This is a genomic window from Bacillus sp. RK1064 (assembly GCF_051488405.1).
In the GTDB taxonomy this organism is placed as follows: Bacteria; Bacillota; Bacilli; order Bacillales; family Bacillaceae; genus Bacillus.
This window is the reverse complement of sequence record NZ_JBPSCZ010000001.1, coordinates 229,577-690,949: the sequence shown is the minus strand read 5'-3', so window position 1 is coordinate 690,949 and position 461,373 is coordinate 229,577. Positions and strand designations below refer to the sequence as shown.

Genomic DNA, 461,373 nt, shown 5'->3' with positions numbered 1-461,373 from the left:
ATGTGAAAGTGAAAAACTTGGTAGGAGCACAGCTTGTAGAGCTTGCTACTCGCGAAGAAGTACTAGAAGTCATTGGAACAGAGCCTGGATTTGTTGGTCCTGTGAAGCTGGAAGCAGAAGTCGATATTTATGCAGACCTTGCGGTTAAAGGCATGACAAATGCTGTCGCAGGTGCAAACGAAGCGGATTATCACTATGTCAATGTCAATCCTGCGCGTGATGTATCAGTGAAAGAATTCACAGATCTTCGTTTGATTCAAGAAGGAGATGTTTCTCCAGATGGAGAAGGCACAATCCAGTTTGCCAAAGGGATTGAAGTAGGACAAGTCTTTAAACTAGGCACTCGTTATTCTGAGTCAATGGATGCGACGTACCTCGATGAGAATGGACGAGCGCAGCCAATGATTATGGGATGCTATGGTATCGGTATCTCTAGAACTCTTTCAGCAATTGTTGAACAGCATCACGATGAGAAAGGAATCATTTGGCCCGAAACTGTTGCGCCATATGACCTTCATCTCCTTGCATTAAATATGAAAAACGATGCTCAAAAAGAGCTGGCTGAAACGTTATACGAGCGCTTAGAAGATGAGGGCTTTGACGTACTTTTCGATGACCGCCAAGAGCGTGCCGGAGTAAAATTTGCAGACAGTGATTTAATTGGGCTGCCAATTCGCATTAGCTGCGGAAAACGTTCAGAAGAAGGCATTGTTGAAGTGAAGTTTAGAAAATCAGGTGAATCACATGAAGTATCTGTTGATGAGCTGATTTCATTTATACGCCAAGCATAAAAACGAACAAAAAAATGAAGGTACCTCCTGTAGAAAAGAGGTACCTTTCTGATTGACAAAAGGAGGGTTCTGTCTTGGATGAACAATTACCGATCACACGGCGGCAATTTCATATATTACTCAATCAGATTCAAATGACAGATGATGACCTCAGTCGTTACTTTGAAGAAGGAGAAATCGTCAAATTGACGGTGCATAAGGCGACGAAAACGTGGCATTTCCTTTTTAAATTTAAGGCGCTTCTGCCTTACAAGGTATATGCGATGTTTCTCAGCAGGCTGACAAATGCATTTTCTCATATTGCACAAGTCACTTGTACGATTGAAGTCAATGATCCGAACATCTCTGAAGAGCTCGTTCAATCGTATTGGTCACATTGTGTGGAAGAGCTTCAAGGAATTTCTCCTCCAATCATCAGCTTGCTTCAGCAGCAAAAACCATCGCTGTCTGGACATAAAATCATCATCAAAACGAAAAGTGAAACAGAGGCTTTGGCCATCAAGAAGAAGTACAGCCCAATGCTCCAGGCTGCTTTTAAACAAGTGGGCTTTCCAGAGCTGCAATTCGATACAGAAATTTTTGTATCAGATCAAGAGATTCAGAAGTTCAGAGAACAAAAGCTTGCTGAAGATCAAGAAAGAGCGATGCAAGCCCTCACTGAGATGGAGAAGAAGGAAAGTGAGGAGCAGGATGAAGCTCCGTCTGGTCCTCTCATGATTGGCTATCAAATTAAAGACAATGAAGAAATTCGTACGCTTGATAGTATTATGGATGAGGAACGAAGAATCACCGTTCAAGGCTACGTATTCGATGCAGAAACGCGTGAGCTGAAAAGCGGCAGAACGCTTTGTATCTTTAAGATTACAGATTATACAAACAGTATTTTAATCAAAATGTTTGCAAGAGAAAAAGAAGATGCCCAGCTGATGAAATCATTGAAAAAAGGCATGTGGGTCAAAGCAAGAGGAAGCATTCAAAACGATACGTTTGTCAGAGACCTTGTCATGATTGCCAATGACGTCAATGAAATGAAACCTCAGCTGAAAGAGGATACGGCACCTGAGGGTGAAAAACGTGTCGAGCTTCATTTGCATTCCCCAATGAGCCAAATGGATGCTGTCACTGGCATTGGCAGGCTGGTGGAACAAGCAAAAAAATGGGGACATGAAGCGATTGCCCTGACGGATCATGCGGTTGTACAATCCTTCCCAGATGCGTATGCAGCAAGTAAAAAACATGACATCAAAATGATGTACGGTGTGGAAATCAACTTGGTCGACGACGGAGTACCCATTGCCTATAATCCGGAGCACCGTTTGTTAGATGACGCGACGTATGTCGTATTTGACGTAGAGACAACTGGACTTTCAGCCGTTTATGACACGATCATTGAGCTGGCAGCAGTGAAAATAAAAGGCGGGGAAATCATTGACCGCTTTGAGGCATTTGCAAATCCTCATCACCCATTATCAGCGACAACGATCGAATTAACGGGTATTACGGATGATATGGTCAGAGATGCTCCAGATGTCGTCGATGTCGTGCGCGATTTCAAAGAATGGATTGGACAAGATATCCTTGTTGCGCACAATGCAAGCTTTGATATGGGCTTTTTAAATGCAGCGTACAAACGCCTGTTAAAAACAGATAAAGCGTCAAACCCTGTGATTGATACACTTGAACTCGGCCGATTTCTTTACCCTGAATTTAAAAATCACCGGCTGAACACACTTTGTAAAAAGTTCGATATAGAACTGACGCAGCATCACCGGGCCATTTACGATGCAGAGGCGACAGGCTACCTCATGCTGAAGATGCTAAGAGATGCGGCTGAAAAAGAAATTGCCTATCACGATCAATTGAATGAAAACATGGGTCAGTCTAATGCCTACCAGCGCTCACGTCCTTACCATGCCATTCTGATCGCACAAAATGAGACCGGTCTGAAAAATTTATTCAAACTTGTTTCTCTTTCTCATATTCATTATTTCTACCGGGTGCCGCGCATTCCGCGCTCACAGCTTGAGAAATATCGAGAAGGTTTAATTATCGGGTCTGCCTGTGATAAGGGTGAGGTCTTTGAAGGAATGATGCAAAAATCACCTGATGAGGTGGAAGACATTGCAGCATTTTACGACTATTTAGAAGTTCATCCGCCAGAAGTGTATCAGCATCTCCTGCAGCTGGAGCTTGTTCGAGATGAACGTGCGTTAAAAGAAATCATCACAAACATTGTGAAGCTTGGCGAAAAGCTCAATAAACCAGTCGTGGCAACTGGAAATGTGCATTATCTGCATCCAGAAGACAAAATTTATCGTAAAATCTTAATTTCATCACAGGGTGGAGCAAATCCGCTTAACCGTCACGAACTGCCAAAAGTTCATTTTAGAACGACAGATGAAATGCTTGAAGCATTCTCCTTCCTAGGAGACGAAAAAGCGAAAGAGATCGTCGTGGCGAATACGAAAAAAGTATCTGAGATGGTCGAAAGCATTAAACCAATCAAAGATGACCTATACACACCAAAAATTGAAGGTGCAGATGAAGAAATACGGGAAATGAGCTATCAAATGGCGCGCAGCATCTACGGAGATGATTTGCCGAAAATTGTAGAAGACCGTATTGAGAAAGAATTAAAAAGTATTATCGGCCATGGATTCGCCGTTATTTACTTAATCTCTCATAAGCTTGTAAAGAAATCACTTGATGATGGATATCTTGTTGGTTCAAGGGGATCTGTCGGCTCATCTCTTGTTGCAACATTAACAGAGATTACCGAAGTGAACCCACTTGCCCCGCATTATGTATGTCCAAGCTGTAAGCATTCAGAGTTCTTTAATGACGGATCTGTTGGTTCAGGCTTTGATCTTCCTGACAAAAACTGCCCAGAATGTGGTACGCCGTACAAAAAAGACGGACATGATATTCCGTTTGAAACGTTCTTAGGTTTTAAAGGAGACAAAGTCCCTGATATCGACTTGAACTTCTCAGGTGAATATCAGCCGATTGCACATAACTATACGAAAGAGCTGTTTGGTGAAGAGTATGTATACCGAGCAGGTACGATTGGTACTGTTGCAGAAAAAACAGCTTATGGTTACGTGAAAGGCTACGCAGGAGATCATAATCTTCATATGAGGGGCGCAGAAATCGACCGGCTTGTCCAAGGCTGTACAGGGGTCAAACGGACAACGGGCCAGCACCCAGGCGGTATTATCGTAGTGCCGGATTATATGGACATTTATGATTTCTCACCAATTCAATATCCAGCAGATGCGACAGGTTCTGATTGGAAAACGACGCATTTTGATTTCCATTCAATCCATGACAACTTGCTCAAGCTGGATATACTAGGGCACGATGATCCAACGGTTATTCGTATGCTTCAGGATTTAAGCGGAATTGATCCAAAAACGATTCCAACAGACGATCCTGAAGTAATGAAAATTTTCCAAGGAACAGAGCCTCTAGGTGTAACAGAAGAGCAAATTGGCTGTAAAACAGGTACACTCGGTATTCCGGAGTTTGGGACAAGGTTTGTTCGGCAAATGCTTGAGGATACAAAACCAACGACCTTCTCAGAGCTCGTTCAGATCTCTGGACTATCACACGGGACGGATGTATGGCTCGGAAACGCGCAAGAGCTCATTCACAATAAAACGTGTGAACTAAGTGAAGTGATTGGGTGCCGTGACGATATTATGGTCTATCTCATCTATCAGGGCTTAGAGCCGTCACTCGCATTTAAAATCATGGAGTCTGTTCGTAAAGGAAAGGGGCTCCCCCCTGAATGGGAAGAAGAAATGAAGAATAATAATGTACCGAACTGGTATATTGATTCTTGTAAAAAGATCAAATACATGTTCCCTAAGGCCCACGCAGCTGCTTACGTATTAATGGCTGTACGGATTGCCTACTTCAAGGTGCATCATGCACTTTTATACTATGCGGCTTACTTTACCGTTCGTGCAGATGACTTTGATATCGAAACAATGACAAAAGGATCGAATGCGATTCGAGCAGTCATGGACGATATTAACTCAAAAGGTCTAGATGCATCACCGAAAGAAAAGAACCTATTAACTGTACTAGAGCTTGCGCTTGAAATGTGTGAAAGAGGCTACCATTTCAAAAAAGTGGACCTCTACCGATCAAGTGCAACAGAGTTTATCATTGATGGAGATGGATTAATTCCGCCATTCAACTCGATCCCTGGACTCGGAACAAACGTTGCGTTAAATATTGTTCGCGCACGACAAGACGGGGAATTCCTTTCAAAAGAAGATTTACAAAAACGCGGAAAAGTGTCGAAAACGATCCTAGAATATTTAGATCGTCAAGGCTGCTTAGAAGCACTTCCCGATCAAAACCAGCTTTCTTTGTTTTAATGCGATTCATGAAGAGCGTCCTTAAAGGGGCGTTCTTTTTTTCATATACAATAATTTTATTATGTTAACTAATAAAGATTTTCCACCAAATGGAATCATTTTCTTATTCATTCATATACCTTGATTTAACGTGATGTTTTAAGAGAAGAGATTGTATGTCATTCTTTCTACCCAAATAGAGCAAAAAAGAGAATTTCGCCGTCTGAAATGTTCTCATGCGACATATGATCATTCTGGGTACAGTCACAAAAAGAATCAAGAGAAAAAACCTTCGATGAGCGTAAAGCTGATTGCTGTTTACTATGCTTATTTTTGAAACGTATTTGATTCTTTTCAAAACTGTTCAAATCACGTTCTGAATAAAAGGAGGTGGCTTGTCTATTCATGTTTGACTAAAAAGAAGGAGTGAGTCATACGGAAATGGCATCTTATAATTATGTAGAGGTTCTTCAAAAATCCTTGTTGTTTTATGAAGCGCAGCGGTCTGGAAAGCTTCCCGAAAGCAGCCGTCTCAACTGGCGGGGAGATTCTGGACTAGAGGACGGGAAGGATGTAGGGCATGATTTAACTGGCGGCTGGTATGACGCAGGTGATCATGTGAAATTTGGGCTTCCGATGGCCTACTCAGCAGCTGTGCTTGCATGGACAGTATATGAATACCGAGAAGCCTATGAAGAGGCAGAACTGCTAGATGACATCCTCGATCAAATCAGGTGGACAACGGATTATTTTTTGAAAGCACATACAGGTCCGAACGAGTTTTGGGCGCAGGTAGGTGATGGGAACGCCGATCATGCTTGGTGGGGACCGGCAGAAGTGATGCCGATGAGCCGGCCAGCTTTTAAAATTGATGAAAATTGTCCAGGAACAGAAGTAGCCGCACAAACTGCTGCAGCTTTAGCAGCGGGTTCTATCATTTTTAAAGAGACAGATGCCCCTTATGCAGCAAAGCTTCTGACCCACGCGAAACAGCTTTATGCATTTGCTGACAGGTATCGCGGCGAGTATACAGATTGTGTCACAAACGCTCAGCCGTTTTACAACTCCTGGAGCGGCTATATTGATGAACTCATTTGGGGCGGAATCTGGCTGTACTTGGCAACAAATGAAGAGACCTATTTAAATCAAGCACTAAAAGCAGTAGAAGAATGGCCAAAGGATTGGGATTATACGTTTACCATGTCATGGGACAATACTTTCTTCGCTTCACAAATCTTACTCGCAAGAATCACGAAGGAGAATAGATTTATAGAATCGACAGAGCGTAACCTCGATTACTGGACCACAGGTCTTGTTCAAAATGGAAAAGTCGAAAGAATCACTTATACGCCTGGCGGTTTGGCATGGCTAGATCAATGGGGATCGCTTCGTTATACAGCAAATGCAGCATTTTTAGCCTTTGTCTATGCTGATTGGGTTTCAGATGAAGAAAAAAAGAATCGATATCAAACGTTTGCGATCAAGCAAACTCACTATATGCTAGGTGATAATCCGCTAAATAGAAGCTATGTCGTTGGGTTTGGCCAGAACCCGCCGAAGCATCCACACCATCGAACTGCACATGGCTCATGGTCTAACCAGCTGACAAATCCTCCGTATCATCGGCACACTCTTTATGGAGCGCTTGTTGGTGGGCCTAATGCACAGGATCAATATGACGATGACATCTCTGATTATGTATCAAACGAGGTGGCGACGGACTATAATGCCGCCTTTACTGGAAATATAGCCAAAATGGTGCAGCTGTTTGGAAAGGGGCAATCTAAGCTTCCAAATTTCCCGCCTAAAGAACAGGCTCAGGATGAGTTTTTTGTAGAGGCAGCTCTGATGAATAACGATACAACATCAACTCAGGTGAAGGCGGTTCTATACAATCGTTCCGGCTGGCCGGCAAGAAGCAGTCAAACGCTGTCATTTAGATATTATGTCAATCTAAGTGAGGTCTTTGCAAAGGGATTCACTGAAAAAGATATTCAAGTGACAGCAGCCTACAATGAAGGCGCTTCCTTATCTCCGCTGAAGGTATATGACGCATCAGCCCACGTATATTATGCAGAAATTGATTTTACGGGCGTAGCTATTTTTCCTGGAGGAGAATCAGAGCATAAGAAGGAAATACAATTTCGATTATCTGCACCAAATGGGGCGATTATATGGGATGCCTCAAATGATTATTCCTTTCAAGGCTTAACATCTAATATGCAAAAAACAGCGAGGATTCCTGTTTTTGATGATGGTGCTTTGGTATTTGGTGCACTTCCAGACAAATAAAAATCAAGATTTATTGAAAGGGTGAAGGACTTGTCAAACAAAGAACGGTTTTTAACGCTTTATCATCAAATTAAAAGTGATGCGAATGGATATTTTTCACCAGAAGGAATTCCGTATCATTCAATCGAGACGCTCATTTGCGAAGCGCCTGATTACGGGCATATGACAACGTCAGAAGCGTATAGCTATTGGCTGTGGCTTGAGGTGTTGTACGGACATTACACAGGAGATTGGAGCAAATTAGAGGCAGCCTGGGACAATATGGAGAAGTACATCATCCCAGTAAATGAAGATGGAAATGATGAGCAGCCGCATATGAGCGCCTACAACCCTTCTAGCCCAGCCACATACGCAGCAGAAAAACCATACCCGGATCAATACCCTAGCCAGTTAAGCGGTGCTCGTCCTGCGGGTCAAGATCCGATTGATGGTGAATTGAAATCAACCTATGGAACGAATGAAACGTATTTAATGCACTGGCTGCTTGATGTCGATAACTGGTATAAATATGGAAACTTGCTCAACCCATCACATACAGCTGCATATGTGAACACATTCCAGCGTGGTCCACAGGAATCCGTATGGGAGGCCATCCCTCATCCTTCACAAGATGATAAATCTTTTGGAAAGCCGAATGAAGGCTTTATGAGCTTGTTCACAAAAGAAAATCAAGCACCAGCTGCTCAGTGGCGCTATACCAATGCGACGGATGCTGATGCGCGTGCAATACAAGTGATGTATTGGGCGAAGGAACTCGGCTATAATGAGTCAGCCTATCTTGATAAAGCGAAAAAAATGGGGGATTTTCTTCGTTACGGTATGTACGATAAATATTTTCAAACGATTGGAAGCGGCAAACAGGGGAATCCGTACCCTGGAAACGGAAAGGGTGCCTGTCATTACTTAATGGCGTGGTATACCTCTTGGGGCGGAGGACTTGGCGACCATGCCAACTGGTCATGGCGTATTGGAGCTAGCCATTGTCACCAAGGGTATCAAAACCCTGTCGCCGCTTATGCTTTATCCTCAGACAAAGGAGGCTTAAAGCCATCTTCCGCTACTGGTGCAAGCGATTGGGAAAAAACATTAAAAAGGCAGCTTGAATTTTATGTATGGCTTCAATCTAAAGAGGGAGCGATTGCAGGAGGTGCAACCAATAGCTGGAATGGAGACTATAGTGCTTATCCGGCGGGAAGAAGTACTTTTTACGATATGGCATATGAGGATGCACCTGTTTATCTTGACCCGCCTTCTAATAACTGGTTTGGGATGCAGGCATGGCCGATGGAGCGCGTAGCAGAGCTTTATTACATTTTTGTGAAAGATGGAGACAAAACATCTGAAAATGTCCAAATGGCCAAATCTTGCATCACAAAATGGGTCAACTATGCATTAGATTACATTTTTATCGGCAGCCGTCCTGTGTCGGATGAAGAGGGTTATTTCTTAGATGACCAAGGACAAAGAATTCTAGGAGGAACAAATGCTGCTGTTGCTACAACGAGTGCACCTGGCGAGTTTTGGCTTCCTGGAAATATTGCTTGGAGCGGACAGCCTGACACTTGGAATGGGTTCCAGTCTGCAACAGGAAATCCAAACTTAACAGCTGTAACAAAAGATCCAACTCAGGATACGGGCGTACTAGGGAGTCTAGTCAAGGCTTTAACTTTCTTTGCTGCTGCCACTAAGCTAGAAACAGGAGATTATACAGCGCTTGGTGTCAGAGCGAAAGATGCTGCCGCACAGCTCCTTGAGGTTGCGTGGAATTACAATGATGGCGTGGGCATTGTAACAGAAGAAGAAAGAGAGGACTATGACCGCTTCTTTAAAAAAGAAGTGTATTTCCCAAATGGTTGGAACGGGACATTTGGTCAAGGGAATCAGATTCCTGGAGCCAGCACTATTCCTTCTGATCCGCAGCGAGGAGGTAATGGGGTCTATACGAGTTTTGCTGATCTTCGTCCGAACATTAAACAAGATCCAGCATGGTCTTCACTCGAGAGTAAATATCAGTCTTCATTTAATGAAGCAACAGGCAAATGGGAGAATGGGGCACCGGTTTTCACCTATCACCGTTTCTGGTCTCAAGTGGATATGGCCACTGCCTACGCTGAATATCATCGTCTCATCAACTAGCAGGTCAAATTTAAGCTGCCGGTTTCTTTGAGCCGGCAGTTTGATTAGGAAATATAAATCCAGTGAAGATAAGGGTGTTTTTACATGGTCAAAGAAAGAAGTTTTCTTCATCAATCATTAAACAAGGGCGAAAATGGGCAGATAAATCTGATGTGGAAAAAAGAGGCGAATGATCGAATTTCAGAGCATAGACAAAGAGATCTTGAAATAAATGTCACAAATCACGAAAAAAAGCCAATAGCAGGTATAGAGGTTGAGATTAAGCAAAATAGGCATGAATTCGCATTTGGTTCAGCGATGAATGACCAAGTGTTGTTTAATCAACAATATGCCGATTTTTTTGTGAAGTATTTTAATTGGGCTGTTTTTGAAAATGAGGCAAAATGGTATGCGAATGAGCCTGAAAGAGGGAAAATCACTTACGAAAAAGCAGATGCGATGCTGAATTTTGCAGACAAACATCAACTTCCAGTGAGAGGGCACGCTTTATTTTGGGAGGTAGAGGATGCGAATCCAAGCTGGCTGAGGTCACTACCGAATCACGAAGTGTATGAATCGATGAAAAACCGGCTTGAGCATGCGGGTAATCATTTTAAAGGGAGATTCCGTCATTGGGATGTAAACAATGAAATGATGCATGGTTCATTTTTTAAAGATCGCTTCGGGAAAAATATTTGGAAGTGGATGTATGAAGAAACGAAAAAAATTGACCCTCAAGCACTATTGTTTGTGAATGATTATAATGTGATCTCATATGGTGAGCACCACGCTTATAAAGCGCATATCAATGAACTGCGTCAGTTAGGCGCACCTATTGAGGCGATTGGTGTTCAAGGACATTTTGAAGAACGGGTCGATCCAGTCGTTGTAAAAGAGAGGCTCGATGTGCTTGCTGAGCTTGGTCTTCCTATATGGGTTACAGAGTACGATTCTGTTCACCCTGACGCTAATAGAAGAGCGGATAACCTAGAGGCTTTATATCGCGTCGCATTTAGTCATCCAGCCGTAAAAGGAGTGCTAATGTGGGGATTTTGGGCAGGTGCCCATTGGAGAGGTGAGCATGCGGCCATCGTGAATTATGATTGGTCTTTAAATGAAGCAGGCCGACGTTACGAAAAGCTTCTAAATGAGTGGACGACACAAAGAGTTGAAAAAACAGATGCTAATGGCAATGTGACATGTCGAGCATTTCACGGGACATATGAGATTCGAATCGGTAAAGAAAGTAAACTGTTAAAACAACAGACAATTGAACTTGATTCAAATGAACAAACACCGCTTCGGCTAGATGTGATCGTACCTGAAGAAGGCTAGATTGTGAGGGGAATTTAAATGAAGAAATGGACTCAAAGAGTGTCTTGCTTCATACTTGTGGCCGCTATATGGGCCGGCTGGTTTTCACTTACGATTAAGGCCGCCTCTTATGTACAGACGTCTGGTACACAATTTACGCTGAACAATCAACCATTTTACTTCGCTGGCACAAATAATTACTATTTCCATTACAAATCTAAAAAGATGGTAGATGCTGTGTTCGATGATATGAAAGCAATGAATTTAAAGGTCATACGTATTTGGGGATTTCACGATGGGGCCCCTCAAGAAAACTCAGTCTTACAATCTAGTCCAGGGGTCTATGAAGAATCGGGTTTTCAAAAACTAGATTATGCGATTTATAAAGCGGGACAGGAAGGAATAAAACTTGTCATCCCACTAGTGAACAATTGGGATGATTTTGGCGGGATGAATCAATACGTAAAGTGGTTCGAGGCAGGATCGCATGATGCCTTTTATACAGATCCTCGTATACAAAAAGCTTACAAAAATTATGTGCGCTATGTATTAGAAAGAACCAATACGTACACAGGTGTTCAATATAAGGACGATCCAGCTATTATGACTTGGGAATTAGCCAATGAGCCGCGTGTGCAGTCAGATCCAACGGGAAATATACTAGTCAAATGGGCAGATGAAATGAGTACGTGGATCAAATCGCTGGATCGTCACCATCTAGTTGCAGTAGGAGATGAAGGGTTCTTTCGCATACCAGAACATGAAGACTGGTTTTATGGAGGCGGAGAAGGCGTCGATTGGGACCGTTTGACGGCTCTCTCTAATATCGATTATGGAACCTATCATCTGTACCCAGATCACTGGAACAAGTCAGCTGCTTGGGGAGTGAAATGGATCGAAGACCATATCACCCGCGGGAAGTCAATCGGAAAACCAGTTGTGTTAGAAGAGTTTGGCGTTCAAAATCAATCAGCGCGTCCTGACGTATATCAAAGCTGGCTGTCAGCGGTTGAGCGGCTCGGAGGAGCTGGCAGTCAATTTTGGATTTTAACAAGTATTCAGGACGATGATTCGCTCTATCCGGATTATGACGGTTTCCGCATCATAAAGGGGAGCAGAGAGGCAGCACTTATCAGTGAACATGCGAAAAGAATGAACGAAAAGAACTGATGACGAATGCCTGCTGAATAAGGAACTTCATTTGCATAAAAAAATTGGATATGGTATAGTTTTTATGGAAATGCTAACGATTACCGAGACAAGAGTGGGGAAACCCGCTCTTTTGTATTGAACAGGCAATTTTTGTCTCGACATTATTCATCCGTTTTCTGCTCCCCCTGCTCACATAAAGCAGGGTTTTTATGCAGAATGATTGATAAGAGCGTTTATCGAAAGCACAAGGAGGAAGAGAATGAGCAAAAAAGTAGTGGATGTCGTAAGCGAAATGGTGCAGCCAATTTTAGATGGCTTACAGCTTGAACTCGTTGATGTTGAATTTGTCAAAGAGGGTCAAAACTGGTTCCTTCGCGTGTTTATTGACTCTGATAAAGGTGTCGATATCGAAGAATGTGCCAAAGTGAGCGAAGCCTTGAGCGAAAAGCTTGATGAGGCAGATCCGATTAGCCAAAACTACTTTCTTGAAGTGTCCTCTCCTGGAGCGGAGCGCCCATTAAAGAAAAAAGCTGATTTTGAAAAAGCACTTGGAAAAAATGTTTTCATGAAAACATATGAACCAATTGATGGTGAAAAAGCATTTGAAGGTGAGCTTACAAGCTTTGATGGTGAGATTGCAACAGTGACAGTGAAGATCAAGACAAGAAAGAAAGAGATCAATATTCCATACGAAAAAATAGCTAACGCAAGATTAGCAGTTTCGTTCAATTAACCTTTTCATTGATATAAGGGGGAACCATAAAAATGAGTAGTGAGTTGTTAGATGCCCTGACTGTTCTTGAGAAAGAGAAGGGTATTAGTAAAGAAATTATTATTGAAGCGATAGAAGCTGCACTCATTTCTGCATATAAGCGTAACTTTAATCAAGCACAAAATGTTCGTGTTGATTTAAACCGCGAAACGGGAACGATTCGCGTATTTGCAAGAAAAGATGTTGTAGATGAAGTGTATGATTCTCGCCTTGAAATCTCTGTAGATGATGCAGCCAATATCAACCCGAATTACATGGTAGGTGACGTCGTTGAAATTGAAGTCACGCCAAAAGACTTCGGACGCATTGCAGCTCAGACTGCGAAACAAGTGGTGACGCAGCGAGTGAGAGAAGCAGAGCGAGGTGTGATCTACACTGAGTTTATCGATCGCGAGGAAGACATTATGACGGGAATCGTTCAGCGAATTGACAGTAAATTCATTTACGTGTCACTTGGCAAAATCGAAGCCCTTCTTCCGGTCAACGAACAAATGCCAAATGAGGATTACAAACCACATGACCGCATTAAGGTGTTTATTACAAAAGTCGAAAAAACAACAAAAGGACCACAAATTTATGTGTCTAGAACACATCCAGGTCTTTTAAAGCGTTTATTTGAAATTGAAGTGCCAGAAATTTATGATGGTACTGTAGAGCTTAAATCGGTTGCTAGAGAAGCTGGGGACCGTTCTAAAATATCTGTTCGTACAGATGATCCTGATGTTGACCCAGTTGGTTCTTGTGTTGGACCAAAAGGTCAGCGTGTACAAGCAATTGTCAACGAGCTAAAAGGCGAAAAAATTGACATTGTCCATTGGTCTAATGACCCGGTTGAATTTGTTGCCAATGCATTAAGTCCATCAAAAGTACTTGATGTCATTGTAAATGAAGAAGATAAGGCGACAACAGTTATTGTCCCTGATTATCAGCTGTCGTTAGCCATTGGTAAAAGAGGTCAAAATGCTCGTCTTGCAGCAAAGCTGACTAGCTGGAAAATTGACATTAAAAGCGAAACAGATGCAAGGGAACTCGGTATTTTCCCAAGAACTGAAGACTCTGAATCTCTTTTCTTAGAGGCTGAACCAGTAGCTGAGGAATCTGACGAATAAGAGGTGATGTAAAAGGTGAATAGCCGAAAAAAAATCCCGCTTAGAAAATGTGTCGTGACGGGAGAAATGAAACCAAAGAAAGAACTGATCCGTGTTGTTCGATCTAAAGAAGGTGAAGTGTCTGTTGACGCAACCGGAAAAAAGAACGGACGCGGAGCTTACCTTTCTCTCGATAAAGAAACCATTCTTGCGGCAAAGAACAAACGCAGTTTACAGCAGCAATTTCAGACACAGATTGACGAACACATATTTGAAGAATTACTAGAACTAGCTGAAAAGGTGAAAAAACCAAATGACTCAATCTGAATGGTATCCTTTGCTTGGTCTAGCAAATCGAGCTCGTAAAGTCGTGTCAGGAGAAGATCTTGTGATCAAAGAAATTAGACATGCGCGTGCTAAGCTGGTTCTTCTTGCAGCAGATGCCTCATCGAACACAGAGAAAAAGGTATCTGACAAATGCAAATTTTATAATGTTCCGGTTAGAAAAGTTGAAGACCGTTCCGTTCTCGGACGTTCTATTGGGAAAGAAGCTCGCGTAGTTGTCGCTGTCACTGACCAAGGCTTCGCTAAGAAGCTGATAAGCTTGCTCGATTAATTTATTTGGGGGTGAACGAATGGCTAAAGTGAGAGTATATGAATACGCAAAAGCCATAGATGTTTCAAGTAAAGATATTATAGCAGCGCTTAAGGATATGAACGTGGAAGTGAACAACCACATGGCGACGCTTGAAGACGACACTGTGAAAAAGCTAGACGCTATCTATAAAAAAGCCAAAGCAAAAGAGACAGCTAACGAGAAACCCGCAGAACAAAAAAAACAATCATCTAACAAAAACAATGATAGAAAGAAGAATGACGTGCAGAATAATCAATTTAATAAAAACAAAAAAAACAACAACCAAAACAAAAACAAAAATAAACGCGGTGGGAATAACAAACCGCAGCATCAGCAAGCTAGACCTGTGAAGCCTAAGAAAGAGCTTCCTGAAAAAATTGAATTTACAAATTCAATGACAGTCGGCCAGTTGGCTGAAGAGCTTGGAAAAGAAACAGCTGAAATTATCAAAAAGCTGATGATGCTTGGTGTTATGGCAACCATTAACCAAGAGCTGGATAAAGATACAGTTGAATTAATCGCTTCTGAATATGGCGTTCCAGTAGAGGAAGTCATTATTTTAGAAGAAACTGAACTTGAAAAGTATGAAGTTGAAGATAAAGAAGAAGATATGCAAGTACGCCCTCCAGTTGTGACGATCATGGGACACGTTGACCACGGGAAAACAACGCTTCTTGACAGCATTCGTAAGACGAAAGTCGTCGAAGGCGAAGCTGGTGGAATCACGCAGCATATCGGTGCTTACCAAATTGAAGAAAACGGCAAGAAAATCACGTTCCTTGATACACCTGGACACGCAGCATTTACAACGATGCGTGCACGTGGTGCTGAGGTAACAGATACGACAATTCTGGTCGTTGCAGCAGATGATGGCGTGATGCCGCAAACGATTGAAGCCATTAACCATGCGAAAGCGGCAGAAGTGCCAATCATTGTCGCTGTCAACAAAATTGACAAACCAACAGCGAACCCTGACCGTGTGATGCAGGAATTAACGGAGCATGGTTTAGTACCAGAAGCTTGGGGCGGCGAAACGATCTTCGTTCCTCTATCTGCAAAAACAGGTGAAGGCATTGACGAATTGATCGAAATGATCCTTCTTGTCAGCGAAGTAGGAGAACTGAAAGCCAACCCAAATCGTGCGGCAAAAGGGACTGTCATCGAGGCTGAGCTTGATAAAGGAAGAGGATCTGTTGCAACCCTTCTTGTTCAAACTGGTACACTTCATGTAGGTGATCCAATCGTTGTCGGAAATACATTTGGCCGCGTTCGTGCAATGGTTAATGACATCGGACGCCGCGTGAAAACAGCAGGACCATCTACACCTGTTGAAATCACTGGTTTAAATGATGTACCGAATGCAGGGGATCAGTTCCTCGTATTCAAAGACGAAAAAACAGCTCGTCAAGTGGGTGAGGCGCGTGCTTCGAAACAGCTTGATGAACAGCGTTCAGACAAAGCAAAATTATCTCTAGATGACCTATTTGAGCAAATCAAACAAGGTGAAGTGAAAGATATCAACTTGATCGTGAAAGCAGACGTACAAGGTTCTGCTGAAGCACTGACGGCCGCTCTTCAAAAAATTGAAGTAGAAGGCGTAAAAGTGAAAATCATCCATACGGGTGTTGGAGCGATTACAGAATCTGATATTATTTTAGCAAGTGCTTCTAATGCGATCGTGATCGGATTTAACGTACGTCCTGATGGAAATGCGAAGAGCACAGCTGAAACAGAAAACGTAGATATCCGCTTACACCGCATTATTTATAAAGTCATCGATGAAATTGAAGCTGCGATGAAAGGGATGCTTGACCCTGAATATGAAGAAAAAGTCATCGGTCAAGTTGAAGTTCGTCAAACGTTCAAAGTTTCTAAAATCGGTACAATTGCTGGTGGCTATGTCACTGAAGGAACCATTACAAGAGATAGTGGTATCCGCTTAATCCGTGACGGCGTCGTTATATTTGAAGGCGAAGTCGACGTATTAAAACGATTCAAAGATGACGTGAAAGAAGTTTCACAAGGCTATGAATGTGGTATTACCATTAAGAAGTACAATGATATCCGTGAAGGTGATGTCATGGAATCATTCGTTATGCAAGAAATCGAAAGAAAATGATCGGTTATACCGAATGTGAGTGCATCATCTATGATGCCTCCTCACTGAAGGAAAAACGTGCGGTTCTTCAACGTATATTGACAAGAACGCGCCATAAATTCAATGTAACCATGGCTGAAATGGATTACCAGGACACATGGCAGCGTACATCAATTGGAATCGCCGTGATTTCCTCCTCTCGGGTTCAAGTGGAAAAGGAATTGCAGCGTGTTTTAAGCTTTATTGATTCTTTTCCTGAAATTGAACGAACGATCACGAAAACTGAGTGGTTTTAATTAGAGGTGATAAGATCATGAGTATGAGAGCAACCCGCGTGGGTGAGCAGATGAAAAAAGAATTAGGTGACATCCTAGGCAGAAAGCTAAAAGATCCAAGAATTGGCTTTTTGACTGTAACCGATGTTGAAGTATCCGGTGATTTGCAAATTGCGAAAGTTTACATTTCTGTTCTCGGTGACGAGAAAAAAAGAGAGGAAACCTTAAAAGGCCTTGCAAAGGCTAAAGGGTATATCCGCTCTGAAATTGGCAATCGAATTAGACTTCGCAAAACACCAGAACTGCACTTTGAATTCGATGAATCCGTAGATTATGGAAATCGAATTGAAAGCCTGATTGCTGAACTAAACACAAAAGATCATGAATAAGACGTTGAAATAAGGATAGGCGATGATCGTCTGTCCTTTTTCATCGTTTATGAAAGGAGAGAACGCAGATGATAAATGGTGTTCTTTTATTACATAAAGAAAGAGGAATGACCTCTCACGACTGTGTGTTCAAAGTGAGAAAGATCTTGCATACAAAAAAAGTCGGACATACAGGCACTCTCGACCCGGAGGTATCAGGTGTTCTGCCCATTTGTATCGGAAGAGCAACGAAGATTGTCGAATACTTAACAGATAAATCGAAAACGTATGATGCAGAAATCACGATTGGCTTTTCTACAACAACAGAAGACCAAACAGGTGAGATCGTAGAAGAAGAAAAGGTGCAAAAACCCATCTCAGAAGAAGAAATTGATGCTGTGCTGAAACAGTTTCAAGGAACCATTGAACAAATTCCTCCCATGTTTTCTGCTGTGAAAATTGGCGGAAAAAAACTCTATGAATATGCAAGAGAAGGCATTGAAATTGAGCGGCCGAGCCGTGAAATTACGATTCACCGTATCGAGCGGACAACACCTGCTTTATTTGAGAATGGGAAGGTATCATTTAGATTCACCGTTTTATGCTCAAAAGGAACGTATGTCAGAACCTTAGCGGTTGATATTGGAAAGAAACTAGGGTTTCCAGCCCATATGTCACATCTCATTCGCACAGGGTCAGGTGATTTTACACTAGATGAATGCATCACCCTTGATGAGCTCCGAAATATAAGCGAGGAAGGAGCAGTAGATGAGCACCTTGTCCCGATCGAGCGCGCGCTCAATCATTTGCCGAAATGGGAGATAAATGATACATTAGCAAGTAAAGTGGAAAACGGTGCAGTCCTGCCAATGCCTGATGAATTCGCTCATTTCGCAGAGGAAGATCGTGTCGCTGTCTTTGCTCCTTCAGGTCGCTGTATGGCGATATATATGAAGCACCCGACCAAACAGAATCTGATGAAGCCGGCGAAGATCTTATCTCAGGACAAGCAATCTTAAAGAAAAGGTGACCATCTCGTGAAGACTATACATATTTCACACCCACATACATTGAATCAAAAGGATCAAGACCCTTCTGTTATGGCTTTAGGGTATTTTGACGGTGTTCACCTCGGACATCAAAAAGTTATTGACGCAGCGAAAAGCATTGCGAGAAAAGAAGGATTGGCTTTAGCAGTCATGACCTTTCATCCGCATCCATCACATGTTTTGCAAAAAGCACGTGAACCAAAGGACTTAATTACACCGCTTGAGGATAAAATTGATTTCATCGAACAGCTGGGCGCTGACTATTTATACATTGTGCAATTCAGCGAAAGCTTTGCAGCGCTGTCTCCTCAAGAGTTTGTGGATCAATATTTGGATGAGCTGAATGTGAAGCACGCAGTAGCCGGTTTTGATTTTACGTTTGGCCGTTTTGGTGCAGGCACAATGGAAACATTCGATGAGTACGGAAAAGGGCGTATCACGGCCACCATCGTTCCTAAGTTGTCCAATCAAGACCGTAAAGTCAGCTCTACACTCATACGTTCCGCATTGAAAAATGGGGATGTTGAATATGTGAGTGAGCTTTTAGGAAAACCTTATCAGCTGCGCGGTATTGTCATTCATGGAGATAAGCGAGGACGGACGATCGGCTTTCCGACTGCAAATGTCGGTTTATCTGCTGAATACATTATTCCGCCAACAGGGGTTTATGCAGTAAGAGCAGAAGTCAAAGGCAAAGTGTATGACGGTGTTTGTAACGTTGGCTATAAACCAACCTTTTATGAAAAGCGCCCTGATCAGCCTGCCATTGAAGTAAACCTCTTTGATTTTAACGAAGAAATATATGGTGAACCGATTAAATTACAGTGGTTCAAACGCATTCGCAGTGAACAAAAATTTAACGGAATCCAGGAGTTAACGGCTCAAATCAGTCAAGATAAAGAAGAAGCGATTCAGTTTTTTCAAGATCAGCTAAGGCAAACAAAAAATTCATAGAAAAACAGCTCTACCATTTGCAAATTCAGCATATTTTTAGTATGATTATTCCTGTAGCTTTAAAACCACTTACTTGGCAGGCCGACTTCACCGACGGTTGCGAGGTAGATGGGGCTAACATGATTTGGAGGTGAAACAGGATGGCTATTACTCAAGAGCGTAAAACTCAATTAATTAATGAGTTCAAAACACACGAATCTGATACTGGATCTCCAGAAGTTCAGATCGCTGTCCTAACAGAATCAATTAACAACTTGAACGAGCATTTACGTACTCATAAGAAAGATCACCACTCACGTCGCGGTCTTTTGAAAATGGTAGGTAGACGTCGTAATCTTCTTACGTATCTACGTAATAAAGACGTAACTCGTTACCGTGAGTTAATTAACAAACTAGGCTTACGTCGATAATCGTAAAAAGCGGGAGGATTCCCGCTTTTTTATCGTATAATCACTAATATTTTATGGTTAAAATGTTGAAAGAATGGCAAAAACCCTTCTACATACACCTTTCACATTGATATGTGAAAATCATTTTGTTCATAATAAGAATTAACTAAAATTTCAAGATAAGAGAGGAGTTTTTCTCAGAATGGGACAAGAGAAACATGTCTTCACCATAGACTGGGCTGGACGTCAACTGACAGTTGAAACTGGCCAGCTTGCAAAGCAAGCAAACGGAGCGGTCCTCGTACGCTACGGAGATACAGCTGTGCTTAGCTCAGCAACAGCTTCTAAAGAACCAAAACCACTTGATTTTTTCCCGCTCACTGTGAACTACGAAGAAAGATTATACGCAGTAGGTAAAATTCCTGGAGGCTTCATTAAAAGAGAAGGCCGTCCAAGTGAAAAAGCGATCCTTGCGAGCCGCTTAATTGACAGACCAATCCGTCCATTATTTGCAGATGGATTTAGAAACGAAGTACAAGTCATTAGTATCGTCATGAGTGTGGATCAAGATTGTTCATCTGAAATGGCTGCAATGTTTGGCTCATCTTTAGCATTATGTGTGTCTGACATTCCATTTGAGGGACCAATCGCCGGCGTTACAGTAGGACGAGTTGATGGAAAGCTGATCATCAATCCAAATGTAGAGCAGCTTGAACAAAGTGACATCAACCTTGTAGTCGCTGGAACAAAAGATGCGATCAACATGGTCGAAGCTGGTGCTGATGAAGTACCAGAAGAAACAATGCTTGAGGCCATCATGTATGGTCACCAAGAGATCAAACGCTTAATCGAATTCCAAGAGGAAATTGTCAAGGCAGTCGGTAAAGCAAAAATCGATATTCCTTTATATGAAGTAGATCAAACGTTAGCAGACGAAGTAAAAGCACTTGCTGAAACAGATCTGCTGAAAGCGATTCAAGTACATGAGAAGCATGCACGTGAGGATGCAATCAGTGCTGTGAAAAAAGCTGTGGTTGAGAAATTTGAAGAAGAAGATCGCGACGAAGCGACGATTAAACAAGCGAAGGATGTATTAAACAAGCTTGTCAAAAACGAAGTTCGCCGTCTGATCACTGAAGAGAAAGTACGTCCAGATGGACGCGGTGTAGATCAAATCCGTCCACTTTCTTCAGAAGTAGGACTTCTGCCAAGAACGCACGGTTCAGGTCTATTTACAAGAGGACAAACACAGGCGCTCAGTATTTGTACATTAGGTGCACTTGGCGATGTGCAAATTCTTGACGGCCTAGGCGTTGAAGAATCGAAACGCTTCATGCACCATTACAACTTCCCTCAATTCAGTGTTGGTGAGACAGGTCCAATGCGTGGCCCAGGCCGCCGCGAAATCGGGCATGGTGCGCTAGGTGAACGTGCATTAGAACCAGTGATCCCATCTGAAAAAGATTTCCCTTATACGGTTCGCCTTGTGTCTGAGGTACTAGAATCAAACGGATCTACTTCACAAGCAAGTATTTGCGCAAGCACACTTGCGATGATGGATGCGGGTGTTCCAATTAAAGCACCAGTTGCAGGGATTGCAATGGGACTTGTGAAATCTGGTGAATACTACACAGTGCTGACAGACATTCAAGGAATGGAAGATGCACTTGGCGATATGGACTTTAAAGTTGCAGGTACATCAAAAGGTGTAACAGCGCTTCAAATGGATATCAAAATCGATGGTCTATCAAAAGACATCTTGGAAGAAGCTCTCCAACAAGCGAAAAAAGGAAGAATGGAAATCTTAGAAAGCATGCTGTCAACGATTCCTGCTTCTAGAGGAGAATTGTCTCGTTATGCACCAAAAATCTTAACGATGAAGATCAATCCTGATAAAATTCGTGATGTCATTGGACCAAGCGGTAAACAAATCAATAAAATCATTGAAGATACCGGTGTGAAAATCGATATTGAACAAGATGGTACAATCTTTATCTCTTCTACAGAAGAAGACATGAACCAAAAAGCGAAGAAAGTCATTGAAGATCTTGTGAGAGAAGTTGAAGTGGGGCAACTTTACTTAGGTAAAGTAAAACGCATTGAAAAATTCGGTGCTTTCCTTGAAATCTTCAGCGGCAAAGATGGACTTGTTCATATTTCTGAGCTTGCGCTTGACCGTGTAGGCAAAGTAGAAGATGTCGTGAAGATCGGCGATGAATTACTTGTCAAAGTCACTGAAATCGATAAACAAGGCCGTGTGAACCTTTCTCGCAAAGCTGTTTTACGTGAAGAAAAGGAAAAAGAAGAAAAACAGTCTTAATGAAATGTGTTAGAAGCCAGGTATCCGTACCAGGCTTCTTTCTTTTCTTGCGTTAACAATAGTTCTAGCTTGTTTCTCCCCATCATAATTTGTGGTAAAGGGGAGGGACAGCCATTGAAAAAAACGTTACCATTCATTGTGTTTGTATTTTTACTGCTCGTGTCATATCAAACGATGAAGCAGCCGGCTGCTGTTACATATATTGAATCAATGAAAGAGCATGCTGAGGTTGCATCTGTTTCAAAAGATATTTTATATCAAGAGATTGAATCGAAGTCTTCTGACTATGAAGTGAAGGCGCAAAATGCTAAGATTGATAAAGTGTGGAAAAAGATGCCTGGTCTAAATGGACAGACAGTCAATATCGATGCCTCTTATGAAAAAATGAAAAAACAAGGGTCATTTGATGAAAAGCTGCTTGTTTTCAATGAAACAAAACCTTCTATTCATTTACACGAACTTGGTGCTGAGCCCATTTACAAGGGACATCCAGATAAAAAAATGAATGCTTTCCTCATCAACGTGGCTTGGGGTGACGAGCATTTAATCAAGATGTTAAAGACACTGGAAAAGCATCGGGTCAAGGCGACCTTTTTCTTAGAGGGCAAATGGGTGAAAAAAAGCACGGATCTTGCTAAAAAAATCGTGGCAGATGGTCATGAAATTGGAAACCATTCATACAATCACCCGGATATGCGCACACTGACAAGAGAACGAGCATTAGAGCAGATTACCAAAACGAATCGTCAAATTGAAGAATCCCTTGGAAAAAAACCGAAGTGGTTCGCCCCTCCTAGCGGCAGCTTTAAAGAAGAAACAGTGAAACTCGCTGCTGAAGAAGGAATGGAAACCATTATGTGGACGGTAGACACCATTGACTGGCAAAAACCGTCACCAGACATATTACAAAAGCGGGTGCTTGGGAAAATCCACAATGGGGCGATGATATTAATGCATCCAACAGATTCGACGGCGAAAAGTCTTGACGTACTTATCACTCAAATCAAGGAAAGAGGATATGAATTAGGAACGGTTTCAGACCTCCTAAGTGAAAAAAGACATCCGTGATCCGATCTGTTTGTTGAATAGGAGGAGCAAAACTTGGTCAAAACGTATACATGCCAAAACGGAGTAAGAATTGTACTTGAAAACAATCCCACTGTAAGATCTGTCGCAATTGGCGTCTGGATTGGAACTGGTTCTAGACATGAGACACCAGAAATTAATGGAATCTCACACTTTCTGGAGCATATGTTCTTTAAAGGGACAAAGACGAGATCTGCACGTGATATCGCAGAATCCTTTGACCGCATTGGTGGTCAAGTGAATGCCTTTACGTCAAAAGAATACACTTGCTACTATGCAAAGGTGCTTGATTCACATGCTGGCTACGCCCTCGATGTATTAAGCGACATGTTCTTCCACTCCGCTTTTGATGAAGAAGAGCTGAAAAAAGAAAAAAATGTAGTCTATGAAGAAATCAAAATGTATGAGGATACACCTGATGATATCGTTCATGATCTGTTGAGCAAAGCGATTTATGGTGATCATTCTTTAGGCTTCCCGATTTTAGGAACAGAAGAAACACTTTCTACTTTTAACGGTGACTCTCTTAGAGCTTATATGGATGAATTCTACACGCCGGACTGCGTTGTGATCTCTGTTGCAGGGAATGTGGATGACACCTTCATTCGAGAGGTTGAAAAGTTGTTCGGTTCGTATGAAACGAAAGGGAAAAAACAGCCTTTAGAAGCGCCGCAATTTCACTATGACAAGCTCACACGCAAAAAGGAAACAGAGCAAGCGCATCTATGCATGGGCTTTAATGGCCTCCCAGCTGGAGATAAAGGCATCTATGACTTAATCGTCTTAAACAATGTTCTTGGCGGAAGCATGAGCAGCCGCTTGTTCCAGGATGTAAGAGAAGACAAAGGACTCGCTTATTCCGTTTTCAGCTATCACAGTTCATTTGCAGATAACGGCATGCTGACGATTTATGGCGGGACTGGAGCGAAGCAGTTAAACCTGCTCTCTGAAACCATCTTACAAACATTAGACGTCTTAAAACGTGAGGGAATCACGCAAAAAGAGCTTGAAAACTCTAAGGAGCAAATGAAAGGGAACCTCATGCTCAGCCTTGAAAGCACAAACAGCAAGATGAGCCGAAACGGTAAAAATGAACTGCTCCTTGGCAAACATCGTACACTCGATGAAATTATTGACGAAATCAACCACGTCACATTAGACGGCGTGAATAACTTATCAAAACGAATCTTTACAGAAGATTATGCGCTCTCGCTTATTAGTCCGACGGGTGATCAGCCATCATAATGTAAACAACACGGCAGGCTTCTAAGAGGTCTGCCGTTTTATTGTATATAAAGAAGAAAGGAGCACTGCTTTCATGGAACATGAAAAACTGAAACGCCTCTCTCCGCTTCTGACACAAGCCATCTCCTTTCAGCCGATGACATCTGGCTTTTCAGGAAACCGTACTTATCTCGTCACAACATCCTCTAGTGAAAAGCTAGTGCTCAAGCTATCAAACCTCAAAACGTATTCCAGCTTTAAAAGAAAAGCGTCAGTTCAGCGAAAGTTAAAAGATCGAGGGCTTCTATGTTCTGAAGTGATGGAGATTGGAATGAGTGCTGAATTTAACTGTACCTATCGTATTTTCTCCTTGATTGAAGGAGAGAATGCTAGAGCATCCATCCATCTGCTCACAAATGAAGAGCAGTATGAAATCGGAAGGCGGGCAGGCAGAGAGCTGAGTTTCATGCATACATGTCACGCACCTTCTCATGTCGCGCCATGGGATGAGAGAGTCATGGCGAAACATGAACGGTATGTACATACCTATCAATCAAGTGGAGTAACTTTTGCTCAAGATCAATTCGTATTAGATTTTATCAAATCACATGTTGATGCGGTAAAGGCGAGACCGAACCAGTTCCAGCATGATGATTTTCATTTAGGGAATATCATCATTCAAGGAGGTGAGTATGCCGGCGTGATTGATTTTGATCAATCTGACTGGGGTGACCCGGTTCATGACTTTTATAAATTGTCCTTATTTAGTCGAGAAAGCAGTGTTCCGTTTTCAGCAGGGCAACTGGATCACTATGTAAGTACGCAGGCTACAGACGATTTTTGGCTTCTTTTTTCCATCTATACAGCAATGAGCTGCTTTTCTTCTATTGTATGGACGCTTTCTTATGACCCTGAACATGTAAAAGATATGGTGAACCGAGTGGAGAGAATGCTGGCAGACCATGATCGCTTTCATCTACTGAAACCAGCTTGGTATTCAAATTGGCATCATTCATAACTTGAAAAAGCGGGACGGTCTATTTCTTCTTGTGGCTGCATATATGATACGGAAGGGAAGTGATGCGATTTTGAGGCTAAGTGAGCTGTCAGGAAAAGAGATCGTCGATATCAAAAGAGCGGAGCGGCTTGGCGTGCTTGGACAAACCGACCTTGAAATCAATGAACAGGACGGTCAAATAACAGCACTCATCATACCTTCGGTGAAGTGGTTTGGCTTTCGAAAGCAAGGAAATGACATCCGCGTCCCGTGGAATCACATTCAAAAAATAGGATCAGATATGATCATTCTCGATGTGCCTGAAGCACTTCAGCCACCCGGAGAAAAAGAGCATCCATCATAAATGGGTGCTCTTTTTCTTTTCTCTCTCCGATTTGTTCACAGGCTGAATCCTCTCCTCATATGCTAGAAGGGAGATTCAGAAAATATTACAGACTTTTTTAAATAAAGAAGGTGAACGGTCAGTATGTTGAGCGGTTTAACGGTTGCGGTGATCGGGGGAGATGCAAGGCAGCTTGAAATTATTCGCAAGCTGTCACAGCAGCATGCCAAAGTGTTTTTGGTTGGATTTGATCAGCTGGATCACGGATTTATCGGTGCTGAAAAGCTGAAAATGTCAGAACTTCCATTCGAACAGGTAGACAGTATGATCCTGCCAGTATCAGGGGCAACGGATGAAGGTGTTGTTGCGACAGTTTTCTCAAATGAGCAGGTTTTGCTGGAAGCAACATATTTAGAAAGAACCCCTGCCCATTGTACCTTGTACTCAGGTATTTCTAATACGTACTTAGACAATCTGGCAAAGCAGGTGAACCGAAAACTTGTGAAGCTGTTTGAGCGAGATGATATTGCCATATATAACTCTATTCCAACAGTTGAAGGGATTATCATGATGGCCATTCAGCAAACGGATTATACGATTCATGGATCACGTGTTGCTGTTCTCGGGCTCGGAAGAACAGGACTCACCATTGCCCGCACATTTCGGGCACTCGGTGCGGACGTAAAAGTAGGGGCAGCAGATACAGCTCATTTAGCGCGGGCCTTTGAAATGGGAATTGATCCATTTTCAATGGATCGGTTAAAAGAAGAAGTAACGGATGTAGATATCATCATCAATACCATTCCAAGCCTTGTATTAGATTCATCTGTCATCGTCAGCATGACACCAAAGACACTCATTTTGGATATCGCCTCCCGCCCAGGAGGAACAGACTTTGACTTTGCACAAAAACACGGAGTGAAGGCGCTTCTTGCACCAGGACTCCCGGGTATTGTTGCACCAAAGACAGCAGGGCAAATCATTGCAAAAGTGCTTTCTGGGCTCTTATGTGAACTTGCAGAGGAAAAAAGGGGGATGGAATCATGACAACATTAAAAGGGAAAAGAATCGGCTTTGGCTTAACTGGTTCCCACTGTACGTACGAAGCTGTTTATCCGCAAATCGAAGCACTTGTAAAAGAAGGAGCAGAAGTGCGTCCAGTGGTGTCATATACGGTCCAGAGTACGAATACAAGATTCGGAGATGGGGCTGACTGGATTGAGCGGATTGAGAAGCTGACTGGTTTTAAGGCGATTGACTCAATCGTTAAAGCAGAGCCGCTCGGACCTAAGCTGCCACTTGATTGTATGGTCATTGCTCCATTAACAGGGAACTCAATGGCGAAATTCGCAAATGCCCTGACAGACAGCCCTGTTTTAATGGCTGCAAAAGCAACCATTCGAAATCATCGTCCTGTCGTTTTAGGAATTTCAACAAATGATGCGCTAGGCTTAAATGGTACAAATCTGATGAGGCTGATGTCGACAAAGAATATTTTCTTTATTCCATTTGGCCAAGATGATCCATTTAAAAAACCGACCTCCATGGTCGCAAACATGGATTTGCTTTCTCAAACAGTAGAAGAGGCGCTCCAGCATAGACAAATTCAGCCGATTTTAATTGGAGCAAACGAATAATAGATTCACTAGAAAATCATGAAAGATTCAAAAAAGATGCTTCAAGCCTTGCTTTTCTATGGTAAAATAAAATGTAAAAAGTCATAGGATGGCCATCCGAAAGAAAAGAATCATGGATGGGTCGGAAGGAGTTTTACTGATGGGAAGAGGATTGCATGTAGCTGTAGTTGGAGCGACTGGAGCTGTCGGTCAACAAATGTTAAAAACACTAGCTGACAGAGATTTTGAAATGGATACACTGACTCTACTATCCTCAAAACGTTCTGCTGGAACAAAAGTGACATTCAGAGGTCAAGAGTATACCGTTCAGGAAGCAACACCTGAAAGCTTTGAAGGAGTGAACATTGCATTATTCAGTGCTGGAGGAAATGTTTCCAAGGCGCTAGCTCCTGAAGCAGTCAAACGAGGTGCGGTTGTTGTAGACAACACAAGTGCTTTTCGTATGGACGAAAACATCCCTCTTGTCGTACCAGAGGTAAACGAAAAAGACTTGCATGACCATCAAGGAATCATTGCAAACCCTAACTGTTCAACGATTCAAATGGTAGCGGCATTAGAACCGCTTCGTCAGGCGTATGGCATGAAAAAAGTCATCGTGTCCACTTACCAAGCCGTATCAGGTGCAGGACATGAAGCCATTGACGAACTATACAGCCAATCACAAGCCATTTTAAATAAAGAAGATGTAAAGCCGGAAGTCATGCCTTATCAAATTGCATTTAATGCGATTCCGCAAATTGATAAATTCCAAGACAATGGCTATACATTTGAAGAAATGAAAATGATCAACGAAACGAAAAAAATCATGCATATGCCAGAGCTAGAAGTAGCGGCAACATGTGTGAGACTTCCAATTGAAACAGGACATTCAGAATCTGTCTACGTCGAACTAGAATCAAATGACGCAACAGTTGACGACATTAAGTCAATTCTTAAAGATGCACCAGGCATTACACTGCAAGATGATCCGTCTCAGCAAATTTATCCAATGCCTGCAGATGCTGTTGGAAAAAACGACGTATTTGTCGGCCGCATTCGGAAAGATTTGGACCGTCCAAACGGGTTCCATATGTGGATTGTATCTGATAACCTGCTAAAAGGCGCTGCATGGAACTCAGTTCAAATTGCAGAAAGCTTAAAAGCATTAAAATTAGTTTAACATTCAATGGATGATGAGGACGAACAGAAGAGAGTTAGGCATCTTTCGCCTGCTCTCTTCTGTTACGTCAGAATGAACTTGGAGTGAAAACAGTGAAAATAATTGTCCAAAAATTTGGCGGTACATCTGTCAAAGATGATCAAGGTAGAAAAAGGGCACTTGCACATATCTTATCGGCAAAAGAGAAAGGCTATAAGTCGGTTGTCGTCGTTTCCGCAATGGGACGAAAAGGCGACCCTTATGCGACAGATACGCTGCTTGGTCTGCTTTACGGCAGCGCGCAGCATATGACAAATCGAGAAAAAGACTTGCTCGTTTCCTGCGGAGAGAATATTTCAGCTGTTGTGTTTTCAAGTATGCTGAATGAAAACGGGCTAAAGGCTGTAGCGATGACAGGCGCACAGGCGGGCTTTGTGACAGATAAGGAGCATACGAGTGCGAAAATTATTGATATGAAGTGTGAACGTCTCGAGGCGGCACTGTCTGAACATGATGTTGTCGTTGTTGCTGGGTTCCAAGGAGCTGCGAAAAATGGGGACGTGACCACAATCGGACGAGGCGGCAGTGATACGTCCGCAGCTGCTTTAGGTGCTGCATTACAGGCAGACTTCATTGATATTTTTACAGATGTAGAAGGCGTCATGACAGCAGATCCCCGCATTGTTGAAAATGCAAAGCCGCTCAGAGTCGTGACATATACGGAAATTTGCAACCTTGCATATCAAGGGGCGAAAGTCATTCACCCGAGAGCTGTCGAAATTGCGATGCAAGCAAAAGTACCAATGAGGGTCCGTTCAACATACTCTGATGATGAGGGCACACTCGTCACGTCACACTACTCAGATAAAATGAGCCATGATGTGTACGACCGCCTCATTACGGGTATTGCACATGTCAATGATGTGACGCAAATCAAGGTCCCGGCAAAAGAAGGGCAGTACAGCGTCCAAACAGAGGTCTTCAAGGCTATGGCTAACGCACAAATCAGTGTCGACTTCTTCAACATTACACCGAGTGAGATTGTGTATACAGTGACAGGTGCAATGACTGAAAAGGCAACGTTAATTCTAAAAGATCTTGGCTATACGCCAATTGTGACAACAAATTGTGCAAAAGTATCAGCTGTTGGCGCAGGCATCATGGGTGTACCAGGTGTCACATCTAAAATTGTATCGGCTCTATCCGAGCAAAACATTCCGATTTTACAATCGGCTGACAGCCATACGACCATTTGGGTGCTAGTGAACGAAGAAAACATGAGAGCGGCTGTCAATGCCCTGCACGAAGTGTTTGAACTTTCAAGATAAATGTGATTGAATCATGATGAGGTGAAAAAAATGAATTTCGGAAATATCGCAACAGCTATGATTACACCTTTTGATAAAAAGGGCAACATTGATTTCCAAAAGCTATCAATTCTCATTGATTACTTATTAAAAAACGGCAGTGACTCTTTAGTCGTTGCAGGGACAACAGGCGAATCGCCAACTTTATCGACTGAAGAAAAAGTCGCTCTTTTTCAGCAATCGGTGAAATTAGCAAATGGTCGTTGTAAAATCATTGCAGGAACAGGCAGTAATAATACAAATGCGTCTATCAAACTAACGAAAAAAGCAGAAGAAGCGGGCGTTGATGCAGTGATGCTTGTCGTACCTTACTACAACAAGCCATCACAGGAAGGCATGTATGCACACTTTAAAGCCATTGCCGAGTCTACATCTCTTCCTGTCATGCTTTACAATGTACCAGGGAGAACGGTTGCGTCATTAGCCCCAGAAACAACCATTAAACTTGCGCAAATACCTAACATTGTCGCGATCAAAGAAGCAAGCGGTGATCTTGATGCCATGACAAAAATCATTGCAGAGACACCAGAAGATTTCGATGTATATTCAGGTGACGACAGCTTAACACTTCCAGCTGTATCTGTTGGTGCAAAAGGAGTTGTCTCTGTGGCGTCTCATATCGTAGGACTTGATATGCAGCAAATGCTGAAAAGCTATGCTTCAGGTCAAACGGCCAATGCCGCATTGATCCATCAAAAGCTGCTCCCAATCATGAAACAGCTTTTCACAGCGCCAAATCCAACGCCTGTCAAAACAGCTCTTCAGCTGAAAGGACTAGATGTCGGATCGGTTCGTCTTCCGCTTTTACCTTTGTCAGAAGAAGAGAGACTGGATTTAAGCAGCGTCTTAAACAGCTGATCAAAACAAAAAACTTCGTAAGCGGTCATTCTCAGATGTCCCTGAGTATGACCGTTTTTTATACATAAACACTTTCTTAAAATGTGACTTCATCTTGTTTTCTAAAATTAGATTCAGTTATAATAGCATTAAGCGATGATGGACGGGCTTGAGACTAGGAGGATAAGAATTTTGAAAAAGAAAAATACAGAGAACGTAAGAATTATTGCACTGGGAGGCGTTGGAGAAATCGGGAAAAACTTATATGTCATTGAAATTGATTCCGACATATATGTGGTAGATGCAGGCTTGATGCATCCAGAAAACGAAATGCTAGGCATTGACGTCGTTATTCCTGATATCTCTTATTTAACAGAACGTGCTGATCGGGTGAAAGCAATTTTTCTTACCCACGGACATGATGAAGCAATCGGAGGCGTATTCCATTGCTTAAGCAAATTGTCTGTACCAGTTTACGGAACGAAGCTGACCCTTGCGTTACTTCGAGAAAAATTAAAGCAGTATGGCTTCAATCAAAAAGCTGACTTGCGTGAGGTACATGCAAAATCAGTCATTACGTTTGAAACAACAAAGGTATCATTCTTTAGAACGAATCACAGCATCCCTGATTCAGTTGGGATCAGCTTCAAAACCTCTCTTGGTTCAATCGTATGCACAGGTGATTTTAAATTTGATCAAACCCCAGCGCTTAACCAAGCCTGTGACATCGGAGAGATTGCGAAAATTGGAAACAATGGCGTTTTAGCACTTCTTTCAGACAGTGCGAATGCTGAAAAACCAGGTTATACACCTTCTGAGGCGCTCGTCCAAGACGAAATCTCAAATGCGATGTACAATGCTGAAAATCGAGTAATTGTCGCTGTATCTTCATCTAACATTAACCGCGTGCAGCAGATCATTAATGCAGCGAATCAAAATGGCCGTAAGCTTGCCGTAGCAGGGAAGAATATGATGACGACTCTTCAGCTGGCGATCAAACTTGGTTATGTCACAGCAGACGAAGAATTATTTGTACCAGTTCAAGAAGTGAAGAAAATGGCGAAAAACGATGTGGTCATCCTGACAGCTGGAAGCCACGGAGAGCCTCTTGCTGCTTTAACAAAAATGGCAAAACAAAATCACAAACAGCTTCATATTGAAAAAGATGACACTGTGGTGATTGCATCTACACCTCTTCCAGGACAAGAACTCACATATTCAAAAACAGTGGATTTCCTCACAAGAAGCGGCGCACAAGTCATTTTTGCGCAAAAACGTGTGCATGTCTCTGGACATGGCTGCCAAGAAGAGTTAAAGCTGATGCTGAACTTACTAAAGCCAAAGTATTTGATTCCCGTGAATGGCGAATATCGTATGCAAAAAGCACATTCTCGTATTGCTGAAGAAGTGGGAATGAAACGAAGTGACATTTTCTTGATTGATAAAGGGGATGTTGTGGAGTTTAGAGGACAGAACGTAAAAATCGGTGAAAAAGTTCACCAAGGCAATATTTTGATCGATGGTCTTGGCGTTGGTGATATCGGGAACATTGTGCTGCGCGATAGACGCCTATTGTCTCAAGATGGTATCTTAATTGTCGTTATTACGCTTGATAAACAAAAGAAACAATTAATTTCTGGACCTGAAATCATCACAAGAGGATTTGTGTATGTCAGAGAATCCGAAGAGCTGATTGTAAAAGCGACAGAAATGGTCAAAGGAATTGTCAAAGAGCAAACGGAAAACTCAATTGTTGAATGGTCAACATTGAAACAATCCATGCGCGATGTACTCAATCAATTCCTATATGAAAAAACAAAACGTAAGCCGATGATCATTCCAATTATTATGGAAGTGTGATGAGAAAGCCCAAGGAGCATAAGCTCTTTGGGCTTTTTTGATGTGGCACTAGGAATGCGGATTGAATACGGCCTTCTTGTTCATAATAGAAGGAGAGTTTGAGGAAAGGATGGAGACAAATGGACGAAAAGAATGAACAGCAGCCTGAGCGAAAGCCAGAAGAAAAAGACAGCATTATGAGCAAAATACAGCAGCTTGGTGAAACAGCCATACCACAGCTGCCGCAAGATACAAACATACATTGCCTCACCATTATTGGACAAATTGAAGGCCACATGCAGCTTCCGCCACAAAATAAAACAACCAAATACGAACATGTCATTCCGCAAATCGTCGCAGTTGAACAAAACCCAAAAATTGAAGGTCTTTTGATCATCTTAAATACAGTAGGCGGCGATGTTGAAGCGGGACTAGCGATTGCAGAAATGCTTGCATCTTTATCGAAACCGACTGTATCGATTGTACTTGGCGGCGGCCACTCTATTGGTGTCCCGATTGCTGTATCGTGTGACTATTCCTATATTGCAGAAACAGCCACGATGACCATTCATCCTGTGCGTTTAACTGGTCTAGTGATTGGTGTCCCGCAAACCTTTGAATACTTAGATAAAATGCAGGAAAGAGTCATTAACTTTGTGACAAGCCACTCCAATATTACAGAAGAGAAGTTTAAAGAGCTCATGTTCTCAAAAGGCAATTTGACAAGAGACATTGGAACAAATGTTGTTGGTCATGAGGCAGCAGAATACGGACTCATGAATGAAGTAGGCGGCGTAGGACAAGCGATTAAAAAGTTGAACGAACTGATTGGAGACAGGGCATCTCAAAACGAGGGGCTGATCCAATGATTTTATATACACCTATGCCATATGAAGCCATTTACGCGGAGGAACAAGGAGACCGCAAACTTCAGCAGGTAAACATCCAAGGCGTGCCAGTTATGGTTGAAATGAAAGAGGATGAAGCAGAAATCGTTCAAGTCATGAGTACCAATCCAATGGACTTTCTGAATCAAGAGCTTGCACCAGGCAAGCGATTGAAGTTACAATTAGGCACCAATCAAACCGACTCATATGAATGATTCTATGCTATAATAAAGGGAAAACTTACAACAAGATGCAGCCAAAACCAGGCTGCTTTCTTTCTGATCTTTTCGGTAGGTTATATTTTCTTTCGTAGTAAGGTGATGAGTATGGCTAAAAAGAGAAAACGGAAAACGAGAAAAAAACAAAATAAACAGCTAAAACTGAAATATGAATTAAATGGGTTAGTCTGTATTGCCATAGCGATCATTGCCATTTTACAGCTAGGCGTCGTTGGACAAACCTTCGTACATTTATTCCGATTTTTTGCAGGTGAATGGTTCATTCTCTGCCTTATCGGATTATTTCTTTTTGGCGTGACCATCTTCTGGAAAAAACAAATCCCAGATATGTTGACAAGGAGAAAAGCAGGGCTATACTGCATCATTGCGAGTATCTTGCTTTTGTCTCATGTGAAGCTCTTTCAGCACCTTTCATCTGCGGGCGTAATAGGCTCTCAAAGTGTGATAAGAAATACATTTGAGCTTTTCTTAATGGATATGAAAGGTGAGACTGGGTCACCTGATTTAGGAGGCGGCATGATCGGTGCCGTATTATTTGCTGCTTCATATTTCTTATTTGCACAAGCAGGCTCTCAAATTATGGCAATCGTTCTGATGCTGATTGGAATTGTGCTGATTACAAATCGTTCTCTTCAAGAAATGGTGAAAAAAGTGACACTGCCTGTCTCACAATTTATGGTGAAGCAGTGGAAAGCGTTTGTTGAAGATATGAAAGGAATCAGGCAGGCGAAAAAGAGCGCGCCCCCTCAAAAAACAGGTGAAAAGAAAAAACGGTCTCGTATTCAGGAAGAGGACGATGATGATCAGATCTTGATCGAAGAGGAAACGCCGGTTTCAGACAATAGCCAGCCAATCATCTCAAGCTTTGCTGATAGAGATGACATTCTCACCCCGCTCGTTCAAAAAGAGCAGACGGCAAAAGAGACAGAGCCTCTTCAAGAGTCTGTGCAAAGTGCACCAGTTCCATCAGATACAGCTGATGAACCAAAAGAGGCGCCGCCGATGACATTTACTGAACTTGAAAACAAAGATTACGAATTGCCGTCACTTGATATTTTGGCAGAGCCGCAGCACTCAGGGCAGCAAACAGACAAGAAAAATATATACGAAAATGCAAGAAAGCTTGAAAAAACGTTTCAAAGCTTTGGTGTAAAAGCAAAAGTCACACAGGTTCACTTAGGACCGGCGGTCACAAAATATGAAGTCTATCCAGATGTCGGCGTGAAGGTAAGTAAGATCGTCAATCTTAGTGATGACTTAGCCCTTGCTCTCGCAGCAAAAGACATTCGGATTGAGGCGCCGATACCTGGTAAATCAGCCATCGGTATTGAGGTTCCTAATGCAGAAATCGCGATGGTTTCTTTAAAAGAGGTATTAGAATCGAAGCAAAATGACCGTCCTAATGCGAAGCTGCTGATTGGACTGGGCCGAAATATTTCTGGTGAAGCCGTTCTGGCTGAAATGAACAAAATGCCGCATTTACTTGTAGCAGGCTCGACTGGAAGCGGAAAAAGTGTGTGCATCAATGGTATTATCACAAGTATTCTTATGAGAGCGAAACCTCATGAGGTGAAAATGATGATGATTGATCCGAAAATGGTTGAACTAAATGTGTATAATGGCATTCCGCATCTGCTCGCACCGGTTGTAACGGACCCTAAGAAAGCCTCACAGGCACTAAAAAAAGTAGTCAGCGAAATGGAACGCCGCTATGAATTGTTTTCCCATACGGGGACAAGAAATATTGAAGGATACAATGATTACATTAAACGAATGAATCAATCAGAAGAGGCCAAACAGCCAGAACTTCCTTATATTGTCGTCATTGTAGACGAGCTTGCAGATTTAATGATGGTCGCTTCCTCTGATGTAGAAGATTCCATTACAAGACTTTCGCAAATGGCTCGTGCTGCCGGGATTCATTTAATTATTGCTACACAAAGACCTTCTGTCGATGTCATTACAGGTGTCATTAAAGCCAACATCCCATCTCGCATCGCCTTTAGCGTGTCCTCGCAAACAGATTCAAGGACGATCCTTGATATGGGTGGCGCAGAAAAACTGCTGGGCAGAGGGGATATGCTGTTTCTACCGGTAGGTGCAAACAAACCGGTTCGTGTGCAAGGCGCCTTTTTATCAGATGAAGAAGTGGAGCATGTCGTTGATCATGTGATCACCCAGCAAAAAGCACAATATCAAGAAGAAATGATTCCAACTGAAGAAACGCAGGATCAGCTTACAGCTGTGGATGACGATTTATATGATGAAGCAGTGGAACTCATCATCGGCATGCAGACGGCTTCTGTCTCTATGCTTCAAAGAAGATTCCGCATCGGCTATACCCGAGCGGCCCGCCTGATTGACGCAATGGAAGAGCGGGGCGTTGTCGGCCCTTATGAAGGAAGTAAACCGAGAGAAGTCCTGCTCTCAAAAGAACAATATGACGAGCTCTCTTCATAAATCGAAGAGAGTTTTCCTAAAAAAGAAGTAAACGATAGTATGATTATGTTAACTGGAAGTCAGACTATTTATTTATTTGCAAAAACATGATATAGTTGTGTTCAACTTATCTCGGAATAGAGATTTCTCATCTTATCATTTGCATTGATTAGACGGAGGGAAAACATGTCGACCAAAACAGACAATCGCCATTTATATTTGAAAGTGATTGACCGTATTAAAGAAGATATACAAACAGGCGTATATGCAGAAAAAGAAAAGCTGCCTTCTGAGTTTGAGCTCTCAAAGCTTTTAGGCGTAAGCAGAGCGACACTGCGTGAAGCCCTTCGTGTATTAGAAGAAGAGAAGTATCTAATTAGAAGGCATGGTGTGGGAACGTTCGTCAACACAAGACCACTCTTTTCAACAGGCATAGAACAGCTGGCAAGTGTCACGAAAATGATCGAGCAGGTCAATATGACGCCTGGTACCATCTTTTTATCCTCGCAAGAAGGGGAGCCAACAGAGAATGATGTGATTCGTTTTCAGTGTGATGAATCTGATGAGATTTTTTCAATGGAACGCGTTCGAACGGCAGATGGACAGCCAGTGGTATATTGTTTAGATAAAATTCCGGTCAAGCATCTTCCCGCTTCTTTTACACATGAAGAAGAGTCTCTTTTTGAGCTGTTTGGAAGAGAACCACACAGCGGGATTAAATATGCAGTTGCTGACATCGAACCAATCGGCTACCACGATCAGGTTTCACCGATACTCGAATGTGACCCTGAAACAGCATTATTATTACTGAAACAAATGCACTATGATCAGGATGATCAGCCGGTCTTATACTCGCTTAATTATTTTCGAGCGGATAAATTCAGCTTTCATGTGATACGTAAACGATTTTAACAAGCAGTCGCTTCCATAAGCGGTTGCTTTTTGTTTGCCCATACATAATACCCGTAAAACTTGCCACACTAATACGTAACAGTATATAGAATTGGGTGAATGATGTTGGGCGAGAAAACAGTCAGTAAAAAGAATATTATTGCATTATCATCAGTGCCTCTAATCATGACACTTGGGAACTCGATGTTAATACCTGTATTGCCAGAGATAGAAAAGACACTCTCCATCACTTCCTTTCAAGTCTCCCTCATTATTACGGTATACTCTGTTGTAGCGATCTTATGTATTCCAATCGCCGGCTATTTATCGGACCGAATCGGGCGTAAAAAGGTACTCCTGCCGTGTCTGTTAATCGCAGGTCTTGGTGGGGCTGTGGCAGCAGTTGCCTCAACGATCATGAAAGAACCCTACATGTGGATTCTATTTGGAAGGGTCCTTCAAGGTGTTGGCTCAGCCGGGGCAGCACCTGTCGTGATGCCGTTTATAGGAGATTTGTTTCATGATGATGAAGAAGTAAGTGCGGGACTTGGCGCCATCGAAACCTCTAACACAGCTGGAAAGGTATTAAGCCCGATTATTGGGGCGCTTCTAGCTTCATGGTTTTGGTTTGTGCCGTTTTGGTTTATTCCGTTCTTTTCAATCATCAGCTTTCTCATGGTACTGTTCATGGTAGAGTCCGCGAAAAAAGAGGAGGACCCGCCTACAGTCAAAGAATTTTTAAAATCAACAAAGACCATTTTTAAACATGAGGGACGCTGGCTTTATGCCATTTTTGCAATTGGCGGTTTTATTATGTTTCTTCTTTTTGGTGTGCTTTTTTACTTATCTGATAACCTTGAGGCAGCTTATCAAATTAAGGGTGTCAAAAAAGGGCTCCTGCTTAGTATCCCGCTCCTTTTTCTATCCATCAGTTCATACATTGCTGGGAAAACGATTGGAAAAGAAAAAGGGAAAATGAGAATCTTTATAATCGTAGGCATGGCCTTGTTATCACTTTCCTATATGTTTTTATGGTGGAATCACAGCTTTTACGTATTGTTTATCTGTTTAAGCATTGGCGGTGTTGGCATCGGTATTGTACTGCCTGCACTTGATGCCCTGATCACAGAAGGAATCGAAAAAGAGCAGTGCGGAACCATTACGTCATTTTACAGCAGTATGCGTTTTATCGGTGTCGCTTTAGGACCTCCGATTTACGCCTATCTCATGGATAAAGGGGACTCCATCGTTTTTATTCTCTCGACCATTTGCAGTCTTATTTCACTATTTTTGGTCCTCTTCTTCATCCAGCCAGATGAAAAGGATGAAAGTGAACAATTAAAAACGGTTTAATCTAGAAAAAAGACGGTATTTTGCCATCTTTTTTCTTTTTTATAAATTGACATGTAAAATTTTGATAGTTAAACTAATGTATAGTAATATCTTTTAAATTATCCCAAATAGGAGGTGTTCAAAAACATTCATTTTCTGTCTTTCTTCAGGCAGAAATTGAGCTCGCGTGCTGATGATGAATATGTGTTTCTTCAACACGAAAAGACAATTGAATAGGTCATCCTGCCATTAGCACGTTGAAGGAGACGCAGTCAGCACTTCAGACACGCTCAAATACAGCAAATTGATTGATGAACTAGAAGGAGCTTGAAGCAGCTATGTTGCAAATAATTAAAGCAAGATGGATTGTATTAGTGGTGTGGATGATAACAGCTGTGATTCTGTTTATTACTGCGCCTAATTTAGAGGAATTAACAAGAGAAAAAGGGCAATTAAAGGTTCCGGAGGGGACACCAACAGCTGAGGCACTTCACTTATTGGATAAGCTATCAGATCATAACGGGAAAAAAGATACGGGTGTCATTGTATTCTCCGAACAACATCTGTTCCCTGAGAAAGAGCAGGAATTAAAAAAGGCTTTATCTGCACTCATGACTCATGCCCCAGACCTCCACATTGACGGAATTACTTCGTATTTTCATGTAGATCCGGACATTCAAAAACAACTTTTATCAAAGGATAAAAGTACACTTCTTGTTCCATTCAAATTCGACCACTACGAAACAAAAGCTGTGAAGATTAAAGAACAAATTGAGGAAGTTTTAAAGCCCTATCATGTCTCATATGAAATGACGGGTCAAAAATTTGTGGATTCAGATGTCATTAACAGCTCTCAACAAGGTCTGAAGAAAACTGAACTTATTACGATGATTTTTATTTTCTTTATTTTAATCATTGTTTTCAGATCGATTTTGGCACCTGTTGTTCCGCTCATTACGATCGGCATTTCTTATGCCGTCAGCCGGTGTATTGTGGCTTTTCTAGTAGAATATATGCAATTTCCTCTATCTAATTTTACTCAGATTTTTATGGTAGCTATTATGTTCGGTATAGGAACAGATTATTGTATTTTGCTGTTAAGCCGTTTTAAAGAAGAGATCGGTCAAGGTCGTGATGTCAAAGAGTCGATTATCATCACATATAAATGTGCAGGGAAAACGGTCTTTTTCAGTGGCTTAGCCGTGTTAGTCGGCTTCTCAAGCATTGGGTTTGCCAAATTTCAATTGTATCAATCAGCCGTTAGTGTTGCTGTTGGAGTTGGCATACTGCTGATTGCCCTAGTCACCATCGTTCCCTTTTTTATGTCTGTTTTCGGACAATCCCTTTTTTGGCCATCTAAAAGAGAAAACATTCGCCACCCGCAAAGTAAAATGTGGGAATGGGCTGGGCGTTTTTCATTTAAAAGGCCGCTGATCAGTTTAGGTTTAGTTGCACTAATTACTGTGCCTCCTATTTTGATGTACGACGGAACTCTTTCTTATAACAGCTTAAATGAGATTGGGACAAAGTATGAATCAGTGTCTGCATTTAATACGATATCAGAGCAATTTGGCTTTGGGGAAGCGCTGCCCCTGAATGTACTTGTTGAAAGTGACAATAAGTTAGATAACCAAGAAAAGATTGTCATGATTGAAAAACTGACCCGTAAATTAAATGACATTGACGAAGTAAAAACAGTCCGCAGCGTCACTAGGCCTGTTGGAGACGGGCTAAGTCAGCTTTACGTCACCTCTCAAGCAAAAGAGCTGGGAGGAGAACTTGGCAAAGGCCACGAAGGAATCGGGAAAATTTCAGATGGCCTGACCGAAACAAATCTTGCCCTTCTCAAACAAAAACCAAAAATTCAAGAATCCGCTAAAGGCATTGACCAGCTGATTGATGGAACAAAAGCGATCAAAAGCGGAATTGGAGAAGTAAGGGAGTCCTTGATCTCTTTAGAAGATGGGGTAAGGCGCAGTAAAGATGGCGTCGGGACCATCCGAAGTAAAATCAAAGAAGCAAAAAAGGAATTAGAGCAAGAATATCGCAGCAGTGAAGTGATGATTCAAGAGCTTAAGCGAATGGTGAGTACGCTGGAACGTCATGCGAAATCGAATCAGCAGCTGATGACCACCATTAAAAAAGTAAAAAAATCCTATGAAAATGTATCGTTTGAAGCACTTGAAAAACGGCTTCCAGAAGTAAAAGATATGGATGAATATAAAGAAATCAAGAAAGTATTCAAAGACACAAAAGGAATGCTTGATCAAGCAGGGGACCAAATGAGTGTGTATGAAGAGGAAGCCTCTCACTTTAAACAAAAGATCAAAAAAGCAGATCAAGTAATTCAAACCTTATCAAGCAAGCAAAAAGACGTAAAACGCCAAGTGCAAGCACTCATGGATGGGCTCGATCAAATTTATGACGGTCTTGAACAAACAAATGAAGGACAAAAACAATTGATCAAAGAAATGCCTAAAATTGAAGATGGAGCAGATCAGCTGACAGACGGCCAAAAAGCCATCAAAAAAGGATTTAACCAGCTTTCATCAAAACTCACATTGTTAACAGATGGTTTAGATGAAAGTATTGAAGGGCTCGAGCAGGTCAAAAGCGGCTTCACAGAGGCGGACGGCTACTTAAAGCAGCTTCAGCAAGCGCCAGATGAAGAAATAACGGGCTGGTTTATTCCAGAAGACGTGCTGAAACGTCATGAATTTAAACAAATCTTTCATACGTATATGTCTCCAGATCGTAAATTAACAACCTTTGAAGTCATATTAAATGTGAATCCATACAGCAATGAAGCGATGAAAGGCGTTGCGAAAATTGAGGACACCCTTGATCAATATTTACCTGTCAGCGGGTTAAAGAATGTAAATTACGGTGTGTCTGGTATCTCAAGTTTAAATGTAGATTTAAAAGAAACATCTGACGGTGACTTTATTCGAACGGTCATTTTCATGTTAATTGGCATCTTTATCATTTTAATTATATTATTACGGTCAATCGTCATGCCGATATACTTAACACTTTCACTTATTTTAACGTATTTTACATCCATCGGTTTAACTGAATGGATCTTTAAAACCTTTTTTGGCTACGACGGTGTCAGCTGGGCTGTCCCATTTTTCAGCTTTGTCATTCTTGTCACCCTTGGCATTGATTATTCGATCTTTCTGATGGATCGCTTTAATGAATGGAAGGGAGAGCATGTGCAAGCATCAATGATATCAGCGATGAGAAATATGGGTTCCGTCATTATTTCAGCAGTCGCGATATTAGCGGGGACCTTCGCCGCCATGCTGCCGTCTGGTGTATTATCACTTATTGAGATTGCAACGGTCATACTCATTGGACTTTTATTATATGCTTTTGTTGTATTGCCGCTCTTTATCCCGGTCATGGTTCGTATTTTCGGTAAATGGAATTGGTGGCCTTTTAGAATGAAATAACACCGGCGTCTCTGCTTATAGCAGAGGCGTTTTTATTTCCTATCCTTTCCTCTGATTGATATAATGTCTATTAAATGGCTGTTTCACGTATATATCAGCTATGTTCTAATACATAATAAATAGGATGAACAAAGGAGGTTTCTCATGACGTACTTACAAGAGAAGACACTAGACACACCTGGTCTTCATACTCATATTGTCAAAACAGAAAAATTTAAAACGGTCACAATTCTTTTTAAAATGCTTGCGCCTCTATCGAAAGATGATGTCACCATGCGTTCACTTTTCCCGCATGTGCTGTTAAGAGGAACAGAGAAAATGCCGAAAACGGGAGAATTGCGTGCTTATTTTGATGAGCTTTATGGTGCAACTGTTTCGGCAGACATGGCGAAAAAAGGGGAAAATCACATCATTACCTTCCGCCTGGAAATGGCGAATGAAAAATATTTAAAGGATCAAACCCCTTTACTAGAAAAAGGGATTGCCTTACTATCTGACCTACTATTCCATCCGTATGTTGAAGATGGGGTGTTTAGTCAATTATATGTAGATCAAGAAAAACGCACATTAAAACAGCGAATTCAAGCAGTGTATGATGATAAAATGCGTTACTCGAACTTAAGACTTGTGCAGGAAATGTGCAAAGGTGAACCGTATGCACTGCACGTCAATGGAGAAATGGAAGACATTGAAACGATCACAGCTCACTCGCTTTTTGAAGCTTATGAGCATGCGCTTCAATCAAATCAGCTTGATCTTTATGTTGTGGGAGATGTTGACGAACAAGACATCAGCCGAATGGTCTCTCAATACTTCAAAACAAGTGATAGAGAACCGGTCAAACAACACGCTGACTCAACAAGAACGCAAAAAGAAGCAAAAGAAGTCATTGATGAAGAGGACGTGAAGCAAGGCAAGCTGAATATCGGCTTTCGCACGCATACGACGATTGCAGATGAAGATTATCCGGCGCTGCATTTGTTTAATGGCATATTTGGCGGCTTCTCGCATTCGAAGCTATTCATCAATGTTCGAGAAAAAGCAAGTCTTGCGTACTACGCTGTGTCTAGACTTGAGAGCTTTAAAGGCTTGATGATGGTCATGTCAGGAATTGAAGTCGGCAACTACCAGCAGGCAGTAGACATCATTAAAGAACAATTTGAAGCAATGCAAAAAGGTGATTTTTCAGATGAAGCGATTGACCAAACAAAGGCTGTCGTCAAAAATCAGCTGCTTGAAACGATTGATACATCTTATGGGACAGCAGAATATTTGTATCAGCATGCCGTTGTGCCAACAGGGGAAACCCTTGATTCCTTTTTAGAAGCATTAGACCGAGTGACAAAAGAGGACATCATCAAAGTGGGTCAGAAAATCGAATGGGATACGACCTATTTTCTTAAAGGAACGGAGGGTACTTCATGACAGTGAAAACAATTCAATTCGACCAGCTGCAAGAAACGGTCTATCACGAAAAAATGGAGAGCGGACTTGACGTCTATGTGCTGCCAAAGCAAGGGTTTAACAAAACCTATGCGACCTTTACAACCAAATATGGCTCTGTCGATAACGAATTTGTGCCGCTTGGCAAAGAAGACATGATTCGAGTGCCTGACGGAATTGCCCATTTCTTAGAGCATAAACTGTTTGAAAAAGAAGATGGAGACGTATTTCATACATTTAGTAAGCAAGGAGCATCCGCAAACGCTTTTACAACGTTTACGAGAACAGCTTACTTATTCTCAAGCACCTCAAATGTCGAACAAAACCTTGAGACACTCATTGATTTTGTTCAAGAGCCTTATTTTACTGAAAAAACGGTCGAAAAAGAAAAAGGCATCATTGGCCAAGAGATTAACATGTATGATGACAATCCGGACTGGCGTTTATTCTTCGGTCTGATTGAAAATCTATATCAAGAGCATCCCGTGAGAATTGATATTGCTGGAACAGTAGAAAGTATTGCTCCGATTACAAAAGATCATTTGTATGAATGCTATGAAACGTTCTATCACCCGAGCAATATGCTTCTATTTGTTGTCGGTCCCGTTGATCCAAAGCAAATATTAGATCAAGTCAGAGCGAATCAGGCGAAAAAGCCATTTACAGACCAGCCAGAGATCAAACGAAAAGACATCAATGAGCCTGAAGGTGTGTACCGAAAAGAATACGAACTTCCTATGAACGTACAAGGCTCGAAATGTATGTTCGGGTTGAAAACAAAGAATCCTCATAAAAAAGGAAATCAGCTGCTAAAACATGAGCTCGGGATGAATCTCATTTTAGAGACGCTGTTTGGTAAAAGCTCCTTACAATATGAACAAATGTATGAAAAAGGCTTAATTGATGAGACCTTCAGCTACGATTATACGGAAGAAGGCGGCTTTGGCTTCACGTCCGTTGGCGGAGATACAAATGATCCTGATCAACTGGCAAAAGAATTAAAAGAAACCCTTCTTCAAGCAAAGAACCTGATGTCAGAAGAAAAAATTGAGCTAGCGCGCAAGAAGAAAATCGGCAGCTTTTTAAAAGCCATGAACTCTCCCGAATACATTGCGAACCAATTCACTCGATATGCATTTTTAGACATGAGCTTATTTGATGTCGTGACCATGCTGGAACAAATCCAATTAGCCGACATTCAGCAAATTTTAGAGGAAGAAATTGATGAAGAACGGATGTCCGTTTTCAAAGTCGTCCCGAAAACAAAATAAATAAAAAAAGACAAACTCAGATCAAATGAGTTTGTCTTTTTTATGTCTAATTGATAAAAGCATGTTATTAGTGAGGATTTTCATTGACAATCAATTTGTTCGTTAGTTAAACTCTTTAATAGTTAAACACTTAAACTAAAAAGGAGCAGCGTATGGAACAAAATAAAATTGCACAGCTCATTCAGAGATATGCAGACGTCTATCTCATGATGGAAAAAAAGGTATCGAGTATGATCACGGAAAAGCTTGATAAAGAGCTGACGCTTGATCAGTATTACTCGCTTCGATACATCAATTTACATCCTGGATGTACATCAACTGACCTTGCAAATGTATGTAATGTGAACAAAAGTGCTGTAACCTCCATGACAAATCGTCTTTTTACGAAAAACTATATTGTCCGTGAGCACGATCAAGCCGATCGAAGAAATGTTCACCTATACGTCACGCCAGAGGGCAAAGATGTGGTCAGCCGAATGGAAAAGCAGCTTCAGGATCTAGTTCGATCTTATTTTGAAAAGCTGGAAGAAAAAGAAATGGAATCATTTATTCAAACATATGAAAAGATCTATCAAGTGATCATCGAAGAGGAGGCACAAAGTACTAATGAGAGCAATCATAAAGGGTAGATGGCTGATCACGATTCTATGGATCGTATTAGCGGCAGTGTTACTCATCACCGCTCCTAATATGGCGCAATTAACAAAAGAAAAAGGGCAAATTTCTGTACCAGACGGCTATCCGTCCTCATATGCGGATCAGTTATTAAAGAAAATGTCTGAAAACGGCGATACAGAAAAATCAATCGTCATTGTCTTTCAAGAAAAGAACATCGTAAAAGAAAGAGAAACATCTTTAAAAAAGGCAATGGAGATTATAGAAAAAGATCAAGATCTTCATGTAGAGGACATCACTTCTTATTTTGAAGCCAATAAAGATATCAAAAAACAAATGCTCTCTAAAGATGAAACAACGCTTCTTGTTCCAGTTACATATGACTCAAACAAAATCAAAGCTTCTGATTTTAAAGAAAAAGTCAATGAAAAGCTGAAGAGCTTAAATCTGACATTTGAAATGACAGGACAGCCATTAATTGATGATGATGTGATCACAAGCTCGCAAGAAGGTCTGAAGAAAACAGAGTTCATTACGATTGGGTTTATTCTCATCGTCCTTGTCCTTGTCTTTAGATCAGCTGTGGCGCCTTTCGTTCCGTTAGTCGCAGTAGCTCTGTCTTACTTGGTGAGTCAATCCATCGTGGCTTATTTAGTCAAATATCTCGACTTCCCGCTCTCGACCTTTACCCAAATCTTCATGGTCGCGATCATGTTTGGAATAGGAACGGACTACTGCATTCTGCTTCTCAGCCGCTTTAAAGAAGAGATCGCACACGGTAAAGATAAAATTGAGGCGATTCTGATTACGTATAAAACAGCAGGAAAGACCGTTTTATTCAGCGGAATTGCTGTGCTGATCGGTTTTACCTGTATAGGCCTGGCGCAATTCCAGCTCTATAAATCAGCTGTTGCAGTAGCAGTTGGTGTCGCTGTGCTGATTGTGGCGCTTCTCACGATTGTTCCGTTCTTTATGGCGGTTTTAGGAAAAGTGTTATTTTGGCCGATTAAAGGTGATATTGCTCATCCGCAGTCAAAAATGTGGGAAACAGCAGGACGCTTTTCCTTTAAGAAACCACTTTTTAGTTTATTAATCGTAGGAATCATTACGCTTCCGCCCATTCTCATGTATAAAGGAACGCTTTCGTATAACAGCTTAGATGAAATCGGTAATAAATACGAATCAGTCAATGCATTCAATACCATTTCTGACAAATTTGGGCCAGGAGAAGCACTGCCGGCAACGATTGTCGTGAAATCAGCTGATTTGTTAGACAACAATAAAGGATTGATTGCCGTTGAAAAGCTCAGCCGTGCAATTGAACAAACAGATGGCGTAAGTAAAGTGAGAAGTGCGACACGTCCTGTCGGTAAAGGGCTGAGTGATCTGTACGTGAAATCACAAGCCAAAGAGCTGAATACCGGACTTGATAAAAGCAATGAAGGCTTGAAAAAAATCCAAGATGCACTGACGACAATGAGTAAATCTATTGAAGATCAAACGCCGCAGATCAAATCATCTGGAAAAGGCATTAACCAGCTGATTTCTGGCACTGAATCAGTACAAACAGGCATTCAAAATGTCGAGAAAATGTTAAGAAAACTGCAAAGCGGAATCGATCAAAACAAAAACGGTGTAGCAGAGATTAAAGAAAAAATTAAAAGTGCGAAAAAGGAATTAACGGCCCAAGTCGCACAAGTGAATCAGCAAGTGTCGCTGTATAAAAGCATTTCCAAAGAATTAAAGGCAGCATTAGCGCAAGTTGATACGTCATCCTCTGCCGCAGCGGATGTAAAAGCATTAATCACACAAGCAAATAAACAATTTAGTACACTCGAAAAACAAATTCCGCAGGTAAAAGAAAATCAATCGTATCAAGCCATCAAAGCTTCATATAATGAACTTTCTACGACCTTGCAAGAAGGGGCGAAACAGGCAGACAGCTATGCCAAACAAGCAAAAGAAGCCAAAAAACAGCTTGAAGCAGCGGATGCCTTTATCGCAAAAGCTTCAGAGCAGCAGAAAGTCTTGACGAGTCAAATCGATGAGCTCATTGCTGGCTTAGACGCAATTGAAACTGGACTTGATCAAACGTCTAAAGGTCAAGGACAGTTAGCTGATAATATGCCGAAGCTTGCAAATGGAGCTGGCAAAGTGATTGATGGTCAAAAACATATGAAAGAAAAGATTGGCGGCTTTGGTGATGACCTGACCAAGCTGACAGATGGGCTGAACAAGAGCGCAAGTGGCCTGGAGAAAATTTCAAGCGGGTTAATGGGTGCAGGTGACTACTTAGACGAACTGAAAAATGCACCAGATCAAGACATGGCCGGCTGGTTTATCCCAAAAGACGTGCTGAAAAATAAAGCATTCAAGCAAGTATTTGATTCATACATGTCGGATGACCGCAAGATGACAAAAATTGATGTCATTTTAGAAAAAAATCCATATGGCAATGAAGCCTTGTCGACGATCAAACAAGTAGAAGCTTCTGTCGAGCGGGCACTTCCTGAAACGAACCTAAAAGATGCATCATTCGGCGTTTCAGGTGTATCAAGTATGAACGCTGATTTAAAACAGCTGTCAGACCAAGATTTCAATAAGACGGTTCTTTACATGATGATCGGTATTTTCCTCATCCTGGTGATCCTGTTCCGTTCGCTTGTTATGCCGCTGTACTTGGTAGGTTCACTTATTTTGACTTACTTTACAGCTATCGGGATGACAGAATTTATTTTCACCCATTTCTTCGGATACCCGGGCATTAACTGGGCTGTTCCATTCTTTGGATTTGTCATATTAATGGCACTCGGAGTCGATTATTCGATTTTCTTAATGGAGCGGTTCAATGAATACAAAACAAAAGACATTCAGTTTGCTATGACCGAATCAATGAAGAATATGGGCTCTGTCATTATGTCTGCTGCTGTTATTTTGGCAGGAACCTTTGCAGCAATGCTTCCTTCAGGAGTGCTGTCTCTCCTGCAGATTGCAACACTTGTTCTAACAGGACTTTTGCTGTACGCACTCGTTGTGCTACCATTGTTCGTACCTGTGATGGTGAAATTGTTCGGATCAGCTAACTGGTTCCCATTTAAACGAAAAGAATAGATATTTCAAATAGAAAGTAGGAATCCATGTGATGAGTCGTTGGGCGCTGATAACAGGTGCCAGTGGCGGGATTGGGCAGGCTGCAGCCAAAAAGCTTGCCCAAAAAGGCTGCCACGTGATGCTCCATTATCACAAAAATGAACAGGCAGCCGTGCAGCTTGCCGCTCAGCTGGAAGAAACATGTCATATTCAGACGCACGTCGTTCAAGCGGATTTAGCTAAAATGGGCGGAGCAGATGAGCTCGTCAGCCGTCTGCCTGTATCCCCAGATATTCTTGTATTAAATAGCGGTAAAAGTCATGTCGGATTAGTGACAGATACAGAAAAAGATGTATTAGCCAGTATGGTGCAGCTGCATGTCACAAGTCCATATGAGCTCACCCAACACCTATTGCCAGCCATGATTCAAAAAAAAGCAGGTCATATTGTTGTAGTAAGCTCGATATGGGGAGAAACAGGTGCATCGTGTGAAGTGCTGTACAGCATGGTGAAGGGGGCGCAAAATGCGTTTATTAAAGGTCTGGCAAAAGAGCTTGCCCCAAGTGGAATTAGAGCAAATGCTGTTTCGCCAGGTGCTGTCCGTACAGACATGATGAAAAGCTTCACACAAGAAGATATTGCAATGCTTGAGGAAGAAATCCCGCTTGGCCGGCTTGCATCACCTGAGGAGATTGCAAATGTCATTTGGTTTCTCGCCTCAAAGCAGTCAAGTTATATGACAGGTCAAATTTTATCCGTTAATGGCGGCTGGTACTGTTAAAAAACGTGTATAATTCGTCTCTCCATGACAAAAGCTATGGCTGTAATTCATCTTTTCGAATGGAGGAATCGACATGTCAGTACTTGAGAACTGGGACCATTGGAAAAACTTTTTAGGTGACCGTTTAAATCATGCGCAGGATAAAGGTTTAAAAGATGATACCATCAATAACCTTGCGTATGAAATTGGCGGATATTTAGCTAACGAAGTTGAAGCAAAGAACGAGCAAGAAAGAGTACTTGCTGACCTTTGGAGCGTTGCATCAGAAGATGAGCAGCGCGCTATTGCCAATATGATGGTCAAGCTGGTTGAAAATAATAGCTCGCACTAAACAAAAAGAGGGGTCGTTTGTGCCTCTCTTTTTATTTTAACCGTTTAGCAACATTGTGCTTTCTAAAAATGTGAAAATGCTTTATGATAAAGGAAGGTAAAAATTTGCCACAATGAAGGGGGTAATATCATTTGGCAAAGCTCGAATGGTATTTTGAATATGAGATACAGGTAAACCGTCCCGGACTATTAGGAGACATTTCTTCTCTAATGGGGATGCTTTCAATTAATATTGTGACAATTAATGGTGTTGATGTATCAAGACGCGGAATGCTTTTGCGCTGTGACCACACAGATCAAATTAAGCGCCTTGAATCAATTTTAAATACAATGGAAACGATAAAAGTAACGAAATTAAGACAGCCAAAACTTCGTGACCGCTTAGCGGTTCGTCACGGCAGATATATTCAGCGTGATGCGGATGACAAAAAGACGTTCCGTTTTGAAAGGGACGAGCTTGGTCTTCTTGTAGATTTTATGGCTGAACTATTTAAAAAAGAAGGACATAAATTGATTGGGATTCGCGGGATGCCGCGTGTCGGAAAAACAGAATCAATTGTGGCTTCAAGTGTATGTGCCAGTAAGAGATGGCTTTTTGTATCGTCCACTCTTTTGAAACAGACGATCCGAAGTCAGCTGATTGCGGATGAATACAGCCCAGATAACGTCTTTATTATTGATGGGATTGTGTCGACGCGAAGAGGTTCTGAGAAGCACTTGCAGCTTTTAAGAGAAATTATGAGACTGCCGGCAACGAAGGTGGTTGAGCATCCAGACATCTTTATTCAAAATTCAGAATATACAATGGATGATTTCGACTATATCATTGAATTGCGTAATAGTGCAGATGAAGAGATTACATATGAGCACGCTGAAGAACCACAAGTGTTTGATCATTCTGGTTTTTCTGGCTTCGATTTTTAATATGGTAATGGTAGGTGTTTGTTTTGACTGAATTGGGAAAACGGCTCATTGAGGCCAGAGAGGAAAAAGGGATGTCGCTGGAGGATCTTCAGACGGTGACCAAAATCCAAAAGCGCTACTTGCTAGCAATCGAACAAGGAAACTATGATATTATTCCAGGTAAATTTTACGTCAGAGCGTTTATTAAACAATATGCCGAAGCCGTTGGACTAAATCCTGAACAATTGTTCGAAGAATTTCGTAAAGATGTACCGAGCACGTATAACGATGAAGTATCTGATAAATTAGCAAATATTAAGCCGCAAAGAGAGCTGCCAAAGCCTGCCTCGAAGGTGCTTGAGCTGCTGCCGACCATCTTGATTATTGGAGGCGTCCTTGTGGTCATCGCGATCATTTATGTAATTGTGCAGGCGGTCAATCATGATAGCGGGCAGAAGAACAATCAGACGGCTCCTCAGCAGTCAGAATCTAAATATGAAGTATCTGAGGATTCATCTCTTGCAAAGGATCAAAAGAAAAAAGAAAAAGCTTCGTCAGATGATCAAGAAAAATCACTTAAAAAAGATGACTCATCAAAGGATTCATCCAAAGACGATGAAACGGTCTCTTTGAAGGCAACGAATACGGAAGGCTCAACGACAACGTATGAAGTGTCAGGTGCAGATGAGATGGAGTTAACCATTTCTGCAACAAAAGCTTCATGGCTGCGCGTCAGAGACGAATCTGGAAAAGTGCTGAAGATGGGTGAACTAAAAGATGGCGAATCGTTTAAAACAGACTTGTCTGAGCTCTCTCAGGTCGATATCCGTCTAGGCAATGCGACTGGAATTGATATCAAGGTGAATGACGAAACGCTTAAGTACGAATTAGACCCTAAAAACACCATGACACAAAACATTGTGATTGTGAATAAAGGAAAGGAAAAGTCATCTTAAGCAAGTAGATGACTTTTCTTTTGTTCCTACTATTATATATACATAAAAAAATGGCTTATTGGAGGATTGAATTTCATGTTTAACTTACCGAATAAAATAACTCTTTCTAGGATCGCCTTGATCCCTGTTTTTATGATCATTATGCTTGCACCTTTAGATTGGGGTGTTGCGCGTTTTGGTAACGTCAGCATCGAAGTGACGCATCTTGTTGGAGCAATTCTGTTTATTGTCGCTTCGACAACTGACTGGATTGATGGGTACTATGCGCGTAAACTGAACTTAGTGACAAACTTTGGTAAATTTTTAGATCCGCTTGCAGATAAATTGCTTGTTTCAGCTGCTTTAATTATACTTGTTCAATACAACCTCACACCGGCATGGATGGCGATTGTGATCATTAGCCGTGAATTTGCTGTAACCGGTCTAAGGCTTGTATTAGCCGGAGGCGGTGAAGTGGTAGCAGCTAATATGCTTGGAAAAGTGAAAACATGGGCGCAAATCATTGCGATTTCAGCACTTCTATTGCATAACCTGCCATTTGAACTTGTATCATTCCCGTTTGGTGACCTTGCGATGTGGGTAGCAGTGTTCTTCACTGTTGTGTCAGGCTGGGATTACTTTGCAAAAAACTGGGAAGCTTTAAAGAATTCTAACTAAAAAGGACGTGTACGCTTTGAAGTCAGAGAGAAAAGCAGAAATTATTGCAGTCGGGTCCGAACTTTTGCTAGGGCAAATTACGAATACGAATGCACAATTTATCAGCAAACAGCTAGCTGAAATTGGTGTGAATGTTTATTACCACACAGCAGTTGGTGACAATCCAGAGCGTTTAAAAAGGGCCATTCAAGTGGCGCAGGAAAGATCGAATTTTATTATCTTCTCAGGTGGTCTTGGACCAACCAAAGATGATTTAACAAAAGAAACCATTGCGAGTACGCTCGGAAAAGAGCTCGTGCTAAATGAAGAAGCATTTGAATCCATTCAAGACTACTTTCGAAAGACTGGACGAGACATGTCGCCGAATAACCGTAAGCAGGCACTCGTTCTAGAAGGATCTGATGTGCTCGTAAACCGGTTTGGGATGGCCCCAGGTATGTTTATTCAAGAAGACGATACATTTTATATGTTGCTTCCTGGACCGCCAAGTGAACTGCATCCGATGTTTGAGAACGAGGCGAAGCCGCTGATTTCTGAGAAACTGGGTTTAAAGGAAAAAATCGTGTCTGTTGTTCTCCGCTTCTTCGGAATCGGTGAATCACAGCTTGAAACAGACCTAGAAGATTTAATTGATGCTCAAACCAACCCGACGATTGCACCTCTCGCATCTGACGGTGAAGTGACACTTAGGCTCACGGCTAAGCATGAGGATGAAAAAGAAACGGAGCGTCTGTTAAAAGAAACAGAAGCGAAAATTTTAGCGCGGGTAGGTGAGTACTTCTACGGGTATGATGATACATCACTTGTCCGTGAAGCTTCCAAGGCCTTGCACGAACACGGGAAAACAGTGGCAGCGGCTGAGAGCCTGACTGGCGGAATGTTTTCTGAATGGCTGACAGATCTTGAAGGTGCATCGTCGATTTTTAGCGGCAGTGTCGTTTGTTATACAAATCAAGTCAAACAGCAGGTGCTTGGCTGCCGGGAGGAAACGTTGTCTTCTCATGGTGCTGTCAGCAAAGAGTGTGCTCTAGAGCTTGCTGAAGGTGCTAGAAAGCTCGCGGGAAGTGATATTGGCATTAGTTTTACGGGTGTAGCAGGCCCTGATACCCACGAGGGACAGCCTGTCGGAAAAGTGTTCATTGGGCTATCTACGAAAGACCATACAGACGTGTTTGAATGGATGTTTACAGGAAGCCGGTCGGGCATTCGAAAGCGCGCTGTGAAATACGGTCTGCATCACTTGCTCAATTTATTAAAAGAGAGTTAATTTTGTTTTTTGTTAGGTTTACTCCTTTATAAAAGAGTGTTTTTTCTAATAGAAATCACTCTTTTCTTAAAAATCTGCCAAGAAAAAATCGAATATGTGTTCGTTTTTTCTTGGCAAATGACGTAAAACAAGGTATAGTATAGATAGTGGAATTGATAAAGGAGGAAACAATAGAATGAGTGATCGTCAAGCAGCCTTAGATATGGCTCTTAAACAAATAGAAAAACAGTTTGGTAAAGGCTCTATTATGAAACTAGGAGAGCAAACAGATACACGCATTTCAACAGTACCGAGTGGTTCGTTAGCACTTGATACTGCACTTGGAATAGGTGGATATCCTCGCGGCCGTATTATTGAAGTATATGGTCCAGAGAGTTCTGGTAAAACGACAGTAGCACTTCATGCCATTGCTGAGGTTCAGCAGCAGGGAGGACAAGCTGCATTTATCGATGCAGAGCATGCGCTCGATCCAGTTTACGCTCAAAAACTAGGTGTCAATATTGATGAGCTGTTACTTTCTCAGCCTGATACAGGAGAACAAGCACTTGAAATTGCAGAAGCTCTTGTCCGTAGTGGTGCAGTTGATATTGTTGTCATTGACTCAGTAGCTGCTCTTGTACCAAAAGCAGAGATTGAAGGGGACATGGGTGATTCACATGTTGGTTTACAAGCACGTTTGATGTCCCAAGCACTTCGTAAACTATCAGGTGCCATTAATAAATCGAAAACCATTGCCATCTTTATTAACCAAATTCGTGAAAAAGTTGGGGTCATGTTCGGTAACCCTGAAACAACGCCAGGTGGACGTGCGCTTAAGTTCTATTCGTCTGTTCGTTTAGAAGTGCGCCGTGCTGAACAGCTGAAGCAGGGCAATGACATTATGGGGAATAAAACGAGAATTAAAGTGGTGAAAAACAAAGTAGCACCGCCATTCCGTATTGCAGAAGTAGACATTATGTACGGTGAAGGAATCTCAAAAGAGGGAGAAATCATCGACCTTGGAAGCGAACTAGATATCGTACAAAAGAGCGGTGCTTGGTATTCTTATCAAGAGGAACGTCTTGGGCAAGGCCGCGAAAATGCGAAACAGTTCCTTAAAGAAAACAAAGATATTCTTCTCATGATTCAAGAACAAATTAGAGAGCACTACGGTTTGGACACAAACGGAGTGAAAGCAGCTGAAGAAGAAGAAGGACAAGAGGAATTGGAAATTTAAAGACTAAAAGACGCTGAAAAGCGTCTTAGATGGTTGACAAAGGGCTAAAATGATCTTTATTTTAGCCCTTTGTCTTCTTTTCAGCGTGATAGAAAACCTTTGAAGTCTAGGAAGGGCGAGTACCGGAGCGGAGCGAATTAAACATTCGTGAGCACCGGAGCGCAGACCTGACACCGAATGCGAGGGTTTGTCTACACGCTAAAGACGCTGAAAAGCGTCTTTTTTTTACATTTACATGACAGCTAGCAGGTCAAAAGTTCTGTCTTTGCTTGAAATAACGACTTACGCCTCAGTCTGACTAGCTTGACAAGTATTTCCGACACAATTACAATGGGAATGTATCACTTGTTTTTCTTAACATGATTGATAACTAATTTAAACTTGACAAGGGCAGTGAGGATCTCATTCCCTGTGAAGGCCCTGTATGTTGAGACACAAAACAATGTACATGCCGACACTTTATTTGTAAAACCAAGTTCATAGCAAGAGGAGGTGAAAATATGTCGCCTACGATGTTTACGATCATCTCCATTTTGCTGAGCCTAATCTGTTTAGTTGTTGGCTACTTTGTTCGTAAAACCATTGCAGAAGCAAAAATATCCGGCGCAAGAAACATGGCCGAACAAATTGTTGAGGATGCAAAGCGTGATGCGGAAGCATTGAAGAAAGAAGCGCTCTTGGAAGCGAAAGATGAAATTCATTCCTTTCGTGTAGAGGCGGAGCAAGAAGTTCGTGAAAGACGTAATGAGCTTCAAAGACAAGAAAACCGTTTACTTCAAAAAGAGGAAAATCTTGATCGCAAAGACGAATCTTTAGATAAACGGGAGTCCCTGTTGGAGAAGAGAGATCATTCTCTGAATGAACGACAACAACATATTGAAGAGATGGAAAGCAAAGTGGATGATATGATTCGTTTGCAGAAAGCCGAGTTAGAACGCATTTCTAGTTTAACTCGAGATGAAGCGAAACAAATCATTCTGGATCAAGTTGAAAATGAGCTTTCCCACGACATTGCAGTCATGACGAAAGAATCTGAAAACCGAGCGAAAGAAGAGGCTGATAAAAAGGCGAAAAACATTCTTTCACTTGCGTTACAGCGTTGTGCAGCTGATCATGTAGCTGAAACGACGGTATCTGTAGTCAATCTTCCAAATGATGAGATGAAAGGTCGTATTATCGGACGTGAAGGACGAAATATCCGTACGTTAGAAACGTTAACAGGTATTGACTTGATCATAGATGATACACCTGAAGCTGTTATCCTATCGGGCTTTGATCCGATTAGACGTGAAACAGCGAGGATAGCTCTGGACAAGCTAGTCCAGGATGGCCGCATTCATCCTGCACGAATTGAAGAAATGGTGGAAAAATCACGCCGTGAAGTCGATGATTATATCCGTGAGATGGGTGAGCAAACGACATTCGAAGTCGGAGTTCACGGTCTGCATCCGGATCTCATCAAAATTCTCGGTCGCTTAAAATTCCGTACAAGTTATGGACAAAATGTCCTGAAGCATTCAATTGAGGTTGCACATCTTGCAGGTCTCATGGCTTCAGAGCTTGGAGAAGATGCAAAGCTTGCAAAACGAGCAGGTCTTCTGCATGACATTGGAAAAGCCATTGATCATGAAGTAGAAGGAAGCCACGTAGAAATTGGCGTTGAGCTTGCGACGAAATATAAAGAGCATCCTGTTGTCATCAACAGTATTGCCTCTCACCACGGTGACCAAGAACCGACATCTATTATCGCTGTTCTTGTTGCGGCAGCAGATGCATTATCTGCAGCACGCCCTGGTGCAAGAAGTGAGACGCTTGAAAATTACATTCGGAGACTTGAGAAATTAGAAGATATCTCTGAATCTTATGAAGGTGTTGAAAAATCGTTTGCGATACAGGCTGGACGTGAAGTACGTATTATGGTGAAGCCAGATTCAATTAATGATCTTGAAGCTCACCGTCTAGCAAGGGATATTCGTAAGCGGATTGAGGACGAGCTCGATTACCCTGGTCACATTAAAGTGACGGTCATTCGAGAAACTCGCGCAGTAGAGTATGCAAAATAGAGCGGTGCGCTTAGCGCCGCTTTATTTTTTTGTGTAAATATGCAACACTGATAAGAAGTCAATTTATAAGAGAAAGGGTTCAAAGCGCATGAAAATATTATTTGTTGGAGATATCGTCGGTTCACCTGGACGAGACACACTGAAAGAATACTTGCCAAAGTTGAAGAAGAAATATCAGCCCCACTTTACCATTGTCAACGGAGAAAATGCTGCTCATGGGAAAGGGATAACTGAAAAAATCTATCATGAGCTGCTGCAAGCAGGAGCTGACGTGCTTACAATGGGCAACCATACATGGGATAAAAGAGATATTTTTGATTTCATCGATGACGCAGCCAACATGGTTCGTCCGGCGAACTTCCCAGAAGGCACACCTGGTAAAGGTCTTACGTTTATAAAAAAACAAGGAAAAGAACTGGCCGTCATCAATTTACAAGGACGCACTTTTTTACCGCCAATTGACTGCCCGTTTCAAAAAGTAGACGAGTTAATTGCGGAAGCATCCAAACGTACACCGTTCATTTTTATTGATTTTCATGGTGAAGCCACAAGTGAAAAGCAAGCGATGGGCTGGTATACAGACGGCCGTGCATCATGTGTCGTTGGAACGCATACACATGTTCAAACAGCAGATAACCGCGTTTTGCCAAAAGGAACTGCGTATATTTCAGATGTGGGAATGACAGGACCTTATGATGGCATTTTAGGTGTTGATCGGGAGACGATTATTAAACGATTCAAAACGAGTCTTCCAGTCCGTTTTGAGATTGCAGAAGGACGCACAACACTAAGTGCAGTAATCGTAGAAATTGACGAACAGTCGAAAAAAGCTGTCAAAATTGATCGAATTTTGATAAATGATGACCATATTTTCTTTGAATAAATGTTCACATATTTATTTCAGAAAAATATTAATCAGAAAGAAGGAATATGCGCCCTCTATCGTGAATATAGTAAAAATGGTAGGTAGCCTGCTATTTTTGAAAAACATTTTGGGGATGGATTTTCAAAAAATAGCATCATCTAACAAAGATTGTTCTAATGAACACTCACTTATCCATTGTAAATTTAAGGGGGAGCAGAAATGGAAATTTTAAAAGTTTCAGCAAAGTCAAATCCGAATTCAGTAGCAGGAGCATTAGCAGGCGTTTTACGTGAACGCGGTGCAGCGGAAATACAAGCAATCGGCGCTGGAGCGCTGAATCAGGCGGTCAAGGCTGTAGCCATAGCAAGGGGATTTGTTGCACCAAGCGGAGTGGATTTGATATGCATTCCAGCCTTTACTGACATTCTTATCGATGGAGAAGAAAGAACAGCAATCAAATTGATTGTTGAGCCGCGATAATTCTAATTTTATTATTTTCAACCTGCTTACATCATGTGAGCAGGTTGTTTTTGTTTACCACTATACATTTCTTATATAACATATTCAGTTCATGAAATAGATAAAAATGACATATTAGAGCTTGCATTTTTTCACCAGAATGATAAATTAAGATGAAGTTAAAAATACTTCATCAAAAATAAATATTTAAGTAGGTGAAATAATGATTGAAGCTTTTTTGAAAAGAGGAAAGCTTGTTTTTATTTTATTTTTTATTGTTCTCATTGCTGGCGGCTATTTATTCGCGCAGCTCCCTAAACGAGAACTGCCAGAATTCCAAGCGAATATCGTCACGATTTCCACCGTGTTTCCTGGTGCGGATGCAAAACAGGTGGAAAGTAATGTAACCAATAAGCTCGAATCAGCCATATCTGATATCAATGGTGTAGAGAAAACGAGCTCTGTTTCTGCCATTGGTTTTTCAAATATTGTGCTTGAAATTGATGATCAAGCCGACTTTCAAAAGGTGGCAAGTCAAATTAAGAATGAAACCAGGAGTGCTGCGTCGTCCTTTCCTAATGGAGTGATGGAGCCGGATGTAAAGGATGAGTTCGGCAACGTGCCGGTTGGTTCTTATATGGTTGTGGCGAGTCAATTAACGGACTTGGCAAAAAGTCAGGAATCGCTGCGTGCGTTGAAGGAAAAGGTTGAGGACATCAAAGGGGTAGACAGTGTCGTCATCAAAGGATTCAATGACAAACAAGCGGTATTAAACTTAGATTCAAGTAAATTGGAGGATGAAGGGTTAAATGTAACGGATGTCACAAATGCCATCAATCAGGAATTTGACACATCTCCACTAGGCGACATTCGGGCAGGCGGCGAGAAGGTTAAGCTGTCCATTGATGCCTATGACCGTTTGGATCAAGTGAAAAAGATTGAGCTTTTCTCCAAAACGAACCGTGAGCCGGTCACAATCAGTCAGCTTGGCAGCTTAAAAGAAGTAGAAAAAGAGAAAAGTGACATTGTGTCGTATAACGGAAAGCCCGCCTATTCATTTACAGTCAATATCAAACCCGGGCTGGATATTCCTAAAATGTACGACAAAGTCAGTGATGTTATTAAGAAAGAGAAGCAGCTTCCAAATGGTGTGGAGTGGGTAGACTACTATTCACAAAAAAGTGATGTGGATGCTATTTTTAATGATTTGATAAAAGAAGCCATTGTTGCGGTCATCGCTGTCATTATCGTCACCACACTTGGTCTTACCATTGGCGGTGCGTTCATCGTTTCACTTGCCATCCCATTATCGATCACAATCGGAACGATTCCGCTGCCATTTTTACAAGTGGACCTCAATCAGATTTCGATTATCGGCTTTATCATTGCCCTAGGAATACTTGTCGATGATGCCATTGTCGTCAACGATAATATTTTAAGGCAGATGAAAAAATACGAAAGTCCGCTTAAAGGAACGATTGCAGGTGTGAAAGAAGTTGCAGGGTCTATTTTGACTTCAACACTTGCGGTTGTGTTTGCTTTCTTGCCACTTGTTTTCTTATCAGGTGCAAACGGTTCATTTATACGAGCATTACCGTCTGTCCTAGTCACGACTGTACTTGCGTCTATGGTGATTTCTCTGACACTAGTGCCAGTCTATCAATATACCGTGAGCCGAAAAAGAAAGAACAAGAAAATTCAAAAAGAGCCAGGATTCCTAGGCAAACCGTTAAAAAAATTAGCTGATTTTTATGCAGACCGTGTGCTGACGAACATTGTGAAGCGTCCGCTGCTTATTGGCCTAAGTGGTTTGCTCGTTGCAACGCTTGCCTTTTTACTGATTTTCGTCACACCATTTGAATTTTTCCCTGCAGCGAATAAAAAAGAAGTGGTTGTCACTGTCACACTTCCAAGTGAAACAACATTAGACAAAACAAATGAAACATTAGAGAAAATAGAACAAGAGATGAAACAGCAGAAAGGCATTGAAGAGACGGCGATCTTTGCAGGCGGCGGTGTACCGAACCTGTTTAATGAAAGTATCTCAAATTCAAGTGATCATACTGGTCAAGTTGTCGTGAGAGTAGACAATGATCAGATGACGAGTAAACAATTGATAGATCGTATGACAGAGCCATTGCGTAAGAAATTCAAAGATGCTGATATTTTTATGAAAACCATTGTTCAAGGGCCGCCAACCGGTGCGCCTGTGACAGTAACCATTGCGGGTGACTCTTTTGCAAAGCTCATTAATATCAAAGAAACGCTCACAAGTGAAATGAAAGAAAAAGGAGCGAGCTTGATCACTGACGATGTCAATCAGCCGGTAAAAACCATCTCCTTTGAGTTAAACCGTGACCGAATGGCAGAGGATGGGCTCAGCGCTCAGTTTGTCAGCAGACAGCTCGGTCTTGTGACAGAAGGCATGCCATTAGGCAGCTTTAAACAAGGAACAAAAGATATCGACCTAGTGGTCAAACAGGATATGGCTACACACCAAAATGGATTAAAGCTAAAAGAAATAAAAGTGCCTGTCAATTCAAATGAAGGTGGTATGCCTTCACTCGAGCCGCTTAGCCGATATGTAAAAGAAAAAGAAACAGAGCAGTACGAAAGCATTCCACATGAAAATGGAATTCCGACCATTACGCTGAAGGCGTACCCTGGCACGTCAGAGTCGTTTAAAGATGACATGAAAGAAGTCGTCAATCAAGTAGGAAAAACGGATGCAGCGAAGGAGCTAACCATTTCTCAAGGTGGAGAAAATGAAGATCAAACCCAGTTCTTTATTGAAATTAGTCTCTTATTTGGGGTTGTCTTGCTGCTCATTTATGTGACCATCGCTTTTCAGTTCAATTCATTGATGCTTCCATTGTTAGTTCTAGGTACGGTTTACTTAGCGATATCTGGAGCTGTAATAGGACTGTTTGTCACACAAACACCGTTCAGCTTCATGGCAACAATGGGAATTGTCTCATTAGCTGGTATCGTGGTCCGAAATGCGGTTGTCTTGTTCGAATTTATTGAGCAGCGGCGTAAGCAAGGATTCGATCAACAGACAGCTGTCATTGAAGCGGGAAGAGCTAGGATTAGGCCAATTTTACTAACAGCATTTACAGCACTGGTTGCCCTTATGCCTGTAGCATTAAGTAATGATCCGCTCTTTAAGCCGCTGGCAATCTGCATAGTTTCGGGTGTCTTTTTCTCAACGATTCTCACACTCTTCATTGTGCCAGCCTTATATATTGCCGTTTCAAAAAGACGGTGACGCAAAAAGCAAATCTCCTTCTCTACGGGGATTTGCTTTTTTTTTTAGAAAAATATCCAAAAAAATATGTGGAGTGTTCATTTGTCTTTTTACAGTAGACAGTGGTATTTACGTCTAAAATAAGACGTGTTAAAATCTCATTGGGAGAAGTTTTTTAACAAAGGGGTTGTACGTCATGTGTGGAACGATGAAAGCAATTGTTAAAAAAGAAAGCGCTTACGGAGCGGTACTGATGGAAATGCCGATTCCAGAAATCAATGATCATGAAGTATTGATTCAGGTGAAAGCCACTTCGATATGCGGAACAGACGTGCATATTTATAACTGGGATGACTGGGCAAAGGGAAGAGTTAAAGCGCCCTACATTTTTGGACATGAATTTACAGGGGAAGTTGTCAAAGTAGGGAAGCAAGTCTCACGTGCAAAAGTAGGGGATTTTGTATCGGCAGAGACACATGTTGTATGTAATCAGTGCTATATGTGTTTAACCGGGCAGCAGCATTTGTGCAGTGAAACGAAAATTTTAGGGGTAGACATTGACGGCTGCTTTGCTGAATATGTCAAAGTACCTGAACAAAATGTGTGGCACAATCCAGCTCAAATGCCAGTAGAGCTTGCATCTATCCAAGAGCCGCTTGGAAATGCTGTTCATACAGTGCTGCACACACCCGTTTCAGGTAAGTCAGTGGCGATTTTTGGCTGCGGACCAATCGGTTTAATGGCGATCGCCGTCGCGAAAGCTTCCGGTGCTGTTCAAGTGTTTGCCGTCGATCAAAACGAATACAGGCTGGATCTTGCCCGAAAAATGGGGGCAGACCATATCGTGGATATTGGAAAAGATGATCCTGTTGAGGTGATTAAGCAGTTCACACGGATGGAAGGAGCAGATGTGATATGCGAGATGTCAGGACATCCAGTTGCCATTAATCAAGCACTCGAAGCTTGTGCAAATGGAGGGAAAGTCAATATACTAAGCTTGCCAGAACGGCCAGTGACAATTGATATTACGAATCAAATTGTTTTTAGGGGATTAACCGTCCAAGGAATCACGGGGAGAAAAATGTTTGAGACGTGGCGTCAAGTATCTGAGCTGTTAAGAACGAATACCATCGATGTCCAGCCAGTTGTCACCCATACGCTGCCATTTGAACAGTTCGAAAAGGGATTTGAACTCATGAGAAATGGTACGTGCGGAAAGGTCGTACTGATGATGACATCAAATCAAAGGGGGAAGAAATGATGAAAGAATTCACGTATTTACAAGGTGAACTGGAAACAATGAAGCAGCAAGGCACCCACCAAACATTGAAAGAGATCGACTCAAAACAATCATCCACTGTGACATTAAATGAACAATCTGTCATACAGCTCTCCTCAAATAACTACTTAGGCCTCACCTCACATCCAAGGCTGATGAAAGCGGCAAAAGAGGCAATTGATGAATTTGGTGCTGGCACAGGGTCTGTACGAACCATCGCCGGCACAATGACGATGCACGAACGTCTTGAAAAAAAGCTCGCTGCATTTAAAAAGACAGAGGCAGCCCTTGTGTTCCAATCAGGCTTTACGACCAACCAAGGGGTCTTATCAAGTATCCTGACAAAAGATGATATTGTTATTTCAGATGAACTGAATCATGCCTCAATCATTGACGGCATCCGATTAACAAAAGCAGATAAAAAGGTATACGGTCATTCCAATATGGAAGAGCTTGAGAAAATTTTAAAGAAATCTATGAATTACCGCGTGCGTCTCATCGTCACAGATGGTGTGTTCTCGATGGATGGAGATATTGCGCCACTTCCTGAGATTGTGAGGCTCGCAGAAGCATATGATGCATTTGTGATGGTAGACGATGCGCATGCCTCAGGCGTGCTTGGTGAAAATGGCCGCGGGACAGTCAACCATTTTAAACTCGACGGCAGAGTGCACATTCAGGTTGGGACACTTAGTAAGGCTGTCGGAGTGCTCGGCGGCTATGTAGCGGGATCAGCCGTTTTAATCGACTACTTAAAGCATAAAGCAAGGCCGTTTTTATTCAGCACCTCACATCCGCCAGCTGTGACTAGAGCCTGTGAAGAAGCCATTGAAGTGCTGTTAGATGAACCAGAGCGAATTAGCACACTCTGGGAAAACGTCGCCTATTTCAAAGAAAAAGTCGTCAGCCTTGGGTTTCAAGTTGCTCCGACAGAAACACCGATTATTCCAATTATGATTGGAGACGAAGCCCTTACTTTCCGCTTTTCAAAGGCTTTAATAGAGCGAGGCGTGTTTGCTCAAGGCATCGCCTTCCCAACTGTGGCAAAAGGAAAAGCGAGAATTAGAGCCATCATCACAGCAGAGCACACAAAAGAAGAACTAGACCGTGCACTGACGGTGATCAAAGAAGAAGCAAAAAAACTGAACATACTTGATTGAGAGAGCGCAGGCTCTCTTTTTTTGCACTATTCTTTCCATATTTCATCAAATCTACCGTTTGTTATGTATAATGTATGTAAAAAGATCTATTGAGGTAAGTGATGAGAGAAATGTTATTTAATAAAGATGAGTTTTATAAGCAATTTTTAGATTATAAGAACAATGCAAGAACAGATAAGAATCACCATTTTCACAAAATGTTTAATAAAGAAATACCAAACAAAATTCAATGTGAATTAGAAAAACGTCATATGAGGAATTTGGATAGGATCGATATTAAAGCATCTACAGGAAATGGAAAAGTTGCAGAATGTTTTTGGATTGCACTTTTAGACAGGAGATTAACCACAAATCCTAATTCCCAAAAAACAACGACACAAAAAGGAATATTTATTGTTATTTTATTTGCTGAGAACGGGGAAGATTTTTATTTAACAATTGAAACTGGAACTGAAAATTTATCTTTGTCTGAAATTAAAGAAGAGGCAGCCGTTTGGAGGGAAAGGCTACAGCCAGAATTAAAGCACCATAAAAGATTAGAGGGCTTTCATATAGGTGATTTTCATTTGGGTAAATCATTAAGACCTAAAAAATATGTAGCAAGCTCATTGGTCTTTAAAAAGTATAATATTGATCATTTTGACCATCACCAATTAATAGAAGATATCAATTCTTTAAACGAGTTTTTTTATGATTTTGTTTACGAAGTATATTTGGATCAGGACCTTACTCCAAAAGTGGAACATCAGAACAAATTTAAAAGAAAAAGAATCATTCATAGAGATGTTTATAAACAATTAAGAGAAGAAAGAGCAAAGCAAAACGAAGAGACAGGTAGAATAGCTGAGAAATTTGTTTATCATATGGAAGTAGAGCAATTAAAAGCAGCGGGTCAGGAACAATTAGCGGAAGCTGTCAATTGGGTGGCTGAAACGGAAGATGGTCATGGATTTGATATCAAATCTTATTACCCCGATGGAAAAGAGAAACTCATAGAAGTAAAAGGATCTAAACTGACTCATCAAGACTTTCCATTCTTCTTATCTGAACAAGAAAGAATGGTAGCAGAAGAAGAAAAAGAATCATATGTGATTACTTTAGTTGAGAGTGTCGGTACAAAGCAGATGAAAATTGTCAAAGAAATACAAAACCCTTTAGGCAAAGACGATCTACATCTGAAACCTACTCAATATTCATGCAGAATTCGTGTGGATTGAAAAGTGATGGCACATATGAATTTATTTTCAATTCATCACAAAATAGTCTATACTGTAGGGTGGAGCTTGGTTTGAAAGGAGTACAAATTCATGAATGAAGAGCAGAGAAAAGCGAGCGGACAAGTAAGTTCATCGGACAAAAAATCCGAGAAGGACTACAGCCAGTATTTTGAAGCTGTGTACATTCCGCCTTCCTTAAAAGAAGCAAAAAAACGGGGTAAAGAAGAAGTCGAATACAATCAATTTCAAATTGACGAGCGGTTTCAAGGGTTAGGGAACGGCCGCAAGTTTTATATTCGCACATATGGCTGTCAAATGAATGAGCATGACACAGAAGTGATGGCTGGTATCTTTATGGCGCTTGGTTATGAGCCAACAAACTCAACGGAAGATGCAAATGTCATCTTATTAAACACTTGTGCGATTCGTGAAAATGCGGAAAACAAAGTGTTCGGAGAGCTTGGTCATTTAAAAGCATTAAAGCGTGAAAAGCCAGATTTAATTTTAGGTGTCTGCGGATGTATGTCGCAAGAGGAATCTGTCGTCAACCGTATTTTGAAGAAACATCCATTTGTTGATTTGATTTTCGGTACACACAACATTCACCGCCTGCCAGAGTTGTTATCTGAATGCTATCTTTCAAAAGAAATGGTCATCGAGGTTTGGTCAAAAGAAGGCGATGTAATTGAAAACCTTCCGAGAGCCCGCCAAGGAAAAATTAAGGGCTGGGTGAATATTATGTACGGCTGTGATAAATTCTGTACATACTGTATCGTCCCTTACACGCGCGGTAAGGAAAGAAGCCGCCGCCCGGATGAAATTATTCAAGAGGTCAGACGTTTAGCGGCAGAAGGATATAAGGAAATTACCCTTCTTGGTCAAAACGTGAATGCGTATGGAAAAGATTTTGAAGACATGGAATATGGTCTTGGACACCTGATGGATGAGCTGCGTAAAATCGATATTCCGCGTATCCGTTTTACAACAAGCCACCCGCGTGACTTTGACGATCACTTAATTGAAGTGCTTGCTAAGGGTGGGAACCTTCTCGATCATATTCATTTGCCAGTTCAATCAGGCAGTTCTTCTGTCTTGAAACTTATGGCGAGAAAATATGACCGTGAGCGTTATCTTGATCTTGTGCGCAAAATCAAAGAAGCCATGCCAAATGCTTCATTAACAACGGACATTATTGTTGGGTTCCCAAATGAGACAGATGAGCAGTTTGAGGAAACACTTTCCCTCTATCGTGAGGTTGAGTTTGATGCCGCTTATACGTTCATTTACTCTCCAAGAGAAGGAACACCAGCAGCGAAAATGCAAGACAACGTGCCAATGCATGTGAAAAAAGAACGTCTGCAGCGCCTGAATGCCCTCGTGAATGAAATTTCCGCGAAAAAAATGAAGGAATATGAAGGGCAGACTGTCGAAGTATTAGTAGAGGGTGAAAGTAAAAACAACCCTGAAATCCTAGCCGGATATACAAGTAAAAGCAAGCTTGTGAATTTTAAAGCACCAAAAGAAGCGATTGGCAACATCGTCAAAGTGAAAATCACACAAGCCAAAACTTGGTCTCTTGACGGAGAAATGGTTGGAGAAGCTATCGAGGTGAATTAAAATGACGCTTTATTCAAAAAAAGAGATTGTCGAGCGTGCAAGAGAGCTCGCTAAAATGATTTCTGAAACAGAAGAAGTTGATTTCTTCAAGAAAGCAGAAGCGCAAATCAATGAAAATACAAAAATTTCAACGATTATTAATCAAATTAAGGCGCTTCAAAAACAAGCTGTGAATTTAAAGCATTACGGCAAACATGAAGCCTTAAAGCAAGTGGAAGAAAAAATCGATGCCCTGCAAGAAGAACTGGATGAAATCCCGGTGATTCAAGAATTCAAAGAATCACAAGTGGAAGTCAATTCCCTGCTTCAGCTCGTAGCGCATACGATTTCTAATCAAGTAACAGATGAAATCATTCTTTCAACCGGCGGTGACCTCTTATTAGGAGAAACCGGTTCAAAAGTGAAAAACTCATCACCAAGTTGCTCCATTAAATGAGAAAACCCCGCAGATGCGGGGTTTTTTGCTTTGCTACCATCATTTTTTGAAAGAACAGAAGAAATTCACCCTTTCCGTTCTACCTCTTGCTTCGTCACCCCAAAATCTCTCACTCTCCAACTTTTCCAATTTTCAAGGCAAGTTTATGGGCGACCATGCATACACTGAAACAGAAATGAATTTAATTGAACATGAAGTTCAAAATCGTGACACACTAGACGAATGCCCAGCATAAGATAAAACGATCAAGAACAAGGAGGCATGCCGGAATGTCTGAATACAGAGAGATTATTACAAAAGCGGTGGTTGCAAAAGGGAGGAAATTCACCCAAAGCACACACACCATTTCTCCATCGCAAAAACCAACCAGCATCCTAGGTGGTTGGATCATTAATCATAAGTATGATGCTGAAAAGGTCGGTAAAACTGTTGAGATTGAAGGAACCTTTGATATTAACGTATGGTATTCTTACGCTGATAACACAAAAACAGAAGTCGTCACAGAACGGGTGAAATATGTAGACATCATCAAACTGAGATATAAAGATAAAAATTTCCTTGATGATGAGCATGAAGTGATTGCAAAAGTGCTGCAGCAGCCCAATTGCCTAGAAGTGACCATTTCACCAAACGGCAATAAAATTATCGTTCAGGCAGAGCGTGAATTCATTGCTGAAGTGGTAGGAGAAACAAAAATTGTTGTAGAGGTCAATTCAAGCTGGAAAGAAAAAGATGATCACGAGTGGGAAGAAGAGGTGGATGAGGAGTTAGAGGATATTCATCCAGAATTCCTAGCGGGTGATCCAGAAGAATAATTCATGACTAGGGCGCATATCCCCCTAGTTTTTTTGTGCCCTTATCTAGGAGAAAAAAGGTGATTTTTTATGCTATAATGGAAGATGGTATGAATTCGAATGTAGTATAGTGAGGGATTAGAAATATGGCAAGTTATACGCCCATGATACAGCAATATTTAAAGATCAAGGCAGAGTATCAAGATGCCTTTTTATTTTTTCGCTTAGGCGATTTTTATGAGATGTTTTTTGATGACGCAAAAGAAGCGGCACAAGAATTGGAAATTACGTTAACAAGCAGAGATGGCGGGACAATACCAATGTGCGGTGTTCCTTATCATTCTGCTTCTGCATACATAGAACAATTGATTTCAAAAGGCTACAAAGTCGCGATTTGTGAGCAGGTGGAAGATCCTAAAACGGCAAAAGGTGTAGTCAAAAGAGAAGTCGTTCAACTCATTACACCAGGTACGGTGATGGATGGTAAAGGATTAAGTGAAAATGAAAACAACTTCATTGCCTCTGTGACAAAGTTTGAAAATGGATATGGACTTGCACTTTCCGATTTATCTACCGGTGAAAACATGGCGGCGTTCATTGATCGATTAGATGAAGTCGTGTCTGAAATTTATTCTGTCGGTGCAAAAGAAATTGTGGTGTCAAAGCAGCTGGATGAAGAAACAGTCAAGACCTTAAAGGAACGGTGCCAAGCGACCATTTCATACGAAGATAGTGATGATTTGATCGATGAAGCTGAGCGACTCGTGTCCCGCCTGAGCGAGCAACTAAGATCGGCCTTTTTGACATTATATGCCTATTTAAGAAGAACGCAAAAAAGAAGTCTCGATCACCTTCAGCAAGTTCAAGTGTTTGAGCTCGAACAAACAATGAAAATTGATCTTTACTCAAAACGAAATCTTGAATTAACAGAGACGATCCGCTCAAAAAGCAAGAAAGGCTCTTTATTATGGCTGCTAGATGAAACAAAAACAGCGATGGGCGGAAGGCTGCTCAAACAATGGATCGACCGGCCGTTAATTCGCCTTTCGCAAATTAAAGAGCGTCAGGAAATGGTGCAAATTTTGATGGATCATCTCTTTGAACGAGAGGATCTGCGAGAACGGTTAAAGCAAGTATATGATCTCGAACGTTTAGCTGGCCGTGTCGCATTTGGCAACGTGAATGCCCGTGATCTCATTCAGTTAAAAGAATCCTTAAAACAAGTGCCAGCCATTAAAGAGCTTGTGCATTCATTGCCAGAGGAAATGGCGAAATCAAGAGCGAATGATATTGACCCTTGTGATGACTTACTTGATTTATTAGAAGATGCGCTATATGAGAATCCGCCGATGACGTTAAAAGAAGGCAATTTGATTAAAGACGGCTACAATGCAAAATTAGATGAATACCGTGATGCCAGCCGAAATGGGAAGGACTGGATTGCACGGCTTGAACAGCAAGAAAGAGAATACACAGGCATTCGCTCCTTAAAAGTCGGGTTTAATAAAGTGTTCGGTTATTATATCGAAGTGACACGCGCGAATACGCATCTTCTGGAGGAAGGGCGTTATGAAAGAAAACAAACGCTTGCCAATGCAGAGAGGTATATTACACCTGAATTGAAAGAAAAAGAAGCGCTGATTCTTGAGGCAGAATCAAATATAAGCGAACTGGAATATGAACTATTCGCAGCTCTCAGGGAACAAGTGAAAGTCTATATTCCGAGATTACAGCTGCTCGCAAAACAAATGAGTGAGCTGGATGCCCTCCAATGTTTTGCGACTGTCAGTGAAAAGCGCCGTTATATCCGTCCGGAATTCTCAGAGGATGAGGTGGATGTCATAGATGGCCGTCACCCAGTCGTTGAAAAAGTGATGGATCATCAGGAGTATGTGCCAAATGACTGCCATATGGGAAAAGGCCGGCAAACCTTACTCATTACTGGACCGAATATGTCAGGGAAAAGTACGTATATGAGACAAATGGCGCTTATCTCAATTCTTGCGCAAATTGGCTGCTTTGTGCCGGCATCAAAGGCGACCCTTCCGATCTTTGATCAAATCTTTACACGCATTGGTGCGGCAGATGATTTGATTTCTGGTCAGAGTACTTTTATGGTAGAGATGCTTGAAGCAAAAAATGCGATGGTGCATGCAACGAAAAACAGCTTGATCTTATTTGATGAAATTGGACGCGGGACAAGCACTTATGATGGAATGGCTCTTGCGCAGGCAATCATTGAATTTGTTCACGATCATATTGGTGCCAAAACGCTATTTTCTACACATTACCATGAGCTCACAGTCCTGGAGTCTCAATTAAGCGAGCTGAAAAATGTCCATGTACGTGCTGAAGAGCATGAAGGCACGGTCGTTTTCTTACATCAAATCAAAGAGGGGGCAGCTGATAAAAGCTATGGTATTCATGTAGCTCAGCTTGCTGAATTGCCTGATGCCATCATCGATAGGGCCCAGACCATTTTGACGGAGCTTGAGAGCGGATCACATGAAGTGACCCCGCACGTATCTGCAGCCCCAAAAACAGAAAAGACCGAGGAAAAACAGCAGCTTTCTTTCTTTGAAGTAGAAGAAAAACCGCAAACTAAACCAGTTCTAAAACAGAAAGATCAAGCGGTGATCGAGGAATTAAAGTCATTCAACCTAATGGACATGACCCCGCTCGAAGCGATGACAAAGCTATATGAATTGCAAAAGAAATTATAATATAAGGTGAGGTGAGCAAAATGGCAAAGATTATTCAGTTATCCGATGACCTATCCAATAAAATTGCTGCAGGTGAAGTAGTCGAGCGTCCGGCTTCTGTCGTAAAGGAGCTTATGGAAAATGCAATTGATGCAAGCAGTACAGTGATTGAAATCGATGTAGAAGAAGCAGGTCTTTCCTCTATTAGAATGATTGATAATGGTGTTGGAATCGATGCTGAAGATTGTAAGCTCGCCTTTCAGCGCCATGCAACGAGTAAAATCAAAGATGAAAATGATCTGTTCCGTGTCAGAACGCTCGGCTTCAGGGGAGAGGCGCTGCCAAGTATCGCATCTGTCTCTCATCTAGAAATGAAAACAAGTACTGGTGAAGGAGCTGGAACGCACCTGGTACTGCAAGGCGGAAAGATCATTTCAGAGAAAAAAACCTCTGGCCGCCGCGGTACCGAGATTGTCGTTACCAACTTATTTTACAATACGCCTGCCCGCTTAAAATACATGAAAACCGTTCATACGGAGCTTGGCAATATATCGGATGTCGTCAATCGAATTGCGCTGGCTCACCCAGAAGTATCGATTCGCTTGCGACATCAAGGGAAAGTCCTGCTTCAGACGAATGGAAACGGGGATGTGCGGCATGTGCTTGCGGCCATTTACGGGACAGCTGTTGCGAAAAAAATGGTGCCGCTTCACGTGCAATCACTTGATTTTGAAGTGAAAGGATATATCTCCTTGCCAGAAGTGACAAGGGCATCACGGAATTATATGTCTTCTGTTGTAAACGGCAGATATGTTAAGCATTTTCCGCTCGTGAAAGCGGTCCATGAAGGGTATCACACCCTGCTGCCGATTGGCCGCCATCCGATTACATTTATTGAGATGAAGATGGACCCCATTTTAGTGGATGTGAACGTTCACCCTTCGAAGCTTGAAGTGAGACTAAGTAAAGAGCAGGAACTTCATGAGCTAATCAAACAAGGAATTAAGGAAGTATTTCAAAAGCAGCAACTCATTCCAAGTGCTTCGGTACCAAAGAAAGCACCAATGCCAGCTATCAAAAATGAGCAGCAATCCTTAACCTTTGATGCGAAAAAAATAAACACAAGCGTGTCGGAAACGCCGCTATCCTATCAGCCGGAGCCTCTCGAATCGGTTGTATACGAGACAAGTCAGACGGGTACATATGGGACGCCTGAGCAGGAAAAGACTGAGGCGTCATCACCCGTATTTTATGAAGATGCTCCATCTGAGCGTGTTCAGTTAGAGGAATCCGCCGCTTCACTAGAATATGAAGAGTCGGTACTGAGAGAAGATGTTGCAGAAACCATTTCAGAAAACGAACGTGTTCCAGTCATGTATCCCATCGGGCAAATGCACGGCACATATATTTTGGCTCAAAATGAACGAGGGCTTTATATTATCGATCAGCATGCGGCCCAGGAGCGAATCAAGTATGAGTATTATCGTGAGAAGGTAGGAGAGATCAAGCAGGAAGTGCAAGAAATGCTCGTCCCATTAACATTCCACTACTCGAAAAACGATATGCTGATTATTGAAGAGCATAAAGAGATACTAACGAAAGTGGGCGTCTTCTTAGAGCCTTTCGGTTCAGGAAGCTACATTGTTCGGTCGCATCCGCAGTGGTTTCCAAAAGGGGAAGAGGCTGAACTGATCGAAGAGATTATAGAGCAAGTGCTAGATGAGAAGCGTGTTGATATCAAAAAATTGAGAGAAGAAGCGGCGATCATGATGAGCTGTAAAGGTTCTATCAAAGCAAATCGCCATTTGCGTCATGATGAAATCAAAGCCTTATTAGATGAACTCCGGCAGACAAAGGACCCCTTCACTTGTCCGCACGGCCGGCCGATCATCATTCATCACTCGACATATGAAATGGAAAAAATGTTTAAACGGGTCATGTGATCAAATGAAAAAAAGACAAAGGGCTAAAATAAAAATCATTTTAGCCCTTTGTCACAATCTGAAGCGCTCTTATTAGAGCGCTTTTTTATTTAGCATCCACAAGGATTTGGCGGTGTGACCACAACTGGTCGTGTTTGAATATCAAGGGTGTCCTCTGCATAAAATTTAGAACCAATGCTAAGCGCACGGTTTTCTGCGCGGAACGTGTATGTACCTGCAGCAGGAAGTACTTTATGAGAAAGTTGTAATTTATATTGTGAAATTCCTAATAAATCGATTCTAGCTGGAATGCGGACAGTTTTTCCACTGTTCAAAATGTAGCTGTCTTTTAATGCTTTTCCATTGAAGATGTCTTTTGTTGTCGCTTGAAAGCCTGCAGGCAATGTGAACTCAATGGCACCGATACTTAAAACAGAATTTGGGCGGTATGTCAGCTCAATGTCAGAAAAAGACCATTCCTGCTTACTTGTACCTGTAATTTTTGCATAAAGTTCAGCTGGTCTTGCATTCGTTGATGCTTTGCCTTCCTCCGTTTTGACTCCTTCTGCGGATGCAGCAATCGGTACCGATAGTGCCATGACCAGTGTAAGCATTCCCATCATGATCATTGTCCATGTTTTTTTCATTTCTTCCTTCCCCCTTGTTGAATATAGGTAAATAATAGATGATTACACCCATTATTTACCTACAAGGTTACCATATTCCTATATGGTATTAAATGGTATATTATACCCTTATTTTGTCACTTGTTTAGTAATAACGGGGGAAAAACGCATTTGGTTGGTTCATTCCATAACCATGGCCTGTCATTTGCTGATTTGGCATCATCATATGCATATCTTGATATCCGTATGGATGATATGGCATCATTCCGTATCCACCATAGTGGCCAAGATGATGGTGATCTTTCATTGGAACATGTGAAAAGGCATCATGCTGATTTGGAAACGGCGAATAGGTTGAATGATGATGCGGATAGTGTCCGCTGTACATATCTTTTTTACCGGTATGATCATGCTTTGGCATATTCATAGGATCCTGCATGTTTGGCGCGACCACATGCTCATGATTGGCTGTATACACATTCTCAAATGTATGATAGGGATTTTCTTGGTGATGATGATTCATTGGGCTATTCATATTGTTCATTTGATATCTCATCCTTTATGTCAGGTTGCCATATCCTATGAGCATGATCCGTTTCATGAGCCTATCCATATGAAAAAAACCGGCTTTTCAGCCGGGAAAACGAAAAGCAGGTGAAAGCGTCAATTGCTAATATGAGAAGCCATGTCTTCTTCTACGACGCTTCTTACAGCTGCTGCAGACACTTTTAGGACAGTAATAGGGATCGTAGCTTCTAGAAGTATCCCAGAAATCGCTCTCAAACCATTTATCTTTTTTATGATGAAACTTTTTTTCTTTACATGGATCCTCATGGCAATGATCGTCATGCTTTTTATAACAGTTTGAGTGGGAATGTTTGCACTTGCACTTGCATTTGCACATTGTCATCCCTCCTAAATGTGACTCAATGCTAGTATATGCAAGAATAAGACAAGGGGACTGGATGATGGCGCTTTTTTTGTAAAAAAAGGCTTTTTCTGAAAAACTCAAATAAAAAGAATTGACTAGTGCTAAAATAACATGATAGAATATAAATTTTTATCCACCGATGAAATGTGTTATAATCATAATGTGAATACTTTCGGAGGTGGCGGATTTGTTTCAAATAGGTGATAAAATTGTTTACCCTATGCATGGTGCCGGTGTGATTGAAGGAATGGAAGAAAAAGAGATTTTAGGTAAGACGGAGGAATATTTTCTGATTCAAATGCCGAATATGCAGATGATGATCCCAAGAGGCAGAATCAATCAACTAGGTATACGTCCGGTAGCAGATCAAGCAACGCTGAAAGTTGTGATGAACAATTTTGCAGAAGAAACAAACGACGACACGCTTACTTGGAAGCAAAGATATGATGAAAATCTGAAAAAGCTAAAAACAGGTGCGATCGAAGATGGTGCAGACGTTGTCAAAGATCTGATGAGACGCAATCAGAAGAAAGCATTAAATTCAAGTGAAAAGAAGATGCTTGAAGATGCACGAGGCATGTTAGTGAGTGAGATTTCTCTTGCACAAGGACTGTCGCAAGATGAAGTCCTTTCAGCTTTAGAGAATGAACTAAGAGTTTAATGATGGATATACAGTAATTGGCTGTAAACAGAAGGGCATACCTTTTGTTTACGGCTTTTTTTGTTTGAAATCAGAAGAATATGTCCATTTTTGTAGGTGATTTTAACTAAAGCTAAAATAAGGTCATACGATGCAGTTTTTATTCAAGCAATGAATGATTCAAAGAAGTCAGAAATACCTAGGGCAGCATAAAAAAACAGGTAAGTTCTCCTGATTCGTTCAAATGAGCCGGACAACCTTTGAATTCTGTTAGCCATTGATAGTAAAATAATGCGATAAGATGACACCTAAGAGAATGAAAAGGAGCGGTGAAATGAAAAGGCTACTGATATGCGGATTCATCTTTCTGATCCTGTGTGCTCTTTTAATGGTGAAATGCAGCCATTCTGTTCAAGAAAAAAAAGAGCAAAAGCAATATCAAGAAGAGGTAGAAAAGTATCAAAAAGAGCGAAAAAAAGGGGATCAATATGAAAGCTTTAAACAGCTTATCCGACATGAAAGAGAAGGCTATGAAATAGAATTTCACGAAAAGGGTGGAAGTGATTTACTCGTCTTTTCTCCTCATGGAGGGGAAATTGAACCAGGAACAAGTGAAATTGTAGAAGCATTTCAAGAAAAGTACTCTACGTATTTGTTTGAAGGAACAAAACAAGACAATAATCGTGATTTGCATATTACAAGCACCAAGTTTGATGAACCGATATTGGTTCAAATGATTAAAACGTATCCCTTCTCCATTTCCATCCACGGCTATAAAAGTGATAAAAGACACACGCTAGTTGGTGGGACAAACGAAAAAATGCAAAGAGCAGTTGTACGAGAATTAAAGGATCGAGGATTTTCTGCAGAAATGGTGCAAGAAGGCGAACGGCTTTCAGGAACAGATCCCAAAAATATTAATAATCGAAATGCGAGTGGTGAAAGTGTTCAGCTAGAAATTAGTACGGCGCAGAGAGAAGCCTTTTTTGACAATTTTGATACGAGAAAAGGAAAGAAAAAAGCATTCAGACGTTATATCAGTGCTTTAAAAGAAGTATTAAGAGAATTTGACCCATCTTCGTAGAAAAACCGTTTTGATGGGCAAAATTACTCCATTTAAACTTGGTAAAAAAGATAGAAATATGCGAAATGAACATAAATTATGTAATAACTTACAATTTGCCTTAAAAACATAAATTATGTAAAATAATAGTTATCAGTTTGATATGATAGAATGGGGCTGAAGTGGATGGCACACAAAATACCATCTTCCGAAGTAGGTGTAAAGATCAATCAATGGTACACGCATATTTGCAAATTTGAAGTCGAACAAGCAAACGATATGAAGCGCCTTGTTGAAGAAGAAATTCATGAGATGGAAGAGGATCAAGATTTACTTCTATATTATTCTCTAATGGATTTTCGCCATCAAATGATGCTTCAGCATTTAACGCCAGTCCATGCAGGGAGTGAAACGCTTCAAGCCGTGTCTTTTCCGAAAGAAATGGAAGATGGAGAAGATGAGATGACAGGCTTGCTCGGCTATTACTTTCATTTTTTCCATGGAATGTATGCGTTTATCCAGCGCCGGTATATCGAGGCTATTTCCTATTACAAGCATGCGGAACATCAACTGATCTTAGTGACAGATGAGATTGAAAAAGCGGAATTTTACTATAAAATCGCTGAAGTATACTATCATATGAAACAAACTTATTTCTCCATGCATTATGCTAAAAAGGCGAGAGACATTTATAAGAAACATCAGCTTTATGGAAAAAGAAGCATTCAATGTGATTTTGTCATGGCAGGTAATTGGATTGATGTGAGTCAGCACCAAAAAGCGCTTCCTTATTTAGAAAAAGCGTTAAAGGTCTGTGAAGCGATGGAACGGCAAGAATGCACATCTTATTTTAAAGCGATGGCTCTTAATAACTTAGGTGCTTGTCATTATAGTATGGGAACGTATCATACAGCGACTGTCTTTTTTGAACAAGCCATTTCCCTTTATCAAAAAGATCAAGCATCCACGATGATCAAATCATTATTTTCACTTGCCCTTACTTGTTTTAAACTCGGAGATATCCAGCGGGCGGGCGAGGCTATACGTAAAGGAATGAAAGAGGCTTGTTTATTGGAAGATGAAATTTATCAGTTGAAATTCCAATTTTTGCAGGCGCTTTATATAGAAAAAGACAGCTGTGAGCAATTAAGGTCGGCCCTTTTTGGTCTGCGAAGCAAAAAAATGTTTGCTGATTTAGAGGAATTAGCACTTGATGCGGCTAATTATTATAAGGAACGCGACATGTACAAGGAATCTTCCACTTTTTTTGAGATTGTGATCGAAGCGCGTACGCACATTCAAAAAGGAGATGAGATGTATGAGAACGAAGCATAACATGTCAGCTGCTCAAGTAGATGAAAGACTTCACACGTAATAACAGACAAACAACACCCTTTACGAATCAACGTAAAGGGCTTTTTTAATTTATTCTTTGATGGCCTTTTCTGCGTCAATGGCACCTGCTCCGTAAATCATCGGGTCATCTCCAGACCACTTGCTTGTATTTTCTTTTAACAGGGTTTTGACATCATCGGGCGTTAAATCTGGTGAATGCTCTAAAAGAAGAGCGCAAATACCAGCACAAATCGGTGTTGCCATAGATGTGCCAGATAACGTCGTGTAATCGTCATCGACTCTGCTTGATTTATCGAGTTTATCTAGAAAGGACCTTGGTGATCTGAGAGAGACGATGTTTACTCCTGGTGCGAGAATATCAGGCTTTGTTTCACCATAAACAGTAGGGCCTCTGCTCGAAAATGGTGCCACGATATCATCGTTTGATTCTGGTGTATTCCGGTCATCAAAAGCGCCAACCGTAATAACTTTTTGACTGACGGCAGGGCTCGCAATCGTTTGGCTGTTAGGACCAGAGTTTCCGGCAGCGACGCATACAACAATGCCTTGATCCCAAGCAGCATTGACAGCGCGCACCATCGGATCGTCTTGTTCGTCATCATAACGCTGGGCATCTCCGCCTAGTGACATACTCATAATATGAATCGGATCATCAGGATGATCTTCATTGAACTGGATGCACCATTCAACCCCTTCTATAATAGTAGAAAGTGATCCAGCCCCTTGTTTATTTAACACTTTCACGCCAATTAAATTAGCTTTTGGAGCAGGTCCTTTGTACAAGCCATCTGAGGCAGCTCCGTCTCCAGCTACATCTCCAGCGCAGTGAGTGCCATGCCCGTTATCATCATAAGGCTTTGTTTTTTGCTTGACTAAATCCACAAAATCGCGAATTCTTCCTTCTAGATCTTCATGCGGATAAATCCCTGTGTCAATGACAGCGACCGTAATACCTTCCCCTGTTAAGGTTGTACCGTTTCGGATGACTTCATCAGTATGACTTGCTTGTGTGGCCACATCCAGAAGTGCATGAACTTTCCGGTCTAAATAAATTTTACGAATATGCTCACCATTCGCTAACAGCTCCTCTAAAGCAGCCGGTGTTAGGTCAGCAGCGCAGCAGTCGATATGTGAAAAGTGCCGTTTAATTTTTGTTTTTCTATTTTTTTTCATGAACTGTTTTGCGCTTTGAATACCTGCTTCGACCGCACCTTCCTTAAATTCAATGATCACACGAAGCTTCTTTCTCTTCTTTAATCTTCCTTCCAAGAAACGATGAAGAAAGCATGGCGTCCATTTAAAAGGTTTATAAAGGTGAAGGACGGTTTCTCTTAAAGGCTGATCCAGTTTACTAGCTTGTGTTCTGACCATTTGCACCATAGAAAATCCAAACATGTAATGCCCTCCATTCTAGCTATCCATTCTTGTACACTATTACGTTATGAGAATGAGAGCTGCTTGGTTCGGATTCATGCCCCTCCTTTTCTTCATATTGGCGGCTGACTGATTTCTCTTTAAAAAGAAAAGCGCTTACATTTTGTAAAATAATAGAAAAAGGTGAAAAACATGTAGAATCTGCCGATGATAGGTGGGAGAGTTCTTCAAAGAGAACCGGTGAAACAATCGATTTTGCAGAAAAAAGGGAGGGATAAACAGGGTCAATGCTCATACAAATGTGACTTGTCACAGAGGAAAAAAATCAAATCCATATAAATACAAGCCGAATTAAAGAAAACAGACTGGATAGAACTAGGCCATTTTAAACATAACTTCATTTGTCTGTCATACTATTCTAACTCTGTTTTTAAAGAGGAGAGGCGTTTCTGTGTATATAAATGCAATTATCTTATTTTTGAGGAATCTCATGATCTAGAGTGTTATGATCAAATTTGAAGAGAAAAAGTGGAAAAAATGAAAAGAAATGATGATTCAATATAAATCATAGAAACGGCTTAGAAATCTGTTAAAGGAGAACGGGAATGAAGAAGTTTTTTGCTTTGCTTCTCCTGCTTGCGATCGGATGGGGCGTTTATTATACAATGCAAGCACAGGAACATGATGAGCCAGTGTCATCAGGTGGGGAAGACGAAAGCGGTTCAAATGATATTTATCGCAATTTTAAAGAACTGGAAGAAAACGAATCAACAAGCAGCTATCAGATTACAGCCAACCCAGTGCCTGGAAGCCGTCTTCTAGTGATGTCACCCCATGGCGGGAGGATTGAAGGCGGCGTGAGCGAGATCGTCCATTTTTTCGATAATGATTTCTCTACGTATTTGTTTGAAGGCTTAAGAGAGAATGCGTCAGAACTTCATATTACAAGCACAAACTTTGATGAGCCAGTCGGCGTCGCGCAGGCAAAAGCACACGATTATATCTTAGCAGTTCATGGATACAAAGGTGAGGAAGGAATTGACCATACTCTCGTTGGCGGAACAGATTACGACCGTGCAGAAAAAATTGTGAACTCATTAGAGCGGAACGGATTTTCTGCTGAACTGGCTGTCGCACACGCAACCCTGAGCGGAACAAGCAATCATAATATTAATAATCTTACAAAAACAGGGCAAAGTGTACAGCTAGAGATTAGTAGAAGTCAGCGTGAAGCTTTATTTGACAGTTTTGACTTTCGGCGGCGGTCGAGTACAAAAAACGAGACGTTCTACCGGTATGTCAGGGCGATTCGGACAGTGCTGGATGAGGAATATACATAAAGATGGTGCACATGTTAAGACAAGCAGCGTGAATTCTTGTTACACTATAAAAAGTGATAATAAAAGGAGAGACGAATATGGCGCGTCATCATTTTCATCTTCAGGCGAGCTGGCCTGGTCTGCGTAACGATGTGGGTACAATCTCATGTGAACAGTTAAAAACGAAGATTTCAATTCCAAAAGAAATGGACGGTCCCGGCATTGGAACAAATCCAGATGAGATGCTCTTAGGTGCAGCGGCTACGTGTTATATTATTACACTTGCCGCTATGATGGAGCGGAGCCAATTAGAGAAAGAGGATCTAACGATGAGTTCTGAGGCTGTCGTAGATGTGACCAATGGTGTGTTTACATATGAAAAAATCATTCACCGGCCTGTCATCATCCTCAAACAATCCGCTTCCCCGCAAGATATTGAGCTGGCCCGCAAGCTCGCGCATAAAGCCGAAAGCTCATGTATGATCTCAAGAGCTGTTCAAGGAAATGTGGCCATTTCCTTAGAAGAAACCATTCAAGTTGGCGGGTAAAAACAAAAAAGTCATTTTCTCTTATTAAATGGAGAAAATGACTTTTTTTATGACGTCCATTCGGTTTGATCGATTTGTTCTTTGTTTTCTTCCTTTTGTTTTTTGGACAGGTTCAAGACAATCACGCCGCATATCACAAGTGCAAGGCCGATGAAGCCTTTTATGTGAATGGTTTCGTTAAACAGCACGAGTCCGATAAGAGCAGTGAGTGCTGTTCCAACGCCAGACCATGTCGCATAAGCAGACGAAAGGTCAATGGTTTTAAGTGCCAAACTGAGGAAGGTAAAGGCGCAGCCAAATCCGATCAGGACCCCAATACTCGGCAGCAGTTGCGAAAAACCTTGTGAAAGCTTCAGCATCGTACTGCCAAAAACCTCCGTCAAAATGGCTCCTGTTAAATAGAGCATTCCTTTCATGATCTCTCACATCCTTTATGACATATTTAAAAGTACGACTCCTGAGACAAGCATCGCCATCCCAATGACTGCTTTTTGGTTCAAGGTTTCTTTGAAAAAAAGCACGCCAAAAATAGCCGTGAGGATTGTACCAACCCCAGACCATGTTGCATAAGACATGCTAAGCGGAATGATATTCAGAGTCAATGACAGCATATAAAAGGCAAGTGTATACCCAGCAACAACGACAGCGCTCGGCTTAAAGCGAGTAAAGCCGTTGGAGAATTTTAACATCACGGCGCCAATCGCTTCTGAAAAAATCGCCACAGCTAGAAAAAGATATCCGAGGATCATTATGATCCCTCCTCTAATAGGTGTAAAATCCGATGAAGTAAAAGGGTTTTTTCCTCTCGGTTCAGCGGTTCAAGCTGAAACATTTCTGAAAACCATATTCCATCACAAGCAAGACGAATCAGCTGGCTCAATGTTGGGTCATTGATTTCATCAGCTGCTTTCGCTTTGAACTCTGCATAAAAATCACGCCAAGGGTTCAATAACACTTCATCAAATGACATAGTAGCAAGCATACTTGTACATAGCTGAGTCGTATTTTGATGATCAAGATCATGTAATGTGGCCGATATATATGCACGGACATAAGGCGCTTTTTCATGCTTGTAAGTTTCTTGATACGTTTCGAGCTGCTGACGAAAGCAAAGAATCGCATGCTCATTCATTTTTTGGATGAGCTCTTCCTTGCTTGCGAAATGATAAAGCAGGCCGGCTTTGGTCATATGTGCATGCTCTGCCACTTGCTGAAGGGTAAGCTGGCTTAATCCTTCTTCTAAGATCGTGCGGGCAGCTGCATCAAAGATTTGCTCTTTTTTGGTTTTAGACATAAAAAAAACACCTACTTTACTGAACGGTCGGTAAAGTAAATGTTAACCCATCAAAAACGAGTGTGTCAATCGATTCATTTGATTTCGCTAAATCGTCATATTTAATAATAAGGGTATGGTCCATATGGCGGGTACGGAGGCGGATAAGGGTACCCATAGCCATAGCCTGGCGCAAGCAGAGACCCAGCAAGCAGACCTCCAGCAAAACCACCTAAAAATGGAGGTCCGAAGAATCCGGGTCTACCATAACCGAATCCAGGTCTCCCAAACCCAAAACCCGGGCGTCCAAAGCCAAAACCAAAAGGTCTTCTCATGTCTTCTTGCATAAATGGCGGTGCATCAAAATAATTCATAAAAAAAGGCTCCTCTCACATAAAATCACTGTAACTGACATCAGTGTATTCGATTGGCCTATATGTGTTTGGGTGAACGCCTATTATAAGGAGGAATGTAAAAAATGGGCCTGTATCTATCTGATTGGGCAAAATGCCCGCCGCATGCTCATGCCTATAAAGCACGAACGGATGTAACAGAAGAGCATTATCATTTAATAGAAGGCATTTCTCAGCCTGTCAATGGAAGTAATACCGATCAGCATACTCATTTCTATCGCGGGATCACCTCTTTTGAGAGAGGGCATTTCCACAGATACTACGGCGTCACAGGGCCGGCAATTCCAAGATTGGATGGTACGCACTATCACGAGATTGAGGAAGTCACGTTTTCTGCCTATAACGATTCTGTCCCCATTCCGTACGGAGGAGTTGTCTATAGTCCGGACGAGGAGCGGCCGACGCATACGCACCGATTAAAAGGGAAGACATATGAAGTGGTCGGAAATGAACCACTCGGCTGGTGATAGGCCGTATATAGGAGAGAAAGAGAAGTTATGCTATACTGTAGGCAGTTTGTAAAAGAGAGTGATGTTATGAAAAAAACGAAACAACCAGTGATTGTATTAGTAGGACCGACGGCTGTCGGGAAAACAAAACTGAGCATTCATATAGCAAAAGCATTTAATGGAGAAATTATCAGTGGTGATTCTATGCAGATTTATAAAGGAATGGACATTGGAACAGCTAAAATCACCCCTGAAGAAATGGATGGTGTCCCGCATCACTTAATTGATATTAAAGAGCCGGACGAATCCTTTTCTACAGCTGAATTTCAGCAGCTGGTCCGTGTGAAAATCAAAGAGATTGCCGCTAGAGGGAAAACACCAATGATCGTCGGCGGAACAGGTTTGTATATCCAATCTGTTTTATATGATTACACATTTACCGATGAGAAAAGTGATCCTGCTTTTAGAGAAGAAATGGCGCTGTTTGAACAGCAGCATGGCCCCCTTCAGCTGCACGAAAAGCTAAAGGCATTAGACTCTGATGCTGCAAAAGCCATTCATCCGAATAATGTCCGCCGCGTGATCCGGGCGCTGGAAGTGATCCATACAACAGGTCAGAAAATGTCGGAGATGCAAAGTGGTCATCAAGAAGTTCCTCTTTATGATACAGCCTTCATTGGGCTGAAAATGGATCGAGAGCTTTTGTACGAGCGCATTCACCAAAGAATTGATATGATGATAGATGAAGGCTTAATTGAGGAAGTGAGCGCACTTTATCAATCTGGCTTGAAGGATTGTCAATCGGTTCAAGCGATTGGTTATAAAGAGCTGTATGCGTATTTTCAAGGTGACTGCTCACTTGATGAAGCTATCCAGCAATTAAAGCAAAATTCCCGCAGATATGCGAAGCGTCAGTTCACGTGGTTCCGTAATAAAATGGATGTCACTTGGTTCGACATGACACCGCCTTGCCACTTTTCAGACAAAAAAGAGGAAATTTTCGCATATATAGCAGGAAAGCTTGGACTTAAAGCGAAACTGTAGTTATCAGAATCAAGGAGGACGAAACATGAAACCGATTAATATTCAGGACCAATTTTTGAATCAAATTCGTAAAGACAATACCTTTGTCACAGTATTCTTACTGAATGGCTTTCAGCTTCGCGGTCAAGTGAAAGGATTTGACAATTTCACGGTGCTGCTTGAAACAGAAGGGAAGCAGCAGCTTATTTATAAACACGCCATTTCTACATTTGCACCTCAAAAGAATGTGAATCTAGAATTAGAATAGGATAGGATAGTTCCACCTAATAGCCCCATGCATCTGCGAATAAACCGGCCGGAACCCGCTACGTTTTTTGTCAGTGCAGAGGGGCTATTTTGCATGCCATGAAACTTTTCTGCCTATTCTGCGTATAATCCCTTATTGGATATGGAGAAAGGTGAGGGAAGCGATATGGAAAACGCAGAGCTTGAATTAAGAAGGATTAGGGTGATCCTTCTACTAATTGGGATTGTTGTCTTATTTGGATCGTGCGCCATTTCAAACATTGAATCCAGGCAGGAAAGCTGGCATAACTATTCTAATCAAGATGATCATGGACATATAGAAGGTCTTTTACAATCAGCTGTTGCTCTAAAAAATAATCACTTTGCTGTTGTGAAAGATGATGAAGTACATGTGTACCGGTTTGACGAAAAAGAGGGAGAACTGACTCTTATTAAAACAAAATACATAGATGAGTGGGACGAAGATTATGATGATGATGACGATTCTGTAGAAGAGTAAGCACGTGAATTTACAAATGAATGTGAAGTCGCTACACTATAATCATGCATCAGACATCTAGACAGAAAAGGATGAGTTCATGACACACAAAATTAAAATTAATCATTGGGAACAAACTTGTGAAGACGACTCCTGTTTCGAATATGGAACAAGCGTTTCTGTAAATGGGAAAGAATTAGTCAGAGAAGCTTCAATCGTCTCTGCGCTTGAAGCGGTGCTAAAAGAATTAGGTGTTGAAGTGGAAATTACAGAAGTGTCAGAAGATTTACAGTGCGATGCCTACAAAAAATAAAACAAAAAGTCTAGTCTACTAAGCGATTTTTTTTCGTGTTATGATAGATTTCGGTTTCAGTTGAATAGAGAGTAGAGCAGTCTATTTTTAGATCCTGTTCTGCTCTATTTATTTGAACGTACGAGTTCGGCTATGAATGTTCGGCCGGGTTGGTTGATTTTTTTCGTTTCGAACATCTATATGTTGTGTTTTGAAAAAACATAGTATACTATATATAGTGAATAACGAAATGATCAACAATACTAAAAACTAGGTCGTGATGGAATTGATTCAAATCGTATTTGATTCAAAAACAGGAAATGTTCAACGCTTTTTGGACAAGACCCCTTTTACAGACAAACGAAAATTGACTGGAGAAGAGTTTTTGGATACGCCGTTTATTCTCGTCACCTTTACGACAGGATTTGGACAAGTCCCTAGTACCACTCAATCCTTTTTAGAGAAAAATGCCCACCTTTTACTAGGTGTTGCAGTGAGTGGAAACAAAGTGTGGGGAGATAATTTTGCCAAAAGCGCCGATACGATTTCTAAACAATATCAAGTTCCTATTTTGCACACCTTTGAACTAAGCGGAACAAAAAGGGATGTTGAATTGTTTACACAGGAGGTAGAAAGAATTGTCACAAAATCAGGTTCCAAAGTGGATACAATTAAATAACGAGATTATGATTCAAAAAGAAGGAAAGTTTCAGTTTGATAAGGACAAAGAAGCTGTACATAGTTATTTCGTAGATTATATTAATCAAAACACGGTCTTCTTTCACAACTTAGAAGAGAAGATTGATTACTTAATAGAAAACGACTACTATGAGGAAGAATTTTTAAGACAATACAGCATGGCAGATATTAAAGAAGTATTCGAAGCTGCATATGCGAAGAAATTTAGATTCCCATCATTCATGAGTGCGTTTAAGTTTTACAACGACTATGCACTGAAAACAAATGATAAAAAGAAAATCCTTGAACGCTATGAAGACCGCATTTCAGTTGTAGCACTTTTCTTTGCGGGCGGAGATAAAGAAAAAGCCCTTGAGTTTGTAGAACTGATGATCAATCAGGAGTACCAGCCAAGTACACCAACATTCTTAAACGCTGGACGTAAAAGACGCGGTGAGCTTGTGAGCTGTTTCTTGCTTGAAGTGAATGACTCATTAAACGATATTTCAAGAGCGATTGATATTTCAATGCAGCTTTCAAAACTAGGCGGCGGCGTCAGTTTGAACCTGTCAAAACTTCGTGCAAAAGGCGAAGCAATCAAAGATGTTGAAAACGCGACAAAAGGTGTCGTCGGCGTGATGAAGCTTCTTGATAATGCATTCAGATATGCAGATCAAATGGGACAAAGACAAGGATCAGGCAGTGCCTACCTCAATATTTTCCACAGAGATATCAATGATTTCTTAGATACAAAAAAAATCTCTGCTGATGAAGATGTTCGTGTGAAAACATTGTCCATCGGTGTTGTCATCCCGGACAAATTTATCGAGCTGGCAAGAGAAGATAAAACAGCTTACACCTTCTATCCACACACAGTCTATAAAGAATATGGACAGCATCTTGATGAGATGGACATGGAAGAAATGTATGATGAGCTTGTAGAAAACCCGAAAGTCAAAAAAGAAAAAGTCAATCCGAGAAAGCTTCTTGAAAAATTGGCTGTTCTTCGCTCAGAATCAGGCTATCCATATATCATGTTCCAAGATAATGTGAATAGAGAGCATGCATTAAACCATATTTCACGAGTGAAATTCTCAAACCTATGCTCAGAAGTGCTTCAGGCTTCAGAGGTCTCTTCTTACACGGACTATGATCAAGAAGATGAAATCGGTCTTGATATTTCTTGTAATCTTGGTTCATTAAATATCATGAATGTCATGAAAAACAAATCGATCGAAAAAACGGTCAAACTTGCAACAGACTCACTAACACTTGTGTCTGAAACAACAGACATTCGCAATGCACCGGCTGTTCGAAAAGCGAACAAAGCGATGAAATCAATCGGACTTGGCGCGATGAACCTTCACGGGTATTTGGCTCAAAACCAAATTGCCTATGAAAGTGAAGAAGCAAGAGATTTCGCGAATACTTTCTTTATGATGGTGAACTATTATTCAATTAAACGCTCAAGTGAGCTTGCAAAAGAAAAAGGAGAAACATTCCATCGTTATGAAGGCTCTGGCTATGCAACGGGTGAGTACTTCAATAAATACGTGGAGAATGATTTCACACCAAAAACAGAAAAAGCAGCAGCACTATTTGAAGGCATGCACATTCCAACAAAAGAAGACTGGGCAGCACTCAAAGACTTTGTAGCGGAAAATGGCATGTACCATAGCTACCGCTTATGTATTGCACCAACAGGTTCCATTTCTTATGTGCAATCGGCCACAGCCTCTGTTATGCCAATTATGGAACGTATCGAAGAAAGAACATACGGCAACAGCAAAACCTATTACCCAATGCCAGGTCTTTCAGCGCAGAACTGGTTCTTCTATAAAGAAGCGTACGATATGGACATGTTTAAAGTGGTCGATATGATCGCAACGATTCAGCAGCACGTCGATCAAGGAATCAGCTTTACACTATTCCTGAAAGATACGATGACAACGCGTGACTTAAACCGTATCGATCTGTATGCACACCATAAAGGCATTAAGACACTTTATTATGCAAGAACGAAGGATACAGGGCAGGAAGGCTGTCTTTCTTGTGTTGTTTGATTAAAGGAGAGTTTAACGTGACAAAAATTTATGATGCAGCCAACTGGTCAAAACACGAAGACGATTTTACACAAATGTTTTACAACCAAAATGTGAAGCAGTTCTGGCTTCCTGAAGAGATTTCCTTAAACGGGGATCTCTTAACATGGAAATATTTAGGTGAAAAAGAGCGAGATACGTACATGAAGGTACTTGCTGGCCTGACTTTACTTGATACAGAACAAGGAAATACAGGGATGCCGATTGTGGCTGAACATGTAGACGGCCATCAGCGTAAAGCTGTATTAAACTTTATGGCGATGATGGAAAATGCGGTACATGCAAAATCATACTCAAATATCTTCATGACCCTCGCACCAACTGAAACGATCAGTGAAGTGTTTGAATGGGTCAAGAAAAATAAATTCTTGCAAAAGAAAGCAGATATGATTGTCAGTTTATACCGTTCGATTCAAAAGGACGATCCGATTTCCCTCTTTAAAGCAATGGTTGCTTCTGTTTATTTAGAAAGCTTCCTATTTTACAGTGGTTTTTACTACCCGCTTTATTTCTATGGACAAGGAAAGCTCATGCAAAGTGGTGAAATCATCAACTTGATTTTGCGTGATGAAGCGATTCACGGTGTGTACGTTGGGTTATTAGCGCAAGAAATTTACAACAAACAAACACCTGAAGTGCAAAAAGAGCTGTATGATTTCTCGATTGACCTCTTGAACGAGCTTTATGAAAATGAACTTCATTACACGGAAGATATATATGACCAAGTCAATTTATCACATGATGTGAAAAAGTTCATTCGTTACAATGCCAATAAAGCGTTAATGAACCTTGGATTTGCCCCTTACTTTGAAGAAGAAGAGATCAATCCAATTGTATTGAACGGACTCAATACAAAAACAAAGTCGCATGACTTCTTCTCAATGAAAGGGAACGGCTACAAAAAAGCAACTGTAGAGCCGTTAAAAGATGATGACTTCTTCTTTGGAGATGAATCATAAGTAAGGCGTAAAAGTCAAAACGCATCACTCGTTTTGGCTTTTTGCCATTTCATACAATGCGTTACATACTGGAGGTTACCGAGCATGGGAAAAATGGATGAAATCATACTAGTTGCACCGCGCACACGCGTGTTCCAAAACGAAACGCTTGCGTTTAATGGTGTGAATAGTGAAGAGAAAACAATCAACACCATTATGAAAGAAATCGAAGAGCACTTCGAGCAGATGCGCAGAGGCGATGCGGAAGAAAATCCTGACTTCAAGCAGCCGATTCCTTATGTCGTGATTAAGCGTGAGGACGAAGTGTATGTATATGAAAGGCTTCAAGGCGGGGGAGAGACTCGATTGCATCATAAGTTGTCTCTTGGCTTTGGTGGTCACATGAATTTCATCGAAGGGAAAAACTTTGTTGAAATTCTAAAGGAAAATACGGATCGTGAGCTGGACGAGGAACTTTCTATTCAAGAAGAAGACAAGCTTGAGATGAAAACCCTTGGTTTAATTAATGATGATGACAACAGTGTCGGCCGTGTGCACATTGGCCTGTTATCAGCACTTGAATTAGCGCCGGGTGCTCATGTAGAAGTGAAAGAAACAGATCAAATCTCAGGAAAATGGATGAAAGCATCCGATTTGAAAAAGCCCGAATACTTCGATCGACTTGAAACATGGTCTCAATTTGTCGTGAACATTTTAGCATAAAAGAATCAATCATAAACCGGCTCAGCAGCAGACTTGAGCCGGTTTATTTCGTTATAACAGCTTCAGTTATTGGAAAACGAATGCGTCGTGACCGGCCTGCTTTAGTCTTGCGACGAGGTCATCCGCGTTTTGTTTTGTGCGGAAAGCCCCAGCTTGCACTCGGAACATACCTCCCTCTAATACAACGAAGGCGTCAAAGCCTTTGGATTTAAGTGTGGCTGCTAATTCATCCGCATTGGCTTTCACCTTGAAAGCCCCAGCCTGTACTTTATAAAGATTACCTGCTTTTTTTTTCAGCTGAAAGGCTTTCTCTAATCCAGTGGCATGAGCGCGAGCGATGCCTTGAAGGAAGGTCGCATTGCGGAGCTTATTTGCATCAGCTGTCGTATCGATGAAACCATTCTCTGTTAAAATAGCGGGCATAGAAGTTTCTCGAAGAACGTGGAAGTTCGCTGTTTTCTTGCCGCGGTTGGCAAAATCCACCGAGCGAACAATTTCATCATGAAGGGCATTGCGATACGTGGTGGTCGGTGCTGAAACGCCAGGATACACAAAGCTTTCAAAACCTGTGCCCCCGCCTGCATTAATATGAATAGACACGAAATAGTCAGCTCCCCAGCTGTTTGCCGCATTTGTACGCTGGGCCAAAGTGACGGACTGGTCAATTGAACGACTTAAGCGGACAGAAACGTCATCATAATCACTAATCAACATATCTCTCAGTAAAATCGCGATTTGCAGTGTTATATTTTTCTCCAAAAGTCCATTTGCAGCAGCTCCAGAATCTGTTCCTCCGTGGCCAGGATCAATAAAAATTTTCACCATCTATTCATCACCTCGTCTTTATTTTATGAGAAAATAGAAGAATTGCCTGTACAATATGCGGAAATCATTGAGACTCTTTTCTGCACAATTTGTGATGAGAAAGCTACATTTTTCTAAGAAAAAACAAATTGTTGGTTTGTCCGCCTAAATTGGATGAATACAATGGAAATAGCACATCATTTCCTGGGAAACCGCAGAAATCCCTACAATATTCGGTATCTCGGGTCATTTTGACAGCAAACTTGGGCTTAAGCGGGCGATTGTCACGATTACAGCTCCACCCGAATAGAATAAAGAGAGAAGAGCGAGAGGTGAATACGTTGGAGCGAGCTGTCACATATAAAAACAACGGCCAAATCAATATTATACTTAACGGACAAAAGCAAGTATTGGTTGATGCAGATTCAGAGGCAGAATACTTAGAAGCCTTGCAGAAAAATGAGGCAAAGCACAGCATCTTACGGGAAATAGAGCGTGAAATGAACAGCCTTGTCGGTATGGATGAAATGAAACGAAACATAAAAGAGATTTATGCTTGGATCTTTGTCAATCAAAAAAGGCAGGAACAAGGGTTAAAGGTAGGCAAACAAGCGCTTCATATGATGTTCAAAGGGAATCCAGGCACAGGGAAAACAACGGTTGCAAGACTTGTCGGGAAGCTTTTCTTTGAAATGAATGTCCTCTCAAAGGGGCACTTAATTGAAGCGGAACGCGGAGATCTTGTCGGAGAGTACATTGGTCATACTGCGCAAAAAACAAGGGAGTTAATTAAAAAATCACTAGGCGGCATTTTGTTCATCGACGAAGCCTATTCTCTTGCCCGCGGAGGCGAAAAGGATTTTGGGAAAGAAGCGATTGATACCCTAGTAAAACATATGGAGGACAAACAGCACGAATTCATTCTCATTCTTGCTGGCTACTCTAAGGAAATGGATCATTTTCTATCATTAAACCCTGGGCTGCAATCCAGATTTCCAATCAATATCAGCTTTCCTGATTATACCGTCGATCAGCTCATGGACATTGCCAAACGAATGATGGCTGACAGAGAATATATATTTACCCAAGAAGCTGAATGGAAGCTGCGAGATTACTTAATGCACATTAAAAGCACCACGAGTCCTGCAAAATTCAGCAACGGCCGCTTTGTGCGAAACACGATTGAAAAGGCCATTCGAACCCAAGCGATGAGACTCCTGCTTGTGGATCATTATGATAAAAAAGATTTGCTCACGATTAAAAGTCACGATCTGCAAATGAAAGAGGATACGCCTACTTAAAATGGCGTATCCTTTTTATAAAGAGATACTAAAATAAACCAGCCGAATAGTGGTATACGTGTGATGTGTTTGGTATGATGGTACTACTGAAAACTTAAGTACAGAAAGGAAACAACTGACGTTGAATGAACATGAAATGACAGAAAAAGCGATCCTTGTCGGCTGTCAATTGCCGCATGTCACGGATGAACGCTTTCAATACTCAATGGAAGAATTAGCTTCCTTAACCAAAACAGCTGGCGGTGAAGCTGTCAGCGTGATGACGCAAAAGAGAAATAGACAAGACAGCGCAACATATATCGGTAAAGGCAAAGTAGAAGAGCTTGAAGTGCTTTGCGAGGAATTTGAATGTGATGTCATTATTTTTAATGACGAACTGTCTCCAAGTCAGCTAAAAGCTTTGGCAACTGCCTTAGATGTGAAAATTATTGATCGTACACAATTGATTTTAGACATCTTTGCAAAAAGGGCTCGTACAAGAGAGGGGAAGCTGCAAATAGAGCTTGCCCAGCTTCAGTATGCCTTGCCAAGACTAAGTGGACAAGGAATCAGCCTCTCAAGACAAGGAGGCGGAATTGGCGCAAGAGGTCCAGGTGAAACAAAACTTGAAACAGATAGACGCCATATTCGAAACCGTATTCACGAAATTAATGGGCAATTATCTACAGTCAAAGAACACCGTACAAGATACCGGGAACGCCGGAAGAAAAATGGTGTGTTCCAAATTGCCATTGTTGGGTATACGAATGCCGGAAAATCTACTTTGTTTAACCAATTAACAGATGCAGATAGTCATGAAGAGGATCTGCTGTTTGCGACACTTGATCCAATGACACGTAAGATGACATTAGCATCTGGCTACAGTGTGCTGATTTCAGATACCGTTGGTTTTATCCAAGACCTTCCAACAACACTCATTGCGGCATTTCGTTCCACTCTTGAAGAAGTGAAGGAAGCTGATTATTTGCTTCACGTCATTGATTCTTCTAATGAGGATTACGAAGGTCACGAACGGACGGTTCATGAGCTTTTAGAGGATTTAGAAGCAGATCGTATTCCAATGCTGACGGTTTATAACAAAGAAGATCAAATCAGACCGGATTTCATCCCATCTTCAAAGCATCGTCATCTGTTAATCAGTGCGAGACGCGAAGAAGATGTGAAACGATTAAAAGCGGATATTATGGCAGAACTGAAACAAAACTTTTTAAAGCCATATCATGTGAAGATTCCAGCGTATGAAGGAAAGCTCATCTCCGCATTAAAATCAGAAACGCTTGTAGAATCACTAGAATTTCAAAAAGAAGCAGAACTTTATGACATCACCGGGTTTAGTGGTGAGGAGCAGACCATATTAGGTCAAATCAAGAAGTATATGTTGTAAGAAAGGAATTAAATCAAGATGTTTCATACATTAAAACACGGCAGTATTTTAGAAAAAGTAGCAGCAGAAACAGAACAAGACATTTTACACATGCATCAGCAAATTGATCAAAAGAGCGAACAAAATGAGTGGCGGGTGCTTGAAAGCTACCGAAAGCATAAAGTCAGTGACTCTCACTTTAACCCGACAACTGGATATGGCTATGATGATATGGGAAGAGACACGTTAGAAAAGATCTACGCAGATGTCTTCGGAGGAGAAAGCGGCCTTGTGCGTCCGCAGATCATTTCCGGCACACATGCGATTTCCATTGCGTTATTTGGTGTGCTGAGACCTGGCGATGAATTGATCTATATGACAGGAAAACCATACGATACGCTAGAAGAAATTGTAGGGATCCGCGGCAAAGAAGGGACAGGCTCATTAAAAGATTTCCAGATTGATTACAAGGCCATTGATTTAAGACAAGATGGATCCGTCGATTATGACAAAGTAAAAGAGTCAATCTCCTCTAAAACAAAAATGATCGGCATTCAGCGTTCGAAAGGCTATGCGTCAAGACCCTCCTTTACAATAGAAGAAATCGAGCAAATGATCTCATTTGTAAAAGAGATCAATGAAGAAATCATTGTGTTTGTGGACAACTGTTATGGTGAATTTACTGAATTACAAGAGCCATGTCATGTGGGAGCGGATCTTATGGCAGGTTCCCTTATTAAAAATCCAGGCGGCGGCCTTGCCAAAACAGGCGGCTACATCGTTGGAAAAGAAAAATGGGTAGAAGCTTGCTCTTATCGAATGACATCTCCGGGCATCGGCAGTGAAGCGGGTGCATCGCTGTATGCGCTCCAGGAAATGTATCAAGGATTTTTCTTAGCACCGCATGTTGTGGCTCAAAGCTTAAAGGGCGCAGTGTTCACGGCTCGTTTTCTTGAGAAGCTCGGATTCCAAACGAACCCAGCGTGGAATGCGAAAAGAACGGATTTGATTCAATCAGTCGAATTTGGCGATCCTAACAAAATGATTGCGTTCTGCCAGGCGATTCAATATGCATCTCCGATCAACAGTCACGTCACACCGCATGCGAGCTATATGCCGGGCTACGAGGATGATGTCATCATGGCAGCGGGCACCTTCGTCCAAGGAGCTAGTATCGAATTGTCAGCCGATGGACCGATCAGACCGCCTTATACAGCCTACGTTCAAGGCGGACTCACGTATGCCCATGTGAAAAATGCGATTTGCAGTGCTGTAGATGCCTTATTAGAACAAGGTTTTATCGACATACCTGCTCAATAAAAAAATCCATGTTAATATTCCTAACATAGTGTTGACACATAATATAACATGACATATAATAAATTTAAGCAAAGAGGAGGAGACAGTTGAGATGAGTGATAACATTCGCCGCTCAATGCCTTTATTCCCAATTGGGATTGTCATGCAGCTAACAGAATTATCTGCAAGGCAAATTCGCTATTATGAGGAAAATGGATTAGTATTTCCAGCAAGAAGTGATGGGAATCGCCGATTATTTTCTTTCCATGATGTTGATAAATTACTAGAAATTAAAAACCTCATCGAACAAGGTGTAAACATGGCAGGAATCAAAAAACTTTTTGCCAAAGCTGAGGCAGAAAATCCAGCGTCTGACACAAAGACCGAGGAGAAAACCACAGCCAAGCACAACTTGACAGATGATGAACTCAGGAAGCTACTGAAGAAGGAACTCATTCAGGCTGGACGTTTCCAACAAGGAACGACCTTTAGGCAGGGGGATATGTCAAGGTTCTTCCGTTAACGAATTAGCAAAAGCATTGCTATACAATTTTACCTTTTGTAGGGGAGGAGTTTTACGAAATGGCAAAATACACAAGAGAAGATATCGTAAAATTAGTAAATGAGGAAAACGTAAAGTACATTCGTCTGCAATTTACAGACATTCTCGGAACGATTAAAAATGTTGAAATTCCTGTGAGCCAGTTAGAAAAAGCTCTCGATAACAAATGTATGTTTGACGGTTCATCTATTGAAGGCTTCGTACGTATTGAAGAATCAGATATGTATCTATACCCAGATCTCAACACATTTGTTATTTTCCCTTGGACAGCAGAAAAAGGTAAAGTTGCACGCTTTATTTGTGACATTTACAAGCCGGACGGGACGCCATTTGATGGAGACCCACGTAATAACTTAAAGCGTGTCTTAAAGGAAATGGAAGAACTAGGATTTAGTGATTTCAACCTTGGACCTGAGCCAGAATTCTTCTTATTTAAATTAGATGAAAAAGGCGAGCCAACGCTTGAACTAAACGATAAAGGCGGATACTTTGACCTTGCACCAACAGATCTAGGCGAAAACTGCCGCCGTGATATCGTGCTTGAGCTTGAAGAAATGGGCTTTGAAATTGAAGCATCTCACCACGAAGTAGCACCTGGACAGCATGAAATTGATTTCAAATATGCTGGCGCTATCCGTTCTTGTGATGACATTCAAACGTTCAAACTCGTTGTCAAAACGATTGCGAGAAAGCACGGTCTTCATGCGACATTCATGCCAAAACCATTGTTCGGTGTAAACGGTTCTGGTATGCACTGTAACCTATCATTATTCAAAAATGGCAAAAACGCATTCTTTGATGAAAAAGCAGATTTACAATTAAGCGAGACTGCTAGACACTTTATCGCAGGTATCGTCAAGCACGCAACAAGCTTCACAGCGGTCACAAACCCAACGGTGAACTCTTACAAGCGTCTTGTACCTGGATATGAAGCACCTTGCTACGTTGCATGGAGTGCACAAAACCGCAGTCCATTGATCCGTATCCCTGCATCACGCGGCATCAGCACACGTGTAGAAGTGCGCAGCGTTGACCCATCTGCAAACCCATACCTTGCACTAAGCGTATTACTTGCAGCAGGTCTAGACGGAATCAAAAATAAACTAGCCGCACCAGCACCAATCGACAGAAACATTTATGTCATGGACAAAGAAGAGCGCCTTGAAAACGGCATCTCTGACCTGCCTGCAACACTTGCAGAAGCACTTGAGTTACTGAAATCAAACGAAGTCATGATCAACGCACTAGGCGATCACCTATTCGAACACTTCATCGAATCAAAAGAAATCGAATGGGATATGTTCCGCACCCAAGTACACCCATGGGAACGCGATCAGTATATGTCTCAGTATTAATAATAAAAACCCCTTGGAGCCATTGGTTTCAGGGGTTTATTGTTTTTGGGGGTGTTTCTTATCTTTTAAAATGAAACAGGTATCACCCACAAAAAATGATGAAAAAACCACTCCATGATCTTGGAGATGTGCTCTTCATATTTATTCATTGAATCCATGTCAATTTTTTTGCTAATATGAGAATAAATATCAGATGTTACTCGAATGCTTTTATGGCCAAGTCGCTCCTGAACATATTTCATAGATGCCCAAGATTCTAAAAGTGTAAAAACGGGGGGACAGCGCCAAATGGAGGGGCTTTTAATAAATAAAATTTTTGCAAATCTTAAATAGAAGTGAGTTGAAAGAGAATGTCTGAGAGAATAAAAAAAATTGTTAGGGCAGGAGTATCTGAAAGTCAAATAGAGAATATGAGTACTACATATCCACATAATTATCCTGATTTTAGATTATATAAGTATGTGCCTAAAATGGAAGAAGAGAAGGAGAGATTAGTTGAGGTAAGTAAAATTGTGGGAGCATACCGAGTTAAAAGTAAAGACTCTTGGTTAGAAAATTTTGATGCGATGGGAAGTAGAGTGGATTATCTTATAGATAGCCTAGAGAAAAAAGGCTTAGAAAGCTATAAAAAGTCATTTAAGGAAGATCAGGATAGGAAAATTCATCTTAGCTATTTAGAAGATTTAGATTGTTACTTCACTTCTGGAGATGGTAATCATAGAACGGTTGTAGCAAAAGTTATTGGTATGAATTATATTCAAACAAAGGTATCTCATTATCAACCAAATATAAAACGCATAAAAATCAAAAAAAAGTTAGATTTAATAAAAAAAGAAATATTTGAGAAAGTTAAAAATATGAATTTTGATCACGATGTAAATAAAAATACAGAACAAATTCATATTGATATTTTTTATAAGGAATTAATAATTCAATCAATTTTTATTGAAGATGAATATATTCTTTATCCAGTGGATCAAATAGAAAACTTACAAAAATCAAAGGATAAATTCATTCATCTTTGTTCAAAAATTGAAACCTATAAATTATTGCCTAAAATATTTAAAACTATTTTTTTGGCTTTTTATTCAAGAGGTGACCGAAAAATAAAAGATATTATTAAGGGTTTAGAACGAGAAAATTACTTTATAAAATAAAGATCTAATTAAGAAAACTAAGGAATGCGCCTGAAGTAAAAAAGGATATTCATAAATGGATAAAGTGGTATAAAGTGTCAGACTCCTTATGGTATTCTAGTAAAAGAATATTCCATAAAAGGAGTCTTTTTTATATGAAAATATTAGATGCTCCATCTTTACTATCAGCTGTCGAACAGAGGTCAAAGGCCTATCATGAGCTTCAAGAAGAAATGAAACTTGTGAAAAAAGCATTAAAAAGTGTATCGGGATTAGGTGACGAGTTTACTGGAAAAGGTGCAGATAATATCAAAGCTTTTTATAATGATCTTGCACTATACACGGACACTTATCTTGATTTTATCGATATGCAAAAGGCTTTTTTAGATGGAGTGAAAGGAAAGCTTGATGATGAATCATTAGGCGGTAGTACATTTATTGACGAGCACTTCTTAGACGCTCAATTGAAGCAAGGCATTCAGAACAATAAAGATATGGTGAAGGAACAAAAAGAAGCCCTTACGGCTATTTTTGACGATATTAGTGATTTGATTGAATTGCAGACATTTTCCAGCAAAGAGGTAGACGAGCACTTAGATGATGCGAACAAAAAAAGAAAAGATGCAATTGAGGCTGTACATACATTAGATCATGCCCTAAAAACAGAATACGCAAAATCAGAACCGATTGAAAAACATCTTGCAACATTTTATACAAAAATGATGGCTGCTACAGGAAAAGGAAAGAACGCTCAGCCCATGTATTATGATGCAAAAGCATTTCATGAGACAGATGTGTACAAGAATCATGATAAAATCGATGCACAGGTGAAAGCATATTTAAAAGTAAAAAAAGAAGAAAAAGAGAAACGAAGAATCAAAGAATTGAAGGAAAAGCTCAATGATCCTTCGTGTATATCAGAAGAGAAATACTTTGAGATTGTAGACGAAATTGGATATGAAAATCTTTCTTACGATCAAAAAATGTATTACAGCCAGCTGCTCCAAATCAAAGCGCAGGAAGAAGCATCAGAGGTATTCGTTGATAGTGTAAAAGGTGCTGCAGTGGGTCTATATGATGTGGCAAAAGATACAGTGGTTGGTATCTACGATCTTGTAACAGACCCTGGAGGTGCCGTTGAATCGGTTGTAACGGCTGTTTCTCATCCAATTGAAACATCGAAAGCAATTGGAAAATCAATTTCAGACTCATTCCAAAAAGAAGTCATAGATGGTGATGCGTATTCCCGGTCACACTGGTTCGCCTATGCGACTGGTTCACTAGCAGAAATCGTCTTTGGCTCTAAAGGGGCAGGAGCCATTACAAAAACAGGGACAACAGCGGCTAAAACTACAGTGAAGAAAGGGCTTGAACAAGGAGCAAAATCATTAGACAGAGTCTCCATTCCTAGCCTATTGCCATATTCACCAAAGTTTCAAATGGCTGGCGGACCGAAGCTACCATATAACGTTTTTGACGGAGAAAATCTTAAAAATAAACTCCTCTCCATGGCAAAGCGTCTAGACAACAACTCAGGATACGGAATCTCTAAGACAGGCAGACGATTACCAGCACCAAAATCACCGCCAACCGTTGTCAGTTACGGAGATCACTATGTGAGATGGAAACGTAAAAAAGTATTAAAACCAAATGTCGTTTATTCAACAAAGCAAGGGTACACCTACACAACCGACCACTACGGAAGGATTGTCAAAGTCGAAGCAAGTGATTTAAAATACGGAGAGATCAAAAGAAACCAATATGCTCAGTCCAATTCAGGAAAGCCTGATCGATTACTAGATGATGATGGAGGTCATTTGATTGCCTCTATTTTTAAAGGGTCTGGGGATATTGATAATCTCATACCTATGAATTCACAGATCAATCGAAGTGGTGGGAAATGGTATCAGATAGAACAAGAGTGGTTAGCAGCCTTGAGGAAAGACCCACCTAAACATGTAGAGGTTAGTATTCGGCCTATCTATAAAGATGATTCATTAAGACCTGAAAGTTTTGTAGTGAGATATAAAATTGGAAAACGTTCCGTTCGTGAAACTATTAAAAATCAACCTGGAGGTTAATACTAGTGGAATCAATAGAACAATATTATAAAAAAATTGCAGAAGCAATTAATGAAATTATACCATGTGATTGGGATAAAGTTTGGATGTACGCTGAAATTCTAGACGATTCAGCTGGAATTACTTTTTATTTTACTGAACCTAATAATGAAGAATGTGTTTATGGACATGATATTCCAGAAAGATATAGAGTAAGTGACTCTACTTATGACCATTTATTAGTTGAACTCAGTGAAGTCTTTGAAGATTTGAAAAAGGAGTATATAAAAAATGGTTTAGGAGCTTGGACAACAGCTACCCTTCAGCTGGAGAAGTCAGGGAAGTTTTCAATTGAGTACGGCTATGAAGATATTCTCAATATAGGGCTTTATGGCATTCAGAGAATAGAGGTTTGGGAATATGAAACATTCGGGATTCTCCCTGAAGATGAGGAAGATAAAGAAACTGTGTTAAATTATATAAAAAATAAAAATAACAGCTAACACACATTACCCTCCAATTTAAGGAGGGTTTTTGTATGACTGTATTTTATATATTTCATAAAAACCTCATTCCCTTTATCTAAACCGATAAACCGTCACTTCACAATCACCCAATACCCCTTCAATCATGTCTTCCACGATCGTCCAATCGCCGCCCGCCAGTCCGCAGCCGATCCCGTAAGGAATGGCGATGGAAGTTTGGTTTTTCTTTTCATTTGAATGGGTTACTGTGTCTTTTAGGCTTTGTAAGCAGCTGCGTAAGGCATCGTAGTCCGTTTGCATTCTTTTTCTACCGTATCCAGTTTGAGCAAATAAGTTGGCAATTGTTTTTCCGTCATTCGTTGTGATGAGTTGAACGGAGCTTAACAAGTCATCTCCTTGTTCTGTACATAATTGTTTATACTTTTTGTATACATTGGGGTATTTGCTTTTGATTTGTTTGGCTAATCCAGCGCCCATGACCCCTTTACAGTTCACCTGGTGACAGAGATGTCTTCACTTGCCTCTAAAATGTTACCATCCACTGTTTTGATCACATCAAGTAACCCCTTTTTAATAAAATACAAACTTATGTTCTATTTTATCAGTTTTGATCAAATTATTTAATAGCAAAATGCTTTTTATGAGTTTCGTTTATTTGAAGACACTTCACAACAACTTGATTGTCAAAGCAGGTGCATGTCATCTAAAATATGGAGAGACTAGAAAACACGAAATGATGCAAAGAGGAGTCATTTATGAATCAATTAGAAACGAATCGTTTAATTCTTAGACCGTTTTGTGATGAAGATGCGGCAGGGATGCTGGAGTACTTGTCTAATCCAAGAGTAAATTGTTTTCTTAGTGATCGAATTTTTTCATTAGAAGAAGCTGTGGCTAAAGTGCAAAAGAGAAAAGAAGATCATTCATATGTAGCGGTTTGTTTAAAAGAAAGTCAACTAATTATCGGTGAGTTGTTTCATTTAAAAGAGGAGCCTGATACGTATTCAATCGGCTGGAATTTCAATGCAGCATATGAAGGAAAGGGGTATGCACGTGAGAGTGCTGAAGCATTCTTGACCTATTTATTTGTAGAAAAGGGAGCAAGGCGGCTTTATGCCTATGTAGAAGATGATAATGTCCGTTCACAGGCATTATGTGAGCGATTAGGCATGCGGAAAGAAGGCCTTTTTCTTGAGTTTATTTCATTTACTACTTATGAGGACGGCACCCCTAAATATGAAAACACGTATCAATATGCTTTGCTAAAAAAGGAATGGGAGCAGCATCACTCTCTATAGAGCACTCAGTGAATGATGTGCAGGTGACAGTAAAGTGACAAACATGTCATATGATTCCATGGTTTGTTCGTTCGATCGATGGAGCGGTCATCTCATTTCAATTATCCTTGTCATAAATCGAGGAAAAAGGGATGAAATGAGATGCAGGGATTTAATGAAAATTTATTTAGGTGGGTGAATCAGCTCAGTATCGATCATGGTTACTTGAATCCGTTATTCATTGGACTAGCTGAATATACAGTGCTGTTAGCAGCGCTCATGTGTCTGTTCATATGGTTTCAAAATCGGAGCAGAACCAATAGGCAGGTGGTCGTATCTGCCGGATTTACTTTCATATTGGCAGAGTTAATTAGCAAAATTGCAGGAATTTTTTATTCCAACCAGCAGCCCTTTGCCGAAATGAGCCATGTCAATCTTTTGATTCAAAAGGAAGTAAATAACTCTTTTCCGAGTGATCATACCATCTTTATTTTTTCTGTTTGTCTGATCTTTTGGCTTTTTCACAAACGCCATGTTTATTGGCTGATCATTGCGTGCGCCGTTGGTTTTTCAAGGATTTGGGTAGGTGTCCATTATCCATTTGATGTCTTAGCAGGTGCTGTCATGGCGTGTTTAACAGCGGTCGCTGTTGTATATTTGCCGATATGCCAAAGGAGCGTTAATACCATTTTGTCATGTTATGAGTGGCTTGAGCAGAAAGTTGTAAGGAAGAGAACAAAATAACATGTTGCAGCAAAATACCCCGGTCTGTTAATGGCTCAGATCGGGGTGCTTTTTATTTTCGCCAAAACGTTGAACAATCCGCTTTGTCTTCGATATTAAATTCGATGATTTTTTTTAGGAGAGGATAATCAACTGGCAAGCTTTCCTTCATGCGAAACATCTTTTTTCCATGATCGTAACCCGCTTGTACAATGTCAGCTGAAAAGTGATCGATTCCTTTACCTTCTGGTGCGACAGAAATGTGATGTTTTGCTACGCTAAACCCAATAATAAATGTGCCGTGGTCTGTGAACATGGGCTGATTCCAAGCAATTCTTGGCTCTAATTGAGGGAATGTGTCTAAAATCCATTGTAAAATGTCTTGTGTGCGCTGCTTCAGCTTTGGATTACCGATATTGCTTACATATTCTTCAAACACATGCATGATGTTTTATCCTCCAATTCCATCGACCTCATACGTCTCAGACGGGATTCGAACCCGGTAAGCATAGATTAGGGGCAACACCGCTTCCCTACGGAATTTCACCTGTCTCAGTGTGCTTTTTGATGCTTCTGAAACCCTTACCTTGCGGCTCGCCAGCTATAATTCGTTTTACAGTGCTCTAGCCTTCTAGAGCTGCTGAGGCGCGGAAGTTATTGATCTTATTATATATAGTAAAATGCTAATAGGGTTATTGTAAAGAAAAACCTATGTATAAAGAGATTAGGGAGATTAAACCAAAATATGCTCCAAAATTAACTATTACAAGGTATATAATGAAATCGGTATGAGTGAAAGATTGTATACACGTTTAAAAGCAAAGACTTTCCTAGACCTGGATTATGCTCTCAATGAGGTTTAATTTAAAGCACCCATTTAGAGGAGTTTGACTTTGAAGTAAAAAACGACCCCAAAATTGGAAGTCGTTTTGTAAATATTTTTATTTTGAAACAAAGCATTTTCCGTTAGATAATACTTCGCATTTTACAAGGAAATAACTGTTACTACTTGTCCAAACTTGAGTGTAACTTACCCCATTTTGTTTAATTAATACGTAATCCCACTGATCAGGATAAGCATCTCTGACCCACTCTAACGGAGCAGCACTTGCAGTATTCATAGAAAATAACATTGTTGCAGAAAAGGCGATAGATAATACAGCTTTTTTTAATGTTGATTTTTTCAAACAAAACAACTCCTTAATTTGAATTAACCTATTATTTGTAAATAGGTTAATTCAATAGTATCAAAGAGAAAAAGCATTTTGTGTCGAATTTTGTAAAAATACCTTAAATTTACCTATTTATATAAGGTGATAATTTTCACAATGTATGAATAAACCTTTTAACACTTTTAAAGCTTTATTGATTTGTTTTTTTATTTGCGTATAACTGGCGTCGTTTTTGGCGGAGCATGACGTAATATCGTATTATGCGATAGATGAATTGAACAGCTTTTAAAAGTGACTTTTCGTTCGGTAAATTTTGCGATTAGTTCCATGGGTTCTCTTTCTGCCGCTGATCTTTACGCGAATCGCACAAAATAGTCAAAGGCACATATGATAAAAGACCATATGGATTTGTATACAGCATTGAATTGGGCTGATAGAAAGTGACAAACCTGTTGATGAGTAAACTGAAAGAGATAATTAATCAAACAAAAAATGAAGGCTTTACTCACAAACGTTCAATGAGTTCTCCTTTTTTGCTCATCATGGAAAATGGGGAACCTTTCTACTCCTGGGTGTTCGTTGAAAGAAGTGTGTTTAATACTTGCTATTTTTCTTTAATTTCCATCAATGAAGAACAGAATTGTGTGGTATTAGAGCTCCTTGTTCCATGCTGCATGAGGTCGACTTGCTGTCAGAAAGTCTTGTATCGATCCAGTTCAAAGATCCTTGTTGATCTTTCTTTTTTATGCGGAATGATTGAAGCAGAGCTGCCAGTATATGATGCGCTCATTTTAAAGAACATAGAACCTCACCACCTCCTTCTTGATTTTTCAACATCCCCCAGTTCGGTTGAAATCTGGCGTAATGGAACAAGATTACTAAATACAGCAACAGTGGTTTTGCATCATCATGATGATCAAGAAGTGCCAGTTTCTATTACCATTCAAACAAAAAAAGCATGTCATGACATATGTGTCCAAAAAGGAGAAAGTCGATCGATTACTGTAAAAGATATGATGTTGATTTTAAAGAAACAAGCCACTGAAAACGTGCAAGCGCGCTTAGACATTCAATTAAACATGGTACAAAGGAAAAAAATAAGGCTTTGAGTCTGGGATAATCGCACAATCTTCATAGAACACTAGATCATAGTCTATCAAGAATAGGTTGAAGGAGGGTTAAAATGGCTATTTTAGGCGGGTGTAGTAATGAGCAAACAGGCTTTGTGAATGATGCGGTATGCTTCACAGTCGATTTAGCAGCAGCAGCGGATCCAGTTGTCGTCTGGACGGATGGAACACCATTTGTCATAAACGGGACCATTATGGTGGAAAACAACGGAATCGTGGCTGTAGCACCAACTGTGACATTAGAGGTCAACGGTGCGGCTGTTCCAGATTTCACTGTACCTCCAGGAGAGAGTCGATCCATTACGCTCAGTGATCTTAACTCCATTGGGATTGTAGCTACTGGCGGGACCTCGACTGGAAGTATTGTCGTTTCTTTTTCTCTCAATTATCAGTATTAGTGTGTATGTCTTAAAGATTCCACAGTTTGAAAGAAGTGAGAGGCATGTGCGCCCAACTTAATATGTGTGGAGGAATAACAGGTCCAACGGGATCAACCGGCCCGACCGGAGTAACCGGAGCAACAGGTCCAACAGGATCAACCGGCCCAACAGGTCCAACAGGATCAATGGGATCAACCGGCCCGACCGGAGCAACAGGTCCAACGGGAGCAACCGGAGTAACCGGAGTAACGGGTTCAACAGGAGCAACCGGCCGGACCGGAGTAACGGGTTCAACAGGAGTAACAGGTCCAACAGGAGTAACAGGTCCAACGGGAATAACCGGAATAACGGGTCCAACCGGAGTATCCGGAACAACCGGATTAACCGGCCCGACCGGAGTAACGGGTCCAACAGGAGTAACCGGCTCGACCGGAGTAACGGGAACAACCGGATCAACGGGCCCAACAGGAGTAACAGGTCCAACGGGAGCAACAGGATCAACCGGCCCAACCGGATCAACAGGAGTAACAGGTCCAACCGGCACAATTGTGACCGCTAACTCAATGTACGCGTCCAATACGGCGGGAAGTACAGTGCTTGTTGTCATAGGCGGGACAGCGGTTTCCTTGCCTAATAATCAGAGCTTAGATGGTTTTACGGCAAGTGGTGGAAATACGATTTTTACAGTGCCTGTCTCAGGCCGCTATTTCATCACATATCAAGTGAACACAAGTGTAGCGCTGCTTGCCGGAACAAGGATCATTAACAGCGGATCTGCCATTCCTGGTTCTATATTAACACCCGCTTTATCGGCATCTACCTACAACGTATCACTCATTACAACACTTGCAGCAGGTAACCAGATTTCTCTCCAAATTTTCGGTTTAGTCGCAGCAATAGTGTTACTTGGGGGAGGATCGGTTGGAGCGGCACTTACTATTATACGATTGGAATAAGGACAAAAAGCCCCCAAAAAAGGGCTTTTTCATTTCATTACGAGATGATTGGTTACTTTAAAACCGAAAAAAGGCGGAATTTTTACACAAACATCATTGACTAGAAGAAAGAAACGCATTTTCAATGGAAACGGTTATTGAAGATTCGAGAGATTCATATTAAAATGATCTCAAATGGACTTAATTAGCAATTGCTAATAGAAGTTCCATATTTAGTGAAATCATGTGATGCAGCTGAAGGTGATTGGGGGTGTAGAATGAGCAAGATTCCTGTTGCGGAATTGGCATCATTATTAAATGACTGGAACATGGAAATCAAAAAAGATCATGCAGATGAGGCAGAACGGTTATTTGCTAAAGCGAAACAAGCGGTAGAGGAAATTGACGATGCGGACATCCTTATGTACTATTCTCTTCTTGAGAAGAGGCATCACATTCTCATGTACAATTTAAGAGGGCAAAAGGGCAGTGTTTCAACGAGAAGTATAGAAGGTCATCACGGGAAAAAAGAGGATGACTTGTCTAACCGACTTGCCTACTATTTTGATTTTTATGAGGGTGTGTATGAGCAGCATCAAGGAAATTACGAGGTTGCATTGCAAATGTATCAAAGTGCTGAAAAGCTCTTAGATAAAATTCCAAGTGAGATCGAACGTGCTGATTTCGATTTTAAGGTGGCCTGGCTTTACTACCGGCTTAGTCATATCATGCTCTCATTAAGCTATATCCGCAGAGCACTTCACGTCTATAAACGGCACAAGCATTATGAAAGAAGAACAGCCCTTTCATACTCTCTCATTGCGGCGAATCAAACAGAGATCGGCCGGTATGAAGAGGCGCTTGAAAATTATCGCCTGGCGGAAGAGGTTTTGACAAGCGAGCAGGATGACTTTATGCTGGCTCAGCTCCATCACAATGTAGCCATTTTATATTCATTTTGGAACAAACCGAAAGAATCAATACGTCATCTTGAAAAAGCACTGTCCCATCAAGAATATTATGAGTCGGATTTCTTTTTCCATTCTACGTATCTGATCAGCCGGGAACTCTGTGTGATTGGTGAAAAGCAGCGTGCAAGCCAATATATAGAGGCTGCGTATGCCAGAATAAAAGATGCTTCTCATGAAGTGTTTCAGCTGAAAATAGGCATCGTCCATGACCTTTACTTAACGAATGCACCACAAAGATTTCAGCAAATTGATGAGAAATTAAGAAAGTTAGAAGAGAAGAATGAATATCATGAAGTAAAAGAGCTTTCACATTTTGCTGCTAAGTATTGTGAAAAGCAAGCACTTTATGAGCAGTCTGTTTTTTACTTGAACAAAAGTTTAGAAGCGGATTTACATATGAAAAGAATGGGGTTGATTTAAGATGAAAACAGGTTTAAAAGTATTATTCGTTGTAGGTTTAGCGATCGCTGCGTCAGTTCTGACTCAAAACGTTGCGGGTTCTTTCGAAGTAGCAGAAAAAATCATTGGTGGTTAATCCACCATTTATCTCTCGCCCTTGTTGATCATCGTCAGCAAGGGTTTTTTGTATGTTGTTAATAGGCTCTTCTTATTAAACGCTACAAGAACGTTTAATAAGAAGAATTCGCAACAAAGGGGGTGTGCAAATTTGTTACCTGCCCCATTATTCTAAATAAACATAGGGCAGCGCAACAAGTTAAAAAGGTCACCTTTCTTTGCTTAATTTAATTTTTTGCAGGACTTTTCATTCACATTTTATCAAATTGGTCTATTGTACATAGAAGTAAAAGAAAAAGTCGGAACACCGCTCCATTTGTCATGCATATGATGTGATGAGTTGTTAGACGAAAGCAGGTGATTGTATGTATCCACGAGTTTATGGAGGTTTTCATGGAGGCGGTTTTAGCGGTGGGGGAGCACATATCGGATCGGTTGGTTCTCATATCGGCTTTGGCGGGTATTATGTGAGCTCTGGTGTGTTTTCTGGTTTAGGCGGTTTCCCTGGATACGGGGGATTCGGGACATTTTCTGGATATCCGTATGGCTCCACGTTCATTATGGGGCGTCCTCCTGGTTTTTATGTGAGAAGTTATGAGTGAACGTTGAAATAGCCATCTAACGATTGGCTATTTCAATTGGTGAAAGTGCTTCAATGCAGCAGTGATCACAATCACCCCAAGGATAGAGATAGGCAGCCAAATGATGATAAACGGGTCGTACGCATCTGTGTATGCCGCTAAAGCGGCACCTAGGCAGTAAAAGACAATAGAGCCTATTCGCATGAAACTGACATGCTGTATAGGAGCTTTTCTTTTTTCCCGGTGTGAAATGCGCTGAGCCAAATCTTCAAATAGGTTAGCGAGTGTACTCGTTAGAACCGTTGTGGAAATGCCAGCCACATTTAATTTGCGGGCGGCCGCTGTCTGCAGGCCCATGGCCATACTTAAAAGGATAATGAGCATAAAATAAGCACCTTGTGTATAAGGGAAAATGGTCATGAGAGCAAATAGAAGTAGTATCATGACTTCTATGATAAAGATACGTGTAACGGCTTTTGGCCAAAACGTTTTCTCATGCTTTCCGCCTATCACAACAGCAAGTAAAACCCCTAGAACGAATCCACTCAGTGCAGTGATGGAATGAAGGGCTGTTAGCTGCAAGGAGCTTCCTGCTGCAATGCCAAGCAGCACAATATTACCTGTCATATTGGCTGTAAACACATGCCCTAGGCTCAAATAGCCAATCACATCTACAATACCTGCGGAAAGGCACAAGAAGATTAGTGCTGTATTTCGAAATGAATGTGCGGTCAAAATGGTCATCCCTTTCTTACTCTCTAATGAATAAGTGTAACGCTTAATGACCGCGTATGTCCATCTTATGTGCCGGTATAATGTCTTCAAGCCGATGTAAGACTTGTCTGAAAGTGTCATCATTTACAAGATGCCTCATACGGCGGAATGGATCTCCTTTTTCCTTTAGACGCTCTATAACAGCTGGCATGGTAAACAAAGAAGGATGAAGGCCATCGTGATGGAGTTCGCCCCATTCAAGCGGTGTCGCTACAAGTCCAAGCTCATTTCCTCTTGGTGAATAGGGCGCGATGATTGTTTTTCCAGCATCGTGCTGAATATAGTCTAAATACAAGCGATTGCCGCGTTTTTTCTTAAGACGTTCTAAAGTAAATAGCTCAGGAGCTTGTTCACATAAAAATTGGCATATAAACGCGGTGAATGATCTCGTTTCTTCGTATGTGAAGGCATTTTTCTTTAATGGAATATACACTTGCAGTCCTTTACCGCCGCTTGTTTTAATAAAGGCTGTAAGAAAGAGCCCGTCTAAAAGCGCTTTGATTCGCTTGGCAGCTTCTATGGCTAGATGAAACTCGTTAACAGATGGCGGGTCTAAATCAAAGACGATTTCGACCGGCCGGTCCGTATCCCTTGTTTCAAAAGGAATATGAAATTCCATCGCAAGCTGGTTACCGAGCCAAAGAAGCGTCTGAGGGTCATTACAGACCGTGTAAGCAATATCATCAACTTGATCGGTCAACACAAAATCTGGTGCATAATCAGGTGTCGACTTTTGATAAAAGAATTCATCCCCAGCGCCATGGGGGAACCGAATTAAAGTAAGTCGTCTTTCACGTAAAAAGGGCAAGAGATAGGGAGCCGCTTGTCTCAAATAAAGTAAGTAATCTGCCTTGTTCAGATGAAGAGCCGGCACAATCGGTTTTTCAGGATGAGTGACGTCAATCACGGCAGGGAGCGGATACAGCTGTTTGAGCATTTGCTGAAACGTACACGCTGCTGGGTCAGTATCTAGTAAAAAGGAAGAAAAACGCGGCTCTCTTAAGGCGGATCCATCAAAGGATATACAAGCAATGCTGGCGACGATAGAAGGAGGGATTTCATATCCTGATGCTCCTTTTAGCTGGCCTTTTGTTTGAAAGAGTGTACGCAGCGTTTGTTCTTCTTCTTTAGAAAACCCATGCTTGAATTGGACAACCTCGGTGAGATGATGATCTTGATAAATACAGCCTTGGAAATAGCCATTTTCTTTATCAAAACGAGTCACAATGACAGAGACATAGCGCCAGTTTTTGACTTTCAGCCATTCTTTTGACCGGGTATTGTCGTGCCATTTACTCGTCTTTTTTTTCGCAACGAGTCCTTCTGCTAAATACGTCGTCATCAGCTTTTTCATATATTCATGATTTGTGTCTGTATGAATAAGTTGAAGAAGGGAAGGGTGCTCCAGCTGAACAGATGGCGGAAGTTTTGCTTCTTGGAAAACTTGCTGTAACTGTTTTTTCCTATCCATCAACGGTAAATCAACAAGGGATCTCCCTGTACATCTTAATAGATCAAATGCAATCAAATGACATGGAAACCGCTCAGCCTGCAGCTTAATAGCCTCTTTGTTTTTCAGCCTGCCTCTTTGCTGAACCCTCGCAAAATCGCTTTGCTGTTCATCCAGTAAAAAGACCAATTCCCCATCAAACGTAAGTGGTAAAAAAGGAGCAAACTGGTCCCTTAATTGTTCGCACTGTTCAATAACCTCAGGAAACTGTTCGTTTAATCGTTTTCCGGATCTACTTTCTAAATGAATCTCGTTTTCCTCCCACATCAGGATGGTCCGAAAGCCATCATATTTTAATTCATACACCCAGTCTGAACCGGTAGGAATATCATGTGCCGCCGTTAATCGCATAGGTTTCATTGTCATGTCACTTCCTCATATGATGTGTTCTTAGAGTGGGATGAAATTTTCATTCGCATACATAAGTCTAACGAAAACATTACATAGTAAGGAGAAAAGAACGGAGGCGACGCGATGCATACAGTTTGGAAAGGCGGCATTAGCTTTGGACTAGTCAATATTCCAGTTAAGCTGTTTACTGCTACAGAGAACAAAGATATTAAGTTAAGACAGCTGCATAAAGAGTGTCACACGCCCATTAACTATAAAAAGGTTTGTGCCAACTGCGGGGAAGAGGTGGCACCAGAACAAATCGTCAAAGCGTACGAGTATGCGAAAAATAAATTCATTGAATTAGACGATGAAGAGCTAGAAAAACTGCGAAAAGAAAATGAAGAAAAAGCCGTCGAAATCATTGATTTTGTGAAGATAGAAGAGATTGATCCAATCTATTATGAAAGAAGTTACTTCTTATCCCCAGATACTGGCGGTGCGAAGGCATATTCATTATTAAGAAAAGCTTTAGAGGAATCGGGAAAAATTGGTGTGGCGAAGATTATGATCCGCTCAAAGGAGCAATTAGCAATCGTTAGGTGCTATGAACAGATTTTGCTGATGGAAACCATTCATTTCCCTGATGAAATTAGACAAGTATCTGATGTACCGAATATCCCCCAAGAGGAGAACATTGTAAAGAAAGAGTTAGATACAGCGCTCCTTTTAATCGAGCAGCTGACCACGACATTCGATCCAGCGGCATATCAAGATGAATACAGAGAACAGCTGATGAACTTAATTGGCGATAAAATATCTGGAGAACGTACGGTTCAGCCAGAAACGACAGGCAAAAAAGATCCTGCATCCAATGTGACTGATTTAATGGCGGCTCTACAGGCTTCAATCGATCGATCAAAACCTGCCAAAGCGAAAAAAGCAGCACCTAAAAAAAGAAAAACACCAGCGAAAAAAGAAAAGAATGCATAAGAAAAGACCGCTTACGGGCGGTCTTCACTTTCTTCTTTTCAGCGTGATAGAAAACCTTTGAAGTCTAGGAAGGACGAGCACCGGAGCGGAGCGAATTTGACATTCGTGAGCACCGAAGCGCAGACCTGACAACGAATGCGAGGGTTTGCCTACACGCTGAGACCGCTTACGGGCGGTCTTATTGCGGTTTTAACACGTCCTGAATTGTTCCATCTTTTCTGTGGATAACAACAGAAGTCCCTTTATTAGAAGCAATCTCCTTTGCCCGGTCAATTGCTTCTTGTTTCGTTTCTTTGACCTCACTTGCTCGTTTTGCTTTCTCTGTTTGAACCGCCCAGCCTTCTTCGTGCTTGACGACATGCTGCGCATGATCCATGAGCTCTGGTCTTGCGGAGCTGCTGTTTTTAGAAGGAGTGACTGAACCATGAGCTGAGAAATTCTCTATCTCATTCTCCGTTGCATTCTTTTTCCACTCTTTCGCTTGACTGATCGCAATTGGGATGGCTCTATTTTCGTCATAGCCTTCCTGTATCATTTTGTTGGCAATCTCAAGCGCTTTTTTTCGAATGACGTTATCTAACGATTGAAATGAAGCCGGATAATCATTCATCGTCCAAGGCATATGAAACGCTCCTTTCTTTTATTTGAACACCTTCCCCCATCTGCAATGGATCAAACATATCATTCTTCTCAAACCAATGAATGGGATAAAATACATCGTTTTGCTGAGGCGGAATCTCATCAAATCCAGGAGAATAGAAGGGAGAAAAGGAGTGGTTTTGATGATGATAAAAGGTTTGTATGAAGCCCATTTACCTGTGAGTGATTTGAAGGCATCTATTGCGTTTTATGAAAAATTGGAATTGACACTTGCTCACGAAAATGAACGAGTTGCTTTTTTATGGATTGAAAAAGGAAAGAGCTGGCTTGGCTTGTGGAAAGTAGATATAAATGCCTTTCCATACCATCCCTCGACTCGGCACGTTGCCTTTCAAATTACAACGTCCAGTATCGAACAGATCAAGGCTTGGCTTGTTGAAAAAGGCATCAGTATTCACCCAATGTTTGGTTTTTCAGAAGAGGAACAGCCTTTAGTTCTGGATAATCCGCCGCAATTTCATGCAGCGATCTATTTTCTTGACCCAGATGAGAATTTGCTTGAATGCATTGCCCCGCTTGAACTTGATACAGCAGAAGACTACGATATCATGACATATGAGGACTGGGATAGAAAGAAAAATCCGTTTATTGATTGACAAAATCACTCATTGTAACTATATTGGTTACAACGGTGGTGAAAGATTGTGAAACAAATTAGCAGCAGGTATCCAATTGCTGTTCATATTTTGTCATTTATTGCAGGTGTTCCAAAAGAGTGTACAGGGGATTTTATTGCGGAGAGTGTGAATTCAAATCCAGCCATTGTTCGAAAAATGATGGCAATGCTCAAACGGGCGGGTCTTATTGAGATTCGCCGTGGAGTAGGCGGGGCTTATTTAAAAAGACCGGCAGAGGAAATCACGCTGTTAGATGTGTACCGTGCTGTCGATGTAAGCGAGGATGAAGAATTATTTAACTTCCATCAGCCAGTCATCGCATGTCCGATTGGTCAAGCAATGGATACAAGACTGAGGAGTGAACTAAAAGAAGCTCAGGCAGCGCTTGAAAATCACCTCAAACAAGTGACCATCCAGCAATTGTTGACAGAGTCAGAATAAAAGAAGCTCAGGCTGAACTTGAGCTTTTTTTACACCAGTTGTTGTAATCGAGAAGGTTATAACGAATAAACGGATACGTAAAGCTGTACCAAAACATCACCGTCGAATCACAAAATGAGGAGGTCAAACAAATGAAGTTATTAGTAACAGGCGCAACAGGACAACTTGGATCGCTCGTCGTCCAGCATTTGCTTACAAAGGTACCGGCTGAACAAATTGCGGTCAGTGTTCGAAACCCGCAAAAAGCAGCACATTTGAAGGAATCTGGGGTGGATGTACGCCACGGAGACTTTACTCAGCCAGACACCCTTAAGGCAGCCTTTCAAGGCATTGACCGTCTTTTGATCATTTCAACTGCAGAAGGAGACCGCGTGCAGCAGCATACGGCTGCCATCCAAGCGGCGAAAGCAGCTGGTGTATCCTTTATTGCTTATACAAGCGTTGTGAGTGCAAGAGAGAGTCAGCTTGTCCTTGCACATGACCATGCAAAAACAGAAGAAGCGATTGTGGCCTCTGGCATTCCTCATGTGTTTTTAAGAAACAATTGGTATGTAGAAAACGAAAAAGATACGATTCTAGCAGCCGTTAGCGGCGCACCATTTTTAAGTCCAATTGGTGATGGCAAGGTTGGCTGGGCAACAAGAAATGACTACGCAGAAGCGGCCGCAAATGCGTTAACACTTCCTGTACATGACCAGGAGATATATGAGCTGTCAGGACCTCTTCGGACGCATACTGAACTTGCACACATTGTCAGTGAGGTAAGCGGAAAAGAGATCAAAGTCGAGCAAATTGATGTCGACACATTTGGAGAGTTTTTAGCTTCAAATGGTGTACCAAAAGAAGCTGTTCCGTTCGTCAAAGCCATTCAAAGCGGCATTCGCGATGGTGCCTTAGCTGTTGAAAGCCGTGATTTCGAAACATTATTAGGCCGGCCCTTAACACCTATCGAAGAAAGAATTCGTGAATTGATTTCAAAATAAATCTTCTCAAGCGCCCTATCAAAAGGGCGTTTTTTTCATTCAAGCTACACATGCCATATGTCCAAGTTTAGACAAATCACTTCGTTGAAATTTCAGAAATTTGGGATTAAAATGAAAATAGGGTCTGTTATTTCGTCATCAGATGACCAAATTAATGAATCAAATTGCAGCAAAGAAGGGAAGTTCGCCGATGAAAGTCCATTTATTCGTTACCTGTTTAATTGACACCATGCAGCCAAGTGTAGGAAAGGCGACAGTGAAAGTACTAGAAAGGCTCGGTGTAGAGGTGGAATTTCCAGAGGCACAAGTGTGCTGCGGACAGCCAGCCTTTAACAGCGGCTATACAAAAGAAACCATCAAAGCAGCAAAAAACATGATCAAAGCCTTTGAATCAGCTGAATATGTCGTGACGCCGTCAGGTTCTTGTAAGGCGATGTTTTTAGAATATCCTCATCTTTTAAAAGAAGACCCAGTGTGGTCAGCAAAAGCTGAGGCACTTACTGAGAAAACATATGAATTAACCGAGTTTATTGTTGATATATTACACGTCACAGATGTAGGGGCGAGCCTGAAAGGAAACGCAACCTATCACACATCCTGTCATATGACGAGACTGCTGCGAATTAAGGAAGCACCTATCACACTGTTGTCAAATGTCAAAGATTTGACGATGACACCATTGCCGCGTGCAGAAAATTGCTGCGGATTTGGAGGAACCTTTTCAGTAAAAATGACACCTATTTCTGAGCAAATGGTCGATGAGAAAGTCCAAAGCATAGAGGAGACAGGCGCTGAATACATTATTGGTGCTGACTGCGGATGTCTGCTGAATATTGGCGGGAGGCTGAATCGTCTTGATAAGCCCATTCAAGTGATGCATATCGCAGAAGTATTAAATAGCCGCTGACTTTAAGAGGGGGAACGGCAAATGAGTATGAAAATTGGAGAGAAGGGCTTTAAAGAACGAATCGGGGAAGGGTTAGAAGATACTGTCATGAGAGGTGCTGTTTCCTCAGCGCAGGAACGCCTGTATGAAAGGCGGCTATCTGCGAGCGAAGAGCTTGGCAACTGGGAAAAGTGGCGAGAACTTGGCGAGGAAATCCGGCAGCATACGCTGACGCATCTTGATGACTACTTATACCAATTAAGTGAAAGCGTTAGTGCACGTGGAGGACATGTCTTTTTTGCAAAAACAAAGGAAGAGGCATCGGCGTATATACAAAATGTGGCACAGAAAAAAGCGGCCAAAAAGATCGTTAAATCAAAATCAATGGTCACAGAAGAAATTGAAATGAATCAAGCGCTTGAAGAGATCGGCTGTGAGGTGGTGGAAAGCGATCTTGGCGAGTATATTCTGCAAGTAGATGATCATGAACCTCCTTCACATATTGTGGCACCTGCTCTTCATATGACGAAAGAACAAATACGAGAAGTCTTTCACGAAAAGCTCGGATATGAGATGTCAGAGACACCTGAAGACATGACGAGTTTTGTGAGAGCCATATTACGTGAAAAGTTCCTCGAAGCTGATATTGGTGTCACTGGCTGTAATTTTGCTGTCGCCAATACAGGATCCATCTGCCTTGTGACAAATGAAGGGAATGCGGATCTTGTCACGGCTATCCCGAAGACACATATCGCCGTTATGGGCATGGAACGGATTGTTCCAACGATGGAGGAACTGGATGTCCTTGTTGGTCTTTTGTGCAGAAGTGCAGTTGGTCAGAAATTAACAAGTTATATTTCTGTCGTCGGGCCAAAAGGAGAAGAAGAAGTGGATGGACCAGAAGAATTTCACTTGGTCATTGTGGACAATGGGCGGTCCAATATATTAGGTACTGCGTTTCAGCCTGTTCTCCAATGTATCCGGTGCGCAGCCTGTATTAATGTGTGCCCAGTTTACCGGCATGTGGGCGGACATTCATACGGATCGATTTATCCGGGGCCAATTGGCGCTGTTCTTTCGCCGCTTCTTGGCGGCTATGATGACTACCAAGAGCTCCCCTTTGCATCAAGCCTTTGCGCAGCCTGCACAGATGCTTGTCCAGTAAAGATCCCGCTTCACGAGTTATTAATAAAACATCGACAAGTCATCGTTGAAAAAGAGGGGAGAGCGTCTAAAGCTGAAATGATGGCGATGAAAATGTTCGGAATGGGCGCATCGACTCCCGGAATGTATCAATTCGGAACAAAAGCAGCCCCTGTATTGATGAATCGTATGGCTTCAAACGGACAGATTTCAAAAGGAATAGGTCCTTTAAAGAATTGGACAGATATTCGTGACCTGCCAGCTCCAAGTAAAGAAAGATTCAGGGATTGGTTTAAAAAGAGACAGAAGGAGGAGCAGTGATGAAGGGAACCATTTCTCACCGAGAGTCGTTTTTAGCTCATATCCGTAAGCAATTAGGTAAAGATTCCTCCCCGTCTGCATCTATTCAGCGTCCAGCTTGGAAGCATCAAGTCCAGTGGGAAACAAACGGACTTTTGTCTAAAGAAGAACTAGTCGAGCAACTGAAGAAGCAATGTCAACGAATTCACACAAGAGTGGTCGAAACAACACCACAGGAAGCGCCCTCTGTATTAAGATTATTGATGACAGAGTATGGAGAGGGTTCTGTGATGACATCGGGCGATCATCGTTTTGAACAATATGGATTTCATCCGATGTTTGACAGCTTGCAGCACGAAGGATTCGCAGTCACCAGCTGGAATGCTGAGGCATCAAGGGAAGAAAATATCAGGCTGGCAGAACAAGCGACATATTCGGTTGTATTCAGTGATTACACCCTAGCAGAATCAGGTACAGTCGTCCTTTCATCCCATCAGGGCCAAGGCAGAGCGCTGCATTTTTTACCGATGATGTATATCGTGTGTATCGAAAAAAGCACGGTGGTTCCGCGGATGATTCAGGTTGTTTCGGCTCTTAATCGCTCGGTAGAAGAGGGGGAGCAGGCGAAAGGTGCTATTCATTTCATATCAGGTCCGAGTAACTCTGCGGATATTGAGATGAATTTAGTGGTAGGTGTTCATGGTCCAGTTCGGGCCGTTTATCTATTGATAGATGATGAGTAGGGCTTTCGAGATGAAAGCCTTTTTTTCATGCAAAAAAGCTCACACAAGTTTTAAAATCATCTTGCCTCTAGCGGATTGGACATAGTAAGATGACGACATACAAGATGAACTTCTCATCTACTGCTGATGTAAAGGAAGCTGCTTATGGAAATGAAGTCAACTGCTCAAAAGAAATCAATTGCACTACCGCTTGTGATTTCAATTATTGCCATTTCATTTTCTGCTATCATTGTGAAATGGTCAAATGCACCTGCTGCTATTTTAAGCATGTATCGAATGATCTTTGCCGCGGCTTTTATGCTGCCGTTTATCCTGCCACGTAATAAAGAATTTCTTTCAATAAAGCGCAGAGACTGGTTTTTCTTATGTATGTCAGGCTTCTTTTTAGGACTCCACTTTGTGTTGTGGTTTGGCTCACTGAAGCTGACGACTGTGGCAAGCTCTACTATTATTATCGCCCTTCAGCCGATGGTCTCCTTATTAGGCGGCTTTCTCATTTTCCGTGAACGAACCACGCTGCCCGCACTCTTGACGATGTGTGCAGCGATTGCTGGTGCACTCATGATTGGATGGGGAGATATAGGTCATAGCCAGGAAGCCATCCTAGGAGACATTTTATCCTTTTTAAGTGTGATCGCGGTTGTTTGTTATTTATTAATAGGTCAACAGGCTGTAAGGAAAATATCTCATTGGATTTATAGTTTTTGTGTGTTTGGTTTTGCTGGTCTTTTTTTAATTCTATTCAACCTAATGCAGCAAACTCCTTTTACAGGCTATCCGGGTAAAGAGTGGGGGATTTTTTTATTGCTTGCCATCATTCCCACCATGTCTCATGTCATTAATAATTGGCTTTTAACCTATGTTAATGCCACAACGATTTCAATGAGTATACTTGGCGAACCTGTTGGGGCCACGATTCTTGCTGTGTGGCTGCTTGGAGAGAAGATTACACTGCTTCAAATGTGTGGCGGTCTTCTTGTCCTTTTAGGCGTCTTTTTCTTTTTGATGCAGCAGCGTCAAGGAATTGTGATGAAACCAAAAAAATCCGGTTAAATCCCGGATTTTTTACTCTTTTAAATCATTTTTTTCAATCACTTTGTTCAATCTTTCCTCAACCTTCTTCAATTCCATTCGTCTTCTTCTGATCATTCGAAAAGAAGTGACAATCATAGTCACGATAACAGCAATGAATAGAAGAGAGAACACTTGAAATAAAAAATCTCCAAGATTGAATGCCATATTCTCTCCATTAGACATACATAAAACCTCCCTTTCTATCTATATATTACCATAATCAATAAAAGATTGAGATTTATCCATAATTTATCTATAATAGGTAAAATATCACTCATTAAAGGAGAACCAATATGAGAACTTTAGTCCTTTTACGAGGTCTCCCAGGCGTAGGTAAATCAACTTGGATCAAAGCTCAAGGCTTAGAGCCCTACACTTTATCAGCGGATCAGATCCGTCTTTTGACCCAGCCGCCGCAGTTATCTGTCAATGGGAAACCAGAAATTTCAAGCAAACATGACCACAAAGTCTGGTCTTTGTTATTTGAATTGCTTACAGCACGTATGGAACGCGGAGACTTTACTGTGATTGATGCGACACATATTTCAAGCAAATCGATATCTCAATATAAATCGTTAGCCACATCGTATCGTTACAGGGTGTATGTCGTCGATTTCACGCAGGTGCCGCTTGAAACAGCTCTCCTGCAAAATCGCTCACGGGAACCTCACAAAGTTGTGCGGGAGTCTGTTTTATATCAAATGAACGAGCGGTTAAAAACAGAAAAGGTCCCATCATGGGTGACTGTTTTGCAGCCTGAGGAGTATCCGCAAGTGATAACCTATCAGCCTCGATCCTTCGATCAATATGAGGCCATTCATGTCTTTGGAGATATTCACGGCTGTCATACCGCTCTGACCACCTATTTACAAGGAGACATTAAAGAAAACGAACTTTATATCTTTGCAGGTGATTTGCTTGATAGAGGAATAGAAAACAAGGAAGTATTAGAATGGATGCTCGCACATAGAGAATGCCGGAATGTCATCGTGATTGAGGGCAATCATGATCAGCATTTATACCGGTTTGCACATGGTGAGAAAGTAAGAAGCAATATGTTTAACCGGCATACTGCACCTGAAATCGAAGCAGCAGACTTTGATTTAAAAGAAGTACGGAAGTTTGTCAGAACATTTCATCAGCTTACTTATTTTACGTACCATAGCAAGACATTTCTTGTTACCCACGGGGGACTTGCTCATATGCCAGAAGAGCTTCTGCATGTCTCAACACAGCAGCTCATTCACGGTGTAGGTGAATATTCAGATGACATTGACCACTTGTTTGTTCAAAACACCGCTGGATTAGATGTCATTCAAATTCACGGGCATCGCAATTTATACAGGCTGCCTATTCAAGCATCGGAAAGGTCTTATAATCTAGAAGGCCAGGTTGAATTCGGGGGGCAGCTGAGGGTCTTGAAAATCACAGCTGACGGGATTGAGACTCATGAAATTGACAACCCAGTCTATAGAGCTTCTGAGAAAAAACCATCGGCTGCTCTTCAACCAGATATCTCACTGGATGACTTTTTAGCTCACTTAGATCAGCATGAATATGTACAGGAATTAAAGCTTCCGCACCATATTTCATCTTTTAATTTTACGAAAAAAGCTTTTAGTGAACGGCAGTGGGATGATGTGAATGTGAAGGCAAGAGGTTTGTTTGTCAATATGGTGTCAAAGCAGATTGTTTCAAGAAGCTACAACAAATTTTTTAATATTGACGAGCGTCCGGAGACAAAAATGCATCATCTAGTGAACCATCTTCAATTCCCTGTTACCGTCTATGATAAAGCAAATGGATATTTAGGAACGGTTGGGTATAACGAAATGGATGATGAATTGGTGTTTACGTCCAAATCGTATACATCTCATGTGAAACAAAATCAGCATGCTTCCTGGGTCGAAGAGCTATTCTATCAGACTTTCGGAGATGTGCAGGTCGACTACATCAAATCATACGTACGTGACAACAATGTATCTCTTGTGTTTGAAGTCATTTTACCAGAGAAAGACCCACATATTATCACATATGATCAAGATCAACTCATTTTGCTTGATATTGTGAAGCGTCAGCTAAGCTATGAAAAAGCACCATTCACTGAAGTGAAAAGGTTAAGCGAACAGCTTGGAATGTCCTGCAAGCAGGAAGTGGCTGTGTTCCATGATTGGACGTCTTTTTATAAATGGTATCAGGCTGTCTCTCATGACGACTCGATTAAAGAAGAGGGATTTGTCATAGAGGATCATCGCGGATTCATGACCAAGCTCAAGCTCCCTTATTATCAATTCTGGAAGCAGATGCGCGCGATCAAGCAGCGCGTCGCAGAGAATCGTTCCTCGCAAAAATATATGCAGGCTTTGCAAACAGCGGAGCAAGCTAGATTTTATACGTGGCTTCTTGAGCAAGATGCCAATGATGTCAGGAATAGCTCAATTATTGAGCTGCGAACACAATTTGAGCAAAGCGATGCTGCCCAATTGAATAATGATGAAATAAATGCATAGTCTAAACATGAGTCTTTTCTAAAGAAAAGGCTTTTTTTGATGCAATTGAAGGTAGACCCATATATGCCTGATCATATTAAAGTGATTCTTCGAACGATGTTTGCTTTTGCGATTTTATTTGGTGGAGCACGTCTTCTTGGAAAGCAAACATATTGATACATATGACGGCCATATTCAGTCTCCGATTGATCAAGAATGAACGTGTAGTGCAGAGGTCACCCGCATGACACATATCTGCCAAGATTTCTAAGTCCTTTGGATGCTGTCTGACTAGGCATCATTTCTCAATTATTATTATTTTCAGAAAATGTGATGACGGAGAAAAATAAGTGTGTTTAAGTATATATAGAAGAAATTAAAATATTAATATAATATACCGCATGCGGAATGAACATTCATTCCTAAAATGAGGAGGGGATGAAGTGCCAGCAGTGACTGATAAACAAGAACAGATTATGAAGGCTTCACTAGATTTATTTATTGAACGGGGCTTTGATGGGACCACGATGCCGATGATATCAAAAAGAGCAAACGTCGGAGCAGGAACCATTTACCGTTATTTCGACAGTAAAGAGGCCCTCGTTAATATTTTGTACCAGCGCAGCCTTTCTGCATTTATCGAAAAAATGAACACAAACAGTCCAGATCCAAAGGCAAGTATTCGGGCGTACTTTAAGCATGTATTTTATTGCTTGGTTTTATTTACAAAGGAGAATCCAAGCGGGCTATATTTCTTAGAAATTGATAAACGATCCCATTACTTAGATGAGACGAGCAAAGAGAAAATGCAGCTTTTGTTACATGAGCTATTCCTTATCTTTGAAGAAGGGAAAAAGGATGGGATTCATCCAAATCTCTCAGGTAGAACCATTTTATCGATTGTATTTGGTGCCTTTGTACAGCTGCATAAACAAATTCTTGCAGAAGAAATAGAGCCAACGATTGAATTTCTAGAGGACATTGAGCAATGTTTATGGCGCGCCATTAGCGTTGCTTCTTAATGATATAAAGGGAGTGGGCACATGCAACAAACATCAATCATTCCAAAACCAAAAACATACGGACCTTTTAAAAATATTCCCCATATCAAAAAGGGGGAGCTTTCTCAAACCTTTTGGCGTCTTGCAGATGAATTAGGACCGATCTTTCAGTTTGAATTTTCAAAAGCAACAAGTATTTTTGTTTCCAGCCATGAACTTGTCCAAGAAATATGTGATGAGAGCCGTTTTGATAAATACATTGGGAGCAGTCTCAATAAAGTAAGAGCATTTGCAGGAGATGGGTTATTTACGAGCTGGACAGAAGAACCGAACTGGAGAAAGGCTCACCACATCTTGATGCCGGCGTTTAGCCAGCAGGCCATGAAGGGCTATCATGAGATGATGCTCGATATTGCCACACAGCTTGTACAAAAATGGCAAAGAACAGGCCGTGATGAAGAAATTGAAGTAGCAGAGGATATGACAAAGCTTACTTTAGATACGATCGGACTTTGCGGTTTTGATTTTCGATTTAACAGCTTTTATAAAGAAAATCAGCATCCATTCATCGAAAGTATGCTGAATGGTTTAAACGAAGCGATGGATCAGGCGAGCCGGTTGCCGGTTGCAGATAAGCTAATGATCAAAAGAAGAAAAAAATTTGACCAAAATGTCGATTTTATGAAGCAATTAGTAGATGACATTATTCAAGAACGAAAAAAACAAGATAAAACGGGCGATGATTTACTGTCCCTCATGCTGCATGCAAAGGATCCTGAAACAGGAGAGCGCCTGTCAGATGAAAATATCCGCTATCAAATCATTACCTTCTTAATAGCTGGGCACGAAACAACAAGCGGGCTGCTATCCTTTGCGATTTATTTCTTATTAAAGAATCCAGAAAAATTAAAGAAAGCCGTCCAAGAAGCAGATGATGTGCTGCAAGGCGGACTGCCAACATTTAAGCAGGTACAAAAACTAAATTACACTCGTATGGTTTTAAATGAATCACTTCGCCTCTGGCCAACAGCGCCTACGTTCTCTCTTTATGCGAAAGAGGACACCGTCATCGGAGGGAAATACTCGATTGAAAAGAATCAAAGTGTCTCCGTGCTGCTCCCTAAGTTACATCGTGATCAAGCGGTATGGGGAGAGGATGCGGAAGAATTTAAACCAGAGCGGTTTCTACACCCTGAAAAGATCCCGCAGCATGCCTACAAGCCTTTTGGGAATGGGCAGCGTGCATGTATTGGTATGCAATTCGCCCTTCATGAAGCCACTATGGTGCTAGCGATGGTCCTGCACAATCTGGAATTGATTGATCACACATCATATGAACTTGATTTAAAAGAATCTCTGACGATTAAGCCAAACGATTTTAAAATCAAAGTGCGGCCAAGGAAGCAGCAACTCTTTATGGCACCACCGAAAGAAGAGGCGAAAAAAAGCACAAAATCTGATGAGTCAAAAGTGGCCAGTCACGGTACACCACTGCTTGTTCTATATGGATCAAATCTTGGCACGGCGCAGCAAATCGCAAACGAATTTGCTGAAGACGGGAAAGCAAAAGGGTTTGACGTGACCACTGCTCCGCTTGATGACTATACACGCCAATTACCAGATAAAGGTGCAGTCTTAATCGTGACTGCTTCATACAATGGACATCCGCCTGACCACGCGAAAAAATTTGTGGATTGGGTCACGCAGGATGAAGAGCAGGATTTATCAAACGTGACATTTGCTGTTTTTGGATGCGGAGATCGAAATTGGGCGAGTACGTACCAGCGTATTCCTCGTCTCATTGATGAAGCACTTGAAAGTAAAGGTGCAAAGCGTGTAGCTGATTTAGGAGAAGGCGATGCAGGCGGAGATATGGATGAGGATAAAGAAACATTCCAGAAAACGGTCTTCAAGCAGCTTGCAAAAGAATTTAAGCTCACCTTCCAAGAAAAAGGTAAGGAAAAGCCAAAACTATCAGTTGTTTATACAAATGAGCTAGTAGAACGTCCTGTGGCGAAAACGTATGGTGCTTTTTCAGCTGTTGTACTGAAAAATGAGGAATTACAATCTGAAAAAAGTGAGCGGCAAACAAGACATATTGAACTGCAATTGCCTGAAGGGAAACAATACAAAGAAGGGGATCATATCGGAATTGTTCCGATAAATAGTGATGCACTCGTGCAGCGGGTGATCAATCGCTTCAATCTTGATCCTAAGCAGCACATCAAGCTTTCTTCTCAGAAAGAAGCAAGTCATTTACCTTTAGATCAGCCGATTCAAATGAGAGAATTACTTGCGTCACATGTTGAGCTTCAAGAGCCTGCAACACGTACGCAGCTAAGAGAGCTCGCAGCATATACAGTTTGTCCGCCTCACCGCGTGGAGCTTGAGCAAATGGCTGGTGAAGCATATCAAGAAGCCGTTTTAAAGAAACGAGTAACCATGCTGGACTTATTAGATCAATATGAAGCGTGTGAGCTGCCGTTTGTGCACTTTTTAGCACTTTTACCAGGTTTGAAGCCGCGCTATTACTCAATTTCTAGCTCACCAAAAGTCGAAGAAAAAAGAGTCAGTATCACAGTGGCGGTTGTGAAAGGTAAAGCGTGGAGCGGCCGCGGAGAATATGCCGGAGTCGCATCAAACTATTTATGCGGTCTGCAGGCAGGAGAAGAAGTCGCCTGCTTCCTCCACGAAGCGCAGGCAGGATTCCAGCTGCCACCTTCATCTGAAGTACCGATGATCATGATCGGACCGGGTACAGGAATCGCTCCATTTAGAGGGTTTGTTCAGGCAAGAGAAGTGTGGCAGAAGGAAGGAAAACCACTAGGCGAAGCTCACCTGTATTTTGGCTGCCGTCACCCTCTTGAAGATGATCTGTATTTTGAGGAAATGCAGCTTGCAGCGCAAAAAGGAGTTGTTCACATCCACCGGGCTTATTCTCGTCACAAAGAGCAAAAAGTATATGTCCAGCATTTGTTGAAAGAAGACGGCGGCATGCTGATCAAGTTACTTGACCAAGGTGGGTATCTTTACGTGTGCGGGGACGGAAAAGTTATGGCACCAGACGTAGAGGCTACGCTTATCGACCTTTATCAAAACGAGAAACATTGCTCGAAGGAAACAGCTGAAAATTGGCTGACAACCCTTGCAAATGACAATAGATATGTAAAAGATGTGTGGAGCTGAAAAATTAGGAAGACCGCCAATTAGGCGGTTTTTTCTATTTCATAGAGAGAGATCAATAGAATGAAGGTTGGAAAGATACAAAACACCTAATTTAAAAATGAAATATTTTGTAAAAAATAAGAATATTCTCTCATTTACTCCAATATGAAACAATCGTATGATTTTTGATATAGGACATAAAGGAGGAATATGATGAAAAAGGTGAAAATGTTACTCCCTTCTCTGCTCGTTTTTGGTGCTTTAAGTGTGCCTAGTTTTGCCCATGCCACATCGGATTCAGTACTAACGTCTGATTATGACATGGTGACTTCTGATGGAAAGGTGATCTCTTCAAGTGATTTCCACAATGATACGAAATCCCCCTCATCCTTTGACAAAGTGGATGATCTTTCTTCTACTGTTGGCGAAAAAGTAAAACCACTCTCAAAATATTTAAAAGACTTTCAAACAAAAGTCGTCATTGGAGACGATGGAAGAACAAAAGTAGCAAACACAAGAGTGGCACCATATAATTCAATTGCTTATATTACATTTGGCGGCTCAAGCTGCACGGGGACACTCATTGCCCCTAACAAAATTTTGACAAACGGGCACTGCGTGTACAATACAGCATCGAGAAGTTATAGTGCAAAAGGATCGGTGTATCCAGGCATGAACGATAGTACAGCGGTGAATGGCTCAGCAAACATGACGGAGTTCTATGTACCAAGCGGATATATCAATACAGGCGCGAGCCAATATGATTTTGCCGTGATCAAAACAGATACGAACATTGGCAATACGGTCGGTTACCGCTCTATCCGTCAGGTGACAAACTTAACTGGGACAACGATTAAAATTTCTGGATATCCAGGTGATAAAATGAGATCGACTGGCAAGGTGTCGCAGTGGGAGATGTCAGGTTCTGTGACAAGAGAAGATACAAATCTCGCATACTATACGATTGATACATTTAGCGGAAATTCAGGCTCAGCGATGCTAGATCAAAATCAGCAAATCGTTGGGGTTCATAACGCAGGGTATTCAAACGGAACGATTAATGGCGGTCCAAAAGCGACAGCTGCCTTTGTTGAATTTATCAACTATGCAAAAGCGCAATAAAAGCTAGAGCACAAAGCTTGTTTCCTTCATAGGGGACAAGCTTTTTTATATGGATAGAATCACTGGTTTCTATCTGTCTAACCTGAGAGATTCATTGAGTTCTCAGCCTCATCATTTTTTTCACATGTCATTCGTGAACCGCTCATACATTAAAATGACACATTTCCTTTAAGTCAAGATTCTGCTTGAGAAAAATGAGGAGGTCTCACACTTTTGAAAATGAGAAGAGGCTGGATCACTGGTGTCGCCTTATGCTTTGTGATATGGATGGGCACGTTGTTAGGTGGATTTGGGGAGAAACATGCGGCAAAAGGTGCGGATCGATATGATCATGTCATTCAATTTCCAAAGGAACGGTACCCTGAAACAGGCAGCCATATTCAAGAAGCCATTCGAAAAGGGCATTCAGATGTGTGTACGATAGACCGAAATGGAGCAGATGCCCGCAGGCAAGAATCATTAAAAGGAATTCCGACTAAACCTGGCTTTGACCGGGATGAGTGGCCGATGGCGGTTTGTCTTGAGGGAGGAAAAGGTGCGAGTGTTCAATATGTCAGCCCATCTGATAATAGGGGAGCAGGCTCATGGGTTGGACACCAGATCAGCGGTTATCCTGATGGGAAAAGAATTTTATTTATTGTGAAATAAAACTGGATGAGAGGCACCTGTGAGTAGGTGCCTTTTTTGTTGATGATCAGAGCGTATTGGAGCTAGCAGGGACAAAAGATTCAGTGGTACAATGGATCTTTAAGGTACAAAGACTGTCAAGAAGAAAATGTGAAGGGACATATGCTTATGGATAAGAACCGTGCATTATACGATTTTTTTATGCAACATGCAGAGAAACTGACTGAAACTTGGTATGAATCAATTGAGGATGATGATCCAGAATCAATCTATCGTTCAACAGATTCCAGCATCATAGCAGAGCTGAAACGGCAAAATCAAGATTATTACCAGCATTTTATACGTGCTCTTATTGAAGACAAGACATATTTACATACTGAGTTTAAAAAGTGGTCTGAAGACTTAGCCAGTGACCCGAAGCATTTAAATACACCATTAGATTATGTTGTGAGAGAATACATGTCCAATCAAAGAGTAGTCCTTCATTACTTAAAAGAATTTATTAAACAGCGTCAAGATGAAATTGATATTGACCGCATCTTTTATTGGTATGATTTAATTTCAGAGGCGTTTAATATTTCAATTCATGTGTTTATCCAGCAATATGTGAAAAATACAACGAGGAAGCTCGTGGCACAAAGAGACATGATTTACGAGCTGAGCTCACCTGTCATTGTTTTAAAAAATCATATTGCGTTATTGCCGTTAGTAGGTGACATTGATACAGCGAGAGCAAAGATGATTTTAGAAAATACGCTGAAACAGTGCTCGCAAAAAGGCGTACAGCATTTATGTATTGATTTATCGGGCGTTGTCATTATTGATACAATGGTGGCTCATCAAATCTTTGATCTTGTCACATCACTTCGGTTAATTGGAGTAGAGACGACCATTTCAGGCATCAGACCAGAAATTGCCCAAACAGCCGTGCAGCTTGGGCTTCCTTTTAATGAATTTCGCACGGCATCATCACTTGCTCACGCGCTGGATCGCATGACTGAATTTTCTCCAATATAAAAACCAGGCCGATTGAATGGCCTGGTTTTTGATTTAGATGACAGCGTCAATTTTTGTGACTTTCCAATCTTTTTGTACTTTTTCGTACGTAACAGTTCGTTTTACTTTGCGTCCATCAAGTGTTGGGACGGTGAATTCATATGTGCGGACCGTTTGTTTTTTAGAGACAAGTTTAGGTGTGGCTTTATCCCAATTAAGCATGTTGTCTCCGTCACCGACTGGAACAGCCATTTTGCCTTTATGAACAATGAACTGGTAGTCTTTTAAACCTTGATTGATGGCATCTTTTGTGAAAACTTGAGATAGGTAGCTGTTTAGTTTTTTCTTTGTATCAAATGTTTTAGAAAGATAGTTGTATGTCATGTCTTTATAGCTAAATGATTTTAATTTGTAATCGGAATGTTCATTAATTTTGTAGCCTGACATCGCACTCCAAAAGTGTTCTCGTGCGTCAAGGGCAATATGTAACGCTTCTTTATTTGTCAAAGCGGCTGGTTTTTTAGAAGCGGCCAATGTTGTAGATTGTAATGAGATCATAAGCATAATAGCAGTTAATAAAACGAATAATTTTTTCAAGGCGATTGCCTCCTTTTCTCAATGAAAACTTCTTATGTTACAAATGTTACAATAATTACAGTGATATTACAAGTATTAATTCTAAATGTTTTTTATTTCTTTTCTTTCTATATATATAACGTTTGAGGGAGACAAAAAGTTTTCATTTTTTTATTTTTTCTTTATATCTACTATTTAACCGTTCTAAAGAAGAACAAAACGTTTTTTGGAAAAATTTTTGTTTGGACGTTCAACACGCTTTTTCATTTATGACATATACTATCGTGATGAATGTCTAAGAAAGTGGTGTTGAATATGTATTATCCGTATGAAGGTATGTGGAATGGGTACTCATATGACAGGCAGATGCAAGGATGGCCATCACTCCCTATTCCTCAAGTTGGAGGATTTCCAGGGTTTCCAATCGGAGGAGGAGGCACTGGACCCGGATCAAGCGGATCAGCTCCGCCAGCTCCGCCGCAGCATATCATTTCGCAGTATCAGCAAGCATTATCACAGCCTCAAAGCATGCAGTCACTTATTTCAGGGCAAACAGGTGGAGGCCAGCAATCTGTTCAATTTGCAGCGGGATGTAATAGAAGATGGACGATTGTGTTCATGAGAAACGGTCAAGTGTTTTTAATGTATGTCCTATCCTCACAGCCTTTCGGGAGGACAACTGGCTTTATTTGGCCAAACTTTACATTTGGTTCCTTCCCAAGCTCGCGTATTCTAGCATATTCTTGTTCATAAAAGAAAAAGCCGGTTCTCATCAGCAGCTGATGAAATACCGGCTTTTTTTAGTGAATATTTCTAAATACGCCAATCACTTTACCTAGTATACTTACATTCTGTAAAATAATCGGTTCCATAGATGGGTTCTCTGGCTGTAATCTAAAGTGTGTATCTTCTTTATAGAAACGTTTCACTGTCGCTTCATCTTCCTCTGTCATGGCGACGACAATATCTCCATTGTTAGCGGTGCTTTGCTGACGCACAATGACATAGTCCTTGTCCAAAATTCCTGCATCAATCATACTTTCTCCCATAATTTCAAGCATAAATACTTGTTCATCTGGTGCTGCAAAAGTCTCTGGAAGAGGGAAGTATTCTTCTACATTCTCAACAGCCGTAATAGGCAGGCCTGCTGTTACTTTTCCGATGACTGGTACGTTCATTACAGCACTCTTAGGAATATTCATTTCCTCTTCATCTAGTACTTCGATCGCTCTAGGTTTTGTCGGGTCTCTTCTAATTAAGCCCTTTGTTTCTAGTCTAGCTAAATGTCCATGAACCGTTGAACTGGATGCTAGACCGACAGCTTCTCCAATTTCACGAACGGATGGGGGATAGCCCTTACTTTTTACTTCTTCTTTGATGAATGTCAGGATATCGAGTTGTCTTTTTGATAGCTTCGTCATCTTTTGCACCTCAAAACGTCAATTTTAAAGAAATTATAGCATGTTTTTCCTAACAGTACAAACATAGGTTCGAAAAAAACGTTTGACAGAAACGTTTGTTCGTATTTATAATGAGTGACAGAAAGAGCGAACACATATTCTGTTAGGAGAGATGACATTATGAGGTTAAAAGAATCTATTATTTTTATTGGGGTATTCTCATTCATCGTTGGCATATTTCTCTCACTTATTGCAGTCACAAGCCATAATGATCCAAATCAGTATGTTAAAATAGAGGTTCAATCAGGTGATACTCTTTGGGGGTTAGCTGATCAAGTAAACGACAGCAAATCAATCGACAAAAATGCGTTTATTGACTGGGTCACAGAACACAATGATCTTGCTTCAACGGAAATCCAGCCTGGTGACATTCTTGTCATACCAGTCAAAAAAGAGCATCCAGTCGTATATCAACTTGCAACAGTACAATAGAAAGGTCGATTGAAGTCATGAATGCAATCATCTATGCGAGAGTAAGCACTGTCAAAGAAGAGCAGGAAACCTCGCTGAAGAGACAAGAAGAAGAACTGCTGGCTTTAGCTGCTATGCACAAGATGAATGTGGTGAAAGTCATCAAAGAAAAAGCAAGCGGATATGATCTAGATCGTGATGGTGTGTTTGATATGCTAGCTACACTAAAAGAAGAGTCAATTGATGCCGTTCTTATCCAGGATGAAACGCGTCTCGGAAGAGGACAAGCAAAAATTGCGCTTCTTCATTGTCTTTTTAAAGAGAACGTAAAGGTGTACAGTACGTTTCATAGAGGCGAGCTTGAGCTTTCAGAAGCAGATGAAATGGTTATTGAGATCGTAGGAGTAGTTGAAGAGTATCAACGAAAAATTCATAACCTGAAAATCAAGCGGGGAATGAGAAGAGCTGTTGAGCGCGGGTATCAGCCCGAACTGAATTTAAAACAGCAGGATCATGCGCCTGGCCGTGAGCGTATTGAAGTGCCGATTTCAGAAATTGTTCGATTAAGAAAAAACAACATGACATTCGCAGAAATTGCAGCAACTCTTCAGGCACTAGGTTTTGACATTTCAAAAGCAACGGTCCATAGAAGGTATCAAGAATATGAAAAAGGTCTGACCACCTAAAGCTTGATTTGTTGTCAAAATGATTGATATTTAGTAGTATGTAGAGAAAATGTTTTAAAGGAGTTTGTCATGATTTCTAAAAAGCAGCTTGCAAGAATCAATGAGCTTTCAAAAAAGTCGAAAGAGACCGGTTTATCAGACGCTGAAAAAACAGAACAAAAGCTATTGAGAGAAGAGTATTTAAAAGCTTTTCGTTCTTCTATGAAAAATACACTTAAAACCGTGAAAATCGTTGATCCTGAAGGAAACGATGTCACACCAGAAAAATTAAAAAGAGAAAGAGATCAAAATCTTCACTAAGTCTGTGATTTCTTAAATTTTGAAAAGATGGGAAGTATATTCTCATCTTTTTTCATATTTGCATAACTTTTTAGGTGATCGATAAACTAAATGTGACAAAATCACTCTTTTTCAGCGTGAAATAGTTGTGAAAAAAGGACAGTAGATTTATGATAATGGTGTACACAAGATACGGAAGGGGATTTATATGGAAACGATTGAATTGAAATCTATTGCAACAATACGTACTCTCTCCATAGACGCAATTGAAAAAGCGAATTCCGGTCACCCTGGAATGCCAATGGGTGCTGCACCAATGGCATACGCTTTATGGACGAATCACTTAAACGTAAGTCCGCAAAACCCTAATTGGTTTAACAGAGACCGTTTTGTTTTATCTGCGGGGCATGGTTCTATGCTTCTATATAGCATGCTTCATTTAAGCGGATACAACCTGAGCATCGATGATCTAAAACAATTCCGCCAATGGGGTAGCAAAACACCTGGACACCCTGAATTTGGACATACAGAGGGCGTAGATGCTACAACAGGTCCTTTAGGGCAGGGGATTGCCATGGCAGTTGGTATGGCACTTGCAGAAAGACATCTTGCGGAAACGTATAACAAAGACAACTTTAATGTTGTAGATCACTATACATACAGCATTTGCGGAGATGGGGACTTAATGGAGGGAATTTCCTCTGAAGCTGCTTCACTTGCTGGTCATTTAGGCTTAGGCCGTTTAATTGTTCTTTATGATTCAAATGATATTTCATTAGATGGCGACCTAGATCGTTCATTCTCTGAAAATGTGAAGAATCGTTTTGAAGCGATGAACTGGGAAGTTCTCTATGTGAAAGACGGCAACAACATTGAAGAAGTGACGGCTGCTATCGAAAAGGCGAAACAAAGTACAGACAGACCTACATTGATTGAAGTGAAAACAACGATTGGTTTCGGATCGCCTAACCGTGCAGGAACGTCTGGTGTGCATGGTGCACCGCTTGGCAGCGATGAAGCCAAGCTGACGAAGGAAGCTTACTCTTGGACGTTTGAAGAAGATTTCCATGTACCTTCTGAAGTGTACGATCATTTCAAAGAAGCTGTAAAAGACGCTGGTCAGAAAAAAGAAGCAGCTTGGAATGAACTATTTGAACAATATGAAAAAGAATACCCTGAGCTTGCAGCTCAACTGAAGCTTGCGATTGAAGGAAAGCTTCCTGAGAATTGGGAACAAGAGATTCCTGTTTATGAAGCAGGTTCAAGTCTTGCCTCCCGCGCTTCTTCAGGCGAAGTATTAAATGGCATTGCGAAGCAAGTACCTTTCTTTATTGGCGGGTCTGCTGACCTTGCAGGTTCAAACAAAACAACGATTAAAAACACAGACGATTTTGGTAAAGATAATTATGCCGGCAAGAATATTTGGTTCGGTGTCAGAGAATTTGCAATGGGTGCCGCGTTAAACGGTATGGCACTTCACGGCGGCCTTCGTGTATTCGGCGGAACGTTCTTTGTTTTCTCAGATTACTTAAGACCAGCGATTCGTCTTGCTGCCTTAATGGGACTTCCAGTCACTTATGTCTTTACTCATGACAGTATCGCTGTTGGGGAAGATGGTCCGACGCATGAGCCGGTTGAGCAGCTTGCTTCATTACGTGCGATGCCTAATCTTTCTGTTATTCGCCCAGCGGATGGAAACGAAACAGCTGCAGCGTGGAAACTTGCTGTATCTTCAACGGATAAACCGACAGCACTAGTTCTGACTCGTCAAAACCTTCCAACGATTGACCAAGCACCAGAGAAGGCGTATGAGGGAGTAGAAAAAGGTGGATACGTCGTCGTTGAAGCTGCTGATGCACAGCCCGAAGCACTTCTACTCGCTTCTGGATCTGAAGTCGGTTTAGCGATTGAAGCGCAAAAAGCACTTGAAAAAGAAGGGATCCGCGCGTCTGTTGTCAGTCTTCCTGCATGGGATCGTTTCGATCAGCAGTCAGATGAATACAAAGAATCAGTCCTTCCTACAGCAGTGCGGGCTCGTATTGCGATTGAAATGGGAGCTTCACTTGGCTGGGAGCGTTACACTGGTCTTGATGGTGACGTGATTGCCATTGATAAATTTGGCGCTTCTGCACCAGGTGAAACCATTATTGAGAAATACGGATTTACTGTCAGCAATGTGGTCAGCCGTGTGAAAGCAAAGCTGAACAAATAACCAGTCTCCAAGCATCATGCTTTTTTCCATCTGTTTGCAGAGCATTTTCATCCGCTCTGCAAACTTTTTTCTTTTTTCTTGTTTTTTTGACAAAACTAGTTTCTTCTTGCTTCATATATAGACAATTCTTTCTTTCGCATTTTTGTATAATACAAGCAATATACGAGATTGACGAAATGTGAAAGGAAGGGATAGACATGGAACGCCATTATTATATTTATTGGATTGAGGATGAATTTGCACATCATTATTTTGGCAGAGAATCGATTTTGTTTCATTTGTTTGAGTCGTTACACTGGACGAACCGCACGGAAGATGAATTGGTGATGCTTGTGAAACAAGTGGATTACGTGACGAAACGAATCCCTGCTTTTCATATGCACCAGCGATTAATGAACAACTTAACGAACATTCACTATACACAAATTGGCTCGATATACAGCGCTTCCTTACCTGATGGAAAAGGAACGGCTGCATTTATTATAAAAGACCGTTATATCCAAATGTCTGCCACCGGCAGTTACGAGGCAGAAGCGGTGTTTTTTGAAGTGCTGAGAAAAATTAGTCCTTGCTTTCTTGCGATGGACTTTGGTTCAAAGAAGCATGGGTGGCTCAATCCGGTAAAAGTGAGGAATTTTGTTTAAAAAAATAAAATTGAACGTGAAATGTTGTATAATAGCCTTTTGTTTAGTACACTTTATACGAGACAACATGAAGGAGGAAGAATTATGGATTTATGGGTTGTCATCCTTGTAGGCGTTGTTGCACTGCTTGCAGGAGTTGCACTCGGATTCTTTATTGCTCGTAAGTATATGATGAGCTACTTGAAAAAGAATCCACCAATTAATGAACAAATGCTTCGAATGATGATGATGCAAATGGGCATGAAACCGTCCCAGAAGAAAATCAATCAAATGATGAAAGCCATGAACAACCAAGCGAAATAATACGTACGATATTATGATCATAGATGGAACATGGTTATAAAGAATGGACAAGCGTTGTCCTATCTTTATTGAATTCACCTTCATCAGACGCTTTAAAACCACTGTACTTGCATGAATGAAGCAGGGAAGGTGGTTTTTATTTTTGCGTCAGCCTCCTGTTAAAAACAAAAAACCCCTGTAATCAGAGGTTTTTGTTTCGTTTATGGTCACATATCAACTGTTCTAAAAATCGTGCAGCATGATAGATATCATGAGATATGATTAGTTGGCTGAGTTTGAGTGTAAGTGTCGTTGATATTGTAAGAGAAGATGATCTAGCTGCTGGCTATGTTCGATGGTCACTGTTGATGTCATCCCATTATGCAAGACAACTTTCATCAGCTCTTCTCTTTTTTCTTCGATTTGAGTTAATAATGATGTTTTTACCAAAGTCATGTTCCTTTCATGCAAATCTTGATAAAAAGAATCGATTTTATTATATCCATTTTAAGGTTTATTTTCAAATTTAAAGGATTCGTTATCTTGATGTCAAATTAAATTATATAAGGTTTTAAGAGAATAGACCATCTTTATTGAGAGGATGTAAAAAAAATGAAATGATTTTGTCATCTCTTATTGTATATTGTAAGAAGGGGGTGTTCTTTTGACAGATTTGAATTACTTTTTAGCTTTTGGAGCAGGGTTTCTTTCTTTTATCTCACCATGCTGTCTGCCGCTTTATCCAGCCTTTCTATCGTATATTACGGGCGTTAGTATAGATGAAGTGAAATCTGAGAAGGTGATGCTGAGAAGAAGAAGTCTGCTTCATACCTTATTCTTTTTAGTTGGATTCTCTATTATATTTATTGCGATTGGCTTTGGGACATCGTATGTTGGGAAGTTTTTTTATGATTACCATCAAGCAATTCGCCAGGTTGGAGCCATTCTCATTATTTTCTTTGGTTTTATGATTCTTGGTGTCTTCCAGCCTTCTTTCCTTATGGGGGAAAAGAGAATGCAGTTCAAAAATCGTCCTGCTGGTTTTTTTGGGTCAATTCTCATCGGAATGGGCTTTGCCGCTGGATGGACACCTTGTACAGGACCTATTTTATCTGCTGTTATCACACTTGCTGGTAACAATCCGGAGTCGGCTGTCACATATATGATTGCGTATGTATTCGGATTTGCCGTTCCGTTTTTTGTTCTATCCTTTTTCATCACGAAAATGACGTGGATCAGAAAGCGCCAGCAGCTTATCATGAGAATTGGCGGGATCATTATGATTGTGGTAGGGATATTGCTGTTCTTTGATCTTCTGACATGGATTATCATCATGTTCTCCTCATTGTTCGGCGGATTTACAGGCTTTTGAAATCGTTTTCTACAGTCGCGGCGAATGGTTTTTTTTCGTCAATTGGAGTATATTATACATAGGCTGACCTTAAAGAATAAAGGAATGATTTGATATGATGGTCTTGATCTCTTCTATAATTGCGATATGTATGGCGGTAGCCGTCATGTTTATTCGCATTAAGTCATCTGCAAAACCTGCAACCGCAAAAAAAATTATATTACCTCCTATTTTCATGAGCACTGGGGCACTAATGTTTTTTGTTCCTATGTTTCGAGTAACTGGGGCTGAATTTCTAGAGGCGATCACAGTGGGGATGTTTTTCTCCATCTTTTTAATCAAAACATCGAAGTTTGAAATTAGAGGGAATGACATTTATTTAAAGCGATCAAAAGCATTTGTGTTTATTCTCATTGGACTTCTTGTTCTTCGTATCGGGATGAAGACCATCCTGAGTTCTTCTATTGATTATGGTTCTCTAAGCGGGATGTTTTGGATTCTTGCCTTTGGCATGATCGTACCTTGGCGCGTTGCTATGTATTTGTCGTTTAGAAAGCTGTCTAAGCAATTAGATCCGCAGCAGGTTCAAATGAATTAAACCTCCTTTTGATAAAGGAGGTTATTTTAATAACGATTCATATGGCGTGTGATCGATGTTTTTTTCTTGAAGGCGCTTCAGTAAAAACTTATGATCCCGCTTTGGGGTAGCGATAATATAGCCGCGAATGATTAAATCTAAATTAATGCTGGCAGCTTGTTCTTTTAAAGCCAGCTCGCCAATCTTTCCCGCAATTTTTTCTTTGGCTACATCTCTAAACAGCTCTGGAACAGGTAATACGAGTTCATTTAAAAGCTTTTTGTCTTCTTCCCGCCATAGGTGGAGGCTCTTTTGAATATATTCATCCTGCCAATCAAGCTCTGATTTCCCATCTTCCTTCGGCAATCGTTTTAAAAATTTGCGAAACATAAAAAAGCCACCGATTGCGAGTAATCCGATCATCACCGTACCCCAAAATAAAATGAACCACAAAAACCAGCCGCTTAACATGTTCTCACTCCTTATACCCCTCGTCTCTTATCTTATTTTACATGAAGAGATGATAGAAGAAAATAACAAAAATGTATGTCTCTCATCTCTATGAACGCCTTTTTTCATTAATAACTGCCCATTTACTAGAAAGACCCAAACCATATAGTAGAAAGAGAATACCTTATCATATAGCGACTCTACTATTTGGCCATGGTGGTTCGCAAAAGGTATTGACTTGACACGAACGGAATAGAGCCCACCAAATGAAGGTGGGCTCTTAATGTTTGAAGTGCGGGATTTGAAAGGAAAATGCCCCGCTTGGATGGTCAGAACTTTTTTTAATTCTTATCGAAATGATTCGGTTTTCGTATTCTGTTTCAATATCTTTGTCGTTCAAATAAAAAGGGAGCATGACACTTTTTTCAATTGGCTGTTCGCCTTCATCATTTGGCTTTTGTACCGTGTAATCGAGAGTCAGCTCATGTCCAGCGAAGGTCAGCTTTACATCAGTGATCGATAGGGTGGATACATCAATCTCAATAATATAATCACGGCTTGTTTCATAAAGGTCAATTGGGAGGTGTTCATCATACCAGGCAAATGGATCATCCATTAAAACATTGAGCCAATCATCTATTTCTAGAAAATCAGAGGAATTCGATTGCTTTTCATTCTCCATAAACACTCCTCCATCACATCTCATAATAAATGATATGTTGAGAACTGAAATGTGTGAAAGACCTAAAACATCCCGCTTTGCCACGGGATGAGAGGAGAATATTTACATATCGTGATGAGAATTGTGCTTTTGTCTTGTATGGTTGCGGTTTTTCACTTTTTTACTGCCTGATAATGGCTCAGGCTGTCCGCCTTGATGCTCCTTAGGTGAGTTTTGACGGATGTCTTTTCCTGTGTTTTTATTCGTCATGGTGATTGCTCCTTTCTTATTGGTTTTTTTTACGTTTTTTATTGTTTTGTCTTTGTTCTTCTGTTAAAACGAGTTGGTCATCTTCAATATAACCTGCACCATTCCCTTGGCTTTTGGCTGCGTTCATGCCGTCAATCACATGATTTGCTTTGCGTTTTGTCATGTTCTATCACCTCAATTGTAGTATGATCCCGCCCTGCTTGGTTTATGAAGAGTAATCATTTCCTGATGATAAGCTAAACTTATTGAATTTAATAAAAGCATTGTTATTTACTTATGTATGAATTTGTTTTAAGATGAAATTGTGAGAAAATTGTGGTGAAATACGACGATTTTTCTGAGAATTGAAATTGATCTTGATCATCAAAAGGGGGATTTTGGACATGTCGAAACAGCAGCAAGTCGCTAAACAAGACGCTTTTCAATCTAGAAAAACGTTTTCGACAAATGGGAAAACGTATCACTATTATTCGTTAGAAGCACTAGAGAAACAAGGAATCGGAAATGTTTCTAAGCTGCCTTATTCCATTAAGGTACTTTTAGAATCAGTGCTTCGCCAAGTAGACGGTAGAGTGATCAAGAAGGAACACGTTGAAAACTTGGCAAAATGGGGAACTGCCGAGGTCAAAGAAATTGATGTTCCATTTAAACCTTCTCGTGTTATTTTACAAGACTTCACGGGTGTACCAGCCGTCGTTGACCTTGCTTCTTTAAGAAAAGCAATGGCAGATGTAGGCGGGGATCCGGATAAAATCAACCCTGAAATTCCAGTTGACCTTGTCATTGACCACTCAGTACAAGTTGATAAAGCTGGAACTGAAGATGCTTTAAACATTAACATGGATTTAGAATTCGAACGTAACGCAGAGCGTTATAACTTCCTTAGCTGGGCAAAGAAAGCGTTTAATAACTATCAAGCTGTTCCGCCTGCAACAGGGATTGTTCACCAAGTAAACTTAGAGTACCTTGCAAGTGTTGTTCATGCGATTGAAGAAGATGGTGAGATCATCACTTACCCAGATACATTGGTTGGTACTGACTCTCATACAACCATGATCAACGGTATCGGCGTACTTGGATGGGGCGTTGGCGGTATTGAAGCAGAAGCTGGTATGCTCGGTCAGCCTTCATACTTCCCAGTACCAGAAGTCATTGGTGCTAAATTAGTTGGAGAGCTTCCAAACGGAACGACTGCAACTGACCTTGCATTAAAAGTGACACAAGTTCTGCGTGAAAAAGGCGTAGTGAACAAATTCGTTGAATTTTTCGGACCTGGAGTTGCACAACTGCCGTTAGCGGATCGTGCAACGATTGCGAATATGGCGCCTGAATACGGTGCTACTTGCGGATTCTTCCCAGTAGATGAGGAAGCTCTTGCTTACCTTCGCCTTACTGGACGTGATGAAGAGCAAATTAATATCGTTGAAGAATATTCTCGCGCAAATGGCTTATTCTATACGCCAGATGCAGAAGAGCCAATTTTTACGGATGTTGTGGAAATTGACCTTTCTCAAATTGAATCAAACTTATCTGGTCCAAAGCGTCCACAAGATTTGATTCCACTTTCTGAAATGAAAGAGACGTTCCATCAGCACATTGAAAGCCCAGCTGGTAACCAAGGTTTTGGCTTAGAAAAATCGGAGCTGGATAAACAAATTGAATTTGATCTTGCAAATGGTGAAAAAGCTGTGATGAAGACAGGTGCGATTGCGATTGCAGCGATTACGAGCTGTACGAATACATCGAATCCATACGTCTTAATCGGAGCAGGTCTTGTTGCGAAGAAAGCAAGTGAGCTTGGTATGAAGGTGCCAAACTACGTGAAAACGTCACTAGCACCAGGTTCTAAGGTTGTGACAGGATACCTCGTGAACTCAGGACTTCTTCCATACTTAAGAGACCTCGGATTTAACATCGTTGGGTATGGCTGTACAACATGTATCGGAAACTCAGGACCGCTTGCGCAAGAAATCGAGGATGCTGTCTCTGAAAATGATCTGCTGATCACTTCTGTTTTATCAGGTAACCGTAACTTTGAAGGGCGTATCCACCCGCTTGTGAAAGGAAACTACCTTGCATCTCCACCATTAGTTGTGGCGTATGCACTTGCTGGTACGGTGAATATTGATTTAACAAAAGACCCTATCGGTGTGGATAAAAATGGTGAGAACGTTTATTTCGATGATATTTGGCCATCAATGGACGAAATCAACAGCGTCGTCAAAAGCACTGTCACACCTGAGTTATTCCGTTCAGAGTATGAAACTGTTTTTGACAACAATGACCGCTGGAATGAAATTAAAACGACGGATGATGCATTGTACAAATGGGATGAAAATTCCACATACATTGATAACCCGCCATTCTTTGAAAACCTATCAGTTGAACCTGGTAAGGTTGAACCGCTTAAAGGCTTGCGCGTCGTTGCCAAGTTCGGTGACTCTGTGACAACTGACCATATTTCTCCTGCTGGAGCGATTGGTAAAGACACACCTGCGGGTAAATACTTGCAAGAAAGAGGCGTATCGCCTAGAGACTTTAACTCATACGGATCTCGCCGTGGTAACCACCATGTCATGATGAGAGGTACTTTTGCAAACATCCGTATTAAGAACCAAATCGCACCAGGAACAGAAGGCGGATATACAACTTATTGGCCAACTGGTGAAGTGACATCCATTTATGATGCATGCATGCGATATAAAGAAGATGGTACGGGTCTTGCAATCTTAGCAGGTAAAGACTACGGAATGGGTTCTTCACGTGACTGGGCTGCAAAAGGAACAAACCTTCTTGGAATTAAATTTGTTCTAGCTGAAAGCTTTGAGCGTATCCATAGAAGTAACCTTGTCTTCATGGGCGTACTTCCTTTACAGTTTAAAGACGGAGAAAGTGCAGAAACTCATGGTCTAACAGGAACAGAAACATTTGAAGTTCATGTTGATGAAACAGTTCGTCCACGTGATCTTGTCACTGTGAAAGCAATTGATACAGATGGCAATGAGAAAATATTTGAAGTGGTTGTTCGCTTTGACAGTGAAGTCGAAATTGACTACTATCGTCATGGCGGTATCCTTCAAATGGTACTTCGTGAAAAATTGGCAAGCAACTAATACTCATACAGCAAAGAAGAGAAGGCGCCTAGACAGCTTTCTCTTCTTTTTTAAAATAGTGGAGGATCAATCATGTGGAAAAAAGGAATGGCAAGCGCTGTTTTACTTGTGTTGATTGGTTTACTTGTGTGGAATTTACTTGAACCAAAAGAGCCCGCAATCGGTCTTGAAAAAGGGGATCAAGCCCCTGATTTTGAACTTAAAACCCTAGATGGTCAAACGGCCTCGTTATCTGATTACCAAGGGAAAAAGGTGCTCGTCAATTTTTGGGCGACATGGTGTAAGCCATGCAGGACAGAAATGCCGGATCTAGACGCAATTAGAAGCGAATATGATCAGGTCGAAGTACTTGCGGTGAATTTGACGACCACTGAAAAAAGTGTAGATCATGTTGCAGCATTTGTAGATGAATTAAAGCTGAGCTTTCCTATTTTATTGGATCAAAAAGGCATTCAAGCACGATATCAGGTGCTTTCATACCCCACGACATACATATTAGATGAAAAAGGACGAATCGTGTCTGTAAAGCATCAAATGCTGACAAAAAAAGAAATTGAGCAAGAGCTGGATCTATAATGATTCAGCTTTTTTGCTTATTTTCTAAATGTTTTGGCGAAAATGAAATACAAACACTGGAGGTGAGTACAATGAGAAGAAGAAAACGACGTACATTTGAAGAGCTTGTACTTGAAAATAAAAAAGAATTATTAAGCAATGAGGAATTTTTAAACCAGCTTGAAGAAAAGTTGGAAGAGCGTTTTAGACAGAAATAAGTTATGAATTATCCTTTTTCGTTCATCCTAAAGAAGAGGGAGGGATGAATGATGGGTAGAGAGCATGATAAACAAGCGCAGTTTACACCAGACCATTTAGGGACAAAACCTGTAGCATACAAACGTAATAAAGGAAAAAAGATGCATAATAAATCAAATGAACAGCCTGATGTCATACAGACGAAGGGCGAATAAGGAGGGTATCATGATGAATGGAAAGTCATATCAATCCAATCCAGATGATCGTTCTGATAATGTTGAAAAGCTGCAAGATATGATCGAAAACACCCTTGACAATATCGATGAATCTGAAGCAGCGATGGCCCTTTCGACAGATGAAGAAAAACAGATGATCAAGCAAAAAAATGAAAATCGAAAAATGAGTATTGATGCCATGCGTTCTGAGATCAAGGACGAAGAAGCAGCAAGAAAAAATGGCTATACCGAATAAACCAGGGATTCCTGGTTTATTTTATTGCCTCCTTTTAGAAGAACCATTTCGATTGTGGTAAAATGGCAGAGACCTTAGGTTTTGATAGGAGAGCGATGAAAACGTGTATGTATCTAAAAAAGAAATAGAAGTCCGTTATGCAGAAACAGACCAAATGGGCATCGTGTATCATGCCAATTATTTAATCTGGATGGAAGTCGGCAGAACAGCACTGATTAAAGAATTAGGATTTTCCTATGCGCAGCTAGAAGCAGACGGCGCTCTTGCACCCGTTATAGATTTACAGGTGCAATATAAAAAACCATTGCTGTACGGTGAAACAGCGACAGTTCATACATGGATTGAAGAATACAATGGACTCAAAACGGTGTATGGCTACGAAATTCAAAAGCCTGATGGGCAAACAGCGATTACAGGGACAACCTCACATATTTGTGTAGACAAAGAAACCTTTAGACCTATTCAATTTAGAAAAGCTTTTCCTGCCTGGCACAAAGTATACGAACAGTCGAAGAAGCAGGTTTAATTCATGGCGTTTGGTATTAAAAGAAGCGATCTAAATGCGTGGAAATCAGCTGTCCAGCAAGGAGAACTGGCCTTTTTAACCCATTATTGGCTTGATGACCGTTTCCCGCATGCCAATACCGTCACTAAAGCAGCCTGTCAGGATATGAAGCAGTTAATTGAGTGGGGAGAAAAACATGGACTCAAAAAAGAATGGATTCATGACCGCGCAGGGTTTCCACACTTTGACTTGATTGGTGAACCACAAAAAAGAATCCTGCAAAAGGAGCGGTCTTTAGGAAACATTCATGAGTATGGGCTATATATTGAAGGATAAAACAAAAAAGATACCCGAGGGATGAGGTATCTTTTTTGTTTATTCATAATGAAACTCTGGTTCTTTCACGGACTCGTTATAATCAATATGCAGATCATGGTTGTCAAAATACCAAATATCACTTTCTTCAACAAAGAAAGTAATACCTTCTATTTCAGCGGTTGCGCCAGCATTTTGAGGTTCATCTTTTGCGACGCCGAGAGAAAAGCCTTTTTGTACATTACTGCACCCGCCATATCTCACAAAAAAGCGAACTTGATCACCTTTTTCTAAATCTAATTCATCCTTGTACCAATTGAGTGCATCTTCTTTTATTGTTAATTTCAATGTGATCGCCCCTTTTTGAAGTCATGCTGTTTTTTAAAATGCAGGATGCAAAAAACAGCTTTTCTTTCCTTTTACCACAGAATGAAACTTATGAAACGGCTAGAGCCATTTGATTTTCGGTTCAGTTTTGTTGAGGATTCGTTTGAGGTTGGCGATGTGTCTGTAGATCACAAAACCAGCAAGAACGGCAACAACAATGATTAAGAATACGTCTTTGGTGAATATGCTGTAAATGAATGTATAGATGCCGGTCAGCATAGATGATAGTGAAACATATTTACTAATGTATAAAAATAAGAAAAAAGCAGCGATCATCGTAATAAATAAGAATGGGGTATAAAATAATAACACGCCGCCAGATGTAGCGACTGCTTTTCCCCCTTTAAATTTTGCAAAGACAGGAAAGCTGTGACCGATAACAGCAGCAACTCCTGCTAATAAGGGATGAATGTCCAGTTGCATGAAAAACGGTAAAGCAGAAGCAAGGGTCCCCTTTAAAATATCAGCTGAAATCACGATAGACCCTGCTTTTATGCCAAGTGTACGAAATGCATTCGTTGCACCTAGGTTTCCGCTGCCATGTTCACGGATATCGATACCCTTTGCAGCTTTCCCGACAATGAGACCGGATGGAATACTGCCGAGAAGATAAGCCAAAATAAACATCAAAGCAATTAACATCTGCATAACTCCTTTATATTCTCCCTCTTGTCTTACATTTTAACATGATCTTATGAAAAACATGGGGATCTTTTTTTGAAAAAATCAAAAGCAGATGGATTCAGCTTTGTTTTTAAGCAGAAGTTCGCTAAAATAGAGGAAAAGGGGTGTTTGGATGAATCATCCTACGAAACAAGAAATTGGCCGTATATTAAAGAGCAGTAAACGAATTGCTGTTGTTGGATTATCAGATCAGCCGCACCGAACGTCTTATATGGTGTCTAAAGCGATGCAGGATGCCGGATATGAGATCATTCCGGTGAACCCAACGATTGATGAAGCACTTGGTGTGAAAGCAGTCGCTTCTTTAAAGGACATCAAAGATCCTGTTGATATCGTCAATGTCTTTAGACGTTCAGAGTTTTTGCCCGAGGTGGCAGAAGAATTTCTTGAAATGGACGCACCTGTTTTTTGGGCGCAGCAAGGCATCTATCACGAGGAAGCGAAAAGGCTGATTGAGGAAAATGGCAAGGTCGCCATCATGGATTTATGTATCAAGGTGGCTCATGCAATGACAAAAACTCATTAAATCGTCAAAAATCCTTGGTTTTCAAGGATTTTTGCTTTTTTGTTGCAGAAATATATTTGCGATTCTAGAAGAAAGCGATAAAATAAGGCGACAGGGACATAGCGGTGACCTTGCATATCAAGAAAAAGAGCGATAAGATAAAGGTAGAACGTTTGTTCTGTTTTATGAAAACCATCATATGATTGCATTTGGCTTATCAAACAGTCTTGTTTATAATGGACTTCTAGTTCTGATTGCAGAATGTAGAACATTCTCATAGCCGAGCAAAAGAGCATGTTTTGTTGATTCACACATGCATGGTGATGATGCAGCTTATTAAAGTGGACAGTAATGAGCAGCATGATCATCATTAAAATCTAGAGAGATCATTTGATGGTTTGCCGGTTATGTTTGTTAGTGAAAGGGGATTAAGCATTTGGTTAAAAAGCAGCAAGTAGATTATAACGATGATTCTATTCAGGTGCTAGAGGGACTTGAAGCGGTCCGTAAACGTCCAGGGATGTATATTGGGTCTACGGATTCACGCGGTCTTCATCACCTTGTCTATGAGATTGTAGACAACTCTGTCGATGAAGTGCTCGCTGGCCATGGAGATCATATCATTGTCAAAATACATAAAGATAACAGCATTTCCGTCCAAGATAAAGGACGCGGGATGCCTACTGGTATGCATAAGCTTGGAAAACCGACACCTGAGATCATTTTAACGGTCCTTCACGCAGGCGGAAAATTTGGTCAAGGCGGATATAAAACAAGTGGTGGGCTTCACGGAGTTGGGGCATCTGTAGTAAACGCGCTGTCAGAATGGCTCACTGTCACAATTGAACGCGACGGCTTTATTTATCATCAGCGCTTTGAAAACGGCGGAAAGCCTGCCACATCACTTGAAAAAGTCGGAAAAACGAAAAAAACAGGAACACTGATTCATTTTAAACCTGATCCAACTATGTTCAGTGTCACGACCTATAACTTCGATACTTTATCAGAACGTTTAAGAGAATCTGCCTTTTTATTAAAAGGATTAAAAATAGAGCTGATTGATGAACGACATGATGTACAAGAAACCTTTTATTATGAGACGGGCATTGAAGCCTTCGTTGCTTATTTAAATGAAGAAAAAGATGTTCTGAGTGAAGTGGTCTCATTTGAAGGAGAGCATCAATCCATCGAAGTAGATTTTGCTTTTCAATTCAATGACGGCTACTCGGAGAATATTCTTTCTTTCGTCAATAACGTCAGAACAAAAGATGGCGGTACGCATGAGTCTGGTGCCAAAACGGCGATGACGAGAGCCTTTAATGAATATGCGCGCAAAGTAGCCCTTCTAAAAGAAAAAGACAAAAATTTAGAAGGCACTGATATTCGCGAAGGACTGTCAGCAATTATTTCTGTCAGAATTCCTGAAGAACTGCTTCAATTTGAAGGCCAGACAAAAGGAAAGCTTGGGACAAGTGAGGCTCGCTCGGCTGTTGATGCTGTTATTTCTGAAAAGCTGGCTTATTTCCTTGAAGAAAACCGGGAAACAGCCACTCTTCTTGTGAAAAAAGCGATTAAAGCGCAGCAGGCAAGAGAAGCTGCTAGAAGAGCACGTGAAGAAGCAAGGAGCGGCAAGAAACGGAAAAAGTCCGAAGCAACACTGAGCGGAAAATTAACACCTGCTCAATCTAGAAACCCGGCAAGAAACGAATTGTACCTAGTAGAGGGCGACTCGGCGGGCGGATCAGCAAAGCAAGGGCGTGACCGTAAATTCCAAGCGGTGCTGCCGCTTCGTGGAAAGGTCATCAACACAGAAAAAGCGAAGCTTGCTGATATTTTCAAAAATGAAGAAATCAACACCATTATTCATGCGATCGGTGGAGGCGTCGGTGTCGATTTTAATGTAGAAGACATCAATTATGACAAAATCGTGATCATGACAGATGCTGATACAGATGGAGCGCATATTCAAGTGCTTCTACTGACGTTCTTCTACCGCTATATGAAGCCGCTGATTGAGCATGGCAAAGTGTTTATTGCACTACCGCCTTTATATAAAGTCAGCAAGGGCTCAGGGAAAAAAGAAATCATTGAGTACGCATGGTCTGATGAAGAAATGGATGACGTACTGAAGAAAGTTGGAAAAGGGTACACGATTCAGCGCTATAAAGGTTTAGGTGAAATGAACGCCGACCAGCTATGGGAAACGACAATGAATCCAGAATCGAGAACACTTGTCAGGGTCAAAATCGACGATGCTGCACGTGTGGAACGCCGCGTCACGACATTGATGGGTGACAAAGTAGAACCACGACGTAAATGGATTGAAAAGAATGTCGCCTTTGGACTTGATGAGGAAAGCAACATTCTTGAAAATGAAAACTTGTCGCTAGCTGAGGAGGTTTAAACATGGCACAACAAGAACGATTTCATGATTTACCATTAGAAGAAGTGATCGGAGACCGGTTTGGTCGCTATAGTAAATATATTATCCAAGACCGTGCGCTTCCAGATGCGCGAGATGGACTAAAGCCTGTACAACGAAGAATCTTATATGCGATGTACGCAGAAGGAAACACGCAAGATAAAAACTTCCGTAAAGCCGCGAAAACAGTCGGTAACGTGATTGGTAACTATCATCCGCACGGTGACTCATCTGTTTATGAAGCGATGGTGAGAATGAGTCAGAATTGGAAAGTACGAAATGTGCTCATTGAGATGCATGGTAATAACGGGAGTATCGATGGAGATCCGCCTGCTGCCATGCGTTATACGGAAGCAAGGCTTTCTGCCATTGCTTCAGAGCTATTAAAGGACTTAGACAAGGAAACGGTCGAATTTGTCGCAAACTTTGATGATACAAGCAAGGAGCCAGTTGTTTTACCAGCGATGTTTCCAAACCTTCTCGTGAATGGATCAACAGGGATTTCAGCAGGTTATGCCACCGATATCCCGCCGCATCATCTGGGAGAAGTGATTGATGGTGTCATTAAACGAATCGAACAGCCGCATTGTACGGTTGAGGATTTAATGACAGTCATCAAAGGTCCAGATTTCCCAACAGGCGGTATCATTCAAGGGGTCGACGGCATTAAGAAGGCTTATGAAACAGGAAAAGGAAAGATTATGATTCGCGGAAAAGCGGAAATTGAAACCATCCGCGGCGGACGCCAGCAAATCGTGATCACAGAAATTCCTTATGAAGTGAATAAAGCCAATCTTGTCAAAAAGATGGACGAGTTCCGAATTGAAAGAAAAGTTGAAGGAATTTCAGAGGTTCGAGATGAGACTGACCGAACTGGGCTTCGAATCGTGGTAGAGCTGAAAAAAGAAGCAGATGCAAATGGTGTCTTGAATTTCTTATATAAAAACTCAGATCTGCAAATTCCATATAACTTTAATATGGTGGCGATTCATAATCGTAGACCAACCTTAATGACGCTGACAACTATACTTGATGCATATATTGCCCATCAAAAAGAAGTGGTGACGAACCGCTCAGCATATGAGCTTCGAAAAGCGAAGGAACGCCACCATATTGTAGACGGATTAATTAAGGCGCTTTCCATCTTAGATGAAGTCATTGCCACAATCCGCTCCTCTAATGATAAGCGAGATGCGAAAAACAACTTGATGGAGAAATATGACTTTACAGAAGCACAATCAGAAGCGATTGTTTCCCTCCAGTTATATCGTTTAACGAATACGGATATTACGCAATTAAGAGACGAAGCTAGTGAGCTTGATGTGCGTATAACAGAACTTGAAGACATTTTAGGTAACGAGAAAAAGCTGCTAAAGGTCATTACAAACAGTTTGAAAAAGCTCAAAAAGACATATGCTGATGAGAGACGATCTGTCATTGAGGAAAAAATCGAAGAAATTAAGATTAACCTTGAAGTGATGATCGCCTCAGAGGATGTTTACGTCACGGTGACGAAGGATGGGTACATCAAACGGACAAGCCAGCGCTCCTATGCTGCATCTAACGGTAAGGACTTTGGCATGAAGGATACAGACCGCCTGATTCATCAGTTTGAAATGAATACAACGGATGTCCTCCTATTGTTCACGAATAAAGGGAGCTATATTTATTGTCCAGTTCATCAGCTGCCAGACATACGCTGGAAAGACATGGGGCAGCATATTACAAATATCATTTCAATTGATCGTGATGAATCAATTCAAAAAGCCATTCCAATTAAAGAATTTGATGAAACGTCGTATCTCCTGTTCTTTACAAAAGGCGGAATGGTGAAGAAAACAGAGCTTCTTCAATATAAAGCGCAGCGCTATTCGAAACCGCTTGTCGCCTTGAACCTAAAAGGAGACGATGAACTCGTGGATGTCCATGTGACAACAGGACAGCAGGAATTGTTTATTGCGACGAAAAATGGCTATGGATTGTGGTTTGATGAAGAAGAAGTAAGTGTTGTTGGTCCGAGAGCGGCTGGTGTCAAAGGAATCAACTTGAAGGATGGGGACGAAGTAGTCTCTGGTCAGATCATTGATCCGAAAAACGATGTCCTCGTGCTGACGACTCAAAGAGGGGCTGTGAAGCGAATGAACCTCTCTGAATTTGATAAAACATCTAGAGCCAAACGCGGAGTTCTGATGCTAAGAGAATTAAAGAAAAACCCACACCGTATTGTGGCTGTTATTGCTGCATCACTTCACGATACACTTGAGATTGATACGGATAAGGGTACAACGATTCCGCTTGATATCTCTACTTTAAGAGCGAATGACCGCTATAGCAATGGATCATTTATTGTAGATGAGGAAGAGCAGGGAGAAGTAACACATGTCCTTGTCACACCTCAACCTGCGCCAGATGACAATAAATAAGCAAACGAAAACCCCCTGCGATAAACAGGGGGTTTCTTTTATATACGGGTCATTTAGCTCTCGTGGTTGCCAAACATGCTTGTAATGGCGTGCACTACTTCAATTCCTTGGTAGACGAAAAGAGAAAGTGAAGTGACAGAGAATAGACCTAGAATAAATACTCTTAAGAAAAATAACATCGTGTAAAACCTCCCAATTTTTGTTTTGATTTAGATGGTTGGGTTAAACACGAGATAGTCGGAAATAAGAAGATTGATAGAATACTGCAAGTAAATGCTTCTTTTTCCGGTCAAATTGATCAGTATGAGTGATGCGTGCAAATCCAGCTGTCATACTGCCAATCATCAGCAGTACTGTAAATGCGGCAAATACTGCGCTCACATGTTTTTGTTTCTTTTCATCGCCCATTGTCTGAGCGATTTTCATTTCATGTGATTCTTGATCGGCAACCACCTTTGCATGATGGTATACCTGAACGGAATGAGGCAATGAGAACAAATGAAAACTTGCGAGTGCTATGAATAAGACAGCTAATTTTAGCAGTATATTTTTTTTCATTTATCTCACCCCTTCCTGTTTATTTTCATGATCTTACCACGTTTTCTGTTATTTGAAAAGTCTTATTTTTTTACTTTCCCTCTTTAAAAAAGCGATAAACATCAGGACATTTATAGGACTGTTTCACTTCATGAAAGGTTTCAATTTTATTTTTTAAATTTAAAAAAAGTGCCATGATCGAGGATCAGACACTTTTAGTGAACTTGTAATGAACGCGGTTTTGCTACAGCTTTTGTAAAGATTCCTGCAATACATATGGCGAATAAAACAAAAATAAAGGCATGAAGCAGTCCTACTTGATTGGCAAGCAGCCCTAGTATAGGCGGCCCAGAAAGAGAGGCTGTATAACCTGATAAGGTCACAATGCTGACGCGTTTCACGGCGTACCGGCTATCATCACCAGCTGCAGAAATGGTTAGCGGGAAGCCTAAAGAAGCGCCAAGTCCCCATAAAAAGATCGATATCATACATACAACAAGTGAAATCTTTAAAATGACCAGAAATAGTCCGGCGGCGGCTGATAAAATCGCAATTCTTAGCAATAACACCCTGCCGAAACGATCGATCAAACGTCCGCTGATTAGTCTGCCGCTAATCATCCCGCATAAAAATAAAGCATAGATGACTGTACTCATGGAATGTGAAACCTGGTAGCCATCCACCATCGCAAGTGGAATCCAATCATTGGCAGACCCTTCGACAAACGCAAGACATAAGGCGATCATCGCAAGAGAGACCGTTCGTTTGTTCAGCCATGGCGTTTGAGTATCATCTATTGTATCTGACTGCTTCTCATGCTGATCCTTTCCTGTACCGTGCGGAATAAACCGTGTGCAAATCAAGATGCTGAGAAAGAAAAGAAGGGCAATGACTAGTAGGTGATTCAGCACAGAGACCCCTAGATGAATAAAAAGAATGCCAGCTCCTGCTCCAATTAAAGTGCCAATGCTAAAGGAAGCGTGCAATATAGGCAAAATGGTTTTCTTGATACTGTATTCAATTTCTGTCCCTTCTAGGTTCATCGCCACATTGCACATACCTGAGCCTGCTCCAAAAAGAAATAGACCGGCAGTGACAACAAAGATAGAAGAGAGTGTTGAACCAATGGCAAGAGTGGTGAATCCAAGGAACATCAAAAAAGCACTAATCACAATCGCCACGCGGCCGCCTTTTTTTCGAACAAATACATTTGAAAGAATAAGCCCGACAATTGAACCAACGGATAAGCCAAGTAAAATAAGTCCCATCGTTCCTGTATTGGCTTGTAATAAATCTCTAACTTCCGGTGTCCGTGAAAACCATGTAGAGATGGAAATACCAGACATCGTGAAAATAACTATAATCGCTTTATACCACTTTAATTCCATCTAATCCCTCACATTTAAAGATGTATCTGTTACTGAACAAATCTACTCGATTATAAATGAGATGGGCTGATTCGTAAATAACTTGAGGCAGGAACATGACCAATTCTAGTCAAAATAAATCTTGCCTTCACAATTCTTTAAAATAAACATAATGGGGAGGAAGCATGTCGGTGAAAGGAGACGGGATTGAGCCAGAAATGTACAAACAAACTTAAAGGCAGCGCTATCACAGGTTAAGACGTCATTTGGAATATGTCGAATGGTCAATTGGTTACCAAATGATGTATCAGGATAAATAGAAGGGGAGGAGAGGATCAACATGAAAAGTGAAAAGGAAAAAATGATCCAAGGAGAACATTATGTATCTAGTGTGACCAAACCCTAATTGCAGATCGAAAAAGAGCGAGACAATTGACATTTGCATACCAGCAAACCAATCAGCCAGAAAAAAGAACATCCATTTTAAAGGAATTATTAGGCGCTTGCGGAAATGATGTCGTTTTTGAAGGAGGGCTGCAGTGCGATTACGGATACAATATCGAGGTTGGCGAGCATTTTTTGCAAATTTTGATGCAGTATTATTAGACGTTTGCAAAATTACCATAGAACGTGCAAAATGCATTGAATTCGGCAAACCAGTCACCATTGGAAACCACGTATGGATTGGCGACAATGCTGTCATAGCATCTGGTGCCGTTGTGACAAAAAGTGTTCCAGCAAACGTCGTGGTTGGCGGAAATCCTGCGAAAATCATAAAATATCTTGGTGAATTAAAATCTGGCGAATAAACGCGAATAAACAAGGATTTTGATTTTTTCTTTTTTGTCTCAATAAGATAAGTATACTTAGATTTGAGACAAAAGAAATACATTCTTTTTATAACTTCCTAGAATATATATTATGTAAACTAATAAAAAGAAATGAATAAGATTTCGTCTTCATAGCTTCATATGTACTAGAAGGTAAATGTGGATCCATTGTTGTACAGTCCCTCTTATCCATCTCCAACTGCCTCTTTCGTTAGGGTCATAATTGTTTAAGTAAAGTTAGTTGCTCCGTTTGTTCAATAAGAAAAGGAGGTGCCGCAGCTACCTCCTTTGTTAAGTCAAAGCACCCTTTAGTTTTATAAGCAACACTTCGAAAATACGAGATTATTGTAGCATACTCTCCAATTTGTCCTTCACTAGCACCCATTCTTGGTCGATTACACTGTAATACACAGAGTCTCTTAAATAACCGTCAGGCATAACCATATGATTTCGAAGCACCCCTTCTTTTACCAAACCCAACCGTTCAATTGCCTGCTGAGACCGCACATTTCTGCTATCTGTTTTCAACTGAACACGAATTGTCCCAAGTGTTTCAAAGCAGTGTTTCAAAAGAAGATACTTACATTCTGTATTTATTCTAGTTCGCCAAACAGTTGGAGACAGCCATGTCCAACCAATTTCCAAGTTACGATTTGGTATGGATATATTAAGAAAACGAGTGCTTCCCACAATTTTCCCCGAATTCTTATCCAAGATAACAAAAGGAAATTCGCTTCCTTGCTCTCTCGCTTGAAGTGCTCCATTCACAAGGGACTTTATATCTTCAATCGATTGAACCCTCATTGGCATGTGTGCCCATATATCTGGATTGTTTCCCGCATCAAATAATTCCTGTACGTGATAATCTTCCATAGGTTGTATCTTTACTCTATCTCCTATTAATACTACAGGCGTTATCTCCATAATTCTTCTTCTCTCCTTTTCTTCTTTGGTATGGTTATATATATCAACTAAGTAATTTTTCTTTTGACAACTCAGATAGTTTGTTCTGCTTTGTTAAATAGACGAGAGTATTATAAATGTGTTTGTAAAGTAACGCATTTAGAAGTTGTTCTCATGCCTACAATTGTTCCTAAATCATGAAATGGACTGTCTGGTTGGATAATAAGTTGTGCTGCCACCCAACTCAAATCTTCTGAGTCCATTTTTAGATATTGGCTTAAAGAAGACCCTATACCTTTAGCTTTAGTGTTGATAGTATCAAATAAACTGATCTCTTCTTCATCTTCCAAATAATGAAAAGCTAAAAATGGCACATTAATGAATGCATTTGTTTCTTCTAAATATAACTTAATTCCACCTAATCGATGCTGACCTTCCATTTGTTAAAGAGACATTTGAAAATGGTGACAAGTAATATCTAATCCAACTTTAAGGTAGAATCTATGTGCATCATGCCTATGAACACCAGAATCTAAATGAAATTGTTCACACTCATTTTCCTTTGCTTGACTTATTAGCCAATCCCATAGAATTTTTGCATACTCGATCATCGCAATCCACTGAATTGATGTCTCCTTTCACAATATAAAAGATATTATTCTCCAGTCTCAGCAAATTGTTTCAATCGATCTCCAATTTCATCTCTTACCCTTTGGAAAAATGCCCACTTCTCTTCTTCTGTTCCTTCTGCTTTTGCTGGATCATCAAAGCCCCAATGGACACGTTCGACATGAGGTGGAGTCATCGGGCATTTATCAGCTGCATCACCGCATAGTGTGATGACTAAGTCAGCATTTTGCAATATGTTCTGATCAATCAGATCAGACGTTTGATTAGATATATCAATCCCTATTTCTTTCATTGCTTTTACAGCATTCGGGTTTAATCCATGAGCTTCAATACCAGCGCTATAGACCTTCCACTCATCTCCAAGATGTTTTTTAGCCCAACCTTCAGCCATTTGACTGCGGCAAGAATTACCGGTACATAAAAAGTAAATTGTTTTCTTTGACATGTTGATCGTCTCCTTTAATGTATAATCAATAGCCAGAAATACAAAGCTAAAAGTGTGATGAATAGTGTTGGTACAGTTAAAATGACTCCTATTTTGAAATATGTCCCCCAGGAAATCTTCACACCTTTTTGAGAAAGGACGTGGAGCCACAGTAGTGTTGCTAAGGAGCCAATGGGCGTAATTTTTGGTCCTAAATCTGAACCAATGACATTTGCGTAAATTAACGCTTCTCTCATCATTCCTTGTGTATCGGTACCGGATATGGCTAATGCATCGATCATGACCGTCGGCATATTATTCATGACAGATGAAAGAATTGCTGCGATAAATCCCATACCAAGAGTCCCTGCCAATAAACCTTGATCTGCTACAGCTTGGATCACGCTTGAAAGAGCATCAGTGAGCCCTGCATTTCGCATGCCATAGACAACAACGTACATACCTATGGAAAAGAAAACGATCGCCCATGGTGCTTCTTTTAGAACGCTTTTTGTTTGAACAGCAGGGCTTTTTTGTGCAATGACCAAGAATAAAATGGCAATCACACCAGCTATGACCGATACAGGTATAGATAAAAACTCGCTTGCAAAATAACCAATCAATAAAAAAGCTAATATATACCAAGATAATCTAAACATCTTTGGATCTTTTATTGCTTCACTAGGGTGCTTTAACTCAGTCAGATCATAGCGTTTAGGTATACTCTTTCTAAAGAAAAGGTACAGTACAGTGATACTCGCTAGCAATGAAAAAAGGTTTGGAACGACCATTCTGGATGCATATTCAATAAACGTAATGTTGAAATAGTCGGCTGTTACAATGTTCACCAAATTACTTACGACAAGGGGAAGCGAAGTTGTATCTGCAATAAACCCACTCGCGATAATAAAAGGGAATACAATTTTTTCATTGAAGTGTAATGCTCTGACCATGGCTAAAACAATGGGTGTCAAAATAAGTGCTGCACCATCGTTTGCAAATAAAGCAGCGACGATTGCACCAAGGATGGTCACATACACAAACATACGCAGCCCACTGCCTTTTGCAGCCTTTGCCATATGCAATGCTGCCCATTCAAAAAAGCCGATTCGATCAAGTATGAGTGAAATGACGATAATGGCAACAAAAGCTAAAGTCGCATTCCAAACGATGCCTGTCACGGTGATCACATCGTCAACATTCACAACACCTACGATTAATGCTAAAACGGCCCCTCCACATGCGGACCACCCTATGGATAAATTTTTTGGCTGCCAAATAACCAATACCAAAGTTAACAAAAATATGAGTAATGATAAAACGGCAAAACTCAAACCCATCCCTCCTTACGAACAAGAAATGTTTGTTGCTTTATGTTGTATACTTTTTAAAAGGTCATCTTCTTTATCAATTTGATTTAAGATGATACGAATCGTCTCAAATTCTGGAGACAGTGTATTGATTGAATAATAACGCCACTGCCCTTTTCTGTTCTCATGAACAAATCCAGCTTTTTTTAATTTTCGTAAATGCTGACTAATCGCTGGTTGACTCATTTCGAACATATCTACCAGTTCACAAACACAATATTCCTTCTCCAAAAACAATTTCATCATAATGAGTCTTGTTTGATCACTGAGTATTTTTAAACAATTCGACATATGTAACAAACCAATTGAAACATCTGAAGTCACAATGATTCCCTCCCTCTTTTAAATATTGGTGACGGTCCCTGTTATCAAATCCTCCAATATTATATAACTGAATACTTATATAATCAATTGATTATATGATTTGAACAAAAATTTATTCGCGTTAAAATTATTGATTAATGTTTTTTTCTTTTATTTTTTATTCATCAAAAAAATTGATTATTGTAGAATCCTTATTTGACTATTGTTTATAAAGCATAAAATGGATCTACATTTCTTTCAATGGTCTGTCATATGACAATTCCTATTCTTATATAAATCCCAATGGCTCATTTTGTTGATGCGCTAGCTCCATTCCTCCTACCAAATAGAGAGCGTTCTTTTTATCTATATCATCATCAGGCCAAGTGCGGATTAGTTGACGCAATCTAACTGCAACGGTCTTACACACATCTGGTATTAAGTAACTATCAGAATCCTAAAGATCCAGCAATGGAATGATGTCATCTTGATAGTTTTCAAATGGAAGTCGGTGTAAGACCAATCTGCTTCGCAATGGCGGATTTCCATATTTTCAAAGAGAGACAATTCTAATAGGGTTATTTTGATTTAATCCCTGCACCACAAAGAGGTATGACAATGGTTTCTTCTGATTCCTTTTGATATTTCATGTAGCCAGCAAAATTAACTGCAGATGTCACTTCCACATAAAATCCTTTCTCACTTAGTTTAGAGCGTGCATTTAGAATCTCATCTTCTTTAATATCAATAAACGTACCATTGGTATCTTGTACAGCTTCTAAAATTTGTTTGGAGCGAGCTGGGGCTGCAATTGCTATCCCTTCTGCTAAGGTCCCTTTATTCGTAACAGGCGATGCTAATCCTTTCGCATTTTGATAAGCTTTCACAAGTGGTGCACAGTTTTTCGCTTGTATGGCAACGATTTTCGGTATTTTATGAATGAGACCATTTTCAAATAACTCTTTAAAGCCATAATATGCACCTAGGAGGAGAGTACCGTTTCCAACCGGAATGATTAAAGTATCAGGTGCTCCTTTTAGTTGCTCATAGATTTCGTAGGCATATGTTTTTGTTCCTTCAAAAAAATAAGGATTATACACATGGCTTGCATAAAAAACGTTTTCATTGTCTACTGCCTTTTGTGCCGCAGCTGCAATTTCCTCTCGTGTACCGCGAATTTCTTTAATCGTTGCTCCATGTGCTTTTATTTGAGCGACCTTTTTAGGCGAAGTTTCATCGCTTAGATAGATGTCACAGGCAATACCACAACGTGCTGCATAAGCTGCAATCGCCGTTCCTGCATTCCCGCTACTATCAGCAATCACTTTTGATACCCCGAGTTCCTTAGCTTTTGTCATCAAAACAGCGGCTCCTCGGTCTTTAAAGGATAAGGTCGGCATCATATAATCAACTTTTACATAAGTGTTTGGCTCATTAGGATCTAGAACGATTAAAGGTGATTGACCCTCCCCCATTGTGACAGTTTCCCAAGTCTTAGAACCTTTTGAAAATGGCATGGTTTCAACATAACGCCATAATGAGTTTGGATAGTGATCCCAAGCTGCAACATCTATTTTCGGAGTATCTTTCACCAGATTTAATACTCCACCACAATCACATTTCCATAGAGTTGGTGTCATCTCATACTTTCTCCCGCAATGGTTACAAATCAATTGATTCATCGATCATCTACCCCTTCGAATATTATTTTATATGAAATATAATTTTTTATATAGAGTAGGCAAAAAAATATCTTAAATATATGCAATGGCATCAATTTCAATTTTGAAACCAAAATGTAATTCATTCGTTGGTACAATAGTACGTGCTGGTTTATGTTCACCGAAAAAATTAGTATAAACAGCATCTACTTTGTCCCATAAATGAATATTCGAAATGTATAATGTCATGCGCAAGATCTTCTCTTTTTTACTTCCAGCAGCCTCTACAATCATCTCTACATTCTTAAGCGCTTGTAATGTCTCTTCTTCAATGTGGCCGAACTCTTTTTCTCTCGTTTCGGGATTGATGGCAAATTGTCCTGAAACATAGACCGTGTTTTGATGAATGGTTGCGAATGCATAGTGTCCGTTTGATTTTAGATTTCCTACCTCGAGTATGCTTTTCATTTTGACACTCCTTACCTCGATTTATTTTTGATTTCATCCAAATAGCTATAGACGGTTACTTTGGAAATGCCTAACATAGATGCGACCTTCTCAACAGATCCTTTCATTAAAAAGATGCCCTTTTCATCCATAAATTTAATTAGTTCAATTTTTTCATGGCGTTTCATGACTGGGTGAACGCTGTTTTGAATGATTTGTTGAATCAATTGATCTACTATTTCTTCCACATTTTCAAGATCATCATTTGATGTTGTTTCTTTCTCTTGAGCTTCCACTTGTGTAGAAAGAAAAGTATCCATAAATTGCTGCATTTGATTTAGTGCTTCAACATCAAAATTGATACAGAAAGCACCAATCACTTTTTGCTTTGAATCACGTATTAATGAAGTCGAAGAACGAATCGTACGCTTATCTTCTGTTACAAATGTATAACCAGCCAGATAATCTTCTTTAAAATCTTCTGATTGTAATACAGTCTTTACTAGATGATCAAATGATTGGCCGATTTCTCTTCCTGTCACATGGTTATTTACTGTAAACATGACAGATGCTTGAGGGTTCGTTAAATCATGAATAACCACTTCGCAATTTGGTCCAAACATTTTGCCAGTAGATTTTGCTAAAGGAATATAACTCGCTAATAAATTCTTCATATGTTCCATGCCTAAGCACCTCATTTTTTTATTCCACTAGATTATATAATTTTTTATATATAAAAACAATATATAGATTTATTTATATATCATGATGATCACAAGATCACAAATGTGAAAATAACCATATAAAAAAAGCAGCCATTGACTGCTTTTTGCTTGTGCTCCTTTCTAATTGCTTTCTTTCTGGATTCCATACAAAATGACGTCAATTCCCCATCGGAACCGTTCCATTGATACGGTATCACCTGCAAACATTTCTTCTTTCAGGCTATGGATGAAAGGGAACCGCGTTTTGTCTGCATCATGAAATGTTTTTTTAATGTCTAAAATCTGCGTAGATCCATGTTTCTTCCAAGAGACCTTTTCGTAAGCTACGGAAGATACGTATAACAGTAACAGGTCTACTCCCCATGCAGCGGATGTAGATTTGATCCCGCCTTCATGCAATGCAGCGAGAATATGTTCGGTCAACTGAAGAAAGTTCGTTCCTTGTGGAATGGTGGAAAGAGAAATTTCAGCAAGACCAGGTTTTTCTAATAGCAGCAGGAAATAAGTATGCAATATTTCACATAACTTTTCTTTCCATGTGCCATCCACTGAATCTGGATAAACCATTTGACCGAGACCATAATCCAATACGTAAGCACTTAGTTCTTGAAAATTGTTCACGTAGACATACAAGGATGCAGGTCCCGTATCCAATGCTTTAGCCACCTTACGCATACTCATGCCCTCTATCCCTTGCTCCTTAAGAAGCGCATAGGCAGTTTTAACAATAAGCTCACGGCTTAAGGGCTCTTTAGCCGGCCGAGACCGGCGACTTATAATATGACGATTTGAATTGTTCATACTCTCTTTATAACATGTCAAAGTAAAATAGTAAATTGAGCATCAATCACCGTTTACTTGAAAAGAATTCATCATATCTGCAAGCTTGACCGCAGCGTCTTTTGAAAAACACAGTTTTAAACTATTCTCCGATTCCTGAGCCTTTTCCGATGAATATTCATACATCATTTCTTCGTACTCTTCAATAGCCTTTTCAATATCATTAGGATTTCGGACAATAGCAAGTGCAAGCTCCATTGCATCAAACATCGCCATGTTTACACCCTCACCTGCGAATGGTGTCATGACATGGGCTGCATCACCGATAAGCGTTACTCCTTTATGACGGTTCCATTTAAAACCGACAGGAAGCGTATAAATACGTCTTGGAATGATGACATCTTCTGCATAACGAATATAATTTTTCAGCTGATCATCCCAATCACTAAATAACTCTAATAATGGTTCTTTCGCTTCATTCGCTTGATTAAATGGAATGCCACAAGTCTCGATCCAGCTGCGTTCTACCATAAGGCTTGCATACACTTTTATTCGTCCATCTCCGTTTAACTGACCAATAATTCCTTTGTGATCTGCTAAAGCAAACATCTTACCACGTTTATTAAATTCAGCTAAATCAGGGTGGTTCACCTCTACGTTGAGGACATTCAGTTCCAGCATTGTGAGCCCGGAGTATTCAATATCAATATCTGTTAACAGCGAACGTACACGAGAAAATGCACCATCTGCCCCAATCAAAAGGTCAACCGTCTCGACAACCCCGTTTTCAAAATGAAGTTCTGTCATGCCGTTTTCTACTGAAACACATCTATCTAGTTTATATCCGTATTTGATGTTTTCAGCATCAATTTGATCTAACAGCATTTCACACAAAACACCACGATCAATTTCTGGCCGAGTGCCTTTTTCATGTGATTCAGTTTCTTCGTCTAGATAAATTCTTCCTGCTTTATCAAATAACCGGAAATCTTCTCCTTCATAGCGAGCGTTCTTTTGAAATTTCTCATAAACTCCTGCTTCCTTTAAGGCTTTTTGACCTGTTTCTTCGTGAATATCCAGTGATCCTCCTCTTTCAAGACTCTTGTCATGCATCTCCCGTTCATAGATGGTTGTTTGTATACCGTAATTTTGCAGAATTAAGGCGAGTGTTAGCCCTCCTGGTCCTCCTCCAATGATAGCGATTTGCTTTTGTTTTTTAGATAATGCCTGCATCGTATGCATCTCCTCTTCTTTATGGAAGTAGTGTAAAACCACATCTCATTTATATTATAACGAACATTGTTCGTAAAGAACAGTGTTCGTTTAAAATGGTTTATTTCATGAATGTGTGCTTTAATTGTAATGAACCCAATCATCCGACACCCATAGGATATAAATTGGACACTTCGATTTAGGGATTTTAAAGGATTTCAAATCATAACATGATTCTTAGATCAGTCCTTAGATCAGTCGGTTCCTAATGTTTCAATGCTGAGTCTGCGAGGTGTTTCTATGAATAAATTATTGGCAATGTTGATATTAGGATTGAGCTTTAGTGGTGCTGCTCTCATTCTTTCTGTCCCTTTGTTATTCAAATCCAAACCAGAACAATTTGAGCTGATGTTTGCTGCTGGATCAGCAGGCGCATTCGCAGTATTTGCTGTCTCATGCCTAGTTTTTCGAAAACAATTCAATCGCTCATTAGAACAATGAAAAATCGTTTTTTGCGGCGTTTATTCACTAGATATCTTTTTGAGTTGGATCAAATGTTTTTATCTTGTCTGCTATCATCTTCCTGTTTCATTCAAGATGGCTGTAAATGTGCTATTACTAAATATCAAGTTTTTTAAAGTCTAGCTGCCTGAACGTCTTCAATTGATCGAAACAAAAATAAGCCATTGATTCAATATGGCTTATCATGTAAAACTATATTTTTCAGTCACAGCAAACTGCTGTAATCAGCCCCCAATTTCATCTCTCACCCTTTGGGAAAATGCCCATTTCTCTTCTTCTGTTCCTTCTGCTTTTGCTGGATCATCAAAGCGCCAATGCACTCATTTGACCTATGGGATTAACACCGGAGTTAACGTTTTTAGGTAAGGTGATTCTTTCGATTCTGATGTTTATTGGCAGAGTAGGTTCTCTGACCATTGTATTTATCTTTATGAAACGAACCAAAAGCCCAATACGTTATCCGGAGGGAGAAGTATTTGTAGGCTAATATGAGCAATCATTGAAATGGTTCCCTTTTAATTTAATCATCAAGATGATGGATTGATCCACTTTACATTTTTTTCTCTTCATTCACTACAAGCTGTTTGGAATACAGATCTTTTAGTACGGTCTCTTCTTTTCCAAACAATCAGCATTTGGTATTTAACGGAAAAGCTGAGATATTCAACTTTAAGCTGGCGCTTGAAACGGCTTTGATCAGCAGCTTCTCCGTTATCTCACTTGTTGCTGGTTTTCTTGATTAAGTCTACGCTATCATATGACAGGCTTTCCACACGTGCAGCATTTTGCAGGATGTAATGATCAAAAAAGGTCTTCGTATAGTCCGTCACAAGATTTCGCATCTCTACCGCCTCCCTTGTGCCTCTCAGTTGCTCATCTACGCCGGTAAACACGATGTCACAGTAATCTAAATGTGCAGCACGATCAACGGAGAAATAATAGGTTACCATGCTGTTGTTAGCGCCAATGATCGCATTCATATGATAGTTCGGTTCAGAAAACAGTAGCAAAAAGGGTTTATTGAGGTCGCTGTCGAGAAGGCCGAATGCCCCGCTATCCAAGCCAATCCCGCAGGCAAACCGGTCGTCATCCCTGCAAACAACCGCTGCCGTAGGTCCTCCATAAGAGTGTCCGACGATGCCCATGCCGACGTCAAGCATCAGTCTGTCATGAAAGATAGAATCCAATTCTTCAGAGTTTAGTTTGTGAAGATGATCGGCTACGTACCTTACATCTTCTGCCTGTCGTTCACTATATAATGTTAACTGATTAATGATTGGCAGAGCCAGGACGTTACGGCACATCTCAATGGCCGTTTCATCATCAGGCCGCATCTTCATCTTGCCAGCCAGCTCCATCATCTCCGGATCTTCAGAAAACGCCATAATGACATCCGAAAAATCCTTTGATACATTCAACAGCTTCCCATCTTTCCGTTTATACATTGTGCTATTCTGATGGCCGATACTGACGACAACATAACCCAGGCTTGCCAGGTCTGTACAGATGGCTGTCCCCCATTCCGGTGAACCGCCCCCGCCGCAAACATAAAATAACACTGGATAGCGCTTTTTCTTCCCAGAAAGAGCAAGGTCGTCGTAACAATGAGTCTTGATATCGATAGAGAAAAAATTCTTCTCTTTCAGATACTCAGTGACAAGTGGCTGCTCATGAAGCATTTCGTAGACTTCAGGAAACATGTACGTTGATGGAGTCTTCCCTTCGCTGCTATCGGACGGATAGTACACAAACGCGGTCAATTCTCTTTTTGAGTCATCTGATGCTGTGTACTCAAAATCCATCTGGGTACGAGCGGCGGTATAGATGCCGATTGGTTCTGGGAATGTGTCATACCTTTTCATCCTTTTGTTCCCCCTTAATAAATGAAAGTGCGAATGTGAAATACACATGGCGATATAAGTGCTTTCAAAACTGTAAAATGGTTACATCCAATCTTCAGTTCATCATCCTTATTCCTTGGCTTTCTTGAGATCGCTAACAACTTCAGCATATTTATCATCTCTAAGCAGCCCATGACCCATAAAGTCAGCAAAGTACTTGCTCATCTTATGCTGCAGGTTAGAATCCTTAATATCGAATTCCCTAAAAAACATGACTAAATTAAACTGCATAGATTCAAACATAAAAGAAATGAGGTCGTCATCAATATCAGGTCGTAGATATCCATCAACCCTCATGCGGCGTAACATGTCCTTGATTAAGGGGAATGACTCGCCCTTTAGCACATTCAAATATACTTTTAGTAAGGTGTTCTCTGGAATGTGTAAAAATGTTTCAACGAGTTTGATTTCCAGTTCATTCAATGGCTCAGTCGCAATGCCATTAGTGTTGTCAAATAAGCCAGTAAGGAAAAATTGATAAAGAGAATCTTCATTGTTGTTATGAAAATACGCAGCTCTTTTCTTGGTCACATGTCGTATTAAGAGACAATAAAGGTCATCTTTGTCTTCAAAATACCGATAAAAAGTTCCGGGATGCATGGACAAACGATCCAAAACCATCTTCATCGTTATATCCTCGTAAAGATGATCAACAAAAAGATGCATAGCACGATTACATATGTCCTCACGCCTTGCTTCATTCAATCGAAAGAAAGTATTTTTTGGCATAAATGACTCCTTTATGTAAAATGTGAACTCATTCACACCATATCGATAATTGATTCACATGTCAAGCTGTATTGAAATAGATACCCGCTCTTTGCTCGGACGGATTTCACCCCAACGGTAGTACGATTGATCATTGTACCTTTATTCGTTCCGACTTGCGCTCTGTGGGCATTGCCAAAATCGAAGCCGTTTTCACCAATTGCGACTTCTCCTCCTGCGATATGAGAGGAATGACATTGGAGAATGCTATGTTTATCGATTGTACTTTTTATCAATGTAGATTCAATGACCGCGTTTTACAGGCAGCGAATATCAGCTAGTTGAAATAACGTTTGAGGGAGTGGTGACACTTCGTCAACTCCAGTGAAGAAGTGAACATTCATTATATTAATAGGAAATATGTATATTTTAAACAAAAATTGGAATTTAAGGATTACTTAACCCGAAGTGAATTGACTATCTGAATGTATTTCATGTTGAATTGAAAAAGGCTGCTTTCCAGTAAGCAGCCCATTCACTAAACTTTCGACTATTTTAATCAAATCATTCTACCTTTTTGTGGTGTAAACTCAACCCCTATCGATTGATCACCTGAATGATTTTCTCCTGAGCATCTTGTGCCTCAGGGATTGGCATGACAACAAATACATGAAGCATTTCAGGATAAACAAAGGTTTTTATGTCAATTCCTTGTTCTGTTAGTTTTTCATCAAGCTTTATGGCATCTGGATATAACATATCATGTGTTCCAATAAAATGAGTAATCTTCCCAAGTCCTTTAAAGTCACCGTAAATGGGACTGATCAATGGGTCAGTTACATTTTTATCAGCTGTCCAAATCTTTGAAATGACTTCCATTCCTTCAGGACCTAGAATCGGGTCCTTTTTTGCATATTCAAACATTAGAGGATTGCTTAAGCTCATGTCAACACATGCAGATAATAAAATAATATCCTTCGGCTGCGGGAGACCTTCCTTCTTTAAAAGGTGCGCCAGACCAAGTGAGATATTTCCGCCAGCTGAATCTCCCATGATCGTCAATTGATTGGCACTTTCAACAGTTTTCAGAAGGTCTTTATATAGGTTTAGGATTTTCAGATAGGTATCCTGGCAGCTATAATGAGGCACTTTTGGGTAAATAGGAGCCACAACTTTCGCATTGAGTGATTGCGCCATCTTATCCATGAACCACCAATGGAAATTCAAAGGCTGATTTGTCCACGCGCCGCCATGTATATATAGAATGACTTTTTGTTTTTGTGACGTTTGGTCATTCAAAGTGAAAACTTGCATGCCTTCGAATGTCTGCTCTTTTATCTCACTAATTAACTTCACATCATCCCCAATGGCATAAGGCTTCGTATTTTCTATTCCTTTTTGATCAAGAAATTTCTTTGTGTTTTCAATACTAGAAAAACTCTCTTTATTACTTTGGGAAGCGAATAATTTTTCAAATTGAATACTTTCTTCAGAACGTTCTCCATTAACAATTTCCACACTCATTTGTTTTCTCTCCTTTAAGTCAATTGTTTTATTGTTCATCCTGATGTATCACACGAAATGATTCGAGGTAGACTTGTATTTCTTTATCAGAGGTCTTTAACAAGTTAGATAAAAGGTCTTGAATTTGACGGAAGCGTTTAATTTTCCTTTCAATTTCTTCGTGTTTGTGATGGACAATCCTTCTTAAAGTATCAGGTTCTATGTCTTGACTCAGCAGTTCCATAACTTGTATTTCCTTTATCTTTCATGTATCGTTCGATTGTTTAACATTTTTAAGGTTGCTGTAAGGTTCGGATTAATACAGGTTAAGGTTGAGGTTGTACAATGGGTTTGTAAGGAAGGGAGGGATGAGTCGAATGATTCTCCCCCCTTCTAAATCAATAATAGAGGTGAAAAGGTTTGAGAGAAAATAAAATTTTGTCTTCATTATGTTACTTCAGTATCTTTTTTGCGCCATTTTTGTTTCCGATTATCGTCTATTTCTTAGGGAAGGACGAAGTGAAATATCATGCGAAAAAATCGCTATGGACACATTTTATTCCTTATTTGATTTTTGGCATTGGCATCCTTGGTTCAGGTTTACTTGGCATGAACGATATCAGACATGCTGGTCCGTTCTTAATTGCAACGTATGCTGTGACATTCCTTGTGGCGATCTACTTCTTTATTTGGAACATTGTCAAAGGCATTAAAGTGTTTTCAGAATAATAGATGGGAAAAACGGTTCTGTGATTGATCAGAACCGTTTTTTTGTATGTCCATTCATGCGGGTAATTGGATATCAATCGTTGTTCCTTCCCCTATTATACTGCGTATCGTAATATCCCCGCCGTGCTTTTGGATAATATCCTTTGCAATGGCCATTCCGAGACCAGAGCCTGCATGTGTCCCTCCTGTATTCGTCCCTCTATAGTAGCGGTCAAACACTTTTTCTAGCTCTGCCTCTTCGATTCCTTTGCCGTTATCTTTAATCGTGATGTGGGTATTTTCTTTTTGTTCCAGCTGTACAATGATTTTCACATCAGAATCATTGTGAACAAGGGCATTTAAAATGAGATTGGTGACCGCTCTTCGTATGAGGATCGTATCAATATTTAGCATGAGCTTGTCTACATTCGTTTGCAGCTCAATCGTCTGTTCTGCATATCTCGAATCGTTTAGGAGATCAATTAACGTTTCCCGCAGCAACGGCACAATGTTCACTAGCTCTTTATGCAGCATCACGTCGTTATTTTTCAGCCTTGTTGTTAAATTTAGATCCTCCATGACATCTTTGATGTACAGTGATTTATTCTCTATGATGCTGGCATAATGTCTGATGTCTTGATCTGAAAGAGGATAATTTGGATCTTTGATGATTTCTGCATAGCCTTGAATAGAGGATAATGGTGTTTTAATATCATGAGAAATATGACTGATCCACTCTTCCCGCATTTGCTCTAATTTGTCTTTTTCTTTTTGGCTTGAAGCGAGCTGCTCTGATAAGTGATTGACATTATAGAAGACATCTTTATATATTCCCTTAGTTGGCAGCTTTGTCGTATAATCTCCGTTTGCGAGCCGCTGGATTCCATGAATGGCACGGCCGAGCGGTTTGATGAGCTGCCGGCTGAATAAGTATCCAATGAATAAGGCAATGATGGCATCGATCGATAGTAAAATCATCGTCCCGATATTGAATCTTGATATTAAGTCCTTCGTGTCGAACGAAAATAAATATTTTCCGATGGAAGGGTCCTTAAACCCGATAAAGTAGCTGTATTCCTTACCCTTTCCTTTTTTTCCGCCGGCATAAATGGTCGATAGCAATTGCTTATCTTTATATTTATGTATGTTCACGATTTCTATAGGTGTATATTTGCTCTTTATTCCTTTAGGTGCGTGTGCATGATAGACGTCTTGTCCATTTTCGTCTAATATTTGAATCCACGCATTTTGTTGTTTTAAGGCTTGCTGTCCTTCTTTGTTCACAGTGATGCCTTGATCGGAAAAGGTTATGTATTGTTCAAATGTTCTTGTGAAGGTTTCGGGCGTATTTTCTTCGTTTTGCTGGCTGCTTGCTTGTAGTACAAGCCAGATCATGAATCCAAATAAGTTAATAAAGACCGTGATAATGGTCACGATAATGACAGAGACCATATATCTGCCTGTTAATCGCCATTTCATCCTTACGCATCCTTTACAACAAATTTATAGCCCAGCCCTTTGACCGTCACGAGAAACTCTGGTGTAGATGGGGAATTCTCTATTTTCTCCCGAAGTCTTCGTATATGAACCATCACCGTATTGTCAGAACCGAAGAAATCTTCTCCCCAAACGGTTTGATAAAGCGTTTCTTTACTGATCACTCGATTCGGGTGCTGCAAGAAATAGGTCATCAGCATAAGTTCTTTCGGTGTGAGCTCAATTACCGCTCCGTTTTTCGTCAGTTCGGCTTGCTGCTCGTTTAACTCAAATGGCCCTTTTTTGATCACGGGATCAGCTTGAGAAGGCTGTAAGTATGATGACCGTCTCAGCTGGGCTTTTACCCGGTAGGCGACTTCCTTTGGGCTGAAAGGTTTTGTAATGTAATCATCGCCGCCAATGGCAAGTCCTACAATTTTGTCTGATTCCTCTCCCTTTGCTGATAAAAAGATAATCGGAACATGCGAGACGTCTCTGATTTGTTTGCAAATATCGTAGCCTTCACCGTCTGGCAGCATAATATCCAGTATGACGAGATCGGGATGTTCTTGATGGAATTGCGTGAGCCCATCACGGGCAGTTGAAGCTGTTATCACCCGGTCAATGCCTTCTCTTGTTAATACTGTATGGATTAATTCCAAAATTTCTTTTTCGTCATCTATAATCAATACTTTGCTTTGAAGCTTTGGCATTATGATCACTCTCCTGAAGTCATTGTTATTATTATACCCAAAGTGTAGACATCGTGAAAAATCAACTTTCTATTTGCACAGAAAAAAGCCAATTTTCTTTTTTAATGAGAAAATTGGCTTTTGGTGTTTTTTTAGCGTTTGACCACAAATGTTGTCACACTTTGAGCCGGGAGATGAGCCCAAAATTGATTACCTGATATATTTAAGTCAGTTCCAGGCTGAAGGTTGCTGTTACTACTCGTAATCCATCTTGACGCTTGTGAAGCGGTTCCATTTTGCATGACAAAGTGTTGATTGACGCCTGTATTGTTTTTATTAATCGCTACAATGACGACCTTATTGTCCCCTTTATAGGCTGAGACGAAAACATTCGGTTCAGGGCTTTTCGTTGCATCAATTCTGACGTACCCTGGACGCACAAACTTGGAGAAATGCGCCATGTTGTAGCCACGTTTGCTAATCATTCCATCTTCCTTCATAGGACCGTATGATCTGCGGATGTACCACCAAACATACGCCTGAAAATCACCTTCCACCATCGAATGGTGAATATGCTCTGACACCCCTAATGCCTCAGGCCAGCGGTCCGCTGAATTGTTATCACTATTCGGGTAATATACCTCTGTCATCCACAGCTCTTTCCCCGCTCCTTTTTGTTTAAAAAGAGGATACGGAAGCTGGCTGATCTGGGTTCCATACAGATGGGCACCGAGAATGTCCATATTTCTAAGCGCCTGCGGATCGTTTAAGATAGGATCTGATATATTTTTAAGGTATTGAAAAGATTCTGGTGCAATCACGCGTGCATTAATGGAGCCGGCATTTTCTCTCATGAATCGCAGGATTTCCTGAGGCGTCCACCATGTCCATTCGTGTGCATAATCAGGCTCGTTTTGTACAGAAATGGCATAGAGGTTGACACCATTATTTTTCATGTATGTCACAAAATCATTCAGATGCTGAGCATATGCGGCGTATTGATTGTATCTCAAGCGCTTTGCAGACGCACCATTACGGTTGAAAGTCTCCACCATATGGCTTGGAGGATTCCAAGGCGAAGCGATCACTAAAGCGCCATGCTCTATTGCTCTTTTGGCGGTAGCAACTTCTCTGTGCCAATTATTTCTGTTCTCGTCTACATTAATTCGTAGAATGGAGAATCCTAATTGATTCTGCCCATTGCCAAAGGCGGTTTCCCTTTGAGGGGCAGTTAAATCACCAATCCAAGCCGGGTGGTTCATTCCGCCAAAGCCGCGAATCACTTGTCTTTCCGCATTGACATTAATATTCGCATCACTTGCTGCTGAAACCTCAGTTACCCCAGGCCCTATGAACATGACAGACAGCATAGTGCAGCAGACCAATAAAGTACAAATTGTTTTTTTGATTATGGACATCAAATTTTCCCACTCTCCCATCAACCAGTGATCGATGCCGCAGCATCTGATTTTGTTTACCTTTGAGTAAACTGCCAGGAATCAAATTGGAATAGGTTGGCACCATTTCCTTTGAAGACAAAAAATACGTTGTGCACTCCTGCTGCTCCGTTCACTGCCGTTTCTATTTCTCGCCAGTTTCCGCCTGTGGAAGGGACATTGAGTGTTCCGGCAATTCTGCCGTCTGGACTGCCAAGACGTACTTCTATTTGTCCGCCTGAAGCGGATGCTACATTGGTTTTAAAGGTTCTGGCACCGCTCGATCCGAAATCGACATTACTGACAGCCACCCAATCACCGTTTTGAATGTTTGTGACATGCTGGTTATTGACTGGTCCACCTGGTGCTGAGGAGGCCTCTGTTAAAATGCGTCCATTCCAAGCGAATGTTTCGGCTTCTACCCGCTGATAAGGGTTCAGGTTGGAAAGTTGTTTAACGCCTTCAAAATTGGCTGCGACCTCTCGAAGGGAGCCGTCAGCATTATGGACAAGCTTATTAATGTGGGGAGATCTGTAGCCTTTCCCTGCCCCATATAAGGCAGAGCTCACCGTTTGCGTGTGATACACGACATACCACTCGTTTTTAAAATGGAACACAGCATGATGGTTGTTACCGCCGCCGCCGAAAAATGCACCCGGATTTTTCAGGAAGTGTCCTTTATACGTAAAGGGGCCCATTGGACTTGAGCTCGTCATATAACCGATCTCACCAGGTGGTTTATCTGCTGGGTGGGAGCCGCCAAAATTGATGCAATAGGAATAGTAATAGGTACCGTTATACTTATGCATACCCGAATCTTCAAACATAAAAGGAGCATCAATGGTTGATGCGCTGCCAACCACACTAGTCATGTCAGGTCCTAGTTTCAGAACTCTCGCTGTTTTAGGATTGGCCCATTGTCCCTGCGTTGGATTTGAACCGCCTGGAACGCCTCCTCCGGCATATAGATAACCGGTTCCGTCATCATCTACAAATACGGCTGGATCAAAAAGCCATACAACACCGGACATCCCTGGTGTATTTGGCGTGACGAGCGCTTTTCCGATAGGATCTTTCCAAGGTCCAATCGGGCTGTCTGCTGTCAAGACGCCAATCCCTCCGCCGCTGTTAGCAAAATAAAGGAAAAATTTATCCTTCCCATTGATCTTTTTCACCGCAGCGGATGGAGCCCAGGAAGCGCCTGCCCATTTGGCAATCCCTCTCCCGCCATTGGCCCCATTTGCGCCAGCTACTGGAATCGCTCCGTGATCTGTCCAGTTCACCATATCCGCCGAAGAGATGACAAAGACCCTATTCAAATTCGCAAAAGAATTATCCTTAATCGTTCCATTGCTGTGATATTCATAGTCATCACTCGACATATAAATGTACACTCTTCCGTTATAGGTGAGCGCAAACGGATCCGCCCCCAGGTGATGGTCTATGAGTGGATTTGCATTTCCTACTCGTTTTGCAATGGGGGTACTTGCTGCACTCGCATCATATACCGGTATACAGCTCAGCACCAAAGCAAGAATCAAAAAACCTACACCGCACTTCATCCTCTTCCTCATCGTGTCATTTTCCTCCTGTTTTCATCTTCCTAATATTGGGGTTTACGCCCAATTTCAAATTATGTTGATATGAGCTGATGAAGAATGAATACAAAGGATGATTTCTAGGGAAAATCACTGCTAAAACCATCATGAAAACCCTTACTTTTTGACTAGGAGACAATAAAAAAATACAGTCCTCCACTTTGGAACTGCATTTTTTCTTCTTATTCAATGAATGTAGATTACATATAACGAGCGGTCACCATTTTCTTTCTTGTGTAAAACTCTACTCCGTCTGTTCCGTTCGCATGTAAGTCCCCGTAGAAAGAATCCTTCCAGCCGGAAAACGGGAAAAATGCCATTGGTGCGGGCACACCGATATTGACGCCGAGCATACCTGCTTCGATGTTTTCGCGAAATTCTCTGATGCTTGATGCGCTGTCCGTGTAAAGGCAGGCACCGTTCGCAAATTTTGATTGATTGGACAGGTCGATCGCTTCTGTTAGTGAAGAGACACGGACAATTGATAAGACTGGGGCGAAAATCTCGTCCTGCCAAATTTTCATTTGATTTGTGACATGGTCAAAAATCGTCGGTCCAACGAAATACCCTTTTCCCTTTGTTTCAAGGTCATTCCTACCATCACGAATGAGGCTTGCTCCTTCTTCAATCCCTGACTGGATATATTGAAGCGTTCGTTCTTTATGTTCCTTTCGAATGACTGGACCAAGAAAGACATCTTCATTTATTCCATTTCCAATGACGAGCTCGTTCGATTCATCAACTAATTTTTGAATGAACTCATCTGCCACTTCTTCTTCCACCGCGACAACGGCCGCGGCCATGCAGCGCTCTCCCGCTGATCCAAAGGCAGCACCAATGATTTGTTTCGTTGCCGCATCTAAATCTGCATCTTTGAGGACAATGGAGTGATTCTTTGCACCTGCAAGTGCTTGGACACGTTTGCCATGCTCTGTGCCTTTTTTATAGATGTATTCTGCGACTGGCTGAGAGCCGACAAATGAAATGGCTTTGACCTTTTGATGTTCAAGCAGACCGTTGACGACATCGTGAGCCCCATTGACGATGTTGAGAACACCTTTTGGAAGACCCGCTTCTTCAAATAGCTCGGCTAACCGCGCGGCAAGAATGGGCGTTCGTTCTGAAGGTTTTAAAACAAACGTATTTCCGCAGGCAATGGCAAGCGGGAACATCCAGCACGGGACCATCATCGGAAAGTTAAATGGCGTAATGCCGCCAATGACACCAATCGGATAGCGGTACATGCCAGATTCGAGTCCAGATGCGATATCTGGTAATTGTTTTCCCATCATTAAGGTCGGTGCACCAGCGGCAAATTCCACACATTCAATCCCTCGCTGCACTTCTCCTTTTGCTTCTGTTATGCTTTTTCCGTTTTCAAGCGTTACGAGTTCAGCCAGTTCATCCCATTTTTCAACGAGTAACTGCTGATATTTAAATAAAATGCGTGCACGGCGGGGAACGGGTGTTTTCGACCAAGTGGTAAATGCTTCTTTTGCTGCCTGTACTGCACGTTCGACATCCTTTTTTGTTGAAAGCGGCACTTCTGCGATGATCTCGCCAGTAGCTGGGTTATATACTGCCTCTGTTTGACTTGTTTCTGCCTCAATCCATTGTCCGCCAATATAATTTTTCAACATTTGTACATCTGTTTTGGTCATGTTCCCTCTCTCCTTTTTATGAAAGAATGTCATGCTTATAGGATGTGTATGGTTGTAATTGTCTCATCTAACGGGCGCCCATCTGTATACACTCTTTGTCAAATATTATTGTCGTTTTGGTTTACGTTGTGATAAAAGCTTGCTCTAACGTGTGAAAGGTTGACGCCCTATCCCTTTGTTTGTGAGAAATGATTCCCGAATGTGATTCATTCATGGTGATTTTTCGATTAACTTTTGGTTAACTTTAGAAAAATCATAATATTAAAAACGCTTTCAGTCAATCCTCTTTTTGCAGCATAAAAAACCTGATGCGCGTTGCATCAGGTAGAGGCTGGTTTATTTCTGTAAGTTGGTTGATGCAGCATATTGATTCGGTTCTGCAAAATGCGGGAGCATCTCACCATGTGTTTCAATGAGTTCATCGCATAATTTGATGATGTCATCAATGGATAGTTCAGCGCTTGTGTGTGGATCAAGTAATGCCGCTTGATAAATGTGCTCTTTTTTGCCGCTAATTGCTGCTTCGATTGTCATGAGCTGTGAGCTGATATTGGTCCGGTTGAGTCCAGCCAATTGTTCAGGGATCTCTCCGACATAGCAAGGCATGATGCCGCTGCGATCTGCAACACATGGTACTTCGACACACGCTTTTTCAGGCAGATTGTGAATGAGTCCTCCTGTGTTCAGCACATTCCCGCCAAATTTAAAGGGAACGTTCGTTTCGATCGCTTCAATGATACGAGAACCATATTCTTTTGAGCGAGTATGTGTGATCTGTGTATTGCCCACAAGGTCATGCTTCATTGTATTCCAGTTGTTGATTTGTTCCTCGCAGCGTCTCGGGTATTCATCGAGCGGAATGTTAAATTGACCGATCAGTTCTGGATAGCGTGATTTGATAAAATAAGGATGGTATTCGGCATTGTGCTCTGAGGATTCTGTGACATAGTAGCCGAATTTATCCATCAGCTCAAAACGTACCATATCATGATGCCGCGCTTGCTGCTTTTCTTTCGCTCTTCTTTTGATGTCTGGGTACAAATCTTTTCCGTCCCGTTTCACCTCTAATAACCATGCCATATGGTTGATGCCGGCAATTTTTTCTTCAATGCCTTCATGATCCATTTCAAGTGATTCAAATAGATCCTTTGTACACACCTGCACACTATGACAAAGACCCACCGTTTGAATCGGTGTATAGCGCAGCATCGCACCTGTCAGTGTGGCCATTGGATTTGTGTAATTTAATAATAAAGCATTTGGACAAACCTCTTCCATCTCCTTTGCAAAATCAAACATCACAGGAATTGTTCGAAGGAAGCGGAAGATGCCGCCGATGCCAACCGTATCCGCAATCGTTTGTCTTAATCCGTATTTTTTCGGAATCTCAAAATCAATCACAGTGCTTGGCCGATAGCCTCCAACCTGGATGGCATTGATGACATATTTCGCATCCTTTAAGGCTTCTTTTCGGTTGTGATAGGGCTTAATGGTCACATTTGCACCGTAGTTCTCTTTTAAATGCCGAAGCATCGTGTCTGATTCATTCAGCCGGTTGTGGTCGATATCATATAATGCGAATTCAAAGCCGCTAAGTGCAGGGACGAACAAACAATCTCCTAATATATTTTTAGCAAACACGGTACTCCCTGCACCGATAAATGTAATTTTAGACATTGACGACTCTCCTTTTTACATCCTTATTGAACTACCCTTTGACAGAGCCTTGTGAAAGCCCTGCGATAAAATATTTTTGCAACAGTAAAAACATCGTAACCATTGGCAGCATCGCAATGAGCGCAGCGGCACCAACGAGCTGGAGCTGATGCTGATTTTGACCAAAAAAATGGGATAAGGCGACTGTGAGTGTATGCATTTCTTTATCTTGCAAAAAGAAGATGGCAAATTGATAGTCGTTCCAAATATACACACAGGCAATGATTAAAACAGAAGCGGTAATGGGCTTCAGAAGAGGAAAAACGACAGTGAAAAAAACTCTGAGTGTCCCCGCTCCATCAATACGGGCTGCTTCTTCAAGCTCCTTTGGAATGGTCGACCGGATAAAGCCTGCGTATAAGAAAATGGTTAGCGGCAAAAAAGCAGCGACATTATTTAAAATAGCGATTTGATAGGTGTTCATCATCCCGATTTGAACGACCATTTTATAGAGCGGGACAAGGGCTGTGAGCGGTGGAATGACCATAATGGTGATGAATAAAACATAAACTGCTTTATTTAGCTTTGTGTTTCTTCTTGCGAGCGGATAGGCTGCAAGAGATCCAAGTATGATGAGTAATACAGCGGAGGTAAACGTAATCATCACTGTATTCAAAAAGGACTGGCCAAGCTGAGCCTCTGTCCATGCCGTGCGAAAGTTTTCAAGATGGAGCGCTTTCGGAAACAGCCATTTTGAACTGAAATCTCCTATCCCCTTTAATGATGTCGTCACCAAGATATAAAATGGAATGAGGTGAAGCAATGTCACCAAAAGTGCGAGGAAGGTGTACCATCTCTTTTTGCGTTTAAAGGCGTTATCCATCACACCTCGGTCTCCTTTCGTTTGAAATAAATCAGTGCTGCGACACTAATGACAAGGATGATGACCGCCATGAAGACTCCTTGCGTTGCTGCATAGCCTGCATCCTGACGTTTGAAATACAGATCATACATAAAGGTCGACATCGATTGCGAGGAATCTCCAGGTCCGCCGCCTGTTAGTGCCACAATGACATCAAAAAGTTTCAGCCCGCCAATGACATTAAGCACAACATTAATAGTGATAGACGGCATAAGCAGCGGCAATGTGATCCGTCTGAATTGCTGGAGGCTTGATGCGCCGTCTAATTGTGCCGCCTCATAATAATCCTTAGGAATACTTTGAAGGCCTGCTAAATAAATGATCATCGCAATTCCGACGAATTGATAGGTGTTGACAAGCACAATGATCCATGTGTTTAATTGCGGATTGCCAAGCGCATTCATTTGGTCAAATCCAAAAAACGTCACCACATCGTTTAAGGCACCGCCTTGGTAAGCAAACACAAAATACCAAATATAGCCCATCGCAATCGGACTAATCATGACAGGTAAATAGATGACTGTTCTTGTGATCGCTCTCATCTTTAAGCTTTGATTTAATAAAAGAGCATATCCAAGTCCAATGATATTTTGTAAGATTGTACTCCCAATTCCGTAGAGAAGCGTGTTTTTGACAACAAGCCATGTCGTTGGGTCTTGAAGCAGACGTTTATATTGATCAAGCCCAATCCATTCATAAGTTTGTGAGAACCCGTTCCAATTCGTAAAAGATAGCTGAATGCCGTTCAAAAAAGGATAAATGATAAAGGTACTGACGACGAGTACAGCTGGCATGTACATCCACCAAAGTGATGAATTCCGGCTTTTTTGCATCTTTTGTTTTGGTAAAGAGGTAAATGCGGCTGGCTGCTTTGCTTTTGTGATGTCATTCATTGGCTTCACTCCTGTTTCAGCATGGGCCTGCTATTGTTTTTTCAGACGCTTATATTCCTCTTCCATCTTCTTCGATAATTGTTCTGGTGTGATGGAGCCTGCTAATAATTCTTGACCCGTCGTTGCCATGACAGCCCACATTCCGCTTGGTAAGTATTTTCGATCGAAGTAAGGTTCAATCTTCAACTGTTCGTATTGATCGTAAAACGTAGAGTAATATTTTTTCGCTTTTACATGCGTTAAGGCTGCTTCAGAGGATGTGCCTTCTGCGATTTTTTCCGCATTTTCAGGCTTTGCGAGAAAATCGATGAATTGTTTTGCTTCTTTTAGATGCTTGGAGTCCTTCCAGGCAGCGACAGTAAAACGTTCTCCCCCAATCCAGCTTTGCTCATCTCCTTCATGAATGGCAGGAACAGGTATCGTGCCTACTTTGATCGATTGATTGAGTTCTGACGCTTCAGGTCCTAAAGAACCTCCGACAAAGGTGAAGGCTATTTTGTTTTGTGCCATCAGTTCAGGTGCTTGAGATAGTTTCGCTGTCAGGACATCTTTGTTTAAAAGATCTTGATCCTTCAGCTCCTTCATGAACTGTGCAAGCGGTGTATAGTGAGACCAATCAAAAGATCCGTTTTCAAGTTCTTTTCCGTATTGATGTTTTGGATCGGTGATTAATAAAGGTGTGGCTAGTTCATCAAAGACTTGGGCGATATTTGAGTTGTCTCCTCCTGGTATCCAGAGCGGCACAACCTCTCCTTTGCTCTTTTCCTTCACTGTCAGCAAAGCCGATTGGAATTCATCAAGTGTTCTAGGTACCTCAATGTCATAGTCCTTTAATAGATTGGCATTAAAGCTAAGCCCGTCTTTTGCTTGATTCAGCGGATATGCGTATACTTTGCCATCTTGATCCTTTAAAATCTGATCGAGTGAAGGATCAAGCTGTTTGACCCAATTCATCTCTTTTAGATCAGCGACATACTCGCTATAGCGGAGTTTGGCCCAGCCGTGTGTGTCAAACAGATCCGGCATATCGTTTGCCCCCATTTTGACACGAATCGTATCTTCATAGCTGTTGCCTGGGAAGTTGGCATCGATTCGAAGATGTGGATGCTCTTTTTCAAACTCACGAATCACTTCTTCAAACGCTTTTCTTTCCCCGCTGTTGCTCATTGTCGAAAAGAGAGTCAAGGTGACCTTTCCGTTTGCTTCAGACGTACCGTTATTGCTGCAAGCAGACAAAAAAATGGTCAAGACAAAGGCCGCAGTGAGCAGCATGATTTTTTTATTCATGGTTTCCTCCTTTTGATCACTGAAAATTCAGACGATAATCGGTAGAATTCATGCAGTTGCGGAAACAAAAGAAGTCCATTATACTGGAATTCTATTCTTTTCAAAGAGATAAGAGAGCATAACGGCAGGCTGCCTTGTTCTTCGCATGATCTGGCCATCATGTGAAGCAGCTTGCTTTCTGCTTTTTTGTCTCTTTTTTGTTTGCTGAGATCTTGGTTCACCCCCTTTCATGGATGAGACATGTGCTGCCCCGTTCGATGAGTTTTGTTGGCACGACGACTTTTAGAGGGAGCTTTCTTCCGTTTATTCGCTCAAGCAAAAGCTTCAAGCCGACTTCCCCCATTTCTTCTGTGTATACTTTTACGCTTGTAAGCGGCGGACTTGAAAATGAAGCAGCTTCAATGTCATTAAACCCAACAATGGATACATCGAAAGGAACACGCAGACCGGCTTCGTTGAGCGCACGCATTGCACCGATCGCCATTGAATCACTTCCGATAAAAAAGGCTTGTGGAAGGTTTCCTTTTTTAATGGCTTGCTGCATAAGCGTATAGCCTTCTTGCATGGAGTATTCCCCAATGTGGATGTCATCCAGATGAAGACATCCTGCCTCCTGCATTCTTCTCATAAACGTCGTTTGTCTTTCGTCCTCAATCACAGCGTTTCCTTCGAAATAATGCTCCCGCTCCTTTCCGCCAATATAGCCTAGATGTGTATAGCCAAGCGATTGCAGATGGCGAATTGCTCGATCTGCCGCTCTTACAAAATCAACATGTACACAATCATACAAATCTTCATCCGCATAATGATTAATAAAAACAATGTGTTCCATTCGGTTTGTCATTTTTTCAACTGTATCGGGGCTGATTCGTCCAATGACAATCAAACCGTCAATACCCTTTAGCATCGCGCCTTTATCCATGCTTCTCAGGCGAAAGGTATGGAGGGTGGACAGCCCTTGTTTGGCATATTCTTTTTCAATTCCTTTTCTAATCGATGAAAAAAAGGGATCATTTAATTCTTCGTCAATGGATTGAGCGACAACGATACCGATGACTGGGGATTCAGATGGAGGTTTTTCTTCTGCTTGATCGGCTTTTCTTGCTCTCACTGGGGTATAGTTTAGCTTCTTTGCAATGTCGAGGATGTTTTGTCTTGTTGCGTGTGAAACGGAAAGTGTTTGATCGCCATTTAACACACGGGATACAGTGGATACGGACACTTTTGCATCATGGGCAATATCTTTGAGTGTGGTCATAGGCAAACTCCTCTTAGATTTTGACTAAATATTTACTAAAGATATTTGAAGGATAACATATAAGTAAAGCGCTTTCAATTGTGGATTTGTAATTTTTTATTTTATATTTGGGTATGTTTTGGTGAGATTGTGGTGTTTTAGTAAAATTGCGTAAAAAAGAGGATGGATTACATCCTCTTTTACTAACGTGATTCAATTGAGGCTGTTTCTTTTGCAAACAATTGCTTCATTGTCTCCCAAGCTTTATCGAGTTGATTGTGAAGTCCAAATAAACCTGAGTTGCCGATGATATAGATCTCATTTCCAGCCTCAGCAAGCAGCCGGAACGTGCTCTCATTACAAGAGCCGTCTACTTCAATTGAAAACGTGTATCCTCTCTTCTCTTTTATCTCTTTCACCTGTTTAATTTTCTGAAGCATTTCTTTAATAAAAGGCTGACCTGCAAAGCCTGGATCAATCGTCATGATCGTCACTCGGTCTATTAAATGTAGATAGGAATCTAACGCTGCAATTGGTGTGGCGGGATTTAAGACAAAGCCGACCTTGCAGTCTCTTTGATGGATATGCCGAATGATTCTAAAAACGTCTCTTTGCACGACCTCTGGGTGTAAGCAGATCATGCTTGCGCCTGCATCAATGCAGGCATCGATTAAAAATTCTTGGGGGTATTCCGCCATAAGGTGAACATCAATTGGTCTATCTGTTAGTTTTCGAAGCTGTTCTATGAAAAAGGGCGATAAGGTGATATTTTTCACGTAATGACCATCCATGACGTCGACATGATATCGATCTGCTCTTGTGTTGAGTATATGAATTTGTTCGCGGAAGTGCGTTAAATCCATGCACATTAGTGAAGGTGAAAAAATGGCTTTCATTCTCAGGCTCCTCTTTTTTAAAGTTGAAATAAAAGCTTGATCAATCCAATTAAGATTCCGATGATACCAAAGTCTGTATCTCCAAAAGTTGTCCCTTCAAAGCCAAGGGTCCCTAACACAGGTAATAAACAAGCAGGTAAAAAGGAAAGAAGTAATCCATTCACAAAGGCCCCAGCGACAGCACCTCTCACGCCTCCTGTTGCATTGCCATACACTCCTGCTGTAGCGCCGCAAAAAAAGTGCGGGACAAGACCAGGGACAATGACAGTTAAACCAAACAAAGGTAAAAGAAAAATGGATACGATGCCTCCTGCAAAGCTGCATAAAAAACCGATAATGACTGCATTTGGAGCAAATGGAAAAACGGTTGGCGCGTCAAGTGCCGGCTTTGCCCCTTTCACAAAACGATCGGCAATCCCTTTAAAAGCAGGCACGATTTCACCGATTGCCATCCTCACCCCGGCTAAAATAATGTATACACCAGCGGCAAAGGTAATAGCCTGAATGAGAATGAAGACAGCGAAGTTCGTGCCCCCGCTAATTTGTTCTATAAAGGGAATCCCTGCAAACGGTGCAATCGCAAAGAACAGCAAAGCCATCGTGATCGAAATGGCAACAGATGTATCTCTTAGAAATCCGAGTGATTTAGGCACTTGAATGGTTTCCGTTGATTTCTCTGGACGACCGATCCATTTGCCGATCATTCCCGCTGTAAAATAACCGAAGGTACTGAAGTGTCCGAGCGCGAGATCATCGCTTCCGGTGACTTTCCTTGTGAATGGCTGAAGGATAGCCGGTGCAATGACCATAGCTGTTCCTAATATAATCGAACCGGTGGTCACAAGAAATCCTCCTTGCATTCCGGCTGTCGAGAGAACGACTGCGAGCATTGCAGCCATATACAAGGTATGGTGCCCTGTTAAAAAGACGTATTTAAAGGGCGTGAATTTTGCCAATAACAAATTGACCAGCATGCCAAAAATCATAATGAGAGCCGTCTGTGTACCGAATTCCTTTTGGGCAATGGCCGCCATGGCATCTGTATTTGGGACTACCCCTTGAATGTGAAAGGCTGCTTCAAACATTTTTCGAAAAACTCCAAGTGAATCAGACACGACCGTGGCGCCCGCTCCTAATATTAAAAAACCCATGGTTGTTTTCAAGGTGCCTGACACGGTATCTGCGGCTGATTTTTTCTGCAAAAGTAAACCGGCCAGTGCAAACAAACCGATGAGAATTGCCGGTGTGCCCAATATATCGTTCATGATCAGTTCTATCATGATGTGAATCCCCCTTTTTTGTGGCTTATATGTGTTTACGAAGGACGTCTTTAATGGCTTCCTGGTCTAACAAGTTATTTAATCCAGCGACCTTTCTTGTGCCGTCATCCAGCTGATCGATAATGTCTGTTGCTCCGATATATAGATCGGCCTGTTCATTTTTACTTGTGCTGAGATCGGTATGATCCACTTCAGCTACAAGTCCTAACTCTTCTAATGCTTTTTTGACATTCATTTCTACGATAAAGCTGCTTCCTAATCCGTTTCCGCACACAACAAGAATTTTTTTCATTCTCTTTTTCCTCCTTTATAGTTGTGAAAATTGATCAACTAGTTTTTGCACCGATGCTAATTCCTTTGCTTCAACCAGTTGTTTTCTCCGTTTTTCATCACTTAACAGCATGGTCAGCTGTTTGAGTGCTTTCAAGTGGGTCATACTGTCAATGGCTGCTAGCACAATGATGAGACGAACCTGTTTTTTTCCATCTTTAGAGAAAAAAACGGGCGGTTCAAATGACATGAGTGACATGCTTAATTTGTTCACGCCGTCCTCTGGTCTGGCGTGCGGAATGGCTACTTGTGGTGCAATCACAATATAAGGTCCATTTTGATGCACAGACTGAATCATGGCCTCCACATAACCTCTCTGAATGGCATTTTGATCGAGTAAAGGCTGCGCTGCTTTTGTGATGGCCTCTTGCCAAGTATCTGCTGTTTGCTGGAGATGAATGGTTTTTTCTGTTAATAAATCGTTTAACACTGGTTTCCACCCTTTCTGATGGGATACATATGCGGGATGAAGTAGCTCTTTAAGATCACGAAGCAGTGCTTTTTCATTTTGTACGATGGTATGCTGCTGAATGATGTTGAATAAAGCGTCCACATTTTTCTCATCAAGCCTGATTTCTGCACCTTCTCCATATTGAAGCAAGGTTTTTTTCTCATAGGCAGTGAGGATGGGATGAACGAGGTGAACGGGTTTTCCTTTAAACGAAATAGGTGTTGTTGACACAACAAAGTCGACATCAATGGATGACATTTCTTCATATGAACGCTTTGATAATAGATCGCGTACTTCGATATAACCGATTAATTCGATAAGCTGTGTTTTCAGCATGTGACTTGTGCCAATTCCTTCGCCGCAGACAATGTATACAGAACGCCGCACAATTGGTGAAATCCCTTCTCTTCTCATCCAACCACCAAAATGCATCGCCACATATGCAATTTCATGGTCGCTGATCTTTGAGCAAGTCGCCTTTTCTAAATGGCATACGACCTTTTGAGTGATGTCAAACACCTCTGGCTGTGCTTTTTTAATAGATTCTGTTAATTCATTGTTGATATCAATGTGATAGATGAGTCTGTAATAGGCCGGGATGAGATGCATGGTCAAGTTTTGCTCCAAGGCTTCGTACTCTTGAAAGGAAATACAAGCATACCGCTGAAAGTCAAAAATCATTTGTCTGGCAATGGTGCGAATGAGATGCTCTTCTGGTTTTTTACTTGATGGAAGCTTTTGTTTCTTGGCGCTGAGCCATAGAGTGCTAAGAAAATAGATTTCATCATCATGAACTTGAAGAACTGTTTCCCTTTGAATTTGTGCCATGAAACGAATAGCCGCCAAGCATTCATCTGTTTCCTGCAATGTACGCTTTTCTTCGTTTGAAAGGTGTACAGCACGTCCTAGCTTCATCCGCTTGAAGTAGAAAAAGAGATCCAAAGACAGCTGATCCAGCATGTCATCTGCAAACTCGAGCTTAAGCTCTTGTTCTGAATTCTCGAGGAGATGCTTTAACCGCTTATATGAAATGGGCCCCTTTAACCAAAAAGATGGAAACGCTTTTTCGTTTTTTATCATTGTGCGAATGGAATGAATATAAGGTTTCAGCGCCAATCGAATCGCTCTTTCTTCTCCTGAAATCAAATAGCCGCAGGCTGTCTGATAGTGAAGCGTGAGCTGCTGCTTTGAAAGTGCTTCTTTTAGCTGTTTCATATCTTCAAGCAATGTATTCCGGCTCACTTTGATCATCTTCATAAAATCATCAATTCTTAGGCGTTTCTCACTGCATGCAATGGATAAGAGCAGGATGGCTCTTCTTTCCTTTACGCATGGTTCATAATCATGGCCAACGAGAATGGTGTTCGCTTTTTGAATAATGACTTCTTTTTCATGTGGGTGTAAGTAGTAGCCAAGTTGATCTTTTCGCTGAATACCACTCAGCTGCTGAGTTTCCAGCCAGCTATTCATGCGTTTGATTTCAGAGTAGACGGTTCGAGTAGAGACATTCAGTCGATTCTGTAAATCTTCAATTGATAAATAAGATGTCGTGTGAATCAGCATTGATAGTAAAGTCGTGCCCCTTTTGGTTAAATACAGTTGGAATTCCTCCCTTCTTCCCTTTGGTTATAAGTTTAATCAACTCACATGCATCAAAGAAGCCCAAATGTCTTCAGCAAATGCAGTGCAGCTTTTGGGTGCTCTTTTGCCATAAGAAAAAGCACACCCGCATGAGTGTGCTTTCAGACTTGTACACAAAGAGTCCTTTGTCTTCTTTTACGTGATAGAAATTTTTTTGAATGCCTTTTTTTGATTTTTTACAATTCTTTTGGCATTCTTGATTCACACATATGTACTGGGCTTCATTGCCGATAAAGAAAGCGGACACCAATCAAGGCACTTAAGTGCCTAATGATCAGCGTCTGCAGGTTCTTCTTTCTGGACAAAATAATCGTTTTTTGCTAGTCTCTATTATACGATGATCCACATAGAAAAAAGATGCTCTTAATCAGGATGCTTTTCTGTTTTTTTATTTACGAAGTAATGGCTGAGTCGTGCATCGGAAAGCGCCACCATAGCTTCTTGTTATTTTAAAATCAACATATTCCACCTTGATATTTCTTTTTTCTAATTCTTTTCCAATTGTATTTTGATATGCTATATCCGTTACATATACTTTTTCATTAATCGGTAACCCATTAATAGCTAAATTTTGCGCTTCTTTGTAGCTTACTTTTATTTTATCCCAATCTCTTAATTCATCTGGAACTCCGTTTGGTAGTGAGTCTTCATTCACAATCATCAGACCGTCTCGCACAAAACTAATGACACAATCAAGATGAAGAGTATTTTTCTCGAGTTTCACTTCAACTACTTTATAACCATCTGGTGTTAAATAATTACGGAGCCAATCGATTCCTTCTTTATTAGATGCTTGACCAGAGTTCCCAACAAAAATTGTTTTCCCGTACACAAGAATATCTCCACCCTCTAAAAACGGACCATTCTTAGAATTTATGCCTTTTGAAACATCCGGCTGTGGAACAGCAACATATGGATTTTTGTTCGCTCTTACCTCTTTTAAAAGGATATGTCTTGCTGGGAAAACTTCTAGTCTGCGGTAGCTTGAAAAGAACGATCCTTCGATTATGTGATTTCCTATTGTAAAGAATGGATCTCTAACAAAGAAATTCGTAGCCCCTGCTCCACCAGTTATACCATTTTCAGCTAAACCTAATTTCTTTTCATTCTCTGTTAAAAGGCGTGGCATTTGGGTGTCTACATCGTATTTCTGAAGTACTTTTTTAAACTCTTCACGTTCTTTTTCCATTTTGATTTGAATATCTTTCATATCTTCCATCATGTTTGAGCCGCTATCTCCCTCGGGAAAATAAACTTCAGACTGAGACAAAACGACACGTTTTAATGGAGCAAATTCACTTTCTACATACACATTTCCTTTATTTTTTTCGTTTTCAGCTGAGACTTTTTCTGCTTTCACACTATCTGAGCTTTTTGACTGCGAGCAGCCTGTTACAATAACGGTCAATACCGCAGCAAAGCCAACTAAATTAATAAATTTTCTTTTCATTCCAATTAACCCTCCATTTTATTTATTTTGTGGTTAATAAAAATAGTAACTATTAAATCTTAAATATTTATTAACTTTTAGGCTTTTTTTATTTTTAAAGTGGAAAGATTACATGTTGCTTGCTTTTTCAGATTATAACAATCCTTTTTCATCTCTAAACCTTTGAATCTATTAAAAATAGTAAAAAGGGCTAGTTCAGCGAATTCATCTTCTGTATATCAGATCCAAAGGAATCTAAAATTCTTCATCCGATGCAGGTTAATTTTTTCATTAGAAAAAGCACACCTCCAACAGTGCGCTTTCTTACGATTTAGACTTAAACAATCGCAGCTCTTGCTCCATAATATCTGCTGCTTCGTTAATAAATTGAATGATTAAGTCTAATTCTTCTCGTTTGTATTCGTTTGTGAGCTGTTTAGTTGATGCCGATAAAGATTGAAAGAGTTCTTTTACTTGTGATTTCCCAGCCGTTAATGGAACGATGATGACTCTTCGCTTGTCTTTTGGGTCCTTTTCTCTTTTGACGTAGCCAGCTTTTTCAAGACGGTCAATAAGAGCTGTGACCGCACCTGAGCTAAGACCTGTTTTTTCACTTAATTCCCCTGCTGTGAGGGGGCCGAGTTCGTTTAATAAATCGGCTGATTTGAGATCTGTTGGGAAAAGGCCGAGCGATTGCGCGGCCGCTTGATGGAATAAAACCGTTCGTGTCGCGAGGCGCCTCAGTGTATGTATGATCAGGTCTGCTCTGTCTTCTGCGTCGTTCTTTATTGACAACTTGTTCTCCTCCCTTTAAAATCAATTTATCTTGATCATCAAGATAAATGTTCTCTTCCTTTATATTTAAGTTGATCATAGCAAAAATAAGGAGAGAACGTAAGCAGGAGGTAAATGAAATGAATCATGTGGATAAAGGCAAGGCATCCACTCGCTTTGTTGTCATCGGTTTGCTGTTAGGGATTTTTATGGCAGCGATGGACAATACCATTGTTGCAACAGCGATGGGAAGCATCGTAGCAGATTTGGGCAGTTTTGATAAATTTGCTTGGGTGACGGCTTCTTATATGGTGGCAGTAATGGCCGGAATGCCGATTTACGGAAAGCTTTCTGATATGTATGGTCGAAAGCGTTTTTTTCTGTTTGGACTTATTTTCTTTTTAATTGGATCAGCGCTGTGCGGTATTGCACAAACGATGGATCAGCTCATTATTTACCGGGCCATTCAAGGGCTTGGAGGCGGTGCCCTTCTTCCGATCGCGTTTACGATCATCTTTGATATCTTCCCGCCTGAAAAGCGCGGAAAAATGTCCGGTATGTTTGGTGCAGTATTTGGTTTATCGAGTGTACTAGGACCACTGTTAGGAGCTATTATCACAGATTCGATCGGCTGGCATTGGGTGTTCTATATTAACGTGCCAATCGGTATTGTTAGTGTGTTCTTGATCGCCAGATACTATCATGAATCGCTAGAACATCGCAAGCAAAAAATTGACTGGTCAGGTGCTATTACACTTGTCGTGGCAGTTGTGAGCTTAATGTTCGCACTTGAGCTTGGCGGTAAATCTTATGCGTGGGATTCGGTGCAAATCCTCACACTTTTTGCCGTGTTTCTTGTGTTTGGTACCATCTTCTTTATTGTTGAGCGTAAAGCGGAGGAACCGATTATTTCTTTTTGGATGTTTAAAAATCGTTTATTTGCGACATCTCAAATATTGGCGTTTTTATATGGGGGGACATTTATTATTCTTGCCGTCTTTATTCCTATTTTCGTGCAAGCGGTGTATGGTGAATCTGCGACAAGTGCAGGGTTTATTTTAACACCGATGATGATAGGATCTGTGATTGGCAGTATGATTGGCGGAACGATGCAGACGAAAGTTCCTTTCAGACGTCTTATGACGATCTCTGTTATTTCATTTTTTGCTGGGATGCTGCTGCTTGCCAATATGTCACCAGATACAGCTAGACTTTGGCTCACAATCTTTATGATGATATCAGGCTTTGGTGTCGGCTTCAGCTTCTCCCTTCTGCCGTCAGCTTCAATGAATGATCTTGCCCCTCGTTACCGAGGCAGTGCAAACTCAACCAATTCATTTATGAGATCACTTGGGATGACACTTGGTGTCACGATTTTTGGGACGATTCAAGCCAATGTCCTATCGAATCGCTTAGCAGAAGCCTTTAGCGGAATGAAAGGAGCCCCTTCTCAAATAGGCAATCCACAAGCCATATTCCAAGAAGGTGCCCGTTCACAAATTCCGCCTGATATTTTAAATAAAGTCATCGATGCGATGTCACAAAGCATTACGTACGTATTTTTGATTGCGTTATTCCCTATTGCCCTTGCAGCGATTACGGTCCTATTTATGGGAAATGCACGAGTACGCACATCAAATGAAATGAAAGAAAGCGAATAATGTGAAAAAGCAGAGCGTTAGCGGCTCTGCTTTTTTTCGTTTCACTGATATAGAGGATGGGCTTTGCCCTCACTGCCAACGATACGTATTTTCGATGTGACCATGTCTTTTGCTGCTTGCTTTGCTTTTTGTAAATACATACGTGGATCTAAGCTTTCAGGTTCGTTTGAGAAATGATCACGGATGGCTTCAGAGTACGCATTTTTCAATTCAGTAGAGACATTGACCTTTGCCATACCAAGTGCCACACATCGTCTGACGTCTTCATCCGGAACAGCGGAACCACCGTGCAGCACAAGGGGAACATCGACCAGCGCTGCAATTTGTTCAATACGGTCAAAGTCAATATCCGGTACTCCTTTATAAATGCCGTGAGCGGTGCCGATCGCAGGCGCTAAAGTAGGTACCCCAGTTTCTTCTACAAATTGACGGCATTCTGATGGAATGGCTTTTTCAGCATCCTTTTCATCGACGACGATATCATCCTCTACGCCGCCTACCTTGCCTAATTCTGCTTCAACGTTCACTCCTACTTTTAATGCGAGGTCCACAACTTCTTTTGTGCGGCGTACATTTTCTTCATATGAATGCATGGATGCATCGATCATGACGGATGTATATCCTGCTCGAATACAGGTGAGAATCACATCAAAGTCCGTGCAGTGATCGAGGTGCAGACCGATTGGGATTTGATATTGATCAGCCGCCGCTTTGACTGTATCTGCAATCGCTTTTGCTCCAAGTGATTGAACTGTTCCAACCGTTGTTTGCAAAATGACAGGTGATTTTAATTCTGCGGCCGTTTCGAGCACCCAATAAATACTGTCAAAGGAATGTACATTGAATGCAATGATTCCGTATTTTTCTTTTTTCGCAGCCTCAAGCATCGGTGTTGTTGAAAGTAAAGGCATAATCAAACATCCTCTCTCGTTAAAATATCTGTTTCTAAAACAGTAAGCATGTCTTCATTTGTTCTTGTTTCCAGCAGCTTTTGTCGTTTGGCTTCATCCATTAATCCTCGTGAAAGAGCAGAAAGAGCCTTTAGATGAGTGGTGCCCGCTTCATTTTTGGGGATCAGTAAGGATAAGAAGAAAAAGCATGGCTTCCCATCAAAAGCGTCCCATTCAATGCCTGTTTCAGTGCGGACGATCACAAGTGCTGGTTTTGTGATGGCTTCTGTTTGTGTATGTGGAATGGCAAATCCATCTTGAAATCCAGTCGTGCTCAGTGCTTCCCTTTCAGCTAAGCCTTTTTTGACATCCTCTGCTGATGTACAAATACCTGCTTTGTAGGCAATGTCAGCAATGGCTGCGAAAACGCCAGCCTGTGAAGAAGCTGTTTCATGAAGATTCATATAGATATGTTCCATTATTTCTCTTCCTCCCTATTAAACTGCGGGTTTGTCTATTTTTTTACGGTAAAGTCCGTATAGAATGGCACCTACAAGTGATCCGATCAGTATGGATAGTACCCACTGAAATGCACCTGTGACGACTGGAAGGACAAGGAATCCACCATGCGGAGCTGGAACCTGTACGCCAAATAGATACGTCAATATAGCAGAGATGGCTGAGCCAAACATGATAATTGGCAGGACAACGATCGGGTTTTTTGCCGCAAATGGGATGGCCCCTTCTGTAATATGTGTCGCCCCTAGAATATAGTTGATTGCCCCTGCATTTCGTTCCTGCGGTGTGAAATGTTTTCTGAAAATCGTTGTGGCAATCGCAATGATAAGCGGCGGTGTGATACATGCTGCGGACACACCTGCCATGAAGTAAAGGTTACCTTGTGCAAGTAAAGCCGTTCCTGTGACATAGGCTGCTTTGTTAAAAGGACCTCCCATATCAAATCCACACATCGCTCCAACAATTAAACCTAAGAGCAGCGGGTTCGTGGATTGAACAGCTGAGAGAAAATCCATTAATGAATTATTTAGGCCTGTGATCGGAACTAATAGTGGTGTCATCACAGCTCCAATCAAGAAAATACCGATAACAGGATAGATGAAGATTGATTTTAAACCGTCAAGTGATGCAGGTAATTTTTGAAGCAGGAATTGAAGGAATACGATGATATATCCTGCTGCAAAACCTGCGATAATACCACCTAAGAATCCAGCGCCTCCGTCGTTTGCAAGCAGGCCGCCGATAAACCCGACAACCATCCCTGGGCGTCTGGCGATTGAATCAGCGATAAATGCTGCTAAAATAGGCACCATTAAGCTAAAGCCGAGTCCGCCAATGCTTTTCAAATAGGCAGCAAACGTATGATACGTTTCATGCTGAGGATCAGCAGAGTAGATACCGAATAGAAATGAAATGGCAATTAAGACCCCGCCTCCAACAACAAATGGAAGCATGTGTGATACACCGTTCATTAAATGTTTGTAGATCGTGTGTATCCATTTATTCGTCGTCTTTTGTTGAGAGGATGAAGGAGCAGATGTTTTCTCCGTTCCAGAAGCCCTTCCTTTCACTTGATGAACGGGTGCATCTCCATTGATAATGCCTTGGATCAGTTCTTCTGGCGTGCGGATGCCTTTCGCTACAGGCACTTCAATAAGTGGTTTGCCGTGAAAACGATCTGTATTCACATCTTTGTCAGCTGCGACAATGATCCCATCGGCCTCCAGAATGTCTTGATCGGTTAAAGCGTTTTCAATTCCTACTTGACCATGTGTTTCGACTTTGATGTCGACCCCTAATTGCTCAGCAGCTATTTTTAATGCCTCAGCTGCCATAAACGTGTGTGCAATGCCTGTTGGACAGCCAGTTGCAGCGACAATTTTTTTACGGCTCATATCTGATTCCCCCTTATATCTTGTGAATGTGTACTTGCTCAATTAATGAATGAATGTCATGTAAATCACTTAAGCCTTTAGAAAATGCAGTAGATGCGCCCGTTGCAATGCCGTAACGTAAGCATTCTTCAGGTGAATGACCTTCAAGCTGTTTACTAAGAAAGGCTGCGAGCATTGCATCTCCAGAACAAGCTGTGTTTACCACAGTGCCTGTCGGTGCGTTTCCTTTTAAGATGACGTCTTTCGTAATGAACAAAGCCCCTTCTCCTCCGCGGGAAATAAGCACTTGCTCTGCACCCATCTCAATGAGTTTTTCTCCTGATTGAATGAGTTCTTTTTCTGACATAGGATGTATTTTGCCGAAAAAAGCAGCGATTTCTTCTTCATTCGGTTTTAATAAATACGGCTTGTATTGAAGCGTCTCAAGAACTGCTGCGGAGCTTGTGTCTAAAATAAACTTGACGTTGTGCTGATGACAAATAGCTGCTACTTCTGAAAAAATGCTGGCGGGTACGCCCTTTGGCAGGCTGCCTGACATGATAAGGATGTCCCCCTGCGGGATGGCCGCTATTTTTTCACGAAAGGCGTGAAGCGCTTTTGCTTCAATCGCAGGTCCTTGGTTCACGAGCTTGTATTCTTCTGTCGTATTAATAAAAACATTAATGCGTGTAATTCCTTCAACCGAGATAAAATCGGTTTGAATGGAAAGGTCCTTTAAGGATTGTTCAATATAAGAGCCTGAAAACCCAGCAATAAATCCTAATGCAGTGCTGGTGAATCCATATTTCTTTAGCATAATGGAGACATTGACTCCTTTGCCATTCGGCTGATAATCTTCATCTTCTGTGCGGTTGACTGCATTTGCCCTCATTTCTTTTAATGCAATATATAGGTCAATAGCAGGATTTAAGGTGCAGGTATAAATCAATTGGTTTCACCTTCTTTCTTTTCTCTAAAGAAAGTATCTCATACGATGGAGTGAAAATGTTTTCAGGTTGTGTAAAGGTTTTCATGATAAAAAGCCTTCCAGATCAAAGTCTCGAAGGCTTCTTTAGCGGTTATTTCATTCGGATCACATAGGCATCTAGTAAAATGCGGGCAATGACATGAAGAGACAGGCGCGATCTGACTTCATAATCTGGGAAGAAAGATTGTTCGCCTTTATATCCGACTAGAGTCATATCTGATATTTTGCTTAATGTAGAATCTATTCTTGTCGTGACGGTAATGGTCGTGACTTGCTTCATGCTGAGATTTTGACACGCTTCAACGAGCTCTGCTGTTTCGCCATTTAATGAAACAAAGATCGCAAGTTCGTTTTTACTGATGTCTCTCGATTTCAGCCGAATGATATTCGGATCGTCATGTACTTCGCATGTTTTTCCGATGAGCTGTAATTTGATGGTCATTTCTTTGGCAATCATCTCTGAGAAGCCTCTGCCGAAAATATAAATTTTGTCCGCATTATGTATTTTTTGAACGGCATCTTCAATTTGCCCAATACTTTGCAGCTGAATCGTCTTTAAAACCTCTTCTTCATTTTTCCGAATCGCTAGTTTGATGTCTTCATCGATGTTTTTTAGCTGATCACTTGCATCGGTCATTTTCTTTTCTTGTTTCAATCGATATTTAAAGGAAGTATAGCCGTTGTAACCAATTTTTTTCATCAATCTGACAATTGTGGCTGTCGACACATTCGCTCTTTCACTTAATGTGACGATGGATAAGGTGGAGATTTCCTCTAGATGCTGGTGAATATAATGGAGTAAATAACGTTCTGTTTCACTTAACGTTTGATACACATCGCTTGGAATGTTAAATAGTGGTTCATTCAATTCGATTCCCCCTTACTCATTTCATACTATAATTAAATGCCCAATAAAAACAAGATGATTCTTTTATCATATATTTTGATGTGGAAGCCAAAATGAGTGAAATTTGATTTTTGACATACACTAAGGAAAAGTTGTGTCTGTGTGAAAGGAGCTGATACCTATGCTTCATCTCTTGTTTTTTCTCATCCTTCTCTATGTCGTCTATGTATTTTTGACCGCATTTGTGTTGTTTTATTTACCGATACGAAAAACATGCAAAGAACATTGTATTTATAAAGCCTCTTCTATCTCAGGAGACGATCAGGGGACAAATCAAGTGATGCTTCTTGACGATGGGTTTGAATCTGGTCAGGTTAGAATCCAAATGATTCGTGAGGCAAAGAAGGTGATCCGTCTCAGTTACTATTCCATTCAAAAGGGAAAAACAGCCGAATGGGTACTAGGTGCTTTAATTGAAGCAGCTGATCGAGGTGTGAAAGTCCAGGTGTTGTTAGATGGCATCTGCCACAGTTTGCGCGGGCCGCTGAAGCATTTGCGCTATGCGGTGGCAAATCATCCGAACATGTCGATTCGTTTTTATGAGCCCTTTCGTTTGTTCAAGCCTTGGACGTGGCATAATCGGCTTCACGATAAGCTGCTACTAGCAGATGGCCGAGTGGCTGTGATGGGCGGAAGAAATATCGGTGATAAATACTTTGCAGATCAGCCGCCGAAAGACTTTGCTTTTGACCGCGATGTGCTGCTCTATAACGCCAAAAAGGGAAAAGTATTAGATGAAATGGAGCAATATTTCGTTTATCTATGGAATCATGATTTTACGAAAAGAACAAAAGAGGTGTTCTCCAAGCCAAAAGCGAAAAAAGGGTTAAAGCTAAGAAAACAGCTGCTCAGATCCTATCAAGAAGCAGTGCGCACAAAAGAACCTTTTGTGATGTCCTCCTTTGATTGGGTAGCAGATGCCACTTCAGTGAAACAGATTGCCTTTTTCACAAATCCTGTAGAACGCTTCAATAAGCGGCCGCTTGTGCTGAAAAAACTGAACGATCTTGCGCACCGGGCAAAGCGTTCTGTGCTTATACAAACGCCTTATGTCATCCCAACACGCCCAATGAAAGCCGGACTCACCCCCTTAGGTAGTGAGATTCAAACGACAATGGTCACGAATTCTCTTACAGCGACACCAAATCCGTTAGCCTTTGCTGGATATTTAAGCACGAAAAAGGAACTGATGAAAACAGGCGTTCATTTGTATGAATATGAAGGCCCCTATTCCATTCATGGGAAATCAATGGTGATTGATGATTACTTGAGTATTATTGGGACATATAACTTAGATGCGAGGTCTAGTTTTTTAAACACAGAGTCGATTTTGGTGATTGACAGTGCCCCGTTTGCGTTATCACTTACACAGGCAATCGAACAAAAAATCGCCTACAGTAATCTCGTTGCTAAAGACCGAACAGCCTATCATGCGAGCGCATATGGGCAGAAAAAAAAGCCTTTGATGAAAAGGCTCCTTTTAAATGGATTATCCGCGATAACGGTATTATGGCGGCGATTGATTTAAAAAAGGGCGGCTACTCTTGTGGCAGCCCTTTTTCTTGCGATTGATCTTTTTCGGCTGACTCCAATTTGGTCAATTTAAACACTAAGATCCCAGCAACAATCACAATGACACCTAATAGTTTTGTAAAAGAAAATGCCACTTTTTCTAACCCAAGCCAGCCAAGCGAATCAAACAAAAGAGCGCAGCCCAGCTGTGACGTGAGGACAATCGAGATGCCATAAGTCGGTCCAAGACGTTTGATACTCTGAACTAGACAAATGACCACTCCTACCCCAATGGCTCCGCTGATCCAGTACCAAGCTTCCATATGTCTTAATTGAAACATGCCAGTTCCCTCTAGTAAGAGACCCATCAGGAGTGAAGCAATAAAGCCCATTCCAAGAACGAGGGTGGTAGTTGACCAAGAGCCTGTATGCTCATTGACCTTACTGTTAAAAATGGTTTGTAAGCTGACGAGTGCGCCAGCAGTGATAGCTAATAGTATTCCTATGAACATATATAAATCCCTTCATTTCTTCTATTCATAAATATTGTGCTCTGCTATTTCTAGAAGCCCTTTCCGGTCACAAATCGTAATCTCTCCTCTACGCCTCTCTATCAGCCCTTTTTCACAGAATTGCTGAATGACCCGGTTAATATGACGATAGCTTGTACCGATTAAGCTTGCCGCATCAGTGAGACGAAGGGCGCTCGCGCTGTCATCATTTGTTACAACAGACAATAAGTAGCTTGCAAGCCTGACCTCCACAGGATATAAAAGGTGGAAACTCAGATCGTTTGATTTTGTATAAAATTTGTTTGTGATGCCTTTTAGCAGAAAGGTTAACACGCGTGGGTCATCCTTCGCATGGCGCATGAGCGCTTGATGAGAAACCCTTAGCATATGTACTTCTGTGACAGCTTCGACTGTATTGACCATGTCGGTTTGCTGAACGTATTCAATATCTCCAATCGCTTCAAGGGGATGTTTAAAGCTAAGAATAAAGGTTTTCCCTTCCTTTGTGGTCGTGAAAATCTTTAATTTTCCTTTCACTAACAAGTACAGGTACTCCCTCTTATCCCCTTTTGAACAAACGAGCTCACCCTGCTCATAGCGCCACAAGCTCACGTGTGATATGAGCTTTTGATGAAAGACGTTTTCTAATTGATGTGCCTTCATATATGAGGCAAAAAGAGATTCATCATAAAGCTCCTCCATCTGACGCCCTCCTTTATAGCTTTAAAATGATCACGCCTGCGACCATCAGTAAAATTCCTGCATAATGAGGCCATTTCATTTTTTTCTTCTGTACACCAAACCATCCTTTTGCATCGATTGCAAAGGTAAAAGCAAGCTGTGCAATAAGTAACGCTGCGATGGTGAGTGTGACACCGATCATTTGAATCGCGGTGACTTCATTAAAAATAATAATGGCTGCAAATGCGCCGCCTATTAAATAAAGTGGCTGCACCTTTCGATATTCCCTGAAGTGTCCGTCTCGTACGATGAGTAAAATGACAAGTGAGATGATAAAACCGGTTAGCTGCGTGATAGTTGCTGCCTGCCATGTGCCGATATCCTGGCTGATTCTTGCGTTGGCTACGCCTTGCAGTGTAATGCAAGCGCCTCCTAATAAAGCGAAAATAACACCTTTCATTCGTTCAAATGCTCCTTCTTTTTTCAGTCTAGTTCCATTAAATGATACATGCTCACCTATTGAAAAGGACATATGTCCCACTTTGCGTATTATATCAGAAACTTTTTCTTTTGCAGTTTCTTCGTTTTAGATTTTTCACAGTGGGTACAGTTTTATATCAGCTGAAAACAGAATATTAAATGAATCACATATAAAAAGGAGACATGTCAGAATGAGAAATCAAGAGAAACATTTTATTAACGGAGAATGGGTTGCATCAACAGGAAACGAAACGACAGAGGTCATCAACCCTGCGACAGAAGAAGTCATTGGCACTATTAGCTTAGGAACAAAAGAAGATTTAGATAAGGCAGTGAAAGCAGCTCGTGCCGCCTTCCCTTCTTTCTCGAAAACATCTCGAAATGAACGCGTGAAGATGCTGGAAAACATTGTGCGCGGCTACGAAAAACGCAAGGATGAACTTGTAGAAGTGATGACACAAGAGCTCGGTGCACCGCTGAAAGTATCAGAAGAAGTTCATTATACAATGGGCTATGAACATTTTTCTAAAGCAGCGGAAGCACTTAAATCTTATACATTGACCGAGGACCGCGGCGGACATACCATTATAAAAGAAGCGATTGGCGTCAGCGGATTGATTACACCGTGGAACTTCCCAACGAATCAAACATCTCTTAAAATTGCGGGTGCCATTGCGGCAGGCTCACCAGTTGTCTTAAAGCCAGCGGAAATTACACCTTTTGCTGCGATGATTCTTGCAGAAATCATTGATGAAGCAGGCGTACCGAAAGGAGTCTTCAACTTAGTAAACGGAACTGGTGACGTGATTGGTGACGGTATTAGCTCACATCCTGATATTGACTTTGTTTCATTTACTGGATCAGGTGCCGTCGGCTCTAAAATTATGGAAAACGCGGCGGACAATGTGAAGAAAGTGGCTCTTGAGCTTGGCGGGAAATCCCCTCTTATCGTCTTAGATGATGCAGATGTGGATGCGGCAGCAGAAACCGCCATTCATCATATTGCGATGAATACAGGTCAAGTGTGTTCTGCAGCTACGCGTGTGCTTATTCCAGAATCAATGAAAGACAAGTTTGAAAAAGCGCTGCTGAATGCCCTGCCGAAGTTTACAGTTGGTGATCCGAGAGAAGATCACGCTACAGGCCCGCTTGTTTCTAAAAAGCAGTGGGATACTGTGCAATCTTATATTGAAAAAGGAATCGATGAAGGTGCTACTCTGCTTGCAGGGGGAACTGGAAAGCCGGACGGAATCGATAAAGGATATTTCGCCAAGCATACCATTTTCACCAATGTAAAAAATGATATGACCATTGCGCAAGAAGAAATCTTCGGACCGGTCATGAGTGTGATTACGTATCAGGACCTAGATCATGCCCTTGACATCGCCAATGATACGGTTTATGGCCTTGCCGGGTATGTTGTTGGAAAAGATGAAAAAACTTTAAAATATGTAGCTGAACATATCCGTGCTGGCCAAATCACCATTAACAATGCCGAAACAGATTACTTTGCCCCATTTGGCGGCTTTAAGCAATCTGGTATCGGAAGAGAATGGGGAGACTTCGGCATTGAGGAATATTTAGAAGTGAAAGCTGTGATGGGACTTCCAACGGCATAAATTGAGAAGGGAGAAAAACTCAAGGGTTTTTCTCCTTTTTTATTTGTGAATTTTAAGAAGTGCTCACTGCCCTCCTACTTATCCATAATGATTTTATATTTTTCGACCGTTGCTTTAGGAGGAAACGATTCTTGTAACTCATCAAACCAGATCTCAACCGTTTGACCCTGTACCAGCTCTTTAGTATCAACTTTCGATAAATCCATAATGATGAGATCATGTTTATACTTATCAATAAGAAGGTGAGTATTCAATGAATAATCGCTTTTTAGAGGGGTTTTATTGTTTATAAGAAGTAAACCAGTCTCCTCTTTACTCAGCAGTATGCCTTTTTTTGAAAATGATGCTGTTGTTTTATTCTTATTGTATGAATCTTTTATATTTCCTTTTGGAGAATTGCACGCTACTAATAAAATGAGAAAAATCAAGATGACAAGCCGAAAACATTTTATGTTTTTAAACTTTAGCTGCATCAACTTTCATACACCCCCTTTTCAATTCTTCACGATAGCTTCTTCATGCTAGCATTCTCAGAACAAAACGCCTATTTTTCTTAAGGTGCTTTATAAGTTAAGCTGATTTACCTTCAAGTCCATTCACCTTGTAAAGGTATTAGAAATCTTAATCATGACAATCAATATTATATATTTTACTTAATGGCAAACTTTCGGTAAAGTTCAAATTGAACCTATATATATAATTCCTATCGAATTAATCTATGTTTATATTCCTTGTGAGGTGGATATCGTTGCAACTTCATGTATTGAACAGTCCGTTTAGTCAGCAGCAGGCAGAGCTACTCAATCAGCTGCTTCCGACTTTAACAGATCAACAAAAAATTTGGCTTACCGGTTATTTATCAGCACAGGCAGCTCTAGCCGGATCAGAAACGGCCGCTCTGGCCCCTACTCCTTCTGCCGCAGCCCCTGCGCAGCCTGTCAGTAAAGATGTGACCGTACTTTATGGCTCGCAAACAGGCAATTCTGAAGGATTAGCGAAAAGGGCAGCGCAGCATCTCGAGGAGAAAGGTTTTCAAGTGACGCTCTCTTCTATGTCAGATTTTAAACCAAATAATCTGAAAAAAATACACAATTTACTGATGATCGTCAGCACACATGGCGAGGGAGATCCGCCTGATAATGCCCTTTCTTTCCATGAATATGTTCATGGTAGACGTGCGCCAAAGCTCGATCATTTAAGCTTTTCTGTTCTTTCGCTTGGCGACAGCTCTTACGAATTCTTCTGTCAGACTGGAAAAGAATTTGATGAGCGCCTCAAAGAACTTGGCGGAACGCGTCTTATAGGCCGAGTGGATTGTGACCTTGATTATGATGAGCCGTTTTCTGAATGGCTTCAAGGGGTGACATCGGCACTTAGCGAAGGTGAAGCCGCAGCATTCCCGCAAGAATCAGCAGGAGCAACCAACCAAACAGCAGCTTCTGAATACTCAAGAACGAATCCTTTTTATGCGGAAGTTCTTGAAAATATCAACCTAAATGGCCGCGGCTCTAACAAAGAAACCCGCCATTTGGAGCTCTCTCTTGAAGGATCAGGACTTGTTTATGAGCCGGGTGACAGTCTTGGTATTTATCCAACAAATGATCCTGCGCTTGTTGATGAACTGCTCACGACATGCGGATGGAATGCAGAGGAAGCCGTAACCGTGCATAAAAATGGTGACACTCTTCTTTTGAAAGAAGCACTCACCTCGCACTTTGAGATTACAGTATTAACAAAACCCCTTCTTCAAAAGATGGCGGACTTTACAAAAAGTGAAGCCCTCCATGCCCTTTTAGAAGAAGGGAATGAAGAAAAGTTAAAAGCGTATATAGCAGGAAGAGATCTAGTAGATGCTGCGCGCGATTTTGGTCCTTTTGAAGGAACAGCCGCAGATTTCACCGCTATTTTAAGAAAAATCCCTGCACGCCTTTATTCGATTGCAAGCAGCCTGAAAGCCAATGAAGAAGAAGTTCATTTGACAATAGGTGCTGTGAGATATGATGCACACGGGAGAGAACGGCAAGGTGTCTGCTCCATCTTATGTGCGGAGCGCTTAGAGCCAGGTGATACACTGCCTGTTTATATCCAGCACAACCAAAACTTTAAGCTTCCTGAAAACCCTGATGCACCGATCATTATGGTGGGACCAGGCACAGGTATCGCTCCTTTCCGTTCGTTTATGCAGGAACGAGAAGAAATCGGTGCAAACGGAAAGTCATGGCTATTCTTCGGTGATCAGCACTTTGTGACGGATTTCTTATATCAAACTGAATGGCAAAAGTGGTTAAAAGATGGTGTCTTAACGAAAATGGATGTGGCTTTTTCAAGAGATTCAGAGGAAAAAGTATATGTCCAGCACCAAATGAAGAAACAAAGTAAAGAATTATTCGAATGGCTGGAGCAAGGTGCCTATGTATATGTCTGCGGAGATGAAAAACATATGGCGCATGATGTTCATGGTACCCTTCTATCGATCATCCAAGAAGAAGGTGCGATGAGTAAGGAGAAAGCAGAAAGCTATTTAGCCAATTTGCAGCAGCAAAAACGCTATCAGCGTGACGTATATTGATGGATTTGATGCTTGAAAGAAAGGAGTTTTTACGACATGGTGAAGACAGCATTAACAGCGCCGGATGGACCTCCGAGCGACGTAGAGGAAATCAAAGAAAAAAGTGATTATTTACGGGGTACGTTAAAAGAAGTGATGCTTGATCCGATTTCAGCGGGAATTCCTGATGATGACAACCGCCTGATGAAGCATCACGGCAGCTATTTACAGGATGATCGAGACCTCAGAAATGAACGGCAAAAACAAAAGCTTGAGCCAGCCTATCAATTTATGCTGCGCGTACGCCTGCCTGGCGGAATCGCCACATCCAAGCAGTGGCTAGTGATGGATGAGCTTGCTCACAAATACGGAAACGGTACGTTAAAGCTGACTACTCGTGAAACCTTTCAGCTTCACGGTATTTTAAAATGGAATATGAAAAAGACCATTCAAGACATCCATTCGACTATGCTTGATACAATTGCTGCTTGCGGCGACGTGAACCGGAATGTGATGTGTACATCAAACCCCTATCAATCAGAAGTGCACCATGATGTATACGAGCTGGCCAAAAAATTAAGTGATGACCTGCTTCCGCAAACGAGAGCGTATCATGAAATTTGGCTTGATGAGGAAAAGGTTGCGGCAACGCCTGATACAGAGGTTGAGCCGATGTATGGTCCGCTTTATTTGCCAAGAAAATTCAAAATTGGTGTGGCGGTCCCTCCTGCTAACGATATTGATGTCTTTTCGCAGGATTTAGGCTTCATTGCGATCATCGAAAATGAGCAATTGATCGGCTTTAATGTCGCAATTGGCGGTGGAATGGGCATGACGCATGGTGATACAGCGACCTATCCTCAGCTTGCAAAAGTGATTGGCTTTTGTACACCGGAACAAGTTGTAGAGATTGCGAAACAAGTGATTACCATTCAGCGTGACTATGGAAACCGTTCGGTGCGAAAAAACGCCCGCTTTAAATATACAGTGGACCGCCTTGGTCTTGAGAATGTAAAAGAAGAGCTGGAACGCCGCCTAGGATTTGCCCTTTTAGACGCAAGAGATTATCGCTTTGATCATAACGGAGACCGCTATGGCTGGGTAAAAGGCATCAATGGCAGATGGCATTATACGATGTTTGTAGAAGGCGGACGCATCACAGATTATGATGATTATCCGCTGATGACGGGCATTCGTGAAATAGCAAAGATTCATACAGGTGACTTCCGCTTAACAGCGAATCAAAATTTGATCATTGGAAATGTCACTTCTCATAAAAAGAAACAAATCGAGCAGCTCATTCAGGAGTTCGGTTTATCAGATGGCCAGCAGCACTCTGCACTGCGCCGCAGTTCAATGGCCTGTGTTTCTCTTCCAACATGCGGCTTAGCGATGGCAGAAGCAGAACGCTACCTTCCACGCTTGATTGACAAAATTGAAGAGATTGTCGAAGAAAACGGCTTAAGTGATAAAGAAATCACGATTCGAATGACTGGATGTCCAAATGGATGTGCCCGCCATGCGCTAGGTGAAATTGGCTTTATCGGCAAATCACCTGGCAAATACAACATGTATCTTGGCGCTGCGTTTGATGGCAGCAGATTAAGTAAGCTGTACCGTGAAAATGTTGGTGAGGAAGACATTTTAAACGAGCTTGGCTCTCTGCTCCCTCGCTATGCAAAAGAACGAGAAGACCAAGAACATTTCGGTGATTTTGTCGTTCGGGCAGGGATTGTCAAAGAAACAACAGATGGCACGAATTTTCATGTGCAATAGAAAAAGACAGGACACTCTCCTGTCTTTTTTTTATGGATTCTGTTTCCGTTTCAAGTATTCGCAAATGCTTTTGTACACATGAGGGTTTTCTAAAGAAGAAAGATCTAGTGAAGGCTGCTGTTCATAGGCTCCTTTTAATAAACGCCGGACGATTTTTCCGTTTCTTGTTTTCGGTAAAGTTGAAATGAGATGAATTTCCTTTGGCATGAGAGCTTTTCCCGCGTGTGAACCAACATGTGTTTTGAGCTCTCGAATCAGTTTTGCTTCGTCACAAGATTGTGAGCTAGTCACGATGAAGCACACGAGTGCCTCCCCTTTCACCTCATCCTTTACCCCAATTACAGCTGCCTCGTGTACGGCTGGATGTCCGACAAGAATGGATTCAATTTCTGCTGGACCGACACGTTTTCCTGCTGAATTAATGACATCATCCGATCTGCCCGTGATATGGAATGTGCCATCCGCTGATTGCATCACCCAATCCCCATGTGTCCACACCCCATCAAATCGTCTGAAATACGTGTCTTCATATCGCCCCGGATCTTTCCAAAAACCACATGTCATGCCGACCCATGGCTTTTTCAAAACAAGTTCTCCTACTTCATTTATGACGCTCTGACCTGCTTCATTATACACATCTGCCGCCATTCCTAAGATCGCCGCATTAAAAAGAACTGGTTTGATTGGGCGAAGCAGCGTACTTCCTACAATTCCACCAGAGACCTCTGTTCCCCCTGAATAATTTAGGATCGGAATATGCTTTTGACCGATTTTGTCAAAAAGCCATTGCCATGGTGCTTCATTCCACGGTTCACCTGTAGAAATGATGGCTTTGACATGCGGCAGCTGAATACCTGAAAGGTTTTGCTGCATCGCAGACCGAACAAAAGTAGGTGAAAGTCCAAAATGGGTGACTTTTTGCTCGTGGATGAATGACCAGAGGTGCTGTTCATCAGGATAATCGGGTGCACCGTCATATAAAACGATTGCAGCTCCATTGATCAAGCCGCCAAAGACGAGAAATGGCCCCATCATCCAGCCCATGTCTGTGAGCCAAAACAAACGGTCTCCTTTTGCAACGTCCATACAAAGACCGGCGTCAAAAGCAGCTTTTACAGGGAAGCCTGCGTGTGTATGGACAGCTCCTTTTGGCGTACCAGTTGTTCCAGAAGTGTATAAGATCATGAGAGGCTCTTCATTTGTGAGATAGGTCGTTTCACTTATCGGATCTTCTTTTAACAAATCGTTTAGCCTGATATCTCCTTCATATTCAGTATGAGAGGGAGTGTGTACAATGACGGTTTTGACAGTGTCTGTTTTGTGAATCGCATCTGCCGCACATTCCCGCATATTGATCGTCTTCCCGCGTCGCGTCATGTCGGAGCCTGTGACGACAATGGTTGCACCTGCCGCACGAATACGCACGGCAAGAGGCTCGCTTCCATATCCGGAGAAGACGGGGCTAAAGATGACACCAATTTTTGCAAAGGCTAGCATGACAGCGACCGTTTCAGGAAGCATCGGCATATAAATGACCGCCACATCTCCTTTTTGAAGCCCATTCTTCAAAAAACCAGCAGCGAGGCGATTAACCTTTTCCTGAAGTTTGAGATACGTCCATCTCCTCTCAGCCCCAACTTCATTTCTCCAAATCACGGCTGGCTGATGCTGTGTCTCTTCGTTCTCTGCCCATTTGTCCACGGCCGTTTCGGTCACGTTTAGTTGACCGCCTTTATACCACTTCGGCCACATGAATGAATCTTGCCCTAATGCGGCTTCATATGGCACCTTCCACTTGATGCCGACCGCCTTTTCAGCTTCTCTCCAAAACCAATCGGTCCGCTCAATACTAGCTTCGTAGAATGCTTCATAAGTAGAGAAACCAAGTGAGTGCATCCATTTGTAAAGACGTGTATGTTTGACCTTCTGCTCTTCCGGTACCCATGCTGGTTTCAGGTTCATCATAAGGATGCCCCCTTTAGACCGGATAGACCGGATGTTTTCGTCTTGTAAATGTCATCTCTTTTGAGGAATAGGCTTGTAATCGATGACAAAGCTCAGCTCGCAGGTGGTCAAACGGGATGACGCCATCGACAATCATTTCAGAGGCAAGCTCATATATATTCATATCTTCCTGATATTCCTTACGTTTCTCTTGTATAAATGCAGCTCTCTCTTCGGCAGGCAGCTCGGCAATTTTATTCGCATAGACAGCATTCACAGCCGCTTCTGGCCCCATGACAGCAATTTGCGCCGATGGAAGAGCAAGACAGCAGTCTGGTTCAAACGCTGGCCCTGCCATTGCATATAACCCTGCACCGTATGCTTTACGCACAATGACCGATATTTTCGGAACAGTGGCCTCTGACATAGCGGAGATCATTTTCGCCCCGTGTCTAATAATGCCGGCTTGTTCCACTTTTGTTCCAATCATAAATCCCGGTATATCCGCAAGAAAAAGGAGCGGGATATGAAAGGCGTCACATAGCTGAATAAACTTGGCGGCTTTGTCAGCTGAGTCATGGAATAACACCCCGCCTTTCACCCTAGGCTGGTTGGCAATAAGACCAACAGGCTGACCATTCATGCGGCCAAAGCCTGTAATCAGCTCCGCGGCAAACAGTTTTTTGATTTCAAAAAATGACCCTTCATCAATGAGTAAATCAATGAGCTGATACATATCAAAAGGGGTATTCTGCCCCTTAGGAATAAGGTCTTGGATGGTCAACTCAGATGGCTGAGGTGCTTTTGCGGCTGCCCGTTTTGGTTTCTCTGTATAGTTGGCAGGCATGTAGGTTAAATAGTCGCGAGCGATTTGAATGGCTTCTTCCTCTGTTTTAGCTAAAATATCACCACATCCAGAAATGCTGCAGTGCATGTTTGCCCCGCCCATTTCTTCTAGTGATACTTTTTCTCCAATCACCATTTCGGCCATTCTCGGAGAGCCTAAATACATCGAGGCATTCCCTTCGACCATAACGACGATGTCACAAAAAGCAGGAATGTAAGCACCTCCTGCCGCAGAAGGACCAAATAGTAAACAAATTTGCGGGATACGTCCAGACAGCTTCACCTGGTTATAAAAAATGCGCCCCGCGCCCCTTCTGCCTGGAAACATGGCAATTTGATCGGTGATTCTTGCACCCGCAGAATCGACTAAATACAGCATCGGGCAGTTGAGCTTTTCCGCTGTTTCTTGGATTCTAATGATTTTTTCTACCGTTTTGACGCCCCATGATCCAGCTTTGACGGTAGAATCATTCGCCATGACGCAAACTGTTTGCCCATTCATCCGCCCCGTCCCTGTGACAACCCCATCTGCTGGTAAATGTTGATCTTTACACTCGGCAAACATGGCATCCTCAATGAAAGAATCCTCATCTAATAACAACTGGAGCCGGTCACGGACGAACAATTTTCCTTTTTCTTTGTTTTTTTGATGGTATCGTTCGGCTCCTCCTTTTACAATCCGCTGTTTTTTCACTTCATATTCTTCGATCATGCCCATTCCCCTTTCTTGCTAGTTGCCTCTGTAATGAGGCGTTCGTTTTTCTTGGAAAGCTTGAAGTCCCTCCATTCGATCTTCTGTATCAATGAGCCGTACATAGGCTTCGTATTCCTTCATCAGACCTGTACGTAAATCATGATCAAGGCTCATTTGAATCGCTTGTTTCGCTTCTTTTAAAGCAATTGGACCGTTTTTGGCGATTTGTTTTGCGAGAGAAATGGCGTCATCCATAAGAGAATCTGCTAAAGAGAGGTGCTCAATCAACCCGATTTGAATGGCTTCTTCAGCTTGTAATGAACCACCTGTGAAAATCAGTTCTTTTGCTTTACCGAGTCCAATCAGGCGCGGAAGCCGCTGGGTTCCTCCGGCTCCTGGTATGATGGCTAGTCCAGTTTCTGGCAGGCCGAGTCTTGCTCCGGCTCGTGCGATGCGAAGATCACAAGCCAGTGCGAGCTCAAGGCCTCCGCCGAGTGCGTGTCCATTCATCACGGCAATGACAGGCACAGGAAGGGAGTCAATTTCTGTAAAGGTTTGCTGAATCGACAGAACCGCCGCTTTTGCTTCTTCTTCTGTCATCAATCGTCGCTCTTTTAAATCAGCTCCTGCGCAAAAGACGTTAGAACCAGCTCCTGTAATGAGCAGACAGCGGATGCTTTCATCGTGTTTGATTTCTTGAATGATTTGATTGATCTCCTCAAGCATCGCAGCGGATAGGGAATTCGCTTGTTTCGGCCTGTTTAAGGTCATGATCCCAATCCGTTCATCTTGTATCATAAAATTAACCAATGATGTCATGTCACATTCATCCTTTATGAAGTAGTATGAGAGTGAAAAGCACGTAAACAATGACTAGGCAGGGTTCGATCTACTTTTGTTTCGATCCATTCTGCCGCTTTTATCAATGCAGGAAAATCGATATTGGTTTCGGTTCCTAGTTTTTGAAGCATATGCACTACATCTTCTGTCGCGACATTTCCGCTAGAGCCAGGTGCATATGGGCAGCCGCCAAGCCCGCCGCTAGAGGAGTCAAATGTTGTGATTCCCGCTTTTAATGCCGTATAAATATTGGCAAGACCCATCCCCTTCGTATCGTGAAAATGTAGAGCGATTTTATCAGCAGGAAAACGTTCAAGTAAAATGTCTAATCGCCTTTCTACTTGAAGCGGATGGGCTTCTCCAATGGTGTCGCCGAGTGATATTTCATCAATGCCATAAGAGAGCAGAATATCCGTTAACCGCAGAACTTGATCCATTGGCACTTGATGTTCATAAGGGCAGCCAAACACGGTAGAAATATATGCGCGCGTGATCTTTCCTGCTGCTTTTAAATCAGCTGTCATTTGTTTGATGACAGGAAGTGTTTCGTGGATGGATTGATTCATATTTTTTTTGTTATGTGTTTCACTCGAAGAGATAAACATAGCGCCTGCGTCAAGATTTGCTTCAAAAAAGTGAGCCAAGCCTTTTTCATTAGGAATGAGTGCTGCATAGGTGATGTTGTCATTTTTGTGTAAGGATTGAGCTAACTCTTTGGCGTCTTTTAAGGCTGGGACCCATTTAGGATGAACAAATGAGGTGACTTCAATATAAGGGAGCCGGGCTGCTGTGAGCAGTTCAATCCACCTTTGCTTCTCGCTTGTGTCCAGCCAAGTGGATTCATTTTGCAGTCCGTCCCGCGGGCCGACCTCTCTGATAAGTACACGCTTTGGTAATGCCATCTCGCTCCCTCCTATTCTGTCAGCTCTAGAAGGACCTCTCCTTCATCGACAAATTCCCCCTCTGCCTTATACACTTTGCTGATGACACCAGCCTCTTCTGCAACAATTGGAATCTCCATTTTCATTGATTCCAAGATAGCGACCTCCTGCCCTTTTTGCACTTCATCGCCTTGTTTCACAAGAAGCTTCCATAAGTTTCCGGCCATTTGTATCGTGACCATTTTCATGAACGGTTCCCCTCCCTTTTTTTCATGAGAAAATCGGTTGTGATGCTGCCATGTAAGAAAGCAGAAGATCCAGCCATTTCCCTTAAAAGCGGTAAGTTGGTTTTGATCCCTTCTATTTCATATGCTTGTAACGCCTTTTTTAATCGTTCTATTGCAAGTTTTCGTGTATCACCGTAAACAATCATCTTCGCAATCATTGGATCGTAATATGGGGTAATGACGCTCCCGCTTGTCACACTTGATTCATGGCGTATATAGGGAGCTTCTGGCATAAATAGCCGAGTGATTGTTCCTGGTGACGGATAAAAGGTAACGGGGTCCTCCGCATAGATTCTGACCTCGATGGCATGCCCAATTTGATGAATATCCTCCTGAATGAAGGAAAGCGGCTCTGATGCAGCGATTTTCAGCTGCTCCTCGACAAGATCAATACCTGTAATTTCTTCTGTGACAGGGTGCTCTACTTGTAATCTCGTGTTCATCTCTAGAAAATAAAACTGTTGGTTTTGATCGACTAAACATTCAATCGTCCCTGCGTTTTCATAGCCAATGGCTTTGGCTGCTTTGACGGCCATTTGTCCCATCTGTTGTCTCACTGATTCATCGAGACAGGCGGCAGGTGCTTCTTCGATGATTTTCTGGTGTCTTCTTTGGAGTGAACAGTCGCGCTCAAATAAGTGAACCCCATGGCCGAAGGAATCAAAAAGGACTTGAATTTCAATGTGCCGCGCGTCTTCAATGACCTTTTCCATATAAAGCGTCCCGTCGTTGAAAAAACTTTGCGCTCTTTTTTGATTTCCTTCAAAAGCTTTATGCAGCTCCTCGTCATTTCGCACAAGCTGCATGCCAATTCCCCCGCCTCCGCTTGATGCCTTGAGCATGATCGGATAACCGAGTGACTGGGCTTTACTGACTCCTTCTTCTGCGTCATGGAGCGGGGCTGAAACGCCTGGTACAATGGGAATCCCCGCATGGTCCATCGTTTTTCTCGCTTCAATTTTATTCCCCATTCGCTGAATGACCTGTGCGGATGGTCCAATAAAAATAATTCCTTCGCTGCGGCAGCGTTCAGCAAAGGCCGCATTTTCTGATAAGAGGCCATATCCAGGATGGATGGCATCTGTATTTGTCTGCTTGGCAACCTCGATGATCACTTCCATGTTTAAATAGCTTTCAGATACTTTCGCTCCTCCAATCAGATAGGCGCTGTCTGCTTCTTGCACATGAAGCGCATGCTGATCTGCCTCTGAATAAACAGCCACGGTGTTGATCCCGAGCCTTTTACAAGTCCGAATAATTCTACGAGCAATTTCGCCTCGATTTGCGATCAGTACTTTTTTGAACATCGCTGCCCTCACTCCTTTATTAGATCAAGCGCCTGTTTTTTCAGACGAAATTTTTGAATCTTCCCTGATGCGGTCATCGGATACTCGTCTGTGATGAAAAAATATTTTGGAATTTTGTAGCGAGCCATTTGTGACTGACAATAGCTGGTTAATGACTCAATCGTCACCGTATGACCTTGTTTGAGCCGAATGAATGCGGCGGCTTCCTCTCCATAGGTCTCGTCAGGAATACCAACAACCTGTGCATCAAGAATGGCTGGATGCGTGTAAAGAACGTCTTCAATCTCTTTTGGATAAACATTTTCCCCGCCTCTAATGATCATATCTTTCAGCCGTCCTGTGATTTTCACATAGCCATCCTCATCCATCTCTGCTAAATCTCCTGTATGAAGCCACCCGTCCTCATCAATGACTTCATTTGTGGCTTCTTCATTTTTATAGTAGCCTTTCATCACATGATAGCCTCTTGTACACAGCTCGCCTTGTTCTCCTCTTGGTACTTCATCCGGCGTACCTGGGGCGGTGATTTTTACCTCGATGTGAGGAAGTGCCCTACCTACCGTTTGAACCCGCCTTTCAAATGAATCATCCGTTCTAGTTTGGGTAATGACAGGTGAGCTTTCGGTTTGACCGTAGGCAATCGTGAGCTCCTTCAGTCCCATTTGTTCAATGACTGCTTTCATCACATGGGATGGGCAAAGAGATCCTGCCATAATGCCTGTTCGTAATGTGGACAGATCGTATTGGTGGAAATTCGGATGATCAAGCTCTGCAATGAACATTGTCGGGACGCCATGAAGAACAGTGCACTTCTCTTGTTCCACTGTTTGAAGGACTCGCTCTGGGTGGAAAGATTCAATTGGAATGATCGTGCCTCCTTTTGTGAGACAAGCAAGTACGCCAAGAACAGATCCAAAGCAATGAAAGAACGGCACGGGGATACACATGCGGTCTTCATGGGTGAGCTTCATGCAATCTGCGATCTGACTGGCATTGCAGACGATGTTTGTATGGCTGAGCATGACGCCTTTTGGGTAGCCGGTTGTGCCAGAGGTATATTGCATATTAATAACGTCATCAGGCGCCAGCTCATCCATTCGTTTCTCCCATGCATCATCCTCCATTCTTTTAGCAGCAGCTTGAATACTGTCCCAGCTGCGCATGCCCTTTGGCGTGTGCTCGCCAATATATACGACACTTTTTAAATATGGAAATGATGATGAACTGATCTCGTCTTGATGAGCTGTTTGAAGCTCTGGAATGAGGTTTTCAAGCATCCTGACATATGATGTCTCTTTAAACCCGTCAACGATAAACAGCATGCTGCTATCAGAATGCTTTAGTAAGTAAGCGAGTTCTTGTGATTGAAAGTTCGTATTCACGGTGACAAGAACGGCTCCAATGGAGGCGCAGGCGAATTGCAGCATGAGCCATTCAGGGACATTAGGTGCCATGATGGCGATATGATCCCCTTTTTGAACCCCTAATGCCATAAGACCTTTCCCTGTTTCCTTGACCTCTCTAAAAAACGCTTCGTATGAATAACGTAATGAACGTTCTGGATACACAATGGCTTCATGTGCTGGGTGCTGCTCCTTTTTCTCTTTTAATAGGGAGCCGATCGTTTGTGGATGAATCGACATCATGATTTTCCTCCTCCATCAATGGTAAGCGTTTTCATAACAGGATTAAGCTAACAATTGTCTTGCGATGACTAAACGCTGAATTTCAGAGGTGCCTTCTCCGATTTCCATGAGCTTGGCATCTCTCACAAGCCGTTCTACCCCGCACTCTTTCATGTAGCCTGTTCCTCCGTGAATTTGGACAGCATCGAGACTTGCTTTTGTCGCCATTTCCGAAGCGAAAAGCTTGGCATAGGCAGCTTCTTTTGTAAATGGTTTTCCATGATCTTTCAGCCAGGCGGCTTTCCACACCATTTGTCGAGCAAGTTCTATTTGCATCGCCATATCTGCCAGTTTAAATTGAATGGCTTGAAAGGACGAGAGGGTCTGCCCAAATTGCTTTCTTTCCTTTGCATAGGAGAGAGAAGCATCTAGTGCAGCTTGCGCGATACCAACAGATAAGGCAGCAATTGATATGCGCCCCCCGTCTAATGTATATAAAAATTGCTTGAAGCCTTTGGCTGGGTCTCCTAATATATGATGTGCTGGTACACGTACGCTGTCTAAAATGATTTCAGCCGTATCTGAACCGCGCACCCCCATTTTGTCGTATGGATTTGTAATGGACAGCCCTTTTTGACCTTTTTCTACAATGAAGGCGGAGATGATCGGGCGGCCGTGCTCATCATGATCCGTGACAGCGGTGACGATAATGGTTCTGGCAAAATTGGCATTTGTGATCCAGCACTTCTCCCCGCTAATCACATACTCTTGTCCGTCTTTGACCGCTTTTGTTTTCGTCCCTTTTGCATCTGACCCTGCATTTGGCTCTGTTAATCCGAAGGAACCGAGTGCTGTTCCAGATGCCAGCGGGACAAGGTGATCCATCTTTTGCTCCTCTGTACCGAAGTAATAAAGCGGGCTTGCGCCTAAGGAAACGGCTGCGGCATAGCTAAGACCTGTACTGGCACACTGTTTTCCTATTTCTTCTACAGCGAGCGCATATGAGATTGTATCTCCTCCTGAGCCTCCGTATTTCTCTGGAAAAGGGATGCCCATCAAACCGAGCTCTCCCATTTTTTGAAAAGTTTGGACCGGGAATACAGCCTGTTCATCAATGGTTTGAGCGAGTGGAGCAATTTCTTCCTTGGCGAATTCTTTGACCATCTGCCGGATCATTTGTTGTTCTTTCGTTAATTCAAAATCCATCATGTTTCCCCCTTTGGCTCTTTTCTATCATATTTATTAATCAAGTGGCTGCTTCATGCCAAGCTTGGCTGAATTCAGAATATTAAAACAAAAATAATAGAAAAAAGCATGAACGAAGAAAATCCTCATTCATGCTTTTTCGTTATCTCACTTTTATTGTAGAAGGCTTGCTTTCGTGATGAAGTCGATTGAGAGCCGTTACTTTGTAAGTATCACTCTTATTCTGATGAACTGAAAGATTTTTGACAGATGTCAGCGTGCCGGCTTCTTTTCTAACGGTTTGCAGCAATTCATATGTTCCTTTCGTCGTCAAGCGATAGACCGCGTAATAGGATGCGGTAGATTGTGGATCATTTTTGATCTGTAAAGCCGCACCCTCTGCTGTCTTTTTAATAGATTGAATGATTGGTTTTTTTGGCGCTTTCTGATGAAGCCAAGGCATTTCTGGAATGAGAGTCGGTTTACGGTAAGCATCTTCTATCAATCGATTTTTGACATTCAAAGGGTTGCGATTGATATCCTTTAGGCTAAAGTGCATGCTTCCCTGCACGAGAGGCGACTGTCTGTTCAGTTTGATCTGCCGAAAGTATTCTTCTGGATCAGACCAAGCAGGATCACTGTTTTGATTAATTTTATACGTCGCCTGACCAATGTACAGGTGAACAGGCTCTCCCTTCACTTCATTTGACCACCATTTTGTTAGCACATCGTATGCGGCTGCCTGAAAGCCGATGCTCCAGTAAATTTGCGGGGTGACATAATCGATATCGTGCTGCTGAATCCACTCTCTTGTATCAGCATACAAATCATCATAGTTGGTCATCCCTGCTGTGGTGTTTGAACCAGTCGGATCATCCTTTATGTTGCGCCAGACTCCAAATGGGCTAATACCAAACTTCACATACGGCTTTACTTTCTTCACGGTGTCGTTGATTTGCTTGACCAATTGGTTCACATTATCTCTTCGCCAATCTTCTATATGCGTGAATGCCTTTTTTCCATATGTTTCATACGTTTCTTGATCTGGAAACGGCACACCGGCTATTTTATTCGGGTAAAAATAATCATCCATATGCACTGCATCAATATCGTAGTTTTTCACGACTTCTTCTATGCCGCCGACAATGAACTCCTGAGCTTTAGGAATGCCTGGGTTGTAATAAAGCTGATTCCCGTACGCAATGGTCCAATCTGGATGTTTTTTTGCAGGGTGATCGGCTGATAAACGGCTGAGGTCGGTATGATTCATTGTGATTCGATACGGGTTAAACCAAGCGTGAAATTCGAGCCCGCGTTTATGAGCTTCTTCGATCATGAATTCAAGCGGGTCATACCCGGGATCTTTCCCTTGTGTCCCGGTCAAATATTCGGACCACGGGCCGTATGCCGAAGGATAAAAGGCATCTGCTGTCGGTTTAATTTGCATGATCACGGCATTCATATTCATCGCTTTGATCTCATCTAACAAATGAATAAACTCTTGTTTCTGCTCTTTGACAGGCAGTCCTTTCTTTGAAGGCCAATCTAAGTTATAAACCGATGCGATCCATACCGCGCGCATCTCTCTTGTGCTTTCAAGCTTCCCTTTTGGCATTGGACGAGCTAGACTGCTAGAAGGAATCAATAAGAATACAAACATCAAAATTAGTGTTAGACACGTCATACTGATTTTTTTCAGCATTTTTTGCATCACCTCATATTCAGTTTATTCCGCTTTTTGAGATCGAATGCCAGCAGATGGTGTCAGCAGGATGTTTTTCATTTCCTTGAGCTGAGCTTCAGGTATTTCGCAAGCCTCGATTAAATATCGCTCTGTACTTCCGTATGTCGCCATCATCTCGTTTAGCACATCTTCCAGATAATCTTGCTGCACACCGAGAAGCGGTTGAATTTGCTCTTTTGACACCCGGTATAAACTCATCATGCGGACAAATCGCTGCTGCCTTCTGACAAGCATTTTCACACCTTCATTGGAACGCATATATTCACTTAAAACGGCCGGCATCGGTACACCTGCTGCTAATTGAATAAGGGCAGATAAAAAGCCTGTCCGGTCCTTACCGCTCGTGCAGTGAAGCATCAGCGGGTAATTGCTCTTATCTGAAAGCAGTGAGAACAGCTGCTGAATCTCTTCTTTACGCTCTGTGAGCATACTTTGATATAAATCTTTCATAATCGGTGTAAATGAGAGAGATTTCCCTTCAGTTGTCAGCATACGAAACATGGTCCACTTACTTGGCATCTTACTGTCTGGCTGCATCGGGATATGAACGATTTTGTTGTGTTCCTTGATTTTTGGCGGATGTGATTTGCGTTCTGAGCTTGTTCGGAGATCACAAATGGTTTGAATCCTAAGCTTTGAGAACGTCAACATATCTTGTTTTGTGAGACGCGATAGATCTGCGGATCGATAAATCATTCCCTGCCTGATCACCATCTCACCTGTTGTTTGAAGTCCCCCTACTTCTCTAAAATTCGCAAGCTTTGAAAATGGGTTGTTTGATTGATTCATAGAAGTGAAAATCCTTTCCGTTACGTTCTTTTCTCTATCATACGCTTTTATTGAGATGGGGAAAAGAGAAGCCATTTGGTATAATGGAAAAAGGAGATTCGGATGGATTGGAGATATGAAGCATGATAAAAACAAAACGGATTCAGCAAATCAAAGAGTATGTGTTTGACCGGGAATCTGCCTCACTTGATGAGCTTGTGGCGCATTTTGGCGTCTCAAAAAACACGATACGCCGAGATGTACAAGCATTGGTCGAGTCCGGCGTACTAAAGAAAGTGTACGGCGGAGTCGCTGTGAACCATTCAACATTAGTAGTATATCAAGAGCGAAAGACCCGCCAGCTCAGTAAAAAGCAATTGATCGGACAAACGGCTGCTGCTTTTGTGGAAAATGGGGATATGATTTTTGTTGATTCTGGTACGACAACACTTGAAATGCTTCCCTATTTGACTGAGAAACAGGTGACCGTTGTGACCAATAATGTAGATTTTATTACACAGGCGATGCCTTATGAAAATCTCACTATCTTTTCCACCGGCGGGATGCTTGAGAGAAAAACGAATTCTTTCGTTGGCTATCAAAGTGTAGAGCGTTTGAAAGCTTACAATGTCAATAAAGCCTTTATCGCATCAACTGGTTTATCCATTGATCACGGAGTCACGAATTCGTCCCCGCTTGAAACGGATATTAAAAAGACAGTTGTTGAAAAAAGTGCCAAAACGTTTTTATTAGTTGATGATAGTAAGTTCGATCACTACGCTTTGACCACGTTTTGTGATTTACACGATCTTGATGTCGTCGTGACGAATAAACAGCCAAATGAAGATTATCTTCAATATGGAAAAGATCATGATGTACGGTTTGCCATGCCTTCATCAAATGAGAAGACGTAAATAAATGGATCACAAAAAAACGGCTCAGGAATTTGAGCCGTTTTTTGATTCATTCATTTCAAGCTGCATGATCATGCGGAATAAAAAACGGTACACGGCTAAGATGACTTCAATAAAAGGCATATCTTCATGGATGTCCTCAAGTTCAAGAAGCTGTAAATTCACATCGAATAAGCCGTCTTGCCCATTAAATTGAAGCTGCGCACCATTTAATGAAGCCAGCATGTCTTTTAAAATACCTGTGTCTTTTTTAGGACGTTTTAAACCGAATAACACGGTATACGTTTGAAACACTTCGTCCCATTCAATGGCTAATCCATCGACTCTCACCACATCAAACCACTTTGATTCGATATAAATGAATTCTTTTTGATGTTGTTTTACATATGTAAGCGGTGTGTTTAGAAATGAGGCGCCTTCTGTTTGAATCATGTCCTCGGATTCTTTGTCTACACGCTCTATATATACATCGCTAAAGCGTGCCTCTTCCTTTATTCTTGCACCTTCTAAAGGCCAATTGTGGCGCGCCGCTTCGTCATATTCAAAGTCTGTCAGCGCTTGTCCTTCTTTCAATAGATCTTGTAAGCGATTTTGCAATGACATGGCTATGTCTCCTTTCTTCTCATTCATGTGCGTTTATTATTTTAGCATAACTCATGAAAAGAAAGATATGACTCAGCATATGATGGTATGATAGTGTCAAAAGAAACATCTCGGAGGGGTACGTTTTGCTCACAATGACACTGGCAGAAAAAATCGTAGACGAGGTCAAAAAAGTGCTGACTGAGGAAATCATCATCGCACAAACAAACGGCACCATCATTGCGGCAACAGATCCAGCGCGCATTGGTCAATTTCATGAAGGGGCGTATTTGACATCCTTTGAAGGACAAAAACGAATCCTCACAAAGAATGATGAGCAGCAAATGAAAGGGGTCAAAGCCGGCATCAATCTGCCTATTTATTTTAAGCAAGAGGTCATTGGTGTGATTGGGATGACAGGAAATCCCGTCCATGTCTCTCCATTTGGCGAAATATTACGAAAAATGACCGAACTGCTTATTCAAGAGCATGAATTTTTTCTAGAAACGGAAACCGATGAACGGCAGCTTGAAGCGTTTGTGTTCGACTGGCTTCATCTGCCAGAGACAGCAATCAATCTCACTGAAAAAGCAGCGCGGCTTCAGCTTGATGTCAAAAAACAGCGTGTCGTCGTCCTCATTGATTGTCACGATGAAGCGTTTATGAAGCAGGATCAATACAAAAAAGTAAAGGAAATGCTGCATCTCACAAGTCAGGAAATGATCGTCCGCTGGGGACATGCCCGCTTTTTGCTCATGCTGCAAACCACAGCAGATGAACGTGATACCTTGCAGCAGCGTCTTTTTCACATCCATGCTTCCCTCACCTCACGTTCCACATCAAAGGTTTTGATAGGTGCGGGAAAACCTGCAGCTGGACATATGATGAAGCAATCCTTTCATCAAGCCTTTCGTGCCTTAAAATTGGCACATGTGGATACACCGATTGTGTTTGATGAGGATTTAACACTTGAACTTTTTATAGAAGAAGTGAGTCAGGAAACAAAAGAAGTGTTCCTTGATCGAACGATCGCCCCACTTCTCCCCTACCCTGAACTAGTGAAAACATTGCGTGTACTCATGACATCAGATTACTCATTGAAGTATACCGCGGAAGCGATGCACGTACATATCAATACACTGCATTACAGACTAAAACGTATCCAAGATTTAACGGCACTTGATCCAAAACGCATGCAAGATGCGATGCTCTTTTATTTAGCCTTGATGCTATTAGATCATCATCCAAATAAACGAGGCGAACAGCCCAATATTTTGTAGAATCGTCCATAGGCATGAGGCGATTCTTTTTTTATACTGAAAGAAACGGTATGTCTAATCAGTAGGAGTGAATGCGCATGTTAAATTCTGAATTTTTAAGTCAATTAAAAAAGATTGTCGGTGCGCCCTATGTACAAGACTGTAAAGCCGATCGGCTTGCCTACTCTTATGATGCAACGCCTAATTTTCAGCATCTACCGGATATCATCGTGAGCCCGAACGCGGCTGAGGAAATCCAGCAAATCGTCCGGCTCTGCGCCTCATATAAGGTGCCGATCGTGCCAAGAGGATCAGGAACGAACCTTTGTGCAGGAACCTGTCCTACACAAGGCGGACTTGTGATGTTGTTTACAAGAATGAACCAATTAATCGAAATAGACGAAGAAAACCTCACCGCAACGGTCCAGCCTGATTTGATCACACAGGAACTCATTCGCCAAGTAGAGGCAAGAGGTCTCTTCTACCCACCAGATCCAAGCTCAATGAAAATCTCCACGTTAGGCGGCAATATTAATGAAAATTCAGGTGGTCTCCGGGGGTTAAAATATGGCGTGACGAGAGATTATGTACTTGGACTTGAAGTGGTGCTGCCAAACGGTGACATCATCAAAACGGGCGGCAAGCTCGCTAAGGACGTGGCCGGGTATGATATGACCCGTTTATTTGTTGGATCAGAAGGAACGCTCGGAATTGTCACAGAAGCCACGCTGAAGCTTTTGCCGCTTCCAGAAACCAAACAAACGATGCTTTGCTTATATGAAAGCCTAGAGGAAGCAGCCGCATCAGTTTCGGCGATTATTGCAGAGCGTATTATCCCCGCCACATTAGAATTTATGGATCAGCCGACACTGAAAGTCGTCGAAGACTTTGCCAAAATCGGCCTGCCGACTGACGTTCAAGCGGTGCTATTAATCGAACAGGACGGCAACCCTGAGGCCGTTTCCCGTGATATAAAGAACATCGCAAAGGTCTGTCAGCAGCACGGTGCAAAAGGAGTAAATATCGCACATTCTGAAGAAGAGGCAAGTGCCCTTTTAACAGCGAGACGAGCCGCTTTATCTGCCCTCGCCCGTTTAAGCCCCACAACGATTTTAGAAGATGCTACAGTCCCCCGGTCTGAAATTGCTAACATGGTGCGGGCGATCGAAGACATTGCGAGAGAGTACGAAGTAAAAATCTGTACATTTGGTCATGCAGGTGACGGGAATTTACATCCTACTTGTGCAACCGATGCAAGAAATGAAGAAGAAATGAAGCGGGTCGAAGAAGCCTTTCAGGCCATTTTTGAAAAAGCAGTCTCCCTTGGCGGCACCATTACGGGTGAACATGGCGTGGGTCTGATGAAAGCCCCCTATTTAGAGCTAAAGGTCAAAAAAGAAGGAATCGCAGCAATGAAAGCAATCAAACAAGCGCTAGATCCAGCAAATATTATGAATCCTGATAAGGTGTTTGGAAAAGCAGCAAGAAAGCGGGTGGTGGTCTCATGAATTCCTCTAAACAATCAGAGATTCAGCAAAACTTTCAGCAGCAAATGGATGAAAAGGAGCTGCTCAACTGCATGCGCTGCGGCTTCTGCCTCCCTTCCTGCCCTACTTATATTGAATCCGGTCAACAAGAAACGCACTCTCCCCGCGGCCGGATTGCTTTAATGAAGGCGGTGAGAGACGGTGTGATTGAGCCGGATGAAGATGTCGAACATTCACTGAACCTTTGCCTTGGCTGCCGTGCATGTGAACCGGTCTGCCCCTCCGGCGTCAAATATGGACGTTTACTTGAGGATGCAAGAGACATCATTCAGCAGCACAAAAAACAATCTCTTCCTGTCAAATTTGTAAGAAGTGCTGTGTTTAAAGGTCTCTTTCCTTCACAAAGCCGAATGCGTCATGCGGCTGGACTTCTTCGGTTTTATCAAACCTCTGGTCTGCAAACGGCCGCCCGCAAGTCTGGCATGCTGAAGGTGCTTCCGCCGCATTTACAGCTGATGGAGCAGGCCCTTCCAAAGGTGCCGCGTCAACAAAAAAGCCGTGCGTTAGAATACAAAGCCACTGGCACAGCAAGAAAGCGTGTGGCCTTTTTTACTGGCTGTTTAATGGACACCGTTTTTTCCAGCACAAACGAAGCGACCATCCAGCTTTTGCAGCTGGCCGGCTGTGACGTTGTCGTCCCTCCTGTTCAGACGTGCTGCGGTGCACTTCATGGCCATAGCGGAGAAAAGGAGCAAGCGAAACAGTTAGCAAGGCGGAATATTAAAGCATTTGAGGAGATAGAGGCAGATGCCATTGTCATGAATGCGGGCGGATGTGGTGCCTTTTTAAGTGATTACGATCATTTGCTTCAGGATGATCCGGCTTTTCAAAAACGAGGTGAAGCCTTCTCAAAGAAAATCACGGATATATCAGACATTCTCGTGGATCTTAAGTTTCACCAGCGTACATCGCTTGCCTTGCCAGAGCAGATCATCACCTATCAAGACTCTTGTCACTTACGAAATGGAATGGGTGTAGAGCAAGCGCCAAGGGTGCTGATGAAGTCGATTCACGGGGTATCATTTAAAGAAATGAAGGATGCCGACCGCTGCTGCGGATCTGCCGGAATTTATAATATTTTGCAGCCAAAGATGTCGATGCAAATTTTAGATCATAAAATGAGAGAAGCTAGTCAAACAGCGGCGGCTGCCATTGTCACGTCCAATCCAGGCTGTCAATTGCAAATGGCAGCGGGTATCAAACGTTCAGGACAATCGCCCAGCATGCGTGCCGTCCATCTCGCAGATTTTTTATTAGAAGCCGTTCAATATGGAAAAGAAGCGTCCAGCTCATCAAGCTGAACGCTTTTTTTCATGCATATCTTCAGACAATTGGTTGGATAATAGAGGCAAATCGCGGAAGGAGATGATTCAAGTGCTGAAGAAAAACAAACAACATCAAAAGGACCCAAATTCAGTATTTGAGGCATTGTCACGTTCCTCTGATTTTACAAACGAATTGTCACGAAGTGAAGGTTTTCTTTATCGAATCTCTTTTTTTCGTTCTTTAATTAATGGTCATCTACTCCATGAACAAATTTTGCCCTGCATGAAAGAGTTGCACCTCACCCCCACTCTTGAGGAGCTGAAAGAACGAATCCCCATTGAACAGTCTGTCATCACGACCGATCTTCAAAAAGTGGAAGAAGCCCTTCACCTAGGTAACTTGGCCATTCGGCTCGAAACGGACTGGGGCAAAGCGCTTCTGATACCGATTGAAGAAAAGAAAGGCAGACAAGTAGGGCCGCCTGATATTGAATTTGGCATTATCAGTGCACAGGAAGCATTTGTGGAGGTTTTGGATACCAATTTAAATTTGGTCAGACGGCGGCTGCCGACACCGAACCTGAAAGTGGCGGAAAAGACGGTTGGCACGCTATCTCAAACAAAAGTAGCGGTGTTATATATCGAAGAAATCGCCAACCCGCAAAACATCGAAACTGTTCTGCAGCGAATTGAGGACATTGATTATGATCAGATTTTAGATGCGAATTACCTCTCTCAAATGCTTAATGATGTATCCAATACCATCTTTCCGTTGTTTTTGAATACAGAAAGACCTGACCGTGTGTCTTCAGGTTTATCGGAAGGGAAAATTGCCATATTAGTGGATGGATCGCCTCATGTCTTGCTTGCTCCGACTATTTTACTTGAGTATTTTTCCACTATGGAAGACTACAATATGTCGTGGATTTCGGCTTCTTGCTTTAGACTGTTACGCATATTTGCTGTGATATTCTCCATTTTTGCGACGCCTTTATATGTAGCCGTTTTAACCTTTCATTATGAGCTGATCCCAAAGGATTTATTAGAAACCATTGTGTCCTCGCGCTATCTTGTTCCATTTCCTCCAATCATTGAGGCCCTATTTTTAGAGATTTCGATTGAATTACTAAGAGAAGCAGGATCGAGGCTTCCAGCTAAAGTCGGACAGACACTCGGGATTGTTGGAGGGATTGTCATTGGACAGGCTGCTGTGGCAGCAGGCTTAACAAGTAATATTTTGCTCATTATTGTTGCCCTTTCTGCTCTTGCCTCATTTGTCACCCCTATTTACAAAATGGGCAATGCCATTCGCCTGCTGAGATTTCCATTTCTACTTGCAGCACAGATTTGGGGCGCATTAGGTATTGCTGTGATGGGATCTTTCCTTCTCACCCATTTAATGAAATTAACGTCTATTGGGCGTCCTTATCTAGAGCCTATTTTTCCGCTGCGTCTGACTGATTTAAAGGGCAGTTTGATTCGTCCTCAGCTCCGTTTTTTGAATAAAAGACCGGAAAATTTACGTCCGCAAAATGAAACGATTCACCGGCAAAAACCGAAGCAAGGCCGTAAGGGGAAAAATGATTTTTATGAATAAGGAAGTGAAAGCATGAGTTCTTCTTCTGTGATAGAGAAATTTCAAGTTTCCCCTTTTTTTGTGTTTTTTCTCATTAATGCCAATCAAGTTGGTGTCGGTATTTTAAACTTTCAAACAAACCTTGTTCGTTCTATGAATAATGATGGATGGATCGCCATTCTTATTTCTGGCATCAGCGTCAATGTGATGATCTTTCTCATGTACTTGATGTTTAAAAAGGCCCCTTCGGATGAATTTGGTGATATCACACAATACGTATTTGGCAAATGGGTTGGGCAATTATTCAACATTCTCTATATCTTATATTTTGCTTCTTTGTCATTGACGGTTCTCATCCATTATATGGACGTGATTCATGTATGGCTGTTTAAAGAGATTCCTGGTCTATTGTTTGCGTCTGTACTGCTGCTGCTTGTGTATTACATTCATACCGGCGGCTTTAGAACCATTGCTGGATGGTCATTTTTTAGCATTGTACTGACGTATTGGATGACGTTTATTTGCTTTTATGCCATGAAATATAGTCACATTCGCTTCATGTTCCCGATGTTTGATCATACATTTTCGCAGCTGTTGATGGGAGTGAAAGATGCCTCCTTATCCATGTTTGGTTTTGGCACGCTGCTTGTCTATTATCCCTTTATTAAACAAGCTCAGACGTCTCAAAAATTTGCTCATATGGGGGCATTATTTACGACATGCTTAAATTTACTCGTATTTCTCGTCTCCATTGCGTATTACTCAAGTGCTCAGCTCAAATTAACAAAATGGCCGACGTTAACGTTAACAAGCATTGTGAAGCTTCCGTTTATCCAGCGCTTTGACTTTATTGAAGTGTCTCTTTGGCTGTTTTTGATTATTCCAAATATCGCGATTCCATTATGGGCTGCGAGCCGAATGGCGAAACAAGTATTTCATACGAGTCAGCGCGTCACTTTAATCTGTCTCAGCATCCTCATTTTGGTCATGTTTTCGTTTTTTGCCGGGGCAACCTCTTTTGAAGCCTTTAATCAATGGGTGGAGTATAGCGGATACATTCTTATATATGGATTGATTGTCTGTATGGTCATTGGGCTGATGCTGAAAAAAAGGTGGGTGAAAAAACGAGCATGAAACGTTATATACTCATGGGTCTCATGTTGTTTAGTCTTTTGTTAACTAGCTGTGCACAGCCTCGCCTTTTAGATGAATTAAATATCTCTCAGGCGGCAGGATTTGATTTAGTAGAAGATGGCGAAATGAAGGGCTTCTTCGTCTTCCCTGTCTTTAAAAGTGAAGAGCAAGGAAGTTATCAAATATTAAGTGCGAGGTCAAACACCATTAGTAATATTCAGTTTCTCGTGTCAGAAAAATCGCCTTTTCCAGTCGTCATGGGCCAGGTGCTCGTTATTTTAGTCAGTGAAAAGTTAGCAAAAGAAGTCGGCATGATCGATTTAATGAATTACATTTATCGTGATCCTATCATTGGTTCACGCCAAGTGTTTGCGATTGTAGGCGGAGAAGTGGAAGACTTATTATATACAAAAATGAATCAAACGAACTTAAATATAGGTGTATATCTCTCTGATCTCTTGGCCCAAAATATGCGAAATGGCAATGAACCTGTCACCAATCAGCATATTTTTATGAATCAGATGCTGGCAAAAGGGGTAGATGCTTACCTCCCTTACATCAAAAAAACAAGCAATGCCATCAAGGTCTCGGGCGTCGCTCTGTTTGATCAAGAAAAAATGGTGGGTCATATCCCTGGAGAAGAAACGTTCGCATTTAAAGCCATGATTGAAAATCATAAAAACGGCATCTACGAGTTTCAATTGGATGATCAAGCAAAGACCCATGTCGTCATTGAAAATATCAAATCACATGTGTCTTACCAGATCAAACCAACGAAAAACCTAACAAAAAAGCCTCATATCACGATTGATATCAAGCTGAAAGGTGAATTAAAAGAATTTATGAAGTCCAAAAAAATTGATAAACCTTCTATATTGGACCATGTGGAAAGAAAAGTTGAAAAACGTGTCGCTCAGCAAGGACAAGACCTTGTTCAGTCCTTTAAAAAGCAAAACATAGATCCGCTTGGGCTGGGTTTAAGGTATAGATCAAAAGACAAAGCAATGACACCAGAAAAATGGCAGGAAATCTATCCTGATGCGGATGTACAAATTAAATGCCATATGAAAATTGTTCAAACCGGTGTCAGTCAATAAATGAGTGAAAAATTATTCGAAAATGTCTTCTTTGTTATTCATTATTTTAGACACTTTCATTTTGACTCGTGGAACGCGATCTTTTTGAAGATAGTCATTTAAAGTGTTCTCTTCTACATTTTTATCTGTTCTAAGGATTTTAGGTGAACATTGTTCCACAAGAACTGGTCTATTCCCTTTAGCGCAGTTTGCCATTGTATCCAGTGCAATTAAGCTGAAATGTCTTCCTTTGTCGAGCCATGTTTTCATTCTATCCCAGGCTGGACAGCTTACGGCTGCCAGCCTTCCCCAATGATCGTGAAAATGAGTGCAGGCTGATTAGGCTGATAAAAGCAGCTGTCGGCAATTCTTTTTCACTGATCGATTTCAATTTCTCTATCATTCGTGATTTCACTTCGACATGCTGAGTTTCATCAAACAGACTTTGAACAGAGTCTAAGATCTTTTTCTCATCGTGCTGTTTCAGCGCATCGATGACATCACCCTCAAGAAACCACCTAGTGATTGAAAAGTCTAATAAAGACGCCAAATCTTGCCGAACGTCTTGTAATGTGGGTGCTTTATCTTCTTTGGTGACGATGACATCATCCTCTGATTGGAAAGCCTGTCCGTCCTCTCCATAAAAGTCATCGTGCAGTAAAAATTGTTTCATTTGAAAAGATGACAATACTCTAATCTTCGTCCTTTACATCTGGATCTTCAGGAATCGGTTCATTTAAAATCTCTTGGACGAGCTCTTTGTATTGTTCAAGCTGCTTCATATGCGTTTGAAACTGTCCTTGATAAATCAGATAGGATTCGCCGTCAAATACATAGCGGATCTTTTTTTGCTGGATTAATTTCTCAATATACGCTTCAGCTACTTCTAAGTATTCAGCTGTTTCTGCGATTGTTAAATACATGTTTGTGCACCACCCGTTCGTTTCATCTAACAAATTATATCATGATCTGTTGAAAAAAACGGATGCAGCCTGTTCATTTTTCTTTACTGATTTGACCACTGACATCATGATAGTTCTTCACATAACAAGTGTTCAGCAAGTAGATCGTCTAGGTACAAGCAAATATGGTATGATAAAGTTTGCTAGACGAGAGTTTATCGTCACAGACTTGGTGGAAAAGCCAGGCATTCATGAGGCGTCTTTCGGTTTAGCCGTGAGAGGTAAGCGGAAAGCATACTCATGAGAAAAGCAAAACAAGCATAGGCTTTTATAAGGATGCTTGAAGAAAATTCGTATTTAAAGGCAGAGTGAAATGAATGGGAACCTTGTTCAATGAAATTTTAACCTGGCTGACAAGCCTTGGTTATGTAGGTGTAGCACTAGGTCTGATGATTGAAATCATTCCGAGCGAAATTGTTCTTGCTTATGGCGGATATATGGTGTCAACAGGAACAATCGGTTTTGTTGGAGCTGTTATCGCTGGCGTCATCGGAGGTACGCTCGCACAGTGTTTTATATACTGGATCGGCCTTTATGGCGGAAGACCTTTTTTAACAAAGTACGGAAAATACTTATTCATCCATGAACACCATATCGCAACTGCAGAGCGCTGGTTTGACCGATATGGAACCGGTGTGGTGTTTACAGCGCGCTTTATTCCTGTTGTCCGCCACGCCATCTCCATTCCAGCAGGTATTGCCAAAATGCCTTTTTTGAAATTTGTCCTCTTGACAGGATTAGCTGCCATCCCTTGGTCGATCTTATTTATCTATCTCGGTATGCAGCTTGGGACAAAGTGGGATCACATTCAAAGTGTTGCTCACGCTTATACAACCCCTATTATGGCCATTGCGATCGTCCTGATCGTTCTCTATTTTGTCCTCAAAAAAATTCGTGCGAACCGAAAACGGACAATCTAATGAAAAACGCCTTCCACTGATCGGGTGAAAGGCGTTTTTTCTATGAATGTGATGATTGTTTTTTCATATATTGGGATAATTCCATAATCATTGCACCCATTCTCTCAAGTGACGGAGCTAGAATTCTGTCTATTCCCTCTTCTTTTAAAGCTTCAGCTGTGACTTTTCCGACGGCCACTGCCAGTACGTGCTGCTCGAATAGCTCTTGGAGTTCTTGTTTTCTGCCCCATTTTGCCGCTAATGTGAAAAAGGCGTGAACCTGAACAGCGGTTGTAAAACAGACGGCATGGACTTTTTCATCTTTCATTTCTTGAAGCAATGTTTCTGCGGCCTCTGGTTCAGGAGGTGTGTGCTGATAAGGTAAAAGCGGCAAAACATCAGCCCCTTTGTCATGTAAAAACTGGATGAGAGCCGGAGCGTTTTCCCCGTGAAGCTGCACCATGACGCGTTTGCCATGAAACTCCTTGTCTTCAAGCTTTGAGATCAGATTACGCACCGTTCCATCTTCATCAGATACGTCTGGCTGAATTCCGCGTTTTTTGAGTGCCGCAAAGGTTTTATACCCTCTTGAAGCAATATGCGCATTTGATAGAATGTGCATAAATGCTTCCCCCAGATGAAGCTCTTCTGCACTCTCAATCAATGTTTCTGTCCCGATGCCTGTTGTGAAAATCACCCAATCCGCACCTTGCTTCACAAAGGTTTCAATGTCTGGCTTTAACTCCTCTTTGGCTAAAAATACGGTTCCTTGAAGAGAACGAATAACGGCTTGTCCCCCTTGCTTTTCGACAAGTGTACACATTTCTTCTGTTTTTCTCGTTCCACAAATGGCAATCGTTTTTCCAGCTAAGCCTTTACTCAATTTTATCCCTCTTTTTCTATCACATTTGATATGTATTAAATATAGATTTATTTGGAAGACGATGCAAGTGTCTACTAAAAAAGAGCTTGACGTTTCGGTCTAATTCGAGTATCTTTTGTAAGTGCAAATTGTAGGAGGTCATTATGGAAAAACAGAATGTTCAAGCTTATCGATTATCAATTGCAGACCCAACACCACTTGGTTTGTTTGGTTTAGCAATGGTGACGCTCGTTGCGTCCTCACAAAAACTAGGAATTACAGATGGCACTTCCCTTATTCTACCTTGGGCTATCTTCCTTGGAGGCATCGCGCAGCTGATCGCGTCCATACAAGATTCAAAGCATCATAATATTTTTGGAGCCACTGCCTTTGGCGCATTCGGTCTTTTTTGGATGGGCGTTGGAACGACTTGGCTCATTCAAGCCGGCGTTTTTGGGAAAACGCTTGCGGAAGCAGCGGATCCAAAACAACTAGGTTTTGCGTTTATCGGGTATTTAATTTTCAGCTTATTTATGACGATTGGTGCAATGGAAACACATAAAGTATTATTTTTGATTTTCGTCTTTATTGATTTCTTATTCCTTGGTCTTTCCCTAAGCTCATTTGGTGTGATGTACGACGTGACTCATACCATTGCCGGTATTGCAGAATTGATCATTTCCCTGCTTTCATTTTATGGTTCAGCAGCAGTTGTGCTCAATACTCATTTTGGCCGTACTGTGCTGCCAATTGGACAACCATTTCGTATTTTTACAAAAGCATAAATAAAAAAGAACTGCTTTGTGCAGTTCTTTTTTATGTTTATTTTTCTTGTGCTTCTTGGAAGATCTCGCCGATGATTTCATATGATCGCATTCTTTCTTGATGGTCAAACATATCCGAATTAATCATCACTTCGTCTGCTTGAGTGGCTTCAACAAAGGCTTCCAATTCTTTTTTCACCTTTTCTTTATCCCCGATCATTGTCGAACTTAATTGTTCATCCACCATCGCTTTTTCATACGGACTCCAAAGGCCGTCCATACTGTCGACAGGCGCTTTGAGTTTTCCTGGAGTATTTCGAATGAGACTCAAAAACCGCTGATAATGAGAGGTCGCCAAATATTCAGCTCGCTCTGTTTGATCTGCAGCAAAAACTGTCACACCCACCATGGCATAAGGCTCTTTTAACACATCAGAAGGTCTAAATGACTGTCTATACAACTCTAAAGCAGGAATTGTATTTTTAGGTGAGAAATGTGCCGCAAAGGCAAATGGCAATCCAAGCTCTCCTGCAAGTCTTGCGCTAAAACCACTTGAACCAAGCAGCCAAATCGGAATGTCTAGACCCTCTCCCGGTACTGCTCTTACATGTTTTTTAACCTGACCTGTTGGTTTGAAATATTGCCGAAGTTCTTCAAGCTGCTCCGGGAAATCTTCTCCGTTATGAAGGTTACGTCTGAGAGCTCTTGCCGTTAACTGATCCGTTCCCGGTGCTCTGCCAAGACCTAAATCAATTCTCCCCGGATATAATGTCTCAAGTGTCCCAAATTGTTCAGCAATGACAAGTGAAGAGTGGTTTGGCAGCATAATCCCACCAGATCCTACTCGAATTTTTTCGGTTCCCCCAGCAATATATCCAATTAAAACGGACGTTGCAGAGCTCGCAACACCTTCCATATTATGGTGTTCTGCCAGCCAGTATCTTTGATAACCCCACTTCTCCGCCTTTTTTGCTAAATCCATACTATGTTCAAAAGACTCCTTAATGGTGCCTCCTTCTGTCACAGAGGATAAATTTAAAACGGAATAAGCTGTGCGCTGTAAAACTGATTGACTCATAAATGATGTCCCCATTTCTGTCAAAAATCATACTAGTTATATACTTTCAACACCATAACATAAAATCATGAAACATTTAAATGATTTGATTCGATGATTTTCGAAATGATGAGTTTCTAGGTTTTACTTCCAATTTGAAAATTTGCACATAGAATGAAATATCAATTTTAGGAGATGGGCAATTTGTACAATCAATTCGATCACAAATGTCCATTTTGCGGTAAATATCATGAGTAGCCTCATTACAAAAGATCACGTCATGACCGTCCTCAAAGAAGAGACTGTCCATTTATCAATCAAGAACATTCAAAACAAAACAGGTCTCGAGGGAATCCCCCTGTGAAAAAGGAGAAAAACAATCAAAAACAATTCAAAGGGTTGGACGAAGAGGCCCAGCAGGTCCCGCTGGGCCAACCGGACCTGCTGGCGGATTAACCGGCGCCCTCCCTTTTAACCCCTCACAATCACAAGATTACGAGGCGGGTCAAGTTGTCACGTTTAATGGCAGTATTTATATAGCCAATGTAGATGCTCCATCAGGAATACCTGGGCTCTCCCCCGACTATACACTTTTGGAATATTCTAGGGTATGGTCCGACTGGCCCTACAGGGATAGAATTAAGTGGTGCTGAAGCATATGATCCTGCAATAGCATCAACATATTCAGTGGGTCAAGTGGTCACTTATGAAGGTGGTACGTATATTGTGGACTCTGCTCCACCTTTAGGTACGCCAGATACGTCACCGGATTATACGCTTTTGGCAGCACCTGGTGCTACAGGTTCAACAGGTAGCACAGGTTCTGCTGGTCCTACTGGCGAAACGGGAATCACCGGATCGGGGTAGTACCAGCGAAGCTGACACCACCCGCAATAAGGAAATATCAAGGTAATAATAAGTTGTTTAAGTTAAATACCTCCAACACACATACCCCCGTCCTGTTTTATGAATAATACCAACGCGACGAGCCCAATGACGATTGATGTGATCACAACCATGCTACTCCAACCTCAAATCCTTCGCCGGCCTTACTGAAGCCAAAGACAACTCCTCCGAATCCAACAGATAGTAGATCAATCCGAGGCTTAGTGACATCGGTAATGTTTTTCAAATACTTAAGCCCTATCAATAACCCTATGACCAAAAGTGGCAGGGATATCCAAAAGATGTAAAATATTCTATTAATAGACCGCCTATAGTCGGTCCAGACGTTGGTGCGACCATGATAACCAGAGAGACCAATCCCATCGCCGCCCCCCCCCGCTTTTCCAGTGGATATATAACAAGAACGGTATTAAATATGAGTGGAAGCAACAATCCCATGCCAACCGCCTGTAAAACTCGGGCGAACATCAACATTTCAAAATTGAATGCCAGTGCCGCAATCAATGTACCTACGATTAAACTCATGACCGAACCTATGAACAGCTTCCTTGTGGAAAACGTCTGCAACAGCAACCCACTCACTGGCATTAAAATACCAAGAGGGCATAAAACCGGTTGTTAACCACTGTGCGGTTGCAGGCGAAATTTGGAACACTTCTATTAAATTAGTCAATGCTATATTTAGAGAGGTTTCGTTAAACATGCCAACAGCACCGCAGATAAGTAACGCTGTCAAGATGGCCCGCATATTGTATTGATTCTTCATTTTATATATCCTCATAAATCTATTTTTAATTAATATCCTATCAGATTATTTTTTAGCAAATCCTTGTTTGTTTAAATACTCAAGCATAAAAGGGAGTCTACTTCTTTCAAGATGATCCTCGATGTGATCTTTCCATCCCTTTACTTTCTTAACTGTGAAAGGCGCTTTAACCGGACGATTTTGGTAATATTCACGCATCTGTTGGTCATAAGTTGTTAATTTTTCTTCATCTAGTGGTTGATACTGATTATCAAACATGACCATCGATTGAGGCAAACGTGGTTTTAGTCCAGGCTTCTCTCCAGCAGGATGTCCTATGCATAGCCCCACTAACGGAATCACATACTTTGGTAAATTTAATACCTCGGTTAATTCTGAGATATTAGCTCTTACTCCACCGATATAAACACCACCGAGTCCCATTGATTCCGCCGCAGTTAAAGCATTTTGAGCCATTAACCCAGCATCGAATGTACCTATTAATAGGTATTCAATATAGTCAAGGTCAACCTTGGGTGCAATTTCATGATTCCTGTTAAAATCTGCACAAAAAATCCAAAATTCTGCTGCTTCTTCAATATAAGGTTGATTTACAGAGAGCTGCATCACTTTTTTTCGTAATTCTGGATCTGTAATTCTAATGATAGAAACCACTTGTAGTAGACTGAATGATGAAGTTTGATTAGCTGCCTTAAAGATTGCATCTCGATGTCCCTCTGTCAGTGGTTGATTAGTGAAAGAACGAATGGATGTATGATTATGAAGCAATTCAAGGGTATTATTCATTTGAACCTCTCCTCTATTAATTATTGTTCTCTTTCAGCCTTCCGTATTGGTAAGGAACTCCCATATTCTCACGCAGTGTTTTCCCTTCATATTCCCTGTGGAATAAACCGCGGTCCTGCAAAATTGGGACAACCAGTTCCACAAAATCAGCAACTCCATCATAGGCTATATCCGGAACAACCGAGAAGCCGTCACATGCACCAGCCAAAAACCATTCTTCCAAGAAGTCAGCAACTTGTACGGGGGTACCTGCAACTACTGGATGATAGTTAATAACCCCATGAGCAAGAACATCACGAATGGAGATCCCTCTTTTCAGCAGCTCTAAAGCTCTGTGGGACCGTGGATCCATTGGATTGGCATATGCCTTTTTCAACAAGTCAGCTGATAAAGGTTGATCAATATCAACCGAATTCTCCGATAGTCGTAAACCAACCATTGAACCAAGGTAACTTACCCTTCCTGGAATCTCCTCAGGATTAAAACTCATAAGCTGTCTTCGTCGTTCTAGACCTTCTTCTTCAGTTGAGCCTAGGGAAAACATAAAACCTGTATACATCTTGATGTCATCGGGATTTCTGCCAAAACGGGCAGCACTTTGTCGAAGCGCTTGTCTGTGTTCACGAGCAGATTCTATATCATAAGGATTTGCATAAACACCAGAAGCGTATCTTCCCGCCAATTCCAATCCTTCAACCCCTCCACCTGCTTGAAAAATAACTGGCTGACCTTGCTCAGAGGGTGGGATGGGCAAAGGACCACGAGATGCATAATATTCCCCTTGAAGATTAATAGGCCGAATTTTGTCCATGTCGGCAAATTTTCCTCCTTCTACATCTAACGTCCAAGCGTCTGATTCCCAACTCCCCCACAATGCTTGAACAATTTGGATGGATTCATGAGCCATGTCATATCGTTCTTGGCGACTGGCAATCTGAGCACCAAAATTTGCTGCCGCTACTGGATTTGATGTGGTGACAGCATTCCATCCTACACGTCCATGACTTATAACATCCAGTGCTTTGAACTGACGTGCTATGTTATATGGATAATTGAATGTCGTTGATAGGGTAGCAACAAGCCCAATATGTTTCGTTTCTCTAGCTACAGCCATTAGTGCTAACATAGGATCCATAGGGAACATAGGAGTCTGAGGACCTAAGTCATTGTATAATCCAGGAGTATCAGCGATAAAAATCATTTGAAATTTCCCTTTTTCAGCTAATTTAGCTCGCTCCACATAACCATCCGTATTTGTGTAGGCTGCTGGGTCTGTACCAGGCATTCTCCAAGCGTTGAATTCAGCTCCATATCCAGAGACCATTTGTAGTGCCAGTTGCATTTCTTTTCTTTTCATGTATCTTCACTCCTTTATTTTTAAAAGGCTCCAAGTAAACAAAAAAGCCGCTGTAAACTCTTTCTAATTAGATTCAATAAATTTGTAAAACACAAAATTAGCTTACTAACTAATTTGAAACATTTTAGCAAGTATGGATATCAATGTTTCAACTAGACGCATCCTCTTCAGTGGTTTCCTATAAACTTTTTCTTTTTCTTAGTAACTAAACGATATAGACTGATTTTATTTAGCATGCTAAATATCAACATAGAGAAAACTTTAGAATAAGTTTCTCTCCATTCTCTTCATAAGTTCCCTTAAGATTAAGCGTTCTTCCGGTAAAATTGAACCGAGTAATTTTTCTTGTTGCTGCTTCCATTTGAAATCAACAGGTTTCTCTAATTCTTTCCCTCTGTCAGTTAGGTAAATTCGCATAACCCTTGCATCTTGTTCATCACGTTTACGGTATATGAACCCATTTTGCTCCAACGATTTAACCATATTTGTTACCGTAGGCGGCTCACATTTTAAATGTTCACATAGTTGCATTTGTGTTATTCCATCACCTAACCACAAACGAGCGAGTAGTCTATCCTGGCCTACATGAAGATTAAGTTCTCTTAGATTTTCGCTATAATCTCGACGCATTTTGGATGAAATTTTATCTAATGACTCACGAATTTCGCATCCAACTATATCGTTCATAGGTATACCCCCACTACTACGATGTATTTAGTAAGCTAACTATATCATAGTTAAAAATTAGTTGTCCATCTAACTTAAGAGAACTACTCTCATTTTATCAGGCTGAATTTATCTAGAACGGACGACAAAGGGATATGGATCAATGCATCATTATCTGTTAAACACTGAAATGTCCGGATTCTGTATATTACACCGTTTTGCCTATCAACTTGTTGTATGGAGTAATTTTGTTACAGACACTAGAATAAAACAAATTCTCAATTTTTAAAAGAGGGCAATAAAAGTTGCCATAGTACATTTTTTTGTACTTAATAGCTTGGTATTACAAAAAAGCTGCCGCAATGACAGCCTAGGCCTTAAATCATTTAGTTTAGAATTAGGGGTAACTTGTAACCAATAAATGTGAGGGCCTTGGTTAGTCTGCCTGCTCCCCAAACTTCTTCCCGAACTCTTCCATCAAATCAATAATAGGGATCAATTCTTCCCCTTTTGAGGTTAGTGAATACTCAACACGAGGAGGAACCTCTGGAAAAACTTTGCGATTAATTAAACCATCCGTTTCCAGTTCTCGAAGTTGCTTTGTAAGAGAACCTTGTGAAATATCCCATAAAAAGGCTTTAATTTCACTATAGCGACGCTCTTTGGTCTTTAAATACCATAGAATTACATATTTCCAACGTCCGGAGAGGATATTTTGGGTATAAGCAATGCCATAAAATTCTCTTTGTTCCTTTATACACTCTTTATCAAATCCATCCTTACATATCCTAGACACCTTCTTCACCCGCTTTCTACTGTTAAGTACAAAAAACTGTACTACGTCAATTTTTATTGCCTACTTTAAAAAGATGAGAAATGATTTTATTCTAGTATATGTAACAGAAATACTCAATACTTTTTATTATCTAATATATGTTTACAATTTGATAAACATATGATTGTGTAACTTTAAGCTGAATAATTCTTTTATATACAAATACTTTAGGAGGAACAATTATGAGATATGGAATTATAGGTGCTGGACCAATTGGGTCAATTATTTCGAAAAAATTGGTTAAGATTGGACATGATGTCAAAATTGCAGATGCGCGAGGAATTGAACATTTAGAAGGAAAAGAACTTGCTGGAACAGCTGTGCGGGTAGAGGATGCCATTAAAAATATTGATGTTCTAATACTATCGCTCCCTATAAATGTACTTCCAAACATTCGGAACACTATCGATCAAGTTGGTGAGGCAGTCATCATTGTAGATACTTCAAATTATTATCCTTTTAGAAACGGTAAAATTGAAGAAATAGAGAACGGGATGGTTGAAAGTGTTTGGGTTTCAAATCAATTAGGCAGACCTATCATAAAAGCTTTCAACAACTTATTAGCCTACACTTTAGAACATGAAGGAAAATCCGAGGATTCTAGTGGACGAATCGCGATGGCAGTTGCTGGTAATGATCCTACACAAAAATACGAAATCATGGAAGTAGTAAACAAGTTAGGCTTTGACGCAGTAGACAGTGGTTCTTTAAGTGACTCTTGGAGACAGCAGCCAGGAACTCCTGCTTACTGCACAGAGTTAACAAAAGATGATCTTACGAAAGCGTTGAAAAAGGCAAATAAAGAAAAAGCACCCTTACTACGGGACAAGGTGATGGAACGGTTTGCAGAGCTCTTTGCAGAAAAAAAGGAAGGCGAATTTTCACATAAGGATATTGTGAATATAAACAGAGAAATATACAATTTATAAAAACAAAAGGTGCACTCAGTTAAGGTGTACCTTTTTGTATATCCATATATACCTATTTTGCTAAAAAAATCATAACTACTATTGGAAATTCTGAAAGATTCAAGAGTCCGTTAAGTTAGATCTTAATTCTTTCAAAACAGAATTTATTTATAATTATGTTTTAAATCCCTCTTCTACTAACCTGCCCTACACGTTTAAGAACATTCTTTCAAAAGGTTATCTAAAATGAAGACAGTGTTGCACAGTAATGGTCTAATCCGTATTACTTACTTACTTTCTTGTTCAACTTTACTGCCTTTGGTTTAAGTAAAGATCGTCACAATCATAACGAGTCAAACTGGAAATTCATTCAAACAATCCTCGACAATATGGCCTGATTGCGGAAAAGAGTAACTGGAGCTTTTAACTTTACTACTTTTTATAAAGTAGTGTTTGTTATGCAATTGCTGTAACAAAAAAGACCCTACTTATCAGGCCCTTTCTGAGTTGGGAAAAGTCATTAAAACCATTTTCTTGTGTGATTATATAGGCTCGGAAGACATTCGGAGAGAAATTAATGAAGGCCTCAATGTTGTAGAGAATTGGAATTCCGCCAACAGCTTTATTTTTTACGGAAAGGGTGGAGAAATTTCAACAAATAGATTGGAAGACCAGGAGGTTGCCGTTCTTTCCCTACATTTATTGCAAAATTGCCTCGTGTATATTAATACACTCATGATTCAATTTGTATTATCGGAAAAGCAGTGGCAAGATATGATGACACCTGAAGACTTAAGAGCGTTAAGTCCACTTATCTATAGCCATGTAAATCCTTATGGTATCTTTAAATTGGATATGATGGAGAGAATTCCAATCGAAGAAATACAATCAGAAAAAGAAAATACTTTGCATATTTAACTTTATTCCTTATTGCGGGTAGTGACAGCTTCGCTGGTACTACCCCGGATCAACGGGACCTACTGGAGTTACAGGAATCACTGGTGCAACTGGAACAGGTGGTTTTACGGATACAGCACTTTATGCTGCTAATAGTTCTGGCCCTACCATTGTTACTGTAGCCGGAGGAACGAATATTCCTTTGCAAACTTTCAAAACATTACTGGTTTTACAGCAAACGGCACAAGTACTGTTTTTACCGTTCTGCAAACTGGTAAATATTATATTACGTATCAAGTCAACACCACTGCAGCTCTTTTAATTAATACATGTTTGCTTTTAAATGGAGCAACTACTGTGCCTGGTTCTGTTCAATCACCTGTTATCTCTACTTCGTTTATCAATAATACTGTAATCGTTAATTTAACAGCTGGAAGCATCATTTCACTGCAGTTTTTTGGGGCAGTTGTCACAGCTGTTTTAGTTGGCGGGGGTGCTGCTGCAGGTGCTGCCTTGACCATCATACGGCTTAGCTAAACTAAAAAAGAAAGGCTTTTTCAGCCTTTCTTTTTTATGTCTTCTATTACATTTATACAATGTTCAATATCATGAGACTGCAAAAGGTGAAAAATAGATTGGATGATTGCAAACTCTAAATTCCACCATTCTAATAACTGCAGTTTTTCGATCATTTCGGATGAAAACCGATATTTCATGAGCTGCTGCGGATTTCCTGCAGCAATTGCATATGGCGGCACATCTTTTGTGATGACACTATTTGCTCCGATCACTGCTCCGTTCCCTATCCATACTCCTGACATAATCGTCGCGCCATATCCAATCCATACGTCGTGTCCTATCTGCACATCTCCCTTTGATTTGGGATGTCCTTTGATGTGGGCAGCTTCTTTGAAAATTTGATTAAACGGATACGTTGTGACCCAATCTGTCCGGTGTTCACCGCCAAGGAAAATTTTCACTTCGTTTGCGATGGAACAAAACTTCCCAATGTTTAGTGTCGCACCTTCCCCCCATGTCAGCACTTGGAAATCTGGTCCGGCATAAGAAAAATCACCGATATTGTGCGAGCTCAGTTCACTTCTTTGATTCAAAAACATAGAAGATCAGACCTCCTGAAAAGTGATAGATCTTCGTATGTATATGCTGCTTCACACTTTCACATTATGACTGAACAAGCGCTACAATTTGTTTTTTCTTCCATACGAGCTGATAGTAGCCGTATTGAAGGAGTAAGTTCACAAAGAAAGCCGCAGGATATCCAATCCATATGCCCTTGATGCCAAGGGATGTGTAGTGCGATAGCACATAAGCGACTGGTACTTCTACAAGCCAAATGGAGCAAATACTAAAGATTGTTGGCCATAAAACTGTTCCACTTGCTCTCATCGTGGCTGCAACAATTTGGGCCGTTCCAAAAATAAGATAGCTCCATAATGTAATGACGACCAAGCTATAGGCAATGTCAATCGTCTTAGAATCTGTTAAAAAGATAGATAAAATCTGTGGTGCAAAGAGATAAACGATGATAATAATGAATCCGCCTATGGCAAAATTGAGCCCTAACCCGATTTTTATCACATCTTTCAAGCGGTTGATATTCCCTGCACCGATGAATTGTGCTGCAAAGATAGAGACTGCAATGCCAAGACTCACTGCCGGCATCTGCACATAGCTCACGACTTGATTGACAACACCATAGGCAGCTGTGGCCTGTGATCCATAATCGTTGACAAAAGAAATAACAGCAATTTCTGATAAAGAAATAAGGATCATATTAATGCTCGATGGAATGCTGAGCTTTAATAATGTTTTTAGTAGATCCCCTTTCATCAATAAATGCTTTCTCACTGATGCATCAATGCGAAGCGGGTGCTTTGTCTTATATAAGTAGATATGCAGAATAATAAACGTCACAATGGTTGAAATCACAGAAGCATATGCAGCGCCGTATAAACCAAATGCCGGCAGTCCCAGCCAGCCAAATAATAAAATGGGCAGCATTAAAATATTCGTAGCCGTACTAATCATTAAGAAATAAAAAGGCGTTTTTGAATCCCCAGTTCCTCGCAGGAAGGTCGTGTAAACAAAATAAAGAAATAAGATCGGCATTGAGATGAATAGAATTCTGGCATATGCCGCACTTTCCTCCACAATATTTGCAGGTGTTCCCATGAGATTTAGGATGTCTGTTGCAAATAAACCTCCAATGATCGCTAAAGAAAGTCCGATTAAAAAGGTGAATGAAAGCGTTGTGCCAATAATTTCTTTTAATCTTTTTTCATTTTTCGCTCCATACGCTTGTCCAATAAGGATGGAACTTCCCGATCCAATTCCAATGGAAAAAGAAACGAGTAAAAAGAAAAGCGGAAAGAATGCAGAAATAGCAGCTACTGCATCCTCTCCAATCCATCTACCGACAAGAACGATGGATACAAGCTGTCCGATTGATTGCAAAATATTGCTAAGCAAAAGCGGGACGAGAAAAATGGACATGGTTTTTACTAAAGATTGATTGTTATCTAACGTCATGATGGTACTCCTTCTCTATCTAAAGATTCTCAGCTAAAATGCTGACAATATGGTCTTCTATCTCTTTCCCTTTTTCGTCATCAACAAGATGATTTAATAAAATGGAAAAGGCGACCGTCTTTCCGCTCTTCGTGTCAATATATCCAGAAAGTGTGCTAACCGTTGTTAATGAACCTGTTTTTGCACGTACTTTTTCTAGTGTAGCTGGTTCTTTCAATCTGTTCCTTAACGTCCCTCCGACCATTCGTTCACTTGCCCCTGCTAACGGAAGCGCATGTTCATAGGTCTTAAACCATTTTTCCTTTTGAATGTTTGTCAAAAATAACGTGAACTGGTTGGCAGAAACAAGGTTAATAGGTGATATGCCCGACCCATCTCGCAGCACTGCATGCGAAGGATCGATGCCAAACGCGGGAAGCCGTTCATACATGACATCCAGTCCATCCTCAAAGCTCCCTTTGCTTTTCACTTGTTTTCCAAGTTCCTTTAGCAAAATTTCTGCATGGGTATTGTTGCTGAGTTTCATCATGGGAACAAGCAGATCTGATAAAGGCATCGATGAATGGGTGGCAATTTTCTTGGCTTTTTTAGGAACTTGTTTTGTTTTAAGCGGTCCTTTTACTTGAATCCCTTCCGCCTTTAACGCTCGTTTCATTAAATCTAACGCATAAGTGGTTGGCTCCCATAACGCTACCCATTGTCTAGATGAACTCGCTTTAACCGGAATGGTTCCAGTCAACGTAATCTTGTTTGTGCCGTGAGAGCGCTTAAAAGAAATCTTCTTTTCTCCGCCTTCTGGCACGGTTTTTACTTGATTCATGATTTGAGGGACAGAAGTCTTCGGGATGATGTCATAGGTCGCTTTTTGCCCTGCTTTCTTTCCTGGTTTTACTTCGAGAATCACGGTTCCTGCATCATAATCTTGATTCGGTGAAGCTGTGAGAGCAGAGATTTGTGCACCGTAATATTGATCCTCATCACTCCAAGGCAAATCAATAGAATATCGCGTATCATCATACCAAGTGTCATCTGCCGCAAGCTGTCCGCGAATGGTATGTATTCCGGCCTTTTTCACTTGTTTGGCAAGTGCTGCAAAATCCTCTTCTAATAAAGTCGGATCCCCGGTACCGCGTAGATACAGGTTGCCATGTAACGTTTTCTTTTGAATAGAACCATCCATCCAGATATCTGTCAGGAATGTGTGTGTTTCTCCTAGTATATCAAGGGCGATGGCTGATGTGAGCAGTTTCATATTAGAAGCAGGAGTAAGACGAATATCGGCTTGATGTTCATAAAGAAGAGAGGAGTCAGAAGTATTGCGGACGCTGATGCCGGAGATCGCGCCCTCTAAATCAGGTGCTGTTCGTATGAATTCATCTAAAGCTGTCATCCACGGCAGTGAGTCGTTACGAGCTGTAAGTTGATCATCTTTTGCTGAAAAAGGGAGAAATAAAATCGACAGGATACATATTTGTAAAAACAAGAGCTGTGAAAAACGCTTCACGCAATCCCTCCTTTTTTATCGCAGCCAATTTTAGAAGAATATGTTCATTATACACAAAAGAACGTTTGTTCTCAAAGGTTTTTTAAACAGAAAAGTCAGCTTTCTTTGACGAAAACTGACAAGCCCTTTACCTTTTTTCTGGATTCCAGCCATCGGCTCCGCCAAGAACAGCTTGCACCGTGATTTGACTTGCTTCGTTTTTCGTTAAAATATTGGACCATTTTACGCGATTTGCTACATTGCTTCCGGTCCCAGTCGATCCATATTCTTTATATCTTGCTGTTCTTTCGTTATCACGGTTATCCCAGTTATGCCATCCCTCTGCCTTAATATGTTCATCCATTTTTGTATAGAGGAATGTCACAGCGGAATGAGGCCTCCACGGACGTCCTAAATAAACCGATTGAGCAGCTGCCGTCCCCTTTTTCAACGTAGAATCGATGAATACATAACCATACCTTTGTGCTTCTGTTGTGGATGCTGCAGTAATATACCCATTTCCAAGACTTTTTATTTCAGCTCTTTTAAACACAGCTGTGGCTGATCCAAAAATAAAATCGACCGTGCCCTCGATATAGCAGTTTTCATAATATTGCCGGCCTGAGCCTGTTGCATAAAGTGTATCTTGATACCCTAAGACTCTTATTTGTTTGAACGCAGCCCGGTCGCCAGACACATACAGCGCAACCGCCTGACCAGCATGTCTGCCAGCTGTATTTTGAAAGGTGATATTTTCTGCGTAAAAGTCGTTCGAACGAATCATAGTGCTGGAGCTATTTGTTGTGCTGCCAGTACTTGCATTTGTATCATCATACGTCAGAATCGTCTTGTGCTGGTTTTCGCCGATAAAGGACACGTGTGGTTTATTTTGAGGAAGCAGGATCTTTTCTTTATATACACCATTTTTAATATAGATCGTTACGCGCTGTTGATTGTTCGCTGGAATCGCATCAATGGCAGACTGAACGGTTCGAAACGAGCCATTTCCCTTTTGATCGACCACAAGGACGCGGTTTGTTTGATTCTGATGTTCGGCTGCTTGAAGTGAAGCTGAGTTAAATAGTAATAAAGACAAGACGACCACAAGCCATACCTTTCCATACTTCATCGCACATCTCCTCCTCTTTGTGAACATTTTCAATCAAACATTCTTTTTGATCCTATTCATGACACACAAAAAAAACACCCACTTAATTTTGTTGTGGATGTTTTTTAGACTTTTCATATTTCATCGCATAAATCCCTTCATTTTCAATCCATTCACAAAATAGAACATCTCGATGAGAAGAAATGTGCTGCTTTTTTAATTGCTCACTCAGCCATGTTTCGTCAAAGCCAGCTTCTTGTAGGTCATCTTTTAAAATTTCGCCATCAATAATAAATGTTCTAGGCAATTTGACTTCTTTTCCCTTCACGTTCACATCTTCTGCTGTGGCAGTTGCGTATTTCATTTTCGGAAGAACACTGACAGAGCCGTCTGTTTCCAAAATGGCATATTCTATTTCATGCAAGGCAAAATGACCTTTCGCGCGAATCAGTGTCTGCAGCTGATTGAGATCAAGCATATTTTTCTTCAAACGATTGTAGTGAATGTTCCCTTTATCAATGACAAGCGTAGGTCTTCCTTCTAAAAAGGCTCGAATACCTTTAAAGCGTTGTGAAAACCATTCAACTGTATAGATGAGAACGCCCCATACCGCAACAGCAAACAAAATGTGCTGAATCTTGACTTCTGGGTCAAAAATGGCGTTTCCGACCATTTCGCCTAAAATCAGTGCAGAAATAAAATCAAACGGCGTGATTTGTGCAAACTGTGTTTTCCCTAATAATTTTGTAATAAAAAATAAGGCGAAAAACCCGATAAATAGTTCAATCAAAATACTAAAAAACGGCACAGAAATTCCTTCCTTTCTTGCTGCATTTACATACAGCATATACATGAAAGGAAGGATCTAAACTATTTATGAGGGCAATAAAATAAAGACATCGTCCCCCTCGACCAATGTTTCATACGTTTTAACGCATCCGTGATCTGGTGCTTGAACGTTCCCTGACGAAAGATCAATCTTCCAATCATGCATTGGACAGAAGACATGGTCTCCACTTACCATTCCTTCAGCCAGAACACCGCCTTTATGAGGGCAGCGGTTTTCAATGGCTTTGAACTGCTTATTAGAGGTTTGAAAAACAGCTAATTCAAGAGTACCGGCTGCGACTGTTTTCCCTAGCTGCAGCGGAAAATCTGATAGGGTGCCAATGTGAACTTTTACAACTGAAACTGTCATATGATCTCATCCCTTCAATTGATTTATACAGAAGCCGTCGCTTTTTGAAATAATTGTTTCGTGTCTTTTTGACTCTCGCGCAGCTCCTGCCAAGGCTCCTCATACGTTGACAGTGCGATGTCCATTCTTTGGATTAAGGCTTCTCGTTTCTCATCATCTAGGAGTACTGATTGAATATGATCTAATCCAAGTCGTTCAACCCAAGCAGAGGTTCTTTCTAGATAATTTGCCGTTTCTCTGTAATATTGAAGGTATGCAGCCGCCACTTGCTCTACTTCTTCTTCTGTACTGACCTTCATCAATAAATCTCCAGCCCGCAAGTGTGTGCCGCCATTTCCGCCGGCGTACAATTCAAACCCTCCATCAATTCCCACAATGCCAAGGTCTTTAATGCCAGATTCTGCACAGTTTCTAGGGCAAGCAGAGACAGCCATTTTGACTTTATGCGGTGTCGCAAGACCTTCGAATTTCTTTTCAAGTGCAATGCCAAGAGCCATCGAGTCCTGTGTGCCGAACCGGCAAAATTGTTCTCCAACACAAGTTTTGACCGTTCTTAAAGATTTTCCGTATGCATAACCAGATGGCATATCCAGGTCTGCCCATACTTTAGGTAAATCTTCTTTTTTGACACCTAGAAGGTCGATACGCTGGCCGCCAGTCATTTTCACAAGCGGTATTTCATATTTGTCGACGACATCAGCTATTTTTCTCAGATCATTTGCATTTGTCACGCCGCCGTACATCCGCGGAACAACCGAATATGTGCCATCTTTTTGAATATTGGCATGCATGCGTTCATTCACAAATCGTGAGCTCTTTTCATCTTTGTACTCAAGAGGTTGAAGCATGCCTAAATAATAATTCAGGGCAGGTCGGCATTTTGAACAGCCTTCCTCTGTCTCCCAGTCAAGTACGTTCATCACTTCTTTGACATGCTGCAGGCCCTTCTCTTTGATTTCATGAATGACTTCATCTCGTGAAAGAGTGGTGCAGGCGCAGATGGTTTCTTTTTGGGCTGTTCGGTTCGCATCATCGCCCAACGTGTGCCAAAGAATCTCTTCGACAACGGGCTTGCAGCCTCCACATGATCGTGAGGCACTTGTACATTGCTTCACTTCCTGAATCGTTGTTAAGCCTTCTTTTTGAATGGCTTCCACAATCTGACCCTTTGAGACACCATTACAGCCGCAAACGATATGGTCATTTGCCATGCTTTCAATCGTGCTTTCTTGCGCCGGATCATTCGAGGTTAAGACAGATACCTTCTCCATATCCGACATATCTACCCCTTCTCTAATATACGAGAATAGACGAGGTCCATCGCTTGTTTCTCCAAACATGACGGCACCTACTAATCGGTTTTGCTGGAAGACTAGTTTTTGATAGATGCCTTTTTGTTCGTCAAAGATTTTGATCGCTTTTTTCTCATCGTTTTCTATAAAGTCACCAGCTGAAAACACGTCAACCCCCGATACTTTCAGTTGCGTTGACAGAACAGAGCCTTCATATGGCACAGGATTCATGTCACATACATGCCCAGCAAGCACATTCGCTTGATCGTATAAAGGAGCGACAAGCCCGTACGTTTGTCCTCTGTGTTCTACACATTCTCCGACGGCATAAATGCCTGGGACACTCGTTTCCATGAAATCATTGACAATAATACCTCGGTTCACTTCAAGGCCGCTTATCTCTGCAAGCATTTTACTTGGTTTAATTCCTACAGCCATGACGACTAGGTCTGTCTCAAGTGTCGTGCCATCTGAAAATGATAACCCTTCAACTCTTGTATCTCCTAAAATCTCATTTGTCTGTTTTCCTAACAGGAAGTTCATGCCCTGTTCTTCTAATGCTTTTTGTAGAAGCTGACCTGCAATAGGGTCTAGCTGGCGTTCCATTAAATGAGAGCTGAGGTGAATGACATTCACTTCCATGCCTAAGTTGAGTAGGCCGCGTGCTGCTTCCAGTCCAAGAAGGCCGCCTCCAATGACTGCTGCTTTTTTGTACCTGCTAGAGGCATTGACCATTTCCTCTGTGTCTTGCAATGTACGAAAGGCCGTCACGCCTTTTTTATCACTCCCTGGAATCGGCAGGATAAACGGAAGTGACCCTGTTGCTAAAATCAATCGGTCATAATGCACGGTCCGTCCTTGATCACTGGTGACTGTTTGGTTATCTGTATCGATCTTCACAATGGTCTCATTTGTAAACAACTGAATATCATGCTCCTGATACCAATTCCAATCGTTTAGTGTAATATCTTCAACCTTCGTATCTCCTTGAAGCACCTTCGATAAAAGAATCCGGTTATAGTTAGGATGCGGTTCACTTCCAAATACCGTCATGTCGAATCGTTCGCTGTCTGCTTTTAAAATGTTTTCGAGGCTTCGAATGCCAGCCATACCGTTCCCCACTAATACGAGTTTTTCTTTCACGATAAAACACCCCTCATGTGATCATTTTTTAGAAAGTACCATCATCTAAACATAGATGGAAAATACATGTTATGATTTCTCACATATTTTTTAATTCACATAGGCTGACAGCTGTACAGGACAATATTTAAAGCCTGGCATTTTACTGTGCGGATCTAGTTGTTCACTAATTAATTGATTAATGGATTGATGTTTACTCCAGTGAAATGGAACAAACACGGTATCTTTTCGAATGGTGTCTGATATGCGGCATCTCATGATGACACTTCCTCTTTTTGACTGGATGGTCACAAGCTCCCCGTGCTGAAGTCCATACGTTTTTGCTGTGTCAGGATGAAGCTCTGCATAAGATTCAAACTGCCGGGCAACAAGAGAGGTACTTTTTCTTGTTTGAACGCCCGTTTGGTAGTGAGCCATCACTCTGCCCGTCGTTAAATAAAGAGGATATTCTTGACTGACTGGTTCCTTTGCCACATTTTTTCCGTGTGTGACGACGGCAAACTTTGCTAAACTGTCAGAATGTGAGAATGCATGTTCAAATAATCTTTCGGTTCCTGGGTCTTCTAGATGCGTACAAGGCCATAATATGCCTTGCTCCTTCCTCAGTCTTTCATAGGTCATGCCTGAGTAATCCGCTTTTGCGCCTTTCGTTGCGGCTCTTAATTCTTCAAAAATCTCTTCTGCGGATGAAAAGGAGAAATAGCCGCTTTTGCCTAATACAGCTGCTATATCACAAATGATTTGCCAATCGTGTTTTCTTTGATGCTTAAGTGGATAGGTTGCTTCTCTAAGCGTAACGCGCCCCTCTACATTTGTCACCGTACCTTCATCCTCTAAATATGACGAAGTAGGTAAAATTACATCTGCCAGCGCAGCTGTCTCAGACATAAATAAATCAACAGCTACAAAAAAGGACAATTTCTTGATGGCTTGTTGAATAAAGCGCGCGTGCGGGCCTGACTGAACGGGGTTTGAGCACATTAAAAAGAGCGCTTTTATTTCTCCTTCCTGCATTTTTTCAAACATCTCAAAAGCAGACACGCCTTTTCCAGGGAGTTCTTTTTCATCAATGTTCCATATGTCAGCTATTTCTTTTCTGTGAGCAGAATTTGTGATATCTCGATACCCTGGAAGCTGATCTGCTTTTTGTCCATGCTCTCTTGCCCCCTGGCCATTTCCTTGCCCGGTTATTGCGCCATAGCCGCACCCAACGCGGCCGATCTTCCCAGTAACAAGCAGAATATTCAGGAAATTTCGTACAGATGCTGTCCCGTCTATTTGCTGCTCAATGCCTCTTGCTGTGAAAATCATGCCTGTCTTTTCTTGTGCGAATTTCCTTGCTATTTTCTGCAGAACTTCAATCGTCACACCGGTTTGCTCAGCAATGTTTGAGAGGGACATGCGCGAGACGTGCTCCTTTAATTCTTGGAACCCTGACGTTCGAAGACGAATAAATGATTCATCTATTAAATGTTCATGAAGCATAATGTGCAAGATGCCGTTTGCCAGTGCAGCATCTGATCCTGGTTTCAGGCTGACATGTACATCGGCTAATTGGGCTGTCTGTGTTTTGCGCGGATCGATGACGATGAGAAATGCACCGTTTTTTTTCGCCTCTTCGACGTACGGCATGAAGGTTGGCTGACATTCTGCTATATTCGTTCCAACCAATATCAATACCCGTGTATGCTTGATGTCACTGAGAGGAAACGTAAGACCCCGGTCAAGTCCGAATGTTTGATTCGCCGCAGTTGCTGCTGACGACATACAAAGTCTCCCGTTGTAATCGATGTATTTCGTTTTCAGCGCCACTCTCGCAAACTTTCCCAGTAAGTACGCCTCCTCATTTGTAATAGATGCGCTTCCGTACACACTGATGGCATCATGCCCGTGTGCCATCTGAAGGGATTCCATGTTTGTTTTGATTTCATTAAGTGCCTCCTGCCATGACGCTTTTACAAATTGTCCGTTTCTTTTGATGAGCGGGTGATTCAAACGTTCTTTGTGCAGTGCGTGCTGGTGTGCATGCTGCCCTTTCATACAAAGTCTCCCGTGCGTAGTTGGATTGTGTACGCCAATCGTTTGATATCTGGTTCGTCCTTCCACATGCTGCTCTACTAGCTGCATTTTGCACTGCATACTGCAAAATGGACATTGGGATTGATACACTCGCTTTCGTTCTTCCTGCTCTGATATTTGCTGGGCATATCGTAAAAAAGACTGACTCATACCTTCACATCCTTTTGTCTGCTTTGGTCAAATTGTTCACAGAGCTCTTTTCTTCTTTCCTCATCAAGCAATTTTTCTCGAATAGAAATAAGTCCATATCGGAGAAGCCAATCGCCGATGGATTCTTGAAAGTATGCACTTTTTCTATAATCTTCAAGCAGCGCTTTTAAAAAAGGGATCAGCTCACTTGATTGAGGCAAAGTGTAAAAAAGCTGGCCGGCCTTCGGCTGACATACGTCACCTCCTATATAAATGTTCCATTCCCCCAGCTGTCTCTTCATGCAAATGTCATATATTGGAGCTAGTTTACACGTGCAGGAAGAGCCGGCGACATGAATAGAGGTGACGGCTGGTAAAAGTGTGTCTTCTACTTGTCTTTCAAACTCCATTACTAGTGCTGTGACAGCTGGATCGTGACTACAATCACATGTAAGGACATGAGATAGTCTTCTTTTCTCTTTCGCCATGATGGGCCAATGTTTTTTGACGATCTGTGCCGCCTGTTTTGACACGCCGATGAGCCGTATTCGCTTATGCTCTGTCAGCTCTGCCTGATCAATCAGTTTTTGTTCTAACAAAGACGTCATGATTTTCAGGTAATCCAGTTCAAGACTCCCTCCGTATAGCTGAGGCAGCATGTCTTCTTGATCAGCATCGCTGATTTTTTCAATCGGTGATTGAAATTGCTCGAGATAGTATGGAATGGCAGACCTGCAGTTGCTGCAGCCGTTCTCTGTTTTCCAATGAAAATGTCTTCTGATTTCCTCCACATTCAGCAGCAGTTGCTTTTTGATAAACGAAAAAATGGTCTGCTTATCAGCTTCTGTACATGAACAAAAAGAGGCCGGCTCATCTATTTGTTCATGTGATGATAACTGACAGCAGGCACGGACGAGCTCTTGACAGCCGCCGCAGCCGGTTGCTGCTCCTGTTTGTTTTTGAACCTCTTCTAAGCTTGTCAGCTGATGGACGGATATGGTGTTCAAAATCGTCCCTTTTGTAACGCTTTGACATTGGCAGACGAGATCGTCCATTTTTAATGAATCTAGAGGAGATGGCTGCTCCTCATGAAGAGCTTTCATGACGACACTTTTATCACGCCCCACTTTCACATCTTGCAAAAGCTGATCGGCTTTCTCCAGTTCTCCAACTAATAAAAAACCTGTTAGCGCCTCGCGTTCAAAGACGAATTTTTTATACACTTCTTGCTCTTCATCTAAATATGTCACCACTGACGTATACGGAGAATGGTGTTCAATACATCCCGCAGAATAGATAGGCATGTCAGGTACTTTTAATTTTGTTGAGTAAATAGGTTGAGGTACAGATGTAATTTGCTCGCCTAATAGATGATTGGCAAGTGCATTTGCTTGTTCATAAATGGGCTGAACAAGGCCATGCACCATTCCTTTATGCTCTGCACATTCCCCAATGGCATAAATATCTTGGACATTTGTTTGCATCATATCATTGACGACAATGGCTTTTCGCGTATGAATGCCGTGATTCTTTGCAAGCTGTATGTTTGGACGGATACCTGTTGTGAAGACAACAAGATCAGCATCCACGATGTCGCCATTTTTCAATAGAACGCCTTCTACCCTCTCGTCCCCTAAGCATGCAATGGTATGGGCATTTGTTTTCACCTGAATGCCCTTGCGCGTTAATTGCTGCTGTAATAGACTAGCAGCCGTTTCATCTAATTGGCGCTGCATGAGCCACTCGGCATGATGAATAATGGTTGTCTCAAGTCCCGCAATCTGCAGGCCAGCCGCCACCTCTACACCAAGCACACCGCCTCCGACCACTGCTGCTCGTTGATAACGCATCGCATCCGCACAAATGGCCTCATAATCATCAATTGTACGAAACGCATAAATCCCTTTTTTGGATACGCCCTGAATAGGAAGAAAATACGGCAATGATCCTGTTGCGATGACGAGCTTGTCATAGGAAATTTCCCGGCGCGCATCTGTCATGATACACTTCTTGTTTGTATCGATATGGACGACTGTTTCTCCTTTGTACATGATGATGTCATGCGCGGTGTACCATTCTTTTTCCTTGAGTTCAATTTGAGATAATGAGTCGCTTTTTTGTAAAATCGATGAAAGTTTTATTCGATTGTAGGCAGGGTGCTTCTCTTTTCCAATGACTGTTATGGCATAGTGTTCTGGCTGTTTTTGAACCATCTGTTCGATACATTTCATACTCGCCATGCCGTTTCCGATAAACACGAGTTTGCGTTTTGCCATATGAAATCAACCTCTCTAAGCTTCTTGCCCAACACATTGTATGGATAGATTATGGCACATGCCTGTAAAAAAGTGTGTAATCATGTCAATTTTTCTAACATGATACTTTTATTACTTGGGATAACTCGCTATCTTTAAGTCAGAAAATTCAAAATAGAGGAGGCATTTTATGAAACTCTCAGAGTTAAAATCAAGTGGTCACCCTAAGACATTGCTAAGTTCCTTTTTATATTTCGATGTGAGCTTTATGATCTGGGTCTTATTAGGGGCACTGGGTGCTTTTATTGCGCAAGACTTTGCTTTATCGACCGCAGAGAAAGGCATGATTGTTGCCATTCCGATTTTATCTGGTTCTTTTTTTCGGATTGTACTTGGCTTATTCACTGATCGTATAGGACCTAAGAAGACAGCGGTAATTGGCATGCTTTTCACCACCATCCCGCTCATCTGGGGGTTCATCGCTGGTACAACCCTTTCCGAGCTCGTGCTGATTGGTATTTTGTTAGGAGTAGCAGGAGCAAGCTTTGCTGTTGCTTTGCCAATGGCAAGCCGCTGGTATCCTCCTCATTTACAAGGCGTGGCCATGGGGATTGCAGGTGCCGGTAACAGCGGAACACTGATCTCCACACTATTTGGTCCACGTCTTGCCGAGATTTATGGATGGCATGCAGTCATGGGGCTCGCCCTGATTCCGTTAAGTCTTGTCTTTTTGTTTTTTATTTTCACAGCAAAAGATGCACCAAATCAGCCCGCTCCAAAGCCGCTACGGTCGTATTTTTCAGTATTTCAGGTGAAATCGACATGGTTTTTCTGCCTGCTTTATGCGATTACATTCGGAGGATTTGTCGGGCTTTCCAGTTTTCTCAGTATTTTCTTTGTGGATCAATATGGTATCTCGAAAATTCATGCAGGTGATTTTGTGACTCTTTGTGTGGCGGCGGGCAGCTTCTTTCGCCCCATCGGTGGTCTCATTGCGGATAAAATAGGTGGAATGAAAGTACTGCTTGGATTATTCGCATTCATCGGCATCTGCTTAGGAGGGGTGAGCAGTCTTCCAGCTTTACCTTTGGTCATTACCCTTTTATTTACCGGGATGATGTGTCTCGGGATGGGGAATGGCGCAGTTTTTCAGCTGGTGCCTCAAGTATTTCATAAAGAAATTGGGATCGTGACCGGAATTGTTGGTGCTGCTGGGGGCATTGGCGGCTTCTTTTTACCTAATATTCTGGGCAGTTTAAAAGAAGTGACGGGCTCATATATGTTTGGCTTTTTGACCATTTCTCTTTTTGTTCTAGTTGTCTTTATTTGTTTAGTCATATCGCAGCTTAAACGCAAAAAAGTCATCATCAACCACACCATTTCTGAATCATAAAAAGCCATGACCACTCTTTGGCCATGGCTTTTCTTTATATGTGTAAACACCCTTTGTATGACCTATTTTGGCAGAACCGAACTCCCCATTAAATAACGGTCTACCTCGTGCGCCACTTGTCTGCCTTCATTAATCGCCCAGACAATCAAGCTTTGCCCGCGTCTTGCATCTCCCGCTGCAAATACGCCTTCTACATTTGTTGTATACTCCCCATACTTTGCGTCAATGCGATTGTTTTTGCTGTCCACGCCAAAGTGTTTCACGAGTGGCTGTTCAGTTCCCTCAAAACCAATTGCAATAAAGACTAGCTGAGCAGGCCATACCTTTTCTGTCCCTGGAATCTCATGAAATTCAAACTTCCCCTGTTCGTTTTTCACCTTTTCCATTTGAATGGTATGAAGCTCTTTTAATTTCCCATTTTTGTCTGCCACAATTTTTGTGGTTTGAATGGAATATTGACGCGGATCTTCTCCGAATTTTGCTTGTGCTTCTTCATAAGCATAATCCAGTGAGAAGACGTAAGGCTGTTCAGGCCACATGTTATCCCCTACACGTGTATCCGGAAGTTTTGGGTGCTTCCCGAACTGAACAACACTTTTTGCTTTTTGGCGAAGTGCAGTTGCGACGCAATCCGCACCTGTATCTCCCCCGCCAATGACAATGACGTCTTTTCCTTTTGCATCAATGAAGTTTTTGTCTTTAAATCCTGAATCAAGCATGCTTTTTGTTGCGAGGGTTAAATAATCCATCGCAAGGTGAATCCCTTTAGCTTCCCGGCCTTCAATCAACAGGTCACGCTGCTTCTGTGCACCTGTACAAAGGATGACCGCATCAAACTGTTCTTTCAGTTCGTCGGCAGTGACATCCACGCCGATTTCTGTGTTCGGTACAAAATCAATGCCTTCTTGTCTCAACAGTTTGACTCTTCGCTCCACCACTTCTTTGTCCAGCTTCATGTTTGGAATGCCGTATGTCAGCAGCCCGCCAAGGCGGTCAGACCGTTCGAACACTGTTACGGCGTGGCCTGCTTGGTTTAATTGATCCGCACTTGCAAGTCCTGCTGGCCCTGAGCCGACAATGGCAATCTTCTTGCCTGTACGGCTTGAAGGAATTCTTGGTGTGATCCATCCATTTTCAAAGCCTTTATCAATGATCGTCCGTTCGATATTTTTAATCGAAACGGCTGGATCATTGATGGCAACTGTACATGACCCTTCGCAAGGTGCTGGACATACTCTCCCAGTAAATTCTGGGAAATTATTTGTTTTTTGCAGTCTTTCGAGAGCTTCTTTCCATCTCCCGCGGTACACAAGGTCATTCCATTCTGGAATTAAATTGTAGATCGGGCAGCCTGAGACGCCGCCCCTGATCTCCATCCCAATTTGACAAAACGGTGTGCCGCAATCCATACATCTAGCGCCCTGCTTCTTCAATACGTCATCTGTATAAGGAGCGGAATATTCTTTCCAGTCATTTTGACGAGTGAGAGGGTCACGTTCATTTGGCTTTTCTCTTTTATAATCCATAAAACCTGTTGCTTTGCCCATTGTCCTCTCCCCTTTCTTAATGAGCGAGGGCTGCTTTTTGCCCGTTTGCCGTTTCTTGATTTTTCGGTTTAGTGTTTGCTTCAAAGGCGAACATGACAGCTTCTTCATGACTGAGGCCCGCTTGTTTTTGTTCTTCAATGCTTTGAAGCATCATTTTGTAATTTCTCGGAATAACCTTGATGAATTGATCCTTTTCTTGCGCCCAGTTTTCGAGAAGTGCTGACGCTTTTGAGCTGTTTGTATAATGAAGGTGCTCTTTAATCAGCTGTTTCACTTCTTGTTCTTCTTCATGATCTGTGAGCTTTTCAAACATGATCATTTCCATGTTGCACATTCTTTTGAACTGTTTCGCATCGGATGTATGGACGTAAGCTACGCCGCCAGACATGCCTGCGCCGAAGTTTTTTCCGACGTCTCCTAAAATGACGACACGTCCGCCAGTCATGTATTCACAGCCGTGATCACCGATTCCTTCAACGACCACATGCACACCTGAATTACGAACGGCAAAGCGCTCACCTGCACGACCGTTAATAAAGGCTTTTCCGCTTGTCGCTCCGTAGAATGCGACGTTTCCGACAATGACGTTTTCATGTCCATTTTGTACAAAGTGATCAGAGGTTTTGACCGCAATTTTGCCTCCAGAGAGTCCTTTGCCGATATAGTCATTTGAATCACCTGTTAAATAGAGAGACATGCCCTTTGGCACAAATGCGCCGAAGCTTTGTCCTGCGGAACCAGTGAACCTTAGTGTGATCGTATCCTCTGGCAAGCCTTCTTCCCCGTAGCGCTTAGACACTTCACTTCCAGTAATGGTTCCGGCCACACGATTGATATTGCGAATATTCAATGATAGATCAACCGGTGTTTGATGATTCAGCGCTTCCTGTACATAAGGGAGGATTTCATTCATATCCAGTGATTCATCAATTTTATGATTTTGCGGTGTTCTGAATGTACGAGCTCCTTCTGGCTGATAAAGCAGTGTTTCAAGGTCTAGCTGCCCTGCTTTCCAGTGTGCTTTTGCTCGTTCACTGACTCCTAGAACATCCGTGCGTCCAATTAATTCATCCATTGATGTAAAGCCAAGTTCCGCTAAGATTTCTCTTACTTCCTCTGCAATAAACATCATGAAATTCACAATGTGATCAGGGTTCCCCATGAATTTTTTGCGAAGCTCTGGATTCTGTGTAGCGACGCCGACTGGGCAAGTATCTAAATGACATGCTCTCATCATCACACAGCCCAATACGACAAGTGGAGCTGTCGCAAAGCCGTATTCTTCTGCTCCTAAAATCGCAGCCATGACAACATCGCGTCCAGTCATTAACTTGCCGTCCGTTTCAAGAACGACTCTCTCGCGAAGACCATTTAACACAAGGGTTTGATGTGCTTCTGCCAAACCGAGCTCCCAAGGAAGTCCTGTGTGTTTAATACTCGTTTTCGGCGAAGCTCCTGTGCCGCCATCGTATCCACTGATTACAATGACATCCGCCGTCCCTTTTGCTACACCTGCTGCAATCGTCCCAACGCCGGCTTTAGACACAAGCTTGACGCTGATGCGGGCATCACGGTTCGCGTTTTTCAAATCATGGATCAGCTGCGCCAAATCCTCGATGGAATAAATATCATGATGCGGCGGTGGTGAAATCAATCCGACGCCTGGTGTAGAGCCACGTACATCGGCAACCCAAGGGTATACTTTATTTCCTGGCAGCTGTCCGCCTTCTCCAGGTTTTGCTCCCTGCGCCATTTTAATTTGGAGTTCATCTGCATTGACCAAATAATGACTCTTTACGCCAAAGCGGCCGGAAGCAATTTGTTTAATCGCACTTCTGCGATCATCGCCGCGTTCATCAACTGTAAAGCGTGCAGGATCTTCTCCGCCTTCTCCGCTGTTACTTTTACCGCCAATTCGGTTCATGGCAATTGCAAGCGCTTCGTGCGCTTCTTTACTTAAAGATCCAAATGACATGGCACCTGTCTTGAATCGGCGCACGATGGATTCAGCAGATTCAACGTCTTCCAGACGAACTGGCTTTTGTTTTGGCTGGAAAGAAAATAAATTTCTAAGGAAGCCGATTCTTTCTTCGTCCGCTGCCTTTGTATATTGCTTAAATAGATCGTAATCTTCATTGCGGCATGCCCACTGAAGCGTATGGATCGTTTTTGGGTTAAAGGCATGGTGCTCTCCATTTTTTCTCCACTGGAAATCACTGCCTGATTCGAGTGTTTGGTCAGTCGCTGCCTGATACCCTGCTTCATGACGGAGTTTTGCCTCATGTGCAATGGTCTCAAGATCGATCCCGCCAAGCTGAGAAGCTGTTCCCGTGAAATACGCCTGAATGACGTCTTCACTAATGCCGACGGCTTCAAAGATTTGCGCTCCTCTATAGCTTTGCACAGTGGAAATTCCCACTTTAGACATGACTTTGACGACACCTTCGGTCACGCTTTTACCAAACTTTGTGACCGCTTCATCAAAGCTGAAAGAGATCGCTTCTTCTGCAATCAACTGTTTGTACGTTTCATACACAAGATAAGGATGGATCGCATCTGCTCCGTAGCCAATCAGTGCAGCAAAATGATGGACCTCTCTTACTTCTCCAGATTCAACGATCAGACTAACCTTTGTCCGTAAGCCTTGGCGTACAAGATGCTGATGCAGTGCACTGAGCGCTAGAAGCGGTGGAATCGGCACTTTTTGGTCTGTCATTTCACGATCTGAAAGGATTAATAAAGATACGCCTTCGCGGATCGCTTTTTCCGCCTCTTCAAACATCGCATCCAATCCGCGCTTTAAATCATCGGTGAATAGAGTATGAATCGTTTTGCTTTTAAAGGCATTATGAACAATCGTTTTCAAGCCGTTAAATTGTCCACTCGTTAAGACCGGTGTATAAAGTTTAATTCTTCGGCATGAATATTCATTCGGATGTAGAATATCTCCTTCAGCACCTAACCAAGTCATGGTTGATGTCACAAGCTGCTCACGAATGGCATCAATCGGCGGGTTCGTCACCTGTGCAAACAACTGCTTGAAATAATGAAACAGAGACTGCGCACGATCTGATAACACAGCAAGCGGTGTGTCGCTTCCCATTGAACCGATTGGGTCCTTACCTTCTTCTAGTAAAGGAATTAAATATTTTTGAATGTCTTCGTACGTATAATCGAACGCACGCTGACGAGTCAATAAATCATCCATTATACTAGAATTTTCTGAATTTTCTTCCGAGCGATTGACATGAACCATTTCTTCATCAAGCCATTTTTGATAAGGAAGTTCATTCGCAATCGTCGATTTCACTTCTTCGTCAGAAATAATTCGTCCTTCTTCTAAATCGATTAACAGCATTTTGCCCGGCTCAAGACGGTCTTTGTATTTGACATCCTCTTCATTTGTGTCGATCACGCCGACCTCAGAAGAGAAAATGATATGATCATCATTTGTGACGTAATATCTTGCCGGTCTTAATCCGTTTCGGTCTAAGATGGCACCGATTTGTTTACCATCTGTAAAGGAAATGGCTGTTGGTCCATCCCACGGCTCCATGAGAGAACTATGGTATTCATAAAATGCCCGTTTCTCTTTTGACATGTGCGTGTTTTCAGTCCAAGGCTCTGGAATCAGCATCATGGCTGTATGAGCAGGTGTACGGCCTGCAAGCACAAAGAATTCAAAGGCATTGTCTAGAATGGATGAATCACTTCCGTCTGCATTCAGCACTGGCAAAATCTTGTCTAAATCGTCTCCGAAAGCTTCAGATACGAATTGTTGTTCTCTTGCTCTCATCCAATTGATGTTTCCTCTTAATGTGTTGATTTCACCGTTGTGAATCAAGTAACGGTTTGGATGGGCTCTTTCCCATGTAGGAAATGTATTTGTACTAAATCTTGAATGAACAAGTGAAAATGCAGAAACAAATGTTTCATCCTGAAGATCAAGATAAAAAGCATCGACTTGATCTGATGTTAAAAGCCCCTTGTATACAATGGTTTGACTCGACAAGCTGACAAAGTAAAATTGCTTTTCCTCTGCTGTTCCCCAGTTCTCAGCCTGCTTACGAATGACATATAATTTTCTTTCAAATGACAAACGATCTGTGATGTTGTCGTTTGCCCCAATAAAGACTTGCCTCACAACCGGACAGCTCTTCGCTGCGACAGTACCAATTTTCCCGGCATCGACAGGGACTGTTCTCCAGCCAATTAATGTTTGACCTTCTTGTTTAATGAATCCGTTGATTTTTTGCTCGATGGCTTGACGCGTTTTCTCGTCATCCTCTTTTGAAAAGAAGACCATTCCTACCCCGTAACGGCCCTTTTCAGGAAGTGCAAAGTCTTTGCAGCTTTTTCTAAAGAAAGCGTCTGGCAGCTGTACCATTAAGCCGGCACCATCACCTGTATACGGATCACTGCCTTGCCCGCCGCGGTGATCAAGCTGGCAAAGCATTTGTAATCCCTTTTTGACGATGCTGTGTGTCGCTTCCCCTTTTAAATGAGCGTACAGTCCGATTCCACATGCATCATGTTCAAATTCAGGACGGTAGAGACCTTGTGGTTGTGGTAGTTGATTATAAGTCATCGTTTCTCTCCCCCGTTTAAAAGATCCGTTTTTTCACAGTCATAAAATCTCACAAACTCTGTAACTTATTTTAAGTTTTCAAATTAATATAAACAATATATAATTTAGATGAAAACAATCTCTTTTTGAGATAGATGGGTGTGAAGTGTAAAAATGGAGCTTCGTCAGTTGCGTTATTTTGTAGAAGTCGCAGACCGTGAGCACGTGTCAGAAGCGGCTGAAAACTTACATGTCGCCCAATCTGCTATCAGCCGGCAGATTGCGAATTTAGAAGAAGAACTTGGAGTGGCCTTATTCGAACGAGAAGGCCGAAATATCAAATTAACGAAAATCGGCAGACAATTTTTAGATCATGTCAGAACGGCACTAAAAGCCATTGATTATGCGAAAGAGCAAATTGATGAATACTTAGATCCGCACAAAGGAACGGTGAATATCGGCTTTCCTACAAGTCTAGCAAGCCAAGTGCTTCCTTCAGTCATTTCCGCCTTTAAGCAGGAATATCCAGAGGTCGATTTTTTACTTCGTCAAGGATCCTATAAATTTCTCATTGAAGCTGTAAAAAATCGGGATATTGATCTCGCCTTTTTAGGACCCGTACCGACAAACGATCCTCAAATAGAAGGAAATATTTTGTTTTCAGAAAGCATTTATGCCCTTTTGCCGGTTAGCCACCCCTTTAGCGGACAAAAGAGTATTCATTTAAGTGATTTAAGAAAGGATCATTTCGTGTTATTTCCTGAAGGGTATGTGCTGAGACAAATTGCAGTTGATGCTTGCAAGCAGGCAGGCTATAAGCCAACCATTTCATCTGAAGGAGAGGATTTAGACGCCATTAAAGGTCTTGTATCAGCGGGTATGGGCGTTACCTTATTACCCGAAAGCGCCTTTTATGAAACCACACCGCGATTTACAGCGAAAATTCCGATCGATTTTCCGCAAGTGAGAAGAACTGTTGGAATTATTGCGTCTAAGTCACGAGAAATGTCTCCTTCTGCCCATGATTTTTATGTGTTTGTGAAGGATTTCTTTTCTAAAATTGAACAATATAAATAATTTATTAAAACAGGACATTTCATTTGTGGAAATAATCCCTCTTTGTATATGATGGGTTACAGAACAACACACTATATGGAAGAAAGGTATTCGTATGAAATCAATTTTATCGTTTTTAAAGCCGTATCGGCTGTCCGTTGTGTCCATTGTTATCCTCACCTTTTTAAGCAGCATGCTCCAGCTGTATTTACCGACGCTTACGGCAGATATCGTCGATGTCGGAATCGTCCAAGGAGATATTGCTTACATATGGAAGGTTGGCGGCTGGATGGTGGCCTGTTCTTTACTTGCCATCTTGCTCACGATCTGGAAGTCTTACTTGTCATCAAAGACTGCACTTGGCTTCGGGCGTGATATGAGAAGACAGCTGTTTGTGCATGTCGAACAATTTTCACTAGAAGAATTTCAAAGGATCGGGACGTCTTCCTTTATTACAAGATCAACAAATGATGTGAAACAAGTCCAAGATGTCACGATCATGATTTTACAAATGATGACGAGAGCACCGCTCATGCTTGTGGGCGGAATTATTTTGGCTGTATCCCGAGATGCTGTCCTGTCTCTCATTTTTTTAGCAGCTCTTCCCCTTCTTGGCGGATTTATCTATTTGGTATCGAGAAAAGCCATTCCATTATTCGGCCAGCTTCAGAAGAAAACAGACCGGCTGAATTTAATTATGCGAGAATCTCTTTCAGGCATCCGGGTCATTCGTGCTTTTAACCGTGTAGATGATGAAAAGGAGCGTTTTCAAGAAGCCAACACATCCTACAAGGATACTGGCCTTAGAGTCAACCGATTAATGGCTTACTTGTTTCCATTTATGCTGATCATCATGAACTTCACGAATATCGGTATTGTCTGGCTAGGTGCAAACCGAATTGATGCCGGAGAGATGGAAGTTGGGAATCTCATTGCTTTCATTCAATATGCGATGATGATTTTAATGGCACTTATTATGCTGTCGATGAGCTTTATTATGGTTCCAAGAGCACAAGCATCAGCTAAACGCATGAACGAAGTGTTAAACATGGAACCGAAGATTAAAGACAATGAAGGAACTGTTATTGACCTGCGCGCGCCAGCCCAATCCATTCGTTTTGAAGATGTGTCATTTTATTACTCAAAAGCTGAGAAACCGGCAGTTCAAGACATTACGTTTGAAGCCAAAACTGGCGAAACGACAGCTATTATCGGAAGTACAGGTTCTGGGAAAACCACTCTTCTCCAGCTGATGACACGCTTTTATGAAGCAACAGATGGCCGGATTACACTAGATGGTGTAGACATTAGAGAGCTGCCTCAGGAGAAACTAAGAAGCCAGATGGGCTATGTCTCTCAAAAAGCGGTTTTATTTAGCGGCACCATTGCCGATAATGTGCGTTTTGGCAGGCAGGATGCAAGCGATGAGGACGTCTGGCAAGCGCTGCGAACGGCGCAGGCAGAAGAATTTGTTTTGCAAAAAGATGGCGGAATCAATGCGGAAATTGACCAGGGTGGATCGAATCTATCTGGCGGTCAAAAGCAGCGTCTTTCTATTGCAAGAGCGCTAGTGAGAAAGCCGTCATTCTATCTGTTTGACGATAGTTTCTCAGCACTTGATTACAAAACAGATGCGAAGCTTCGGGCATCATTAGAAGCTGAAAAAGCGCATGCAGCCCTCATCATTGTGGCGCAAAGAATCAGCACAGTGAAGCATAGTGATAAAATCATCGTACTAGATGATGGGAAAATCGCAGGTATCGGAACACATGAACAATTACTGAAGGACAATCTTGTCTATCAAGAGATTGTTGCATCCCAGGAAGGTCAGGAGGTGGAGCGAGGATGAGTAAGAAAATGTCTTCCGGCATGGGCCATAAAGGCGGCCACCCTAGAGGACCTGTCACAAAACCGAAGGAATTTAAGAAAACACTGCTTCGTTTGATTGGTTATTTAAAACCGAGGAAAATTCAATTGATCATTGTCTTCATTGCAGCGGTCGGTTCAACCGTCTTTAACGTCATTAGTCCAAAGCTGCTAGGGGATGCCACCTCTTCCCTGTTTGACAGCTTTACTCAAGGAACAGCTGTTCAATTTGATGTCATTTCACGTATTTTATTACTGCTTGTCGCGCTATATGTCATTGCCTCTCTCTTTTCATTCGTTCAGCAATATGTGATGGCGGGTGTCTCCCAACAGACCATTGCTGAATTACGGCAAGAAGCAAATGACAAGCTCACACGTCTCCCCCTTCGGTATTTTGATAAAACAACCCATGGGGACACGCTGAGCCGTGTGATGAATGATATCGATAATATTAATACATCGCTTCAGCAGGCACTCACCCAAGTGATTACATCTGTCATTACGGTCATTGGGATTGTCGTCATGATGCTATTGATTAGTCCGCTATTGACCTTGCTTGTTTGTTTAACGCTGCCGCTCAGCCTGTTTGCGATTCGCGGCATTACGTCATTTTCTCAAAAGCATTTTAAAGCGCAGCAAAAAGAGCTCGGGATGATCAACGGACATATTAATGAAATGTTCTCAGGGCATCAAACGGTTCGTGCGTATGGCTACGAAAAGAAAGCGATTGATACGTTTGATCAATTAAACGAACAGCTGTATGAATCATCAAGGAAAGCGCAGTTCATTTCTGGTTTAATGATGCCATTGATGACGTTTATCGGGAACCTTGGCTATGTGGCAGTCAGTGTAGCCGGCGGTATTCTTGTCATTAATGGGAATATTCGTGTCGGAGATGTGCAGGCGTTTATCCAATACACGCAGCAAATGTCTCAACCGCTCGTGCAGGCATCAAGCGTCGCCAACTTGGTTCAATCAGCGATTGCTTCTGCTGAAAGGGTATTTGAAATCCTCGATGAGGAAGAAGAAAGTGCCGAGGAAGATGCAGCAATTGATCTTGAATCACTTTCAGGCGATGTGAGCTTTGAACAAGTTCAATTTGGGTATGAAAAAGACCATCCGATTATTAAAGATTTGACTTTAGATGTAAAAGAAGGACAAACGGTTGCTATTGTCGGGCCAACAGGCGCTGGAAAAACAACCATCATCAATCTTTTAATGCGTTTCTATGAATTAGATCAAGGCTCTATCCGCATCGGCGGCGTCAAAACAACTGACCTCAGCCGTCAGCAAGTACGCGACTTATTTGCGATGGTTCTTCAGGATACGTGGCTTTTTGAAGGAACGATTCACGACAATATTGCCTATGGCAGGCAGAACGTCTCAAAAGAGGATGTCATCAAAGCCGCCAAACATGCTTATGCTGATGACTTCATCCGCACACTACCAGACGGATATGACACACTCTTAACAGAAGATGCCGGCAATCTGTCCCAAGGTCAGCGCCAGCTGTTAACCATCGCCCGTGCGATTTTATCTGATCCAAAGATCTTGATATTAGATGAAGCGACGAGCAGTGTGGATACACGGACAGAGATGCACATTCAAAAAGCGATGAATGAATTGATGAAAGGCAGAACGAGCTTCGTCATTGCACACAGGCTGTCGACGATCAAGGATGCAGACCTTATTCTAGTCATGAAAGATGGCACCATCATTGAAAAAGGAACGCACAGTGAACTCTTGAAACAAAAAGGCTTTTATGCAGACTTATATATGAGCCAATTTTCGGAGAATCAAGTGGGTTAAATATAAAGAGAGGATAGACACGCGCCCATGCGGTCTATCCTCTTTTTTGTTAATCAGCTCGCTTTTTCACTTTTACACTGAGTTTCGTTATATACTCTGCTTCATCTTTAGACATGAGTGAATGAAGCAAATACTCCTCAAATACATCTCCATCCAGCATCATTTCCTCTTTCTCGATTTCATCTAACAAGCGCGAATAAGCAGACTCAATCTCCTCATATGATCCTTGATCATACATCACAGCATAGAGGCCCGCAGGTTTTTTAACTGCTCCTGGCGCTTCCATTCGGCAAAACAGCTGATCTGACTGATGATAGTGACGCTGAAGAAACTGCTCCTTTTTTAAGACAGCACCATTTGCCGCAGCACCTTTTATACCAATTCCCTTTAGAAATTTTCCAACAATACGTGATATTTCTTCTACGGATGTATTCATGTCAATTGGGTTCGATGCACTTAATACAACAGGTTCTTCTGGCATCTCTTGAAACAGAACCTCTCCTATTTTTATAGATGATAGTTCTTGCGTCGTCTCCATCACCCGCATAAGAAAAGACTGGATATCTTGAAGTTTTTCAATCTCTTGTTTGACCTTTTCTATTTGTTCGGCTGCTAGGCTTTGAAGCCTTTCGCGGGAAGGCTCTGTAAAATATTGTTTTAACTCTTTTATCGGAAATTGAACAGCTCGAAGGGATTGAATCGCTATAAAATGATCAAATTGCTCGAATGTATAGTAACGGTACCCATTTTCATGGACACCAGCTGGCTTAAATAAATCAATTTTATCGTAATAAAACAGGGTATCTTTTTTTACATCAAATAGCTTGGCAAATTCTCCAGTGAAAAACGTTTTTTGCACATCATTGATCATGATTAAGGCTCCTCTCTTGACTATGGAGTTACTCCATCCTTTATCATGATAACATGCAGAACCACCACTACGCTGGGAAAGGATAAAAACATGAACAACATAACTCAACATGAAGTGACATTAGAAATTGCAAATAAAGAGGATTTCCCTTTTATGAAAAAAGAGCTGCAGAAAGCTTTTACAGCTGGCGTGATCGATGCATTTGGCGATGCGCATGATGGACCGATTCCTCCAGATGAAGTGATTGATGAATCTTTTCAATCAAATGAACACATTGTTTATCATATTAAGCTAAATGGTGAAAAGGCAGGCGGAGTTGTCATTAAAATCAACAAAGAGACCCATCACAACTCAGTTGACCTATTATACATCTCTTCATCCTCACACGGAAAAGGCATTGGTCAGGCAGCATGGAAAGCCATCGAGGCGCAATATCCAGAAACGATGGTATGGGAGGTTGTGACCCCGTATTTTGAAAAACGCAACATTCATTTTTATGTCAATAAGTGCGGCTTTCAAATTGTTGAATTTTATCACATGAAACATCCAGATCCGAACGCACCTCATACAGATGATCAAGAAAATGAGCCATCAGCACCTGAGGAATTTGAATTCTTTAAATTTGAGAAAGTCATGAAGAAAACTTGCTCTAACAAATGAAAATCTTCATCATACACTAAAAAACACTACCCTATAAAAAAGGTAGTGTTTTTTGCATCTCTTCTAGCCTCTAATCTGGCCATCGCCAGATAGAAGCAGCTTCGTTGTCGTGAGTGCAGGAAGTCCCATTGGCCCTCTTGCATGCAGTTTTTGAGTGGAGATGCCAATTTCAGCCCCGTATCCAAGTGCGCCGCCGTCTGTAAAGCGGGTAGATGCGTTATGATAAACCGCCGCCGCATCGACTGCGTTTAAAAACGTGAGTGCCTGCTTTTCATCTTCTGTCACGATGGCTTCTGAATGTTTTGTACCGTACTGATCAATATGGTGTATGGCTTCCTCGATTGAATCGACTACCTTTACTGCAAGATCAAGACTTAAATACTCATCTGCCCAGTCCACTTCCTCAGCAGGAATGGCGTTTGAAAAATGAGACAGTGCTGCCTCGTCACCATGTACAGTGACATGGTGCTCCAGCAGAGCTTCATTCAATGATGCAGCATTCTCTTTCAGCCAATCACGATGGATGATCAGCGTCTCAAGTGCATTACATACAGCCGGACGATTCGTTTTTGCATTGATGACAATCTCAATGGCTTTTTTTACATTGGCTGTTTGATCAATAAAGACATGGCAGTTTCCTGTCCCTGTTTCAAGGACGGGAATGGTGGATTGTTCAACCACTGTTTTGATTAAAGAAGCTCCCCCTCGCGGAATTAAGACATCGATCCAATCTTTCAGATGGAACATCGCTTGAACCGATGAACGGTCTGTTTGTTCAATCAATTGCACCGCATCACGCGGGATCTTTGTTTGATCCAATGCTTCATGAATGACACGGACAATGGCTTTGTTGGAAGAAATAGCGGAGGAACCGCCTTTTAAAATCACTGCGTTACCTGCCTTGAGGGCAAGCCCTGCTGCATCGACAGTGACGTTCGGTCTCGCTTCATAGATCATCCCGATCACGCCGAGCGGTACTCTTCGGCTTTTCACGTGCAAGCCGTTTTCAAGAGTCCATTCATCCAATATTTCTCCAACAGGATCTGTTAATCTCGTCACAAGCCGCAAACTTTCAGCAAACTCATGAATTCTTTCTTCATTTAACATTAAACGATCCAAGAGTGCCTCTGAGAAGCCCTTTTCCTTCCCGGCATCTACATCCTTTTGGTTCTCCTGTAAAATGAAGGTGCTTTTTTGTTCTAACGCTTCTGCTAGTTTAAGCAGCGCCTCGTTTTTATCCTCTGTATGAAGTAAACCTAGTTTTTTTGAAACGTGCTTTGCTTTTTTTGCTTTTTCTTTGACCGATGTGACAACTTCAGCTGTCAGTGTCATGGAATTCCTCCCTTTTGGTTAGCAAACTGGTATCGATAAATCTAAATGACAAACAAACGCTTCAAGATCGATGACATGAACCACTTCATCCTGTAACGAGTCACTGCTCAGTGCAAGTTCATCAGATGGATAATTCACAATACCAAGCCCTATTTCTCTTCCATCTTGATCTAAAATACGGACGACATCGCCTTTTTTAAACGAACCCTTTACATTGACAATGCCATCGGAATCAAGGCATTTCTCGCGGTGCATGAGGTGCTCCTGTGATTTTTTTTGAACAACGATCTCGCCTTTTGGTCCAGAATGAAAGGCAATCCACTGCTTCTTGTAATTCAGCGGAGCTAAATTTTCATCAGCCGTAAAATAAGTGCCGTCCTCTGTCCCATTGATCGCTTTATCTAAAATGTGAGGCGTATCCGCTTTTCCTAAAAAGCCATTGATGCCAGCGGCCATGGAAATTTTAAACGCATCGAGCTTTGATTTCATTCCGCCTGTACCCACACTGCTGCCTGCATCTCCAGCCGCTGCTTCGATGTCTTCTGTGATGTCTGTGACTTCAAGAATTCTCTTCGCATTTGGGTTTGTATGCGGGTTATCTTCATACAAGCCATCAATATCAGATAAAATGGCAAGGAAATCCGCATCAATCAATCCAGCTACTTTTGCAGACAATGTATCGTTATCTCCGAACTTCAGCCGATTGATCGTCACTGTGTCATTTTCATTAATAATTGGGATGATGCCTCGGTCTAATAACACATTCATCGTGTTGCGCACATTTTGATAGCGTGTTTCATCGGAAAAATCACTTCTTGTGATTAAAAGCTGTGAGGCAATATAACCGTGTGATAAAAATAAAGTAGAATATGATTCCATTAAAAGGCCTTGCCCAATTGAGGCAGATGCCTGTTTTTCCGGCAGTGTTTTGGGTCTATCGATAAATCCTAGTTTTCGGTAACCAGCTGCAACCGCACCAGATGAAACCAAAATGACTTCGTGTCCTGCATCTTTGAGTTTCACAATTTGATTGACGAGGTTTTCTAGTTTTTTTAAACTAATCTCCCCTTGAAAGCTAGTAAGAGAGCTGCTTCCGATTTTCACAACAATTCGTTTTCTCTCTTTATCTGCGTACACCTTATCACTCCTTTACCTGAGCTCTATTTATATAGATACTTTTTGTTTTTGCTGATTGCTGATCTCTTTTGATCGATTAGCAGCATGTTTGACGGCCTGCTTGATCGCTTCTCCACCGCCAAAATCATCTAATGCATTCAATCCAGCAGCCGTTGTTCCATTTGGTGACGTAATTTTCTCTCTTAGAGTAGAAGGGTCTTCTTCTGTTTCTTGCAGCATTTTCGCTGCACCGAGAAGTGTCTGCGTACCGATTTGGCGAGACAATTCCTTAGATAAACCTGCTTCTTCTCCCGCTTCTTCGATTCTCTCCATTAAGAAATAAAAATAGGCTGGGCCGCTTCCGGCAATTCCAGTGAAAATATCCATTTGCTCTTCCTGAATGGTATAGACTTCGCCCATTTCAGATAAAAGAGCCTGACTCATGCTGATATGGTCGTCTTTCACATAACGTCCAGCACATAAAGCGGTCGCTGAAGCCCCGATCGTACTTGACGTATTGGGCATCACCCTCATAACAGGCTGCCCTTCATGCAGCATATCTTCAATATATGATTGCTTAACGCCTGCAAGGACAGACATGATCAGCTGGTCTCTCTGAATATGAGGTTTTAACGATTCAAGTGCTGTTTCAGCATCCTTTGGCTTCATGGCCAGGATCAACATATCCATTTCTTCAAAAGGAAAAGACTCCATTGTGGCTGTTTGTATTCCGTATCGTTTCGTTAGTTCATTCAATCGATGTTGATTTTGTCTGTTTGTTGCGTAAATTTGGCCTAGCGGCATCTGTCCTGATCGCACAATCCCTGCAATCATTCCTTCCGCCATAGAACCTGCTCCAATGAAAGCAACTTTCTTTTGATCAATGATATGGATCCTCTCCCTTGTTCGCTTTTTGTTCGTGTTTTTCACACGTTAGTTATCGTAACATGATGAGAAATCGTGTCAAGAAAGAGCTAGTGCTTTTCAAAAGTCCCGATTGTATAGCGAACCGCTTGCTATATGTATGCTGACTGCGCTTTTACGAAACAACAAATTAGACCAAAAGAACTATTCGTATTTGCATCATAGTACCCTTTCTTTCGACTGAATTCCCCATTTTATTTTTGATTCGGTGACTTCAATTCTATTTTTTAGAAAGCGCTATCATTTTTAATGACTTTCTATTTTCCTATACGATGAATGTGCTTGAATCTTCCGATTAGACTATTGACATATTTTAGAAAACATGTCCGTTGAAATGACATTTTACTGGTGATACGGTGAAAGAGAAACCAAGTGAAAAAGGAGCGTTCATAATGAAAGTGAAAGAAAACTATGTCAATGTCATTCCAATGAAAGAAATCCGTTCTACCGATGACCTTCTTTTCCCATTCCCTATTTACAATGAGCTACGTGCGCAGAGTGATATGAGATATGATGAAACAAGAAAGTGCTGGGATCTCTTTCGATATGCGGATATCCAGTCTGTTCTCAAGCAGCCGAAAGTGTTCTCATCACAGCGAGGAAGAAGCACCTCGAAAACGAGTATTTTAACAATGGACCCTCCAAAACATACAAAGATGAGAGCACTCGTGAATAAAGCATTCACGCCAAAAGCGATCAAGCAATTAGAAGGTAAGATTAAAGACCTGACACATGACCTGCTGCAACAAGTCAAGGATCAACGTACGTTTGATATCGTGCAAGATCTAGCAGCTCCCCTGCCTGTGATGATTATTGCTGAGCTTCTCGGTGCAGAGGTAAAAGATAGAGAACTGATTAAGAAACATTCTGATGCCCTAGTGGCAGGTGCTAAGGATGAATCAAAAGAAGCCATTCAGGCAGTTGTCGATATGCAGAAACGCGCAGAGGAAGAGCTGTCCTCTTATTTTGCTCACTTAATCCAAAAACGAAAAGACTCCCCTGCTGATGACCTGATCTCACTTCTCATTCAAGCGGAAATCGATGGTGAGCGTTTAACCGAGAATGAACTGCTTGGCTTTTGTATTCTATTACTTGTTGCTGGTAATGAGACAACGACCAATTTAATTACAAATGCAGTACGACTGCTTACAGAGCAGCCGCATATCGCCGAAGCAGTACGGCAGGACCTCTCTCTTATTCCTCAATTGACCGAGGAAACGTTACGCTATTACCCGCCTGTTCAAGCCATTGGGCGAATCGCGGCCGAGGATGTGGAGATTGCAGGCTCAAAAATTGAAAAAGGTGACTATCTCATTAGCTGGGTCGCTTCTGCAAATCGCGATGAACAGAAATTTGACGATCCAGATACGTTCCGCCTTGACCGGAAATCAAATCCGCATATGAGCTTTGGCTTTGGCATTCATTTTTGTCTCGGTGCACCGCTAGCCCGCCTTGAGAGCAACATTGCCCTTGAGGTTTTACTCCAGACGTTTCAAGACATCACCTGTGCGGCAGATCAGCTAAAACCCATTCAAAGCACATTTGTTTTTGGGGTAAAAGAATTTCCTGTACAGGTCACCCGTTTTTAAAAGTCCCTTTTGAGGGGCTTTTTCATTTTCTTCAATTCATCATCTCTTTCTTACCTTCCATCTCCGAACATGCTAAAATAAAGTCCATACAAAGTGATAACGGAATGCAGAAAGGGAGCCAAAAATTCATGACCGATTATACAGCAATGAAAGACGGAATATTCAAATCAGTTTGTTCGTTAGATTGCCCGGATCAGTGCGGTCTTTTGATACATAAAGAAAATGGAAAGATCGTAAAAGTGCAGGGAGATCCAGACCACCCAGTTACCCAAGGCAACATATGCAACAAGGTGCGGAATGTCACAGCCCGTTTATATGATGAAAAACGGCTGACCACTCCTTTGAAACGTGTTGGACGCAAAGGCGATGGTCAATTTGCACCGATTACGTGGGAAGAAGCCATTGAAACCATTCGTCAAAAATGGACAAAGCTGGTTGAAGAAAAAGGTCCAGAAAGTATTCTGCCTTACAGCTTTTATGGGAACATGGGCAATCTGAATGCAGAAGGCATGGACCGCCGCTTTTTCTATCGTCTTGGTTCAAGTCAGTTAGACCGGACCATCTGTCAGTCAGCAGGAACGACTGGCTATAAATATACAATGGGTGCAAGCATCGGGACAGACCCAGAAGACACCATTCATACGAAACTATTTATCTTTTGGGGCATCAATGCTGTGTCGACCAATATGCACCAAATCACCCTCGCACAAAAAGCGCGAAAGCAAGGAGCAAAGATTGTCGTGATTGATGTTCACAAGAACCAAACCGGACGGATGGCAGATTGGTTTATTCCGCTTCGACCTGGTACTGACAGCGCACTTGCCCTTGGCATCATGCATGTCCTTTTTAAAGAAGGACTGACAGATGAAGCCTTTTTAGAGGAATATACAACCGGTCATAAAGAGCTGCGCGAGCATGTGAAGCAGTATGATCCAGACACCGTTGAGGGTATCACTGGGGTTTCTAAAGAGGACATCCTTACACTTGCGAGAATGTACGCAGAGACATCGCCATCTCTCATTCGCATTGGCAATGGTTTGCAGCACCATGATAATGGCGGGATGAGTATTCGAACCATTTCCTGCCTCCCTGCTCTGACTGGTCAATGGCTCTACAAGGGCGGCGGTGCGATGAAATCAAACTCTTCTTTTCTCAGTTATAATGAAACCGCTCTTCAGCGGCCGGATCTGTTAAAGGAACGCACGCCAAGATCATTTAATATGAATCAGCTAGGCAGTGTGCTGACGAATGCAGCGCCTTCCATTGATTCACTCTTTGTCTACTCGTGCAACCCAGCCGTTGTGACACCTGAAGCAAATAAAGTAAGAGAAGGTTTGCTGAGAGAGGACTTATTTACAGTGGTTCATGACCTATTTCTGACAGAGACAGCTGCGTATGCAGACATTGTCCTGCCGGCAACATCCGCTTTTGAAAATGAGGATTTCTATACATCATACTGGCACCATTATATTCAAATTCAAGAGCCGGTGATTGAACGCTATGGAGAAAGTAAATCCAATACGGAAGTGTTCCGCCTGTTAGCCCATGCGATGGGCTTTGAAGATGAAGCCTTCCGCGAGACAGATGCGGAGCTCATGGAACAAGCCCTTCACCATCCGGAAAATCCGCATTATGAGGACATTTCGTACGAAGCATTAAAAGAAAAGAAATGGATCAAAGCAAAACGAGGACCTTTCCAAGACTTAAAGCTCTCTACTCCAAGCGGGAAAATTGAGCTTTATTCTGAACAAATGAAAAAAGACGGCTATCCAGCACTACCAACCTATATGCCCCTTTATCAGGAAAGTGAATATCCGCTTACCTTTATACCAGGTCCGAATCATAATTTTCTTAACTCAACCTTCTCACTTCATGAAAAGCATCAAAAGCTTGAGAAATTTCCTAAGCTTCATATGAATGAACAAGATGCAAAGGCAAGACAGATTGAAGATGGTGACATGGTGCGTGTGCTGAATGATCGAGGAGAATGTGAGCTGGTCGTATCAGTCGGTCAAAATGTATTATCTGGTGTTGTGGTCAGTCAAGGATTATGGGCAGATCAAAAAGGCAAAAAACATTTAGTCAATGGATTAACACCAGATCGCTTGGCAGATATGGGCGGCGGCGCGACGTTCTTTTCTGGCAGAGTGGAAGTTGAAAAATTATCATAGACAGAAGAAAAGCCAGCAAAAACTGCTGGCTTTAGATTGTTGACAAAGTGCTAAAATGATTTTTATTTTAGCACTTTGTCTTCTTTTCAGCGTGATAGAAAACCTTTGAAGTCTAGGAAGGGCGAGCACTGGCGCGGAGCGAATTTAACATTCGTGAGCACCAGCGCGCAGACCTGACAACGAATGCGAGGGTTTGTCTACACGCTGAAGCCAGCAAAAACTGCTGGCTTTTTTTCATTTGGTTTTATCGAATAATCAGCTGGTTGGTCATCACATTTGCACTTCCATTGCTTCGGTAGCCTTCTACAGTTAATGCTGTTTCATACATTTTCCCCATTGGCATACCTAGGCTTTCCCATTTTCTGAAATGCTCACTGACGGATACAGTTCCGCTCGTACGTTTTGTTTGACGTACACTCCAATATTGCTTAAAGGTAGCGTCCCCAATAATAGAAGGCTGGTTGACACGTAGCGTTTCATAAATGTCATATGTGCCTCCATCGGCATAAAATGATCCTTTATACGTTCCTGTTGGGCGATAGGTGCCCCATGACTCAACAATGTAGTATTCAGCTAATGGAGATTGTGTCCAGCCATAGACACATAAGTAGGAATTCCCGCCCGGGTTAAAGGCTGCGTTGTAATTGATGGAGATGTTGCCAAGTTGATGATGAGTTTTAGTGGAATCAAACTTCTTCCCTTTTCGAAACAAAGCATTTCCAATATTGTTCCATTGTGCGCTAAATGCTCCGCCATTATTGAGTGTCATTGAGGTATTTCCGTAATCCTTCCATAATTCAAAATCGTATCCGCTGTGTGTGCCTATTCTATTATCATAAATCGTTTCCGCATGAGCTGGTACAGCAGTCAGTGTCAGCACAAATCCAATATACATCACAAACAACAGCCTCAATCTTTTCAAATTCATTTTTCATCCCTCTCCTTTTTTCATCATATTATTCTGCCTTCTCTAAGATGAAACGAGCCCACCACCTCCTTTCATGTAACCTTTCTTACTAGACAGAACGGTATTGTTCTAACCCGGCATGGATGTCTCTTGTTTGTGTATAGATCTTTTGATACAGATGAAATAGATCAGCATATATACTTGCATGCTGCTGCTCTGGCTCATAGACAGCAGCTTGATGAATAAACTGATCTGCACATGCCTCAAGCGACGGATACCATCCGCAGCCAACGGCGGCCAGCATAGCTGCACCTAAAGCAGGCCCTTGTTCATTGTCTAACTGGATGACCTCAGCCTGAAAAATGTCTGCTTGCATTTGAAGCCATGTCCGGCTTCTCGCGCCGCCCCCAATGGAGACAATAGAATCTATGTGTTTCCCTGCTTGCCGGAATAAGGCGATGGATTCATTTAACGAGAAGGTAATCCCTTCTAGCACAGCCCTTACGATATGTGTCCTTTCATGTCTGCTGTCTAATCCAATCAAGCTTCCACGAACGGTAGAATCCGCATGAGGTGTTCTCTCCCCGACTAAATATGGCGTAAAGAGCAATCCATTCGCTCCTGGCGCGACATCAACCGCACCCTCTAAAAGCGATTGGAACGATTCCTCTGGAGCCAGTAAGTGTTTTACCCAGTTAAGGCTATATCCTGCTGAAAGGGTGACACCCATTGTGTAAAAAGCGTCTTTTTTTGCATGATGAAACAAATGCAAGTTTCCTTGAAGCGCTCTTTCATGATCCTCTTCGTAAGAGAGAATGACGCCAGATGTGCCAATGCTGCATAACGTGCGGCCAGAGGATAAAATGCCAGCTCCAATTGCTCCGCAAGCATTGTCTGCCCCGCCAGCAAAGACTTTTGCACCCTCTTCGATCCCCGCCTCACGTGCAATGTGCGGCAATAGTGTACCGACCTCTTCCTCTGATGAGACAAGCGGCGGACAAATATGAGGAGGAATATCAAATGCCTGACAAATCTCTTCACTCCACTTTTGCTCTCCAATATCTAACAGCAATGTGCCAGCCGCATCAGAATAATCGATATGAACAGACCCTGTTAAACGAAATCTGACATAATCTTTCGGGAGTAAAAACATGTCGATTTGTTGATCAATTTCTGGTTCATGTTCCTTTACCCATAATAATTTTGGCAGTGTAAATCCTTCTAGCGCCTGATTTTTCGTGATCTTTTGCAGCCGTTCCCCCAGCTTTTTTGTGATGCGTGTACATTGCGCTGTCGTTCGTGTATCATTCCATAAAATCGCAGGGCGGAGTACCTTGCGGGATTCATTTAAAAGAACCAGACCATGCATCTGTCCAGAAAAGCTGATGCCTTCTACTTTCTTTGAATGAACAGGCTGTCTTGCCATCAGTTCTTTCATCGCAGCCACTGTTTGCTCAACCCAATCCTCTGGGTTCTGCTCACAATATCCAGGTCTATCTTGAATGAGGCGGTAAGACTTAGAGGCCTCGCAGCACACCTTTCCATTCTCATCTACTAATATTGCTTTGACTCCGCTCGTTCCAAGATCAATTCCCATCACATACTTCATGTCTTCACTCCTTCAAAACAGGTCCGCTCCTTCAATCAATCTTCTAACAAATATTGATTTAACCGGGCTTTCAACTGTTCCTCTCTTCCCGATTCGTTTCTGATCAAAGGGTGTTTGAGCGCATACTCTTCTAATGTATGAAAGTTTGCCTTTCCTTCTGAAATGTCACGGCCAATCCCTTCAGAAAAACTGCGATACCTGTGCTTTATCACATCTTCAAACACACGATCTTCTATGAGTCTATGAGCGACCCGCAGTCCTTTTGCGAATGCATCCATACCCGCAATATGGGCATACAAAATATCTTCAAGCTCAAAAGAAGCTCTTCTAACTTTTGCATCAAAATTGAGACCACCAGTTCCTAGTCCGCCATTTTGCAGAATTTCATACATGGCAAGAGTTGTGGCATATAAATCTGTTGGAAATTCATCAGTGTCCCAGCCGAGCAGCGTATTCCCTTGGTTCGCATCCACAGAACCGAGCAATCCATGTATTCTTGCTACTCGTAATTCATGCTCAAACGTATGACCGGCAAGCGTCGCGTGATTGGCCTCGATATTCAATTTAAAATGTGAATCTAATCCGTATTGCTTTAAAAAGGCGATAGATGTCGCTGCATCTGCATCGTATTGATGAGTGGTTGGCTCCTTTGGCTTAGGCTCAATTAAAAATTGGCCAGTGTACCCAATTTCCTTTGCATAATCAACAGCCATATGCAAGAACGACGCCATGTGGTCAAGCTCTCTTTTCATATCTGTATTCAGCAGAGTATCGTATCCTTCTCGTCCTCCCCAGAAAACGTAGTTTTCAGCGCCGAGTTCTTTAGCTGTTTCGATGCCTTTTTTCACCTGTGCGGCCGCATAGGCAAAGACATCTGCATGACAAGATGTCGCTGCGCCGTGTACAAATCTAGGATTTTTGAACATATTGGCCGTGTTCCAGAGCAGCTTTACTCCGCTATCCCGCATGTATTCTTTCATTCTATCTAAAATGATGTCTAATTGTTGATTGGTCTCTTGAAGCGTATCTCCCTCCGGTGCAATGTCACGGTCATGGAAGGAAAAATACGGAACATCCAATAGATCAAAAAGTTGAAAGGCCACTTCCAATCTAGCTTTCGCTAAATCCATTCCGCTATAGGAATCCCAGGCTCTCTGCATCGTGCCAGTTCCAAACATGTCTGTTCCATCTGCAGTCAATGTATGCCAATAAGCGACTGAGAAGCGCAGGTGATCTTTCATTGTTTTTCCGCCAATCATTTCGTTTGGATCATAGTGTTTAAAAGCGAGTGGATTTTTTGATTGTTTTCCTTCATATTGTATTTTTCCGATTCCTTCTAAGTTGTGTAACGTTTTCATATTTGAGTTGACCATTTTTTATTCCTCCTATGAATATACTTAGTAAGTTGATTCAACAAACTAATGTTCAATTGATGATCAATTCACTTTGAATTTTCCATATTTTTTAGTTTTTTAGAAATATTTTCGTTATAATAAAGTTAAAATCATCCTTCTTACAGAATACAGGCGAACAAAAACAGCTTTTTTTCAACTTAATCTAAAGACGAAACAAATGGAGTGAATAACGTGGATATTGCTGATCAGAACTTTGTGAAAAAAATAAATCAAAAGCTATTATTAAAAGAAATTCTCCAGCATGCGCCAATTTCCAGAGCAAAATTATCTGAACGCACTGGATTAAATAAATCGACTGTTTCCTCTCAAGTAAGTACATTAATGAAAGAGCATCTCGTCTATGAGATCGGTCAAGGTGAGTCTAGCGGCGGGAGAAGACCGGTTTTACTGATGTTTAATAAACGTGCTGGCTGCTCCATCGGGATTGATGTCGGCGTTGATTATGTCAACGGCATTTTAACCGACCTCGAAGGGTCCATTCTTCATGAAGAGCAGATCAAGCTCCCATCAAGCTCTCCTGATGTGACCATACGCATTTTAATTGAATTAATACAGCAGTTGATGGCACAAATCCCCTCTTCCCCATACGGGCTCATAGGTATTGGCCTATGTATACCTGGGTTAGTGGATACCGATGAACAAATCGTGTTTACGCCTCATTCCAAATGGAAAAATGTTGACCTGAAAACAACGCTCCAAGACGCTTTCCAAGTACCCGTCTTCATTGAAAATGAAGCAAACGCGGGTGCATATGGTGAAAAAATCTTTGGCGCTGCTAAACACTATGATCATTTGATCTATGCCAGCATCGGCACTGGCATTGGAATCGGGATCATTATCAATCATCATTTATACAGAGGCGCATACGGCTTTTCTGGTGAAATGGGACATATGACCATCGACTTTAATGGACCAACATGCAGCTGCGGAAACCGTGGATGCTGGGAGCTGTATGCATCTGAGAAAGCCTTGTTTCAGTCCCTTCAAACAAATGATCAGCCCATCTCCCATCAAGACTTGGAACAGCTGGCGACGTTAAATGATATGAAAACGCTCAATGCCCTGCGCAACTTTGGTTTTTACCTTGGCGTCGGTCTCACAAACGTCCTGCATACCTTTAACCCGCAAGCGATTATTTTACGAAACAAGGTGATTGAAGCACAGCCAACGGTTTTACGTGTGATTCAAGAGGAGGTATCCTCAAGGATGGATACGCAATTCAGTTCACATGTAGAGCTGCTTCCTTCGTCATTAGGACACAACGCACCGGTATTAGGGATGACATCTTTAGTCATTGAAGCTTTCCTGCAAGATGCCACCCTCTCACCATGACAGGTTCATAGATAAAAAAGACAGCTCTTAGCGTGTTGTCTTTTTTATTTATCTGTTTCCTCATAACGGAAATAGTTGAAATCAGCAGGAAGACGCTCGCCGCTTGTATCCTGGCACTGCATGCCGACAAATGCCCCTGTAAAAAATCCCCCTCCTCGAATGAAGTCATCGGATAAATGGCTTGATTCAAATGACACATCAATTTCCTTCCATTCTCTTTGATCAAAAGAATAAGAATAGGTATATGTCTCTTTCTGAACGGTCACTTTTAAATACACATACGTGACCTCCTCTGGAATGACGATTTTTTGTGTCAACGGCTGAGAAAAGGAAAGGTTTTGACAGACAGATAGTTCAAGAATGCGGCCAAGTTCCTCGTCATATGTCACCTGAAGCGCTGTCCAATTTTCCGTATTATAATAATTCACAAGACCAGCAGCTTGCTGAAAATTCTCTGGAAAGAACGAAACAGCTGTCTCTGCTTCAAAATAAAAGCTTTGCCAGCGCCTTGCAACGAAAGCTTGAGTAAACTTAGATGTTAGTGATTCCTGTCCGTATAACCTTAAATGCTGAGGTTCTTCCGTTAATGAACCGATCTGATCAGTAAAAGGGATTCTTAATGTTTGGAAGTGTCTATTTAACGTTGATTCTTTAAATTCATCGACTGTATGGTGTGTAGGAGCAAAAACCTTTTCGTTTATCGCTGGCGCTTCAACCTCCAGCGCCCCCTCTTTTCCGCCCACAACATACGGCCAGCCATCCTTCCATTCGAGCTTTTGAATCGCTGTTTCTCTTCCTAAAGGACACCACCCTCTCTGTTGAAAAATAGATTCCTTGCTTGATTGAATGGGGCGGCCAGTGAGATGAGCCAAATACCATTCATTTGTATGCGTTTGAACGATGGAAGCATGCCCGCATTTTTGAAGCGGATGTTCAGGTGCGTGAAAAGCACTTAAAATGGGGTTATCAGGATGAACCTCATAAGGCCCTTCAATCTGCGAGGAACGGGCAATTGTTGCCGCATGCTCGTACCGGGTACCTCCTTCTGCTGTTAATAAATAATAGTAATCACCAATGTGATAAAGATGCGGCGCTTCTGTCAATTTTATCGGCGTGCCTTTAAAAATGACCTTCCGCTGACCAATGAGTTTCTTTTCCGACACGCTATATTCTTGCAGGGCAATACCCGCAAAGGAATGGTGTTTTTCCCTATGATCCCACAGCATATTTAAGACGTATTTCTTGCCGCTTTGGTCATGAAATAAAGAAGGATCAAAGCCAGAGCTATTGAGACGGACCGGCTCACTCCAATCACCATCCACTTCACTTGCCGTGACCAAATAATTATGACCATCTTTAAATGGACCATCCACTACTTTGATATCTGAATAAATGAGCCAAAACTGACCATCTGCATAGCTTAGGCACGGTGCCCATACTCCGCCAGAATCAGGATTCCCCTTCATGTCCAGCTGCGACGTTTTTTGCAAAGGACGCGCAGCAAGCCGCCAATGGACTAAATCCCTCGAATGATAAATTTGCACCCCTGGAAACCATTCAAATGTAGAGACCGCCATGTAATAATCTTCTCCTACACGGCAAATACTTGGGTCCGGGTTAAACCCTTTGAGCACTGGATTGGTAATTTTCATTCAACTTCCTCCTCTTCACGACCTACATTTTAAAATCATCCATATGATCGATATATACTTGATCCCTATTCTCAAGCTCCCTTACAACTTTTTTGTGTTTTTCTTCATCTAGGTTGTAAAAATTAATATCAATCATCGCTAAAATCAGTAAGCATACAGGAATCACCGTTACCGTGATTAAAATGCCAAGTAATGCTTCAGGTGTCTGTATTTGGTTCGCGACATAGCCAAATCGATCGAGTACAAGCCCCGGAACAATCCCGCCTAATGCCATCCCAAATTTAAAGAAGAACCCAATGACTGCGTAGATGAGCCCGCCCATCCTTTTCCCTGTTTTATATTCGCCATATTCAACAGTCTCTGGAATAAGTGCCCACATGTAAGCACCGGCTGTAATACTCCCCGCAGCAGCGACGAGCCTAAAAACAAGTATTAAAGTGATTTGACTCGACGGTATCACAAGTAATGCAAGAAGACCTACGATATTCAGCAATAAAGAATAATTCAGCAGCTTTTTCTTTCCTAACAGCTTGTGCAGCTTAGGAATAAACGGCAGCACCATTAAAGCTGGCAGACTGCCAATGAGTCCGTACCATTTCACTAAATCTTCTCTGCCAAGGTTATACGTCACATAATAGATCCCAACAGAGTTGCTGATCGAGTTCACACCAAAAATAATAATAAAGAAAATGCTTAATACAACAAGCGGACGATTCACTCGCAACTGGACAAAGATATCACTGAATTTAATCTTTTCCTCTGGCTTTTGAAGCGTGACACGTTCATTCGTGCTTTTAAAACAGAAAATCAGTAATGCACCGCCAAGAACGCCGAGAAAAGCCATCGTCATCTGCCAGCCGAGTGCTGTATTTCCTGTCGTATCACTTAAAAAGGTCGCAAGAAAAGGAACAAAAAAAGCCACAACTAGACCGCCTAGATTGGCAAAAACCATACGAACGGACGTAATACTGACAACCTCTTGGTTATTTCTTGTCATTGCGGAAGTTAAAGCACCATAAGGAACGTTGATGAATGTGTATGTAAGCGATAAACCAACATACGTGATGTAGGCATAAATGAGTTTACCCATTTCGGAAAAATCAGGTGTTGTAAAGCAAAGGATGGCAAGTACGACGAAAGGAAACGCACCGAATAACAAGTAAGGTCTGAACCTGCCAAAACGGCTGTTCGTCCGGTCCACCAATGCACCAATAAATGGATCTGCAAGCGCATCGATGGCGCGAACAACCAAAAACATCGTCCCTGCTGCTGCCGCTGATAAACCGTACACATCTGTATAAAAAAATAATAGATACGTAGAGACAGTTGCATAAATCAAATTACATGCGAAATCCCCTGAAGCATATCCCACTTTTTCAGACATACGAATCTTCTTTAAATTCTCACTAACCATGAGCTTTCTCCCTTCTTCACTTAGCCTCTTCTAACGAACAGATGATGGAGGGCAGCAGCAATCAATGCGGGAAATATAAAGCGCTTTCAATTTGTTGTAAAAATGTAGCTGAACATCTCATCCTTTCAGCTTAGCCCATTTAAGCAGCAAATCAGTTGAATGACGGAATCATCTCCTTCAATATAGGAATCAATGCTTGAAATTCATCTTAGTTTATTGACCAAACAAACTAAGATGAATTCATTTTATAAAATCTGATCTGACTTTTCAATATTTTTTGAAAAAATAATCCAAATAATCGATTTCTTGTCATTCATCTTGTAAAATGACATGAAAATCTGAAAGAATTCATTTAATGGTTGCATTCAAGCTCATCCCATGCTATATTAATCAAGCGATGAGCTGAATTGTGTAAGTCGGGTAACATGTCTCTTTGAGACACACACGAATGTGGCGTGTGGTTATTCCGCCTCAATACGCAAAAGACATCTTCTGAGGAAGATGTCTTTTTTCTTACCCTATTTTTGTTCCATTCTCAACCGGTTCATCTGTGGCTAGCAAAACCACGTCTTCTTTTGATGGCATGCCTCCTAAGACAAGCACTTCTGATTTGAACCCTGCAATTCTTCTTGGCGGGAAATTAACGACTGCTACAATTTGTTTGCCGGTAAGATTCTCCGCTGTATAACGCTTTGTCAGCTGAGCACTAGATTGTTTTACACCAATTTCTTCACCAAAATCAATCTTGAGTTTCAACGCAGGCACTCTTGCCTCTGCAAAAAATTCTGCTTCTATGATCGTCCCAACACGAATATCTAACGCCAAAAACTGTTCAATATCTGCCATATGACTCTCTCCCCTTCACGAAAGGTAACGTAATCTATTGATTATCCATTGTAGCACATTCATTTCGTCAAAAAGGAGGTTCAAAAAGCCTATTCAGCGCTAAAATCACCCTTTTAGTTTACATAATAAATTTATAGTCGTGTATTAAATGTTTGCATCCTGAAAATGAATTCAGTAAAATGGCAAATAATCCTACTGCTTCCTCCCGAATATATTGGGGAGGGTTCACACTTGTTTACATTATCGGATATGTGGACGTTTTGCTGGTCGTTTTTCGTCATTCTTCCTATCGTTGCCATCCTGCATCAGCTTGGCCATATTGTGGTCGCGTGGATGTTTGGGGCAAAGGTTTCCTTTGCTCTTGGCAGAGGCAAAAAAGTGTTGAAAGTAGGCGTCGTTGAAATTAGACGAATCTATTTTCTAGATGCATTTTGCCACTATGAAGAAATGAGGAAAAATAACCGATTTTCGCACATTCTTGTCTACTTAGGCGGTTCATTATGCAACCTGCTCAGTGTTCTCATACTGAATACAATGATCGCCAATGATTTCCTGCCAGAGCACCAATTTTTCTATCAATTTGCTTACTTCTCAGTCTACTATGTATTTTTTGCACTGCTGCCAGTCCAGTATGCAGATCATCATCCGAGTGATGGGCAAGCGATTGTGAACATCATTCGGCACGGTGAACCATGTGACATCATTGACTAACATGATGACTTTCAATGTCAATATGATAATGAATCGTTAAAAAAGGAATACCGAACAGCTTCATTTGGTGTACCGCTGTGAGACTTTGATCTGTCTCCGGCTTCATATGAAAGCTTTCTTCCATTGGCAGTTTCATGGTGATAAAAGGCGTATGTAAATACAATCCTTCGTCACCGGTACTGCCTTTTGGACGTGTGCTTTTTAATAGAAAGTCTTCCTTTTCATTAAAAGGCTTTAAAATGGCAGTCAGCTGAGAATACGGAAGCGGCAGCGCAATATTCATATAACCCGCAGCTGCATCGTGATGAAGAGCATAAAGTGCAAAAAAGACTTGCTCCCCTTTTGCGTTATGACGAATCCACGCACGCACATTCTCTCTTTCTTCCTTAGGGTGTTGAAATCTACAAAGGCTTCCCGGCATTTCATAAGGAATACGAGATGACCCCAAATAAAGCTGACCTATTTTCTTAAACACTGGCTGAAGTAAAAAAACAAAAGGCCTCACCCACCAATGAAAGCTAACGGCTGCTTTTAACGTAAAAGCCATAGGGTTCTCATAAAATCTGCGAATCACAGGTGAAACCCGATCAGCTGAAAATGTCGTTCCATTTAATTCATCAAGTGAATCGACTAAACCGAGCTTCTCTCGATCGTGCACTCTTTCCTCTTGAAAAGAGATCAAATGAAAGCGACCATGCACTTTCGAAATCGGAAAATCCTTCTGCTTCAATTGATCCTTCGGTCCTTCGATCACCCAGCCAATTAAACCTGGCAAAATCACAAAAAAAGCATTGATACTGCCATGAAACCAAATCATCTGATCAATGCTGATGTAGGTCACGCGCATAAGCATACCCGCTGAATAAAGAAGAGATAACACGATCGTCCCCATTAAAACAAAGCTAGAAAACACAACAAGACCTTTTGCGAAAGTTAACCGAAATCTTGTTTTCACACAAAGGATTCCATATATGTAGAGGGCAACCACATAAAGAATGACGCTGAACGTATCAAATAGACGGGAGAAGCTAATCCCAACAGCAATCATCACAGGCGACAGCAAAATCACCCAGCCCGCCGCTTTGTATAAAGCTGTCTCCTTTGTTCGCTGTCTCCCTAATAATCCATAAAAAAGCGGGATAAAAAAAGCCGAGTAATGAAAATGAATAGCGGTCAAAAGAACAATGATCGGCGAAAATGTCATCACCTGTATATCTGCTGTGTACAGCCAAAACCAAAGCCCGCCTAAAGCGATATACATCCATGCGCCATCGATCATCAGCTCATGAAGCGGAAAGATTCCTCTTTTCAGCAAACGAGCAAAGCCAAATAACGCCAACAGGAATGTATATAAAAGCCAGCCCGATGCAAACCAGGCGGAATGATAGATAAAAGCAGCGGTTGCACAAAGAGCCGCTAGTGGAAAGGCTTTCATTAAAAAGCCGATCAGCATACCTGGCTTTTGTTTCTTCCCTTCTTTCTTAAAAAAGTGTAAGGCAGCGGGAAGAAAAAATAGAATCGCCATGAGAACAAAAAATTCTGCTATCGGACCTGTCATCAAACGGGTGGCGATAAAAAAAGACATAAAGATCAGACTGGATGTCAAATGCCACTTATTCATCAGGAGACACCCTTTCTGTAAAACGGCCTTTATATGTAAAAAGAGTACCAAACAGGCGATTTTTCACGTGGACATCAATGGTATATTCACCTGCATGCTCATCGTAGCCTTCCGTTACATCTGACACACCATAAAGCCATGAAGGCAGCGGCCATTCCCTGCCGAACATCAAAAACTTCTGCCGGCCGGATTGAATACGCAGGAAATCATGCTTTGTTACTGTAAAATGAAGCTCTGACACAAGAAGTCTAGGCTTTCCAAAGTAGTCTAGGACTGTATGACTCTTCTGATCAATGATCATATCTGCATCAAAGTGCCGCTCCTGCTTTGGGAAATAAAACGTTCGATACCAGTGCATCCCTTCCTCCCCCTTATTTGTCACAAAGGGCTCATTGACAATTTGGAAAGGAATATCTCTTCCTCTCTCAGGGAAAAAACAACGAAACAATGGACCAATTCTGAAGATCAATCGAATGAGTCTTGACCCGCCGCCTATCTCCCCCATGGTGCCTTCAGCAGAAAACGCGCGGTGGTATCTCTCTTTTAGTTTTGGATGCAGCTTATCGTAATCCTTTACTTGATGACGATGAACGACCATGTCTACCTCCCCTTTTTCGTTTGATGGAAAATACATCTACACAATCTTTTAGATTTATCATACCTGCAATCGACAAGATGAAAAATCCACTCATCACAAGCGGCTCATGAAGCGTCGTTTGCGGGGATAGGATCCCTATACAAAGCATGATCAGAAAAAAAATGCTTTGTAGAATGAAAAGATATTTTTTTGACAGCTTAGGAATTAGCCATGATACGCCTAAAAGCGCATAAAACAATCGAAAACTCGTGCTATGATCAAAAGCAGAATGTGAAAAAGGGATGACCGCTTGGCATAGCCAGACGATGGCAAACAGCAAACAAATCCCGTAATGAGCAAGTGTTCTCTCTAGTAATAACCGAGGATGCGTTCCCTTTTCAAGCCACGTCTTTAAAGCGCCAAAACTAAAGGCCGTCATAAATCCTATCATCGGGCGAAAAAGAATCCGGTCTGCCCATGTCCAACCTTTTCCTTCTTTCGTTTCGTAATCAAATTGAGTTTGAAATACAATGTGATCGCTTGTTTTCATATACTTCCAGTAGCCGCTGCCTTCTTTGATAAAAGACAATGGGTGTGACGATTTGAAATTGAGTGAGGATGCCCGTTCATTCCGTTCATCCATCATTCTTGTTCGATACGCTCCTGTCCCTGTGACACTTAAACCAAACCCAAGATGCTTTTCATACAAAAAGGATTGGGGCTGTTCATTTTGGGATTCATTTAATGAAATGGTTGAAAAACGCAAATCCCACTGTTCATGAAGCTTTGGATTTTGCGTATATTCCCATACTTTCTCTATAGGTGCATGAATGGTTGTTTCCACATAAACAGGCTTTCTTTTCATCTGCCTCTACTCCTCTATGTGAATTATTTCACATAACAAGCATACCATGTTTCACAAAACTGTCAAATCTTTATTCGTTTTCTGTTAAAAAAATTCTTCAAGACGGCCGCCCTTTTAAGATATCGATTCACTGCAAAAAAAGACCTGTCAATGAGACAGATCTTCTTTTTGCAACACACCTGAGATATAAAGCCTGACCGCATAACTCACACTGTCTTCAAGCTGTTCTTTTCGTTGAAATCCCTTTTTATTTGAAATATCACCGAAGCCGTGCAATAAGCTTCTTAGTCCTCTTACCACATGTGTCATCTCTTCTTCTTTTACACCAAAGCGGGACATGATGGATTGGACAAATTCAGCAAGGCGCTCTGCCTCGCTTCTTACTTTTTTCTCATCCATATGTGAAAAGGCAGCTTCATAGAGGCCTGGATGTTCCCGGACAAATTCAACATACTGCCTGGCGAAGGCTAAAACAGCTTCTTCTTTATCCAGCCCCTCTGTTACGTGTATGCCTTCTTCACAAAGCATGGACAGCCCTTTTACTGCGAGTGCCGCCTGAATCTCATGAAGACCGGATACGTGATTATAAAGGGAAGGCGGTCTGATGTTCAGCCTTTTAGACAATGTAGCAATGGTCAATGCAGAAAACCCCTCTTCATCAACAAATGCAGCTGCTGTATCCATAATTTTTTCTTGCGTGATACCCATTCTTGGAGACACGGTTTACTGCTCCCCTTTCTTCAGCTGCTGCTGCCTTTTACGAACGGCAGCTTGCAGCTTTTCATGAGGTTTTATGATGAGATCGCCATGTCCTGCAGCAAGACAGGATAAGCGAAGTGCCAGTAATTTTTCGGCGCTATTGAGTGCGGTTTCTGCATCCCATGTAGCAAAGGCCGGGAACGGAAAGGTCCAGCGAAATTCACCCGTTACTGATAAGCCGCCTTTTGTTACAAGGGCATCCCCAGCAATCACAACTCCTGACCTTCCATCGTATAAGGAAATGCTGCCAGGTGTGTGCCCTGGTGTCGCAATGACTTTCAGCGGCCCAATCTCATCTCCTTCTTCGACAAGCACATCCGGTTTTGTGTGAATATTTCTCGAAAAACTGCCTTTGATTTTTTGCTGGGGTTCGCCAGGAAGCAAGGATAAGTCACCCTCAAATAGGCGGGCATCGCGTTTTGATAAATAGACGACTGCCTCTGGAAAAACTTTTTTCACTTCATCTAATGCGCCTATATGATCCATATGACTATGGGTGAGAATAATTTTGTGTATGGGTTTGTTCTTTTGACGGGCAAATTCGATGATCGGCTTTGCTGCCATTTTTAAAGCAGCATCAATTAAGATGAGCCCATTCTCTTCCTCAAATACATAACAATTTACCGGAAATAATCGCGGCATCAATGTGAGCTGGTGCAGACGGTCAAAAGTTGTCAATCTCATCAAGTGTCCCCCCAAAACTAATGTTGTTAGTTTTATATTAACTAATACTATTAGTTTTAGCAACTATTTTTTCATCGACCGCAATATAAATATCGATTTGCGCTTCTTTTGGATCAATAGACCTTTCATCGTACCATTCAAAATCCCCTGTATATGTGCGAAAATAACGCTGATCCCAATTCCAAATCTGCTGCCATGTTTCAAGCACAACTTCTTCAATCGGCCCCTTTCTCGTTCGAAATCTTGCGTACGTGGACGAGGGAATCTCTTTTACATGTTCTAAGTGCTGATCCACAAAGTGTCCCGCTGTGAATAAATAAGAGCCATGCTCATCTTTTTCATAATCTGAATACAGCCCTATGACGGGCGCTTGTCCCCCGTGAGGCTGCTGCGCAAAAAATTGCTGCCAAAGAGGTGCAATCTTCCGCTCTTTTGTCAGCTCCATTTCGTTTGTTGTTCGAACAGACAACCCTTTCATCCATTGTTTCTCTAATGTCACGATATCGTACATACATTCTCATCTCCTTTTTTTCTATCATATAAAAAGAAACCTGACAACATTGTGTCAAGTTTCCATTCGTTTGAGAAATTGTTTCAACTGGAGATCAAACGCTTCTTTGACATGCTTCGGGGAAAGAATGTCGACATCTGGACCTAAATGGAATAGGAAACTATTTAACCAATCATCTTGAGGTACAGTGATGGTGGCAAGATAGCTTCCGTCTGAACATACGTTCAATTCGTTCTCATCCACCCATTCCTTCACTTTGCCCACTGATGCTTCCGTTAACCTGAGCGTGACAGAGCTGACCGATGGTTGTTCTTGCCAAGAGTCATTCCAAGGCTTCTCTTCGTTTTTGATTCTTTTCGGTTGGAAATATCCTGAAATGGTGACAAGACCCGTCATTCTGGTCAGCTTGAACAGACGAAAAGCTTTTTTCACACAACAAAACGCATACAAATACCAATGCCTTCCTTTTAAAACAAGCGTATAAGGCTCCACTTTGCGTGGAAGTGTTTCGCCTTTCGCATTGCGATAGGTGAACTGAATATATTGGTGCGCTGAGGCAGCTGTATGGATGAGCTGGAGCTTCTGCTCAGCCTGGCTGTCTTTTCCCCAGGAGCTTAAATCAATGAAGACATGATGCTGTTTTTCGCTCTCACCCGTATGCGTGGGAATGAGCGATTTGATTTTTTTCAGTACATGCTCACTTTCTTTAAAGGAGTACGCACTCGTCATGCTTTCGAGGGCTGTTAAAATGACCTCGATGTCATCATCGGTAAATAATTTTTTCTCTAAACGATAGTCCTCAACAAGTGAAATGCCTCCACCTGCTCCTTGGGTTGTCACAATAGGGATTCCCGCTTGATTGATGGTATCAATATCACGATAAATGGTCCTCACGCTCACTTCGTGGAGTTCAGCAAGATCTTTCGCCTGAACCTGCTTCTTGCTAATGAGCAGCATCACAATAGATAAAATGCGGTCGATTTTCATGACTTTTCCTCTTTTTCATAAATGTAGGTTTTGTTTTGATAAAAAAAGAAAGAATGGTAAAGATAAGTAACAGCCAGCATTCGTTTACATCCCTGCACGTGCAGGAGGAGGTTGCATCATGACACATAACGTGTGGCAGTTGTTCATGATTGGGAGCATTATGTTGATCTGCATCATGATTCGAATGAATCGAATGAGACGCTATCAGCTTGTACGCCCCATCAGTCTTTTGATGAGAATGTATATCTTTGGTCTCTCTGCCCTTATTCTCCTATCAGAAGGATGGCAAAATCACAGTATCTTCATCTATGCCGCTATTGGCATGCTTTTTGGAAGCAGCCTGGCTATTCATGCCTATCAGACGATTCGAATGAAAGAAGAAAATGGCCGGCTGTATATGAAAACGAGTAAATGGATTGAAAGCTTCATTTTATGTTTGTTTTTATCCAGGCTTAGTTTTAAGCTGGTTGAGCTGACAAACCATTCGATGACCAAGATCAGTGTCGTTGAACTATATCAGCATATCGTGAGCGATGATGCGATGACCATGCTCAGCTTTTTTCTTTTAGCTGCTTACTATGTTGTTTTTTCTTATCACATGATGAAAGCAAGTAAACGATCGACACATGTGCATCATGCATAAAAACCTTCCTATAGGCGTAGGAAGGTTTTTTATCAATCGTGCTGTGCATGGTGAATCATCTGTTCAAGCACTTCCATCACATGCTGATCTTCAGGGCTGTAAAAAATCGAGGTCCCTGCTCGTCTAGATTTCACGAGACGAAGGTTTTTTAAAAAGCGCAGCTGATGAGAAACGGTTGATTGCATGAGATTCAGTGTTTCTGCTATATCATTTACCGAGTGTTCACCTTGAGACAGCAGGTGCAGAATTCGAATACGAGTCGGATCAGATAAAGCTTTAAAGGTTTGGGAGACAAGAAATAGACTTTCTTCATCCAGCTCCATCCGTTCCTGTTCTTGATTTGTATTCAGTTCTTCCTTCATTTTGCTTCACCTTTCTTGTCCGTCAAATCACGACTTATTCTCTGTATCATCATATACCAAAACGTCCGGCATGCAAAGCGGGCACACTTTAGAAAAAAGATTTACTCAAATAGCATTGACACTTGGTAGCATTCTTTTTAAAATGAGCATTATTTATTCATTTTTTTAGAGGAGCTGATAGGCAAATTGACTGAAGAGCCAAGACTAAAACGCAGCCTGACTGTCTTTCCACTTGTTGTGATCGGGCTTGCTTATATGGATCCACTTGTCGTATTTGATTCATACGGCATTGTTGCTCAGCTGACGAAAGGACACGTCGCTGCAGCTTATATATTTACGTTACTTGCATTACTATTGACAGCGCTTAGCTATGGGAATATGGTGAAGGCTTTTCCAAAAGCAGGATCTGCTTATACATATGCGCAAAAAAGTATTCATCCTCATGTCGGCTTCCTTGTGGGCTGGACACTTTTACTGGATTATTTATTTTTGCCTATGGTGAATTTTGCGATCGGAAGTGCTTATTTAACCGCAGCCTTTCCTGATGTACCTCATTACATTTGGATCATCATACTTGCTATCGCCATAACGACTGTCAATGTAATCGGTATTCGGCTTACAGCCAACATCACGGCACTATTTGTGACCTTCCAGGTCATTGTCGCCGTCACTTTTGTTGGGTTTGTTATTTATGGGCTCACACAAAACGCTGGAAGTGGAGAATTATTGTCCGCCCGGCCTTTTTATTCAGCGAGCTTAGAACCAGCGCTTATTTTTTCAGGAGCGACCATTTTATGTTTTTCGTTTCTAGGATTTGATGCAATTTCGACCATGTCTGAGGAAACCATTAAGCCAAAAAAGACGATCCCACTTGCCATCTTCTTAACCGTCGCCATTGGAGGCGTACTGTTTACCTTGACGTCTTATTTTTTGCAGCAGGTATTTCCAAATTTTCAACAGTTCAAGCATCCCGATGCTGCCTCACTTGAAATTGCGGAATTTGTGGGGGGCGCATTTCTCCACTCGTTCTTTTTAGCTGGCACAATGGTCGCTGTCATCTCTTCTTCCTTATCGTCACATGCAAGTGCAGCAAGGCTGTTATATGCAATGGGTAGAGATGAGTCGTTACCGAAGCGTTTCTTCGGATATATTCATCCGAGATTAAAAACCCCTGTTTTTAATATTTTATTAATTGGTGCTTTCTCCTTAACCGCAGTCGTTGGCGAACTTGAAGTCATTTATTCCTTTATCAGCTTCGGCGCGTTGATTGGATTCACTTTTGTGAACTTGTCTGTTTTTGCGTACTATTTCGTCAGACAAAAACAAAGAGGTGTACTCAATACATTGAGATACGCATTGATCCCTCTGTGCGGGACGGCCTTTTGTATTTGGCTGTTAACGAGCATCAGTACAAATGCATTAATCATTGGTATGCTTTGGCTGATTATCGGTTTTGTTTATTTCTGCTACAGATTGAAAACAAGACCCGAATTTACATTTGGGTATGATTGATTATAAGGTTTTCACTTGGTATCCTGTGCAGGATATGGCATAATAAAAAGGCTGTACTTCCCTTTTAAAAGCGGGGCAAAACAGGGGTGAACTGACCTTGAAAAAGAAAAAAACAGGATGTTTTGCCATTTCAGGCTGCTTCACGATTTTTCTGTTTGTTTTCGTATTAGCAGCCATTGTCATGTCCTTTAATCAAAAGGAATTAAAAAAGCTGCCGATTGATACGGAATCAATTGTTTTGTCGAGATTGGATGATTACAAGCCGCTTGTAGAAACAGAGCTAAGAGATCAAGATTTAGATCAATATACCGCGTTAATCCTCGGTATGATGTATCAAGAATCAAAAGGCAGAGGCGGAGATCCAATGCAGTCCTCTGAATCTCTTGGTTTGAAACGAAATGAAATCAATGACCCTCAGAAAAGCATTAGACAAGGAGTCCATCATTTTTCTACTATGTACAAGCATGGTAAGAAAAAAGGCGTTGATTTGGAAACCATTATTCAAAGCTATAATATGGGAATCGGCTATATTGATTTTGTTGCAAAAAACGGGGGAAAACATTCCGAGAAATTGGCAAAGCAATACTCCAAAAAGCAAGTGAAACAAAACCCCGAAGTCTATACGTGCGGAGGCAACAAAGATAACTTCCGCTATCCGTATTGCTACGGTGATTTCACTTATGCTGAAAAAGTAAAAGAAAAAACGAAAACAGTTGAAGAAAAGATGAAATTGGCTTCATCATCCACACCATCATCGTAAAAAAGCACTTCCGTTTAGGAAGTGCTTTTCATTTTGGCTGTTCTTTCCCGATTTCCGGCAGGATCGTTTTCGCTAAATGCTGATCCATTTCCTCATATTCCTCATATTGAATCGTTTCATACAGCTCTTTTCTCGTTTGCATGTCCTTCAGCATTCCTTGCTGCGTCCCCTTCTCCATGATTTCTGTAAATAAACGCTCATACGCTTTTGCAGCGACTCTAAGTGATGACACAGGGTATATGACCATCTGAAATCCAAACATCGAAAATTCGTCTGCATGATAATAAGGTGTCTTACCAAACTCCGTCATATTTGCAAGAAGAGGTCCTTTTATGCTGCTTGACGCATGCGTGAAGTCTTCAGCTGTAATGAGCGCCTCAGGAAAAATAGCATCAGCTCCTGCTTCGAGATAAAGATTGCCTCTGCGGATGACATCCTCCATCCCGTTTACAGACTTTGCATCGGTTCTTGCAATCACCAAAAGCGTTGGTGCCGCTTGTTTGATGGCTTTGATTTTCGCGATCATCTCTTCTACTGGAACGAGCGACTTTCCGTTTAAATGTCCGCATTTTTTCGGCATTTGCTGATCTTCAATTTGAACAGCTGCCACCTTGCTCTCTACCATTTCTTTGGCCGCCCTTGCAGCATTCAATACGCCGCCATAGCCAGTATCCATATCGACCAAAAGCGGCAGCTGAGAAGCTCGAATGATTTCCTTCGCTTTTTCAGCCATTTCCGTTGAATGGATCATGCCGAGATCAGGCAGTCCTTTGCTGGCACAAAAAGCGGCGCCAGATAAATAGAGCCCTTGGAAGCCCATTTTTTTTGCATAAAGCGCAGACATTCCATCGTGAACGCCTGGGATTTGAAATAAAGCTGATTTGTGCATTTGTTCTTTAAAGGCTGCGGCTAAATCTGCTTGACTTGATTCATCATTCACGATCCACACACTAGTTCCCCCTTATATGACGAATAGGTCCATAAATGATGGTACGGTTGTTGTTTTTAATTGATTTGGATTTTGACAGAGTGACACAATTTGATCCACTTGTTTTTGTGGAAATCTCGTCTTCAAATGATAGAGCCATTTCTTTTCAAGCAGCGGAATGCCTTCCTGCCTTCTTCTGCGATGACCAAGCGGGTATTCAATTTCAATTCGATCTGTCATCGTCCCGTCTTTAAAGAAGATCTGCACACAGTTTGCTATTGATCTCTTTTTCGGATCTAAATAATCTGCTGTATAACGTTTATCTTCTTTGACGACCATTTGATCCCGGAGACGATCAATGGCCGGATTTTGCGCCGTTTCTTCTTCATAATGGTCAGCTGTCAGCTCACCATAGATCAATCCAATCGCGGTAATATACTGCAAGCAATGATCGCGGTCTGCTGGGTTATACAGTGGCCCCTTCTTATCAATAATCCGAATCGCTGATTCATGTGTTGTAATCTCTACCCGGTCAATGTCATCTAATCGATCTTTTACAGCATCATGCAGCATCATAGCGGCCTCTGCAGCCGTCTGGGCATGAAACTCAGCAGGATAAGCAATTTTGAAAAGCACATTTTCTATGACGTATGATCCTAGCGGCTGAGCGAGTGTGAGAGATTTTCCTTGCATAAGAACATCTTCAAAGCCCCACTTCTCAGCACTAAGCGGTGTTTGATAGCCCATTTCCCCTTTTAGTGTCATCATTGCCAGTCTTACCCCGCGGCTTGTTGCATCACCCGCTGCCCACGATTTCCTTGATCCTGTGTTTGGGGCGTGGCGATACGTCCTAAGCGGAGAATTATCAACAAACGCTTGCGATAAAACATGCTGCACGTCTTCCTTTGTTCCGCCAAGCAATGCACACACAACAGCACTTGTTGCCACTTTGACAAATAACACATGATCCAAGCCATTTCGGTTCAGACAATTTTCTAAAGCGAGCACACCTTGAATTTCATGTGCCTTGACGATCGCATGCAGTACGTCATTCATCGAAAGCGGCTCTTCACCGTTTGCAAGCCGCGTTCTGCTGATGTAATCACTTACAGCTAATATTCCGCCTAAGTTATCTGACGGATGTCCCCACTCCTCTGCAAGCCACGTGTCATTATAATCTAACCAGCGAATCATACAGCCTATATCAAAAGCCGCTTGAACAGGATCTAGCACAAACGAAGTGCCTGGAACTCTTGCTCCGTTAGGCACAACGGTACCAGGTACGATGGGGCCAAGATGCTTCGTACATTCCGGAAAATTGAGCGCCAGCATTCCGCAGCCGAGTGTGTCTATCAGTACATACCGCGCTGTTTCAATGGCTTCTTTGCTCGTAATCTCCCCGTCTACTGCATAGGCTGCGATTTCTTCCAATAGCTGATCCGTTTGATTGGCGACTGCTGTTTTATTCATGTTCATTCCCCCGTTTTTCTATCATCATCTGAGACTTTTAATCCTCTTGGCCCTAAATACCGGACTCTCGGTCTAAAAATGCGATTATGCAAATGCTGTTCAATAACATGGGCTGCTAATCCACTAGCTCTAGCAGCAAAGAAAATCGGTGTATAAAGTGAAATTGGAATCCCGAGCACGTAATAAATAGGTGCGGCGTAATAATCAAGATTCGGATAGAGGTTTTTCTTCTCTTTCATGTATGCCTCGCCTGCTGCACACATGTCATAAAGCGTTGTATCTCCCTTTGATTCCGTAAGCGTTTTCAATGATCGTTTTAAAAGAGCGGCTCTTGGGTCCATTTTTCTCATGTATACCCTGTGGCCAAAGCCCATCATTTTTTCTTTTGCGGCTAATTTTCGTTCAATCAGCGCAAGGAATCCTTCCGTTGTTTTTCCTTCGAAAAGCATGTGCATGACAGCTTCATTCGCTCCCCCGTGCAAGTCACCTTTTAATGAAGAAATCGCTCCAGTAAAAGCACCATACATGTCAGAATGTGTGGATGCGATGACTCTGGCGGCAAACGTTGAATTAGGCAGTTCATGTTCACTATATAATGTGAGTGTTTGGTCAAAAGCGGTGATTTCGTCTTGTGTTGGAGTACGTCCTGTGAGCATGGCTAAAAAGGTTTCAGTGTAGGATTTGGTCTGATCTGGAGAAATAGCGGCGTCTTTTGTGAGAATATGATAGCTTCCAGCAACAATGGCCGGCAGCTGGCCGAGTAATCGAACAGCACGCCTTTGCTGGCACGCTTCTGATCGATCATGTAATGCATCATCGTACCCACTAAGAGCAGATATGCACGTTCTCATGGCATCCATAGGATGAGTGGTTTTTGGCAGCTTTGTTAAAATGGTTTGAATGGTTGGATGTAAGTTGGTTTGTGAGGAAATGTCTTGCTGAAATTGGTGATATTCCATGGTATCTGGTAATCTTCCATAAATAAGCAGATAGGCTGTTTCTAAATAGGTCTTTTTTTGTGCCAACTCGATGAGGTCATACCCGCGAATTACAATTTCTTCTTGCTGCACATCTAAGTATGAGATAGACGTTTCGCTTGCCACAATGTCTTCAAGCCCCGGTTTATAATGCAGTTGTTCAGTCATCATATAACCCCCGTTTCGTTCAATTGTTGTTCTCCAAACGAGCAAACGGCCAGAAATGATGTGAGTCTATAGATGGGAAGATACCGTGCAAGTCGGATACCCAATTCCCATTTTATCCAAAGCACTGCCTCTTGTAAATAAAAGAACGTATGTCCAGTTGGGCATACGTTAGCTGTAATATGGAGAAATCATCATATACACAATGACGCCAGTGAGACTGACATAAAGCCATAGCGGCATTGTCCAGCGGGCAATTTTACGGTGACGCTCGACTTGCATCTGTGCGCCTCTAAACAGAGTAATCAGGGCAAGCGGTACAATTACAGCTGATAAGACGATATGTGTGATTAAAATAAAGAAGTAAATTGGACGGATGATCCCTTCTCCTCCGAAATGGGTATCAGCTGCCATTGAATGATATGTCACATACGAAATTAAAAAGACAAGTGTCGTTGAAAATGCAGCAAAGATAAATCGTCTATGCGCTTTAATGTTCTTTTGTTTAATCATGATGAGTGCTGAAAGTAAAAAGATAAACGTAAAGCTGTTCATCACGGCATTAAGTAACGGCAAAAATGTAATATCCAGATGACTAAATTTATCTGATTTTGGCATTAAAAATAATAAAGCGATTAATCCGTTTATGGCAATTGTTAAAATGATCACAATACCAGTGAAATTTTTCGGTTTTTGATTCTGTTCGTTCATGTTTGAAAACCTCTCTTTATTAGTTCCGACTAAGAGTATGTTATTTAACTTTCTCTATAAAGTCAATGAATTCGCTGTCTTCGTCGAATTTTAGACAAACTTAAGGGTTGCAGGCGTTCTAACGGCTTGAAAGATCCATCCACTTCCTTTAGAATTGGAATTTATGTGATTTTTATCATTTCTGATATGAAAGGAGTAATGGACTTGTCAATCTTACAGGAAACAGCCAAAGATGTGAAGACGTTAGAGCAAGAATTACAGCAATTGCAGTTCCAAATGTATCGAATGCAAGAAAATATGAAAGATATTTCGAAAAAAGCAAAAATCATTGGCATCGATCAAGCGAAAGAAGATGAGTGGATGATCGTCTCTGCCATTGAAAGTGCAGATACATGTAAAATTATGTTGAGCGATTGTGAAAAAGCTTTTCGCGGACAATCTGATTTTTCCTTAATTGCGGAATATCCTGAAGAAGGAAAGATTCATATTGCCGATATTAAAGGCCCGCCAGATAATGGGTACGGCTCCATCTGTATGAAGCATTTAAAAGAAATCGCAAGAGAGCAGAACATACCAGTGATTACTGGCGACCTCGTCAAAAGGGACTGGAATCACGTGGATCGCTTGATTCATTTTTATGAAAAACATCAATTTGATGTCCAAATCAATTGGAAAGAACAAAGCGGAGAAATTTATTGGGTGGACAGCTAACGACAAAAACCAGCGTGTATCATAAGATATGCGCTGCTTTTTGTCGAAAATGCAAACTTTTCAGAAAAATATGTGTATTTTTGACCAAAAAAAGGGTATAATAAAAGCATCAGGCCGCCACCTGATGCTTTCTTCCAAAAAACAATTGTTTACTAGTTAAGTACTTTTACTTTGACTGATTTTACGCCCCAATTTTGCGCTTGGGATTTGCTTGGTACATGTACATCAATTTTGTTACCTTTAATTGCGCCGCCAGTATCTGCTGCGATGGCTTCACCGTAGCCTTCAACATAAACCTTACTTCCTAGTGGAATGACATTAGGATCTACTGCAATGACTTTTGCGTTTGGGTTTTTGTTTAAGTTTACCCCTGTTGCAGTGATACCTGAGATGCCACCATCATTTGCTGTATAAGCCGTAGCCGTAACAGTCATTTCTTTTTGTACACTTTGACTAGCAGAAGATGATTCTGCTTTAGCTGTTTCCTTTTTAGGAGCAGCTTTTTTCGTTGTTTGCTCTTTTTGGACAGGTTCCTGTTTTTGAACAGGTTCTGAGCTTACCGGAGCCGAGCTTTGACCAGCAACACTTAGTGTTGAACCAACCATAATTATATCTGAGTTTAAGTTATTCCAAGACTTAATATCGCTAATTGACACATTGAATTTTTGAGCGATTTTCCAGAGGCTGTCCCCCTTCTGGACTTTATACTGCTCCTGAGTTTTCTCTTTTGAAGAGATTGTCAATTTATCACCTACATAGATCATATCAGTAGATAAATTGTTCCAACCCTTTAGGTCTTTTAGAGACACATCATTTTTTTGAGAGATTCCCCAAAGTGTATCACCTTTCTTCACAGTGATTTCCTTTGCAGAAGCTTGCTGCGCTCCAAATGCTGTTGTTGAGATTGCTGCAACAGCAACCAAGGACATAATAGTCTTCTTCATAAAGTAAATCCTCCCTTGTTAGCTTTTTATGGCGGCTAACGAGTGCTATCGTAACATATGTAAATGTCATTTCAATAACAAAACGATATGTTTTAGATTACAGTTCCTTTACATGAAACATCTCTCTCCATTGGTAAATCAGCCCACAAAACGGCTTGATTCCCCGCCATATCAAGGTTTTAAAAGGATCGAAAACGACCTGATGAAAACGTGTCCAAGTGCAGCGAAAAAAATTTATTTTTCTTCTTTAAACACTTTATTTTTTCTCTTTTTCTATAAATAAACGAATTTCTTCTAAAAAAACATCTCCGTATTTCTCTCTTTTTTGAGCGCCAATCCCCTTAATTTGGAGTAATTCTTCATCTGTTTGAGGCTCTACAGCTGACATTTCCTTCAATGTTTGATCAGAAAAAACAACAAACGGCGGGACACCTTGCTCTCTGGCTAGCTTCATTCTCAGCGATCTCAATCGCTCAAATAATGCATCATTTTCTTGAATGGCCTCTGCTTTGATCGCCTGCTTTTTATACACTGTCTCTTGTCCAACTAACACTTTCTTCCCTTTATGGGTCACCTTAAGTGTTGGGTAAGCACCTTCAGACATGTGCAAATACTCTTCTGTAATTAAAAATTCAATGAAGTCACTGATTTGCTGAGCCGAATGTTGTTTCATTAAAGCATATGTAGGGAGACGGTCGAAACCTAGCTCAAGCACTTTTTTGTTTTTAGAGCCTGCCAGTACTTGGGCTATCATCATTTTACCGAATCGCTCATTCATCCTCACTGTACAAGATAACACCATCTGTGCTTCTCTTGTGACCTCTTCACGCTCTCTCTCATCAAGGCAGTTGCTGCATTTACCGCAAGGCGAACTAGCTGTTTGATCAAAATAGTCCATCACAAATTGCTGCAGACATTGCTCGGTATGACAGTAGTCCACCATTTGCCTTAATTTAAGCAGTTCATGCTGATAGCGCACCTCATCTTCTGTTGACTGCTCAATGAGAAAGCGCTGCACTCTTACGCCTTGTGGTGAAAACAGTAAAATGCACTCACTTTCAAGCCCGTCTCTGCCGGCACGCCCAGCTTCTTGATAGTAGCTTTCAATATCCCTTGGAATTTGATGATGGATCACAAAACGTACATTCGACTTATTGATTCCCATGCCAAATGCTGATGTAGCGACCATAACCTGGATGTCATCATTTAAAAACAGGTTTTGCTGCTCTTCTCTCGTATGGTCATCCAATCCGCCATGATAAACGCCAGCTTTGATCTTTTGTTTTTTTAGTCGATTATAAATGTTATCCGCTTCTTTACGAGTTGCTGTATAAATAATGCCAGACTCAAGACTGTTTTTCTTCATATATTGTGTGATAAAACGGTCACTATTTTCCCCTTTGATCACTTGAAAGGACAAATTTTCTCTAGCAAACCCAGTAAAGATGGTTTCTTCTCCGTTCATGCCAAGCTGTTCACATATATCTTGGTGAACCTTTTTCGTCGCTGTAGCTGTTAATGCGACAATCACCGGCCTTTTTGACAGCTTGTTCAAGCATTCTTGAATGAAGCGATAACTTGGCCTAAAATCATGCCCCCACTCAGATATACAGTGCGCTTCATCAATCGCGATTAAAGGGATCGTTAACCGATCCAGCAGCTGAAAAAAACGTTCATTTTGTAAGCGTTCAGGTGTGATATAAAGCAGCTCATATTCCCCATTTTCGCATTTTTTCAGCCTTTCATTCATTTCAGCTGCGGAAAGTGTGCTGTTTAAAAAGGAAGAACGTATTCCCATCTCATTTAACGCATCGACCTGATCCTTCATTAAAGAAATAAGCGGAGATACAACGATCGTTGTACCTTCCATCATGAGGGCAGGGATCTGATAGCAAACTGACTTCCCACCGCCTGTCGGCATAATGCAGACAGTATCCTTTTGTTTATTTACAATCGCTTCAATGGCTTGTTTCTGTCCTTTTCTAAAGACATCAAAGCCATAGTATTGTTTCAGGAGTGCTTCTGCTTGTTCTAACATCCAATTCCCTCTCCGTCATTAGTTTTGTCCATTTTAACATATATTCTTGCCTCTACAGGCGATCTGTCCAATTTCGCATTTTCACAAAATAAAAAGCCATTTTCCGAAATGGAAAATGGCTTGAATCATCCTAGGAAAAGCTGCGGATGCCGTAATCTAAGTAAGAAAGTTTTAAACCACCACTCCTCAAAGTGGGTGTTTGCAGAAACGTTCCTGTCTTCCTCTCTAAGGAGGCATGACATTCCGGCTTCAATGTAAAACTCCCTATTACAGCTTAAAGGTTAAAACTTAATTAACATTACGCGCATCGCAGCCTTTAAACTATATTACACGAAAGTTTATTAAATTTCAAGAGATCTTTTTTCTAAGAAATACTTATATATACAAGATATTTGTCCTTGCACACATAAGAAAACATTATTCTGAAAAAATGTAACTTCAACTTATTATCCTATTTTTCTTCGTCTATGTCAACATCCTGCTCTTCCTCTAATCGTTCATACGTATCTGAATGCATCTGATCCATTGTTTCCCTATTTGTTAAATCACGCATTTGATCAGAGAAATTACGGTCAAACTCGTTTGGGTCTTGAGTCGTTTCTTCGTTTTTCTTCGCATCGATTGAATAACGTGTATAGGGGACTGCTTTTAAACGTTCATATGGAATGTCTTTCCCTGTTTTCTCACATATCCCATATGTTCCGTCTTCCATTCGTTTCAGTGCTGCATCAATTTCGTCTTCAAGCTCGCCATCAACTTGATCCAGCGTTTGTTCTGTCATGCGGTCTAAATAGATGCTCCCATGATCAGCGATATGGTTCCCAACACCATTTGAAATCTCGCTGGATTCACTTAGCATAGATTCTTCTTTCTTTTTTGATCCTTTTACATCTCCCTTTAATTGATTCAATCTTTCGTATAAATCAGCTTTTTGTTCTTTCGTTAAGCCCACGGTCAATCACTCCTTTCTCATTACCTTCCCGCTGCAAGGGAATTGAAAACATCAAAAAAGCCGCCGCCTTTTTGGCAGCAGCTTTCTTCTCTTACATGGTGCGAAGTGCTTCTTCTACTGGTTTATCCCCTTTAATCAAGTCAAAGGATTTATTTTTCACATTGGATTCCGTTAAGCTTTCCACAAGTACAGCGGCTACGTCCTCTCTTGAAATCTCAATGTTTTGATCATCTGGAATATGCTCCGCAGCTTCAATCTTTCCTGTCTTTTCCTCATGCAGCAAGGCACCTGGGCGGACGATGGTATAGGAAAGCCCAGACTGTTTTAAGTGTTCATCTGCTTTTCTTTTCGCCTCATAATAAATTTCCATACTTCCTTGCCCTTTTCCCTGGTTTGGATCATCGGCATTATAGGAACTCAGCATAACAAAATGCTGAATGTTTTCTTTTTTCGCTGTGTCGACAAGGCGTTTTGCACCTTCTTGATCCACTGCAATCGTCTTATCTGCACCTGTTTTTGAGCCTGAACCAGCTGCAAAGATGACAGCATCTGCTTGTTTCACAGCATCTGTCACATCCTTTTCAAGATCACCGATGACAGGCGCTGCACCAAGTTCCTTTAGCGCATCCGCTTGTTTTTCATCTCGAATGAGAGCAAGCGGCTCATGTCCTTTTTCTTTTAAATAACGAATGACGAGCCTGCCTGTATGTCCATTTGCTCCAGCAACTAATACTTTCATTGTTCATTCTCCTTTCTGTATCTGTTTCATCTTTATCCTTTTTTGCTATCATTCAAACACCTAAACAAAAAAAGCCCTTCCCAGAAAATATGGGTAAGGGCTCAGGCAATGTGCGATCTATTAAAATAAGTAGAATGAGAAAAGTGCATGATCTATGTAATCGCAAGGTTGATCAGCAAAGATGTTTTGTCAAAATGGCTTGCACATCACTCAAATCCGTCTCTTTCGAAAAATCGAGTTCAAATACTTTTGAGCTTGTGACAAGCAGCATACCTGTGTCCTGATCAAACACGCCAGCTTCTTGAATGGCAAAACTTTCAATTGATCGATACGGCAAGGAGACCCTGACTTTCTTCTTAGAAAATACGCGGTTATCGCCAAAGATCAGTCGTTTATTGGTGAAACAAATTTGGTCGTGACGCAGTCTGTAAACAGCCTCAATTCTTTCCCCTTCAATTAGTAAGGATTCGAATTTCTTATCATTTTGTTTACTGACAGAAAAAATACCCACGTAAACCCCCTCTTCCTCCATCAAATTCCTTTATGAAAAAACGGACGCACGCTCTGTGGGTACGTTTTATTCTCACTTATAGAATACGCTATAAATGGTCGTTATTCCATTACGAATAGATTAAATTTCATTTAACTTTTTCTTTTTGATTCGATGCTCTTTCCTCTACTTATTTAGACAGTTAAAGCAGGAAAAAAGTTTCAGTTCTTTTTGAGAAAAATTGCTGAATGTTACCAATAAAAAAACAGTGATTTTTTCAAATCACTGTCAGCGTGTAGACAAACCCTCGCATTCTTTGTCAATCCTGCGCGCCGGTGCTCACGAATGTCAAATTCGCTCCGCTCCGGTACTCGTCCTTCCTAGACTGCAAAGGTTTTCATGTCACGCTGAAAAAGAAGACAAAGTGCTAAAATAAAGATCATTTTAGCACTTTGTCAACAATCTGGACTATTCGTCTTTTGGTGTATCAATGGTTCCCTCGGCATATACATCGGAAATCTGCTCAAGCGTAATCGCCATATCAGCATCTTCGTGATCATGCCAAGCATTTTGATTATTCTGCTCGTCTGTTTGCTTCTTTTTCATCATCATCACCCTTTACTGTTTTTCTTAGTATGAGTGATGATCACTAAAATCATTCAGCAGAAATGTCTTCGAAATACTCTTTATAATACCCGCCTACTTTACCTGTATTATCAACGACTAACAGGAATTCTTCTGTCTCATTTTTCACTTCATATGTGCTTCCAACCGTTAGTGCTCGATCGACCATATATTTTTTCGCATTCGTATGTATACATTTTACTTGCTTTAACGTTTGAGCCGTTTGCCAGTTTTGATGGATCATAATTTAAAAACTCCTTTTTTCATCTATACATTTATTGTAGCCAATTTTTCGTGAAATGCAATGAGTGTTATGGATTGCTTTCAAACATGTCGTGTAATATGATAAATGTATACGTTTACATATGTGTACGTATACTGGTTCATTTGCTTCAGGTCCGCTTTTCCACCTAGAACTCGCAGAACAATCCATATCTTTAAGGAGGTTTGTTTATTTATGAGCTCTACAACACTTCAAATTAGTTCAAAACTCGAATCTTTTCTCCAAGGGACGAAAAAGCTCTACATTAACGGTCAGTTTGTCACAAGTCACGATAACAAAACCTTTTCGACTCCTAACCCGGCCACAGGTGAAACCCTTATTGATGTATATGAAGCAGGTGCAAAAGACATTGATGAGGCAGTAAAAGCTGCAAAAAAAGCTTTTCATGGTCCTTGGCGCTCCATATCTGCCGCTGAACGCGCCCGCTTCATGTTCAAGCTTGCCGATCTAATGGAAGAAAACCAAGAAGAACTCGCACAGCTTGAAACATTAGATAACGGAAAACCAATTAATGAAACAACAAATGCAGATATCCCTCTCGCCATTGAGCATATGCGCTATTATGCGGGCTGGACGACCAAAATAAGCGGACAAACCATTCCTGTCAGTCAAGGGTACTTTAATTATACCCGTCATGAGCCTGTTGGCGTTGTAGGACAAATCATTCCTTGGAACTTCCCGCTGCTCATGGCCATGTGGAAAATGGGTGCTGCACTTGCAACTGGCTGCACCATCGTTTTAAAACCAGCAGAACAAACACCCCTCTCTGCTCTTTATTTAGCTGAATTAGTGGATAAAGCCGGCTTCCCAGAAGGTGTGATTAACATCGTTCCTGGATTTGGTGAAACAGCTGGGAACGCATTAACCGATCACCCTGATGTAAACAAGCTTGCCTTCACGGGGTCAACAAGTGTTGGGAAACTCATCATGGAGAAAGCAGCCAAATCCATTAAGAGGGTCACATTAGAACTTGGCGGAAAATCACCTAATATTATTTTGCCAGATGCCGATTTAAAGAAAGCCATTCCAGGTGCTCTAAATGGTGTCATGTTTAACCAAGGCCAGGTGTGCTCTGCAGGTTCTAGGGTCTTTGTTCACCGGAGCCAATATGATGAGGTTGTCGATCAAATGGCCAAATATGCGACATCCCTCAAGCAAGGCGCCGGTCTTCATCAAGATACGCAAATCGGACCTCTTGTAAGTAAAGAACAGCACGAGCGCGTGTTAGGCTATATTGAAAAAGGTAAATCTGAAGGTGCAACAGCCGTTGTCGGTGGCGATTGCCCTTATGAGGCTGGCTATTTTGTCTCCCCTACTGTTTTTAAAGATGTAGAAGATGACATGACCATCGCAAAAGAAGAAATCTTCGGCCCTGTCTTATCTGCCATTCCATACGATTCCATTGATGAAGTGGTCGAAAGAGCCAACCAGTCTGATTATGGATTAGCCGCAGGACTTTGGACAGAAAACTTAAAGCATGCCCATGATATTGCTGCACGTCTTGAAGCAGGCACGATTTGGGTCAACTGCTATAATGTCTTTGATGCTGCATCCCCATTTGGAGGATACAAGCAATCAGGTCTTGGCAGAGAAATGGGATCATACGCCCTTAACAACTATACAGAAGTCAAAAGTGTGTGGATTAATCTCCAAGACTAATGACGCCTATAAAGCCGGTGACCATGTCATCGGCTTTTTTGTGATTGCATGTGACAGGCAGGCTCCTGAATATAGTAATAAAGGAAAGGAGCAAGGCCGAATATGCAAGATTTCAAAACGAAAGTAAACGAATTTATTGATGAATTACACATGCAAATGCAGCGCAGACAACGAGAAGATGGCGCTTTTGTCTTCTGCTTTGAAGGCCCAATGATGACAAATGCTTTTTTGATTATGCTGTTAAAGGCTGTTGGCGATTCGGATCAGGCGTTGGTTCATCAATTGGCAGAAGCGATTCGCGAAAAGCAAAATGAGGATGGTTCTTTTTCTTTGTATCATGATCAATCGGGACATGTAACAGCGACTGTGCAAGGCTATTGTGGAATGCTTGTTTCAGGCAGGTTTCAACAAGATGAGCCGCATATGGAAAAAGCAGCACACTTTATTCGATCAAAAGGCGGATTAAAAGACGTTCATTTTATGACAAAGTGGATGCTTGCCGTCAATGGCATGCACCCTTGGCCATACTTCTATGCGCCACTTTCATTTTTACTCATCCCTACATACTTTCCGCTGCACTTCTATCATCTTAGTGCATATGCAAGAATTCATTTTGTCCCAATGATGATTGCACTCAACAAACGATATACCTCTCATGAAAAGTTTCCAAGCTTAGCACATCTTGATGCGAACATGTCTAAAAGTCCTTTTGACTGGTTTATGGCAAGAGAAGAACGTTCCACTCACCACTTTCTAGCGTACATGCGGTCGTATACAGCACTCGACAGCCGCCTCGACTTTTTCGGGTATGAGGCAGCGAAGCGGTATATGTTTGACCGACTTGAAAAAGATGGCACGCTGTACAGCTATTTAAGTGCCAGTATTTTTATGGTCTATGCACTCATGAGTCTTGGATACTCTCCTGGGCATCATCTCATTTTAAAAGCAGTTAAAGGGATGAAAAAGATAGTCACTGACTGTGGGGGCAGGAAATATGCTGAGAATTCTACATCCACAGTTTGGGATACAGCGCTTGTCAGTTATGCTTCTCAGCGAGCAGGCAGAACACAAGAAGATCCAGTTATCGAAAAGTCTTTTACGTACTTATTGAACCGGCAGCAAATGAAGAAAGCAGATTGGGCGGTTCATAACCGGCATGCGGCTCCGGGAGGCTTTGGTTTTTCAGATTTGAACACAAATAACCCTGATTGTGATGATACGCAAATTGTGTTAAAAGCCATTCCTCACATCTACGCACCCGTTCAGTGGAAACGAGGGTTTGATTGGCTTCTTTCCATGCAAAACCGTGATGGCGGCTTTTCTGCTTTTGAAAAAAATCAAGATCACTTCTTGCTTCGTCATCTTCCGCTCGAATCTGCTGAGGATGCGGCCATTGACCCATCTACTCCTGATATTACAGGTCGTGTGCTTCATCTCATCGGTCTTGAAGAGAACAACATGTCACCACTCATGCAAAGGCAAAAAGATCATTGCGTAAAATGGCTTCTTGATCATCAAGAGAACAACGGATCATGGTTTGGCAGATGGGGTGTTTGCTATATTTATGGAACCTGGGCTGCATTAACAGGACTAAAGGCTGCTGGCATCCCCTCATCGCATCCTGCTGTTCAAAAAGCGTGTCGATTTTTAAAAACAATTCAATTGGAAGATGGCAGCTTCGGAGAATCGTGTAAAAGTGCAGAGGTAAAAAGATATGTCCCGCTCCCATTTGGAACAGTGGTTCAAACGGCTTGGGCTGCTGAGGCACTTTTACAATATGAGAAGCCGGATCACACAACAATTTTAAAAGCCATCTCATTTTTGATTCATCATCAGCACTCGAGTGAAGCCTTGCACTATCCAGTAGGCATTGGTCTTCCAAAGCAATTTTACATCACCTATCATAGCTATCCATTTGTCTTTCCAATGATGGCTTGTTCCACATTTTTAGAAGAAATGAGGCGTAAAAATGAATAAGGAAGAATATCGCATGCAGCTTAAAGATTGGCTTAGCTCCATTCAAGGTGCAGTTCAAGATGACAACATCCGTCAGAAAACAGAACATTTATCGTTCATCATGAATGATGAATATTCCAGTGAAGAAGAGTGGTACGAATTGGCTGAAAGTATTGCAGAGGATATGAAATTACTAGAAGCAATGCGGGATGTGGCAGCTGGCGACCATAAATTACCTCCGCTCCCTTACCGGTATGATGCACTAGAACCGTTTATTTCAAAAGAGATTATGTATTTGCATCACCAGAAACATCATCAATCATATGTTGATGGTCTGAATCAAGCTGAGCTTGCCTTAAAAAGAGCGAGAAGAACCAATGATTTTAAAATGATCAAGCATTGGGAACGGGAGCTTGCCTTCAATGGTGCGGGACACTATTTACATTGCATTTTTTGGTTTTCTATGAGTCCTTCAGGAAAACGAAAGCCCACTGGACAAATGCTGCGTCTCATTGAACAATCATTTGAAAGCTATGATGCATTCAAATCCCAATTTTCAGCTGCAGCCAAACAAGTAGAAGGTGTTGGCTGGGCCATTCTTGTATGGGCACCAAGATCTCAACGATTAGAGATTTTACAAGCCGAACGCCATCAATTTCTATCACAATGGGATGTGATCCCTCTTCTAGCTCTTGACGTATGGGAACATGCCTACTATCTGCAATATCTGAATGAAAAAGCACAATATGTAGACCGTTGGTGGAATGTCGTTGACTGGCGTGAGCCAGAAGCACGACTAAAGCAAGCTCAGCAAGTGAAATGGACCCCTTTTTAAGACGATACTCCATATAGGCAAATGCTTATATGGGGGTTTTTAATTCAATTTAGTTTACATAATTTTATTATGATCGCCTTTATAAAGAATGGGTTGTTTTTTCAGAAAATTCGTTTAAAATAAAAAAGATATGTAAGGAAAGAGAGTTGAAACAATAAATGAAGATTCTTTTAACTATTAGTCACTTTGCAGGAAGGACCTTTGCGATTTGGGTCATTGTCTTTGCACTTCTTGGATTTGCCTTTCCTGCCGAATTCTCTAAGATTGGACCGTATATTCCTTTTTTACTCGGTATTATTATGTTTGGAATGGGGCTTACCTTGTCCGCTGAAGATTTTAAAGAACTGTTTCGAAAACCTCTTTATGTTCTGATCGGGGTGCTGACGCAGTACACACTCATGCCGCTTCTTGCCTTTTTGTTAGCTTACGGACTGCGGCTTCCGTCTGAAATCGCAGTAGGAGTTGTTATCGTAGGCTGCTGCCCAGGCGGTACAGCATCGAACGTCATGACCTTTTTGGCAAAAGGAAATACAGCTTTATCTGTAGCTGTAACCACCATATCAACATTGCTTGCGCCGTTTTTAACCCCTGTTTTCATTTTAATTTTTGCAAGATCTTGGTTACCTGTATCACCAGAGGCTCTGTTTTTATCCATTGTACAAGTTGTCTTAATCCCTATTATTTTAGGTATTCTTGTGAAATTGTTTTTTAAAAAACAAGTATTATATGCGGTTCAAGCACTGCCGCTTGTATCTGTTGCTGGAATTGTGGTGATCATTGCTGCGGTTGTCAGTGCAAATAAAGAGCAGATTCTTCAATCTGGACTGCTGATATTGGCCGTTGTTATATTACATAATGGACTTGGTCTTTTATTTGGTTACCTGATCGCAAAGTGGTGCAAAATGGATATCCCTTCTCGTAGAGCGATCTCGATCGAAGTTGGCATGCAAAACTCTGGACTCGGTGCAGCTCTAGCAACAGCGCACTTCTCGCCACTTGCAGCCGTTCCAAGTGCCATTTTTAGTGTGTGGCATAATTTATCTGGTTCCTGGCTTGCAACATATTGGTCAAAAAAAGGAAATCCTGAAAATGAAAAAGAAAAAAAGCTAGCACCTTAACGGGTGCTAGCTTTTCAAATTGAAGATTATCCTTCAAGCAATAGCTGCTCCGGATCTTCAAGCAAGTTTTTAATCGTGACAAGGAATCCAACTGCTTCTTTACCATCGACAATTCGGTGGTCGTAAGAAAGAGCTAAATACATCATCGGACGGTTTTCAAAACGTTCTTCATCAATTGCCACAGGACGAAGCTGAATTTTATGCATACCTAAAATTCCAACTTGAGGGCTGTTTAAAATTGGTGTTGAAAGCAGTGAACCGAATGTTCCACCGTTAGTGATCGTGAATGATCCACCTTGTAGCTCATTCAGAGACAATTTGTTATCTCTTGCTTTTTTCGCAAGATGACCAATTTCCTTTTCAATCCCTGCAAACGACAATCTGTCTGCATCACGGACAACCGGTACGACAAGTCCTTCGTTAGCAGCAACGGCGATGCCGATGTCATAGAATTTCTTCAAGACGAGCTCATCACCTTGAATTTCTGCGTTAAGCAGCGGATATTTCTTCAGTGCTGCTACAACTGCTTTTGTGAAGAAGGACATGAAGCCAAGCTTTACATCATTTTGTTCAAGGAAGGCATCTTTACGGCGCTTTCTTAAGTCCATCACGGCCGTCATATCCACTTCATTAAATGTCGTCAGCATCGCAGCCGTTTGCTGAACCTCAACTAAACGTTTTGCAATCGTTTGTCTGCGGCGTGACATTCTCTCACGTTCAACTGGCTTTCCTGGTTGCTCATTTTGCACCGCAGCATTTGCTTTTGGCGCGGCTTTCGGTGCACTTGCAGGTGCTTCATTCTTTTGATAAGAAGCGACATCCTGCTTTCGTACCCTGCCCAGCGGATCTACGGTTGGAATCTCAGATAAGTCTAGTCCCTTCTCTCTCGCCAGTTTTCTAGCTGCAGGAGAAGCGATGGTTCTGCCATTACCAGATTTCGGCTCTTCTTTCACTGCTTCTTCTTTTTGGGCAGCTGCCGGTTCTTCTTTCGAAGCTGGTGCAGACTCTTGCTCAGGTGCTGGAGCTGCGGACTCGCTTCCGCCAGCTTCACCTGCTGCAATTGTTCCAATGACTTCTCCAACTTGTACAGTGTCACCAGAATCTTTCAGCACTTCTTTCAGTACACCAGATTCTTCGGCTGTCAGTTCGACATTGACTTTATCTGTTTCAAGTTCTAACAGGTACTCTCCCTGCTCCACATAATCGCCCGGCTGCTTTAGCCATTGAGCAATCGTTCCTTCCGAGATCGATTCCGCTAATTCAGGTACTTTAATTTCCGCCATTTTTCATTTCCCCCTTAGTTTTTGCGAGTCAAGCTATCAGATACAATTCGTTCTTGTTCTTTTTTATGCACAGTTGGGTCACCCTCAGCCGTACTTGAACGTCTTCTTCGGCCGATGTAACGTACTTTTACTTTTTCAGGCGCAATCTCACGTAAATATGGCTCAATGTATCCCCAAGCCCCCATATTTTGTGGCTCTTCTTGCACCCATACGATTTCTTCTAAGTTTGTTAGTTTCGATAAAATCGCTTTAATATCTTTGGCTGGGAATGGATATAGTTGTTCCACTCTCGCAATGTGAAGCCAATTTTTCGTCTCTTCCATTTGAGTAAAACGATCACTAATATCGATTGATACCTTTCCGCTAGATAGCACGAGGCGCGATACTTTTTCGTGTTCATGCACAAGGCCTGGCTGTTCAAGAACTGGACGGAACTGTCCATCCGTTAATTCCTGGACTTCAGACAATGTGTTCGGATTACGAAGCAGACTCTTCGGTGTCATGATGACAAGCGGACGAATCTCTTCACGAAGCAGCATTTTCGCCTGTCTTCTAAGGATATGGAAGTATTGCGCTGCACTTGTCAGGTTCGCCACTGTCCAGTTATTCTCAGCAGCTGATTGCAGGAAACGCTCTGTTCTACCACTTGAATGTTCAGGTCCTTGTCCCTCATATCCATGCGGCAAGAGCATCACTAGACCTGATTTTTGTCCCCATTTTGCGCGGCCAGCTGAAATAAATTGATCGAAATACACTTGAGCCGCATTTGCGAAGTCTCCAAATTGAGCCTCCCAAATGACTAACGTTTCAGGAGAATAGACATTATAACCATATTCAAATCCGATCACTGAGCCCTCTGACAGTGGACTATTATGAACAGTAAATGATGCGTTTGCATCACTCAGCTCATGAAGAGCAATAAATTCATCTCCAGTTTGACTGTCGTGAAGAACAAGGTTTCTTTGAGCAAAAGTACCGCGCTCTGAATCCTGTCCGGTCATTCGAATTGGCGTACCGTCTTTTAATATAGATGCAAATGCAAGTGCTTCCCCAAGCGACCATTCTACTTTACGGTCATCTGTAAACACTTTTGCACGTTTTTCAAGGATCCGCTTGAGCTTACCAAATACTTGGAAATCCTCAGGCCAGCTGATCAATTCTTCATTCAGCTTTCGTAATACATCAAATTCTACTGATGTATCCACTGCTGGGAAGCCATTTGATACTGGTTCTGGCAGTTCAATTTCTTGAATCGTATGCTCTTTCTTTGAAGGCACCTTTTGATAGGCTTCTTCTATTTTCGTCGCTACAGCCTGCTCGATTTCTTCACGCTGCTCTTTCGTTAGAAGACCTTCTGTAACAAGTTTATCTGCAAAGATATTCTTGACCGTTTTGTGCTTTCTGACTGCATCGTACAGCATCGGCTGAGTCGTAGAAGGCTCATCCATTTCGTTATGACCGAATCTGCGATAACCGATCAAGTCAATTAAGAAATCCTTCTTAAAGCGTTTGCGGTATTCTACAGCTAGCTGAACAGCCGCTAAACATGCTTCTGGATCATCTGCATTGACGTGAACAATTGGAATCTCAAACCCTTTTGCAAGGTCACTTGCATATTTTGTTGAGCGAGATTCATTGCTTTCTGTTGTAAATCCGATCATATTGTTTGCAATGATATGGATTGTTCCGCCCACCTGATAGCCTACAAGTTGACTTAAATTTAATGTTTCTGCCACAATTCCTTCTCCAGGAAATGCCGCATCACCATGAATTAAGATGGCTAATGCCTTTTCAACGTCTAGAGCTGGATAACCTTTTTGAGTACGTGTTTCCTGAGCGGCACGTGTGCTTCCTTCAATGATTGGATCAATGAATTCCAAGTGACTTGGGTTATTGGCAAGCGTGACTCTCGCACTCTTTGTATCTTCGTCTTTAATTTGGCGATCTGCTCCAAGATGGTACTTTACATCACCTGTCCACCCGTAGCTGATGCCGATAGAGCCTTCTGATGGAACAAGCTCTTTATTTGGCGCATGCTGGAATTCTGAGAAAATAATCTCGTATGGTTTTCCTAACACATGTGCTAATACATTTAAACGGCCTCTGTGTGCCATTCCAATGTTAATATTTGAAGTCCCTTGTGTAACAGACTCTGAAATAATTTCATCAAGTACTGGGACAAGTGCGTCTAATCCTTCTATTGAGAAGCGCTTTTGCCCAACAAATGTTTTATGAAGAAACTGTTCGAACTGCTCAACTTCTGTTAATCTCTTGAAAACAGAAACTAGTTTATCCGCTGGTTTTTTCTTAAATAGTTCACCAGACTCAATCGATTTTGAGAGCCAGTTTCGTTCTTCGAAATCATGCACGTGATCAAACTCAAATGAAATGGTACGCTTATACGTATTTCTCAAATGGTTAATGGCTTCTATGCCGTTTGAAATGTGTTTTGGTGCGTCAGGACTAATAATAGATATTGGAATATTCTTGACGTCTTCTTCTGTTAAACCGTACTCCTTTAAAGGAAACAGCTCTTGTAATTCCTTTTCTTTGCGAAGAGGATTGACGGAAGCATTTAAATGGCCATACGTTCTGATGTCTTCTGCCAGTTTAACGACTGATGCTATCTTTTGGATTTGTTCAGAAGTAACTACGCTATTTTCTTTTTTCCCAATTTCCTCCTTCATTTCACTCGGTGGTGCACCAAGTTCATCAAATATGCCTCTTAGATCTTCATCAACACTAGTAGGATCCTGGACATACTGATCGTAGAGCTCGAGCACATAGCCGAGGTTCGGACCATGAAATTCTTCCCAACTCAACGGTTGTTTCACATCATTTTGAAACATTTTGAACACTACCCCCAACTTTGATCATCAAGTGATTGAACACTATCTCGATATAACTTCCAGAACACAATGACCAAATTTATGTAATAAAACGCTTCCAATAATATTCTACCACTGTTTCGGATTACTTTCTACATTCTTTGTTCAATTAAAGATAAAAAATTCACAGAAAAACAAAAAATTTAAATCATTCCGAAAAATATTTTGAAGAAAGGGGCAAAACCTTATGCCCCAATGCTTTTATGCAGTAATTTCTTCAGTAATGGATATAAGACATCCGGCAATGTATCGACATCTGGTACAAAAATGCTGAACTTGCCATACATATCTTGAATGGTTTTTATCTGTGCTTCTTCTATCGGCGAATTGGATAAAAACACATTGATCACCTCAATACCCTTTTTCCTCGCCTCAAGAACTGCTTCATGTGTATCGACGATCCCATTTTGTTCGTAGCTGAAGGCAGCTGGCTCTCCGTCTGAAAAGACAATGAGAAACTTTTGCTCTTCTCTTCGTTTTAAAATCATTTTTGTCATTTGACGAATCGCATAGCCATCCCGGTTATCCTCTTCTGGTTCAAGGGACATAATGGAAGGACCTGCATCAAATAAAGAATCTTTGAACGACACGACCGTGTTGAAATAGTTCGGCTGACTTGTTTCGGTTGCGTCGTTTGTATCTTCCCAAAATCCTACAATTTGATGTGGGACTTGAACGGATTTTAACGCTTCATGAAATAGAACAATTCCTTTTTTCGTCTCGTCCATCTTGTCAAACATGCTGGCAGAACAGTCTACTAATAAAGTGAAAACAGCATCAATCTCCGAAGAAGGTGCCTGTTTTTTATAGAAAAGACGCGGGTTAGAATCTGTAAAATACCGAATCAGCTTTTTACTGAGGCGTCCTGCATGAAGGTCCGTTTTTGGCCATGATTTTTTGTGTTCGAGCGTTTTTTGAATCATCTGTTTTAAGCGTTTCTGATAAGGCTCAATCTCCTTAGCGTGCTGCTTGTATACATCGATTTGTTCTGGCGCGGGAGGATCAGGTGAAATCATGACTGGAAACGCATATTTGTTCTCTTTTCCATTCTCATGAGCATCCGCCCCGCTTTCTTCCCCTTCAGCCTCTTCCAGCGCCTCAAGCTTTGAATAATCTTTTCGGTATGTTTGCTTGGCAGAGCCTTGGACAGTGCCGAGTGCTTGATCTCCGTCATCGCCTTCTCTTGCTGCATCCTTCCCGAGATCACTTTTACCGCCGTGCTCTAAATCAAATTGAAGGAAGCTTTTTGACGGCGCTTCTGTTTCTCGATGCCACACTTCCATATACTCCTGGTGGATATCTTCATCGCCCTCTTTTTCGCGGTCGACTTTGATGTCCTCACTTAATTTAGGTTTTCTTTTCAAGTCATGAAACAGCGGTTCTTTTGCCGCTTTTTCATAGTCCAATTCCGGGAAGAAAAAGTACGTATTCAGCATATCCTTATCAAGAAGCTCATCAAAGCCTTCCATTAATTCTTTGACAATGACTGCGATATCTCCGGTTGAACCCGCTTCATATACACGCTCAAGACTTGATTCAACAAACGGAATCATTGGGTTGATCCGCTCGTGAAGAGGCGGAATCTCTTCCAGCGGCGAATCAGCTGTCAGCTTCACATACATTGCACAATAGAGTGCATCCGTTAGAATGCTTCGCTCTTGGTTAATTGTTAATTGAGTCTTAAAGTGTCGCCGGTACAGCTCTCTTCTTCGTTTAAATACCTTTTTTGTTCCTGGGCGATCGCGTTTAATCCGCTCTTCAATCCGGATATCTTCAAACAGCATAAACAATTGTTTACATAGATCAGGAATGGAAATTGTATGGGCATAGCGAATAATTTCCTGAAAGACAGTCAGATCACTATAAACAGTTCCTACTGCACGGAGGAACACATCACTTTTTAGCCCGGCTGTCATGTCTTCTTGTTTACGATCATCCCAAAAATGGCTGATGAAAATTTTCTTTTCAAAAGGCTCATAGTAAGAATGCACTCCGTATTCAAGCTCGACATCATCACTTTTTGCTAACGTTTTAGCTAAATCCGTTAATTCCATAAATAAAAATGAATCGATTCTGCTGTCATTAAATTTGATGAATTTCAAAAGTCAGAACCTCACTCGAATAATGTTTGGGCAATATTTCTTACCGCTGCTTTTTCCCGGTCATCTTCTAGCTTTTCAACAATCCCTCGTTCAACTGCACGAAGCGGCGGGATGTATTGCGCAAGATCACATGTGTCTAGGAGTGCGCGGATGGATGCCGCTTCTTCACTTACCTGCCCGTTGTGCGCCTGTGTAATGAGGTCTGATGAGAGCTGCACGAATTGATCGATTAACCGTTCATCCTTTAATACAGATTGAGATTGCAGTACATCCTTTAGGATACCGCCGCCGATATATGGAACGTCAATCACAACAAAACGGTTTTTTAACGCTTCATTTAGAGGCACTGTGCCGACATAGCCTTCATTGATTGCCGCAATCACGCCAAAGCCTTCATCTGCTCGAACGACCTCGCCTGTAAATGGGTTTGTCATCATTTTTCTGTAGTCGAGTACACCGTTTAAAATAGGCAGTGTTTCCGGCTTCGCCATGTTGATTTCATCAATATATAAAAGATGGCCTTTTTTCATCGCTTTCGTTACGGGTCCTTCAATAAATTCAATAGAAGCAACTTGACCATCATTGTGAATGGTTTTATAGCCAATCAAGCTTTCTGCATCAAGATCAACCGAGCAGTTCACACTATGCATCGGCTGCTGAAAGAAAGCAGATAAAGTTTCTGCTAGTTTTGTTTTACCTGAGCCGGTCGGCCCTTTTAAAAGAACATTTTTGCCGAGTGCTAGTGCAATCATCGCATCTTGTATGATAGACGTATCCTGTGATTCATAGCCGCCTGTTCCAATAAGCGGACGGAATTCTTCTTCTAGTCCTTTTGCTTTTGCTTCAATCATTGCTTGAATTTCTTCTGGGAGTGATTGTTCGTTAAACATATATGATTAATTCCTCTCTTCGATCATTTTCCTCACCAAGTATACTAAAAAAACCTTTATGCACTCAATACATAAAGGCTAGACATCTGTTATTTTACCATTTCTTTTGTAATCGCTCCGCAAGCGATGCGTTTCCCTGAGTTTCCAGAAGGGTTGCTTAAGTAATCATCTGCTTCTGCATGAATGATAAAGCTCCGTCCATTTTGATCGATTAATTGGTTTGGACCTCCCTTTAACGTCACATCTGGTACATTCACGACAACATCAATTTGTCCATCTGCCCCAACTTCTAAATTAGGCATATCTCCAGCGTGGTGGCCTTTTGGGTTATCAAATCCATGCTCCCGGTGTGTTGGATTAAAGTGAGCCCCTGCCGTTTCAAAATCTGGCGCTTCACATATTCCTGTTTCGTGAATATGGAAGCCATGAGGACCAGGCGGCAGATCTTTCGCTTTCACATGTAAATCCAGCCCATTTTCCGAGGAATCTCTTACTTCGATGCTGCCTATTTTTTGCCCGTTTTCATTGATGAGTGTCGTGGTAACTGGTGCTTGTTTAGGTGCTGCAACCTCGCTGATTTCTTCTGTCGTTTCTTTTTTCGGCGGTGCATGACATGCTGTTGCGACAAAGACCAGACACATCATGATCACCCACACTGACTTTTTCATATGACTGCCCCCTTTTGATATCAGTATGGACAATCTGAACAATAGGCAAACAAAAAAAGCCGAAAATCGGCTTTTTTTAGAAGAAACGTTTTGCACCTAAATAGGCTTTTTTCCAATATGGGTTGCTTAAGTTCGATATCCCAACTCCGCTGTCACTTGCATGAAGGAAATCTCCTCCGCCAAGGTATAGTCCCATATGAGATGGACCCGCTTTGTATGTTGTGAAATAAACAAAATCGCCAACCTGTGGTGTGCTCACAGGTTTCATCATACTCCAGTAGCCTGCTGTGCTTAATCTGGATACAGAGGAAACTTTATTAATGAGGTAATAAACAAAGCCGCTACAGTCAAAACCAGATGGTGTATTGCCGCCCCATCTGTAAGGAATGCCTGTCAGCTTTTTCCCTTCTTGGATCATCGTCGTGATTTTTGCATTCATCGGCACATCATTTTTGTTATTATTGACCGGAGTTGTCGAACCGTTAGACGTAGAACCATTCGACCCAGTTGAGCCTGAAGCTGCACCATTAATTTTTAGAACTTGTCCAATTCTAAGCACATCGCTTTTTAAGCTGTTTGCTGTGCGGATGGATTGAACCTGCACTTTAAATTGATTCGCAATTTTCCATAAGGAATCGCCTGATTTTACAGTATAAGATGTCGCTTTCCCGCTTGAAGGCGGGTTGCTTGGTTTAGCAGGTGCTTTCGGCTGACTTGGTTTTGATGCAGCCGTCCCTTTTACTTTCAATACTTGATTCGGATAAATCATATCAGATTTTATCCCATTCAATGTTTTGATTTCACCAATCGACATATTGAGCGAATTCGCAATTTTCCAGAGAGAATCCCCTAATTTAACCTTGTATGTACTTGATGAGGATGAACTATTTGAGTTCGTTGTCTTATTGTTTGAGCTGGAATTTGAAGAGGAGTTTGATGACTGGCCCCCGCTTGTCTTCGTACTTCCAGATACCTTTAGCTTTTGTCCAGGACGAATTAAGTCACTGTTTAAGCTGTTTAGACTTTTTAAGCTTGCGACTGACATTTTATGATTTTTTGCAATGAGCCATAAAGAATCTCCAAGCTTTACAGTGTAGCTTGATGTCGTTGAAGCATTTGATTTCGTTGCTTTTGATCCAGTTGACGAGCTGGATTTTTTGTTTTTTGCGCCAGGAATTTTCAAGCTTTGTCCTGCAAAAATCATCGTCGTTTTTAGTTGATTAAGAGTTTGAAGTTCCGAAATACTTGTATTGTACTGTTCGGCAATCTTCCAAAGTGAGTCACCGCTTTTCACTTTGATCGTCTGTGCTTCTGCCGGTGCAGCAAACACAGCTGAGCCAGCGATCGCTGAAACTGTGAGGCCGGTTACTACTTTTTTCTTCATAGATGAATCTCCGCCTTTCATATTTCATTCAATAAGACTTATGTACTAGTTTTGAGTTTAGCATTTAATGGTTCTGCTTCTCTTGCACTATTTTATCTTTATTTCTATTATATTACTCGACATGTAGACTTTGGGCAATAACAAATAGGCTAAAGCAGCCAACTCAAAATGCTAAAACAAAGCCATATCGTTTCTATCGGCAGTTTGCTGTATTTATAAACATTTTTTAAGGAATTTTTAAGTTGACGTTTAGAAATTTGTCAAAACAAGCACGGTGCTAGTTTCATAGTTCTATTCTACATGACAAATTTTTCTGTATCAAATGACTTTTTACTCAATTGGCTGTTTTTTCTCCTCAAATGAAAAAAAGCATCCTTCCGAATGAAGAATGCAGCGATTCATTTTTATTTCCTTATTTCAGGTTCTTTTACAGTGAGCGGATAAAGGACTCCTTCTTTCGCAAACGACATTTTCCCCGTTTCTTCTGATACGACGAGAACAAGTGCATCGGTCATACCGGAGAGTCCGATCGCAGCCCTGTGTCTTGTCCCGAGAGAAGGACTAACTTTTTTTGAAGTAAGCGGGAGCACATTTGCAGCAGATACGAGTGTATTCTCTTTGACTAAAAGAGCACCATCATGAAGTGGATTTCCTGGGTAGAAAATGCTTTCTATTAATGAAGCACTAATTTTCGCATGAAGATTTGTCCCTTTTTGAATAAAATCCTCAACCTCATCACGCCTTTGAATCACAATAAGTGCCCCGTGTTTTTGTTTTGATAAGTTCTCAATGGCTAACGAAAATTGAGCAAATCCAGGTGTGAATTCTTCCATATACGATTGCAAATAAAACGAGGAAGCCTCTGCGTGCATTTCATTAAACTCATCATGTAATGACTCGAGATCACAAAGTAGACATTGCTCGATCTCATCAAGGGAATCAATAATGTCACTTGCATCCTTCATGATTTTCATCAAGTGTGTTCTCATGTCCACTTTAAATAGCGCTTCTTCATTCGTACGATTGATCATTTGACCTTTTCCCTCCTCCTTTTTGTTGTCATAAAATAACAAATTATGCGCATTCTATTGATATGGAGGTGACTTAATATGACCATTCAGAAAGTGATTCAATATGCTTGCAGCATTTTAGGTGTTGTCAGTCTTTCCTTTATTTATGCCCAAATGTTTAAAAAAACGAAGCCATCTAAGAAAAATAATCCGACGGGGAATTGATTTTTTTACATAGCATGATATAATCCTCTCGTTATTTCTGTTCAGAGAGGAACTTATGATGAGAGAAACAAATAGCATTCGAGCTAAGGTGACACTATTTTTAACCATTTTGATTCCGATTTTAATCACTCAAGCGGGTCTTTCGCTGATTACGTTTTTAGATACCGTAATGTCTGGAAAAGTGAGTGCAGAAGACCTTGCGGGTGTTGCGATCGGTTCTAGTATTTGGACACCCGTTTATACAGGACTTGCTGGTATATTAATGGCCGTTACGCCGATTGTCGCTCAGCTGATGGGCGCTGGGCATAAAAAAGATGTTCCCAAGGCTGTCTTTCAGGCGATTTATTTATCCTTTCTTTTAAGTATCGGTGTGATTGCGATTGGTACAATCAGCATCCCTTACGTATTAGGTGGACTTGGACTTGAGCAATCCGTAGAGGATATTGCGCGGCATTTTCTCAGTTTTCTTGCTTTTGGTATCATCCCGCTGTTTGGTTATTCGGTACTCAGGTCATTTATTGATGCATTAGGGAAAACACGTGTGACGATGTTCATCACGTTAACAGCACTTCCTATTAACTTTGCTTTAAACTATGTATTTATTTTTGGGAATTTTGGCTTTCCAAAGCTTGGCGGTGCGGGAGCTGGCCTTGCATCTGCGATGACGTATTGGGCCATTTTCATCATGAGTATTTGTATTGTCATGAAAGCAGAACCATTTGCCTCATTTCGTTTGTTTCAAAAACTGCCTCGAATCAATATCTCCCGTATGGGGCAAATACTGAAAATCGGTCTTCCTATTGGGTTTGCGATCTTTTTTGAAACGAGTATCTTTGCAGCTGTCACGCTGTTAATGGGTCACTTTGATACTGTGACGATTGCAAGTCACCAGGCTGCGATGAACTTTGCTTCTATCTTATATATTTTACCGCTCAGTATCTCAATGGCTTTAACAATTGTCGTTGGGTTTGAATCCGGTGCCAAGCGGTATAAAGACGCGCAAAACTACAGCTATATCGGAATTGGAACGGCGGTATTATTCTCATTGTGTACGGCGGCACTCATTTTGTTATTTAGACCAGAGATTGCTGGTTTATACACAGCTGAATCGGCTGTTTTACAGTTGACACAGCACTTTTTGATTTATGCGATCTTTTTCCAGCTGTCAGATGCAATTGCTGCACCCATTCAAGGGGCTCTGCGCGGCTATAAAGATGTGAACTATACGCTCATTGCCGCATTTGTTTCTTACTGGGTGATCGGTCTTCCTTCCGGCTATTTGATTGGCACCTATACCTCATTTGGGGCATTTGGCTATTGGATTGGTCTCATTGCAGGACTTGCCGCTGGTGCCGTCGTCCTCTTTATCCGCCTCAGATTGATTGAAAAACGCTTGCTTCAGCAAGCGCTCAATCACTAAATACGACACAAAAAAAAGCAGCTGATCGATGTCAGCTGCTTTTTTATTTAGTCATTCCATTGGTACGTCCAGAAAATTTCTTCATCGAACCATTTTTGGACGACAGGTTCTTTGTTTTTCAGCTTCTGTTCAAGCTCTCTCAGCATGCCTTCTGTTTGCGTTCTATGCGCTCTCAGTGCATTTAATTTGATATCTGCTACATCTGTAATGTCGATCATAATATCTGCATTTCCCAGCACTTCTTCTCTATTTCTTGTAATGGCCATGCAGTATGTGACAGGACGGTCTTCTTTTTTCTTACGGTAAAGAGCGCGAATAACCGCTTCTCCTGTCGCATCATGATCAGGATGTACACCGTGTCCTGGATAAAACGTGACAATCAGTGTAGGTTTGACTTCATCAATGATGTTTTCCATCACATCAGCTAAATACTCGTCGTCTTCAAATTCCAATGTTTTATCACGAAGTCCAAGCATACGTAAGTCTGTGATATTCATTTCTTTGCAGGCATTGATTAATTCCTGTTTTCTTAATTCAGGAAGTGTTTCGCGATTGGCATATGTTGGGCTGCCCATATTTCTGCCCATTTCCCCAAGTGTCCCGCATGCATACGTGACTGGGATTCCGCGTTTTCTGCTTTGTGCAATGAGACCTGCAACCCCAAAGGATTCATCATCTGGGTGAGGCAACATCACTAGTACATGTTCGTTCATGACTCGTCACCCTTTCTTCTACACCTGAAATGGTGTTTCACTAATTTGTAATGAGATCGCTAGTTTTCCGTCTGGCAAGTGCCCTGCTAACAGCAGGCGGCCATGGTCATCAAACACATAATCCGTTAATCCTTCTGCGTAAATCCAGCCATCTTCTGTTTTCATTCCAACACGGTACGGACCTTGTCCTTTTATTTTCGCCTGTGAATAGACGACTTTCGCATTTCGGATATAAGCCACGACCGTCATATTTTGTTCATTTACATGAGCTGAATAAGAACCAGTTGTCGTTTCAAGATGAACGAAAACTGGACGATTTAAAAACGATTCAAGATGTGTTGTGACATCTTCCGTTTGAATTGGTTTCATGAGTGGTTCCTTCCTTCATTTTGAATTAATTCTCGCAGCTTTTTTGTATGTAAGCTGATCAGCTGCAGCTGATGATCATGCTCAAGCTCACTTTCTAATATTCTCTCTACAGCGAGCACATATTTTTGATGGAATGATTTTCTCGCCCGCGGATGAGTGCGCGCATCGCTTAAATCATCACATATCGCCTCGAGTAAAGAAGACATATCATCGACATCAAGCTGACGATTTTTCCATAAAGATTGATAAGCGGCTGCAAGCTCATTGGCAGATGACATGTAATCACCTCTACAGTTTTGGTAACAACTTATTATGACATGATCCGCATTCAAAAAAAAGCAAACTGCTTGTTCCACTTAATGAGAATTCGCTGTTTTTTTCATGCGTAATTGAGAGGTAGTAAATAATAAAATCGCCACCCAGATACAAAGAAACGTCACGATTTTAGCTGAAGATAAATGCTCGTGATACACAAATAACCCCAAAAACAGCGTAATCGTCGGTGCAATGTATTGTAAAATGCCCACTTGATAAAGAGGAATTCTTTTTGCGCCTTCAGAGAATAAAAGAAGTGGCACCGCTGTAAAAACCCCTGCAAAGAATAAGAGACCAAGCGATCCGAAGCTGTTAGGATTCATTGTCACCACAGGTTCTTTTAAGAAGAACAATAAGTACACAAGGGCCGCCGGGGCTAAAAGCAGCGTTTCAATTGTCAATCCAATTGCACTCGTGAAGCTCATTCTTTTTTTAATCAATCCATAAAAACCGAAGCTAAAGGCAAGTAATATCGCAACGACAGGAAATGAACCGTACTGAATCGTGGAAAGAATCACCCCAGTGGCGGCAATTAGTATCGCAATGGTTTGTAATTTATTGAGCCGCTCTTTCAAGAAAATGATGCCTAGTAAAACAGAGACAAGCGGATTAATATAATACCCTAAACTAGCTTCTAGCATGAGATGGTGATTGACTGCCCAAATGTACACATACCAGTTAACCGAAATTAAAATAGCAGATAAAAGTAGTGAAAAAAGTGCTTTACCATCCAGCATGAGACCCTTCACTGTCTGCATCGCCGGCCGGACTTGTTTTAAATACAGTAGAATACCGCACATAAAAACAAATGACCATAAAATTCTGTGCGCTAAAATTTCGCCTGACGAAATATGCTCCATCAGTTTCCAATATAACGGGAATAATCCCCATAATGTAAAAGATGCTGCCGTATAGAGAACACCTTTTGATTGTTGCTGATCGTTCAATCTAACCATTCCTTTCTAAACCTATCGTATATTATAGCACGCACTCAGGTGAATGGGCATATACTAATTCAGGGCATTTAGAAAGGATGATTTGCATGTTTGACTGGAACCGATTATTCCCTTTTCAAAAGCAATTTTCAAAAGAAGCCTTAAAGAATTCAGACCCTAAAGACGTTGAGCAGTATGTCAATCAAGTGATGGAAAGTGTATTCGGCTCCAATTATCCTGCTCAGTTCCCTTTTCAGGATCCACTCTCTCAACATCAAAAAACGAGAGAAACAGACGTCAAAAAAGAAAAAGAACCCGAAGTGGAAGTGTTCGAAACCACTGATCACGTGTTCGTTAAAATTGAGCTTGCTCGGCCGAACACAGAAAAAGTAAAAATCAAACATACAGCCAACCTGCTGTTTATTGATCATTTTCCTGAGGAAGGCACGCAGAAGAAAGTTGTCCTTCCTGCTGCTGTAAAAAGAAAAGGAACGAAGGCTTCGTATCAGGACGGTATTTTGGAGATTATGTTTTTAAAGCATGATGATCCGGGGATCTCTGAAATCGATATTCCATTATAAAAAGCCTGCTTTCATATAGAAGCAGGCTTACTCTTTTTTCTTAATAGTATGGTGGATATCCGCCGCCATAAGGTGGTGGAGCAGGTGGTGGTGGCGGGTAATATGGACGGGGATAATTAAAAATCGCACTTCCTAAAAATCCGCCAAGCAGTCCGCCGACTAAAGGAGCGCCAAAACCAAAAAACAAAGGGACTCTGGATTCATATGGCGGTATGCCAGGGGCGCCGCCTCGGAAATACGGAGTATGAGGGTACATGCATTTCTCCTCCTTTGTCATGTGCCTAACATCAGCATATTCATCAGGAGTCAAAACGTTTGGGCAAACCTGAAACTAGGCTTGCTCCTTTTTTTCATGAGATTCTGTATACTCCCCTGCCCACCTAGATACCTCATGAAACACATTATTTAGCGCATTTCCTTTTTCAGTTAAACAATAAATGACTTTAACAGGCGTCTCAGGCAGAACAGTTCGCTCTATAATCCTTTCTTGCTCAAGTTCTTTTAAACGCTCTGCGAGCATTTTTTGACTGATAGATGGGATAATGTCCGTCATGTCTTTAAAGCGCTTTGGACCATCAAGCAATACATGAATAATGAGACCATTCCACCTTTTGCCTAGCAGTAAAAAAGCTTGCTGAATGTGTGGACATAATTGAAATTCCATAAATTTCAGCCTTTCTTTTCATGATTGTTTGACAAACTAACGGTATACAATTTAAAATAGCTCTAGTTACAATAAGTAAGTTTCTCACTTTTTTAGTTATTGTACCATACTATTTGCAAAAACGGGAGGAAATATCCATATGGCGACTGATCAAAAAACAATTGACATTTTAAAACAAAGAGCTTCAGTAAAAGAGTATGATACAACTCATGAAATGACAAAAGAAGAGTTAACAGAGCTTCTTGATATCACAACTAAAGCACCATCTGCGTGGAACCTTCAGCATTGGCATTTCACTGTTTTCCATAGTGCTGAATCTAAAGCGAAGTTACTTCCAATCGCTTACAACCAAAAGCAAATCTCACAAGCATCAGCTGTTATTGCTGTACTAGGTGATCTTGAAGCCAATCAAAATGGTGAAAAAATCTACAGTGAGCTGGCAGAACAAGGCTTCATTACTGAAGACATCAAAGAAACATTGATGACTCAAATCAATGGCGCATACCAAAGCGAGCAGTATGCACGTGAAGCTGCGTATTCAAATGCTTCATTAGCTGCTATGCAATTAATGATTGCTGCAAAAGCAATGGGCTATGATACATGCGCAATGGGTGGTTTCAGTAAAGACGCCTTCATCAAAGAATTCAATGTAAGCGGCCGTTATGAGCCAGTCATGTTGATTTCAGTTGGTAAAGCAGCGAAAGAAGCTCATAAAAGCAATCGTTTCGACATCGAACAAGTATCTGATTTCCTTTAAAATTGGCAAGGCCTCAGCTTTCATGCTGAGGCTTTTTTTATTTGGTTTAAATATTATTCCTACATACTTTCTTTTCACTTTACCCCTTTTCACCTTCACCCTTTCTCCTTTTTAAGAATGAAAGCGTTATATTAGTATGATATTCGCCAAAATGATTGTTTTTTCTGAAAATGGTCTTGTGATCTAATCTGACAACTGCTATTATTATGAAATTACAAAAAATTCAGGAGGGAATCATGAATAAAAAATTGATACTGGCACTACTTATAGCGATTCCATTCATCGGACAGCTCGCACTGCTGCCCTTTGCAAATCGTATTCATCCATTTGTGATAGGGCTTCCTTTTTTCCACTTCTGGCTCTTACTATGGATTGTTCTCACACCAATCTGCACATTCATCATTTACCGGATGCAACATTCAAATGGAGGAACTGACTAATGCAAGGAAATTTAACAGCTTTATTGATTACTGCAAGTATTATTTTCATCGTCGTGGTCATCGGATTTGCCGCTGGCCGGGATAAATCATCGAGACAGTCAGTAGAGGAATGGTCTGTCGGCGGGAGAAAATTTGGCGGTCTGCTCGTCTGGTTCCTCGTAGGCGCAGATTTATATACCGCTTATACCTTTTTAGGGCTCACTAGTACAGCCTATACAGCTGGAAGTGTCGCTTTTTTCGCTATCCCCTATTCAGTTCTAGCGTATTTTATTGCTTATTTCTTCTTACCAAAGCTATGGACGGTTGCGAAAAATCACAACCTCACAACGCTCGCTGATTATGCACGTGAGCGGTTTGACAGCAAGCTGTTATCCAGTTTGATTGCGATTATTGGAGTACTTATGCTGATTCCTTATATTTGTCTTCAGCTGAGCGGGATTCAAGATACGTTAACTGTCGCTGGTACTAGTTATATTAATGTGAATGCAGTTGTTATTATTTCATTTATTTTAGTCGCACTTTATACATTTTTCAGTGGTATTAAAGGTCCTACATATACAGCCATTATTAAGGATATTCTCGTTTGGGTCATCATGCTGTTTATGGTGGTTTCACTGCCAATCATTTATTTTAACGGCTGGACCCCGATGATGAATACGTTAGCTAAGGAAGCGCCACAGCTTCTGACGATCCCTGACGGCGGTCCTAAAGGCATTTTATGGTTCATTACCGCTTCAGGCGTTTCTGCCCTTGCTTTGTTTATGTGGGCGCATGCGGCAACAGGGGTTTTTACAGCCAAAAGTGCAGATGCCATCCGTAAAAACAGTATGTTTTTGCCTCTTTATAACATCGTATTGATTTTGGTCATCTTCCTTGGATTTATTGCCTTTTTAGTCTTACCTGAAGATACAAATCCAAGATTTGCTCTTCTTCATTTAATTCAAACGTCATATGGTGGTGTGATGCAGGGCCTCGCTTATTCAACAATTGCACTGGCTTCCCTCATTCCATGCTCGATCATGGCCATTGGCGCATCGAATTTATTTGCCAATAATTTATACCGTGACTTAATTCATCCGAATGTATCACCAAAAAGATTGACCATCATTACACGTTCAATGGTGTTTATCGTCATCGGACTGGCCCTTTTATTTGGGATGCTCTTCCCAACAGCACTTGTGACGCTTCAGCTCATTGGCGTTTCAGGAATGGTTCAAATTTTCCCAGCCATTGCGATCAGCTTGTTCTGGAAAAAACAATCGAGAGAAGCAACGATTGCGGGGTTAGTTGTTGGCATCATCGTCACCTTTACAGCCAATATCTCACAAGTCACGTTCGGTCTTTATGAAGGTTTTCTCGGTTTACTAGCAAACGTTGTGGTCATCTTGATCTTGAATCCATTCTTCCAAAAGCATGTCACAGACAATTCTGTCATAAATGATCTTTTTGAAAAAGATAACGAAAAAACAGAAGCGACTGTAAACAACGCGTAAACATAAAAAGAGCAGTCCCCCTTATGAGGACTGCTCTTTCTTTATTTCATTTCTTTTTTCAAAACTTCAATGGCTTTTTTCATTTGTGTATCATTGTTCTTTAGCTTATCTTGGATCTTTGTCATCAGTAATGTCGTTGTATCTCCTGTCAGAATACCGTCTGTTTTCAGATCGTTGTCTGTTTGGAAGCGTTTGACGATAGACTGGAAAGCTTGATCGTACTCACCATTTGCTTTTGCTTTGTAGCCAAGCGCTTGGAACATTTTTTGAGCCGCTTTGACTTCATCTCCATTGTCATTCAGCTGATACGATTTTTTCGGACTTAAGTATGGCAGCTTTGCATAACTTGGGAGCGATGCTTTGACCTGTGGTTCAATTCCTTTTTTGTGAATCCAAGAACCATCCGGCGTCAGCCACTTGGCAATGGTTAACTTGACGCTAGAACCATCATTATAGCTTTGTGCATTTTGAACAGTTCCTTTACCAAATGTCTTTTCACCAATAATTTTGATACCTGAAGATTGGTGCAGAGCCGCCGCCATGATTTCAGCAGCGCTGGCTGAGCCGCCATTTACAAGAACAACTGCCGGCTGATGAACTTTACGTTCTTTTTCAGCCTTGTACTCTTCTTTCTTCCCTTTTTCTTCAACTTGCATGATGACTTTCCCTTTATCGATAAAGTCATTACTCATTTCAATCGCTTCTGTCATAATGCCGCCTGGATTATCTCTCAGGTCGATGACAAAGCCTTTTGCCCCTTTTTTCTCGAGGTCATCAATGGCTTTATCTAGCTCTTTCGTTGTTGTTTCAGCAAAGGACGTAATTTGGATTTCTCCTATTTTGTCTTTTGTGAGTTTTGCATACACCGTTTCAAGCGGAATGGTGTCTCTTGTGATCGTCACATCAACATTGCCCACTCCTTGGCGGTTAAGGTGCAGCTTGACATCCGTTCCTTTTTTCCCTCTAATAAGAGAAACTGCTTTATTGACCGACATGCCTTTTGTGCTTTTCCCATCCACCTTTAAAATACGATCATGAGGTTTCAAACCAGCTTTTTCAGCAGGAGAGCCTTTAATCGGCGCGACAATTAAAATTTGCCCATCCTTCTCTTCTACTTGTGCACCAATTCCTTCAAATGATGATGAAATGGTGTTGTTAAATCCTTCGGCTTCCTCCTGATCCATATATGTAGAGTATGGATCATCAAGTGATGCAATCATTCCTTGAATCGCACCATCTACTAGTTTTTGATCATCCGTTTTTTCGTAATACTCATCTTTTACCTTCGTATACGCCGCCATGAGTTTACTAAACTTCTCGTCTCCTGAGACACTGACAGCCCCTTGTTTTGTGATCACAAATGTAATCGCAGAGGACAGGGCCGCTGTCACCAGAATGGCGATCACGAACTTAAATTGTTTTTTCAAAGAAACACCACCTTTATCTCCTTTCATTATTATCAAGGACGATGCTTCATCCGTCAACCAAAGGATCGAAGTTCTCTTTGAAAAGATAAGCCATTTGACCTTGCATTGCATAATCTTTAAAGAGGAACTTGATAAGGAAAGAAGGGATTTTATGAGTGATTATGTAGAAATGCTTGCCTATTTTGGCGTATCCAGTGCCCATCCTGGCGGAATTGAGTTAACAAAAACGATGCTTGAGCATATAAAATTGACGCCGGATGCACGTATACTGGATGCGGGATGCGGGACAGGACAAACGGCGGCATATTTAGGAAATATCGGTTATCAGGTAGAGGCGATTGATACACACCCTTTGATGATTGAAAAGGCCAACCTGCGATTTGAGCGAGAAGAACTGCCGATCCGCGCATTGCAAGCATCGATTGAACAGCTGCCATTTCCAGATGAAGCGTTCACTCTTCTCATCAGTGAATCTGTTTTAAGCTTCACAAACCTTCCTGCTGCACTTGCTGAGATCAAACGAGTGCTTGCCCCTGGAAGTCAAATGATCGCAAATGAAGCTGTGTTAAAAGCACCACTTACACCAGAGGAGCTCGCCACCGTAAGAGATTTTTACGGGTTCCACTCACTCTTTTCACTTGAAGAATGGAAGGAGCAGCTAAAAGCAGCAGGATTCCATGACTTTCGCATTCTCTCATTTGATGAACTACAGGAGGAGCCGACAGAAATGGAATTATCTGAACACATCCCCCCTTCTCTTTACGAAACGCTGCAAACACACTACGATCTGATTCAAGCGCACCGGAAGCAGCTAAGCCACATTCTATTTGAATGTACCGTATAAAATGAGCGAATCTCCTATATGTTTTGTCCAAACTCTATGAGGTCTCTCGCATAGGATAAGAGTGAACAGAGTTTGTCATAAGGAGGAAAAATATGGAGCGCTATCAAAAGCTTTGTCAGCAGCACATGGGAAAAGTCGCTAGAATCACAGATCGTAATGGCAGAGTACATGTCGGACGCATTGAGCGGGTGACAAACCGTAAAGTGTATATTCGTCCAGTCGGCGGTTCTCGCGGCGGCTTTGGCTTTGGTTATTACGGAGGGTATTACGGCTGGGGTGCCGCTTATGGCATCGGGCTTGGTTTCATTACAGGTTTCGCATTAGCAGGATTGTTCTTTTTTTAAAAGAAGAATAAAGAAGGCCCCCCGAATAGCTGGGAGGCCTTTTTATTTGATTAGATTTTCTTCACTTTGTTCATGTACTCTTCAAATGTTAAATCGTGATCATGCATCGCTTTTGCTGCTTCTTTTCCAACATAGCGCAGATGCCACGGCTCATATTCATATTTTGTAATATCTTCTTTTCCTTTTGGATAACGAATGATAAAACCATATTTATAGGCGTTTTTAGCCACCCATTTGCCATCAGGTGTTTCACCAAACTTTTCAGAGATGTCAAAGCCGGCACTTTTTGAGGAAATGTCCATGGCAAGACCTGTTTGATGTTCACTTTCGCCTGGTAAAGCTACTGCTTCCTGCGCTTTGTCTTTGCCTTTTAATTTGACTTCACTATCAAAAATGACTTTTTGACGGTCATAGGAGCGATAGCCAGATACTGCAGCCAGCTCGAAGTTTTTCTTTTTCGCATCTTTGAATAACTTCTCAAGTGCTTCCGCTGCTTCTTTACGAATATATCGTTTTTCAATATCCTCTGAAAAAGAGAATTCTACTTTTGGTACAACGAGATCAGAAGGTTTATAGGTTCCTGGTAATGCGTATTCTTTGTTGACAAGAGCTAGCACGTTTGCAGGATTTTGAATGGTTTTCAGCCCACTTACCACCTTGATGTCATTGAAATATTCACTCTTTAATGTCAGCTCTTGATCCGATGAATCTGCTGTATTGTTTGAGTTTTGCTGGGTAGATGAATTTGCTGCGCTCTTTTGTTCGTTTGTTTTGTTCGATTCAGATGTACCGCTTTTTTGATCCAGCAACTGGCAGCCCGATAGTGCGGCTGTCAAACCAAGAATCGATGCGATTGAGAGTATTTTATAGCTTTTCTTCATGACATACCTTCCTTTTGCTCTTCTAAAAAAATAAAGATGCGCTACATCGTAGCACACCCTTTATACTATTATAAAACAGAGTCTAGTGCAATTAAGATCATTTCGTCAAATGTCGTTTGACGCTCTTCAGCCGTTGTTTCTTCTCCTGTGAGAACATGATCACTCACTGTCAGAATGGATAACGCTTTTCGATCAAATTTTGCTGCAAGCGAATAAAGAGCTGTTGTCTCCATTTCAATCGCTAGGATACCGTATTGAGCCATGAGTTCAAGTGGTTTTTCATTGTAAAATTGGTCTGCTGTAAATACATTACCGACACGTACAGCGACATTTTTTGCTTCTGCTGTATCGTAGGCTTTCTTAAGCAGTCCAAAATCAGCGCAAGGTGCGTAATCAATCGGTCCAAACGCCACACGATTCATTTGTGAGTCTGTTGAAGATGTTTGAGCTAAAATGACATCACGCACGTTGACATCCCTTTTGATAGCCCCGCAAGATCCGACGCGGATTAAGTTTTGAACATCATAGCTTTGAATGAGTTCATTCACATAAATCGAAATAGAAGGTACGCCCATTCCGGTACCTTGTACAGAAACGCGCTTTCCTTTGTAGGTTCCAGTATAACCATACATTCCGCGCACTTCGTTATAGCATTCGACATCTTCTAAATATGTATCTGCAATATATTTCGCACGAAGCGGGTCGCCTGGCAGCAATACCGTTTCTGCAATTTGTCCTTTTTCTGCTCCAATATGTACACTCATTTTTTAGCCTCCACTTACGTTTACTATGTGATTTATCCTATTTAGTATAAACGATTGAGCCTAAAAAAGAAAATACCAGCTGAAGCTCAAGCTGGCATCGTCAATCATCTATTTAACTCATCGTCATCAGTCGTTCACTGCGTTTCCATCCTGCCGGAAAAAGCTGATAATAGCACTTTCCCTTCTTCTTATCATCAATCACAACAATATCACCTGTTGTCATAAACCGTGCATTGTAATCATTAGGGACTGTATCATGTACATTAAATGTCGAGAATGCTTTTTCCAGAACATCCAGGTGTGTTCTGCCGCCAATCTTTGTCCGGTACACAGGCTGATGCCCGCTTGCAGCGCCATATTCAGGTGTCTGATAAATGGTTAAGTGAAATGCTGAAGGTTTCTTTTGAAAAAATCTCAACGTCAATTGCATTCAAATCCCTCCCCTTTTATATAAAATTGGCTGGTGTCTGTCAATTTCCTTCTTCTATTTTTGTCGAATGACAGACAATTTTTCGTCAATCTTTTTACAAATGAGAAATAAAGCAAGTCCTATCGCAAAACCGCCTGCAACATCTGTCAAATAATGAACACCGATATACATTCGGCTGATCCCAATCAAAAGAACACAGAACCCCGTGATCAAGTAGACGATTTTTTGTCTTTCTTTCAGCCATGGAATCATTTCAACTAATAGATAAGCTATAAAAGGATAGATTGTGGCTGCATTCATCGAATGTCCGCTCGGAAAGCTGTAATACGTTTCATTGACAAGATGATCAAAGGCCGGTCGCTCTCTAGCAAACAGCCCCTTTAGTTCATGATTGATGGTTTTTTCTGTGAGATATAATAGAAAAAGCATCATGATAGAGTAATAGCGCTTATACATGAATAGTACGACACTAAAAATGAGCATGATTGGGACGAGCAGCGCACTAATGCCAAAGTCCGTCAAAGTCAGCATGACATTATTTAAAAAAGGGAGTCTGATGCTCTCAAACCATAAGATGATCTGGTTGTCCAATTCTTGACCCGCACCAGATACCATGAGCGCAGCAAGGGCGCCAAATAAAATCAAAAGAAATAGGATATACACGCGAAAGATTCTCCTCCCTCTCTCTTCAGAATCTCTTCAAAGTATAGTGCCTACCACGCCTCTTCTTCAACTATCATTGCTTTTTTCAGCATATATTCAAACGTAATGTCAGCCAGCTCAAACGTTTCCAGCTCAGCAGGTATGTACCCTCTTTTGACCAGCTCCATGTAGAAGAATTCCGCAATTTCCTCTGTATCAATCACCAAATCTGCTTCTTTCATTACATTCCGCCTCCTTTTTTATGATGTATGAACGACGCCTGTTTTTTATTACAGTTTGTCATAATGGCTCATTCCATACATATAAATGCAGTAAACAAAAAGAAAAGGGGTTTGAGGCAATGAAATGGTTAAGCATATTAGATGGAGAAACGTTTGATCAGGTGATGGGCCGTATCTTGAGGGGATGGTTTTATGTGATTGTTTTTTTCTGTGTGCCTTATTTTTTATTCGTGTTAGGACAAGTCTTTCTTTAACCAAAATGTTCGTGTAAACTTTCCAATATAAAATCCATCATATCCTTGTATTCTGGATCTTCGAAAAATTCGTAGAGAATTTTATAGTCATTATATATATCAAGAAGCTCATCCACTATAGATACAGCGAGGAATTCTAGTGATGCTTCGCTTTCTTGTTTCTCTTCTAGTTGTAATAGAGCCGTTTGAACCATATCTTCTTCCATTTCTTTTGAGGTTTCACCGACGTAATGCACAAAAAGAAGCTGATGAACGAACTGGTCCATCTCATACTTCCTCAGGACAAGCGTTAAGTCTTCCTCTTCTGTTTCCAGCCACTCTCCGTCCTTTAGCCTCGTGAGTTCGTAAATGACATCTTCCCAGCCGTCATCAAGGTATCGCCATATTTCAGTCCGATGGCCAATAATTTTAAATAGCTCTTTTCCGTAATCTTTTACATATACAACATCGCCAATGAGGAACTCATATTCAATGTCCAGCTTTTCTGTATCCACAATCACCCCGTCGTACTCATCGTAAAGCTGAAGTGATGTTTCAAAATAAAGCACCTCATTATGATTGACCTCATACAAATAGTGCTGGTCAATTTGATGGACTTTTGTAATCGTTCCGACTGTGCCGTACATGACAACGACGACAATATCCCCTACTTGATATTTTGGTGCTTTCGCCTTCATTCTGTCTCCCCCTTGCCCGACTTTTGGTCTTAACGTATCGTATGCCGGCGCAAGGAATTCTGCATGGGCAACCACACCATGCAAAACGCCATTTTATTTCTCATAAAAAAACCGCTTCTCCCATCTGGAACAAACGGTTGTTTGTTATTTTTTTTTGACTTCTACTTCATATTGCTCAAACGCTTCGTCAAATGTTGTCATTGAGCTCAAATAATCGCCATTTAATTCTAAATAGGCACACAGCTCATGATAATCAATGGACGCTTTCGGGAAGCTGTGATCCTCATAAGCAGCATTTGCAAAATGGCTGATTTCATCTTTCGGTTTTGGATGTCTGTACTTCATTAAATAATGGTAAAACGACTTCACCTGTTTTTCCCTCCGCGACACTCTATTTTGTTGTTATATTATACAGCAATTTGATGACTTGTATAGGCGGAGGTACAACTTATGATGAAAAGTCAAAGTAATTTCGCTTTAATAACCGCTCCATGCTCATTAATTCTTCGTATGAAATTTTTTCTGGAAGTTTTGTCTGATCCACTAAAATTAATTGATCTTCTATCTCTTTGACCGTCTCATCCTTTTGATATAACATGCCGCAGTGCGTGCAGGAAATGGACGGTGTTTCGATGATTTCAATTGATTGTGTGCCAGTGATCAGTTCCCAATAGACTGTTGTCTGCTCTGCGTTTGCTTTGTTTTCCTCACACCAATCACATGTCAGCAAGGTCATTTCTCCTCCTTTACAGTTTGATCTTTTTTGAGCTGTGCTTGATATTTTTTCTCTTTTAATTCATCTCGTTTTTCACGTTTGTTTTTGAGTGTGTCATGCTCAGGATTTGTCTCATATGCTTCTCTTCGTTTCATCCGGCTTAAATTCTCAGGCGTAAACGATTTCGCTTCATCCTGAAATAGTGCGGTAACACCAATTGCCGGTTCTTGTTTCTCTTCATAAATTTCATTAAAATACGCATCTGCCTGCCCTGCGACGTAATGCTCTGGTTCAGGGTAAGAGGTGATCACACCTTCAAAGTTACGAAGGACGACTTTGTCAGGGCTTTGCGATAATAAATAATTTGGCTGTAAGGCGATCTTTCCTCCGCCTCCTGGTGCATCTACAACAAAGCTTGGCACGGCATACCCGCTCGTATGCCCTCTTAAGCCTTCAATGATTTCAAGACCTTTTGATACTGGTGTTCTAAAGTGGCCAATCCCCTCAGATAAATCACATTGATAGATATAATAAGGTCTGACCCGTATCTTCACGAGATCGTGCATCAGCTTCTTCATAATCGGCACACTGTCGTTAATACCTGCAAGGATGACAGCCTGATTACCAACAGGGACGCCGGCATTCACAAGACGTTCGCACGCTTCTTTGGCTTCTTTCGTAATTTCAATGCTTGTATTGAAATGGGTATTCAGCCAAACCGGATGATATTTTTTCAAAATCTCGCACAGCTCATCTGTAATGCGCTGCGGAAAGACGACCGGCGCGCGGGTTCCTATCCGAATGATCTCAACGTGCGGAATGTCTCGTAAGTTTTTCAAAATGTATTCAAGCACTTGATCATTGATTAAGAGCCCATCTCCGCCGGAAATTAACACATCCCGCACCTCAGGTGTTTCTCTAATATATCCAATGGCAGCATCTAACTGCTTTTTTGGCACGCCCATACCGATCTGGCCGGAAAAACGTCTTCTCGTACAATAGCGGCAGTACATGGAGCACTGATTTGTTACAAGAAAGAGCACACGATCTGGGTACCGATGCGTTAACCCCGGGACAGGTGAGTCCTCATCTTCATGCAGCGGGTCTTCCAAGTCATATTTTGTTTTATGCAGCTCCTCAGCGATTGGCACAGATTGCATACGTACTGGGCATCTTGGATCGTCTGGATTCATCAGTGAGGCATAGTAGGGTGTAATGTTGAGTGGAATGGTTTTGGTGGAAATCTTCACCCCTTCTCTTTCCTCTTCTGTTAAGTTCACGATTTTCTCTAAATCTTCAAGCGTTTTCACGGTATGCGTCAGCTGCCAAATCCAGTCGTTCCACTTTTCCTCAGGTACATCCTTCCAAAGCTCAATGTCCTTCCAATGACGCGCCGGTTCATACAGTTTCTGATTCATATCCATTCCCCCTATCAGCATTCACCTTATACTATGCAAGTTATGTGCCAACATGGGAAAATGCCCCTATTCTTTACAAAAGGAGCTTTACCCGTGATATTCAATGGATGTTGGTGCCTATTTTTCGGCATCTGCATATTTCTTCAGTTTATACTGCAGCGTTTGTCGAGGGATTTTTAAGGCTGCGGCGGTTTTTTTAATATTGCCATGATGCTGATTTAAAGCTTCTTGAATCAATGTTTGTTCAAATGAAGAAACCTGACTTTTTAAGGAGGCGTCGGGTGTTTCTTCCTCGATCTTCTGCGTACGTAAATGAGCAGGAAGGTATGAAGGAGTGATGTCTTCCGCTTCCTTTGGCATCATCAATACGGCATGCTCAATGGTATGTTTTAATTCTCTGACGTTTCCCGGCCAGTGGTGAGCCATAAACAATTGTTCCGTTTCTTCAGAAAGGCGTTTGACGTTTTTTGAAAACTGCTGATGATAGGTTTGAATGAAATGGCGGGAAAGCAGCGGGATGTCTTGCTTTCTCTCACGAAGCGGCGGGATATGAAAAGATGACACATGCAGTCTATAAAATAAGTCTTCTCTTAAAATTTGCTTTTTCACCGCTTCAAATGGGTCCATATTGAGTGCAGTAATGAGTCTTACATCCACTTGAATCGCTTTTGCATCCCCAATACGGCGCACAACACCATCCTCTAACACACGTAATAATTTCGTCTGCAGCGTGAGCGGCATCGCTTGCAGTTCATCAAGAAAAAGCGTGCCTCCATCAGCCAATTCAAAGAGCCCCTTGCGATCAATTGCGCCCGTATAGCTCCCTTTGACAGATCCGAATAATAGGCTCTCAAGTAGCGATTCTGGAAGTGCTGCACAGTTTTGCGGAATGAACACTTGGTTTTTCCGGTCAGATTCATGAACAATGGCTTGAACGAGCACTTCTTTCCCTGTCCCTGTTTCCCCGTAGACAACAACTGATGACGGATAAGCAGCTGCTTTTTTTGCCTTTTCAAGCATTTCTTTTAAGAACGGATCATTTGTTAAAAATGAAGCAAAATCATGCATTTGTTCTGCCCCAGCCACATCGTGTATCCGTTTTTTTTGATCTAAACGATTTGAAAGGGCTGACAGCTTCGATACATCTTTTGCGACTTCGACCGCGCCTATTAACTTGCTTTCTTCAATAATGGGCAATGTCGTGTTGACGGTTTCAATTCTTTCTCCGTTTTTATTCAAATAGGTTTGCAGCGAATGATAAATGGGCTTCCCAGTTCTCAAAACATGCATAAGCGTACTTGTTTTTTCTGTTAAAGAGGGATACACCTCAAGGATGTACTTGCCAATCACCTCTTCTTTTTGTAAACAGTCAAACTTAGCGGCATTATGATTGTAAAAGATCGTCATGCCTTGATCATCTACAACATGAATGGCTTCATCAATGGCTTCTAAAATTAATTCAAACCAATCCGCTCTTTCGACAACTTTCCCCATTCTTTCCCCCTCACTTTCAGTGCCAAAAAACCGGCGTCTATTGCCGGATTTTCAGCGGCTTGATCATCTTCATCACACCTTCTCCTGTCCTTTCATGTTTCGCTTTTTCCTTGCAACTTCCTGCTTTTTTTGTCTATAGCGTCAAAAAAGCACCCCTCTTATGAGGAGTGCTTTCGCCCTGATGTTTGATAAAGAGACATATCGAATTCTTGCAGCGATTCCATATACAGCGGCACTATCGGCTTTCCTTCTTGAAATAACGTAAATTGGGAAGGGTATAAATTAATTGGCTGATGATAAAAAGCAAATCGCTTCACGACATCAGGATCAATACGGTAAAAGGTATGGTGCATCAGTAAATAGACATCTTGTTTCCATTTAAACAGCCGCCTGTTTGGCGGACTAAATACTGGAGAAACTTGAATCATGCCGCCATCTTCAAACATCTGAAGCCGTTCATTTGAAATCGTATAGATCTCCTTAGGGTGAAACTGAAAATATTGCACGTCACGTTTTGCAGCAAATCGCCTTTTTTTCTGTTCTTCAATATAATAGAACGTTTTTCCATGATCTGCCGTGACAACTGTATAATTTGGTACTGCCAGCATGTCTTTCATCTCATATTTCATCGCACATAACGATGGCACCCGAATCGCGCGCCTGTTTTTTTCGTTCACCCAGCACCTTTCAATTTCATGAAGATTGCCGCCTGCGATTTGGTAGTAATCCCCTTCCTTTTCAATCACCGTTCCGTCAATGAGATCATACGGCATACTCGAAAACAGATGATGAAAGGAATGAGGGGTTTTATACGTTGTATCAAGTACATCTCTTAATGGAAAAAACGCGGCAAATTGATTCAGCCTCATCCAAAAAACAGAATCTGCATGATGCCAGTGTTTCGGCCCATCATCCCAATATTGCCCGTATTTTTCATGAATTAGCGGAAGCAAACGCCTTCTGTGCATGACCGAACAATGATCCACTTGAAAGGACGCATGCTCCAAGATTTGGTCTGCTTCACGGACAAAGCTCATGGTCTCAACTAAATGCTTATCAACATGCACGACCCGCTGCGAGGAATACACGATATCGATATGAGGCTTCGACTGAAAAATATCCACCATTTTCTGCAAACGATCTTGATGATACACAGTATCATCTGTTAAATAACAAATGAGCTGACCTGTTATACGGGTTAGCGCTTCATTAATAAGCGTCGCATACCGAACGGTTAACAGCCGTTTTGCAGGATGAACCGTGCGTGAATACAGATGAATGCGTTCATCGTCTAAATAGGGCTGGATCTTTTGGAGGGTGCCTTGTTCTGAGCCATCATCCATAATCAGAAGCTCCCAATTTGAATACGTTTGTTCCACCATACTCTTTAGCACACGATCAATGAAATCAGGTTTATTGTAGCTTGTTAAAATTACCGATACTTTCATGATCATTATCCTTTTTAATTAGATTAAAAAGCCCCCCAGCTGACAATGTTCACGTAAGGAACATTCACTCTTAGCTGATTTGTCACGTTTTTAAAGACCGCTACTGTATCAAAGAGCTGCACAACAACTACGTTTTGAAGGACCTCTCCATTGACTAAATGAACACGTGGCAGCGGAATGCCAAGCTCAAGCCATGGACGAAGTAATTCTTTGATGTCTGACACACTCTCTTCCTCACTTTCTTCTAAAAGACGAAGAAGAAGTAAAATCAAGATGACTTCAAGTACTCCTTCTGCTTCTAGTAATTCTTCGTTCCAACCATTTAATAATTGTTCAAATTCCATTCATAATCCCTCTCTCTTCACATTTAATCTTTACTAGAGTATGAGAATCACTTCATTTAGCCTCAGCATTTGAAAACATTTTTAAAAATGTGTGAAGTAATTAAATGAAAAAAAGAACAAGGAATCAGCGTTCTGCTTATACCAAAAAAAGTGAACGGCATATACATAGGGGTGAGTTTGAATTGATGAAGAAAGGATGGGGAAAAAATGAGCGACAAGCGTGCCGAATTAAAAAAAGAACTATTGAAAGTGTTTTTCAAACCACTTACTCGTGCATTAACAGTTAATCTTGAAGAAGGAGGAGTTCAAATGGAAGAAAAATTGAACGATTTATTAAGTGAAGTGGCAGCTGAGGCATCACCTTCAGATTCTGCTACAACACTCGATGTATCTCAGCCAGCAAGATGGATTTTTGCAAGACTTGCACCAGGAACCGTCATCAGCATTGTCACTGACTCAGGAGACTTAATCGGGCCAGTTCAATTCGTAGCATTCAATGCTTTAACGGGTGTTGTATTTGTTACACAAGAAAGCTCAGTCACACCAACAGGCTCTGCAACGACTTTATTAGATGTAGATAAAGTTGAAAGTGTTACGTTCACATCTTAATGTGAGAGGGTCATGATGAAGCTTCTTTATATCAGCTCTGGCTACGGCGGAATCTATCACATGTTTGATCAATGGGTAGAAGAGAGCTTCATTGATTCCCCCTTTTCATGTGTAAAAATTGATCGAGAATCTCTACCCGCTCACATGCACAAAATCCGGACATTTTCTCCGGATTTTGTTTTGATGATGATCGGTGATCATGTTCCGAGCGAAGTGCTTCATCAATTCAAACAAGAAAAGATCCCGATCGTTTTGTGGATGACAGAAGATCCCTTTTATACAGATGTGTCAGCTGCTTGCACACGTGATGCGCGGCTCATATTAACGATTGATGAAGGAGCTTTGCCATTTTACAAACAATTGGGCATAGGTCACACCCACTACTTTCCCATTCCGGCAAATACACGTGTTTTTCAAAAAAACGAATCGCCTGAAGAGATGTGCAACTATGACATTGCACTCGCCGGCTACCCTTATCCCAACCGCATCATCGCCATTGATACACTCTTACAACAGAACAAATGGCGGATTCTCGTTGCAGGTAAGGAATGGCATCGTCATTTAAATAAGTCACGAAGACATTATCGAAATCTCACACTAGTGACCAATTGGCTGAGCCCTCAGCAAATGGCGGACATCTATCAGCAATCAGCGATTGTTCTTAACCCGCACAGGCCGGCTCAGTTTGCCTATAATAAAAACAAAGCCATGATTCAAAATGTAAGCCTGAACAACAGAGCGTTTGATATCGCTGCAGCTGGAAGCTTTCAATTGACGGATCTACAACCGCCGCAAGCTTTTTCAAGCTTCGTTTTTTATAAAGATGAGGACGATTTGCTGGAACAGGTTGAATATTATGGATCAAATGCCGAGAAAAGAAAAGCGATCGCACGAAACAATTACGAACAAGTCGTTTCCTGGAATACATTTGAGACATTTCCACACAGGCTTTATGAGATCGTAAAAAGCGCCCTATGACCGGGCGCTTTTCTCGTTGAAATTCATCTTATGCATAACCCTCCGCATCTCGGCGAGCCAATAAGACTTTCTCCGCTTTCTCAAGGTCTTCCTCCTGTTTCACCACGAGTGATTTTTGGCGATCCATGATATACGCTCCAACAGATCCTTCTAAAAAGGAATGAATGCATTCTTTTGCATATGGAACATAAAAAGCATACACTGCTCCATTTAAACGGCCATACGTATATGGCTGCTCATGCTTTGGCATGAAAAAGTAATGATTGTCCTTATATAAAGTTGCTTCATTATTCTCATGCAGTGTCCATGTTTCATTTGGGTTTTCTAGCGCCTCTGTAAAAGATGCCATGCAGTCATAATTCCCTTCTACTAGAAGCTGCAAGCACTTCTCAATATCTTCCGGCTCTCTTAAAGGAGACGATGGATGCAAATATAGAACAATATCAAAGGTCTTCCCCTCACGCTCTAAATAAGCAAGCGCATGCTTCACAGCTATGAGTGACGGTGTTTGTTCCGTTACATGCGTGTCTGGCAGTTCAATCACATGGGCTCCGTAGTGAGATGAAATGATTTGAGTATTGACATCCTCTGTAGAAACGATGACTTCATCTAACTCAATCATTTGCAGTAACGGCTGAATGGTCCAATAGATGAGCGGCCGCTCCGCCAATACGCGAATGTGTTCATCGTGCTGATCGCGCCTACTTCTAAAAGCTGGTATCAAGGCTAAAATACGATTTCCCCTATACATGTATTCCCTTCTCCCCTCGCGCAAAGCTCTCTTCATTTTTATCCGAGCTGATCGCAGTACTGAAGTGTTCAGGTCTCTCGTTTTTCTACTTGTTCTCTTATCTCTCCATATTCTATTAAGACGTCAAGCAGATGGTTATAATTTGTTCACCTAATTTATATAGAAAGTGGTTCTTTTCCTCAAACGGATACCGCTCTTTCACATATGATGCAAAGTAGAGAAATGAGAGTTGGGGGATTAGATATGTCCAAAAAGATAGAAACGAGTTTGAAGGCTTTTTTTCGTGACAAAACGATATTAGTCACAGGCGGTACGGGTTCGATCGGCCGTCAAATTGTGAAAAAATTAACATCATGCTCTCCAAAGAAGATTATCGTCTTCAGCAAAGATGACAGCAAACAATACATGATGAAAAATGAGTATGCAGATCATCCAGAAGTTGCATTCGCTTTAGGAGATGTACGAGATGCAAGCCGCGTGAGACAGCTCGTCAAAGGCGTTGATATCATCTTTCATGCAGCCGCCTTAAAACAAGTACCCACTTGTGAAGACAATCCGTTTGAAGCCGTGCAAACGAATATTATCGGAGGGCAGCACGTCATTGAAGCCGCAATCGAACATGAAGTCAGTCATGTTGTCAACATATCAACTGACAAAGCGGTTTCTCCGACAAATGCCATGGGTGCAACAAAATTAATTTCAGAAAAACTATTTTTCCAAGCAAACGAAAGTATTCCGAATCAAAAAACGATGTTTTGCTCTGTGCGTTTTGGCAATGTGCTTGGATCAAGAGGTTCAGTCATTCCCATCATGCTCCAGCAGCTGTTAAATGAAAAACCTTTGACCGTAACTGACCCTAATATGACACGTTTTTTTATGTCCATCGAAGAGGCTGTCTCCCTCACACTTCAAGCAGCGATCATGATGAAAGGCGGCGAAACGTTCATTCTCAAGATGGAGTCATTACAGCTTGCTGATCTCTTAAAAGCGTTTCATGAATATGCCACTCAAATCAATGTCGCACCCCCGGATATTCTCGTTGTTGGGAAAAGACCTGGAGAAAAGCTTCACGAAGAGCTCACATTTCAGCACGAAGCAGATGCACTATTTGAGCATGAACAATTTTATGCCATTTTACCAAGACCACAACTGCACGCTGACTTTCAAAAAGTCGACTTAACCAATTACACATCAAATGAAGCGCCTCTCATTACAAAAGAAAAGCTATTCCACATCATTGAACAATTACATCACACGCATCATAAAAAATAAAAAATCGTCACACGGAAGCAGATGCCTTCCATGTGACGATTTTTAAATAGATCAATCAAATAGATGTATCAAATCCCCATAGCCTTCTTTTTCAAGATCATCTTTTGGGATAAACTTCAAAGCGGCTGAGTTAATACAATACCGAAGACCATTTGGTCCTGGACCATCAGGAAAGACATGACCTAGATGAGAATCAGCTGTTTTGCTGCGCACCTCTGTCCGCACCATCCCATGGCTCGTATCCACCTTCTCCGCTACTTCCTCATCTTCAAGCGGCTTTGTGAAACTCGGCCAGCCGCAATGGGCATCAAACTTATCTAAAGATGAAAAAAGCGGCTTGCCTGAAATGATATCCACATAAATGCCTTCTTCTTTGTGATCCCAGAATTCATTTTGAAATGGCGGCTCAGTGCCATTATTTTGCGTGACTTCGAACTGCATTCGGTTTAATTCTTTCAGACGCTTTTCTTTTTCGTTTGTCATGATTTATCACTCCAATGGGACTCAATAAAACCCGCTCTGCCCGAACCGACATGATATCGTTCGTAGTGCATTTTGTTCTTTTTATAATAATGCTGATGATATTCCTCTGCGGGATAAAAAGGACCAGCATCTAAAATTTCTGTCACAATTGGCTTTTGGAAAGTGCCGCTTTCGTTCAGCTTCTCTTTCGATGCTTCTGCAAGCTTTCTCTGCTCGTCATGATGAACATAAATACCTGTGCGGTAGGACTCTCCTCTATCACCAAATTGCCCTCCATCATCTGTTGGGTCTATTTGCTGCCAATACAGTTCTAATAGCTTTTCATACGGGAAAACGTCTGGATCAAACGTGATTTGAACCGCTTCTCTATGTCCCGTTGTATTTGTACATACTTCCTCATAGGTCGGATTCACTGTATGTCCGCCAGTATACCCTGATTCAACTTTGATAATGCCCGGCTGTTCATCAAAAGGTTTAACCATACACCAGAAGCAGCCTCCTGCAAATGTGGCTAATTCTTGTTTTTCAGACATATTAGTGCCCCCTTCATTTAAAAAATGGTATCATCATATTATAACATGATGAAAAATAATGAAAATGATACGACTTGTATACCTAAAATAAAAGAAAGCATTCTGTCGTATCTTAAAATATAATGGGGGTTTAATGATTGGAACAAAGAAAACAAATGATGTATGAAATGGATTCTTTACTGAGAACCGTATTTAAGCAGATCCGTTATGAGATTAACAGCCTGCTCGAAAACGAATTATCTCGGAATGAATTTCTCATTTTAAATCTGCTTCGTGAGCAAGGTGCAAAAAAAGTAACGGAATTTGCGTCCATTCTAGGGGTGTCAGCAAGCCATATCACAGCTGTGACCGACACACTCGTAGAAAAGGGCTGGATTACCCGTATCCGTTCTAAAGAGGATCGCCGCATCATCAAAATCCACTTAACCGATAAGGGTAAGGAAATTACTGAGCATTTTGAGAAAAAGAAAACAGAATACTTTATGGAGCGATTTGAGTCATTCGACGACGAAGAACTGAAAACAATGATCAAATTATTTAAAAAGCTGGATAAAAGTCAAAAGGATTAAGCATAGATTTTAGCGCTCTGGACATGCTACGGATAAAAAGAGGTGGAATGAACCATGACAAGCCCTTATCTTTGTCCAAACTGTAAAACAAACAGAACTCGCTTTAATCTGATTGAGCAGCTTTCAGAACCTGTGAAGCTGGATCCTGCGACCGGAGCAGTTGTCGAAAGATACGAAGGAGAGCAGCTTTCTCCTTTTCACGTGAGCTATCAAGGTCCTCAAATAAAAGTCCAGTGCGGCGTTTGTGGTTTAATTGAGGATGAAAAAACGTTCATTAAGCTAGCCGAATATCATCAATATTCTTCTCCTTCTTAACTTGCGGGCCTGACGGAAAACGTCAGGCTTTTTTCTATGCTTCTTTTGCCTATACAGATCGCCTTTTTCATGCATACGCTACAAAAAACACCATCGCATAAGAAAGTAGGGATTGATGACATGCAGCAGCTCTCTTATCATGACTTTCCATACCGTCCACTCGCTGCGGGCTTCGAGCACCCTCAAAGCAGCCTTTCATCTAAAGCCTTTATTCGGCTCTTTCACGCTGCACCAGATCTTAGTGAGCTCGCTGTATATGTGAATCGGAATGAGGTCTTGAAAAAAATGCCTTACAGTCATTTGACAGCTTATATGGAGTGGGATGAGGGAATTTATGAGATAGAAGTGTTCAAGCTGGCTACAAAAGAAAGAGTTCTTCATTCTTGCATGATGATTAAACGTAGCGAGATTTACACCCTATGTATCACAGGTGCTCATGCAGGTTTTGCGCTGCTGACAGAGCGGCAAGACCCTGTGATTCAACACGAGGACCTGTCAGCCCTTACATTTGTCCATCTGTCTCCAGACCTTCCTTCCATTGATATATATGAACGTGATCAAGGGGTGTTATCAAAGGAGCTTCATTATGTAAACGGCACTCACATTCATCATTTCTCCCCGAATAAATATCATTTTGAATTGAAAGCTGCTGGCACTCAAAGTATACTGCTTGATATCCCCAAAGTTCATCTGCAAGCAAATCGCGCATACCTTATTCTGCTTCATGGCTTTGCTAACGGAGAGCCAGAGCTTATGGCGAAGGTGGTCTTGTCTCAGCAAATATAAAAAAGAGCCTTTCCTCAATGGAAAAGGCTCTTTACGAGACATCTTCAGCTTTTTCTTGCTTTTGAAAATCAAAAGCAAGAATCATGATACCTAGAAATAATGCACAATAGGCAATATTTAAGTAAAACTGATCGATATTTTCTGCTCTTAAATCAGTGGCAGCTGTAATGCCAAAGTACGCAGCAAATAAAAGCGACAGTAAACTAAAATATTGATAGACTCGCTTCATGATTTCACTCCTGACTCACTTTCTATTGCTTTGGATGATAATATGAGAACTCAATTTCATCGTTCTCTAGATCAATTTTGTTTGCTTTCACATACATATCATTCGTCAGTGGCATTTCTGAAAGGCGTACTTCAACCGTTTTTTGATCCGGTTTCACATGAACGAATTCTGGCAGTTCATAGAACTGGCCCATGTAGCTTAAAACAAAACTAATCGGAATGCTCAATTGTCCAATTGAAAGGCCATCCACTTTCAACAGCACATCACCATTATCTTCGACAGTTGGCGTAAAAGAGACGTTTGCATCAATAGTCGAAGAGAAAGCTTTAATTGCGCCTGTTACTTTCACATCTTGATCGATCGCCACATGAAAATCTGGCATATCACTTGATCCTTGATTTTTCAAGTAATCATTGATAAAGCTGGTGAGCGATTCCTTTGAGCTAGATATATTAAAAGAATACTCGCTTTTTAATTCTTTAGTTGAAGCGGATTGACCGCCTGGCAGCATCATCAAAATACCGCAGGCAAGAACAATCAATAGATTGATTGCAAGTAAAATAAAAAATAAGCTTTTCCACTTTTTCATACGTTCACCCTATTCCTTCGGCAGTCCTTCTTTTTTCACTTTGGAGAATAAACGATTTGCCATAAGAGAGTACCCCTTTTGGTTTGGGTGGAAATCATCATCTGCCAGTAATTTTTCATCAGAATCTTCCTCAAATAAATCTGCTACATTGATCATATCAGCGTTGCCGTCTTTTTTCAGTTCCTTTTTGGCAGCGGCATTCCAATCTTTGACGACTTCATCAATATCTCGCAGCTCAGACAAACTGAACTTAAAGGGATTGTACATGCTGACATACATGATCTTCGCATGATCATTGTGCTGTCTCAATTGAGCAAGAATGGTTTTAAAGCGCTCCTCAAAAGGACCCTGCTCTTTTTGAAAAGGAGCAAACGTCAAATTGAGCACATTTTGATGGACAACATGCATTAAGTCATTGCCGCCGATCGTAAAGAAAATATAGTCAGCGTCTTTCAGTCCGTCTTGCACCTTTTTTTCTTTTAATCTTTTTAATAAATCTACCGTTCTACTGCCTTTAATGGCATAATTTTTTAATGTGACAGATTGCACGCCGTCCACCGCTTCTAACTTGTCACGGGTCATGCCTGCATATCCTTTTTTATGTTGATCTCCGATTCCTTCTGTTAAGGAATCTCCAACCGCTGCGATCGTAATATGTTCTTTTACGTCTTGTGTGTCTTCTAGTTTATCCTTTATGCCAGCCTCTTGCGCGGAACATGCAGAAAGAACAAAAGCTAGAGACATCACAATCAAAATCAAACGAGCCTTCAAACGATGATGTCCCTCCTTTTTCTGATTAAAAAAGTGTATCATGTTTTCGCTCATTTGAACATCCTTATGCTAGCTTCGATTCAGCGTTTTGATGTCCTTGATAATTTCATCATAAGGTGTATTTTGTACGCCATCATAATTTTTCATCACTTTCCCTTCTTGATCAACTAGGAAAAACAATGACTGATGAATCACTTGGTCTTCATCTTCAGGTTTCTTCACAATGGTTTTAAAGCTCTTCATTGCGAATTTTTCGATTGCGGACTGTGAATAGCCAGTGAGAAAATCCCAATTTTTAAAGGACAATGGATATGCTTTTGCAAATTCTTTTAGCTTATTCGGTGAGTCTACCTCCGGGTCCACGCTAAAGGAAATGATATGCGCATCCAATTTTTCTTCTTTTAACCGTTTTTGCAGCTCTGTCATATGAGCAGTCATCGGCGGACAGATCGTTTCACAGCTTGTGAAAATAAAATCTGCAACCCATACTTTCCCCTTCAAATCATCCAATGACACCTTTTGACCATCCTGATTTTCATACTCAAACGGCTGTATTTGATAATTTAACGCATCTTTGATTTGTCCATTTGAACATGAGACTAAAAGAAGCACGCTTATGATAATAAGCGCACCAAGTGAGGCTCCCCTTTTTTTAAGCATGGTACGTCCATCCCCTTTTTCAATCAATCGGTATAAAAAGTAAAGCCTATTGCGCCTTTTCCAGTGTGACACGAAATAATCGGTGTTGTGTAGGCGATGTCAACAAGTGCTTCAGGTGTGTGATCAAGCAGCGCTGATTTGAGCTTTTCAGCGAGTTCTAATGCATCTGCATGCGCTATCCCAATGGCTTGAACTGTTTTTCCTTTCACGGCCTGTACATACTGTTTGGTCAAATAGCGGACAAGAGCAGAATAGCTTCTCACATTCGCTTCCGGCGTGTATACCCCATCCGTTAAGCTGGCAATTGGTTTGATATGAAGAAGTGAGCCGATCAGCGCCTTTCCTCTTCCAATTCTTCCACCTTTCACGAGATTTTCTAATGTATCGATTGTGACAAATAGCTTTGTTTTAAGACGGATTTTATCCATTTCTTTGATGATGTCTTCACGGCTTGCACCATTTTTTGCAAGCTCTGCTGCTTTGCTGACTTGAAAACCTAACCCATAGGAAATAAAATTTGAATCAATCACCGTGATGTTTCCGTCTACCATTTTCGAAGCGCTTTCAGCAGTTTGAACAGTACCACTCATCCCACCCGTTAAATGGATACTAATGACTTCGCTTCCATCTGCTGTGAGCTTTTCATATAATTCGACGAATTGACCGATCGCAGGTTGAGACGTTTTCGGCAATTCCTCAGCGGCCTCCATTTTTTCAATAAATTCATCTGGCTGTATATTCACTCGGTCAATATAATCAACCCCAGAAATGGAGATATTGAGCGGAATCACGTGAATGGATAGATCATTGATTTTTTCTTGCGGAAGGTCCACAGTTGAATCTGTTACAATTTTAATTTGTTTCACTATCGTCTCATCCTTGCTGTCTTAGTCTTTACTTATGATATTACCTTATTTCGTGCATACTTGAAAACAACTGTCATGACGTTTTTAAAATTGTCACATTTTCTTCTTTTTATGAAAAAAATCTTTGCCAAGCTGAGCAGCTGTCATTTCAAAACGGCCGCTCACTCCACTTGACAAAGATTTCTATTTACGCATTGTGTTTCAGTGTAGGCTCCTGATAGATCTGCTCATATGTGCTCCACTTGACGTTACGTTTCACATCCTCTCTGAAAGAGTATACAGCTCTCTTTCCTTTAGATACATAGACTTTTTTCAAGAAAGCTTCAAGTCTAAAGGTGAGCATGAAACCATACGTCTCATCTCCCTTTAGTACAGGGACTTCTGTTACCTTGATCTGAGCTCCATCCATCCGTCTAAAACATATTGTTTTGAGCAGCACAAACGATCAATCCTCTTTTCCAATGTTCTGTTAGGCCTAAATAAATAGGTGGAATAAATCTTGATCTTTATTCACTTCAACATAATGGAAGCCTTTTTTATTCATCCGTTCAATCAGTGCCGCATAGTCATCTCTTTCATTCAATTCGATGCCAACAAGCGCGGGGCCTTTGCTTCGGTTATTCTTTTTCGTATATTCAAAGCGTGAGATATCATCATTTGGACCTAATACTTCATCTAAAAATTCCCGAAGCGCTCCTGCTCTTTGCGGAAAATTGACAATGAAATAATGTTGAAGCCCTTCATAGATCATCGACCGTTCTTTGATTTCCTGCATTCTGCCAATGTCATTATTTCCTCCACTGACAATACAGACAACATTTTTCCCTTTAATCTCCTCGCGATGGGCATCCAGCGCTGCGATCGGCAGTGCGCCTGCCGGCTCTGCTACAATCGCACATTGATTATACAGCTCTAAAATGGTTGTACATACTTTTCCTTCAGGTACAAGACTGATTTTATCGACAACGGACTGAAGCGATGTAAACGTCTTTTCGCCAATCCGCTGAACCGCTGCTCCGTCTACAAACTTATCAATTGAATCAAGTGTCACAACCTTGCCCTTTTCATGGGAAGCATGGAGTGAAGCTGCGCCAAGTGGTTCGACTGCAATGATTTCGGTTTCTGGGGCGATATTTTTGATATATGTACCAACTCCAGATAACAGACCTCCACCTCCAACACTTGCAAATAAAAAGTGAGGCTCCACTTCGATATCATTTAATATTTCTACAGCAGTCGTTCCTTGTCCTGCCATCACATCCAAATCATCAAACGGATGGATAAACTCGCGCTTCTCTTCATCTCCGCATTTTACTGCTTCATGATATGAATCATCAAACGTATCTCCGGTTAAGATAATTTCAACATATTCTTTTCCGAAAAGCTCCACTTGAGATACTTTTTGCCTTGGTGTCGTGGCAGGCATAAAGATTTTCCCGTGGATCCCTAAATATTTACAAGAATAGGCAACACCCTGTGCGTGATTTCCTGCACTTGCACAGACAATGCCGTTTTCTAGTTTATCTTTTGGAAGCTGGCTCATTTTATTAAAAGCGCCTCTTAATTTAAAGGAACGAACTACTTGAAGATCCTCTCTTTTTAAGTAGACATTACATTCATATCGTTCAGAAAGTCGCTCATTTTTTTGAAGAGGTGTATGAATCACTACATCCTTCAAATTTTGATGGGCCTTTAAAATGTCTTTCACTTGAATTAGCGTGTTTTCTTTGAGCAACGGTTTCATGTACAAGATCCTTTCTCTTTAACCTTATTTAATTTGTCATTATAACATGAATATTCAAAAAATAAACCAATAGATCATGGATCAAGCATAAATTTCATAAACTTTTTCGTTTTTCTGTACATTTGGTTTTATTGGGTGTTACAATTGAACCAATTAGAACCATAAAGAAAGGAATCACCCGATGACCACACATTCGTTTACGTCTATATATGGAGAGCATCAAGAAATGAAGCGTGCCATTCATCTGGCAAAGCAATTCACAAAACACGAGCAGCCGGTCTTGATAACAGGAGAAATTGGCACAGGCAAAACACTATTTGCCCAGGAAATTGCAAATGCAGCTGCTCCAAACGCTTCACTGACACATCTATATTGCCCCGTCTTAGATGAAGATACCTTACAGAAAGCCTTCACGGAAAAGACCCGTCAAATTCTTTATTTAGACGAAATCGCCGCATTAAGTATTCCTATGCAACATCAGGTCATTCGTTTTCTAGAAACATCTTTTGCAACAAAAATCATTGCCACTTCGTCTTTATCAATAGAGGCATTGAGGGTGTCATCTACCTTTTTACCTGAGCTGTTTTATCGTTTAAATGTTTTTCATTTGCCCCTGCCGTCATTAGCAGAGCGAAAAACAGACATTCCTGTGTTAACAACTGCTTTCTTTCAGGAGCTGAGCATGACGCCTGATATTGATCAAAGTGTTTGGGAAACCTTGCAGGAGTATCCGTTTGAAGGAAACGTACAGGAACTCAAAAATATCGTTCATTATGCTGCAGTCATTCTCGAGGGGCAAACGGTATTTTTACACCACCTGCCGCCTTTTGTGTTAACACCTCTTTCGCCGGACGTAAAAGGAAAAAAGGAAGAACACCAGCTCACACTAATGGAAAAACAAGAGTTTGTTTTCCTGCTGGAAGCCATTAAGTCTCTCAATGAGAAAGGTGAAGCAGCCAGCAGACGCATCTTGTCTGAATTAAGCAAACAAGGCGACATTCCGCTGACTCCTCAGCAGGTGAGAAGCCGATTAGATGACCTTGAGAAAAAAGCATACGTGACAAAAGGAAAAGGCAGGGCTGGCACGAAGATTACACTTGAAGGTCTTTCATTCCTGAAGTCACTTGATGGTTATATACCGGTTCAATAAAAGGAGGACATCCATGTTTACTGTAAAAGAAGAAATTGCAAACGCCATTACACATGGCATTGGCGTTATTTTATCCATACCAGCCATTGTTTTTCTCGTGTTATTCGCTGTTCAATACGGCACTGTCACAGAGATCATCAGCTTTTCGATATTTGGCGCATCCATGCTGCTGCTCTATTTAAGCTCGACCTTGCTTCATAGCATTCGGCACAAAAAAACAAAAGATGTATTTGAAATCCTCGACCACTCGGCTATTTATGTATTGATTGCTGGTACATATACGCCCTTTTTACTAGGACCATTAAAAGGCGCACTAGGCTATACGCTTCTTGCGATTGTATGGGCGCTTGCTGCTGGCGGAATTGTCTTTAAAATCTTTTTCGTCAAACGGTTTATCATTGTGTCCACGCTCGTTTATTTATTAATGGGCTGGATGATTATCATTGCCATCAAACCACTTTACATTGGGTTAACGGGCGCAGGATTTGGCCTCTTACTGTTAGGCGGTCTATTGTATTCAGTCGGAACCATCTTTTATATTTGGCGGAAAATCCCCTATCATCATGCCATTTGGCACAGCTTTGTACTCGGCGGCAGTGCATCGATGTTCTTCTGCATTCTCTTCTATTGTGTGAACATTCCTGCTGCATGAAAAAAACCAGCATCCACTTTCGGATGCTGGTTTTTCTATGCGCGCTTTTGGGCGTAATCACTCATCATGACAGGTGCTTTAATATGAATATCAACATTAACAGGGCGCAGCCTTTTCACGACTTTCCCAGTTAATAGACGATCCGTTCCACTTGTTTCAATCGGTACAAGCGGACAATCACAATCTTCAGCAAGTGCCTCTGCCATGTGACGCTGTGCTTCTGAAAGCAATACGCTCTGCCCAGATAAGATTCTTTCCTTTGCTTCTTCTAATAAGGCATCATCAGATTGATTCTGATGAATAACCGCCATCTTCTTCAGCCATTGTTTTAAAATGGGATATCGAAAAAGATTCGGCTTTGCCATGAAAGCAAATGGCTTCTCAAGGTGACCAATCAATAATGTCGTCGTGACTGGATTCAGTGCCTGTGTGATATAAATAACGGGTCCATCTGGCAGCTTCTTTTGCTGGTGAATGGTCATGACTGATCCTGACTGATCAATACAGCCCCGGGCAAACCTTTTTGCATGCTCATGAATGAGATGCATTCGTTTCGTATAGGAAATGCGCGGATCAGTTAATTCATGGGCATGCAAATGCCTCATACTTTTAAAAATGGATAGGGCAACATAAATCGTTAAAAACCAATAACGAAACAACCGTACTCCTCCTACTCATTTATCCTTTTTTGTCATAAACGACAAATTCATAATTGTAGGGGTTCTTTTCGTCACGATGGCCTTTTTCGCGTGATACAACCGTCCATTCGTTTTCATTGTAATCAGGAAAGTAGCGGTCTCCTTCAAACGCATGGTGAATATGCGTGATATATAGACGATTCGCATATGGCATCATTTCTTCATACAGCTTAGACCCGCCGATGATAAATAACTCTGTCTCGTTCTCCCCGATTGCCAAAATATCAGCAATGGAATGGACAACCTCGCATCCTTCTGCTTCAAAAGAAGAACTTGTCGTCAAAACGATATTACGGCGGTTAGGAAGCGCTCGTCCGATTGATTCAAACGTTTTTCTGCCCATGACAATCGTATGGCCGCCTGTGACCTTCTTAAAATACGCTAAATCAGCTGGTAAATGCCAAGGCATTTGATTATCTTGACCAATGACTCTGTCTTTTCCTGTCGCCACAATCATTGAAATCATACACTGACTTCTCCTTTGATATGCGGGTGCGGGTCATAGTTCTCAAGTACAAAATCATCGAACGTGAAATCAAAAATGCTTTTCACATCTCTTGTGATGCGAAGCTGCGGAAGCGTGCGTTCCTCGCGCTCTAGCTGCATTTTCACCTGCGGAAGATGATTCTGATAAATATGAGCATCTCCTAGCGTATGAATAAACTCTCCTGGCTCAAGATTTGTAACTTTGGCAATCATCATCGTGAGAAGGGCATATGAAGCAATATTAAATGGCACGCCTAAAAAGATATCTGCCGATCTTTGATAAAGCTGGCAGGAAAGCTTCCCGTTTGATACGTAAAATTGAAACAGACAATGACATGGAGGCAGCGCCATTTGATCAATTTCACCCGGGTTCCAAGCGCTGACGATCAGTCTTCTTGAATTCGGATTATGCTCGATATCGTGGATCAGCTTTGTGATCTGATCCACAGTCTCACCGTCCCCACTAGCCCAAGATCGCCACTGCGCTCCGTACACACGGCCCAGTTCGCCATTTTCATCTGCCCATTCGTTCCAAATCCGGACGCCATTTTCCTGAAGATATTTGACATTTGTATCACCTTTTAAAAACCACAGTAACTCATGAATAATTGATTTCAGGTGCAATTTCTTTGTTGTTAAAAGCGGAAATCCTTCCTGCAAATCAAATCTCATCTGGTAACCGAACGTGCTGATTGTACCTGTTCCCGTTCTGTCACCTTTTTCATCCCCGTGCTGTAATACATGACGGCATAACTCTTTGTATTGTTTCATTTTTTTCATCCTTTATTTATGTTCTTGTTGTAGTTTACCTTATTTCTGCTTTTGTTTAAACCAAAAAAACATGCCTGCATGATGAGCAGACATCTTTTTCTTTTTATACTTGATTCACTCGATCCTGCTCTTCGTCCTTAATATCTTGGTGTGAGTGAGCAATACGGCTAGCTGCTGCTGCGGCAAGCGCGGCGACAAGGTCATCAAGGAAGGTATGCACTTCACCTGGACGACCTTCATCTAATTCCCTGATAATACCAAATTTCTCTTTATCTAAATAACCGAAGTTGGTCAAACCGATTGATCCATATACATTGACAATGGAAAGCGGAATAATTTCATCAATACCATATAGCGGCTCGTCTGTTTCTACTAAGTGCTGCAATGGTTCTGGCAATAGCTTTTTTTCAGCCAGCTGATCAAGGGCAAGTCCTGTTAAAACCGCATGGACAATTTCCCTTTTATTCAACACTTTTTCAACATTTTCAATACAGACACTAAGTGGAAGGTTTGGATGATATTTTTCTTGAAGCTTTAGCACAATATGTGCAATATCTTCAATTTTCACTCCACGTTCGTTTAACATTTGTTTTGTAATCTGCACCATTTCGTTCATTGTATACTTTTTCAATTGGCATGACATCTCCTTCTAGTGGCTCATCCAGCTCGGCGGGGTGTTTTTGTCCCAGTAAATATTACCGAGTTCATGATGCGTCTGGAATCCATCTTCTGCTGTATGGTAGTGAAAGTTAAACCAATATCCGCTGTGTGGCGGCTGATCTCTTCTCACATGAAAACGGAGCAAATCTTCTCCAGTCTTCCGGTTGTAGATGTGGAAGATTTTTTCGCCATTTCCGCTTGAAGGCTGATCAGTTAACACAACATCTTGAAATTTTTCGTCATCTTTGAAATTTGTTAAAACATCGGTTAACACTTGTTCAATTTTCGGTTGAATCTCTTCTCTGTACTCGTCTTCAATGACAGGTGTGATTTTACGGCCGAATTTGAGAAAGGATTGATTTTCTGCACTTGATAGAACCTCCTCCTTATATTGCTCAAAGGGGTCTACCTGCTCTTTGTTGCCCTCTTGCGATAGTTCCCAGCTGCGCAATTCATCTGATGTATCATAAACCGCTGTATAAGGCGTTTTATCAGATGAAGAAAGTTCAGATGGCTTGTCTGTCATCAAAGCCGACGGAGGAGAGATCAAACCAAAAGTTGCAATTGTAAAGAGCGCAACAAGCGTTTTTCTCATCCACATCTTCATGATATCTAATTCCTTCCATAAGTTATCATACTGCTATTCTAGCATATAATGAATTTTCAGTCATTCAATTTGGTCACTGATTTGAGACTTTCTTTTTCATAATAAAACGTTTACAATGACAGTAATGACGACTAAAATTTGGGAGGAATGGGTATGCTTGAAGGGTTTTTCATCACAGCTTCCTTGCTGACACTGTTTTATTTTATCTATATGGAGATTACGGATTAAAAGCCCTTAAAAGGGCTTTTTCAGATTGTTGACAAAGGGCTAAAATAATCTTGATTTTAGCCCTTTGTCTTCTATTCAGCGTGATAGAAAACCTTTGAAGTCTAGGAAGGACGAGCACTGGAATGGAGCGAATTTGACATTCGTGAATACCGGAGCGCAGGACTGACAACGAATGCAAGGGTTTGTCTACACGCTGTAAAAGCCCTTAGTGAGGGCTTTTTTCTTTCTCAATATAACCATAATGAAATTGGGCTGTTTTTCGTTTTATGACGTGAAATTGATAGGATTCCGCTGTAAATCGTGTACTTTTCCAATGATCTTTTAAAACCACTCTTTTTCTTGCCACTCTTAACGCCTCTTGCACGGCTATTTCGTGATCAAAGTGGTGCTCTGCCGCATGACGCAGCGGCGCTATACTTGTAGATTCTTGAATCGTTTCCTCAAACATCGGATCAAAATAGACAATATCAAATGAACGGTCAGGACACTGCTTTAGCTGCTCGATACTGTCTCCACTGATCACAGATATCCGTTTCATCGCTTCATCTGCTTCTTCTATCCCTGTCTCCCATGTGTTCAGTCCTTCTCGCACTAGTAACGCCGTAATGGGATTCTTTTCTATACCGACGACCCTTCCATTCCTGCCTATCGCACAGCTTGCAGTAATAGCATCAGACCCTAAGCCAAGTGTGCAATCTAAAAAGGAATCTCCCGGCTTTAGCTGGGCTGCTTCGATTAAAGGATCCTTTTCTCCGCGCAAGAGCCGCTTCACCCTGAACATCGCTGAGCTTGGATGAAAAAAGAACTTTTCACCATTGGGCTGATACCATTCGAATCTTTCTTTCCCGACAACAAGTACATCTCCTCGTTTCATCGCAAGCTGCTTGACGGATTGTTTGCGTCTTTCTACATACTCACCATGTAAATCCTCTGCAAGAGCCTTCGCTGTTTCAATCGTTTGTTCATTTGCTCTAAAGCTTGTTGTAATGAGCATATTGTTCCTCCATCATGATCAAGAAAAAATGCCCTGATCTGATCACAGGGCATTTCAACACTTGTATTAGCAATGTTTTTCGAATGCAGTTAAGACATTTTTCATGATATCTTCCATTTCATGACCTTCAATTTCGTCACGCGGGATAAAATGAACGAGTTCATTTCCTTTTAAAAGGGCCATAGAAGGAGATGATGGCTCTTCACCCGTGAAGTATTCTCTCATTTTTGCCGTTGCTTCCCGATCCTGCCCAGCAAATACTGTGACGATTCTGTCTGGAGCTTTTTCTGCCTTCATCACAGCTTGAGTCGCTGCTGGGCGTGCTAATCCGGCAGCACATCCGCATACAGAATTAATGACAACAAATGTTGTTCCTTCAGCTTCTTGCATGGTTTGTTCTACTTCTTCTTCCGTCTTAAGTTCTTGAAATCCTGCACTTGTCAGCTCTTGGCGCATTGGCACAACGAGCTGGCGCATATATTCTTCATATGCCATTGACATAAAAAAGCCCCCTCTAAAAATCCTTATGTTGTGAATAAAGGATACTATAGAGAGAGCCAATTTTCAAATCTTCCATATCAGATTAAATTTTCATGATTCCGCCTGTATTGGCTGATGTCACAAGTTTTGAATATCTAGCAAGATAGCCAGTTTTCACTTTTGGCTCAAAGCCTTTCCAGTTTGCTTTTCTTTTTTCCCATTCTTCCTCTGGAACATCGACGCTTAAAATGCGTTGTTCAATATCAACCACGACATGGTCACCATTTTCAACAAAGGCGAGCGGGCCGCCTTCAGCTGCCTCTGGAGAGACGTGTCCAATGGACAAACCACGAGAAGCGCCGGAAAAACGTCCGTCAGTAATTAAAGCAACCTTTGGCCCAAGTCCCATGCCGACAATTTGTGAAGTTGGTGCAAGCATTTCTGGCATACCAGGTCCGCCTTTAGGTCCTTCATAGCGAATAATGACAACATGTCCTGCTTCTACTTTTCTATTAATGATGCCTTCAAGAGCTTCTTCTTGGGATTCAAATACGATCGCAGGTCCTTCGTGACGTGTGATCCCATCTTGTACCCCGCCCGTTTTAATGATGGCTCCATCTGGCGCAAGGTTTCCAAATAAAACGGCTAAGCCGCCCTTTTCAGTAAATGGCTTATCGATTGGATAAATGACGTTATAGTCTTTTACCTCATGTCCTGCAATGTTCTCACCAAGCGTTTTCGCTGTGACGGTCATTGTATCTAAATGAAGTGCGCCTTCTTTTTTGGACAATTCATTTAGCGCAGCTGTGACGCCGCCTGCTTCATGTAAATCCTCAATATAAACATCCGAAGCTGGAGCAAGTTTTGATAAATGAGGCACACGCTCAGCTACTTCATTGATACGTTCAAGTGAATATTCAACACCTGCTTCATTTGCGATCGCCAGTGTGTGAAGAACGGTATTGGTTGAACCACCAAGTGCCATATCTAATGCAAATGCGTTATCAATTGCTTTTTCAGTAACAATATCACGTGGTTTAATATCCTTTTTAATGAGCTCCATCAGTTGTTTTGCTGACTTTTTCGCAAATTCTCTTCGCTCTGGTGATGTAGCCAAAATCGTTCCATTTCCAGGAAGAGCAATTCCAAGCGCCTCTGCTAAACAGTTCATTGAGTTTGCTGTAAACATACCTGAACAAGAACCGCAGGTTGGACAGCCAAACTGTTCTAATTCATTTAATTCCTCTTCGTTAATTTTACCTGACTGGTATGCACCAACGCCTTCAAATACAGAAGAAAGAGAAATCTTTCTGCCATCACTTGTTCTACCCGCTTCCATCGGTCCACCGCTGACAAAGACAGTCGGAATATTGACACGCATCGCTGCCATCATCATCCCTGGTGTAATTTTATCGCAGTTAGGAATACAAACCATTCCATCAAACCAGTGAGCAGATACAACGGTTTCTACAGAGTCAGCAATGATTTCGCGGCTTGGTAATGAATATCTCATCCCGATATGACCCATCGCAATTCCATCATCGACCCCAATCGTATTGAATTCAAATGGGACCCCGCCAGCTTCACGAATGGCTTCTTTCACAATTTTCCCGAATTCCTGAAGATGGACATGTCCTGGGACAATATCAATATAGGAATTACATACGGCAATAAATGGCTTGCCGAAGTCCTCATCCTTTACCCCCGCCGCTCTTAGTAAGCTTCGGTGAGGTGCTCTGTCAATTCCTTGTTTAATCATATTACTGCGTAGTTCTGCCATCTGTTTAAAAAGCCTCCTATACTACAAGTCTTGTTGACTGCATGATTTTGAGTTGATTTTATTTTACAAATTTTCTGTTTATTTAGCCACCGATGAATGACTGATGACCCATATGTCTGCTGAAACTAGCGCTCAGCAAGGTTCGTGTCATAAAATCTGACCTCCAATATTCTATATTGGTACTACTATATAGAGTTTTTTCGCATATTTCAACAATATTCAAAATAATTTTTCTAAAAAAATTTTTCTGTCTATCACTTTAAGAAAAACAAGCTGCCTTTCATTGGCAGCTTGCTCATATTTCTCATCATTCTGATGCATTTTTTCTACTTTCTGTCATTTGCTTCCATACAGAGCCTTTCGCTTCTTCTCCGTGCTCAATGCGCTCAATCGCCATTTTCACTTGAAGGCTGACTTCAAATTCAGGGTCTTGCTCAGCTTCTTTTAATGCGTCAAGTGCTGTTTCGTCACCTTCTTCATAGAGGAACATAGCTGCACGCCAGCGGACAAGTTTACTCGGATCCTTTAATGCTTCGATCATTGCTTCCATAGCGCTAGGGTCACCAAGGTCTGAAATACAGTCTCCAGCGGTTCTGCGGACCGTCACAGTTTTGTCTTTAAGTCCCTTATATAATATAGGCAGTATAGCAGGATCTTCAATCATTCCAGCATTCACAACGGCTTGTCTGCGAATGGATGTTTTTGGGTCCTCCATCGCTTTCATTAAAACAGGTATATCCTTTTGCTCTGGCTGCATTTGCTCTAAATGGGCAAAACGCTTTTTCCAATCTTCCTCGCGCAGCATGTCTTCTGTTACATCATATGCCTTTCGGTTCACCTGTCTATCTACGGCTTCTTGCCCTTCTTTGACCGCCTCTGTTAAGCGGGCTAAACGCTCGTCATCATAGGCTGCTTGCAGCTCTTCTGTGACTTCCTGGCCGATATCAGCAAAGTCACCAAAACGAACGCCATGTTCTTTCCACACACGTTCAAATACGACATTGTCTGAACTGCTTCTGAGCTTTAAAATGGCTGCTTGGAAGCGTTCAGGCATTCCGAACCGCTCTTCTCTTTCACCGTCCGTTAATTTGACTTGCATCGGAATCCCATTAAACATTTGGACAAACACTTTGACTTCGCCAAATGTGTCACCGCCTGACTGCGGTCCTTCCTGAAGGCCTTCTGTTTCTTGACCAAAAGCTTCTCTCACCTGTTGTAAAATGCCCTGCCAGTCAAACTTTGCATTACGCTCGACCGCTAAGAAATCTGCGACATGATAAACACCTTTTACACCTTCAATGTTCAAAATGCGCTTGATCATCTCTGGCGCTTCGTCTTTTTGATCCTTTTTGTAGTTGTTGCTTTTACCGCCGGCAAGTGCTTCTGTCAAAATGACCTTCATGGTATTTGGACTTGGCGTCGGTTCTATCGCTGTTATTTTCATCTATACATCCTCCTTACACACATAAAGACCCTACTCATCTGTAAGGCCGCATTCTTCTTTCCACGTCTTGATAAATAAGCTCATCAATTCATGCCGCTCCTCAGCAAGCTGCTTTCCTGCAGAGGTGTTCATCAAGTCTTTTAATTTGAGCAATTTTTCTTCCATATGCTTTAGCACGGAGCCCTGCTGCATGTTCTTTGTATAGTGGGGCTCCCCTTTTGCGCCTGCATAAGTAAACACTCTTGCAATACCGCTTGCTCCTATCGCATCGAGTCTATCTGCGTCTTGAACAATGGCCCCTTCTAACGTCATAGGCCTATTCTGCTTATGTCGATGACGAAAAGACATCGTGGTAATGATATCCATGATATAACGAATATCCCGCGTATTAACTTCCCAAGAAAGGAGCTGATGCTCAAGTTGTTGCGGTGAAAGCTTCCATTCACTCGACAGCTTTTCATCAATGACATCATGAACAATCGCCGCCATTTCAATAATAAAAAGAGAGCCGCCTTCCTGATTAGCAATCTGGCGGGCAAGCTGGCGCACACGATCAATATGAGCCGCATCGTGTCCAGTCGGTTCATATTTCAGCTGATCTGAAACAAAGGAGGCAGCTGCCTCCAATTGTTTTTTCTGCATGACTGTGAGCACCTTATTTGTCCAAAAGAGCGATGATGGAGCTTTCTAATTCTTTTGGTGATGTTTTCGGAGAGAACCGCTCAGTGACTTCTCCGTTTTGATCCACGATAAATTTTGTGAAATTCCATTTCACTGTTTTCGTTCCAAGTACACCTTTTGCATGACTTGTTAAATGTTTGAAAAGCGGATGCGCATTGTCACCATTGACATCTACTTTCGCAAACATAGGGAAGGTTACGCCATAATTCAAAGAACAGAATTCCTGAATCGCTTCTTCCCCTTCTGGCTCCTGGTTCATAAATTGGTTGCACGGAAATCCTAAAATTTCAAGGCCCTTTTCATGATATTGATCATATAGCTCTTGCAATTGTTTGAATTGAGGAGTCAGTCCACATTTACTTGCTGTGTTGACAATAATGAGTACTTTTCCTTTGTAATCTGCCATTGATTGTTCCTGACCGTTAATGGTCTTGACCTGAATATCATAAATTGACATCTCATAGCCTCCTAGGATTCACTTTTTCCTATCGTAACATGCTTCTTTTATAAAATCGCTTTTTATGCCTCCTGTTAAAAGAGCCCTGTCACACTGCCGTCTTCTAATAAATCCATCTCGAGCGCCGCAGGTTTTTTAGGTAATCCAGGCATTGTCAGAATGCTTCCGGTTAAAGCAACAATAAAGCCTGCTCCTACAGATGGTTTTAACTCACGAATCGTAATGGTAAAGCCCTTAGGTCTCCCAATTAAAGCTGGATCATCCGAAAGTGAATATTGCGTTTTTGCCATACAAACCGGTAAATGACCCCAGTCGTTTTTCTCGATGGCTGCCAGCTGCTTTCTTGCTTTTGAAGTGAGTGTGACCCCGTCTGCTCCATAAACCACTTGGGCAACTTTAGATAACTTTTCTTCGATGGAATCATTTTCTTCATACAAATAGGAAAAGTGGTTCTTCTTCTTTTCAATAAGTGTCGCGAGTTCCTCGGCAAGTGCTGTTCCGCCTTCGCCTCCTTCTTCCCATACATTCACAGCTTTGACTGGATGGCCATGTGCGTGGCACCAATCTTCTATCGATTGAATCTCTTCTTTTGTATCAGTGATAAACCTGTTTACTGCGACGATGTATGGAAGACCGAAGGCTTGCACAGTTTCAATATGCTTTTCTAAATTATGTATACCTTCTAATACGGCATGTGCATTCTCTTCTTTGAGTTCAGTTTTCTTCATTCCGCCATGCATCTTTAATGCTCTGACAGTCGCCACAATGACAACTGCACCAGGCTTGAAATCACCAGCTCTTGTTTTAATGTGCAGGAACTTTTCTGCTCCAAGATCTGCTCCAAATCCAGCTTCTGTTACCACATAATCGGCTAATTTCGCCGCCATTTTGGTTGCAATTAAACTATTACATCCATGCGCAATATTGGCAAAAGGACCGCCATGTACTAGGGCCGGAGTTCCTTCAATCGTTTGAACAAGATTCGGTTTGAGCGCGTCTTTTAAAAGTAACGTAAGAACACCTTCATATCCAAGTGCTCCAACTGTGACTGGCTCGCCATCTTGATTATAGGCAACAACAATAGAAGAAAGACGTTTTTTTAAATCGGTTAAGTCTTCTGCTAAACAAAGGATGGCCATCATTTCGGAGGCAACTGTGATGTCAAATCCGTCTTCTCTAGGATACCCATTTAACTGACCGCCAAGTCCGACAACGACCTGTCTTAATGCACGATCGTTTAAATCAAGCACTCGCTTCCATACAATGCGGCGCGAGTCGATGCCGAGTTCATTTCCGTGATGGATATGGTTATCAATGAACGCAGATAAGGCATTATGTGCAGAAGTAATGGCATGAAAATCTCCTGTAAAATGAAGATTGATTTCTTCCATTGGCAGCACTTGTGAATATCCTCCACCCGCTGCACCGCCTTTTATGCCCATTGTAGGACCTAATGAAGGCTCGCGCATCGCAATGATTGCTTTTTTCCCAATTTTTTCGAAGGCTTGACCGAGGCCGACTGTTACGGTGGACTTCCCCTCACCTGCTGGCGTTGGATTGATCGATGTGACAAGAATCACATGTCCTTCTTTTTGTTCTTTTAAACGGTCAAAAATAGTCAAAGATATTTTCGCTTTTGTGAAACCATAGCATTCTAATTCTTCGTCATGTATTTGTAGCTTTGCTGCGATGTCTTGAATAGGTCTCAGCTTTGCCTTTTGGGCGATGTCAATATCTGATAAATGCTTTGTGATCATAAATAAACGGCCTCCTTTTTTTCCAGAAACAGCTTTGTTTTTGCTCTGTTTTTTATTGTAACATAATTGAAACATTGAAATATCGCCAGAAAGTTCCTATAATGAAATGAAATTAGCTTTGGTTCAGGGGGTGGCGAGTTGCCTATTAACATACCAGTTCATCTGCCGGCAAAACAAATACTAGAGAGCGAAAACATTTTCGTCATGGATGAGACAAGGGCATTCAAGCAAGATATCCGTCCTTTGAATATCGTGATCTTAAATTTAATGCCAAAAAAAATACAAACTGAAACGCAGCTGCTAAGAATGCTCGGAAATTCTCCTTTGCAAGTGTACTTTACGTTTTTGATTCCAAGTACGCATACACCGAAGAATACGTCGAGAGAGCATCTAGATGAATTTTATACGACCTTTGAATCGATTCGCCATAAGAAATTTGATGGAATGATCATCACCGGCGCACCAATTGAGCATTTAGCTTTTGAAGAAGTATCCTATTGGAAAGAGCTTCAGGACATCTTGGACTGGAGTAAAACCAATGTGACGTCTACCCTTCATATTTGCTGGGGTGCACAGGCAGGCCTATATCACCATTATGGGATTGAAAAAATCAAGCTTCCCGAGAAAAAATTTGGCGTATTTGAGCATCTTGTGAAAGAGAAAAAAGAAAGATTAGTCAGAGGTTTCGATGAAGTATACTATGTCCCACATTCGAGGCATACAGATATTAATACAGAACAATTAAAAAACACACCGAATTTGAAAGTATTGAGTATCTCTGAAGAAGCGGGTGTTTGTTTAATTGTTTCAGATGATGATAAACAAGTATTTTTAACTGGACATCCTGAATATGATACGGACACATTGAAGCAGGAATATGAAAGAGATTTGTTGAAGCATGATACAGTCCAAAAACCTGTCCACTATTTTATAGAAGATGGTGACACATTAGTCCCAGTGAATCGCTGGAAAGCCCATGCCACTTTACTGTTTATGAATTGGCTCAATTATTATGTTTATCAAGAAACACCATACGTTTGGGAATAAAATAGACTGTGGTCTGATGATAAATGGTCAAAATGTGTTAAAATACAAATGGCTCTGTCTTCCATTATCAATTTAGTCTCGTTGTTTTTTAAAATTAGTTTAATTCTTTCGTAACGAATGATATGCTCTGGCTGTTTATATGTTATCTTTATGTATATGTAGACCTATGAGATTAATAGTTTTCGTACGAAGTTTTGTTGTTGTTGATTACATTTGAGGTGAATATTCTTGAATACCAATAAAAAAATATTAATCTTGACCGCAAATTATGGAAATGGACATATGCAGGTGGCTAAAACACTGTATGATGAATGCAAATCCCAAGGGTTTGAACATGTTGTAGTTTCTAATTTGTATCAAGAATCAAATCCCATTGTGTCGGAAGTGACTCAATATTTATACTTGAAGAGCTTTTCCATTGGGAAACAATTTTATCGCTTGTTTTATTATGGTGTAGATAAAATTTACAATAAACGCAAATTTAACATTTATTTAAAAATGGGAAATAAGCGTCTTGATGAACTCATTCAATTACACAATCCGGATATCATTATTATTACATTCCCGATGATTGTTGTTCCAGAATACCGGAACAAAACAGGCAAAGTCATCCCGACATTTAATGTCATGACAGATTTCTGTCTTCATAAGATTTGGGTACATGAAAACATCGACCGGTACTATGTTGCAACCGATTATGTGAAACAAAAATTAGTGGAAATCGGCACACATCCAAGCGATGTCAAAGTGACAGGCATTCCTATTAGACCACAATTTGAAGCAGACGTGCCAAAATCGAAGATTTATAAAAAATATGGATTATCATCAAACAAAAAAGTTCTTCTGATTATGGCCGGTGCTCATGGTGTACTGAAAAATGTCAAGGAATTATGTGAAGCGCTGCTTCTAGACAGTGAAGTACAAATTGTTGTTGTATGCGGAAAGAACGAAGCGCTGAAACAATCACTGAGCGATCTTGAACAAGCACATCCAGATCAATTGAAGGCGCTTGGATATGTGGAACAAATTGATGAATTGTTCAGAGTAACAGATTGTATGATCACAAAACCAGGCGGCATTACTTTAACAGAAGCAACAGCAATCGGTGTTCCGGTCATTCTTTACAAGCCTGTCCCTGGACAAGAAAAGGAAAATGCACATTTCTTTGAAGATTATGGTGCGGCCATCGTCATCAACAGACATGAAGACATTTTAGAATCTGTGACCAACTTGCTGCAAGATGAAGAAAAGTTAGAAGTCATGAAACAAAACATTAAAAAACTGCACTTAAAGCATTCTTCTCAAACCATTTTGGAAGATATCGTTGAGCAATCAGATCTCATCACGAATAACAAAACGTATGCTCGTGCATTATCATAAAAAGGTGTCCGTCATTGACGGACACCTTTTTCTTTATCCTTGATTTCCATTTGTTGTGTACACTTCTTCAAACGGCTGCACGACAACAAAACCGCTTCCGCTAAATTTCATTTGAATAGACTCTCCGCTTCCTCTGCCAATAAAGGTTTTGAATGAAACATCTGTCACAAATTCAGTTTTTAAATCCCCTGACCATGCAACTGTCGCGTTCGGATCTGTATATACAGAGTCACCCGGCTGAACAATCAATGTGAGCGGCTCATAATGACTCGTAATCGCAACAAGGCCTGGTCCTTCTAATTTGACATTAAATAAACCGCCTGCAAGCATGCCCGACACTTTTTTCATCAATTTGATATCCCAGCGCACTGACGGTTCAAATGCGAGCAGATCATTCCCATTCACAAAAATGGAATCCCCTTGAGCCAAACGAAGAATTGAGATTTTTTTGCCTTGATCTGCCACATATAATTTCCCATCACCTGTTGCCTTCATGAGTGAAGTGCCTTCTCCCGACAGCATTTTTTTGAACATCTTTGAGACGCCATGTTCAAAAACGCCCTCGCATTCAAACTTGATTTTGCCTCGGTACGAAACCATGGAACCTGTTTTTGCCCAAATGGTATCAGTCAAATTAATTTCTAAAAGTCTTGATGTTTCAAGTTCGAAGACCCCTTCTCCTTTATCTTCCTGCTGCGTATTCTGAACAAATTCTTCAAGTGTATAACGATTCATGATAGCACCTCTTCCTGTATTTTTTTTATATACGGACAAGGTGTGCATAAAGTTTCAGAAAATGGGGACGTTTTAGCTATTATTGTTATTCGCCAAAAAAAATCAAATATTCTGCTCAAAATTTGGCTCTTCCGCTTGACGCTTTACTTTTGATGGTGTATAGTGGAACCATCATTTAACAACTGCAAAGTCGTTAGGTGATGAAAATTTTTTTTAGTATGCCAAAAGGTATGCTACAGTACTAGGAGGAAAAAGCAATATGCAAAACGGTAAAGTAAAATGGTTCAATAATGAAAAAGGTTTCGGCTTCATTGAAGTTGAAGGCGGAGACGATGTATTCGTTCACTTCACAGCTATCGAAGGTGACGGCTACAAGTCTTTAGAAGAAGGACAAGAAGTTTCTTTTGAAATCGTTGAAGGTAATCGTGGACCTCAAGCTGCAAACGTAACAAAAATCTAATCAACTAAATCAATGATGTAAAGACAAAATAAAGAGAGGCCTATGCCTCTCTTATTTGATTTTCAGCTGAATTTCAATCGCTAAAATATTTTGCTTCAGTCGTTGTTCAATTTCAGAGATATCTTTTTCGAGAAAAGGTCTTCCCTTCTTTGCTACATCTACTAGTTGCTCTAGATCGCTGTACACCTCTTGAAATGTTCGATGTAATACCGTTTCGAACTCCTTATTATTCATACCGGCCTTCCCCTTTTCCTCTAATATCCGTCACTTAGTCAAAAAGTAACTCAACCAAAACTTTCTATAGTTATATCGGCTCATTTTTCAGAATATGTTCTTTTTTTACACATTCTATTCGTTTTTTTTCATGAACGGATGTTTGAGCAGGGAAAACCGGGGCGTCCGCTTACTTTTTGAGCAGCGTCTGTCCATATTCTTTTATTTTCTCTCCAACGGTGCATTGCTGTATACAAAAGGAATGGGCATATTTTTTGCCAAATTCTTTCCGAAAATGCTTCTTAATCAAACAATCTGAACAATACGTGTCTTGAAGATCGGTCAATTCTTGTACTGCTGTTTTTTTATCCACATTATTCAGCTCCGTCTGCTTCTAATTTCAATGTACTTTCGATTGGGACGTCTGCAAGAATCTGTCTTGCAAGCTGATCCGCTTCTGCATTTTGTTTCCGATCGATGACTTCATAGGTTGGCGTCAGCTTCAGCTCTTTTAAAGCCGCTTCAATTCGGTCAAGCCATTTGTTATGTACATCATCATAACAAGGCCATTCTCCTTTAAACTGATTCATGACAACAAGTGAATCTCCTCTAATCGTGACAGAATTTCTGCTTGCCCCTAGGTCTTTTAAAGCTTTTACTGCCTCAAATAAAGCCGCATACTCTGCTTCATTATTGGTGCTCCCTTGGAAAGGCTGATTTTTTCTCAATCGATAAGCGTCTTTTCCCAGCTTATAGTAGACGACAACTCCAAGACCAGAGTCGCCAGTTTCTTTATGAAAACTTGCATCAAAATAGACTTGAAGCTGATCAGGTTCAAGCTTTAGTTCTTCATTTAGCTTTTCAAGCTCTTTTATGGACCACATGGCCCCTTTTTCATCTTCAAATGACAGGAGTGACTGTGGTTCTTTTTTGCCGATATGTTTTGCTAAAATCAAGGCCTCATTTAGCTCCATCCAATCTTCTTGGAAAAAAGCAATGGACCCAATTGATTTCACTTTCATTGTGTAGTGTGCTCTTAATTTCATTGATCACATCGCCTTCCCGTGCTTTTAAGGTAAACATACGTTATGCTATAATCAAAAAGTTACATTTTACAATGAGAAAGGAAGTTCATGTCACTTGTTTAATGAAGGTATTTGGATCTTATTTGCGATCATTAATTTTATCATTGTTCTTCTATTTTATAAAGGATTTGGCAAGATGGGCCTTTTTGTCTGGATTGGCTTTGCGACGGCTGCCGCAAATTTACAAGTTGTCAAAACCGTTGAATTATTTGGCTTAACGGCAACACTTGGAAATATTTTGTACGGCAGTGTGTTCTTTGCAACGGACGTATTAAATGAAAAATATGGACAAAATGAAGCGAGAAAAGCTGTCTGGATTGGCTTTGCCACCCTTTTAACACTAACTGTTGTCATGCAGGAGGCTTTGCTTTTCCATCCCGCTCCATCTGATATCTCACAATCATCGCTGGAAACGATATTTGGCTTTATGCCAAGGGTTGCACTTGGCAGTCTTGCTGCTTATATCATCAGTCAAATGCTAGATGTTTATGTATATTCGTTTATTCGCCGGATATTTCCTTCCGATGGTGCGCTCTGGGTGCGCAACGCGGGAAGTACGATGATTAGCCAGCTTCTTGATACACTGATTTTCACGACCATTGCCTTTCTTGGCACGTATCCATTTCATGTATGGATTGAAATCTTCATCACGACATATGTCATTAAATTTATCGTAGCTGCGATTGCGACACCTTACGCGTATGCAGCGAAAAAAATGGTTCCGCTTGATGAAAGGGTGAAATAATGTGCCAGCTGAAATATACATTGATGGTGCAAGTGCAGGTAATCCAGGTCCCTCTGGCATCGGCATTTTCATTAAATATGATGGAAAGGCTGAATCCTTCTCCATTCCTCTTAGATCAATGAGCAATCACGAAGCAGAATTTTCCGCTCTGATCGAGGGGATGAAAATATGCGCGGAAAAAGGATTGCGTACCGTTTCATTTCGAACAGATTCACAAGTAGTTGACCGCGCAGCCAATGCAGGATTTGCTAAAAATCCAGCCTTTCAGCATTTTATCAAAGAGATGATCGAACTTCAAAGCCAGTTTGATTTATTTTTCATTAAATGGATTCCGAGTAAGGAAAATCAAATAGCGGATCAGCTCGCTAGAAAAGCGATTCACCTTTCTAAAGGATGAATCGCTTTTTTTCGGTTATGCTAATGTGTGTGAGGTGATACTGATTGGATAAAGAAAATAAAGGTCGTGTCACAAATGGGACAACCCCACAAGGTGATGCGCAAACAAAAGATAAACAGCCACTATCTCAGCTGGAAAATAGAGCGAAGAAAAGCAATACAAAAAGATGAACCTGAGAGATCGGCTTTAGCTGATCTCTATTGTACTTAAACGATTCATCATCGGTTCGATTCCTTTGATTTGATGGTACCTCAGCATAGCAGCAGCACGTTCTTGATTGATGTTCATTTTCGTCTCATCAATTGGACAGCTGAGCGGGACATCACATTTGATCTCTGCCAATAGACGAGAAAGCTTCAGATCTTCTAATCCTGCTTGCATTTTCTTTTGCTGTGCAGCCGTTAGTTCATGGACATTTTCTAGCAAACCGTCAATCGTTTCATATGTTTGGATAAATTTTAATGCGGTTTTTTCTCCGATTCCTTTGACACCTGGATAATTATCACTTGCATCACCCATGAGTGCTTTCATATCGATCAGCGCCTTTGGAGAGATTCCCATTTCCTCTTCGAATAAGGCTTTTGTATAATGCTTATAATTGCCAATTCCTTTTTGCATCAAGGCAACAGTGACTTGTTCATTCAAAATTTGCAGCAAATCTTTGTCTCCAGTTAGGACAGTCACCCGTGCTTCTTTTTGGTAGAGCGCAGCAAGAGTACCGATACAATCATCTGCTTCAAAGCCCTTTAAACCAATGTTTACAATTCCCAGTTCTTCTGTAGCTTCTTTTGCTAAATCGAATTGCGGAATGAGCTCGACAGGCGCCTCTCCCCGATTTGCTTTATAATCTTGAAACAATTCGTTTCGGTATGTTTGGCTTCCCATATCCCAGCAGCAAACAATATGAGTTGGCTCAAATGTCTGTACAGCCGTTAATAAGTGCTTTAAATAGCCATTGACTCCATTTGTCGGCACACCGTGATCATTTATCATAAAATTGCGATGTACAGCCGTTGCATAAAACGATCTGAACAAAAGCGCCATTCCATCTACAAGCAGTACGTGTTTATTCATTCTTATAAACTCCCTTTTTCAAAACAATACTCCTATTCTATCACAGAACACAAAACTCGACATAAAAAAGGCGCCTTCTTCTTTTAGAAAAGAAGAGGCACCCTGTTTACTTTTGACCGTATTGCATTTTTTTCGACTCTGCTTCTGCATAGGACGGCATGTCTTTTTGTTTAGGGTCACCACGCTCATCCTGCTGCTTTGTCTGTTGCTTTTTTTTCATGATCATTCCCCTTTCTCGGTACATTCATTAAGATGACCAAAAAAGAGAAAGTTACTCTTTACTTCTGTTTCCGCTTGACATACTCCCTGACCATATCGTTCGTCACATGCTTACGCAGCGGAACAATACCGCCTCGTGCAAGCTCATTCATCTTCGACGTAATGGCATTGATGTCGTCTGTTGTAAATGGCTCGTTTTGCTCACATTTGAATACAGCAGTCTCTATTGCTTGTTCTCTTTTCTGTTCAAGCTCAAGAAAGGACTGAATATGAGCATGCTGCTTTTGTGAGTGAGCGGAAATCTCTTCGTGTACGCTCGTCATTTTCTATCAACTGCTTTCTTTTTTATTTAGTCTACCATGAATCAAATGGTTTTCAACTGGTTCTTCCATTCGTTTGTTTGTTCATATACTTGTTCAATTACCGCCTGTTCTTTGGCATCTGTCGTTAGGCTCGTGATAAATGTTTGTTTTTGTTCACTTAGCTGCTCGAGCGCTTCTGTTTCATATCTTTCAGTAAAGGTCTTCACCATTGTGTCGTACCTGCTCAGTAATTCTTCTTTTTCTTTATCTGCCCATTTCGTGGTTAACTGATGAAGAATATCTCGAATCGCTTCAATGAACGCAGCCTTTCCATTCTGTTCAAAGAAAACTTTCGCTGATTTTTGCTTCTTTAAGAGCGGTTCGAATGGCGTCAGTTCAGCTTCGACTTCAATTTGTTTCAGCTCAGCATTTTTCTCTTCTGGCGGCGAGAGTGTGAGAGAAAAGTAGGGGTCTTCTGCACTTGCCGCCTGCAATCCTTTCTCCCACTCCTCTTGGAAATATTGATGAATAAACGATTCCATTCGGATATCAAGCGCCTTTAACTCCTGTACAAATTCAAATTCATAATCCTTCAGTGCCTGTTCAAGCGCTTTTTTCAACTGCTGCCTGAAGTCTCCTTGAGATCTTCCAGGGTAAAAGGCTGTCTTTAACAGATCATTCGCAAATAGTGATAGGCGCTGCACAATATGATAGAGCTGTTCATGTAAGTCCTTTTTCACACTTTCTGTCACTAGCTTAGATTGTTTGATATGGCTCATTTGATCAAGAATCGCTTCATAGGATGTGTCTATCTTTTTCTTTTCCGCTTGCTTCTCATCTTCTGACTGATGCAGTGTCGCATGCAGCTTGTCGACTGTGCTACATAACCTGCCGGCTTCAAAATACAAAAGCTCGATCGCATCTTTCGTTAATTCTTCCTCAATAAAATAGTCGAGCTGTTTTCTAAGCTTTGCATATTGATTATAAGCTGTCTCTCCCTTTCCTTCGATTTCTTCCTTACTGGACACATGATGAAGGTTTGGGTTTCGGATGCCTTCTTTTGTGAGCTCATTTTTCACATAGTCAAAGACGGTGTCAAGCTCTGCTTGATCCTTTGCGAGGTCAGCTGCATTGATAATAAAGAACATTTTATCCATGCTAAATGAATCTTTTACAAGCCCAAGCTTACGTAAAAATGACCGATCTGCCTTCGAGAAAGAGTGCTGGTAGTAAGTTAAATAAAGAAGAGCATCTGCGTCCTTCATATATTGAAAGGCAATCTCTGTATGGCGCTTATTCATACTGCTGGCGCCTGGCGTATCAACAATAGTCAGCCCTTTATCTGTTAAAGGTGTACTCAAATACACCGTCACTTCCTTCACCACACAAGAAACAGCTTCTTCTGCCACATATGGCCTCAGTTCTTGAAGAGTGACATGAAGCGGCGTTTGCTTCGTAATGTGATGAAGGAAACGTGTATGCGCTTGTAAAAAATGTTCAACAATGATGCGGTGATCTTGTTCAAGCTGTCTTTTTTTCAGCGTTCGTTCGAGCTTGGATGTAAACGTCTCTCCCTTTTCTTCTGAGATTGAAAATCCGAGGATCTGATTGAGCTCCTCTAATATATCCTGTTCTGTTTTGAACACCACTTTTACACTTTCATGCGGGTGATCTTCCGTCGGTCGCGTCAGCTTATTAATCGTTGCCGTTGTTGGCGTGGGAGAGGATGGCAGTACCTTTTTCCCAACAAGGGCATTTGCAAAGGAAGATTTCCCCGAACTAAAAGCCCCAAATAAAGCGAGTGTGAATTCTTTCGCTTGCAGCCGCTTTGTTCGTTTTTCAAAGGACTTTCTTTGAGATTTGAGAGCGTCTAATGGCAATAAAATCTGAGAAAGCTGTTCAAACTGGTCAATTGACTGTGCCGTCGTGACATGCTGTGACTGACGCATTTGATGTTGCTCTGTCTGCTTCTGCGGTTTTTCTTGCTCGCTCTCTTCGGGATGAATGGGCGCGTGATCCTGCTTTAGCTGGTCATGCTGCATCCGTCTCTTTTTCGCATAAAACCAATCTTCTTCGATCTGTTCATCCGTTCCGTTTTGCCATATATCCCATACATGCTGAATATCTCGTTTCATTTGTTCATTTTTTTCGATGCACTGCTCGAGCGTTTGGAGTTCTTTTGCAGCCTGAGCCCATTTTTCTTGATGTTTTGCTTTATCTTTCATAAGCTGGGCTTTCAGCGACTCAGACATTTGTTCAATCAGTGTCATCGCTTTCTGTTTTGCCTGTCTTCTCAAGGCTTCGCCAGCATCTTTTGCATATTGCAGTACGTATTCATTGGAGAACGTCGCACCATGATGAATCACACTTTCAAGGAGTGCTTCTTGCACAGGTGTTTCAAATGCCATCACTTGATTTAATAACTCTTCACCAAGCTGATGCTTCTTGACTTCTTTTTTAAGCAGCTCAGCAATATGCCAGTCCACTTCAGCTTTCATCCTCGCTTTGACATCTGTTAAGAAGTCGGTTGCCCGTTTTTCTTTTTCTTGCTCAGTTTTATTTTTAGCAAAAAGCAGTCCCACTTTAAAGCCAGGTGCTTTTGATTCAATATAGTCGCTTGCGAGTTCCCTCATTTTAAATGGAGTGAGGTTGGCATTCTTTAAAATGCTCTCGACTTCAGAAGATACTTCATCTTCTAACTGTTTGGCTCCATTTTCAATGAAGTAGTTTTTCGCTTCAAACTCCTTTACTTCTTTTCTTTTTTCTTGAAGCTGTGAATCAAGCTCTTCACCTTGCAGCTCTTCTTTTAACGAGTCAATGTGTTCTTTTAAAACATGCTCAATTTTCTGCTCCGTATAAGCCCGAAGTGATGCTTTCGGCAACGTCTGTAATTCTTGTAGTTTTTCGATTAAACGAATCATTTCATTTCTTGGGTGCGTCTCATCGGTTACAGATGTAAAGTATAGATGATCTTCTTCAATGCCCTCTTTAAGGAGCATGTCTACCACTTGATTTTTGTAGTCTTCAAATGCTGTCTCATGCTCATCATGCCGGTCCACTTGATTCACGATGAAATAAAGATTTGGCACTTTTTCTTTAATGGAACGAATGAAACGAATGTTTTCTTCAGAATGAACATGGTTGTAGTGAACGACATAAAAAAGAGCATCTGCTTGATGAAGAATAGAGGCAGCAGACAAAAAGTGGGCATGATCCGTTGAATCAATTCCTGGCGTATCAATCAGTGCCACCTTTTCTTCCAGTCCTCTATAGTCACCGCTAATTTCCACCATCTCAATCTGTTCTCCATCCTTACAAAAACGCTGTACTGCTTCTTTATCATAAGAACCGCTCATTTTTACAAAACGGTCATCAGAGGTGTGAAGCTGCACTTCACTTTCCCCTTTCCTCACGACGACCAAGTTTGCACTTGTTGGGATTGGGCTCGTTGGCAAAATGTGATCATGAAGCAGATGATTCACAAGTGATGACTTTCCAGCAGAATAGTGGCCGGTAAATGCGATATACACTTCTTCTTCTGCTTCCTTTTTGATAATCGATGCAAGTTTGGCTGCGCGCTCATGATCATCCCTTTTGAGAAAGCTTTGATATAAAGCTCCTGTAGTTTGAACGAGCGAATCTCGAATAGACAAGTCTTTCATGACGATAAACCCCTTTGTTTTTAGAAAAGTCAGTTATGTATGTGATACCATTTTACACAAAATAAAGAGATTTTTCTTCTGATCTCAGGAAATAAAAAAAATCTGCTGCCCGATCAGTCGCAATTGACTGAGATCAGGAAGCAGATTTTTTGGAGACACCTTTTAATACGAAGCCAATTAATAGGCTGTATATACACACCGTACCGAGTAAGAAAATCATTGTCATGTGATCACCGTCCATCCTTCATGATTGAGAATGCTTATCATTAATGAAAGTGTAGCACAATTGATAATGATTTTCAATATTAATTTAGCAAATACTGATTTAACGCTTTCTCCTCTGTTTGAATTCTTACAGCCATCATCCATGCATTTAAACACGTAAACAAAATGGCAGTGACATACGCCTCAAACAATAGCGGGATCAGCAAAAGCTCAATCGCCACGACTACATAGTTAGGGTGTTTCAACCAGCGATACGGCCCTTTTTTTACAATCATTGCGTTTGGCACGACTAAAATCTTTGTATTCCAGTACGTCCCAAGGGAGCATAATGCCCAGTATCGAATGACCTGTGTAGCCATCAGTAAAAGGAGCAGCACAAGAAAATACCGGGACGGCCCCTTATGTAAAAGCCCTATCTCAACTATGAGTGAGAGAAAAAAGGCCGTATGCATAGCGACCATATAGGGATAATGACTAGCACCAAATTCAATGGCACCTATCGCTTTTACTTTTCTTTCATTTCTTTTGGCCACAATCATTTCAATGAGCCGCTGACAAACGAAGAAACCGATAACAAGCCAAATGATCATGACAAGACCTCCTCCCATTTCATAAGCAGCAGTTCCGAGGAAAAGCCTGGACCAAGCGCCCCGCAAAGGCCAATATCCCCCGCTTCAGCTGATTGATGTTCAAGAAAATGCTTGATGACATACAAAACTGTGGCAGAGGACATATTTCCGTGTTGTTTGAGTACTTCTTTTGAAGAAAATAGCTGATCCTCTCGTAAAGATAGACTTTCAACATAGGCATCAATCACTTTTTTTCCTCCAGGATGGGCAAGAAAAACGGATAAGTCTTTAGTTGAACATCCAAGCTCCTCTAAAAATCGATCCACCTGCTCTTTTAACCAGCCTGAAATCATAGACGGTATGTCACGGGAGAAAATAACCCGAAAGCCGTCACTTGTAAATTCCCAGCCCATCACATCCTCAGAATCCTTCATCGTGACGGATTGTGTGCTTAGTACTTTAGGGACTGTTTTTAAATGGGCATATTCTAGTGCAGCCGTTTCTCCAGCTAAAAGAGCCGCAGCCGTCCCGTCTCCAAATAAGGAGGTGCCGATTAAATTGCTTTTTGATTGATCTTGCGGCTGAAAGGTTAAACTGCACAGCTCACAGGCAACGACGAGCACCTTTGCTTCTGGATATGCCCTTATGTATTCATAAGCCCGAGACAGCCCTGCCGCACCACCCCCGCACCCTAGCCCCCAGATCGGTACTCGTTTCGTATAAGGAGAAAAAGGAAGTACGTTCATCAGCTTTGCATCAAGACTTGGGGTCGATAAGCCGGTACTTGAAATAAAAAACAGTGCATCGATCTCTTCAACCGGGATCGGCTTTTTCAGAAACGCCTTCTCTTGAAGACAATGTAAGATCGCTTCTTTTGCATGAGCCAGTGCCTTCTCCAAATAGATATTGTTTTTCTCTTCAAAAGAGTGGTGCGTCTGATACCATTCAATGGGCTGTACAAATTGCCTGCTCTCAATTTCTCCATTTTGAAAAGCTCTCAGCAGCCGATCAATATCTTTAAACGATCGTTTAAATTGAGACCTAGCAAATTCAGCAGCTGTTTTCTGATCCACGTGATGCTTCGGGTGACTCGTTCCAATTGAAAGAATGTACGTCATCGGCTTCACCTCTTTTTTCGGTTAATATCCCCTATCGAAAAAAGGATATACATGCCAAATCGTCACAATTCAGTCAAAACATTTTCCTCCGTCTAACTTTTTGTCTTGACGACAATTGATAAATATTGGATAATATAGTTGAAAACATGATGTAGTTTTCCTCCTTCACAGGTTCGTTCCAAGCCAAGCGAACCTGCTTTTTTTATGCAAAAAAACACCTCTTAATGAGAGGTGTTTACATAACAGATTGCTTAGGTTCTTCTATCAGGTCCTGCCCTGTTTCTTTTTTAAATGGAATCATGTGATAAATAATATGAAGCAAAATAGCGGTAAAGCTACCGGCCACGATTCCGTTACTTGTTAATAATTTCATTGATTCTGGCAAATGCTCAAACATTTGCGGCACGACGGTGACACCTAAGCCGATCCCAACTGAGCAAGCAACAATTAGTAGGTTTTCCTGTTTGGCAAAATCCACGCGCGAGAGCATTTTAATACCGTAGGCAATGACCATCCCAAACATGGCGACCATTGCGCCGCCAAGAACTGATTTTGGAATAATCGTCGTAAATGCAGCAATTTTAGGAAAAAGTCCAAATAACATGAGCAATGCTCCTGTCACAACGATGACTTGATTTTTCTTGACTCCTGTCAACTGGATCAACCCAACGTTTTGCGAGTAGGCTGTGTAAGGAAATGCATTGAAAATACCACCTAATAAAACAGCAATCCCCTCTGCGCGATAGCCTTTCGCTAAATCCTTCTCTTTTAATGACCGGTTTGTTAAATCACCTAATGCGAAATAAACACCTGTTGATTCGACTAATGACACAATCGCAACTAACGTCATCGTCATAATGGGTGCAAATTCAAAGGTAGGCATGCCGAAATAAAATGGTTCAATTATACGAAAAACTTGAGCGTTCGCCACCTCAGCTGTTTCCACTTTCCCCATAAATGCAGCGACTGCTGTCCCAAGGAGAATACCAATTAAAATGGCGATCGCCTTCATAAAGCCTTTTGTGAATCGATAGAGCAGCACAATGATAAACAGCACAAGGAAAGCGAGGCCTAGATTTTCAAAAGAACCATAATCTGCACTTCCTTCTCCACCTGCCATATTGTTCATCGCTACCGGAATAAGGGTAATGCCAATAATGGTGACGACAGACCCTGTCACAACAGGCGGGAAAAATTTCACAAGCTTCCCAAAGAAAAAGGAAAGAAGAATGATGATACACCCCGAAGCGATAATACTTCCATAGATAGACGAAATCCCGTATTTAGAGCCAATCGCAATCATAGGAGAAACCGCAGTAAATGTACAGCCTAATACAACAGGCAAACCGATACCAAAGAAACGGTTTTTCCATACTTGAAGAAGTGTGGCAGCCCCGCACATGAAAATATCTGCCGAGATTAAGTAAGTCAGCTGTGCAGGGGTGAGGCCGAGCGCATCTCCCACAATGAGCGGCACTAGAACGGCACCTGCATACATTGCCAGCACATGCTGAATCCCTAGCGAGAGCGTTTTGGCTTTTTTAGCGGCACTCATGATTGTACCTCCCGTACAAACGTGACTTTCCCTTCCTCAAGTGATTCAATACGTGCAAGGGACTCGACGCGGTAGCCCATTTGAACAAGCGCATTCCTTCCGGGCTGAAATGACTTTTCAATGACAATGCCAAATCCGGCTACTTTCGCCTTCGCCTGCTTTGCGATTGCAGCAAGCCCTTTAGCGGCTTCACCGTTCGCTAAAAAGTCATCAATGATTAATACACAATCTTTTTCACTGAGATGCGTATTTGAAACAGCGATCGTGCTTTCTACTTTTTTCGTAAAAGAGTACACACTCGCTGTTAATAGGTTATCTGTTAGTGTTAGTGATTGACGTTTTCGAGCAAAGACAACTGGTACTTGAAGAGCTAGTCCAGCCATCACAGCAGGTGCAATGCCAGAAGATTCGATTGTGACAATTTTTGTAATGCCATCATGCTTGAATAATCTAGCAAACTCTTGCCCGATCTCATGCATTAACACAGGATCAATTTGATGATTTAAAAAGGCATCTACCTTTAACACTTGATTTGACAGAACGATTCCTTCGTTCTCAATTTTTTGACGTAACAATTCCATCATTCTTCCTCCCAGCATATTGGCAAACATTTTAATTTTTTGCATAAAAAAAGCATTGCTGTCCATGAGGAGCAAGCAATGCGAAAACGATCCACGGATCTTCAGCTCAAACAAGAGCTGTTTCATTTTGCTCACTCATAGTCGGACCGTATCGGTGTCCGGTAGAAACTTGCGTGCCATCATCACGCGATTATATGAGTGTTATAGTGTTCAAATTATAACAAGATTTCAGACGCTTGGAAAGCACTTTTCCAGAAAAATACCGAACTTAAATAATAGATCAGATCAAAATGTTCGTTTTTAGAATATTCAAGCATCAAAAAAGCACCCTTCTGAGCAAAGGGTGCCTTTTATTTAAGATAAATACAATTTCGTATATTTATCTGTTAAATAATCGATTAAATATTGCACATTTAATTCCTCACCAGTCGCATCTTGAATGATTTCAGATGGTTTTTTGCGTTTTCCATGCTGGTGGACATGTTCTGTGAGCCATTCTTTTATCGGTGCAAAAGACCCATTTTGAATCAGCTCATCAAAATTCGGTAAATCTTTGATCATTTGGTGCTTTAGTTGCGCCGCATACATATAACCAAGCGCATATGAAGGGAAATATCCAAAGCTTCCATCAGACCAGTGAACATCCTGCAAAATGCCGAGTGCATCATTAGGAGGCGTAATGCCAAGATACGCTTTATATTTTTCATTCCACAGTGTAGGCAGGTCTTCAACTGCTACTTCTTCATTAAAAATCGCTTTTTCAATTTCATAGCGGATGATAATGTGAAGCGGATACGTCAGTTCATCTGCCTCAATTCGAATGTAAGTCGGCTTCGATTCATTCACTGCATGCACAAAGTCTTCTAAAGAGACATCTTTAAATTGCTCAGGAGACGCTTCTTGCAGCTTATGATAATACGTTTTCCAGAAATCTTCATGTCTGCCGATAAAATTCTCAAAGAAAAGAGACTGTGATTCATGGATCCCCATTGATGTGCCATCACATAATAGCGTTCCGCTCAGTGCCTCATCAATGTTTTGCTCGTAGATGGCATGACCACACTCATGAATCGTGCCAAAGATCGCCATCCGAAAATCATGCTCATCATAACGGGTCGTCACACGAACGTCCCCTCTGCTCAATGTCACAGCAAACGGATGAACCGTTGTATCCAGACGCCCTGCGTCAAAGTCATACCCCAATTCTTTTAAGAAGAAGAGACTCAGTTCCTTTTGTTTGTCGATCGGAAAACTTTTCGATAAAAATGAAGTATCCGGCTTATGAGGAGAGGCTTCGATTTTTTTCACGAGAGGAACAATGGCATCACGAAGTGCACCAAACTTTTGATCGAGCTGTTCAACTGTCATATCTGGCTCATAGTTATTGAGCAGCACATCGTATGGCGTTTGTTTCACGCCCCAATATTGAATAAAGCGCTTGTTAAAATCAATGAGCTGTTTTAAGTATGGTGCAAAGAGTGAAAAGTCTGATTTCTCCCTTGCTTCTACCCAGACATGCTCTGCTTTTGATTGCAAAATCGAGTATTCTTTAAATTCTTCTTTCGGAATTTTGCTGTTTTCATCATACTCTTTTTGTGATAATTCGAGCGCCTTTTGTGTATCTTTTGACAGCTCATCTCGATGTTTGTTTAATGCGTGAAGAAGATCTCTCATTTCATCAGAAGTCTTCATATTAAAAATATCACTTGATAATTGACCGATGGTTTCAGCTCTGAAATCGGCGCTTTTTTTAGGCGCCTGTGTTCTAGAGTCCCAATAAAGTAAATGGAGCGCCTCCGTATAATGGGCGATTTTTCCTAGTAATTGATAAAACGCTTTCTCTTTTGCTTCAAGACTCATACGTTTGTTCCCCCAATCAATAAAATATGTATGTACGTTTCAAGGCTACTTCAAGGAATGTTCTTTTGTCAATGAAAAAGGAGGATACTCAGATGGTATCCTCCTCTTTTCCTCGTTCGGGCGTTATTTAGATGATTGGCTTGACTGGCATAACGGATTCAATTTTACTTTGAAGCTCTGTATCTTCCTTACGGTCAAAATAAATATGAATGGTTCCTGCATCTTGGCTTGTCCGAATCAGCCTTCCAATACCTTGTCGCAAGCGCAGCAGCATATACGGAAGGTCAACTTCAGCACGAGCATCCTTTGCTTCATTCCGTTTTGCCTCAAATACCGGATCATGAGGCGGGTAAGGAAGTCCCCAGATGATCACATTTGTTAGTGATTGTCCTGGAATATCCAGCCCTTCCCAAAGGTGAACAGAGCATAACACGGATGTCTCATCTGCTTGGAACTTTTGAACAATCGTGCTGATTTCCTCGTCTCCCTCAAAATACACGTGGAAAGGCAGTGATTCATCCGATGCCTCAAGCTGCTTTCTAAAGAAATGAAGTTCATCAAATGAAGGGAACAAAATCAGAGATCGTCCTCCGTTTTCTTTCAGCTGAGTGATCACTTGCTGTCCTTTTGCCTCTTGCTCTTGAAGCTGCTGAATCCCGTGGAAATAAATCTTCATTTGCTCATCGTAATCATACGGAGAAGCGACACTCATTGATAAATAATCTTTGATCCCAAGACTTTCAGCTAAATAATCAAAGGATTGATTTTCAGACAATGTAGCAGAAGAGAAAATGTATGGTCTTTTTTGCGAGAATACTTTTTCACCAAGCACCTCTGCGACTGTCTTTGGCATCACAACAAATGTCGTATCTAACTCCTGCTTTTCAAGCCAGCTAATCGCATTTTTTTGATATAGCGACAGAGAATACGCCATTTGTTCAATGTACTCTTCCACAACAGACAATTCGTATTGATCGATTGTATACATCTCTGATTCAAACACGAGTGCTTCTCCGATTTTTTCAAGCAAATCACACAATTCACTTGCAGACCGCTTCACTTCATCCACACGTCCAATTTCAAGTCGATGCGAGCCCTTGATTTCTTTGGCATGTGTTTTTAAGAGATAGAAGAACTCATCGTTTGTGGCAAGTGCATCTTCAACGAGCTCGGCAAACTCTTCACGTATATCGTTTTGCAACAGGCGCTCTAAAAATGTTTCGAGCATTGATTGCTTCACTCGGTACGTCAGTGCTTTTTGTGCGGCAAATTCAAGAAGGTGCCCTTCATCAAATACGACGGAGCTATGTTCTGGAAGCAGCGGAAGCTGGCCCTCGCGTTTGCGGGATTCCTTCGTCCACACATGCTCCATGTAAAAATCATGAGAACAGATGATGAGATCGGTTGCTTTCCGGTAATGATCTCTTGATAAATTCAGACCGCAGCGATGACGCATATCGCACGTCAAGCAGTCTTGAAACGAATCATAGCCAATGCGTGACCATTCATCATTTGATAGTTCTGGATACTCTTTTCGATCACCATACGGATAAAAGTTTTGCATGCCATGTGATTCATGAACAAATGAAGGAAGCGATTCATAAATATCGAGCCACTTCTCATCATCTTCACGCTGCATGGTTTTCTCTAGTTTCTTTAAGCATAAATATTGGTCATGCGATTTACTTAATCTCGCATCTATTTGAATATCAAGGTGATTGGCAATTTTATAGATATCACCCTCTTGTTTCACCAGCTGTTCAATTAACGTTTCGTCTGCACATGCAATAATCGCAGGTTTCCCTGTATACCTTGCATATGTGACCGCAAATAATAGATAGACGATGGTTTTGCCTGTGCCTACCCCAGCTTCGGCAAACATCACACTTTTTTCTTTAAAGGCTCTTTCTAGTTGAAAAGCCATAAATATTTGTTCATCTCGAAGATCAAAGCCCTTTTCTGGCAAAATGTCATAGAACACATCACCAATCCAGTTGCCCAGTTCTTCGTAAAAATTATGTTCTTTTGATAATGAAAAAGGCAAACGAGATGCTGTCACCTGCTTCAACCCCCAACTTTTGAATCATTCAGACATTCAATAGTAACATTTATGCTGGGGAATGACAATCTTTTTTACGACCGCAAACGATGTTGATAGGTTTCTTTCATTAAAAATGCATGCTCTGAACGCTCTATGTAAGCCTGAGCAAGCGCTAAATCTTCGATGGCTGCTGTCAACTGAGCAGATTGTCCACCTTCTTGCCCTTCAATTTTTTGAGCAGTCGAAGCGAGTGCTTTTTGGATTAACTGAAATTGATCATATTGTATCATGGAGACACCTCTTTTTTTAAAATCAAGTTCAGTTTATTCCGTCCCGTGAAGGTTTATACCTTTCTGCGATAAAAAAAGCCACACCTTCTGTAGGTGTGACCATTTTTTTATGATTCAGTTGTCTGTTTTCTAGGCGGGCGTTTTCCCCAATATTGGTAATAGTCTGTTTTAATAAAACCATTAAACAGTTTTCTCTTTTTCGTTGCTTTTCTGCCGAAGCACTCTTCGAACTTTTCGTGTGACGTTAAGATGTAAATGGACCAAGTATCTAGGCTCTTAAATGCTTCGCCCATTCCTTGATACATTTTTTCAACAGCTGGTTTATCACTGAGTCGTTCTCCGTAAGGCGGATTTCCGACAATCACACCATACTCTTCTTTCGTTTGAAAGTCTTTCACTTGCATTTGTTTAAATTGAATCAATTCACTTAGACCAGCTTCTTCAGCATTCATTTGTGCAATGTCTACCATCCGATGGTCGATATCACTTGCAATAATGTGGAGCGGCTGATCATAGTTTGCTTTTTCTTCCACTTCGTGACGCGCTTTGTTCCAAACGTCTTCACCAATCCATTCCCATGACTCCGACGCAAATTCCCGGTTAAATCCTGGGGCAATGTTTTGTCCTATCATGGCCGCTTCAATAGCGATTGTTCCTGACCCGCAGAAAGGGTCAACAAACGGACGGTCAGGTGTCCAGTTTGTTAATAGCACGAGTGCAGCCGCAAGGGTTTCTTTAATAGGTGCTCCGCCTTGATCCGTACGGTACCCTCGTTTATGAAGACCCACACCAGATGTATCAAGCGTGAGCACAGCTTTATCTTTTAAAAGGGCAACCTCAATTTTATACTCAGGTCCTGTTTCTTCAAGCCATTCAGACTGTATGTTGTAAGAGGATATGAGCTTTTGCGCGATCGCCTTTTTGACGATACGCTGACAATCCGGCACACTGGCAAGCTGTGATTTCACAGATTTACCGATGACAGGGAACGTGCTGTTTTTCGGTAAAAAAGAGGACCAGTCAATCGCCTTCGTCCGTTCAAACAGCTCATCGAATGTTTTTGCCGAAAATTCAGCTACTTGTACCTTAATCCGGTCTGCTGTACGCAGCCAAAGGTTCGCACGGCAAATCGCAAGAGCATCCCCCTCGAAAATCACTTTTCCATTGTCTACTGTGCAGTCATAGCCAAGGTCTCTTACTTCTTTTGCAACAATCGCTTCAATTCCCATTGGAGCTGTTGCGATGAGTGTATAGGTTTTCATTGTTTTATCACCTGTTTTCTCGTCCTTTTATGTATTCAAGATAAAAGCTCTCCATATGTTGAAATAGGAGAGCTTTGTTTTCATCATGTTTATAATAACGGATATAACGTTCTGTAAGCCATGTTTTGTTCCATCGTACTGCAAACGGCAAATGCCTCGTACTCAGGTGGTAATCATCTATCTACAGAATACTCTGTCCTTCTCTCCGTTTGGTTCCTTTGAGAAAGTTCCCCTACCAAGTTTGGGTTTCTCGCTCGAGGGGTTTACCGCGTTCCACTCTCACCATTTCTAGTGAGACTTCGTCACTGTGGCACTTTCAAGGATACTTTGCCATATCCTAAAAGGACGTAGGCATTTTTCCTGCCGTCAGCCTTTCCCAGGCTGCCCTGGCTTATTTTTTCGCCAGGCACGAACACTACGGGCATCTCAGCACCGTGCGAGCATGGACTTTCCTCTGCAATGTCTAAAAGCATTGCAGCGATTACCCGAACGTTAATCAATAATCGTTATTATAAACGACAATGACATCAGGCACAAGCTTTTTTCAGCAAGGCTCAATCATAAAGTTTGCTGCCGAAAACGTGTTTCTCAAGGTTAGATAGTCTTTTTAAAATATCAAAGTTTGTTGTATTAGACTGTGCAGGCTGTCTTTTTCCTTGCTCAACGGCTTCTTCAAGCTGTTTAGACAAATGGAGGTTTTCTTGTTGAAGCTTTTCGATTTCTTGGTTGAATGTCTCATAGTCTTTAATGACCATATCTAAAAATTTATCGACTTCTTCTTGTTTGTATCCTCTGACACCTGTTTTAAATTCTTTTTCTAAAATTTCTTTCGCAGAAAGCTTTACTTTATCAGCAAGCATCTTTTTCACCTCATATCGTGAATTCATAGTATATTTTTTCAGAAATACGTGACGTTGTCAAATTTTCTCTTGCTTTTAGTCAAAAAACGGATCTTCTGCCTCAACTTGCGCTCTCAAATCATCCATTGTGATGTACATAATGGGGTAATCGGTATAGGTTTCCGCTTCTTTGATCATGTACTTTGGCGAGCCATCATGCTCAGGATCATAAAGGACGAGAAGGCCATCTGTTTTTTCAATAAAAAAACGGTTCTTTTGTTTAAATTGTGCCGGACTTTCATACGGTCTATGCGTGACACTTTCTACAAAATCGGCCTGTGCAAGAATCCCTTCATACAACTCTTTGTTTTGTTCATTCCAGCGCTCTTCCTGTTCATAAAATGGTGTAATGACGGCCAGTTTTAACGCTGGATACTCCTCTTGAAGCTCAAATACCACTTCGGCAGTCCAGATTTCTGCCCCAAGCTGGCCTGATATGAGAACCCATTCCAGGCCTTCTTCAATCAGGGCTGTCAGCCTTTTTTGAAGCTCTGCTTTTATGTATTGAAGTGCAGGCTCGTCTTGTTTGAATATCCCAAGCTCAAATGGCTTGTACCCTGTGACAGCAATAATTTTCATTTTTTCACCTGCTTTTAAAAAAAGGGACTTCTAAAAGTCCCATTTCACTTTATCTGTTACAGCAAGGTCCACCGCAGTTAAAGTGTTGATGTGTTGCCGGGTCCACCTGAGAAAACGTATGCGGGAAATAGTGAACATGTTTGAAATTTTGATGGTGAACATTTGTCACATGCTGCGGATGGATATGCGGCACAATTGTTGTTGAATCGCTGTGTGTACAGCAATGATTCGTCGGATGAACAATTGGCTGTGTAACATTCGGCTGGCAATGATGATGATGATGGTACATGTAGCATTCCCCTCTCCTTAATTTTCTTACATTAACAATGTATGAATTAAGAGGTGTACATGTACTAATGCATTAACCTATTTTAAAAGTTTGCAAGAAAAACATCCTTATAGTTTGAAAACACAAAAGCGACCAAAATGACAACAAGAAAAAACAAGTAGAAAAGACCCTTATACATGCTCTACGCTCCTCATTCAATATCTAACGTTATTTTACAGGATTCGTGACTTTTCTACAATAAAAGTGCTAAACAATTTTTATTTTCGGCCGAGAGCCGAACGTTGTCATGTTTTGCGCTTTCCCGGGCAATAATGTTCATTGCCCAGCTTTTCTCAAGAGCCGTTTTTTTCGCTTCTCAAGTTCTTCCGTTTCTCGCTGACTTAACGATGAGAAAGATAATAACGATTCAGTGATGGATAGAGCTGACCTTGCATTTTTTTGACGATGCTCTTTACACTTCGCAAGCTCTATACCCGCTTTTAATGCTAAATGGACATCACTTGATTTAAATAATTTTTCCCATATTTGAACCGCTTCATCCCACTCGTTTTGTCGTTTATATTGTAAGGAAAGATCATAAGACGCCTGATTCGCATGCTCAAAATCAGCATCCGTTAATTTTTGCAAATGCTTCGTTGCTTCCTGTACATCACGATGAGCAAGATGCCACCTGGCGAGCGCATACTTCTCATTGTGTTCCTTTACCGCATCCTCAGATAGTATTTTTTTGGATAGATGAATGTAGAGGCTGATTAACGATAAGACGTCTAGTTCATTATGAGTCAAGATCCCTTCAATCAGCTTCGGATTTTGTTCCTTTAAAAAATGAAAATAAATCATCGGTGCCAAAAACCCCGGCGTGTCGTTTTCACGATGCACGTGCAGCTCTTCTTTTTCCACAACGGATAGCGCCATTCGTTCATATTTATGCTTCCACAATCGTCTAGATCCGTGCAGAAGATCAAAATGTCCGAATTCAGGAAGTGCAGGGATTTGATCTCGTAAGAGCGTATGTCTCGTTTTCACTTGCGGCCAGTCGAACGATTTACCATTATATGTAACCAATGATTCTACGTTCACTTCATCGAGAAAGCTTTTGTACAGAGCCGCTTCATTTCCTGGATTGGTGAGCAGGTGCTGTTTCACCACCACTTTGTCGGAAAAGACACGTGCATGTCCAAGCAAGAAAATCATATTTCCCGTACCGCCAGATAATCCTGTTGTTTCTGTATCAAAGAAAAACAGCTCGTGCGGCTCATACCCTTTAGCCGATAGCGAATGCTTGATGCCGCTTTCGTTCCATGCCTCGATGATCTTCGGCAGTTCCGCAAACGAATAGCGCCCATGCTGATCTTCTAATGAATAGGTGACTTCCCGAATCAGACAAAAGGAATCCTCAAAGTGATAAGGAGATACACCTAATGTTTCCCATTCTTTTAAAAATGGGATATTGTCTGAAGTCACAGGCTGTGGTTGTCCTTCTAAAGTTTTCTGCCGGTTTTCATGTGTCTGATTGTGCGATAGGTGCTTCTTCATTCTGTTTAATTTCCCTTTTAAAGACATGAGCAGGTGTCCCCCTCCTTTCCCTTAAAATACGGACATCAATTCAACGATGCTGCTTTTTCCGCTCACCTCTTTCATTTCCATGCCAATGCAGGATGGACAGCCATTTTCACAGCGGCACCGCTCAATCAGCTGAATGGCTGCGCCTGCTATTTCATCGAAACGAGCTTGTACTTCCTTGCTTAAGCCGATTCCGCCAGGGTAGTGGTCATATAAAAAGACCGTCGGTTTTCCGGTATGTGCCGCTTTAATTTGTGAAACAACATGAATATCAGAACGGTCACACATCACAAAAGCAGGTACAATGTGCTGAAGAACATTTGCGATGCCAAGCAGCAGCTGTTCAAGTGTTTTCTCTTCAAATCTCCGCTCTGCTTCATGTAATTCAAACCAAGCAGCACTCGTATGAATTTCTTCTTCCGGCAAGTGAATCGGTCCAGAGCCGATATTTTCACCGGTACTTAGCCGGATTTTTTTAAAAATCGTCGGCATTGCGTTGACAGTCACATCACCGTAGTGAACAGATACGGCTTCCTTCTCTGTCGTCTGATCGATTTCAAGCACCTTAAGTTGAACAGCTAAATTCGCGTCTGTATAGTATTCTACATCTACTTGTTTCACATAAGCCTTGAGATGCTCGTAATCTAGCTTTTCCACTTGATACTGAACCCCTTCATGTAAATAAATGGCTTCATCATGAAGCAGCGTCATCGCACTGAACCGATCCATCTCTCCAATAATCCGAACATTCGCTACATCTGATTGATCCACAATCACCACATTTTCCTGGCTTGCAGACCGGAGGCTGATGCCATGCGCTGGGAACGATTGATCTGACCAATAATACCGGTTCCCGCTAAAATGAAGAACACCTTCCTCATGTAAGTATTGCAAAATCTCTTCTACCTCCATGCCGCCAAACTGTTCATCCTCCCGAAACGGAAGCTCGTAGGATGCACATTTTAAATGATCCACTAAGATAATGAGGTTTTCAGGGTTGATTCTGGCAGCTTCAGGCGGCCTGTTAAAGAAATATTCAGGGTGTCTGACAATATATTGATCAAGAGGTGAGGAGCTTGCCACCATAATTATGAGTGCTTCCTCATGACGCCTTCCAGCTCGTCCTGCCTGCTGCCATGTACTCGCTACACTGCCAGGATACCCTGTCATGATACAGACCTTTAGCTGACCTATATCCACTCCTAATTCTAGTGCGTTTGTGCTGACGACACCTAGAATGTCTCCTTCTCTCAATCCTTTTTCAATCACTCGCCGCTCTTTTGGTAAATAGCCTCCGCGATATCCACGAATCGATTTTGGACCGATCTCTTTTTTCACTAGCTCTTGAATATGGCTTAAAATCACTTCAACTCTTACTCTGCTTCTAGCAAAAACAATCGTTTGGATTTTTTCTTTCAAAAAAGTTTTTGCCAATTGATTGACGACAGTGGCGGCACTTTGTCTAATATTTAATGGTTTATTCACAACTGGCGGGTTGTAAAACACAAAATTCTTTTTACCGCTAGGTGCCCCGTTTCGTTCAATCAGATGCACCTTGCTCCCCGTTAGCTGCTGCGCTAGCTCTTTTGGATTCGCAATCGTTGCGGAAGTACAAATAAAAACCGGTTCACTTCCATAAAATGCACAAATTCGTTTTAACCTGCGAATCACATTGGCCACATGACTGCCAAATACACCTCGATATGTATGAAGCTCATCAATGACAATATACTTCAAATTCTCAAACAAGCTGACCCATTTCGTATGATGAGGCAAAATGGCTGAATGCAGCATATCCGGGTTTGTGATGACAATATGTCCTGCTTGTCTGACTCGCTGCCGAATGGCCGGAGAGGTGTCTCCGTCATATGTTTCACTATGAATCGGAACATCCATCTCGTGGATGATCTCGTTAAGTTCACTTTTTTGATCTTGTGCGAGCGCTTTTGTTGGGAATAAATAAAGGGAGCGGCTAGTCTGATCTTCTGCGATCGACTGAAGGACAGGCAAATTGTAGCAAAGCGTTTTACCTGAAGCTGTTGGTGTGACAGTTACCACATGATCTCCATCCATCACACGTTCAAAGGCTTCCTTTTGATGAATGTAGAGTTCGCTCACGCCTCGTTTCTCAAGCGCCTTTTTCAGCCTGTCGTTCACTCTTTCAGGAACCGGAGAGGTCTGTGCAGGCTTCGCATCAATTTCATGCCAATGTTCTACCTGTTCGTCTTTCTTTAATTCTTCTATGAGTTCGTTCATTGTTTTCTTTTTCATATCGCATCACCTCTCTTACATAGTGTACCGAATATTTGTTTGCATGACTAGGCGGCAATTTTTTGATGCGCAGCCTATGAGCAAATACTTTGAAGTGTTGTAACAGTATCTATTACACTTCTATAGTGAAATGATTTTATCAAGGAAGAAGATGATGAGAGTGAAAAACGAATTTAAGCCTTTATTTGAACCATTTACGTTTCCAGGAGGTGCGTCTATTGATGGCCGGTTAGTCGTTGCGCCAATGACACACTTCGGTTCTCACGAGGATGGCACCATTTCTAAAGAGGAAATAGATTTCATCACAGCTAGATCTAGTGATATGGGCATGGTGATCACAGCATGTGCAAACGTGACTCCAGATGGTAAGGCATTTGAAGGACAGCCTTCTATTGCAAGAGATGAAGATATACCTGGCCTGAAAAAACTTGCTTCTGCGATTCAGGCAAAGGGAACAAAAGCCATCATTCAAATTCATCACGGCGGCTCTCAGGCTCTCCCTCACTTAGTTCCAAACGGTGATGTGATTGCGCCAAGTGATGTGTTTAAAGATGGAAAGCAGATTGCACGCGCTTTAAAAGAAAAGGAAATTGTCCATATCATTGACGCTTTTAAAGAAGCGGCAAGACGAGCGGTTCAAGCAGGGTTTGACGGCGTGGAAATCCACGGTGCAAATGGTTATCTATTACAGCAATTTTACTCTCCGCATAGCAATCAGCGGACAGATCAGTGGGGAGGAAATGAAGAAAAGCGTCTAGCCTTCCCTATCGCTATTGTGGATGCAGTCAAAGAGGCAATCGAAAAGCATGCAACAAAACCGTTTATCTTTGGATATCGATTATCCCCTGAGGAACCAGAAACACCTGGTTTAACAATGACAGAGACGTTTACCTTAGTGGATGTTCTCAAAACAAAAAAACTCGATTATTTGCATATCTCTTTAATGGAGATTGACTCTAAAGCAAGACGTGGTGCAGATACTCATAAGACACGTATGGAGCTGCTAAAAGAACGCTGCGGCGATACCCTTCCACTCATCGGTGTGGGCAGCGTCATTACAGCCGAAGATGCACTAGGTGCTTATAATCAAGAAATTCCACTTATCGCTGTCGCACGAGAGCTGATCGTCGACCCAGATTGGGCAAAGAAGATTAAAGAAGGCAGAGAAAGCGAGATTGAAACTGTCATTAAACGCAGCCAAAAAGATAAGTATTTGATTCCAGAAGGATTGTGGTCTGTCATGGAAGCGAGTCAAGGCTGGGTTCCGATGGAAGATTAATGTCATCAAAAAAACTACCCCTATACGATTGGGTAGTTTTTTTGTGATTCCTGATTATTTTAGTTTAACGGTAAAAAGCTTAGAAGTCTGTTTTTCTACAGGTCCCTTTGGTTCTTTATCAAGATGCTCGATCAAGTCACCATTCATAATGACAATCGGAGTCACTGTACTTGCCGCTTTCTCTTCAATCAGTTCTAAATTACACGTAATGAGAGGGTCACCGATCTTCACTTTATCCCCTTCTTTTATGTGCGCTTCAAATCCTTCACCATTTAATCCCACTGTTTCAAGCCCGATATGAATCAGAAGCTCAAGCCCTGAGAGTGTTCGAATGCCAATTGCATGTTTTGTATGGAAGAGCTGGATGATTTCACCCTCTACTGGTGACACAATCGTGCCGCTTTTTGGTTTTACTGCTACGCCGTCTCCCATCATCTTTTGAGAAAAAACAGGGTCTGGTACATCCGTCATATCCATTAACTCTCCATCAGCTGGAGAATAAATGATTTCTTCCTTTACATCATCTTGGTTTTTTCCGAAACCGAATAATTTTTTCAGCAATGTCAATTGCTCCCTTCAAGCTTTGCTTCTAGTTCTATTCTGCGTATGAAACGCTGCGCTCATACACCTTGCTACATTCAACACTATTTAATCATAATTTTTTCCTCTCATCAATTGATAACCGCCTGAGCCCTTTCTGCATAGGCTGTAGATGAGAGGTGATTCAAATGAAACATGAAGGCGAAAAGAAACATGAATTGCTGGCAAATGAAGATATTCTCTATGAAGCGATTGAACAATTTTTCGCATCCTCCCCGTTTCACGAGATATTAAATAGTGCGGAGGCGCTCATGACCACATCACATTCACTTGCATCGATTACGACCGATGTGACAGAGGATGAGCAGTTTGTGTATATCGAGATCCAATTTCCCGACCATTTTGTCGAAGGGGATATCGCGCTAGAAGTAAAAGCCCAATATTTACACTTATCCGTGCAGGAAACAATCAAAACAGATACAACTTCCTCGTATTCGAGCTTTACCAAGACCATTTTAATGCCGGCAAAAATAGATGAAACGAACATGAAGAGCGTGTGGAAAGATCAAACGCTTCGTGTGACGGCACCAAAGCAAACTACCCAATAGGTCCATCTATTGGGTTTTAACTATGCTTTAAAAATGCTTGTAAATCCTTTCGCTAATGAACCTACTTGATTCATCGTACTCATCATTTGCCCAGCTGTATCAAACATTTTGTTAAAGTCGTATTGTCCATTCGTTTTTTTGAATTGTGACAGTACACTTTTAAATTGAGATGATTGCTGTTTTTGCGGTCTTGGCAAAGGATAAGGGTTCATAGGCTGCTGCATGGGCATCATGCCTGGTGGCGGCATCTGGGGTTGATTGATCGCTTCAGGCGGATGAAAAGGCGGCACATTTTCTTGGTATCCATAAGGCGGCTGATAGACAGCAGATGGTGCCTGGCTCATTCCACCTTGATGTGGCGGCATAAAATATTCTGGAGGCTGCGGAGGCTGCTGCTGCATATCTGGATACGGAAAAGGCCCTCGATTGAATGGATTGAATTCATAAGGCTGCTGGTTTGAATAAGGGATCATATATCTCGCTCCTCTCGCTCTCAACACATAGTGATGTCACTCATATATTATGATCAAGAACAGAAGATGTGCCTAAAGCAGCCATAAGAAAAACGCAGCATATGTCTTCAGCTGCGCTTGTTGATTTCTTCTATTAAAAGGTTCAGTGTGTAAATCACTGACTCAACTAAATTTTTCACACGGGGTGCATGCTGTTTGCCAAAATAAGATTGCAGGACAACCTCTTTTCCATTTTCTTTGACGGCTTCAAGCTGTTCTTGGTGTAAATATCTAGGTTTGACCAGATGAATAAACGAGATCGCAGCAGTGAGCCACTCTTCCATTTTCTGATCAAATGTCTCAACGGCCGGCTGAATGTCCGTGTGAAAATCATATACGGGGTATTCCTCTTCAGCCTTTCCCTTTTGGTACTGCTCATACGCCTCTTCGATCCATATTCTCAGCTCTTGTGTATGTTCAAGTAATGTTTGATTATCCAAAATGTTCACCTCTATGAACCATCCTATCAAACGTTTACTTATTGCTCAAATAGAAAAGCTATCCGGCGTGATATGCCGGTCTTGCCGCCAGTTTATACTCAGCCGCGTGAATCCTCACTTCACAGTCCTTTACTTCTGATTCAAGCCGGTCTATCATTTGTTCTTGCTCCTCTATGGCTGCACGTTTTGTTTGGTTCACAGCAAGAGACAGTTCTTCTTCCACCGCATCAATTTTCCGCTCAATTTCCTCTAATAACTGCATAATGGATTCTTTTGATACAAATTCGCTCATCATCAGATTCCTCCTTTATCGTCTCTCGTTACATTCTCTTTTCTTTCACACCCTCCTTCACACATGACAAAACTAGAAGCAAATCGCCAATCTAAGTGTAGATGAGCGCTATTTCTTCCTTTTCGACATATACTTGTCCTTCTTTGTATGATTGCGTCCGATTGTGTAAATTCTAAGGACAAAGGAGGTAGATTTCATGAAAAAGCAGCCAGCACCAAAAGAGCAAAAGCCAAAAGGGAAAGAAAACAGTACAGATCAGCTTGATAAAAAGCTTGGCGGTCCTAATCGACCATCCACGTAAAAAAAGCAGGTACCCCCTGCTTTTTATTTATGCAAAAAATAGTGCTCTAATGAGAAAAGAAAACGAAGCTGTCTTTTTTTATGAAAATACCAGTCGGTCAGCTCAATTTGTTTTGGTAACGTCTCTGCATCAAATAAGGATGGGCTCAATTTCTTTTGAAACCAATCGTCCCTTTGATCGTCTAATGAATGTGTCATCACCGGATAAACTGTTCGAAGAAAAGGTGTTGACCTCCTAGCGATCCCTAAAAACGGCTCAAAATCAAACCGTGATCCGGTATGTGGAACAGTATGCAAAAAATGATAAAAATCCGAAAATAAATCGGCTCGAAATAATAGTTTCGCTAGTTTTTTTCCTAATGTAATACGCTCCTTTACGTGGGAAAACTTCCGTATGGTTAACCCGTACAAATGCCCGTCCACCGTTGGAAAAACAACGGTTTGAAAATGTCCCCACTCGCTGAACAGATATTGAATCGAGTGAAAAACATTCTTTTTCAGAAGAGGATTTTGTATAATAGGAGATTGTATAGTATATTGTTCATTTATGATGAGTGCATAAAGCAGGCGCTCTGTGTCACGCTTTAGCCAAAAACGTTCCCACTCAGTGCTCATAAAACGAGAAACAGAAAAATATGGAAGCAGATGGAACAAGGGTTTGCTGCACCGCTTAGACCATTCATACAAAAGAAGCTGAGGGTAAGCATCCGAAAAGATCAGCCAATTCGCTCTTTCATATGCTGTGAAAAAAAGGTGCCCCTGCTGATCTGTTAAACCTGGATGAAAGAGCTCGCCCTTTAAATCCGTCATAGACCATCCAGCATTTCTCGAGACAAAGGAAGCAAGCAGCGACCATTTCATCTCTGGATGGCGGTCATAAAAGCGTTTGTAAGCATTTGTCCTCGTCAGGTTGTCTTTATTTTTCGATTTCGTTTCACGCAATATATACTGAGTGATGATGTGCTCTTCTTGTGACAACATAGTAATCTCTCCAATACAAAATGCATTAAAAGGAGGCTGAAACTTGATGATTCGGTATCCAAACGGAAAATCGTATCAGCCCATTCAACAAATTGGGACAAAAAAAAGATTCAGCGGCGAATCCTCTTATAGTAACCGCGGGATGACGCTTGAGGCTGACTTAAATGAAACCAACCAGTACTATTTGGTCAACGGGATCGCAGTCATTCATAAAAAGCCTACCCCCGTTCAAATTGTGAATGTGGATTATCCAAAAAGAAGCGCTGCTGTTATCAAAGAAGCCTATTTTAAACAATCATCCACAACAGACTATAATGGAGTGTACAAAGGGCGCTATATCGATTTTGAAGCAAAGGAAACCAAAAGCACCACCTCGTTTCCACTCAAAAATTTTCACGATCATCAAATTGAGCATATGAAACAGGTAGAAAAGCAAGGCGGTATTTGTTTCGTTATTATATCCGCATTTGGCTCCGTTTATTATTTGTCCGCTTCAGATCTCTTTTTCTTCTGGGAGCGGCAGCAGCAAAACGGCCGGAAATCCATTAGCAAAGACGAATTAATGGAAGCTGGCCACTTAATGACACTTGGATATTCGCCAAGAATTGATTATATTAAAGTAGTGGAGACACTTCATTTTTCGGATGAAAGTGAGTAGCAATGACGTTCGAAAAAGGTTTAACACGAAAGGTTGAGATGTGATGTCTGATCAATTTACAAGTCGTGAACAGCGACGTAAAGCAAGTCAAGAAAACAATAAGAAGCAAAAGAACAAAAAAGGCAAAAAGAAAGCAGGTCTATTTAAAAAAATATTTTTATCTTTACTCGTGATCGGTCTTCTTTGTGTAGTTGCCGGAATCACAACTTTTGCCGTTTTTGCATCAAGCGCTCCTTCTATTGATGATAGTAAGCTCAAAACACCGTATTCTTCAAAGCTTTATGACAAAGACAAGAAAGTGTTTGCAGAAGTAGGTGCGGAAAAAAGAACGTATGTCTCGATTAAAGATATACCCGATGTGGTAAAAGAAGCATTTATTGCAACTGAAGATGCACGTTTTTATAAACACCACGGGATTGATCCAATCCGTATCGGCGGTGCCCTTGTCGCAAACGTCGAGGACGGCTTTGGAGCTGAAGGTGGAAGTACGATTACACAGCAAGTTGTGAAAAACTCTCTACTTAACAATCAAAAAACGTTAAAACGTAAAGTACAGGAAGTATGGCTCTCGATTCAGCTTGAGCAAAAATACTCTAAAGATGAAATTTTAGAAATGTATTTAAACCGCATTTTCTTCTCACCTTATGCTTACGGTGTTGGGAAAGCGGCTGAACAATTTTTCGGCGTTACAGATTTAAATAAACTAACCGTTGCACAGGCTGCCACACTTGCAGGTATGCCGCAAAGTCCTTCTGCCTATAACCCAGTGAAACATCCTGAAGCAGCGGAAAAACGCCGTAATATCGTTTTAAGCCTCATGAAAAAACAAGGCTACATTTCAGAAAAAGACTATGACGTTGCAAAAGCAACCCCTGTCAGCAAGACAGTTGTTTCAGCTGATAAATATAAGAGCCAAAACTCAAGTAAGTACTCTGCTTATATTGAAGAAGTCATGGAAGAAGTACAGAAAAAAGCCAAAGTGGATGTATCAACCGATGGACTAAAAATCTATACATCACTTGATCGAAAAGCACAGGATCACCTAGATGATATCATTAATGGAGATGCAGCTGGATTTACGAAAGGCATGCAGGCTGGTGTGACATTGCTTGATACGAAAAATGGTGAAATTCGCGCCATTGGCGGTGGACGTGATGTACCAGCCGGCGGCTTTAACTATGCGACTGATGCAAAACGCCAGCCAGGATCTACAATCAAACCAATCTTAGATTACGGTCCTGTCATTGAAAACAAAAAATGGTCAACATATCAGCAAATTGATGATGCACCGTATACGTACTCAGACGGTACACCGATTAATAACTTTGACAGAAGACATTTAGGGAAAATGTCGATGAGAAGTGCTTTGGCACAATCACGAAACATCCCTGCCTTAAAAGCTTTCCAAGAAGCTGGCACAGACAATGCCGTTCAATTCGCCAATAACTTAGGTATGGACTTACCGTCTGACATTCCAGAGTCATACTCAATCGGTGGATTTGACGATGGTGTCTCCTCCCTGAAGATGGCTGGAGCATTTAGTGCATTCGGTAATAACGGGTACTATAATGAACCGCATGCTGTCACGTCTGTTGAGTTTAATGACGGAACAAAGCTTGACCTTACGCCAGATTCTAAAGCGGCAATGAGTGATTACACAGCATTTATGATCACTGATATGCTGAAAACAGCTGTACAATCTGGAACAGGTACACTTGCACAAGTACCGAACGTTCAAGTAGCTGGTAAAACAGGTACAACCAACTTTACACAAGATGATATGAATAAATACAATATCCCTTCTGGCGGTGCGAAAGATTCGTGGTTTGTTGGTTATACGCCTCAATATACAGCAGCCGTTTGGACCGGAATCGGTAATTCAAAAGATGCGGACGGCAAAATGTGGCTCACAGATTACGAGCAGCGCGTTGCCAAAATCGTCTTCCAGCGATTAATTTCTCAAATTGATGATGGAAGCGGCTCATTTGAAAAACCAGACAGTGTCTTGGAAGCTACGGTTGAAAAAGGATCAGATCCAGCAAGATTAGCCGGACCAAATACACCAAGTGAGAAGAAGACAACAGAATACTTTGTAAAAGGAACTGTTCCGACAAAAGTGTCTGACACATATGAGAAAAAAGAAGCCGATAAGCCTTCTGACTTAAAAGCGGTGTATGATGAAGAGAAAAAATCCATCACACTGTCTTGGGGCTATGATGACGACGCAGATGCTACATTTAATGTAAAACAAGCGGTTGATAACGGCGGCTATAAAGAGATTCAAAACAGTTCTGCTAAAGAAGCGGTCATCTCTGATGTGAAGCCTGGCTCTACTTATAAATTCCAAGTAACAGCCACTGTAGAGGATGTCACAAGTAAAGCAGCTTCTACCTTCCTCACTATCAAGGATGATGAAGATGAGGAAGAAAAAGCAGATGATGAGAACAAAGAAGAAGAAGAACCGCAGCAGCCTGACGACGAGCAGACAGACCAGACTGACGATAACAAAAATCAACCCCCAGGCACTGACGAGCAAAAGCCAGATGATAAAAAAGATCAAGATAAGGATAAGGATCAGGATCAAGGCGGAAATACGGAAAATGGAAATAATGGTTCTTCCGATGATGGCTCAGACAGTACAAATGGGAACTCACAAACTGACAATAAAGATAAAAAGAAAGATGATGCGAAAACAAACTCTCAAAGCTCAAATTCGCAATCAAATTCTCCTAGTCGAAAAGAAAATGAATAATGAAAAAGCACTTGCCCATATGGCAAGTGCTTTTTTTAACGGTTTTGTCTGATCTTTTTAAGTGCTTCATGTTTTCCATACTGCTTTTTTAGTTCCGTGTATAGCTCGTCCAGTTGAATAAAGCAATGATATTGAGTTGGTTTTAGCAAAATGAACTCTAAACGTTCCGTCCAGTTAATCGGAGCTACAGGAAAAGTCTCTTGCTTGATATGTTCCCATTCAAGCGTTTGAAGTCTCTCCCCTTTGATCCAGTAAAACATCGCAATCATACTGACAATACCTTGCAGCATATCGTCTTCTTCACACCGGGACTTTCTTGTTTGAAAACGAGGAAGCATTTTTTCTTTTAATTCATTCCACAGTTCGAACATCACAGGAACAAATTCTTCTGTTTTCTGCCATGGAAGCTCATCTGTTAAAAGTTCTGATGATAGATCATATGCGAGTGGATTATCTCTAAGTATGTCTACTCGATCGCCTTTCATCTCTACCTTTTTCCCTTTTAGCTTTTCGACATATGAGGTAAAAACAGCTGCCCCGCTCATGCCAGCTTCACCAATCCTTTTTTCAGCCTCTTCTGCCCTTCTCTACACATATCAAGAAGCGGACAAGACTCGCACTGCGGCCGCTGCGCCTTGCAGTGATATCTGCCAAAAAAGATTAGGCGGTGATGCGTCACAGACCAATCTTCTTCTGGCACCTTTTTCATTAAGGTTTGCTCTACTTCAAGAACAGAATCCTTCCACCGGCAAATCCCAAGACGCTTGCTGACTCGTTCTACGTGTGTATCGACAGCAATGGCCGGCACTCCAAAAGCGACAGATACGACGACATTTGCTGTTTTCCGGCCCACCCCAGGAAGCTTCACAAGCTCGTCCCGATCCTTTGGCACTTCACCGCCATATTCTTCAATCAGCATTTTGCTCAACTTTTGAATGTTTTTGGCTTTATTTCGATAAAGGCCAATCGAACGAATATCTTGCTGCAATTCTTCAAGCGGTACACTTAAATAGTCTTCTGGTGTTTGGTATTTTTGAAATAACGTTTTGGTGACTTTGTTGACAAGCACGTCTGTACACTGCGCAGAGAGTGCCACAGCGATCACAAGTTCAAATGGATTGGAATGAACAAGCTCACACTCAGCCTCTGGAAACATATCTCCTATAATATCTAAACATTCATTGATTTGTTTTTTTGATAACATGACTTCTCCTTTATTGGTTATTGTTCCAGCCAATTATAAAAAGGAACTTGTCGTTTATATGTTGACGTCTCTTCTTTTGAAGGTGGCGCTTTTTGCTGAGAACGGAAGTGCTGGCTATGCTCTTTTGCTTCTTCCGCTGTTTTCAGCCCTTTCTTTTTCCACTCAAACAGAATTCGGTCGATATAACGGAAATTTAATTTTCCTGATAAAACCGCTTCTCTTAACGCTAGGCGAATCATTTCAGCATCATGATGGTCTTGATCCATCCAGATCGAGAGTGTTTCTCCTTCAAGAGGAGACAGCGGTCTGCCAAATTCATCTTCAAATAGAGCATATAAAGACTTTTCAGCCTGCACATGAAGTTTTTGACCTTCCTTCGCTTGTTTTGCTTCTAAAAAGTCATACAGTACGCCCCATAAAGGCTCAACTGAGTATCGGTCATGCTGAATACCAGACCCGTCCTCAAACGGCTGAATCGAAATAAATCCCTTTTGAATTAAATGCTGAACCATATACGCACACTCTTCAGCTGAAATGGTCATGCCATGGGACAGCTCTTCAAATGTTTGAAAGAAAACACCTTGTTCTTCATTCATTTTAATCTTAAGCATCACCATCATTTGTGATTCATTCAGTCCTAACTGCTCATAATGAGCAATCAGCAAATTAGGCAAACTGGTCGAACCCATTTGCTGCATATTTATAAATTGCTGCCTATTCATCGGATACACCTCTTCACTTTAAGTATATCACGTTTTATTTCACGTGCCCCTCCAAAAAACGTTTGAAAAAGCCTCCATATGTTGGAGGCTTTCATGTCTTAAGGATATAAACGGTTTAATAATCTTGGGAAAGGAATGGTTTCACGCACATGCGGCGCTCCACTAATCCAAGCAACTGTACGTTCAAGTCCAAGACCAAATCCTGAATGCGGTACAGAACCATATTGTCTTAATTCTGTGTACCATTTGTAAGTTTCTTGATCTAGCCCATGTTCTTTCAATCTTGCTTCAAGCAGCTCTAGATCATGCACACGCTCAGAACCGCCAATGATCTCTCCGTAGCCTTCTGGTGCAATCAAGTCTGCACAAAGGACGACATCATCACGATCCGGTGCAGGCTGCATGTAAAATGGTTTTAATGATGTTGGGTAATGAGTGATAAACACTGGTTTATCGTAGCTTTCAGCGATCGCTGTTTCGTGAGGCGCACCGAAGTCATCTCCCCATTCAATATCGTCAAAGCCTTTTTCCTGCAAGAATTTAATCGCTTCATCGTAAGTGATGCGCGGGAATGGTGCTTTGATGTTTTCTAATTTTGCTGTATCACGGCCAAGTGTATGCAGTTCAACTTTACAGTTTTCAAGTACACTTTGAACAACATGAGTCACATAATGTTCTTGATACTCAAGGTTTTCATTAAATTCGACAAAAGCCATCTCAGGCTCGATCATCCAAAACTCAATTAAATGACGTTTTGTTTTAGATTTTTCAGCTCTAAATGTTGGGCCAAATGAGAATACTTTTCCGAGTGCCATTGCCGCAGCTTCCATGTAAAGCTGTCCACTTTGAGAAAGGTACGCATCTTCATCAAAATATTTCGTCGCAAACAGCTCCGTTGTGCCCTCAGGTGCACTTCCAGTTAAAATTGGCGGATCTACTTTCACGAAACCTTCTTGATGGAAGAATTCATATGTAGCACGAATAATTTCGTTACGAATTTTCATAATGGCATGCTGCTTTTTAGAACGAAGCCATAAATGACGGTGATCCATTAAGAATTCTGTTCCATGCTCTTTTGGTGTAATTGGATAGTCAGTTGCTTCGTGAATCACTTCAATGGATTTCACTTGCAATTCAAAACCAAGAGGTGAACGCTCGTCTTTTGTCACTTGTCCTGTCACATAGACAGATGTTTCTTGAGTGACTGATTTCGCAAGCTTAAAGACTTCCTCTTCCACTTCTGCTTTTACTACGACTCCTTGAATAAAGCCTGTCCCGTCACGCAGCTGCAAGAATGCAATTTTACCGCTTGAACGTTTATTGGCAATCCATGCGCCGATGGTTACATCTTCATCGACATGTTTGAACACTTGATTAATCGTTGTTTTCAACATAATTCCCTCCAAAGCCAGAAAGAAACTCACCTTTTCGCCAGGTGTGAATCTTTTTTCATACATTTTATTATAACCGTTCTAAATCAGCATGGTCAACGCAAGACAGGAGAAACTATGGCGTTACATTTTTTTCCACGTGTCCTGTCGAGAAGTCGACATAGCTGAAGCTGTATTGATTGTTTTCATTTAAGTACGTCACTTCCCAAAGGAGTACGTCACCTTCTCTTGCTAATTGAACGTCCTTTAGCTTAGATACAGTGTTCTCCTTTTGAACGGCTTGTACTGCTTGATTTGAGGTAATGCCTTCTTTTGCTTTTTTTGCGATCACTTTTTCTTTATTGCTGGCAGGTACCCAAACATAGGTTGTTTCATTTTGTTTGTTTTTTCCTTCAACAATAAATTGTTTTTCTTTCCCGACAAAGGTTTCCACTTGCTCCACTTGTACGATGTTTGCTTGTTTTTTTGCTCGTTCAATCGCCGCCTCATGACCTTGTTCTTTTTGTCCCATGGCAATCTGATAAATCCACGTAAAACTGATGATGCCAATGAGCAAAACGAGAGCCACAACGGATGAAATGATCCAGACTATTTTTTTCATGTCAAGCTTCCCCTATGTGCGATATATCGTAAATATCGCTTGATTTTGATCTTCTTGATCTAATGCTAATCCAAACATGAGATCTTCTCTTTTAAGCGTTCTGTTCAATAAGTCAACAATTTTATACAGGTCCTCTGAATGCTTAATTTGAACAGTTGAAAGTACCTCTATTTTACTTTCCACTTCTAATTCCTCCTCGGTACGTAAATATTGTTAATCATACTTTTCGGCGCGGGAACCGATACTATTTTTACAACGGAACACAAAAAGCCGTTACGATAAATTAACTCCAAACCCACACCAGCTAAAGGCCGCTTATGACAGCGGCTTTTCGTTGTTGAGCTTCTCTATATACGCCTCAAGTGATTCTTTTGACATCTCGTGGACTGGCGCATGAGGGAGTGATTCTAAAAATAGCTTTCCATATGAAGCGGTTTTCACTCGGCGGTCTAGAATGAGCAATGTACCTATGTCTTTTTCAGAGCGCAGCAAGCGTCCTGCACCTTGTTTAAAGGTTAGCACAGCTTCTGGGAGAGCAACGGCTTTAAACGGATTCTTCCCCTGTTTTTTAGCGGCATCACATTTTGCTTCAATGAGCGGTGAATCAGGCGGCCTGAACGGGAGACGTGCCATAATGACTGTTGTCAGTTCTGATCCAGGAAAATCGACACCTTCCCAAAAACTACCCGTACCAAGTAAAATCGCATGTTTTGCTAATTTGAACATTTTCGTTAATTTAACAGGGCTCCCGCCCGTCAGACCTTGAGCAAAAAGGGCGGCTTGCATCCCTTCTGTTTTCAGCTCTTCATACACTGCTTTTAACATCTCATGTGAATTAAACAACACCAATATCTTCGCTTGATGCTGCTTTTCCATCACCTTAATGTACCGTGCTGCTTGCTCTACATAGTCGTGCTCATCACGGTTCGTAATCGGCGGCATATCAGCTGGTACAATCACCTTGAGCTGTTTTTCAAGTTCAAACGGTGACTCAATCTGTACAAGATGCGGATAAAAATCCTGCAGACCAAATCGTTCTAAGCAATAATCAAAGCGCCCATTGATTGTGAGTGTTCCTGATGTGAGAACAACACTTTTTTTGTTCATAAAAAAACGATCAGCTAAAAGCTCTCCTGTATCTAGCGGCTGTGCATGCATAAAGACAGCATTTTTGGCACCCTTTGCATCAATCTCAATCCAAACCGTTTCATCGTTTTTCGGTTCAAAAATAAACCGGTACAGCGTACTGCAAAATGTATGCATAAACGACATCACTTGATCGTATTCCTCTGCTTCAAAGGCAAAGTGTTCTGTCAGCTGATCACTTTTTTGAAGAAGCTCGCTTTTTTGCTGCTCATACAGCTTTTCACAAGCAATTAACAAGGAACAAAGCTTACTTGCCGTCTCTTTAATCCGTTTCCACTGCGCATGCTTCGAATGATGACGTACTCTATGAATGAGACGATTGATGTCTGCTTTTGGTTTTGTCCTTTTGACAAAAGAATGAACGGTACTAAAGAAGGCGTCACTTTCCATTTGAAGCTGATGAAGATACTCATCCATTTCGATAAAGGTGTCCGTCTGTAAACCTGCACCGTGAAATCTCTTTTTCAGCTTGTTTAAAAGACCGCCCTGTAAGGAGCCAAGCTGCGTTAATTTCGCATGAAGCTGGATATACGACGCACTATCTCCTAGTGTTTCATTGGCTGTTTTCTCAAATTGATGAGCCTCGTCAATCACATATACGTCTGCATGCTGAAAGATAGAAGATGCTTCCGTTTGTGATAAGAGCAGGCGATGATTCGTTAAAATTAAATTGGCTGTTTTGGCTCTTTTTTTGGCGCGTTCATAAAAGCAGTATTCTTTAAAGCGGCGCTTTTTCGATGTAAACGGCATGTGCACACACGAAATACGGTCTTTTATATTGGCAGCTCCTGACGGTAAATTCAGTTCAGATAAATCACCCGTTTCTGTGACAAGGAGCCACATTAATATTTGCGCCTTCGTTAAGACCACATCATAGTTATCATCTTCCTCATGCAGCACATGCTCAAACTTATCTAAGCAAATATAATGCGCCCGTCCTTTGAATACACAGGCAGCTGGCTCAAACGGAAGCAATTGATTTAAAATCGGCACATCGCGCTGAAGCATTTGCTGCTGCAAAAGAATGGAATATGTACTAATAATAACAGGTTTTCCTGATTTCTTTGCCTCTAGTGCAGCTGGTATGAGGTATGCCAGCGTTTTTCCAATACCTGGTGCCGCTTCAATTAAAGCATAGGCCCTTTCATGAAACACATCTCTCACTTTATTCATCATCGTGAGCTGGCCTTCTCTTACTTCATAGCCTTCCACTGTTTGGGGAAGCTTCTTTTTGATCTCCTCAAACAGCTGTTCATCGTCTTCCCCTACTGAATCTGTCGTATCCGTTTCAGGATTGGTGACATCTTTTAAAGCAAAAGAGCCCACTTCTACCAAAGAATCTTCACGGCTAGCACGACTCGTTTCAAGCTGCTGTATTAAAAGTCCTATATCGCTTAAGAGATAAGAGGATAATCTGCGCAGCTGCTTTAGCACATTTGGCGGTGTATGTGTTAATTGATGTAATAAGGTTAAAAATAACATGGCAGTAACTTCCGCATCACTATCCGCCCGGTGCGGGTGGTCATGTGGAAGCATGAGCTCTTCACTTAATTCAGTGAGCTTATAACCTTCAAGCTCTGGATAAAGAATTCTAGAAATCTCAACTGTATCAATCGCTAGCACATCCAGCTCATTTTTCCCGCATGCTTTTAGTTCATCATTTAAAAAATTCAAGTCAAAATGAACATTGTGCGCAACAAAATAAGCGCCTTGAATAAGATCATACACCTCTTGGGCAATGTCCTCAAAAAACACTGCATCGTTAACCATGTGCTGCTGAATACCTGTCAGCTGTTCAATAAATCCAGGGATCGCTTTTCCCGGGTTCACATATTTTGAATACCGTTCGACAATTTGTCCATTTTCAATGACCACCGCAGCAATTTGAATGATTTTATCACCCTTTTTGGGTGAATTTCCGGTGGTTTCAATATCAACGACAACAAACCTTTGATCGGCCATAAAATGGACACCTCAATTCCTCGTTTCACTCGAAGTGAAACACGCTCTGGGCAAAATAGCTGAAACAGAACAGCTTCTTTTCTTAAAACTGTTCTGTTTCCTTGCAGCATGCGTTATAAAATCGTTCTCGCAGGCTCTTGCCCAATCATTTGTTCAATTTGATTTTGTTTATTTAATACGACCACTTTTGGTGTATGTGTCTTTGCTTCTTCTTCTGAGAGCATCCCATAAGCGATAATAATCACTTCATCCCCCGGTTGAACCAATCTTGCTGCCGCGCCATTTAGACAAATGACACCGCTCTTTCTTTCACCAGGAATAATATATGTTTCAAGTCTCGCGCCATTGTGATTATTGACAATCTGTACTTTCTCATTTGCCATCATGCCTGCCGCATCAAGTAAATCTTCGTCAATGGTGATACTTCCTACATAATGTAAGTTTGCTTCTGTTACCGTCGCTTTATGAAGTTTAGAGGTCATAAAGGTTCTATACATGTTTTTCACCGCTTTCAGGAACATGGAATATCACATTATCAATCAGTCTTGCCCGTGAGAATTTCACCGCAATCGCAATGATGACCTGACCTGCCAACTGCTGAAGCGGCTCAAGCTCTGGATAGGAGTAGATCTCAATATAATCGATTTCCCCGCTCGTTTGAAGAATTTCCTCTTCTACCAACTGATAAATACGACTGACGTCACGTTCACCTTTTTCAACCGCTGACTGTCCTTTTTTCAATGCGCGGTACAAAGCAGGTGCTTCTTGTCTTTCTTTTTCAGATAAGTACACATTTCTTGAACTTTTCGCTAAACCGTTTTCTTCTCTAACTGTCGGCACAGATACAAGGTGAAGATCAAAGAAGAAATCCTTGATCATCGCATCGATCACAGCGACTTGCTGTGCATCCTTTAGACCAAAATATACATTTGTTGGTGCTACAAGATGAAATAGCTTTGTAAGCACAGTAACAACGCCGTCGAAATGTCCTGGACGTTTTTTCCCGCATAAGACATCAGTCCGCTTTTGAACTGTCATCGTGATAGATGGTTCATTTGGGTACATTTCTTTCACATCAGGTGTAAATAAAATATCCACACCTGCTTCTTCTGCAAGGCGCTGATCTCTTTTCATATCCCTTGGATAGGATTCAAAGTCCTCGTTCGGTCCAAATTGCAAAGGATTGACAAAAATGCTCATTACCACAATGTCATTTTGATCCCTTGCCTCTTTCGCGAGCGTCAGATGTCCTTCATGAAGAAAGCCCATCGTTGGGACAAAGCCGATGGAATGCTGTTTTTCTTGATGCTGCTTGATCCATTCTCTCAGCTCGTGAATATGGGTGACAACGTTCATTTTTTCATACCCCCATATAAACCATCAAGGACTTCTTCTTTGATATGAAATGTATGGTTGTCTTCTGGAAATGTGCGTGCTTTTACTTCTTTCGTATATTGAATAAGCGCTTCTTCTAGTACAGTATCAATTTGCGCGTATTGTTTCACAAACTTAGGTGTTCTAGACACCCCGTATCCTACCACATCATGGTAAACGAGAACTTGTCCGTCTGCCTCAGCTCCTGCACCAATCCCGATGACAGGAATTTTCAGCATGTCGGTAATTCGTTTTGTCAGTTCACCAGGTACGCATTCAAGCACAAGTCCAATCGCACCAGCTTCCTCACATTTTAAGCTGTCTTCAATCAATTTCTGCGCACTTTCGTGGTCTTTTCCTTGCACTTTATATCCGCCAAGTACTCCAACTGACTGAGGTGTGAGGCCTAAATGACTGACGACAGGAATCCCGCCTCTTGTGAGAGCTTGAATGGATTCAAATACGCCATCTCCGCCTTCTAGCTTTAAGGCATCCGCACCGCTTTCTTGCATGATGCGTGCTGCGTTTTTCAATGTTTCTGCTAATGAATAATGGTAAGACATAAATGGCATATCTGTCACAATAAATGTGTCTTTTGCGCCTCTTTTCACTGCTTTTGTGTGATGAATCATGTCATCGATTGTGACTTGTACTGTCGAATCGAGTCCAAGTACAACCATCCCAAGTGAATCACCAACTAAGATCATGTCGACTTCCGCTTTTTCTGCTTGCTTTGCAGATGGATAGTCGTATGCTGTCAGCATCACAATCGGTTCGTTTTGTTCTTTCATTTTGAAAAAATCTAGCTTTGTCTTCATTTGTTCCTCCTCATTCTGGAGAGGAGATGGCTTGCCTCACATCACATGTTTTGATCTCTCATGCGCGGCGAATCATCCCTCTGTCCAAGTCCCTTAGGATCAAGGCAGAAATTTATCAAATTTTTGTTTCTACAGGTACAGCTCTTTTTCAGATACTGCCCACACGAAGTATATCAAAAATGTGCCGGGTGTTCCACTTAAGTTGACTTTATCTCGATGTCTGCGGAGTAGATTTTTTGAATACCTTCCTCCGTTTCAAGCAATAAAACACCTTCTTCATTGATTCCGAGCGCTTTTCCAGTGTATTGCCCATTGACGGTGCGGGCAACAATATGCTGACCGATCGTCATCGCAAACGATTCCCATAATTGTTTAATCGGTGTAAATCCACGCTTCATATAATCGTCATACCTTTTTTCAAAGGTGGACATGATCTGTTGTATGAGCGCAGCACGGTCCACTTTTTCATTCAGTTCCATTCGCAGGCTTGTGGCGACATCCTTTAGTTCATCCGGAAAGTCATCAGCCGTTTGGTTCACATTAATGCCTGGACCAATTATCACCGCATGAACCTGGTCCGCCTCTGCTTTTAATTCGGTTAGAATGCCAACGACCTTTTTCCCGTTTAACAAAATATCGTTTGGCCATTTAATGGATGGACTGAGTCCTGTTTGCTCTGCAATGGCTTCTGCGATGGCTACAGATGCTAAAAGCGTCATCTGCGGCGCTTTGTGCAGCGGAATTTCAGGCCGTAGAACGAGACTCATCCAGATGCCTGTCCCATTTGGTGAATGCCACGTTCTTTGAAGGCGGCCTTTCCCGTTTGTCTGATGATCACTGACAACGAGCGTACCATGGGGCGCACCTTCATTTACAAGATCATGGGCAATCAGCTGTGTGGAGGCGACTTCTTTCTGAAAATAAATGTGCCTGCCAAAGCTCTCTGTTTCTAGACCAAACAGAATTTCATCCTCACTAATTTTGTCCGGTTTACGAAGCAGGCGGTATCCCTTTCTTCTGACGGCTTCTACCTCATAGCCCTCTTTTCTGAGGCCCTCTATATGCTTCCAGACAGCCGTTCGAGAACAGCCAAGCTCATCACATATTTGCTGACTTGAGACAAAGTCCTCACTTGATGCTGTAAATAGTTCGATTAATCGTTTTCTAATTGCTGATCGCATGCTGTAAGCCACTCCTCTATGGCTTCTTTTCGGTTTTCCAAATGATTTTGCAGAACAGCTTTTTTCACCAAATCGAGCTCTTCTGCGATCCATTTTCCTGATGTCTTTTGCCGAAAGGCCATTAAATCTTTTCCTGAAACAGCGAGGTCTTGAAGCGTTTTAATCGGAAGGGCATCATAAGAACGCTTCGCTGCCTCAAGCTCGTCAAAGAAAATGCGGCGCTCGTGTTTTAGCTGTGAGATCTTCAAGCTAGATAAGAGCACGTGTTCACCAGCCTCAAACATCTTCTCCGCATCCCAGTCACAATCGACGTATTGGCTAATCGTCACCGCGTCTTTCAAAAGCTTTGTTGACAGCTTCCATTCTTTTAAGAAGAGCACAGCCTCCGCTTCATCTAAGCCAAGCAAATGGATAACAGCCCCCCATACTTCTTCTAGTCCATCCAGTAAATAATACGGAAATGATTGAAAGGATTCTTGCAGACCATCCTTTTTGAGACCCGGCAATTCTTCATACAATTTGGTAGAAATGAGCACCTTAATCGCCCGCTCACAATAACGGCCTTTTAAAAGCTTCTCCATTTCAATCTTTTTACGTTCAACTGATATGTTGGCAAGCAGGTGCTTATCTTTTTTCATCGCTTCAGCCGTTTCTGCAGCGAGCTCAAAGCCAAGCTGGCTTAAAAAACGGACCGCTCTCATCATACGAAGCGCGTCTTCCTGAAAGCGGCACGCAGGATCTCCTACGGTTTGAATTCGTTTCCGCTCAATATCCTGTTTGCCCCCTACATGGTCAATGATCTCCCCATTTATATCCATGGCCATCGCATTGATCGTTAAATCTCTTCTTAAAAGATCTTCCTTCAATGATGTGATAAACGCCACTTCTTTCGGTCTGCGAAAATCTTCATATTCTGATTCAGTTCGAAACGTCGTCACCTCATAGCTGACCCCATCATGTAACACGATGACAGTGCCATGCTCTTTGCCAACATCAACTGTTTTTTCAAATAAGGATTCGACCGTATCAGGCGTTGCATCTGTTGCTATATCGATATCGCCGATTTCCCTGCCTAAAAGGACATCTCTCACTGCTCCGCCGACAAAGTAAGCCTGATGCCCATGTTCGTGCAGTGTATGTAAAATAGGGATCGCATGTGTGAATGGTTCATTCATGTTCATCATCACCTTCGATCAATTCTAGGTAAAGCTCTTCATATTCACTCACAATTTTTTCAGAAGAGAAATGGGCCTGAACACTAGACTGGGCCGCCGCAGACACTTGTTCATGAAGCGCTTTGTCTTTGAGTATAGAGACTGCGTGTTTAGCTGCCGCGTCTATATCGCCGAGCGGGACAAGGAAACCTGTTTCTCCATGTGTAATGACCTCTGGAATCCCGCCAACATCAGTCCCAATACATGGGACACCGCATGCCATCGCCTCAAGAAGCACAAGTCCGAAGCTCTCTTTCTCAGAAAGAAGCAGCTTCAAATCACTGATGGAATACAGCTCTTCTACTTTCTCTTGCTTTCCTAAAAATAACACGCGGTCTGTCAGCCCCAGTTTTTTCACGAGTTCGCATACGACCGATTTTTCAGGACCATCACCGATGAGCAGCAGCTTTGCCTGCACCTGTTCTGAGATCTTTTTAAACACATGAACGACATCATGCACCCGTTTGACCTTTCGAAAATTTGATACATGGATGACGACCTTATCGTCCGGTAAAAGACCATAATGTGTCTTTAGCACTTCGTGATCTTCGCGCAAATACACCCGTTCATCGACAAAATTATGGATCGTCTCGATCTTTTTATTTGGTTTGATAAGGTCATACGTCTGCGCAGCTAATGAATGCGATACCGCCGTTACCCGGTCTGATGATTCGATCGCAAATCGAATGACTTCCTTTAGTGATGGATCATAGCCTAATACCGTAATATCCGTCCCATGAAGCGTCGTGACGACTTTCACAGAGTGTCCCGTCATCTGCTTCGCTAAGAACGCACAGACGGCGTGCGGAACCGCATAATGCGCGTGAATAATATCAAGCTTCTCTCGTTTTGCAACTTCTGCCAATTTACTTGCTAATGCAAGGTCATAAGGCGGGTATTGAAAAACAGCGTATTGATTGACATCCACCTCATGAAAATAAATATTCGGATACACTTTATTGAGCCTAAACGGAATACTTGAGGTAATGAAATGAACATCGTGCCCTTTTTCAGCTAAACGTTTTCCAAGTTCCGTAGCAATAATGCCCGAGCCGCCGACACTTGGATAACAAGTGATTCCGACCTTCAGTTTTTTCATAATTACCCCCCAAGTAAGTCGTCATCTATCAAAAGTGGTTTCTTTGTGATAAACCCTTCTGCATAAGCTTTATTGACTTCCCTTCCATACATAGACTCTCTCATTTTGACAAAATCAATATAACCGTTCACAAGAGGTGTCTCAACTGAATTCGCCGATTTCACAAATTGACTTTTATACGCATGCAAGCTATCAATTTTTTGGTGCATTTCCTCAGAAATATCAATCACAAAATCTGGACGATGATGGCCGTTAATCATGTAATAATACATCTGACTTATTTTATGCGCTGGCTGCTTGTATGAATCTTCAAATTTATGTATACCTGCCGAAAAAGCAGCCTCTTCTACAAGTGAGCCCGCATGACCATGATCTGGATGCCGATCTTGGTGATGCGGAGCAAAAATCAGTTTCGGCTTGTATGTTCGAATCACGCCTGCAATGTCCTTCATCGCTTCGTCATTTAGATAAAGTCCTCTGTCTGGCAGTGTGAGCTGGATTCGCGTTGACACACCTAAAATGGCGGCAGCAGCTTTTGCTTCCTCTTTACGGCTCTCTACCGTTCCATTCGAAGATAATTCGGCCTGGGTCAAGTCGCAAATCCCGACACGCGCCCCTTTTTTTACGTATTTTGCAATCGTTCCGCCCATACCGATCTCAACATCATCGCTGTGGGCACCGAATGCAAGGATATCAAGTCGTTTCATTTGTTCCTCCGTTTTTTGCTACATCTCGAAAATCAAACGTGCCTTTATTTAAATTCCTGACTAAAATTTCAGCGGTCCCCATATTGGTGGCTAGTGGAATGGTATACACATCACAAAGCCGAATGAGTGCAGATACATCCGGTTCATGCGGCTGCGCGGTAAGCGGGTCTCTAAAAAAGAGCACAAGATCCATTGCATTATCAGCAATTAAAGCACCAATCTGCTGATCTCCTCCAAGTGGTCCTGACTGAAAACGATGAATGGGAAGCCCCGTCGCTTCTTTCACTCTCAAACCTGTTGTCCCTGTTGCGTAAAGTGTATGATCTGCCAATATATCACGGTACGCAATGGCAAATTGGATCATGTCACTTTTTTTCTTATCGTGAGCGATTAAAGCAATGTTCATCAGGAATCCACTCCTTATTAGTCGATGATATTTTCTAAACCATAGACGAGCTGATCAATGTGCATGACCTGTTCAACTGAAAGCTTCACACCTGACATAAATGATGCACGGTTATAAGAATCATGGCGAATGGTGAGCGTCTGTCCGTCCATTCCAAACAGTACTTCTTGATGTGCAATCATACCCGGAAGTCTTACGCTGTGCAGACGGATACCGTCATAATCTGCGCCTCGTGCACCTTCGATTAATTCTTTCTCTTCTGGATGTCCCTGCTTTTTGCTTTCTCTGACTTCTGCAATCATTTCAGCTGTTTTAAGCCCAGTACCGCTCGGAGCATCTAGTTTTTTATCATGGTGAAGCTCAATGATTTCAACGTCAGGAAAGTAATTCGCTGCCATTTTGGCAAACTTCATCATTAAGACCGCACCGACAGCAAAGTTTGGCGCAATAATACAGCCTATGCTCTTTTCTTCTGTTAATTGCTGTAGCTCTTTCAGGTCAGCTTCAGAAAATCCAGTGGTTCCTACGACTGGACGGACGCCATGTTCAAGTGCCTTTTTTGTATGTACTTTCCCGATTTCTGGTGTCGTCAAATCAATTAATACATCAGGTGCTGTCTCTGAAAGACACACATCAATATCTGTATAAATTGGCGCCTCAGATGTCGTATGAATCACATCAGATAATTTTTTTCCTTCGTGCGCGTGATCAAGGGTTGCCACAAGCTCAAAATGGCTCGTTTCTTCTGCCAACTTCACAGCCTCTATCCCCATTCTTCCTCTTGCTCCAGCGATTACTACTTTGATGGTTTGGTTCGTCATCGTCTCTACTTCCCTTCTTTTTTCGTCCAGCGGTCTTTGTCTCTTGTATTGAATTTATGCATCACACGATCGTGTGCTTCCTCTAGTGATATATCTAGTGAATTAGCGAGGCATGTTAACACAAACAAAACATCGCCAATTTCTTCTTCCATGCTTTTTTCTGTTTCCGTTGTTTTTTTCGGCTTTTCTCCATAGTAATGGTTAACCTCTCTTGCTAGCTCGCCTAATTCTTCTGTCAGACGGGCCATCATGGCAAGCGGGCTGAAATAGCCTTCTTTAAATTGTCCTATGTAATCATCTACTTCTTGCTGCACGTGACGCAGCGTTTTTTCATTCGTCATGAAGCTCATCCTCCTATCCATCTCTTACATGTTAGCGAAATCATAAATATTTGACAAATGTTTAAGACTCAGTTTGCTTGTTTCTCTCCCATACCATATAATATTATCGCTGTCTAAGCAAAAAAAGGAGTGGTCTCTTGCTAAAAGAAATTCGTCTTAAAAATATCGTATTTATTTTAATAGGATCTGCGATTTTTTCTTTCGGTCTTGTTCATTTTAATATGCAGAACAATTTGGCGGAAGGCGGATTTACAGGTATTACACTGCTTTTATATTTTCTATTCCACATTGATCCATCCATTTCAAACCTTGTCTTAAACATTCCGATCTTTTTTATCGGCTGGAAAATGCTCGGCAGAACCATGTTTACTTATACAATTGTAGGAACCGTCAGTCTTTCTGTCTTTCTTGCCATCTTCCAGCGCTTTCAAATACATATGCCTCTCCAGCACGATTTGGCCCTAGCCGCGCTCTTTGCTGGTGTGTTTATCGGAACAGGCCTCGGGATCATCTTTAAGTTCGGCGGTACAACCGGCGGCGTGGACATCATCGCAAGACTCATCAACAAGCATTATCAGGTGGCCATGGGACGAACAATGTTCATCTTCGACGCATGTGTCATTACGATTTCTCTTACTTATTTAAATTACAAAGAAGCCATGTATACACTCGTCGCAGTGTTTGTTGCCGCAAAGGTCATTGACTTCATGCAAGAAGGCGCTTACGCAGCCAAAGGCGCCATGATTATCTCTGAAAAAGATGACATCATTCAAAAGAAAATCACAGAGGAAATGGAGCGCGGTGTGACCATTTTAAAAGGGGTTGGTTCCTATACAAAACAGGAGCGCAACGTCCTTTATTGCGTCGTCCCGAAAAACGAGCTTGTCCATCTCAAAAGCGTCGTGACCTCAGTCGATCCTCATGCATTTGTATCCGTCAGTGACGTGCATGATGTGCTTGGTGAAGGCTTCACATTAGATGAACACAAAAAGCCGCTTAATCCGCATTAAAAAAAGAAGCCCAAAAATGGTGCTTCTTTTTTTATGATTTCGGATAATCAGCCTGACGCTTTTGCTTCTTCTCTTTTTCAGCACGGTATTTCCGAAACCCAACATACGTTAACGTTAATAAAATGATACTCCCTGTTGTTAAAATGACCCATAAAAGCGATGGATCAGCTTCATCTTGATCGACGTGAGCAAACACACTCGATAAATCCTCTTCGAGCTTCGTGAGACGCTCAAGCTTTGTCCCACTTGATGCTTTTAAAAATTCACCTTGTTCAATCACTTCCATATGCTGCTTAATCGTTTGCAGCTTTTCAGGTGAAACATCAATGGTTAAACTCGGGTAGATCATATCGTATAAAGAAACCAGCTCATTCCAAGTTTCATAAAACGTCGTCGACTCTGGATCCTTCACTTCTTTTTTCAAAGTAGGAAAAGACCCCATAATGGGCCTCTCCAGCGAACCCCAAAGAGGCTCAGAGTCTGACTGGATCGCATCGAGCAGCATTCTAAACTGAGAGGCATAACGAAGCTTTTCGCGCTCATTCAATTCTTCCTGCGGCAGCCCTTTTATGATATCTTGATAGCCAAGTGTAATTTGCCGAATCTGCGTATTTGTCAGAGTACCACGCCAATTCTCAGCTTTAAATGTCTTTTCAACATACAATGCGACCTGTAACGCCTCATCATATTTAGCTTGTCTCGTTAATTGAAAGATTGAATCTGATAGTTCCGTTAATTCTTGCAGCACGTTAGCGGCTGTTTCCTCGCCTTTGGCAACAGGTGGCTGTAATACGAGAAAAAATAATAGAATCATCGCGATTGGCTTTCGTTTCATGCAAGTCCCTCCTAGCCCTTCTCCATACAGCGTATGAAGAAAAGGACAAGGTTAGACCAATATTGTTAAGGGAGTTCAAGCTTGACCGATTTTTTCGATAGGACGAGATAATACGAAACAAGAAGAACGGCAATACTTAACCAAAACGTGACATAGCCGATCTCGTTTGAATAGGCAGACAGCATAGAATAACGCGGCATCATACCAAATACATAATCAATCACATCGTTATGTAAAATCCATATGCCGGCTACCACCAAATGACGCATTTTAAAACGATAATACGGTGCAAACAATACAGCTTGAACCGCCATCGCAAAGTGAGACCCAATCAGCATGTATCCTTCCCACGGAAAGTCATCAACAGATAAAAGCACAAAGATATTCATTCCTACAGCCCATAACCCGTACTTAATCAAGGTCACAAGGGCAAGTGCTTCAAAATAAGGAGCGTTTCGTTTCATCAAAAACGCAAGTAGTACAAATAAAAAGAAAAAGCTTGCCGTTGGGCTGTCTGGAACAAAAGCTAAAAAGATAGCCGGCGTCTCTACAAGCTGAGGAATATACCAATAGTAGCCGTACACAGTGCCAAGGAAATTGATCATCAGGACTAGCACAAGCATGTAGCGCGTGGCTAGCAGATATTGAATCCATCTCATACGTCTCTTCACTCACGATCTGTTAAAATCAGAAAAAAGCTGACAGCGCCAGCTTTTTCTCTTTTGAGTATATCCTTGTACTTGCTTTTAAACAACTGAATTATTTAGATTTGACTTCAGATAAATATTTAGAAAGCTTTTCAAGTTCTTCATCGCTACCTTTAAAGATACCCTTAGGCATGTTGCCTTTTCCTTCAACAGCGATTTTAGCTATCTCCTCAGGTGCAAGACCGTTGTCAACAAGTGACGGTCCGGCTGCTCCGCCCTGCATGTTATCCCCGTGACAGGAGATACATGTCTGCTCCTGATAAATTTTATACTCTTCCGCTGAGGTATCAATCTCTGCTTCTTTCTTAATTTCACCTTGCTTCGCCGCTGCTTCCCAATCATGAGTAGCAACAGACTCCCACGTTAAATATGTTGCTGCGCCGACTGCAAGGATCATCATCCCCACTGCAACCGGTCTTCTATACGGTCTGCGTTCAGGACCAGAATCAAGAAATGGTGCGAGCAAAAGTGCACCAAACGCAATTCCAGGCATAATCATCGCGCCAACTACTGTATAGCCTCCTGCAGCAAATTCATATTTTAATAACTGGTACAAGAATAGGAAATACCAGTCTGGCAGCGGAATATAGCCGGTATCTGTTGGATCAGCCATCCGCTCAAGCGGAGGTGCATGAACAACAGTTAGGACAAGAAATCCAATTAAAAAAACGGCACCTACAAGCCATTCCTTTAAAAGAAAGTTCGGCCAAAAGGCTTCTGTTTTTCCCGGATATTCGGAATAGTCTTTAGGTATGTTAGGTTTTCTTTCTGCCGGAATTCTGGAGTCTCCGACAAACTTCATCCCTTTTCCCCTATGCAAAGTCATCCCCTCCTCATTGAACATTCATCAAACGCAACTTTTTTTATAGCGGTCCAGAAATTCCTTGCTTACGAATCATAATAAAGTGGGCAGCCATCAGCCCAAATAATGCCGCTGGCAAGAAAAAGACATGGATAGCGAAAAATCTCGTCAGCGTTTGTGCCCCTACAATGTCAGGATGACCTGCAAGCAGCGTTTTGATCTCTTTTCCAATGAATGGTGTGGCTTCTGCAATTTGAAGACCAACCTTCGTCGCAAATAGTGCCTTCATATCCCATGGCAAGAGATATCCTGTAAAACCAAGTCCAAGCATCACAAAGAAAATGAGCACACCAACAATCCAGTTCAGCTCTCTAGGCTTTTTATACGCCCCTTGGAAAAAGACCCTTAGCGTATGTAAAAACATCATGACAATGACTAGACTCGCACCCCAGTGGTGCATCCCTCTGACAATCTGACCAAATGCCACTTCATTTTGCAAATAATAGACAGATTCCCAGGCATTTTTAATATCCGGCACATAATACATCGTTAAAAACATGCCCGAAAGGACTTGAATGACTGTCACAAAAAACGTTAAACCGCCAAAACAGTACACAAAAGCGGAGAAATGATGTGCTGGATTGACATGCTCTGGCACCTCATGATCCGCAATATCTCTCCATATTGGTGTAATGTCTAGCCGCTCATCTACCCAATCATAAATCTTGTTAAGCATCGTTACCCTTCCCCTTTCGGCACAGCTTTTCCAAGATAGAGGTATCCGTCCTTCACTTGCTGCTTATAATGGTCAAGCGGTGCAAGCGGTGGAGTTCCGGGTACGTTTGTACCATCCTTGTCGTACAGCCCATAGTGGCATGGGCAGAAAAATTTGTTTGGATTTTTCGGATCACTGTTCCAGTTCACTGTACATCCTAAATGTTTACAGATTGGCGATAAAGCGACAATTTCATCCCCTTCTTTGTACACCCATGCTGACCTAGATTCCTTTGACTCATACCATGCATCTACTTGATCAATTTTAAAGTCAAAGCGCTTCGGTTCCTTCGTCAGTTCATCTACACTGACAACTTGAACCATATCCTGATCCTCTGTTCCTTTTAGCACAGGGTCAAGCGCAAAGCGAACCATAGGCATGAGCATTCCAGCGGCCATAAATCCCCCCACGCCGGTCAACGTGTAATTCAAAAATTGACGCCTGGACACTCCATGTCTCTTCTCGCTCATTTTTTTCTCCCCCCCTCAGGTCGTCAGCTACTTTATAACTGAATTAGAAAAAATTTCATAAAACTAGGACACCCTCATAATATATCAATCTATTCACAAGGTCAACAGCCTAAAAAGCTATGTACAATGCAAATGTAAGGGTTTTTATGAAGGGTTCCACTTTTGTAACAAAAAGTTCAAAATTTGTTCTACACTGTCTTGAACGATTTTTTGCTTTAATTCTACCTTTAAATGCTCGAGCGGAACCGGCTTTAACAAAAATAGCGCTTCACTAACCGCCGCATGCTCTTTCCATTGGTGATCAGATGAGATCAACACGACATGCTGAAAATGATCTTCTAGCGACTGCTTCATCGTGAAGATGTCTTCTAGTTTTCGATCATTGATCTCTACATATGTATGTGGCGGAAAAAGAAAGACCCGCCCTTTCAGCTGCCTTTCAAGTTCCTCTGCTACAAGAATGGTAAACTCACCTAAAGATACAGTTTGTTTGATTTGATTCGCATCTATTCCAACTATTGGAATGATAGCGGTATCAATGTAATCTTTAGATTGCAAAAAGCGATCCGCATCCTCCGCTTGAAACTTCATCAATTTCCCCTCTTTCATGACATAAGCCCTGCCTGTATAGGGCAAGGCTTATTCGTTCAGTTTATGACAATAGGCTTAATTCTTTTGCTAACTTATTAAATGTTTCTTGATCATGACGGTCAAGTGCCTCATCTATCTCTTTCATAAGCCGTTCTTTTTGGAACGTTGCGATCGAGTGTTCAAGCACTTTCTCCGCAAGATCCTTATCTTTTTCGTTCTCATAAAGATCCTTTGGAATATGAGGATTTGTTTCAAGCACAGCTGCATATTCCGGCGAACGATAAGCAGAACGGAAATTCAATTGAATAAACAAATCTTGCTGTTTATTCAAACGAATATCATGAAATGACTTTTCAGCATCTGTCGTCATGATGTTTTCTTTATAAAATCTAAAGGGAACTTCATCCACACAGTGTGTTGACATAATGATTCCCCTTGGGCAAAATTCTGCTTGCTCTACAAAATGAACCTTTTCCATCAAAGAGTCGTGACTCATTAAATAATTTAATATCCAAACACACTCTCTTCGTTTTAGCTGATAATGGTTTAAAAACCACCGGATGAATTCCTTCTTTTCATTGACAGAAACAGGGGTCTGCATGTTATTCCCTCCTCTATCGTAAATTAAATTGCTATACATGAATTATTCAACAAACCAGTTCTTCATTCCTGCAAACTATAAGGAAATTTCGTCTTCAATTCTTAAAATCGTTTCTTCGATTTCTTCATTCGTGCCATCTTTCTGAAGAACTTTGCGTAATAGCGGCAATGCTTCTTTTTGTCTGCCTTCTTCTAAAAGGAACGAAGCGTATTCATATAAAAAGTCACGCTCCTCATCAAAATCAGGCAGAGCCAGCTTGAAGTAATCGGCGGCTTCTTTGTATTCCTCTCGTCCAACAGAAGCAGATGCAGCATACCAATTCCATTTTGGATCAACTTCCCCAAAGCTTTTAACCTCTTTAATGACATCCAGGATTTCATCAAAAAGCTCTTCATTTAAATAGATCGCGAGCAATGTTTGAACCGCTTCAATATATCCCGGATCAAGAGCAAGTGCTTCTTGAAGCAGCTTTTTCGCATCTTCTGAATCCCCATTTTTCAAGTCAATCTTTGCACCATATAAATATAATTCTTTGTTATACTCATCAACTTTAATACCCTCTTTTACTACCTCTAAAGCCTCCTGATATAGTCCTTCTTCCTCATAACTTTTCGCTAAAGGCATATAAAGAGACGAATAAGACGGATCAATATCTTTTAGTTCTGAAAGCTGCTGAATGGCTGTTTTCGTTCTGCCGGCCCTCATCGCTGTAAATCCGTAGCCAAAAAGTGTATTCGGGTCTGTTTGATCTTTTACTGCCTTTTCGTACCATTCAAGCGCATCTTCAAATTCTCCAGCTGTGCTGAGTGATTCAGCGAGTCTCTGGTAAACATTGACGCCGCCAACCTCATGTTGTTGATCTGCGACTTTGTAGAAATAGTCGGCGGCTTTCTTTGAAAGACCTTGTGAAAAATACAATTCACCTAACGCAAAATCAATGATGGCTTCATTTGGAAGCAGTTCTTTCGCTTTTAAGAGCTTTTGTTCACTGACTTCAAATAGTCCTTGCATTTGATACAAATCTGCCATTAACAATAAACTCTCTGGATACGCATCATCATCTTCAGGAATCGTCTCTAATACCGAAATCGCCTTTTCTTCTTCATCAGAGTCAATCAGTAGCTCTGCATAAAAACATGTTAACCCTGTTTCCTCTGGATATAAATCATGTAAATCACTGATGAGATTCCGCGCTTTATCGATATCTCCCCAATCATAATATAACTGAGCTGCCTGCGCCTTTTCTTCATCATGCAAATGCTTTTCTGCCTGAGCAAGTGTTTGGAGTCCTTTTTCAGTCTCACCCGCCTCAACTAATTTTATGGCTTCTTGTAATGAACTATTCAAATCAAACCGTTCCTTTCTGTTTCCAAAAACCTAAACTATTGTTACTTCATATCATAATCGACAGGTACTCATCCAGCAAATATGTTGCTCTTTTAAAATGAACCCATTTTTTTGTTTTAAAGACTGTTTTTCATTTCATCCTTTACGAAACGGAAGTTTTGTAAACTGCAAGCACCTGAAATTCATTTTTTTATCGGATAAAATGATTTTTTTCCAGGTTTCATCTTGAGACAAGCTATGCTATCTTTCTTACAAATATGCATAAGGAAAGAAAAAGCCTGAGGACATCCTCAGACTGTTTTGGTTAAGTATTCAATGTGTTCAAAGAAATTCGGGTATGATACACGAACAGCATCTGTATCTTCAATCTCAACAGCTTGCTTTGTGATGCAAGCAGCAACCCCCAGCATCATACCGATTCGGTGATCTCCGTAGCTTGACACGACCGCGCCGCCTTGAAGTGTGGTTTTACCATGAATCTTCATACCATCATCAGTTGCTTCAATATCAGCACCGAGTTTTTTAAGTTCTGACACGACGGTATCAATTCGATTGGTCTCTTTTACTTTTAACTCAGCAGCATCTTTAATAATCGTTGTTCCTTCTGCTTGTGTCGCTAGAAGCGCTATAATCGGGATTTCGTCGATGAGTCTTGAAATCATGTCACCAGAAATTTCAATCCCTTTTAATGAAGAGGTTGAAATCGTTAAATCACCATACGGTTCTCCGTCTTTTGCATCTACTTCTTTGATCTCAAGATTCGCACCCATTTGTTTCAGTACATCGATAATACCCGTTCTTGTTTTGTTTAGCCCGACATTTTTTAACACAATCCGGCTGTTAGGAACAATAGATCCAGCAACAAGGAAAAATGCAGCTGAAGAGATGTCTCCAGGAACAAATATATCTGTTGCTTTTAATGTTTGACCGCCTTCAATGGAAACACTTTGTTCATCTTCGTCTAGTTTTACACCAAACATAGAGAGCATTCTTTCTGTATGATCTCTTGATTTATGCGGTTCAGTTAATGTTGTTGTTCCCTCTGCTTGAAGCCCCGCTAAAAGGACAGCGGACTTAATTTGGGCACTTGCCACCGGAGACTCATATGAGATACCTTTTAAATGACCGCCACGAATAGACAGTGGCGTATACTCGCCGTTTGCTCTGCCATCTATTTTCGCTCCCAGTTGTTTAAGTGGACCTGTTACTCGTTGCATTGGTCTTTTAGCAATACTCTCATCACCGATCAGTGTACTGTGAAACTCACAACCAGCTAATATTCCCATCATTAATCGAATGGTTGTACCAGAATTCCCAACATCGAGGACGTCAGACGGCTCCTTGAGTTCTTTCAGTCCCTTACCGTGAATCACAACATCTGTCCCTTTTTGTTCAATTTCAACGCCCATCTTTCTAAAGCAATCAATCGTACTTAAACAATCGGCTCCAGGAAGAAAGTTTTTCACCACTGTAGTCCCATCAGCAATTGCACCAAACATCACTGATCTATGAGAAATGGATTTATCACCTGGAATATGAATGACTCCATTCATAGGAGCATTTTTATGAATTTTCATGTTTGTCACCTCAGTCAGCATAAAATGTATCGTAATTCGCTCTATTTTTTATACAGATCTCTGCACGCTTACGGTCGTCATCTGTTTGAAAACTAATGCGCAAAATCCCATTAATGTCTTCCCGCGTTTCAATAATACGGATATTCGTAATACTGATGTTTTCATTTGCTAAATGCCCTGTAATCTCCGAAATGACCCCAGGGTGATCTGGAACATCCACATAAAGGTCATAAAAAGCAGGAATGGCACCTTTTTTCCTAAGAGGAAGTCCATCGCGATATTCCTTTGCCTCTTGAAAATAAGAGAACAAGCCTTCAGCGTCTTCTTGCTGTACAAAGGTCTCAATGCGGTCGATCTCTTTTTTCCATTCATGGAACCGGTCTAAAATCTTGTTTTTGTTGTGCAGAAGGATATCTCGCCACATTGCAGGATTGCTTGAAGCAATACGTGTAATGTCACGAAAGCCTCCAGCAGCAAACCGTTTGACAAGTGGGAATTGTTCTTCAAAATGATGTGCTTGATGCACAAGGCTGGCTGCAACAATATGAGGGAAATGACTAATCACACTTGTTACACCATCATGTTCTTCTGGGGTCATCTCAATGAAATGAGCATTTGTCCCTTTTAACAAGTCCTTCAAACGATCAACAGCCTGGCGATTTGTTTCCTTTGCCGGCGTTAAAATGTAGAATGCATTTTCAAATAAAAAGTCTTTCGCTGCAATGACTCCTGACTTATGAGAGCCTGCCATCGGATGTCCACCAATAAATTGGTAGTGCTTAGGAAGCGTTTTTTCAGCAAAATGGACGACCTTTTGCTTTGTGCTGCCAACATCGGTAATTGTGAGCTCTCTCTCAATTCCAGAGTTTGCAATATCACGAAGCATCTTGACTGTTTGCTGAACTGGTGTTGCCAATATAATAGTCGCAGATTCATCCAAACCTGCCGCAAATGAATCAGCTGCTAAATCAATGATACCCAACTTTGTTGCCGCAACCATTTGTTCTTTGGACACATCGTATCCTACAATTTTTTTATGGGGATACTCTTTTTTAATCGACAGTGCGATGGAACCTCCAATTAAACCAAGTCCAGCGATTAATATTGTTTCGTTTGCATCATTCATGTTCATCACCTGTTTTTTCACGAAAATTAAAAAAGCCATTTCAACAGCTTATATGTATATGAGGTTGGTACAATGAAAGCCATATCCTGCCTTAGGATATGACTTTATGGTTATGCTACGCACGAATGCCTTGCATTAAATCGGCAAGTGTACTTAGAATTTCTGCATTTTGCTCCATTGTTCCGACCGTAATACGTAAAGAAGTCGGAAAACCAAGTGCTTTACCAGAACGAACAATGTAGCCTTTTTTCAATAATGCATTGAATAATTCATCTGCATCTCTCTTAAAATCAATCAGCACGAAGTTTGTTTGAGACGGATAAATAAAAAGTCCAAAACGGTCAGCAAATTCTTGATATTGCTTGAGACCTGCTTCATTTTTCTGTCTGCAAGATTGAATGAAATCCTGATCTTTTATCGCTGCACGTGCAGCTGCCTGAGCGATACGACTCGTATTAAACGGCTCTCTCGCTGGTTCAATCGCAGTAATCAACTCTTCCGACGCAATGCCATAGCCTACTCGAAGTGCAGCCAGTCCATACGCTTTTGAAAACGTTCGGAGTACGATGACATTTTGATAGGAATGTAATAAAGATAAGCTGTTCGGAAAGTCTTCCGCACGAACGTATTCGACATATGCTTCATCTAGTACAACAAGCACATGAGCTGGTACTTGGTCTAAAAACGCCACAAGCTCAGATTCTGACAAATGATTTCCCGTCGGGTTATTCGGGTTGCATACCCAGACGACCTTCGTGTTCTCATCAATCGCATCCAGCATGCCCTTCAGATCGTGAGCTCCTCCGTCTAAAAGCGGCACCTCTCGAATCTCTGCCTGCTCAATGACGGCATTGTGACGGTATTGCGGAAAAGATGGAGCTGGGATGACGGTATTTGTATGTTGGTCAAGGAATGCCCTAGCAATAATTTGCACAAGTTCATCTGAGCCATTCCCGAATATTAATTGTTTTTCATTTACTTGAAGAAACTCAGCAAGCTCCGTTCTTAAACTTGCGCTGTATCCATCTGGATAGATCGCTAAATGTTCGAGCTCAGCTTGTATCGCCTCTCTTGCATGTAAGGAACATCCAAAAGGGTTTTCATTTGAAGCCAATTTCACAATCTTGTCTAATTGATATTCTTTTTTGACCTCTTCAATTGGTTTCCCAGGTTGATACGGTTTTAGTTGTTTTAATTGATCTTTGATTTGCAAAAGTTTCACCTCATTTGAATGAATAGAGGGGACTAAATGTTTTTGCATAGGTTTCAAATTCTCTTAAAGCTTCTTGACGTGTATCACTTGCTAACAATTGATCTTGAAGTTCTTCAATTTTTTTCACAAGTGCACTGCCTACAACGACACCGTCACTCAGTTTATTCATTGAGTCTACCTGCTCTCTTGTTGAGATGCCAAAACCGACCGCAACCGGTATGTGACTCAGCTGTTTCACTTGTTGAATAAAATCAGTAATCGATTCGTCAAAGGTTTGTCTGACACCTGTTACACCAAGAGATGAAACACAATACACAAAACCTTCTGCCTGCTCTACAATGTTTACTAATCGTTCCTTGCTGGTTGGTGCAACGAGCGAAATATATGAAATGTCATAAGTTTGACAGTTCTTTTGCAGCTCACTGCTCTCTTCAAACGGCAAGTCGGGTGTTAAGAGTCCCGAAATATGATTTTTGCGCAGTAAAGCGAAAAAGTATTCTGTGTCTAATTGTAACACAGGATTATAATACGTAAATAGAATTACAGGAATTTTTACACCATTTTTTTTCATCTTCCCTGCTAATTCTATCGCTTTTACGATATTCATGCCATGATTTAGAGCTCTTTTGGAGGCTCTTTGAATGACAGGACCGTCCGCTAGCGGGTCGGAATAAGGGACACCTAGTTCAATCGCATGTGCACCGGCTGCTTGAAGGGACACAGCTAAATCAATCGTGACTTCTTCTGACGGATCTCCTGCCGTGATAAATGGGATGAATAACTTCTCGCCTTGCTCTAATTGAAATGTGATCATTTGGTTTTGCCCTCACTTTCAAGCACATTCATTAATGTATGCACATCCTTATCTCCTCTTCCTGACAGGCAGACAAGGACGATTTCATCTTCATTCATCGTCCTGCTCATCTCAAACGCCTTGGCTAAAGCGTGTGCTGATTCAATCGCTGGCAGGATTCCTTCCTTTTCCGTCAGCAGCTTTAGCGCATCCAGTGCTTCTTGATCTGTAGCACTCACATATTGAACCCGGCCGCTCGCATGTAAATATGCGTGCTCTGGCCCGATCCCAGGATAATCTAAACCAGCTGAAATGGAATAGGGCTCAATAATTTGGCCAAATTCGTCTTGGATTAAATATGTCAAAGATCCATGAATGACCCCTTTTGTCCCCTTCGTAATGGTTGCTGCATGAAGCGGCGTATCGATTCCTTTTCCAGCGGCTTCTACACCAATAATATCAATCTCTTCATCTAAAAACGCTCGGTACATTCCAATGGCATTACTTCCGCCGCCGACACAAGCAATGACTTTATGTGGGAGCCTGCCTTCTTTTTTAAGTATCTGCTCTTTTGCTTCATCACCAATCATCCGTTGGAACTCACTGACGATTTGGGGGTACGGGTGAGGTCCTACAACTGAGCCGATCATATAGAAATGATCACTGCAGTGCTGGACCCAGTAACGAATCGCTTCGTTGGTTGCATCTTTTAATGTGCCGTTCCCGCTTGTGACAGGTATGACCTCAGCGCCAAGGAGCTTCATTCGGAATACATTGAGTGATTGTCTTTCCACATCCTCTTTTCCCATAAATACTGTGCAGGATAATCCAAACTTTGCGGCCACCGTTGCAGCTGCTACTCCGTGCTGTCCAGCGCCTGTTTCCGCGATGATGTTTGATTTTCCCATTTTTTTCGCAAGCAGGGCCTGCCCAAGTGCATTGTTGATTTTATGAGCGCCTGTATGGTTTAAATCTTCTCTTTTTAAATAGATTTTTGCGCCGCCGAGGTATGCTGATAATTGATCAGCATATGTCAGCGCAGTCGGTCTGCCTGAATAGTTTTGCAAAAGGGAAAGATATTCTTGCTCAAAAGCAGGGTCTTCTTTTAATTCGTTAAATGCTTGTTCGATTTCTTTGAGTGGCTGCATGAGCGTCTCAGGAACAAATTTCCCTCCGAATTCTCCATATCTGCCAATCTCATTTGGATATGCGTACATCGTTTAACATCCTTTCTTCGAGCGCTTTGATCTTAGCGCTGCTTTTCTTCCCGTTTTCTTCTATGCCGCTTGAAAGATCGATCGCTTTTGGGCCATAGGCAAGCAGCTCTGGCAGCGTTTCTGGTGTTATTCCGCCTGCAATGATGCATGTTTTCTCCAGTCGTTTTGCCTGCTGAATGTATACAGGTACCGCTTCCCATGTAAAAGCTGTGCCAGAACCACCTCTCATCCCTTTTACTTTCGCATCAATGAGGAAGCCATCGACAAACGGCGCAAATGCCGTCATTTTATCGAGTGTTTCTTTTACATCGGGCTCGTGGTGAAAGACTTTCCACACAATCGCTCCTGTTTGTTGTTTTATTTCTTTTGCATCCTCTCGTGTTTCATCTCCATGCAGCTGAACGATATCTAAAGGAATATGCTTTGTGATGTCACACACTTTTTGGATTTTTTCATTTACAAATACACCAGTAATCTCTTTCTCGCACTGCGACTCGGTGAGCCATTGTTTCACTTGTTCTGGATCGACTTGTCTTTTACTTGGAGCAAAAATAAACCCGATCGCATCTGCTTGAGATTGCGCAATGCAATCTACATCTTCTTGTGATACCGCCCCGCAATATTTTAAAAAAGGCTTCATCTTCCTCATTCTCCAAATAACGTCTGAACGGCTTTTTCTTGTGATGGTTCTCTCATTAATGATTCACCTACAAGGACAGCACTCGCTCCATGTTTTTTGACAAAGGTCAGATCATCATATGTCTGAATACCGCTTTCACTCACTAGTAAGACATCCTTTGGAACAAGTGGTGCAATCTCTTTTGTTTGTTCAACTGTTGTTTTAAATGTCTTTAAATTTCGGTTATTCACTCCAATGATTTCAGGGGTGAATATGTTTAAGATATTTTCCAGTGTATCTGCTGCATGAACTTCGACAAGAATATCTAGTCCTTTTTCCTTCGCTTCAGCATAGAGCTCATGCAGCTGTTGCGGTTCAAGTACTTCTCCAATTAATAAAATTGCATCTGCACCGATACGTCTTGACTCTTCTATCTGTATGGAGTCGATGATAAAGTCTTTTCTTAAAATTGGACGTGCGACGTGTTCTTTAATTAAGGAAAGATACTCGTTCTTCCCTTGAAAAAATGGTTCATCTGTTAAGACAGATAAGCAATCAGCATTTGATTTTTCGTATGCTTTTGCTGTTTGCAGAGGATCAAAATTCGGCTGAATGATTCCTTTGGAAGGAGATGCCTTTTTCACCTCAGCAATTAGACCAATCGAGCGGTGAGGGTTCATGAGCGCTTCTTTAAATGATCGTCTTTCAAAGTCTCCATCCACAGGTAACTGCAACGTTTGAATATGTTCTTTTTTGCGTGCAATGATTTGATTAAGCATAGATCTCTTCCTCTTTCTTTTTTTGTTTTAAACGAGCCAATTGTTCTTTGGCTGTGCCGTTTTTAATCGTTTCTAACGCTTTTAATGTTCCTGCCATGAGGCTTTCTGACTTGCCTGCGACATATAAAGCCGCCCCGGCATTCAGAGCTGTAATATGAAGCGGCGCCCCTTCTGTTTGATGATTCAATATATTCTGAATCAATTTTGCGCTCTCTTCCGGTGATTGGACCTGAATATCTGATAAGTATCCTTTTTCCAGTCCAAAGTCTTCCGGGTTTAGCGTATATTCTGTCATGGTACCTTTTTTGAGTTCAATCACATATGAATTTGCTGTAATCGTTAATTCATCCAGCCCGTCTTCCCCGCTCACAAACAGGACATGTTCTGGCTCTAATGGGGCAAGGGCTTTCGCCATTAATTTTGCCTTTTCCTTTGAGTACACACCGACGATTTGCTTTTTGGCTTGCATCGGGTGGCAAAGCGGTCCTAATAGATTAAATACCGTCCGGAAGCCGAGCTGCTTGCGGACTGCTGCTACTTGTTTCATCGATGAATGGTACAGTGGTGCAAATAAAAAGCCCATGTTTTTGTCTTGTATTTGTCTTCTCGTTTCTTCTGGAGTGGATTGAATGTGAATGCCAAGACACTCTAGCACGTCGGCACTTCCGCTTTTAGAAGAGACTGAACGATTTCCGTGTTTTGCGATTTTAGCACCAGCGGCGGAAGCCACAATGGCAGCTGCAGTTGATATATTAAATGTAGAGAGTCCATCGCCTCCTGTACCGCATGTGTCAACGACATCGAGCGATCTTTCCGCTGGTGCTGCCTTTTGCCGCATGGCCCTCACGAAGCCTGTCATTTCTTCAGCGGTTTCTCCTCTGTGCGCTAAAATCGATAGACTTGCAGCGACTTCAGCATCTGTTAAAGATCCGCTCATCATATCATGCATTAGCCTATGGGCTTCATTTTCTGATAGGAAGCCTCCGTTAACAAGAGCTGAAAGTCGCTGATTCATCCTGCACACTCTCCTTTTCTGAGAAAATATGTTCAGCAAGCTGAATGGCCTTCAGAAGCGCTCCTGCCTTGTTACAAGTCTCTTCCCATTCATTTTCTGGAACAGAATCTGCGACAATGCCAGCGCCTGCTTGTATGGAAGCGGTCTGATCTTTGATGCTCATGGTGCGAATGGTAATACAAGAGTCGATATTGCCGTCGAACCCAATATAGGCAATACAGCCGCCATACGTTTCCCTTGGCTCAGGCTCCATTTCATTTAATAATTGCATCGCTCTTATTTTCGGTGCCCCTGTTAATGTGCCTGCAGGAAAAGCGGACATGAGCGCATCGACTGGGTGTGTATCCTGCTTTAGCTTCCCTGTCACAATGGAGATGATGTGCATGACATGTGAAAAGTTCACAACTTTTGTAAAGGTCGGTACGGACACGCTGCCGTATTCTGCTACGCGGCCGACATCATTTCTGGCTAGATCTACTAACATGTAATGTTCTGCTTTTTCTTTCTCATCTTCTAGCAGCTCTCTTGCCAGTGCGTCGTCCTCTTCTTTTGTTGCTCCTCTTTTTCTAGTGCCTGCAATTGGATGAATTTCTAAGTGCCTATTTTTGGCATGAATTAATCGTTCTGGTGAGCTTCCGACTAAATCACGGTCTTTTAATTTCATAAAATACATGTATGGAGATGGATTCACAATGCGAAGCACACGGTATAATTCAAATGAACTCACTGACACTGGGATATCAAAGCGCTGTGAGAGTACGCCTTGAAAAATATCACCCGCTCGAATGTATTCTTTGATTTTTTCTACGTCCTTTAGAAATTGTGTTTTTTCATAGGTTGATGTCACATGTTCAAAGGACGGTGATTCGTTCATATTCCCTGATAAAATCAGTTCTTTCATATCAATCTTTGTATGGAGCTTGTGAATCATCTGTTCAAGCCGCTTTTGATTTTCTTTATAAGCTTGTATTTTTTCGTCTTCTGTTTCATTTCCGGTCAGCTGGGTGTATTGGATAAAATGAACATGATTCGTTTCATGATCAAAGGCAATCATCGTTTGGCAGACAAATAGAGTACAATTGTCTGTCGTTGATGCGCTTAGGTGTGGCCTGACAGAAGGTTCAATACTTGGAATAAGATCGTAACTTAAGTACCCAACTGCCCCGCCTGTAAATGGGATGTCAACATCTGGTGTCTTGATTTGGTATTGCTCTTTCATCCAGTCTAGTAAGTCTTTCAGTTCTTGCTTTTTCATGACTTCCTGCCCTGCAGCGTCACGTGCAATATATTGGTTTTGGTCATCGTGTAAGGTTAAAAAAGGATGTAATCCGATGAAGGAATATCTCGACCAGCTAGAAGACTCGTCTCTGCTTTCTAGCAGATACACAATATCTTGCTTGAGTTTTTCGACAATTTGAATCGGTGAGAGCGTATCAACTGTAATGGTTTCAACAATCGGGATTGTTTTGTGGGACTCGCTGTCCCTTAAAAATTGGGTCAGGTTTGATTGGGAATTCATAAGCACACTCCTTAAATGGGATTAAGGAGAATGAGGGGACATATAGAGGGTTTGTATGAGTATACGAAATAAGCCTAAAAGAGGGTTGCTCTTTTAGGCAGTATGATGAAATAGACGTATCGTATCTCTGCTCAACTCTACTCATCTCAACTACCCTAGTCTCATTCTCATCTTCTCTAAGCTTGCAATGCCGTTTACACCTGTGTGTAAACTTCGGCTGTTCATATCGTATTATAATTCCTTGTTTTTTGTCAACTGTAAATCAGGGCGAAGCGTCACAGCTTCTTCCAAGTACACATGCTGCACATCTTCCTGCTTTGTGTCTGTTTGGACCGTCATTAAAACGCGAATGCAATGCTTTAGACCGCCTTGAATGTCCAGCTCCTGCATACAAGTAACAGGCACATACGTCCATCCTTCAAACTGACGAAGGGCTTTTGCCGGAAAAACGGAGTGAATATCTTGTGTAGCTGAAATTAAGATCTGCACGACACGTTCTGGATCTACTTGATTTCTTGAAATAATCGCTTCTAGCAGCTGTTTCGTTTTGTTTAACACTTCTGTTTCTGTATCTTCTGTCACAGTTGTAGCCCCACGTATCCCGCGAAACATCATAGACATCCCTCCTCCCGTTTCCATTCTTCGAGCCAGTGATGCAGCTCATCTTTTGTGAAAGACTGCAAGACAGCGTCTCCAACCTGTTTTAATAAAACAAATTGAACGGTTCCGCCTCTTGCCTTTTTATCACCAATCATTCGGTCAACAAATGTTTTCGTGGAAATGTTTTGAGTGACTTGTACCGGGAATCCGAGTTCTTTCATCCAATTTTTTAGTTCCATCCGATTGAGGCTGAGTCCCAGCTTCTTTTCGCTCACATATAGCGCAAACTGCATGCCGATTGCAATAGCATCTCCGTGCGTGATAACGCCGTATCCATACTCTGCTTCAATGGCGTGCCCAAGTGTATGACCTAAATTCAAAAATGCACGCACGCCTTGTTCTCTTTCGTCTTTTTGAACAATCGACGCTTTGACTTGAATCCCTTGATACAGCATATGTGTCAGCTCGCTCTTTGAACATTCCGCCAAAGAACGAATGGACATCAGTTCTGATAAAAAGTCTTCACTTGAAATGAGGGCATGTTTGATGACCTCAGCAAAGCCTGACCTCATTTCAATTTGAGATAGTGTCTCAAGCATACTCGTATCATAGATCACAGCTTTCGGCTGATGAAATGCACCGATTAAATTTTTACCGAGCGGGTGGTTAATCCCTGTTTTCCCGCCAACTGCACTGTCATGTGCCAGCAGCGTCGTCGGCACTTGAATAAAATCAATGCCTCTCATATAACTAGCAGCAACAAAGCCAGCCAAATCCCCAATTACGCCTCCTCCCAGCGCAATGATGCACGAGGAGCGATCCAGCTGAAACTGAATGGCCTTCGTATGAATATGCTCAAACTCAGCAAAAGATTTCGACTGCTCTCCGCTTGGCACAACCACTTTATGCACAGACCACTTCTGCTTAAGTAATCGAACCATTTTATCACCGTAAATGGCATCAACAGCTGTATCTGTAACGATTAGGAGCTTCGTATAGGAATGCCCCGTGGAAGTCATCAAGTCGACGATATTGCGTTTAATCCCATCACCGATGTATACAGGATAAGTGGCTGAAGACGTCTTAACTTCCAGTGTTTTCATTAAAATTCCCTCTGAAGCTGGCGCATTTTTTCAACATTTTCTTTAATGCGGTCGATTTGATCAAGACCAAACTGCTCAACAACAGCATTGGCAATTTCCCAAGCCACGACTGCTTCTGCGACAACACTTGCGGCAGGAACAGCACAGCTGTCAGAACGTTCAATACTTGCGGAGAAAGGTTCTTTTGTTTCAATGTCAACGCTTTGAAGCGGTTTATAAAGCGTTGGGATTGGTTTCATGACCCCTCTTACGACAATTGGCATACCAGTTGACATTCCGCCTTCAAGACCGCCTAAGCGATTTGTTTTTCTCGTATAGCCCTTTTCTTCATCCCAGATGATTTCATCATGGACCTCACTGCCATTTTTAGAAGCCGCCTCGAAGCCGATACCGAATTCAACCCCTTTAAAAGCGTTGATACTCAGAACAGCACCTGCAAGCTTGCTGTCTAATTTGCGGTCATAGTGAACATAGCTTCCGACTCCAACCGGCATTCCTTCAACGATGACTTCAACAATTCCGCCAATTGAATCACCGTTTTTCTTCGCTTCATCAATGGCATCCATCATTTTTTGACCTGCTTCACTGTCGTAGCAGCGAACAGGCGACTCTTCCGTTACCTTTTGCAAATCTTCAATCGATTTATATGTCGTATTAGCTGCTTTCACTCCGCCAATTTCAAGAACGTGGCCAGCTACCTTGATTCCTAGATGAGCCAAGATTTGTTTGGCGACTGCGCCTGCTGCTACGCGAACGGTTGTCTCGCGGGCTGATGAACGCTCTAATACGTTTCGCATATCACGATGTCCATATTTAATCGCACCATTTAAATCCGCATGTCCTGGTCTAGGGCGTGAAATTTGACGCTTCATTTCACTCTCTTCTTCTTCTGTAATCGGCTCTGCCCCCATCACCTTTGTCCAATGCTTCCAGTCGTTGTTTTCAACGACAAGTGCAATAGGAGAACCTAATGTTTTCCCGTGGCGAACACCACTTAACACTTTCGCTTGGTCTTTTTCAATCTGCATTCTTCGCCCGCGGCCGTGACCTTTTTGTCTTCTAGCCAATTCATAATTGATGTCATCCTGCTCTATGTAAAGTCCCGCTGGAACGCCTTCAATAATTGTGGTCAATTGTGGACCATGTGATTCACCTGCTGTTAAGTATCTCATGACTTGATCTCCCTTCATCGCATTAACGCTTTTAAGTAAAACTATGATAACACACTTACTACTAAAAAGTCAGCTACAACCCCTTCTTTTGATAAAAGAAAGTATCAGCAGATGTCAGTCCAAACTTTTCTGGGTGAAAAATTTGTTCAGTAGAACCAACAAATAATACGCCATTTGGTTTTAAACTGCTGCTCATTTTCATGTAAATTTCTTCTTTTGCCTCTTCTGTAAAGTAAATGAGGACATTTCGGCACACGATAAGATCAAGCTGTTTTTCATAAGGATCTGCTAAAAGGTTGTGCTTCTTAAATTGAATGTGCTTTCGCACCTCATCCTTCACAGTGTAAAATGAAGAATCTTCTTTTGTGAAATATTTTTGCTTGATTTGATCTGGTACCTCTTGCAATGATCGTTCATGATACCTTCCTTTTTGAGCTGATTGCAGAACTTTATCATCAATATCAGTTGCAATAATTTGGAAGTCCTTCACAAGCGGATGGCTTGATAGAAGCATTGAGAGTGTATACGGCTCCTCTCCTGTCGAACATGCTGCACTCCATATTTTTAGGGTGCCGCTGTTTTTCGAAAGCAGCGGAAGAATTTTTTGGTCAAGCACTTCCCAGCGCTGATAGTTTCGGTAAAATTCTGACACATTGATCGTCATTCGATCCATCGTCTCATCTAATAGTGCTCTATCCTTTTCAAGGGCAGCCGCGAATGCTTCAAAATCTCTATATCCTTTTTTATCATAAAGTGACGTTAATCTTCGTTTCATTTGTGCTTCTTTATATAAATTCAGATCCACCCCGGTTAGTTTTTTCCATTTTCCGACAAATACTTGATATTGATCCATCAAAGTCCTCTCCTGTCTCATCTATCTTTGTCCTAGTATAGCTGTTTTTATCGAAAATTTGTATCTTCTCATGCGAAATTTCGTGTAGAAATATTCATATAAAAAAAGCCAAGGTGCTCATTTGATGAACACCTTGGCTTGAACATTAATAAATCCAGCTTGAGATGGTTTGATCCCAGCTTGTGAGTTCTTCTTGTTTGAAGAATAAGTTGATTTCTCTTTCAGCACTTTCTGGTGAGTCTGAGCCATGGATAATGTTTTTTCCAACCGTCAATCCATAGTCTCCTCTAATTGTGCCTGGAAGCGCTTCCTTCGGGTTTGTTTTGCCGATAATCTGTCTTGTTACATCTACTACCTGTTCACCTTGCCATACCATTGCAAATAATGGTCCTGACGTAATAAAGTCAACCAATTCCCCGAAAAATGGTTTTTCTTTATGCTCTCCGTAATGTGTTTCTGCTACTTCTTTTGGAATACTCATTAGTTTTGCACCAACAAGCTGAAGCCCCTTTTTTTCGAATCTTGACACAATTTCACCAATTAATTGTCTTTCCACACCATCAGGTTTGACCATAAGAAATGTTTTGTCCATATACGTTCTCCACCCCGTCGTTATGTATGTATAGGCTTACATTGTTACAAAGTGATCGTATCATTTTTTTTTATAATAATCAATTTTTGACAAAAAATTTCACAAAAAAACCAATCAACAACATGTTGATTAGAATTTTCGTTTACCAATATATTTGGCAATGGAGGCGAGTGACGTTTTCGCTCGTCCTCGAGGAAGTTTGTCCAGCTGTTCAAATGCCTTCTTCAAATACATTTCACTCACTCGAATCGAGCGGTCGATCGCATCTGTTTGTTTGAGATGTTCAATCACAGGCTTCAGCTGCATTTCCGTTGTTTCACTATTAATCAGCTTTAATTGGCCTTCGAGTGCCTGGTTCTTCAGTGCATATAAGACCGGGAGTGTGACATTTCCTTGTAAAAGGTCTCCCCCAACAGGCTTACCAAGCTCTTCTTCAGTTGATGTGAAATCAAGCACATCATCAATGATCTGATAGGACATACCGACATAATAGCCAAACCAGTAAAGGGCTTTATGTGTTTTCTCATCTGTACCTGCTGCTATCGCACCTAACTGGCAGCTGCCTGCAATGAGCAAGGCTGTTTTTCGTTTGATTCTTCTTAAGTATGTACGCAGGTTTTGATCCATATTGTATTTGTCTTTCACTTGCTCGATTTCACCAAGACAGAGCTCGACGACCATCTTTGACAAAATTTCATGCGCCATTGGGTGATTGATCTTTGTCATATACTCAAGCGATCTTGCAAACATATAATCTCCTGTGTACATGGCAATTCGATTGTCCCATTTTGCCTTAATCGTTGGCTTGCCTCTTCTCAGCTCAGCATCATCAATGACATCATCATGAACAAGCGATGCCATATGAATCAGCTCAAGAGCAACGGCAACATATTTAATTTTATTAATGTCATAGTCGCCAAACATGCCTGAAAGGAGAACAAAAACGGGGCGGATTCGTTTTCCGCCCGCTTGCAGCAAATGAAGACCTGCTTCACTTAATAATGCATAATCAGAGCGAACTGTTTGTTCAAGCTCTTTTTCAATAATATCGATATCATGATTTAAAAAAGAGATCATTGCTTTTAGTTTCATTATTTTCACCCAAATATCGTTTATTCAAAGCTTCTTTCCGATATGTGTTGCTGCTACACCGCCTGTAAATGGATGATACGAGACATCAGACAGACCCGCCTCTTCGAAAAGAGCCGCCAGTTCTTTCATGCCAGGGAACGCTTTGGCTGATTCTTGAAGCCATGAATACTCCTGATAGCTTTTGGCAAACAGTTTACCAAAGAGCGGCATGATGTATTTGAAATAGACATAGTAGCCTTGTTTAAACCCAATCATTTCAGGCTGTGATGTCTCAAGACAGACAACCATTCCACCAGGCTTCACGACTCTTGTCATTTCCTTTAGCACCGTTAAGTAATCAGGGACGTTTCGTAGGCCAAATCCGATCGTGACATAATCAAATGTGTTATCCTCAAAAGGAAGCTCCATCGCATTGCCGTGAAGCAGTTCAATTTGATTATAGTCCCCAGTTTTCACCTTCGTTTCTCCAACACTCAGCATATTTTTACTAAAATCAAGGCCTTTGACTTCGCCTTTTTCGCCTACAGCATCAGCAAGCGCAATGGTCCAATCGGCTGTTCCGCAGCATACATCCAATGCTTTGGCTCCTTTTTGAACATTCATGAGTTTCATTGTTTTATCGCGCCACTTTTTATGCTGCTTAAAGCTGATGACAGAGTTCATTTGATCATAATTTTTATAAATTTTTTCAAATACACCGTGTACTCTCTGTTCTTTTGATTGCTGCATGACTTACCCTTCTTCCACTTTCTGATGGTACGCAGGCTCATTTTTCATATGATCCAAGCGATTTAATAGCTCTTTTTGAACGACCGGAGATGAAACAAGATACTCCTTGATCGGTCGTTTGGCTTGCTCATAGCCTTCCTTCTCAAAGTTGTCAAAACATGTATAGGCGTCCGTATAGCTATCGTTCAAAAAAAGTTTTAAATGTTTGTCATCTTCTGCTTGTTTCATGAAACGCTTATAAACAAGGAAACGACTTGCAATCTCATTCCAATGCGTTAATTGAAAATGCTCAGAAACCCTTTGGAATAACGCAGACTCAACAGTTGCTACACTTTTGTAAAAGTGCGCTGCATCTTGAATGGATCGATCATACAGTCTAATTTTATGTTCATTGATCTCTTTGATCGCCGTTGCGAGCGTGCGAATCATGTAGATGTCTTTCATGTCAGAGAGAAGAGAATAATAGAGACCGCTGAAATAGTCTCCTGCTAGGATGGTCAGCTGACGATTTTTGAATTCGTCTTGTTTGATGGCTGCAGCAGTTGTGACTTCGTCATGGGTATCAAGGGCAATTTGTACAAGCATCGCCGTTAAAATATAATTTTCTTTTTTCTCTGCATCAATTTGAGCTTCATCAAACATTGCATGAAAAAGAAGGAGCTTATCTTCATCGATGAGTGGCGCACGTAAATGCTTCGCCAAATAAGGATGAGAAAGCTTTTTATTTAATTTTATATTTAGATTAGATAAAATTCCGTAGATGTCTTGCAAAGATATCACCCTTGTCCCAAAAATTACAGTTTCATATGTAGCCCTGCACATTGTATAGAGATTTATTATACCATATCAGCTCTCACTTTTATGCTATCAAGTGCATTCAAGTGCTTATTTCTTTGCTTCGCTTTGAATTTCACCGAAGCTCGTTTGAATGACAGCATCGCCTCTTACTTTGATCGCTGACGTATGCTCAGTAAATTGTGCAATGATGACTTCACCTTTATCGAGCTTTTCGGAATGGTGAAATCTTGTATCAGAGCCTCTAGTTAAGCCGATGACATTTACACCATTATCAATGGCTTTAATCACTACAAAATCAGATGCTTTATTTTCACTCAATCTGTTCACCTTCCATCTATTGAATTAGTCGTTTTTAATAAAGGAAAGCACTTCTGCTCTTGCCGCCGTATCATTTGCAAATGTACCGCGTACTGCTGATGTCACGGTTTTAGCACCTGGCTTTTTCACTCCGCGCATCGTCATACACATATGCTCTGCTTCAACGACAATCATCACGCCATGCGGATTGAGTGTTTCCACCATACTATCTGCAATGGTTGATGTAATGCGTTCCTGAAGCTGCGGGCGTTTGGCAACAGCCTCTACAGCTCTTGCAAGTTTGCTAAGTCCCGTTACTTTTCCGCCGCGCGGAATATAAGCGACATGGGCTTTTCCGTAAAAAGGTACAAGGTGATGTTCACACATTGAATGGAAAGCAATATCTTTTACAAGAACGAGTTCTTCGTGGTCTTCACCAAAAATGGTTTTAAAATGTTCTTTTGGATCTTCATTTAATCCCGAGAACACTTCTTCATACATTTTTGCTACTCGTTTTGGGGTATCAAGAAGTCCTTCACGATCTGGATCTTCTCCGATGGCTTTTAATATATCGCGTACTGCGTGTTCGATTAGTTCTTTATTTATTTCACTCATGTATTATATCCTCCAAAGGCGATTACATTTCAATCAGATTCTAGCACACTTCAGATCCTAAAAGCAAAGGAGAGCGTTCTAAACGAACCTTTTGATTCAAAAGGAAAAGCCCCTTATGAAAGGGGCTTTTCTAGACCAGTGTGAAACTTTATATGTATAACTCCTGCAATAGGATCATTACACATAACGATTATTTACCTGCCACCGCGTCTTTAAGTGCTTTACCTGGTTTGAAAGCAGGTACTTTGCTTGCAGGGATTTCGATCTCTGCACCAGTTTGTGGGTTACGTCCTTTACGAGCTGAACGCTCACGTACTTCAAAGTTACCAAAACCGATAAGTTGGATTTTGTCACCATTTTTAAGTGCATCTAAAATTGTATCAAAAACAGAATCAACTGCTTTTGTCGCGTCTTTTTTAGATAACTCGCTTGCTTCAGCAACCGCGTTAATAAGTTCTGTCTTGTTCATGCCTTTCACCTCCTCCCAAAAATATGCATTCAGTAGATTGTTATCATTTCTTCACAATTCATCTTCTTTCTATACACTTTTTTCGAAAAAAAAGAGCGTCTAGAAAGCGTTATACATGGCTATTCATTAGAAAACAACTCTTTGAAGGAATGTTTGTCCAACAAAGTGAAGATTTTCTGTAAGTAGATTAACACATATGAAATACCATATCAAGCATTTTAAAGGGAAGAATCCTTATTCGTCAAGGATTAAGGGCACTTTTACGAACGAATATTCCTAATTTCAGCCTGAATCTGACTAATCTTTATACAATTGTCTTTTTATGACTCATTGAATACGCAAAAAAAGACCCCTGTCAATGAGAGGTCTCACATGCTATAGAATAATGGCGATCAAACCGCCTGATCCTTCGTTGATGATTCTTTCAAGCGTTTCTTTCAGCTTATATCTTGCATTTTCTGGCATCAGCGACAGCTTTGCTTGAATACCTTCTCTGACAAGGGAGCTGAGTGAGCGCCCAAATATATCAGAATTCCAAATCGAAAGCGGATCATCTTCAAAGTCTTGCATTAAGTAGCGGACGAGCTCTTCACTTTGTTTCTCTGTTCCAATAATCGGTGCAAATTCACTCTCTACATCTACCTTAATCATATGAATAGATGGAGCAACCGCCTTTAATCTCACGCCGAATCTCGAGCCCTGCCTAATGATTTCCGGCTCATCTAAACTCATATCTGACAAGGCCGGGGCCGCAATCCCGTATCCCGTCTGCTTCACCATTTTTAATGCGTCTGATACTTGATCATATTCTGTCTTCGCATGCGCAAAATCTTGCATGAGCTCTAGAAGATGGTCTTTCCCTCTAATTTCCACACCAACCACTTCTTTTAGAATATGATCATATAGATCATCTGGGGCGTACAGGTCAATCTCCGCAATCCCCTGACCCATTTCAATCCCTGCTAAGCCCGCTCTTTCAATAAAGTCAAATTCGCTGAATTGACCAACGACACGGTCAACATCTCTTAATCTTTTAATATCCTTTACGGTTTCCTTCACTGAATCCTGATAACTTTCTCTCAGCCAATGATCTTCTTTCAGCACCATGACCCAGCTTGGCAAGTTCACATTCACCTCTAGGACTGGGAATTCATATAATGCTTCACGAAGCACACTAAGGACGTCTTGCTCTCTCATACTTTCTACACTCATGGCGAGTACTGGAATATCATATTTTTGGCTGAGTTCCTGCCGCAGCGCTTCTGTTTCAGGGTGATATGGCCTCACAGAGTTGATCACCATAATAAACGGCTTTCCAACCTCTTTGAGCTCATCAATCACACGTTCTTCAGATTCAATATAATCATGTCTTGGGATTTCTCCAATGGAACCATCTGTTGTAATCACAACACCGATGGTTGAATGCTCTTGAATGACCTTGCGTGTGCCAATTTCCGCTGCTTCATGGAACGGGATTGGCTCTTCATACCACGGCGTGTTGATCATTCTTGGACCATTTTCATCTTCATACCCGCGCGCACCAGGGACTGTGTATCCGACACAATCAACAAGCCTGATGTTGACATCAAGACCGTCACTCACATGGATCGATGCCGCTTGATTCGGTACAAATTTTGGTTCAGTGGTCATAATGGTTTTTCCTGCTGCACTTTGCGGCAATTCATCCTGTGCTCTTGCACGATCTGCCTCATTATTGATATTCGGGAGCACCACGAGCTCCATAAACTTTTTAATAAACGTAGATTTCCCTGTACGAACAGCGCCAACGACTCCTAAATATATATCGCCTCCTGTTCGTTCAGCGATATCCTTGAAAATATCGACTTTTTCCAAGTGATCCCCTCCCGGACTTGCTATCCTCGTTTTCAAATAAAATACTCTATTCTTCAATCAAACTGTGCTTGAAAGGTGTCTGGACAATATATGTGTATGACGTTGTCCTATTTGAATATGACACCTTTTTTGTTTTGAGAGTATGTTTAGCCATAAAAAAACCTTTCTCCTCATTTATATGCAGAGGAAAAAGGTTCATTCTTGTTTATGACGTCTTTTTTTCTAAAAAGTCAGGCTCACCTTTTTTGTTGATGGTATATGGGACAGAAAACGCGGGTACAAACGGGGTTTCCTGCCAATAGACATCTTGAATGTTTTCACCTGGTTTGAGCTTTTGTTTCGTATTCTTCAAGATATGAGCAAAATCACTGCGGTAGTCCACATAGATTTCGCCATTTGATGAAATCAGTAACGGGAGGGAATTCCCCGTCACCGGACTCATGACCGTAGGCGGCGATTTTAAGCCTAGCTTTTTTTCATTTAACGTATATAAATTGCTTGATACTACTTTGCCATATGGCGGATATGTATGTTCATCTTGATATATTTTGATTCTAAGCCGTAATTCACTGATGGTTTGCGTCATTTTGACATCAAGCAGTTTCACCGTTGGTTTTTTTTCGACGTCTGTGAGGACATACATATATTCGCCCCCGCCTTCAAAAGAAGTAGACGGTACATCGTGTAAATATCTTGGTGACAAGCGCTTAAAGTCGATGACGTACTTCTGATAAACCGGCGTGTCTGCTTCTTTCGTTTCAATCGGCAAAAGGCCATTAGTTGCTTTTTGAAATTCCTCAATCGCTGTCTGAACGCTTTGCAGCTGTTCTTCATATGGCACATGGTTTTCAGTTTTGCGATTTTCTGGATACAGACATCCTGTTAGTAAAATAAGTGCTAACAACGTGACACTGACTTTTGCTTTGATCATCACATTCTTCCTTTTTCTTTATTCATTGACCGGCCCGCTAAATACAACTAAAAACACAATGATACCTGATATAAGCATCAAGCTGTATGCAACGGTCGAGGCTGTTATTTTAAGAAACCGGCTTTTCAGCTTAAATCGACTGAAATAAATGGTTACTACGGCTAAAAACATGAGCCCCATGGAACCAAGCGCAAACCACATCTTGATTAAAGCAAAACTCATCGTGCCTGTCCCCCTTCAAAACGAACAAATTGTAAGCGTTTATATTTCATTCTAAACCAAAAATAAGGTAAATATCAATCATTTTTCCAATCATTCAGAAAAAAGCGCATAAAAAAACTGAAGCAAAGAGGGGGACTCTGCTTCAGTCATTAAATCGACTATTTTTCCTCATTCTGTAGAGGCAAAGCTCTATTCAAACTTCATTGCTATGTTATGCAAGTCTTCCCCTTCTTGCATCCTCTACATGCCTAAGTTCAGTCTTCCATTTATTTTGTTTGGTTTTCAAACATGTTCACAAGGTCTTCCATTTCATGTGTTTTCACACGTGCCATCAATGATTCTACAGCATCGTCGACCTTTTTCCCTTCAAATAAGACGTGGTAAAGCGCCTCTGTAATCGGCATGCTGACCTTGTATTCTTTGGAGAGCTGATAAGCGCCTTTTGTTGTACGGACGCCTTCAACAACCATCCCCATTTTTTCAAGCACTTCTTCAAGCTTATACCCTTTACCAAGCAGATTTCCGCAGCGCCAGTTACGCGAATGAACACTTGTACATGTCACGATCAAATCTCCCACGCCTGTTAATCCGGCAAATGTCAGAGGATTTCCTCCCATTTTCGTACCAAGACGTGCGATTTCAGCGAGTCCTCTAGTGATGAGCGCCGCTTTCGCATTGTCACCATATCCAAGTCCGTCTGTGATCCCTGCCGCAAGAGCAATGATATTTTTCAGTGCTCCGCCTATTTCTACACCAATCACATCAGGGTTTGTGTATACTCTAAAGTTGTTGTTCATGAACAAATCTTGAACAAATTGAGCTGCTTCAATATTTTCTGATGAGACAGTGACAGTTGTCGGATGACGCAAGCCTACTTCTTCGGCATGGCTCGGCCCTGATAAGACAACAACAGCTTCTCTTTTCTCAGCAGGTACTTCTTGTTCAATCATTTGAGAAATTCTAAGAAGTGTATCTGGTTCAATCCCTTTACTTACATGGACAAACGGCACTTTCGATGTGATCAGCTCATTTGCCTGCTTTAATACTTCGCGAATGGCCTTTGTTGGCACAGCGACAATAATAGCGTCTGTCCCCTCTAACGCCTGCTTCATATCTGTCGTCGCCTGAATAGACGCTGGCAGTTCGACATTAGGCAAGTAATCATGATTTTCATGTTTCTCATTGATTTGATCAATAAGCTCTTGTCTATGTCCCCACATGTGTACATCATGATGATTATCAGCTAATACAAGCGCAAGAGCTGTTCCCCAGCTGCCTGCTCCAAGTACTGAAATTTTCTTCATCCTGCTCACCCTTTTTATTTTCTCGCTCTCGCAAATATTTTAATCGGTGTTCCTTCAAAACCAAATGCATCTCGAATGCGGTTTTCTAGGAAACGTTCATAAGAAAAGTGCATAAGCTCTGGATCATTTACAAACACCACAAAGGACGGAGGCTTAATAGCCACCTGTGTCGCATAGTAAATTTTCAGACGCTGTCCATTATGAGTCGGTGTTGGATTCATTGCCACTGCATCCATGATGATATCGTTCAAAATATTCGTTTGAACGCGCATCGCATGATTTTCACTAGCTGTAATAATGGATGGCATTAACGTATGAATTCTCTTTTTCGTAAGAGCAGACATAAACAAGACAGGTGCATAATCCAGAAATTGAAAATGCTCGCGAATGTTTTGCTCAAATTCCTTCATTGTACGCTCATCTTTTTCAACAGCGTCCCATTTGTTCACAACGATCACAACAGCTTTACCAGCTTCGTGTGCATAGCCTGCAATACGTTTATCCTGCTCAATAATGCCTTCTTCACCGTCTAGAACAACAGCGACAACATCAGAACGATCAATGGCTTTTAATGCACGAAGCACACTGTATTTCTCTGTTGTTTCATATACTTTTCCTTTTTTCCTCATACCTGCTGTATCGACAATGACAAAGTCACGCTGATTGTACGTAAACATCGTATCCACAGCATCTCTTGTCGTACCAGCGATGTTGCTCACAATGACCCGGTCTTCTCCAAGCATTGCATTCACTAAAGAAGATTTCCCTACATTCGGACGGCCGATTAAGCAGAACTGAACAACTTCTTCCGCATACTGTGTATCCGGTAAGTTTTTGAAGTGTTCTGCGACAGCATCAAGCAGATCACCTAGACCTAATCCGTGCGTTCCAGAAATCGGATACGGTTCGCCAAACCCTAGTGCATAAAAGTCATACACGTCACTTCTCATTTCAGGGTTGTCCAGTTTATTGACAGCAAGTACAACTGGCTTTTTCGTGCGATATAAAATTTTTGCGACTTCTTCATCCGCAGATGTGACACCATCTCGTCCATTCACCATGAAGATAATGACATCCGCTTCATCCATTGCGATTTCTGCCTGATGGCGAATTTGAGCTAAAAATGGCTCATCTCCAATATCAATTCCACCAGTATCTATTAAGTTAAAGTCATAATTTAACCATTCAGCAGAGCTATAGATTCGATCTCTTGTTACACCAGGTGTGTCTTCTACAATCGATATTCTTTCGCCTGCGATTCGATTAAAAATTGTAGATTTTCCAACGTTGGGCCTTCCAACAATGGCTACGACAGGTTTACCCATAGTACCCTTCCTTTCAATCCAGCCGCGATTCAATATGTTCATCATCATGTTTCAACCGGGATTTAAAATTTTCATTCAGTTTTATGAAATAAACCCTTCAAACATGAAGGGTTCAACTTATATATTATATCAATTTTTAATCAGACCACAATGAATAACTTAAAAATGTTTGACAATCAAGTAAAGATCTTCTCCAATTCCGTGTGCAATTCCATCTAAAATGGCCTCTAAATTCATGGCGTACATGTCGAGTTCTTCTTTATTTTCACAGAAAAAAACGGCTGTTCCGCCCATGACCCGCTCTTTATTTGTTGTAGCCACAGCGAGTATAAATTGTTCAATGGTGTTCGCCATGCCCTATTACCTCACTTTCTTTTTTATGAACTCTGTCGGCATTCTGATGGCATTTTCTAAAATAGGTACTTCTTCCAATACACGGACAGCCAAATCTTCACGATACCATTGCGGTAAAATGAACACGCCAAGTGTGCCGTTATTTAGATCACGTTTTGCGAGCGGACAGAGCGATGGTTCACCAGAGTCGCGATACACGCCAAGTACGTTGGATAAATCAAATAAAATGGCTTGCCGCTGCCCAAGATTGGCAATCGTTGTGGCTGAGTTGAAATTTTTCGGCGTCAAAATAAAGCCCATCCCATGCTCTAAAATGAGCTTTTGCTTTTCGGGCAGTCCGATATTCATGATGTAAATATCATTCACATAAAGCCCTGCCCCATCAAAGCGAAGCTCTCCTTTTTGTATATTGACAATATCCTTTAATTGGCTGCCAGACATTAATAGCTTTGCCAAGAAAAAACAAAGAATACCGACCACTGTACCAATAACGAGCGAGAAGAAAATACAGGCTGTGGTAGTAATCAGTGCCGTGAGAATCGCAATATAATTCCGGCTTTCAAAGGCAATGGCTATGCCTTCTATATATGTACTGCCTCTTGAGACTAGCTCATATGAATCCATTTGAGTTAACGTATTTCTTTCCATATTGCGGACATCTCGGAATTGCGTGGCCGCCAGCGTGAGAAAGGTAATCGCCGTAAATTCCTCCTGAATGAGTGCAGGCATAATGATCGCACCAAGTCCTGAAGCGATAAAACCAAGCGCAATATGAATCACTTGTCCATGAATATACGTGGGGTATTGCCGGTAATCTGTTCTTAACATATAAAGTCTGGCCGCCATCCCAAAGATGACACCAATAATCACAGGAAACGTATAATCCGTCATGTTGATTTTGCAGCCCCTTTTACTGGTTTTCTCGATGAACGGGCGTTCAAGAGCTTTTCAAGCTGATCGACACCTAATAGGAAGATGGACCCTTGAACAACAAGGGACAGAAAAGAGAGATCTCCTATGACAATCGATGATGTCAGGCGGTGAATCGTCAGCGCATAAAGGGCTTCGCCAAGACATACAGACATCATCCATAGGGTGACTCGTTCTGTGAAATGATGTCCATATGTCAAAGACATCAAGATCAGCAAGGCAAATACGACCCAATCCACTTTTATTAGCGTGAACCAAACCGGGTCATATAATGCAAAAATCATAAAAAAGGCATATGCGCTCACCATAGAGCCTAATTGCATGATTCTCATCATTTGATGGCCAGACCGGAATATAACGAAACCTGCACATGCATATAAAAAGGTCATCAAGTACCCCGCATTGAGGCTCATATCAAACATGGATACCATGAAATGACTACATATAATATGGACGAGGACACAAACGCCTAGCATACTGCGCCATGAGCTTTTTTCCATAATAAATGTCACCATAATCCAAACAAACCATATGGACCAATAATAGTACAAAGCCTCCAACGTCTCATCACCTCAATTACATTATGGGAAAATCCCCAATTTTTAAACGTAAGGGATCGCTTTGGACATTGTATGAAATAAACAAGAGGTGACACTCTAATAATTGAGGAGGGATGCATGATGGGAAAAGATAGACAGGAAAAACGCTTAAAGGCATCAAAAAGAGTGGAATCTGACCGTGATCAATCCATTCATCATAAAGGGGCAACAGCATTAGAAGGTCCAGATAGCGCACGAAGAAGAAATCAATAAAAAAAGGCATGTGATGACCACATGCCTTAGATGTTTAGGGGCTAAACTTGATTTTAGTCCTTTTTCTTCTTTGATCTTAGACTATAGTACGTTGTGTCGATGCCTCTTTCTTTGAGCCAATGACTTGTTTCCCCGGAAATGACAACCTGGGTTTGTCTCAGTTCTTCAATGGTCTTCACGCCAAGCACTGTCATCATCATCTTCACATCTTCTTGAAGATCTATGATATCAGCGATGAGGCCGCTCTCCCCTCCGCCAGTCAGTGATTTTAAGAAAAAGCCAGCTAGACCAGCAGCGGATGCGCCAAGAGCAATTGATTTTGTTACATCAAGGGCGTCTTGTATACCTCCGGAGGCTAAAACCGTTTGATCTGGAAAACTTGTATGTACTTCAGCAAGACTCGCTGCTGTTGGAATCCCCCACTGGTCAAAATAATGAAGCGCTTTTTGGCGGCGAAGATTTTCGATCTTTGAAAAGTTCGTACCACCAAATCCTCCTACATCAACGGCCGCAACTCCAGCATGAAATAACTTTTTTGCCGTTTCCTTGCTCATGCCAAATCCGACTTCTTTTACGACAACAGGCACACCAACTGATTCAGCGATGGCTGCGATGCGCTTAAGCGCCCCCCTGAAATCACGGTCTCCTTCAGGCATGACGATCTCTTGGATCACATTTAAATGAATCTGGAGCATATTGGCCTCCAGCATCTCGACTGCTTCCTTCGCTTGCTTAATCGTTGCTTCACTGCCTAAGTTCGCAAACACAATTCCATCCGGATTGACTTTTCGAACAACTTCATACGTACGTCTTTCTTCTTTATCTTTCAGTGCAGCCATTTGTGATCCTACTGCCACCGGAATATTCGTTTCCTTCGCTGCGATCGATAAAGAGCGGTTGATCTCATAGGTCGACTTTCCGCCCCCGCCAGTCATTGCATTGATAAAAATTGGCGAACCGAAAGTCAGTCCGCCAATTGTCGTATGTGTATCAATTTGTGATGTCGCAAGATCTGGTAGACCGACGTGAACGAAGGAAACATCTTTTAAACCTGTTGCTGCATGCTGTCCAGTGGACAAGGCATGTTCAATATGCTGCTTCTTTCTTTCTGCTCTCGTCAATTTTGATCACCAAATTATTTTAATTTATTAAGCTTATCGCCGATCAGGTCACCAAGCTGGAATCCGCTTGTGTTTTCTTCTTTCGCCTGATATTGACGATAATTCTCTTCGATTTGTTTTTCAGGATTTTCTTCTAAATCACGGATGCTTAACGAAATGCGCTCTTCATCTTCATTCACATCAAGCACTTTCACTTTCACAGTCTGCCCTTCTTCAAGGACTTCTTGCGGTGTACCGATATGTTTATGAGAGATTTGGGAAATATGCACAAGTCCTTCGACGCCTGGCAGAATTTCAACAAATGCACCAAAGCTCACAAGACGTTGAACAGTTCCTTCAAGCACATCACCTTGTTTTACCTTTTCGCCAATCTGGCTCCAAGGTCCTGGTAATGTTTCTTTAATAGATAGTGAGATACGTTCGTTATCACGATCAACAGCAAGTACTTTGACCTGGACTTCCTGGCCTTCTTCCACTACGTCAGATGGCTTTTCAACATGCGCATGGGATAGTTGAGAAATGTGAACCAATCCATCAATGCCGCCAATGTCTACAAATGCACCAAAATCAGTAAGGCGCTGCACTTTACCATCAATCACACTGCCTACTTCAAGCTTTTGCAGGAAGTCTTGCTTTTTGTCTAATTGCTCTTGCTCCACTACTGCACGGTGCGAGAGAATCACACGATTTTTTTCGCGGTCAAGTTCGACCACGACAAGTGAGAGTGTTTTACCTTTGTAGTCTGAGAAGTCCTCTACATAGTGCGCTTCTACAAGAGATGCAGGAATAAATCCACGCACACCAATATCTACGACAAGACCACCTTTTACAACGTCTTTTACTTCAGCTTCAAATACTTCTTTTGTCTCAAACTTTTTCTCTAGGTCTTCCCAAGCGCGGTCTGCATCAACAGCACGTTTCGATAAAATCAAAGCATCGTCTTCGACTTTTGTTACTTTAAGCTCTAACTCGTCGCCATCTTTCACGACATCTGATGCTTTTTCAACGTGAAGACTTGATAATTCACTGATTGGGATGATACCAGGCTGTTTCACATTGACGATATCTACATTGACATGCTTGTCCTCAACTTTAGAAACAATCCCTTTCACTACATCTCCAACCTCTGGTACCTGAACATCGATTTGATTCATTTCCTCTGTCATTTCGATAACCTCCTTGGTCCAAACCTACACAGCTTAGTTAAAACGACTGGGCGAATATGTGTCTTAAGCATGATGATTACCAGCCGAATATGTATTAAAGAAACATTCAAATCAACATAATTGCTTGAATGATCAATAAAAATAGTATTAGTATAAACTTCTAATAAAAGACCTTGTTTGTCAAGAGATAAACCTCTAACTTATTAAAGTTTTCTAAAATTTCTTACTGTTTCTCCACGCGGTCTGCTGCATCTAAAATTTTACCTGCTACCTCTTGAATGGAAAGAGAAGTTGTGTCAATTTCAATGGCGTCATCCGCTTTCTTAAGTGGCGAAACTTCGCGCTCAGAATCAAGTTTGTCACGTCTTGCAATCTCTTCGATCAGCTGATCGTAATTGACATCGTAGCCTTTTTTCTGATTCTCTTCAAAACGGCGTTTTGCTCTTTCTTCTACTGATGCAAGCAAGAAAATTTTCACTTCGGCATCTGGAAGAACGTGCGTACCTATGTCTCTTCCGTCCATAACGACACCGCCTTTTTGACCAAGCTCTTGCTGCCTGCGGACCATTTCTTCCCGAACAGCTCTGTGCTTTGCGACAACCGATACTTGGTTGCTCACGCGGTCTGTGCGAATATCCTCTGTGACATCGGTATTGTCTAGATGAACTTTTTGGCCCTCGTCCGTTGAGACCAGATCAATCACAGTTTTTTTTAGTAATGCATCAAGTGCTGTTTCGTCCTCAAGGTCTACACCATGATTAAGTGCCGCAAGTGTAATCGCGCGGTACATGGCACCTGTATCGATATAAATATATGATTTTTTTGCTGCGACAATTTTTGCCACAGTGCTTTTTCCTGCAGCAGCAGGACCGTCAATTGCGATAGATAATTTCTTTTTCATAATACCTCTCCTTGATTGAATCTCCCTTATGAATTGTAACACGATCACCGCTCAAACGGGGGAATTTTCTATCAATCCTTCTGCTTAAACGTTTCGATCCAATCTTCAATGCTCATGTTATTTACACCCTCGTATTGCACGACTTTTGACAAAAAGAGTTCTCCTTTTGTCAAATGAAGTGTGATCTGAACGGCTAATAATAAGACAAGCTGAATGAGCACCGCTTTCAATAACCATCTTTCCATTGTCTTCATACAAAAAGCCTCCACGCTAGATTCTTTCACCTCTAGTATGGAAGCTTTTAACATCCTTTATTCTTATGCTTTTTTTACCCGTGTTAAAAGCTGCTGCTGGAAGCAGTACTTCATAATGTGCTGCTGGTGGTCATTTGTAATCTCAGAAAACTCCATGATCGCTCTTGTTTTGCCAGTCTGCTCATCTTGATATACTCGATTCATCTCTGCAACCGCTTTAATTTTCACAGGCTCTTTCAGCGGAAGTTCAAACTCTGTGACCACTTCTCCGTATTCTTTCAATGAGACACCTTCAGGAACAGCAATAGCTAAGCCGCCAGCACTCATATTGACAATAAACGTGTCAAAGGCTTCTTCATCCGTTGGCGTGATCGTCGCTTTGACCATTGTATCGACTCTCAGGTATTCTCTGCGCTGAAGCCGAATCATTTCTTCTTTTGGCGGAATGGAAATGACAATCATCGGAATATCTTCTTTCCTCTTTCCGATGACTTCGCTTGTACATTTGTATGGAATTTGATTTTCATCGAAAAAGAAAACGGTGATTTCTGTTTGCTGGTTTAAATAGATCGTGCGGCCCGTTTCTTTATCAGCTGGATAATTAATGCAAATATCATCGTTATTATTTTCCAAAACTTTCGATTTTGCAGTTTTCACTTCTTTGTTCTCATTGACGTATTCAATTGTGATTGCATCCCCTATTTGTAACATTCCTCATCACTCTTTTCATCTGTGAAATCATATCCTCTCCTATATTAAACCATGTATAAAACAAAAGGAAAAGGCTTAGTCGCCTTTTCCTCGCTTCCTTTTCTATAGGTCTTTATATATAGGTTCTGCGTTTTTTAGTTTATCTACTCGTTCTTCTTTTCCAGTATCCGCATTAATGAACATTCGGTACGTATCATTCTTAATAGTTCCGAGGAACTCATAGCACAAAACTTCCTCTGACATATCATTTTGAACAATCGCTACATGAGAATCTTCGATTTTTACATGCTGATTCAATGTTTTCTTCGCTTCTTTTTGTGAGATTTTAGGTGCTTTTATGTCTCTTGTTTTATGATTCGTTAAATAGTCTTTCGCTGAAAATCCAACCACCTCACCATCATCTAATGCGACCTTCATGCGTATACTATCTGGATAAAGCAGTACATTTTTTTGAAGAGGTACATAGGTAAATACACCGATATTATCAAATTGCGCGCTTTCATCTAAATGGAACGACTCTGCATCAAATCCTTGCTTCTTTAAGAAGCTGAGTGCTTTTTCTGATGCATCATTTAAACTGATTTTCTGTTTTTTTACGTCTCGATTTTGAAGAAGGTAGACTGGGTGCCCTCCTTTTTCAGTCAAGTCTAAATAGAAATTCGCTTTACTATCAGGATCTGACATCGATAAGCTGTACACATCTCGATTGGTTTTGCTTCCGCTTTTTCTGACCTTAAAATGTTGATTATGATCAGGTGCGAATTGCTGGGCAATGCGTATCGCTTCTTTCTTTGAGATCTTTTTCCCTTTTAAATGATTGTAACCACGTGTTTCTGATTCTGTCGACACATTTGTCGGACCGAGATTGACATCCGCAAATGCATCTGCATTTCTCTCGACTGTTTTCAACCCGTCAATGATGGTGTTATCATTCTTTCGGTCGCCATCAGCAAGCGCCATTTCAACATCCATCCATTTTAAATTTTTATTGAGGACAAGGTGCTGTACTTGTCTCAGTTCGTTTTGGATATCAGCCGCTTGATGATATAAAGACGTAATGGTTTTGTGCGTATTTTTGTTTAATGGTTCATCTGATAAGGATTTGACTGATGATTTGTAGCTAAAGTCTCCGACATTCGCCAAAAATTCTTCCGTTTTGTTAAAAGGCATTAATGTGAGCGGAAGCTGACTCACATTGTTATGTGCTTCTGATGACATTCTCCATACATCTGCAAGTGCTGGTGAAATCGACGTTTGGCTGTTCATCGCAAGCGTTGCCCCAAGTTTGTCGTGCAGCTGATCCACTTGGTACGTTAAATCGTGAAAAGCCCTTTGATAGTTGTTCTCTGCGTGCAGCAGCACTGCGTCTTTTTCTTGATGCTCTTTATAGCCCCAATAACCTGTTGAGATGACAGCAATTCCTAAAATGGCAATCAATATTCCTCTGATCATTTATTTACACCTCTTTTTATTCGCAGAAAATATGTTTCCCGATTCGTTTAATTTGTGGTCTTCCCCAAATCCATGGACTTGTTGCTGTATCAGGATTAAAGTAATAGACGGCGCTCTCAGATGGGTCCCAGCCGTTAATGGCATCAAACACAGCCTTTTTAGCAGTGTCATTTGGCGACATATAAAATTGACCATCCGCCACAGCTGTAAATGCAAGCGGTTCAAAAATAACACCTGCGATCGTATTTGGAAAAGTCGGGTTGTTCAATCGATTTAAGATAACGGCAGCGATCGCCACCTGACCTTCATACGGCTCGCCTCTTGCTTCGCTATAAACAGCTTGTGATAAGAGCTGAATATCATTACTAGAAAAACCACCTGGCATGTTGGCTGCCGTTTGTTTCGGTGTTTGGTTTGCTTGCTGATTGCCTGACTGATTCCCAGTCTTTCCAGATGTCCCGCTTCCTCCGCTTTGACTTTTTTGATTCTCTTTTGCCCCTTGAGCTGTCTTTTTTTGTGAGCTTCTTTTCGCAGAAGCTTTTGTTTGCTGATCAAGAGGTTTCCCGCCATAATGGGTAAACTCATTCCCCTTTTGCAGCTGCTGCTGAACAAAGTCTTTATAGTATTTTGTCTTTTGAACTAATAGGCTTTTTGTTTGTTCACCTACAAGTCCATCGACCTTCTTTACACCATATTGGCTTTGAAAGTTGCGAACGGCCCAGTACGTCCCCCAGCCATATACACCATCAATTTTGCCATTGTAAAAGCCATTATATTGGAGCCGTGCTTGCAGCTCGACTACATCTTCTCCTGTTGCACCTCGCTGGATGACTTGACTGGTGAAGGCTTCACTTTTTTCAGCTGACATCAGTGAAGTTGCGAGTAGAACAATTGAGAAGATAAGGACGATTTGTTTCATGAAACGAGCTTTGTCCATATTTGATCCTCCTGTACTTTTGATGTTTGAATATATATTTCTTCCGATCCCTATTTTTATACATTCATCACAGGAGTGAATTGGATGAAAAGACAAAAAAAACGCCCTATCAACTGATAGGACGTTTTCCACATTAAATTTGCACCATTTTCACTGAACGGGCCTTTTTTGCTTTCCGCAGGCCAAACCACCATAAAAAAATCATGAATGGCAGCATAATATATCCCCAATTTCTCATGCCAAGAAGAATAAAATCATATAAGCCGTGAAAAAGTACTGGGAGCGTTAAAGATAGGATCAACCATTTCACTTGCTCTTTTTTTGCAGAGAAACGGGCTTTCCCGATATAAAACCCCATCACAACACCGAATAAAGCGTGACTTGAGACGGGTAATAAAGCACGGGTGAACGCATATTCAACCCCATGCCCGACCAAGTAAAGAATATTTTCTAATGTTGCAAAACCAAGTGAGACACTTGTTCCATACACAATCCCATCATAGTGTTCGTCAAACTGGGCATGCGCATAGACGCTGACCATTAAAATAAACCATTTTAATGATTCCTCTAAAAAGCCCGACGTCACAAATGAAATCAAGATAGGGTTCGTTGCGATATTTTCCTCTTGAAGGACATATTGAATAAACATGGTTGGAAACACAAGTATGACACCTAGCATAAAAGATCTGATGACCATGTGAACCGGCTCATTGTCGTACTGATCTTTCAAATAAAAATAACTTAAAAGTGCGATGCCGGGAGCTAAACCTGCTGAGATGATTGCGATCATAACCAGACCTCTTTCCCTACATTATCCTTCATTATCGTACCATGATTTACCCTTTTTTTATATGACTCGAGCCCATTTTTATGAAAATATTCTTCTATATAATCCCATTTTATATCAAAAAGAACCGAATCCCTTGTAAGGATCCAGTTCTTTTTTTATCCGTTCATTCTTTTGTTGATTTCTTCTGCAATAAGCCCCCCATGAAACCTTCCATTTTCAATGAAAATTTCATTGGCATTATTTCCAGCTGCAATGACTCCTGCAATGAAAATACCTTCTACGTTTGTCTCCATCGTCTGTTCATCAAATGCTGGACGGCCTGATTCTTGATCAATTGTCACACCCATTTTTTCTAAGAAAGAATGATCTGGATGATAGCCTGTCATGGCAAAAACATAATCACTTTTCACTCGCTCCGTTTGATCTTGCTGGTTTGTAAAAATCACCTCTTCTTCTGTGATTTCCTTCACCTGCGCTCCAAACTCCATTCGGATGGTTCCATTCCGCACAAGCGCTTCAAACTCTGGTAAAATCCAAGGTTTGATGCTAGACGAATATTCAGTTCCTCGATACAGCACAGTGACTCTGCTTCCGCATTTCACAAGTTCTAGCGCTGCATCGACACTTGAGTTTTTCCCGCCGATCACCGTCACATCTTTATCAAAGTAAGGGTGTCCTTCTTTAAAATAATGATACACATGAGGAAGGTCTTCTCCTTTGACGTTCATATAGTTTGGATGATCATAGTAACCAGTAGCAATCACGACATAATCACATGAATAGTCGTCTTTTGATGTGCTCACGGTAAAACAGCCATCTTTTTTCGTCACAGCGGTTACTTTTTCAAAGGCATGCACACGCAGGCTTTTTCGTCTGACTACTTCTCGGTAATAAGAAAGCGCCTGGATACGAACGGGTTTGCGATTTTCAGTAATAAAAGCGACATCACCAATCTCAAGCTTTTCACTTGTACTGAAAAAGGTTTGATGTGTTGGGTAATGATAAATACTGTTAACGACATTCCCCTTTTCAATGACAAGTGCATCAATTCCGATTTGCTTGAACGCGATGGCAGCTGATAGCCCGCAAGGGCCGCCTCCTATTATGATCGCTTTTTCTTGTTTCATTTGTTCCACTCCTGTCGTTTCAATACAATAACAACTGCTAGCTGTTTGATGATTTGTTCCATTCCATAAAAAAATCTCCTATTTAAGGATAGGAGATTTTAAGGCGCGATGCAAATAAGCCGCTTAAATCCAGCCTCTGAATCGAGAAGCTTCAGCCATTTTACGTACGCCGACCATATATGCAGCAAGACGCATATCGATGCGGCGGTTTTGCGCCATTTCATAAATATTATTAAATGATTTCACCATCATATCTTCTAAACGAGTTTCGACTTCCTCTTCAGTCCAGTAGAACCCTTGGTTATTCTGCACCCATTCAAAGTAAGAAACCGTTACACCACCCGCACTCGCAAGTACGTCTGGGACAAGCAGTACTCCACGATCTGAAAGAATTTTTGTTCCTTCAAGTGTCGTTGGACCATTTGCTGCTTCTACGACAATTTTGGCTTTAATGTTTGCCGCGTTATCTTCAGTGATTTGGTTCTCAATGGCTGCAGGTACTAAGATATCACAATCAAGCTCAAGCAGCTCTTGGTTTGTAATGGTATCGTTAAATAATTTAGTCACGGTTCCAAAGCTGTCACGCCGGTCTAGCAAGTAGTCAATATCAAGACCATCTTCATCGTATAATCCGCCATAAGCATCTGAAATCCCTACGATTTTTGCTCCGGCATCATACATGAATTTAGCCAAGTAGCTTCCTGCATTTCCGAATCCCTGTACGACAACACGAGCCCCGTTGATGTCAATTCCTTTTTTCTTCGCCGCTTCTTTGATGCAGATCGTCACACCTTTTGCTGTTGCAGTATCACGTCCGTGTGACCCTCCAAGAACAATTGGTTTTCCTGTGATAAATCCTGGCGAGTTAAATTCATCAATTCTAGAATATTCGTCCATCATCCATGCCATAATTTGAGAGTTTGTAAACACATCTGGTGCTGGTACATCTTTTGTTGGACCAACGATTTGACTGATTGCGCGAACATAGCCGCGGCTTAGCTTTTCAAGCTCTCTAAATGACATTTCTCTTGGATCACAGATAATACCGCCTTTTCCTCCGCCATAAGGAAGATCCACAATACCACATTTTAAACTCATCCAAATTGAAAGCGCTTTTACTTCTTTTTCAGTAACGTTTGGGTGGAAACGAATGCCGCCTTTTGTCGGTCCGACAGCATCATTGTGCTGTGCGCGGTAACCAGTGAAAATTTTCACTGATCCATCATCCATCCGTACTGGAATTTTGACCGTTAATAGACGAATTGGCTCCTTCAGCAATTCATACACTTCTTGCGGATACCCTAATTTGTCTAGCGCTTTATGTATGACGGTTTGAGTTGACTTTAAAACATCTAGCTTATCTTCTGCGTTATGAGCGGCGTTTTGATCGGCTGCCATTAAAATAAACCCCCTAGAAATCTTTCATGATCTACTGCTCCCTTTCAAGCAATAGTATACACCTTCGTACTGGTAAAGCAAAGGTAAAAAACGTTTTTTATCAAAATAAAATATCAGTGTTTATAAATATAAAAAAGGATATAAAAAATACTGTTGTTTCATCACAACAGTATTAAATATAATAGAAAAAAGTGATTAAAAATACATTTGAATCGTTTTCACTGCATCATCTTGCATGATCACTTTTCCATATTCTTTTAGCCGATGAATCGTTAATGTCGTAGGAGAACCAAACTCCGCTAAAATGGAAATGACTGTATCAGCAGACAGTTCTTCAAAATCATCTAGGCTGAGAAAATATTGACCTTCATAATGGTAAACTGTACCCCCTAAAAGCCCAATACGACTTAAACTATGGGACAGCTGAATCACATCTTCAAACGAGGCAAATTGATAGAGCACATGATTACTCTCGTCGAGCTTGACTTGCATCTCAATGTAATCTTCATCAAACTCATCATCATCAGCATCTTCCTGCTGACTCTTTGTGACAATGACGACCATCCCCTGCGCCTGAAGAGAAAATACTTCAACAGCAATCGGTCCACTCGCTTCAAAACCGAGCTCCTGATTCGCCTCGTTCATCATGTCTTTAAACAGCTGATGGACTTTGAACGAATCTTTCCAAAGGTCTTCTTTCGTAAGACCCCGGTCTGTCAGGTCATCTAGTGTGAGAAAAATTTTGATTTTATTATAATTCAGACGCTCCAGTCGCATAACGTTCCCTCCTGCCTCTTCTAAACACACATCATACTGTAGTATATGAGATGATGAGTCATAGGTTCTTAATTTTGTATTCAGTTTACACTGTGTCAAGACGGAAGACAAGCATGAAGCTATGCTTACGGTGACTTTTATGGAAAATATTGAGGGTGCAGCAAGTCATCGCGTTTTTACAGGCATTAAATAGATCAGATGGGTTTCTGGTTCTGCCCCGAGACGCATTGGAATCTTTGTTGTTCCATAGCCATTACTAATGAGAAAAAACGCGCCTTTGACCTGACCTGTTCTTCCTTTTTCATATGGACCAAATTTTCCGATTCGGATCTGACCTCCATGCGTATGACCGCTCAGAACAAGGTCGATTCCCTCTTCTTCACTCATCAAATGATGTACATCTGGGTTGTGTGATAAGAGAATATTCACTTCATCTTTCACAAACTCAGGCCGTATCGCTTCATAATCCGCCTTTTCAAGCCGAATATCATCGATACCTCCAACTTTGATTGGCTGGCCTTCGAAATCCCACACAGCCGTTTCATTTTGCAGAGTCGTGACATCATATGCATGAAGTATCTCTTTAAACTTCTGCTGGTGCAGCTCATGATCATTATTTCCCCAAACAAAATAAACGGGCGCAATTCTTGATAAACGTTTCACATTTTCTTCAATCCTGGCGTAGGGTACACCTTTTTCTGCTAAGTCCCCTCCTACCATAATGACATCTGGTTCTTCTTGTGTGACTTCTGCTAATAATGAGTCACTAATAAGACGCCGGTGTGTATCAGAAATAAAGAAAATCACTGCTGGTCGATCTGATTGAAGTGCCTCTATTGTAAAGTAATGCTTTTTGATGTTGTTTTGTTTTGCCGTTTTCACCATTTTTGCCGTTACACACACACCTGTTGTAACAGCCGCAATGGCGGCAGTAAATCCGATGGCATATTTCATCATAAATGGCTCCCTTGCATTTGTTTCGTTCATAAGACGCTTGAATGAAAAAAGACGTTTCAACTATTAAAACGTCTTTTTACACATTTATTTACTTTCATAATAGAGATTAATGTCATATTGCTTCTGCATATAGTGAAAAACCGCTTCACGCTCTTTCCACTGGTCTGATTGCGGCCATAAGTCTGTGCTTTTTTGTATAATCTCACATCTAAGCCGATGATATTCATCCTCAGCCTTTTCCTCTTTTTTCTTATAGTAATAAGATGCGTAAAAAGCAAACACCTCAGCCATTATCCAAAATAGAAAGATCTCATGACCAAGCAGTGTTGCAATCATCGCTTCCGGCTGAAGAGAGCCTCCCTTATTTGCCGTTATTACAAAATAAAACAAAAGAATCGCCAGCGACAATAGGGCTGTCCATTGCCATCTTTTGCACTGCTTAGCAAAGCCCTCATATTTGTGCTTTCTTTTGATCAACGTTTCCATCATTTTCTGTGTCGGCTGATCCATATAGCGGCTGATTACGTGCAATGTCATCACATACACCCTGTCCCTTTTTTCTACATATGTATGTGCTTTTTCATTCGATCATGTCAGGTAATTAGTTTTCCAATGGAATGTTGAGTACTTGACCACTGTATACACTGTTCCCATTTAAATGATTATAGGCTTTAATTTTCTCTTCACCCGATCGGTTTTTGTAATATTTCATCGAGATTCGATATAGGTTTTCCTCTGGGCCCACAGTGTGCTGTACGACACGAACCGGCTTTTCTTCCTGCTTCTTTTTCTCTTCGGCTTCTTTTCGTTTTTTCTCTTCTTGTTGTTTTTGCAGTGCGAGCTGCTGCTGTTCACGCTTTTTCGCAGCTGCGGCTTTTTCACGCTCTTCTTTCTCTTTAGCGGCTTTTTCTTTTTTCTTCTGCTCTGCTTTTTCTTTTGATCGCTGCTTTTCTTTTTCTTCATCTTTCTTTTTCTTCTCTTCATCAGACGCATCCGCTTTATCATCGCTAGCGTCATTTTTTGTTTCGACAAGTGCTGACGGAACTGGGTCTGTGTCAGCACTTGAGGTTTTATCGATGTATACACCTTGATTGTTATTATCGTTGATTTCCTTTGATGTGTAATAGATCAATAGAAAGAAAACAGTGATGACGATGATAGGAAAGATAATAGCCAATGTCGTAAACAAAGGATTGCGCACTTTTTTCGTGCGCTGCTTCTTATATTCATGAAAGTCTTCTCGTGTAGGAAAGTGAGAGTCATCAGAAGGATGTACTTTTTCTTCAAGAATTTCCTCTACATCGTCGTCATGGTTGTTTGTCAGCTGCTCCTTCTTTCTCTGCATTCTCGACATTTCTTCCATGTTCATCCCTCCCCTTATATATTAAACGAATTTGACAAGCAAAGACTAAGTCAATGACAAAATGAGTCATGACAGGAACAAATAAATTCCCCGTCCACTCGTATAAAAGTCCTAAAAAAATACTAATGGAAACCACGAGGATAAACAAGAGTATTTTTGATAAATAGCGAAAGTGAAGAAGCGCAAACACGATGCTGGCAATCTCCAGCCCAAATTGCTGATGAACGATTCCGCGAAATAGTATTTCCTCTGAAAAGGCGATGAGAAGTGCTAACCAAACAATATGCGGGATGCTTCGGTTTTTGAACATCTTTTCATTTAAACCGCCATCATCATACATATGAGCGGGAAACACCTTCATGACAATCGCATCCACAATGATGACGAGCAAAGCACCGCCAATTCCATATGTCAGAATGCGCATATCATGAATCTGCCAAAGTGCTGTAAAATCCATCCATTGATCGAACATAAATATGCCTAGTAAAAAAGAAACGATAAGCATGAGGAGCTGCGTGAAATACAGCTGTTCTACGACTTGTCGATCGGTTAATTTTTCAATGATTTGACGATGTTGTTCAATCAATGCTGCGCCTCTTTTGTCAGATGAAACATACGATCCAGCACGGTCTTCCAGTGTTTCATTTCATTCAGCTCCAATGATTGATCTTTTTTTTCATAATCAGACAGGTCAAGTCCGCAAGAAGAGCAGCAATGATCAGAGGACGCATGCTCTGTTTGATTAAGCTGTTCGTGAAAGTATAATAACAGAGATTGTCTAAAGCAGTCATGACCCATGATCCGCTCTTTAAATTGCCACACTTTTCTCAGCTTTTCTGTTTGTCTGTCCTGCAATTTTTCTTTTAGATTCATGAGGATTGCCGGGCGCTGTTCGGACTCATGCATCATGTAATAATGCGTCAGCATTCTTGCACGGGTCTCCTGAAGCCCTGTTTCCATTAATCGTTCACGTAATTTTTTTTCATCATTTGTCTGCATTTGTGTGAGCTGGGCTAAGAAGAAATCAATTTCTGGATCGTCAAATCCTTCTGCTTGGATCAAGTGTTGCTGAATATCTGCATCCTCTTCTGTATATAAAAGAATGCTCACACTGTTTTTCCCGTCCCTTCCCGCTCTTCCAATCTCTTGCATAAATGCTTCAATCGATTGCGGCGGGCTCATATGAATGACAAATCGGATATCCGCTTTATCAATTCCCATGCCAAAAGCACTCGTGCAACAAATGAGATCAAGCTGACCGCTGATAAATTGCTGCTGAATGAGCATACGGTCTCCTGCATCCATTCCGCCATGATAAAACTCAACACGCTGATTGGTTTTTTGTTTCATCCAGAGTGCAAGCTCTTCTGTCATTTGCCGGGTCGGGCAATAAATAAGACCTGGTCCTTGCAGGAAGTCCGCAAGCTCAATGGCCCGTTTCTCTTTTGCTTCTTTCGATTCGTGCGCTTCTTTGACGAAGGCAATGTTCGGGCGGTTGACGGAATGAATATGAAAGTCAGGATGCTGTAATCTTAGCGTTTGCACTGTATCTTTTAGCGTTTGTTTCGTTGCTGTAGCTGTAAGAGCTAAAGCAACAGGATGACCTAACGCTTCTCTCCATTCTCCCAGCTTTGAATATTCAGGACGGAAATCATGCCCCCATTCTGATATACAATGCGCTTCATCGACGACAAACAGACCAATATGCATCGACTTGAGTTGTTCTAGCAGCACTTCTGACATTAATGCCTCAGGTGCGACGAATAAAAATTTATATGATGGCAAATGCCGAATGATATGTCGTCTCTCCTGAAAAGACAATGTGCTGTTAAGCGCCGCCACTCGTTTTTCTCCGCGCATTTTCATTCGTTCGACTTGATCCTCCATAAGCGATAAAAGAGGCGAAATAATCAGAACTAATCCTTCTGTCATATAGCCAGGAATTTGATAGCAAAGTGACTTCCCTCCGCCAGTAGGCAGCATGGCAACCGTATCTTTTTGATGCAGTACACTTTGAATAATGTCCTCTTGACCCACTTTAAATGTGTCGTGGCCAAAGTATCGCATGAGCGTCTGATGAAGCTTATCCATTTGCTTTCACCATCCTTGTCAGTGCCAATCGTATTTGAAAATAAGTAAATGGATGCTCGAGTTTTTCTTTAATCAGCTTCATTTTATTTGTTTGAAGCTCCCTGGCTACAGTAAGGATCGCCCGCTGCTCTTCTATACTCACATACGGATCTATTGAAAAGCTTGGCTCATGTATCGACAGCTCCACGATATGATCTTCGATCGTTGCCTTTTTTAGTGAACGAATGTGAGCAATCTGTTCAATATCAAATCCTTTTTGGACAAGCTCAAGTGTTTTATGGGTAGAAGTTGTTAACACGCGTTTGAATTCAAGGTCACCTACGAGCTGCTGCAAAATCGGTGCCTCACCTTTTTGGGCAGATTGAATAAAATAATGGAGTACATTCCAAAAAAGCAGGTACACATACCACACATCTTCTTTCATCCACTCCGCCATTTGCTGATACGTACGCCCGATTCGTTCATTTGAGGTCAATGAATAAACAAAAATCAGTGCCTCTTGATCGCTTAAACAAACAAGGAGCTTTTCTAGTTCATGATGCAGATCTTCTGAAAGCTTGCTTTTCTGCTGATGCTGTTTCAAGAAAGATTTCGTCCAGCTTTGAACCGAGACATCTCTTTGTATCGGAACATATTGATGCGATCCAGCCATATAGTGAGAAAGCACTTGTACAAGTAAAGAGAGCCTCATCCATAGCATCTTTGCTTTATCGTGATATTTGGCACCATGAAAATAAGCGGGCATCGGTTTTTCAGAAAAATGCTGGTTTAGCATTCGCTGCCCTGCTTCAGTGATGCTGAATGTCTCATCGTTTTTTCTAATGTAGTGCTTCTCTTCAAGCTTTAAAGCAGAACGATTCAGCAGATCCCTCGTAAACCCCGGGTAACAGCCGAAGTACCTGGAAAGCTCAAACAAGCTGGCATCCTGTATGGTTTGTGATGATTTTTTTCCTTTAAAAAGATGGTAGACAGCACTAATGGAGCGTTCGCCGTTCAATTTATATACGCTGTCCATTAACATGACATCCAAATAATGAAGAGTCATTCATCAAAGCACCTGTCTTCCTGACAAAATTCGAATATTTTCTCCCTTTATTTTAACAGATTTCATACAAGAAGAAATGTTTAAACTCAATTTATGGGGGAAAGTTATGAACAAACCCTTATGTGATAAGCATTCTCAATCACTTTACAGTTGAAATGTGAATTTAAAATCATTACAATAAGGTTTGAGGAAATTGTTTTTTATCGGTGAAACTAAAAAGGTTAAACCATGTGTTCCATCGAACTATCTGGGAGGTATTTTTTAACATGGCAAAATATACAATTGTAGACAAAGACACATGTATTGCTTGCGGCGCATGCGGTGCAGCTGCTCCAGACATTTATGATTATGATGATGAAGGCATTGCATTTGTTACGCTTGACGACAACCAAGGGACTGTAGAAGTTCCAGAAGTACTTGAAGAAGATATGCTTGATGCATTTGAAGGATGTCCAACTGACTCAATCAAAGTTGCGGACGAATCTTTCGAGGGTGACCCACTTAAGCATGAATAGTATAAAAGCCCCTTATGCAGGGGCTTTTTTTATATTAACTATTTTGAAGTCGGCGTTTATTTTCAAACCATGGACGCATTTTCACAAAAATGAAGCTAAACACGATGGTAATGATCATTCCTTTAATAAAGTTAAAAGGTAAGATCCCTGCTGTAATGGTCGTCTTGAGCGCATGATCAGATAGTTCAGGTGCGTTTAAAAACCATGTGTAAGCTGGCAGGAATAAGAAGTAATTTAAAATGCTCATCATCACAGTCATCAGTAATGTACCGATGATCATTGACCATGCCATCCCTTTTGCTGATTTAATTTTTTTGAACATAAAGGCGACTGGTAAGATGAATAATGTGCCTGCAATGAAGTTCGCGACTTGCCCAACTGGAACACCAGACATACTGCCTTGAATGAGATAATGCAGAACATTTTTTAATGCCTCAACTGCAATTCCTGCACCCGGCCCATAAATTAAAATCGCAATAATCGCTGGTATATCACTGAAATCAATTTTCAAATACGCCGGAAGCCCTGGGAAAGGGAAATCCAATAAAATTAACACGAACGAAATACTGCTGAGCATACTGGTGACGACTAAACGTTTTACTTTACTTTGATTCAATATTCTCTCTCCTTTTCGATCAAATCTTTCGAAAAGAGGATTGTTCAATTTCAGCCGCAAAAAAACCGCTCATGAAAACAGGAGCGGGGAATTTGGGCTAGACAAATAAACGTGTGAAAAACCATGTTTTCAACGTTTACGAACCTCCATCTTCTCCCATCCAGACTATACTGTCGGCTTCGGAATCACACCGAATCCTGCCAAAAAAGGCTCGCGGGCTTAGAGACTATGCTCATCACCGCCGGTAGGGAATTGCACCCTGCCCCGAAGATTGATCATTATTCAATTCGACATCATTATATATGATATATGAGCATTTGTACAGATAAAAATCCTGAGCAATTTCATCAGTTTTAAGAAATCGTAAAAAACTTAAAAATTATAATGACAAATGCGCAAAAATTGGTTATCTTTTGTTTAAAGGTGTCCATTCTTTATAAAGATACCAATAAATGTTCGTGTTTTCTTTTTCGCTTTACTGCTTTAATTTGATTGACACAGTGAAAAGGAATATGGTAAATTATCAGATATTTATGACGTTTATTTTAGGAGGAAATCTTACGATGTTTCGAGTATTAGTCTCAGATAAGATGAGCAATGATGGTCTTTTACCACTGTTAGAATCAGATTTTGTTGAAATTGTCCAAAAAAATGTAACAGAAGCAGAAGATGAATTACACACATTTGATGCCTTACTTGTCAGAAGTGCTACGAAAGTGACCAAAGAGCTTTATGAAAAAATGTCTTCATTAAAAATTGTCGGCCGTGCCGGTGTGGGAGTAGACAATATTGATATTGATGAAGCGACCAAGCATGGCGTCATTGTCATCAATGCACCAAACGGTAATACGATCTCCACAGCTGAGCATACATTTGCCATGATCTCTTCGCTCATGCGTCATATTCCACAAGCCAATATTTCTGTGAAATCAAAAGAATGGAACAGAGGCGCATATGTTGGTGCTGAGCTTTATGGAAAATCTCTTGGGATTGTTGGACTTGGCAGAATCGGAAGCGAAATCGCTCAGCGTGCAAGAGCATTTGGCATGACAGTCAACGTATTTGACCCATTTCTCACAAAGGAACGTGCAGAAAAAATTGGTGTCAATGCCAAATCACTTGATGAAGTACTCGAAGTATCAGATATTATCACTGTACATACCCCATTAACAAAAGAAACAAGAGGGCTTCTCAATAAAGAAACAATTGCAAAAACGAAAAAAGGCGTTCGCCTAGTGAACTGTGCGCGCGGCGGTATTATTGACGAGGGTGACCTTCTTGAAGCGCTTGAAAGCGGCCATGTTGCAGGAGCTGCACTCGATGTATTTGAGGTAGAACCTCCTACTGATAATCCGCTTGTAGACCATCCGCTCGTCATTGCGACTCCGCATCTTGGCGCATCGACAAAGGAAGCACAATTAAATGTAGCGGCGCAAGTTTCTGAAGAAGTACTTCAATTTGCAAAAGGACTCCCTGTCATGTCATCTATTAATCTACCAGCGATGACAAAAGACGAGTTCAAAAAGATTCAGCCTTATCATCAGTTTGCAGGAAAGCTCGGACGTCTTGTCTCTCAATCAATGAGAGAACCTGTAAAAGAAGTAAGCATCTCTTACGAAGGCTCTATTTCAAAACTCGAAACCTCCTTTATTACAAAAAGTCTCCTGTCAGGCTTTTTAAAAGAACGCGTCGATTCGACTGTAAATGAAGTAAATGCTGGGATGGTGGCAAAAGAACGCGGCATTAGCTTTAGTGAAAAAATTTCTTCCAGCGAATCTGGTTACGAAAACAGCATTTCTATTGAAGTCAAAGGTGACCTTTCAACCTTTACTCTAAAAGCAACCTACATCCCGCATTTAGGAGAACGCGTTGTTTCCATTAATGGATTTAATATTGATTTTTATCCAGATGGACACCTTGTCTACATCCAGCATACTGATGCACCTGGTGTGATTGGAAAGGTTGGACAAATATTAGGCGACCATGATGTCAACATTGCGACAATGCAAGTAGGACGTAAAGAAAAAGGCGGCGAAGCCATCATGATGCTTTCTTTCGACAAACATCTTGAGGACGAAATTGTCAAAGAATTAACCGAAGTGCAAGATATACTTTCTGTCCGTCTGATCGACCTATAAAAAATAATGTTAAACCTCATGCAAATGCATGAGGTTTATTTTGTTGAAATCATTAAACGGTCTCCCGTTCGAATGAGATGAGTAGTAAGCTCATTGATTTTTTTCAATTGTTCCACAGTCATCTCGTGCGCCTTTGCAATCGACCAAAGGGTATCTCCTTGTTTAATGAGATATGTATTTTTTTCATGCCCGTTTACATGAAGAGCCGGCTCTTGGAAACGATCCATCGCAATGATTGTGAGTGGATCTACCGCATCTTCTTTACTGACTGACCAATTACCCTTGTGCACCTCAAAATGCAAATGAGTGCCTCTAGAAGCCCCTGTGTTGCCGATAATGCCGATCGGCTGCCCTGCTTCTACATGGTCGCCTTTTTTAACAAAACGCTCGTGTAAATGTGCATAGACGGTTTCATATCCATTTGGATGCTGAATAAACACAACCTCTCCATATGTAGCAGATACATACGAACGCGAGACCACACCTTCACTTGCAGCAAATATGGATTCTCCTTCAGGCGCAGCTATATCTAATCCCTTGTGCGAGCCACCTCTTGTCCCAAACAAATCCGTGACTTCTCCTTTTATCGGCTCCACCCATTCGCTTGTTTTCTGTGCATGAGCAAAAGGAGAAAAAATCAACAGCAAAAAACAGCTGGCACATATGAAGCAATACCTTTTCATCAGTGACTCCCCTTCTTTGAGGTTCTTTTTATGACAGCTTAGTATACAGCAAGGAAGCTATTTTCTATACATCAAAAAAGAACGCAATTTCTTGCGTCCTTTAACGGTCTCTTATAACAACTGGATTCGGCAGAGCCGGCACCTCTATGGGTTCTTCTAATTCATATGGACCAACTTGATCTGCCCCCGCCTGTTGAATGGTGACCTCTGTAAAACCAAAATCTTTCGCTGAGAGCAGCAGACCTTCAATGAGTAGAATATGATCATTTGAGTCCGATAATTGCGCTGATGCTCCAAACGTGATAGTCACATGTTTTCCTTTAGTCGTCACTTCTTTAATCGATTCATCTTTAATTAATGGATCAAGTCCGGCATCACTTGTCCGCTTCATGGCCTCTACCGCATCTTCATACGAAGGATAATGGGTTTTTGAAGGCACTAAAAAAGTCCCGCTTTTGTTGTCTAAAACATAATAAGCGTGCTTTGTTTGTTTCTCAATCGACATTGTTCCAATGCGGCCATTTGCTCCTAATTGAAGTTGAGAACCTTTGGATGTCTTGACCTGTACCTGCTTATACTTACTCCATTTTAGCGTTTCTTTTACCATATCTTTAAACCGGTTGGCTTCTTTTAACGTATCGAGGGACAAATCATTTTTTAACTGAAAGATGAGTGTATCTCCTTTTTCTCGAAGATCTACCATATCAATATAAGATTGAAGAGGTTTTGTCATTTCAGGCAGCTGCACCTGCTCATATGTGTTCATCATTTCCTGCAAATGATCATACTCATCCTCTTTTTCAATGCTAATTGGAACTACCTGAGAGGTTGATTCATCTATGTATGCAATGGTCATATACTTTTGCTGCTGCTTACGAGAAACAACGTGTGAGGGCCCATCAGTCTGTTTGACCGCCTCTAATGTGGCGTTCACCTGACTTTTGTCAGCACTTGTTTCCACTTGCTTATGATGATCTTGAGCAGCCGGCTGAAATAAATGAGGAGAAATCAAAAACGCCATAAATAAAACCACAACGGTTGCGACCGCTGGACCAATCCATTTGGCACTTTTCTTTTTCTGCCCGCTTGCCATCAGCATCTGCTGGTATATCTGCTTAGATGAACGGTTGTCCTCCACCTTTGGAAGCTGACTTAGTAACACCTTGATTCGTTCTTCGCTCCAATCGGACCTGTTCGTTTTCATTCACTAGCTCCTCCTTCAAAAGCTCCATATGTTTTCGGAGCACTTTCAGGCCTCGGTGCTGCGTTGTTTTGACTTTGCTTTCCGAGAACTTTAGCGCCTTTGCCGTCTCCATGATTGAGTAGCCCTGGATAAATCTTAAAATGATGACAGCTCGTTGATCAATTGTGCAATGATCAAGTGCGGCATAGATTTCTTTTACATTTTCATCCTGTACAGCTAGTTCGTCTGGGAGCAAGTCTGGGTCCTTTACATCCTGCTTATCCCAATCAAACGTGCCGAGTACCCGTTGTCTAATGGTTTGCTGTTTGCGAAACCAATCAATCGCCACATGCCTTGCAATTGAAAACAGCCAAGTTTTCTCGCTGCTTCTTCCTTCAAAAGTTTTATATGAGTGAAGTACCCGGATGTAAACCTCCTGAACGAGATCCTCTGCCTGATTTTTATCTTTAACCATATAAAATAAAAACTGGTACAAATCTTGATGGTACGAATCATATATTTTTTGAAAGGTTTCATGCATAGGAAACCCCTCCGTTCACTTATTTTTGTCGATTGACTCTTACAAAACGTTACATTACAACTTTATGACAAATATATTACAAGTTCGACAATTTGGGAAGGGCTTTTTGTTTAACTTCTCCTTAAAAATATGAAAATAAAAAAACACTTCTTTTTTTCGAAAAGAAGTGTTTCTCATGTAACAAGATTCTTCGTCAGGATTAGACGAGTTCC

At 41.5% G+C, this 461,373-nt stretch carries 459 protein-coding genes, 2 other RNA genes, 5 pseudogenes and 2 riboswitches (2 of these 468 only partly in view); of the genes and pseudogenes, 188 read left to right on the top strand and 278 right to left on the bottom strand.

Features of this window, described 5'->3' with window-relative positions:
• From ACSSTM_RS03635 to mutL, 56 genes are all read left to right on the top strand, one after another.
• Nucleotides 1-791, top strand: the 3' end of a protein-coding gene (locus ACSSTM_RS03635) for a proline--tRNA ligase (protein WP_437403996.1). The gene continues 907 nt to the left of window position 1, outside the view; only the last 791 of its 1,698 coding nucleotides appear in the window; its start codon lies off the left edge, out of view; it ends in the stop codon at nt 789-791.
• A 134-nt stretch (nt 792-925) separates the two neighbouring features.
• Nucleotides 926-5,179, top strand: a complete 4,254-nt coding sequence (locus tag ACSSTM_RS03630; RefSeq protein ID WP_437404287.1) for a PolC-type DNA polymerase III — start codon at nt 926-928, stop codon at nt 5,177-5,179.
• A 420-nt stretch (nt 5,180-5,599) separates the two neighbouring features.
• Nucleotides 5,600-7,450 carry a glycoside hydrolase family 9 protein gene (locus ACSSTM_RS03625; RefSeq protein ID WP_095285180.1) on the top strand — a complete coding sequence of 617 codons (1,851 nt, stop codon included), beginning with the start codon at nt 5,600-5,602 and terminating at the stop codon, nt 7,448-7,450.
• A 30-nt stretch (nt 7,451-7,480) separates the two neighbouring features.
• Nucleotides 7,481-9,586, top strand: coding sequence for a glycoside hydrolase family 48 protein (locus ACSSTM_RS03620; RefSeq protein WP_060596287.1), 2,106 nt, complete (start codon nt 7,481-7,483; stop codon nt 9,584-9,586).
• Nucleotides 9,587-9,670: 84 nt separating this feature from the next.
• Nucleotides 9,671-10,900: an endo-1,4-beta-xylanase gene (locus tag ACSSTM_RS03615; protein WP_034662295.1), complete on the top strand. Its 1,230-nt coding sequence runs from the start codon at nt 9,671-9,673 to the stop codon at nt 10,898-10,900.
• An 18-nt stretch (nt 10,901-10,918) separates the two neighbouring features.
• The gene (locus tag ACSSTM_RS03610; RefSeq protein ID WP_034662293.1) at nt 10,919-12,049 is read left to right on the top strand and encodes a glycoside hydrolase 5 family protein; all 1,131 of its coding nucleotides are present in this window, start codon (nt 10,919-10,921) and stop codon (nt 12,047-12,049) included.
• 241 nt (nt 12,050-12,290) lie between these two features.
• Nucleotides 12,291-12,764 carry a ribosome maturation factor RimP gene (rimP, locus tag ACSSTM_RS03605; protein WP_003211398.1) on the top strand — a complete coding sequence of 158 codons (474 nt, stop codon included), beginning with the start codon at nt 12,291-12,293 and terminating at the stop codon, nt 12,762-12,764.
• Nucleotides 12,765-12,796: 32 nt separating this feature from the next.
• Nucleotides 12,797-13,912, top strand: coding sequence for a transcription termination factor NusA (gene nusA, locus ACSSTM_RS03600; protein WP_007499530.1), 1,116 nt, complete (start codon nt 12,797-12,799; stop codon nt 13,910-13,912).
• Nucleotides 13,913-13,927: 15 nt separating this feature from the next.
• Nucleotides 13,928-14,218: an RNase P modulator RnpM gene (gene rnpM / locus ACSSTM_RS03595; RefSeq protein WP_058013969.1), complete on the top strand. Its 291-nt coding sequence runs from the start codon at nt 13,928-13,930 to the stop codon at nt 14,216-14,218.
• Nucleotides 14,205-14,507 carry a YlxQ family RNA-binding protein gene (locus tag ACSSTM_RS03590; protein ID WP_034662287.1) on the top strand — a complete coding sequence of 101 codons (303 nt, stop codon included), beginning with the start codon at nt 14,205-14,207 and terminating at the stop codon, nt 14,505-14,507. Before rnpM ends, ACSSTM_RS03590 begins: the two co-directional genes overlap by 14 nt.
• A gap of 19 nt (nt 14,508-14,526) precedes the next feature.
• Nucleotides 14,527-16,647 carry a translation initiation factor IF-2 gene (gene infB / locus ACSSTM_RS03585; protein ID WP_066030896.1) on the top strand — a complete coding sequence of 707 codons (2,121 nt, stop codon included), beginning with the start codon at nt 14,527-14,529 and terminating at the stop codon, nt 16,645-16,647.
• Nucleotides 16,644-16,922: a DUF503 domain-containing protein gene (locus ACSSTM_RS03580; RefSeq protein WP_012009994.1), complete on the top strand. Its 279-nt coding sequence runs from the start codon at nt 16,644-16,646 to the stop codon at nt 16,920-16,922. The genes infB and ACSSTM_RS03580 overlap by 4 nt, the downstream gene beginning before the upstream one ends.
• A gap of 17 nt (nt 16,923-16,939) precedes the next feature.
• Nucleotides 16,940-17,290, top strand: a complete 351-nt coding sequence (gene rbfA / locus ACSSTM_RS03575) for a 30S ribosome-binding factor RbfA (RefSeq protein ID WP_007499525.1) — start codon at nt 16,940-16,942, stop codon at nt 17,288-17,290.
• Between the two features lie 68 nt (nt 17,291-17,358).
• The gene (gene truB, locus ACSSTM_RS03570; RefSeq protein WP_066030895.1) at nt 17,359-18,288 is read left to right on the top strand and encodes a tRNA pseudouridine(55) synthase TruB; all 930 of its coding nucleotides are present in this window, start codon (nt 17,359-17,361) and stop codon (nt 18,286-18,288) included.
• Nucleotides 18,289-18,306: 18 nt separating this feature from the next.
• A complete protein-coding gene (gene ribF / locus ACSSTM_RS03565) occupies nt 18,307-19,272 on the top strand; it encodes a bifunctional riboflavin kinase/FAD synthetase (RefSeq protein WP_034662277.1) in 966 nt (321 codons plus the stop codon).
• A gap of 140 nt (nt 19,273-19,412) precedes the next feature.
• A complete protein-coding gene (gene rpsO, locus ACSSTM_RS03560; protein WP_008354438.1) occupies nt 19,413-19,682 on the top strand; it encodes a 30S ribosomal protein S15 in 270 nt (89 codons plus the stop codon).
• 181 nt (nt 19,683-19,863) lie between these two features.
• Complete coding sequence (gene pnp / locus ACSSTM_RS03555; RefSeq protein ID WP_034662272.1) at nt 19,864-21,981, top strand: polyribonucleotide nucleotidyltransferase; 2,118 nt, start codon at nt 19,864-19,866, stop codon at nt 21,979-21,981.
• 114 nt (nt 21,982-22,095) lie between these two features.
• Entirely contained in the window at nt 22,096-23,049 is a 954-nt protein-coding gene (locus ACSSTM_RS03550; protein ID WP_034662270.1) for a polysaccharide deacetylase family protein, read from the top strand.
• 33 nt (nt 23,050-23,082) lie between these two features.
• Nucleotides 23,083-24,312 carry a M16 family metallopeptidase gene (locus tag ACSSTM_RS03545; RefSeq protein ID WP_437403995.1) on the top strand — a complete coding sequence of 410 codons (1,230 nt, stop codon included), beginning with the start codon at nt 23,083-23,085 and terminating at the stop codon, nt 24,310-24,312.
• 73 nt (nt 24,313-24,385) lie between these two features.
• Nucleotides 24,386-25,309 carry an aminoglycoside phosphotransferase family protein gene (locus ACSSTM_RS03540; protein WP_106037759.1) on the top strand — a complete coding sequence of 308 codons (924 nt, stop codon included), beginning with the start codon at nt 24,386-24,388 and terminating at the stop codon, nt 25,307-25,309.
• A gap of 70 nt (nt 25,310-25,379) precedes the next feature.
• Entirely contained in the window at nt 25,380-25,652 is a 273-nt protein-coding gene (locus ACSSTM_RS03535) for a YlmC/YmxH family sporulation protein (RefSeq protein ID WP_012010001.1), read from the top strand.
• A 123-nt stretch (nt 25,653-25,775) separates the two neighbouring features.
• A complete protein-coding gene (gene dpaA, locus ACSSTM_RS03530; protein WP_034662261.1) occupies nt 25,776-26,678 on the top strand; it encodes a dipicolinic acid synthetase subunit A in 903 nt (300 codons plus the stop codon).
• A complete protein-coding gene (gene dpaB, locus ACSSTM_RS03525) occupies nt 26,675-27,268 on the top strand; it encodes a dipicolinate synthase subunit B (RefSeq protein WP_034662258.1) in 594 nt (197 codons plus the stop codon). The genes dpaA and dpaB overlap by 4 nt, the downstream gene beginning before the upstream one ends.
• A gap of 139 nt (nt 27,269-27,407) precedes the next feature.
• Entirely contained in the window at nt 27,408-28,427 is a 1,020-nt protein-coding gene (gene asd / locus ACSSTM_RS03520) for an aspartate-semialdehyde dehydrogenase (RefSeq protein WP_106037758.1), read from the top strand.
• A gap of 92 nt (nt 28,428-28,519) precedes the next feature.
• Nucleotides 28,520-29,734 carry an aspartate kinase gene (dapG, locus tag ACSSTM_RS03515; protein WP_106037757.1) on the top strand — a complete coding sequence of 405 codons (1,215 nt, stop codon included), beginning with the start codon at nt 28,520-28,522 and terminating at the stop codon, nt 29,732-29,734.
• Between the two features lie 30 nt (nt 29,735-29,764).
• The gene (gene dapA, locus ACSSTM_RS03510) at nt 29,765-30,631 is read left to right on the top strand and encodes a 4-hydroxy-tetrahydrodipicolinate synthase (RefSeq protein ID WP_044142095.1); all 867 of its coding nucleotides are present in this window, start codon (nt 29,765-29,767) and stop codon (nt 30,629-30,631) included.
• A 171-nt stretch (nt 30,632-30,802) separates the two neighbouring features.
• Entirely contained in the window at nt 30,803-32,470 is a 1,668-nt protein-coding gene (gene rnjB / locus ACSSTM_RS03505) for a ribonuclease J2 (protein ID WP_066030894.1), read from the top strand.
• A gap of 119 nt (nt 32,471-32,589) precedes the next feature.
• Entirely contained in the window at nt 32,590-33,318 is a 729-nt protein-coding gene (locus ACSSTM_RS03500) for a ClpP family protease (protein WP_034662249.1), read from the top strand.
• On the top strand, nt 33,315-33,551 hold the full coding sequence (locus ACSSTM_RS03495; RefSeq protein WP_060596305.1) for a YlzJ-like family protein: 237 nt from the start codon (nt 33,315-33,317) through the stop codon (nt 33,549-33,551). The genes ACSSTM_RS03500 and ACSSTM_RS03495 overlap by 4 nt, the downstream gene beginning before the upstream one ends.
• A 111-nt stretch (nt 33,552-33,662) precedes the next feature.
• Entirely contained in the window at nt 33,663-36,035 is a 2,373-nt protein-coding gene (locus ACSSTM_RS03490; protein WP_437403994.1) for a DNA translocase FtsK, read from the top strand.
• Between the two features lie 165 nt (nt 36,036-36,200).
• On the top strand, nt 36,201-36,926 hold the full coding sequence (locus tag ACSSTM_RS03485) for a GntR family transcriptional regulator (protein ID WP_034662237.1): 726 nt from the start codon (nt 36,201-36,203) through the stop codon (nt 36,924-36,926).
• 102 nt (nt 36,927-37,028) lie between these two features.
• Nucleotides 37,029-38,258, top strand: coding sequence for an MFS transporter (locus ACSSTM_RS03480; RefSeq protein ID WP_437404286.1), 1,230 nt, complete (start codon nt 37,029-37,031; stop codon nt 38,256-38,258).
• Between the two features lie 317 nt (nt 38,259-38,575).
• On the top strand, nt 38,576-41,692 hold the full coding sequence (locus tag ACSSTM_RS03475; RefSeq protein ID WP_437403993.1) for an MMPL family transporter: 3,117 nt from the start codon (nt 38,576-38,578) through the stop codon (nt 41,690-41,692).
• 144 nt (nt 41,693-41,836) lie between these two features.
• Nucleotides 41,837-43,117, top strand: a complete 1,281-nt coding sequence (gene yfmF, locus ACSSTM_RS03470; RefSeq protein WP_106037754.1) for an EF-P 5-aminopentanol modification-associated protein YfmF — start codon at nt 41,837-41,839, stop codon at nt 43,115-43,117.
• A complete protein-coding gene (gene yfmH / locus ACSSTM_RS03465; protein ID WP_095285186.1) occupies nt 43,114-44,406 on the top strand; it encodes an EF-P 5-aminopentanol modification-associated protein YfmH in 1,293 nt (430 codons plus the stop codon). Before yfmF ends, yfmH begins: the two co-directional genes overlap by 4 nt.
• Nucleotides 44,407-44,558: 152 nt before the next feature.
• Nucleotides 44,559-45,035 (top strand): MarR family winged helix-turn-helix transcriptional regulator, encoded by a 477-nt coding sequence (locus tag ACSSTM_RS03460; protein ID WP_012010014.1) that lies wholly within the window; start codon nt 44,559-44,561, stop codon nt 45,033-45,035.
• Nucleotides 45,013-48,132, top strand: a complete 3,120-nt coding sequence (locus ACSSTM_RS03455; protein WP_106037753.1) for an MMPL family transporter — start codon at nt 45,013-45,015, stop codon at nt 48,130-48,132. The genes ACSSTM_RS03460 and ACSSTM_RS03455 overlap by 23 nt, the downstream gene beginning before the upstream one ends.
• Before the next feature lie 31 nt (nt 48,133-48,163).
• Nucleotides 48,164-48,892 (top strand): elongation factor P 5-aminopentanone reductase, encoded by a 729-nt coding sequence (gene ymfI, locus ACSSTM_RS03450; RefSeq protein ID WP_034662220.1) that lies wholly within the window; start codon nt 48,164-48,166, stop codon nt 48,890-48,892.
• A gap of 73 nt (nt 48,893-48,965) precedes the next feature.
• Nucleotides 48,966-49,223, top strand: a complete 258-nt coding sequence (locus ACSSTM_RS03445; RefSeq protein ID WP_003211590.1) for a DUF3243 domain-containing protein — start codon at nt 48,966-48,968, stop codon at nt 49,221-49,223.
• Between the two features lie 131 nt (nt 49,224-49,354).
• Nucleotides 49,355-50,146, top strand: coding sequence for a DUF3388 domain-containing protein (locus ACSSTM_RS03440; RefSeq protein ID WP_003211480.1), 792 nt, complete (start codon nt 49,355-49,357; stop codon nt 50,144-50,146).
• 23 nt (nt 50,147-50,169) lie between these two features.
• Nucleotides 50,170-51,081, top strand: a complete 912-nt coding sequence (locus tag ACSSTM_RS03435) for a helix-turn-helix domain-containing protein (protein ID WP_034662218.1) — start codon at nt 50,170-50,172, stop codon at nt 51,079-51,081.
• Nucleotides 51,082-51,156: 75 nt separating this feature from the next.
• Nucleotides 51,157-51,738 (top strand): CDP-diacylglycerol--glycerol-3-phosphate 3-phosphatidyltransferase, encoded by a 582-nt coding sequence (gene pgsA, locus ACSSTM_RS03430; protein WP_034662216.1) that lies wholly within the window; start codon nt 51,157-51,159, stop codon nt 51,736-51,738.
• A 16-nt stretch (nt 51,739-51,754) separates the two neighbouring features.
• Complete coding sequence (locus ACSSTM_RS03425; protein WP_034662214.1) at nt 51,755-53,005, top strand: competence/damage-inducible protein A; 1,251 nt, start codon at nt 51,755-51,757, stop codon at nt 53,003-53,005.
• Nucleotides 53,006-53,180: 175 nt separating this feature from the next.
• The gene (gene recA / locus ACSSTM_RS03420; RefSeq protein ID WP_034662211.1) at nt 53,181-54,221 is read left to right on the top strand and encodes a recombinase RecA; all 1,041 of its coding nucleotides are present in this window, start codon (nt 53,181-53,183) and stop codon (nt 54,219-54,221) included.
• 500 nt (nt 54,222-54,721) lie between these two features.
• The gene (rny, locus tag ACSSTM_RS03415) at nt 54,722-56,284 is read left to right on the top strand and encodes a ribonuclease Y (RefSeq protein ID WP_003211958.1); all 1,563 of its coding nucleotides are present in this window, start codon (nt 54,722-54,724) and stop codon (nt 56,282-56,284) included.
• A gap of 88 nt (nt 56,285-56,372) precedes the next feature.
• Nucleotides 56,373-57,167: a TIGR00282 family metallophosphoesterase gene (locus tag ACSSTM_RS03410; RefSeq protein WP_034662209.1), complete on the top strand. Its 795-nt coding sequence runs from the start codon at nt 56,373-56,375 to the stop codon at nt 57,165-57,167.
• Between the two features lie 201 nt (nt 57,168-57,368).
• Nucleotides 57,369-57,629: a stage V sporulation protein SpoVS gene (gene spoVS, locus ACSSTM_RS03405; RefSeq protein WP_003211281.1), complete on the top strand. Its 261-nt coding sequence runs from the start codon at nt 57,369-57,371 to the stop codon at nt 57,627-57,629.
• 202 nt (nt 57,630-57,831) lie between these two features.
• Nucleotides 57,832-60,876 carry an efflux RND transporter permease subunit gene (locus ACSSTM_RS03400; RefSeq protein ID WP_420734923.1) on the top strand — a complete coding sequence of 1,015 codons (3,045 nt, stop codon included), beginning with the start codon at nt 57,832-57,834 and terminating at the stop codon, nt 60,874-60,876.
• A gap of 175 nt (nt 60,877-61,051) precedes the next feature.
• Nucleotides 61,052-62,116, top strand: coding sequence for an L-threonine 3-dehydrogenase (gene tdh / locus ACSSTM_RS03395; protein ID WP_375567516.1), 1,065 nt, complete (start codon nt 61,052-61,054; stop codon nt 62,114-62,116).
• Nucleotides 62,113-63,294 carry a glycine C-acetyltransferase gene (locus ACSSTM_RS03390; protein ID WP_437403992.1) on the top strand — a complete coding sequence of 394 codons (1,182 nt, stop codon included), beginning with the start codon at nt 62,113-62,115 and terminating at the stop codon, nt 63,292-63,294. Before tdh ends, ACSSTM_RS03390 begins: the two co-directional genes overlap by 4 nt.
• A 101-nt stretch (nt 63,295-63,395) precedes the next feature.
• Nucleotides 63,396-64,511, top strand: a complete 1,116-nt coding sequence (locus ACSSTM_RS03385) for an MrcB family domain-containing protein (protein ID WP_052004387.1) — start codon at nt 63,396-63,398, stop codon at nt 64,509-64,511.
• A gap of 90 nt (nt 64,512-64,601) precedes the next feature.
• A complete protein-coding gene (gene miaB / locus ACSSTM_RS03380; protein ID WP_060596336.1) occupies nt 64,602-66,128 on the top strand; it encodes a tRNA (N6-isopentenyl adenosine(37)-C2)-methylthiotransferase MiaB in 1,527 nt (508 codons plus the stop codon).
• A 1-nt stretch (nt 66,129) separates the two neighbouring features.
• Nucleotides 66,130-66,564 (top strand): RicAFT regulatory complex protein RicA family protein, encoded by a 435-nt coding sequence (locus ACSSTM_RS03375; RefSeq protein ID WP_003211238.1) that lies wholly within the window; start codon nt 66,130-66,132, stop codon nt 66,562-66,564.
• A gap of 269 nt (nt 66,565-66,833) precedes the next feature.
• Nucleotides 66,834-67,379 carry an outer spore coat protein CotE gene (cotE, locus tag ACSSTM_RS03370; RefSeq protein ID WP_003212450.1) on the top strand — a complete coding sequence of 182 codons (546 nt, stop codon included), beginning with the start codon at nt 66,834-66,836 and terminating at the stop codon, nt 67,377-67,379.
• Nucleotides 67,380-67,504: 125 nt separating this feature from the next.
• Entirely contained in the window at nt 67,505-70,081 is a 2,577-nt protein-coding gene (gene mutS / locus ACSSTM_RS03365; RefSeq protein WP_106037750.1) for a DNA mismatch repair protein MutS, read from the top strand.
• A 20-nt stretch (nt 70,082-70,101) separates the two neighbouring features.
• A complete protein-coding gene (mutL, locus tag ACSSTM_RS03360) occupies nt 70,102-72,003 on the top strand; it encodes a DNA mismatch repair endonuclease MutL (RefSeq protein ID WP_034662188.1) in 1,902 nt (633 codons plus the stop codon).
• 89 nt (nt 72,004-72,092) lie between these two features.
• Here mutL and bslA read toward each other — a convergent pair whose 3' ends face one another.
• Both bslA and ACSSTM_RS03350 read right to left on the bottom strand, forming a co-directional pair.
• Nucleotides 72,093-72,629, bottom strand: a complete 537-nt coding sequence (gene bslA, locus ACSSTM_RS03355; protein WP_034662185.1) for a biofilm surface layer hydrophobin BslA — start codon at nt 72,627-72,629, stop codon at nt 72,093-72,095.
• A gap of 124 nt (nt 72,630-72,753) precedes the next feature.
• Nucleotides 72,754-73,152, bottom strand: coding sequence for a hypothetical protein (locus ACSSTM_RS03350; protein WP_034662180.1), 399 nt, complete (start codon nt 73,150-73,152; stop codon nt 72,754-72,756).
• Between the two features lie 574 nt (nt 73,153-73,726).
• On the opposite strand from ACSSTM_RS03350, the gene ACSSTM_RS03345 reads away from it, so the two are divergent.
• The 3 genes from ACSSTM_RS03345 to ACSSTM_RS03335 all read left to right on the top strand — a co-directional run bounded on the left by ACSSTM_RS03345 (nt 73,727) and on the right by ACSSTM_RS03335 (nt 76,577).
• Complete coding sequence (locus ACSSTM_RS03345) at nt 73,727-74,200, top strand: CarD family transcriptional regulator (RefSeq protein ID WP_034662177.1); 474 nt, start codon at nt 73,727-73,729, stop codon at nt 74,198-74,200.
• A gap of 313 nt (nt 74,201-74,513) precedes the next feature.
• A complete protein-coding gene (locus tag ACSSTM_RS03340) occupies nt 74,514-75,263 on the top strand; it encodes a poly-gamma-glutamate hydrolase family protein (protein WP_034662173.1) in 750 nt (249 codons plus the stop codon).
• 165 nt (nt 75,264-75,428) lie between these two features.
• The gene (locus ACSSTM_RS03335; protein ID WP_034666524.1) at nt 75,429-76,577 is read left to right on the top strand and encodes a Rap family tetratricopeptide repeat protein; all 1,149 of its coding nucleotides are present in this window, start codon (nt 75,429-75,431) and stop codon (nt 76,575-76,577) included.
• A gap of 90 nt (nt 76,578-76,667) precedes the next feature.
• Here the strand turns inward: ACSSTM_RS03335 and ACSSTM_RS03330 are convergent, their stop codons facing one another.
• Nucleotides 76,668-77,993, bottom strand: a complete 1,326-nt coding sequence (locus tag ACSSTM_RS03330; protein ID WP_034662171.1) for a S8 family peptidase — start codon at nt 77,991-77,993, stop codon at nt 76,668-76,670.
• A 584-nt stretch (nt 77,994-78,577) separates the two neighbouring features.
• Here ACSSTM_RS03330 and ACSSTM_RS03325 point away from each other — a divergent pair.
• On the top strand, nt 78,578-79,312 hold the full coding sequence (locus ACSSTM_RS03325; RefSeq protein ID WP_034662166.1) for a poly-gamma-glutamate hydrolase family protein: 735 nt from the start codon (nt 78,578-78,580) through the stop codon (nt 79,310-79,312).
• A gap of 77 nt (nt 79,313-79,389) precedes the next feature.
• Complete coding sequence (locus ACSSTM_RS03320; RefSeq protein ID WP_034662163.1) at nt 79,390-79,839, top strand: OsmC family protein; 450 nt, start codon at nt 79,390-79,392, stop codon at nt 79,837-79,839.
• Nucleotides 79,840-79,886: 47 nt separating this feature from the next.
• Here the strand turns inward: ACSSTM_RS03320 and erbB are convergent, their stop codons facing one another.
• From erbB to ACSSTM_RS03300, 4 genes are all read right to left on the bottom strand, one after another.
• Nucleotides 79,887-80,255: an SMR family multidrug efflux transporter EbrB gene (gene erbB, locus ACSSTM_RS03315; protein WP_034662159.1), complete on the bottom strand. Its 369-nt coding sequence runs from the start codon at nt 80,253-80,255 to the stop codon at nt 79,887-79,889.
• A 15-nt stretch (nt 80,256-80,270) separates the two neighbouring features.
• A complete protein-coding gene (erbA, locus tag ACSSTM_RS03310) occupies nt 80,271-80,588 on the bottom strand; it encodes an SMR family multidrug efflux transporter EbrA (protein ID WP_034662156.1) in 318 nt (105 codons plus the stop codon).
• The gene (locus ACSSTM_RS03305; protein ID WP_095285193.1) at nt 80,588-81,133 is read right to left on the bottom strand and encodes a TetR/AcrR family transcriptional regulator; all 546 of its coding nucleotides are present in this window, start codon (nt 81,131-81,133) and stop codon (nt 80,588-80,590) included. Before ACSSTM_RS03305 ends, erbA begins: the two co-directional genes overlap by 1 nt.
• A gap of 101 nt (nt 81,134-81,234) precedes the next feature.
• Complete coding sequence (locus ACSSTM_RS03300) at nt 81,235-81,486, bottom strand: hypothetical protein (RefSeq protein ID WP_012010040.1); 252 nt, start codon at nt 81,484-81,486, stop codon at nt 81,235-81,237.
• 104 nt (nt 81,487-81,590) lie between these two features.
• Between ACSSTM_RS03300 and ACSSTM_RS03295 the strand changes: the two genes are divergently transcribed.
• The 9 genes from ACSSTM_RS03295 (at nt 81,591) to ACSSTM_RS03255 (ending at nt 88,475) form a co-directional block, all read left to right on the top strand.
• On the top strand, nt 81,591-81,992 hold the full coding sequence (locus ACSSTM_RS03295) for a YmaF family protein (RefSeq protein WP_420734921.1): 402 nt from the start codon (nt 81,591-81,593) through the stop codon (nt 81,990-81,992).
• Between the two features lie 69 nt (nt 81,993-82,061).
• Nucleotides 82,062-83,018 carry a tRNA (adenosine(37)-N6)-dimethylallyltransferase MiaA gene (miaA, locus tag ACSSTM_RS03290; protein ID WP_437403991.1) on the top strand — a complete coding sequence of 319 codons (957 nt, stop codon included), beginning with the start codon at nt 82,062-82,064 and terminating at the stop codon, nt 83,016-83,018.
• Nucleotides 83,019-83,043: 25 nt separating this feature from the next.
• Nucleotides 83,044-83,265: an RNA chaperone Hfq gene (hfq, locus tag ACSSTM_RS03285; RefSeq protein WP_003211269.1), complete on the top strand. Its 222-nt coding sequence runs from the start codon at nt 83,044-83,046 to the stop codon at nt 83,263-83,265.
• A 165-nt stretch (nt 83,266-83,430) separates the two neighbouring features.
• Nucleotides 83,431-83,763 carry a YmzC family protein gene (locus ACSSTM_RS03280; protein ID WP_034662143.1) on the top strand — a complete coding sequence of 111 codons (333 nt, stop codon included), beginning with the start codon at nt 83,431-83,433 and terminating at the stop codon, nt 83,761-83,763.
• 79 nt (nt 83,764-83,842) lie between these two features.
• Complete coding sequence (locus ACSSTM_RS03275; protein WP_003212415.1) at nt 83,843-84,055, top strand: hypothetical protein; 213 nt, start codon at nt 83,843-83,845, stop codon at nt 84,053-84,055.
• A gap of 265 nt (nt 84,056-84,320) precedes the next feature.
• Complete coding sequence (gene nrdI, locus ACSSTM_RS03270; protein ID WP_008360380.1) at nt 84,321-84,713, top strand: class Ib ribonucleoside-diphosphate reductase assembly flavoprotein NrdI; 393 nt, start codon at nt 84,321-84,323, stop codon at nt 84,711-84,713.
• On the top strand, nt 84,673-86,775 hold the full coding sequence (nrdE, locus tag ACSSTM_RS03265) for a class 1b ribonucleoside-diphosphate reductase subunit alpha (protein ID WP_034662140.1): 2,103 nt from the start codon (nt 84,673-84,675) through the stop codon (nt 86,773-86,775). The genes nrdI and nrdE overlap by 41 nt, the downstream gene beginning before the upstream one ends.
• A 17-nt stretch (nt 86,776-86,792) precedes the next feature.
• Nucleotides 86,793-87,773, top strand: a complete 981-nt coding sequence (nrdF, locus tag ACSSTM_RS03260) for a class 1b ribonucleoside-diphosphate reductase subunit beta (RefSeq protein WP_034662137.1) — start codon at nt 86,793-86,795, stop codon at nt 87,771-87,773.
• A gap of 84 nt (nt 87,774-87,857) precedes the next feature.
• Complete coding sequence (locus tag ACSSTM_RS03255; RefSeq protein WP_034662134.1) at nt 87,858-88,475, top strand: hypothetical protein; 618 nt, start codon at nt 87,858-87,860, stop codon at nt 88,473-88,475.
• A 66-nt stretch (nt 88,476-88,541) separates the two neighbouring features.
• Here the strand turns inward: ACSSTM_RS03255 and ACSSTM_RS03250 are convergent, their stop codons facing one another.
• Nucleotides 88,542-89,300: an N-acetylmuramoyl-L-alanine amidase gene (locus ACSSTM_RS03250; RefSeq protein WP_034662131.1), complete on the bottom strand. Its 759-nt coding sequence runs from the start codon at nt 89,298-89,300 to the stop codon at nt 88,542-88,544.
• Nucleotides 89,301-89,620: 320 nt separating this feature from the next.
• On the opposite strand from ACSSTM_RS03250, the gene spoVK reads away from it, so the two are divergent.
• The 8 genes from spoVK (at nt 89,621) to ACSSTM_RS03210 (ending at nt 98,858) form a co-directional block, all read left to right on the top strand.
• Entirely contained in the window at nt 89,621-90,580 is a 960-nt protein-coding gene (gene spoVK / locus ACSSTM_RS03245) for a stage V sporulation protein K (protein WP_034662129.1), read from the top strand.
• Between the two features lie 121 nt (nt 90,581-90,701).
• Entirely contained in the window at nt 90,702-91,964 is a 1,263-nt protein-coding gene (hflX, locus tag ACSSTM_RS03240) for a GTPase HflX (protein WP_095285196.1), read from the top strand.
• Between the two features lie 18 nt (nt 91,965-91,982).
• Nucleotides 91,983-93,263, top strand: a complete 1,281-nt coding sequence (locus tag ACSSTM_RS03235) for an aminotransferase class I/II-fold pyridoxal phosphate-dependent enzyme (RefSeq protein ID WP_034662123.1) — start codon at nt 91,983-91,985, stop codon at nt 93,261-93,263.
• A gap of 91 nt (nt 93,264-93,354) precedes the next feature.
• A complete protein-coding gene (locus ACSSTM_RS03230) occupies nt 93,355-93,765 on the top strand; it encodes a MerR family transcriptional regulator (protein ID WP_034662120.1) in 411 nt (136 codons plus the stop codon).
• Nucleotides 93,766-93,824: 59 nt separating this feature from the next.
• Nucleotides 93,825-95,159: a type I glutamate--ammonia ligase gene (glnA, locus tag ACSSTM_RS03225; RefSeq protein WP_034662117.1), complete on the top strand. Its 1,335-nt coding sequence runs from the start codon at nt 93,825-93,827 to the stop codon at nt 95,157-95,159.
• Nucleotides 95,160-95,509: 350 nt separating this feature from the next.
• Entirely contained in the window at nt 95,510-96,316 is an 807-nt protein-coding gene (locus ACSSTM_RS03220; RefSeq protein WP_189318241.1) for a hypothetical protein, read from the top strand.
• A 134-nt stretch (nt 96,317-96,450) separates the two neighbouring features.
• The gene (locus ACSSTM_RS03215) at nt 96,451-98,376 is read left to right on the top strand and encodes a T7SS effector LXG polymorphic toxin (protein ID WP_275718196.1); all 1,926 of its coding nucleotides are present in this window, start codon (nt 96,451-96,453) and stop codon (nt 98,374-98,376) included.
• A 5-nt stretch (nt 98,377-98,381) separates the two neighbouring features.
• Nucleotides 98,382-98,858: an immunity protein YezG family protein gene (locus tag ACSSTM_RS03210; RefSeq protein ID WP_106030926.1), complete on the top strand. Its 477-nt coding sequence runs from the start codon at nt 98,382-98,384 to the stop codon at nt 98,856-98,858.
• Between the two features lie 75 nt (nt 98,859-98,933).
• Here ACSSTM_RS03210 and ACSSTM_RS03205 read toward each other — a convergent pair whose 3' ends face one another.
• A complete protein-coding gene (locus ACSSTM_RS03205; protein ID WP_275718195.1) occupies nt 98,934-99,317 on the bottom strand; it encodes a macro domain-containing protein in 384 nt (127 codons plus the stop codon).
• A gap of 278 nt (nt 99,318-99,595) precedes the next feature.
• Here ACSSTM_RS03205 and ACSSTM_RS03200 point away from each other — a divergent pair, with 278 nt between their 5' ends.
• Nucleotides 99,596-100,138, top strand: coding sequence for a GNAT family N-acetyltransferase (locus ACSSTM_RS03200; protein WP_187704519.1), 543 nt, complete (start codon nt 99,596-99,598; stop codon nt 100,136-100,138).
• Between the two features lie 141 nt (nt 100,139-100,279).
• Nucleotides 100,280-100,861: an undecaprenyl-diphosphatase gene (locus ACSSTM_RS03195; protein WP_437403990.1), complete on the top strand. Its 582-nt coding sequence runs from the start codon at nt 100,280-100,282 to the stop codon at nt 100,859-100,861.
• 52 nt (nt 100,862-100,913) lie between these two features.
• Here ACSSTM_RS03195 and ACSSTM_RS03190 read toward each other — a convergent pair whose 3' ends face one another.
• Both ACSSTM_RS03190 and ACSSTM_RS03185 read right to left on the bottom strand, forming a co-directional pair.
• Nucleotides 100,914-101,285 (bottom strand): iron chaperone, encoded by a 372-nt coding sequence (locus ACSSTM_RS03190; RefSeq protein WP_034660752.1) that lies wholly within the window; start codon nt 101,283-101,285, stop codon nt 100,914-100,916.
• A 496-nt stretch (nt 101,286-101,781) separates the two neighbouring features.
• The gene (locus ACSSTM_RS03185) at nt 101,782-102,027 is read right to left on the bottom strand and encodes a hypothetical protein (protein WP_034660753.1); all 246 of its coding nucleotides are present in this window, start codon (nt 102,025-102,027) and stop codon (nt 101,782-101,784) included.
• A 440-nt stretch (nt 102,028-102,467) separates the two neighbouring features.
• Between ACSSTM_RS03185 and ACSSTM_RS03180 the strand changes: the two genes are divergently transcribed.
• The 5 genes from ACSSTM_RS03180 to ACSSTM_RS03160 all read left to right on the top strand — a co-directional run bounded on the left by ACSSTM_RS03180 (nt 102,468) and on the right by ACSSTM_RS03160 (nt 106,546).
• The gene (locus ACSSTM_RS03180) at nt 102,468-103,121 is read left to right on the top strand and encodes a CotZ-related putative spore coat protein (protein ID WP_034660754.1); all 654 of its coding nucleotides are present in this window, start codon (nt 102,468-102,470) and stop codon (nt 103,119-103,121) included.
• 74 nt (nt 103,122-103,195) lie between these two features.
• Nucleotides 103,196-103,540, top strand: coding sequence for a DUF3992 domain-containing protein (locus tag ACSSTM_RS03175; protein WP_034660755.1), 345 nt, complete (start codon nt 103,196-103,198; stop codon nt 103,538-103,540).
• Nucleotides 103,541-103,584: 44 nt separating this feature from the next.
• Nucleotides 103,585-104,478, top strand: a complete 894-nt coding sequence (locus ACSSTM_RS03170) for a BclA C-terminal domain-containing protein (protein ID WP_437403989.1) — start codon at nt 103,585-103,587, stop codon at nt 104,476-104,478.
• A 257-nt stretch (nt 104,479-104,735) separates the two neighbouring features.
• Complete coding sequence (locus ACSSTM_RS03165; protein WP_060596408.1) at nt 104,736-105,848, top strand: tetratricopeptide repeat protein; 1,113 nt, start codon at nt 104,736-104,738, stop codon at nt 105,846-105,848.
• A gap of 461 nt (nt 105,849-106,309) precedes the next feature.
• Nucleotides 106,310-106,546: a hypothetical protein gene (locus tag ACSSTM_RS03160; RefSeq protein ID WP_095285201.1), complete on the top strand. Its 237-nt coding sequence runs from the start codon at nt 106,310-106,312 to the stop codon at nt 106,544-106,546.
• A gap of 27 nt (nt 106,547-106,573) precedes the next feature.
• Here the strand turns inward: ACSSTM_RS03160 and ACSSTM_RS03155 are convergent, their stop codons facing one another.
• On the bottom strand, nt 106,574-107,269 hold the full coding sequence (locus tag ACSSTM_RS03155) for a YoaK family protein (RefSeq protein WP_095285202.1): 696 nt from the start codon (nt 107,267-107,269) through the stop codon (nt 106,574-106,576).
• 34 nt (nt 107,270-107,303) lie between these two features.
• Nucleotides 107,304-109,169: a DNA ligase D gene (locus ACSSTM_RS03150; RefSeq protein WP_106037915.1), complete on the bottom strand. Its 1,866-nt coding sequence runs from the start codon at nt 109,167-109,169 to the stop codon at nt 107,304-107,306.
• A 114-nt stretch (nt 109,170-109,283) separates the two neighbouring features.
• Between ACSSTM_RS03150 and ACSSTM_RS03145 the strand changes: the two genes are divergently transcribed.
• On the top strand, nt 109,284-110,132 hold the full coding sequence (locus ACSSTM_RS03145; RefSeq protein ID WP_437403988.1) for a Ku protein: 849 nt from the start codon (nt 109,284-109,286) through the stop codon (nt 110,130-110,132).
• 178 nt (nt 110,133-110,310) lie between these two features.
• On the opposite strand, the gene ACSSTM_RS03140 is transcribed toward ACSSTM_RS03145, so the two are convergent.
• The gene (locus ACSSTM_RS03140) at nt 110,311-110,754 is read right to left on the bottom strand and encodes a DUF2188 domain-containing protein (RefSeq protein ID WP_437403987.1); all 444 of its coding nucleotides are present in this window, start codon (nt 110,752-110,754) and stop codon (nt 110,311-110,313) included.
• Nucleotides 110,755-110,914: 160 nt separating this feature from the next.
• Between ACSSTM_RS03140 and ACSSTM_RS03135 the strand changes: the two genes are divergently transcribed.
• The 7 genes from ACSSTM_RS03135 (at nt 110,915) to ACSSTM_RS03105 (ending at nt 116,958) form a co-directional block, all read left to right on the top strand.
• Nucleotides 110,915-111,388 carry a VOC family protein gene (locus ACSSTM_RS03135; protein WP_106037251.1) on the top strand — a complete coding sequence of 158 codons (474 nt, stop codon included), beginning with the start codon at nt 110,915-110,917 and terminating at the stop codon, nt 111,386-111,388.
• Between the two features lie 48 nt (nt 111,389-111,436).
• Entirely contained in the window at nt 111,437-111,850 is a 414-nt protein-coding gene (locus ACSSTM_RS03130) for an Rrf2 family transcriptional regulator (protein WP_106038673.1), read from the top strand.
• Nucleotides 111,851-111,981: 131 nt separating this feature from the next.
• Nucleotides 111,982-112,833 (top strand): SDR family oxidoreductase, encoded by an 852-nt coding sequence (locus tag ACSSTM_RS03125; protein WP_437403986.1) that lies wholly within the window; start codon nt 111,982-111,984, stop codon nt 112,831-112,833.
• A gap of 190 nt (nt 112,834-113,023) precedes the next feature.
• Nucleotides 113,024-113,740 (top strand): (Fe-S)-binding protein, encoded by a 717-nt coding sequence (locus tag ACSSTM_RS03120; protein WP_034660757.1) that lies wholly within the window; start codon nt 113,024-113,026, stop codon nt 113,738-113,740.
• Nucleotides 113,741-113,761: 21 nt separating this feature from the next.
• A complete protein-coding gene (locus ACSSTM_RS03115) occupies nt 113,762-115,183 on the top strand; it encodes a LutB/LldF family L-lactate oxidation iron-sulfur protein (RefSeq protein WP_095285208.1) in 1,422 nt (473 codons plus the stop codon).
• On the top strand, nt 115,183-115,905 hold the full coding sequence (locus ACSSTM_RS03110; protein WP_095285209.1) for a LutC/YkgG family protein: 723 nt from the start codon (nt 115,183-115,185) through the stop codon (nt 115,903-115,905). Before ACSSTM_RS03115 ends, ACSSTM_RS03110 begins: the two co-directional genes overlap by 1 nt.
• A 144-nt stretch (nt 115,906-116,049) precedes the next feature.
• A complete protein-coding gene (locus ACSSTM_RS03105; protein WP_437403985.1) occupies nt 116,050-116,958 on the top strand; it encodes a DMT family transporter in 909 nt (302 codons plus the stop codon).
• A gap of 12 nt (nt 116,959-116,970) precedes the next feature.
• Here the strand turns inward: ACSSTM_RS03105 and ACSSTM_RS03100 are convergent, their stop codons facing one another.
• Nucleotides 116,971-117,162, bottom strand: coding sequence for a hypothetical protein (locus ACSSTM_RS03100; RefSeq protein ID WP_060596417.1), 192 nt, complete (start codon nt 117,160-117,162; stop codon nt 116,971-116,973).
• A 110-nt stretch (nt 117,163-117,272) separates the two neighbouring features.
• Between ACSSTM_RS03100 and ACSSTM_RS03095 the strand changes: the two genes are divergently transcribed.
• The 6 genes from ACSSTM_RS03095 to ACSSTM_RS03070 all read left to right on the top strand — a co-directional run bounded on the left by ACSSTM_RS03095 (nt 117,273) and on the right by ACSSTM_RS03070 (nt 126,400).
• A complete protein-coding gene (locus tag ACSSTM_RS03095; RefSeq protein WP_095285211.1) occupies nt 117,273-119,489 on the top strand; it encodes an RNA ligase in 2,217 nt (738 codons plus the stop codon).
• A gap of 455 nt (nt 119,490-119,944) precedes the next feature.
• Nucleotides 119,945-120,490 (top strand): TetR/AcrR family transcriptional regulator, encoded by a 546-nt coding sequence (locus tag ACSSTM_RS03090; RefSeq protein WP_249114887.1) that lies wholly within the window; start codon nt 119,945-119,947, stop codon nt 120,488-120,490.
• Between the two features lie 21 nt (nt 120,491-120,511).
• Entirely contained in the window at nt 120,512-123,655 is a 3,144-nt protein-coding gene (locus ACSSTM_RS03085; protein WP_437403984.1) for a bifunctional cytochrome P450/NADPH--P450 reductase, read from the top strand.
• 192 nt (nt 123,656-123,847) lie between these two features.
• Complete coding sequence (locus ACSSTM_RS03080) at nt 123,848-124,756, top strand: trypsin-like serine peptidase (protein WP_095285213.1); 909 nt, start codon at nt 123,848-123,850, stop codon at nt 124,754-124,756.
• 267 nt (nt 124,757-125,023) lie between these two features.
• Nucleotides 125,024-125,404, top strand: coding sequence for a NucA/NucB deoxyribonuclease domain-containing protein (locus tag ACSSTM_RS03075; protein ID WP_045210079.1), 381 nt, complete (start codon nt 125,024-125,026; stop codon nt 125,402-125,404).
• A 147-nt stretch (nt 125,405-125,551) separates the two neighbouring features.
• Nucleotides 125,552-126,400 (top strand): STAS domain-containing protein, encoded by an 849-nt coding sequence (locus ACSSTM_RS03070; RefSeq protein WP_095285214.1) that lies wholly within the window; start codon nt 125,552-125,554, stop codon nt 126,398-126,400.
• Between the two features lie 33 nt (nt 126,401-126,433).
• Here ACSSTM_RS03070 and ACSSTM_RS03065 read toward each other — a convergent pair whose 3' ends face one another.
• Nucleotides 126,434-126,976, bottom strand: a complete 543-nt coding sequence (locus tag ACSSTM_RS03065; protein ID WP_034660768.1) for an IseA DL-endopeptidase inhibitor family protein — start codon at nt 126,974-126,976, stop codon at nt 126,434-126,436.
• 294 nt (nt 126,977-127,270) lie between these two features.
• Between ACSSTM_RS03065 and ACSSTM_RS03060 the strand changes: the two genes are divergently transcribed.
• The gene (locus ACSSTM_RS03060) at nt 127,271-127,708 is read left to right on the top strand and encodes a hypothetical protein (protein ID WP_034660769.1); all 438 of its coding nucleotides are present in this window, start codon (nt 127,271-127,273) and stop codon (nt 127,706-127,708) included.
• Nucleotides 127,709-127,755: 47 nt separating this feature from the next.
• On the opposite strand, the gene lexA is transcribed toward ACSSTM_RS03060, so the two are convergent.
• Nucleotides 127,756-128,376, bottom strand: coding sequence for a transcriptional repressor LexA (gene lexA / locus ACSSTM_RS03055; RefSeq protein WP_003212311.1), 621 nt, complete (start codon nt 128,374-128,376; stop codon nt 127,756-127,758).
• 159 nt (nt 128,377-128,535) lie between these two features.
• On the opposite strand from lexA, the gene yneA reads away from it, so the two are divergent.
• From yneA to ACSSTM_RS03025, 6 genes are all read left to right on the top strand, one after another.
• On the top strand, nt 128,536-128,847 hold the full coding sequence (gene yneA, locus ACSSTM_RS03050) for a cell division suppressor protein YneA (RefSeq protein ID WP_034660770.1): 312 nt from the start codon (nt 128,536-128,538) through the stop codon (nt 128,845-128,847).
• Between the two features lie 17 nt (nt 128,848-128,864).
• A complete protein-coding gene (locus ACSSTM_RS03045; RefSeq protein ID WP_003211322.1) occupies nt 128,865-129,512 on the top strand; it encodes a YneB family resolvase-like protein in 648 nt (215 codons plus the stop codon).
• A gap of 69 nt (nt 129,513-129,581) precedes the next feature.
• Complete coding sequence (locus ACSSTM_RS03040; RefSeq protein WP_034660771.1) at nt 129,582-129,812, top strand: DUF896 domain-containing protein; 231 nt, start codon at nt 129,582-129,584, stop codon at nt 129,810-129,812.
• Between the two features lie 187 nt (nt 129,813-129,999).
• Nucleotides 130,000-132,003, top strand: a complete 2,004-nt coding sequence (tkt, locus tag ACSSTM_RS03035) for a transketolase (protein ID WP_034660772.1) — start codon at nt 130,000-130,002, stop codon at nt 132,001-132,003.
• A gap of 197 nt (nt 132,004-132,200) precedes the next feature.
• Nucleotides 132,201-132,647: a sporulation inhibitor of replication protein SirA gene (gene sirA, locus ACSSTM_RS03030; protein WP_012010100.1), complete on the top strand. Its 447-nt coding sequence runs from the start codon at nt 132,201-132,203 to the stop codon at nt 132,645-132,647.
• An 84-nt stretch (nt 132,648-132,731) separates the two neighbouring features.
• Nucleotides 132,732-132,950, top strand: coding sequence for a YneF family protein (locus ACSSTM_RS03025; protein ID WP_003212379.1), 219 nt, complete (start codon nt 132,732-132,734; stop codon nt 132,948-132,950).
• A 261-nt stretch (nt 132,951-133,211) separates the two neighbouring features.
• Here ACSSTM_RS03025 and ACSSTM_RS03020 read toward each other — a convergent pair whose 3' ends face one another.
• Nucleotides 133,212-133,385 carry an aspartyl-phosphate phosphatase Spo0E family protein gene (locus tag ACSSTM_RS03020; protein WP_369810454.1) on the bottom strand — a complete coding sequence of 58 codons (174 nt, stop codon included), beginning with the start codon at nt 133,383-133,385 and terminating at the stop codon, nt 133,212-133,214.
• A gap of 208 nt (nt 133,386-133,593) precedes the next feature.
• On the opposite strand from ACSSTM_RS03020, the gene ACSSTM_RS03015 reads away from it, so the two are divergent.
• Nucleotides 133,594-134,301 (top strand): cytochrome c biogenesis CcdA family protein, encoded by a 708-nt coding sequence (locus ACSSTM_RS03015; RefSeq protein WP_034660773.1) that lies wholly within the window; start codon nt 133,594-133,596, stop codon nt 134,299-134,301.
• Nucleotides 134,302-134,395: 94 nt separating this feature from the next.
• The gene (locus ACSSTM_RS03010) at nt 134,396-134,878 is read left to right on the top strand and encodes a CcdC family protein (protein WP_034660774.1); all 483 of its coding nucleotides are present in this window, start codon (nt 134,396-134,398) and stop codon (nt 134,876-134,878) included.
• A 21-nt stretch (nt 134,879-134,899) separates the two neighbouring features.
• On the opposite strand, the gene ACSSTM_RS03005 is transcribed toward ACSSTM_RS03010, so the two are convergent.
• From ACSSTM_RS03005 to sspO, 4 genes are all read right to left on the bottom strand, one after another.
• Nucleotides 134,900-135,328, bottom strand: a complete 429-nt coding sequence (locus tag ACSSTM_RS03005; protein ID WP_095285215.1) for a DUF2621 domain-containing protein — start codon at nt 135,326-135,328, stop codon at nt 134,900-134,902.
• A gap of 259 nt (nt 135,329-135,587) precedes the next feature.
• Nucleotides 135,588-135,989 (bottom strand): Hsp20/alpha crystallin family protein, encoded by a 402-nt coding sequence (locus tag ACSSTM_RS03000; RefSeq protein ID WP_095285216.1) that lies wholly within the window; start codon nt 135,987-135,989, stop codon nt 135,588-135,590.
• A gap of 102 nt (nt 135,990-136,091) precedes the next feature.
• Nucleotides 136,092-136,238, bottom strand: coding sequence for a small acid-soluble spore protein P (locus ACSSTM_RS02995; protein ID WP_003211331.1), 147 nt, complete (start codon nt 136,236-136,238; stop codon nt 136,092-136,094).
• Nucleotides 136,239-136,254: 16 nt separating this feature from the next.
• Nucleotides 136,255-136,401 (bottom strand): small acid-soluble spore protein O, encoded by a 147-nt coding sequence (sspO, locus tag ACSSTM_RS02990; protein WP_034660777.1) that lies wholly within the window; start codon nt 136,399-136,401, stop codon nt 136,255-136,257.
• Between the two features lie 220 nt (nt 136,402-136,621).
• On the opposite strand from sspO, the gene acnA reads away from it, so the two are divergent.
• The 7 genes from acnA to ACSSTM_RS02955 all read left to right on the top strand — a co-directional run bounded on the left by acnA (nt 136,622) and on the right by ACSSTM_RS02955 (nt 141,416).
• Nucleotides 136,622-139,351: an aconitate hydratase AcnA gene (gene acnA / locus ACSSTM_RS02985; RefSeq protein ID WP_034660778.1), complete on the top strand. Its 2,730-nt coding sequence runs from the start codon at nt 136,622-136,624 to the stop codon at nt 139,349-139,351.
• 72 nt (nt 139,352-139,423) lie between these two features.
• A complete protein-coding gene (locus ACSSTM_RS02980; protein WP_034660779.1) occupies nt 139,424-139,927 on the top strand; it encodes a TlpA family protein disulfide reductase in 504 nt (167 codons plus the stop codon).
• 71 nt (nt 139,928-139,998) lie between these two features.
• Complete coding sequence (locus ACSSTM_RS02975; RefSeq protein WP_003211002.1) at nt 139,999-140,124, top strand: FbpB family small basic protein; 126 nt, start codon at nt 139,999-140,001, stop codon at nt 140,122-140,124.
• Nucleotides 140,125-140,175: 51 nt separating this feature from the next.
• Nucleotides 140,176-140,319, top strand: a complete 144-nt coding sequence (locus ACSSTM_RS02970; protein WP_008357830.1) for an acid-soluble spore protein N — start codon at nt 140,176-140,178, stop codon at nt 140,317-140,319.
• Nucleotides 140,320-140,332: 13 nt separating this feature from the next.
• Nucleotides 140,333-140,575 (top strand): small acid-soluble spore protein Tlp, encoded by a 243-nt coding sequence (tlp, locus tag ACSSTM_RS02965; RefSeq protein WP_095285217.1) that lies wholly within the window; start codon nt 140,333-140,335, stop codon nt 140,573-140,575.
• A 103-nt stretch (nt 140,576-140,678) separates the two neighbouring features.
• Nucleotides 140,679-141,101, top strand: a complete 423-nt coding sequence (locus ACSSTM_RS02960; protein ID WP_034660781.1) for an acyl-CoA thioesterase — start codon at nt 140,679-140,681, stop codon at nt 141,099-141,101.
• Between the two features lie 3 nt (nt 141,102-141,104).
• Entirely contained in the window at nt 141,105-141,416 is a 312-nt protein-coding gene (locus ACSSTM_RS02955; RefSeq protein WP_034660782.1) for a hypothetical protein, read from the top strand.
• A 39-nt stretch (nt 141,417-141,455) separates the two neighbouring features.
• On the opposite strand, the gene ACSSTM_RS02950 is transcribed toward ACSSTM_RS02955, so the two are convergent.
• The gene (locus tag ACSSTM_RS02950; RefSeq protein ID WP_003210876.1) at nt 141,456-141,743 is read right to left on the bottom strand and encodes a HesB/YadR/YfhF family protein; all 288 of its coding nucleotides are present in this window, start codon (nt 141,741-141,743) and stop codon (nt 141,456-141,458) included.
• A gap of 99 nt (nt 141,744-141,842) precedes the next feature.
• Complete coding sequence (gene plsY / locus ACSSTM_RS02945) at nt 141,843-142,424, bottom strand: glycerol-3-phosphate 1-O-acyltransferase PlsY (RefSeq protein ID WP_034660784.1); 582 nt, start codon at nt 142,422-142,424, stop codon at nt 141,843-141,845.
• A 154-nt stretch (nt 142,425-142,578) separates the two neighbouring features.
• On the opposite strand from plsY, the gene ACSSTM_RS02940 reads away from it, so the two are divergent.
• From ACSSTM_RS02940 to parC, 3 genes are all read left to right on the top strand, one after another.
• Entirely contained in the window at nt 142,579-142,992 is a 414-nt protein-coding gene (locus ACSSTM_RS02940) for a CoA-binding protein (RefSeq protein ID WP_034660785.1), read from the top strand.
• 415 nt (nt 142,993-143,407) lie between these two features.
• Nucleotides 143,408-145,375: a DNA topoisomerase IV subunit B gene (parE, locus tag ACSSTM_RS02935; RefSeq protein WP_060596429.1), complete on the top strand. Its 1,968-nt coding sequence runs from the start codon at nt 143,408-143,410 to the stop codon at nt 145,373-145,375.
• 2 nt (nt 145,376-145,377) lie between these two features.
• Nucleotides 145,378-147,816: a DNA topoisomerase IV subunit A gene (gene parC, locus ACSSTM_RS02930; protein ID WP_034660788.1), complete on the top strand. Its 2,439-nt coding sequence runs from the start codon at nt 145,378-145,380 to the stop codon at nt 147,814-147,816.
• A 53-nt stretch (nt 147,817-147,869) separates the two neighbouring features.
• Here parC and ACSSTM_RS02925 read toward each other — a convergent pair whose 3' ends face one another.
• The 3 genes from ACSSTM_RS02925 to ACSSTM_RS02915 all read right to left on the bottom strand — a co-directional run bounded on the left by ACSSTM_RS02925 (nt 147,870) and on the right by ACSSTM_RS02915 (nt 149,741).
• Nucleotides 147,870-147,995, bottom strand: a complete 126-nt coding sequence (locus ACSSTM_RS02925; protein WP_008343787.1) for a hypothetical protein — start codon at nt 147,993-147,995, stop codon at nt 147,870-147,872.
• Nucleotides 147,996-148,038: 43 nt separating this feature from the next.
• On the bottom strand, nt 148,039-148,374 hold the full coding sequence (locus ACSSTM_RS02920; protein ID WP_187704526.1) for a hypothetical protein: 336 nt from the start codon (nt 148,372-148,374) through the stop codon (nt 148,039-148,041).
• Nucleotides 148,375-148,568: 194 nt separating this feature from the next.
• Nucleotides 148,569-149,741 (bottom strand): MFS transporter, encoded by a 1,173-nt coding sequence (locus ACSSTM_RS02915; protein ID WP_034660790.1) that lies wholly within the window; start codon nt 149,739-149,741, stop codon nt 148,569-148,571.
• Nucleotides 149,742-150,060: 319 nt separating this feature from the next.
• Here ACSSTM_RS02915 and ACSSTM_RS02910 point away from each other — a divergent pair.
• Nucleotides 150,061-150,529: pseudogene (locus ACSSTM_RS02910) on the top strand (maltose acetyltransferase domain-containing protein).
• Nucleotides 150,530-150,892: 363 nt separating this feature from the next.
• Here ACSSTM_RS02910 and ACSSTM_RS02905 read toward each other — a convergent pair.
• The 10 genes from ACSSTM_RS02905 to ACSSTM_RS02860 form a co-directional block, all read right to left on the bottom strand.
• Complete coding sequence (locus ACSSTM_RS02905; protein ID WP_309415558.1) at nt 150,893-151,474, bottom strand: GNAT family N-acetyltransferase; 582 nt, start codon at nt 151,472-151,474, stop codon at nt 150,893-150,895.
• A 110-nt stretch (nt 151,475-151,584) separates the two neighbouring features.
• On the bottom strand, nt 151,585-151,893 hold the full coding sequence (locus ACSSTM_RS02900; RefSeq protein ID WP_095285219.1) for a hypothetical protein: 309 nt from the start codon (nt 151,891-151,893) through the stop codon (nt 151,585-151,587).
• A 215-nt stretch (nt 151,894-152,108) separates the two neighbouring features.
• Nucleotides 152,109-152,528, bottom strand: a complete 420-nt coding sequence (gene arsC, locus ACSSTM_RS02895) for an arsenate reductase (thioredoxin) (RefSeq protein ID WP_309415559.1) — start codon at nt 152,526-152,528, stop codon at nt 152,109-152,111.
• Nucleotides 152,529-152,542: 14 nt separating this feature from the next.
• Nucleotides 152,543-153,847, bottom strand: coding sequence for an arsenic transporter (locus ACSSTM_RS02890; RefSeq protein ID WP_411266049.1), 1,305 nt, complete (start codon nt 153,845-153,847; stop codon nt 152,543-152,545).
• Between the two features lie 6 nt (nt 153,848-153,853).
• The gene (locus tag ACSSTM_RS02885; protein ID WP_034660794.1) at nt 153,854-154,201 is read right to left on the bottom strand and encodes an ArsR/SmtB family transcription factor; all 348 of its coding nucleotides are present in this window, start codon (nt 154,199-154,201) and stop codon (nt 153,854-153,856) included.
• Between the two features lie 557 nt (nt 154,202-154,758).
• Complete coding sequence (locus ACSSTM_RS02880; protein ID WP_041109271.1) at nt 154,759-155,862, bottom strand: threonine synthase; 1,104 nt, start codon at nt 155,860-155,862, stop codon at nt 154,759-154,761.
• A 72-nt stretch (nt 155,863-155,934) separates the two neighbouring features.
• Nucleotides 155,935-156,309 (bottom strand): RidA family protein, encoded by a 375-nt coding sequence (locus ACSSTM_RS02875; RefSeq protein WP_041109273.1) that lies wholly within the window; start codon nt 156,307-156,309, stop codon nt 155,935-155,937.
• An 11-nt stretch (nt 156,310-156,320) separates the two neighbouring features.
• On the bottom strand, nt 156,321-156,971 hold the full coding sequence (locus ACSSTM_RS02870) for a helix-turn-helix transcriptional regulator (protein ID WP_095285221.1): 651 nt from the start codon (nt 156,969-156,971) through the stop codon (nt 156,321-156,323).
• 162 nt (nt 156,972-157,133) lie between these two features.
• On the bottom strand, nt 157,134-157,814 hold the full coding sequence (locus tag ACSSTM_RS02865; protein WP_189318678.1) for a TetR/AcrR family transcriptional regulator: 681 nt from the start codon (nt 157,812-157,814) through the stop codon (nt 157,134-157,136).
• Between the two features lie 42 nt (nt 157,815-157,856).
• A complete protein-coding gene (locus ACSSTM_RS02860) occupies nt 157,857-159,026 on the bottom strand; it encodes an FAD-dependent oxidoreductase (protein WP_437403983.1) in 1,170 nt (389 codons plus the stop codon).
• 279 nt (nt 159,027-159,305) lie between these two features.
• Here ACSSTM_RS02860 and ACSSTM_RS02855 point away from each other — a divergent pair, with 279 nt between their 5' ends.
• Entirely contained in the window at nt 159,306-159,506 is a 201-nt protein-coding gene (locus ACSSTM_RS02855; RefSeq protein ID WP_034660801.1) for a hypothetical protein, read from the top strand.
• A gap of 245 nt (nt 159,507-159,751) precedes the next feature.
• Here ACSSTM_RS02855 and ACSSTM_RS02850 read toward each other — a convergent pair.
• The 3 genes and pseudogenes from ACSSTM_RS02850 to ACSSTM_RS02840 all read right to left on the bottom strand — a co-directional run.
• A pseudogene (locus ACSSTM_RS02850) lies at nt 159,752-159,844 on the bottom strand (arsenate reductase); the annotation flags it as partial.
• A gap of 399 nt (nt 159,845-160,243) precedes the next feature.
• Nucleotides 160,244-161,389, bottom strand: a complete 1,146-nt coding sequence (locus ACSSTM_RS02845) for a choline esterase (RefSeq protein ID WP_437403982.1) — start codon at nt 161,387-161,389, stop codon at nt 160,244-160,246.
• A 108-nt stretch (nt 161,390-161,497) separates the two neighbouring features.
• The gene (locus ACSSTM_RS02840; RefSeq protein ID WP_095285223.1) at nt 161,498-162,157 is read right to left on the bottom strand and encodes a TetR/AcrR family transcriptional regulator; all 660 of its coding nucleotides are present in this window, start codon (nt 162,155-162,157) and stop codon (nt 161,498-161,500) included.
• A gap of 164 nt (nt 162,158-162,321) precedes the next feature.
• On the opposite strand from ACSSTM_RS02840, the gene ACSSTM_RS02835 reads away from it, so the two are divergent.
• Nucleotides 162,322-162,477: a pentapeptide repeat-containing protein gene (locus tag ACSSTM_RS02835; protein WP_420734913.1), complete on the top strand. Its 156-nt coding sequence runs from the start codon at nt 162,322-162,324 to the stop codon at nt 162,475-162,477.
• 256 nt (nt 162,478-162,733) lie between these two features.
• Here ACSSTM_RS02835 and ACSSTM_RS02830 read toward each other — a convergent pair whose 3' ends face one another.
• Both ACSSTM_RS02830 and ACSSTM_RS02825 read right to left on the bottom strand, forming a co-directional pair.
• Nucleotides 162,734-163,660, bottom strand: coding sequence for an alpha/beta hydrolase fold domain-containing protein (locus ACSSTM_RS02830; RefSeq protein ID WP_420734912.1), 927 nt, complete (start codon nt 163,658-163,660; stop codon nt 162,734-162,736).
• Nucleotides 163,661-163,688: 28 nt separating this feature from the next.
• On the bottom strand, nt 163,689-163,883 hold the full coding sequence (locus ACSSTM_RS02825; RefSeq protein ID WP_426043274.1) for a hypothetical protein: 195 nt from the start codon (nt 163,881-163,883) through the stop codon (nt 163,689-163,691).
• Nucleotides 163,884-164,059: 176 nt separating this feature from the next.
• On the opposite strand from ACSSTM_RS02825, the gene ACSSTM_RS02820 reads away from it, so the two are divergent.
• Nucleotides 164,060-164,368, top strand: a complete 309-nt coding sequence (locus ACSSTM_RS02820; protein ID WP_034660817.1) for a DUF4870 domain-containing protein — start codon at nt 164,060-164,062, stop codon at nt 164,366-164,368.
• Nucleotides 164,369-164,422: 54 nt separating this feature from the next.
• Here ACSSTM_RS02820 and ACSSTM_RS02815 read toward each other — a convergent pair whose 3' ends face one another.
• The 16 genes from ACSSTM_RS02815 to ACSSTM_RS02740 form a co-directional block, all read right to left on the bottom strand.
• Nucleotides 164,423-165,826, bottom strand: coding sequence for a HAMP domain-containing sensor histidine kinase (locus ACSSTM_RS02815; RefSeq protein WP_095285225.1), 1,404 nt, complete (start codon nt 165,824-165,826; stop codon nt 164,423-164,425).
• A 2-nt stretch (nt 165,827-165,828) separates the two neighbouring features.
• Nucleotides 165,829-166,536 carry a response regulator transcription factor gene (locus tag ACSSTM_RS02810; RefSeq protein WP_034660819.1) on the bottom strand — a complete coding sequence of 236 codons (708 nt, stop codon included), beginning with the start codon at nt 166,534-166,536 and terminating at the stop codon, nt 165,829-165,831.
• A 131-nt stretch (nt 166,537-166,667) separates the two neighbouring features.
• A complete protein-coding gene (locus tag ACSSTM_RS02805; RefSeq protein WP_106061898.1) occupies nt 166,668-167,936 on the bottom strand; it encodes a glycoside hydrolase family 30 beta sandwich domain-containing protein in 1,269 nt (422 codons plus the stop codon).
• A gap of 53 nt (nt 167,937-167,989) precedes the next feature.
• On the bottom strand, nt 167,990-169,525 hold the full coding sequence (locus ACSSTM_RS02800; protein ID WP_420734911.1) for a glycoside hydrolase family 43 protein: 1,536 nt from the start codon (nt 169,523-169,525) through the stop codon (nt 167,990-167,992).
• Between the two features lie 224 nt (nt 169,526-169,749).
• A complete protein-coding gene (locus tag ACSSTM_RS02795; RefSeq protein ID WP_420734910.1) occupies nt 169,750-171,210 on the bottom strand; it encodes a CoA-acylating methylmalonate-semialdehyde dehydrogenase in 1,461 nt (486 codons plus the stop codon).
• Nucleotides 171,211-171,546: 336 nt separating this feature from the next.
• Entirely contained in the window at nt 171,547-172,887 is a 1,341-nt protein-coding gene (locus tag ACSSTM_RS02790; protein WP_260336102.1) for an alpha-glucosidase/alpha-galactosidase, read from the bottom strand.
• A gap of 31 nt (nt 172,888-172,918) precedes the next feature.
• On the bottom strand, nt 172,919-173,749 hold the full coding sequence (locus tag ACSSTM_RS02785; protein WP_095285229.1) for a carbohydrate ABC transporter permease: 831 nt from the start codon (nt 173,747-173,749) through the stop codon (nt 172,919-172,921).
• A complete protein-coding gene (locus ACSSTM_RS02780; protein ID WP_095285230.1) occupies nt 173,749-174,681 on the bottom strand; it encodes a carbohydrate ABC transporter permease in 933 nt (310 codons plus the stop codon). The genes ACSSTM_RS02785 and ACSSTM_RS02780 overlap by 1 nt, the downstream gene beginning before the upstream one ends.
• A 30-nt stretch (nt 174,682-174,711) precedes the next feature.
• Nucleotides 174,712-175,968 (bottom strand): ABC transporter substrate-binding protein, encoded by a 1,257-nt coding sequence (locus ACSSTM_RS02775; RefSeq protein ID WP_437403981.1) that lies wholly within the window; start codon nt 175,966-175,968, stop codon nt 174,712-174,714.
• A 217-nt stretch (nt 175,969-176,185) separates the two neighbouring features.
• The gene (locus ACSSTM_RS02770; protein ID WP_187704533.1) at nt 176,186-177,226 is read right to left on the bottom strand and encodes a LacI family DNA-binding transcriptional regulator; all 1,041 of its coding nucleotides are present in this window, start codon (nt 177,224-177,226) and stop codon (nt 176,186-176,188) included.
• Nucleotides 177,227-177,408: 182 nt separating this feature from the next.
• Nucleotides 177,409-178,101: a D-allulose 6-phosphate 3-epimerase gene (alsE, locus tag ACSSTM_RS02765; protein WP_034660829.1), complete on the bottom strand. Its 693-nt coding sequence runs from the start codon at nt 178,099-178,101 to the stop codon at nt 177,409-177,411.
• Between the two features lie 17 nt (nt 178,102-178,118).
• Nucleotides 178,119-179,381, bottom strand: a complete 1,263-nt coding sequence (locus ACSSTM_RS02760) for a PTS ascorbate transporter subunit IIC (protein ID WP_034660830.1) — start codon at nt 179,379-179,381, stop codon at nt 178,119-178,121.
• 25 nt (nt 179,382-179,406) lie between these two features.
• A complete protein-coding gene (locus tag ACSSTM_RS02755) occupies nt 179,407-179,673 on the bottom strand; it encodes a PTS sugar transporter subunit IIB (protein WP_034660831.1) in 267 nt (88 codons plus the stop codon).
• 15 nt (nt 179,674-179,688) lie between these two features.
• On the bottom strand, nt 179,689-181,761 hold the full coding sequence (locus ACSSTM_RS02750) for a BglG family transcription antiterminator (RefSeq protein ID WP_286203248.1): 2,073 nt from the start codon (nt 181,759-181,761) through the stop codon (nt 179,689-179,691).
• 430 nt (nt 181,762-182,191) lie between these two features.
• Nucleotides 182,192-183,253, bottom strand: a complete 1,062-nt coding sequence (locus ACSSTM_RS02745) for a dimethylarginine dimethylaminohydrolase family protein (RefSeq protein ID WP_212590101.1) — start codon at nt 183,251-183,253, stop codon at nt 182,192-182,194.
• Nucleotides 183,254-183,556: 303 nt separating this feature from the next.
• Nucleotides 183,557-184,027, bottom strand: a complete 471-nt coding sequence (locus ACSSTM_RS02740) for a MarR family winged helix-turn-helix transcriptional regulator (protein WP_034660833.1) — start codon at nt 184,025-184,027, stop codon at nt 183,557-183,559.
• A gap of 119 nt (nt 184,028-184,146) precedes the next feature.
• On the opposite strand from ACSSTM_RS02740, the pseudogene ACSSTM_RS02735 reads away from it, so the two are divergent.
• Nucleotides 184,147-185,665, top strand: a pseudogene (locus tag ACSSTM_RS02735) (MDR family MFS transporter); the annotation flags it as partial.
• A gap of 43 nt (nt 185,666-185,708) precedes the next feature.
• Here ACSSTM_RS02735 and ACSSTM_RS02730 read toward each other — a convergent pair.
• The 5 genes from ACSSTM_RS02730 to ACSSTM_RS02710 all read right to left on the bottom strand — a co-directional run bounded on the left by ACSSTM_RS02730 (nt 185,709) and on the right by ACSSTM_RS02710 (nt 190,305).
• Complete coding sequence (locus tag ACSSTM_RS02730; RefSeq protein ID WP_095285235.1) at nt 185,709-186,578, bottom strand: class II fructose-bisphosphate aldolase; 870 nt, start codon at nt 186,576-186,578, stop codon at nt 185,709-185,711.
• Nucleotides 186,579-186,580: 2 nt separating this feature from the next.
• Nucleotides 186,581-187,039 carry a PTS sugar transporter subunit IIA gene (locus ACSSTM_RS02725; RefSeq protein ID WP_066030823.1) on the bottom strand — a complete coding sequence of 153 codons (459 nt, stop codon included), beginning with the start codon at nt 187,037-187,039 and terminating at the stop codon, nt 186,581-186,583.
• A gap of 15 nt (nt 187,040-187,054) precedes the next feature.
• Nucleotides 187,055-188,470 (bottom strand): PTS fructose transporter subunit IIC, encoded by a 1,416-nt coding sequence (locus tag ACSSTM_RS02720; protein WP_437403980.1) that lies wholly within the window; start codon nt 188,468-188,470, stop codon nt 187,055-187,057.
• 13 nt (nt 188,471-188,483) lie between these two features.
• Nucleotides 188,484-189,398 carry a 1-phosphofructokinase gene (gene pfkB, locus ACSSTM_RS02715; protein ID WP_034660838.1) on the bottom strand — a complete coding sequence of 305 codons (915 nt, stop codon included), beginning with the start codon at nt 189,396-189,398 and terminating at the stop codon, nt 188,484-188,486.
• Between the two features lie 130 nt (nt 189,399-189,528).
• A complete protein-coding gene (locus ACSSTM_RS02710; RefSeq protein ID WP_034660839.1) occupies nt 189,529-190,305 on the bottom strand; it encodes a MurR/RpiR family transcriptional regulator in 777 nt (258 codons plus the stop codon).
• Between the two features lie 160 nt (nt 190,306-190,465).
• On the opposite strand from ACSSTM_RS02710, the gene ACSSTM_RS02705 reads away from it, so the two are divergent.
• Nucleotides 190,466-191,872: a phospholipase D-like domain-containing protein gene (locus ACSSTM_RS02705; protein WP_187704539.1), complete on the top strand. Its 1,407-nt coding sequence runs from the start codon at nt 190,466-190,468 to the stop codon at nt 191,870-191,872.
• A gap of 10 nt (nt 191,873-191,882) precedes the next feature.
• Here ACSSTM_RS02705 and ACSSTM_RS02700 read toward each other — a convergent pair whose 3' ends face one another.
• The 3 genes from ACSSTM_RS02700 to ACSSTM_RS02690 are packed head-to-tail and all read right to left on the bottom strand — an operon-like array spanning nt 191,883 to nt 193,509.
• On the bottom strand, nt 191,883-192,368 hold the full coding sequence (locus tag ACSSTM_RS02700; RefSeq protein ID WP_095285237.1) for a DMT family transporter: 486 nt from the start codon (nt 192,366-192,368) through the stop codon (nt 191,883-191,885).
• Between the two features lie 21 nt (nt 192,369-192,389).
• The gene (locus ACSSTM_RS02695; RefSeq protein ID WP_066030818.1) at nt 192,390-193,070 is read right to left on the bottom strand and encodes a Crp/Fnr family transcriptional regulator; all 681 of its coding nucleotides are present in this window, start codon (nt 193,068-193,070) and stop codon (nt 192,390-192,392) included.
• A gap of 13 nt (nt 193,071-193,083) precedes the next feature.
• Nucleotides 193,084-193,509 (bottom strand): DMT family transporter, encoded by a 426-nt coding sequence (locus ACSSTM_RS02690; protein ID WP_034661956.1) that lies wholly within the window; start codon nt 193,507-193,509, stop codon nt 193,084-193,086.
• 211 nt (nt 193,510-193,720) lie between these two features.
• Here ACSSTM_RS02690 and ACSSTM_RS02685 point away from each other — a divergent pair, with 211 nt between their 5' ends.
• Nucleotides 193,721-195,148: an aldehyde dehydrogenase family protein gene (locus tag ACSSTM_RS02685; RefSeq protein ID WP_095285238.1), complete on the top strand. Its 1,428-nt coding sequence runs from the start codon at nt 193,721-193,723 to the stop codon at nt 195,146-195,148.
• A gap of 74 nt (nt 195,149-195,222) precedes the next feature.
• Here the strand turns inward: ACSSTM_RS02685 and ACSSTM_RS02680 are convergent, their stop codons facing one another.
• Entirely contained in the window at nt 195,223-195,621 is a 399-nt protein-coding gene (locus ACSSTM_RS02680) for a DUF3221 domain-containing protein (protein ID WP_420734950.1), read from the bottom strand.
• 275 nt (nt 195,622-195,896) lie between these two features.
• On the opposite strand from ACSSTM_RS02680, the gene ACSSTM_RS02675 reads away from it, so the two are divergent.
• On the top strand, nt 195,897-197,717 hold the full coding sequence (locus tag ACSSTM_RS02675; RefSeq protein WP_187704542.1) for an assimilatory sulfite reductase (NADPH) flavoprotein subunit: 1,821 nt from the start codon (nt 195,897-195,899) through the stop codon (nt 197,715-197,717).
• A 36-nt stretch (nt 197,718-197,753) separates the two neighbouring features.
• Nucleotides 197,754-199,472, top strand: a complete 1,719-nt coding sequence (gene cysI / locus ACSSTM_RS02670; protein ID WP_106037707.1) for an assimilatory sulfite reductase (NADPH) hemoprotein subunit — start codon at nt 197,754-197,756, stop codon at nt 199,470-199,472.
• A 30-nt stretch (nt 199,473-199,502) separates the two neighbouring features.
• Here the strand turns inward: cysI and ACSSTM_RS02665 are convergent, their stop codons facing one another.
• From ACSSTM_RS02665 to ACSSTM_RS02620, 10 genes are all read right to left on the bottom strand, one after another.
• Nucleotides 199,503-201,437, bottom strand: coding sequence for an AMP-binding protein (locus ACSSTM_RS02665; protein ID WP_095285242.1), 1,935 nt, complete (start codon nt 201,435-201,437; stop codon nt 199,503-199,505).
• Nucleotides 201,438-201,450: 13 nt separating this feature from the next.
• Nucleotides 201,451-202,974, bottom strand: coding sequence for an acyl-CoA carboxylase subunit beta (locus ACSSTM_RS02660; RefSeq protein ID WP_095285243.1), 1,524 nt, complete (start codon nt 202,972-202,974; stop codon nt 201,451-201,453).
• Nucleotides 202,975-202,992: 18 nt separating this feature from the next.
• Nucleotides 202,993-203,775: an enoyl-CoA hydratase gene (locus ACSSTM_RS02655; protein ID WP_340876092.1), complete on the bottom strand. Its 783-nt coding sequence runs from the start codon at nt 203,773-203,775 to the stop codon at nt 202,993-202,995.
• 14 nt (nt 203,776-203,789) lie between these two features.
• The gene (locus tag ACSSTM_RS02650) at nt 203,790-204,698 is read right to left on the bottom strand and encodes a hydroxymethylglutaryl-CoA lyase (protein WP_034660849.1); all 909 of its coding nucleotides are present in this window, start codon (nt 204,696-204,698) and stop codon (nt 203,790-203,792) included.
• A gap of 11 nt (nt 204,699-204,709) precedes the next feature.
• Nucleotides 204,710-204,925, bottom strand: coding sequence for an acetyl-CoA carboxylase biotin carboxyl carrier protein subunit (locus tag ACSSTM_RS02645; protein WP_034660850.1), 216 nt, complete (start codon nt 204,923-204,925; stop codon nt 204,710-204,712).
• Complete coding sequence (locus ACSSTM_RS02640; protein ID WP_095285246.1) at nt 204,922-206,271, bottom strand: acetyl-CoA carboxylase biotin carboxylase subunit; 1,350 nt, start codon at nt 206,269-206,271, stop codon at nt 204,922-204,924. The genes ACSSTM_RS02645 and ACSSTM_RS02640 overlap by 4 nt, the downstream gene beginning before the upstream one ends.
• Before the next feature lie 8 nt (nt 206,272-206,279).
• Nucleotides 206,280-207,917 (bottom strand): AMP-binding protein, encoded by a 1,638-nt coding sequence (locus tag ACSSTM_RS02635; protein WP_034660852.1) that lies wholly within the window; start codon nt 207,915-207,917, stop codon nt 206,280-206,282.
• A 42-nt stretch (nt 207,918-207,959) separates the two neighbouring features.
• Nucleotides 207,960-209,102 carry an acyl-CoA dehydrogenase family protein gene (locus ACSSTM_RS02630; protein ID WP_420734905.1) on the bottom strand — a complete coding sequence of 381 codons (1,143 nt, stop codon included), beginning with the start codon at nt 209,100-209,102 and terminating at the stop codon, nt 207,960-207,962.
• A gap of 142 nt (nt 209,103-209,244) precedes the next feature.
• Nucleotides 209,245-210,783, bottom strand: a complete 1,539-nt coding sequence (locus ACSSTM_RS02625; protein ID WP_420734904.1) for a glycoside hydrolase family 10 protein — start codon at nt 210,781-210,783, stop codon at nt 209,245-209,247.
• A gap of 24 nt (nt 210,784-210,807) precedes the next feature.
• Nucleotides 210,808-211,614, bottom strand: coding sequence for a tyrosine-protein phosphatase (locus tag ACSSTM_RS02620; protein ID WP_095285249.1), 807 nt, complete (start codon nt 211,612-211,614; stop codon nt 210,808-210,810).
• A gap of 122 nt (nt 211,615-211,736) precedes the next feature.
• On the opposite strand from ACSSTM_RS02620, the gene ACSSTM_RS02615 reads away from it, so the two are divergent.
• Nucleotides 211,737-212,507, top strand: coding sequence for a DeoR/GlpR family DNA-binding transcription regulator (locus ACSSTM_RS02615; protein ID WP_437403979.1), 771 nt, complete (start codon nt 211,737-211,739; stop codon nt 212,505-212,507).
• Between the two features lie 24 nt (nt 212,508-212,531).
• Here the strand turns inward: ACSSTM_RS02615 and ACSSTM_RS02610 are convergent, their stop codons facing one another.
• A complete protein-coding gene (locus tag ACSSTM_RS02610) occupies nt 212,532-213,110 on the bottom strand; it encodes a branched-chain amino acid aminotransferase (protein WP_420734903.1) in 579 nt (192 codons plus the stop codon).
• Between the two features lie 125 nt (nt 213,111-213,235).
• On the opposite strand from ACSSTM_RS02610, the gene ACSSTM_RS02605 reads away from it, so the two are divergent.
• The 6 genes from ACSSTM_RS02605 (at nt 213,236) to ACSSTM_RS02580 (ending at nt 220,967) form a co-directional block, all read left to right on the top strand.
• Nucleotides 213,236-214,369 (top strand): CdaR family transcriptional regulator, encoded by a 1,134-nt coding sequence (locus tag ACSSTM_RS02605; RefSeq protein WP_034660858.1) that lies wholly within the window; start codon nt 213,236-213,238, stop codon nt 214,367-214,369.
• Between the two features lie 77 nt (nt 214,370-214,446).
• Nucleotides 214,447-215,856 carry a glycolate oxidase subunit GlcD gene (gene glcD, locus ACSSTM_RS02600; protein ID WP_437403978.1) on the top strand — a complete coding sequence of 470 codons (1,410 nt, stop codon included), beginning with the start codon at nt 214,447-214,449 and terminating at the stop codon, nt 215,854-215,856.
• Nucleotides 215,853-217,196: a (Fe-S)-binding protein gene (locus ACSSTM_RS02595; RefSeq protein WP_420734901.1), complete on the top strand. Its 1,344-nt coding sequence runs from the start codon at nt 215,853-215,855 to the stop codon at nt 217,194-217,196. Before glcD ends, ACSSTM_RS02595 begins: the two co-directional genes overlap by 4 nt.
• A 73-nt stretch (nt 217,197-217,269) precedes the next feature.
• Entirely contained in the window at nt 217,270-218,757 is a 1,488-nt protein-coding gene (locus ACSSTM_RS02590; RefSeq protein WP_437403977.1) for a spore germination protein, read from the top strand.
• 12 nt (nt 218,758-218,769) lie between these two features.
• Nucleotides 218,770-219,870 carry a GerAB/ArcD/ProY family transporter gene (locus tag ACSSTM_RS02585; RefSeq protein WP_106037699.1) on the top strand — a complete coding sequence of 367 codons (1,101 nt, stop codon included), beginning with the start codon at nt 218,770-218,772 and terminating at the stop codon, nt 219,868-219,870.
• On the top strand, nt 219,867-220,967 hold the full coding sequence (locus tag ACSSTM_RS02580; protein WP_045209976.1) for a Ger(x)C family spore germination protein: 1,101 nt from the start codon (nt 219,867-219,869) through the stop codon (nt 220,965-220,967). The genes ACSSTM_RS02585 and ACSSTM_RS02580 overlap by 4 nt, the downstream gene beginning before the upstream one ends.
• Before the next feature lie 250 nt (nt 220,968-221,217).
• Here ACSSTM_RS02580 and ACSSTM_RS02575 read toward each other — a convergent pair whose 3' ends face one another.
• Both ACSSTM_RS02575 and ACSSTM_RS02570 read right to left on the bottom strand, forming a co-directional pair.
• The gene (locus ACSSTM_RS02575) at nt 221,218-221,634 is read right to left on the bottom strand and encodes a hypothetical protein (protein WP_420734900.1); all 417 of its coding nucleotides are present in this window, start codon (nt 221,632-221,634) and stop codon (nt 221,218-221,220) included.
• Nucleotides 221,635-221,638: 4 nt separating this feature from the next.
• Entirely contained in the window at nt 221,639-221,869 is a 231-nt protein-coding gene (locus tag ACSSTM_RS02570) for an excisionase family DNA-binding protein (RefSeq protein WP_034660863.1), read from the bottom strand.
• A gap of 356 nt (nt 221,870-222,225) precedes the next feature.
• Between ACSSTM_RS02570 and ACSSTM_RS02565 the strand changes: the two genes are divergently transcribed.
• A complete protein-coding gene (locus ACSSTM_RS02565; protein ID WP_420734899.1) occupies nt 222,226-222,828 on the top strand; it encodes a DedA family protein in 603 nt (200 codons plus the stop codon).
• A gap of 40 nt (nt 222,829-222,868) precedes the next feature.
• Here ACSSTM_RS02565 and ACSSTM_RS02560 read toward each other — a convergent pair whose 3' ends face one another.
• On the bottom strand, nt 222,869-223,690 hold the full coding sequence (locus ACSSTM_RS02560; RefSeq protein ID WP_034660866.1) for a uroporphyrinogen-III synthase: 822 nt from the start codon (nt 223,688-223,690) through the stop codon (nt 222,869-222,871).
• Nucleotides 223,691-223,833: 143 nt separating this feature from the next.
• Here ACSSTM_RS02560 and ACSSTM_RS02555 point away from each other — a divergent pair, with 143 nt between their 5' ends.
• Entirely contained in the window at nt 223,834-224,454 is a 621-nt protein-coding gene (locus tag ACSSTM_RS02555; protein WP_012010200.1) for an acetate uptake transporter, read from the top strand.
• Between the two features lie 37 nt (nt 224,455-224,491).
• Here the strand turns inward: ACSSTM_RS02555 and ACSSTM_RS02550 are convergent, their stop codons facing one another.
• Nucleotides 224,492-225,511 (bottom strand): LLM class flavin-dependent oxidoreductase, encoded by a 1,020-nt coding sequence (locus tag ACSSTM_RS02550; RefSeq protein WP_095285258.1) that lies wholly within the window; start codon nt 225,509-225,511, stop codon nt 224,492-224,494.
• Nucleotides 225,512-226,216: 705 nt separating this feature from the next.
• Between ACSSTM_RS02550 and ACSSTM_RS02545 the strand changes: the two genes are divergently transcribed.
• A complete protein-coding gene (locus ACSSTM_RS02545; RefSeq protein WP_223249851.1) occupies nt 226,217-226,357 on the top strand; it encodes a hypothetical protein in 141 nt (46 codons plus the stop codon).
• Between the two features lie 101 nt (nt 226,358-226,458).
• Here ACSSTM_RS02545 and ACSSTM_RS02540 read toward each other — a convergent pair.
• From ACSSTM_RS02540 to ACSSTM_RS02520, 5 genes and pseudogenes are all read right to left on the bottom strand, one after another.
• Nucleotides 226,459-227,177: pseudogene (locus tag ACSSTM_RS02540) on the bottom strand (MFS transporter); the annotation flags it as partial.
• A 30-nt stretch (nt 227,178-227,207) separates the two neighbouring features.
• A complete protein-coding gene (gene nfsA, locus ACSSTM_RS02535) occupies nt 227,208-227,948 on the bottom strand; it encodes an oxygen-insensitive NADPH nitroreductase (RefSeq protein ID WP_106037695.1) in 741 nt (246 codons plus the stop codon).
• A gap of 16 nt (nt 227,949-227,964) precedes the next feature.
• The gene (locus tag ACSSTM_RS02530; RefSeq protein WP_268495408.1) at nt 227,965-229,305 is read right to left on the bottom strand and encodes an NtaA/DmoA family FMN-dependent monooxygenase; all 1,341 of its coding nucleotides are present in this window, start codon (nt 229,303-229,305) and stop codon (nt 227,965-227,967) included.
• 261 nt (nt 229,306-229,566) lie between these two features.
• Nucleotides 229,567-229,992, bottom strand: a complete 426-nt coding sequence (locus ACSSTM_RS02525) for a MarR family winged helix-turn-helix transcriptional regulator (protein WP_034660872.1) — start codon at nt 229,990-229,992, stop codon at nt 229,567-229,569.
• A 415-nt stretch (nt 229,993-230,407) separates the two neighbouring features.
• Nucleotides 230,408-230,767: a winged helix-turn-helix transcriptional regulator gene (locus ACSSTM_RS02520; protein ID WP_170938387.1), complete on the bottom strand. Its 360-nt coding sequence runs from the start codon at nt 230,765-230,767 to the stop codon at nt 230,408-230,410.
• Between the two features lie 221 nt (nt 230,768-230,988).
• On the opposite strand from ACSSTM_RS02520, the gene ACSSTM_RS02515 reads away from it, so the two are divergent.
• From ACSSTM_RS02515 to ACSSTM_RS02505, 3 genes and pseudogenes are all read left to right on the top strand, one after another.
• Nucleotides 230,989-231,735, top strand: a complete 747-nt coding sequence (locus ACSSTM_RS02515; RefSeq protein WP_034660874.1) for an NADPH-dependent F420 reductase — start codon at nt 230,989-230,991, stop codon at nt 231,733-231,735.
• A gap of 450 nt (nt 231,736-232,185) precedes the next feature.
• Nucleotides 232,186-232,632 (top strand): annotated as a pseudogene (locus ACSSTM_RS02510) (Tn3 family transposase); the annotation flags it as partial.
• 198 nt (nt 232,633-232,830) lie between these two features.
• Complete coding sequence (locus ACSSTM_RS02505) at nt 232,831-233,148, top strand: BclA C-terminal domain-containing protein (RefSeq protein ID WP_223251529.1); 318 nt, start codon at nt 232,831-232,833, stop codon at nt 233,146-233,148.
• A gap of 20 nt (nt 233,149-233,168) precedes the next feature.
• On the opposite strand, the gene ACSSTM_RS02500 is transcribed toward ACSSTM_RS02505, so the two are convergent.
• The 9 genes from ACSSTM_RS02500 to nirB (ACSSTM_RS02460) form a co-directional block, all read right to left on the bottom strand.
• Complete coding sequence (locus tag ACSSTM_RS02500) at nt 233,169-233,729, bottom strand: CatB-related O-acetyltransferase (protein ID WP_034660875.1); 561 nt, start codon at nt 233,727-233,729, stop codon at nt 233,169-233,171.
• Nucleotides 233,730-233,793: 64 nt separating this feature from the next.
• Nucleotides 233,794-235,161, bottom strand: coding sequence for an MATE family efflux transporter (locus tag ACSSTM_RS02495; protein ID WP_034660876.1), 1,368 nt, complete (start codon nt 235,159-235,161; stop codon nt 233,794-233,796).
• Nucleotides 235,162-235,180: 19 nt separating this feature from the next.
• Nucleotides 235,181-236,665 (bottom strand): D-alanyl-D-alanine carboxypeptidase/D-alanyl-D-alanine endopeptidase, encoded by a 1,485-nt coding sequence (gene dacB, locus ACSSTM_RS02490; protein ID WP_342689673.1) that lies wholly within the window; start codon nt 236,663-236,665, stop codon nt 235,181-235,183.
• A 127-nt stretch (nt 236,666-236,792) separates the two neighbouring features.
• Entirely contained in the window at nt 236,793-237,773 is a 981-nt protein-coding gene (locus ACSSTM_RS02485; protein ID WP_106037692.1) for a pectinesterase family protein, read from the bottom strand.
• A gap of 82 nt (nt 237,774-237,855) precedes the next feature.
• Nucleotides 237,856-238,599, bottom strand: a complete 744-nt coding sequence (locus tag ACSSTM_RS02480; RefSeq protein WP_187704574.1) for a DUF421 domain-containing protein — start codon at nt 238,597-238,599, stop codon at nt 237,856-237,858.
• A gap of 27 nt (nt 238,600-238,626) precedes the next feature.
• On the bottom strand, nt 238,627-238,950 hold the full coding sequence (nirD, locus tag ACSSTM_RS02475) for a nitrite reductase small subunit NirD (protein ID WP_034660879.1): 324 nt from the start codon (nt 238,948-238,950) through the stop codon (nt 238,627-238,629).
• Nucleotides 238,951-238,973: 23 nt separating this feature from the next.
• Nucleotides 238,974-241,388 carry a nitrite reductase large subunit NirB gene (gene nirB / locus ACSSTM_RS02470; protein WP_420734949.1) on the bottom strand — a complete coding sequence of 805 codons (2,415 nt, stop codon included), beginning with the start codon at nt 241,386-241,388 and terminating at the stop codon, nt 238,974-238,976.
• Between the two features lie 87 nt (nt 241,389-241,475).
• A complete protein-coding gene (gene nasC, locus ACSSTM_RS02465) occupies nt 241,476-243,614 on the bottom strand; it encodes an assimilatory nitrate reductase catalytic subunit NasC (protein ID WP_095285262.1) in 2,139 nt (712 codons plus the stop codon).
• A complete protein-coding gene (gene nirB, locus ACSSTM_RS02460) occupies nt 243,611-245,869 on the bottom strand; it encodes a nitrite reductase large subunit NirB (protein ID WP_420734898.1) in 2,259 nt (752 codons plus the stop codon). The genes nasC and nirB (ACSSTM_RS02460) overlap by 4 nt, the downstream gene beginning before the upstream one ends.
• A gap of 169 nt (nt 245,870-246,038) precedes the next feature.
• Between nirB (ACSSTM_RS02460) and ACSSTM_RS02455 the strand changes: the two genes are divergently transcribed.
• The gene (locus tag ACSSTM_RS02455; RefSeq protein ID WP_420734897.1) at nt 246,039-247,241 is read left to right on the top strand and encodes a nitrate/nitrite transporter; all 1,203 of its coding nucleotides are present in this window, start codon (nt 246,039-246,041) and stop codon (nt 247,239-247,241) included.
• 62 nt (nt 247,242-247,303) lie between these two features.
• Here ACSSTM_RS02455 and gltD read toward each other — a convergent pair whose 3' ends face one another.
• A complete protein-coding gene (gene gltD, locus ACSSTM_RS02450) occupies nt 247,304-248,788 on the bottom strand; it encodes a glutamate synthase small subunit (RefSeq protein WP_420734896.1) in 1,485 nt (494 codons plus the stop codon).
• 16 nt (nt 248,789-248,804) lie between these two features.
• Nucleotides 248,805-253,376 (bottom strand): glutamate synthase large subunit, encoded by a 4,572-nt coding sequence (gltB, locus tag ACSSTM_RS02445; protein WP_420734895.1) that lies wholly within the window; start codon nt 253,374-253,376, stop codon nt 248,805-248,807.
• Between the two features lie 153 nt (nt 253,377-253,529).
• Between gltB and ACSSTM_RS02440 the strand changes: the two genes are divergently transcribed.
• The 3 genes from ACSSTM_RS02440 (at nt 253,530) to ACSSTM_RS02430 (ending at nt 258,086) form a co-directional block, all read left to right on the top strand.
• Nucleotides 253,530-254,432: a LysR family transcriptional regulator gene (locus ACSSTM_RS02440; RefSeq protein WP_034660886.1), complete on the top strand. Its 903-nt coding sequence runs from the start codon at nt 253,530-253,532 to the stop codon at nt 254,430-254,432.
• A gap of 94 nt (nt 254,433-254,526) precedes the next feature.
• Nucleotides 254,527-256,260 (top strand): ABC transporter ATP-binding protein, encoded by a 1,734-nt coding sequence (locus ACSSTM_RS02435; RefSeq protein ID WP_095285267.1) that lies wholly within the window; start codon nt 254,527-254,529, stop codon nt 256,258-256,260.
• Nucleotides 256,257-258,086, top strand: coding sequence for an ABC transporter ATP-binding protein (locus ACSSTM_RS02430; protein WP_034660888.1), 1,830 nt, complete (start codon nt 256,257-256,259; stop codon nt 258,084-258,086). The genes ACSSTM_RS02435 and ACSSTM_RS02430 overlap by 4 nt, the downstream gene beginning before the upstream one ends.
• A gap of 49 nt (nt 258,087-258,135) precedes the next feature.
• Here the strand turns inward: ACSSTM_RS02430 and ACSSTM_RS02425 are convergent, their stop codons facing one another.
• On the bottom strand, nt 258,136-258,957 hold the full coding sequence (locus tag ACSSTM_RS02425) for a MerR family transcriptional regulator (protein WP_420734894.1): 822 nt from the start codon (nt 258,955-258,957) through the stop codon (nt 258,136-258,138).
• Between the two features lie 90 nt (nt 258,958-259,047).
• Here ACSSTM_RS02425 and ACSSTM_RS02420 point away from each other — a divergent pair, with 90 nt between their 5' ends.
• Nucleotides 259,048-259,617 carry a GNAT family N-acetyltransferase gene (locus tag ACSSTM_RS02420; protein WP_034660890.1) on the top strand — a complete coding sequence of 190 codons (570 nt, stop codon included), beginning with the start codon at nt 259,048-259,050 and terminating at the stop codon, nt 259,615-259,617.
• Nucleotides 259,618-259,680: 63 nt separating this feature from the next.
• Here the strand turns inward: ACSSTM_RS02420 and ACSSTM_RS02415 are convergent, their stop codons facing one another.
• Genes ACSSTM_RS02415 through proC form a run of 3 tightly spaced genes read right to left on the bottom strand, consistent with a single transcriptional unit; the run spans nt 259,681 to nt 262,911 of the window.
• Entirely contained in the window at nt 259,681-260,949 is a 1,269-nt protein-coding gene (locus ACSSTM_RS02415; protein ID WP_095285270.1) for a glutamate-5-semialdehyde dehydrogenase, read from the bottom strand.
• 18 nt (nt 260,950-260,967) lie between these two features.
• Nucleotides 260,968-262,086: a glutamate 5-kinase gene (gene proB, locus ACSSTM_RS02410; protein ID WP_034660892.1), complete on the bottom strand. Its 1,119-nt coding sequence runs from the start codon at nt 262,084-262,086 to the stop codon at nt 260,968-260,970.
• Nucleotides 262,087-262,113: 27 nt separating this feature from the next.
• Entirely contained in the window at nt 262,114-262,911 is a 798-nt protein-coding gene (proC, locus tag ACSSTM_RS02405) for a pyrroline-5-carboxylate reductase (RefSeq protein WP_420734893.1), read from the bottom strand.
• A gap of 470 nt (nt 262,912-263,381) precedes the next feature.
• Here proC and ACSSTM_RS02400 point away from each other — a divergent pair, with 470 nt between their 5' ends.
• Entirely contained in the window at nt 263,382-264,578 is a 1,197-nt protein-coding gene (locus tag ACSSTM_RS02400) for a cytochrome P450 (RefSeq protein ID WP_034660894.1), read from the top strand.
• Between the two features lie 128 nt (nt 264,579-264,706).
• Nucleotides 264,707-266,749, top strand: a complete 2,043-nt coding sequence (locus ACSSTM_RS02395; protein WP_187704553.1) for a molybdopterin oxidoreductase family protein — start codon at nt 264,707-264,709, stop codon at nt 266,747-266,749.
• Between the two features lie 244 nt (nt 266,750-266,993).
• On the opposite strand, the gene ACSSTM_RS02390 is transcribed toward ACSSTM_RS02395, so the two are convergent.
• From ACSSTM_RS02390 to xylA, 3 genes are all read right to left on the bottom strand, one after another.
• A complete protein-coding gene (locus tag ACSSTM_RS02390; RefSeq protein ID WP_437403976.1) occupies nt 266,994-267,677 on the bottom strand; it encodes a glycoside hydrolase family 11 protein in 684 nt (227 codons plus the stop codon).
• 88 nt (nt 267,678-267,765) lie between these two features.
• Nucleotides 267,766-269,265 (bottom strand): xylulokinase, encoded by a 1,500-nt coding sequence (gene xylB, locus ACSSTM_RS02385; protein ID WP_034660896.1) that lies wholly within the window; start codon nt 269,263-269,265, stop codon nt 267,766-267,768.
• A gap of 35 nt (nt 269,266-269,300) precedes the next feature.
• Nucleotides 269,301-270,638 carry a xylose isomerase gene (gene xylA, locus ACSSTM_RS02380; RefSeq protein ID WP_437403975.1) on the bottom strand — a complete coding sequence of 446 codons (1,338 nt, stop codon included), beginning with the start codon at nt 270,636-270,638 and terminating at the stop codon, nt 269,301-269,303.
• Between the two features lie 213 nt (nt 270,639-270,851).
• Between xylA and xylR the strand changes: the two genes are divergently transcribed.
• Complete coding sequence (gene xylR, locus ACSSTM_RS02375; protein WP_034660898.1) at nt 270,852-272,012, top strand: transcriptional repressor XylR; 1,161 nt, start codon at nt 270,852-270,854, stop codon at nt 272,010-272,012.
• A 44-nt stretch (nt 272,013-272,056) separates the two neighbouring features.
• Here xylR and ACSSTM_RS02370 read toward each other — a convergent pair whose 3' ends face one another.
• The 3 genes from ACSSTM_RS02370 to csaA all read right to left on the bottom strand — a co-directional run bounded on the left by ACSSTM_RS02370 (nt 272,057) and on the right by csaA (nt 275,924).
• Nucleotides 272,057-273,664: a glycoside hydrolase family 43 protein gene (locus ACSSTM_RS02370; protein ID WP_034660899.1), complete on the bottom strand. Its 1,608-nt coding sequence runs from the start codon at nt 273,662-273,664 to the stop codon at nt 272,057-272,059.
• Nucleotides 273,665-273,686: 22 nt separating this feature from the next.
• Nucleotides 273,687-275,078 (bottom strand): MFS transporter, encoded by a 1,392-nt coding sequence (locus tag ACSSTM_RS02365; RefSeq protein ID WP_106037685.1) that lies wholly within the window; start codon nt 275,076-275,078, stop codon nt 273,687-273,689.
• Nucleotides 275,079-275,591: 513 nt separating this feature from the next.
• Nucleotides 275,592-275,924: a chaperone CsaA gene (csaA, locus tag ACSSTM_RS02360; RefSeq protein ID WP_003215734.1), complete on the bottom strand. Its 333-nt coding sequence runs from the start codon at nt 275,922-275,924 to the stop codon at nt 275,592-275,594.
• Between the two features lie 231 nt (nt 275,925-276,155).
• On the opposite strand from csaA, the gene ACSSTM_RS02355 reads away from it, so the two are divergent.
• Nucleotides 276,156-276,635: a site-2 protease family protein gene (locus ACSSTM_RS02355; RefSeq protein ID WP_034660901.1), complete on the top strand. Its 480-nt coding sequence runs from the start codon at nt 276,156-276,158 to the stop codon at nt 276,633-276,635.
• On the opposite strand, the gene ACSSTM_RS02350 is transcribed toward ACSSTM_RS02355, so the two are convergent.
• The 7 genes from ACSSTM_RS02350 to ACSSTM_RS02320 all read right to left on the bottom strand — a co-directional run bounded on the left by ACSSTM_RS02350 (nt 276,625) and on the right by ACSSTM_RS02320 (nt 282,639).
• Nucleotides 276,625-278,256, bottom strand: a complete 1,632-nt coding sequence (locus tag ACSSTM_RS02350; protein ID WP_437403974.1) for a YndJ family protein — start codon at nt 278,254-278,256, stop codon at nt 276,625-276,627. The genes ACSSTM_RS02355 and ACSSTM_RS02350 overlap by 11 nt on opposite strands.
• On the bottom strand, nt 278,249-278,854 hold the full coding sequence (locus tag ACSSTM_RS02345; RefSeq protein ID WP_437394723.1) for a DUF4166 domain-containing protein: 606 nt from the start codon (nt 278,852-278,854) through the stop codon (nt 278,249-278,251). Before ACSSTM_RS02345 ends, ACSSTM_RS02350 begins: the two co-directional genes overlap by 8 nt.
• A complete protein-coding gene (locus ACSSTM_RS02340; RefSeq protein ID WP_437403973.1) occupies nt 278,817-279,698 on the bottom strand; it encodes a hypothetical protein in 882 nt (293 codons plus the stop codon). The genes ACSSTM_RS02345 and ACSSTM_RS02340 overlap by 38 nt, the downstream gene beginning before the upstream one ends.
• 147 nt (nt 279,699-279,845) lie before the next feature.
• On the bottom strand, nt 279,846-280,418 hold the full coding sequence (locus ACSSTM_RS02335; protein ID WP_034660905.1) for a TetR/AcrR family transcriptional regulator: 573 nt from the start codon (nt 280,416-280,418) through the stop codon (nt 279,846-279,848).
• Nucleotides 280,419-280,421: 3 nt separating this feature from the next.
• On the bottom strand, nt 280,422-281,141 hold the full coding sequence (locus ACSSTM_RS02330) for an MBL fold metallo-hydrolase (protein ID WP_034660906.1): 720 nt from the start codon (nt 281,139-281,141) through the stop codon (nt 280,422-280,424).
• Nucleotides 281,142-281,178: 37 nt separating this feature from the next.
• A complete protein-coding gene (locus tag ACSSTM_RS02325; RefSeq protein ID WP_095285282.1) occupies nt 281,179-281,652 on the bottom strand; it encodes a GyrI-like domain-containing protein in 474 nt (157 codons plus the stop codon).
• Between the two features lie 54 nt (nt 281,653-281,706).
• Entirely contained in the window at nt 281,707-282,639 is a 933-nt protein-coding gene (locus tag ACSSTM_RS02320; RefSeq protein ID WP_034660908.1) for a helix-turn-helix transcriptional regulator, read from the bottom strand.
• Nucleotides 282,640-282,757: 118 nt separating this feature from the next.
• Here ACSSTM_RS02320 and ACSSTM_RS02315 point away from each other — a divergent pair, with 118 nt between their 5' ends.
• Nucleotides 282,758-283,282 (top strand): mother cell-specific membrane sporulation protein, encoded by a 525-nt coding sequence (locus ACSSTM_RS02315; RefSeq protein WP_066030776.1) that lies wholly within the window; start codon nt 282,758-282,760, stop codon nt 283,280-283,282.
• Between the two features lie 32 nt (nt 283,283-283,314).
• Here the strand turns inward: ACSSTM_RS02315 and czrA are convergent, their stop codons facing one another.
• Nucleotides 283,315-283,644, bottom strand: a complete 330-nt coding sequence (czrA, locus tag ACSSTM_RS02310; protein WP_007500691.1) for a Zn(II)-responsive metalloregulatory transcriptional repressor CzrA — start codon at nt 283,642-283,644, stop codon at nt 283,315-283,317.
• A 186-nt stretch (nt 283,645-283,830) separates the two neighbouring features.
• Here czrA and ACSSTM_RS02305 point away from each other — a divergent pair, with 186 nt between their 5' ends.
• Together ACSSTM_RS02305 and ACSSTM_RS02300 are read left to right on the top strand one after the other, a co-directional pair.
• Nucleotides 283,831-285,156: an APC family permease gene (locus ACSSTM_RS02305; protein WP_034660910.1), complete on the top strand. Its 1,326-nt coding sequence runs from the start codon at nt 283,831-283,833 to the stop codon at nt 285,154-285,156.
• Nucleotides 285,157-285,253: 97 nt separating this feature from the next.
• Complete coding sequence (locus tag ACSSTM_RS02300; protein WP_034660911.1) at nt 285,254-285,916, top strand: lysozyme family protein; 663 nt, start codon at nt 285,254-285,256, stop codon at nt 285,914-285,916.
• Nucleotides 285,917-285,944: 28 nt separating this feature from the next.
• On the opposite strand, the gene prpB is transcribed toward ACSSTM_RS02300, so the two are convergent.
• The 4 genes from prpB to ACSSTM_RS02280 form a co-directional block, all read right to left on the bottom strand.
• Nucleotides 285,945-286,865, bottom strand: a complete 921-nt coding sequence (prpB, locus tag ACSSTM_RS02295) for a methylisocitrate lyase (RefSeq protein WP_437403972.1) — start codon at nt 286,863-286,865, stop codon at nt 285,945-285,947.
• A 12-nt stretch (nt 286,866-286,877) separates the two neighbouring features.
• Nucleotides 286,878-288,314, bottom strand: a complete 1,437-nt coding sequence (locus tag ACSSTM_RS02290) for a bifunctional 2-methylcitrate dehydratase/aconitate hydratase (RefSeq protein ID WP_034660914.1) — start codon at nt 288,312-288,314, stop codon at nt 286,878-286,880.
• 2 nt (nt 288,315-288,316) lie between these two features.
• Nucleotides 288,317-289,459 (bottom strand): citrate synthase, encoded by a 1,143-nt coding sequence (gene mmgD, locus ACSSTM_RS02285; protein WP_437403971.1) that lies wholly within the window; start codon nt 289,457-289,459, stop codon nt 288,317-288,319.
• Nucleotides 289,460-289,627: 168 nt separating this feature from the next.
• Complete coding sequence (locus ACSSTM_RS02280) at nt 289,628-290,167, bottom strand: DUF420 domain-containing protein (protein WP_003215636.1); 540 nt, start codon at nt 290,165-290,167, stop codon at nt 289,628-289,630.
• A 198-nt stretch (nt 290,168-290,365) separates the two neighbouring features.
• Between ACSSTM_RS02280 and ACSSTM_RS02275 the strand changes: the two genes are divergently transcribed.
• Nucleotides 290,366-290,878 carry a GNAT family N-acetyltransferase gene (locus tag ACSSTM_RS02275; RefSeq protein ID WP_060596695.1) on the top strand — a complete coding sequence of 171 codons (513 nt, stop codon included), beginning with the start codon at nt 290,366-290,368 and terminating at the stop codon, nt 290,876-290,878.
• Nucleotides 290,879-291,030: 152 nt separating this feature from the next.
• Here the strand turns inward: ACSSTM_RS02275 and ACSSTM_RS02270 are convergent, their stop codons facing one another.
• From ACSSTM_RS02270 to ACSSTM_RS02235, 8 genes are all read right to left on the bottom strand, one after another.
• Nucleotides 291,031-291,822 (bottom strand): LysM peptidoglycan-binding and 3D domain-containing protein, encoded by a 792-nt coding sequence (locus tag ACSSTM_RS02270; protein ID WP_034660916.1) that lies wholly within the window; start codon nt 291,820-291,822, stop codon nt 291,031-291,033.
• Nucleotides 291,823-292,078: 256 nt separating this feature from the next.
• Nucleotides 292,079-293,860, bottom strand: a complete 1,782-nt coding sequence (recQ, locus tag ACSSTM_RS02265) for a DNA helicase RecQ (RefSeq protein ID WP_106037676.1) — start codon at nt 293,858-293,860, stop codon at nt 292,079-292,081.
• A 133-nt stretch (nt 293,861-293,993) separates the two neighbouring features.
• Nucleotides 293,994-294,179: non-coding RNA, 6S RNA (gene ssrS / locus ACSSTM_RS02260), on the bottom strand.
• Nucleotides 294,180-294,311: 132 nt separating this feature from the next.
• A complete protein-coding gene (locus ACSSTM_RS02255; RefSeq protein WP_034660918.1) occupies nt 294,312-294,812 on the bottom strand; it encodes a TraR/DksA family transcriptional regulator in 501 nt (166 codons plus the stop codon).
• 91 nt (nt 294,813-294,903) lie between these two features.
• Entirely contained in the window at nt 294,904-295,551 is a 648-nt protein-coding gene (locus ACSSTM_RS02250) for an SDR family oxidoreductase (protein ID WP_034660919.1), read from the bottom strand.
• 172 nt (nt 295,552-295,723) lie between these two features.
• The gene (locus ACSSTM_RS02245; protein ID WP_024422682.1) at nt 295,724-296,062 is read right to left on the bottom strand and encodes a PH domain-containing protein; all 339 of its coding nucleotides are present in this window, start codon (nt 296,060-296,062) and stop codon (nt 295,724-295,726) included.
• Nucleotides 296,063-296,509: 447 nt separating this feature from the next.
• Nucleotides 296,510-296,647, bottom strand: a complete 138-nt coding sequence (locus ACSSTM_RS02240; protein WP_223249850.1) for a DUF4025 domain-containing protein — start codon at nt 296,645-296,647, stop codon at nt 296,510-296,512.
• A gap of 49 nt (nt 296,648-296,696) precedes the next feature.
• Complete coding sequence (locus ACSSTM_RS02235) at nt 296,697-296,909, bottom strand: DUF6501 family protein (protein ID WP_437403970.1); 213 nt, start codon at nt 296,907-296,909, stop codon at nt 296,697-296,699.
• A 213-nt stretch (nt 296,910-297,122) separates the two neighbouring features.
• On the opposite strand from ACSSTM_RS02235, the gene ACSSTM_RS02230 reads away from it, so the two are divergent.
• The 4 genes from ACSSTM_RS02230 to ACSSTM_RS02215 all read left to right on the top strand — a co-directional run bounded on the left by ACSSTM_RS02230 (nt 297,123) and on the right by ACSSTM_RS02215 (nt 302,516).
• The gene (locus ACSSTM_RS02230) at nt 297,123-298,607 is read left to right on the top strand and encodes an aldehyde dehydrogenase family protein (protein WP_034660920.1); all 1,485 of its coding nucleotides are present in this window, start codon (nt 297,123-297,125) and stop codon (nt 298,605-298,607) included.
• Nucleotides 298,608-298,709: 102 nt separating this feature from the next.
• Nucleotides 298,710-300,584 carry a terpene cyclase/mutase family protein gene (locus ACSSTM_RS02225; protein ID WP_095285290.1) on the top strand — a complete coding sequence of 625 codons (1,875 nt, stop codon included), beginning with the start codon at nt 298,710-298,712 and terminating at the stop codon, nt 300,582-300,584.
• On the top strand, nt 300,577-301,398 hold the full coding sequence (locus ACSSTM_RS02220) for a superoxide dismutase (RefSeq protein WP_034660922.1): 822 nt from the start codon (nt 300,577-300,579) through the stop codon (nt 301,396-301,398). Before ACSSTM_RS02225 ends, ACSSTM_RS02220 begins: the two co-directional genes overlap by 8 nt.
• Before the next feature lie 158 nt (nt 301,399-301,556).
• Nucleotides 301,557-302,516, top strand: a complete 960-nt coding sequence (locus tag ACSSTM_RS02215; protein ID WP_034660923.1) for a bile acid:sodium symporter family protein — start codon at nt 301,557-301,559, stop codon at nt 302,514-302,516.
• Between the two features lie 26 nt (nt 302,517-302,542).
• On the opposite strand, the gene odhB is transcribed toward ACSSTM_RS02215, so the two are convergent.
• The 7 genes from odhB to cdaS form a co-directional block, all read right to left on the bottom strand.
• Complete coding sequence (odhB, locus tag ACSSTM_RS02210) at nt 302,543-303,799, bottom strand: 2-oxoglutarate dehydrogenase complex dihydrolipoyllysine-residue succinyltransferase (protein ID WP_034660924.1); 1,257 nt, start codon at nt 303,797-303,799, stop codon at nt 302,543-302,545.
• A gap of 14 nt (nt 303,800-303,813) precedes the next feature.
• The gene (sucA, locus tag ACSSTM_RS02205; RefSeq protein ID WP_034660925.1) at nt 303,814-306,648 is read right to left on the bottom strand and encodes a 2-oxoglutarate dehydrogenase E1 component; all 2,835 of its coding nucleotides are present in this window, start codon (nt 306,646-306,648) and stop codon (nt 303,814-303,816) included.
• A gap of 224 nt (nt 306,649-306,872) precedes the next feature.
• Nucleotides 306,873-308,789 carry a vWA domain-containing protein gene (locus ACSSTM_RS02200; RefSeq protein WP_034660927.1) on the bottom strand — a complete coding sequence of 639 codons (1,917 nt, stop codon included), beginning with the start codon at nt 308,787-308,789 and terminating at the stop codon, nt 306,873-306,875.
• Between the two features lie 11 nt (nt 308,790-308,800).
• A complete protein-coding gene (locus ACSSTM_RS02195) occupies nt 308,801-309,679 on the bottom strand; it encodes an ATP-binding protein (RefSeq protein WP_003215912.1) in 879 nt (292 codons plus the stop codon).
• Nucleotides 309,680-309,768: 89 nt separating this feature from the next.
• Nucleotides 309,769-310,347: a superoxide dismutase family protein gene (locus ACSSTM_RS02190; protein ID WP_034660928.1), complete on the bottom strand. Its 579-nt coding sequence runs from the start codon at nt 310,345-310,347 to the stop codon at nt 309,769-309,771.
• A 76-nt stretch (nt 310,348-310,423) separates the two neighbouring features.
• The gene (locus ACSSTM_RS02185; RefSeq protein ID WP_437403969.1) at nt 310,424-311,731 is read right to left on the bottom strand and encodes a LysM peptidoglycan-binding domain-containing protein; all 1,308 of its coding nucleotides are present in this window, start codon (nt 311,729-311,731) and stop codon (nt 310,424-310,426) included.
• 404 nt (nt 311,732-312,135) lie between these two features.
• Entirely contained in the window at nt 312,136-312,762 is a 627-nt protein-coding gene (cdaS, locus tag ACSSTM_RS02180; protein ID WP_034660930.1) for a sporulation-specific diadenylate cyclase CdaS, read from the bottom strand.
• Nucleotides 312,763-312,840: 78 nt separating this feature from the next.
• Between cdaS and ACSSTM_RS02175 the strand changes: the two genes are divergently transcribed.
• Together ACSSTM_RS02175 and ACSSTM_RS02170 are read left to right on the top strand one after the other, a co-directional pair.
• Nucleotides 312,841-312,966: a hypothetical protein gene (locus ACSSTM_RS02175; RefSeq protein ID WP_262416988.1), complete on the top strand. Its 126-nt coding sequence runs from the start codon at nt 312,841-312,843 to the stop codon at nt 312,964-312,966.
• 58 nt (nt 312,967-313,024) lie between these two features.
• Nucleotides 313,025-314,386: an MATE family efflux transporter gene (locus ACSSTM_RS02170; RefSeq protein ID WP_034660931.1), complete on the top strand. Its 1,362-nt coding sequence runs from the start codon at nt 313,025-313,027 to the stop codon at nt 314,384-314,386.
• Nucleotides 314,387-314,433: 47 nt separating this feature from the next.
• Here ACSSTM_RS02170 and bshB2 read toward each other — a convergent pair whose 3' ends face one another.
• The 4 genes from bshB2 to rarD all read right to left on the bottom strand — a co-directional run bounded on the left by bshB2 (nt 314,434) and on the right by rarD (nt 316,730).
• The gene (gene bshB2 / locus ACSSTM_RS02165) at nt 314,434-315,099 is read right to left on the bottom strand and encodes a bacillithiol biosynthesis deacetylase BshB2 (RefSeq protein ID WP_187703918.1); all 666 of its coding nucleotides are present in this window, start codon (nt 315,097-315,099) and stop codon (nt 314,434-314,436) included.
• An 18-nt stretch (nt 315,100-315,117) separates the two neighbouring features.
• Nucleotides 315,118-315,468 (bottom strand): YojF family protein, encoded by a 351-nt coding sequence (locus ACSSTM_RS02160; RefSeq protein WP_034660934.1) that lies wholly within the window; start codon nt 315,466-315,468, stop codon nt 315,118-315,120.
• On the bottom strand, nt 315,465-315,746 hold the full coding sequence (locus ACSSTM_RS02155; protein WP_034660935.1) for a hypothetical protein: 282 nt from the start codon (nt 315,744-315,746) through the stop codon (nt 315,465-315,467). The genes ACSSTM_RS02160 and ACSSTM_RS02155 overlap by 4 nt, the downstream gene beginning before the upstream one ends.
• Before the next feature lie 78 nt (nt 315,747-315,824).
• Nucleotides 315,825-316,730: an EamA family transporter RarD gene (rarD, locus tag ACSSTM_RS02150; RefSeq protein ID WP_095285293.1), complete on the bottom strand. Its 906-nt coding sequence runs from the start codon at nt 316,728-316,730 to the stop codon at nt 315,825-315,827.
• 95 nt (nt 316,731-316,825) lie between these two features.
• Between rarD and ACSSTM_RS02145 the strand changes: the two genes are divergently transcribed.
• Nucleotides 316,826-317,299 (top strand): Hsp20/alpha crystallin family protein, encoded by a 474-nt coding sequence (locus ACSSTM_RS02145; RefSeq protein ID WP_034660938.1) that lies wholly within the window; start codon nt 316,826-316,828, stop codon nt 317,297-317,299.
• 40 nt (nt 317,300-317,339) lie between these two features.
• Here ACSSTM_RS02145 and ACSSTM_RS02140 read toward each other — a convergent pair whose 3' ends face one another.
• Nucleotides 317,340-317,555, bottom strand: coding sequence for a hypothetical protein (locus tag ACSSTM_RS02140; protein WP_034660939.1), 216 nt, complete (start codon nt 317,553-317,555; stop codon nt 317,340-317,342).
• A gap of 75 nt (nt 317,556-317,630) precedes the next feature.
• On the bottom strand, nt 317,631-317,963 hold the full coding sequence (locus tag ACSSTM_RS02135) for a winged helix-turn-helix transcriptional regulator (protein WP_034660940.1): 333 nt from the start codon (nt 317,961-317,963) through the stop codon (nt 317,631-317,633).
• Between the two features lie 139 nt (nt 317,964-318,102).
• Here ACSSTM_RS02135 and ACSSTM_RS02130 point away from each other — a divergent pair, with 139 nt between their 5' ends.
• The 3 genes from ACSSTM_RS02130 to ACSSTM_RS02120 all read left to right on the top strand — a co-directional run bounded on the left by ACSSTM_RS02130 (nt 318,103) and on the right by ACSSTM_RS02120 (nt 320,653).
• The gene (locus ACSSTM_RS02130) at nt 318,103-318,720 is read left to right on the top strand and encodes a nitroreductase family protein (RefSeq protein ID WP_034660941.1); all 618 of its coding nucleotides are present in this window, start codon (nt 318,103-318,105) and stop codon (nt 318,718-318,720) included.
• A gap of 236 nt (nt 318,721-318,956) precedes the next feature.
• On the top strand, nt 318,957-319,160 hold the full coding sequence (locus tag ACSSTM_RS02125) for a DUF3311 domain-containing protein (protein WP_034660942.1): 204 nt from the start codon (nt 318,957-318,959) through the stop codon (nt 319,158-319,160).
• Entirely contained in the window at nt 319,160-320,653 is a 1,494-nt protein-coding gene (locus ACSSTM_RS02120; protein WP_437403968.1) for a sodium:solute symporter family protein, read from the top strand. Before ACSSTM_RS02125 ends, ACSSTM_RS02120 begins: the two co-directional genes overlap by 1 nt.
• Nucleotides 320,654-320,694: 41 nt before the next feature.
• On the opposite strand, the gene ACSSTM_RS02115 is transcribed toward ACSSTM_RS02120, so the two are convergent.
• Nucleotides 320,695-322,080 carry a S41 family peptidase gene (locus tag ACSSTM_RS02115; RefSeq protein ID WP_275718166.1) on the bottom strand — a complete coding sequence of 462 codons (1,386 nt, stop codon included), beginning with the start codon at nt 322,078-322,080 and terminating at the stop codon, nt 320,695-320,697.
• A 151-nt stretch (nt 322,081-322,231) separates the two neighbouring features.
• On the opposite strand from ACSSTM_RS02115, the gene ACSSTM_RS02110 reads away from it, so the two are divergent.
• The gene (locus tag ACSSTM_RS02110; protein WP_437403967.1) at nt 322,232-322,924 is read left to right on the top strand and encodes a class I SAM-dependent methyltransferase; all 693 of its coding nucleotides are present in this window, start codon (nt 322,232-322,234) and stop codon (nt 322,922-322,924) included.
• A 92-nt stretch (nt 322,925-323,016) separates the two neighbouring features.
• Nucleotides 323,017-323,268 carry a hypothetical protein gene (locus ACSSTM_RS02105; RefSeq protein ID WP_003216113.1) on the top strand — a complete coding sequence of 84 codons (252 nt, stop codon included), beginning with the start codon at nt 323,017-323,019 and terminating at the stop codon, nt 323,266-323,268.
• Nucleotides 323,269-323,318: 50 nt separating this feature from the next.
• Here the strand turns inward: ACSSTM_RS02105 and ACSSTM_RS02100 are convergent, their stop codons facing one another.
• The 12 genes from ACSSTM_RS02100 to cgeC form a co-directional block, all read right to left on the bottom strand.
• Nucleotides 323,319-324,149, bottom strand: a complete 831-nt coding sequence (locus ACSSTM_RS02100; protein WP_060596558.1) for a M15 family metallopeptidase — start codon at nt 324,147-324,149, stop codon at nt 323,319-323,321.
• Nucleotides 324,150-324,217: 68 nt separating this feature from the next.
• Entirely contained in the window at nt 324,218-324,913 is a 696-nt protein-coding gene (gene deoD, locus ACSSTM_RS02095; protein ID WP_012010274.1) for a purine-nucleoside phosphorylase, read from the bottom strand.
• A gap of 112 nt (nt 324,914-325,025) precedes the next feature.
• The gene (locus ACSSTM_RS02090) at nt 325,026-325,343 is read right to left on the bottom strand and encodes a YodL domain-containing protein (protein ID WP_095285295.1); all 318 of its coding nucleotides are present in this window, start codon (nt 325,341-325,343) and stop codon (nt 325,026-325,028) included.
• A 54-nt stretch (nt 325,344-325,397) separates the two neighbouring features.
• A complete protein-coding gene (locus ACSSTM_RS02085) occupies nt 325,398-326,006 on the bottom strand; it encodes a phosphatase PAP2 family protein (protein ID WP_095285296.1) in 609 nt (202 codons plus the stop codon).
• 50 nt (nt 326,007-326,056) lie between these two features.
• The gene (locus ACSSTM_RS02080; protein WP_066030762.1) at nt 326,057-326,227 is read right to left on the bottom strand and encodes a YozD family protein; all 171 of its coding nucleotides are present in this window, start codon (nt 326,225-326,227) and stop codon (nt 326,057-326,059) included.
• Nucleotides 326,228-326,477: 250 nt separating this feature from the next.
• Nucleotides 326,478-327,158 (bottom strand): hypothetical protein, encoded by a 681-nt coding sequence (locus tag ACSSTM_RS02075; RefSeq protein ID WP_012010279.1) that lies wholly within the window; start codon nt 327,156-327,158, stop codon nt 326,478-326,480.
• 144 nt (nt 327,159-327,302) lie between these two features.
• On the bottom strand, nt 327,303-327,527 hold the full coding sequence (locus ACSSTM_RS02070; RefSeq protein WP_034660951.1) for a YozE family protein: 225 nt from the start codon (nt 327,525-327,527) through the stop codon (nt 327,303-327,305).
• A gap of 79 nt (nt 327,528-327,606) precedes the next feature.
• Nucleotides 327,607-327,894: a YokU family protein gene (locus ACSSTM_RS02065; protein WP_034660952.1), complete on the bottom strand. Its 288-nt coding sequence runs from the start codon at nt 327,892-327,894 to the stop codon at nt 327,607-327,609.
• Nucleotides 327,891-329,291 (bottom strand): lysine 2,3-aminomutase, encoded by a 1,401-nt coding sequence (ablA, locus tag ACSSTM_RS02060; RefSeq protein WP_034660953.1) that lies wholly within the window; start codon nt 329,289-329,291, stop codon nt 327,891-327,893. Before ablA ends, ACSSTM_RS02065 begins: the two co-directional genes overlap by 4 nt.
• Nucleotides 329,292-329,408: 117 nt before the next feature.
• Nucleotides 329,409-330,785, bottom strand: a complete 1,377-nt coding sequence (locus ACSSTM_RS02055) for a sigma-54 interaction domain-containing protein (protein ID WP_034660954.1) — start codon at nt 330,783-330,785, stop codon at nt 329,409-329,411.
• A gap of 158 nt (nt 330,786-330,943) precedes the next feature.
• On the bottom strand, nt 330,944-332,239 hold the full coding sequence (locus tag ACSSTM_RS02050; protein ID WP_034660956.1) for a glycosyltransferase family 2 protein: 1,296 nt from the start codon (nt 332,237-332,239) through the stop codon (nt 330,944-330,946).
• A 17-nt stretch (nt 332,240-332,256) separates the two neighbouring features.
• Nucleotides 332,257-332,577: a spore maturation protein CgeC gene (cgeC, locus tag ACSSTM_RS02045; protein WP_034660957.1), complete on the bottom strand. Its 321-nt coding sequence runs from the start codon at nt 332,575-332,577 to the stop codon at nt 332,257-332,259.
• 207 nt (nt 332,578-332,784) lie between these two features.
• Between cgeC and ACSSTM_RS02040 the strand changes: the two genes are divergently transcribed.
• The gene (locus ACSSTM_RS02040) at nt 332,785-333,186 is read left to right on the top strand and encodes a hypothetical protein (protein WP_034660958.1); all 402 of its coding nucleotides are present in this window, start codon (nt 332,785-332,787) and stop codon (nt 333,184-333,186) included.
• Between the two features lie 15 nt (nt 333,187-333,201).
• Nucleotides 333,202-334,164, top strand: coding sequence for a CgeB family protein (locus tag ACSSTM_RS02035; RefSeq protein WP_095285298.1), 963 nt, complete (start codon nt 333,202-333,204; stop codon nt 334,162-334,164).
• 28 nt (nt 334,165-334,192) lie between these two features.
• On the opposite strand, the gene ACSSTM_RS02030 is transcribed toward ACSSTM_RS02035, so the two are convergent.
• On the bottom strand, nt 334,193-334,915 hold the full coding sequence (locus tag ACSSTM_RS02030) for an acylneuraminate cytidylyltransferase family protein (protein ID WP_095285299.1): 723 nt from the start codon (nt 334,913-334,915) through the stop codon (nt 334,193-334,195).
• Between the two features lie 243 nt (nt 334,916-335,158).
• Here ACSSTM_RS02030 and ACSSTM_RS02025 point away from each other — a divergent pair, with 243 nt between their 5' ends.
• Nucleotides 335,159-336,187, top strand: coding sequence for an SDR family NAD(P)-dependent oxidoreductase (locus ACSSTM_RS02025; protein ID WP_034660963.1), 1,029 nt, complete (start codon nt 335,159-335,161; stop codon nt 336,185-336,187).
• 51 nt (nt 336,188-336,238) lie between these two features.
• Here ACSSTM_RS02025 and msrB read toward each other — a convergent pair whose 3' ends face one another.
• Both msrB and msrA read right to left on the bottom strand, forming a co-directional pair.
• Entirely contained in the window at nt 336,239-336,670 is a 432-nt protein-coding gene (gene msrB, locus ACSSTM_RS02020; protein WP_095285300.1) for a peptide-methionine (R)-S-oxide reductase MsrB, read from the bottom strand.
• Entirely contained in the window at nt 336,667-337,203 is a 537-nt protein-coding gene (msrA, locus tag ACSSTM_RS02015; protein WP_034660967.1) for a peptide-methionine (S)-S-oxide reductase MsrA, read from the bottom strand. Before msrA ends, msrB begins: the two co-directional genes overlap by 4 nt.
• A gap of 137 nt (nt 337,204-337,340) precedes the next feature.
• Between msrA and ACSSTM_RS02010 the strand changes: the two genes are divergently transcribed.
• The 3 genes from ACSSTM_RS02010 (at nt 337,341) to ACSSTM_RS02000 (ending at nt 338,873) form a co-directional block, all read left to right on the top strand.
• The gene (locus ACSSTM_RS02010; RefSeq protein ID WP_034660968.1) at nt 337,341-337,772 is read left to right on the top strand and encodes a MarR family transcriptional regulator; all 432 of its coding nucleotides are present in this window, start codon (nt 337,341-337,343) and stop codon (nt 337,770-337,772) included.
• 54 nt (nt 337,773-337,826) lie between these two features.
• Nucleotides 337,827-338,087: a hypothetical protein gene (locus ACSSTM_RS02005; protein WP_034660970.1), complete on the top strand. Its 261-nt coding sequence runs from the start codon at nt 337,827-337,829 to the stop codon at nt 338,085-338,087.
• Between the two features lie 69 nt (nt 338,088-338,156).
• On the top strand, nt 338,157-338,873 hold the full coding sequence (locus ACSSTM_RS02000) for a DUF4397 domain-containing protein (RefSeq protein WP_252067779.1): 717 nt from the start codon (nt 338,157-338,159) through the stop codon (nt 338,871-338,873).
• 31 nt (nt 338,874-338,904) lie between these two features.
• Here ACSSTM_RS02000 and ypmT read toward each other — a convergent pair whose 3' ends face one another.
• The 7 genes from ypmT to ilvA form a co-directional block, all read right to left on the bottom strand.
• On the bottom strand, nt 338,905-339,102 hold the full coding sequence (gene ypmT / locus ACSSTM_RS01995; protein WP_034660972.1) for a protein YpmT: 198 nt from the start codon (nt 339,100-339,102) through the stop codon (nt 338,905-338,907).
• Nucleotides 339,103-339,124: 22 nt separating this feature from the next.
• Nucleotides 339,125-339,691 carry a YpmS family protein gene (locus tag ACSSTM_RS01990; protein WP_034660973.1) on the bottom strand — a complete coding sequence of 189 codons (567 nt, stop codon included), beginning with the start codon at nt 339,689-339,691 and terminating at the stop codon, nt 339,125-339,127.
• Between the two features lie 9 nt (nt 339,692-339,700).
• Entirely contained in the window at nt 339,701-340,462 is a 762-nt protein-coding gene (locus ACSSTM_RS01985) for an SGNH/GDSL hydrolase family protein (RefSeq protein ID WP_034660974.1), read from the bottom strand.
• 69 nt (nt 340,463-340,531) lie between these two features.
• Nucleotides 340,532-341,122, bottom strand: a complete 591-nt coding sequence (locus ACSSTM_RS01980) for an SCO family protein (protein WP_034661968.1) — start codon at nt 341,120-341,122, stop codon at nt 340,532-340,534.
• A 23-nt stretch (nt 341,123-341,145) separates the two neighbouring features.
• Nucleotides 341,146-341,988, bottom strand: coding sequence for a DegV family protein (locus ACSSTM_RS01975; protein ID WP_034660975.1), 843 nt, complete (start codon nt 341,986-341,988; stop codon nt 341,146-341,148).
• A gap of 187 nt (nt 341,989-342,175) precedes the next feature.
• The gene (locus tag ACSSTM_RS01970) at nt 342,176-342,427 is read right to left on the bottom strand and encodes a YpmP family protein (protein ID WP_034660976.1); all 252 of its coding nucleotides are present in this window, start codon (nt 342,425-342,427) and stop codon (nt 342,176-342,178) included.
• A 36-nt stretch (nt 342,428-342,463) separates the two neighbouring features.
• Complete coding sequence (ilvA, locus tag ACSSTM_RS01965) at nt 342,464-343,732, bottom strand: threonine ammonia-lyase IlvA (RefSeq protein ID WP_034661970.1); 1,269 nt, start codon at nt 343,730-343,732, stop codon at nt 342,464-342,466.
• A 181-nt stretch (nt 343,733-343,913) separates the two neighbouring features.
• On the opposite strand from ilvA, the gene ACSSTM_RS01960 reads away from it, so the two are divergent.
• Complete coding sequence (locus tag ACSSTM_RS01960; RefSeq protein WP_307499796.1) at nt 343,914-344,882, top strand: sigma 54-interacting transcriptional regulator; 969 nt, start codon at nt 343,914-343,916, stop codon at nt 344,880-344,882.
• A gap of 13 nt (nt 344,883-344,895) precedes the next feature.
• Nucleotides 344,896-345,534 carry a PAQR family membrane homeostasis protein TrhA gene (gene trhA / locus ACSSTM_RS01955; protein WP_034660979.1) on the top strand — a complete coding sequence of 213 codons (639 nt, stop codon included), beginning with the start codon at nt 344,896-344,898 and terminating at the stop codon, nt 345,532-345,534.
• A gap of 35 nt (nt 345,535-345,569) precedes the next feature.
• Here the strand turns inward: trhA and ACSSTM_RS01950 are convergent, their stop codons facing one another.
• The 12 genes from ACSSTM_RS01950 to ACSSTM_RS01895 form a co-directional block, all read right to left on the bottom strand.
• The gene (locus ACSSTM_RS01950) at nt 345,570-346,193 is read right to left on the bottom strand and encodes a lysophospholipid acyltransferase family protein (protein WP_034660980.1); all 624 of its coding nucleotides are present in this window, start codon (nt 346,191-346,193) and stop codon (nt 345,570-345,572) included.
• A gap of 19 nt (nt 346,194-346,212) precedes the next feature.
• Nucleotides 346,213-346,698, bottom strand: coding sequence for a type 3 dihydrofolate reductase (gene folA / locus ACSSTM_RS01945; RefSeq protein WP_034660981.1), 486 nt, complete (start codon nt 346,696-346,698; stop codon nt 346,213-346,215).
• Nucleotides 346,695-347,489 (bottom strand): thymidylate synthase, encoded by a 795-nt coding sequence (locus ACSSTM_RS01940; protein WP_064497497.1) that lies wholly within the window; start codon nt 347,487-347,489, stop codon nt 346,695-346,697. Before ACSSTM_RS01940 ends, folA begins: the two co-directional genes overlap by 4 nt.
• Before the next feature lie 103 nt (nt 347,490-347,592).
• Entirely contained in the window at nt 347,593-348,120 is a 528-nt protein-coding gene (locus ACSSTM_RS01935) for a phosphatidylglycerophosphatase A family protein (protein ID WP_034660983.1), read from the bottom strand.
• Nucleotides 348,121-348,138: 18 nt separating this feature from the next.
• Nucleotides 348,139-348,756: a YpjP family protein gene (locus ACSSTM_RS01930; protein WP_034660985.1), complete on the bottom strand. Its 618-nt coding sequence runs from the start codon at nt 348,754-348,756 to the stop codon at nt 348,139-348,141.
• Between the two features lie 433 nt (nt 348,757-349,189).
• Entirely contained in the window at nt 349,190-349,978 is a 789-nt protein-coding gene (locus ACSSTM_RS01925) for a class I SAM-dependent methyltransferase (protein ID WP_106037920.1), read from the bottom strand.
• A gap of 66 nt (nt 349,979-350,044) precedes the next feature.
• Complete coding sequence (locus ACSSTM_RS01920) at nt 350,045-350,479, bottom strand: BrxA/BrxB family bacilliredoxin (protein ID WP_034660988.1); 435 nt, start codon at nt 350,477-350,479, stop codon at nt 350,045-350,047.
• 82 nt (nt 350,480-350,561) lie between these two features.
• Entirely contained in the window at nt 350,562-352,238 is a 1,677-nt protein-coding gene (gene ilvD, locus ACSSTM_RS01915) for a dihydroxy-acid dehydratase (protein WP_012010311.1), read from the bottom strand.
• Between the two features lie 307 nt (nt 352,239-352,545).
• The gene (locus ACSSTM_RS01910; RefSeq protein ID WP_034660989.1) at nt 352,546-353,682 is read right to left on the bottom strand and encodes a conserved virulence factor C family protein; all 1,137 of its coding nucleotides are present in this window, start codon (nt 353,680-353,682) and stop codon (nt 352,546-352,548) included.
• A 30-nt stretch (nt 353,683-353,712) separates the two neighbouring features.
• Nucleotides 353,713-354,324 (bottom strand): HD domain-containing protein, encoded by a 612-nt coding sequence (locus ACSSTM_RS01905; protein ID WP_034660990.1) that lies wholly within the window; start codon nt 354,322-354,324, stop codon nt 353,713-353,715.
• Between the two features lie 13 nt (nt 354,325-354,337).
• On the bottom strand, nt 354,338-354,820 hold the full coding sequence (locus ACSSTM_RS01900) for a glutathione peroxidase (protein WP_034660991.1): 483 nt from the start codon (nt 354,818-354,820) through the stop codon (nt 354,338-354,340).
• Nucleotides 354,821-354,894: 74 nt separating this feature from the next.
• On the bottom strand, nt 354,895-356,577 hold the full coding sequence (locus ACSSTM_RS01895; RefSeq protein WP_034660993.1) for a formate--tetrahydrofolate ligase: 1,683 nt from the start codon (nt 356,575-356,577) through the stop codon (nt 354,895-354,897).
• Between the two features lie 138 nt (nt 356,578-356,715).
• On the opposite strand from ACSSTM_RS01895, the gene metA reads away from it, so the two are divergent.
• Nucleotides 356,716-357,624 carry a homoserine O-acetyltransferase MetA gene (metA, locus tag ACSSTM_RS01890; protein ID WP_034660994.1) on the top strand — a complete coding sequence of 303 codons (909 nt, stop codon included), beginning with the start codon at nt 356,716-356,718 and terminating at the stop codon, nt 357,622-357,624.
• Between the two features lie 228 nt (nt 357,625-357,852).
• Entirely contained in the window at nt 357,853-359,004 is a 1,152-nt protein-coding gene (locus ACSSTM_RS01885; protein ID WP_034660995.1) for a diglucosyl diacylglycerol synthase, read from the top strand.
• A gap of 33 nt (nt 359,005-359,037) precedes the next feature.
• Here the strand turns inward: ACSSTM_RS01885 and ACSSTM_RS01880 are convergent, their stop codons facing one another.
• Nucleotides 359,038-359,739 (bottom strand): AIM24 family protein, encoded by a 702-nt coding sequence (locus ACSSTM_RS01880; protein ID WP_437403966.1) that lies wholly within the window; start codon nt 359,737-359,739, stop codon nt 359,038-359,040.
• Between the two features lie 259 nt (nt 359,740-359,998).
• Here ACSSTM_RS01880 and cspD point away from each other — a divergent pair, with 259 nt between their 5' ends.
• Nucleotides 359,999-360,199, top strand: coding sequence for a cold-shock protein CspD (gene cspD / locus ACSSTM_RS01875; protein WP_003215784.1), 201 nt, complete (start codon nt 359,999-360,001; stop codon nt 360,197-360,199).
• Nucleotides 360,200-360,250: 51 nt separating this feature from the next.
• On the opposite strand, the gene ACSSTM_RS01870 is transcribed toward cspD, so the two are convergent.
• The 3 genes from ACSSTM_RS01870 to ACSSTM_RS01860 all read right to left on the bottom strand — a co-directional run bounded on the left by ACSSTM_RS01870 (nt 360,251) and on the right by ACSSTM_RS01860 (nt 361,458).
• Nucleotides 360,251-360,433: a hypothetical protein gene (locus ACSSTM_RS01870; RefSeq protein WP_003215507.1), complete on the bottom strand. Its 183-nt coding sequence runs from the start codon at nt 360,431-360,433 to the stop codon at nt 360,251-360,253.
• Between the two features lie 169 nt (nt 360,434-360,602).
• The gene (locus tag ACSSTM_RS01865) at nt 360,603-360,785 is read right to left on the bottom strand and encodes a zinc-finger domain-containing protein (RefSeq protein ID WP_003215998.1); all 183 of its coding nucleotides are present in this window, start codon (nt 360,783-360,785) and stop codon (nt 360,603-360,605) included.
• A gap of 1 nt (nt 360,786) precedes the next feature.
• The gene (locus tag ACSSTM_RS01860) at nt 360,787-361,458 is read right to left on the bottom strand and encodes a ribonuclease H family protein (RefSeq protein WP_106037923.1); all 672 of its coding nucleotides are present in this window, start codon (nt 361,456-361,458) and stop codon (nt 360,787-360,789) included.
• 94 nt (nt 361,459-361,552) lie between these two features.
• On the opposite strand from ACSSTM_RS01860, the gene ACSSTM_RS01855 reads away from it, so the two are divergent.
• Genes ACSSTM_RS01855 through ACSSTM_RS01845 form a run of 3 tightly spaced genes read left to right on the top strand, consistent with a single transcriptional unit; the run spans nt 361,553 to nt 362,809 of the window.
• Nucleotides 361,553-362,242 (top strand): queuosine precursor transporter, encoded by a 690-nt coding sequence (locus tag ACSSTM_RS01855; protein ID WP_095285309.1) that lies wholly within the window; start codon nt 361,553-361,555, stop codon nt 362,240-362,242.
• A 1-nt stretch (nt 362,243) separates the two neighbouring features.
• Nucleotides 362,244-362,639 (top strand): reverse transcriptase-like protein, encoded by a 396-nt coding sequence (locus ACSSTM_RS01850; protein WP_034660999.1) that lies wholly within the window; start codon nt 362,244-362,246, stop codon nt 362,637-362,639.
• A 44-nt stretch (nt 362,640-362,683) separates the two neighbouring features.
• A complete protein-coding gene (locus ACSSTM_RS01845; RefSeq protein ID WP_003215584.1) occupies nt 362,684-362,809 on the top strand; it encodes a hypothetical protein in 126 nt (41 codons plus the stop codon).
• Nucleotides 362,810-362,825: 16 nt separating this feature from the next.
• On the opposite strand, the gene ACSSTM_RS01840 is transcribed toward ACSSTM_RS01845, so the two are convergent.
• The 18 genes from ACSSTM_RS01840 to ACSSTM_RS01755 form a co-directional block, all read right to left on the bottom strand.
• Complete coding sequence (locus ACSSTM_RS01840; protein ID WP_095285310.1) at nt 362,826-363,713, bottom strand: 5'-3' exonuclease; 888 nt, start codon at nt 363,711-363,713, stop codon at nt 362,826-362,828.
• 278 nt (nt 363,714-363,991) lie between these two features.
• On the bottom strand, nt 363,992-364,255 hold the full coding sequence (locus ACSSTM_RS01835; protein ID WP_034661003.1) for a YpbS family protein: 264 nt from the start codon (nt 364,253-364,255) through the stop codon (nt 363,992-363,994).
• Between the two features lie 41 nt (nt 364,256-364,296).
• Complete coding sequence (locus ACSSTM_RS01830) at nt 364,297-367,896, bottom strand: dynamin family protein (RefSeq protein ID WP_437403965.1); 3,600 nt, start codon at nt 367,894-367,896, stop codon at nt 364,297-364,299.
• Between the two features lie 133 nt (nt 367,897-368,029).
• On the bottom strand, nt 368,030-368,116 hold the full coding sequence (locus tag ACSSTM_RS01825; RefSeq protein WP_223256532.1) for a Fur-regulated basic protein FbpC: 87 nt from the start codon (nt 368,114-368,116) through the stop codon (nt 368,030-368,032).
• Nucleotides 368,117-368,201: 85 nt separating this feature from the next.
• Nucleotides 368,202-368,711, bottom strand: coding sequence for an isoprenylcysteine carboxyl methyltransferase family protein (locus ACSSTM_RS01820; RefSeq protein ID WP_095285313.1), 510 nt, complete (start codon nt 368,709-368,711; stop codon nt 368,202-368,204).
• Nucleotides 368,708-369,808 (bottom strand): type III polyketide synthase, encoded by a 1,101-nt coding sequence (locus ACSSTM_RS01815; RefSeq protein ID WP_095285314.1) that lies wholly within the window; start codon nt 369,806-369,808, stop codon nt 368,708-368,710. The genes ACSSTM_RS01820 and ACSSTM_RS01815 overlap by 4 nt, the downstream gene beginning before the upstream one ends.
• A 235-nt stretch (nt 369,809-370,043) precedes the next feature.
• Nucleotides 370,044-371,363: a xanthine permease PbuX gene (gene pbuX / locus ACSSTM_RS01810; protein WP_095285315.1), complete on the bottom strand. Its 1,320-nt coding sequence runs from the start codon at nt 371,361-371,363 to the stop codon at nt 370,044-370,046.
• Nucleotides 371,360-371,944 (bottom strand): xanthine phosphoribosyltransferase, encoded by a 585-nt coding sequence (xpt, locus tag ACSSTM_RS01805; protein ID WP_034661972.1) that lies wholly within the window; start codon nt 371,942-371,944, stop codon nt 371,360-371,362. Before xpt ends, pbuX begins: the two co-directional genes overlap by 4 nt.
• Nucleotides 371,945-372,062: 118 nt before the next feature.
• A riboswitch (purine riboswitch) is annotated at nt 372,063-372,162 on the bottom strand.
• A 136-nt stretch (nt 372,163-372,298) separates the two neighbouring features.
• Nucleotides 372,299-373,804: a carboxypeptidase M32 gene (locus ACSSTM_RS01800; protein ID WP_095285316.1), complete on the bottom strand. Its 1,506-nt coding sequence runs from the start codon at nt 373,802-373,804 to the stop codon at nt 372,299-372,301.
• Nucleotides 373,805-373,931: 127 nt separating this feature from the next.
• Complete coding sequence (locus ACSSTM_RS01795) at nt 373,932-375,863, bottom strand: ATP-dependent DNA helicase (protein ID WP_106037928.1); 1,932 nt, start codon at nt 375,861-375,863, stop codon at nt 373,932-373,934.
• 74 nt (nt 375,864-375,937) lie between these two features.
• Complete coding sequence (locus ACSSTM_RS01790) at nt 375,938-376,135, bottom strand: hypothetical protein (RefSeq protein WP_034661010.1); 198 nt, start codon at nt 376,133-376,135, stop codon at nt 375,938-375,940.
• A 107-nt stretch (nt 376,136-376,242) separates the two neighbouring features.
• The gene (locus tag ACSSTM_RS01785; protein ID WP_106042230.1) at nt 376,243-377,397 is read right to left on the bottom strand and encodes a THUMP domain-containing class I SAM-dependent RNA methyltransferase; all 1,155 of its coding nucleotides are present in this window, start codon (nt 377,395-377,397) and stop codon (nt 376,243-376,245) included.
• A 109-nt stretch (nt 377,398-377,506) separates the two neighbouring features.
• Nucleotides 377,507-377,890: RNase P RNA component class B (gene rnpB, locus ACSSTM_RS01780), an RNA gene on the bottom strand.
• A gap of 61 nt (nt 377,891-377,951) precedes the next feature.
• Nucleotides 377,952-378,257, bottom strand: a complete 306-nt coding sequence (gpsB, locus tag ACSSTM_RS01775) for a cell division regulator GpsB (protein WP_012010336.1) — start codon at nt 378,255-378,257, stop codon at nt 377,952-377,954.
• A gap of 75 nt (nt 378,258-378,332) precedes the next feature.
• Complete coding sequence (locus ACSSTM_RS01770; RefSeq protein WP_170938393.1) at nt 378,333-378,875, bottom strand: DUF1273 domain-containing protein; 543 nt, start codon at nt 378,873-378,875, stop codon at nt 378,333-378,335.
• 49 nt (nt 378,876-378,924) lie between these two features.
• Nucleotides 378,925-379,164, bottom strand: coding sequence for a spore coat protein CotD (cotD, locus tag ACSSTM_RS01765; protein ID WP_034661015.1), 240 nt, complete (start codon nt 379,162-379,164; stop codon nt 378,925-378,927).
• Between the two features lie 315 nt (nt 379,165-379,479).
• Nucleotides 379,480-380,727 carry a ribonuclease H-like domain-containing protein gene (locus ACSSTM_RS01760; RefSeq protein ID WP_268495474.1) on the bottom strand — a complete coding sequence of 416 codons (1,248 nt, stop codon included), beginning with the start codon at nt 380,725-380,727 and terminating at the stop codon, nt 379,480-379,482.
• Between the two features lie 24 nt (nt 380,728-380,751).
• A complete protein-coding gene (locus tag ACSSTM_RS01755; RefSeq protein ID WP_095285318.1) occupies nt 380,752-382,998 on the bottom strand; it encodes a DEAD/DEAH box helicase in 2,247 nt (748 codons plus the stop codon).
• Between the two features lie 160 nt (nt 382,999-383,158).
• Between ACSSTM_RS01755 and ACSSTM_RS01750 the strand changes: the two genes are divergently transcribed.
• Nucleotides 383,159-384,277: an NADH-dependent flavin oxidoreductase gene (locus tag ACSSTM_RS01750; protein WP_437404285.1), complete on the top strand. Its 1,119-nt coding sequence runs from the start codon at nt 383,159-383,161 to the stop codon at nt 384,275-384,277.
• Between the two features lie 54 nt (nt 384,278-384,331).
• Here ACSSTM_RS01750 and ACSSTM_RS01745 read toward each other — a convergent pair whose 3' ends face one another.
• On the bottom strand, nt 384,332-384,838 hold the full coding sequence (locus ACSSTM_RS01745) for a PTS sugar transporter subunit IIA (RefSeq protein WP_034661020.1): 507 nt from the start codon (nt 384,836-384,838) through the stop codon (nt 384,332-384,334).
• 167 nt (nt 384,839-385,005) lie between these two features.
• Here ACSSTM_RS01745 and ACSSTM_RS01740 point away from each other — a divergent pair, with 167 nt between their 5' ends.
• The gene (locus tag ACSSTM_RS01740; protein ID WP_034661022.1) at nt 385,006-385,425 is read left to right on the top strand and encodes an Hsp20/alpha crystallin family protein; all 420 of its coding nucleotides are present in this window, start codon (nt 385,006-385,008) and stop codon (nt 385,423-385,425) included.
• Nucleotides 385,426-385,445: 20 nt separating this feature from the next.
• Here ACSSTM_RS01740 and ACSSTM_RS01735 read toward each other — a convergent pair whose 3' ends face one another.
• The 3 genes from ACSSTM_RS01735 to ACSSTM_RS01725 form a co-directional block, all read right to left on the bottom strand.
• Nucleotides 385,446-385,898, bottom strand: a complete 453-nt coding sequence (locus ACSSTM_RS01735; protein ID WP_060596720.1) for a YppG family protein — start codon at nt 385,896-385,898, stop codon at nt 385,446-385,448.
• 107 nt (nt 385,899-386,005) lie between these two features.
• The gene (locus tag ACSSTM_RS01730) at nt 386,006-386,377 is read right to left on the bottom strand and encodes a YppE family protein (protein ID WP_340973187.1); all 372 of its coding nucleotides are present in this window, start codon (nt 386,375-386,377) and stop codon (nt 386,006-386,008) included.
• Nucleotides 386,378-386,435: 58 nt separating this feature from the next.
• Nucleotides 386,436-386,669, bottom strand: a complete 234-nt coding sequence (locus ACSSTM_RS01725) for a DUF5446 family protein (RefSeq protein ID WP_437403964.1) — start codon at nt 386,667-386,669, stop codon at nt 386,436-386,438.
• Nucleotides 386,670-386,865: 196 nt separating this feature from the next.
• Here ACSSTM_RS01725 and sspM point away from each other — a divergent pair, with 196 nt between their 5' ends.
• Nucleotides 386,866-386,970 carry an acid-soluble spore protein SspM gene (sspM, locus tag ACSSTM_RS01720; RefSeq protein ID WP_012010346.1) on the top strand — a complete coding sequence of 35 codons (105 nt, stop codon included), beginning with the start codon at nt 386,866-386,868 and terminating at the stop codon, nt 386,968-386,970.
• A gap of 23 nt (nt 386,971-386,993) precedes the next feature.
• On the opposite strand, the gene ACSSTM_RS01715 is transcribed toward sspM, so the two are convergent.
• Nucleotides 386,994-387,950, bottom strand: a complete 957-nt coding sequence (locus tag ACSSTM_RS01715) for a DUF2515 domain-containing protein (RefSeq protein WP_095285321.1) — start codon at nt 387,948-387,950, stop codon at nt 386,994-386,996.
• Between the two features lie 46 nt (nt 387,951-387,996).
• Here ACSSTM_RS01715 and recU point away from each other — a divergent pair, with 46 nt between their 5' ends.
• Both recU and ACSSTM_RS01705 read left to right on the top strand, forming a co-directional pair.
• A complete protein-coding gene (recU, locus tag ACSSTM_RS01710; protein WP_034661029.1) occupies nt 387,997-388,608 on the top strand; it encodes a Holliday junction resolvase RecU in 612 nt (203 codons plus the stop codon).
• 43 nt (nt 388,609-388,651) lie between these two features.
• Entirely contained in the window at nt 388,652-391,360 is a 2,709-nt protein-coding gene (locus ACSSTM_RS01705; RefSeq protein ID WP_187703930.1) for a PBP1A family penicillin-binding protein, read from the top strand.
• 35 nt (nt 391,361-391,395) lie between these two features.
• Here ACSSTM_RS01705 and ACSSTM_RS01700 read toward each other — a convergent pair whose 3' ends face one another.
• The 17 genes from ACSSTM_RS01700 to ACSSTM_RS01620 form a co-directional block, all read right to left on the bottom strand.
• A complete protein-coding gene (locus ACSSTM_RS01700; protein ID WP_034661033.1) occupies nt 391,396-391,905 on the bottom strand; it encodes a YpoC family protein in 510 nt (169 codons plus the stop codon).
• Nucleotides 391,902-392,564 carry an endonuclease III gene (nth, locus tag ACSSTM_RS01695; protein WP_034661035.1) on the bottom strand — a complete coding sequence of 221 codons (663 nt, stop codon included), beginning with the start codon at nt 392,562-392,564 and terminating at the stop codon, nt 391,902-391,904. Before nth ends, ACSSTM_RS01700 begins: the two co-directional genes overlap by 4 nt.
• A 17-nt stretch (nt 392,565-392,581) precedes the next feature.
• Entirely contained in the window at nt 392,582-393,286 is a 705-nt protein-coding gene (locus tag ACSSTM_RS01690) for a DnaD domain-containing protein (protein ID WP_034661036.1), read from the bottom strand.
• A 98-nt stretch (nt 393,287-393,384) separates the two neighbouring features.
• Complete coding sequence (asnS, locus tag ACSSTM_RS01685; RefSeq protein ID WP_095285348.1) at nt 393,385-394,677, bottom strand: asparagine--tRNA ligase; 1,293 nt, start codon at nt 394,675-394,677, stop codon at nt 393,385-393,387.
• Between the two features lie 115 nt (nt 394,678-394,792).
• Nucleotides 394,793-395,278, bottom strand: a complete 486-nt coding sequence (gene tseB, locus ACSSTM_RS01680) for a cell wall elongation/penicillin-binding protein regulator TseB (RefSeq protein WP_060596725.1) — start codon at nt 395,276-395,278, stop codon at nt 394,793-394,795.
• Nucleotides 395,279-395,290: 12 nt separating this feature from the next.
• A complete protein-coding gene (locus tag ACSSTM_RS01675) occupies nt 395,291-395,461 on the bottom strand; it encodes a YpmA family protein (protein WP_008344594.1) in 171 nt (56 codons plus the stop codon).
• Between the two features lie 132 nt (nt 395,462-395,593).
• Nucleotides 395,594-398,386 carry an ATP-dependent DNA helicase DinG gene (gene dinG, locus ACSSTM_RS01670; protein WP_437403963.1) on the bottom strand — a complete coding sequence of 931 codons (2,793 nt, stop codon included), beginning with the start codon at nt 398,384-398,386 and terminating at the stop codon, nt 395,594-395,596.
• 113 nt (nt 398,387-398,499) lie between these two features.
• Nucleotides 398,500-398,883 (bottom strand): aspartate 1-decarboxylase, encoded by a 384-nt coding sequence (gene panD, locus ACSSTM_RS01665; RefSeq protein WP_024422780.1) that lies wholly within the window; start codon nt 398,881-398,883, stop codon nt 398,500-398,502.
• A complete protein-coding gene (gene panC, locus ACSSTM_RS01660) occupies nt 398,876-399,742 on the bottom strand; it encodes a pantoate--beta-alanine ligase (protein ID WP_095285324.1) in 867 nt (288 codons plus the stop codon). Before panC ends, panD begins: the two co-directional genes overlap by 8 nt.
• Entirely contained in the window at nt 399,739-400,578 is an 840-nt protein-coding gene (panB, locus tag ACSSTM_RS01655) for a 3-methyl-2-oxobutanoate hydroxymethyltransferase (RefSeq protein WP_095285325.1), read from the bottom strand. Before panB ends, panC begins: the two co-directional genes overlap by 4 nt.
• A 197-nt stretch (nt 400,579-400,775) precedes the next feature.
• The gene (locus tag ACSSTM_RS01650; RefSeq protein WP_095285326.1) at nt 400,776-401,759 is read right to left on the bottom strand and encodes a biotin--[acetyl-CoA-carboxylase] ligase; all 984 of its coding nucleotides are present in this window, start codon (nt 401,757-401,759) and stop codon (nt 400,776-400,778) included.
• Complete coding sequence (locus ACSSTM_RS01645; RefSeq protein ID WP_420734884.1) at nt 401,732-402,934, bottom strand: CCA tRNA nucleotidyltransferase; 1,203 nt, start codon at nt 402,932-402,934, stop codon at nt 401,732-401,734. The genes ACSSTM_RS01650 and ACSSTM_RS01645 overlap by 28 nt, the downstream gene beginning before the upstream one ends.
• Entirely contained in the window at nt 402,927-404,072 is a 1,146-nt protein-coding gene (bshA, locus tag ACSSTM_RS01640) for an N-acetyl-alpha-D-glucosaminyl L-malate synthase BshA (RefSeq protein WP_034661048.1), read from the bottom strand. Before bshA ends, ACSSTM_RS01645 begins: the two co-directional genes overlap by 8 nt.
• A gap of 2 nt (nt 404,073-404,074) precedes the next feature.
• A complete protein-coding gene (gene bshB1, locus ACSSTM_RS01635) occupies nt 404,075-404,779 on the bottom strand; it encodes a bacillithiol biosynthesis deacetylase BshB1 (protein WP_034661049.1) in 705 nt (234 codons plus the stop codon).
• Nucleotides 404,766-405,185: a methylglyoxal synthase gene (gene mgsA, locus ACSSTM_RS01630; protein ID WP_012010363.1), complete on the bottom strand. Its 420-nt coding sequence runs from the start codon at nt 405,183-405,185 to the stop codon at nt 404,766-404,768. The genes bshB1 and mgsA overlap by 14 nt, the downstream gene beginning before the upstream one ends.
• A gap of 17 nt (nt 405,186-405,202) precedes the next feature.
• Nucleotides 405,203-406,006 carry a 4-hydroxy-tetrahydrodipicolinate reductase gene (gene dapB, locus ACSSTM_RS01625; RefSeq protein ID WP_034661052.1) on the bottom strand — a complete coding sequence of 268 codons (804 nt, stop codon included), beginning with the start codon at nt 406,004-406,006 and terminating at the stop codon, nt 405,203-405,205.
• 5 nt (nt 406,007-406,011) lie between these two features.
• On the bottom strand, nt 406,012-406,347 hold the full coding sequence (locus ACSSTM_RS01620) for a nucleotide pyrophosphohydrolase (protein WP_003215805.1): 336 nt from the start codon (nt 406,345-406,347) through the stop codon (nt 406,012-406,014).
• Between the two features lie 137 nt (nt 406,348-406,484).
• Between ACSSTM_RS01620 and ACSSTM_RS01615 the strand changes: the two genes are divergently transcribed.
• Nucleotides 406,485-407,357, top strand: coding sequence for a YitT family protein (locus ACSSTM_RS01615; RefSeq protein WP_003215598.1), 873 nt, complete (start codon nt 406,485-406,487; stop codon nt 407,355-407,357).
• Between the two features lie 31 nt (nt 407,358-407,388).
• Here the strand turns inward: ACSSTM_RS01615 and ypjB are convergent, their stop codons facing one another.
• The 36 genes from ypjB to ACSSTM_RS01435 form a co-directional block, all read right to left on the bottom strand.
• Entirely contained in the window at nt 407,389-408,192 is an 804-nt protein-coding gene (ypjB, locus tag ACSSTM_RS01610; RefSeq protein ID WP_034661053.1) for a sporulation protein YpjB, read from the bottom strand.
• Between the two features lie 65 nt (nt 408,193-408,257).
• A complete protein-coding gene (locus tag ACSSTM_RS01605; protein WP_034661054.1) occupies nt 408,258-408,851 on the bottom strand; it encodes a DUF1405 domain-containing protein in 594 nt (197 codons plus the stop codon).
• 100 nt (nt 408,852-408,951) lie between these two features.
• A complete protein-coding gene (locus ACSSTM_RS01600; RefSeq protein ID WP_003215888.1) occupies nt 408,952-409,719 on the bottom strand; it encodes a menaquinol-cytochrome c reductase cytochrome b/c subunit in 768 nt (255 codons plus the stop codon).
• 43 nt (nt 409,720-409,762) lie between these two features.
• The gene (gene qcrB / locus ACSSTM_RS01595) at nt 409,763-410,437 is read right to left on the bottom strand and encodes a menaquinol-cytochrome c reductase cytochrome b subunit (RefSeq protein WP_003215804.1); all 675 of its coding nucleotides are present in this window, start codon (nt 410,435-410,437) and stop codon (nt 409,763-409,765) included.
• A gap of 2 nt (nt 410,438-410,439) precedes the next feature.
• The gene (locus ACSSTM_RS01590) at nt 410,440-410,946 is read right to left on the bottom strand and encodes a ubiquinol-cytochrome c reductase iron-sulfur subunit (protein WP_007500911.1); all 507 of its coding nucleotides are present in this window, start codon (nt 410,944-410,946) and stop codon (nt 410,440-410,442) included.
• 144 nt (nt 410,947-411,090) lie between these two features.
• Nucleotides 411,091-411,537 (bottom strand): YpiF family protein, encoded by a 447-nt coding sequence (locus tag ACSSTM_RS01585; protein WP_034661055.1) that lies wholly within the window; start codon nt 411,535-411,537, stop codon nt 411,091-411,093.
• Nucleotides 411,538-411,598: 61 nt separating this feature from the next.
• The gene (locus ACSSTM_RS01580; protein WP_008344562.1) at nt 411,599-412,138 is read right to left on the bottom strand and encodes a ReoY family proteolytic degradation factor; all 540 of its coding nucleotides are present in this window, start codon (nt 412,136-412,138) and stop codon (nt 411,599-411,601) included.
• A gap of 75 nt (nt 412,139-412,213) precedes the next feature.
• Nucleotides 412,214-413,485 carry a tetratricopeptide repeat protein gene (locus ACSSTM_RS01575; protein WP_034661056.1) on the bottom strand — a complete coding sequence of 424 codons (1,272 nt, stop codon included), beginning with the start codon at nt 413,483-413,485 and terminating at the stop codon, nt 412,214-412,216.
• Between the two features lie 290 nt (nt 413,486-413,775).
• Nucleotides 413,776-415,062: a 3-phosphoshikimate 1-carboxyvinyltransferase gene (aroA, locus tag ACSSTM_RS01570; RefSeq protein ID WP_187703938.1), complete on the bottom strand. Its 1,287-nt coding sequence runs from the start codon at nt 415,060-415,062 to the stop codon at nt 413,776-413,778.
• A 10-nt stretch (nt 415,063-415,072) separates the two neighbouring features.
• A complete protein-coding gene (locus ACSSTM_RS01565; protein WP_034661976.1) occupies nt 415,073-416,188 on the bottom strand; it encodes a prephenate dehydrogenase in 1,116 nt (371 codons plus the stop codon).
• A gap of 115 nt (nt 416,189-416,303) precedes the next feature.
• Nucleotides 416,304-417,401 (bottom strand): histidinol-phosphate transaminase, encoded by a 1,098-nt coding sequence (gene hisC / locus ACSSTM_RS01560; protein WP_034661979.1) that lies wholly within the window; start codon nt 417,399-417,401, stop codon nt 416,304-416,306.
• A 10-nt stretch (nt 417,402-417,411) separates the two neighbouring features.
• On the bottom strand, nt 417,412-418,215 hold the full coding sequence (gene trpA, locus ACSSTM_RS01555) for a tryptophan synthase subunit alpha (protein ID WP_095285333.1): 804 nt from the start codon (nt 418,213-418,215) through the stop codon (nt 417,412-417,414).
• Nucleotides 418,212-419,411, bottom strand: coding sequence for a tryptophan synthase subunit beta (gene trpB, locus ACSSTM_RS01550; protein ID WP_282066540.1), 1,200 nt, complete (start codon nt 419,409-419,411; stop codon nt 418,212-418,214). The genes trpA and trpB overlap by 4 nt, the downstream gene beginning before the upstream one ends.
• Nucleotides 419,392-420,051 (bottom strand): phosphoribosylanthranilate isomerase, encoded by a 660-nt coding sequence (locus ACSSTM_RS01545; protein WP_409481764.1) that lies wholly within the window; start codon nt 420,049-420,051, stop codon nt 419,392-419,394. The genes trpB and ACSSTM_RS01545 overlap by 20 nt, the downstream gene beginning before the upstream one ends.
• A gap of 5 nt (nt 420,052-420,056) precedes the next feature.
• Nucleotides 420,057-420,809: an indole-3-glycerol phosphate synthase TrpC gene (gene trpC / locus ACSSTM_RS01540; protein WP_334749532.1), complete on the bottom strand. Its 753-nt coding sequence runs from the start codon at nt 420,807-420,809 to the stop codon at nt 420,057-420,059.
• A complete protein-coding gene (trpD, locus tag ACSSTM_RS01535) occupies nt 420,802-421,824 on the bottom strand; it encodes an anthranilate phosphoribosyltransferase (protein WP_437394711.1) in 1,023 nt (340 codons plus the stop codon). The genes trpC and trpD overlap by 8 nt, the downstream gene beginning before the upstream one ends.
• Complete coding sequence (gene trpE / locus ACSSTM_RS01530; protein ID WP_437403962.1) at nt 421,796-423,343, bottom strand: anthranilate synthase component I; 1,548 nt, start codon at nt 423,341-423,343, stop codon at nt 421,796-421,798. The genes trpD and trpE overlap by 29 nt, the downstream gene beginning before the upstream one ends.
• Nucleotides 423,344-423,574: 231 nt before the next feature.
• The gene (aroH, locus tag ACSSTM_RS01525; protein WP_034661065.1) at nt 423,575-423,958 is read right to left on the bottom strand and encodes a chorismate mutase; all 384 of its coding nucleotides are present in this window, start codon (nt 423,956-423,958) and stop codon (nt 423,575-423,577) included.
• On the bottom strand, nt 423,955-425,046 hold the full coding sequence (gene aroB / locus ACSSTM_RS01520; protein ID WP_420734881.1) for a 3-dehydroquinate synthase: 1,092 nt from the start codon (nt 425,044-425,046) through the stop codon (nt 423,955-423,957). Before aroB ends, aroH begins: the two co-directional genes overlap by 4 nt.
• Nucleotides 425,046-426,218: a chorismate synthase gene (aroC, locus tag ACSSTM_RS01515; protein WP_034661068.1), complete on the bottom strand. Its 1,173-nt coding sequence runs from the start codon at nt 426,216-426,218 to the stop codon at nt 425,046-425,048. Before aroC ends, aroB begins: the two co-directional genes overlap by 1 nt.
• A 73-nt stretch (nt 426,219-426,291) precedes the next feature.
• Nucleotides 426,292-427,071, bottom strand: a complete 780-nt coding sequence (locus tag ACSSTM_RS01510; RefSeq protein ID WP_034661070.1) for a CheR family methyltransferase — start codon at nt 427,069-427,071, stop codon at nt 426,292-426,294.
• Nucleotides 427,072-427,216: 145 nt separating this feature from the next.
• Complete coding sequence (gene ndk / locus ACSSTM_RS01505) at nt 427,217-427,663, bottom strand: nucleoside-diphosphate kinase (RefSeq protein WP_437403961.1); 447 nt, start codon at nt 427,661-427,663, stop codon at nt 427,217-427,219.
• A 129-nt stretch (nt 427,664-427,792) separates the two neighbouring features.
• Nucleotides 427,793-428,755: a heptaprenyl diphosphate synthase component II gene (hepT, locus tag ACSSTM_RS01500; protein ID WP_034661075.1), complete on the bottom strand. Its 963-nt coding sequence runs from the start codon at nt 428,753-428,755 to the stop codon at nt 427,793-427,795.
• Nucleotides 428,756-428,779: 24 nt separating this feature from the next.
• Nucleotides 428,780-429,484 carry a demethylmenaquinone methyltransferase gene (locus ACSSTM_RS01495; protein WP_095285339.1) on the bottom strand — a complete coding sequence of 235 codons (705 nt, stop codon included), beginning with the start codon at nt 429,482-429,484 and terminating at the stop codon, nt 428,780-428,782.
• Between the two features lie 3 nt (nt 429,485-429,487).
• A complete protein-coding gene (locus ACSSTM_RS01490; RefSeq protein ID WP_307499836.1) occupies nt 429,488-430,255 on the bottom strand; it encodes a heptaprenyl diphosphate synthase component 1 in 768 nt (255 codons plus the stop codon).
• A 114-nt stretch (nt 430,256-430,369) separates the two neighbouring features.
• Nucleotides 430,370-430,600 (bottom strand): trp RNA-binding attenuation protein MtrB, encoded by a 231-nt coding sequence (mtrB, locus tag ACSSTM_RS01485; protein ID WP_008344541.1) that lies wholly within the window; start codon nt 430,598-430,600, stop codon nt 430,370-430,372.
• 24 nt (nt 430,601-430,624) lie between these two features.
• The gene (gene folE, locus ACSSTM_RS01480; protein ID WP_034661079.1) at nt 430,625-431,194 is read right to left on the bottom strand and encodes a GTP cyclohydrolase I FolE; all 570 of its coding nucleotides are present in this window, start codon (nt 431,192-431,194) and stop codon (nt 430,625-430,627) included.
• Nucleotides 431,195-431,384: 190 nt separating this feature from the next.
• Nucleotides 431,385-431,663: a non-specific DNA-binding protein Hbs gene (gene hbs / locus ACSSTM_RS01475; protein WP_003215863.1), complete on the bottom strand. Its 279-nt coding sequence runs from the start codon at nt 431,661-431,663 to the stop codon at nt 431,385-431,387.
• A 375-nt stretch (nt 431,664-432,038) separates the two neighbouring features.
• Entirely contained in the window at nt 432,039-433,517 is a 1,479-nt protein-coding gene (spoIVA, locus tag ACSSTM_RS01470; RefSeq protein WP_008344534.1) for a stage IV sporulation protein A, read from the bottom strand.
• A gap of 205 nt (nt 433,518-433,722) precedes the next feature.
• Nucleotides 433,723-434,448 (bottom strand): hypothetical protein, encoded by a 726-nt coding sequence (locus tag ACSSTM_RS01465; protein WP_106037944.1) that lies wholly within the window; start codon nt 434,446-434,448, stop codon nt 433,723-433,725.
• An 18-nt stretch (nt 434,449-434,466) separates the two neighbouring features.
• A complete protein-coding gene (locus ACSSTM_RS01460; protein WP_034318888.1) occupies nt 434,467-434,670 on the bottom strand; it encodes a DUF2768 domain-containing protein in 204 nt (67 codons plus the stop codon).
• Between the two features lie 266 nt (nt 434,671-434,936).
• On the bottom strand, nt 434,937-435,974 hold the full coding sequence (locus ACSSTM_RS01455) for an NAD(P)H-dependent glycerol-3-phosphate dehydrogenase (RefSeq protein ID WP_034661081.1): 1,038 nt from the start codon (nt 435,972-435,974) through the stop codon (nt 434,937-434,939).
• A gap of 14 nt (nt 435,975-435,988) precedes the next feature.
• Nucleotides 435,989-437,299 carry a ribosome biogenesis GTPase Der gene (gene der, locus ACSSTM_RS01450; RefSeq protein ID WP_034661082.1) on the bottom strand — a complete coding sequence of 437 codons (1,311 nt, stop codon included), beginning with the start codon at nt 437,297-437,299 and terminating at the stop codon, nt 435,989-435,991.
• Nucleotides 437,300-437,458: 159 nt separating this feature from the next.
• Nucleotides 437,459-437,653, bottom strand: coding sequence for a capping complex subunit for YIEGIA (locus ACSSTM_RS01445; RefSeq protein ID WP_003215794.1), 195 nt, complete (start codon nt 437,651-437,653; stop codon nt 437,459-437,461).
• 6 nt (nt 437,654-437,659) lie between these two features.
• On the bottom strand, nt 437,660-438,544 hold the full coding sequence (locus ACSSTM_RS01440; protein WP_034661083.1) for a YIEGIA family protein: 885 nt from the start codon (nt 438,542-438,544) through the stop codon (nt 437,660-437,662).
• Complete coding sequence (locus ACSSTM_RS01435) at nt 438,541-439,143, bottom strand: YphA family membrane protein (RefSeq protein WP_223249886.1); 603 nt, start codon at nt 439,141-439,143, stop codon at nt 438,541-438,543. Before ACSSTM_RS01435 ends, ACSSTM_RS01440 begins: the two co-directional genes overlap by 4 nt.
• A gap of 120 nt (nt 439,144-439,263) precedes the next feature.
• Here ACSSTM_RS01435 and ACSSTM_RS01430 point away from each other — a divergent pair, with 120 nt between their 5' ends.
• The gene (locus ACSSTM_RS01430; protein WP_066030721.1) at nt 439,264-439,395 is read left to right on the top strand and encodes a YpzI family protein; all 132 of its coding nucleotides are present in this window, start codon (nt 439,264-439,266) and stop codon (nt 439,393-439,395) included.
• Nucleotides 439,396-439,448: 53 nt separating this feature from the next.
• Here ACSSTM_RS01430 and fni read toward each other — a convergent pair whose 3' ends face one another.
• From fni to ACSSTM_RS01345, 17 genes are all read right to left on the bottom strand, one after another.
• A complete protein-coding gene (fni, locus tag ACSSTM_RS01425) occupies nt 439,449-440,516 on the bottom strand; it encodes a type 2 isopentenyl-diphosphate Delta-isomerase (RefSeq protein ID WP_034661086.1) in 1,068 nt (355 codons plus the stop codon).
• A gap of 14 nt (nt 440,517-440,530) precedes the next feature.
• Nucleotides 440,531-441,682, bottom strand: a complete 1,152-nt coding sequence (gene rpsA, locus ACSSTM_RS01420; RefSeq protein ID WP_034661087.1) for a 30S ribosomal protein S1 — start codon at nt 441,680-441,682, stop codon at nt 440,531-440,533.
• Nucleotides 441,683-441,905: 223 nt separating this feature from the next.
• The gene (cmk, locus tag ACSSTM_RS01415; protein ID WP_034661088.1) at nt 441,906-442,583 is read right to left on the bottom strand and encodes a (d)CMP kinase; all 678 of its coding nucleotides are present in this window, start codon (nt 442,581-442,583) and stop codon (nt 441,906-441,908) included.
• Nucleotides 442,584-442,654: 71 nt separating this feature from the next.
• The gene (locus tag ACSSTM_RS01410) at nt 442,655-442,837 is read right to left on the bottom strand and encodes a YpfB family protein (protein WP_034661090.1); all 183 of its coding nucleotides are present in this window, start codon (nt 442,835-442,837) and stop codon (nt 442,655-442,657) included.
• Nucleotides 442,838-442,900: 63 nt separating this feature from the next.
• On the bottom strand, nt 442,901-443,548 hold the full coding sequence (locus tag ACSSTM_RS01405; protein WP_034661091.1) for a flagellar brake protein: 648 nt from the start codon (nt 443,546-443,548) through the stop codon (nt 442,901-442,903).
• A 102-nt stretch (nt 443,549-443,650) separates the two neighbouring features.
• A complete protein-coding gene (gene ypeB / locus ACSSTM_RS01400) occupies nt 443,651-445,000 on the bottom strand; it encodes a germination protein YpeB (protein ID WP_034661094.1) in 1,350 nt (449 codons plus the stop codon).
• 16 nt (nt 445,001-445,016) lie between these two features.
• Nucleotides 445,017-445,937, bottom strand: a complete 921-nt coding sequence (gene sleB, locus ACSSTM_RS01395; RefSeq protein WP_420734880.1) for a spore cortex-lytic enzyme — start codon at nt 445,935-445,937, stop codon at nt 445,017-445,019.
• A 133-nt stretch (nt 445,938-446,070) separates the two neighbouring features.
• Nucleotides 446,071-446,727: a glutamic-type intramembrane protease PrsW gene (prsW, locus tag ACSSTM_RS01390; RefSeq protein ID WP_034661098.1), complete on the bottom strand. Its 657-nt coding sequence runs from the start codon at nt 446,725-446,727 to the stop codon at nt 446,071-446,073.
• 155 nt (nt 446,728-446,882) lie between these two features.
• A complete protein-coding gene (locus tag ACSSTM_RS01385) occupies nt 446,883-447,854 on the bottom strand; it encodes a YpdA family putative bacillithiol disulfide reductase (protein WP_034661101.1) in 972 nt (323 codons plus the stop codon).
• Between the two features lie 123 nt (nt 447,855-447,977).
• Nucleotides 447,978-449,252: a Glu/Leu/Phe/Val family dehydrogenase gene (locus ACSSTM_RS01380; protein ID WP_007500982.1), complete on the bottom strand. Its 1,275-nt coding sequence runs from the start codon at nt 449,250-449,252 to the stop codon at nt 447,978-447,980.
• A gap of 195 nt (nt 449,253-449,447) precedes the next feature.
• Nucleotides 449,448-450,029 (bottom strand): genetic competence negative regulator, encoded by a 582-nt coding sequence (locus ACSSTM_RS01375; RefSeq protein WP_034661102.1) that lies wholly within the window; start codon nt 450,027-450,029, stop codon nt 449,448-449,450.
• Nucleotides 450,030-450,194: 165 nt separating this feature from the next.
• A complete protein-coding gene (locus ACSSTM_RS01370; RefSeq protein ID WP_034661982.1) occupies nt 450,195-450,983 on the bottom strand; it encodes a metallophosphoesterase in 789 nt (262 codons plus the stop codon).
• 87 nt (nt 450,984-451,070) lie between these two features.
• Nucleotides 451,071-451,523 carry a DUF2663 family protein gene (locus ACSSTM_RS01365; protein WP_060596753.1) on the bottom strand — a complete coding sequence of 151 codons (453 nt, stop codon included), beginning with the start codon at nt 451,521-451,523 and terminating at the stop codon, nt 451,071-451,073.
• Nucleotides 451,524-451,587: 64 nt separating this feature from the next.
• Complete coding sequence (locus ACSSTM_RS01360) at nt 451,588-452,349, bottom strand: LysM peptidoglycan-binding domain-containing protein (protein ID WP_034661106.1); 762 nt, start codon at nt 452,347-452,349, stop codon at nt 451,588-451,590.
• Nucleotides 452,294-452,935: a CPBP family intramembrane glutamic endopeptidase gene (locus tag ACSSTM_RS01355; protein WP_437403960.1), complete on the bottom strand. Its 642-nt coding sequence runs from the start codon at nt 452,933-452,935 to the stop codon at nt 452,294-452,296. The genes ACSSTM_RS01360 and ACSSTM_RS01355 overlap by 56 nt, the downstream gene beginning before the upstream one ends.
• Nucleotides 452,932-454,440: a RecQ family ATP-dependent DNA helicase gene (locus ACSSTM_RS01350; protein WP_420734878.1), complete on the bottom strand. Its 1,509-nt coding sequence runs from the start codon at nt 454,438-454,440 to the stop codon at nt 452,932-452,934. The genes ACSSTM_RS01355 and ACSSTM_RS01350 overlap by 4 nt, the downstream gene beginning before the upstream one ends.
• On the bottom strand, nt 454,433-455,485 hold the full coding sequence (locus ACSSTM_RS01345) for a helix-turn-helix domain-containing protein (protein ID WP_309415599.1): 1,053 nt from the start codon (nt 455,483-455,485) through the stop codon (nt 454,433-454,435). Before ACSSTM_RS01345 ends, ACSSTM_RS01350 begins: the two co-directional genes overlap by 8 nt.
• A 266-nt stretch (nt 455,486-455,751) precedes the next feature.
• Between ACSSTM_RS01345 and ACSSTM_RS01340 the strand changes: the two genes are divergently transcribed.
• Nucleotides 455,752-456,000, top strand: coding sequence for a ferredoxin (locus ACSSTM_RS01340; RefSeq protein WP_003215700.1), 249 nt, complete (start codon nt 455,752-455,754; stop codon nt 455,998-456,000).
• A gap of 34 nt (nt 456,001-456,034) precedes the next feature.
• Here the strand turns inward: ACSSTM_RS01340 and ACSSTM_RS01335 are convergent, their stop codons facing one another.
• Nucleotides 456,035-456,616 carry an ECF transporter S component gene (locus ACSSTM_RS01335; protein WP_034661112.1) on the bottom strand — a complete coding sequence of 194 codons (582 nt, stop codon included), beginning with the start codon at nt 456,614-456,616 and terminating at the stop codon, nt 456,035-456,037.
• A 144-nt stretch (nt 456,617-456,760) separates the two neighbouring features.
• A riboswitch (FMN riboswitch) is annotated at nt 456,761-456,892 on the bottom strand.
• A 287-nt stretch (nt 456,893-457,179) separates the two neighbouring features.
• On the opposite strand from ACSSTM_RS01335, the gene serA reads away from it, so the two are divergent.
• The gene (gene serA, locus ACSSTM_RS01330; protein ID WP_095285345.1) at nt 457,180-458,754 is read left to right on the top strand and encodes a phosphoglycerate dehydrogenase; all 1,575 of its coding nucleotides are present in this window, start codon (nt 457,180-457,182) and stop codon (nt 458,752-458,754) included.
• Nucleotides 458,755-458,789: 35 nt separating this feature from the next.
• On the opposite strand, the gene ACSSTM_RS01325 is transcribed toward serA, so the two are convergent.
• The 4 genes from ACSSTM_RS01325 to ACSSTM_RS01310 form a co-directional block, all read right to left on the bottom strand.
• Complete coding sequence (locus ACSSTM_RS01325) at nt 458,790-459,437, bottom strand: M23 family metallopeptidase (RefSeq protein WP_095285346.1); 648 nt, start codon at nt 459,435-459,437, stop codon at nt 458,790-458,792.
• Between the two features lie 100 nt (nt 459,438-459,537).
• Nucleotides 459,538-460,641 (bottom strand): sigma X negative regulator, encoded by a 1,104-nt coding sequence (locus ACSSTM_RS01320; protein WP_106039219.1) that lies wholly within the window; start codon nt 460,639-460,641, stop codon nt 459,538-459,540.
• Nucleotides 460,553-461,161: an RNA polymerase sigma factor SigX gene (gene sigX, locus ACSSTM_RS01315; RefSeq protein ID WP_034318821.1), complete on the bottom strand. Its 609-nt coding sequence runs from the start codon at nt 461,159-461,161 to the stop codon at nt 460,553-460,555. Before sigX ends, ACSSTM_RS01320 begins: the two co-directional genes overlap by 89 nt.
• 199 nt (nt 461,162-461,360) lie before the next feature.
• On the bottom strand, nt 461,361-461,373 hold the 3' end of the coding sequence (locus ACSSTM_RS01310) for an ATP-binding protein (RefSeq protein WP_309415601.1). It continues 1,769 nt past the right edge of the window; the window shows 13 of its 1,782 coding nt (coding positions 1,770-1,782); its start codon lies beyond the right edge, outside the window; its stop codon occupies nt 461,361-461,363.

Coding starts and splice junctions, on each gene's coding strand:
- ACSSTM_RS03630 (WP_437404287.1), top strand. CDS start 926: ATGACAGATGATGACCTCAGTCGTTACTTTGAAGAAGGAGAAATCGTC.
- ACSSTM_RS03625 (WP_095285180.1), top strand. CDS start 5,600: ATGGCATCTTATAATTATGTAGAGGTTCTTCAAAAATCCTTGTTGTTT.
- ACSSTM_RS03615 (WP_034662295.1), top strand. CDS start 9,671: ATGGTCAAAGAAAGAAGTTTTCTTCATCAATCATTAAACAAGGGCGAA.
- ACSSTM_RS03610 (WP_034662293.1), top strand. CDS start 10,919: ATGAAGAAATGGACTCAAAGAGTGTCTTGCTTCATACTTGTGGCCGCT.
- rimP (WP_003211398.1), top strand. CDS start 12,291: ATGAGCAAAAAAGTAGTGGATGTCGTAAGCGAAATGGTGCAGCCAATT.
- nusA (WP_007499530.1), top strand. CDS start 12,797: ATGAGTAGTGAGTTGTTAGATGCCCTGACTGTTCTTGAGAAAGAGAAG.
- ACSSTM_RS03590 (WP_034662287.1), top strand. CDS start 14,205: ATGACTCAATCTGAATGGTATCCTTTGCTTGGTCTAGCAAATCGAGCT.
- infB (WP_066030896.1), top strand. CDS start 14,527: ATGGCTAAAGTGAGAGTATATGAATACGCAAAAGCCATAGATGTTTCA.
- ACSSTM_RS03580 (WP_012009994.1), top strand. CDS start 16,644: ATGATCGGTTATACCGAATGTGAGTGCATCATCTATGATGCCTCCTCA.
- rbfA (WP_007499525.1), top strand. CDS start 16,940: ATGAGTATGAGAGCAACCCGCGTGGGTGAGCAGATGAAAAAAGAATTA.
- truB (WP_066030895.1), top strand. CDS start 17,359: ATGATAAATGGTGTTCTTTTATTACATAAAGAAAGAGGAATGACCTCT.
- rpsO (WP_008354438.1), top strand. CDS start 19,413: ATGGCTATTACTCAAGAGCGTAAAACTCAATTAATTAATGAGTTCAAA.
- pnp (WP_034662272.1), top strand. CDS start 19,864: ATGGGACAAGAGAAACATGTCTTCACCATAGACTGGGCTGGACGTCAA.
- ACSSTM_RS03540 (WP_106037759.1), top strand. CDS start 24,386: ATGGAACATGAAAAACTGAAACGCCTCTCTCCGCTTCTGACACAAGCC.
- dpaA (WP_034662261.1), top strand. CDS start 25,776: ATGTTGAGCGGTTTAACGGTTGCGGTGATCGGGGGAGATGCAAGGCAG.
- dpaB (WP_034662258.1), top strand. CDS start 26,675: ATGACAACATTAAAAGGGAAAAGAATCGGCTTTGGCTTAACTGGTTCC.
- asd (WP_106037758.1), top strand. CDS start 27,408: ATGGGAAGAGGATTGCATGTAGCTGTAGTTGGAGCGACTGGAGCTGTC.
- dapA (WP_044142095.1), top strand. CDS start 29,765: ATGAATTTCGGAAATATCGCAACAGCTATGATTACACCTTTTGATAAA.
- ACSSTM_RS03500 (WP_034662249.1), top strand. CDS start 32,590: ATGGACGAAAAGAATGAACAGCAGCCTGAGCGAAAGCCAGAAGAAAAA.
- ACSSTM_RS03495 (WP_060596305.1), top strand. CDS start 33,315: ATGATTTTATATACACCTATGCCATATGAAGCCATTTACGCGGAGGAA.
- ACSSTM_RS03490 (WP_437403994.1), top strand. CDS start 33,663: ATGGCTAAAAAGAGAAAACGGAAAACGAGAAAAAAACAAAATAAACAG.
- ACSSTM_RS03485 (WP_034662237.1), top strand. CDS start 36,201: ATGTCGACCAAAACAGACAATCGCCATTTATATTTGAAAGTGATTGAC.
- ACSSTM_RS03480 (WP_437404286.1), top strand. CDS start 37,029: ATGTTGGGCGAGAAAACAGTCAGTAAAAAGAATATTATTGCATTATCA.
- ACSSTM_RS03475 (WP_437403993.1), top strand. CDS start 38,576: ATGTTGCAAATAATTAAAGCAAGATGGATTGTATTAGTGGTGTGGATG.
- yfmF (WP_106037754.1), top strand. CDS start 41,837: ATGACGTACTTACAAGAGAAGACACTAGACACACCTGGTCTTCATACT.
- yfmH (WP_095285186.1), top strand. CDS start 43,114: ATGACAGTGAAAACAATTCAATTCGACCAGCTGCAAGAAACGGTCTAT.
- ACSSTM_RS03460 (WP_012010014.1), top strand. CDS start 44,559: ATGGAACAAAATAAAATTGCACAGCTCATTCAGAGATATGCAGACGTC.
- ACSSTM_RS03455 (WP_106037753.1), top strand. CDS start 45,013: ATGAGAGCAATCATAAAGGGTAGATGGCTGATCACGATTCTATGGATC.
- ymfI (WP_034662220.1), top strand. CDS start 48,164: ATGAGTCGTTGGGCGCTGATAACAGGTGCCAGTGGCGGGATTGGGCAG.
- ACSSTM_RS03445 (WP_003211590.1), top strand. CDS start 48,966: ATGTCAGTACTTGAGAACTGGGACCATTGGAAAAACTTTTTAGGTGAC.
- pgsA (WP_034662216.1), top strand. CDS start 51,157: ATGTTTAACTTACCGAATAAAATAACTCTTTCTAGGATCGCCTTGATC.
- recA (WP_034662211.1), top strand. CDS start 53,181: ATGAGTGATCGTCAAGCAGCCTTAGATATGGCTCTTAAACAAATAGAA.
- rny (WP_003211958.1), top strand. CDS start 54,722: ATGTCGCCTACGATGTTTACGATCATCTCCATTTTGCTGAGCCTAATC.
- ACSSTM_RS03410 (WP_034662209.1), top strand. CDS start 56,373: ATGAAAATATTATTTGTTGGAGATATCGTCGGTTCACCTGGACGAGAC.
- spoVS (WP_003211281.1), top strand. CDS start 57,369: ATGGAAATTTTAAAAGTTTCAGCAAAGTCAAATCCGAATTCAGTAGCA.
- ACSSTM_RS03400 (WP_420734923.1), top strand. CDS start 57,832: ATGATTGAAGCTTTTTTGAAAAGAGGAAAGCTTGTTTTTATTTTATTT.
- tdh (WP_375567516.1), top strand. CDS start 61,052: ATGTGTGGAACGATGAAAGCAATTGTTAAAAAAGAAAGCGCTTACGGA.
- ACSSTM_RS03390 (WP_437403992.1), top strand. CDS start 62,113: ATGATGAAAGAATTCACGTATTTACAAGGTGAACTGGAAACAATGAAG.
- ACSSTM_RS03385 (WP_052004387.1), top strand. CDS start 63,396: ATGAGAGAAATGTTATTTAATAAAGATGAGTTTTATAAGCAATTTTTA.
- miaB (WP_060596336.1), top strand. CDS start 64,602: ATGAATGAAGAGCAGAGAAAAGCGAGCGGACAAGTAAGTTCATCGGAC.
- ACSSTM_RS03375 (WP_003211238.1), top strand. CDS start 66,130: ATGACGCTTTATTCAAAAAAAGAGATTGTCGAGCGTGCAAGAGAGCTC.
- cotE (WP_003212450.1), top strand. CDS start 66,834: ATGTCTGAATACAGAGAGATTATTACAAAAGCGGTGGTTGCAAAAGGG.
- mutS (WP_106037750.1), top strand. CDS start 67,505: ATGGCAAGTTATACGCCCATGATACAGCAATATTTAAAGATCAAGGCA.
- mutL (WP_034662188.1), top strand. CDS start 70,102: ATGGCAAAGATTATTCAGTTATCCGATGACCTATCCAATAAAATTGCT.
- bslA (WP_034662185.1), bottom strand. CDS start 72,629: ATGAAAAAAACATGGACAATGATCATGATGGGAATGCTTACACTGGTC.
- ACSSTM_RS03350 (WP_034662180.1), bottom strand. CDS start 73,152: ATGAACAATATGAATAGCCCAATGAATCATCATCACCAAGAAAATCCC.
- ACSSTM_RS03340 (WP_034662173.1), top strand. CDS start 74,514: ATGAAAAGGCTACTGATATGCGGATTCATCTTTCTGATCCTGTGTGCT.
- ACSSTM_RS03335 (WP_034666524.1), top strand. CDS start 75,429: ATGGCACACAAAATACCATCTTCCGAAGTAGGTGTAAAGATCAATCAA.
- ACSSTM_RS03330 (WP_034662171.1), bottom strand. CDS start 77,993: ATGTTTGGATTTTCTATGGTGCAAATGGTCAGAACACAAGCTAGTAAA.
- ACSSTM_RS03325 (WP_034662166.1), top strand. CDS start 78,578: ATGAAGAAGTTTTTTGCTTTGCTTCTCCTGCTTGCGATCGGATGGGGC.
- ACSSTM_RS03320 (WP_034662163.1), top strand. CDS start 79,390: ATGGCGCGTCATCATTTTCATCTTCAGGCGAGCTGGCCTGGTCTGCGT.
- erbB (WP_034662159.1), bottom strand. CDS start 80,255: ATGAAAGGAATGCTCTATTTAACAGGAGCCATTTTGACGGAGGTTTTT.
- erbA (WP_034662156.1), bottom strand. CDS start 80,588: ATGATCCTCGGATATCTTTTTCTAGCTGTGGCGATTTTTTCAGAAGCG.
- ACSSTM_RS03305 (WP_095285193.1), bottom strand. CDS start 81,133: ATGTCTAAAACCAAAAAAGAGCAAATCTTTGATGCAGCTGCCCGCACG.
- ACSSTM_RS03300 (WP_012010040.1), bottom strand. CDS start 81,486: ATGAATTATTTTGATGCACCGCCATTTATGCAAGAAGACATGAGAAGA.
- ACSSTM_RS03295 (WP_420734921.1), top strand. CDS start 81,591: ATGGGCCTGTATCTATCTGATTGGGCAAAATGCCCGCCGCATGCTCAT.
- miaA (WP_437403991.1), top strand. CDS start 82,062: ATGAAAAAAACGAAACAACCAGTGATTGTATTAGTAGGACCGACGGCT.
- hfq (WP_003211269.1), top strand. CDS start 83,044: ATGAAACCGATTAATATTCAGGACCAATTTTTGAATCAAATTCGTAAA.
- ACSSTM_RS03280 (WP_034662143.1), top strand. CDS start 83,431: ATGGAAAACGCAGAGCTTGAATTAAGAAGGATTAGGGTGATCCTTCTA.
- ACSSTM_RS03275 (WP_003212415.1), top strand. CDS start 83,843: ATGACACACAAAATTAAAATTAATCATTGGGAACAAACTTGTGAAGAC.
- ACSSTM_RS03255 (WP_034662134.1), top strand. CDS start 87,858: ATGGGAAAAATGGATGAAATCATACTAGTTGCACCGCGCACACGCGTG.
- ACSSTM_RS03250 (WP_034662131.1), bottom strand. CDS start 89,300: ATGGTGAAAATTTTTATTGATCCTGGCCACGGAGGAACAGATTCTGGA.
- ACSSTM_RS03235 (WP_034662123.1), top strand. CDS start 91,983: ATGTTTCATACATTAAAACACGGCAGTATTTTAGAAAAAGTAGCAGCA.
- ACSSTM_RS03230 (WP_034662120.1), top strand. CDS start 93,355: ATGAGTGATAACATTCGCCGCTCAATGCCTTTATTCCCAATTGGGATT.
- glnA (WP_034662117.1), top strand. CDS start 93,825: ATGGCAAAATACACAAGAGAAGATATCGTAAAATTAGTAAATGAGGAA.
- ACSSTM_RS03220 (WP_189318241.1), top strand. CDS start 95,510: ATGTCTGAGAGAATAAAAAAAATTGTTAGGGCAGGAGTATCTGAAAGT.
- ACSSTM_RS03215 (WP_275718196.1), top strand. CDS start 96,451: ATGAAAATATTAGATGCTCCATCTTTACTATCAGCTGTCGAACAGAGG.
- ACSSTM_RS03205 (WP_275718195.1), bottom strand. CDS start 99,317: ATGGGCGCTGGATTAGCCAAACAAATCAAAAGCAAATACCCCAATGTA.
- ACSSTM_RS03200 (WP_187704519.1), top strand. CDS start 99,596: ATGAATCAATTAGAAACGAATCGTTTAATTCTTAGACCGTTTTGTGAT.
- ACSSTM_RS03195 (WP_437403990.1), top strand. CDS start 100,280: ATGCAGGGATTTAATGAAAATTTATTTAGGTGGGTGAATCAGCTCAGT.
- ACSSTM_RS03190 (WP_034660752.1), bottom strand. CDS start 101,285: ATGCATGTGTTTGAAGAATATGTAAGCAATATCGGTAATCCAAAGCTG.
- ACSSTM_RS03180 (WP_034660754.1), top strand. CDS start 102,468: ATGAGTAAACTGAAAGAGATAATTAATCAAACAAAAAATGAAGGCTTT.
- ACSSTM_RS03175 (WP_034660755.1), top strand. CDS start 103,196: ATGGCTATTTTAGGCGGGTGTAGTAATGAGCAAACAGGCTTTGTGAAT.
- ACSSTM_RS03170 (WP_437403989.1), top strand. CDS start 103,585: ATGTGCGCCCAACTTAATATGTGTGGAGGAATAACAGGTCCAACGGGA.
- ACSSTM_RS03165 (WP_060596408.1), top strand. CDS start 104,736: ATGAGCAAGATTCCTGTTGCGGAATTGGCATCATTATTAAATGACTGG.
- ACSSTM_RS03160 (WP_095285201.1), top strand. CDS start 106,310: ATGTATCCACGAGTTTATGGAGGTTTTCATGGAGGCGGTTTTAGCGGT.
- ACSSTM_RS03155 (WP_095285202.1), bottom strand. CDS start 107,269: ATGACCATTTTGACCGCACATTCATTTCGAAATACAGCACTAATCTTC.
- ACSSTM_RS03150 (WP_106037915.1), bottom strand. CDS start 109,169: ATGAAACCTATGCGATTAACGGCGGCACATGATATTCCTACCGGTTCA.
- ACSSTM_RS03145 (WP_437403988.1), top strand. CDS start 109,284: ATGCATACAGTTTGGAAAGGCGGCATTAGCTTTGGACTAGTCAATATT.
- ACSSTM_RS03140 (WP_437403987.1), bottom strand. CDS start 110,754: ATGCCTTGGACGATGAATGATTATCCGGCTTCATTTCAATCGTTAGAT.
- ACSSTM_RS03135 (WP_106037251.1), top strand. CDS start 110,915: ATGATGATAAAAGGTTTGTATGAAGCCCATTTACCTGTGAGTGATTTG.
- ACSSTM_RS03125 (WP_437403986.1), top strand. CDS start 111,982: ATGAAGTTATTAGTAACAGGCGCAACAGGACAACTTGGATCGCTCGTC.
- ACSSTM_RS03120 (WP_034660757.1), top strand. CDS start 113,024: ATGAAAGTCCATTTATTCGTTACCTGTTTAATTGACACCATGCAGCCA.
- ACSSTM_RS03115 (WP_095285208.1), top strand. CDS start 113,762: ATGAGTATGAAAATTGGAGAGAAGGGCTTTAAAGAACGAATCGGGGAA.
- ACSSTM_RS03110 (WP_095285209.1), top strand. CDS start 115,183: ATGAAGGGAACCATTTCTCACCGAGAGTCGTTTTTAGCTCATATCCGT.
- ACSSTM_RS03105 (WP_437403985.1), top strand. CDS start 116,050: ATGGAAATGAAGTCAACTGCTCAAAAGAAATCAATTGCACTACCGCTT.
- ACSSTM_RS03100 (WP_060596417.1), bottom strand. CDS start 117,162: ATGTCTAATGGAGAGAATATGGCATTCAATCTTGGAGATTTTTTATTT.
- ACSSTM_RS03095 (WP_095285211.1), top strand. CDS start 117,273: ATGAGAACTTTAGTCCTTTTACGAGGTCTCCCAGGCGTAGGTAAATCA.
- ACSSTM_RS03090 (WP_249114887.1), top strand. CDS start 119,945: ATGAAGGCTTCACTAGATTTATTTATTGAACGGGGCTTTGATGGGACC.
- ACSSTM_RS03085 (WP_437403984.1), top strand. CDS start 120,512: ATGCAACAAACATCAATCATTCCAAAACCAAAAACATACGGACCTTTT.
- ACSSTM_RS03080 (WP_095285213.1), top strand. CDS start 123,848: ATGAAAAAGGTGAAAATGTTACTCCCTTCTCTGCTCGTTTTTGGTGCT.
- ACSSTM_RS03075 (WP_045210079.1), top strand. CDS start 125,024: ATGGGCACGTTGTTAGGTGGATTTGGGGAGAAACATGCGGCAAAAGGT.
- ACSSTM_RS03070 (WP_095285214.1), top strand. CDS start 125,552: ATGGATAAGAACCGTGCATTATACGATTTTTTTATGCAACATGCAGAG.
- ACSSTM_RS03060 (WP_034660769.1), top strand. CDS start 127,271: ATGTATTATCCGTATGAAGGTATGTGGAATGGGTACTCATATGACAGG.
- lexA (WP_003212311.1), bottom strand. CDS start 128,376: ATGACGAAGCTATCAAAAAGACAACTCGATATCCTGACATTCATCAAA.
- yneA (WP_034660770.1), top strand. CDS start 128,536: ATGAGGTTAAAAGAATCTATTATTTTTATTGGGGTATTCTCATTCATC.
- ACSSTM_RS03045 (WP_003211322.1), top strand. CDS start 128,865: ATGAATGCAATCATCTATGCGAGAGTAAGCACTGTCAAAGAAGAGCAG.
- ACSSTM_RS03040 (WP_034660771.1), top strand. CDS start 129,582: ATGATTTCTAAAAAGCAGCTTGCAAGAATCAATGAGCTTTCAAAAAAG.
- tkt (WP_034660772.1), top strand. CDS start 130,000: ATGGAAACGATTGAATTGAAATCTATTGCAACAATACGTACTCTCTCC.
- sirA (WP_012010100.1), top strand. CDS start 132,201: ATGGAACGCCATTATTATATTTATTGGATTGAGGATGAATTTGCACAT.
- ACSSTM_RS03025 (WP_003212379.1), top strand. CDS start 132,732: ATGGATTTATGGGTTGTCATCCTTGTAGGCGTTGTTGCACTGCTTGCA.
- ACSSTM_RS03020 (WP_369810454.1), bottom strand. CDS start 133,385: ATGACTTTGGTAAAAACATCATTATTAACTCAAATCGAAGAAAAAAGA.
- ACSSTM_RS03010 (WP_034660774.1), top strand. CDS start 134,396: ATGATGGTCTTGATCTCTTCTATAATTGCGATATGTATGGCGGTAGCC.
- ACSSTM_RS03005 (WP_095285215.1), bottom strand. CDS start 135,328: ATGTTAAGCGGCTGGTTTTTGTGGTTCATTTTATTTTGGGGTACGGTG.
- ACSSTM_RS03000 (WP_095285216.1), bottom strand. CDS start 135,989: ATGGAGAATGAAAAGCAATCGAATTCCTCTGATTTTCTAGAAATAGAT.
- ACSSTM_RS02995 (WP_003211331.1), bottom strand. CDS start 136,238: ATGACGAATAAAAACACAGGAAAAGACATCCGTCAAAACTCACCTAAG.
- sspO (WP_034660777.1), bottom strand. CDS start 136,401: ATGACAAAACGCAAAGCAAATCATGTGATTGACGGCATGAACGCAGCC.
- acnA (WP_034660778.1), top strand. CDS start 136,622: ATGTCGAAACAGCAGCAAGTCGCTAAACAAGACGCTTTTCAATCTAGA.
- ACSSTM_RS02980 (WP_034660779.1), top strand. CDS start 139,424: ATGTGGAAAAAAGGAATGGCAAGCGCTGTTTTACTTGTGTTGATTGGT.
- ACSSTM_RS02975 (WP_003211002.1), top strand. CDS start 139,999: ATGAGAAGAAGAAAACGACGTACATTTGAAGAGCTTGTACTTGAAAAT.
- ACSSTM_RS02970 (WP_008357830.1), top strand. CDS start 140,176: ATGGGTAGAGAGCATGATAAACAAGCGCAGTTTACACCAGACCATTTA.
- tlp (WP_095285217.1), top strand. CDS start 140,333: ATGAATGGAAAGTCATATCAATCCAATCCAGATGATCGTTCTGATAAT.
- ACSSTM_RS02955 (WP_034660782.1), top strand. CDS start 141,105: ATGGCGTTTGGTATTAAAAGAAGCGATCTAAATGCGTGGAAATCAGCT.
- plsY (WP_034660784.1), bottom strand. CDS start 142,424: ATGTTAATTGCTTTGATGTTTATTTTGGCTTATCTTCTCGGCAGTATT.
- ACSSTM_RS02940 (WP_034660785.1), top strand. CDS start 142,579: ATGAATCATCCTACGAAACAAGAAATTGGCCGTATATTAAAGAGCAGT.
- parC (WP_034660788.1), top strand. CDS start 145,378: ATGGCACAACAAGAACGATTTCATGATTTACCATTAGAAGAAGTGATC.
- ACSSTM_RS02925 (WP_008343787.1), bottom strand. CDS start 147,995: ATGTTATTTTTCTTAAGAGTATTTATTCTAGGTCTATTCTCTGTCACT.
- ACSSTM_RS02920 (WP_187704526.1), bottom strand. CDS start 148,374: ATGAAAAAAAATATACTGCTAAAATTAGCTGTCTTATTCATAGCACTC.
- ACSSTM_RS02915 (WP_034660790.1), bottom strand. CDS start 149,741: ATGGAATTAAAGTGGTATAAAGCGATTATAGTTATTTTCACGATGTCT.
- ACSSTM_RS02905 (WP_309415558.1), bottom strand. CDS start 151,474: ATGGAGATAACGCCTGTAGTATTAATAGGAGATAGAGTAAAGATACAA.
- ACSSTM_RS02900 (WP_095285219.1), bottom strand. CDS start 151,893: ATGGAAGGTCAGCATCGATTAGGTGGAATTAAGTTATATTTAGAAGAA.
- arsC (WP_309415559.1), bottom strand. CDS start 152,528: ATGTCAAAGAAAACAATTTACTTTTTATGTACCGGTAATTCTTGCCGC.
- ACSSTM_RS02890 (WP_411266049.1), bottom strand. CDS start 153,847: ATGGGTTTGAGTTTTGCCGTTTTATCATTACTCATATTTTTGTTAACT.
- ACSSTM_RS02880 (WP_041109271.1), bottom strand. CDS start 155,862: ATGAATCAATTGATTTGTAACCATTGCGGGAGAAAGTATGAGATGACA.
- ACSSTM_RS02875 (WP_041109273.1), bottom strand. CDS start 156,309: ATGAAAAGCATACTCGAGGTAGGAAATCTAAAATCAAACGGACACTAT.
- ACSSTM_RS02870 (WP_095285221.1), bottom strand. CDS start 156,971: ATGGAACATATGAAGAATTTATTAGCGAGTTATATTCCTTTAGCAAAA.
- ACSSTM_RS02865 (WP_189318678.1), bottom strand. CDS start 157,814: ATGAACAATTCAAATCGTCATATTATAAGTCGCCGGTCTCGGCCGGCT.
- ACSSTM_RS02860 (WP_437403983.1), bottom strand. CDS start 159,026: ATGCAGGCATTATCTAAAAAACAAAAGCAAATCGCTATCATTGGAGGA.
- ACSSTM_RS02855 (WP_034660801.1), top strand. CDS start 159,306: ATGAATAAATTATTGGCAATGTTGATATTAGGATTGAGCTTTAGTGGT.
- ACSSTM_RS02845 (WP_437403982.1), bottom strand. CDS start 161,389: ATGAAAAGGTATGACACATTCCCAGAACCAATCGGCATCTATACCGCC.
- ACSSTM_RS02840 (WP_095285223.1), bottom strand. CDS start 162,157: ATGCCAAAAAATACTTTCTTTCGATTGAATGAAGCAAGGCGTGAGGAC.
- ACSSTM_RS02830 (WP_420734912.1), bottom strand. CDS start 163,660: ATGAGTGTGGAAATTGTTAATGGAGAACGTTCTGAAGAAAGTATTCAA.
- ACSSTM_RS02825 (WP_426043274.1), bottom strand. CDS start 163,883: ATGGAACTGCTGAGTCAAGACATAGAACCTGATACTTTAAGAAGGATT.
- ACSSTM_RS02815 (WP_095285225.1), bottom strand. CDS start 165,826: ATGAAATGGCGATTAACAGGCAGATATATGGTCTCTGTCATTATCGTG.
- ACSSTM_RS02810 (WP_034660819.1), bottom strand. CDS start 166,536: ATGCCAAAGCTTCAAAGCAAAGTATTGATTATAGATGACGAAAAAGAA.
- ACSSTM_RS02800 (WP_420734911.1), bottom strand. CDS start 169,525: ATGAGGAAGAGGATGAAGTGCGGTGTAGGTTTTTTGATTCTTGCTTTG.
- ACSSTM_RS02795 (WP_420734910.1), bottom strand. CDS start 171,210: ATGACCAAAACAGATGTACAAATGTTGAAAAATTATATTGGCGGACAA.
- ACSSTM_RS02790 (WP_260336102.1), bottom strand. CDS start 172,887: ATGTCTAAAATTACATTTATCGGTGCAGGGAGTACCGTGTTTGCTAAA.
- ACSSTM_RS02785 (WP_095285229.1), bottom strand. CDS start 173,749: ATGGATAACGCCTTTAAACGCAAAAAGAGATGGTACACCTTCCTCGCA.
- ACSSTM_RS02780 (WP_095285230.1), bottom strand. CDS start 174,681: ATGAATGACATCACAAAAGCAAAGCAGCCAGCCGCATTTACCTCTTTA.
- ACSSTM_RS02775 (WP_437403981.1), bottom strand. CDS start 175,968: ATGAATAAAAAAATCATGCTGCTCACTGCGGCCTTTGTCTTGACCATT.
- ACSSTM_RS02770 (WP_187704533.1), bottom strand. CDS start 177,226: ATGACCACACTCAAAGATATTGCCCATGATGCAAAAGTGTCCGTATCC.
- alsE (WP_034660829.1), bottom strand. CDS start 178,101: ATGAAAGCCATTTTTTCACCTTCACTAATGTGCATGGATTTAACGCAC.
- ACSSTM_RS02760 (WP_034660830.1), bottom strand. CDS start 179,381: ATGATAGAACTGATCATGAACGATATATTGGGCACACCGGCAATTCTC.
- ACSSTM_RS02755 (WP_034660831.1), bottom strand. CDS start 179,673: ATGAAAAAAATTCTTGTTGTGTGCGGAAACGGATTAGGAAGCAGCTTT.
- ACSSTM_RS02745 (WP_212590101.1), bottom strand. CDS start 183,253: ATGAAAAGAAAATTTATTAATTTAGTTGGCTTTGCTGCGGTATTGACC.
- ACSSTM_RS02730 (WP_095285235.1), bottom strand. CDS start 186,578: ATGCCTTTACTTTCAACAACACCGATGCTTGAGGCTGCGAAAAAAGAA.
- ACSSTM_RS02720 (WP_437403980.1), bottom strand. CDS start 188,470: ATGAGCCGTAAAAAAATTGTCGCTGCAACTGGCTGTCCAACAGGCATT.
- ACSSTM_RS02705 (WP_187704539.1), top strand. CDS start 190,466: ATGCTTCATCTCTTGTTTTTTCTCATCCTTCTCTATGTCGTCTATGTA.
- ACSSTM_RS02700 (WP_095285237.1), bottom strand. CDS start 192,368: ATGTTCATAGGAATACTATTAGCTATCACTGCTGGCGCACTCGTCAGC.
- ACSSTM_RS02695 (WP_066030818.1), bottom strand. CDS start 193,070: ATGGAGGAGCTTTATGATGAATCTCTTTTTGCCTCATATATGAAGGCA.
- ACSSTM_RS02690 (WP_034661956.1), bottom strand. CDS start 193,509: ATGAAAGGTGTTATTTTCGCTTTATTAGGAGGCGCTTGCATTACACTG.
- ACSSTM_RS02685 (WP_095285238.1), top strand. CDS start 193,721: ATGAGAAATCAAGAGAAACATTTTATTAACGGAGAATGGGTTGCATCA.
- ACSSTM_RS02680 (WP_420734950.1), bottom strand. CDS start 195,621: ATGCAGCTAAAGTTTAAAAACATAAAATGTTTTCGGCTTGTCATCTTG.
- cysI (WP_106037707.1), top strand. CDS start 197,754: ATGGTGAAGACAGCATTAACAGCGCCGGATGGACCTCCGAGCGACGTA.
- ACSSTM_RS02665 (WP_095285242.1), bottom strand. CDS start 201,437: ATGATGAACCTGAAACCAGCATGGGTACCGGAAGAGCAGAAGGTCAAA.
- ACSSTM_RS02660 (WP_095285243.1), bottom strand. CDS start 202,974: ATGATCGAAGAATATGAAGTGAAAAAACAGCGGATTGTAAAAGGAGGA.
- ACSSTM_RS02655 (WP_340876092.1), bottom strand. CDS start 203,775: ATGACATCATTGGTTAATTTTATGATACAAGATGAACGGATTGGGATC.
- ACSSTM_RS02650 (WP_034660849.1), bottom strand. CDS start 204,698: ATGGCATTACCAAAGCGTGTACTTATCAGAGAGGTCGGCCCGCGGGAC.
- ACSSTM_RS02645 (WP_034660850.1), bottom strand. CDS start 204,925: ATGAAAATGGTCACGATACAAATGGCCGGAAACTTATGGAAGCTTCTT.
- ACSSTM_RS02640 (WP_095285246.1), bottom strand. CDS start 206,271: ATGTTCAAAAAAGTACTGATCGCAAATCGAGGCGAAATTGCTCGTAGA.
- ACSSTM_RS02635 (WP_034660852.1), bottom strand. CDS start 207,917: ATGATGTCGATTCATCCACAAACGATCGGCTCCCTATTAAAAGAGAAA.
- ACSSTM_RS02630 (WP_420734905.1), bottom strand. CDS start 209,102: ATGGATTTTGAATTAACGAAAGAACAACAAATGATCCGGCAGATGGTC.
- ACSSTM_RS02625 (WP_420734904.1), bottom strand. CDS start 210,783: ATGCTGAAAAAAATCAGTATGACGTGTCTAACACTAATTTTGATGTTT.
- ACSSTM_RS02620 (WP_095285249.1), bottom strand. CDS start 211,614: ATGAATCAATCAAACAACCCATTTTCAAAGCTTGCGAATTTTAGAGAA.
- ACSSTM_RS02615 (WP_437403979.1), top strand. CDS start 211,737: ATGATAAAAACAAAACGGATTCAGCAAATCAAAGAGTATGTGTTTGAC.
- ACSSTM_RS02610 (WP_420734903.1), bottom strand. CDS start 213,110: ATGTCATTGCAAAATCGCTTACAAGATCTATTGAAAGAAGGACAAGCG.
- glcD (WP_437403978.1), top strand. CDS start 214,447: ATGTTAAATTCTGAATTTTTAAGTCAATTAAAAAAGATTGTCGGTGCG.
- ACSSTM_RS02595 (WP_420734901.1), top strand. CDS start 215,853: ATGAATTCCTCTAAACAATCAGAGATTCAGCAAAACTTTCAGCAGCAA.
- ACSSTM_RS02585 (WP_106037699.1), top strand. CDS start 218,770: ATGAGTTCTTCTTCTGTGATAGAGAAATTTCAAGTTTCCCCTTTTTTT.
- ACSSTM_RS02580 (WP_045209976.1), top strand. CDS start 219,867: ATGAAACGTTATATACTCATGGGTCTCATGTTGTTTAGTCTTTTGTTA.
- ACSSTM_RS02570 (WP_034660863.1), bottom strand. CDS start 221,869: ATGTATTTAACAATCGCAGAAACAGCTGAATACTTAGAAGTAGCTGAA.
- ACSSTM_RS02565 (WP_420734899.1), top strand. CDS start 222,226: ATGGGAACCTTGTTCAATGAAATTTTAACCTGGCTGACAAGCCTTGGT.
- ACSSTM_RS02555 (WP_012010200.1), top strand. CDS start 223,834: ATGGAAAAACAGAATGTTCAAGCTTATCGATTATCAATTGCAGACCCA.
- ACSSTM_RS02550 (WP_095285258.1), bottom strand. CDS start 225,511: ATGAGTCAATCAGTTTTACAGCGCACAGCTTATTCCGTTTTAAATTTA.
- nfsA (WP_106037695.1), bottom strand. CDS start 227,948: ATGAATAATACCCTTGAATTGCTTCATAATCATACATCCATTCGTTCT.
- ACSSTM_RS02530 (WP_268495408.1), bottom strand. CDS start 229,305: ATGAAAAGAAAAGAAATGCAACTGGCACTACAAATGGTCTCTGGATAT.
- ACSSTM_RS02525 (WP_034660872.1), bottom strand. CDS start 229,992: ATGAACGATATAGTTGGATGCGAAATTCGTGAGTCATTAGATAAAATT.
- ACSSTM_RS02515 (WP_034660874.1), top strand. CDS start 230,989: ATGAGATATGGAATTATAGGTGCTGGACCAATTGGGTCAATTATTTCG.
- ACSSTM_RS02500 (WP_034660875.1), bottom strand. CDS start 233,729: ATGTTTTTGAATCAAAGAAGTGAACTGAGCTCGCACAATATCGGTGAT.
- ACSSTM_RS02495 (WP_034660876.1), bottom strand. CDS start 235,161: ATGACGTTAGATAACAATCAATCTTTAGTAAAAACCATGTCCATTTTT.
- ACSSTM_RS02485 (WP_106037692.1), bottom strand. CDS start 237,773: ATGAAGTATGGAAAGGTATGGCTTGTGGTCGTCTTGTCTTTATTACTA.
- ACSSTM_RS02480 (WP_187704574.1), bottom strand. CDS start 238,599: ATGCTGTATGTAAATGCAGCAAGAAAGGAAGGAATTTCTGTGCCGTTT.
- nirD (WP_034660879.1), bottom strand. CDS start 238,950: ATGACAGTTTCAGTTGTAAAAGTTCACATTGGCACCCTATCAGATTTT.
- nasC (WP_095285262.1), bottom strand. CDS start 243,614: ATGAGTCAGTCTTTTTTACGATATGCCCAGCAAATATCAGAGCAGGAA.
- nirB (WP_420734898.1), bottom strand. CDS start 245,869: ATGGCAAAACGCAAACTCGTGTTTATCGGAAACGGCATGGCGAGTATG.
- ACSSTM_RS02455 (WP_420734897.1), top strand. CDS start 246,039: ATGAAACTCTCAGAGTTAAAATCAAGTGGTCACCCTAAGACATTGCTA.
- gltD (WP_420734896.1), bottom strand. CDS start 248,788: ATGGGCAAAGCAACAGGTTTTATGGATTATAAAAGAGAAAAGCCAAAT.
- gltB (WP_420734895.1), bottom strand. CDS start 253,376: ATGACTTATAATCAACTACCACAACCACAAGGTCTCTACCGTCCTGAA.
- ACSSTM_RS02440 (WP_034660886.1), top strand. CDS start 253,530: ATGGAGCTTCGTCAGTTGCGTTATTTTGTAGAAGTCGCAGACCGTGAG.
- ACSSTM_RS02435 (WP_095285267.1), top strand. CDS start 254,527: ATGAAATCAATTTTATCGTTTTTAAAGCCGTATCGGCTGTCCGTTGTG.
- ACSSTM_RS02430 (WP_034660888.1), top strand. CDS start 256,257: ATGAGTAAGAAAATGTCTTCCGGCATGGGCCATAAAGGCGGCCACCCT.
- ACSSTM_RS02425 (WP_420734894.1), bottom strand. CDS start 258,957: ATGATCAATGATGTGCAAAAAACGTTTTTCACTGGAGAATTTGCCAAG.
- ACSSTM_RS02420 (WP_034660890.1), top strand. CDS start 259,048: ATGAACAACATAACTCAACATGAAGTGACATTAGAAATTGCAAATAAA.
- ACSSTM_RS02415 (WP_095285270.1), bottom strand. CDS start 260,949: ATGACACTGACAGCTGAAGTTGTCACATCGGTCAAAGAAAAAGCAAAA.
- proC (WP_420734893.1), bottom strand. CDS start 262,911: ATGGCGGAAGGAATGATTGCAGGGATTGTGCGATCAGGACAGATGCCG.
- ACSSTM_RS02400 (WP_034660894.1), top strand. CDS start 263,382: ATGAAAGTGAAAGAAAACTATGTCAATGTCATTCCAATGAAAGAAATC.
- ACSSTM_RS02395 (WP_187704553.1), top strand. CDS start 264,707: ATGACCGATTATACAGCAATGAAAGACGGAATATTCAAATCAGTTTGT.
- ACSSTM_RS02390 (WP_437403976.1), bottom strand. CDS start 267,677: ATGAATTTGAAAAGATTGAGGCTGTTGTTTGTGATGTATATTGGATTT.
- xylB (WP_034660896.1), bottom strand. CDS start 269,265: ATGAAGTATGTGATGGGAATTGATCTTGGAACGAGCGGAGTCAAAGCA.
- xylA (WP_437403975.1), bottom strand. CDS start 270,638: ATGGTCAACTCAAATATGAAAACGTTACACAACTTAGAAGGAATCGGA.
- ACSSTM_RS02370 (WP_034660899.1), bottom strand. CDS start 273,664: ATGAAAATTACCAATCCAGTGCTCAAAGGGTTTAACCCGGACCCAAGT.
- ACSSTM_RS02365 (WP_106037685.1), bottom strand. CDS start 275,078: ATGGTTAGTGAGAATTTAAAGAAGATTCGTATGTCTGAAAAAGTGGGA.
- csaA (WP_003215734.1), bottom strand. CDS start 275,924: ATGGCAGATATTGAACAGTTTTTGGCGTTAGATATTCGTGTTGGGACG.
- ACSSTM_RS02350 (WP_437403974.1), bottom strand. CDS start 278,256: ATGAATAAGTGGCATTTGACATCCAGTCTGATCTTTATGTCTTTTTTT.
- ACSSTM_RS02345 (WP_437394723.1), bottom strand. CDS start 278,854: ATGGTCGTTCATCGTCATCAAGTAAAGGATTACGATAAGCTGCATCCA.
- ACSSTM_RS02340 (WP_437403973.1), bottom strand. CDS start 279,698: ATGAAAAGAAAGCCTGTTTATGTGGAAACAACCATTCATGCACCTATA.
- ACSSTM_RS02330 (WP_034660906.1), bottom strand. CDS start 281,141: ATGAGATTGACAACTTTTGACCGTCTGCACCAGCTCACATTGATGCCG.
- ACSSTM_RS02325 (WP_095285282.1), bottom strand. CDS start 281,652: ATGTACGATATCGTGACATTAGAGAAACAATGGATGAAAGGGTTGTCT.
- ACSSTM_RS02320 (WP_034660908.1), bottom strand. CDS start 282,639: ATGAAAATCGACCGCATTTTATCTATTGTGATGCTGCTCATTAGCAAG.
- ACSSTM_RS02315 (WP_066030776.1), top strand. CDS start 282,758: ATGACACATAACGTGTGGCAGTTGTTCATGATTGGGAGCATTATGTTG.
- czrA (WP_007500691.1), bottom strand. CDS start 283,644: ATGAAGGAAGAACTGAATACAAATCAAGAACAGGAACGGATGGAGCTG.
- ACSSTM_RS02290 (WP_034660914.1), bottom strand. CDS start 288,314: ATGAATAAAACAGCAGTCGCCAATCAAACGGATCAGCTATTGGAAGAA.
- mmgD (WP_437403971.1), bottom strand. CDS start 289,459: ATGACTGAACAACTGCATTATAAACCGGGGCTTGAAGACATTGTGGCA.
- ACSSTM_RS02280 (WP_003215636.1), bottom strand. CDS start 290,167: ATGAACGAACAGAATCAAAAACCGAAAAATTTCACTGGTATTGTGATC.
- ACSSTM_RS02275 (WP_060596695.1), top strand. CDS start 290,366: ATGGACTTGTCAATCTTACAGGAAACAGCCAAAGATGTGAAGACGTTA.
- ACSSTM_RS02270 (WP_034660916.1), bottom strand. CDS start 291,822: ATGAAGAAGACTATTATGTCCTTGGTTGCTGTTGCAGCAATCTCAACA.
- recQ (WP_106037676.1), bottom strand. CDS start 293,860: ATGTTAGAACAAGCAGAAGCACTCCTGAAACAATACTATGGCTTTGAT.
- ACSSTM_RS02250 (WP_034660919.1), bottom strand. CDS start 295,551: ATGAAAGTATTAGTTGCTGGAGCAAATGGACATACAGGCAGGCTCGTC.
- ACSSTM_RS02240 (WP_223249850.1), bottom strand. CDS start 296,647: ATGAAAAAGAAGCAAACAGACGAGCAGAATAATCAAAATGCTTGGCAT.
- ACSSTM_RS02235 (WP_437403970.1), bottom strand. CDS start 296,909: ATGATCCATCAAAACTGGCAAACGGCTCAAACGTTAAAGCAAGTAAAA.
- ACSSTM_RS02230 (WP_034660920.1), top strand. CDS start 297,123: ATGAGCTCTACAACACTTCAAATTAGTTCAAAACTCGAATCTTTTCTC.
- ACSSTM_RS02225 (WP_095285290.1), top strand. CDS start 298,710: ATGCAAGATTTCAAAACGAAAGTAAACGAATTTATTGATGAATTACAC.
- ACSSTM_RS02220 (WP_034660922.1), top strand. CDS start 300,577: ATGAATAAGGAAGAATATCGCATGCAGCTTAAAGATTGGCTTAGCTCC.
- ACSSTM_RS02215 (WP_034660923.1), top strand. CDS start 301,557: ATGAAGATTCTTTTAACTATTAGTCACTTTGCAGGAAGGACCTTTGCG.
- odhB (WP_034660924.1), bottom strand. CDS start 303,799: ATGGCGGAAATTAAAGTACCTGAATTAGCGGAATCGATCTCGGAAGGA.
- sucA (WP_034660925.1), bottom strand. CDS start 306,648: ATGTTTCAAAATGATGTGAAACAACCGTTGAGTTGGGAAGAATTTCAT.
- ACSSTM_RS02195 (WP_003215912.1), bottom strand. CDS start 309,679: ATGTTTAACGAACAATCACTCCCAGAAGAAATTCAAGCAATGATTGAA.
- ACSSTM_RS02190 (WP_034660928.1), bottom strand. CDS start 310,347: ATGAAAAAGTCAGTGTGGGTGATCATGATGTGTCTGGTCTTTGTCGCA.
- ACSSTM_RS02185 (WP_437403969.1), bottom strand. CDS start 311,731: ATGAAGAAAAAAGTAGTAACCGGCCTCACAGTTTCAGCGATCGCTGGC.
- cdaS (WP_034660930.1), bottom strand. CDS start 312,762: ATGATCAATCGTACGAATGAAGAAGCGCTATTTAAAGTGGACATGAGA.
- ACSSTM_RS02175 (WP_262416988.1), top strand. CDS start 312,841: ATGACCATTCAGAAAGTGATTCAATATGCTTGCAGCATTTTAGGTGTT.
- ACSSTM_RS02170 (WP_034660931.1), top strand. CDS start 313,025: ATGAGAGAAACAAATAGCATTCGAGCTAAGGTGACACTATTTTTAACC.
- bshB2 (WP_187703918.1), bottom strand. CDS start 315,099: ATGAACGAACATGTACTAGTGATGTTGCCTCACCCAGATGATGAATCC.
- ACSSTM_RS02160 (WP_034660934.1), bottom strand. CDS start 315,468: ATGAAACCAATTCAAACGGAAGATGTCACAACACATCTTGAATCGTTT.
- ACSSTM_RS02155 (WP_034660935.1), bottom strand. CDS start 315,746: ATGTCATCTGCCAATGAGCTTGCAGCCGCTTATCAATCTTTATGGAAA.
- ACSSTM_RS02145 (WP_034660938.1), top strand. CDS start 316,826: ATGTTTGACTGGAACCGATTATTCCCTTTTCAAAAGCAATTTTCAAAA.
- ACSSTM_RS02140 (WP_034660939.1), bottom strand. CDS start 317,555: ATGTACCCTCATACTCCGTATTTCCGAGGCGGCGCCCCTGGCATACCG.
- ACSSTM_RS02135 (WP_034660940.1), bottom strand. CDS start 317,963: ATGGAATTTCAATTATGTCCACACATTCAGCAAGCTTTTTTACTGCTA.
- ACSSTM_RS02130 (WP_034660941.1), top strand. CDS start 318,103: ATGGCGACTGATCAAAAAACAATTGACATTTTAAAACAAAGAGCTTCA.
- ACSSTM_RS02125 (WP_034660942.1), top strand. CDS start 318,957: ATGAATAAAAAATTGATACTGGCACTACTTATAGCGATTCCATTCATC.
- ACSSTM_RS02120 (WP_437403968.1), top strand. CDS start 319,160: ATGCAAGGAAATTTAACAGCTTTATTGATTACTGCAAGTATTATTTTC.
- ACSSTM_RS02110 (WP_437403967.1), top strand. CDS start 322,232: ATGAGTGATTATGTAGAAATGCTTGCCTATTTTGGCGTATCCAGTGCC.
- ACSSTM_RS02105 (WP_003216113.1), top strand. CDS start 323,017: ATGGAGCGCTATCAAAAGCTTTGTCAGCAGCACATGGGAAAAGTCGCT.
- ACSSTM_RS02100 (WP_060596558.1), bottom strand. CDS start 324,149: ATGAAGAAAAGCTATAAAATACTCTCAATCGCATCGATTCTTGGTTTG.
- deoD (WP_012010274.1), bottom strand. CDS start 324,913: ATGAGTGTACATATTGGAGCAGAAAAAGGACAAATTGCAGAAACGGTA.
- ACSSTM_RS02090 (WP_095285295.1), bottom strand. CDS start 325,343: ATGCAATTGACGTTGAGATTTTTTCAAAAGAAACCTTCAGCATTTCAC.
- ACSSTM_RS02080 (WP_066030762.1), bottom strand. CDS start 326,227: ATGAAAGAAGCAGATTTGGTGATTGATACAGAGGAAATTGCGGAATTC.
- ACSSTM_RS02075 (WP_012010279.1), bottom strand. CDS start 327,158: ATGAAGGCGAAAGCACCAAAATATCAAGTAGGGGATATTGTCGTCGTT.
- ACSSTM_RS02065 (WP_034660952.1), bottom strand. CDS start 327,894: ATGACCTTGCTGACATGTGATTGGTGTGAGGAAAACAAAGCAAACGCA.
- ablA (WP_034660953.1), bottom strand. CDS start 329,291: ATGAATCAGAAACTGTATGAACCGGCGCGTCATTGGAAGGACATTGAG.
- ACSSTM_RS02055 (WP_034660954.1), bottom strand. CDS start 330,785: ATGGGGAAAGTTGTCGAAAGAGCGGATTGGTTTGAATTAATTTTAGAA.
- ACSSTM_RS02050 (WP_034660956.1), bottom strand. CDS start 332,239: ATGATCATGAAAGTATCGGTAATTTTAACAAGCTACAATAAACCTGAT.
- cgeC (WP_034660957.1), bottom strand. CDS start 332,577: ATGGAATTTGAACAATTATTAAATGGTTGGAACGAAGAATTACTAGAA.
- ACSSTM_RS02040 (WP_034660958.1), top strand. CDS start 332,785: ATGAGCGACAAGCGTGCCGAATTAAAAAAAGAACTATTGAAAGTGTTT.
- ACSSTM_RS02035 (WP_095285298.1), top strand. CDS start 333,202: ATGAAGCTTCTTTATATCAGCTCTGGCTACGGCGGAATCTATCACATG.
- ACSSTM_RS02030 (WP_095285299.1), bottom strand. CDS start 334,915: ATGTATAGGGGAAATCGTATTTTAGCCTTGATACCAGCTTTTAGAAGT.
- ACSSTM_RS02025 (WP_034660963.1), top strand. CDS start 335,159: ATGTCCAAAAAGATAGAAACGAGTTTGAAGGCTTTTTTTCGTGACAAA.
- msrB (WP_095285300.1), bottom strand. CDS start 336,670: ATGACAAACGAAAAAGAAAAGCGTCTGAAAGAATTAAACCGAATGCAG.
- msrA (WP_034660967.1), bottom strand. CDS start 337,203: ATGTCTGAAAAACAAGAATTAGCCACATTTGCAGGAGGCTGCTTCTGG.
- ACSSTM_RS02005 (WP_034660970.1), top strand. CDS start 337,827: ATGACAAGCCCTTATCTTTGTCCAAACTGTAAAACAAACAGAACTCGC.
- ACSSTM_RS02000 (WP_252067779.1), top strand. CDS start 338,157: ATGCATACGCTACAAAAAACACCATCGCATAAGAAAGTAGGGATTGAT.
- ypmT (WP_034660972.1), bottom strand. CDS start 339,102: ATGAAGCGAGTCTATCAATATTTTAGTTTACTGTCGCTTTTATTTGCT.
- ACSSTM_RS01990 (WP_034660973.1), bottom strand. CDS start 339,691: ATGAAAAAGTGGAAAAGCTTATTTTTTATTTTACTTGCAATCAATCTA.
- ACSSTM_RS01980 (WP_034661968.1), bottom strand. CDS start 341,122: ATGCTTAAAAAAAGGGGAGCCTCACTTGGTGCGCTTATTATCATAAGC.
- ilvA (WP_034661970.1), bottom strand. CDS start 343,732: ATGAAACCGTTGCTCAAAGAAAACACGCTAATTCAAGTGAAAGACATT.
- ACSSTM_RS01960 (WP_307499796.1), top strand. CDS start 343,914: ATGACCACACATTCGTTTACGTCTATATATGGAGAGCATCAAGAAATG.
- trhA (WP_034660979.1), top strand. CDS start 344,896: ATGTTTACTGTAAAAGAAGAAATTGCAAACGCCATTACACATGGCATT.
- folA (WP_034660981.1), bottom strand. CDS start 346,698: ATGATTTCAATGATTGTGGCGACAGGAAAAGACAGAGTCATTGGTCAA.
- ACSSTM_RS01940 (WP_064497497.1), bottom strand. CDS start 347,489: ATGAAACAATACAAAGAGTTATGCCGTCATGTATTACAGCACGGGGAT.
- ACSSTM_RS01930 (WP_034660985.1), bottom strand. CDS start 348,756: ATGAAGATGTGGATGAGAAAAACGCTTGTTGCGCTCTTTACAATTGCA.
- ACSSTM_RS01925 (WP_106037920.1), bottom strand. CDS start 349,978: ATGCTCATTACAACAAGCTTTAGAGCAAATGAACAAACGATTGAAACA.
- ACSSTM_RS01920 (WP_034660988.1), bottom strand. CDS start 350,479: ATGTCAATGGCATATGAAGAATATATGCGCCAGCTCGTTGTGCCAATG.
- ilvD (WP_012010311.1), bottom strand. CDS start 352,238: ATGGCAGAACTACGCAGTAATATGATTAAACAAGGAATTGACAGAGCA.
- ACSSTM_RS01910 (WP_034660989.1), bottom strand. CDS start 353,682: ATGAAAATAACAGCGATAGAACCGACGCCAAGTCCAAATACCATGAAG.
- ACSSTM_RS01905 (WP_034660990.1), bottom strand. CDS start 354,324: ATGCAGAAAAAACAATTGGAGGCAGCTGCCTCCTTTGTTTCAGATCAG.
- ACSSTM_RS01900 (WP_034660991.1), bottom strand. CDS start 354,820: ATGTCAATTTATGATATTCAGGTCAAGACCATTAACGGTCAGGAACAA.
- ACSSTM_RS01895 (WP_034660993.1), bottom strand. CDS start 356,577: ATGATCACAAAGCATTTATCAGATATTGACATCGCCCAAAAGGCAAAG.
- ACSSTM_RS01880 (WP_437403966.1), bottom strand. CDS start 359,739: ATGAATCGTTATACACTTGAAGAATTTGTTCAGAATACGCAGCAGGAA.
- cspD (WP_003215784.1), top strand. CDS start 359,999: ATGCAAAACGGTAAAGTAAAATGGTTCAATAATGAAAAAGGTTTCGGC.
- ACSSTM_RS01870 (WP_003215507.1), bottom strand. CDS start 360,433: ATGAATAATAAGGAGTTCGAAACGGTATTACATCGAACATTTCAAGAG.
- ACSSTM_RS01860 (WP_106037923.1), bottom strand. CDS start 361,458: ATGAAATTAAGAGCACACTACACAATGAAAGTGAAATCAATTGGGTCC.
- ACSSTM_RS01840 (WP_095285310.1), bottom strand. CDS start 363,713: ATGAATAAACACGTACTGCTTGTAGATGGAATGGCGCTTTTGTTCAGA.
- ACSSTM_RS01835 (WP_034661003.1), bottom strand. CDS start 364,255: ATGACGAGCGTACACGAAGAGATTTCCGCTCACTCACAAAAGCAGCAT.
- ACSSTM_RS01830 (WP_437403965.1), bottom strand. CDS start 367,896: ATGAAAGACTTGTCTATTCGAGATTCGCTCGTTCAAACTACAGGAGCT.
- ACSSTM_RS01825 (WP_223256532.1), bottom strand. CDS start 368,116: ATGATTTTCTTACTCGGTACGGTGTGTATATACAGCCTATTAATTGGC.
- ACSSTM_RS01820 (WP_095285313.1), bottom strand. CDS start 368,711: ATGATCATTTGGCTTGTTATCGGTTTCTTCGTTTGTCAGCGGCTCATT.
- ACSSTM_RS01815 (WP_095285314.1), bottom strand. CDS start 369,808: ATGACGTACATTCTTTCAATTGGAACGAGTCACCCGAAGCATCACGTG.
- pbuX (WP_095285315.1), bottom strand. CDS start 371,363: ATGAGTGCCGCTAAAAAAGCCAAAACGCTCTCGCTAGGGATTCAGCAT.
- xpt (WP_034661972.1), bottom strand. CDS start 371,944: ATGGAATTGTTACGTCAAAAAATTGAGAACGAAGGAATCGTTCTGTCA.
- ACSSTM_RS01800 (WP_095285316.1), bottom strand. CDS start 373,804: ATGAGTCTTGAAGCAAAAGAGAAAGCGTTTTATCAATTACTAGGAAAA.
- ACSSTM_RS01790 (WP_034661010.1), bottom strand. CDS start 376,135: ATGATACAATATGATCAATTTCAGTTAATCCAAAAAGCACTCGCTTCG.
- ACSSTM_RS01785 (WP_106042230.1), bottom strand. CDS start 377,397: ATGAAAACCTATACACTCATCGCAACAGCTCCAATGGGAATTGAAGCG.
- gpsB (WP_012010336.1), bottom strand. CDS start 378,257: ATGCTTGCTGATAAAGTAAAGCTTTCTGCGAAAGAAATTTTAGAAAAA.
- ACSSTM_RS01770 (WP_170938393.1), bottom strand. CDS start 378,875: ATGAAAATTATTGCTGTCACAGGGTACAAGCCATTTGAGCTTGGGATA.
- cotD (WP_034661015.1), bottom strand. CDS start 379,164: ATGTACCATCATCATCATCATTGCCAGCCGAATGTTACACAGCCAATT.
- ACSSTM_RS01760 (WP_268495474.1), bottom strand. CDS start 380,727: ATGTCTTTAAAAGGGAAATTAAACAGAATGAAGAAGCACCTATCGCAC.
- ACSSTM_RS01755 (WP_095285318.1), bottom strand. CDS start 382,998: ATGAAAAAGAAAACAATGAACGAACTCATAGAAGAATTAAAGAAAGAC.
- ACSSTM_RS01740 (WP_034661022.1), top strand. CDS start 385,006: ATGAAACATGAAGGCGAAAAGAAACATGAATTGCTGGCAAATGAAGAT.
- ACSSTM_RS01735 (WP_060596720.1), bottom strand. CDS start 385,898: ATGATCCCTTATTCAAACCAGCAGCCTTATGAATTCAATCCATTCAAT.
- ACSSTM_RS01725 (WP_437403964.1), bottom strand. CDS start 386,669: ATGAGCGAATTTGTATCAAAAGAATCCATTATGCAGTTATTAGAGGAA.
- sspM (WP_012010346.1), top strand. CDS start 386,866: ATGAAAAAGCAGCCAGCACCAAAAGAGCAAAAGCCAAAAGGGAAAGAA.
- ACSSTM_RS01715 (WP_095285321.1), bottom strand. CDS start 387,950: ATGTTGTCACAAGAAGAGCACATCATCACTCAGTATATATTGCGTGAA.
- recU (WP_034661029.1), top strand. CDS start 387,997: ATGATTCGGTATCCAAACGGAAAATCGTATCAGCCCATTCAACAAATT.
- ACSSTM_RS01705 (WP_187703930.1), top strand. CDS start 388,652: ATGTCTGATCAATTTACAAGTCGTGAACAGCGACGTAAAGCAAGTCAA.
- ACSSTM_RS01700 (WP_034661033.1), bottom strand. CDS start 391,905: ATGAGCGGGGCAGCTGTTTTTACCTCATATGTCGAAAAGCTAAAAGGG.
- nth (WP_034661035.1), bottom strand. CDS start 392,564: ATGTTATCAAAAAAACAAATCAATGAATGTTTAGATATTATAGGAGAT.
- ACSSTM_RS01690 (WP_034661036.1), bottom strand. CDS start 393,286: ATGAATAGGCAGCAATTTATAAATATGCAGCAAATGGGTTCGACCAGT.
- tseB (WP_060596725.1), bottom strand. CDS start 395,278: ATGAAAAAAATAGTCTGGATCATTTCATCCGTTGTGGCTCTCGTTTTG.
- dinG (WP_437403963.1), bottom strand. CDS start 398,386: ATGGCCGATCAAAGGTTTGTTGTCGTTGATATTGAAACCACCGGAAAT.
- panD (WP_024422780.1), bottom strand. CDS start 398,883: ATGTATAGAACCTTTATGACCTCTAAACTTCATAAAGCGACGGTAACA.
- panC (WP_095285324.1), bottom strand. CDS start 399,742: ATGAACGTTGTCACCCATATTCACGAGCTGAGAGAATGGATCAAGCAG.
- panB (WP_095285325.1), bottom strand. CDS start 400,578: ATGAAGACAAAGCTAGATTTTTTCAAAATGAAAGAACAAAACGAACCG.
- ACSSTM_RS01650 (WP_095285326.1), bottom strand. CDS start 401,759: ATGCGATCAGCAATTAGAAAACGATTAATCGAACTATTTACAGCATCA.
- ACSSTM_RS01645 (WP_420734884.1), bottom strand. CDS start 402,934: ATGAATGAACCATTCACACATGCGATCCCTATTTTACATACACTGCAC.
- bshA (WP_034661048.1), bottom strand. CDS start 404,072: ATGAAAAAACTGAAGGTCGGAATCACTTGTTATCCAAGTGTCGGCGGC.
- bshB1 (WP_034661049.1), bottom strand. CDS start 404,779: ATGAAACGACTTGATATCCTTGCATTCGGTGCCCACAGCGATGATGTT.
- mgsA (WP_012010363.1), bottom strand. CDS start 405,185: ATGAACATTGCTTTAATCGCTCACGATAAGAAAAAAAGTGACATGATC.
- dapB (WP_034661052.1), bottom strand. CDS start 406,006: ATGACGAACCAAACCATCAAAGTAGTAATCGCTGGAGCAAGAGGAAGA.
- ACSSTM_RS01620 (WP_003215805.1), bottom strand. CDS start 406,347: ATGACGAATGAAAAAACGCTGCGTCACGTGCAGCAAGAAGTAGATGAT.
- ypjB (WP_034661053.1), bottom strand. CDS start 408,192: ATGAAACGAAAGCCAATCGCGATGATTCTATTATTTTTTCTCGTATTA.
- ACSSTM_RS01605 (WP_034661054.1), bottom strand. CDS start 408,851: ATGAGATGGATTCAATATCTGCTAGCCACGCGCTACATGCTTGTGCTA.
- qcrB (WP_003215804.1), bottom strand. CDS start 410,437: ATGCTTAACAAGATTTATGATTGGGTAGATGAGCGGCTAGACATTACA.
- ACSSTM_RS01590 (WP_007500911.1), bottom strand. CDS start 410,946: ATGAGCGAGAAGAGACATGGAGTGTCCAGGCGTCAATTTTTGAATTAC.
- ACSSTM_RS01585 (WP_034661055.1), bottom strand. CDS start 411,537: ATGAAGTTTCAAGCGGAGGATGCGGATCGCTTTTTGCAATCTAAAGAT.
- ACSSTM_RS01580 (WP_008344562.1), bottom strand. CDS start 412,138: ATGCAGACCCCTGTTTCTGTCAATGAAAAGAAGGAATTCATCCGGTGG.
- aroA (WP_187703938.1), bottom strand. CDS start 415,062: ATGAAAATTCATAAAAATGCTCCTATGAATGGAGTCATTCATATTCCA.
- ACSSTM_RS01565 (WP_034661976.1), bottom strand. CDS start 416,188: ATGAATGATGCAAACGAAACAATATTAATCGCTGGACTTGGTTTAATT.
- trpA (WP_095285333.1), bottom strand. CDS start 418,215: ATGATCACATTTCAATTAGAGCAAGGCGAGAAGTTATTCATCCCATTT.
- trpB (WP_282066540.1), bottom strand. CDS start 419,411: ATGTACGCATATCCAAATGAGATTGGCAGATATGGAGAATTCGGAGGG.
- ACSSTM_RS01545 (WP_409481764.1), bottom strand. CDS start 420,051: ATGAAGCCTTTTTTAAAATATTGCGGGGCGGTATCACAAGAAGATGTA.
- trpC (WP_334749532.1), bottom strand. CDS start 420,809: ATGCTTAATCAAATCATTGCACGCAAAAAAGAACATATTCAAACGTTG.
- trpD (WP_437394711.1), bottom strand. CDS start 421,824: ATGAATCAGCGACTTTCAGCTCTTGTTAACGGAGGCTTCCTATCAGAA.
- trpE (WP_437403962.1), bottom strand. CDS start 423,343: ATGAATTCCCAATCAAACCTGACCCAATTTTTAAGGGACAGCGAGTCC.
- aroH (WP_034661065.1), bottom strand. CDS start 423,958: ATGATGTTTCGCGGGATACGTGGGGCTACAACTGTGACAGAAGATACA.
- aroB (WP_420734881.1), bottom strand. CDS start 425,046: ATGAAAACACTGGAAGTTAAGACGTCTTCAGCCACTTATCCTGTATAC.
- aroC (WP_034661068.1), bottom strand. CDS start 426,218: ATGAGATACTTAACAGCAGGTGAATCACATGGTCCACAATTGACCACA.
- ACSSTM_RS01510 (WP_034661070.1), bottom strand. CDS start 427,071: ATGGATCAATATCAAGTATTTGTCGGAAAATGGAAAAAACTAACCGGG.
- ndk (WP_437403961.1), bottom strand. CDS start 427,663: ATGGACAAAACATTTCTTATGGTCAAACCTGATGGTGTGGAAAGACAA.
- hepT (WP_034661075.1), bottom strand. CDS start 428,755: ATGAAACTAAAAGCAATGATCTCTTTTTTAAATCATGATATCGATATT.
- ACSSTM_RS01495 (WP_095285339.1), bottom strand. CDS start 429,484: ATGCAGCAATCAAAAGAACAGAGAGTACACGGTGTATTTGAAAAAATT.
- folE (WP_034661079.1), bottom strand. CDS start 431,194: ATGAGTGAAATAAATAAAGAACTAATCGAACACGCAGTACGCGATATA.
- hbs (WP_003215863.1), bottom strand. CDS start 431,663: ATGAACAAGACAGAACTTATTAACGCGGTTGCTGAAGCAAGCGAGTTA.
- ACSSTM_RS01465 (WP_106037944.1), bottom strand. CDS start 434,448: ATGATCAAAGCAAAAGTCAGTGTCACGTTGTTAGCACTTATTTTACTA.
- ACSSTM_RS01460 (WP_034318888.1), bottom strand. CDS start 434,670: ATGAGTTTTGCTTTAATCAAGATGTGGTTTGCGCTTGGTTCCATGGGG.
- ACSSTM_RS01455 (WP_034661081.1), bottom strand. CDS start 435,974: ATGAAGAAAATTTCAGTACTTGGAGCAGGCAGCTGGGGAACAGCTCTT.
- der (WP_034661082.1), bottom strand. CDS start 437,299: ATGGGTAAACCTGTCGTAGCCATTGTTGGAAGGCCCAACGTTGGAAAA.
- ACSSTM_RS01445 (WP_003215794.1), bottom strand. CDS start 437,653: ATGGCGAACACCATTGAACAATTTATACTCGCTGTGGCTACAACAAAT.
- ACSSTM_RS01440 (WP_034661083.1), bottom strand. CDS start 438,544: ATGACGGATTATACGTTTCCTGTGATTATTGGTGTCATCTTTGGGATG.
- ACSSTM_RS01430 (WP_066030721.1), top strand. CDS start 439,264: ATGGGAAAAGATAGACAGGAAAAACGCTTAAAGGCATCAAAAAGAGTG.
- rpsA (WP_034661087.1), bottom strand. CDS start 441,682: ATGACAGAGGAAATGAATCAAATCGATGTTCAGGTACCAGAGGTTGGA.
- cmk (WP_034661088.1), bottom strand. CDS start 442,583: ATGAAAAAGAAATTATCTATCGCAATTGACGGTCCTGCTGCTGCAGGA.
- ACSSTM_RS01410 (WP_034661090.1), bottom strand. CDS start 442,837: ATGAAGACAATGGAAAGATGGTTATTGAAAGCGGTGCTCATTCAGCTT.
- ACSSTM_RS01405 (WP_034661091.1), bottom strand. CDS start 443,548: ATGTTACAAATAGGGGATGCAATCACAATTGAATACGTCAATGAGAAC.
- ypeB (WP_034661094.1), bottom strand. CDS start 445,000: ATGATCAGAGGAATATTGATTGCCATTTTAGGAATTGCTGTCATCTCA.
- sleB (WP_420734880.1), bottom strand. CDS start 445,937: ATGGACAAAGCTCGTTTCATGAAACAAATCGTCCTTATCTTCTCAATT.
- prsW (WP_034661098.1), bottom strand. CDS start 446,727: ATGATCGCAATCATCTCAGCAGGTTTAGCTCCCGGCATCGCACTTTTA.
- ACSSTM_RS01385 (WP_034661101.1), bottom strand. CDS start 447,854: ATGAAACAAGAAAAAGCGATCATAATAGGAGGCGGCCCTTGCGGGCTA.
- ACSSTM_RS01380 (WP_007500982.1), bottom strand. CDS start 449,252: ATGGCAGCCGATCAAAACGCCGCTCATAACGCAGAAGATAAGCTAGAT.
- ACSSTM_RS01375 (WP_034661102.1), bottom strand. CDS start 450,029: ATGCGACTGGAGCGTCTGAATTATAATAAAATCAAAATTTTTCTCACA.
- ACSSTM_RS01370 (WP_034661982.1), bottom strand. CDS start 450,983: ATGAAATATGCCATCGGATTTACTGCCGCCATTGCGGCTGTTACAACA.
- ACSSTM_RS01365 (WP_060596753.1), bottom strand. CDS start 451,523: ATGACATTGCACGTAATCAGCCGCTATATGGATCAGCCGACACAGAAA.
- ACSSTM_RS01360 (WP_034661106.1), bottom strand. CDS start 452,349: ATGGAAGAAATGTCGAGAATGCAGAGAAAGAAGGAGCAGCTGACAAAC.
- ACSSTM_RS01350 (WP_420734878.1), bottom strand. CDS start 454,440: ATGGATAAGCTTCATCAGACGCTCATGCGATACTTTGGCCACGACACA.
- ACSSTM_RS01345 (WP_309415599.1), bottom strand. CDS start 455,485: ATGACTCTTCATTATTTGGATGTCATGTTAATGGACAGCGTATATAAA.
- ACSSTM_RS01340 (WP_003215700.1), top strand. CDS start 455,752: ATGGCAAAATATACAATTGTAGACAAAGACACATGTATTGCTTGCGGC.
- serA (WP_095285345.1), top strand. CDS start 457,180: ATGTTTCGAGTATTAGTCTCAGATAAGATGAGCAATGATGGTCTTTTA.
- ACSSTM_RS01325 (WP_095285346.1), bottom strand. CDS start 459,437: ATGAAAAGGTATTGCTTCATATGTGCCAGCTGTTTTTTGCTGTTGATT.
- ACSSTM_RS01320 (WP_106039219.1), bottom strand. CDS start 460,641: ATGAAAACGAACAGGTCCGATTGGAGCGAAGAACGAATCAAGGTGTTA.
- sigX (WP_034318821.1), bottom strand. CDS start 461,161: ATGCATGAAACCTTTCAAAAAATATATGATTCGTACCATCAAGATTTG.